At 60.5% G+C, this 400747-nt stretch carries 372 protein-coding genes, 1 tRNA gene, 1 other RNA gene, 2 pseudogenes and 1 riboswitch (2 of these 377 running past the window's edge); of the genes and pseudogenes, 179 read left to right on the top strand and 197 right to left on the bottom strand.

Going from position 1 to position 400747, the window contains the following annotated elements:
• Both ACQY47_RS17605 and ACQY47_RS17600 read left to right on the top strand, forming a co-directional pair.
• Positions 1-1299, top strand: the 3' portion of a protein-coding gene (locus tag ACQY47_RS17605; protein ID WP_428550621.1) for an OapA family protein. 114 nt of this gene lie to the left of the window's left edge; 1299 of the gene's 1413 nt are visible here — the last part of the coding sequence; its start codon lies off the left edge, out of view; its stop codon occupies positions 1297-1299.
• A gap of 3 nt (positions 1300-1302) precedes the next feature.
• Positions 1303-2394: an anhydro-N-acetylmuramic acid kinase gene (locus ACQY47_RS17600; protein WP_170040777.1), complete on the top strand. Its 1092-nt coding sequence runs from the start codon at positions 1303-1305 to the stop codon at positions 2392-2394.
• A gap of 78 nt (positions 2395-2472) precedes the next feature.
• Here the strand turns inward: ACQY47_RS17600 and erpA are convergent, their stop codons facing one another.
• A complete protein-coding gene (erpA, locus tag ACQY47_RS17595; protein WP_170040788.1) occupies positions 2473-2823 on the bottom strand; it encodes an iron-sulfur cluster insertion protein ErpA in 351 nt (116 codons plus the stop codon).
• A 165-nt stretch (positions 2824-2988) separates the two neighbouring features.
• Positions 2989-4023 (bottom strand): N-acetyl-gamma-glutamyl-phosphate reductase, encoded by a 1035-nt coding sequence (gene argC / locus ACQY47_RS17590; RefSeq protein ID WP_017138092.1) that lies wholly within the window; start codon positions 4021-4023, stop codon positions 2989-2991.
• A 136-nt stretch (positions 4024-4159) separates the two neighbouring features.
• Here argC and hemJ point away from each other — a divergent pair, with 136 nt between their 5' ends.
• The 6 genes from hemJ (at position 4160) to coq7 (ending at position 8636) form a co-directional block, all read left to right on the top strand.
• Positions 4160-4588, top strand: coding sequence for a protoporphyrinogen oxidase HemJ (hemJ, locus tag ACQY47_RS17585; protein ID WP_017138091.1), 429 nt, complete (start codon positions 4160-4162; stop codon positions 4586-4588).
• A gap of 24 nt (positions 4589-4612) precedes the next feature.
• Complete coding sequence (locus ACQY47_RS17580; protein WP_138449319.1) at positions 4613-5575, top strand: NAD(P)H-dependent flavin oxidoreductase; 963 nt, start codon at positions 4613-4615, stop codon at positions 5573-5575.
• Positions 5576-5647: 72 nt separating this feature from the next.
• Complete coding sequence (locus ACQY47_RS17575) at positions 5648-6613, top strand: DUF805 domain-containing protein (protein WP_099550431.1); 966 nt, start codon at positions 5648-5650, stop codon at positions 6611-6613.
• Between the two features lie 64 nt (positions 6614-6677).
• Complete coding sequence (locus ACQY47_RS17570) at positions 6678-7466, top strand: SDR family NAD(P)-dependent oxidoreductase (RefSeq protein WP_177034658.1); 789 nt, start codon at positions 6678-6680, stop codon at positions 7464-7466.
• Between the two features lie 46 nt (positions 7467-7512).
• Positions 7513-7851 carry a histidine triad nucleotide-binding protein gene (locus ACQY47_RS17565; protein WP_003210943.1) on the top strand — a complete coding sequence of 113 codons (339 nt, stop codon included), beginning with the start codon at positions 7513-7515 and terminating at the stop codon, positions 7849-7851.
• Positions 7852-7988: 137 nt separating this feature from the next.
• Positions 7989-8636, top strand: coding sequence for a 2-polyprenyl-3-methyl-6-methoxy-1,4-benzoquinone monooxygenase (gene coq7, locus ACQY47_RS17560; protein WP_017138087.1), 648 nt, complete (start codon positions 7989-7991; stop codon positions 8634-8636).
• A gap of 60 nt (positions 8637-8696) precedes the next feature.
• Here the strand turns inward: coq7 and ACQY47_RS17555 are convergent, their stop codons facing one another.
• Entirely contained in the window at positions 8697-9119 is a 423-nt protein-coding gene (locus tag ACQY47_RS17555) for an OsmC family protein (protein WP_017138086.1), read from the bottom strand.
• A gap of 247 nt (positions 9120-9366) precedes the next feature.
• Between ACQY47_RS17555 and crp the strand changes: the two genes are divergently transcribed.
• A complete protein-coding gene (crp, locus tag ACQY47_RS17550; protein ID WP_428550612.1) occupies positions 9367-10011 on the top strand; it encodes a cAMP-activated global transcriptional regulator CRP in 645 nt (214 codons plus the stop codon).
• Here the strand turns inward: crp and ACQY47_RS17545 are convergent.
• From ACQY47_RS17545 to ACQY47_RS17530, 4 genes are all read right to left on the bottom strand, one after another.
• The gene (locus tag ACQY47_RS17545) at positions 10008-10703 is read right to left on the bottom strand and encodes a lipoate--protein ligase family protein (RefSeq protein WP_428550609.1); all 696 of its coding nucleotides are present in this window, start codon (positions 10701-10703) and stop codon (positions 10008-10010) included. The genes crp and ACQY47_RS17545 overlap by 4 nt on opposite strands.
• 157 nt (positions 10704-10860) lie before the next feature.
• Complete coding sequence (gene trpC / locus ACQY47_RS17540) at positions 10861-11697, bottom strand: indole-3-glycerol phosphate synthase TrpC (protein ID WP_017138083.1); 837 nt, start codon at positions 11695-11697, stop codon at positions 10861-10863.
• Positions 11694-12743: an anthranilate phosphoribosyltransferase gene (trpD, locus tag ACQY47_RS17535; protein WP_017138082.1), complete on the bottom strand. Its 1050-nt coding sequence runs from the start codon at positions 12741-12743 to the stop codon at positions 11694-11696. Before trpD ends, trpC begins: the two co-directional genes overlap by 4 nt.
• Positions 12744-12752: 9 nt before the next feature.
• Positions 12753-13346 carry an aminodeoxychorismate/anthranilate synthase component II gene (locus ACQY47_RS17530; RefSeq protein ID WP_053258301.1) on the bottom strand — a complete coding sequence of 198 codons (594 nt, stop codon included), beginning with the start codon at positions 13344-13346 and terminating at the stop codon, positions 12753-12755.
• 421 nt (positions 13347-13767) lie between these two features.
• Between ACQY47_RS17530 and estP the strand changes: the two genes are divergently transcribed.
• Positions 13768-15690 (top strand): esterase EstP, encoded by a 1923-nt coding sequence (estP, locus tag ACQY47_RS17525; RefSeq protein WP_428550605.1) that lies wholly within the window; start codon positions 13768-13770, stop codon positions 15688-15690.
• Between the two features lie 75 nt (positions 15691-15765).
• Here estP and trpE read toward each other — a convergent pair whose 3' ends face one another.
• From trpE to ACQY47_RS17475, 10 genes are all read right to left on the bottom strand, one after another.
• Positions 15766-17247 (bottom strand): anthranilate synthase component I, encoded by a 1482-nt coding sequence (trpE, locus tag ACQY47_RS17520; protein WP_428550602.1) that lies wholly within the window; start codon positions 17245-17247, stop codon positions 15766-15768.
• A gap of 68 nt (positions 17248-17315) precedes the next feature.
• Complete coding sequence (locus ACQY47_RS17515) at positions 17316-18134, bottom strand: phosphoglycolate phosphatase (RefSeq protein WP_138449307.1); 819 nt, start codon at positions 18132-18134, stop codon at positions 17316-17318.
• Positions 18131-18805 carry a ribulose-phosphate 3-epimerase gene (gene rpe, locus ACQY47_RS17510; protein WP_017138077.1) on the bottom strand — a complete coding sequence of 225 codons (675 nt, stop codon included), beginning with the start codon at positions 18803-18805 and terminating at the stop codon, positions 18131-18133. The genes ACQY47_RS17515 and rpe overlap by 4 nt, the downstream gene beginning before the upstream one ends.
• 83 nt (positions 18806-18888) lie before the next feature.
• Positions 18889-20037 carry an iron-containing alcohol dehydrogenase gene (locus tag ACQY47_RS17505; protein ID WP_017138076.1) on the bottom strand — a complete coding sequence of 383 codons (1149 nt, stop codon included), beginning with the start codon at positions 20035-20037 and terminating at the stop codon, positions 18889-18891.
• 196 nt (positions 20038-20233) lie between these two features.
• Positions 20234-21058: an ABC transporter permease gene (locus ACQY47_RS17500; RefSeq protein ID WP_017138075.1), complete on the bottom strand. Its 825-nt coding sequence runs from the start codon at positions 21056-21058 to the stop codon at positions 20234-20236.
• A gap of 12 nt (positions 21059-21070) precedes the next feature.
• Positions 21071-22303: an ABC transporter permease gene (locus tag ACQY47_RS17495; RefSeq protein ID WP_017138074.1), complete on the bottom strand. Its 1233-nt coding sequence runs from the start codon at positions 22301-22303 to the stop codon at positions 21071-21073.
• Between the two features lie 166 nt (positions 22304-22469).
• Positions 22470-23510, bottom strand: coding sequence for an ABC transporter substrate-binding protein (locus ACQY47_RS17490; RefSeq protein ID WP_017138073.1), 1041 nt, complete (start codon positions 23508-23510; stop codon positions 22470-22472).
• A 43-nt stretch (positions 23511-23553) separates the two neighbouring features.
• Positions 23554-24666, bottom strand: a complete 1113-nt coding sequence (locus ACQY47_RS17485) for an ABC transporter ATP-binding protein (protein ID WP_017138072.1) — start codon at positions 24664-24666, stop codon at positions 23554-23556.
• Positions 24667-24988: 322 nt separating this feature from the next.
• The gene (locus tag ACQY47_RS17480; protein WP_017138071.1) at positions 24989-25618 is read right to left on the bottom strand and encodes a response regulator; all 630 of its coding nucleotides are present in this window, start codon (positions 25616-25618) and stop codon (positions 24989-24991) included.
• An 18-nt stretch (positions 25619-25636) separates the two neighbouring features.
• Positions 25637-27631 (bottom strand): PAS domain-containing sensor histidine kinase, encoded by a 1995-nt coding sequence (locus tag ACQY47_RS17475; RefSeq protein ID WP_428550593.1) that lies wholly within the window; start codon positions 27629-27631, stop codon positions 25637-25639.
• A 77-nt stretch (positions 27632-27708) separates the two neighbouring features.
• Here ACQY47_RS17475 and ACQY47_RS17470 point away from each other — a divergent pair, with 77 nt between their 5' ends.
• Complete coding sequence (locus tag ACQY47_RS17470; RefSeq protein ID WP_170040780.1) at positions 27709-28683, top strand: alpha/beta hydrolase family protein; 975 nt, start codon at positions 27709-27711, stop codon at positions 28681-28683.
• A 143-nt stretch (positions 28684-28826) separates the two neighbouring features.
• On the opposite strand, the gene ACQY47_RS17465 is transcribed toward ACQY47_RS17470, so the two are convergent.
• Genes ACQY47_RS17465 through ACQY47_RS17455 form a run of 3 tightly spaced genes read right to left on the bottom strand, consistent with a single transcriptional unit; the run spans position 28827 to position 31292 of the window.
• On the bottom strand, positions 28827-29594 hold the full coding sequence (locus ACQY47_RS17465) for a TerB family tellurite resistance protein (RefSeq protein ID WP_428550589.1): 768 nt from the start codon (positions 29592-29594) through the stop codon (positions 28827-28829).
• 1 nt (position 29595) lies between these two features.
• A complete protein-coding gene (gene murU, locus ACQY47_RS17460; RefSeq protein WP_428550586.1) occupies positions 29596-30270 on the bottom strand; it encodes an N-acetylmuramate alpha-1-phosphate uridylyltransferase MurU in 675 nt (224 codons plus the stop codon).
• Positions 30267-31292 carry an aminoglycoside phosphotransferase family protein gene (locus tag ACQY47_RS17455; RefSeq protein ID WP_236446325.1) on the bottom strand — a complete coding sequence of 342 codons (1026 nt, stop codon included), beginning with the start codon at positions 31290-31292 and terminating at the stop codon, positions 30267-30269. The genes murU and ACQY47_RS17455 overlap by 4 nt, the downstream gene beginning before the upstream one ends.
• 130 nt (positions 31293-31422) lie before the next feature.
• Here ACQY47_RS17455 and ACQY47_RS17450 point away from each other — a divergent pair, with 130 nt between their 5' ends.
• From ACQY47_RS17450 to ACQY47_RS17400, 11 genes are all read left to right on the top strand, one after another.
• Entirely contained in the window at positions 31423-34233 is a 2811-nt protein-coding gene (locus tag ACQY47_RS17450) for an LPS-assembly protein LptD (protein ID WP_169987477.1), read from the top strand.
• Positions 34208-35548, top strand: coding sequence for a peptidylprolyl isomerase (locus ACQY47_RS17445; RefSeq protein WP_017138064.1), 1341 nt, complete (start codon positions 34208-34210; stop codon positions 35546-35548). The genes ACQY47_RS17450 and ACQY47_RS17445 overlap by 26 nt, the downstream gene beginning before the upstream one ends.
• Complete coding sequence (pdxA, locus tag ACQY47_RS17440) at positions 35545-36534, top strand: 4-hydroxythreonine-4-phosphate dehydrogenase PdxA (protein WP_428550581.1); 990 nt, start codon at positions 35545-35547, stop codon at positions 36532-36534. The genes ACQY47_RS17445 and pdxA overlap by 4 nt, the downstream gene beginning before the upstream one ends.
• Entirely contained in the window at positions 36531-37343 is an 813-nt protein-coding gene (rsmA, locus tag ACQY47_RS17435) for a 16S rRNA (adenine(1518)-N(6)/adenine(1519)-N(6))-dimethyltransferase RsmA (protein WP_056857851.1), read from the top strand. Before pdxA ends, rsmA begins: the two co-directional genes overlap by 4 nt.
• 231 nt (positions 37344-37574) lie before the next feature.
• Positions 37575-37955, top strand: a complete 381-nt coding sequence (apaG, locus tag ACQY47_RS17430; protein ID WP_017138061.1) for a Co2+/Mg2+ efflux protein ApaG — start codon at positions 37575-37577, stop codon at positions 37953-37955.
• Positions 37955-38803, top strand: a complete 849-nt coding sequence (locus ACQY47_RS17425; RefSeq protein ID WP_428550577.1) for a symmetrical bis(5'-nucleosyl)-tetraphosphatase — start codon at positions 37955-37957, stop codon at positions 38801-38803. The genes apaG and ACQY47_RS17425 overlap by 1 nt, the downstream gene beginning before the upstream one ends.
• 9 nt (positions 38804-38812) lie before the next feature.
• Positions 38813-39142 (top strand): thiosulfate sulfurtransferase GlpE, encoded by a 330-nt coding sequence (gene glpE, locus ACQY47_RS17420; RefSeq protein WP_017138059.1) that lies wholly within the window; start codon positions 38813-38815, stop codon positions 39140-39142.
• A gap of 285 nt (positions 39143-39427) precedes the next feature.
• Complete coding sequence (locus ACQY47_RS17415) at positions 39428-41350, top strand: PrkA family serine protein kinase (protein ID WP_026013778.1); 1923 nt, start codon at positions 39428-39430, stop codon at positions 41348-41350.
• Positions 41351-41463: 113 nt separating this feature from the next.
• Entirely contained in the window at positions 41464-42735 is a 1272-nt protein-coding gene (locus ACQY47_RS17410; RefSeq protein ID WP_017138057.1) for a YeaH/YhbH family protein, read from the top strand.
• Positions 42732-44297 (top strand): SpoVR family protein, encoded by a 1566-nt coding sequence (locus tag ACQY47_RS17405; RefSeq protein ID WP_017138056.1) that lies wholly within the window; start codon positions 42732-42734, stop codon positions 44295-44297. Before ACQY47_RS17410 ends, ACQY47_RS17405 begins: the two co-directional genes overlap by 4 nt.
• Before the next feature lie 63 nt (positions 44298-44360).
• Positions 44361-45590, top strand: coding sequence for a multifunctional CCA addition/repair protein (locus ACQY47_RS17400; protein ID WP_428550570.1), 1230 nt, complete (start codon positions 44361-44363; stop codon positions 45588-45590).
• Positions 45591-45770: 180 nt separating this feature from the next.
• On the opposite strand, the gene folK is transcribed toward ACQY47_RS17400, so the two are convergent.
• The gene (gene folK / locus ACQY47_RS17395) at positions 45771-46289 is read right to left on the bottom strand and encodes a 2-amino-4-hydroxy-6-hydroxymethyldihydropteridine diphosphokinase (protein ID WP_428550567.1); all 519 of its coding nucleotides are present in this window, start codon (positions 46287-46289) and stop codon (positions 45771-45773) included.
• Positions 46280-46633, bottom strand: a complete 354-nt coding sequence (gene folB / locus ACQY47_RS17390; RefSeq protein WP_017138053.1) for a dihydroneopterin aldolase — start codon at positions 46631-46633, stop codon at positions 46280-46282. The genes folK and folB overlap by 10 nt, the downstream gene beginning before the upstream one ends.
• 73 nt (positions 46634-46706) lie before the next feature.
• Between folB and plsY the strand changes: the two genes are divergently transcribed.
• Complete coding sequence (gene plsY, locus ACQY47_RS17385) at positions 46707-47276, top strand: glycerol-3-phosphate 1-O-acyltransferase PlsY (RefSeq protein WP_056857845.1); 570 nt, start codon at positions 46707-46709, stop codon at positions 47274-47276.
• Between the two features lie 34 nt (positions 47277-47310).
• Here the strand turns inward: plsY and tsaD are convergent, their stop codons facing one another.
• Positions 47311-48336: a tRNA (adenosine(37)-N6)-threonylcarbamoyltransferase complex transferase subunit TsaD gene (gene tsaD / locus ACQY47_RS17380; RefSeq protein WP_017138051.1), complete on the bottom strand. Its 1026-nt coding sequence runs from the start codon at positions 48334-48336 to the stop codon at positions 47311-47313.
• 203 nt (positions 48337-48539) lie between these two features.
• Here tsaD and rpsU point away from each other — a divergent pair, with 203 nt between their 5' ends.
• From rpsU to ACQY47_RS17355, 5 genes are all read left to right on the top strand, one after another.
• Positions 48540-48755, top strand: coding sequence for a 30S ribosomal protein S21 (gene rpsU / locus ACQY47_RS17375; RefSeq protein WP_002551877.1), 216 nt, complete (start codon positions 48540-48542; stop codon positions 48753-48755).
• A 452-nt stretch (positions 48756-49207) separates the two neighbouring features.
• Positions 49208-51178 (top strand): DNA primase, encoded by a 1971-nt coding sequence (gene dnaG, locus ACQY47_RS17370; RefSeq protein ID WP_017138050.1) that lies wholly within the window; start codon positions 49208-49210, stop codon positions 51176-51178.
• Between the two features lie 67 nt (positions 51179-51245).
• A complete protein-coding gene (gene rpoD, locus ACQY47_RS17365; protein WP_017138049.1) occupies positions 51246-53096 on the top strand; it encodes an RNA polymerase sigma factor RpoD in 1851 nt (616 codons plus the stop codon).
• 137 nt (positions 53097-53233) lie between these two features.
• Positions 53234-56977 (top strand): EAL domain-containing protein, encoded by a 3744-nt coding sequence (locus ACQY47_RS17360; protein WP_186617051.1) that lies wholly within the window; start codon positions 53234-53236, stop codon positions 56975-56977.
• Positions 56978-56992: 15 nt separating this feature from the next.
• Positions 56993-57069, top strand: a tRNA-Ile gene (locus ACQY47_RS17355).
• A gap of 48 nt (positions 57070-57117) precedes the next feature.
• On the opposite strand, the gene ACQY47_RS17350 is transcribed toward ACQY47_RS17355, so the two are convergent.
• Both ACQY47_RS17350 and ACQY47_RS17345 read right to left on the bottom strand, forming a co-directional pair.
• Entirely contained in the window at positions 57118-57519 is a 402-nt protein-coding gene (locus tag ACQY47_RS17350; protein WP_099550415.1) for a type II toxin-antitoxin system HicB family antitoxin, read from the bottom strand.
• Positions 57520-57565: 46 nt separating this feature from the next.
• Positions 57566-57679 (bottom strand): annotated as a pseudogene (locus ACQY47_RS17345) (type II toxin-antitoxin system HicA family toxin); the annotation flags it as partial.
• 213 nt (positions 57680-57892) lie between these two features.
• On the opposite strand from ACQY47_RS17345, the gene ACQY47_RS17340 reads away from it, so the two are divergent.
• The 9 genes from ACQY47_RS17340 (at position 57893) to pqqE (ending at position 66774) form a co-directional block, all read left to right on the top strand.
• The gene (locus tag ACQY47_RS17340; protein WP_135289036.1) at positions 57893-58339 is read left to right on the top strand and encodes an Lrp/AsnC family transcriptional regulator; all 447 of its coding nucleotides are present in this window, start codon (positions 57893-57895) and stop codon (positions 58337-58339) included.
• 166 nt (positions 58340-58505) lie between these two features.
• The gene (locus ACQY47_RS17335; RefSeq protein ID WP_065929487.1) at positions 58506-60188 is read left to right on the top strand and encodes a flavin monoamine oxidase family protein; all 1683 of its coding nucleotides are present in this window, start codon (positions 58506-58508) and stop codon (positions 60186-60188) included.
• Between the two features lie 10 nt (positions 60189-60198).
• Positions 60199-60993: a carbon-nitrogen hydrolase family protein gene (locus ACQY47_RS17330; protein WP_428550558.1), complete on the top strand. Its 795-nt coding sequence runs from the start codon at positions 60199-60201 to the stop codon at positions 60991-60993.
• 48 nt (positions 60994-61041) lie between these two features.
• Positions 61042-63399 (top strand): pyrroloquinoline quinone biosynthesis protein PqqF, encoded by a 2358-nt coding sequence (gene pqqF / locus ACQY47_RS17325; RefSeq protein ID WP_428550555.1) that lies wholly within the window; start codon positions 61042-61044, stop codon positions 63397-63399.
• A 158-nt stretch (positions 63400-63557) separates the two neighbouring features.
• A complete protein-coding gene (pqqA, locus tag ACQY47_RS17320; protein ID WP_003194766.1) occupies positions 63558-63632 on the top strand; it encodes a pyrroloquinoline quinone precursor peptide PqqA in 75 nt (24 codons plus the stop codon).
• A gap of 71 nt (positions 63633-63703) precedes the next feature.
• Entirely contained in the window at positions 63704-64615 is a 912-nt protein-coding gene (gene pqqB, locus ACQY47_RS17315) for a pyrroloquinoline quinone biosynthesis protein PqqB (RefSeq protein WP_010207003.1), read from the top strand.
• 11 nt (positions 64616-64626) lie between these two features.
• A complete protein-coding gene (gene pqqC, locus ACQY47_RS17310) occupies positions 64627-65379 on the top strand; it encodes a pyrroloquinoline-quinone synthase PqqC (RefSeq protein ID WP_122735992.1) in 753 nt (250 codons plus the stop codon).
• On the top strand, positions 65376-65651 hold the full coding sequence (gene pqqD, locus ACQY47_RS17305) for a pyrroloquinoline quinone biosynthesis peptide chaperone PqqD (RefSeq protein ID WP_017138041.1): 276 nt from the start codon (positions 65376-65378) through the stop codon (positions 65649-65651). The genes pqqC and pqqD overlap by 4 nt, the downstream gene beginning before the upstream one ends.
• Complete coding sequence (gene pqqE / locus ACQY47_RS17300) at positions 65644-66774, top strand: pyrroloquinoline quinone biosynthesis protein PqqE (protein ID WP_017138040.1); 1131 nt, start codon at positions 65644-65646, stop codon at positions 66772-66774. Before pqqD ends, pqqE begins: the two co-directional genes overlap by 8 nt.
• 5 nt (positions 66775-66779) lie before the next feature.
• On the opposite strand, the gene ACQY47_RS17295 is transcribed toward pqqE, so the two are convergent.
• From ACQY47_RS17295 to ACQY47_RS17280, 4 genes are all read right to left on the bottom strand, one after another.
• Positions 66780-66938, bottom strand: coding sequence for a YqaE/Pmp3 family membrane protein (locus tag ACQY47_RS17295; protein WP_003194776.1), 159 nt, complete (start codon positions 66936-66938; stop codon positions 66780-66782).
• 94 nt (positions 66939-67032) lie between these two features.
• Positions 67033-67353, bottom strand: coding sequence for a helix-turn-helix domain-containing protein (locus ACQY47_RS17290; protein ID WP_099550411.1), 321 nt, complete (start codon positions 67351-67353; stop codon positions 67033-67035).
• The gene (locus tag ACQY47_RS17285; RefSeq protein WP_056857832.1) at positions 67337-67702 is read right to left on the bottom strand and encodes a type II toxin-antitoxin system RelE/ParE family toxin; all 366 of its coding nucleotides are present in this window, start codon (positions 67700-67702) and stop codon (positions 67337-67339) included. The genes ACQY47_RS17290 and ACQY47_RS17285 overlap by 17 nt, the downstream gene beginning before the upstream one ends.
• A 234-nt stretch (positions 67703-67936) precedes the next feature.
• Positions 67937-69196, bottom strand: coding sequence for an aspartate aminotransferase family protein (locus tag ACQY47_RS17280; RefSeq protein ID WP_428550547.1), 1260 nt, complete (start codon positions 69194-69196; stop codon positions 67937-67939).
• A 209-nt stretch (positions 69197-69405) separates the two neighbouring features.
• Between ACQY47_RS17280 and ACQY47_RS17275 the strand changes: the two genes are divergently transcribed.
• The gene (locus ACQY47_RS17275) at positions 69406-70305 is read left to right on the top strand and encodes a LysR family transcriptional regulator (protein ID WP_017138036.1); all 900 of its coding nucleotides are present in this window, start codon (positions 69406-69408) and stop codon (positions 70303-70305) included.
• Positions 70306-70531: 226 nt separating this feature from the next.
• Here the strand turns inward: ACQY47_RS17275 and ACQY47_RS17270 are convergent, their stop codons facing one another.
• The 4 genes from ACQY47_RS17270 to ACQY47_RS17255 form a co-directional block, all read right to left on the bottom strand.
• Positions 70532-72310, bottom strand: a complete 1779-nt coding sequence (locus ACQY47_RS17270) for an acyl-CoA dehydrogenase C-terminal domain-containing protein (RefSeq protein ID WP_428550543.1) — start codon at positions 72308-72310, stop codon at positions 70532-70534.
• Between the two features lie 248 nt (positions 72311-72558).
• A complete protein-coding gene (locus ACQY47_RS17265) occupies positions 72559-74328 on the bottom strand; it encodes an acyl-CoA dehydrogenase C-terminal domain-containing protein (RefSeq protein WP_428550540.1) in 1770 nt (589 codons plus the stop codon).
• A gap of 90 nt (positions 74329-74418) precedes the next feature.
• Positions 74419-75708: a GGDEF domain-containing protein gene (locus tag ACQY47_RS17260; protein ID WP_017138033.1), complete on the bottom strand. Its 1290-nt coding sequence runs from the start codon at positions 75706-75708 to the stop codon at positions 74419-74421.
• 206 nt (positions 75709-75914) lie between these two features.
• Positions 75915-77720 carry a phenylacyl-CoA dehydrogenase gene (locus tag ACQY47_RS17255; RefSeq protein ID WP_017138032.1) on the bottom strand — a complete coding sequence of 602 codons (1806 nt, stop codon included), beginning with the start codon at positions 77718-77720 and terminating at the stop codon, positions 75915-75917.
• Positions 77721-77772: 52 nt separating this feature from the next.
• Here ACQY47_RS17255 and ACQY47_RS17250 point away from each other — a divergent pair, with 52 nt between their 5' ends.
• Entirely contained in the window at positions 77773-77913 is a 141-nt protein-coding gene (locus ACQY47_RS17250; protein ID WP_428550535.1) for a hypothetical protein, read from the top strand.
• Between the two features lie 156 nt (positions 77914-78069).
• Here ACQY47_RS17250 and ACQY47_RS17245 read toward each other — a convergent pair whose 3' ends face one another.
• The 6 genes from ACQY47_RS17245 to bioB form a co-directional block, all read right to left on the bottom strand.
• Positions 78070-78351 carry a hypothetical protein gene (locus ACQY47_RS17245; RefSeq protein WP_017138029.1) on the bottom strand — a complete coding sequence of 94 codons (282 nt, stop codon included), beginning with the start codon at positions 78349-78351 and terminating at the stop codon, positions 78070-78072.
• A 106-nt stretch (positions 78352-78457) separates the two neighbouring features.
• Positions 78458-79138 (bottom strand): dethiobiotin synthase, encoded by a 681-nt coding sequence (gene bioD / locus ACQY47_RS17240; RefSeq protein WP_428550532.1) that lies wholly within the window; start codon positions 79136-79138, stop codon positions 78458-78460.
• The gene (bioC, locus tag ACQY47_RS17235) at positions 79135-79947 is read right to left on the bottom strand and encodes a malonyl-ACP O-methyltransferase BioC (protein ID WP_017138027.1); all 813 of its coding nucleotides are present in this window, start codon (positions 79945-79947) and stop codon (positions 79135-79137) included. Before bioC ends, bioD begins: the two co-directional genes overlap by 4 nt.
• Positions 79940-80671: an alpha/beta fold hydrolase gene (locus tag ACQY47_RS17230; protein WP_017138026.1), complete on the bottom strand. Its 732-nt coding sequence runs from the start codon at positions 80669-80671 to the stop codon at positions 79940-79942. Before ACQY47_RS17230 ends, bioC begins: the two co-directional genes overlap by 8 nt.
• Positions 80664-81845 (bottom strand): 8-amino-7-oxononanoate synthase, encoded by a 1182-nt coding sequence (gene bioF / locus ACQY47_RS17225; RefSeq protein ID WP_176991595.1) that lies wholly within the window; start codon positions 81843-81845, stop codon positions 80664-80666. The genes ACQY47_RS17230 and bioF overlap by 8 nt, the downstream gene beginning before the upstream one ends.
• Before the next feature lie 156 nt (positions 81846-82001).
• Positions 82002-83057, bottom strand: coding sequence for a biotin synthase BioB (gene bioB / locus ACQY47_RS17220; RefSeq protein WP_017138024.1), 1056 nt, complete (start codon positions 83055-83057; stop codon positions 82002-82004).
• 114 nt (positions 83058-83171) lie between these two features.
• On the opposite strand from bioB, the gene ACQY47_RS17215 reads away from it, so the two are divergent.
• From ACQY47_RS17215 to rarD, 5 genes are all read left to right on the top strand, one after another.
• Positions 83172-83909, top strand: coding sequence for a ComF family protein (locus tag ACQY47_RS17215; RefSeq protein WP_428550527.1), 738 nt, complete (start codon positions 83172-83174; stop codon positions 83907-83909).
• 57 nt (positions 83910-83966) lie between these two features.
• Positions 83967-84731: a TOBE domain-containing protein gene (locus ACQY47_RS17210; RefSeq protein ID WP_017138022.1), complete on the top strand. Its 765-nt coding sequence runs from the start codon at positions 83967-83969 to the stop codon at positions 84729-84731.
• A gap of 79 nt (positions 84732-84810) precedes the next feature.
• Positions 84811-86709 carry a PhoX family protein gene (locus ACQY47_RS17205; RefSeq protein ID WP_017138021.1) on the top strand — a complete coding sequence of 633 codons (1899 nt, stop codon included), beginning with the start codon at positions 84811-84813 and terminating at the stop codon, positions 86707-86709.
• Between the two features lie 167 nt (positions 86710-86876).
• Positions 86877-87851: a serine/threonine protein kinase gene (locus ACQY47_RS17200; protein ID WP_056857817.1), complete on the top strand. Its 975-nt coding sequence runs from the start codon at positions 86877-86879 to the stop codon at positions 87849-87851.
• A gap of 178 nt (positions 87852-88029) precedes the next feature.
• A complete protein-coding gene (gene rarD / locus ACQY47_RS17195; RefSeq protein WP_017138019.1) occupies positions 88030-88914 on the top strand; it encodes an EamA family transporter RarD in 885 nt (294 codons plus the stop codon).
• 223 nt (positions 88915-89137) lie between these two features.
• Here the strand turns inward: rarD and ACQY47_RS17190 are convergent, their stop codons facing one another.
• Positions 89138-89650 (bottom strand): glycine cleavage system protein R, encoded by a 513-nt coding sequence (locus ACQY47_RS17190; RefSeq protein ID WP_017138018.1) that lies wholly within the window; start codon positions 89648-89650, stop codon positions 89138-89140.
• A 379-nt stretch (positions 89651-90029) separates the two neighbouring features.
• Between ACQY47_RS17190 and ACQY47_RS17185 the strand changes: the two genes are divergently transcribed.
• Positions 90030-92207 (top strand): malate synthase G, encoded by a 2178-nt coding sequence (locus ACQY47_RS17185; RefSeq protein WP_428550521.1) that lies wholly within the window; start codon positions 90030-90032, stop codon positions 92205-92207.
• Between the two features lie 59 nt (positions 92208-92266).
• Here the strand turns inward: ACQY47_RS17185 and ACQY47_RS17180 are convergent, their stop codons facing one another.
• Both ACQY47_RS17180 and ACQY47_RS17175 read right to left on the bottom strand, forming a co-directional pair.
• A complete protein-coding gene (locus tag ACQY47_RS17180) occupies positions 92267-92653 on the bottom strand; it encodes a hypothetical protein (protein WP_428550518.1) in 387 nt (128 codons plus the stop codon).
• A gap of 120 nt (positions 92654-92773) precedes the next feature.
• Complete coding sequence (locus ACQY47_RS17175) at positions 92774-93220, bottom strand: response regulator (protein ID WP_428550515.1); 447 nt, start codon at positions 93218-93220, stop codon at positions 92774-92776.
• Between the two features lie 247 nt (positions 93221-93467).
• Here ACQY47_RS17175 and ACQY47_RS17170 point away from each other — a divergent pair, with 247 nt between their 5' ends.
• The 8 genes from ACQY47_RS17170 (at position 93468) to ACQY47_RS17135 (ending at position 102482) form a co-directional block, all read left to right on the top strand.
• A complete protein-coding gene (locus tag ACQY47_RS17170; protein WP_428550512.1) occupies positions 93468-95390 on the top strand; it encodes a putative nucleotidyltransferase substrate binding domain-containing protein in 1923 nt (640 codons plus the stop codon).
• A complete protein-coding gene (locus ACQY47_RS17165) occupies positions 95387-96094 on the top strand; it encodes a 3'-5' exonuclease (protein ID WP_099550399.1) in 708 nt (235 codons plus the stop codon). Before ACQY47_RS17170 ends, ACQY47_RS17165 begins: the two co-directional genes overlap by 4 nt.
• 144 nt (positions 96095-96238) lie before the next feature.
• Complete coding sequence (locus ACQY47_RS17160) at positions 96239-96757, top strand: RNA polymerase sigma factor (RefSeq protein ID WP_017138011.1); 519 nt, start codon at positions 96239-96241, stop codon at positions 96755-96757.
• Positions 96754-97716 (top strand): FecR domain-containing protein, encoded by a 963-nt coding sequence (locus tag ACQY47_RS17155; RefSeq protein ID WP_428550508.1) that lies wholly within the window; start codon positions 96754-96756, stop codon positions 97714-97716. The genes ACQY47_RS17160 and ACQY47_RS17155 overlap by 4 nt, the downstream gene beginning before the upstream one ends.
• A 206-nt stretch (positions 97717-97922) precedes the next feature.
• Complete coding sequence (locus ACQY47_RS17150) at positions 97923-100352, top strand: TonB-dependent siderophore receptor (protein ID WP_428550505.1); 2430 nt, start codon at positions 97923-97925, stop codon at positions 100350-100352.
• Between the two features lie 62 nt (positions 100353-100414).
• Positions 100415-101518, top strand: coding sequence for a PepSY-associated TM helix domain-containing protein (locus ACQY47_RS17145; RefSeq protein ID WP_428550502.1), 1104 nt, complete (start codon positions 100415-100417; stop codon positions 101516-101518).
• Complete coding sequence (locus ACQY47_RS17140) at positions 101515-101697, top strand: hypothetical protein (protein ID WP_170036884.1); 183 nt, start codon at positions 101515-101517, stop codon at positions 101695-101697. The genes ACQY47_RS17145 and ACQY47_RS17140 overlap by 4 nt, the downstream gene beginning before the upstream one ends.
• Positions 101698-101852: 155 nt before the next feature.
• Positions 101853-102482, top strand: a complete 630-nt coding sequence (locus ACQY47_RS17135; protein WP_428550499.1) for a glutathione S-transferase family protein — start codon at positions 101853-101855, stop codon at positions 102480-102482.
• Positions 102483-102719: 237 nt separating this feature from the next.
• Here the strand turns inward: ACQY47_RS17135 and creD are convergent, their stop codons facing one another.
• The 4 genes from creD to ACQY47_RS17115 are packed head-to-tail and all read right to left on the bottom strand — an operon-like array spanning position 102720 to position 106740.
• Positions 102720-104072: a cell envelope integrity protein CreD gene (gene creD, locus ACQY47_RS17130; protein ID WP_099550394.1), complete on the bottom strand. Its 1353-nt coding sequence runs from the start codon at positions 104070-104072 to the stop codon at positions 102720-102722.
• 51 nt (positions 104073-104123) lie between these two features.
• Entirely contained in the window at positions 104124-105563 is a 1440-nt protein-coding gene (creC, locus tag ACQY47_RS17125; RefSeq protein WP_428550495.1) for a two-component system sensor histidine kinase CreC, read from the bottom strand.
• Positions 105563-106231, bottom strand: a complete 669-nt coding sequence (gene creB, locus ACQY47_RS17120; RefSeq protein ID WP_428550492.1) for a two-component system response regulator CreB — start codon at positions 106229-106231, stop codon at positions 105563-105565. Before creB ends, creC begins: the two co-directional genes overlap by 1 nt.
• Before the next feature lie 8 nt (positions 106232-106239).
• A complete protein-coding gene (locus tag ACQY47_RS17115; RefSeq protein ID WP_428550489.1) occupies positions 106240-106740 on the bottom strand; it encodes an ATP-dependent zinc protease family protein in 501 nt (166 codons plus the stop codon).
• Between the two features lie 196 nt (positions 106741-106936).
• On the opposite strand from ACQY47_RS17115, the gene ACQY47_RS17110 reads away from it, so the two are divergent.
• Positions 106937-107824 (top strand): acyltransferase, encoded by an 888-nt coding sequence (locus ACQY47_RS17110; protein ID WP_017138001.1) that lies wholly within the window; start codon positions 106937-106939, stop codon positions 107822-107824.
• Here ACQY47_RS17110 and ACQY47_RS17105 read toward each other — a convergent pair.
• A complete protein-coding gene (locus tag ACQY47_RS17105; protein WP_017138000.1) occupies positions 107821-108393 on the bottom strand; it encodes a DUF2780 domain-containing protein in 573 nt (190 codons plus the stop codon). The two genes, ACQY47_RS17110 and ACQY47_RS17105, sit on opposite strands and share 4 nt — an antisense overlap.
• Positions 108394-108544: 151 nt before the next feature.
• Here ACQY47_RS17105 and ACQY47_RS17100 point away from each other — a divergent pair, with 151 nt between their 5' ends.
• The 5 genes from ACQY47_RS17100 to ACQY47_RS17080 all read left to right on the top strand — a co-directional run bounded on the left by ACQY47_RS17100 (position 108545) and on the right by ACQY47_RS17080 (position 112100).
• A complete protein-coding gene (locus ACQY47_RS17100) occupies positions 108545-109171 on the top strand; it encodes a sigma-70 family RNA polymerase sigma factor (RefSeq protein WP_017137999.1) in 627 nt (208 codons plus the stop codon).
• On the top strand, positions 109168-109845 hold the full coding sequence (locus ACQY47_RS17095) for an anti-sigma factor (RefSeq protein WP_428550484.1): 678 nt from the start codon (positions 109168-109170) through the stop codon (positions 109843-109845). The genes ACQY47_RS17100 and ACQY47_RS17095 overlap by 4 nt, the downstream gene beginning before the upstream one ends.
• 394 nt (positions 109846-110239) lie before the next feature.
• Complete coding sequence (locus tag ACQY47_RS17090) at positions 110240-110500, top strand: hypothetical protein (protein ID WP_017137997.1); 261 nt, start codon at positions 110240-110242, stop codon at positions 110498-110500.
• 138 nt (positions 110501-110638) lie between these two features.
• Complete coding sequence (locus ACQY47_RS17085; protein WP_017137996.1) at positions 110639-110992, top strand: hypothetical protein; 354 nt, start codon at positions 110639-110641, stop codon at positions 110990-110992.
• Between the two features lie 133 nt (positions 110993-111125).
• Positions 111126-112100 carry a hypothetical protein gene (locus ACQY47_RS17080; RefSeq protein WP_428550480.1) on the top strand — a complete coding sequence of 325 codons (975 nt, stop codon included), beginning with the start codon at positions 111126-111128 and terminating at the stop codon, positions 112098-112100.
• A 407-nt stretch (positions 112101-112507) separates the two neighbouring features.
• Here ACQY47_RS17080 and fdhA read toward each other — a convergent pair whose 3' ends face one another.
• The 7 genes from fdhA to glyA all read right to left on the bottom strand — a co-directional run bounded on the left by fdhA (position 112508) and on the right by glyA (position 121374).
• A complete protein-coding gene (gene fdhA, locus ACQY47_RS17075; protein ID WP_017137993.1) occupies positions 112508-113707 on the bottom strand; it encodes a formaldehyde dehydrogenase, glutathione-independent in 1200 nt (399 codons plus the stop codon).
• Positions 113708-113890: 183 nt separating this feature from the next.
• Positions 113891-114748: a formyltetrahydrofolate deformylase gene (purU, locus tag ACQY47_RS17070; RefSeq protein ID WP_056857793.1), complete on the bottom strand. Its 858-nt coding sequence runs from the start codon at positions 114746-114748 to the stop codon at positions 113891-113893.
• A gap of 10 nt (positions 114749-114758) precedes the next feature.
• Positions 114759-115391, bottom strand: coding sequence for a sarcosine oxidase subunit gamma (locus tag ACQY47_RS17065; protein WP_101273317.1), 633 nt, complete (start codon positions 115389-115391; stop codon positions 114759-114761).
• A 124-nt stretch (positions 115392-115515) separates the two neighbouring features.
• Positions 115516-118533, bottom strand: coding sequence for a sarcosine oxidase subunit alpha (locus ACQY47_RS17060; RefSeq protein ID WP_099550386.1), 3018 nt, complete (start codon positions 118531-118533; stop codon positions 115516-115518).
• Entirely contained in the window at positions 118530-118832 is a 303-nt protein-coding gene (locus ACQY47_RS17055) for a sarcosine oxidase subunit delta (protein ID WP_015886243.1), read from the bottom strand. The genes ACQY47_RS17060 and ACQY47_RS17055 overlap by 4 nt, the downstream gene beginning before the upstream one ends.
• Before the next feature lie 15 nt (positions 118833-118847).
• Positions 118848-120098, bottom strand: a complete 1251-nt coding sequence (locus ACQY47_RS17050; protein WP_010207084.1) for a sarcosine oxidase subunit beta — start codon at positions 120096-120098, stop codon at positions 118848-118850.
• Between the two features lie 22 nt (positions 120099-120120).
• The gene (glyA, locus tag ACQY47_RS17045; RefSeq protein ID WP_428550473.1) at positions 120121-121374 is read right to left on the bottom strand and encodes a serine hydroxymethyltransferase; all 1254 of its coding nucleotides are present in this window, start codon (positions 121372-121374) and stop codon (positions 120121-120123) included.
• A 318-nt stretch (positions 121375-121692) separates the two neighbouring features.
• Here glyA and ACQY47_RS17040 point away from each other — a divergent pair, with 318 nt between their 5' ends.
• Positions 121693-123345: an NAD(P)/FAD-dependent oxidoreductase gene (locus ACQY47_RS17040; RefSeq protein ID WP_428550470.1), complete on the top strand. Its 1653-nt coding sequence runs from the start codon at positions 121693-121695 to the stop codon at positions 123343-123345.
• On the opposite strand, the gene ACQY47_RS17035 is transcribed toward ACQY47_RS17040, so the two are convergent.
• A complete protein-coding gene (locus ACQY47_RS17035) occupies positions 123310-124038 on the bottom strand; it encodes a TraX family protein (protein ID WP_169987519.1) in 729 nt (242 codons plus the stop codon). The genes ACQY47_RS17040 and ACQY47_RS17035 overlap by 36 nt on opposite strands.
• A 90-nt stretch (positions 124039-124128) precedes the next feature.
• Here ACQY47_RS17035 and ACQY47_RS17030 point away from each other — a divergent pair, with 90 nt between their 5' ends.
• Complete coding sequence (locus ACQY47_RS17030; protein WP_017137986.1) at positions 124129-125169, top strand: threonine aldolase family protein; 1041 nt, start codon at positions 124129-124131, stop codon at positions 125167-125169.
• 183 nt (positions 125170-125352) lie between these two features.
• Positions 125353-125553, top strand: coding sequence for a hypothetical protein (locus tag ACQY47_RS17025; RefSeq protein WP_017137985.1), 201 nt, complete (start codon positions 125353-125355; stop codon positions 125551-125553).
• Positions 125554-125666: 113 nt separating this feature from the next.
• Here the strand turns inward: ACQY47_RS17025 and gbcB are convergent, their stop codons facing one another.
• Entirely contained in the window at positions 125667-126767 is a 1101-nt protein-coding gene (gene gbcB, locus ACQY47_RS17020; protein WP_017139359.1) for a glycine-betaine demethylase subunit GbcB, read from the bottom strand.
• Positions 126768-127050: 283 nt separating this feature from the next.
• Between gbcB and gbcA the strand changes: the two genes are divergently transcribed.
• The gene (gene gbcA / locus ACQY47_RS17015; protein ID WP_017139360.1) at positions 127051-128346 is read left to right on the top strand and encodes a glycine-betaine demethylase subunit GbcA; all 1296 of its coding nucleotides are present in this window, start codon (positions 127051-127053) and stop codon (positions 128344-128346) included.
• 891 nt (positions 128347-129237) lie between these two features.
• On the opposite strand, the gene ACQY47_RS17010 is transcribed toward gbcA, so the two are convergent.
• The 6 genes from ACQY47_RS17010 to ACQY47_RS16985 all read right to left on the bottom strand — a co-directional run bounded on the left by ACQY47_RS17010 (position 129238) and on the right by ACQY47_RS16985 (position 137004).
• Positions 129238-130008 (bottom strand): electron transfer flavoprotein subunit beta, encoded by a 771-nt coding sequence (locus ACQY47_RS17010; RefSeq protein WP_428550464.1) that lies wholly within the window; start codon positions 130006-130008, stop codon positions 129238-129240.
• A 10-nt stretch (positions 130009-130018) separates the two neighbouring features.
• Positions 130019-131239 carry an electron transfer flavoprotein subunit alpha/FixB family protein gene (locus ACQY47_RS17005; protein ID WP_428550461.1) on the bottom strand — a complete coding sequence of 407 codons (1221 nt, stop codon included), beginning with the start codon at positions 131237-131239 and terminating at the stop codon, positions 130019-130021.
• On the bottom strand, positions 131239-133182 hold the full coding sequence (gene dgcB / locus ACQY47_RS17000) for a dimethylglycine demethylation protein DgcB (protein WP_428550458.1): 1944 nt from the start codon (positions 133180-133182) through the stop codon (positions 131239-131241). The genes ACQY47_RS17005 and dgcB overlap by 1 nt, the downstream gene beginning before the upstream one ends.
• A gap of 167 nt (positions 133183-133349) precedes the next feature.
• Positions 133350-135410, bottom strand: a complete 2061-nt coding sequence (dgcA, locus tag ACQY47_RS16995; RefSeq protein WP_069552019.1) for a dimethylglycine demethylation protein DgcA — start codon at positions 135408-135410, stop codon at positions 133350-133352.
• Between the two features lie 16 nt (positions 135411-135426).
• The gene (locus tag ACQY47_RS16990; protein ID WP_007947752.1) at positions 135427-135957 is read right to left on the bottom strand and encodes a DUF5943 domain-containing protein; all 531 of its coding nucleotides are present in this window, start codon (positions 135955-135957) and stop codon (positions 135427-135429) included.
• Between the two features lie 69 nt (positions 135958-136026).
• Positions 136027-137004: a dipeptidase gene (locus tag ACQY47_RS16985; protein ID WP_014720245.1), complete on the bottom strand. Its 978-nt coding sequence runs from the start codon at positions 137002-137004 to the stop codon at positions 136027-136029.
• Between the two features lie 219 nt (positions 137005-137223).
• On the opposite strand from ACQY47_RS16985, the gene ACQY47_RS16980 reads away from it, so the two are divergent.
• Entirely contained in the window at positions 137224-137625 is a 402-nt protein-coding gene (locus ACQY47_RS16980) for a lysozyme inhibitor LprI family protein (RefSeq protein ID WP_017139363.1), read from the top strand.
• Positions 137626-137665: 40 nt separating this feature from the next.
• Positions 137666-138082 (top strand): DUF3010 family protein, encoded by a 417-nt coding sequence (locus ACQY47_RS16975; RefSeq protein ID WP_428550452.1) that lies wholly within the window; start codon positions 137666-137668, stop codon positions 138080-138082.
• 113 nt (positions 138083-138195) lie between these two features.
• Here the strand turns inward: ACQY47_RS16975 and ACQY47_RS16970 are convergent, their stop codons facing one another.
• Together ACQY47_RS16970 and ACQY47_RS16965 are read right to left on the bottom strand one after the other, a co-directional pair.
• Positions 138196-139386 (bottom strand): AAA family ATPase, encoded by a 1191-nt coding sequence (locus tag ACQY47_RS16970; protein ID WP_428550449.1) that lies wholly within the window; start codon positions 139384-139386, stop codon positions 138196-138198.
• 68 nt (positions 139387-139454) lie between these two features.
• The gene (locus tag ACQY47_RS16965; RefSeq protein WP_099550379.1) at positions 139455-140399 is read right to left on the bottom strand and encodes a GlxA family transcriptional regulator; all 945 of its coding nucleotides are present in this window, start codon (positions 140397-140399) and stop codon (positions 139455-139457) included.
• Positions 140400-140593: 194 nt separating this feature from the next.
• On the opposite strand from ACQY47_RS16965, the gene ACQY47_RS16960 reads away from it, so the two are divergent.
• From ACQY47_RS16960 to ACQY47_RS16935, 6 genes are all read left to right on the top strand, one after another.
• Positions 140594-141538 (top strand): choline ABC transporter substrate-binding protein, encoded by a 945-nt coding sequence (locus ACQY47_RS16960; protein ID WP_428550446.1) that lies wholly within the window; start codon positions 140594-140596, stop codon positions 141536-141538.
• Positions 141539-141615: 77 nt separating this feature from the next.
• Positions 141616-142503 (top strand): 3-keto-5-aminohexanoate cleavage protein, encoded by an 888-nt coding sequence (locus ACQY47_RS16955; protein ID WP_017139368.1) that lies wholly within the window; start codon positions 141616-141618, stop codon positions 142501-142503.
• 155 nt (positions 142504-142658) lie between these two features.
• Positions 142659-143624, top strand: coding sequence for an L-carnitine dehydrogenase (locus ACQY47_RS16950; protein ID WP_056857773.1), 966 nt, complete (start codon positions 142659-142661; stop codon positions 143622-143624).
• Positions 143625-143741: 117 nt separating this feature from the next.
• Positions 143742-144221 carry a thioesterase family protein gene (locus ACQY47_RS16945; RefSeq protein WP_428550442.1) on the top strand — a complete coding sequence of 160 codons (480 nt, stop codon included), beginning with the start codon at positions 143742-143744 and terminating at the stop codon, positions 144219-144221.
• Positions 144222-144230: 9 nt separating this feature from the next.
• Positions 144231-145391, top strand: a complete 1161-nt coding sequence (locus ACQY47_RS16940) for a gamma-butyrobetaine dioxygenase (RefSeq protein WP_428550439.1) — start codon at positions 144231-144233, stop codon at positions 145389-145391.
• A 297-nt stretch (positions 145392-145688) separates the two neighbouring features.
• Positions 145689-145952 carry a hypothetical protein gene (locus ACQY47_RS16935; RefSeq protein ID WP_017139371.1) on the top strand — a complete coding sequence of 88 codons (264 nt, stop codon included), beginning with the start codon at positions 145689-145691 and terminating at the stop codon, positions 145950-145952.
• Between the two features lie 109 nt (positions 145953-146061).
• Here the strand turns inward: ACQY47_RS16935 and ACQY47_RS16930 are convergent, their stop codons facing one another.
• Together ACQY47_RS16930 and ACQY47_RS16925 are read right to left on the bottom strand one after the other, a co-directional pair.
• Positions 146062-147165, bottom strand: a complete 1104-nt coding sequence (locus ACQY47_RS16930) for a GlxA family transcriptional regulator (RefSeq protein ID WP_005792167.1) — start codon at positions 147163-147165, stop codon at positions 146062-146064.
• Positions 147166-147666: 501 nt separating this feature from the next.
• The gene (locus tag ACQY47_RS16925) at positions 147667-149043 is read right to left on the bottom strand and encodes an L-serine ammonia-lyase (RefSeq protein ID WP_099550375.1); all 1377 of its coding nucleotides are present in this window, start codon (positions 149041-149043) and stop codon (positions 147667-147669) included.
• Positions 149044-149457: 414 nt separating this feature from the next.
• Here ACQY47_RS16925 and ACQY47_RS16920 point away from each other — a divergent pair, with 414 nt between their 5' ends.
• The 3 genes from ACQY47_RS16920 (at position 149458) to choV (ending at position 152492) form a co-directional block, all read left to right on the top strand.
• Positions 149458-150405 (top strand): choline ABC transporter substrate-binding protein, encoded by a 948-nt coding sequence (locus tag ACQY47_RS16920; RefSeq protein WP_099550374.1) that lies wholly within the window; start codon positions 149458-149460, stop codon positions 150403-150405.
• A gap of 66 nt (positions 150406-150471) precedes the next feature.
• On the top strand, positions 150472-151317 hold the full coding sequence (choW, locus tag ACQY47_RS16915; RefSeq protein WP_017139374.1) for a choline ABC transporter permease subunit: 846 nt from the start codon (positions 150472-150474) through the stop codon (positions 151315-151317).
• On the top strand, positions 151314-152492 hold the full coding sequence (gene choV / locus ACQY47_RS16910; protein WP_017139375.1) for a choline ABC transporter ATP-binding protein: 1179 nt from the start codon (positions 151314-151316) through the stop codon (positions 152490-152492). The genes choW and choV overlap by 4 nt, the downstream gene beginning before the upstream one ends.
• 168 nt (positions 152493-152660) lie before the next feature.
• On the opposite strand, the gene ACQY47_RS16905 is transcribed toward choV, so the two are convergent.
• Positions 152661-154595, bottom strand: coding sequence for a BCCT family transporter (locus ACQY47_RS16905; protein ID WP_428557366.1), 1935 nt, complete (start codon positions 154593-154595; stop codon positions 152661-152663).
• Between the two features lie 391 nt (positions 154596-154986).
• Between ACQY47_RS16905 and betI the strand changes: the two genes are divergently transcribed.
• The 10 genes from betI to yccS all read left to right on the top strand — a co-directional run bounded on the left by betI (position 154987) and on the right by yccS (position 170016).
• Complete coding sequence (gene betI, locus ACQY47_RS16900) at positions 154987-155580, top strand: transcriptional regulator BetI (protein ID WP_010207128.1); 594 nt, start codon at positions 154987-154989, stop codon at positions 155578-155580.
• A 109-nt stretch (positions 155581-155689) separates the two neighbouring features.
• The gene (gene betB / locus ACQY47_RS16895) at positions 155690-157162 is read left to right on the top strand and encodes a betaine-aldehyde dehydrogenase (RefSeq protein WP_017139377.1); all 1473 of its coding nucleotides are present in this window, start codon (positions 155690-155692) and stop codon (positions 157160-157162) included.
• A gap of 144 nt (positions 157163-157306) precedes the next feature.
• Complete coding sequence (betA, locus tag ACQY47_RS16890) at positions 157307-159010, top strand: choline dehydrogenase (RefSeq protein WP_017139378.1); 1704 nt, start codon at positions 157307-157309, stop codon at positions 159008-159010.
• A 206-nt stretch (positions 159011-159216) separates the two neighbouring features.
• Complete coding sequence (locus ACQY47_RS16885) at positions 159217-160659, top strand: TldD/PmbA family protein (RefSeq protein ID WP_428550430.1); 1443 nt, start codon at positions 159217-159219, stop codon at positions 160657-160659.
• Positions 160659-161975, top strand: coding sequence for a TldD/PmbA family protein (locus tag ACQY47_RS16880; protein ID WP_428550427.1), 1317 nt, complete (start codon positions 160659-160661; stop codon positions 161973-161975). Before ACQY47_RS16885 ends, ACQY47_RS16880 begins: the two co-directional genes overlap by 1 nt.
• 380 nt (positions 161976-162355) lie before the next feature.
• A complete protein-coding gene (locus tag ACQY47_RS16875) occupies positions 162356-163246 on the top strand; it encodes an alpha/beta fold hydrolase (RefSeq protein ID WP_428550424.1) in 891 nt (296 codons plus the stop codon).
• Positions 163247-163281: 35 nt separating this feature from the next.
• Entirely contained in the window at positions 163282-164709 is a 1428-nt protein-coding gene (mdtD, locus tag ACQY47_RS16870) for a multidrug transporter subunit MdtD (RefSeq protein WP_017139382.1), read from the top strand.
• Positions 164710-164922: 213 nt separating this feature from the next.
• Positions 164923-166260 (top strand): ATP-dependent RNA helicase DbpA, encoded by a 1338-nt coding sequence (gene dbpA / locus ACQY47_RS16865; RefSeq protein ID WP_232626477.1) that lies wholly within the window; start codon positions 164923-164925, stop codon positions 166258-166260.
• A gap of 161 nt (positions 166261-166421) precedes the next feature.
• Complete coding sequence (locus tag ACQY47_RS16860; RefSeq protein ID WP_428550421.1) at positions 166422-167600, top strand: NAD(P)/FAD-dependent oxidoreductase; 1179 nt, start codon at positions 166422-166424, stop codon at positions 167598-167600.
• 232 nt (positions 167601-167832) lie between these two features.
• Entirely contained in the window at positions 167833-170016 is a 2184-nt protein-coding gene (gene yccS / locus ACQY47_RS16855) for a YccS family putative transporter (RefSeq protein WP_428550418.1), read from the top strand.
• Between the two features lie 94 nt (positions 170017-170110).
• On the opposite strand, the gene ACQY47_RS16850 is transcribed toward yccS, so the two are convergent.
• A complete protein-coding gene (locus ACQY47_RS16850; protein ID WP_017139386.1) occupies positions 170111-170848 on the bottom strand; it encodes a substrate-binding periplasmic protein in 738 nt (245 codons plus the stop codon).
• Positions 170849-171046: 198 nt separating this feature from the next.
• On the opposite strand from ACQY47_RS16850, the gene ACQY47_RS16845 reads away from it, so the two are divergent.
• Positions 171047-171499 (top strand): GNAT family N-acetyltransferase, encoded by a 453-nt coding sequence (locus tag ACQY47_RS16845; protein ID WP_017139387.1) that lies wholly within the window; start codon positions 171047-171049, stop codon positions 171497-171499.
• Between the two features lie 103 nt (positions 171500-171602).
• Here ACQY47_RS16845 and ACQY47_RS16840 read toward each other — a convergent pair whose 3' ends face one another.
• From ACQY47_RS16840 to ACQY47_RS16830, 3 genes are read right to left on the bottom strand one after another with little or no spacing between them, the layout of a single operon-like run.
• Positions 171603-171899, bottom strand: a complete 297-nt coding sequence (locus ACQY47_RS16840) for a winged helix-turn-helix domain-containing protein (RefSeq protein WP_017139388.1) — start codon at positions 171897-171899, stop codon at positions 171603-171605.
• A gap of 18 nt (positions 171900-171917) precedes the next feature.
• On the bottom strand, positions 171918-172418 hold the full coding sequence (locus tag ACQY47_RS16835; RefSeq protein WP_017139389.1) for a M48 metallopeptidase family protein: 501 nt from the start codon (positions 172416-172418) through the stop codon (positions 171918-171920).
• A gap of 42 nt (positions 172419-172460) precedes the next feature.
• The gene (locus tag ACQY47_RS16830; protein WP_428550412.1) at positions 172461-174566 is read right to left on the bottom strand and encodes a putative bifunctional diguanylate cyclase/phosphodiesterase; all 2106 of its coding nucleotides are present in this window, start codon (positions 174564-174566) and stop codon (positions 172461-172463) included.
• A gap of 310 nt (positions 174567-174876) precedes the next feature.
• Between ACQY47_RS16830 and ACQY47_RS16825 the strand changes: the two genes are divergently transcribed.
• Positions 174877-175542: a polysaccharide lyase family 7 protein gene (locus ACQY47_RS16825; protein ID WP_428550409.1), complete on the top strand. Its 666-nt coding sequence runs from the start codon at positions 174877-174879 to the stop codon at positions 175540-175542.
• Positions 175543-175585: 43 nt separating this feature from the next.
• On the opposite strand, the gene ACQY47_RS16820 is transcribed toward ACQY47_RS16825, so the two are convergent.
• On the bottom strand, positions 175586-175981 hold the full coding sequence (locus ACQY47_RS16820) for a hypothetical protein (RefSeq protein ID WP_428550406.1): 396 nt from the start codon (positions 175979-175981) through the stop codon (positions 175586-175588).
• A 651-nt stretch (positions 175982-176632) separates the two neighbouring features.
• Between ACQY47_RS16820 and ACQY47_RS16815 the strand changes: the two genes are divergently transcribed.
• Positions 176633-176920: a hypothetical protein gene (locus ACQY47_RS16815; RefSeq protein WP_017139393.1), complete on the top strand. Its 288-nt coding sequence runs from the start codon at positions 176633-176635 to the stop codon at positions 176918-176920.
• A 60-nt stretch (positions 176921-176980) separates the two neighbouring features.
• Here ACQY47_RS16815 and fba read toward each other — a convergent pair whose 3' ends face one another.
• The 6 genes from fba to tkt all read right to left on the bottom strand — a co-directional run bounded on the left by fba (position 176981) and on the right by tkt (position 183349).
• A complete protein-coding gene (gene fba / locus ACQY47_RS16810) occupies positions 176981-178045 on the bottom strand; it encodes a class II fructose-bisphosphate aldolase (RefSeq protein WP_003177554.1) in 1065 nt (354 codons plus the stop codon).
• Between the two features lie 276 nt (positions 178046-178321).
• Entirely contained in the window at positions 178322-178657 is a 336-nt protein-coding gene (locus ACQY47_RS16805; protein WP_099550365.1) for an MliC family protein, read from the bottom strand.
• 62 nt (positions 178658-178719) lie between these two features.
• A complete protein-coding gene (locus tag ACQY47_RS16800) occupies positions 178720-178947 on the bottom strand; it encodes a hypothetical protein (protein WP_099550364.1) in 228 nt (75 codons plus the stop codon).
• Between the two features lie 29 nt (positions 178948-178976).
• On the bottom strand, positions 178977-180140 hold the full coding sequence (locus tag ACQY47_RS16795) for a phosphoglycerate kinase (protein WP_177033857.1): 1164 nt from the start codon (positions 180138-180140) through the stop codon (positions 178977-178979).
• Positions 180141-180157: 17 nt separating this feature from the next.
• Positions 180158-181213: an erythrose-4-phosphate dehydrogenase gene (gene epd, locus ACQY47_RS16790; RefSeq protein ID WP_017139397.1), complete on the bottom strand. Its 1056-nt coding sequence runs from the start codon at positions 181211-181213 to the stop codon at positions 180158-180160.
• Between the two features lie 138 nt (positions 181214-181351).
• On the bottom strand, positions 181352-183349 hold the full coding sequence (tkt, locus tag ACQY47_RS16785) for a transketolase (RefSeq protein WP_138453924.1): 1998 nt from the start codon (positions 183347-183349) through the stop codon (positions 181352-181354).
• Between the two features lie 259 nt (positions 183350-183608).
• Here tkt and ACQY47_RS16780 point away from each other — a divergent pair, with 259 nt between their 5' ends.
• The 5 genes from ACQY47_RS16780 to ACQY47_RS16760 all read left to right on the top strand — a co-directional run bounded on the left by ACQY47_RS16780 (position 183609) and on the right by ACQY47_RS16760 (position 188600).
• Positions 183609-184604: an ArsR/SmtB family transcription factor gene (locus ACQY47_RS16780; protein ID WP_017139399.1), complete on the top strand. Its 996-nt coding sequence runs from the start codon at positions 183609-183611 to the stop codon at positions 184602-184604.
• A gap of 19 nt (positions 184605-184623) precedes the next feature.
• Positions 184624-185814 (top strand): methionine adenosyltransferase, encoded by a 1191-nt coding sequence (gene metK, locus ACQY47_RS16775; protein WP_017139400.1) that lies wholly within the window; start codon positions 184624-184626, stop codon positions 185812-185814.
• 213 nt (positions 185815-186027) lie between these two features.
• Positions 186028-186375: a hypothetical protein gene (locus ACQY47_RS16770; protein ID WP_017139401.1), complete on the top strand. Its 348-nt coding sequence runs from the start codon at positions 186028-186030 to the stop codon at positions 186373-186375.
• Between the two features lie 95 nt (positions 186376-186470).
• Positions 186471-188135 (top strand): NAD-dependent DNA ligase LigB, encoded by a 1665-nt coding sequence (gene ligB / locus ACQY47_RS16765; protein ID WP_428550394.1) that lies wholly within the window; start codon positions 186471-186473, stop codon positions 188133-188135.
• 69 nt (positions 188136-188204) lie between these two features.
• Complete coding sequence (locus ACQY47_RS16760) at positions 188205-188600, top strand: DUF1090 domain-containing protein (RefSeq protein WP_017139403.1); 396 nt, start codon at positions 188205-188207, stop codon at positions 188598-188600.
• Positions 188601-188606: 6 nt separating this feature from the next.
• On the opposite strand, the gene ACQY47_RS16755 is transcribed toward ACQY47_RS16760, so the two are convergent.
• Positions 188607-189056: a c-type cytochrome gene (locus tag ACQY47_RS16755; protein ID WP_170036841.1), complete on the bottom strand. Its 450-nt coding sequence runs from the start codon at positions 189054-189056 to the stop codon at positions 188607-188609.
• Between the two features lie 129 nt (positions 189057-189185).
• Here ACQY47_RS16755 and mltA point away from each other — a divergent pair, with 129 nt between their 5' ends.
• Entirely contained in the window at positions 189186-190373 is a 1188-nt protein-coding gene (mltA, locus tag ACQY47_RS16750; protein WP_017139405.1) for a murein transglycosylase A, read from the top strand.
• A 153-nt stretch (positions 190374-190526) separates the two neighbouring features.
• Here mltA and ACQY47_RS16745 read toward each other — a convergent pair whose 3' ends face one another.
• Complete coding sequence (locus ACQY47_RS16745; RefSeq protein ID WP_017139406.1) at positions 190527-190913, bottom strand: MAPEG family protein; 387 nt, start codon at positions 190911-190913, stop codon at positions 190527-190529.
• Between the two features lie 192 nt (positions 190914-191105).
• On the opposite strand from ACQY47_RS16745, the gene ACQY47_RS16740 reads away from it, so the two are divergent.
• Entirely contained in the window at positions 191106-192365 is a 1260-nt protein-coding gene (locus ACQY47_RS16740) for a cation:proton antiporter (protein WP_017139407.1), read from the top strand.
• Between the two features lie 42 nt (positions 192366-192407).
• Here ACQY47_RS16740 and ACQY47_RS16735 read toward each other — a convergent pair whose 3' ends face one another.
• The 3 genes from ACQY47_RS16735 to ACQY47_RS16725 all read right to left on the bottom strand — a co-directional run bounded on the left by ACQY47_RS16735 (position 192408) and on the right by ACQY47_RS16725 (position 195706).
• Positions 192408-194270: a DUF3857 domain-containing transglutaminase family protein gene (locus ACQY47_RS16735; protein ID WP_428550388.1), complete on the bottom strand. Its 1863-nt coding sequence runs from the start codon at positions 194268-194270 to the stop codon at positions 192408-192410.
• Between the two features lie 66 nt (positions 194271-194336).
• On the bottom strand, positions 194337-195221 hold the full coding sequence (locus ACQY47_RS16730) for a formate/nitrite transporter family protein (protein WP_428550385.1): 885 nt from the start codon (positions 195219-195221) through the stop codon (positions 194337-194339).
• A gap of 86 nt (positions 195222-195307) precedes the next feature.
• Entirely contained in the window at positions 195308-195706 is a 399-nt protein-coding gene (locus ACQY47_RS16725) for an acyl-CoA thioesterase (RefSeq protein WP_017139410.1), read from the bottom strand.
• A gap of 198 nt (positions 195707-195904) precedes the next feature.
• Positions 195905-196010, top strand: a riboswitch (S-adenosyl-L-homocysteine riboswitch).
• Between the two features lie 21 nt (positions 196011-196031).
• Here ACQY47_RS16725 and ahcY point away from each other — a divergent pair.
• The 4 genes from ahcY (at position 196032) to ACQY47_RS16705 (ending at position 201490) form a co-directional block, all read left to right on the top strand.
• Positions 196032-197441: an adenosylhomocysteinase gene (gene ahcY / locus ACQY47_RS16720; RefSeq protein WP_017139412.1), complete on the top strand. Its 1410-nt coding sequence runs from the start codon at positions 196032-196034 to the stop codon at positions 197439-197441.
• Between the two features lie 168 nt (positions 197442-197609).
• A complete protein-coding gene (gene metF / locus ACQY47_RS16715) occupies positions 197610-198455 on the top strand; it encodes a methylenetetrahydrofolate reductase [NAD(P)H] (RefSeq protein ID WP_428550380.1) in 846 nt (281 codons plus the stop codon).
• 129 nt (positions 198456-198584) lie between these two features.
• Entirely contained in the window at positions 198585-199376 is a 792-nt protein-coding gene (locus tag ACQY47_RS16710; protein WP_428550377.1) for a substrate-binding periplasmic protein, read from the top strand.
• Between the two features lie 221 nt (positions 199377-199597).
• Positions 199598-201490, top strand: coding sequence for a DEAD/DEAH box helicase (locus tag ACQY47_RS16705; RefSeq protein WP_017139415.1), 1893 nt, complete (start codon positions 199598-199600; stop codon positions 201488-201490).
• 61 nt (positions 201491-201551) lie between these two features.
• On the opposite strand, the gene ACQY47_RS16700 is transcribed toward ACQY47_RS16705, so the two are convergent.
• A complete protein-coding gene (locus tag ACQY47_RS16700; protein WP_017139416.1) occupies positions 201552-201926 on the bottom strand; it encodes a nuclear transport factor 2 family protein in 375 nt (124 codons plus the stop codon).
• 127 nt (positions 201927-202053) lie between these two features.
• Here ACQY47_RS16700 and ACQY47_RS16695 point away from each other — a divergent pair, with 127 nt between their 5' ends.
• On the top strand, positions 202054-202938 hold the full coding sequence (locus ACQY47_RS16695; RefSeq protein WP_428550373.1) for a LysR substrate-binding domain-containing protein: 885 nt from the start codon (positions 202054-202056) through the stop codon (positions 202936-202938).
• A gap of 61 nt (positions 202939-202999) precedes the next feature.
• Here ACQY47_RS16695 and ACQY47_RS16690 read toward each other — a convergent pair whose 3' ends face one another.
• Both ACQY47_RS16690 and ACQY47_RS16685 read right to left on the bottom strand, forming a co-directional pair.
• A complete protein-coding gene (locus ACQY47_RS16690) occupies positions 203000-203596 on the bottom strand; it encodes a YceI family protein (RefSeq protein ID WP_026013867.1) in 597 nt (198 codons plus the stop codon).
• A gap of 32 nt (positions 203597-203628) precedes the next feature.
• Positions 203629-204180 carry a cytochrome b gene (locus ACQY47_RS16685; protein WP_099550355.1) on the bottom strand — a complete coding sequence of 184 codons (552 nt, stop codon included), beginning with the start codon at positions 204178-204180 and terminating at the stop codon, positions 203629-203631.
• 273 nt (positions 204181-204453) lie between these two features.
• On the opposite strand from ACQY47_RS16685, the gene ACQY47_RS16680 reads away from it, so the two are divergent.
• The gene (locus tag ACQY47_RS16680; RefSeq protein ID WP_099550354.1) at positions 204454-205860 is read left to right on the top strand and encodes an adenosylmethionine--8-amino-7-oxononanoate transaminase; all 1407 of its coding nucleotides are present in this window, start codon (positions 204454-204456) and stop codon (positions 205858-205860) included.
• A 126-nt stretch (positions 205861-205986) separates the two neighbouring features.
• Positions 205987-206706 carry a 16S rRNA (uracil(1498)-N(3))-methyltransferase gene (locus ACQY47_RS16675; RefSeq protein ID WP_428550368.1) on the top strand — a complete coding sequence of 240 codons (720 nt, stop codon included), beginning with the start codon at positions 205987-205989 and terminating at the stop codon, positions 206704-206706.
• 132 nt (positions 206707-206838) lie between these two features.
• Here ACQY47_RS16675 and ACQY47_RS16670 read toward each other — a convergent pair whose 3' ends face one another.
• A complete protein-coding gene (locus tag ACQY47_RS16670) occupies positions 206839-207741 on the bottom strand; it encodes a transporter substrate-binding domain-containing protein (RefSeq protein ID WP_428550365.1) in 903 nt (300 codons plus the stop codon).
• Between the two features lie 31 nt (positions 207742-207772).
• Complete coding sequence (locus ACQY47_RS16665) at positions 207773-209014, bottom strand: D-amino acid dehydrogenase (protein ID WP_428550362.1); 1242 nt, start codon at positions 209012-209014, stop codon at positions 207773-207775.
• A 108-nt stretch (positions 209015-209122) separates the two neighbouring features.
• Here ACQY47_RS16665 and ACQY47_RS16660 point away from each other — a divergent pair, with 108 nt between their 5' ends.
• Positions 209123-210025 (top strand): LysR family transcriptional regulator, encoded by a 903-nt coding sequence (locus ACQY47_RS16660; RefSeq protein WP_170036823.1) that lies wholly within the window; start codon positions 209123-209125, stop codon positions 210023-210025.
• Positions 210026-210132: 107 nt separating this feature from the next.
• On the opposite strand, the gene trhA is transcribed toward ACQY47_RS16660, so the two are convergent.
• Positions 210133-210750, bottom strand: a complete 618-nt coding sequence (gene trhA, locus ACQY47_RS16655; RefSeq protein ID WP_017139425.1) for a PAQR family membrane homeostasis protein TrhA — start codon at positions 210748-210750, stop codon at positions 210133-210135.
• 411 nt (positions 210751-211161) lie between these two features.
• On the opposite strand from trhA, the gene ACQY47_RS16650 reads away from it, so the two are divergent.
• Positions 211162-212076: a LysR family transcriptional regulator gene (locus tag ACQY47_RS16650; RefSeq protein WP_200430423.1), complete on the top strand. Its 915-nt coding sequence runs from the start codon at positions 211162-211164 to the stop codon at positions 212074-212076.
• 116 nt (positions 212077-212192) lie between these two features.
• Here the strand turns inward: ACQY47_RS16650 and madM are convergent, their stop codons facing one another.
• The 20 genes from madM to pilG form a co-directional block, all read right to left on the bottom strand.
• Positions 212193-212957, bottom strand: a complete 765-nt coding sequence (gene madM, locus ACQY47_RS16645) for a malonate transporter subunit MadM (protein ID WP_138813483.1) — start codon at positions 212955-212957, stop codon at positions 212193-212195.
• A 1-nt stretch (position 212958) separates the two neighbouring features.
• Entirely contained in the window at positions 212959-213363 is a 405-nt protein-coding gene (gene madL / locus ACQY47_RS16640) for a malonate transporter subunit MadL (protein WP_138813482.1), read from the bottom strand.
• A gap of 67 nt (positions 213364-213430) precedes the next feature.
• On the bottom strand, positions 213431-214330 hold the full coding sequence (mdcH, locus tag ACQY47_RS16635; protein WP_428550355.1) for a malonate decarboxylase subunit epsilon: 900 nt from the start codon (positions 214328-214330) through the stop codon (positions 213431-213433).
• Positions 214327-214923 (bottom strand): malonate decarboxylase holo-ACP synthase, encoded by a 597-nt coding sequence (locus ACQY47_RS16630; protein WP_169987556.1) that lies wholly within the window; start codon positions 214921-214923, stop codon positions 214327-214329. Before ACQY47_RS16630 ends, mdcH begins: the two co-directional genes overlap by 4 nt.
• Positions 214917-215687 (bottom strand): biotin-independent malonate decarboxylase subunit gamma, encoded by a 771-nt coding sequence (gene mdcE, locus ACQY47_RS16625; RefSeq protein ID WP_428550352.1) that lies wholly within the window; start codon positions 215685-215687, stop codon positions 214917-214919. Before mdcE ends, ACQY47_RS16630 begins: the two co-directional genes overlap by 7 nt.
• Positions 215684-216526 (bottom strand): biotin-independent malonate decarboxylase subunit beta, encoded by an 843-nt coding sequence (locus tag ACQY47_RS16620; protein ID WP_428550349.1) that lies wholly within the window; start codon positions 216524-216526, stop codon positions 215684-215686. Before ACQY47_RS16620 ends, mdcE begins: the two co-directional genes overlap by 4 nt.
• Positions 216519-216818: a malonate decarboxylase subunit delta gene (locus tag ACQY47_RS16615; RefSeq protein ID WP_017139433.1), complete on the bottom strand. Its 300-nt coding sequence runs from the start codon at positions 216816-216818 to the stop codon at positions 216519-216521. Before ACQY47_RS16615 ends, ACQY47_RS16620 begins: the two co-directional genes overlap by 8 nt.
• Positions 216818-217651: a triphosphoribosyl-dephospho-CoA synthase gene (locus tag ACQY47_RS16610; protein ID WP_428550345.1), complete on the bottom strand. Its 834-nt coding sequence runs from the start codon at positions 217649-217651 to the stop codon at positions 216818-216820. Before ACQY47_RS16610 ends, ACQY47_RS16615 begins: the two co-directional genes overlap by 1 nt.
• Positions 217652-219322 carry a malonate decarboxylase subunit alpha gene (gene mdcA, locus ACQY47_RS16605; protein WP_169987560.1) on the bottom strand — a complete coding sequence of 557 codons (1671 nt, stop codon included), beginning with the start codon at positions 219320-219322 and terminating at the stop codon, positions 217652-217654.
• 276 nt (positions 219323-219598) lie between these two features.
• A complete protein-coding gene (locus ACQY47_RS16600; protein WP_428550342.1) occupies positions 219599-219829 on the bottom strand; it encodes a DUF6124 family protein in 231 nt (76 codons plus the stop codon).
• 325 nt (positions 219830-220154) lie between these two features.
• Complete coding sequence (locus ACQY47_RS16595; RefSeq protein ID WP_186617008.1) at positions 220155-220574, bottom strand: hypothetical protein; 420 nt, start codon at positions 220572-220574, stop codon at positions 220155-220157.
• The gene (locus ACQY47_RS16590) at positions 220552-220935 is read right to left on the bottom strand and encodes a polymorphic toxin type 44 domain-containing protein (RefSeq protein WP_186617006.1); all 384 of its coding nucleotides are present in this window, start codon (positions 220933-220935) and stop codon (positions 220552-220554) included. Before ACQY47_RS16590 ends, ACQY47_RS16595 begins: the two co-directional genes overlap by 23 nt.
• Positions 220936-221169: 234 nt before the next feature.
• A complete protein-coding gene (locus tag ACQY47_RS16585) occupies positions 221170-221604 on the bottom strand; it encodes a hypothetical protein (RefSeq protein ID WP_169987568.1) in 435 nt (144 codons plus the stop codon).
• The gene (locus tag ACQY47_RS16580; protein ID WP_169987570.1) at positions 221567-222196 is read right to left on the bottom strand and encodes a nucleotidyltransferase domain-containing protein; all 630 of its coding nucleotides are present in this window, start codon (positions 222194-222196) and stop codon (positions 221567-221569) included. Before ACQY47_RS16580 ends, ACQY47_RS16585 begins: the two co-directional genes overlap by 38 nt.
• A gap of 779 nt (positions 222197-222975) precedes the next feature.
• The gene (locus tag ACQY47_RS16575; RefSeq protein WP_017139437.1) at positions 222976-223431 is read right to left on the bottom strand and encodes a chemotaxis protein CheW; all 456 of its coding nucleotides are present in this window, start codon (positions 223429-223431) and stop codon (positions 222976-222978) included.
• On the bottom strand, positions 223424-229243 hold the full coding sequence (locus ACQY47_RS16570) for an Hpt domain-containing protein (protein WP_428550335.1): 5820 nt from the start codon (positions 229241-229243) through the stop codon (positions 223424-223426). The genes ACQY47_RS16575 and ACQY47_RS16570 overlap by 8 nt, the downstream gene beginning before the upstream one ends.
• A 159-nt stretch (positions 229244-229402) precedes the next feature.
• Complete coding sequence (locus ACQY47_RS16565; RefSeq protein ID WP_017139440.1) at positions 229403-231454, bottom strand: methyl-accepting chemotaxis protein; 2052 nt, start codon at positions 231452-231454, stop codon at positions 229403-229405.
• Positions 231451-231975 (bottom strand): chemotaxis protein CheW, encoded by a 525-nt coding sequence (locus ACQY47_RS16560; protein WP_428550332.1) that lies wholly within the window; start codon positions 231973-231975, stop codon positions 231451-231453. Before ACQY47_RS16560 ends, ACQY47_RS16565 begins: the two co-directional genes overlap by 4 nt.
• Positions 231976-231987: 12 nt before the next feature.
• The gene (pilH, locus tag ACQY47_RS16555) at positions 231988-232353 is read right to left on the bottom strand and encodes a twitching motility response regulator PilH (protein WP_017139442.1); all 366 of its coding nucleotides are present in this window, start codon (positions 232351-232353) and stop codon (positions 231988-231990) included.
• 46 nt (positions 232354-232399) lie between these two features.
• Positions 232400-232807, bottom strand: coding sequence for a twitching motility response regulator PilG (gene pilG / locus ACQY47_RS16550; protein ID WP_010564379.1), 408 nt, complete (start codon positions 232805-232807; stop codon positions 232400-232402).
• A 239-nt stretch (positions 232808-233046) separates the two neighbouring features.
• Here pilG and gshB point away from each other — a divergent pair, with 239 nt between their 5' ends.
• The 7 genes from gshB (at position 233047) to ACQY47_RS16515 (ending at position 239182) form a co-directional block, all read left to right on the top strand.
• Positions 233047-234018, top strand: coding sequence for a glutathione synthase (gene gshB / locus ACQY47_RS16545; RefSeq protein ID WP_428550327.1), 972 nt, complete (start codon positions 233047-233049; stop codon positions 234016-234018).
• Between the two features lie 102 nt (positions 234019-234120).
• Positions 234121-235026, top strand: coding sequence for a TonB family protein (locus ACQY47_RS16540; RefSeq protein WP_428550324.1), 906 nt, complete (start codon positions 234121-234123; stop codon positions 235024-235026).
• A gap of 263 nt (positions 235027-235289) precedes the next feature.
• Positions 235290-235859: a YqgE/AlgH family protein gene (locus ACQY47_RS16535; RefSeq protein ID WP_017139445.1), complete on the top strand. Its 570-nt coding sequence runs from the start codon at positions 235290-235292 to the stop codon at positions 235857-235859.
• On the top strand, positions 235859-236296 hold the full coding sequence (gene ruvX / locus ACQY47_RS16530; RefSeq protein WP_003195067.1) for a Holliday junction resolvase RuvX: 438 nt from the start codon (positions 235859-235861) through the stop codon (positions 236294-236296). The genes ACQY47_RS16535 and ruvX overlap by 1 nt, the downstream gene beginning before the upstream one ends.
• A gap of 82 nt (positions 236297-236378) precedes the next feature.
• A complete protein-coding gene (gene pyrR / locus ACQY47_RS16525) occupies positions 236379-236885 on the top strand; it encodes a bifunctional pyr operon transcriptional regulator/uracil phosphoribosyltransferase PyrR (protein ID WP_170036805.1) in 507 nt (168 codons plus the stop codon).
• Positions 236886-236909: 24 nt separating this feature from the next.
• Positions 236910-237914, top strand: coding sequence for an aspartate carbamoyltransferase catalytic subunit (locus ACQY47_RS16520; protein ID WP_056857699.1), 1005 nt, complete (start codon positions 236910-236912; stop codon positions 237912-237914).
• A complete protein-coding gene (locus ACQY47_RS16515) occupies positions 237911-239182 on the top strand; it encodes a dihydroorotase (RefSeq protein WP_099550338.1) in 1272 nt (423 codons plus the stop codon). Before ACQY47_RS16520 ends, ACQY47_RS16515 begins: the two co-directional genes overlap by 4 nt.
• A 145-nt stretch (positions 239183-239327) precedes the next feature.
• Here the strand turns inward: ACQY47_RS16515 and ACQY47_RS16510 are convergent, their stop codons facing one another.
• Complete coding sequence (locus ACQY47_RS16510) at positions 239328-239756, bottom strand: NINE protein (RefSeq protein WP_138454259.1); 429 nt, start codon at positions 239754-239756, stop codon at positions 239328-239330.
• 249 nt (positions 239757-240005) lie between these two features.
• Between ACQY47_RS16510 and ACQY47_RS16505 the strand changes: the two genes are divergently transcribed.
• A complete protein-coding gene (locus tag ACQY47_RS16505) occupies positions 240006-240641 on the top strand; it encodes a C40 family peptidase (protein ID WP_017139450.1) in 636 nt (211 codons plus the stop codon).
• A 130-nt stretch (positions 240642-240771) separates the two neighbouring features.
• Here the strand turns inward: ACQY47_RS16505 and ACQY47_RS16500 are convergent, their stop codons facing one another.
• Positions 240772-241806: a type IV pilus twitching motility protein PilT gene (locus ACQY47_RS16500; RefSeq protein WP_017139451.1), complete on the bottom strand. Its 1035-nt coding sequence runs from the start codon at positions 241804-241806 to the stop codon at positions 240772-240774.
• A gap of 57 nt (positions 241807-241863) precedes the next feature.
• Between ACQY47_RS16500 and ACQY47_RS16495 the strand changes: the two genes are divergently transcribed.
• The 9 genes from ACQY47_RS16495 to ACQY47_RS16455 all read left to right on the top strand — a co-directional run bounded on the left by ACQY47_RS16495 (position 241864) and on the right by ACQY47_RS16455 (position 248566).
• Positions 241864-242550, top strand: a complete 687-nt coding sequence (locus ACQY47_RS16495) for a YggS family pyridoxal phosphate-dependent enzyme (protein WP_428550315.1) — start codon at positions 241864-241866, stop codon at positions 242548-242550.
• A gap of 33 nt (positions 242551-242583) precedes the next feature.
• Positions 242584-243402 carry a pyrroline-5-carboxylate reductase gene (gene proC / locus ACQY47_RS16490; protein WP_017139453.1) on the top strand — a complete coding sequence of 273 codons (819 nt, stop codon included), beginning with the start codon at positions 242584-242586 and terminating at the stop codon, positions 243400-243402.
• A gap of 25 nt (positions 243403-243427) precedes the next feature.
• Entirely contained in the window at positions 243428-244015 is a 588-nt protein-coding gene (locus tag ACQY47_RS16485) for a YggT family protein (protein ID WP_017139454.1), read from the top strand.
• Positions 244016-244209: 194 nt separating this feature from the next.
• On the top strand, positions 244210-245349 hold the full coding sequence (gene metX, locus ACQY47_RS16480; protein ID WP_017139455.1) for a homoserine O-succinyltransferase MetX: 1140 nt from the start codon (positions 244210-244212) through the stop codon (positions 245347-245349).
• 7 nt (positions 245350-245356) lie between these two features.
• Entirely contained in the window at positions 245357-245977 is a 621-nt protein-coding gene (metW, locus tag ACQY47_RS16475) for a methionine biosynthesis protein MetW (RefSeq protein ID WP_016972957.1), read from the top strand.
• 21 nt (positions 245978-245998) lie between these two features.
• Positions 245999-246436, top strand: coding sequence for a DUF4426 domain-containing protein (locus ACQY47_RS16470; RefSeq protein WP_428550309.1), 438 nt, complete (start codon positions 245999-246001; stop codon positions 246434-246436).
• Positions 246433-247026 carry an RdgB/HAM1 family non-canonical purine NTP pyrophosphatase gene (rdgB, locus tag ACQY47_RS16465; RefSeq protein ID WP_071490376.1) on the top strand — a complete coding sequence of 198 codons (594 nt, stop codon included), beginning with the start codon at positions 246433-246435 and terminating at the stop codon, positions 247024-247026. Before ACQY47_RS16470 ends, rdgB begins: the two co-directional genes overlap by 4 nt.
• Positions 247023-248225 carry a radical SAM family heme chaperone HemW gene (gene hemW, locus ACQY47_RS16460; RefSeq protein ID WP_428550305.1) on the top strand — a complete coding sequence of 401 codons (1203 nt, stop codon included), beginning with the start codon at positions 247023-247025 and terminating at the stop codon, positions 248223-248225. Before rdgB ends, hemW begins: the two co-directional genes overlap by 4 nt.
• 17 nt (positions 248226-248242) lie before the next feature.
• Positions 248243-248566: a DUF3392 domain-containing protein gene (locus tag ACQY47_RS16455; protein WP_017139459.1), complete on the top strand. Its 324-nt coding sequence runs from the start codon at positions 248243-248245 to the stop codon at positions 248564-248566.
• 143 nt (positions 248567-248709) lie between these two features.
• Here ACQY47_RS16455 and trmB read toward each other — a convergent pair whose 3' ends face one another.
• The 4 genes from trmB to ACQY47_RS16435 form a co-directional block, all read right to left on the bottom strand.
• On the bottom strand, positions 248710-249435 hold the full coding sequence (gene trmB, locus ACQY47_RS16450) for a tRNA (guanosine(46)-N7)-methyltransferase TrmB (RefSeq protein WP_056857689.1): 726 nt from the start codon (positions 249433-249435) through the stop codon (positions 248710-248712).
• A gap of 9 nt (positions 249436-249444) precedes the next feature.
• Entirely contained in the window at positions 249445-250239 is a 795-nt protein-coding gene (locus ACQY47_RS16445) for a thiazole synthase (RefSeq protein ID WP_105521099.1), read from the bottom strand.
• Between the two features lie 65 nt (positions 250240-250304).
• The gene (thiS, locus tag ACQY47_RS16440; protein ID WP_032865944.1) at positions 250305-250505 is read right to left on the bottom strand and encodes a sulfur carrier protein ThiS; all 201 of its coding nucleotides are present in this window, start codon (positions 250503-250505) and stop codon (positions 250305-250307) included.
• A gap of 71 nt (positions 250506-250576) precedes the next feature.
• A complete protein-coding gene (locus ACQY47_RS16435) occupies positions 250577-250954 on the bottom strand; it encodes a DUF423 domain-containing protein (RefSeq protein ID WP_056857688.1) in 378 nt (125 codons plus the stop codon).
• 74 nt (positions 250955-251028) lie between these two features.
• Here ACQY47_RS16435 and mtgA point away from each other — a divergent pair, with 74 nt between their 5' ends.
• Complete coding sequence (gene mtgA, locus ACQY47_RS16430; protein ID WP_428550299.1) at positions 251029-251751, top strand: monofunctional biosynthetic peptidoglycan transglycosylase; 723 nt, start codon at positions 251029-251031, stop codon at positions 251749-251751.
• Between the two features lie 407 nt (positions 251752-252158).
• On the opposite strand, the gene rpoH is transcribed toward mtgA, so the two are convergent.
• The 4 genes from rpoH to ftsY all read right to left on the bottom strand — a co-directional run bounded on the left by rpoH (position 252159) and on the right by ftsY (position 256248).
• On the bottom strand, positions 252159-253013 hold the full coding sequence (gene rpoH / locus ACQY47_RS16425) for an RNA polymerase sigma factor RpoH (RefSeq protein WP_017139465.1): 855 nt from the start codon (positions 253011-253013) through the stop codon (positions 252159-252161).
• Positions 253014-253142: 129 nt separating this feature from the next.
• Complete coding sequence (gene ftsX, locus ACQY47_RS16420; RefSeq protein ID WP_058422183.1) at positions 253143-254165, bottom strand: permease-like cell division protein FtsX; 1023 nt, start codon at positions 254163-254165, stop codon at positions 253143-253145.
• Positions 254162-254833 carry a cell division ATP-binding protein FtsE gene (gene ftsE, locus ACQY47_RS16415; protein WP_003213784.1) on the bottom strand — a complete coding sequence of 224 codons (672 nt, stop codon included), beginning with the start codon at positions 254831-254833 and terminating at the stop codon, positions 254162-254164. Before ftsE ends, ftsX begins: the two co-directional genes overlap by 4 nt.
• On the bottom strand, positions 254830-256248 hold the full coding sequence (ftsY, locus tag ACQY47_RS16410) for a signal recognition particle-docking protein FtsY (protein ID WP_428550293.1): 1419 nt from the start codon (positions 256246-256248) through the stop codon (positions 254830-254832). The genes ftsE and ftsY overlap by 4 nt, the downstream gene beginning before the upstream one ends.
• Positions 256249-256586: 338 nt before the next feature.
• On the opposite strand from ftsY, the gene ACQY47_RS16405 reads away from it, so the two are divergent.
• The 4 genes from ACQY47_RS16405 to ACQY47_RS16390 all read left to right on the top strand — a co-directional run bounded on the left by ACQY47_RS16405 (position 256587) and on the right by ACQY47_RS16390 (position 261285).
• A complete protein-coding gene (locus ACQY47_RS16405) occupies positions 256587-257942 on the top strand; it encodes a M16 family metallopeptidase (protein WP_017139467.1) in 1356 nt (451 codons plus the stop codon).
• A complete protein-coding gene (locus tag ACQY47_RS16400; RefSeq protein ID WP_017139468.1) occupies positions 257935-259425 on the top strand; it encodes a M16 family metallopeptidase in 1491 nt (496 codons plus the stop codon). The genes ACQY47_RS16405 and ACQY47_RS16400 overlap by 8 nt, the downstream gene beginning before the upstream one ends.
• Entirely contained in the window at positions 259425-260042 is a 618-nt protein-coding gene (gene rsmD / locus ACQY47_RS16395; RefSeq protein ID WP_138454189.1) for a 16S rRNA (guanine(966)-N(2))-methyltransferase RsmD, read from the top strand. The genes ACQY47_RS16400 and rsmD overlap by 1 nt, the downstream gene beginning before the upstream one ends.
• Positions 260043-260289: 247 nt before the next feature.
• Positions 260290-261285, top strand: a complete 996-nt coding sequence (locus ACQY47_RS16390; protein WP_428550288.1) for a hydrolase — start codon at positions 260290-260292, stop codon at positions 261283-261285.
• 92 nt (positions 261286-261377) lie between these two features.
• Here ACQY47_RS16390 and ACQY47_RS16385 read toward each other — a convergent pair whose 3' ends face one another.
• Positions 261378-262232 (bottom strand): sulfurtransferase, encoded by an 855-nt coding sequence (locus ACQY47_RS16385; protein WP_099550328.1) that lies wholly within the window; start codon positions 262230-262232, stop codon positions 261378-261380.
• Positions 262233-262265: 33 nt separating this feature from the next.
• Entirely contained in the window at positions 262266-262937 is a 672-nt protein-coding gene (locus ACQY47_RS16380; protein WP_025859550.1) for a TetR/AcrR family transcriptional regulator, read from the bottom strand.
• A 146-nt stretch (positions 262938-263083) separates the two neighbouring features.
• Here ACQY47_RS16380 and ACQY47_RS16375 point away from each other — a divergent pair, with 146 nt between their 5' ends.
• From ACQY47_RS16375 to ACQY47_RS16355, 5 genes are all read left to right on the top strand, one after another.
• On the top strand, positions 263084-264511 hold the full coding sequence (locus tag ACQY47_RS16375; RefSeq protein ID WP_428550283.1) for a coniferyl aldehyde dehydrogenase: 1428 nt from the start codon (positions 263084-263086) through the stop codon (positions 264509-264511).
• A gap of 28 nt (positions 264512-264539) precedes the next feature.
• A complete protein-coding gene (locus ACQY47_RS16370) occupies positions 264540-265085 on the top strand; it encodes a hypothetical protein (protein WP_017139473.1) in 546 nt (181 codons plus the stop codon).
• A 145-nt stretch (positions 265086-265230) separates the two neighbouring features.
• On the top strand, positions 265231-266826 hold the full coding sequence (locus tag ACQY47_RS16365; protein ID WP_428550280.1) for a GMC family oxidoreductase N-terminal domain-containing protein: 1596 nt from the start codon (positions 265231-265233) through the stop codon (positions 266824-266826).
• A 103-nt stretch (positions 266827-266929) separates the two neighbouring features.
• Positions 266930-267409: a pantetheine-phosphate adenylyltransferase gene (gene coaD / locus ACQY47_RS16360; protein WP_003176711.1), complete on the top strand. Its 480-nt coding sequence runs from the start codon at positions 266930-266932 to the stop codon at positions 267407-267409.
• Between the two features lie 226 nt (positions 267410-267635).
• Positions 267636-267887, top strand: coding sequence for a YfhL family 4Fe-4S dicluster ferredoxin (locus ACQY47_RS16355; RefSeq protein WP_017139475.1), 252 nt, complete (start codon positions 267636-267638; stop codon positions 267885-267887).
• 123 nt (positions 267888-268010) lie between these two features.
• Here ACQY47_RS16355 and mutM read toward each other — a convergent pair whose 3' ends face one another.
• Positions 268011-268823, bottom strand: a complete 813-nt coding sequence (gene mutM / locus ACQY47_RS16350) for a bifunctional DNA-formamidopyrimidine glycosylase/DNA-(apurinic or apyrimidinic site) lyase (protein WP_017139476.1) — start codon at positions 268821-268823, stop codon at positions 268011-268013.
• A gap of 21 nt (positions 268824-268844) precedes the next feature.
• On the bottom strand, positions 268845-269657 hold the full coding sequence (locus ACQY47_RS16345) for an HDOD domain-containing protein (RefSeq protein ID WP_169987622.1): 813 nt from the start codon (positions 269655-269657) through the stop codon (positions 268845-268847).
• 285 nt (positions 269658-269942) lie between these two features.
• Between ACQY47_RS16345 and ACQY47_RS16340 the strand changes: the two genes are divergently transcribed.
• The 3 genes from ACQY47_RS16340 (at position 269943) to ilvD (ending at position 274568) form a co-directional block, all read left to right on the top strand.
• Positions 269943-271139 (top strand): class I SAM-dependent rRNA methyltransferase, encoded by a 1197-nt coding sequence (locus tag ACQY47_RS16340; protein ID WP_003213799.1) that lies wholly within the window; start codon positions 269943-269945, stop codon positions 271137-271139.
• A 198-nt stretch (positions 271140-271337) separates the two neighbouring features.
• Complete coding sequence (locus ACQY47_RS16335) at positions 271338-272498, top strand: MFS transporter (RefSeq protein ID WP_177033839.1); 1161 nt, start codon at positions 271338-271340, stop codon at positions 272496-272498.
• 228 nt (positions 272499-272726) lie between these two features.
• Positions 272727-274568 carry a dihydroxy-acid dehydratase gene (ilvD, locus tag ACQY47_RS16330; protein WP_017139479.1) on the top strand — a complete coding sequence of 614 codons (1842 nt, stop codon included), beginning with the start codon at positions 272727-272729 and terminating at the stop codon, positions 274566-274568.
• A gap of 177 nt (positions 274569-274745) precedes the next feature.
• On the opposite strand, the gene ACQY47_RS16325 is transcribed toward ilvD, so the two are convergent.
• The gene (locus tag ACQY47_RS16325) at positions 274746-275804 is read right to left on the bottom strand and encodes a hypothetical protein (RefSeq protein ID WP_017139480.1); all 1059 of its coding nucleotides are present in this window, start codon (positions 275802-275804) and stop codon (positions 274746-274748) included.
• 241 nt (positions 275805-276045) lie between these two features.
• Here ACQY47_RS16325 and ACQY47_RS16320 point away from each other — a divergent pair, with 241 nt between their 5' ends.
• Positions 276046-277437 (top strand): L-cystine transporter, encoded by a 1392-nt coding sequence (locus ACQY47_RS16320; protein WP_219269877.1) that lies wholly within the window; start codon positions 276046-276048, stop codon positions 277435-277437.
• A 95-nt stretch (positions 277438-277532) separates the two neighbouring features.
• Here the strand turns inward: ACQY47_RS16320 and ACQY47_RS16315 are convergent, their stop codons facing one another.
• Entirely contained in the window at positions 277533-278045 is a 513-nt protein-coding gene (locus ACQY47_RS16315; RefSeq protein ID WP_176991632.1) for a dihydrofolate reductase, read from the bottom strand.
• Positions 278046-278114: 69 nt separating this feature from the next.
• Here ACQY47_RS16315 and ACQY47_RS16310 point away from each other — a divergent pair, with 69 nt between their 5' ends.
• Positions 278115-279494, top strand: coding sequence for a DUF2868 domain-containing protein (locus ACQY47_RS16310; RefSeq protein ID WP_428550272.1), 1380 nt, complete (start codon positions 278115-278117; stop codon positions 279492-279494).
• Positions 279487-280854 carry a DUF3482 domain-containing protein gene (locus ACQY47_RS16305; protein ID WP_428550269.1) on the top strand — a complete coding sequence of 456 codons (1368 nt, stop codon included), beginning with the start codon at positions 279487-279489 and terminating at the stop codon, positions 280852-280854. The genes ACQY47_RS16310 and ACQY47_RS16305 overlap by 8 nt, the downstream gene beginning before the upstream one ends.
• 5 nt (positions 280855-280859) lie before the next feature.
• Here the strand turns inward: ACQY47_RS16305 and ACQY47_RS16300 are convergent, their stop codons facing one another.
• The 8 genes from ACQY47_RS16300 to ACQY47_RS16265 form a co-directional block, all read right to left on the bottom strand.
• The gene (locus ACQY47_RS16300; RefSeq protein WP_428550266.1) at positions 280860-281405 is read right to left on the bottom strand and encodes a hypothetical protein; all 546 of its coding nucleotides are present in this window, start codon (positions 281403-281405) and stop codon (positions 280860-280862) included.
• Between the two features lie 92 nt (positions 281406-281497).
• Entirely contained in the window at positions 281498-282052 is a 555-nt protein-coding gene (locus tag ACQY47_RS16295) for a phosphonate degradation HD-domain oxygenase (RefSeq protein WP_428550263.1), read from the bottom strand.
• Positions 282049-283185, bottom strand: coding sequence for a TIGR03364 family FAD-dependent oxidoreductase (locus ACQY47_RS16290; protein ID WP_428550260.1), 1137 nt, complete (start codon positions 283183-283185; stop codon positions 282049-282051). The genes ACQY47_RS16295 and ACQY47_RS16290 overlap by 4 nt, the downstream gene beginning before the upstream one ends.
• A 128-nt stretch (positions 283186-283313) precedes the next feature.
• Positions 283314-284339 (bottom strand): putative 2-aminoethylphosphonate ABC transporter substrate-binding protein, encoded by a 1026-nt coding sequence (locus ACQY47_RS16285; RefSeq protein ID WP_428550257.1) that lies wholly within the window; start codon positions 284337-284339, stop codon positions 283314-283316.
• A gap of 22 nt (positions 284340-284361) precedes the next feature.
• Entirely contained in the window at positions 284362-286086 is a 1725-nt protein-coding gene (locus ACQY47_RS16280) for a putative 2-aminoethylphosphonate ABC transporter permease subunit (RefSeq protein WP_236446421.1), read from the bottom strand.
• A 1-nt stretch (position 286087) separates the two neighbouring features.
• Positions 286088-287152 (bottom strand): putative 2-aminoethylphosphonate ABC transporter ATP-binding protein, encoded by a 1065-nt coding sequence (locus ACQY47_RS16275; RefSeq protein ID WP_017139492.1) that lies wholly within the window; start codon positions 287150-287152, stop codon positions 286088-286090.
• Positions 287153-287389: 237 nt separating this feature from the next.
• The gene (locus tag ACQY47_RS16270) at positions 287390-288253 is read right to left on the bottom strand and encodes a LysR family transcriptional regulator (RefSeq protein ID WP_428550252.1); all 864 of its coding nucleotides are present in this window, start codon (positions 288251-288253) and stop codon (positions 287390-287392) included.
• A 16-nt stretch (positions 288254-288269) separates the two neighbouring features.
• Positions 288270-290564: a heavy metal translocating P-type ATPase gene (locus ACQY47_RS16265; RefSeq protein ID WP_428550249.1), complete on the bottom strand. Its 2295-nt coding sequence runs from the start codon at positions 290562-290564 to the stop codon at positions 288270-288272.
• 85 nt (positions 290565-290649) lie between these two features.
• Here ACQY47_RS16265 and cadR point away from each other — a divergent pair, with 85 nt between their 5' ends.
• The gene (gene cadR / locus ACQY47_RS16260) at positions 290650-291099 is read left to right on the top strand and encodes a Cd(II)/Pb(II)-responsive transcriptional regulator (protein WP_017139495.1); all 450 of its coding nucleotides are present in this window, start codon (positions 290650-290652) and stop codon (positions 291097-291099) included.
• Positions 291100-291240: 141 nt separating this feature from the next.
• On the opposite strand, the gene ACQY47_RS16255 is transcribed toward cadR, so the two are convergent.
• Complete coding sequence (locus ACQY47_RS16255; RefSeq protein WP_017139496.1) at positions 291241-292074, bottom strand: thymidylate synthase; 834 nt, start codon at positions 292072-292074, stop codon at positions 291241-291243.
• Positions 292075-292127: 53 nt separating this feature from the next.
• On the bottom strand, positions 292128-292940 hold the full coding sequence (gene lgt, locus ACQY47_RS16250) for a prolipoprotein diacylglyceryl transferase (protein WP_017139497.1): 813 nt from the start codon (positions 292938-292940) through the stop codon (positions 292128-292130).
• 212 nt (positions 292941-293152) lie between these two features.
• Here lgt and ACQY47_RS16245 point away from each other — a divergent pair, with 212 nt between their 5' ends.
• Positions 293153-293899 carry an NRDE family protein gene (locus ACQY47_RS16245; RefSeq protein ID WP_017139498.1) on the top strand — a complete coding sequence of 249 codons (747 nt, stop codon included), beginning with the start codon at positions 293153-293155 and terminating at the stop codon, positions 293897-293899.
• Between the two features lie 97 nt (positions 293900-293996).
• On the opposite strand, the gene ptsP is transcribed toward ACQY47_RS16245, so the two are convergent.
• Positions 293997-296276, bottom strand: coding sequence for a phosphoenolpyruvate--protein phosphotransferase (gene ptsP / locus ACQY47_RS16240; RefSeq protein WP_017139499.1), 2280 nt, complete (start codon positions 296274-296276; stop codon positions 293997-293999).
• A gap of 22 nt (positions 296277-296298) precedes the next feature.
• Complete coding sequence (locus tag ACQY47_RS16235; protein ID WP_003176750.1) at positions 296299-296778, bottom strand: RNA pyrophosphohydrolase; 480 nt, start codon at positions 296776-296778, stop codon at positions 296299-296301.
• A 143-nt stretch (positions 296779-296921) separates the two neighbouring features.
• Here ACQY47_RS16235 and ACQY47_RS16230 point away from each other — a divergent pair, with 143 nt between their 5' ends.
• The gene (locus ACQY47_RS16230) at positions 296922-297578 is read left to right on the top strand and encodes an HAD family hydrolase (RefSeq protein ID WP_428550242.1); all 657 of its coding nucleotides are present in this window, start codon (positions 296922-296924) and stop codon (positions 297576-297578) included.
• Between the two features lie 102 nt (positions 297579-297680).
• On the opposite strand, the gene ACQY47_RS16225 is transcribed toward ACQY47_RS16230, so the two are convergent.
• Genes ACQY47_RS16225 through ilvA form a run of 4 tightly spaced genes read right to left on the bottom strand, consistent with a single transcriptional unit; the run spans position 297681 to position 301399 of the window.
• The gene (locus ACQY47_RS16225) at positions 297681-298148 is read right to left on the bottom strand and encodes a DUF2269 family protein (RefSeq protein WP_017139502.1); all 468 of its coding nucleotides are present in this window, start codon (positions 298146-298148) and stop codon (positions 297681-297683) included.
• A gap of 24 nt (positions 298149-298172) precedes the next feature.
• The gene (locus ACQY47_RS16220) at positions 298173-299426 is read right to left on the bottom strand and encodes an SDR family oxidoreductase (RefSeq protein ID WP_428550237.1); all 1254 of its coding nucleotides are present in this window, start codon (positions 299424-299426) and stop codon (positions 298173-298175) included.
• Between the two features lie 4 nt (positions 299427-299430).
• Positions 299431-299844, bottom strand: a complete 414-nt coding sequence (locus ACQY47_RS16215) for a DUF2269 family protein (RefSeq protein WP_017139504.1) — start codon at positions 299842-299844, stop codon at positions 299431-299433.
• 40 nt (positions 299845-299884) lie between these two features.
• Complete coding sequence (gene ilvA, locus ACQY47_RS16210; RefSeq protein ID WP_017139505.1) at positions 299885-301399, bottom strand: threonine ammonia-lyase, biosynthetic; 1515 nt, start codon at positions 301397-301399, stop codon at positions 299885-299887.
• A gap of 137 nt (positions 301400-301536) precedes the next feature.
• Between ilvA and rpiA the strand changes: the two genes are divergently transcribed.
• Together rpiA and ACQY47_RS16200 are read left to right on the top strand one after the other, a co-directional pair.
• The gene (rpiA, locus tag ACQY47_RS16205; RefSeq protein ID WP_005792336.1) at positions 301537-302208 is read left to right on the top strand and encodes a ribose-5-phosphate isomerase RpiA; all 672 of its coding nucleotides are present in this window, start codon (positions 301537-301539) and stop codon (positions 302206-302208) included.
• Positions 302209-302572: 364 nt separating this feature from the next.
• Complete coding sequence (locus ACQY47_RS16200; protein ID WP_428550232.1) at positions 302573-304519, top strand: autotransporter domain-containing protein; 1947 nt, start codon at positions 302573-302575, stop codon at positions 304517-304519.
• Here the strand turns inward: ACQY47_RS16200 and ACQY47_RS16195 are convergent, their stop codons facing one another.
• The 4 genes from ACQY47_RS16195 to ACQY47_RS16180 all read right to left on the bottom strand — a co-directional run bounded on the left by ACQY47_RS16195 (position 304520) and on the right by ACQY47_RS16180 (position 308820).
• A complete protein-coding gene (locus tag ACQY47_RS16195) occupies positions 304520-305428 on the bottom strand; it encodes an SdiA-regulated domain-containing protein (RefSeq protein ID WP_017139507.1) in 909 nt (302 codons plus the stop codon).
• A gap of 120 nt (positions 305429-305548) precedes the next feature.
• Positions 305549-306472 carry an SdiA-regulated domain-containing protein gene (locus ACQY47_RS16190; protein ID WP_428550229.1) on the bottom strand — a complete coding sequence of 308 codons (924 nt, stop codon included), beginning with the start codon at positions 306470-306472 and terminating at the stop codon, positions 305549-305551.
• 266 nt (positions 306473-306738) lie between these two features.
• On the bottom strand, positions 306739-307404 hold the full coding sequence (locus ACQY47_RS16185; RefSeq protein ID WP_017139509.1) for a fumarylacetoacetate hydrolase family protein: 666 nt from the start codon (positions 307402-307404) through the stop codon (positions 306739-306741).
• 21 nt (positions 307405-307425) lie between these two features.
• Positions 307426-308820 (bottom strand): FAD-binding oxidoreductase, encoded by a 1395-nt coding sequence (locus ACQY47_RS16180; RefSeq protein ID WP_017139510.1) that lies wholly within the window; start codon positions 308818-308820, stop codon positions 307426-307428.
• A gap of 365 nt (positions 308821-309185) precedes the next feature.
• Between ACQY47_RS16180 and serA the strand changes: the two genes are divergently transcribed.
• Positions 309186-310415, top strand: a complete 1230-nt coding sequence (gene serA, locus ACQY47_RS16175) for a phosphoglycerate dehydrogenase (RefSeq protein WP_017139511.1) — start codon at positions 309186-309188, stop codon at positions 310413-310415.
• A 112-nt stretch (positions 310416-310527) separates the two neighbouring features.
• On the opposite strand, the gene ACQY47_RS16170 is transcribed toward serA, so the two are convergent.
• The gene (locus ACQY47_RS16170) at positions 310528-310968 is read right to left on the bottom strand and encodes a DUF4399 domain-containing protein (protein WP_428550224.1); all 441 of its coding nucleotides are present in this window, start codon (positions 310966-310968) and stop codon (positions 310528-310530) included.
• Between the two features lie 133 nt (positions 310969-311101).
• Here ACQY47_RS16170 and ACQY47_RS16165 point away from each other — a divergent pair, with 133 nt between their 5' ends.
• On the top strand, positions 311102-311575 hold the full coding sequence (locus ACQY47_RS16165; RefSeq protein WP_428550221.1) for a transporter substrate-binding domain-containing protein: 474 nt from the start codon (positions 311102-311104) through the stop codon (positions 311573-311575).
• A 47-nt stretch (positions 311576-311622) separates the two neighbouring features.
• On the opposite strand, the gene ACQY47_RS16160 is transcribed toward ACQY47_RS16165, so the two are convergent.
• Entirely contained in the window at positions 311623-312105 is a 483-nt protein-coding gene (locus ACQY47_RS16160) for a DUF523 domain-containing protein (RefSeq protein WP_017139514.1), read from the bottom strand.
• Between the two features lie 2 nt (positions 312106-312107).
• Positions 312108-312740 carry a 2OG-Fe(II) oxygenase gene (locus ACQY47_RS16155; RefSeq protein ID WP_099550311.1) on the bottom strand — a complete coding sequence of 211 codons (633 nt, stop codon included), beginning with the start codon at positions 312738-312740 and terminating at the stop codon, positions 312108-312110.
• Positions 312741-312871: 131 nt separating this feature from the next.
• Between ACQY47_RS16155 and ACQY47_RS16150 the strand changes: the two genes are divergently transcribed.
• Entirely contained in the window at positions 312872-313624 is a 753-nt protein-coding gene (locus ACQY47_RS16150) for a DUF2059 domain-containing protein (RefSeq protein WP_099550310.1), read from the top strand.
• A gap of 149 nt (positions 313625-313773) precedes the next feature.
• Here ACQY47_RS16150 and ACQY47_RS16145 read toward each other — a convergent pair whose 3' ends face one another.
• On the bottom strand, positions 313774-314715 hold the full coding sequence (locus ACQY47_RS16145; protein WP_428557365.1) for an alpha/beta hydrolase: 942 nt from the start codon (positions 314713-314715) through the stop codon (positions 313774-313776).
• Between the two features lie 99 nt (positions 314716-314814).
• On the opposite strand from ACQY47_RS16145, the gene ACQY47_RS16140 reads away from it, so the two are divergent.
• The 4 genes from ACQY47_RS16140 (at position 314815) to ACQY47_RS16125 (ending at position 317471) form a co-directional block, all read left to right on the top strand.
• Complete coding sequence (locus tag ACQY47_RS16140) at positions 314815-315393, top strand: DUF6436 domain-containing protein (RefSeq protein ID WP_017139518.1); 579 nt, start codon at positions 314815-314817, stop codon at positions 315391-315393.
• 94 nt (positions 315394-315487) lie between these two features.
• Entirely contained in the window at positions 315488-315844 is a 357-nt protein-coding gene (locus ACQY47_RS16135) for an EamA family transporter (protein ID WP_026013873.1), read from the top strand.
• Positions 315844-316257: a DMT family transporter gene (locus ACQY47_RS16130; protein ID WP_017139520.1), complete on the top strand. Its 414-nt coding sequence runs from the start codon at positions 315844-315846 to the stop codon at positions 316255-316257. The genes ACQY47_RS16135 and ACQY47_RS16130 overlap by 1 nt, the downstream gene beginning before the upstream one ends.
• Positions 316254-317471: a DegT/DnrJ/EryC1/StrS family aminotransferase gene (locus ACQY47_RS16125; protein ID WP_428550216.1), complete on the top strand. Its 1218-nt coding sequence runs from the start codon at positions 316254-316256 to the stop codon at positions 317469-317471. Before ACQY47_RS16130 ends, ACQY47_RS16125 begins: the two co-directional genes overlap by 4 nt.
• Here the strand turns inward: ACQY47_RS16125 and ACQY47_RS16120 are convergent.
• Entirely contained in the window at positions 317449-318282 is an 834-nt protein-coding gene (locus tag ACQY47_RS16120; RefSeq protein WP_428550213.1) for a hypothetical protein, read from the bottom strand. The genes ACQY47_RS16125 and ACQY47_RS16120 overlap by 23 nt on opposite strands.
• On the opposite strand from ACQY47_RS16120, the pseudogene ACQY47_RS16115 reads away from it, so the two are divergent.
• Positions 318248-318319: pseudogene (locus ACQY47_RS16115) on the top strand (hypothetical protein); the annotation flags it as partial. The gene ACQY47_RS16120 and the pseudogene ACQY47_RS16115 sit on opposite strands and share 35 nt — an antisense overlap.
• 4 nt (positions 318320-318323) lie before the next feature.
• On the opposite strand, the gene ACQY47_RS16110 reads toward ACQY47_RS16115, so the two are convergent.
• On the bottom strand, positions 318324-319430 hold the full coding sequence (locus ACQY47_RS16110) for a GNAT family N-acetyltransferase (protein WP_428550210.1): 1107 nt from the start codon (positions 319428-319430) through the stop codon (positions 318324-318326).
• Positions 319431-319588: 158 nt separating this feature from the next.
• Here ACQY47_RS16110 and ACQY47_RS16105 point away from each other — a divergent pair, with 158 nt between their 5' ends.
• A complete protein-coding gene (locus ACQY47_RS16105; RefSeq protein WP_428550207.1) occupies positions 319589-321943 on the top strand; it encodes a penicillin acylase family protein in 2355 nt (784 codons plus the stop codon).
• A gap of 106 nt (positions 321944-322049) precedes the next feature.
• Here ACQY47_RS16105 and ACQY47_RS16100 read toward each other — a convergent pair whose 3' ends face one another.
• Positions 322050-322958 carry an AraC family transcriptional regulator gene (locus tag ACQY47_RS16100; RefSeq protein ID WP_428550204.1) on the bottom strand — a complete coding sequence of 303 codons (909 nt, stop codon included), beginning with the start codon at positions 322956-322958 and terminating at the stop codon, positions 322050-322052.
• A 99-nt stretch (positions 322959-323057) separates the two neighbouring features.
• Between ACQY47_RS16100 and ACQY47_RS16095 the strand changes: the two genes are divergently transcribed.
• On the top strand, positions 323058-323411 hold the full coding sequence (locus ACQY47_RS16095) for a carboxymuconolactone decarboxylase family protein (RefSeq protein ID WP_017139526.1): 354 nt from the start codon (positions 323058-323060) through the stop codon (positions 323409-323411).
• Here the strand turns inward: ACQY47_RS16095 and ACQY47_RS16090 are convergent.
• Positions 323389-324354: a GlxA family transcriptional regulator gene (locus tag ACQY47_RS16090; RefSeq protein ID WP_428550200.1), complete on the bottom strand. Its 966-nt coding sequence runs from the start codon at positions 324352-324354 to the stop codon at positions 323389-323391. The genes ACQY47_RS16095 and ACQY47_RS16090 overlap by 23 nt on opposite strands.
• Before the next feature lie 255 nt (positions 324355-324609).
• Here ACQY47_RS16090 and ACQY47_RS16085 point away from each other — a divergent pair, with 255 nt between their 5' ends.
• Complete coding sequence (locus tag ACQY47_RS16085; RefSeq protein WP_428550197.1) at positions 324610-325251, top strand: HD domain-containing protein; 642 nt, start codon at positions 324610-324612, stop codon at positions 325249-325251.
• A gap of 131 nt (positions 325252-325382) precedes the next feature.
• On the opposite strand, the gene ACQY47_RS16080 is transcribed toward ACQY47_RS16085, so the two are convergent.
• The 8 genes from ACQY47_RS16080 to ACQY47_RS16045 form a co-directional block, all read right to left on the bottom strand.
• Entirely contained in the window at positions 325383-326267 is an 885-nt protein-coding gene (locus tag ACQY47_RS16080; RefSeq protein WP_056860728.1) for an ABC transporter permease subunit, read from the bottom strand.
• Entirely contained in the window at positions 326264-327184 is a 921-nt protein-coding gene (locus ACQY47_RS16075) for an ABC transporter permease subunit (RefSeq protein WP_017139530.1), read from the bottom strand. The genes ACQY47_RS16080 and ACQY47_RS16075 overlap by 4 nt, the downstream gene beginning before the upstream one ends.
• Positions 327181-328323, bottom strand: a complete 1143-nt coding sequence (locus ACQY47_RS16070; protein ID WP_003195240.1) for an ABC transporter ATP-binding protein — start codon at positions 328321-328323, stop codon at positions 327181-327183. The genes ACQY47_RS16075 and ACQY47_RS16070 overlap by 4 nt, the downstream gene beginning before the upstream one ends.
• A gap of 65 nt (positions 328324-328388) precedes the next feature.
• Positions 328389-329483, bottom strand: a complete 1095-nt coding sequence (locus tag ACQY47_RS16065) for a polyamine ABC transporter substrate-binding protein (protein ID WP_428550192.1) — start codon at positions 329481-329483, stop codon at positions 328389-328391.
• Positions 329484-329647: 164 nt separating this feature from the next.
• Positions 329648-330742 carry a polyamine ABC transporter substrate-binding protein gene (locus ACQY47_RS16060; RefSeq protein WP_026013874.1) on the bottom strand — a complete coding sequence of 365 codons (1095 nt, stop codon included), beginning with the start codon at positions 330740-330742 and terminating at the stop codon, positions 329648-329650.
• A 195-nt stretch (positions 330743-330937) separates the two neighbouring features.
• Entirely contained in the window at positions 330938-332302 is a 1365-nt protein-coding gene (locus tag ACQY47_RS16055; RefSeq protein ID WP_099550304.1) for an aspartate aminotransferase family protein, read from the bottom strand.
• A gap of 58 nt (positions 332303-332360) precedes the next feature.
• A complete protein-coding gene (locus ACQY47_RS16050; RefSeq protein WP_017139534.1) occupies positions 332361-333719 on the bottom strand; it encodes a glutamine synthetase family protein in 1359 nt (452 codons plus the stop codon).
• 39 nt (positions 333720-333758) lie between these two features.
• Positions 333759-334538, bottom strand: coding sequence for a gamma-glutamyl-gamma-aminobutyrate hydrolase family protein (locus ACQY47_RS16045; protein ID WP_395600500.1), 780 nt, complete (start codon positions 334536-334538; stop codon positions 333759-333761).
• 278 nt (positions 334539-334816) lie between these two features.
• Between ACQY47_RS16045 and ACQY47_RS16040 the strand changes: the two genes are divergently transcribed.
• Together ACQY47_RS16040 and ACQY47_RS16035 are read left to right on the top strand one after the other, a co-directional pair.
• Positions 334817-336193 carry a glutamine synthetase family protein gene (locus ACQY47_RS16040; protein WP_003213894.1) on the top strand — a complete coding sequence of 459 codons (1377 nt, stop codon included), beginning with the start codon at positions 334817-334819 and terminating at the stop codon, positions 336191-336193.
• A 220-nt stretch (positions 336194-336413) separates the two neighbouring features.
• Positions 336414-337043, top strand: coding sequence for a TetR/AcrR family transcriptional regulator (locus ACQY47_RS16035; RefSeq protein ID WP_056860733.1), 630 nt, complete (start codon positions 336414-336416; stop codon positions 337041-337043).
• Positions 337044-337161: 118 nt separating this feature from the next.
• Here the strand turns inward: ACQY47_RS16035 and ACQY47_RS16030 are convergent, their stop codons facing one another.
• The 8 genes from ACQY47_RS16030 to ACQY47_RS15995 form a co-directional block, all read right to left on the bottom strand.
• The gene (locus tag ACQY47_RS16030) at positions 337162-337377 is read right to left on the bottom strand and encodes a TOBE domain-containing protein (RefSeq protein ID WP_003213899.1); all 216 of its coding nucleotides are present in this window, start codon (positions 337375-337377) and stop codon (positions 337162-337164) included.
• A gap of 106 nt (positions 337378-337483) precedes the next feature.
• Positions 337484-338290 carry an aliphatic sulfonates ABC transporter ATP-binding protein gene (gene ssuB, locus ACQY47_RS16025; RefSeq protein ID WP_017139537.1) on the bottom strand — a complete coding sequence of 269 codons (807 nt, stop codon included), beginning with the start codon at positions 338288-338290 and terminating at the stop codon, positions 337484-337486.
• On the bottom strand, positions 338287-339075 hold the full coding sequence (gene ssuC, locus ACQY47_RS16020; RefSeq protein ID WP_017139538.1) for an aliphatic sulfonate ABC transporter permease SsuC: 789 nt from the start codon (positions 339073-339075) through the stop codon (positions 338287-338289). Before ssuC ends, ssuB begins: the two co-directional genes overlap by 4 nt.
• Positions 339076-339084: 9 nt before the next feature.
• Positions 339085-340233, bottom strand: coding sequence for an FMNH2-dependent alkanesulfonate monooxygenase (gene ssuD, locus ACQY47_RS16015; protein WP_056860736.1), 1149 nt, complete (start codon positions 340231-340233; stop codon positions 339085-339087).
• 25 nt (positions 340234-340258) lie between these two features.
• On the bottom strand, positions 340259-341227 hold the full coding sequence (locus ACQY47_RS16010; RefSeq protein WP_428550183.1) for a sulfonate ABC transporter substrate-binding protein: 969 nt from the start codon (positions 341225-341227) through the stop codon (positions 340259-340261).
• Between the two features lie 94 nt (positions 341228-341321).
• The gene (gene ssuE, locus ACQY47_RS16005) at positions 341322-341915 is read right to left on the bottom strand and encodes an NADPH-dependent FMN reductase (RefSeq protein WP_056860738.1); all 594 of its coding nucleotides are present in this window, start codon (positions 341913-341915) and stop codon (positions 341322-341324) included.
• Between the two features lie 316 nt (positions 341916-342231).
• Positions 342232-342870: a peroxiredoxin gene (locus ACQY47_RS16000; RefSeq protein ID WP_099550302.1), complete on the bottom strand. Its 639-nt coding sequence runs from the start codon at positions 342868-342870 to the stop codon at positions 342232-342234.
• Between the two features lie 274 nt (positions 342871-343144).
• The gene (locus tag ACQY47_RS15995; protein WP_200430494.1) at positions 343145-344488 is read right to left on the bottom strand and encodes an OprD family porin; all 1344 of its coding nucleotides are present in this window, start codon (positions 344486-344488) and stop codon (positions 343145-343147) included.
• Between the two features lie 369 nt (positions 344489-344857).
• Between ACQY47_RS15995 and tauA the strand changes: the two genes are divergently transcribed.
• Positions 344858-345844, top strand: coding sequence for a taurine ABC transporter substrate-binding protein (gene tauA / locus ACQY47_RS15990; protein ID WP_428550178.1), 987 nt, complete (start codon positions 344858-344860; stop codon positions 345842-345844).
• Between the two features lie 119 nt (positions 345845-345963).
• Here the strand turns inward: tauA and argA are convergent, their stop codons facing one another.
• Both argA and argE read right to left on the bottom strand, forming a co-directional pair.
• Positions 345964-347262, bottom strand: a complete 1299-nt coding sequence (gene argA / locus ACQY47_RS15985; RefSeq protein WP_017139545.1) for an amino-acid N-acetyltransferase — start codon at positions 347260-347262, stop codon at positions 345964-345966.
• Positions 347263-347397: 135 nt separating this feature from the next.
• Positions 347398-348546 (bottom strand): acetylornithine deacetylase, encoded by a 1149-nt coding sequence (gene argE, locus ACQY47_RS15980; RefSeq protein WP_065931829.1) that lies wholly within the window; start codon positions 348544-348546, stop codon positions 347398-347400.
• Between the two features lie 158 nt (positions 348547-348704).
• On the opposite strand from argE, the gene ACQY47_RS15975 reads away from it, so the two are divergent.
• Entirely contained in the window at positions 348705-350072 is a 1368-nt protein-coding gene (locus ACQY47_RS15975; RefSeq protein ID WP_138453563.1) for an inorganic triphosphatase, read from the top strand.
• Positions 350073-350382: 310 nt separating this feature from the next.
• Here the strand turns inward: ACQY47_RS15975 and ACQY47_RS15970 are convergent, their stop codons facing one another.
• Complete coding sequence (locus ACQY47_RS15970; protein WP_003195279.1) at positions 350383-350853, bottom strand: Lrp/AsnC family transcriptional regulator; 471 nt, start codon at positions 350851-350853, stop codon at positions 350383-350385.
• A gap of 127 nt (positions 350854-350980) precedes the next feature.
• On the opposite strand from ACQY47_RS15970, the gene ACQY47_RS15965 reads away from it, so the two are divergent.
• The 6 genes from ACQY47_RS15965 (at position 350981) to ACQY47_RS15940 (ending at position 356239) form a co-directional block, all read left to right on the top strand.
• Positions 350981-351319 carry a hypothetical protein gene (locus tag ACQY47_RS15965; protein WP_017135282.1) on the top strand — a complete coding sequence of 113 codons (339 nt, stop codon included), beginning with the start codon at positions 350981-350983 and terminating at the stop codon, positions 351317-351319.
• An 82-nt stretch (positions 351320-351401) separates the two neighbouring features.
• On the top strand, positions 351402-353096 hold the full coding sequence (locus tag ACQY47_RS15960) for a GspE/PulE family protein (protein WP_177033791.1): 1695 nt from the start codon (positions 351402-351404) through the stop codon (positions 353094-353096).
• A 77-nt stretch (positions 353097-353173) separates the two neighbouring features.
• On the top strand, positions 353174-354094 hold the full coding sequence (locus ACQY47_RS15955) for an SPFH domain-containing protein (protein WP_428550171.1): 921 nt from the start codon (positions 353174-353176) through the stop codon (positions 354092-354094).
• Between the two features lie 10 nt (positions 354095-354104).
• A complete protein-coding gene (locus ACQY47_RS15950; protein WP_017135279.1) occupies positions 354105-354551 on the top strand; it encodes an NfeD family protein in 447 nt (148 codons plus the stop codon).
• Positions 354552-354620: 69 nt separating this feature from the next.
• On the top strand, positions 354621-354935 hold the full coding sequence (locus ACQY47_RS15945) for a DUF2388 domain-containing protein (protein ID WP_017135278.1): 315 nt from the start codon (positions 354621-354623) through the stop codon (positions 354933-354935).
• 161 nt (positions 354936-355096) lie between these two features.
• Positions 355097-356239 carry a DegT/DnrJ/EryC1/StrS family aminotransferase gene (locus tag ACQY47_RS15940; protein ID WP_056860748.1) on the top strand — a complete coding sequence of 381 codons (1143 nt, stop codon included), beginning with the start codon at positions 355097-355099 and terminating at the stop codon, positions 356237-356239.
• 74 nt (positions 356240-356313) lie between these two features.
• On the opposite strand, the gene gcvH is transcribed toward ACQY47_RS15940, so the two are convergent.
• From gcvH to ACQY47_RS15895, 9 genes are all read right to left on the bottom strand, one after another.
• Positions 356314-356697, bottom strand: a complete 384-nt coding sequence (gcvH, locus tag ACQY47_RS15935; protein WP_017135276.1) for a glycine cleavage system protein GcvH — start codon at positions 356695-356697, stop codon at positions 356314-356316.
• 52 nt (positions 356698-356749) lie between these two features.
• Complete coding sequence (gene gcvT / locus ACQY47_RS15930) at positions 356750-357832, bottom strand: glycine cleavage system aminomethyltransferase GcvT (protein WP_099550298.1); 1083 nt, start codon at positions 357830-357832, stop codon at positions 356750-356752.
• Positions 357833-357988: 156 nt separating this feature from the next.
• The gene (locus tag ACQY47_RS15925) at positions 357989-359605 is read right to left on the bottom strand and encodes an ABC transporter permease (protein WP_177033789.1); all 1617 of its coding nucleotides are present in this window, start codon (positions 359603-359605) and stop codon (positions 357989-357991) included.
• Positions 359606-359785: 180 nt separating this feature from the next.
• A complete protein-coding gene (locus tag ACQY47_RS15920) occupies positions 359786-360790 on the bottom strand; it encodes an extracellular solute-binding protein (protein WP_017135273.1) in 1005 nt (334 codons plus the stop codon).
• 160 nt (positions 360791-360950) lie between these two features.
• Positions 360951-362168 (bottom strand): 2-octaprenyl-3-methyl-6-methoxy-1,4-benzoquinol hydroxylase, encoded by a 1218-nt coding sequence (locus ACQY47_RS15915; RefSeq protein ID WP_428557364.1) that lies wholly within the window; start codon positions 362166-362168, stop codon positions 360951-360953.
• 9 nt (positions 362169-362177) lie between these two features.
• A complete protein-coding gene (locus ACQY47_RS15910) occupies positions 362178-362663 on the bottom strand; it encodes a DUF4442 domain-containing protein (RefSeq protein ID WP_058421186.1) in 486 nt (161 codons plus the stop codon).
• Complete coding sequence (ubiH, locus tag ACQY47_RS15905) at positions 362656-363843, bottom strand: 2-octaprenyl-6-methoxyphenyl hydroxylase (RefSeq protein WP_099550295.1); 1188 nt, start codon at positions 363841-363843, stop codon at positions 362656-362658. The genes ACQY47_RS15910 and ubiH overlap by 8 nt, the downstream gene beginning before the upstream one ends.
• Positions 363840-365162, bottom strand: a complete 1323-nt coding sequence (gene pepP, locus ACQY47_RS15900) for a Xaa-Pro aminopeptidase (protein ID WP_428550161.1) — start codon at positions 365160-365162, stop codon at positions 363840-363842. The genes ubiH and pepP overlap by 4 nt, the downstream gene beginning before the upstream one ends.
• Positions 365163-365182: 20 nt before the next feature.
• Complete coding sequence (locus ACQY47_RS15895; protein WP_017135268.1) at positions 365183-365740, bottom strand: YecA family protein; 558 nt, start codon at positions 365738-365740, stop codon at positions 365183-365185.
• 138 nt (positions 365741-365878) lie between these two features.
• Between ACQY47_RS15895 and ACQY47_RS15890 the strand changes: the two genes are divergently transcribed.
• The 4 genes from ACQY47_RS15890 (at position 365879) to ACQY47_RS15875 (ending at position 367299) form a co-directional block, all read left to right on the top strand.
• On the top strand, positions 365879-366088 hold the full coding sequence (locus ACQY47_RS15890; RefSeq protein WP_003177365.1) for a TIGR02449 family protein: 210 nt from the start codon (positions 365879-365881) through the stop codon (positions 366086-366088).
• Complete coding sequence (locus ACQY47_RS15885) at positions 366085-366402, top strand: cell division protein ZapA (protein WP_017135267.1); 318 nt, start codon at positions 366085-366087, stop codon at positions 366400-366402. The genes ACQY47_RS15890 and ACQY47_RS15885 overlap by 4 nt, the downstream gene beginning before the upstream one ends.
• 30 nt (positions 366403-366432) lie before the next feature.
• Positions 366433-366611: non-coding RNA, 6S RNA (gene ssrS, locus ACQY47_RS15880), on the top strand.
• A 58-nt stretch (positions 366612-366669) separates the two neighbouring features.
• A complete protein-coding gene (locus tag ACQY47_RS15875; RefSeq protein WP_099550294.1) occupies positions 366670-367299 on the top strand; it encodes a 5-formyltetrahydrofolate cyclo-ligase in 630 nt (209 codons plus the stop codon).
• A gap of 9 nt (positions 367300-367308) precedes the next feature.
• Here the strand turns inward: ACQY47_RS15875 and ACQY47_RS15870 are convergent, their stop codons facing one another.
• A complete protein-coding gene (locus ACQY47_RS15870; RefSeq protein ID WP_010207387.1) occupies positions 367309-367458 on the bottom strand; it encodes a hypothetical protein in 150 nt (49 codons plus the stop codon).
• A 194-nt stretch (positions 367459-367652) separates the two neighbouring features.
• Here ACQY47_RS15870 and ACQY47_RS15865 point away from each other — a divergent pair, with 194 nt between their 5' ends.
• The 4 genes from ACQY47_RS15865 (at position 367653) to ACQY47_RS15850 (ending at position 373040) form a co-directional block, all read left to right on the top strand.
• Positions 367653-368102 carry an EVE domain-containing protein gene (locus tag ACQY47_RS15865; protein ID WP_099550293.1) on the top strand — a complete coding sequence of 150 codons (450 nt, stop codon included), beginning with the start codon at positions 367653-367655 and terminating at the stop codon, positions 368100-368102.
• 140 nt (positions 368103-368242) lie between these two features.
• Positions 368243-369208: an HlyD family secretion protein gene (locus tag ACQY47_RS15860; RefSeq protein WP_428550155.1), complete on the top strand. Its 966-nt coding sequence runs from the start codon at positions 368243-368245 to the stop codon at positions 369206-369208.
• Positions 369205-371922, top strand: coding sequence for a ribosome-associated ATPase/putative transporter RbbA (gene rbbA / locus ACQY47_RS15855; RefSeq protein WP_017135263.1), 2718 nt, complete (start codon positions 369205-369207; stop codon positions 371920-371922). The genes ACQY47_RS15860 and rbbA overlap by 4 nt, the downstream gene beginning before the upstream one ends.
• On the top strand, positions 371922-373040 hold the full coding sequence (locus tag ACQY47_RS15850; RefSeq protein WP_017135262.1) for an ABC transporter permease: 1119 nt from the start codon (positions 371922-371924) through the stop codon (positions 373038-373040). The genes rbbA and ACQY47_RS15850 overlap by 1 nt, the downstream gene beginning before the upstream one ends.
• Before the next feature lie 97 nt (positions 373041-373137).
• Here ACQY47_RS15850 and ACQY47_RS15845 read toward each other — a convergent pair whose 3' ends face one another.
• A complete protein-coding gene (locus tag ACQY47_RS15845) occupies positions 373138-373545 on the bottom strand; it encodes a flagellar basal body-associated protein FliL (RefSeq protein ID WP_428550151.1) in 408 nt (135 codons plus the stop codon).
• Positions 373546-373695: 150 nt separating this feature from the next.
• On the opposite strand from ACQY47_RS15845, the gene ACQY47_RS15840 reads away from it, so the two are divergent.
• Entirely contained in the window at positions 373696-374673 is a 978-nt protein-coding gene (locus ACQY47_RS15840; protein ID WP_017135260.1) for an NADPH:quinone oxidoreductase family protein, read from the top strand.
• A gap of 281 nt (positions 374674-374954) precedes the next feature.
• The gene (gene glpT, locus ACQY47_RS15835) at positions 374955-376292 is read left to right on the top strand and encodes a glycerol-3-phosphate transporter (protein WP_017135259.1); all 1338 of its coding nucleotides are present in this window, start codon (positions 374955-374957) and stop codon (positions 376290-376292) included.
• Here glpT and ACQY47_RS15830 read toward each other — a convergent pair.
• Entirely contained in the window at positions 376289-376942 is a 654-nt protein-coding gene (locus ACQY47_RS15830) for a gamma-glutamylcyclotransferase (RefSeq protein WP_017135258.1), read from the bottom strand. The genes glpT and ACQY47_RS15830 overlap by 4 nt on opposite strands.
• A gap of 26 nt (positions 376943-376968) precedes the next feature.
• A complete protein-coding gene (locus ACQY47_RS15825; protein WP_138453202.1) occupies positions 376969-379350 on the bottom strand; it encodes a TonB-dependent receptor plug domain-containing protein in 2382 nt (793 codons plus the stop codon).
• A 301-nt stretch (positions 379351-379651) separates the two neighbouring features.
• Between ACQY47_RS15825 and ACQY47_RS15820 the strand changes: the two genes are divergently transcribed.
• Complete coding sequence (locus ACQY47_RS15820) at positions 379652-380128, top strand: hypothetical protein (RefSeq protein ID WP_017135256.1); 477 nt, start codon at positions 379652-379654, stop codon at positions 380126-380128.
• A gap of 123 nt (positions 380129-380251) precedes the next feature.
• Here ACQY47_RS15820 and ACQY47_RS15815 read toward each other — a convergent pair whose 3' ends face one another.
• The 6 genes from ACQY47_RS15815 to ACQY47_RS15790 all read right to left on the bottom strand — a co-directional run bounded on the left by ACQY47_RS15815 (position 380252) and on the right by ACQY47_RS15790 (position 387545).
• On the bottom strand, positions 380252-381220 hold the full coding sequence (locus ACQY47_RS15815) for a CDP-6-deoxy-delta-3,4-glucoseen reductase (RefSeq protein ID WP_056860765.1): 969 nt from the start codon (positions 381218-381220) through the stop codon (positions 380252-380254).
• Complete coding sequence (gene ubiD / locus ACQY47_RS15810; protein WP_069787108.1) at positions 381220-382686, bottom strand: 4-hydroxy-3-polyprenylbenzoate decarboxylase; 1467 nt, start codon at positions 382684-382686, stop codon at positions 381220-381222. Before ubiD ends, ACQY47_RS15815 begins: the two co-directional genes overlap by 1 nt.
• Positions 382687-382745: 59 nt before the next feature.
• On the bottom strand, positions 382746-384749 hold the full coding sequence (locus ACQY47_RS15805) for an acyltransferase family protein (protein WP_177033781.1): 2004 nt from the start codon (positions 384747-384749) through the stop codon (positions 382746-382748).
• A gap of 155 nt (positions 384750-384904) precedes the next feature.
• Complete coding sequence (gene rho, locus ACQY47_RS15800) at positions 384905-386164, bottom strand: transcription termination factor Rho (protein WP_003176825.1); 1260 nt, start codon at positions 386162-386164, stop codon at positions 384905-384907.
• 235 nt (positions 386165-386399) lie between these two features.
• A complete protein-coding gene (gene trxA, locus ACQY47_RS15795; protein WP_003213989.1) occupies positions 386400-386729 on the bottom strand; it encodes a thioredoxin TrxA in 330 nt (109 codons plus the stop codon).
• Positions 386730-386849: 120 nt separating this feature from the next.
• Entirely contained in the window at positions 386850-387545 is a 696-nt protein-coding gene (locus ACQY47_RS15790) for a FadR/GntR family transcriptional regulator (RefSeq protein WP_017135252.1), read from the bottom strand.
• A 256-nt stretch (positions 387546-387801) separates the two neighbouring features.
• On the opposite strand from ACQY47_RS15790, the gene ACQY47_RS15785 reads away from it, so the two are divergent.
• Genes ACQY47_RS15785 through ACQY47_RS15770 form a run of 4 tightly spaced genes read left to right on the top strand, consistent with a single transcriptional unit; the run spans position 387802 to position 390641 of the window.
• Positions 387802-388587: a transporter substrate-binding domain-containing protein gene (locus tag ACQY47_RS15785; RefSeq protein WP_017135251.1), complete on the top strand. Its 786-nt coding sequence runs from the start codon at positions 387802-387804 to the stop codon at positions 388585-388587.
• 14 nt (positions 388588-388601) lie between these two features.
• Positions 388602-389270, top strand: a complete 669-nt coding sequence (locus tag ACQY47_RS15780) for an amino acid ABC transporter permease (RefSeq protein WP_428550138.1) — start codon at positions 388602-388604, stop codon at positions 389268-389270.
• The gene (locus ACQY47_RS15775) at positions 389267-389917 is read left to right on the top strand and encodes an amino acid ABC transporter permease (RefSeq protein WP_017135249.1); all 651 of its coding nucleotides are present in this window, start codon (positions 389267-389269) and stop codon (positions 389915-389917) included. The genes ACQY47_RS15780 and ACQY47_RS15775 overlap by 4 nt, the downstream gene beginning before the upstream one ends.
• Complete coding sequence (locus tag ACQY47_RS15770; RefSeq protein WP_428550135.1) at positions 389904-390641, top strand: amino acid ABC transporter ATP-binding protein; 738 nt, start codon at positions 389904-389906, stop codon at positions 390639-390641. Before ACQY47_RS15775 ends, ACQY47_RS15770 begins: the two co-directional genes overlap by 14 nt.
• Here ACQY47_RS15770 and ACQY47_RS15765 read toward each other — a convergent pair.
• The 4 genes from ACQY47_RS15765 to ACQY47_RS15750 form a co-directional block, all read right to left on the bottom strand.
• Complete coding sequence (locus tag ACQY47_RS15765) at positions 390613-391164, bottom strand: hypothetical protein (RefSeq protein ID WP_428550132.1); 552 nt, start codon at positions 391162-391164, stop codon at positions 390613-390615. The genes ACQY47_RS15770 and ACQY47_RS15765 overlap by 29 nt on opposite strands.
• Positions 391148-393592, bottom strand: coding sequence for a fimbria/pilus outer membrane usher protein (locus ACQY47_RS15760; RefSeq protein ID WP_428550129.1), 2445 nt, complete (start codon positions 393590-393592; stop codon positions 391148-391150). Before ACQY47_RS15760 ends, ACQY47_RS15765 begins: the two co-directional genes overlap by 17 nt.
• A gap of 70 nt (positions 393593-393662) precedes the next feature.
• Complete coding sequence (locus ACQY47_RS15755; protein ID WP_428557363.1) at positions 393663-394367, bottom strand: fimbria/pilus chaperone family protein; 705 nt, start codon at positions 394365-394367, stop codon at positions 393663-393665.
• Between the two features lie 104 nt (positions 394368-394471).
• Positions 394472-395113, bottom strand: coding sequence for a DUF1120 domain-containing protein (locus ACQY47_RS15750; protein ID WP_428550126.1), 642 nt, complete (start codon positions 395111-395113; stop codon positions 394472-394474).
• A gap of 483 nt (positions 395114-395596) precedes the next feature.
• Between ACQY47_RS15750 and ppx the strand changes: the two genes are divergently transcribed.
• A complete protein-coding gene (gene ppx / locus ACQY47_RS15745; protein ID WP_056860774.1) occupies positions 395597-397099 on the top strand; it encodes an exopolyphosphatase in 1503 nt (500 codons plus the stop codon).
• Between the two features lie 164 nt (positions 397100-397263).
• Here the strand turns inward: ppx and ppk1 are convergent, their stop codons facing one another.
• The gene (gene ppk1, locus ACQY47_RS15740) at positions 397264-399486 is read right to left on the bottom strand and encodes a polyphosphate kinase 1 (protein ID WP_017135242.1); all 2223 of its coding nucleotides are present in this window, start codon (positions 399484-399486) and stop codon (positions 397264-397266) included.
• Between the two features lie 18 nt (positions 399487-399504).
• Positions 399505-400518, bottom strand: a complete 1014-nt coding sequence (gene hemB, locus ACQY47_RS15735; protein WP_428550122.1) for a porphobilinogen synthase — start codon at positions 400516-400518, stop codon at positions 399505-399507.
• A 208-nt stretch (positions 400519-400726) separates the two neighbouring features.
• Between hemB and ACQY47_RS15730 the strand changes: the two genes are divergently transcribed.
• Positions 400727-400747, top strand: partial view of a DedA family protein gene (locus tag ACQY47_RS15730; protein ID WP_428557362.1) — the 5' portion only. The gene runs 615 nt beyond the window's last position; the window shows 21 of its 636 coding nt (coding positions 1-21); the start codon lies at positions 400727-400729; the stop codon falls past the right edge of the window.

Raw genomic sequence — 400747 nt, 5'->3', positions numbered from 1 at the left:
GTAGAAGCCAAACGAACATCCCTGAGCCTTGACCTGGAAAGTCCAGTTGAACAACTGACACAAGATCAAGACGCTTCCGACGCACAACAAGCCACAAACGCACCGACAGAATCTCCATTTGCACAGATAGAAACCACCCCGGAAGACACCCGGCAGGCGACTCAAGAGCCGCCTGCGCCAGTCACTCCAAAAAATCCGCTGCACCGCGAAGTGACCGTCGCCAAAGGCGACACCCTTTCAACGCTGTTTGAAAAGGTTGGTCTGCCCGCTGCTACGGTTAATGAGGTGTTGGCCAGCGATAAACAAGCCAAACAATTCACCCAGCTCAAACATGGCCAGAAGCTTGAATTCGAATTGGCTGCCGACGGTCAGCTGAAAAGCCTGCATAGCACTCTCAGCGACCTAGAAAGCATTGCCCTGACTAAAGGCACCAAAGGCTTCGCGTTCAACCGCATCACCACCAAGCCGGTGACGCGCTCCGCCTACGTGCATGGCGTCATCAACAGTTCGCTGTCACAGTCGGCTGCGCGTGCCGGCTTGTCCCACAGCATGACCATGGACATGGCCAGCGTGTTTGGCTACGACATCGACTTCGCTCAGGACATCCGTCAGGGTGACGAATTTGACGTGATTTACGAGCAGAAAGTCGCCAACGGCAAAGTCGTCGGGACCGGTGCGATTCTATCTGCGCGGTTTACCAACCGTGGCAAGACCTACACCGCAGTGCGCTACACCAACAAACAAGGCAACACCAGCTACTACACCGCCGATGGCAACAGCATGCGCAAAGCCTTCATCCGCACGCCGGTGGACTTTGCCCGCATCAGTTCGCGCTTCTCCATGGGCCGCAAGCACCCGATCCTCAACAAGATCCGCGCCCACAAAGGCGTCGACTATGCCGCCCCTCGCGGTACGCCCATCAAGGCCGCCGGTGATGGCAAAGTGTTGCTCGCCGGCCGCCGCGGTGGCTACGGCAATACCGTGATCATCCAGCACGGCAATACCTACCGTACCCTCTATGGCCACATGCAGGGGTTCGCCAAAGGCGTTTCGACCGGCAGCAACGTGAAGCAGGGCCAGGTTATCGGCTATATCGGCACCACCGGCCTGTCCACCGGCCCGCATTTGCACTATGAGTTCCAGGTGAACGGCGTCCACGTCGACCCACTGGGCCAAAAGCTGCCAATGGCCGACCCGATAGCCAAAGCCGAGCGCGCGCGCTTCCTGCAACAAAGCCAGCCATTGATGGCACGCATGGACCAGGAGCGCTCCACCCTGCTGGCCTCGGCGAAGCGCTAAGGTATGCCGCTCTATATAGGTGTGATGTCCGGGACCAGTCTTGATGGCCTGGATATCGCCCTGATCGAACAGAACCCGGCGATCAACTTGATCGGCACGCACTACATCCCCATGCCGGACGATCTGCGCACTGAGCTGTTAAGCCTGTGCGCCAGCGGCCCGGATGAGATCGCCCGTTCGGCGCTCGCCCAGCAACACTGGGTGACACTGGCGGCCAAAGGCATCCATGCCTTACTGGAGCAACACGCCCTCAAGCCTCAGGACATACGCGCGATCGGCAGCCACGGCCAGACGATCCGCCATGAACCCGCTCGAGGCTTTACCGTTCAAATCGGCAACCCTGCCCTGCTCACAGAGCTGACGAGCATTACCGTCGTCAGTGATTTCCGCAGCCGCGATGTGGCCGCCGGCGGTCAAGGCGCACCCTTGGTGCCCGCCTTTCATGAAGCCTTGTTCGGCGAACGTGCCGGCAACCGCGCCGTGCTGAATGTCGGCGGCTTCAGCAATCTCAGCCTGATCGAGACCGACAAGCCCGTAGCTGGCTTCGATTGCGGCCCGGGCAACGTGCTGCTGGATGCGTGGATCCACAATCAGCGTGGCGAGCACTTTGATCGCGATGGCCAATGGGCGGCCGGTGGCCAGGTCGAGCCTGCACTACTCAACGCTCTGCTCAGCGACCCGTTCTTCCTGACCAAAGGCCCGAAAAGCACTGGCCGCGAAGTATTCAACCTGGGATGGCTGCAACACCACCTGGCCAGATTGCCAGCGTTTCAGGCAGAGAATGTGCAAGCGACCCTGCTTGAACTGACCGCGCTGACCATCGTCGAGTCCCTGCAATCCGCACAAACCGACACCGAAACCCTGCTGGTCTGTGGCGGCGGCGCGCATAACGCCACGCTGATGAAGCGCTTGGCAGCGTTGTTGCCGTCCACTCAGGTCAGCAGCACCGCCACTTACGGCGTGGACCCCGATTGGGTTGAAGCCATGGCCTTCGCCTGGCTGGCCCATTGCTGCCTTGAGGGCATCGCCGCCAACCGCCCAAGTGTCACTGGCGCGCGTGGGCTTCGGGTATTAGGCGCGATCTACCCAGCGTAATCCTGCAGGCAGCAAAACGCCGCTTGGCCTATCAAAGCCAAGCGGCGTTTTTTTATTTGCTGAAGATCAGGCTGCTGATCAGATCGAGAAAGAAGACCCGCAACCACAGGTCGTGGTGGCATTAGGGTTCTTGATCACGAAACGCGACCCTTCCAGACCTTCCTGATAATCCACCTCGGCACCCGCCAGGTATTGGAAGCTCATCGGGTCCACGACCAGGCTGACGCCCTCGCGCTCGACGATGGTGTCATCGTCGGCCACATCTTCATCGAAGGTAAAACCGTACTGAAACCCTGAACAACCGCCGCCCGTAACGAATACGCGCAGCTTCAAGCGATCATTACCCTCTTCATCGACCAGGTTCTTCACCTTGTGCGCAGCACCGTGGGTGAATTGCAAAGCCGTGGGGGTGAAGGATTCAACGCTCATGCTGATAATCTCCCGGCGTAGCGCCGCCATATGCGTAATGGCGGGCATTATCCGCTTCTCCTAGAAAAGCGGTCAACTATTGTTACGGTATATCAATCTGCGCTGCCGCCATTAAAAACACAAAAGGCCCGATCAACGGGCCTTTTGCTTAACCGCTAAACCGCCTTAAGGCAGCATGCCCGCGTGGGACAGGCCCAGCTTCTCGTCCAGGCCGAAAAGGATGTTCAGGTTCTGCACCGCCTGGCCCGACGCGCCCTTGACCAGGTTATCGATTACCGACAACACCACCACCAAATCGCCATCCTGTGGACGGTGCACGGCAATGCGACATACGTTCGCACCGCGCACGCTACGGGTTTCCGGGTGGCTGCCGGCCGGCATCACATCGACGAACGGTTCATTGGCATAACGCTTTTCGAACAGCGCCTGCAGGTCTACCGAACGGTCGACAACAGTGGCGTAGAGCGTGGAGTGAATGCCACGAATCATCGGCGTCAGGTGCGGCACGAAGGTCAGGCCCACGTCTTTACCGGCCGCGCGGCGCAGCCCCTGGCGAATTTCCGGCAAGTGACGATGCCCTTTAACCGCGTAGGCCTTCATGCTTTCCGACGTCTCGGAGTACAGCGAACCTACAGCTGCACCACGGCCGGCGCCACTCACACCCGACTTGCAGTCGGCGATCAAGCGCGAAGTGTCGGCCAGACCCGCTTCCAGCAACGGCAGGAACCCCAGCTGCGTTGCGGTCGGATAGCAACCTGGCACAGCAATCAGGCGTGCTTGCTTGATTTGCTCACGATTGACTTCCGGCAGACCGTACACCGCCTCTTCCAGCAACTCAGGCGCGCCGTGTGGCTGGCCGTACCACTTGGCCCACTCATCGGCGTCCTGCAAGCGGAAGTCGGCTGACAGGTCGATGACCTTGGTACCCGCCGCCAGCAATTCGCCGGCCAGTGCATGCGCAACCCCGTGAGGCGTGGCGAAGAACACCACATCGCACGCGCCCAGGGTCTTGATGTCCGGCACGCTGAACGCCAGGCCGTCATAGTGGCCTCGCAGGTTCGGGTACATATCGGCCACGGCCAACCCGGCCTCGGATCGGGAAGTGATGACCACCACCTCAGCTTGCGGATGCTGAGCCAACAGACGCAGCAATTCGACACCGGTGTAACCCGTGCCGCCGACGATACCGACCTTGACCATAAACCTGCCCTCAACGAACCCACTGGAAAGCCGTCGATAATAGGGGCCGTATCGTCCTGCGACAACCGTCAACGTGACGTACAGGCGCATGAGCCACTACTATCTTCAGTTACCGTGAACCTGGGAATAACTAGAAATGCTCTATCTATGGATCAAAGCCTTCCATATCGTCAGTATCGTCTGCTGGTTTGCCGGGCTGTTTTACCTGCCACGCCTGTTCGTCTACCACGCGCAAAGTGAGGATACCGTCAGCAAAGAACGCTTCAGCGTCATGGAGCGCAAGCTGTACCGCGGCATCATGGGGCCGGCAATGATCGCTACCCTGATATTCGGCGGCTGGCTGATCTACCTGAACCCGGCCATTTTTCAATCCGGTGCCTGGATCCACGCCAAACTTACCCTGGTGGTGCTGCTTATCGGCTACCACCATATGTGCGGCGCCCAAGTAAAACGTTTCGCCCGTGGCGAAAATACCCGCAGCCATGTCTTTTATCGCTGGTTCAATGAAGTGCCGGTTCTGATATTGCTGGCTATCGTAATTTTGGTCGTGGTCAAACCGTTCTAATTTCAATTACTCGGGGAACCTCCAATGTCACTGCCCGCTTCGCTCGAACAACGTCTGCGCCTACCCGTGGTGGCTGCGCCGATGTTTCTGATTTCCAACCCGCAACTCGTGCTGGCGTGCTGTCGCAATGGCGTGGTTGGGAGTTTCCCGGCACTTAACCAGCGCGAAAGCAGCGGTTTCAAGGCCTGGCTGGAGGAAATCGAAGCGGGCCTGGCACAGCTGGACAACCCCGCGCCCTATGCCGTCAACCTGATCGTGCATAACAGCAACCCAAGGCTTGAGGCCGACCTGGCGATCTGCGTCGAGCACAAGGTGCCGATCGTCATCACCAGCCTGGGCGCGGTCAAGGAGCTGGTGGATGCGGTCCACAGCTACGGTGGCCTGGTGTTTCACGACGTCACCACCCGCCGGCATGCCGAGAAAGCCGCAGAAGCCGGTGTTGACGGCCTGATCGCCGTGGCAGCGGGCGCCGGTGGCCATGCCGGTACCTGGAGCCCGTTCGCGCTGATCGCCGAGATTCGCCAGTTCTTTGATAAAACCCTGCTGTTGGCCGGCTGCCTCAACCATGGTCATGAGATACTCGCAGCCCAACTGCTGGGCGCAGACCTGGCGTATTTCGGCACGCGCTTTATCGGCACCACCGAAAGCCACGCCCCGGACGCTTATAAAGAGATGCTGCTCACATCGCGCGCCGCCGACATCGTGCACACTCCTGCGGTGTCCGGCGTACCCGCAAGCTTCATGCGCCAGAGTTTGGAAAACGCCGGTTTCGACCTCGCCGCCCTGCAGGGCAAAGGCGAAGTCAACTTCGGCTCCAAGCTCAAGCCGTTAAGCGATGAGGCCAAGGCCTGGAAAACCGTATGGTCAGCCGGCCAAGGTGTAGGCCAGATTGATGATTTGCCCAGCGTCGATGAACTGATTGCCCGCCTGGATGCCGAATACCGCAAGGCACGCGAGAAGGCAGCGCAGTTGCGCTGGCCCCGTTAAACTCAATAGCAGGCCTGCCCATGTGTGCAGGCCTGCAAACCCCCTCCCTGAACAAGTGACAAGGATGCCCGCATGAGCGACAGCCGTTTCAAGATTGTGTTTGACGGAGCCCTGCTCCCGGGTGTCGAAAGCACCACCGCCAAGCTGAACCTCGCCGAGCTGTTCAAAAGTGATGTGGCAGCCATCGAGAAGCTTTTCACCGGCCGCCCGGTCGCACTCAAGCGCGACCTTTCCCGTGCTGATGCCGAAACCTACCTTACAGCGCTGAAAAACGCCGGCGTCGATGCCCGTATCGAAGCCGAGCAGCCGGTAACCTTCAACCTGGCCGAAACCCACGAAACCGACGCCAGCACTGCAGACTTCTCGCGCCCTGCGGCTTCGCCCTATGCACCACCGCGTGCTGCCGTGGGTGAGTACACCGAGGAATACTCAACCCTTAAAGTGTTCACCATCCACGGTCGCATCGGCCGCTTGCGTTATCTGGCCTGGACACTGGTATTGACCCTGGCGCTGTTGGTGGCCGGTGGCATCATCAGTACCGCGAGCTTCGCCGTCGCAACCGCCTCGCCGACTGCCGGCACCATCCTCGGGGTGCTGCTGGGCTTGGCCTTGTTTGTTGCACTGGTGTGGGTGAGCGTGCAAATCGGTGTGCAACGCCTGCACGACCTGGGCTGGTCCGGCTGGCTGTACTTCCTCAACCTTGTGCCAGTGGTCAACAGCATCTTCCCAATCTTGCTGCTGGTATTGCCGGGCAATGCAGGCGCCAACCAATATGGCCCACCGCCGCCGCGCAACTCCACGGCAGTCAAAGTGTTGGCGACCCTGTGGCTGGCGTTTATTCCGGTGATGCTCGCCATTGTGGTGACGCTGGGCATGAACGGCTACCTGAACCAACTCGAAGCCAATATGGACAGCAGCTACGAAAGCAGCTCCATCACCGCCGATGACGCCACCGATCAAAGCGTCACCGTAGATGAAGAAGAAAGCGTGCAAAGTGCTGAGGACGCAGCCGAACCTGTAGACTCTCCAGAACAGTGAAGAAACGCCCCGCCGCCTGTGATGCCTCTGTCACAGGCTCGGCGGCGTTGCGATGGAGAAAGGCATGACCCGTTACGCTCTGATCACCGGCGCCTCCAGTGGCATCGGCCTGGCTTTGGCCGAAGCACTGGCCCGTCGCGGCCGCAGCTTGATTCTGGTGGCCCGCCAGCGTGATCAGTTGGAAAGCATTGCAATTGAATTGACTCAGCGCTTCGGCGTCGAGGTGCTGTTTCGTGCCTGCGACCTGGGCGAACCCCTGCGTTTGTCCGGGTTCCTGCTGGAACTTGAAGAAGGCGAGCGGCAGATCGACCTGCTGGTCAACTGCGCCGGCATGGGCACCAGCGGGCCGTTCCTTGCCCAGGACTGGATGACCGAGCAGGACCTGATCGAAGTCAACATCCTGGCCCTCACCCGCATGTGCCACGCCCTTGGCAACGCCATGGCGCTGCATGGCGGCGGGCAGATTCTCAACGTGGCCTCGGTCGCAGCCTTCCAGCCCGGCCCCTGGATGAGCAGCTATTACGCCAGCAAGGCGTATGTGCTGCACTTCTCCGAAGGCTTGCGCGAAGAGTTGAAGACCTGCGGTATCAAGGTCTCGGTGCTGTGCCCCGGCCCCACGCGCACGCCATTCTTCGGTACCGCACACATGGACACCGCCAAGCTCGACCGCAGCGGTCAACTGATGAGCCCGGAAGAAGTGGCGCTCTACACCGTGCGCGCGCTGGAAAAGAACAAAGCCATCATTATTCCCGGGCGACGCAACCGCTGGCTGGCCTTCAGCCCGCGCTTGAGCCCACGCTGGCTGACCCGCAAGATTGCCGGCGCCATCAACAAGGCCTATTGCCCGCGCTGACGGCCTCGGTACACTCGTTCTGCACTTTCATAATGGAGAAACAGCTGTGGATACTCTGTTCACCAAGATCATCAACAGAGAAATACCTGCGAAGATCATCTATGAAGATGACCAAGTCCTCGCCTTCCACGATATTGCCCCAATGGCACCCGTGCATTTTCTGGTCATTCCGAAAAAGCCGATCCGTACCCTCAACGACCTCACCGAAGAAGACAAAGCCCTCGCTGGCCATATTCTGTTCACCGCTCAACGGCTGGCCGTAGAGCAAGGCTGCGAGAAGGGCTTTCGCGTGGTGATGAACTGCAACGAGGATGGCGGGCAGACTGTTTATCACATCCATATGCACGTGCTGGGTCAGCGCCAGATGAACTGGCCGCCGGGCTGATTGTTGCGGGGAGTTTGCGACGGCTACGCCGTCGGGCGGGAGCAAGCTCCCTCGCCACAGGGGCAAATTGACACAGCGCAAACGCATCGCCTTCTCTTGCGGTAAACTGGCCGCCGAGATTCTTCCCGGAGGTCAGCATGACTACCCAACGTCACTACTCGCCGATTGACCGTCTGTTGCTGCAAGCCGACATGGCCATGCGCACACTGCTGCCCTTCAGCGGCCAACCGTACCGGCCTTCGCCCGCCATCGTGCAGCCCGACGCGCAGATGAGCGAGACCGACACCCGCCACGTCGCCGGCCTGATGCGCATCAACCACACCGGTGAAGTCTGTGCCCAGGCGCTGTATCAAGGCCAGGCGCTGACCGCCAAGCTGCCGCAAGTACGCGCAGCGATGGAACATGCGGCCGAAGAAGAAATCGACCACCTGGCCTGGTGCGAGCAGCGCATTCGCCAGCTCGGTAGCCATCCCAGCGTGCTCAACCCACTGTTTTATGGTTTGTCGTTCGGTATCGGCGCCGCTGCCGGCCTGATCAGCGACAAGGTCAGCCTTGGTTTTGTGGCTGCGACCGAGCATCAGGTGTGCAAACACCTCGATGAACACCTGGAACAACTGCCGGCCGAAGACGAAAAGTCGCGGGCGATTCTTGAACAGATGCGCATTGATGAAGAACACCACGCAGAAAGCGCACTGGATGCAGGCGGCTTCCGCTTCCCGGCGCCCGTGAGGTTTGGCATGAGCGTACTGGCCAAGGTCATGACCAAAAGCACCTATCGAATTTAAACAATGCCGCACAAAAAAGGGCGCCCTCAACAGGCGCCCTTTTCTATTGTCGACTGGCAATCAACCCAGCTCGATAATCTCGTAATCATGGGTGATGGCCACACCGGCCGCGCCAAGCATGATCGATGCAGAGCAATACTTCTCGGCCGACAGCTCGATGGCACGCTTGACCTGAGCTTCCTTCAACGCCCGGCCCTTGACCACAAAATGCATGTGGATCTTGGTAAACACCTTGGGGTCTTCAGTGGCCCGCTCCGCTTCCAGGAAGGCTTCGCAGCTTTCGACGGCCTGGCGGGACTTCTTCAAGATGCTGACCACGTCGAAATTGCTGCAACCGCCAACACCGAGCAGGAGCATTTCCATCGGGCGTACACCCAGGTTACGGCCACCGGCGTCCGGCGGGCCGTCCATAACTACCACATGGCCACTGCCCGACTCACCGAGGAACATGGCCTCGCCCGCCCATTGGATGCGTGCCTTCATCGCCCAGACTCCACTGCTAAAAAAGGGTCGCCAGCTTAGCACAGGGTCTTGAACCCGCAGCGCCCGGTATGAAAACGATCAATGACAACGTTTGCCCGCTAAATTCCTTAATCGAGGCAGAATGTGTCTGTTAAGCTGGCGCCAATTCAATGGCGCATTGCCATCCTTTGTACAGCGTGTATCAATGCCATTACCGCTGGATAAAAATAATTCCAACCACACCGTGCAGTCTTTTCGGGATACAACCATGGTTGCTCTTGCTCCCACACCCAAGATCAAGAACCTCGACAAATTGTTGATGCATTGCCAGCGCCGGCGTTACCCGGCCAAGCACAACATCATTTGCGCAGGCGAACGCTCCGAGACGCTGTTCTTCATTATCAAGGGCTCGGTCACCATCCTGATTGAAGATGAAGACGGCCGCGAGATGATCATCGCGTACCTCAATACCGGGGATTTCTTCGATGAGCTGGGGCTGTTTGAACAAGCGGGCAAAGAGCAGGAGCGCAGTGCCTGGGTGCGGGCCAAGGTTGAGTGTGAAGTCGCCGAGATCAGCTATGCCAAGTTTCGCGAACTGACCCAACATGATCCCGACATTCTCTACGCCTTAAGCGGTCAGATTGCCCAGCGCTTGCGCGACACCACGCGCAAAGTGGGTGACCTGGCGTTCTTTGATGTCACCGGCCGCGTAGCCCGTTGCCTGCTGGAACTGTGCAAACAGCCCGACGCCATGACCCACCCTGACGGCATGCAGATCAAAGTCACGCGCCAGGAGATCGGACGCATTGTCGGGTGTTCACGGGAAATGGTCGGTCGTGTGCTCAAGGACTTGGAAGAGCGCAACCTGGTACACGTCAAAGGCAAGACGATGGTGGTGTTCGGTACGCGTTAAGCCGGCAGGAATCCGGCCAGCATCTGACGGTACAACGCGTCCAGTCGGGTGATGGCATCCGGTGCGGGAAAGGCTTCGTGCAACGCGATATGGCTGTCGGCACGCACCCGCTGGTCGAGGCCGCAGGCCTCATTGAAACGATTGACCGCCGCAATCAGCTCATCGCGGTCGTTATCCAGCAACAATGCACCGTGCACCAAACCTACCGGGCGGCCGCCACTTTGTCGCCAGCGCTGGGCAGTGCCGACCATCTTGCGGCCGTTGAGGTTGACGTTATAGCGACCGTCGCAGAAGGCGCCGTCGATTTCGCCAACAGAAGCGTCACCGCCCAACTCAATCAGCAAATCACAGATCGGCTGGCACAAACGCTGATAACCGGTTTCGATGCGGCCTTGATCACCTTCGCTGCGTGGCGGCGCGTAAACCAGCGCGATATTGACCGTGGCGGCCGACTGCGGCACCGGCTCTCCGCCGGTCTCGCGCAGTAGCACAGGCCAACCGGCTTCTGCCGAGACTGTGCTGGCCGCGTCAAAAGCCGGCAAGCGGCTCAAACGGCGCGGCATCACCAAAGCCTGGTCATTTGGCTGCCAGAACAGTAGCCCGAATTCCTGTTCACCGGCGCAAACGGCCGCGAGCAAGTCTTGCTCGGCGGCAAGCCCTGCTTCAACTGTCATCGACACCGGCTCGATCATCGGACACCTACTTCTCTAAATAGACACAAATCAAATGTGGGAGCTGGCTTGCCTGCGATACAGACACCTCGGTACATCAGGTACACCGAGGTGTCTGTATCGCAGGCAAGCCAGCTCCCACACAAGCCAGCTCCCACATTTTTGACCGTATTTCAAATCAGTCGAGGGTCGAACCGCTCACCGCCACGCCACGCTCCGGGAAGAACAGACGCTGCAATTCCGCACCTGGGTTCTCGGCGCGCATAAATGTCTCACCCACCAGGAACGAAAACACACCGCTGATTTCCATCAGCTCTACGTCGGCGCGGTTGACGATGCCGCTCTCGGTAATCACCAACCGATCACGCGGAATACGCGGCAACAGGTCGAGGGTATTTTCCAGGCTGACTTCAAAGGTGTGCAGGTTACGGTTATTAACCCCCACCAACGGCGTGTCGAGGGTTTTCAGCGCGCGCTCCAGCTCATCGCCATCGTGCACTTCTACCAGTACGTCCAGGCCTACGCTTTTGGCCACGGCCGCCAGCTCGGCCATCTTCACGTCGTCCAGCGCGGAGACGATCAGCAGCACGCAATCGGCGCCCAAGGCACGGGCCTCGACGATCTGGTACGGGTCAACCATGAAGTCCTTGCGGATCACCGGCAACTTGCACGCGGCGCGGGCCTGTTGCAGGAACAGGTCGGAACCCTGGAAGAAATCGATATCGGTCAATACGGACAGGCAGGTTGCGCCGCCCTTCTCATAGCTCTTGGCAATGTCTTCAGGAATGAAAACTTCGCGAATCACGCCTTTGCTGGGCGAAGCTTTTTTGATCTCGGCAATCACGGCAGGCTGTTTTTCCTTCGCCTGCTTGATCAACGCAGCGGCAAAACCACGCGGCGCGTCGGCGCTTTTTGCCAAGCCCTCCAGCTCAGCCAGGCTCACACGGGCACGGCGCTCGGCCACCTCTTCAGCCTTGCGCGCGAGGATTTTTTCCAGAACGGTCGGGACACTCATCCTTCATTCTCCATTTTGAACACAGCGGTAAAGGCTCCCAGTTCTTCGAGCTTTTCGCGAGCCAGACCGGTGTGCAACGCATCGTGGGCCAAGGCGACACCTTCCTTAAGACTATAGGCGTGGTCCGCCGCGTAAAGTGCCGCGCCAGCATTCAGAACAATCATTTCTGCGGCTTTCTGGCCGTTTTCTGTCTTACGGCGCCCCAAGGCATCACGGATCAACTCCAGCGAGGCCGCCGGGCTTTCCACCGACAGGCCATGCAAGCTTTGGCTTCTCATGCCGAGGTCTTCGGGCTCGACCCAATATTCGCTGACCTGGTCATTCTTCAGCTCCGCCACGAAGGTCGGTGCCGCCAGGCTGAATTCGTCCAGGCCATCCTTGGAATGCACCACCAGCACGTGCTTGCTGCCCAGACGCTGCAACACTTCGGCCAACGGCCGGCACAGCGCCTGGCTGAACACACCGACCACCTGATGTTTCACGCCAGCCGGATTCGTAAGCGGGCCGAGCATGTTGAACAGGGTGCGCAGGCCAAGGTCCTTGCGCGGGCCGGCGGCGTGTTTCATGGCGCCGTGGTGGGACTGGGCAAACATGAAGCCAATGCCCACGCTGTCGATGCAGCGCGCCACTTGCACCGGCGTCAGGTTCAGATAAATACCAGCCGCCTCCAGCAAGTCGGCGCTGCCGCTTTTGCCCGACACCGCACGGTTACCGTGTTTGGCCACGGTGCAACCGGCTGCCGCCACCACAAAGGAGGAAGCCGTCGACACGTTGAAAATATTCGCACCGTCGCCGCCGGTGCCGACCACATCGACCACGCCGTCGAGGGTCTTGAGCTCAACCTTGTCGGCCAGCTCACGCATCACTGACACGGCGCCGACGATTTCGTCGATGCTCTCGCTCTTCATGCGCATCGCCATCATGAACGCGCCGATCTGCGCGTCAGTGCATTGGCCAGTCATGATCTCGCGCATCACATCGCTCATTTCAGCGGTGCTCAGGTCCAGATGGCCGACGATACGGCTCAGGGCAGTCTTGATATCCATGGAAAGTCCTTAGCGCGTGCCGCCGCTCTGCTTGAGAAAGTTGGCGAACAGCTCGTAGCCCTGCTCGGTCAGGATTGATTCGGGGTGAAATTGCACCCCTTCGATATTCAGTGTCTTGTGACGCAGGCCCATGATCTCGTCGACCGAGCCGTCTTCCAACTGAGTCCAGGCGGTCAGCTCCAGGCACTCGGGCAGGGTTTCACGCTTGACCACCAGCGAGTGGTAGCGAGTGACTGTCACCGGCAGGTTGAGGCCGTGGAATACGCCGAGGTCTTTATGGAACACCGGGCTGGTTTTGCCATGCATCACTTGGCGCGCACGCACCACGTCACCACCAAACGCCTGGCCGATGGACTGGTGACCCAGGCACACGCCCAGGATCGGCAATTTACCGGCGAAATACTGGATGGCTTCGAGGGAGATGCCCGCTTCGGTCGGCGTGCACGGGCCAGGCGAAACCACGATGCGCTCCGGGTTCAGGGCGGCGATTTCGGCGACCGTCAGTTCGTCGTTGCGCACCACCTTGACCTCGGCACCCAGCTCGCCCAGGTACTGCACAACGTTGTAGGTAAAGGAATCGTAGTTATCAATCATCAGCAACATGTGGGTTCAAACCTCTTGAATTCACTGATTTCGAATGACCGCCTTCCAAGAGAGTGTCCCGCTGCCAGACGCACGTTCCGGTTGCCGGGGTGAGCCGGCAAGGGGCGTCAAACAGAGGGTGAAGAAGGCAAATCGGTACAGGTCCGGCCGAGCCGGCAGAGAAAAATGTCAGGCGCGCCAACGCCAACGGGCGTGTGCCTTGACTACTCGCATCAAGAGTTTGCTGATGATCAACACGGGGAGGGTCTCATTCATACGTTCAGGCACAGTAACGTAGCCTCGCCAGCGGTGCAATATGGAGCAGCGATTCCGGGGGTCACCACCGAGTATTTGTAAGAAAAAACTGTTTTCTTCGAATAAAACCCTCACTACATTGCTAGTGTTTCGCTTCCGACACAAAAACAACTAAATGGAATTTCGCATGCTCAGACCACCGTTTTTTGCGCCCCTTGCCGGCTGCCTCCTGTCACTGGCCTGCGCGCAGGCGTTTGCAGCACCTTCACCTTACTCAACCATGGTCGTGTTCGGCGACAGCCTGGCCGACGCCGGCCAGTTCCCCGATGGCTCGGCCGGCGCCACCTTGCGCTTTACCAACCGCACCGGGCCGACATTCCAGGGCGATTATGGCCTGGTGTCATCTACGCTTTTGGGGGGCAAGCTGGGCGTGGCACCCAACGACCTGAATGCCTCCACCTCGCCGGTACGTGCCGCCCAAGGTTTGCCGGATGGTAATAACTGGGCGGTCGGCGGCTACCGTACCGACAATATCCTCGATTCCATCACCTCGGTCTCCAATGCGGCGATCCCGCCCGGCAACGCCGGTGGTGGCACCGTACTGCGCAGCCGTCAGGGTTATCTGCCGGCCAACGGCGGGCGGGCTGACCCGAACGCGTTGTATTTCCTATCCGGTGGCGGTAATGACTTTCTGCAAGGACGCGTCCTCAGCCCAGGCCAGGCCGTGGCCGCCGGCGGGCGCCTGGCCGACAGCGCCCAAGCCCTGCAACAGGCCGGCGCGCGCTACATCATGGTGTGGATGCTGCCCGACCTGGGCTTGACACCCGCCATCAACGGTACGCCCGCGCAAGGCGCCAGCTCGGCCCTGAGCAGCATTTTCAACCAGGCGCTGGTGCAGCGCCTGTCGCAGATCGACGCCCAGGTCATCCCGCTGAACATCCCGTTACTGCTCAATGAAACCTTCGCCAACCCTGCGCGCTTTGGCCTGGCCACCGGGCAAAACCTCACCGGCACCTGCTTCAGCGGCAACGGCTGCACCGCCAACCCGGTGTATGGCATTGGCGGCGCCACCCCGGACCCGACCAAGCTGATCTACAACGACTCGGTACACCCCACCATCGCCGGGCAACAGTTGATCGCCGACTACGCCTACTCGCTGCTCGCCGCGCCGTGGGAAGTGACCTTGCTGCCAGAGATGGCCCAAGGCACCTTGCGCGCCCATCAGGATGAGCTGCGCAACCAGTGGCAAGCCGACAGTGGCAACTGGCAGGCCGTCGGCCAATGGCGCGCGATTGTCGCCGGTGGTGGCCAGCATTTGGACTTTGATGATCAACGCAGTTCGGCCAGCGGCGACGGCAGTGGCTACAACGTGAACGTCGGCGGCAGCTATCGCCTCGACGAATACTGGCGCGTCGGCGTGGCCGCCGGCTTGTATCGCCAGACACTCGAAGCCGGCGCCCGCGATTCGGACTACAAGCTCAACAGCTACATGGGCACCGCCTTCGCGCAATATCAGCAAAACCACTGGTGGGCCGATGCGGCGCTGACCGGCGGCAAGCTGGACTTCGACAGCCTCAAGCGCAAGTTCGCCCTGGGCGTCAGCGAAGGCGCCGAAAAAGGCGACACCGACGGCTGGCTCTGGGCCTTGAGCGGCCGCTTGGGCTATGACATTGCCGGCGCCGGCAGCGATTGGCATTTGTCACCGTTCATCAGCGCGGACTATTCGCGGGTCGAAGTCGATGGTTATTCGGAAAAGGACAACCGCTCCACCGCGCTGACCTTCGATGACCAGCAACGCGACTCCAAACGCCTGGGCGTCGGCCTGCAGGGCAGCTACCGGATTACGCCGCAAACCCAAGTGTTTGGCGAAGTGGCCCACGAGCATGAGTTCGAAAACGACACCCAGAAGGTAAAGATGTCGCTCAACAGCGTGCCCGGGATCGACTTCAAGCTGGACGGCTACACGCCGCGCAGCAATTCGGACCGATTGAGTCTGGGCGTCAGCCACAAGCTGACTCAGGAGCTGGCGCTACGGGCGGCGTATAACGTGAGGAAGGATGACAGCTTTACCCAGCAAGGCGTCAGTGTGGGGGTGAGTCTGGATTTCTAAGCGGATCTTAAACGCCCCACAAAACAACTGTGGGAGCTGGCTTGCCTGCTCCCACAGGTTGTCCAATGTCTGACTTTAGCTTTGCGGCGTTTGCTCGGCCAACGCCACAGCCCGGAACATCGCGCGGCGTTTGTTCAGGGTTTCTTCCCATTCCAGGGCCGGCACCGAGTCAGCCACAATCCCGCCACCCGCCTGCACATGCAGCTCGCCGTCCTTGATCACGGCGGTGCGGATCGCAATCGCAGTGTCCATATTGCCGTTCCAGGCGAAATATCCCACGGCGCCGCCATACACACCACGCTTGACCGGCTCCAGTTCGTCGATGATCTCCATCGCGCGAATCTTCGGCGCGCCCGACAAAGTGCCCGCCGGCAGAATCGCCCGCAGTGCGTCCATCGCGGTCAACCCGGCTTTCAGCTCGCCGGTGACGTTGGACACAATGTGCATCACGTTGGAATACCGCTCGATGACCATCTTCTCGGTGAGCTTCACCGAACCGATTTCCGAAACCCGCCCGGTGTCGTTGCGGCCCAGGTCGATCAGCATCAAGTGTTCGGCAATTTCCTTGTCGTCACTCAGCAGGTCTTCTTCCAGCGCCAGGTCGGCTTCTTCGGTCGCGCCACGCGGGCGTGTGCCGGCTATCGGGCGCACGGTGATCAGGTTGTCTTCGACCCGCACCAGCACTTCCGGCGAACTGCCCACCACGTGGAAGTCGCCGAAGTTGAAGAAGTACATATACGGCGTCGGGTTGAAGCACCGCAGCGCGCGGTACAGATCAATTGGCGCCGCCTTGAAGTCGATGGACATGCGTTGCGACGGCACCACCTGCATGCAGTCACCGGCAAGGATGTATTCCTTGATGGTGTCGACCGCGCGCTCGTAGTCATCCTGGGTAAAGCTTGAACGAAAGATCGGGTCGGCGGCCGGCGGACGGCTGAGGTCCAGGCCACGGCGTGGAGTGATCGGCTGACGCAGTTTTTCCAGCAGCGCCTCAAGGCTGGCCTGGCCTTGCTCGAAGGCATCGGCCTGGGACGGGTCGGCGAGGACAATCGCGTGCATCTTGCCGGCGAGGTTGTCGAACACCACCACCGCGTCGGAGACCATCAGCAGAATGTCCGGCACGCCCAGCGGGTCCGGGTTCGGGCATTTGCCCAGGCGTTTTTCTACGTAGCGCACGCAGTCGTAGCCGAAATACCCCACCAGGCCACCGTTGAAACGCGGCAGGCCGGGAATGGTCGGCACGTTGTAGCGCGCCTTGAAGGTTTCGACGAACGCCAGCGGGTCTTCCACGTCATGGCTTTCGATCTCGACGCCATCATGGGTGATGCTCACATGGTGGTCATGCACACGCAGCACGGTGCGGCACGGCAGGCCGATGATCGAGTAACGGCCCCACTTCTCGCCGCCCTGCACCGATTCGAGCAGGTAGGAATTGGGCTTGTCGGCCAGTTTGAGGTAGATCGACAGCGGCGTATCGAAGTCAGCCAGGGTTTCGCAGGCCATGGGGATACGGTTATAGCCGGCAGCGGCCAAACGCAGGAATTCTTCGCGGATCATGAGGTGCCTCGTGGCTTGAGGGTCAATCGGTCAGGTGTGCAAACGTGCCGCAACGCGGCCAGGATCAGTCAGGCGCGCCAACGCCAGCGGGCCAGGGCCTTGATGACTTTCATCCAGAGTTTGCGAGTGACCACCACGATGGAATTTCCAGAAGGGGTTGATTCGATGTCGGGCAACGTTATCTCAGCGCCCGCTCCCAAGCAACCGGGGATTAGCAGTCGCAGATCATCAATGACCAGCGCCGGCGATTCTTCGGCGATCGGCCGGCCATGGTTGTAGCCGTAGCTCAGCGCCACACACTGCACGCCAGCGGCTTTGGCGGCCAGCACATCACTGCGCGAATCGCCGACAAACAACGATTGCGAGGCCGGGATATTGGCCATTTTCATTACGAAGAACAGCGCCGCCGGGTCAGGCTTTTTCTGCGGCAAGGTGTCGCCACCGATGATCCAGCGGAAATACCGGCCGATTTTCATCTGGTCCAACAGCGGCGCGACAAAGCGCTCCGGCTTGTTGGTGATCAGCGCCATCTCCACGCCTTGCTTGTGCAGCCACTTGAGCGTGTCGCGCACGCCGGGGTAAACCACGGTGAGCTCATGGCTGCTTTCATAGGCAACATTGAAGAGTTCCAGGGCGTGCTCGGCCTCAACCTCATCCACACCTTCGGCATCAATATGGTTGGCCAAGGCCCGACGCACCAGCATCTGCGCGCCGTTGCCGACCCACTCACGCACCGCCTCGATGCCCGCCGGCTTACGCCCCAGCTTGAGCAGCATCTCGTCCACCGCCGCCGCCAGGTCTGGCACCGAATCGATCAACGTACCGTCCAGATCGAACATCACCAGCCGTGGCAGTTTGCCGGGGAACAACTGCTCAAAACCGCTCATGGACGCGCCAGCGCCAGTTCGGCCCGCATCTTGTCGATGACTTCCTGGTAGTTGGGGGCGTTGAAGATCGCCGAGCCAGCCACAAAGGTGTCAGCGCCAGCGGCGGCGATTTCGCGAATATTGTTGACGTTGACCCCACCGTCGATTTCCAGGCGGATATCACGGCCCGACGCATCGATCAGCGCGCGCGCTTCGCGCAGCTTGTTCAGCGTGCCGGGGATGAACTTCTGCCCGCCGAAGCCCGGGTTGACGCTCATCAGCAAGACCATGTCGACCTTGTCCATCACGTACTCCAGCACGCTCAACGGCGTGGCCGGGTTGAACACCAGGCCGGCCTTGCAACCGCCTTCGCGGATCAGTTGCAGGGTGCGGTCGACGTGCAGCGTGGCTTCCGGATGGAAGGTAATGTAGGTGGCGCCGGCCTCGATGAAGTCACCGACGATGCGATCCACCGGGCTGACCATCAGGTGCGCATCGATCGGCGCAGTAATGCCGTACTTGCGCAGTGCCGCGCAAACCATCGGGCCGATGGTCAGGTTGGGCACATAGTGGTTGTCCATGACATCGAAGTGCACGAAGTCGGCACCGGCGGCCAATACCTTGTCCACTTCCTCACCCAGGCGGGCGAAGTCGGCGGAGAGAATCGATGGAGCGATAACGAAGGGCTGCATGACGCACCTTTTTGAGCTAAATCACGATGGCGCGCATTGTATACCTCATGCTTTACCCAGCACACCGTGACCTAACTCAATGGTCAGTAAGCCGCCCGGTAGATTTTCTCGATATCCGCTGCGCTGAGCTTGCGCGGGTTGTTGCGCATCAGGCGTTCAATGCCCGCGGCTTCCGTCGCCATGGCGGGGATCGCGTCTTCCGGCACACCAAAGCTGCGCAGCCCTGCCGGGATTTCCACGGCGGCACATAGCCGCGTCATCGCCTCGACCGCCTGATCGGCGGCGTCGTTGACGCTGAGCCCGGCGGTATTCACGCCCATGGCTTGGGCAATGTCCTGCATGCGCTCCACGCAGGCCAGTTTGTTCCAGTGCATCACGTAGGGCAGCAACAACGCATTGCTCACGCCGTGAGCAATATTGAATCGCCCGCCCAGCGGGTACGCCAAGGCATGCACTGCACCGACGCCAGCATTGCCGAACGCCATGCCGGCCATCAGGCTGGCGGTGGCCATATCATCGCGGGCCTGCAGGTTGGCCGGATTGGCGTAGGCCTTGGGCAGCGCATTGGCAATCAGTTTGATCGCGCCGATGGCCAGCGCGTCAGTGATCGGCGAGGCATTCAGCGACAGGTAGGACTCGATGGCATGCACCAGCGCATCCACGCCACTGGCGGCGGTGACACTGCGCGGACACGTGAGGGTCATTTGCGGGCTGATCAGCGCAACATCCGGCAATAAGTAATCGCTGACAATGCCTTTTTTCAGCTGCGCGGCCTTGTCGGAGAGAATCGCCACATTGGTCACCTCCGAACCGGTGCCGGCCGTGGTCGGGATGGCGATCAGCGGCGGGCCTTTGCGCGGCACCTGGTCGACGCCGAACAAGTCCGCCAGCGCGCCGTGGTAACCGGCATAGGCCGCGACACTCTTGGCGATGTCGATGGCACTGCCACCGCCCACGCCGATCAGGCCGTCATGCCCGCCCTCGCGGTACACGCGCATGCAGTCCTCGACGATGGCGATTTCCGGGTCGGGCAGCACACGGTCGAAAATCTCATAAGTGCGCTCGCCCAGGTGCTCGAGCGCCAGCGCCACGGTGCCGGATTTGACCAGCGCGGCATCGGTAACGATCAACGGGTTATCCACATCAAGACGCGTGAGCTCGGCGGCCAGTTGTTCGATGGCGCCAGCGCCGGTCAGCAGTTTGTGGGCGATCTTGAATGAGGAAGTGCTCATGTGCGCGGCCTCTTATTAATGATGGGCTGGCACAAGAATAGCCGGGTATTTCAGGTTGCCCAGCATTCACGCACTGAATGGCTCGGTCGGTGTGGGAGCTGGCTTGCCTGCGATGCGACCGCCTCGGTTTTCCTGACATACCGAGTTGACGCTATCGCAGGCAAGCCAGCTCCCACATTTGATCCGGTTTCGACCTTTAGACTTGCGCGGTGCGCAGTTTCTCGCTGCGGCCTCGCAGCCATTCAAGGGTCAGCAACAGCAGCACCGAGAACGCAATCAGCAAGGTTGCCGCTGCGGCAATCGTCGGGCTTAAATTTTCGCGGATGCCGCTGAACATCTGGCGCGGCAAAGTCGCTTGCTCGGGGCCGGCGAGAAACAGCGTCACTACCACTTCATCAAAGGACGTCGAGAAGGCAAACAATGCCCCGGAAATCACCCCCGGCGCGATCAACGGCAAGGTCACACGGCGAAACGCGGTCAGCGGCGAGGCGCCCAGGCTGGCCGCTGCCCGCACCAGGTTGTGGTTGAAGCCCTGCAACGTCGCCGACACGGTGATGATCACAAACGGCACACCCAGCACGGCATGTACCACAATCAGCGAGAGGAAGCTGTTGCCCAGCCCCAGTGGCGCAAAGAACAGATAGCTGGCCACGCCAATGATCACCACAGGCACCACCATCGGCGAAATCACCAAGGCCATGACCAACGCCTTGCCGGGAAAGTTGCCGCGCGTCAGGCCAATCGCCGCCAGCGTACCGAACACCATCGCCAGCACCGTGGCCGCCGGGGCCACAATGATGCTGTTCTTCAATGCACGCATCCACTCGGCCGAGGCGAAGAAATCCTGATACCAGTGCAGCGAGAAGCCTTGCAGCGGGTACACCAGGAAACTGCCGCTGTTGAACGACAGCGGGATAATCACCAGCACCGGCAAGATCAGGAACAGCAGGATCAAGCCACACAGGATCCGCAAGCTGTAGAACCACACCCGCTCCACGGGTGACATATAAGGGCTCAGCATCGCCAACTCTCCTCAGCTCAGGCGCAGGCGACTGGCGCCGACCAGACGGTTGTAGATCAGGTACAGCACGACGGTCGCCAGCAGCAGCAAGCCGCCCAGCGCCGTGGCCATACCCCAATTGATGCTGGTGTTGGTGTAGAACGCGACGAAGTAGCTGACCATCTGGTCGTTCGGGCTGCCGAGCAGCGCCGGGGTGATGTAGTAACCAATCGCCAGGATAAACACCAGCAGGCAACCGGCGCCGACACCGGCATAAGTCTGCGGGAAGTACACACGCCAGAAACTGGCAAACGGGTGGCAACCCAGGGAAATCGCTGCACGCATATACGTGGGCGAGATGCCTTTCATCACGCTGTAAATCGGCAAAATCATGAAGGGCAACAGGATGTGCACCATCGAGATGTAAACCCCGGTGCGGTTAAACACCAGCTCCATGGGTTTATCGATCAGCCCCATGCCCATCAATGCGCTGTTGATCAGCCCACCGGACTGCAGCAATACAATCCACGCCGCCACCCTTACCAGGATTGAGGTCCAGAACGGCAGCAATACCAGAATCATCAGCAGGTTACTTTTGCGTGCCGGCAGGTTGGCCAGCAAATAGGCCAACGGGTAGGCCAGCAGCAGGCAGATGAAGGTTATTACCAAGCCCATCCAGAACGTGCGGGCGAAGATGTCCAGGTAGATGGCCTGGTCAGGCGTGGCCGGGGCCACTTCGCCAAGGTCATTGATACGGTGATCGACAGCCGCCAGCAGGTAGTACGGCGTGAGGCTGCTGGTATTACGCCGGATCGCCTGCCAGTACGCCGGGTCGCCCCAGCGTTCGTCGAGGTTTTCCAACGCTTCCTTATAAGAGGCGGGCGCTTCGGTAAACGGCAGCGCCCGCGCGGTTTTGGTCAACAGGCTGCGGTAGCCGGCCAGTTCCATGTTCAAGCGTTTGGACAAGTCGCCCAGCGTCTGGTTTTTACGCGCTTCACCCAGGTCTTCGCTGAGCGCCTGATACACCGGCTCACCCGGCAGGCCGCGACCGTCCCAGGTCTTGACCGCCACCACGGTACGCGGCAAACCGCCCACCACTTCCGGGTTGCCGACGCTTTTGTAAAGCAGCGCAACAATCGGCACCAGGAACACCAGCAGCAAAAACAGCACCAGCGGCGCAATCAAGGCCTGGGCCTTCCAGCGGTTGAGCCGCTCGGCACGCGCCAGGCGCTGCTTGAGGGTGGGGCTGGGAATGGCGATAACCATGGCAAACTCCGGAAATCTTCTAAGAGTTCCCTGTAAGCGGTGCTTTTTTGTGGGAGCTGGCTTGCCTGCGATGGCATCGCCTCGGTGTCACTCAAAGACCGAGTCGATCCCATCGCAGGCAAGCCAGCTCCCACACCAGCCTGCTTTCACAGAGGAATATGCGGTGTTACTTGGCCGCCCAGGAATTGAAGCGCTGCTCGAGCTGCTCGCCGTTATCCGCCCAGAAGCTCACATCGATCTGCACCTGGTTGGCGATGTTTTCCGGGGTGGTCGGCATGTCTTTCAACACATCCTTGGCCAGCAACGGCACAGCCTGGGTATTGGCCGGGCCGTAGGCGATGTTTTCCGAGTAGGTCTTCTGCTGTTGCGGCTGCACCGAGAAGGCGATGAATTTCTTCGCCGCTTCGGCACGGTCCTTGGCCAGGCCTTTAGGGATGGCCCAGGCGTCAAAGTCGTAGATGCCGCCGTTCCACACCACTTTCAGGTTGCTTTCTTTTTGCACGGCAGCGATGCGGCCGTTGTAGGCCGAGCTCATGACCACATCACCCGAGGCCAGGTACTGCGGCGGTTGTGCGCCGGCTTCCCACCACTGGATCGACGGTTTGAGTTCGTCGAGTTTCTTGAACGCGCGATCCTGGCCGTCTTTGCCAGCCAGCACTTTGTACACGTCTTTGGGGGCCACGCCGTCCGCCATCAAGGCGAATTCCAGGGTGTACTTGGCGCCTTTGCGCAGGCCGCGCTTGCCTGGGAATTTCTTGGTATCCCAAAAATCCGCCCAACTGGTCGGTGCAGTGGCAAGCTTGTCGGCGTTGTACGCCAGCACGGTGGACCACACAAAGAAGCCCACGCCGCAGGGCTGAATCGCGCCTTTCACGTAATCGGCGCTATTGCCGAACAGTTTCGGGTCGAGCGGTTCGAACATGTCTTCGTCACAGCCACGGGACAGTTCCGGCGACTCCACTTCCACCAAGTCCCATGACACGCTCTTGGTATCGACCATGGCTTTGACCTTGGCCATTTCACCGTTGTACTCACCGGCGACGATCTTGCCATTGCCCGCGCTTTCCCACGGAGTGTAAAAGGCTTTGACCTGAGCCGCCTTGTTCGCGCCACCGAAGGATACGACCGTCAGGTCCGGGCCTGCCATGGCCTGTGTCGCGCCCATCAAGCCGATGGCCAAGGCGGAATATTTAAGGGATCTCAACATTGTTGTTCTCTCCACGTGCAGGGTTGGTGAAGCCATGGGGCGATTAATTCGCCTCTAGAAGTGGGTCGAGTGCGCGAACGTGCTCGACTTGCCAGCCAATCGGTACCACGTCGCCGACCGCAAGCGCTGGGTCCAGCTCAGCGATCGGTTGTTTCACAAAAAAATCGGCCTTGCCGCAGACTTCCAGGCGCACACGCACGTGGTCGCCCAGGTAGATAAATTCCGCCACCCGCCCAGAGAAGCGGTTGACGCAGGATTCACTGGAGCCATTGAGGCTGACGCGCTCCGGGCGTACTGACAGGGTCACCGGGCCGCCGAGCTGGCCGACATTCACTGCCAGCGCCTCGACCTTTTCACCGCGCGCCAACTCCACCACACAGCGTTCGCCGGTGTGGCTGTGCAAGCGGCCATTGAGTCGGTTGTTCTCGCCGATGAAGTTGGCGACGAACGTGTTTTTTGGCTCTTCGTACAGCGTGCGCGGCGCGGCGATCTGCTGGATCTCGCCCTGGTGGAACACCGCCACGCGGTCGGACATGGTCAAGGCTTCGCCCTGGTCGTGGGTCACGTACACCACGGTCACGCCGAGGCGCTGGTGCAGGTGCTTGATCTCCATCTGCATGTGTTCGCGCAGTTGTTTATCGAGGGCGCCGAGGGGTTCGTCCATCAACACCAGCTGCGGTTCGAACACCAGCGCGCGGGCCAAGGCCACTCGCTGTTGCTGACCGCCGGAAAGTTGCGCCGGGTAACGCTGGGCGAAGGCATCCAGCTGGACCATGCTCAGCACGCGTTTGACCCGCTCGCTGATATCGGTCTTGCTCAAGCCGCGCACCGACAACGGGAAGGCCAGGTTCTCTGCCACCGTCATGTGCGGGAACAGCGCGTAGTTCTGGAACACCATGCCGATGTCGCGCTTGTGCGGCGGCACGTTGTTGATAGCGCGCCCGGCGAGCAGGATTTCCCCGGCGGTCGGCGTCTCGAAACCGGCGAGCATCATCAGGCTGGTGGTCTTGCCCGAACCCGATGGCCCGAGCAGGGTGAGGAACTCGCCCTTGCGAATCTCCAGGTTGAGGTCTTTGACGATCAGGTTCTCGCCGTCGTAGCTCTTCTGCACGCCACGAAAGCTGACCAGCACATCATTTGAATCCACCTCGCTCATACCCGCACCTTTTGTTTTGGACTGCTGTGGCACAAAGCGTAGTCCAGGCGCGAGCCCCCGGAAATCGGGGGCGAGGAGAGAATCACATCAGCAGGATGGAAGGTTGGGGGTAGGGATTGCCCTACACGGATGGCGGGCAGAGAACAGTGCGGCGGCAATCGTCAGCGTCTGCCGGCAAAGCCTATGTCGTAAACAGATACGCGCACCTGGAGGAGCCCGGCTTGATCGTTCCCTCGCAGCCCAGGACGCTCTGCGTCCTAAAGCGTGACGCAGAGCGTCACAAGAGGCGTTACCACGCGGAGCGTGGGAACGATCGAGGGGGTTACAAGAGTTTGTGTTCCATGGCGTACTTCACCAGTTCGGCCAGGGAGGTGATATGGAGCTTTTGCATCAACCGCGCCTTGTGGGTGCTGATGGTCTTGCTGCTCAGCGCCAGTTGCTGGGCGATGTCATTGACGTTGGCGCCCTGGGCCAGGCGCTCGAACACTGAAAACTCGCGCTCCGACAGTAACGAGTGCAACGGCCGCGTATCGGTGAGGCCGACCTCAAAGACCATGCGGTCCGCCAGGTCCGGGTCGATGTAACGCCCGCCCGCCGCCACCTTGCGAATCGCCGTCAGCAACAGCGCCGGGTCACTGTCCTTGGTGGCATACCCAGCCGCCCCGACTTTCAGGGCGCGGGCAGCCATTTGCGCTTCATCGTGCATCGACAGCACCAGAATCGCGGGCGGGTTACTCAATGCACGGATGCGCGCAATCGCTTCCAGGCCATTTACGCCCGGCATCGAGATATCCAGCAACACCACCTCACAGGCGATATGGCGCAAGGTCTCCAGCAACTGCTCGCCATTGCTGGCCTCGCCGACCACCAGCAGGTCTTTGGCCAGGCCAATCAATTGCTTGATGCCTTCACGAACAATGGTGTGGTCTTCGGCTACCAATACGCGAATCACAGGGGCTTGCTCCTATCGTTATGCATCCAACGGCACCGTGACACTCAAGGTGGTGCCCTCCCCCAGTTCGCTGTGCAGGCTCAATTGCCCGCCCATCATCAGCACCCGCTCACGCATACCGACTACGCCAAAGGATACCGGGCGGCCGGGGTTCTCGACGAAACCGACGCCGTCATCGCTGATGGTCAGCCGCAAGTCGGCGCTTTCCACCGTCAGGGTCAGTTCGACAGTATGCGCCTGGGCATGACGCATCACATTGGTCAGCGCCTCCTGCAGGATGCGGAACAGGCCAATTGCCTTGGCATCGCTGAGGGCCGGCAGGTTATCCGGGACTTGTACCAGGCAGGGAATGTGCGTGCGCGCTTCGAAGCGGCGGGCTTGCCATTCAATCGCCGAGGCGATGCCGGCGTCGAGAATCGGCGGGCGTAACGCGGTCGCCACATCCCGGACAAGCTGGAACAGCTGGGCGATCAGGCGTTTCATGCTGTTCAGGCGCTCGGTCAAGCCCGGGTCCAATTGCGCATAGGCCAGTTCGCACATCGAGGTCTCCAGCTTGAGCACCGTGAGCATCTGACCCAACTCGTCATGCACTTCACGGGCGATACGCGCCTTTTCCTCTTCGCGCACGGTCTCAAGGTGGGCAGAGAGCTCGCGCAGCTGTATTTCGCTTTGCTGCAAGGCGGCCACGTAACGACGGCGCTCGGTGACGTCGTTGAGATAAACCACCAGGTATTCGCCCTCGGCAAAGCGCAGGAAGCTCAACGACACATCCGCCGGCAGGATGCTGCCGTCAGCACGCACGCAATCGGCGGCGAAGGTCTGCGGGCCTTCTTCGCTGGCACGCGCACGCTTCCACACGTCAAGCCAGCGGTCCATGTTCAAGGTCGGGTCAAAATCGATCAGCGGTCGCTCGATCAGCGCGCCCGCGGCGTAGCCCAGCATGGTCTCGGCGGCGCGGTTGGCGTAACGCACGTGGCTGTCCCAATTGACCCAAAGAATGCCGACCGTACTTTGATCGATGGAGAACTGCGTCAGCCGCAACGCTTCGGCACCGGCCGCACGCGCGGCGCTTTCTTCTCGGGCGGCCAGTAAGCTGTGTTCCAGCACTCGCTGGTGACGGCGCTGCCAAACCACCACGGCGAGGCTGGCGAGCAGGAACATCGCCAAGAGCAGGCTGAGGTTTTGCCACAGGCCCGGCGATTCCGTCAGCCGTGGGTATTTGGGTTGCAGCCAGCGGCTGTGCAATTGGTCGAGGTCGCGGGCGGGTATCGCGCGCAAGGCACTTTGCATGATGCTCGCCAGCTCCGGCCACTCACGGCGCGTGGCCACACGCAGCAATTGCGGCAGGCCGATATCGCCGACCACCGCCAGCCCGGCAAACTCCGCCTCGCCGGACAATCGGCTCAATTGCGCCTCATCCACCACGGCATAACGCGCCTGCTGGCTCACCAACAACTGCAAGGCCTGACGCTCCAAAGGGACGCCTTGCAGGTTGAGGTTGGGATAATTGCTGCGCAGGTAATCGGCGACAGCGCTGGGCATGCGCACGGCGACGCGGGACAGCTCGTCAAGCTTTTCCAGCTCCACCGCGCCGCCGCCCTCGCGAATACCGACGATATGCTGAGGCACGCGCATATAAGGGTCGCTGAATAACCATAGACGCAAGCCCGCCGGGGTTTGCTGCAGGCCCGGGGCGATATCCACCTCGCCATCGCGCACGGCGGCTTCCAATTGCTCCTGGCTGGGGAAATTGCGCCAGGTCAGGTCGATATTCAGCGCTTTGGCCAGCCATTGCATCAACTCGACATTCGCCCCGGACAAGCGCTGCAGGCGCCGATCGTATTGGGCGTACGGTGCCTGCAATACCAGGCCCACGCGCAACTGCGGGTGCTGCGCCAGCCATTCACGCTGCTGAGCATTGAGCTGCGCCTGCGGCGCGATAGGCGCAGGCGCGGCATTCGCCATCAAGGCAAAGCACACACAGCCGATAACCAGCAGACAGCGAAAACCCATGATCCACGTCTCACATCACTGACAAACACTGACCAACCCATTAGGCTGCTGGAATCACTTCTGGCCGGGAATTAACGATGCCCTTTACCCACCGTTCGGCACTGCCAGCATTGTGCCTATCGCTGCTATTTACCAGCGCCTTTTCTGTTCAAGCCGCCGACGCGCCTGCGCCCACCGCCGAAAAACCGGCTGAACGCCAAGCCCTGCCCGAGCGCAGCCAGGAAGAGGCCAACGCCCTTGAGCGACAACTTCCACGCCAGGAACAACAACAGTTGCAGGCCGGCACCGACTCATTTCTGGCTCTGTGGAAACCTGCCAACAGCGCCGAGCCCGAAGGGGTGGTGATTATCGTACCGGGCGCAGGGGAAAGTGCTGACTGGCCGCAAGCAATCGCGCCCTTACGGCGCAAGCTGCCCGATGCCAATTGGGGCACCCTCAGTCTGTCGCTGCCAGATGTGAACCTCGACACCTTGCCGCCACGGGTCATGGAGCCACCTAAAGCCGCCGTCGACACCAGCAGCAAAGACGGCAGCACGGCCGCCAAACCGATCGAACAAGCCGCCAGCGCCGAAGCCGAAGGCACTGACCCGGCGGTGGTGCCTGGTGCTGATGAACAAGACAAGACCGACGCCAAGCGCATCTTTGATCGCATTGACGCCGCCGTTGCCTTTGCCCAAACCCAGAGCGCCCGCAGTGTGGTACTGCTCGGCCACGGCACCGGCGCCTGGTGGGCTGCGCGCTACCTGAGCGAGAAACAGCCGTCCCAAGTGCAGAAGTTGGTGATGGTGGATGGCAAGACGCCAGCGGCCAGGCAGCCGGACCTGCAAAAACTGGCACCGGCGCTGAAGGTGCCGACGGCGGATGTGTATTACCAGGACGGCGCTCAAGAGCGCAAAAACGCCCTGGAACGTATGCAGGCCGCCAAGCGGGCGAAGAATGACAGCTATAAACAGGTGTCACTCAAGACCTTGCCGGGCAACAGTGCGGCTGAGCAAGAGCAGCTGTATCGGCGGGTTCGCGGGTGGTTGAGCCCGGAGCCGACCTCCAACTAATCCAGCCTGGCAAGCCGATCAACTGTGGGAGCTGGCTTGCCTGCGATAGCGGACTGTCAGTGACATCTGTATTACTGACACATCGCTATCGCAGGCAAGCCAGCTCCCACACTGATTGGGTTGTCACTTCCAAATGGTGGTGGCTACCTGAAATCCCGCCGTTCGCGAATCAACGCATAAGCATTGTGCAGCTCGCGGGTGCGCTCGGTGGCCTCACGCACTTGCGCCAGGCTCGCGCCACTGCCAGCGATCTTGTCCGGGTGATGGCGGCTGAGCAGTCGGCGATAGGCACGTTTGATCGCCGCCGGTTCGCTGGTGGACGTCACCCCCAGAATCCGCAACGCCTCCTGATACGCCCCGCCACGACTGGCCAATGGCTTGCGTTCGGGGGCGTAATCAGACGCCAGCGCCTGCAGCTGTTGCGGCGTCCACCCCAGCCACTTGCCCCATAGGTCAATCAGGTCGCGCTCGGCGTCATCGGCCCTGCCGTCCGCCCAGACCATGCGCCAGCATGCACGCAATACACCTTCTGCCGCATGGGGTTGGGCTTTGAGTACGCGCAGGTAATTGCGCACTCGGTCGGATCCCGACTTGCCACGATTGAACGCGGTAATCGCCCGACGCTGGGCCGGCTCGCTCATGTCCAGCGAGCGCATCTCCTGGCGCGCCTGCTGAATATGCCCCTCCACCACCCGGCCATTACTCTTGGCCAGGCGCCCCAACAAAACAAACAGCAATTCGTCGTTGCGCAACGCCGGGCGCCCGCCCAGGCGCTCGCGCAATTGCGCCCAGCTGTGCAACTGCAGGCGGCGATCCAGTGCCTGCCCCAGCAATGCGCCCAACAAGGCCCCCGGAATACTGGCAATGGCAAAGCCAGCCCCGGCACCGATCAGTGTCCCTGGCCACAACATCTTATTGCCCCGCAGTCAGCAGGGTTTCAACCTGCGCCAGACGCTCCAGCGTGCCGACATCAATCCAGCGTCCTGTCATGTGCTCTCCCGTTACCAGACCTTTGGCCATGGCCTGCCGCAACAGCGGCGCCAGTTTGAAGGCACCGGCGCTGCAACCCGCGAACAACTTCGGGTCGAGAACTGAAATGCCACTGAAGGTCAGGTTATCGGCACCGGGCGCGGCATCATGAAGCAGACCTTCGTCCAGGTAGAAATCGCCGCCAGAAGGGTGATGCGCCGGGTTATCGACCATCACCAGGTGAGCCAGGCCCTTGAGCGGTTGCTTGAGGAGATTGAAGTCGTAGTCGGTCCAGATATCACCATTGACCACCAGAAAAGGCTCCTCGCCCAACAACGGCAGCGCCTGGAAAATTCCGCCACCGGTTTCCAGCGGCTCGCCCTCGGGCGAGTACTGAATGCGCAAGCCAAACTGCGCACCATCACCCAGGTAGCTTTCAATCTGCTGGCCGAGCCAGGCATGGTTGATCACGATATCGGTGAAGCCGGCCTTGGCCAGCGCTTCAAGGTGATACTCGATCAAACGCTTGCCACCCGCCTGCACCAGTGGTTTGGGCGTGTGCAACGTGAGCGGGCGCATCCGCTCACCTTTGCCTGCTGCCAGGATCATCGCCTTCATACGCGCGCCTCGGTTGGTTCACGCAGGCTGGCGAGCAGCTCGCCCAACTCGTCCAGCTCCGGCCGGTCGGCCAGTACCGCTTCTATATAAGCAAAGAAACGCGGCACATCGGCCAGGTAGCGTGGCTTGCCATCGCGATGGCAGATGCGTGCAAAAATGCCGATGACCTTGAGGTGACGCTGCACGCCCATCAGGTCACTGGCCCGCAGGAACTCGTTGAAATCCGCCTGCACCGGGATGCCCAAAGCGCCAGCACGTTCCCAGTAGCCGCGTTGCCACGCCTGCACACGCGCCTTGGGCCAGCTGAGAAACGCATCCTTGAACAGGCAGGTGATGTCATAGGTGACCGGGCCGTAGACCGCGTCCTGGAAGTCCAGCACGCCGGGGTTCGGCGCGCTGATCATCAGGTTGCGCGGCATATAGTCGCGATGCACCAGCACTTTGGGCTGGGCCAGGGCACTGTCGATCAGGTTATCGCTGACGCGTTGCCATAAGGCCTGCTGCCGGGTGTCGAATTCGATACCCAAATGCCGGCGCACGTACCACTCCGGAAACAATTCCAGCTCACGGCGCAACAAGGCCACGTCATAGCTGGGCAGCGGCGCGTCCATCGGCAATTGCTGAAAAGCCAGCAACGCGTCGATGGCATCGGCAAACAATTGATCGGCGTTTTGCGCGTCAATCACGTCCAGATAGGTTTTTCTGCCCAGGTCATTGAGCAAAAGAAAGCCGCGCGGCAAATCTTCTGCATAAATTTTTGGCACATTTATTCCCGATTTCGCGAGTAAATCAGCGATATCGACGAAAGGTTTGCAGTTTTCCTGGGGCGGTGGAGCGTCCATGACGACGAACGTGCGACCGCCGCCCTCCCACCGGAAATAACGCCTGAAACTCGCGTCGCTGCTGGCCGCGGTCAATGTGGCCGGAGGTACGACACCCCAGTCCTGAGCGTTGAAAAGGATCGGCAACTGCTCATCCAGCCAAACTTTCAGCTGTTGTAAACGTAGATCTTGCTCGGGCATTACAAGGGTCTCCGACGGCGCTAGCCGTCAAGCGGGTCATGCTTTATTATCACGCATCTTTTTCAGACCATCGAGAGGCGTGCGGCCCAAACCGCGGGCAGATGGCACGCAGGAAGCCCGGACTAATAAGATGGCATTGAAATCCCCCGCGTTTCGTAGAAAATTTCCGTTGCTGGTAACCGGCAGTCTGCTGGCCATGCAACCTTTCGCCACCTCATTCGTGGTCGCCGCGGAACAGTATGACTGCTCAGTCTCTGCTTCGGGTGCCTGGGATTGCGCGCCAAAAACCGCCGCTGCCCCGTTACCACCGCGCCCGGTGCACGACGGTGCAGCCGTCAGCGCCGCTGGCAGCACGGCGCAAGCCGATGCTGGCGGCACCGCTGCGGCCGAGCCGAAGACCACCCTGGTCACCGAGTCCAAGGGCCGTGGCCTGCGTTCGCGCAGTGCCGACTACAGCCACCTGGACTGGGTGCCTCGCGACAAGCTGACCGCAGCCCAACTGGCTGAGACCGGCCCGTATTGCTCCGGCGCGTACATCGAGCCGACCCGTCCTGGCATGAACGACAAGACGGACAAAAGCGATTCGCCGACCTTCATCGGTGCCAAGGTGTCTCGTTACGAGCAGGAACAGCAGGTTGCGACCCTGGCCGGTGACGTCGTCATGCGCCAGGGCAGCATGCAGATGGAGGCTCAGGAAGCCAGCCTGTACCAGGCCGAGAACCGTGGCGAGCTGAACGGCGATGTGCGTCTGCGCGACAACGGCGCCCTGATCGTCGGCGACCACGCCGAGGTCCAGCTCGATACCGGCGCGGCCCAGATCGACAATGCCGAATACGTGCTGCACAAGTCGCGCATTCGCGGTAACGCCCTGTACGCCAAGCGTGCCGAAAACGCGATCATCCGTCTCAAGGACGGTACGTACACCACCTGCGAGCCGGACAGCAACGCCTGGCAGCTCAAGGGCAACAACATCACGTTGAACCCGGCCACCGGTTTCGGTACGGCCACCAACGCGACGTTGCGGATCAAGAACATCCCGATCCTCTACACCCCTTACATCTACTTCCCGATCGACGACCGTCGTCAATCCGGCTTCCTGCCGCCAAGCTTTAGCACCGGCAGCGAAACCGGCTTCACACTGGTTACGCCGTACTACTTCAACCTGGCGCCAAACTATGACGCCACGTTGTACCCGCAATACATGACCAAGCGCGGCATGATGGTTGAGGGCGAATTCCGCTACCTCACCAAGTCCAGCGAAGGGCAGTTCGGCGGCGCGTACCTGAACGACGACAGCGACGAGCGCAAGAATCAGACTGATTACGAAAAAACCCGTTACATGCTCAATTGGCAGCATAAGGGCGGGTTGGATTCGCGTGTTTCAACTCAGGTTGACTACACCAACATCAGCGACCCTTACTTCTTCCAGGACCTCAAGACCTACGAAGAAGGTATTCAGCCTCGCGACTTTGTGAACCAGCAGGGTTCCGTGACTTATCGCGGTGACTCCTATCAGGCGCGCCTGAACCTGCAGGCTTACCAGCTTGCGACGATTTCCCAGATCACCCCGTATAACCGGTTACCGCAGATCACCTTTAATGGGGCGCTGCCGTATCATCCAGGCGGTGTGAACTTCACCTATGAAACTGAAGCGGTTCGGTTTGATCGTGACCTGGAAAATGGCAACTTTACCGATGAAAACAACCTGGTTTCGCCTCGCCTCGACACGTTTGTTACGGGTCTGACCCGTGCGAACGGTACTCGCCTGAACGTCGCGCCAGCTGTTGATTACCCAATGAACTGGACCTACGGTTTTATTACGCCGAAGCTCAAGTACGTGTACACCAAGTACGATCTTGACCTGGACAGCACTGGCAAGAACCAGATCATCGCGCAACAGGCGGCAGCGACGGCAGCTAATCCCTATGCCGGTGGCAACTTCAAGAGTTCCCAGGACCGCGCTATTCCAATCGCCAGTATCGACAGCGGCTTGTATTTCGACCGCAATACCAACTGGTTCGGCAAAGACTATCGCCAGACCCTGGAACCGCGCGCGTTTTACCTCTATGTGCCTAACAAGGACCAGAGCGATATTCCGGTATTCGACACCAGTGAATACTCGTTCAGCTACTCCTCGCTGTTCCGCGATAACCGCTTCAGCGGCAACGACCGGATCGGCGACGAGAACAAGCTGTCCCTGGGCGTGACCAGCCGCTGGATCGAAGACAATGGCTTCGAACGTCAGCGCGTGTCCGTGGGTCAGGCGGTGTACTTCAAGGATCGCCAGGTTCAATTGCCGGGTGTCCTTGCTTCCGACCGCTCCGACGCACAGTCCGACGTGTCGCCTGTTGCCCTGGAATACGAATACCGCTACAACCGCGATTGGCGCGCCACAGCCGACTTCAACTGGGACACCGAAGAACACAGCACCCGCTCCGGCAGTGCAATGCTTCACTACCAGCCGGAAGACAACCCGAACAAGATCATCAACGTCGGTTATCGCTATCGTAACGACCAGGTTGTCTACAACCAGCTGACCGGCAAATGGCAGTTCGGTGGTGACTACGGGCAACCAGGCGACCCGAACTTCGTGAAGGATTACTACAAAATCCAGCAACACGACTTCTCGATGATGTGGCCGATCATTCCGCAGTGGAACCTGATCACCCGCTGGCAGTATGACTATGCCCGCAACCGTACCCTGGAAGCCTTCGGTGGTTTCGAGTACGACAACTGCTGCTGGAAACTGCGCGTCATCAACCGTTACTGGGTTTCCAACGACGAATACAGCCAGATCGCCCCGCTTAACGAAAAGGGTGACCACGGGCTCTTCTTCCAGATCGTCCTCAAAGGACTCGGCGGCCTGACCGGCGCCAAGGTAGAGAGCTTCCTCGACAAAGGCATTGAAGGTTATCGTGAACGTGAAGACCAAGCTTTCTGATTGCTTGCGCCCGCTAGTGCTGGGCGCGCTGTTCCTGGGGGCCGCATCGGCACACGCTGCGGTTCAACAGCTGGACAAGGTAGTGGCCATCGTCGATAACGACGTGATCATGCAGAGCCAACTCGACCAACGGGTCAAGGAAGTTCAGCAAACCATCGCCAAGCGTGGCGGCGGCGTACCGCCTACCAGCGTGCTGGACCCACAGGTACTGGAGCGCCTGATCGTCGAAAACCTGCAACTGCAGATCGGCGAGCGCTCCGGCATCCGTATTTCGGACGAAGAACTGAACCAGGCCGTCGGCACCATCGCTCAGCGCAATAACATGAGCATTGACCAGTTCAAGGCTGCCCTGGCCCACGATGGTTTGTCTTATGAAGACGCCCGTGACCAGATCAAGCGTGAAATGATCATCAGCCGTGTGCGTCAGCGCCGTGTAGCGGAGCGCGTTCAGGTGTCTGAGCAGGAAGTGAAGAACTTCCTGGCCTCGGACCTCGGCAAGATGCAGCTCTCCGAAGAACTGCACCTGGCCAATATCCTGGTTCCAACCCCAGACAGCGCCAGCTCCGAGCAGCTCAATGCCGCTGCGGCGAAAACCCAGGCTATCTATGATCGCCTGAAAGCCGGTGCTGACTTTGCCCAGACGGCCATCGCCATGTCCGGCAGCGACAACGCCCTGGACGGCGGTGACATGGGCTGGCGTAAAGCCGCGCAATTGCCACCTCCGTTCGACCGTGAGCTGAGCGCCATGAATGTGGGTGAAATCACCCAGCCAGCGCGTACGCCAGGCGGCTTCATCATCCTCAAGTTGCTCGGCAAACGCGGCGGCGAGACCTCGCTGAAAGACGAAGTGCATGTTCGTCACATCCTGGTCAAACCAAGCGAAATCCGTACCGAGGCGCAAACCAAGGAGCTGGCCCAGAAGATCTATGACCGCATCGAAGGCGGTGAAGACTTCGCCACCCTGGCCAAGAGCTTCTCGGAAGACCCGGGTTCCGCCCTCAACGGCGGCGACCTGAACTGGATCGACCCGAAAGCGCTGGTGCCGGAGTTCCAGGACGTCATGGCCAAGACCCCGCAAGGCGTTCTGTCCAAGCCGTTCAAGACCCAATATGGCTGGCATGTCCTGGAAGTCCTTGGCCGCCGCGCCACCGACAACACCACCCAGGCCCGCGAGCAACAAGCCCTGACCGTGCTGCGTAACCGCAAGTACGACGAAGAGCTGCAAACCTGGTTGCGTCAGATCCGTGACGAAGCCTACGTAGAGAACAAGCTGCCAGGCGCCGAGCAAACAGGCACCGACCAGGCAGCACAGTGAAACCCCAGCGTTTCGCGGTAACACCCGGCGAGCCGGCCGGCATTGGTCCAGACCTGTGCCTGCTGCTCGCCTCGCACCCTCAGCCACACCCCCTGATTGCCATTACCAGTCGCGACCTGCTCCTTGAGCGGGCCGCGCAGCTGGGTGTGGCTGTCACCTTGCTGGACGTGGCGCCGGGCAACTGGCCCGACCTACCCGCCCCGGCCGGTAGCCTGTATGTGTGGGACACCCCGCTGGCAGCCAAGGTGGTTGCCGGGCGACTGAACAAGGCCAATGCCGCGTTTGTGCTGGAAACCCTGACACGCGCAGGCCAAGGCTGCATCGACGGCGACTTCGCCGGTATGATCACCGCCCCGGTGCACAAAGGCGTGATCAACGAGTCCGGCATTGCCTTTTCCGGCCATACCGAATTCCTCGCTGAGCTGACCCACACCGAACAAGTGGTGATGATGCTGGCCACTCGCGGCCTGCGGGTTGCGCTGGTGACCACGCACCTGCCGTTGCGTGATATCGCCGACGCCATCACTGCCGAGCGTGTAGAGCGCGTCACACGCATCCTGCACACCGACCTGCAACACAAATTCGGCATTGCCCAACCGCGCATTCTGGTCTGTGGGCTCAACCCGCACGCCGGTGAAGGCGGCCATTTGGGCCATGAAGAAATCGACATCATTGAACCGACATTAGAGCGCCTGCGCCAAGAAGGCATGGACCTGCGTGGCCCATTGCCTGCAGACACTCTGTTTACCCCCAAATATCTGGAGCACTGCGACGCAGTGCTGGCGATGTACCACGACCAAGGGCTGCCCGTGCTGAAGTACAAAGGCTTCGGCGCCGCAGTCAACGTGACACTGGGCCTGCCGATCATCCGCACCTCCGTCGACCATGGCACTGCCCTGGACCTGGCGGGCAGCGGCAAGATCGATACCGGCAGCCTGCACGTGGCCCTGGAAACCGCCTATCAGATGGCCGAGACCCGTATATGACTGAGCATTACCAACACCGGGCGCGCAAGCGCTTCGGGCAAAACTTCCTGCACGACGCTGGCGTGATCGACCGTATTCTGCGTTCCATCCATGCCAAGCCAGAAGACCGCTTGCTGGAAATCGGCCCGGGCCAGGGCGCATTGACCCAAGGCCTGCTCAACAGTGGCGGCCAGTTGGACGTGGTGGAGTTGGACAAGGACCTGATCCCGATCCTCAACCAGCAGTTCGCCGGTATGCCCAACTTCAACCTGCACCAGGGCGATGCGCTGAAGTTTGACTTCAACAGCCTCAACGCCGCGCCCAACAGCCTGCGGGTGGTCGGCAACCTGCCGTACAACATCTCTACGCCGCTGATTTTTCACCTGCTGAACAATGCCGGGATCATCCGCGACATGCACTTCATGCTGCAAAAAGAAGTGGTTGAGCGTTTGGCCGCAGGCCCAGGCGGTGGTGATTGGGGCCGTCTGTCGATCATGGTTCAGTACCATTGCCGCGTAGAGCACCTGTTCAACGTCGGCCCTGGCGCCTTCAACCCGCCGCCGAAGGTCGACTCGGCCATCGTGCGCCTGGTGCCGCACGCGGTGCTGCCGCATCCGGCCAAGGACCACAAGTTGCTGGAGCGCGTGGTACGTGAAGCGTTCAACCAACGCCGCAAGACCCTGCGCAACACGCTCAAGGCGCTGCTGAGCAACGCCGAGATCGAAGCCGCCGGTGTCGACGGTGGCCTGCGCCCCGAGCAACTGGACCTGGCCGCGTTTGTGCGTCTGGCTGATCAGCTTGCGATCCAGCCTGCGCCGACCGTGGAATAAGCTGTAACTCGATACAACTGTGGGAGCGGGCTTGCCCGCGATGGCGGTGCATCAGTGACACATTCAGTGACTGACACACTGCATTCGCGAGTAAGCCCGCCCCCACAGTTGCTCCGCGTTATACCGATAGCGCTTGCCGCCTGCCCGACACATGTCTGGCCTAGTGCCCCGCTCATGGCCTAGACTGATCCGCATCTGCTGTCCTCCGCTTTTGCTCTTAAGGCCTCTTGCATGTCCGATCCTCGCTACCAGATCGACGTCAGCGTCGTCACCCGCTTCCTCGCGGACCAATCGCAACCTGAACACGACCGTTATGCCTTCGCCTACACCATCACGGTGAAGAACAACGGGCAGGTGCCGGCCAAACTGCTGTCGCGCCACTGGGTAATTACCGATGGCGACGGCCAGGTCGAGGAAGTGCGTGGTGCCGGCGTGGTTGGTCAGCAGCCGTTGATCGACATCGGCGCCAGCCATACTTACAGCAGCGGCACGGTGATGACCTCCAAAGTCGGCACCATGCAGGGCTCGTATCAGATGAAAGCCACCGACGGAAAACTGTTCGACGCCATCATCGCGCCGTTTCGCCTCGCAGTGCCCGGAGCCCTGCACTGATGACGACGTACGCAGTCGGTGACCTGCAAGGCTGCCTGGAACCCCTCAAATGCCTGCTGGAGCGCGTAGCCTTCAACCCGGCGAGCGACCGCTTGTGGCTGGTCGGCGACCTGGTCAATCGCGGCCCCGAGTCCCTGGAGACCCTGCGCTTTCTTTATAAGATGCGCGATTCATTGGTGTGCGTGCTGGGCAACCATGACCTGCACCTGCTGGCGGCCGGCAATAACATCGAACGCCTGAAAAAAGGCGACACCCTGCGCGAGATCCTTGAAGCGCCGGACCGTACCGAGCTGCTGGACTGGCTGCGCCGCCAAAAGCTCATGCATTACGACGAAGGCCGCAACATGGCCTTGGTGCATGCCGGCATCCCGCCCCAATGGACGCTGAAGAAAGCCCTCAAGGGCGCCGCCGAAGTCGAAAGCGCCCTGGCCGATGACAACCTGTACACCGCCTACCTCGACGGCATGTACGGCAACGAGCCGGTCAAGTGGGACAATGACCTCACCGGCGTGGCCCGCCTGCGCGTGATCACCAACTACTTCACACGCATGCGCTTCTGCACCGCCGAAGGCAAGCTGGACCTCAAGAGCAAGGAAGGCGCCGACACTGCGCTGCCCGGTTATAAGCCATGGTTTGCCCACAAGGAACGCAAGACCCGTGACATGAAGATCATCTTCGGTCACTGGGCGGCCCTGGAAGGCAAATGCGAAGAACCTGGCGTGTTCGCCCTCGACACCGGTTGCGTGTGGGGCGGCGCCATGACCCTGATGAACATCGACACCGGCGTGCGCCTGAGCTGCCAGTGTGAACCTCCCCCTTCTGTAACACTGCCGGGCGCCAAGCCCTAGGAGCCCGCCATGAGCGAATTCAAACGTATCCCTCCCGAACAAGCCCAGGCCCTGCGCGAGCAAGGCGCCGTGGTGGTCGACATCCGCGACCAGCCGACCTATGCAGCAGGCCACATCAGCGGCGCGCAGCATCTGGACAACCACAACATCCAAGACTTCATCCGTGCCGCCGACCTCGATGCACCGGTGATCGTGGCCTGCTACCACGGCAATTCCAGCCAGAGCGCAGCGGCCTATCTGATCAGCCAAGGCTTCTCCGACGTCTATAGCCTGGACGGTGGCTTCGAGCTGTGGCGTACGACCTATCCTGCAGAAATTGCCTCCGACAATTCGCAATAATTTTTTTCACACCCCGCCACCCCGCGTGACGCTTGGGCTTGCGCCGTTTCTGACGAACGGCGCAGCCAAACTAATTGCGCATCGCGCCTTGACCTCCCGGATTCCGAACTATCCTTAAGCGCAGGCCATCCGAATCAGGGGAGAGCCGGTACACCGGCGTGCGGGTCATCGGTAGCGTTTCAGGGTGTTCTGGGGGGAAAACAGCCAGTGGCGATCGCCAATGGCTGCCAGCATCGACTGATTGATCCGGCGTCGGCTCCACGTATCGAGCGAGGTGACGACGTCATGAGTATCTTTAGCCACTTCCAACAACGCTTCGAGTCCACCCAGCAGGAAGAACTCACCCTGCAGGAGTATCTCGAGCTGTGCAAAAAGGACCGCAGCACCTACGCATCTGCCGCCGAACGCCTGCTGCTGGCGATTGGTGAGCCGGAGCTGGTAGACACCTCGAACAATTCGCGCCTGTCGCGAATATTCTCCAACAAGGTGATTCGCCGCTACCCGGCCTTTGAAGACTTCCACGGCATGGAAGAATGCATCGACCAGATCGTCTCCTACTTCCGCCACGCCGCCCAAGGCCTGGAAGAGAAGAAACAGATCCTCTACCTGCTCGGCCCGGTCGGCGGCGGTAAGTCGTCCCTGGCGGAAAAGCTCAAACAACTGATCGAAAAGGTGCCCTTCTACGCCATCAAGGGCTCGCCGGTGTTCGAGTCGCCTTTGGGGTTGTTCAACGCCACGGAAGATGGCGCGATCCTCGAAGAAGACTTCGGCATCCCACGCCGCTACCTCAATACCATCATGTCGCCGTGGGCCACCAAACGGCTGTCGGAGTTTGGCGGCGACATCAGCCAGTTCCGCGTGGTGAAACTCTACCCGTCGATCCTCAACCAGATCGGCGTGGCCAAGACCGAGCCAGGTGACGAGAACAACCAGGACATCTCGGCGCTGGTGGGCAAGGTCGATATCCGCAAACTCGAGGAATTCCCACAGAACGACGCCGACGCCTACAGCTACTCGGGCGCACTGTGCCGGGCCAACCAGGGCCTGATGGAGTTCGTGGAAATGTTCAAGGCGCCGATCAAGGTGCTGCACCCACTGCTTACCGCCACCCAGGAAGGCAACTACAACAGTACCGAAGGTCTGGGCGCGATTCCGTTCACCGGGATCCTGCTGGCTCACTCCAACGAATCGGAATGGCATACCTTCCGCAACAACAAGAACAACGAAGCCTTCATCGACCGGATCTACATCGTCAAGGTGCCGTACTGCCTGCGGGTCAGTGATGAAATCAAGATTTACGACAAGCTGCTGTTCAACAGCTCCCTGGCCAAGGCCCATTGCGCGCCTGACACCCTGAAGATGCTTGCCCAGTTCACCGTGCTCTCGCGCCTCAAGGAGCCGGAAAACTCGAACATCTACTCGAAAATGCGCGTGTACGACGGCGAAAACCTCAAGGACACCGACCCCAAGGCCAAGTCGATCCAGGAATATCGCGACACGGCGGGCGTGGATGAGGGCATGAACGGCCTTTCCACCCGTTTCGCGTTCAAGATCCTCTCCAAGGTCTTTAACTTCGACCCGCACGAGATCGCCGCCAACCCGGTGCATCTGCTCTATGTGCTGGAACAGCAGATCGAACAGGAGCAATTCCAGGCCGAAACCCGCGAACGCTACCTGCGCTTCCTCAAGGAATACCTGGCGCCGCGCTACATCGAGTTCATCGGCAAGGAAATCCAGACTGCATACCTGGAGTCCTACAGCGAGTACGGCCAGAACATCTTTGATCGCTACGTGCTGTACGCCGACTTCTGGATTCAGGACCAGGAATACCGCGACCCGGAAACCGGCGAGATCCTCAACCGCGTGGCCCTCAATGAGGAACTGGAGAAGATCGAAAAACCGGCCGGCATCAGCAATCCGAAGGATTTCCGCAACGAAATCGTCAACTTCGTGCTGCGCGCCCGTGCCAACAACAACGGCAAGAACCCTACCTGGCTCAGCTACGAGAAGCTGCGGGTGGTCATCGAGAAAAAAATGTTCTCCAACACCGAGGACCTGCTGCCGGTTATCAGCTTCAACGCCAAGGCCAGCAAGGAGGACCAGCAAAAACACAACGACTTTGTTACGCGCATGGTCGAACGCGGCTACACCGACAAACAGGTACGCCTGCTTTCCGAGTGGTACCTGCGGGTGCGTAAATCACAGTAAGGCAGCGACAGGCGCGTGCTGCCGGGCTTCTGGCCCGGCAGCCGACCGCTTGTCTCTAAGCTTCCAGCTCGCGGCTTGAAGCTTGTAACGTGAAGCTGCCCGGAGGGCTCCCCATGAGCTATGTGATCGACCGACGCCTCAATGGCAAGAACAAGAGCACGGTAAACCGTCAGCGTTTCCTGCGGCGTTACCGTGACCACATCAAAAAGGCCGTTGAAGAGGCCGTCAGCCGCCGCTCCATTACTGACATGGAGCATGGCGAGCAAATCAGCATTCCCGGACGCGACATCGACGAACCGGTGCTGCACCACGGCCGGGGCGGCAAACAGACCGTCGTGCACCCCGGCAACAAGGAGTTCACCACCGGCGAGCATATCCAGCGCCCCCAAGGCGGTGGTGGCGGTAAAGGCCCCGGTAAAGCCGGCAATTCCGGCGAGGGCATGGACGAGTTCGTGTTCCAGATCACCCAGGAAGAATTCCTGGAATTCATGTTTGAAGACCTGGAATTGCCCAACCTGGTCAAACGCAACCTGACCGGCACCGACACCTTCAAGACCGTACGCGCAGGGATCAGTAACGAGGGCAACCCGTCCCGCATCAATATCATTCGCACGCTGCGCTCGGCCCATGCACGCCGTATCGCACTGTCCGGTAGCAGCCGCGCCAAACTGAAGGAGGCCAAGGAAGAACTGGCGCGCTTAAAGCGCGAAGAACCGGATAACTTCGGTGATATCCAGCAAATAGAGGCCGAAATCGAGAAACTCAGTGCGCGCATTCACCGCGTGCCGTTCCTCGACACCTTCGACCTCAAATACAACTTGCTGGTGAAGCAACCCAACCCCAGCTCCAAGGCGGTGATGTTCTGCCTGATGGACGTGTCCGGCTCCATGACCCAGGCCACCAAGGACATTGCCAAGCGCTTTTTCATCCTGCTGTACCTGTTCCTGAAGCGTAACTACGACAAGATCGACGTGGTGTTCATCCGCCATCACACCAGCGCCCGGGAAGTGGACGAAGAAGAGTTCTTCTACTCGCGGGAAACCGGCGGCACCATTGTGTCCAGCGCCTTGAAGCTGATGCAGGAGATCATGGCCGAGCGCTACCCTGCCAATGAGTGGAACATCTACGCCGCGCAAGCCTCCGACGGCGATAACTGGAACGATGACTCGCCGATCTGCCGCGATATCCTGATCAACCAGATCATGCCGTTCGTGCAGTACTACACCTACGTTGAAATTACCCCTCGTGAGCACCAGGCACTGTGGTTCGAATACGAGCGCATCGGCGAAGCATTTGCCGATACGTTCGCCCAGCAGCAACTGGTCTCGGCCGGCGATATCTACCCGGTCTTCCGTGAACTCTTCCAGCGCAGGTTAGTGACATGACCGCCAAAAAAGAGCATAAGCGCCAACCCATTTCCACCGGCTCCGAGTGGACCTTTGAACTGATCCAGGCCTATGACCGGGAAATCAGCCGCATCGCGGCGGGTTATGCCCTGGACACTTACCCCAACCAGATCGAAGTGATCACCGCCGAGCAGATGATGGACGCCTACGCCTCGGTCGGCATGCCCTTGGGCTACCATCATTGGTCCTATGGCAAACACTTCCTCAGCACCGAGAAGTCCTACACCCGTGGGCAGATGGGCCTGGCCTACGAGATCGTGATCAACTCCGACCCGTGCATCGCCTACCTGATGGAAGAAAACACCATCTGCATGCAGGCGCTGGTGGTGGCCCACGCGTGCTACGGGCATAACAGTTTTTTCAAGGGCAACTACCTGTTCCGCACCTGGACCGATGCCAGCTCGATCATCGATTACCTGGTGTTCGCCAAGCAGTACATCATGCAATGCGAGGAACGCCATGGCATCGATGCGGTAGAGGACTTGCTCGACTCTTGCCACGCGCTGATGAACTACGGCGTCGACCGTTACAAACGCCCGTATCCGATTTCCGCCGAGGAAGAACGCCTGCGCCAGAAGGAGCGTGAGGAGCACCTGCAAAAGCAGATCAACGACCTGTGGCGCACGATTCCTAAAAAGGCCGGCAAAAACAGCGACAAGGACAATGCACGCTTCCCCGCCGAACCTCAGGAAAACATCTTGTACTTCCTGGAAAAACACGCGCCGTTGCTGGAGCCGTGGCAGCGAGAAATCGTGCGCATTGTGCGCAAGATCGCACAGTATTTTTATCCACAGCGCCAAACCCAGGTGATGAACGAAGGCTGGGCAACGTTCTGGCACTACACCTTGATGAATGACCTGTACGACGAAGGCCTGGTCACCGACGGTTTCATGATGGAGTTCCTCACCTCCCATACCAGCGTGGTGTTCCAGCCCGGTTTTGACAGCCCGTATTACAGCGGCATCAACCCCTACGCGCTGGGCTTTGCCATGTACCGCGACATCCGGCGCATGTGTGAACACCCCACCGAAGAAGACCGCCGCTGGTTCCCGGAAATCGCCGGCAGCGACTGGTTGTCGACCATCAAGTTCGCCATGAGCAGCTTCAAGGATGAGAGTTTCATCCTGCAGTACCTGTCACCCCAGGTGATTCGCGACCTCAAGCTGTTCAGCATTCTCGATGACGACCTCAAGGATGATCTGGTGGTGCCTGCCATCCACGATGAGCCCGGCTACCGCACCATCCGTGAAACCCTGGCAGCGCAGTACAACCTGGGCAACCGTGAGCCAAACGTGCAGATCTACAGCATTGATGTGCGCGGCGACCGTTCGCTGACCTTGCGTCACCAGCAGCACGACCGCAAACCTTTGGGCGAGTCCACCGAGGAAGTGCTCAAACACCTGCACCGGCTGTGGGGCTTCGACATTCACCTGGAAACCCTGCAGGGCGATCAGGTGATGAAAACCCACCACGTGCCGCCACGCACCGACCACAACGATAACGACTACGGCCGCCTGGACCTGGCCGTCGTACATCTCTGAAACAGCAAAGCCTCCATTGGTCCGGCTCAGGCGGTATCCTGTGCTGCTAATGGAGGCTTTTTCATGAAAATCTACACAGTCGGCGGTGCGGTGCGTGATCGCCTGCTCGGCCTCAAGGTCACCGATATCGACCGCGTCGTGGTCGGTGCGACCACTGAAGAAATGCTCGCTAAAGGCTACAAGCCAGTCGGTGCTGACTTCCCGGTATTCCTGGACCCAAAGAACGGCGACGAATACGCCCTCGCCCGCACCGAACGCAAGAGTGGCCGGGGTTATGGCGGCTTTGTGTTTCACGCAAGCCCCGAGGTCACGCTGGAAGAAGACCTGATTCGCCGTGACCTGACCATCAACGCCATGGCCGAGGATGATGACGGCAACCTGACCGATCCCTATGGCGGCCAGAGCGACCTTGAAGCACGGATTCTGCGTCACGTTTCTCCCGCGTTCGCCGAAGATCCCCTGCGAGTGCTGCGTGTTGCACGCTTTGCTGCGCGTTACGCTCACTTGGGCTTTACCGTCGCCCCGCAAACCCTGGAACTGATGCGCCAACTCAGCGAGTCCGGCGAACTGCAAGCCTTGACCCCGGAGCGCAGTTGGAAAGAAATTTCCAGGGCGCTGATGGAGGATCAGCCGCAGGTGTTTATTCAGGTACTGCGCGACTGCAACGCGCTGAAAACCCTGATGCCCGAAGTGAATGCACTGTTTGGCGTGCCACAACCCGAGGCTCATCACCCGGAAATCGACACCGGCATCCATACCCTTAGCGTGCTCGAGCAAGCCGCCTTGCATCAGCAGCCGCTGACCGTGCGCTGGGCCTGCCTGCTGCACGACCTGGGCAAAGGCCTGACGCCTGTGGATAAGTTGCCGCAGCATATTGCCCACGAACACACGGGCTTGAAGCTGATCAAGGCGGTCAATGAACGCTTCAAGGTGCCGAAGGATTGCCAGGAACTGGCCCTGCTGGTCGGCCAATACCACACCCACGGCCACCGTGCGCTGGAGCTGAAAGCCTCGACGCTGCTGGAGTTGCTGCAAAGTTTTGACGTGTATCGCCGGCCGCAGCGCTTTGAAGAGTTTGTGGTGAGTTGCGAAATGGACGCCCGGGGCCGCAAGGGCCTGGAGCAGAGAAGTTATCCACAGGCGGATTATTTACGCGGCGCAGCCAAGGCCGCTCGCGAAGTACCGGTGGCGCCCTTGCTGGAGAAAGGTTTCAAAGGCCCGGAGCTGGGCGAGGCGCTCAAGCGTGAGCGACTCAAGGTGCTCAAAGCCTACAAAGAGCAATACAACCTGTAGTCGTTACTCTTTGTGGCAGACGGGTTTGCATCAATGCCGTTCAGTTAAACGCAAAACGTGTGGGAGCGGGCTCGCCCGCGAAGACATCGGCACAGTAAACATTGATGCTGACTGACCCACCGCTTTCGCGGGCAAGCCCGCTCCCATAGTTGAATCCGGTCAAGCCAGGCGCATCGGCGGCTACAGTAGATCCGCCGGGGTCAACTGCTCTCCCCTCCATTCAAACGCAACTGGCGCCAGCACCTGGTCGATCTGCGCATCGCGCCATAACTCGGCCATTGTCTTGTCGACTTCAGGGTGCACGCGATCTGGCGCCATCAACGACAACGGCCACAGCACAAAAGCATTCTTCAGGATCTCTGCGCGGGGCAGGATCAAACCATCGAAATTCCCCACCAGGTCACCGTACAGCAGCACGTCGATATCCAACGGCAGCCCTTTGCGGTCCGGGGCATAACGACCATTGTCAGCCTCGATGAATTTCAACCGACGATCCAGCTCCATCAACGGCAGGTCGGTATACGCCGACACAACAAGGTTGAAGAATGGCCCGCTCTTGATGCCCACCGGCTGGCTTTCAAACACCGCGGAGCAGCGTACATCGGTCAAGAAGCTCGCCAACGCGTCCAAGCCGGCACACAGGTGCGGCTCGCGCTCGATATTGCTACCAAGGCCAAGGTAAACCTGAGTTAGCGACATCCGCGCTCGATCTCCACGCCCACGCCTTTGGCAGCCGGTACGGCGCCGGGCTTGGTCAATTTGAGGTGCAGCCAGGGAATCTGGAATTCGTTCATCAGCACTTCGGCCAACCGCTCGGCAAAGGTTTCCACCAACTGGTATTGGGATTGCTCGGCAAAGGCCTGGATACGCGTGGACACACTGGCGTAATCCAGCGCCAGGGTCAGGTCGTCACCGGCAGCCGCCGGGCGATTGTCCCAGGCGAAGCTAAGGTCCAGGCGCAGGCATTGCTTGATGCCGCGCTCCCAGTCGTAGGCCCCGATTACGGTGTCGACTTCCAGGCCTTCGATAAACACTCTGTCCAAGCTCTTCTCCGCAGCACGACAAGGGCGCATTGCCCCGGTTAGAATCAGGGCGTCCTCGCCCGGAATAGTTAGCATGTTTTGGTTACTGGCGATTCTCGCCTACCTGCTCGGCTCGCTGTCCTTCGCCATTTTGCTCAGCCGCCTGACGGGAAATCCCGACCCGCGAATGAGTGGCTCAGGCAATGCCGGCGCCACCAATATGTTGCGCCTGGCCGGCAAGAAACTCGCCGTACTGACGCTGCTGGGTGACCTCTGCAAGGGCTTGTTGCCCGTACTGATCGCCAGCTTCGCCGGTCTTACCTTGCAACAGCAGGCCTGGGTGGGCGTGTGCGCCGTCCTGGGCCATCTGTTTCCGCTGTACTTCCGTTTTCGCGGCGGCAAAGGCGTCGCGACCGCGGCCGGCATGCTGCTGGGGGTTTACCCTCCGGCAGCGCTGCTGGCCGTGCTGGCCTGGCTGCTGACGTTCTACCTGACCCGCACCAGCTCGCTGGCTGCACTGATCGCCACGCCACTCACCCTGCCGCTGCTCGCCTGGCAGGCACCGGCGGCGTTGCTGCCGATGAGCGTACTGACACTGCTGATCGTGTGGCGCCACCGCGGCAATTTACGCGACCTGTTTGCCGGGCGCGAACGGCATTTTTAAATACCGTTGATGAGCCCCGCGCAAGCCAAGCCACTTAAAGCGGTGAAAGCTGCTCCATCGGCCAGCGTGCCTGCACGCTGATCGCCAGGCTTTCGTGCTGCCCGGCCTGCAAGCGCTGGCAACCGGCGTAGGCAATCATTGCGCCGTTGTCGGTGCAAAACTCAGGGCGCGCGTAGAACACGTCACCCTTCATGTCGCCGAGCATTTTTTCCAGCGAGGTACGCAGCGCCTTGTTGGCGCTGACGCCGCCTGCGATCACCAGACGCTGCATGCCTGCCTGTTTCAGGGCGCGCTTGCACTTGATGGTCAAAGTCTCCACCACGGCCTGCTGGAACGCCAGCGCGATGTCGCAACGGGCTTGTTCACTGTCGTCCCCGGCGCTGACGCTTTGCTGCCAGGTGTTCAGTGCGGAGGTTTTCAAGCCGCTGAAACTGAACATCAGGCCTGGGCGGTCGCACATCGGGCGCGGGAAGGTGTAGCGGCCCGGCACACCTTTTTCGGCCAGCCGCGCGATTTCCGGGCCACCGGGATAATTGAGGCCCATCATCTTCGCGGTTTTGTCGAAAGCTTCGCCGGCGGCGTCGTCCAGCGACTCACCCAAAAGCGTGTATTGGCCGATTCCATCCACCTGAACCAACTGCGTGTGGCCACCGGAAACCAACAAAGCGACGAACGGGAACTGCGGCGGTGTTTTTTCCAGCATCGGTGCCAGTAAATGGCCTTCCATATGGTGCACGCCGAGGGCTGGAATACCCCAGGCAAAGGCCAGCGCCTGGGCGCAAGAGGCCCCAACCAGAAGGGCTCCAACCAATCCGGGGCCTGCGGTATAGGCGATCGCGTCGATCTCGGTCGGCACGCAGCCGGCCTCGTCCAACACCTGGCGAATCAAGGGCAGCATGCGCTTGACGTGATCTCGGCTGGCCAGCTCCGGCACCACCCCGCCATAGGCGCGGTGCAGGTCGATCTGACTGAACAGTGCATCGGCCAAAAGCCCGCGTTCACTGTCGTAAAGTGCGACACCGGTTTCGTCGCAGGAGGTTTCAAGTCCCAGTACTAGCATGGGTTTGCGCCTTGTAGAGGCTGAATTCGAAGGCGCGCATAATAGTCGCCACTCCCCCTCCCGACTAGCGGTTTTCGATCAGAGGCTTTGCATTCCGGTCAATGAGGGGTTAACATCCGCAACCCTTAAAAACCGACGACCTCAGCCGCGAATTTTTTGCGACGAGAACGTTGATTCCCGGTAATGAAAGAAGGTAGCTCTGGATGCCAGCCGTCAAAGTAAAAGAGAACGAACCCTTCGACGTAGCTCTGCGTCGTTTCAAGCGCTCCTGCGAAAAAGCCGGTGTTCTGGCTGAAGTTCGTAGCCGCGAATTTTATGAGAAGCCAACTTCTGAGCGTAAGCGTAAAGCAGCAGCCGCTGTTAAGCGTCACGCCAAGAAAGTTCAGCGCGAACAGCGCCGCGCCGTTCGTCTGTACTAATACACAGACTTACGTAGCAAGCTTCTGCCAAGCCCGGCCCTCAGCCGGGCTGTTGGCATTTGCGGATATCGCTTGATGCTTCACCGTCGACGCCGCACACGCGACCGAGACACTGCTTCACACGTCAGGACTGGCTCTTCTGCCAGCGGTGCGCGTCTCTTCTGACGAGCCTAACAAGGCTACTGACGAGCACACCCCTTTTTCTTGCAACACAGATTCTACAAACAGACGATCAACTGTGTCGGCTGTGCCCATCAAGGCTTTTCCGAGGCTGCTATTGGCCAACACCGGACGCCAGGGCAACATTTCCAAGCCGAAGACTGATACAAACTAACGTCAGTGAATGCTCGGCAGATACACTCCCCATGCAAACGATAGATGTTCGAGCACTCGATACGTGCGCTTGATCACTTCACGGGCCCTCATTTACACGCAGTGATGACGAGAACGCCATGGCCGGGCTGATTCCCCAGAGTTTTATTGACGACCTTCTTAACCGCACCGACATCGTCGATGTTGTCAGCTCGCGCGTGCAAATGAAGAAGGCCGGCAAGAACTACACCGCCTGCTGCCCGTTCCACAAAGAAAAAACCCCGTCATTCAGCGTCAGCCCCGACAAGCAGTTCTACTACTGCTTCGGTTGCGGCGCGGGCGGCAATGCCCTCGGCTTTATCATGGACCACGACAACCTGGACTTCCCCCAGGCTGTCGAGGAACTGGCCAAAGCCGCTGGGATGGAAATCCCCCGCGAAGAAAGTGGCCGCTCGCACAAACCGCGTCAACCCACTGATTCGCCGCTGTACCCGCTGCTGACGGCCGCTGCCGACTTCTACCGTCAGGCGCTTAAAAGCCATCCGCAGCGCAAGGCCGCCGTCGAGTACCTCAAGGGTCGCGGCCTCACCGGTGAGATCGCCCGGGATTTTGGCCTGGGCTTCGCCCCGCCGGGCTGGGACAACCTGTACAAGCATCTGAGCAGCGATACGTTGCAGCAGAAGGCCATGATCGATGCCGGTCTACTCGTGGAAAACGCCGAGACCGGCAAGCGCTATGACCGCTTCCGCGACCGCGTGATGTTTCCGATCCGCGACAGCCGTGGCCGCATCATCGCTTTTGGTGGCCGGGTGCTCGGGGACGACAAGCCTAAATACCTGAACTCCCCGGAAACCCCGGTATTTCACAAGGGCCAGGAACTCTACGGCCTGTTTGAAGCGCGCAAAAACAATCGCAACCTCGATGAAATCATCGTGGTGGAAGGCTACATGGACGTCATTGCCCTGGCGCAGCAAGGCCTGCGCAATGCCGTCGCTACCCTGGGCACCGCCACCAGCGAAGAGCACATGAAGCGCCTCTTTCGCGTGGTGCCCAGCGTGCTGTTCTGTTTTGACGGCGACCAGGCCGGCCGTAACGCCGCCTGGCGTGCGCTCGAAGCCACGCTGTCGAGCCTGCAGGACGGGCGCCGCGCGCGCTTTCTGTTCCTGCCCGAAGGCGAAGACCCGGACACCCTGGTGCGCTCCGAAGGCACCGACGCCTTCCGCGCCCGCATCAATCAACACGCACAGCCGCTGGCGGACTATTTCTTCCAGCAGTTAACCGAAGAAGCCGACCCGCGCTCCCTCGAAGGCAAGGCCCACATGGCCACCCTCGCAGCGCCGCTGATCGACAAAGTGCCAGGCGCCAACCTGAAGTCACTGATGCGCATGCGCCTGCTGGAAATCACCGGCCTGAGTGGCGAGGCCGTCAGCCAGCTGGTGCATAGCGCACCGCAGGAAGCGCCACCGGCCTACGACCCAGGCATGGATTACGACGCCATGCCGGACTATTCCGACTTCCACCAACCGCAGGAGGCCTACGCGCCCCAGCAGGAGTGGACACCGAAGAAACCCGGCGCCGGCGGTAAAAAATGGGACAAGAAACCCTGGAACAAGAACGGCAAACGCGGTGACCGCGACGAGGCATACGCGCCGCGAACTCCTGTCGCCGTCGAAGCTCCAACGCTCATTGCGCTGCGAACACTTATTCACCACCCGCAATTGGCAAAAAAAGTTGAGAGCGCCGATCACTTTGCCAACGAGAGCAACACGTATGCTCAGGTACTGATCGCCTTGATTGAGGCGGTACAGAAAAATCCTAAGCTAAACTCAATTCAATTGATGGCTCGTTGGCACGGCACCGAACAAGGACGCTTGCTTAAAGCACTGGCGGAAAAGGAGTGGCTAATTGACGGCGACAACCTTGAACAACAGTTTTTAGACACCATTACTAGGTTATCCGCAGGTCAGCACACGCAGACCCTGGATGAGCTGATCAAGCGTGCAAGGCAGCCGGGATTGTCGGCTGAAGAGCAAATTCAGATAGCAAAACAGATGCGCGACCTCTTAAAACAGAATGTTTGTACATCTAACCCGACCTCAGCTGGCGTGTGAGGTCATAGCTCGGGTATAATCCTCGGCTTGTTTTTTGCCCGCCAAGACCTTCAGTGGATAGGGTGTTATGTCCGGAAAAGCGCAACAACAGTCTCGTATTAAAGAGTTGATCACCCTTGGTCGTGAGCAGAAATATCTGACTTACGCAGAGGTCAACGATCACCTGCCTGAGGATATTTCAGATCCTGAGCAGGTGGAAGACATCATCCGCATGATTAATGACATGGGGATCCCCGTACACGAGAGTGCTCCGGATGCGGACGCCCTTATGTTGGCCGACTCCGATACCGACGAGGCAGCTGCTGAAGAAGCGGCTGCTGCGCTGGCAGCGGTGGAGACCGACATCGGTCGTACGACTGACCCTGTGCGCATGTATATGCGTGAAATGGGTACCGTCGAGCTGCTGACACGTGAAGGCGAAATCGAAATCGCCAAACGTATTGAAGAGGGTATCCGTGAAGTGATGGGCGCAATCGCGCACTTCCCTGGCACGGTTGACCACATTCTCTCCGAGTACACTCGCGTCACCACCGAAGGTGGCCGCCTGTCTGACGTTCTGAGCGGCTACATCGACCCGGACGACGGCATTGCGCCGCCTGCCGCCGAAGTACCGCCGCCCGTCGATGCGAAAGCCGCGAAGGCTGACGACGACACCGAAGACGACGATGCTGAAGCCAGCAGCGACGACGAAGATGAAGTTGAAAGCGGCCCGGACCCGATCATCGCAGCCCAGCGTTTCGGTGCGGTTTCCGATCAAATGGAAATCACCCGCAAGGCCCTGAAAAAGCACGGTCGCTCCAACAAGCTGGCGATTGCCGAGCTGGTGGCCCTGGCTGAGCTGTTCATGCCGATCAAGCTGGTACCGAAGCAATTCGAAGGCTTGGTTGAGCGTGTTCGCAGTGCCCTTGAACGTCTGCGTGCGCAAGAACGCGCAATCATGCAGCTGTGTGTACGTGATGCACGTATGCCGCGGGCTGACTTCCTGCGCCAGTTCCCGGGCAACGAAGTAGACGAAAGCTGGACCGACGCACTGGCCAAAGGCAAGGCGAAATACGCCGAAGCCATTGGTCGCCTGCAGCCGGACATCATCCGTTGCCAGCAGAAGCTGACCGCGCTTGAGACCGAAACAGGTCTGACGATTGCTGAAATCAAAGACATCAACCGTCGCATGTCGATCGGTGAGGCCAAGGCCCGCCGCGCGAAGAAAGAGATGGTTGAAGCGAACTTGCGTCTGGTGATCTCGATCGCCAAGAAGTACACCAACCGTGGTCTGCAATTCCTCGATCTGATCCAGGAAGGCAACATCGGCTTGATGAAGGCGGTGGACAAGTTCGAATACCGTCGCGGCTACAAGTTCTCGACTTATGCCACCTGGTGGATCCGTCAGGCGATCACTCGCTCGATCGCCGACCAGGCTCGCACCATCCGTATTCCGGTGCACATGATCGAGACGATCAACAAGCTCAACCGTATTTCCCGGCAGATGTTGCAGGAAATGGGTCGCGAACCGACCCCGGAAGAGCTGGGCGAACGCATGGAAATGCCTGAGGATAAAATCCGCAAGGTATTGAAGATCGCTAAAGAGCCGATCTCCATGGAAACGCCGATTGGTGATGACGAAGACTCCCACCTGGGTGACTTCATCGAAGACTCGACCATGCAGTCGCCAATCGATGTCGCCACTGTTGAGAGCCTTAAAGAAGCGACTCGCGACGTACTGTCCGGCCTCACTGCCCGTGAAGCCAAGGTACTGCGCATGCGTTTCGGCATCGACATGAATACCGACCACACCCTTGAGGAAGTCGGTAAGCAGTTTGACGTGACCCGCGAGCGGATCCGTCAGATCGAAGCCAAGGCACTGCGCAAGTTGCGCCACCCGACGCGAAGCGAGCATCTGCGCTCCTTCCTCGACGAGTGATACCAGAACCCCCGGCCCAGGCCGGGGGTTTTGTTTTCCATAGATTACTTTCTATGGATTAACTTCCCCCGCAACACCCCCTCCCCCGCAATGCCCGTCTACACTCGAAACATTCCCCGTGCCATAACGAGACCGTTATGCCCAGACTGCCGACCGTGATACTGCTGTCGCTGCTCGCCTGGACCGCAACGGCTGGCGCGTTGACTCTTACTGATGATGAGCGTGGCTGGCTGGCGGACCATCAGGAGCTGCGCCTGGGGGTGGACGCTTCTTGGCCGCCCTTCGAATACCGTGATGAAAATGGCCGTTATCAAGGCCTCGCAGCCGACTATGTACGCCTGATCCAGGACCGCCTGGGCGTGCGGATCAAGCTGATCGAGCCGGAAAACTGGACCGCCGTGCTCGAACAGGCGAAAAACAACCAACTCGACCTGTTGCCCGGCATCATGTCGACGCCCGAACGCCAGAATTACCTGGCCTTTACACGTCCGTACCTGGATTTCCCGATCGTCATCCTCGCCCATGAAGGCGGCGCGAAACCGCGCAACCTTAAAGACCTGTACGGCCTGAAGATCGCCGTGGTGGAAAACTACGCGCCGCACGAATTACTGCGGACCCACCATCCCGACCTCAATCTGGTGGCCATGCCGAACGTCAGCTCGACGCTGCAAGCCCTGGCCACCGATGAAGTGGATGCGGTTGTAGGCGACCTCGCCTCCAGCGTCTGGAGCCTGCGCCAGCTCAAGCTGGATGGTTTATACGTCAGCGGCGAAACGCCCTATCGGTACCAGTTGGCGATGGGCGTGCCGCGCGACCAGAAAATACTGGTGGGCATCCTGGACAAAGTCCTCGCTGACCTCAGCTCCGACGAAACCGACGCGATCCAGCAACACTGGGTCGGCAGCTTCACCGATCACCGCACCTTCTGGGCCGACTTGCTGATGTACGGCCTGCCGGCGGTGCTGCTGCTGAGCACCGTGTTGGCCATCGTGATTCGCATCAACCGCCGGCTCAGCTCGGAAATTGCCCGGCGAGTCGCCCTTGAGCAAGAGTTGCGCAGCAGCGAATACCACTATCGCGGCCTGGTCGAGAGCCTGTCCGCGATTGCCTGGGAAGCCAGCATCACCGACTTCACCTACAGCTACGTTTCGCCCCACGCCGAAGACCTGCTGGGCTATCCCCGCGCCCATTGGCTGATTCCAGGCTTCTGGCGCAACATCATCCACCCTGCCGACCTGACCCGAGCGGAGGCATTCTGCTTCCAGGAAACCCGCGCCAACCGCGATCACAGCCTCGATTATCGAGTGATTACCGCCGACGGCCGTTGCTTGTGGGTGCGCGATATCGTCAGCCTGATCGAGCACGGCCATGAGCCGGTGTTGCGCGGTTTGATGATCGATATCAGCGAAGCCAAGCGCACAGAGGAGGCTTTGCAGCTTTCCGAAGAGAAGTTTGCCTCGGTGTTTCAGCAATGCCCGGACATCCTGGTCATCGCCCGCCTCTCTGATGGCTGCCTGCTGGAGGTGAATAAGGCATTCGAGGACCAGATTGGGCTAAGCGCCGAACAAGTCGTGGGCAAAACCGCCACCGAGCTGAACATCTGGGGCATTCAAGGCGTCGGCCCCGACCTGCTGCAACGTGTGCAGACCACCAGCATCCGCAACCTGGAAATGCCATTTCTGCGCAGCAATGGCCAGGCGTTTACCGGGCTGATCTCCGCCGAACCGTTCCAACTCGACACCACAGAAGCCTTGGTGGTGGTGGTGCGTGACATCACCCAACTCAAGGAAACCCAGCAACTGCTGCAAACCTCCGAAGAGAAATTCGCCAAGGCCTTCCACGCCTCACCCGACGGTTTGCTGCTCAGCCGCCAACGCGATGGGCTTTTGATTGAAGTGAACGAAGGCTTCACCCGCCTGACGGGATTTAGCAGTGCGAACTCGCTCGACCAGTCGACCCTGGACCTGGGCATCTGGGTCGACCTCAACGAACGCAAGCACATGCTGGAACTGATGCAACGCGACGGTTTTGTGCGTGACTTCGTCTGCCATATCCGCCGCGCCGACGGTTTGATTCGCCTGTGCGAAGTCTCCAGCCGGCCGCTGCCCATCGGCGAGGATGACTGCATGCTGACCATCGCCCGTGACATCACCGAACGCCAAGTGATGCAGGAAAAACTGCAACAGGCCGCCACGGTGTTCGAGAGCACGGCCGAAGGGGTATTGATCACCGACACCCGGCAGAACATCAGCGCCGTCAACCGTGCTTTCAGCGAGATCACCGGCTACAGCGAAGCCGAAGCCCTTGGCAGCACGCCGCGCCTGCTCGCCTCCGGCCTGCATGACAGCGCGTTCTATGCGGCGATGTGGCATCAATTGACGGCCCACGGCCACTGGCAGGGCGAGATTTCCAACCGCCGCAAAAACGGCGAGCTATACCCCAGCTGGCTGACCATCAGCGCCGTGCGTAACCGCGACCAGTTGATCACACACTTTGTTGCCGTGTTTGCCGACATCTCCAGTCTCAAGCACGCCCAGGCTCGCCTCGATTATCAGGCACACCACGACCCACTGACCGGCCTGCCCAACCGCACCCTGTTTGAAAGCCGACTGCAAGCCGCCCTCACCAGCCAGGAAGAAACCGGTCACCAAGGCGCCGTGCTGTTCCTCGACCTGGACCGGTTCAAGCATATCAACGACAGCCTCGGCCACCCCGTCGGCGACCTGCTGCTCAAGGACATCGCCGTGCGCCTCAAGGAGCAACTGCGCGACATCGACACCGTGGCACGCCTGGGCGGCGACGAATTCATCATCCTGCTGCCCGGCCTGCAACAAGCCAGCGATGCCGAACACCTGGCCAATAAACTGCTCGCCTGCTTCACCCCGCCGTTCCAGGCCGGCGAGCATGAGTTCTTTATCAGCGCCAGCATCGGCACCAGCCTCTATCCACAGGACGGTACCGACGTCGCTACCCTGGTCAAAAACGCCGATGCCGCGATGTACCGCTCCAAGGCCAAAGGCCGCAACCGTGTCGAGAGCTACACTCGCGACCTCACCGCCCAGGCCAACGAACGCGTGGCCCTCGAGCACGAACTGCGCCGTGCCATCGAGCGTGAAGAGCTGTTTCTGTACTACCAACCGAAGCTCAGCCTGGTCACCCAAGAACTGATCGGCGCCGAAGCATTGATTCGCTGGCACCACCCGACCTTTGGCGACGTGCCGCCGGAACACTTCATCGCCCTGGCCGAGGAGAACGGCACGATCCTGCAGATTGGCGACTGGGTACTGGAACAGGCCTGCCGTCAGATGCACACCTGGAAACGCGCCTTCAACGATTTCGGCCCGCTGTCAGTCAACCTCGCCGGCGCACAACTGCGTCACCCCAACCTGCTCGCGCGCATCGAACAACTGCTGCACGACTACCACTTGGAGCCCGGTTGCCTGCAACTGGAGATCACCGAAAACTTCATCATGAGCCAGGCCGAAGAAGCCCTCGAAGTGCTGCACCAACTCAAGCACCTGGGCGTGCAACTGGCCATCGATGACTTTGGCACTGGCTATTCTTCACTCAGTTACCTCAAGCGCCTGCCACTGGATTTCCTCAAAATCGACCAGTCCTTCGTGCGCGGCCTGCCCGACGACCCCCACGACGCCGCCATCGTGCGCGCCATCATCGCCCTGGGCCACAGCATGCAATTCACCATCATTGCCGAAGGCGTGGAAAACCCCGCACAACAAGCCTTCCTGGCCGCCGAAGGCTGCGAACAGATGCAAGGCTACATCGTCAGCCTGCCGCTGCCGCCGGAGCTTTTTGCCGAGACTTTTCTTCATATGCGGGTTTCAGACTTTTCGGATGGCACAGCACGGAAACCGTCGCTATAATCCGCGTCCTACTGAGGGCCTATAGCTCAGTTGGTTAGAGCAGAGGACTCATAATCCTTTGGTCGTAGGTTCGAGTCCTACTGGGCCCACCAAACAAGAAAGCCGCGCAATGCGCGGCTTTTTCGTGTCTGGCATTCGACTCAAACGGCCAGTTCACGCAGCGCTGCCGTCGCCAAAAACCCTGACCGCGATGCATAGCGATGATCCTTCTGCACTCGCTCATCAATGCGGTGCAACAACTGCTCCGGCAAAGAAGCGTTGAACCGCACCGACTTACCCAAGTACGGAGTCAGGTCAAAGTCGACAATCGCCCATACGCCACCGGCGTAATCCGGATTGTCCAGATGAACATCCACCTCTTGGGCCTGAGGAAGTTTTTCTTCGTCGGCGACCAACCCTTCGAGATGCAGCGCCAGCGCTTCCCGGACGTTATCCAACGCCTCGGAAAACGAAGCGCCTGCCGAGAAGCAGCCTGGTACGTCCGGAACGGTCACGCTGTAGTCCGAGTCGGCGTCTTTGTGTACTACCACTGGGAATTTCATTGGTCATCCTCTTAACGAACTCCACCGAGCCCATTCAATTCCTCTGTCAAGCTCTACAGTTGAGGCCTGCTGATTTGAAAATACTGTGCAAGGTGCCCTTGGCAATCTCTGACTTGGGATGAGGCACGGTTACACGTCCTCGCTTTTCAGGGTGTTTGTATACACACAAGACACACCTATAAAAAAGTCTTCTCACCCTTCAAGCAGACCTGTGTGACGAGATGATGGCGACGTATTAGCCCTTTTAACCAGCGAACTTCTGTCAGTTTTTGTGCCCACTCCCAATCACACTCATCGCAGCACCGTTCACCTCCTTGCCAACACAAGCCTGTAATATATCCGCGCACTGCCCCTACACACCGGAGCCCCGCCCTTGCCCGCCCTCGATGAAATCGATCGCCAACTGATCGCCGCCTTGCAGATCAACGCCCGCGAAAGCGTGGCCATGCTTGCCCGGCAGTTAGGCATTGCGCGCACCACGGTGACGTCGCGCCTGGCGCGCCTGGAGAAAACCCAGGTGATCACCGGCTATGGCGTGCGCCTCGGGCAGCGTGTGGTCGATGGGGGTTTGCAGGCGTATGTCGGCATCACCGTTCAAGCGCGTTCGGGCAAGGAAGTGCTGCGCCGGTTGAGCGCCATGGCGCAGGTGCAGCAGTTGTGTGCGGTGAGTGGCGAGTTTGATTACGTGGCCTGGCTGCGCACTGATTCGCCGGAACAGTTGGACCAATTGCTGGACCAGATCGGCAGTGTCGATGGCGTAGAGAAAACCACCACGTCGATCATCCTCAGTAACAAATTGGACCGTGGTCAGCCAGTTTGACCAGCCACTTCGTCATTCTGACTAAAAACAATTCAATCCGACGACACATTGCGTCTTAATAACGAACGCTACGCTCCCTAAACTGGCTGCCATCTTTTCCTATACTCAACGGGCCGAATCCCGCGAGTCGTCAGTAAGGTCAGCCATGAGCATTCCGTCCAGCACCATCAGCAAGACCAATCGCCATCCCGCCGACGGTAAAAAACCTATCACCATCTTTGGCCCGGATTTTCCGTTTGCCTTTGATGACTGGATCGAACACCCGGCTGGCCTGGGCAGTATTCCCGCCGCCAACCATGGCGCGGAAGTGGCGATTGTGGGTGCCGGGATCGCAGGGCTGGTGGCTGCTTACGAGCTGATGAAGCTGGGCCTCAAGCCGGTGGTATACGAGGCCTCGAAGATGGGCGGGCGTTTGCGCTCCCAGGCCTTTGAAGGCGCCGAAGGCATCATCGCCGAGCTGGGCGGCATGCGTTTTCCGGTATCGTCCACTGCGTTCTACCACTATGTGGACAAGCTGGGCCTGGAGACCAAACCTTTTCCTAACCCACTGACACCGGCTTCCGGCAGCACAGTGGTCGACCTCGAAGGCCAGACCCACTACGCACAAAAACTCTCGGACCTGCCGGTGCTATTCCAGGAAGTTGCCGATGCCTGGGCGGATGCGCTGGAGGCCGGCTCGCAGTTCGGTGATATCCAGCAAGCCATTCGCGATCGCGACGTGCCACGCCTCAAGGCGCTGTGGAACAAGCTGGTACCGCTGTGGGACGACCGCACCTTCTATGACTTCGTCGCCACGTCCAAGGCGTTCGCCAAACTGTCGTTCGCGCACCGCGAAGTGTTTGGCCAAGTGGGTTTCGGCACTGGCGGCTGGGACTCGGATTTCCCCAACTCGATGCTGGAAATCTTCCGCGTGGTGATGACCAACTGCGACGATCACCAACACCTGGTGGTTGGCGGCGTAGCGCAAGTGCCCATGGGCATCTGGCGCCATGTGCCGGAGCGTTGCGCCCATTGGCCCGCCGGCACCAGTCTCAGCTCCTTGCATCGCGGCGCGCCACGGGCGGGGGTAAAACGCATTGCCCACGCTGCCGATGGCCGCTTTGCGGTCACCGACAACTACGGTGACACCCGCGAATACGCCGCCGTGTTGACCACCTGTCAAAGCTGGCTGCTGACCACCCAGATCGAATGCGACGAAACCCTGTTCTCGCAAAAAATGTGGATGGCCCTGGACCGCACGCGCTACATGCAGTCGTCGAAAACCTTCGTGATGGTCGACCGCCCGTTCTGGAAAGACAAAGACCCGGAGACCGGCCGCGACCTGATGAGCATGACCCTCACCGATCGCCTTACCCGTGGCACCTATCTGTTCGACAACGGTGACGACAAGCCAGGCGTGATTTGCCTGTCGTATTCGTGGATGAGCGACGCGCTGAAAATGCTCCCGCAGCCCATCGACAAGCGGGTGAAACTGGCCCTCGACGCGCTGAAAAAGATCTACCCGAAAGTCGATATCAAGGCACGCATCATCGGCGACCCGATCACCGTGTCCTGGGAAGCCGACCCGCATTTCCTCGGAGCCTTCAAAGGTGCATTGCCCGGCCACTATCGCTACAACCAGCGCATGTATGCGCACTTTATGCAGAAGGACATGCCCGCCGAACAGCGTGGGATTTTTATCGCCGGTGACGACGTATCCTGGACGCCTGCGTGGGTCGAGGGCGCGGTGCAAACCTCGCTGAATGCGGTGTGGGGCATCATGACCCACTTCGGCGGCAGCACTCACCCCGAAAACCCGGGCCCAGGTGATGTCTTTGACGAAATCGGCCCGATCGCCCTGGCCGATTAAGGAGTTGAGCATGCGTGTCGCCCTGTACCAATGCCCACCGCTGCCGCTGGATGTGGCCGGCAACCTCAAGCGCCTGCATCAATTGGCGCATGAGGCGACCGGTGCCGACGTGCTGGTGCTGCCGGAGATGTTCCTCAGCGGCTACAACATCGGTGCCGAAGCGGTGGGCGCGCTGGCCGAAGCCCAGGATGGGCCGTCGGCTCAGGCGATTGCCGAGTTGGCCAAAAGCGCCGGCCTGGCCATTCTCTACGGTTACCCGGAGCGGGCTGAGGACGGGCAGATCTACAACGCCGTGCAATTGATCGATGCCCACGGCCAGCGCCTGTGCAACTATCGCAAGACTCACCTGTTTGGCGACCTGGACCACTCGATGTTCAGTGCCGGAGGAGATGACTTCCCGCTGGTGGAACTTAACGGCTGGAAGCTCGGGTTTCTGATCTGCTACGACCTGGAGTTCCCGGAAAACACCCGACGCCTGGCCCTGGCCGGCGCCGAGGTAATCCTGGTGCCGACGGCCAATATGGTGCCGTTCGACTTTGTTGCCGACGTGACCGTGCGGGCGCGGGCCTTTGAAAACCAGTGCTATGTGGCCTACGCCAACTACTGCGGGCACGAAGGCGAGATTCAGTACTGCGGGCAAAGCAGTATTGCTGCGCCCAATGGCCAGCGAATCGCCCAGGCGGGGCTGGATGAATCGTTGATCGTCGGTACGCTGGATCGCCAGTCGATCCTGGATGCCCGCGCGGCCAATCACTACCTGCAAGACCGTCGCCCAGAGCTGTACGGCGCGCTGCACAAGCCCTGAGCCAGACGGTTTGTTAGCATAGGCACATCCTACGTTTCGGAAGTGCCCATGCCTGCGCCGGCCCACCCTCATCACCTTGACTTGACCCTGGCCAACGGCCTGCGGGTTTCCTTGCGCCATGCGCCACGCTTGAAGCGTTGCGCCGCGATGTTGCGCGTGGCCGCCGGCAGCCATGACGTGCCACTCGCGTGGCCGGGCTTGGCGCATTTTCTTGAGCATTTGCTGTTTCTCGGCACTGCGCGTTTTCCCACAAGCGAAGGCTTGATGGCCTACGTGCAGCGCCAGGGTGGGCAGGTCAACGCCAGCACCCGCGAGCGCACCACAGACTTTTTCTTTGAATTGTCGGTGCCAACCTTTGCCGATGGGCTGGAGCGGCTGGCGGATATGCTCACCCATCCGCGCCTGACGATTGAAGACCAACTGCGTGAGCGCGAAGTGCTGCAAGCGGAGTTTGTGGCCTGGTCCCAGGATGCCAAGGCGCAGCAGCAGGTTGCGCTGCTGGAAGGCTTGGCGGCGGACCATCCGCTGCGCGGTTTTCATGCCGGGAATCGGGATAGCCTGCCGGTTGAGCGTGAGGCGTTTCAGCAGGCATTGAAGGAATTCCATACCAGGTTCTATCAGAGCGGGCAGATGACGTTACACCTTGCCGGCCCGCAGCCATTGGAAGAACTGCAAGCGTTGGCCCAGCGTTTCAGCGACGAATTGGCCACTGGCCCTCAGCACCCACAGGCTGCGCCGCCTGCGCTGATGCTCGGCCACGCCCAGGGCTTTCAACACATCGCCGATAACCACCTGCACCACGTCATCACCTGTGACGCGCCTCGCCAAGCGCTGGCGTTTCTCTGCACCTGGCTCAATGCTGCGGCGCCGGGTGGTTTACTGGCTGAGCTGAAAGCGCGAAAACTGGCCAACGCCATGCAGGCGACCGTGCTTTATGCGTTTGCCGGGCAAGCCGTATTGGATATCGACTTTACCCTCGATACTCAAGACGATTCGGCTACGCAAATCGAAGCGTTGCTGCACGACTGGCTGAGCTTTTTCGCACACAGCGATTGGACACCTTTACGCGAAGAGTTCGCCTTGCTGAACGCTCGTCAGCAACAGACCCAAAGTGCCTTGGCATGGGTGCGAAACGAAAGTGAAGACCTGTCGGAACAGGGCGTCGTCGCACTCAAAAAACTGCTGGATTCACTGCACCTCAAACCGGCCAGACAGGCTTGGCAGTTGCCGCCGAACAATCCATTCCTGCTTCCGCCGGCCAAAGAACAACGCGCCGGGCTGATCCGGGGCCAGACCAGCGCCCATCGTGGTTTGCGCACCTTCGCCCAAGACCGCTCCCGGGGCCGTCGGGAGGTGTCGGCGCTGACATTCAGCCAGGCATTGGCGGATGACACCGATGAAGGCGCGCTGTATCTGCAATGGCAGTTTGATAACGCCGCGCCCGTGGGGTTGGAAAATACATTACAGCCATTGCGCGAGAATGCCCGGCAGGCCGGAGTTGAGTTGTCTTTCGAAACGATCGGCAATGATTTCCTGGTGAAAATGGTCGGTCTTCATCAGCCCATGCCGGCTGTTCTGGACGTATTGGCACAAAGCTTAAGCCTGCCACAAGACGCCGCACACGCCGCGACACCGATGATCGCCATCCGAGCGTTGCTCAAGGCGCTGCCCGTTTGCTGCACCGACACTCACTCCGGGCCAGCTTCATGGGCGACGGCTCGATGGCATGGGCTCGGCTTTGGATTGCCGGCCGCTTGTGAAGCCGCGATCAAAATCGCCGCAGCGCGGCTGCCTGGGCAGGCGGCAAGCATTGAACACACGCCGCCAACCCTCGACGGCCGGAAGCTCTGGCACACGATAAAAACAGACTCCAATGAAGCCGCTTTACTGCTGTTTTGCCCAGCACCGACGCCAGCCTTGGCCGACGAAGCCGTCTGGCGACTGCTTGGGCATCTGCTGCACGGGCCGTTTTACCAGCGCCTGCGGGTTGATCTGCAAATCGGCTACGCGGTCTTCAGCGGCATCCGACAGGTCAACGGGCAAACCGGGCTGCTGTTTGGTGTGCAGTCCCCCAGCGTTTCACTGAGCGGGATCATTGATCACCTGCAGATCTTTCTGAAGCAATTACCGTCGTTAATCGACAGCAGCCCAGACCTGGGCAACCAGACCCTGGCGCAGCAATTCAGTGCCCAGCAACTGCCGCTCAACCAAGCCGCCGAACTGCTGTGGCAGGCTTACTTGGCGGGCCATCCGTCGGGTTACCTGGACCTGCTACAACAGTTGATACAAAACCGCACACGCGAGGATCTGCAGCGCGCCGCCCAGCAACTCAACGATGCCTCAGGCGGCTGGCGCTGTGTGGCCAACGGCCCGCGCATCAACGACGCCTGGCAACCGGCAGGCTGATCATTGCCAACCCTGCAACAGGCTTTTTCCGTCAAGACAGCGCTAACTTGAAAAGAATTGCGTAATATTCATACGCAATATCTGAACATCTCCAATAGGAGGTGGACTATATGTATTACTTGGTAGTGAACGTCCCATCCCTTGGTAGGAGTATGAATATGACCTGGTCCAAACCCGCTTACACTGATCTGCGTATCGGTTTCGAAGTCACCATGTACTTCGCCAGCCGTTGATTGGCTGAGTAATACAACGCCTCGGTTCGCCCGGGGCGTTTTTGTTTTGAGCTTTGCGTGATGGAGCAATCATGTTTGTCCAGATTCTAGGTTCCGCCGCCGGCGGTGGCTTCCCGCAGTGGAACTGCAACTGCGTGAACTGCGCAGGCTTTCGCGACGGCAGCCTGCGCGCCCAAGCGCGTACCCAATCGTCCATCGCGATTTCCGACGATGGCGTGAACTGGGTGCTGTGCAATGCTTCGCCGGATATCCGTGCGCAACTGCAAGGCTTTGCGCCGATGCAACCCGGCCGTGCCCTGCGCGATACCGGCATCAGCGCGATCATCCTGATGGACAGCCAGATCGACCACACCACCGGCCTGTTGAGCTTGCGCGAAGGTTGCCCGCATCAGGTGTGGTGCACTGACATGGTCCATGAAGACCTCAGCACCGGTTTCCCGCTGTTCACCATGTTGACCCACTGGAACGGCGGCCTGGCTTGGAACCGTATCGAGCTGGACGCCAGCTTCACCATCCCGGCCTGCCCGAATCTGCGCTTCACCCCGCTGCCCTTGCGCAGCGCCGCGCCGCCCTACTCGCCGCACCGCTTTGACCCGCACCCAGGCGATAACATCGGCCTGATCGTCGAGGACCTGCGCACTGGCGGTAAATTGTTCTACGCCCCAGGCCTGGGCAAAGTCGACGCGCCGCTGCTGGAAATCATGGCGGGCAGCGACTGCCTGTTGGTGGACGGCACGATGTGGGACGACGATGAAATGCAGCGCCGCGGCGTCGGCACCCGCACCGGCCGCGAGATGGGCCACCTGGCGCAGAACGGCCCTGGCGGCATGCTCGAAGTACTGGAGCAGCTACCCAAGCAGCGCAAGGTGCTTATCCACATCAACAACACCAACCCGATCCTCGACGAAGACTCCCCCGAGCGCGCCGAGCTGGTGCGGCGCAATGTCGAAGTGGCTTACGACGGCATGAGCATTGAATTGTAGGAGCAGACGAAGTGACTGACACACCGTTGACCACCACCGAATTCGAAGCCGCCCTGCGGGCCAAGGGCGCCTTCTACCATATCCATCACCCGTACCACGTGGCGATGTATGAAGGCCGCGCCACCCGCGAGCAGATTCAGGGCTGGGTCGCCAACCGTTTCTACTATCAGGTGAACATCCCGCTCAAAGACGCTGCGATCCTGGCCAACTGCCCGGACCGCGAGATCCGCCGTGAGTGGATCCAGCGTCTGCTCGACCACGACGGCGCGCCCGGTGAAGACGGCGGTATTGAAGCCTGGCTGCGCCTGGGCCAGGCCGTCGGCCTCGACCCCGACCAGTTGCGCTCCCAGGAGCTGGTACTGCCCGGCGTACGGTTTGCGGTGGATGCCTACGTCAACTTTGCCCGCCGCGCCAGCTGGCAGGAAGCTGCCAGCAGCTCGCTGACCGAACTGTTTGCGCCGCAGATCCACCAGTCGCGCCTCGACAGCTGGCCGCAGCACTATCCGTGGATCGACCCGGCCGGTTATGAGTATTTCCGCACCCGCCTCGGCCAGGCCCGTCGCGACGTAGAGCATGGTTTGGCGATCACGCTGCAGCACTACACCACTCGCGAAGGCCAGGAACGCATGCTGGAAATCCTGCAGTTCAAACTCGACATTCTGTGGAGCATGCTGGATGCCATGAGCATGGCCTACGAACTCAAACGCCCGCCGTATCACAGCGTGACCGAGCAGCGGGTCTGGCATAAAGGGATCACCCTATGAGCTTTGATCGCAGCAGAACACCGACCTGGCGCCAGGGCTATCGCTACCAGTACGAGCCAGCGCAAAAAGGCCACGTGTTGCTCTACCCCGAAGGCATGATCAAGCTCAACGACAGCGCCGCCTTGATCGGCGGGCTGATCGACGGCGAGCGCGACGTGGCCGCCATCATCGCCGAGCTGGATAAACAATTCCCGGGCGTGCCTGAACTCGGTCAAGACATCGAGGATTTCATGGAGGTCGCCCGTGCTGAGCACTGGATCGAACTTGCCTGAAAAGCCACCGATTGGCCTGCCACTGTGGTTGCTTGCCGAGCTGACTTACCGCTGCCCGTTGCAGTGCCCGTATTGCTCCAATCCGCTGGATTTTGCCGAGCAGGGTAAAGAGCTGAGCACCGAGCAGTGGATCAAGGTGTTTCGCGAAGCGCGGGAAATGGGCGCTGCGCAACTGGGGTTTTCCGGCGGTGAACCGCTGGTGCGCCAGGACCTTGCCGAACTGATCGCCGAGGCGCGCAAGCTGGGTTTCTACACTAACCTGATCACCTCGGGCATCGGTCTCACCGAGCAGAAGATCAGCGACTTCAAGAAGGCGGGCCTGGACCACATCCAGATCAGCTTCCAGGCCAGCGATGAACAGGTGAACAACCTGCTGGCCGGCTCGAAAAAAGCCTTCGCGCAAAAGCTGGAAATGGCCCGCGCGGTGAAGGCCCACGGCTATCCGATGGTGCTGAATTTCGTTACCCATCGGCACAATATCGACAAGATCGACCGCATTATCGAGCTGTGCATCGCACTGGAGGCAGATTTCGTCGAGCTTGCCACTTGCCAGTTCTACGGCTGGGCGCAACTCAACCGTGTGGGCTTGCTGCCGACCCAGGAACAACTGGTACGCGCCGAACGCATCACCAACGAATACCGCGCCAAGCTCGAAGCCGAAGGCCACCCGTGCAAGCTGATATTCGTGACACCGGATTACTACGAGGAACGCCCGAAAGCCTGCATGAACGGCTGGGGCAGCATCTTTCTGACAGTGACGCCGGACGGCACCGCCCTGCCTTGCCACGGCGCCCGACAGATGCCGGTGCAATTTCCCAATGTGCGCGACCACAGCATGCAGCACATCTGGTACGACTCGTTTGGCTTCAACCGCTTTCGCGGCTACGACTGGATGCCCGAGCCGTGCCGTTCATGCGATGAAAAGGAAAAGGACTTCGGCGGCTGCCGTTGCCAGGCGTTCATGCTCACGGGCGATGCGAGCAATGCCGACCCGGTGTGCAGCAAGTCCGAGCAGCACGGCATCATCCTCAAGGCGCGGGAAGAAGCCGAGCATGCCACCCAGACCATCGAGCAGTTGGCCTTTCGCAACGAGCGCAATTCACGGCTCATTGCGAAAGGCTGACGGCCTCAGCGCTTGGCGATGATGTACACCGCGTGGATGATACCGGGGAAGTAACCGCACAGGGTCAGCAGGATGTTCAGCCAGAACGCGCCGCCGAAACCCACTTGCAGGAACACACCCAATGGCGGCAGCAGGATAGCGATGATGATACGAATGATGTCCATGGGTAAGCTCCAAAAAATCGGCTCGTGTGAGCCGTGTAGCTAATCGACCTTGGGCGTTCGTGAGGGTTCAGTGGGGTCCGGCATTGGGCCATCTTCAGGCCAGAATCTCCAGGCCGTGTTTCTGTACGATGCTCAGTAACTTGAGCGCCATGCCGCTGGGTTGTTTTTCGCCGGACTCCCACTTTTTCACGGTGGAGGCGCTGGTGTTGAGGTAGCGAGCGAAAACGGGCTGACTGACATGACTGCTTTCACGCAGCTGCTTGATCTGCTCGGCCGGAATTTGTTCAGGGACGGTCGATAAGCACGCTTCGTCATATTCTCGGAGGGTGGTTTTGCTGATTGCTCCAATTGAATGAAGTGCTACGGCAGATTTATGAATCGACTCCAGCGCTTCACTTTCATATTTTTTGATCATGATGAATCTCCACAAACTCCCTTAAATCCAGTAATTGCTGGACTTGTGTGTCGTTTAAGCTTTCATAAGTTTTTGCCATCGCCCGAAACCAAATCAAATCTTTTTGACTGATATTGCTTTGATTCTGCTTGGCAAATAGCAGCTGATAAATCCAGTAGTGCCTGCCCTTGGCCAGGACAATTGAACGATGACGGTTTTGATTGAGGCGCTTCTTCCAGACACCGCCTCCCAGGTTATCGGCTTGGCCCTTCAACATCTCGCTGAATGCTTCCCTTAACTCCGAATCACAGATCCAAGCCTTGGCGGCTGCATCAGCAAAGTCCCGTGTCTTGAACAACCTAAGCTTCATGGATATCCCTTCCCACAAACATACCACCCAGTGGTACAGATTAGTAACGGAGCAAGTAAAATTCTTTGTGCACCAGCGGCAGTCCTTGCTGATGCCCGCTAAAAAGCCATTGTTTTCACGGATGCTCAATCAACGTTTTCAATCCAAAAATTTCACGAACAAAAAAACGCCCCCAGCCAAAAGAATCAGGCTGGAGGCGCCGCGTATGCCGCGAGACGGTTCAGGAATAAGAGGTTAAACGGCGATGCCCTTGCGACATTGCAGTTGGGCGGTACGCACGCGGGAGAACGCGCGCGCCAGGCGCAGGAGCATTTCGTCGATGTGGCTTTTGCTGACGTTCAAGGCTGGAGTAAAACGCAAACAGTCGGGTTGCGGGGCGATAAGGATCAGGTCTTCGTGCAATGCGGCCTTTACCACGGCATCCGCAGAATCATCTGACAGCGTCAGGCCCCACAGGAGTCCGTTGCCGCGTAGTTGCCCATGGCCGTATCGATAGGCCAGCCGGGCAAGGCCTTCTCCCAGGTACGGGCCGGATTCGCGTACCTGTTCGAGAAAACCGCTTTCCAACACGACGTCGAGTACGGCTGTACCGGCAGACGCCATCAAAGCATTGCCGTGATGCGTACCCTCCAGTTCCCCCGCTTCGAAACAACAAGCCTTGCCGCGCGCCAGCAACGCCGCCAACGGCACACCGCCGCCCAAGCCTTTGCCGAGGGTGATGATGTCGGCACGCACGCCGTACTGTTGTTCAGCCAGCAGGCTGCCGCAACGGCCAATGCCGGTTTGCACTTCATCGAGGATCAGCAGGATCCCCAGTTCGCGGCACAGGCGCTCGACCCCCTTCAAATAGTGCTCGGTAGCAGGAATGACGCCAGCTTCACTCTGGATCGGCTCCAACATGATGGCAACCGTTTGGGCATCGACGGCGGCGTGCAGCGCCGGCAAGTCGTTGAAGGGCACATGGCTGAAACCCGGCAGTTGCGGATCAAAACGGTTGCCGCCGGCACTCGCCGAGGCTGCCAGTGCCGCAAAGCTTCGACCATGACAACCGCTGCTGGCGCTGATGATGTGATAGGCACCACCGCGATACAGCTGGCCCCATTTACGCGCCAGTTTGATCGCGGCTTCACAGGCTTCCGAGCCGCTGTTGAGCAGGTAACCCTGGTCGCTGCCGGTGTGGTCACACAGCCGGTCGACGAGGTTCAGTTGGGCGCGGTTGTGCAGGCCGTTGCCAGGGTTGATCAGCATATGAGTCTGATCGGCCAGGGCTTTGATCAATACCTGCGGGCTATGACCGAGGCTGTTGGCGGCGCTGCCCTGGCTGAAATCCAGATAGGCGCGCTCGTCGCTGTCCCAAAGCCAGGAGCCCTGGCCACGCACAAACACCTGCGCGGGCCTTGCCACAGTCGGCATCAGGGATTTACTGAAGCCGTCATGGCGCGCGTTCACGATCAAATCGTCCAGGCTCGGCGCAGGGCGACGAAACAGATTCACAGCTCACCCCCAATAGCAACCGGGCCTTGGTCGACGCCCCGTACAAACACACCCTTGAGGTTTTTTGCCTTGCCTATGTAAATGCTATCAACATAAACGCTGTTCATTGCCCGATCCGGCCCTGTAAGCCCTGCGAATAGGCGCTAGACTAGGCGTCCAAGGGGCCATCGGCCATTTCGATTTTCCAGCTTTTTCGATAAGTAAGCCTTATGGATTTCAAGCAACTGCGTTATTTCGTCGCGGTGTATGAGGAAGGCCACGTGGGCCGTGCCGCCGAGCGTTTGTCGATCTCGCAACCGGCCTTGTCGCAACAGATTCGCCAGCTGGAGCAGAACCTGGATGTCAGCCTGTTCGAGCGCAGCAGCAAGCGCCTGTTGCCGACACTGGCGGCACACACCTTGTACAACCACGCCTTGCCGCTGATCGACGGCATGCAGCAAGCCGTCGAGGCCTTGCGCAACTTCAAGGGCCAGGCGATGCGCACCTTGGCCATTGGCGTACTGCAAACCGTGCACACCAGCCTGGTCCCGCAGATGCTCGAGCGCGTGCGCAAAGCCCAACCGCATCTGGTGGTGCAGATCTATGAGTTGACCGGGATTGAAATTGAGCGGCGTTTGCTCAACGGTTCGCTGGATATAGGCATCAGCTACTTGCCCCCCCGTCAGCCGGGGTTAACCGGCGTGTTGCTGTACGAAGATGAACTGAAGGTCGTCATCCCCGAAGACCATCCATTGCGGGAATTCAAGAAAGTCTCGCTGAAACAGGCGGCGGAGTTGCCGATGCTGCTGTTGGGGGAAGAGTTTCAGGTGCGCCAGATCTGGCAAGGCCAGTTATCCAATTTAGGACGACGGCCACAAGTGCAGGCGGAGTTGAATACGATGGCAGGGATTCTCGACAGCCTGCCTCATACCCAGCTCGCCACCGTATTGCCGGGGCGCTCCCAGGATGAACACAACAGCAAGGCACTGCTGTGGAAGCCCTTGAGTGAACCCAGGGTGCCGCTGAAAGTGGGGTTGGTGTGCCGCGATGTGCAGCGCCAACAAGCGACGGTGGCGTTGTTGCGCACCCTGCTCGAAGACGTAATGAATGCCCCACAGGCAGGCGCCTGACTTTTTCGCGGGCAAAAGAAAACCCCGCCGAAGCGGGGCTTTGCAGACTGTTTCCCTGACATCCATTTCACTCCGCCATCCTGGCAGAATCCTACGTGTCCGTGTTGTTGCTTTGCGCTTCCTGCGCGACGTCCATGTGAAGTAGATTATCCGTGGATCCAATTTGGCGATAGAGGACGAATAGCAGCACGTCATGTAAGAGAATGCTTACACGCCCTCCAAGCCCTTAGAACAGTGCTTCATCCAGCAAAAACAATGATTCGCTACCGGCTTTTACCGACGCACTCAGTGAATGAATGCGCGGCAGCAGGCGGGCAAAGTAGAAGCGCGCGGTACCCAGCTTGCTGGCGTAGAAGTCTTCTTCAGCCTCTTTGCCCAGCGCGGCCTTGGCCATGCGCGCCCACATATAGGCATAGGCCATGTAGCCAAAGGCGTGCAGGTACTCAACCGAAGCCGCGCCGATTTCATTCAGGTTGGTCTTGGCGCGGTCCAGCACCCAGGCGGTCAACTCATCCAGGTTATCCACGGCAGCGCTGAGCGGTTGGGTGAACTCGCTCAACTCGGCGCCTGAAGCCGCGATGAACTGGCGGATCTCGTCAGCGAACAAGGTGTAGAACGCCCCGCCGCTGCCAACGATCTTGCGCCCCATCAAGTCCAGCGCTTGAATGCCGTTGGTGCCTTCGTAGATCTGCGTGATGCGCACATCCCGCACCAACTGCTCCTGGCCCCACTCGCGGATGTAGCCGTGGCCGCCAAAGATCTGCTGGCCGAGCACGGTGGTTTCCAGGCCAAGGTCGCTGAGGAAGGCCTTGGCAACAGGTGTCAGCAGCGCCACCAGGTTGTCTGCACGTTCGCGAGCGGCGGCATCTTCACTGAACTTGGCGATGTCCAATTGCGTGGCCACATAGGTGGAGAACGCACGACCGCCTTCGTTCGAGGCTTTCATGGTCAGCAACATGCGGCGCACATCCGGGTGCACGATGATCGGGTCGGCCACTTTGTCCTTGGCCTGGGCGCCGGTCGGCGAGCGGCTTTGCAGACGGTCGCGCGCGTATTCAATCGCGTTTTGATAAGAGCGCTCACCCGACGCCAGGCCCTGGATACCCACACCCAAACGCTCGTAGTTCATCATGGTGAACATCGCCGCCAACCCACGGTTCGGCTCGCCCACCAGGTAACCCACGGCTGCATCGAAGTTCATCACGCAGGTCGCGGATGCCTGGATGCCCATCTTGTGTTCGATGGAGCCGCAGCTCACCGGGTTGCGCGCGCCCAGGCTGCCGTCGGCATTGACCATGAACTTCGGCACCAGAAACAGCGAAATGCCCTTTGGCCCGGCCGGTGCATCCGGCAGTTTGGCCAGCACCAGGTGGATGATGTTGTCGGTGAGGTCATGCTCGCCGCCGGTGATAAAGATCTTGGTGCCACTGATGGTGTAGGACCCGTCCGCCTGAGGCTCAGCCTTGGTGCGGATAATGCCCAGGTCAGTCCCGGCGTGCGCTTCCGTCAGGCACATGGAACCTGCCCACTCACCCGAATACATTTTCGGCAGGTAGGTAGCCTTGAGCGCTTCGCTGGCGTGGGTGTTGATGGAGACGCAGGCGCCGGAGGTCAGCATCGGGTAAAGGCCAAACGCCAGGCTCGACGAGTTGATCATCTCTTCAACCTGGGCCGAGACTGCCTTGGGCATGCCCATGCCGCCGAAGATCGGGTCGCCGCCTACGCCCACCCAGCCACCTTCGGCGTAGGTCTTATAAGCCTGTGGGAAACCAACCGGCGTGCTGACGGCAGTGTCCGCCCAACGGCAACCTTGCTCGTCGCCATTACGGCTGAGCGGCGCGATGGATTTGGCCGTGACCTTGCCGGCTTCTTCAAGGATCGCTTCAACGGTTTCGGCATCTACGGTGTCTGCCAATGCCGGCAATTGGGCCCAGGTGTTGGCGACCTCAAAAACTTCGTTGAGGACGAAGCGCATATCACGCAGCGGCGCTTTGTAATCAGCCATGGCAAACCTCGTGAGAACAGGAAAAGTGATTCGATAGGATCGGTTTTACAGGCTTCGAGTGTAACCGAACAACATTTGAGACACATAGGGTCTGTTAGTGACCAGTAAGTATTTTCGGGTCACACGAAGAGCTAATGTGGGAGCTGGCTTGCCTGCGATGCGGACACCTCGGTACATCAGGTACACCGAGTTGATGCCATCGCAGGCAAGCCAGCTCCCACATTTTGACCGCGGTGATTCAGTCGCCTTTACAAGGCAAACAACTGCGCAGGCAAGCTCATCAGGCACTCACTGCCCGCCTCCACGGCGGCGCGGTGCGTTGCAGTACGCGGCAACAAGCGCTTGAAGTAGAAATCGCAGGTGGCCAATTTGGCCTGGGCGAACGCTGCGTCGTCATGCGACTGGGCCGCAATGGCCATGCGCAACCACAGGTACGCCAGAATGATGTAACCGCTGTACATCAAGTAATCCACCGCCGCCGCGCCCACTTCATCCGGGTTTTTCATGGCAGCCACGCCGACCTTCATCGTCAGCTCGCCCCATTGCTGGTTCAGTTGGTTGAGCTGCTCAACCTGGGCCTTGAGCTGCGGGTGCTCGGCATTCGCCGCGCAGAACTTATGCACAAGCTTGGTAAACCCGCGCAGCAACTTGCCCTGGCTGCCCAGGACCTTACGGCCCAGCAAGTCGAGCGCCTGGATGCCATTAGTGCCTTCATAGATCGGCGCAATCCGCGCATCACGCGCCAGTTGCTCCATGCCCCATTCGCGAATGTAGCCATGGCCGCCGAACACCTGCATACCGTGGTTGGTCACCTCCAGCCCGGTTTCGGTCATAAAGGCTTTGCAGATAGGTGTGAGGAACGCCAACAGATCTTCGGCCTCCTGGCGTTGGGCGGCGTCACTGCTCAAGTGCGCGGTGTCGAGCAGTTGCGCGGTGAAGTAGGTCAGCGCCCGATTGCCTTCATTGAAGGCCTTCATGGTCAGCAACATGCGCCGCACGTCGGCGTGCACGATGATCGGGTCGGCGGCTTTATCCGGGGCCTTGGCGCCGGTCAGCGAGCGCATTTGCAGGCGGTCGTTGGCGTATTTGATCGCGCCCTGGAAACTCGCCTCACCATTGCACAAACCCTGCATGCCAGTGCCCAGGCGCGCGTGGTTCATCATGGTGAACATGCAATTGAGGCCTTTGTTCGCCTCGCCAATCAAAAAGCCCTTGGCGCCGTCAAAGTTCAGCACGCAGGTGGCCGAGGCCTTGATGCCCATCTTGTGCTCGATGGAACCACAGTGCACCGCATTGCGCTCGCCTGAATCGGCATGGAACTTGGGCACGATAAACAACGAGATACCTTTGGTGCCCGCCGGTGCGTCCGGCAGTTTGGCCAGCACCAAGTGAATGATATTGGCGCTCATGTCGTGCTCGCCGGCCGAGATAAAGATCTTGCTGCCGGTGACCGCGTAACTGCCGTCCGCCTGGGGCACGGCGCGGGTCTTGATCAAACCCAGGTCAGTGCCACAGTGGGCTTCGGTGAGGCACATGGTGCCGGTCCATTCGCCGGCGGTGAGTTTGGTCAGGTAGGTGGCTTTCTGTTCTTCAGTGCCGTGGGCGTGAATCGCCGACATTGCACCGTGGGTGAGACCCGGGTACATGCCCCAGGAGGTGTTGCTGGAGCCGATCATTTCGCTGAGCACCAGGCCCAGGGACAGCGGCAAGCCCTGGCCACCGTAGACCGGGTCCGCCGCCACGCCATGCCAGCCGCCTTCCACGTAGTGGGCGAAAGCTTCCTTGAAGCCCTTGGGCGTGGTGACCACGCCATTGTCGAAGTGGCAGCCTTCTTCATCGCCACTGCGATTGAGCGGCGACAGCACGTTTTCGCAGAATTTGGCGCCTTCTTCGAGAATCGCGCTGACCATATCCGGGCTCGCGTCGGTGGCGCCCAAGGCGGCGTAGTGGCCGTGAAAATCAAACACGTTGTCGATCAGAAAGCGCATGTCGCGCAGGGGAGCTTTGTACTCAGGCATGGCAATGTCTCCGGCAGCAGATACTTTCAACCTACTGCCGGTCATCGCCTCGAACAATCACTGTAGAACCGCTGAATACACCGCCATCACTCAACCGGCAGCGCTCTCCATGCGCACCGCGCCGCGCCGGGTTTGCCCGGCAGCGACCACGCAGTTACGCCCCGCGCCCTTGGCCGCGTAGAGCGCCTGATCGGCGGACTTGAGCACTTCTTCAGGCGTGCGCTGCTCGACCTGGCGCTCGGCCACGCCGATGCTGACCGTCACCGACACACTCGAGGCGCCACTGCCCACCCGGCGTTGGCGGCCCTGCTGGTCGTCGTGGGGACGGTCCGGGTTGCGCAGCTTGATGGCGTAGTTGGCGATGATCTCGCGGATTTCTTCCAGGTGCGGCATGCACTCGTCCAACGTCTTGCCAGCGAACACCACGGCAAACTCTTCCCCGCCATAGCGATAGGCACGCCCGCCGCCATTGACCTTCGACAGCTTGCTGGCCACCAGCCGCAGCACTTGGTCACCGACATCGTGGCCGTGGGTGTCGTTAAAGCGCTTGAAGTGATCGACGTCGCTCATCGCCAACACATAATTGCGCCCCAGCCGTTGCATGCGCTCATTGAGCGCGCGCCGCCCCGGCAAGCCGGTGAGTTCATCGCGAAAGGCCATCTGATAAGCCTCGTGCGCCACGCCGGCGGCAATCATCAGCATTACCTGGCTGCACATGATGTTCAGCGTGAACGGCAGGATAAAGGTTTGCGGCAACATCCAGAACAGCCCTAGCAAACCCACCAGTTGCGCCGCGTGCAAGGGCCGCGGCTGATACCAGTACTGCGCCGCCAGGGTGACAAAACCTATCAGGAACATCGGGTACGACAGCTGGATCAGGCTCATCCAGCTGCCATGCAGCGCCGGCCAGCGAATCTCCGCCAGCCAGTTCAGCAAGGCTTGGGGGAAACTCTGCTCAAGCGCCAGGGCTACGCTGCCAAACGCAAAAAGCACGGCGCAGCGCGCCACAAAGTCGCGGAACAGGTGGGTTTTCTCCTGCCACAGCGCGTAAATGCTGAACAGCAACGGCAACAGCAAGCAACACAGATGGAACACCACTGCGGCGTCTTCACGGACGCGGCCGTTATCGCGGTAATAATCGGTCTGGGTGTCGAGCAGGAAGTAAACGACGTACACCGTGATCATCAGAAACAGCTCACGCTGGCGCCGATACACCGCGCAGTACGCGCCGCCGAGCAACAGCACCAAGGTCGGCAGCACATTGAACAGCGAGGTAAAGAACACGCTGAGGTCTTTGACATACGCAGCCGAGAGCCCGGCCAGCAACAGCAGCAACGAAGGGAGAAAATGACTGAACCGTACAGCGGACACGCGTGACAAGGGTAAAGCTCCGACCCGCCCAGAAAGATGGCACAGTGCCTTCACTGAGCACAGTTAAGCACATTCAATGTGACCTGTATCACATTGCCATCACTGTAACGGCAGCCACGCGCAATCCCTGAGTGCTGTGCTGTGTTTTTTATCGCCGCACATAAAAAAACCGCCGCTTCCAAAAGAAGCGGCGGTTTTCAGGAGACCGGCAGGGCTTAGTAAGCCAGGCCGAAGTCTTCTTCTTTCATGTCCATCAGGTTGTTGGCGCCCGACAGCATGGTGACCTTATGGGTCTGGGTACGCGGCAGGATGCGCTGGAAGTAGAAGCGCGCCGTCTGCAGCTTGGCGGTGTAGAACGCCTCTTCGGTGGTGCCGGCAGCCAGTTTTTCAGCAGCCAGGCGTGCCATGTCGGCCCAGAAGTAAGCCAGGCACGCGTAGCCGGAGTACATCAGGTAGTCCACCGAGGCGGCACCGACTTCTTCACGGTCTTTCATCGCGGCCATACCGACCTTCATGGTCAACTCGCCCCACTCTTTGTTCAGTGCCGCCAGCGGTGCAACGAATTCTTTGACGGCTTCGTTGCCTTCGTTGGCCTGGCAGAACTTGTGCACGATCTTGGTGAAGCCCTTGAGCGCTTCGCCTTGAGTCATCAGCACTTTACGGCCCAGCAAGTCGAGTGCCTGGATGCCGGTGGTGCCTTCGTACAGCATCGAAATGCGGCTGTCGCGAACGTTCTGCTCCATGCCCCACTCGGCGATAAAGCCGTGGCCGCCGTAGATCTGCACACCGTGGTTGGCCGATTCAAAACCGACCTCGGTCATGAACGCCTTGGCGATTGGGGTCATGAACGCCAGCAGGCCGTCGGCTTGCTTCTTGGCTTCGTCGTCGGTGCCGTACTTGACGATGTCCACTTGCTTGGCGGTGAAGTACACCATCGCACGGTTGCCTTCAGCGAAGGCTTTCATGGTCAGCAGCATACGGCGCACATCAGGGTGCACGATGATCGGGTCAGCGGCTTTGTCCGGCGCTTTCGGGCCAGTCAGCGAGCGCATTTGCAGGCGGTCGCGAGCGTATTTCAGGCCGCCCTGGAAGCCGATTTCAGCGTGGGACAAGCCTTGCAGCGCGGTGCCCAGGCGAGCGGTGTTCATAAAGGTGAACATGCAGTTCAGGCCTTTGTTCGCCGGGCCGATCAGGAAACCGGTGGCCGCGTCGAAGTTCATCACGCAGGTGGCGTTACCGTGGATGCCCATCTTGTGTTCCAGGGAACCACAGGTCACCGCGTTGCGCTCGCCGATCGAGCCGTCTGCGTTCGGCAGGAATTTAGGCACGATGAACAGCGAAATACCCTTGGTGCCGGCCGGTGCGTCCGGCAGGCGGGCCAGTACGATATGGACGATGTTGTCGGCCATGTCGTGTTCACCGGCCGAGATGAAGATCTTGGTGCCGGAGACTTTGTAGGAACCATCAGCCTGAGGTTCGGCCTTGGTGCGCAGCATGCCCAGGTCGGTGCCGCAGTGCGGCTCGGTCAGGCACATGGTGCCGGTCCACTCACCCGAAACCAGCTTGGTCAGGTAAGCGTCTTGCTGTTGCGGGGTGCCGTGCTCGGAGATGGTGTTCATCGCACCGTGGGACAGGCCAGGGTACATGCCCCACGACCAGTTGGCGGCGCCAACCATCTCGCTCACGGCCAGGCCCAGGGATTCCGGCAGGCCTTGGCCACCGTGCTCCACGTCGTGGGCCAGGCTTGGCCAGCCGCCTTCGACGAACTGCTTGTAGGCTTCTTTGAAACCAGTAGGGGTTTTTACGCCTGACTCGCTCCAGGTACACCCTTCGATGTCACCCACGCGGTTCAACGGTGCCAGCACTTGCTCACAGAACTTGGCGCCTTCCTCAAGAATGGCGTCAACCATGTCCGGGGTAGCGTCCTGGCAAGCCGGCAGGCTCTGATAGTGCGCTTCATAACCGAGCAGTTCGTCACGAACGAAGCGAATATCACGCAAGGGGGCCTTGTAGTCAGGCATAGCGATAAACCTCTGCTGATGTATCTGGGATGAACAACCGCGTGGATTTGTTATGGCGGTCAAACAGGTGTTTGAAACATACGTTTACGACCTGGGGTTGTCAAGCATCGCGCCGAAGCCGTTTGTCATGACGCGCATCAATGCCACGCACGGCAAGGCCTGCGGCGGGATGCCACGTGATTTGAAAGTGTAGAAGTTCGCGAGGGCGAATCAGGACAATGTGGGAGCTGGCTTGCCTGCGATACAGGCGCCGCGGTGTATCAGGAGAATTGAGTCGATGCTATCGCAGGCAAGCCAGCTCCCACACAAGCCAGCTCCCACAGAAGAGCCGGCGTGTGCCGATAGAAAGTTAAGCGTAGGTGTCGATCAACGTGCCAAGCATTTCATCCGAAGCCTTGGCAACTTTCGCGCCCAGCTCCACTTGAAACTTGCCTTGGGCCATTTCGACCATGTTGCTCGCCGAGTTGGACGGCTGGGCGCGATCGTTGGCTTGCAGACGATCACTTTGTGCATCCGAGGGCTGGGTGGTCGCGGCGCCGGCAATTTTGCCGGCGGCCTGGTCGACGCGGTTCTGCCCGGCCTGAATAGTGCTCAGCCCCGAATAAAACGCGCTGCTTCCAGAGATTTCCATGGCGTAAGCCTGCCTTTAGAGAATCGTGAACTTGAATTGAAGCAGACATCCTGGCAAAACGCCCGTCAAAAACACTAATGGCATAATGCCTTAGCGATAGCCAAAATCAGTCAAGCAGGTCCAATTCCAGGTACTCGGCCACCACTTTCGCGCTGGCCTGCTTGAGCTTTGGCACCCGCCCCAGGCACGGCGCAGGCAACCGCTCAGCCAGGGTGGCGAGGTTCTCTTCCAGACGAGAGGTCTTGGGGTCGATGATATTTGCCACCCAACCCGCCAACGGCAAACCGTCCCGCGCGATGGCTTCGGCGGTGAGCAGCGCATGGCTGATACAACCCAGACGCACGCCCACCACCAGGATCACCGGCAGCTTGAGCGCGATGGCCAGGTCTGACAGGTTGTCCTGATCGGCCAACGGCACCCGCCAGCCGCCTGCGCCTTCGATCAAGGTGAAATCGGCGTGTTGCGCGAGTATGTGCTGCATCGGTTTCAACAGTGATTGCACCGTGAGCGCCACACCCGCCTCCCGCGCGGCCAGGTGCGGCGCAATCGCGGGTTCAAAGGCCACCGGGTTGACCTCGGCATAGGTCAACGGCAGCGAACATTCGGCCAGCAGTGCTAAAGCGTCGGCGTTGCGCAAACCTTTTGGGGTGAGCTGGCAGCCTGAGGCCACCGGTTTTCCGGCGGCGGTGCTTTTACCCGCCAGCCGCGCGGCATGCAGCAGCCCGGCGGCGATGGTGGTTTTGCCCACATCGGTGTCGGTGCCGGTGATGAAATAAGCGGCGCTCATAACGGTTTCTCCAGTACGGCATACACCACTTGGTACGTGGCGGGCAGGCCCTGGGCCTGGCGGAACTGCTCGTAAGCGTGCACCAGTGCAACAATCCGCGCGCGCCCCGTCAACCCTCCCGGGCGACCGGGGTTGAGGTTATGCGCGCCCAACGCCTTGAGTTCGTGGGTCAGGCTGCGCACATCCGGGTAATGCAACACGTGAGGCTGGCGCTCCAGGCTCAGCACCCGCAAACCGCTGGCAGCACACAGCTGTTGGTAAGCCTCGAAGGTGCGGAAGCGGTTGACGTGAACCAGGCCATCCGCCGCACGCCAGCTTTGGCGCAACTCGTCCAGGGTGCCCACGCACAGGCTCGCAAATGCGAAGACGCCCCCGGGTTGCAGCACACGACAGGCCTCACTGAGCACCGCGTCGAAATTCGCGCACCACTGCACCGCCAGGCTGGAGAACAGCAGCTGGAAGCTCTCAGTTGCAAGCGGCAAGCGTTCTGCATCCCCCGCAATAAAGTGCTGCGCGCCCCCTAAAGGCCGCGCATGGTTGAGCATGCCCTCGGCAATATCCAGCGCTACGCCTTGGCTTGCTGGCAACAGTTCGCCCAGTGCACGGCTGAAATAACCCGTGCCGCAGCCCACATCCAGCCAGCGTCTGGCCGCGATGGCAGCTGGCAGGCGAGACAACAGCTCATGCCCGACTGCGCGCTGCAACTCGGCGACGCTGTCGTAGCTGGCTGCTGCGCGGGAAAACGAGGCCGCCACCTGGCGCTTGTCCGGCAAACCGCCCGGCAGTGGCGGCTGGGATAAATCAGTCATCAACACACTCATGCAAAAAAGCCTGGATGGCCCCCGCTACACCGTGAGGGTCTTCCAGAAGAAAAGCGTGACCGGCCTGTTCAATCAGGCCGATTTCTACATCGGGCAGCAGGGCCAATAGATCACCCGCGGCTTCAGCGGGCACTAAACCGTCCAACCCCGCAAACAGGTGCAGTTGCGGGCCACGAAACGCTTGCAAAGCGGCGCGGGTATCCAGTTGAGCAAGCAGTTCCAGGCCCGGCATCAACACACTCGACAACGTATTCGGCGCCCCGCTGACCAACAGGCGCGACAGCCCGCGCGGGTCGGCAGCGCCCTTGGCACACAGCAGGCCAAAGCGTTTGAGCGTGACCTGAGAATCGGCATGGCAACCCGCGAGGAACGCATCGAACGTCTCGGCAGGCATCGCACTGGGCCAGCCTTGATGGGCGACAAAACACGGGTTGCTCGCCAATGTCAGCAGCCCGCAGCAGCGCTCGCCGCGCCGCGCCGCCAACTCGGAAGCGAGCATGCCGCCCAGGGACCAGCCGCCCAACCAGGCGTTGTCCGGCAGTGTGGCGTCGAGTTCGTCGAGCCATTCATCCAGATCGCTGGAAGCCAGCACCGGCAACGGTTCGATATGCACTTGCAGGTGTTCGTCCAAACCCTGCAAGGCGCCAGCCAAAGGCTCCAGCGGTGAAACGCCGAGCCCCCAACCGGGCAGTAATACCAGTCGATCACGCATGGTCGGGCTCCGTAATACTTAACAACCGGAAACACGCTTCCAATGCGCTTAACAATAGCTGCACCTGGGCCGCGCTGTGGGCCGCTGTCAGTGTCACGCGCAAACGCGCACTGCCGGCCGGCACAGTCGGTGGGCGGATGGCTGTCACCATCAGGCCGCGCTCGCGCAGCATCTGCGACAGGCGCATGGCGGTGGCGCTGTCGCCAATCAGGATCGGCTGGATCGGCGTGAAGCTGTCCATCAACCGCAGGCCAAGCTGCTCGGCGCCCTGGCGGAACTGGCGGATCAGACCATTGAGGTGCTCACGCCGCCAGTGCTCGGTGCGCAGCAGCTCCAGGCTTTTCAAAGTGGCGCAGGCCAATGCCGGTGGCTGGCTGGTGGTGTAGATGTAGGGCCGGGCGAACTGGATCAGGCTTTCGATCAGCTCTTCACTGCCCGCCACAAACGCCCCGGCGGTGCCGAACGCTTTACCGAGGGTGCCGACCAATACCGGCACGTCTTCCTGGCTCAAGCCGAAATGCTCGACAATTCCACCGCCCGTAGCACCTAACGGCCCGAAGCCATGGGCGTCATCGACCATCAACCAGGCGCCTTTGGCGCGTGCCTCACGGGCCAGCGCAGGCAGGTCGGCCAGATTACCGTCCATGCTGAACACACCATCGGTGACCACCAGCGTATTGCCGGTCGCCTTCTCCAGGCGTTTGGCCAGGCTGCTGGCGTCGTTATGCAGATAGCGGTTGAAACGCGCCCCGGACAACAGGCCGGCGTCCAGCAGCGAGGCGTGGTTGAGCCGGTCCTCCAGCACCGTATCGCCCTGCCCCACCAACGCGGTGACCGCGCCCAGGTTGGCCATATAGCCGGTGGTAAACAGCAGTGCACGCGGGCGCCCTGTGAGGTCGGCCAGTGCTTCCTCGAGTTCATGGTGCGGCGTGGCATGGCCGATCACCAGGTGCGAAGCGCCACCGCCCACGCCCCATCGGGAGGCCCCGGCGCGCCAGGCTTCGATCACTTGTGGATGATTGGCCAGGCCCAGGTAGTCGTTATTGCAGAATGCCAGCAGCGGCTGGCCATCCACCACCACTTGCGGGCCTTGCGGGCTCTCAAGCAAAGGGCGTTGGCGATAAAGGTGTTCGGCCCGGCGGGCAGCGAGGCGCGCGGCGAGATCAAAAGACATGCAGGCCTCGGCAGTTCAGGTTGAACACGATCCAATGTGGGAGCTGGCTTGCCTGCGATGACGGCAGAACATTCAGTATCAATGTGCCTGGAAGACCGCTATCGCAGGCAAGCCAACTCCCACAGTTGGATTGCGTTTCAAATGTGGAGAGAGGCGTTAAACCACCGCGTTATAGAACTGCTCGCTGCTCTTTTGCTCCACCAACGCCTGCTCAATCGCTGCCTGATGCACTTCATCGGCGTGCTCTTCACGCGCCTCCGGCAAGATCCCCAGGCGCGAGAACAGTTGCATGTCCTTGTCGGCCTGCGGGTTGGCGGTGGTCAGCAACTTGTCGCCGTAGAAGATCGAGTTGGCACCGGCGAAAAACGCCAGGGCCTGCATCTGCTCGTTCATCGCCTCACGGCCGGCCGACAAGCGCACATGGGATTGCGGCATCAGGATGCGCGCCACGGCGAGCATGCGGATAAAGTCAAACGGGTCGATGTCTTCGGCGTTTTCCAGCGGCGTACCGGCGACCTTCACCAGCATGTTGATCGGCACCGACTCCGGATGCTCCGGCAGGTTGGCCAGTTGGATCAGCAGGTTGGCGCGGTCGTCGAGGGACTCGCCCATGCCGAGGATGCCGCCCGAGCAGATCTTCATCCCCGAATCACGCACGTAGGCCAGGGTTTGCAGGCGCTCTCCGTAGGTGCGGGTGGTGATAATGCTGCCGTAAAACTCAGGCGAGGTGTCGAGGTTGTGGTTGTAGTAGTCCAGGCCGGCCTGGGCCAGGGCTTCGGTCTGGTCCTGGTCGAGACGGCCGAGGGTCATGCAGGTTTCCAGGCCCATGGCCTTCACGCCTTTGACCATCTGCAGCACGTAGGGCATGTCTTTGGCCGATGGGTGCTTCCAGGCGGCGCCCATGCAGAAGCGCGTCGAACCGATGGCTTTGGCGCGAGCGGCCTCTTCGAGGACCTTCTGCACCTCCATCAGCTTTTCTTTTTCCAGACCGGTGTTGTAGTGGCCCGACTGCGGACAATATTTGCAATCTTCCGGGCAGGCGCCGGTTTTGATCGACAGCAAGGTCGAGACCTGCACGCGGTTGGCGTCGAAATGCGCGCGGTGCACGGTCTGCGCCTGGAACAACAGGTCGTTGAAGGGTTGCACAAACAGCGCTTTGACTTCGGCTAAAGACCAATCGTGACGCAGGGTGGCAGAGGTGCTGGCGCTCATGGGCGATTCCTTGATTATGCTTGGGCTTACGCTGTGGGAAGGGCAATACCGGCAATACCCGCAATACCCACAGTCAGTCACGACACGGATGCTCGGCATATTTAAGGAAGATTCATGCACTGTCAACTCAGATACAAACATCAGGTTTACATCTGGTTAGAAAACAACCAGACCTGTTTAATTTGCGATGAAGCAACAAACTCCAACCACACTGTGTGCAACGTCTGCGAAACCGAGCTGCCCTGGCTGCTGGAGCATTGCGAGGTGTGCGCCCTGCCCCTGCCGATGGAGGGTTTGATTTGCGGCCCCTGTCAAAAAAAGCCGCCTGCCTATAAACAGGTGATCGCACCCTGGACCTACGGTTTCCCCGTCGACACCCTTATCAGCCGCTTCAAACACCAGTCGCGCTGGCCGCTGGGTCATCTGCTCGCACACTTGCTGGGCCAGTATCTGCAACACCGTTTCGACAACACCGCACTTACCCGCCCCGACTGCCTACTGCCGGTGCCCATGGCGCGCAAGCGTCTGCGTGAGCGCGGCTTCAACCAATCGTTGATGTTGGCCCGCTGGCTCAGCGAAGACCTCGACCTCCCACACGATGAACACCTGTTGTTACGCCCCCATGAAACCGTCGCGCAACAAGCCCTCGACGCCAAAACCCGCCAACGCAACCTGCTCACCGCGTTTGCGCTGGCACCCGGCGCCCAGGTGCAGGGCCGCCACTTTGCGCTGGTAGACGACGTACTCACTACCGGCGCCACCGCCCACAGCCTGGCCCGCCTATTGATGGACGCCGGCGCTCGTCAGGTCGATGTGTACTGTCTGGCCCGCACGCCAAAACCAGGCTCATGACTTGACTCGCGTGCGCCGCGCCTGCAACGTCCGCTGACCTTATCGAAGCGTATCCACATGTCTCTGCCGACCTCACTCAGCCAACACATCATCCGCCGCCCCCAGCGCATCGCCCTGTTGGCGCATATTGCCGAGCAGGGCTCGATTACCCGCGCGGCCAAGAGCGCTGGCCTGAGTTACAAGGCCGCGTGGGATGCGATCGACGAGTTGAACAACCTGGCGCAAAAGCCGCTGGTGGAGCGCAGCGTCGGCGGCAAAGGTGGCGGCGGCGCCAAGCTGACGGCCGAAGGTGAGCGCGTGCTGCGCCTGTACCAACGCCTGCAAGTGTTGCAGGCCGAGGTGCTGGGTTCGGATGAGGACGCGAGCGACTTCAACCTGCTCGGCCGCCTGATGTTGCGCACCAGCGCGCGCAACCAATTGCACGGCCAGGTCAGCGCCATCGAACACCAGGGCCGCAATGACTTGATTCGCCTGCAACTCTCGGGCGGCTTGAGCCTGAGTGCGCAGATCACTCACGACAGCACGCAGCGGCTGGAGCTGGAAACCGGCGTTGAAGTGGTCGCCTTGATCAAGGCCGGATGGCTGGAATTGCTCGCCATCGGGCAGGCTGCAACACCTGGACACAATTGTGTGAGCGGTGTGATAGAGACGATTCTCGACGCCGATGACGGCCCCAGCGAAGTGCGCATCACCCTGCCCAACGGCCAAGTTTTATGCGCCCTGGCGCAGCCCGCCGCGCTCCAGGTACTGGGTGTCGTCGAAGGCGGCCAAGTCCAGGTGCAATTCTCACCCAACAATGTGCTGCTCGGCACACCGGTTTAGGCGCCCGCCATCTTTAAGCTGCAACAAATTCGTCACGAGCGCTCCTTAAGGTGTCTGCAAAAACCGCAGGGAGCCTGAAATGAGCCTATTAGAAGAAAACCAAGCCACCGACCTTGAACAGATGGTCGGCCTCACCCGCCGCCGTTTTATCGGCGCCGGCGCCCTGTGCGGTGCCGCGATGTTCCTGGGTGGCAACCTGCTCACGCGCAGCGCAATGGCCGTGAACGCTGCCACCGCCAGCCCCTTGCTGGGCTTTGCCAGCATCGCTGCGGCCACCAGCGACGCCATCACCTTGCCGCCGGGTTACTCCGCCTCGGTACTGATCAGTTGGGGCCAGCCGCTGCACAAGAACGCGCCAGCCTTCGACCCGTCCGGCAATGGCACTGCCAAGGCCCAGGAACAGCAGTTCGGTGACAACAACGACGGCATGAGCCTGTTCGCCTTCCCCGGTGACAACAACCGTGCGCTGATGGCCATCAACAACGAATATACCAACTACCGCTACCTCTACGCCCATGGCGGCGCGCCGCAATCGGCTGAAGACGTGCGCAAGGCCCAGGCCAGCGAAGGTGTGTCGGTGATAGAGGTGCGGCGCAAGGGCGACACCTGGCAGTTCGTGCAGGACTCGCGCTACAACCGCCGCATCCACGGTAACTCGCCGATCCGCCTGGGTGGCCCCGCTGCCGGCCATGCCTGGCTGAAAACCAGCGCCGACAAAACCGGCAAAAAAGCCCTTGGCACCTTCCAGAACTGCGCCAACGGCAAGACGCCATGGGGCACTTACCTGACCTGCGAAGAGAACTTCACCGACTGCTTTGGCAGCAGCAACCCGCAACAAAGCTTCGACGCCGGGCAAAAACGCTACGGCGTGGTGGCCGCCAGCCGCGAGATCAATTGGCACCTGCACGACCCGCGCTTCGACATGGCCAAGAACCCCAACGAACTCAATCGCCACGGCTGGGTGGTGGAAATCGACCCGTTCGACCCGCAATCCACACCGGTCAAGCGCACTGCCCTGGGCCGCTTCAAACACGAAAACGCCGCACTGGCAGAAACCCGTGATGGCCGCGCCGTGGTGTACATGGGCGACGACGAGCGTGGCGAGTTCATCTACAAGTTCGTCAGCCGCGATCCGATCAACCACCACAACCCTAAAGCCAACAAGAACCTGCTCGACCACGGCACCCTATACGTGGCGATTTTCGATGCCGGCGACGGCAATGCCGACCACCCCAAGGGCAAAGGCGAATGGGTCGAACTCACCCACGGCAAAAACGGCATCGACGCCAGCTCGGGGTTTGCCAGCCAGGCCGAAGTGCTGATCCACGCGCGCCTGGCCGCCAGTGTGGTGAAAGCCACACGCATGGACCGCCCGGAATGGATCGTGGTCAGCCCCACCGACGGCCAGGTGTATTGCACGCTCACCAACAACGCCAAGCGCGGTGAAGACGGCCAGCCGGTGGGCGGGCCGAATCCGCGTGAGAAAAACGTGTATGGCCAGATCCTGCGCTGGAAAGCCGACGCGGATAACCACGGCGCCAACACCTTCACCTGGGATTTGTTTGTGGTGGCCGGCAACCCAGGTGTGCATGCCGGCACGCCAAAAGGCGGCTCGTCCAACATCAACCCGCAAAACATGTTCAACAGCCCCGACGGCCTGGGGTTCGACAAGGCCGGGCGCCTGTGGATCCTCACCGACGGCGACTACAGCAACAAGGGCGACTTCGCCGGCATGGGCAATAACCAGATGCTCTGCGCCGACCCCAACACCGGGGAAATCCGCCGCTTCATGGTCGGGCCGGTGGCGTGCGAGGTCACGGGTATCAGCTTTTCGCCGGACCAGAAGACCCTGTTTGTGGGGATTCAGCATCCGGGGGAAACCGGGGGTTCGACCTGGCCGGAGCATCTGCCCAACGGCAAGCCGCGCTCGTCGGTGATGGCGATTCGGCGTGATGATGGTGGGATAGTCGGCGCCTGACAGGGCCTCATCGCAGGCAAGCCAGCTCCCACCTTTGAGCGCATTCCACGCTCAAGTGTGGGAGCTGGCTTGCCTGCGATGGCAATGGCACAGTCGCCACCTATCTCAGCGTTGGTGCGTTACCATACCCGGCCGGACGCGGCGCCCTGCTGCGCGCAGGAGTTCGCATGGCCCATCCGTTTGAAACACTCACCCCCGATTTAGTACTCGACGCCGTCGAAAGCATCGGCTTTCTCAGCGACGCGCGCGTGTTGGCGCTTAACAGCTACGAAAACCGCGTGTATCAGGTGGGCATCGAAGACTCCGAGCCGCTGATCGCCAAGTTCTACCGCCCCCAGCGCTGGACCAACGAAGCGATCCTGGAAGAACACCGCTTCACCTTCGAACTGGCCGAGTGCGAAGTGCCGGTGGTTGCACCGCTGGTGCATAACGGCGAAAGCCTGTTCGAACACGCGGGCTTTCGCTTCACCCTGTTCCCACGCCGTGGCGGTCGGGCGCCGGAGCCGGGCAACCTGGATCAGCTGTATCGCCTCGGGCAATTGCTTGGCCGTTTGCACGCGGTGGGTTCCACCCGCCCGTTTGAACACCGCGAAGCCTTGGGTGTGAAAAACTTCGGTCACGATTCCCTCAACACCTTGCTTGAAGGCAATTTCATTCCCAAAAGCCTGCTGCCCGCTTACGAGTCTGTCGCGCGCGACCTGCTCAAGCGCGTGGAAGAGGTGTACAAGGCCACACCACACAAGAACATCCGCATGCACGGTGACTGCCACCCCGGCAACATGATGTGCCGCGACGAGATGTTCCACATCGTCGACCTGGACGACTGCCGCATGGGCCCGGCCGTGCAGGACCTGTGGATGATGCTCGCGGGCGACCGTCAGGAATGCCTGGGCCAGCTGTCGGAATTGATGGACGGCTACCAGGAGTTCCACGACTTCGACCCACGCGAACTGGCGCTGATCGAACCCCTGCGCGCCTTGCGCCTGATGCACTACAGCGCCTGGCTGGCCCGGCGCTGGGATGACCCGGCGTTCCCCCACAGCTTTCCGTGGTTTGGCAGCGAGCGGTATTGGGGCGACCAGGTGTTGGCGTTGCGTGAGCAACTGTCGGCGCTCAATGAAGAACCCCTCAAACTCTTCTAAAGAGCAGTACACCACCGGTGTGGGAGCTGGCTTGCCTGCGATTCAGACAACTCGGTGTATCAGTGGTACTAAGGTGATTTCATCGCAGGCAAGCCAGCTCCCACCGAAAAGCCCCTGCCTTGCCTGACAAAAATCCTTACAATCGCGCTTTGTAAGCTGCCTGAGCAAGGATTCTGCAATGCACGCCGCCAACCCCCGCAAAGGGTACATCCTGGGCCTGAGTGCCTATGTCATCTGGGGTCTTTTCCCACTTTATTTCAAAGCCATCGCCAGTGTTCCCGCCGCCGAAATCATCGTGCACCGCGTGTTGTGGTCGGCGCTGTTCGGCGGTTTGCTGTTGATGGTGTGGAAGCACCCCGGCTGGTTCCGTGAACTGCGCGACAACCCCAAGCGCCTGGCGATTCTGGCACTCAGCGGTTCGTTGATTGCGGCCAACTGGCTGACCTATGTGTGGTCGGTGAACAGCGGGCGCATGCTGGAAGCGAGCCTGGGTTACTACATCAACCCGTTGGTGAATGTGCTGCTGGGCATGCTGATTCTGGGCGAGCGCTTGCGCCGTCTGCAATGGATCGCCGTCGGGCTGGCGGCGGTGGGTGTCGCGCAGCAAGTGTGGCAAGTCGGCAGTTTGCCGTGGGTGTCGCTGGTGCTGGCGCTGACCTTCGGCTTTTACGGTTTGATCCGCAAACAGGCGCCGGTCAAGGCGCTGCCGGGGCTGGTGGTGGAAACCTGGATGCTGGTGCCGATCGCCGTCGCCTGGTTGTTGTTCAACCCATCGGCCCATAGTGCGCAGCTTGAATTTTGGAGCACCTCCGAAGCCTGGTGGCTGGTGGCCGCAGGCCCGGTTACGCTGATTCCGCTGGTGTGTTTTAACGCGGCCGCACGGCATTTGCCCTACACCGCACTGGGCTTTTTGCAATACGTGGCGCCGACGCTGGTGCTGTTGGAAGCGGTGCTGCTGTTCGGTGAACACCTGGCGACCAGCACGCTGATTGCTTTCGCATTTATCTGGGCGGGCCTGGTGGTTTACAGCCTGGATGCCTGGCTGACGGTGCGCAAACGCTGATCAAATAACGTACAAACCTCTGCAAGCCACAGTGCACGTGGCTTGCAGGCATTCACCCCAAGGTTATCCACACCCTGATCCCCGCCATTTGTGCACAAGCCATTGAAACTGCTCGTTTTTTGCTCAATCGACGAAGAAGCCCGGCCGGCATGGCCTGGCGCCGGGTCTCTACAGGTTATCCACAGGCCCATGCAAGATTTCCATGCATAACCTTGTGGACCGATTATTCCTCGTGGTGCAGTTCCACCATCAAATCATCGGCCAAGGTTTCCAGGGACAGCTGCAAGGTATCCAGGGACAACGCGGCCGGCACCTGCAACAACGCTTCGGCGCTAAACAAGGGATCACCGCTCATGGGCGCCGGACGCACATCCGTGCTCAGGCTCGCCAGGTTCACGCCTTGTTTGCTCAATAGCGCGGTGATTTCGCGCACGATGCCTGCGCGGTCATTGCCCACCAACGTCATCATGATCGATTTGGACGCCGAGGCCTGCCCGCTGCTGCCCTCGCCCACCAGCACACGAATGCCATGTGTGGATAAGTCCTCCAGCGCGCCGACCAGGGCTTGACGCTGTTCCGTCGGCACGCTGACCCGCAAAATCCCGGCAAACTGCCCGGCCATGTGCGCCATGCGGCTTTCCAGCCAGTTACCGCCGTGGGCGGCAATGTTCTGCGCAATGCGTTCAACCAGGCCGGGTTTGTCGGCGGCGATAATAGTGAGTACAAGATGGTCCATGGCGAAGCCCTCGGTGGGTTGATCATCGATTATAGGCACACACCCTGTGGGAGCGGGCTTGCCCGCGATGGGGGGCGTGTCAGTTACACATCCGTGGGCGATGTATTGCTTTCGCGGGCAAGCCCGCTCCCACACAAAGCCAATTCCTACAGAAGCGGTCAAAAACAAATCGTGTACCATTTTTATATTTATCTGGAACAATCCAATAGTTTTTTGAGAACATCCGATTCTCCGCTGTGACCGTACGACCAAAATGAGTCGCCAAACGACGTATTTAGTCTAATTTTCACAACCGCAAGTCATCATGTAGTATGCCCAACCGTGCACTACATAATGAAAATCTGAAACAGCGCATAAGCTCCGCAGAGTGAGGCAAGCAATGACTGAACACGTTCAAGTCGGTGGCCTGCAGGTCGCCAAAGTCCTGTTCGACTTCGTGAACAACGAAGCCATTCCCGGCACCGGCATCACTGCCGACCAGTTCTGGGCCGGCGCCGACAAGGTCATCCACGACCTGGCACCGAAGAACAAAGCCCTACTCGCCAAACGCGATGATTTCCAGGCGCGGATCGACACCTGGCACCAGACCCACGCAGGCAAAGCCCACGACCCGGTGGCGTACAAAGCCTTCCTGCAAGATATCGGATACCTGCTGCCAGAAGCTGCAGATTTCCAGGCCTCGACCCAAAATGTCGATGACGAAATTGCCCGCATGGCCGGCCCGCAGCTGGTGGTGCCGGTCATGAATGCCCGCTTCGCCCTCAACGCCTCCAATGCACGCTGGGGCTCGCTGTACGACGCGCTGTATGGCACCGATGCCATCAGCGAAGCCGACGGCGCCGAGAAGGGCAAGGGTTACAACAAAGTGCGTGGCGACAAGGTAATTGCCTTCGCCCGTGCTTTCCTCGACGAAGCCGCGCCGCTCACCGCCGGCAGCCACGTCGACTCCACCGGTTACAAGATGGTGGATGGCAAGCTCATCGTCAGCCTCAAGGGCGGCAGCAACAGTGGCCTGCGCGACGACGCACAACTGATCGGTTTCCAGGGCCCTGCGGCCGAGCCGATTGCGATCCTGCTCAAACACAACGGCCTGCACTTCGAAATCCAGATCGACGCCAGCACCCCGGTCGGCCAGACCGACGCCGCCGGCGTCAAAGACGTGCTGATGGAAGCCGCGCTGACCACCATCATGGACTGCGAAGACTCCGTCGCCGCCGTCGATGCCGATGACAAAGTGGTGATCTACCGCAACTGGCTCGGCCTGATGAAAGGCGACCTGGCCGAAGAAGTGGCCAAGGGCGGCAAGACCTTCACCCGCACCATGAACGCCGACCGCGTCTACACCGGCGTGGATGGCCAGGACGTGACCCTGCACGGCCGTTCGCTGCTGTTTGTGCGTAACGTTGGCCACTTGATGACCATCGACGCGATCCTGGATAAAGACGGCAACGAAGTACCGGAAGGCATCCTCGATGGCCTGCTCACCAGCCTGGCAGCGATCCACAGCCTCAATGGCAACAGCAGCCGCAAGAACAGCCGCACCGGTTCCGTGTACATCGTTAAACCGAAGATGCACGGCCCCGAAGAAGCCGCGTTCACCAATGAGCTGTTTGGCCGCATCGAAGACGTGCTGAACTTGCCACGCAACACCCTCAAAGTCGGGATCATGGACGAGGAGCGCCGCACCACGGTCAACCTCAAGGCCTGCATCAAGGCGGCCAGCGAGCGCGTGGTGTTTATCAACACCGGCTTCCTCGACCGCACCGGCGATGAAATCCACACCTCCATGGAAGCGGGCGCGATGGTGCGCAAAGCCGCCATGAAGGCCGAAAAATGGATCGGTGCCTACGAAAACTGGAACGTCGATATCGGCTTGAGCACCGGCCTGCAAGGTCGTGCACAGATCGGTAAAGGCATGTGGGCCATGCCCGACCTGATGGCGGCGATGCTCGAACAGAAAATCGCTCACCCACTGGCCGGCGCCAACACCGCCTGGGTGCCATCGCCAACGGCGGCTGCGCTGCATGCGCTGCACTACCACAAGGTTGATGTGTTCGCCCGCCAGGCCGAACTGGCCAAGCGCGAGCGCGCTTCGGTAGACGATATCCTGACCATTCCTCTGGCCAGCAACACCGATTGGTCTGACGAAGAAATCCGCAACGAACTGGATAACAACGCCCAGGGCATCCTCGGCTATGTGGTCCGTTGGATCGACCAGGGCGTCGGCTGCTCGAAAGTGCCGGACATCAACGATGTGGGCCTGATGGAAGACCGCGCCACCCTGCGCATTTCCAGCCAGCACATCGCCAACTGGCTGCGCCACGGTATCGTCAACGAAGCCCAAGTGATGGAAAGCCTCAAGCGCATGGCGCCGGTGGTGGACCGTCAGAATGCCGGTGACGCGTTGTATCGCCCGCTGGCACCGGATTTCGACAGCAACATCGCGTTCCAGGCGGCGGTGGAGTTGGTGATTGAAGGGACTAAGCAGCCGAATGGGTATACGGAGCCGGTGTTGCATCGCAGACGTCGGGAGTTTAAGTCGAAAAACAATATTTAACTAAGTAGCCCGCCTGACCTCAAGGTCAGGCGGGCTAAATCACACACGCAATTAACCAATTATAATTTAAATTCGTTATAGCCTGTGCCTTTGATACTGAACGTCCGAGAATCAATTTCAAATGTCCCATCGACTTCTACATCCTGCCTGTCCCCGTCTTTCGAGGTGACAACCTTGACAGTGCCAAAAACGTCGTAGGGTGTGCCGTCACGCAGATAAGTCAAGTACCCAGCATTCGATTTATCATACTTAAAGTTATAGGTACCGTCCTTCTGTACTGACTCCGGATAAACAATGGAGAAACTTGTTTTTCTTCCTTGTTCAGGGCCATTAGCGATAAAACTTTGGTAATCGACCAGCACGCCTTCCGCAGTGAACTCCCACTGCGCCGCACCATTTCGCGTAATTTTGAACGTTGCCGCGCCAGTAGAGTTTTGGTTAGCCATAGAGAACTCCTTATTTAGCATTGATTGAAGTTAAAACTCATCAATCCAAGTAAACAGAACCTCTCTGGGCATGACTACTGTTAAAGTTGACAGGTATGACAACAGACCGACCAGCGGTAATTACTGCGCCATCCCCAATTCCCGCTTGACCATCTTCGCCAACTTCACGCTATCAATCGGTTTGAGCAAAAAATCCACCACGCTCAAATGCATCGCATCAATCACATCCGGCGCTTCCGCGTCCCCGGACATGATGATGATCGGCAACGCCGCACGGGTTGAATCGCGCACCTTGCGAATCAATTGCAGGCCGTTGCTGGGCGCCATGCGCAAATCGGTGATCAACAAACCGATGGAGCTGCTGGACTTCAACAAATCCCACGCTGTCTCGCCACTGTCAGCGGTCATGCAGCGAATGCCGTCCAGACCCAGGATTTCTGCCAGCAGTTCACGTGCGTCCTTGTCGTCGTCGACAATTAACACCCGTTGTGGCGGCAGATCGGGCTCCAGCATTACGGCGCTCAGCGCCTCGCGCTCGGCATCACTCAAAATATCGTGGTCGGACATACGTTTCTCAGCAGTTCTATTCAATCTCCCAGCACACTCGTCAGACATCTGCGGAAGGGCGAACAATGTGCACTTCGTCGGAAAGTTTGCCTAGTGGGCGTTCTACGGGGTTTGGACGATAGTCATGTAAGGTTTTTCCCTAGTCGTGAATGGTTTTGCCCAGACCTAGACTTACGTCCAATGGGCACCCGCCGCGCGGGAGTCGACCATGCAGGACGATAACGACAAAAAAACTGCGGTCACTGTTATGAGTAAAGCTGATGCTTTCACGCACGCGGGAAAAACCGCCGTGTTGCAGAACATCCACGGCACCCTGCAATTCCTGCAACGCTTCCCACCGTTCAACCAGATGGAAAACGCCCACCTGGCGTTCTTGGTCGAACAGTGCCAGCTGCGTTTCTACGGCCCCGGCGACAGCATTCTCAAACCGTCCGGCGGGCCGGTGGAGCACTTCTATATCGTCAAGCAGGGCCGCGTAGTCGGCGAGCGGCCGGACTCGACGCAAGCCACCTTCGAGATCACTACCGGCGAGTGCTTCCCTCTTGCCGCGTTGCTGGGTGAGCGTGCGACACGCACCGAGCACAAAGCCGCCGAAGACACCTTCTGCCTGCAACTGAACAAGCCGGCGTTTATCAAGCTGTTCGCCCTTTCCAGCCCGTTTCGCGATTTTGCCCTGCGCGGAGTCAGCAGCCTGTTGGATCAGGTCAACCAGCAGGTGCAGCAAAAGGCCGTGGAAACCCTGGGCACCCAGTATTCGCTGAACACCCGCCTGGGTGAATTGGCCATGCGCCACCCGGTCACCTGCAGCCCGACCACGCCGCTGCGCGAGGCAGTGACACTGATGCATGAGCAACAAGTGGGCAGCATCGTGATCGTCGACGAGCACAAGGCGCCGCTGGGGATTTTCACCTTGCGCGACCTGCGCCAGGTGGTCGCCGATGGCACCGGCGATTTCAATCAAGCCATCGCCGGCCATATGACCCAGGCACCGTTCTTTTTAAGCCCGGACCACAGCGCGTTCGACGCGGCCATCGCCATGACCGAGCGGCATATCGCCCACGTGTGCCTGGTGAAAGACCAGCGCCTGTGTGGCGTGGTGTCCGAGCGCGACCTGTTTTCCCTGCAACGGGTCGACCTGGTGCACCTGGCCCGCACCATCCGCAACGCGCCCCGGGTGGAAAACCTGGTGGTGATTCGCGGCGAGATCGGCCAACTGGTGGAACGCATGCTGGCCCATGGTGCGTCGTCCACCCAGATCACCCACATCATTACCCTGCTCAACGACCACACCGTGTGCCGGGTGATCGAACTGACCCTGGCCGACAAAGGCGACCCTGGCGTGCCCTTCAGCTGGCTGTGTTTCGGCAGCGAAGGGCGCCGCGAACAAACGCTGTTTACCGACCAGGACAACGGCATCCTGTTCGAGGCCACGGACGCCGCCGAAGCCGCCGAGATCCGCGGCCGCCTGCTGCCCCTGGCGCAGCAGATCAACCAAAGCCTGGCGTTGTGCGGCTTCAGCCTGTGCAAGGGCAATATCATGGCCGGCAACCCCGAGCTGTGCCTGTCACGGGCCGAATGGGCGCGGCGCTTTGGTGCCTTTATCCGCGAAGCCACGCCGGAAAACCTGCTCGGGTCGAGCATCTATTTCGATATGCGCGTGGTGTGGGGTGACGAGCGCGGTTGCGAGCAACTGCGCCAGGGCATTCTGGATCAGGTGGCCGATAACCGCTTATTCCAACGCATGCTGGCCGAGAACGCCTTGCGCCAACGCCCGCCGGTCGGGCGTTTCCGCGACTTTGTGCTGACGCGCAAAGGCGCCGAAAAGGCCACGCTCGACCTCAAGGTGCAGGGCCTTACGCCCTTTGTCGATGGCGCGCGCCTGTTGGCCCTGGCCAACGGTATCCACGCCAACAATACCTTGGAGCGCCTGCGCCAACTGGTGGTCAAGGAGGTCATCGAACCGCTGGATGGCGCCGCCTACGAGGAGGCGTATCACTTTATCCAGCAAACCCGCATGCAGCAGCATCAGCTGCAAACCCGCGAGAACCTGCCGTATTCCAACCGTGTCGACCCCGACAGCCTCAACCACCTGGACCGGCGCATCCTGCGTGAATCCCTGCGCCAGGCCCAACGCCTGCAAAGCAGCCTGACGCTGCGGTATCAGCTGTGAGCCTGTTCAGTTGGCTGCGCAAGAACAAGCCCGGGCTCGACGCGGCTCAGCAGCAGCGACTGGCACAATTGCCCAAGCCCGCATTGCTGGGCGATGGGTCGTTACGCAGCCAACGCTGGGTGGTGGTCGACCTGGAAACCAGCGGCCTGAACCTCAACCGCGACCAAGTGCTGTCCATCGGCGCGGTGGTGATCGAGGATGGCGCGGTGGATTTTTCGCAGATGTTCGAACGCACCCTGCAACAGCCCAACACCAAGCTCAGCCCCAGCGTGCTGATCCATGGCCTCGGCCCCAGTGCAATTGCCGCCGGCAGCGACCCAGCGCAAGCCTTGCTGGATTTTATGGCCTTTGTCGGCGACAGCCCGTTGCTGGCGTTCCATGCGCCGTTCGACCAACACATGCTGTGCCGGGCGCTTAAGAGCAGCCTGGGCTATCGGCTGGCCCATCCGTTCCTCGATGTAGCCGACATCGCCCCGCTGTTGTGCCCCGACGCGAATATTCGCGAGGCCGGGCTCGACGACTGGATCAACCACTTCAAGTTGCACGTGGGCGAACGCCACCACGCCAGCGCCGATGCGCTGGCCACGGCAGAGCTGATGCTCATCCTGTTCAGCCGTGCGCGCCAACAGGGAATCGACAGCCCACAGGTGCTGCAAGAGCGCTTGAGCCAATGGACACGTCGCAAACAAGCGCCCTCTTTCTAGGGGACGCTGAGCGTCCCAGGAGGCATTACCACGCAGAGCGTGGGAACGATCGCCCGACAGACGCCAATTGCGCCCACTCCCTGCCTCTGACACAATCGCGAATAATTCTCGTTAGTTTAAACCCCTTGTTTATTCGGTGATGCCTTGTCGTCGGTCCAAACCCCACACAGTGAGCTTGTTGGCGCGTTGTATCGCGACCATCGTGGCTGGCTGTTGGCGTGGCTGCGACGCAATGTGGCCTGCCCGAGCCGCGCCGAAGACTTGAGCCAGGACACCTTCATACGCCTGCTGGGCCGGGACGAGCTGCGCGAACCGCGCGAGCCACGTGCGTTCCTGGTGGCCATCGCCAAAGGCTTGCTGTTCGACTACTTCCGCCGCGCGGCGCTGGAGCAGGCGTACCTCAGCGAGCTGATGCTGATCCCGGAAAGCGAACACCCCTCGCCCGAAGCACAGCAACTGATCCTCGAAGACCTCAAGGCCATCGACCGCCTGCTCGGCAAGCTGTCGAGCAAGGCCCGCGCTGCCTTCCTCTATAACCGCCTCGACGGCCTGGGCCACGCCGAAATCGCCCAGCGCCTGGGTGTGTCGGTGCCACGTGTGCGCCAGTACCTGGCCCAGGGCATTCGCCAGTGCTACATCGCACTGTATGGCGAGCCGCTGTGACAGGCTCCAAACCGGTCACCGCCCGTGTGCTGGATGCGGCGATTGCCTGGCAACTGTCGCTGGGCTCAGGCGACGGCAGCCTGGTTGCACAGGAAGAGTTCGCCAAATGGCTGGCCAGTGATGAAGAACACGCACGCGCCTGGCGTCAGCTGGGCATGCTCGACCAGCGTTTCAGCGTAGCTTCTGGCCCGGCGCGGGCGGCGCTGTTGCAGTCACGCCAAGGCATTCGCCAGCGCGTGCGCAAGTTGGGCGGCGGTTTGGCCAGCATCGCGCTGGTGATCGGCCTGGCGCTGTTTACCGGTGAGCGTTACGTGCCGATCCACTATTGGCTGGCCGACCAGCGCACAGCTACCGGCGAGCAACGCACGCTTAAGCTGGCCGACGGCACGCTGATCAACCTCAACACCCACAGCGCCATTGACGTGCGCTTCGATGAAAAACGCCGGCTGATCGTGTTGCAGGAAGGCGAAATCCTGGTCGAAACCGGCCACAACGATGCCCGACCGTTCTACGTGCAAACCCGCGACGGCAGCCTGCGCGCCCTGGGCACGCGGTTTATCGTCAGGCGCGAAGACGACGCCACGCGCCTGAGCGTGCTGCAGTCTGCCGTGGCCGCCCAGCCTGAGGCGCTGCATCAGGAGCAGATTTTCAAGCAAGGCCAACAAGTGCTGATGCGCAGCGACGGCCTCGGCCCTGCGCGGGTGGTCGAACCCGCCGCAGACGCCTGGACACGCGGCATGCTGGTGGTCGACAACGCGCGCCTGGGCGATGTGGTTGCCGAACTGAGTCGTTACCGCACCGGCTACCTGGGCGTGGATAAAGCCGTGGCCGACCTGCGCATCACCGGCAGCTTCCCGCTGCACGACACCACCCTGGCGCTGAATGCCCTGCTGCCGACCTTGCCGGTGCAGATCGAGCAGCACACGCCGTGGTGGGTGACCGTGAAGGCTAAGCCTTAGGTTTTTCAGTGCCTGGCCGATCGCCTTCGCAGGCAAGCCAGCTCCCACCTTTGGAATTGTGAACACCGTTAAAGGTGGGAGCTGGCTTGCCTGCGATGAGGCCCTCAAAGCCACCTCAGAAAAATATTTTCACCCAGCCCTATCACTTTCTGATTCTCATCCGGCACCTAGGCAATTGAGAAATATTTTCATTCAGGAGCCGCCCCATGTCCCGCACGCTAGACACCTTGTTGCGCCCCAGCCTGTTAGCCATGGCCATTGCCCTCAGCGCCCCGCTGACGAGCACCGCGCTGATCGCCGCCGAACAGGCTAGCAACGTGCGCGCCTACAACCTGCCGGCTGCGCCATTGGCGAGCACCCTGAACCAGATCGCCAGCCAGTCGGGCCTGGCCCTGACGCTGAACCCTTCGCTGGCAGCGGGCAAGACCTCAGCACCGGTCAAAGGCCAATTCGATGCCCAGGCCGCGTTGCGCGAGGCGTTGCGTGGCACCGGGTTGCAATTGGAGCAAAGCAGTGCCGGGACGTTTACGCTGGTGCCTGTCCCGGAAGGTGTCGTGGCGTTGCCAGAGACCAGCATCATTGCCCAGGGCAGCGATGAAAGCGCCTGGGGGCCAGTCGACGGCTACCTGGCCAAGCGCACCGCCGCTGGCACCAAGACCGACACCGCGCTGGTCGAAGCGCCGCGCTCGATCTCCGTCGCCACCCGCGAGCAGATGCAGGACCGCAACGTCCAGAACCTGGATGACGCGGTTAAATACATGCCCGGCATCGTGTCCGCCAGCTACGGCAGCGACACCCGCTATGACTGGATGCGCGTGCGCGGCTTCGAACCCACGCAATTCCTCGACGGACTGCCACTGCCACGCGGCGTGTACGCCAACCCCAAAGCCGAAACCTGGAACCTCGACCGCCTCGCCCTGCTGCGTGGCCCGGCCTCGTCGGTCTACGGCCAAACGCCGCCGGGCGGCCTGCTGGACATGGTCAGCCGCCGTCCCAGCGCAGAACAAAGCAGCGCCATCCAGGTGCAATACGGCAGTGACAACTACCGCCAGATCAACTTCGCCAGCACCGGCAAGATCGATGATGAAGGGCAGTTTCTGTATGGCATCAGCGGCGTGGTGCGCGATGCCGGCACTCAAGTCGATCATATCGACAACAAGCGCTACAACATCGCGCCGAGCCTGACCTGGAATATCGACCCGGATACCAAGCTGACTTTCCTGTCGCAGTTCACCCGCGACGATACCGGTGCCACCAGCCAGTTTTTGCCGATTGTTGGCACCAAAATCGACTCTCCACTGGGCAAAGTCTCCCACCACAAAAACCTGGGCGACCCGGATTACGAGTACTACGACCGCACCTACTACGCGTTGGGCTATGCCTTCGAGCATCGTTTCAACGATACCTGGCAGTTCAAGCAGAATCTGCGCTACACCAAGTCGGAGTTGTCATTCCAGCAATTGACAGTCGGCGCCTATGCCTACTATCCGGTTGACGCTGCCGGCAATATCGACCGCACCTCCACCAACGTTGACGAGAACATTGGCCAATTCGCGGTCGACAACAACTTCCAGGCCGACTTCGCTACCGGTGACGTCACCCACACCTTGCTGCTGGGCCTGGACCACCAGCGCACCGATACCTCATACCTGTCGATCTACGATAGCGCGGGGCGCGTGAACATCTTCAACCCTGTCAACACCACGCCGGTCGTGCGTCCGGCCCGCTCCACCGCGTACTACGACTACAACCAGAAAACCGTGCAGACCGGCCTCTATGCACAAGACCAGATGGCTTTGGACAAATGGCGCCTGACCGTGGGCGGGCGTGAGGACTGGGTGCATCAAGGCACAACCTACTTCAATAAGAACGATGCGACCAATACCGACCGTAGCAAGAACTTCAGTGGCAATGCAGCACTGAGCTATGTGTTCGACTCAGGCTTTGTGCCCTACCTGTCCTACGCCGAGTCATTCCAACCAGCCAGCAACGCCAGCGTCGACCCACTCCAGTCGTACAAGCCCACCGAAGGCAAGCAATGGGAACTGGGTATCAAATACCAACCGCCCGGCTCCAACACCTTGCTGAGTGCGGCAGTGTATGACCTGACCCAGAAAAACGTGCTCGTCACCAGCACCGGCGCAGGCGGCCAGTCGGTCACCGACCAGACCGGCGAAGTCAAAGTCAAAGGCCTGGAGCTGGAAGCGGTGTCTGACGTGACCGAAAACCTTAAGGTGATCGCCGCGTACACCCTGGCCAAATCCGAAGTGCAAAAAGGCAACTTCGAAGGCAACCGCCTGCAGTTGATGCCCAACCAGCAAGCCTCGCTGTGGACTGACTACACCTGGCACAACGGCGTGCTCGATGGTTTTGGCATTGGCTTTGGCGCCCGCTACACCGGCAACACCTACGGTGACCAAGGCAACACGTGGCTGGGCAAGGCCAACGCCTACACCGTGTTCGACGGCGCCGTGCATTACGACCTTGGCCGGCTTGATAACAGCCTCAAAGGCGCCTCGGTGAAACTCAACGCTACCAACCTGTTCAACAAGGACTACATCTCCACGTGTGACGGGTCCTACTGCTACTTCGGCGACCAACGTAGCGTCGTCGCCAGCGCCACCTATCAGTGGTAATCGGCTGACTTAACAACCGGGCCGCCCCTGTGGGCGGCTTCGGTGTGTCTGAAGGCTAGAAAATGAAAAGCAAAACCATCCGCCGCTGGTCCTTCATCCACACCTGGACCTGCCTGATCTGCACGGTATTCCTGCTGCTGCTCGCCCTCACCGGCCTGCCGTTGGTGTTTCACCACGAGATCGACCACCTGCTGGGCAACGAGCCGGAACTGGCACAGATGCCCGCCGACACGCCGCAGCTGAACCTTGAGCAGTTGGTGGCCAAAGCCCAGGCTCATCGCCCCGGCGAGGCCATGCAGTACCTGGCGTGGGACGAAGACGACAAAAACGGTGTGATCGCGATCATGGCTGCCACGGCCGGCACCGAGCCCAACTCGTCCCACACCTTCATGCTGGATGCGCGCACCGGTGAGGCCGTGGAAACCCCGGCGGCCAATGGCGGGTTGACCCTGTTCCTGCTGCGCTTGCACGTGGATATGTTCGCCGGGCTGCCAGGCAAGTTGCTGCTGGCGTTCATGGGCATTCTGTTTGTGGTGGCAATTGTCTCGGGTACGGTGCTGTACCTGCCGTTTATGCGCCGGTTGAAGTTCGCCACCGTGCGTAAAGACAAATCCACCCGTCTGCGCTGGCTCGACCTGCACAACCTGATCGGCGTGGTCACGCTGACCTGGGCGCTGGTGGTGGGTGTCACCGGCGTGATCAGCGCCTGCGCCGATTTGATCATCGCCGCCTGGCGCCAGGACAGCCTCAGCGCCATGATCGAGCCGTACAAAAACGCGCCGCCGCTGACCCAACGCGCACCGGCCACCGAACTGCTGAGCATCGCCGCCAAGTCCGCGCCCGGCATGGAGCCGGACTTTATCGCCTTCCCCGGTACGCGCTTTTCCAGCGAACACCACTACGCGGTGTTCATGAAGGGCAGCACGCATCTGACCTCACACCTGCTCACGCCGGTGCTGATCGACGCCAGCACCCTGGCCGTCACCGCCATCGCCGAACGGCCGTGGTACATGGACGCCATGGGCATGTCCCAGCCGCTGCACTTTGGCGACTATGGCGGCATGCCGATGAAGATCCTCTGGGCGGTGCTGGATGTGCTGACCATCATCGTGTTGGGCAGCGGTGTTTACCTGTGGATTGTGCGGCGTAAGGCGGCCAAGTCATGAAGCCGCGCCAATCGAGTTTCTGGAAGGTATTCGGCATTCCGCTGGGGATTGGCCTGCTCAGCGCTGCCGGGTTGTTTGCGGCGCTGTTGGGTGACGGGCTGTGGGATTCGTTGAGTTGGGTGGGGTTGGGTATTCCGGCGGCAATTGGGGCTTGGGCCTTGCTTAAGCGGCGTGGCTGAAGGCCTCATCGCAGGCAAGCCAGCTCCCACAGGTTGATGTGTGTAAGCAGTCAAGTGTGGGAGCTGGCTTGTCGAGTCGTCGCACCGCTGCGATAGGGCCTTCAAAAACAACCACAATCCTACTAGGCTAGCCCTGCCATTTCCGAGGAATGCCCATGTCCGCGCCCAGCATGACCTTGTTTCACAACCCCGCTTCACCCTTTGTTCGCAAAGTCCGCGTGCTGCTGCTAGAGACCGGCCAGCAAGGTCGTGTGACCCTGCATGGCTGCATGCCGACGCCGGTCAACCCCGATGCACAGGTGGTGCAGGACAACCCCGTGGGCAAGATCCCGGCCCTGCGCCTGGCCGATGGCTCGGTGCTGCACGACAGCCGGGTGATCCTCGATTACTTCGACCACCAGCACGTCGGCAACCCGCTGATCCCGCGTGACGGCTCGGCCCGCTGGCGCCGCCTCACCCTCGCCTCGATGGCCGACGGCATCATGGATGCTGCCGTGCTGGTGCGTTACGAGACCGCCATGCGCCCGGTAGAAAAACACTGGGACCAATGGCTGGAGGGCCAGCGCAACAAGATCCACCGCGCCCTCGCCGAGCTGGAAGCCGATGCAATTGCCGAACTGGCCAGCCACTTCGACATCGCCGCCATCAGCGTGGCCTGTGCCCTGGGTTACCTGGATTTTCGCCACCCCGACCTGCAATGGCGCGCCAGCAACCCCAAGCTCGCCGACTGGTATGCCGAGGTCAGCCAACGGCCTTCGATGCTGGAGACTCAGCCACCGCTCTAACGGGGTGAAATACGCTCCCTTGTGGCGAGCGGGCTTGCCCCGCGTTGGGCCGCGAAGCGGCCCCAGTCAAGCAAAACGCGGTGTACCAGAAACGCCCCTGTGGCAGGTTATGGGGCTGCTGCGCAGCCCAGCGCGGGGCAAGCCCGCTCGCCACACAAAGCCCATTTGCCGCATAAAATAACGCATTGATTTTTCCGACCAATTGCGCGCACACCTGCTGATCTTCACGCAACCCAATCATTGCGCCACCTCCCGACCTTTGCGCTTGCCCACGCCATACCAATCCAGTTTGCGCGTCAGCACCATCACCGTACCCAGCAGCCCGAACAGCAGCAGCGAGCCCATCAGCAGCGCGTAATCTTCAGCGCTCAGCAGCCCGTACAACAAGCCATACAACGCCGCCAACCCCGCCGAAAAGCCCAGGCCATGCACAACACTGCGCAGCACATGGCACACATAAAAGCCGATCAACAATACACAGGCACTCGCCGAGATCAGGTAGGCCAACGCAAAGCCCAGGTGTTCGGACAACGACAACAGCAGCAGGTAAAAGAACGCCAACGCGAAGCCCACCAACGCGTACTGAATCGGGTGTACCGCGAGGTTCTTCAGTACTTCGAAGAGGAAGAAACCGGCAAACGTCAGGGCGATAAACAGCAGCGCGTATTTGATCGCGCGGTCGCTCTTGAGGTACTGGTCCACCGGGTCGATGAAGTTCACGCCAAAGCTGCGGTTGGTGAAGTCTTCGCAGCCCTGGCGGTCCAGGCAGGTTTGCAGGGCTTGTTCGAGGTTGGTGGAGAAAAACGAAGTCTGCCAATTGGCGCTGAAGCCCTTGTCAGTGACCTCTCGCTGCGCCGGCAGGAAGTTGCCGATAAAACTGGGGTGCGGCCAGTTGGACGCGAGTGACACCTGGCTGGTCTTGCCCACCGGCACCACTTGCAACTGTTCGGTGCCCTGCAGGCGCAGGTCAAAAGCGAAGTCCACCACGCTCGGTTGTTTGCTGTCCTGCGCGGGCAGCGTCACATGCACGCCCTCGCCCAACCAGTCCACTTGCGAGCCTGGCGAGAACGCCAGGCGCTGGCTGCCCAGCTCAAGCTTCAGGGCGTTTTCGATGCCACGAATATCGCTGATACCCACCGCCAGAAACGCAGGCTCGAAACGGTAATCGGCAAAGTTTTCTGTAATGCCCAACTGCGCTGGCAACTCGAAACGCCCACTGATGCGGTTGTCTGCATGGAACAGTCGCGCCTGGTAGATGCCACGCGAGCGCAGTTCGGTTTGCACCTTGCCGTCGAGTTCAAAGCGGTCCGGCAAAAAATACAGACGGCCGCGCTCTTCACGGGTTTCCTCGTAGCGTTTGTTGAGCTTTTCATTGAGTTTCCACTCGCGCACGGTCTTGCGATACGGCACCACCATGACCGGGCCGGTAATGCGTTGGCTGTAGCTGGAGCTGCGGGCGATGTCCATCAATACGCCGTCGCGCAGTTGCTGGCGGTCGCTGATGATGCCGTTGATCATCAGCAGTGGAATCAGCAACAGCAGCATCAGCAGCGCAATGGCGCCAAGTTTGAACAGCAGGCTTCGGTTCATGGGGCTCTCCCTGTTTTGATGGGCAGAGCGTGAACCGCGCCTGTGGGAGATTTATGTGGGCACTGTGGAGACTGTGTGGAGATGCAGCACCACCTGCACGCCGCCTGGCACATTGCCGATCTGCAATGCGCCGCCGTGCAGCTTCATCACTTCTTCGACAAAATTGAGGCCCAGGCCGGTGCTTTTGCGCCCGCTGATCGGGCGCGGCAACGAGTAGAAACGCTCGCTCAAGCGCGGCAAAGCGTAGTCGGGAATCGGCGCAGCCTGATTGAACAGGCTGACCTGCACGTCGTTATGCTGCGCCTGTGCGCTGAATCGCAAGGTGCCGCCGGGCGGTGTGAAGTCCAAGGCGTTATCGAGCAGGTTGCCCAGCGCCTGGCGCAACAGGAAAGGCTCACCGAACACCTTCACATCCGCCGCTATCGTCTGTTCGACCTGCAGGCCGGCGCCTTCGATTCGTGCACATTGCGCCTTGAGTACCTCGTCGACCAAGGCCGCCAACGGCATGCGGGTCTGCTCTTCCAAACCCTGGCGCTGCTCCACCTGGGCCAGGTTGAGCAGCCGCTCGATCAACTGCTGCAAGCGCGCGCTTTCGCTGTCGATATTGCCGATAAAACGCTGCTGCTGCTCGCGGCTCATATCGCCCTGCAACAATTCCGCCGCGCCGCGAATGGCGGCCAGCGGGCTTTTCAATTCGTGGGTCAGGGTGTGCACGTAATGCTCGACGTAGGCCTTGCCTTCCAGCTGCGTGCGCATGTGCTCCACAGCGGTGGACAGCTGTTTGAGTTCGCCGCCACGGTAATGCGGCAACTCGGCCCGGCGCCCTTCGCTCACCGCCTGCGCATACGCCGTGAGCCGATGCAGCGCCACACTCAGCCACCACGACAGCAATGCGCCCAACAGCAGGCCCAAAACCACCAACCCGGCGCCGTACCAGAGCAAGCGGTTCTCGGTGCGATCCACATAAGGCTGCAACGAGCTGTTGGGCTTGGCCACCGTTACCACGCCGATGATTTGCCCGTTGTCGCGGATCGGCGCGCCCACGTGCATCACCGACGAAGTGGGATCGTCCAGCTCGCTGCGGGTGGAACGGGCGCCGTACTCACCCCGCAAGGTGAGGTACACGTCGTTCCACCGTGAATAGTCCTGCCCCACCGCTTCGCCCGTGGAATCGAGCAGCACGATGCCGTTGGCGTCGGTCACGTAGATGCGGTGGTTAACCTGGTTTTTCGGCAGGCCCCAGATGGTCGCGCCGGGCTGGCGATTGCCGTAGGCCTTGAGCAACTCAGGCCAGTGGCTTTGGCCGAGGGTGCCATTTTTTACGTCAAGACGCAGGATTTCAGCCAGCAGGTTGGCCGTGTCCACCAAGGTTTCTTCGGTGGACTGGCGCACGCCGGGGCGGATTTCCTTCATCACGGTGTTGAGCACAAAGTAACCGGTGAGGCCGATAAACAGCGCATACACCAGGAAGATCCGCAGCCCCAGGCGCATCAGCTGTGGCTCGGGCTGTAGCTGTAGCCGAGGCCGCGATGGGTCTGGATCGGCTCGGCATCCGCCGCAATGCTCCGCAGTTTGCTGCGCAGGCTTTTGATATGGCTGTCGATATTGCGCTCGTAGCCGGCATCGGCCGGCACGCCCACCGCGTCGAGCAATTGCTCGCGGCTGAACACCCGCTCGGGCTGCTCCAGCAAGCTTTGCAGCAGGCGAAATTCATGCCGCGTAAGGCCCAAAGCCTGGCCGCGATAACTGATCTGCATGCGCTCCAGGTCGACCTGAAACACGGCCGGCGCGGCACCTGGGCTGACGCGTTTGAGAATCGCCCGAACCCGCGCCGCCACTTCCCGTGGGCTGAACGGCTTGACCACATAATCGTCGGCGCCGATCTCCAGGCCCACCACCCGGTCAATCTCGCCGTCGCGCGCACTGAGGAACATCACCGGCACTTCACTGAAGCGGCGCAGCTGTTTGCACGTCTCAAAGCCGCTGATATCCGGCAAACCGATGTCGAGGATGATCAGATCGGCAGGCGTCTGGCGTTGATGGGCCAACGCCTCCTGGCCAAGGCTCAGCCAGGTGGTGGTAAAACCCTCGCCTTGCAGGGCAAAGATCAGCGTGTCGGCTATCGCCGCTTCGTCTTCGACAATCAGGATGTGCGGCATGGGTTCAATCAGCAGTCCGGTTTGTCGGCAGTGTAGCGACGGGCCGGGTTTACCGCCGCGCCGAAGTCACGCAGGGCCTTGGCGCCGATCAGCAACGGGTAGTTGAAGCTGCTGCGGTCGGTGAGGTTGACCTCCACGGTGCGCTTGACGTTGCCCAGGCACATTTCCAGGTCAATGACCGGGCGCTTGGCCACAGTGGCTTCGTCCTTGTCATCGTCCTCGTCGGCGCGGCTTTTGATTTTGCTGATGCGCGAGACTTTGTGCTCATAGACCTTGTCGCTGGCGTCCTTGCCGCCGAGGCGGAAGCGCACCCAGTCGTCGCCATCGCGCTGGAAGGTTTCGATGTTGCGGGCCGACAGCGAGGCCGTCAGCGCGCCGGTGTCCATCTTGGCCTTGAAGGTTTGGCCGATCTCCGGCAGTTGGATGTATTCGTAGCGACCGTAGAGGGTCGGTTCGGCCGCCATGACGGGCACGGCAGCCAGGGCGAGCAAGGCAAGGAGCAGTTTCACGAAGTGATTTCCTTGGAAAGAAGTAGGCTGATTCTAGACCGCAAAAGCGTTGTTTAGTTAGATCGTTCCCACGCTCTGCGTGGGAATGCAGCTCTGGATGCTCCGCGTCAGCTCACATTCGTGCAGCAATTTGCGATTTGGCCTCTAGACTCAGCTTGCTTATCATGGCCCGCCCACCCGATTCCAAGAGTTACTTATGCGCCGCCTGCTCACCGGCTGTTTTGTCACACTGCTGTTATTGCTCAACACCCTGGTGCTGTTCGGCCCGTTGATGGTGTTTGCCCTGCTCAAGCTGGTAGCGCCCGGCCGCTTTCGCGACTACGCGTCGTGGGCGGTGATGTGGATCGCCGAGACCTGGGCCGAGATCGACAAACTGATTTTCGCCCTGTGCATCCCCACCCAATGGGACATTCGTGGCGGCGACGAACTGCGCGGCGATACGTCTTACCTGGTGATCAGCAATCACCAATCCTGGGTCGATATTCCCGCACTGATCCAGGCGCTCAACCGGCGTACGCCGTTCTTCAAATTCTTCCTGAAAAAAGAGCTGATCTGGGTGCCCTTCCTCGGCCTGGCCTGGTGGGCGCTGGATTACCCGTTCATGAAGCGCTACACCAAGGCCTTTCTGGCCAAACACCCGGAACTGGCGGGCCAGGATTTGAAGATCACCAAGCAGGCGTGCGAGCTGTTCAAGCGCCAACCGGTGACGGTGGTCAATTATCTGGAGGGCACACGGTTCAGCGAGGCCAAGCGCAAGCAGCAGGATTCGCCATTTGCCCGCTTACTCAAGCCCAAGGCGGGTGGCGTGGCGTTTGTGCTGGCGGCCATGGGTGAGCAATTGGACGCGGTCCTCGACGTGACGGTGGTCTACCCGCAGCAGAAGATCCCGGGGTTCTGGGACTTGATCTGCGGCACAGTGCCCAAGGTGATCATTGATATCCGCACCCGTGAGCTGGACCCGGCATTGTGGCAAGGGGATTACGAGAATGACCCGGCGTTTCGCCAGACCGTCCAGAACTGGGTGAACCAGCTCTGGATGGAGAAGGATGCGCGCATCGCACAACTGCGCGCAGAGTCGCTTTAGCTGCCAGTACCCCAGGCCGAGGCCAGCTTGCCCAGCACCGATTCGCTGGCGCCCTGGCCGCCCAGGTACTTGAGGATCACCGGGGCAAATTGGCTGACCATGCCGCTGTCCATGCCCAACGCGCTGAAGGCGGTGTTCAGGTCGTTGGTGCTCTTCACGTTACCCAACAACCCGTCAAGGCCGCTGGTCTTGCTGCCGCCGCTCTGGCCGAGCATCCCGCTCAACGCGCCGAGGCTGCCCAGGGAGTTGCTGCCCGAGAGTTGATCCAGGCCCGGCACACTCTTGCCCAGTTGCGAGTAGTCGGTACCGCTCAGTTTGTTCTTGGCCAGGCCCAGCATGGCGCCGGTACCGCCCACGGCTTGTTCGGGGGTGATGTTCAGTTGCGAGGTCAAGGCGCTCAGCAGGCCGGCGGTCTCAGAGCTAGGCGCCGCAGCCGCCGCCTTGTTGTTGCTGCCCTGGGCACCGGAGACGGCATTGGCCACGTCACCGAGGCTGAAACCTGCGGCAAACACCGGGCTGGCGGCCACGGTCAACAGGCAGGACAGGGCAAAACCGCGTGAAATCTTCATCAAGACAACCTCTGAATGTAGGAGCTAAAAGCAGGCGTTTGACTGACAGTCCCGAAGGAATGTTCCCACCTGCAGATTAGTTCAGAAAAATCTGCATCCAAATGTTCCCCGCGCGCGTATATCCCACAAGCGCCGCCCGGAGTCGGATGGAATGAATGCTCAAGCTGGACTACCCTCTGCCTACCGTGCGCAGTCCCGTCGCCCTCGAACGAGAGCCTGGAGAAGCCCTATTTCCATTCATGATGCTGACCCGTTGCAGCCCTTGCTGGCCCAATGTGCCCTGGGCAACCGACAGGCGTTCGAGACCCTTTACCGCAGTGTTTCGCCACGGCTGCACGGTGTCGCGTTTCGTTTCATGGGGCGCGCAGACCTGGCCGAAGAAGTGCTGCAGGAGGCCTTTGTGCGTATCTGGTACAACGCTTCGCGCTACGAGGCCCATTTGGCCGCGCCGATGACCTGGATGGTCAACATCACCCGCAACTTGGCCATCGACCAATTGCGCAAACACCGCGAACAGCCATTAGCTGAGGGCCAGCAAGACGCCATGCTCGACGACAGCCCCAGCGCCTACGAACAGCTCGACAGTGAGCGCGAAGCCCGCGCCCTCAACCGCTGCCTCGACACCCTCGACGGCATGCAACGCCAATCGATTACCGTGGCTTACTTCCAGGGCCTGTCGTGCTCGGAACTGGCCGACCACTTGGCGGCGCCCCTGGGCTCGGTCAAATCCTGGATTCGCCGCGGCATGGAGCGCCTGCGCAGGTGCCTTGAATCATGAACTACCAAACCACCACCCTGCGCCGCGCCCTCGCTGCCGATTACGCCATCGGGCTGATGCCCGCCACTGCCCGTCGGCGCTTTGAAAACCTGCTGCTGGACGATGCCGCGCTGCGCGTCGAACTCGGCCATTGGCAGGATGCCCTCGCCAGCCTGACTGGCGCCGTGCCCGAGCGGCCGGTGCCGGATCATGTGTGGGCAGGCATCAAGGCACGCATTGAGCCGCAAGTGCTGCACGTGCCGGCGAAGAAACCGTTCTGGATGAGTTTTCGCCTGCTGGCCGCTGCCTGTGCGATCGTCGTGGCGGTGTTGGTGGGCGTGCTGTATCAGCGGGACATCGGCGCCGAATACAACGCCACGTTGGTCGCGGCCAACCAGCAGCCGGCGTTGCAGGTCCAGGCGTTTGGCGATCACCTGCAAGTGGAGCCGCTGACGTTGGCGGCTGTAGAGCCGACGCGTGCCCTGGAACTGTGGGTCATTGCGGCCGGTGGCAAACCCGTCTCCCTGGGCCTGGTGCCGAGCTCGGGTAAAGGCCGAATCCAGCTGAGCAAGGAACAGCAGGCGCTGTTGACTGCACCCGCGACCCTCGCCGTCAGCCTGGAGCCACAAGGCGGCTCACCCACCGGACAACCCACCGGCCCCGTGCTGTACCAAGGCGCCCTGGCCACTCGCTGACACAACTCAATCAATGTGGGAGCTCGCTTGCCTGCGATGGCGGTGGCTCAGCCAAGGATAAGTTGACTGGCCCGCCGCCATCGCAGGCAAGCCAGCTCCCACATTTGAGCTTCATTGGCCGAGCGACTTGCTCCCGGCGGAGGATGGCGCTTATAGTTCGGCGGTCGTCCATATGGCGACACGGGTTTGGCGACTCGGGTGAATGGTGCAAAAGCTTCTGCTTTTTTGCAGGTTCTTTTGCGTCCGCAATAGCTGCTTTCATGGTGGCTGTGCGCGGGAGACCTTCGGGTCTGCCGGTTCCATTCCCGGTTCGCCAACCTGCGTACAGCTGCCACCCATTCGTTTGGCGACGAATAAGTGTGTAGCCCACTTCTACTTGAATGGGTTTTAAAACATGAACCGATACATGCCGCTCACCGGCCACGACGCCACCACGCCCTCCCTGCTCATCGACACCCAAGTGCCGCTCGACGTGCTCCACGACGCCGCCGTCTACCGCATCCGCGCCGTCACCCAAGTCATGGAAAACCTGGCGTTTCGCGAAGGCCTGAACACCGACAACCTCGTGCTCCAAGACTTTGCCCTGCTCTGCGCCATTCCGTTGCGTGATGGCTGTGATTTGCTGGATGTGATCAGCCGGCGCTTGCAGGCTTAAACACCCGATGCAAAGAAGGGCAGCGCCCTGTTGCCCTTTCCTACACGTGAAGCAACCTTTAACTCGGAACCCAACCATCGCTACAGCTCACCCAAGGCTACCCCTATCGGGTATCCCTACTCAGGAGCTGTAACCACCATGATCGGATTGGTCCCCATCTTCACTGTTTTCAACACGCCGCAATCACCGGCGCCGGCCGCCGACATTGGCCAGTGTCCCGCCACTGCCGATATCAACTCCACACCCTACACAGACCCCGACCTCCCTGCGCCGTATGGCGAAGGTTATCAATACACCGCGCCTGCCAACGGCAAGACATGGACCGGGCAAACCGCCGGTACCAACGATGACTATCTGGCCCCGGAGTACGAACTCAAACCGCAGGAAATCAATGAGCGCAACGGTAAAACTCACTGCGACTACGGCGGCAAGCGGGTGATAAAAAACGGCGAAGTGGCCGACCCGTACCTGCGACTTACAAAGCTCAAATGAATCAAACATGTCAGCGTCTGCCGGGACTTGCGTAGTCCCTTTCTGAAACGTCAAAAACGCCCCTGCACGCGTCTTACCTCGCCTGTAGCGCCTTCTTATAGTCGTGCGCCTCAGTCACTTGGAGGTGCACGCTATGCAGGGACCCTACGCATTTATTAATGAACGACCGCAGCCTTATCCGCTGCTTAAACTCGACCTTTCACTCAACCCTCACATTCAAACCAAGTTCGACATCCTCAACCAACACATTCGCAACGTCGTGGTATTGCCAGGGCAGTTGGTGATCATTCCCGATGCGCGTACCGCGGCTTGCACGACGGAAGAAGCCCAACTGATGCGCTCGGCGCAGAACATCAAACAGGCGTTGTTCGCACACTCCGCGACGGATCAATTCCTGATCAAAAACTACGATCAATTGCAGGCCATCATGGCCCATGCGTCCCTGGGCATTGGCAGTGCCAGTAGCGCCTGGAGCAAACATCTGGCGCAAGTCGAGGCCACCCTCAAGGAAGTCGATGAGCTGCATAGGCAGTACCTGAGGAAGGGCACCGCGAGTGCGAGGAATGACTTTCTGGTTAAACGCAGGGCGTTGTTTGCGAGGCTCGATACCCAACTCTCGGGGATGGCGCGCTTTGGTACGGGGTTGAAGAGTGAAGGTTCAATCAAGAAAATGCTGGGAATTTCCACTAAGAGCTATTGGCATCATGGAGAGATTCGCAAGTACGAGGAGACCGTCAAGCGTGTAGCCAAGGCCTCCCAGCTATTGAAGAAAGGTACTTACATTGGCATCGCGCTGGATGTAGGGGCGGCAGCGCTGGAAATAACGGAGACATGCTCCACTGGGCGTGAACAGGAGTGCACGAAAGCGAAATATGTTGACGGCGCCAAACTGGTGGGTGCCATGGGTGGCTCATATTGGGGGGGTAAAGCAGGGGCAGCTATCGGGATTGGCTCCTGCATGATTGTTTTTGGTATACCGACGGCAGGCGCCGGAGCCTTGGCATGTGCCATCATCGGTGGTGCCGCAGGCGGGCTTGCCGGGGGCGCGCTGGGGAGCGGGCTAGCCGAAGACGCAGGCAACTTTATCTATAAGACTGTGAGTAATTAAATGTTCTGGGGCTACCTTGGTATGGGCTCACTCCTCTTGATGTTTCTCAGTTTTCCACTCACCTTTTGCGCCATGTACACAAGGCTCGACGCAGCAGAAAGTTACCTGCAGTACAGCAGCTTTATCGTCGGATGCAGGCACACGTTTCGGAATACTCATTTTGAAGGAAGGCCTCAACGCGTATTTTCCATGGGCCTTGTCATCCTTATCCCAAAAGTGGTTCAGTGGCGAGGGATGGTGCTTGTTGAGGACGTTGAAAAAATCCCCCTGCACCTCAAGTGCTGGATGGTCGTACCGACACTCGTTACCTACCTATCCTTTGCCGGTATGTTTATCAGCTGGTTATTTATCACAGACTGATTCGCGATAAAAAAAGGGCGACCCCAGGGTCGCCCTTATCTATCGCCTTACGCCGCGCTAAACATCTTATGCGGATCAATCACAAACTTCTTCGGCACACCCGCATCAAACTCGCCATACCCACGTGGCGCGTCATCCAGGCTGATCACCTGCACGCCGACGATTTCCGCAATGTTGATGCGATCCCACATGATCGCCTGCATCAGTGCGCGGTTGTACTTCATCACCGGCGTTTGCCCGGTGTGGAAGCTGTGGGATTTGGCCCAGCCCAGCCCAAAGCGAATGCTCAGGCTGCCCATTTTCGCGGCAGCGTCCACAGCACCTGGGTCTTCGGTGACGTACAGGCCAGGGATACCGATTTTGCCCGCCACACGCACCACGCCCATCAGCGAGTTGAGCACGGTGGCCGGCGCTTCGGCCTTGGCGCCTTCATGGCCGTGGCCACGGGCTTCGAAGCCTACGGCGTCTACCGCGCAATCCACTTCCGGCTCGCCCAGCAAGGCGGCGATTTGTTCGTGCAGTGGGGTGTCTTTGGACAGGTCGGCAATTTCAAAACCCTGGGCCTTGGCGTGCGCCAGGCGGATCGGGTTGACGTCGCCGATGATCACTACCGCTGCGCCGAGCAGGCGGGCGGAGGCGGCAGCGGCCAGGCCAACAGGGCCGGCGCCTGCGATGTAGACGGTGCTGCCTGGGCCAACGCCGGCCGTGACGGCGCCGTGGTAGCCGGTCGGCAGGATGTCGGAGAGGCAGGTCAGGTCACGGATTTTCTCCATGGCCTTGTCGCGGTCCGGCAGTTTCAGCAGGTTGAAGTCGGCATACGGCACCAGCACGTATTCGGCCTGGCCGCCGGTCCAGTCGCCCATGTCGACGTAGCCGTAGGCGCCACCGGCACGGGCCGGGTTGACGGTGAGGCACACGCCGGTGTGCTGCTCTTTGCACGAGCGGCAGCGGCCGCACGCCACGTTGAATGGCACCGACACCAGGTCACCGATCTTCAGGTTCTCGACGTCGCTGCCCTTCTCGATCACTTCGCCGGTGATTTCATGCCCCAGTACCAGGCCGGTCTGGGCAGTGGTGCGGCCGCGCACCATGTGTTGGTCGGAGCCGCAGATGTTGGTGGAGACCACGCGCAGGATGACGCCGTGCTCAATCTTCCTGCCACGGGGGTCCTGCATTTTGGGATAGTCGATTTTCTGTACTTCGACCTTGCCGTTGCCGAGATACACGACACCACGATTACCAGACATGCTTTCACCTCGCTGTTGTTTTTATGGAACCGCGTCGCCCAGGCAGGCGGCGCGTTTAAGTGCTCGGGTACAGATGCTGTTTCCTTGTGTTGTTGCTGATGGCCTCATCGCAGGCAAGCCAGCTCCCACATTCAAAGGTATTCACACATCAAATGTGGGAGCGGGCTTGCCCGCGATAGCAATCTAAAGAACGACAGTTCGATTGGCGTTCAAAAACACCCGCCGCTCAATGTGATACCCCACTGCACGCGCCAACGTCAGCCCTTCAATATCACGCCCCTTGGCAATCAAGTCCTCGGGATAGTGGCTGTGATCCACCACCTCCACGCCCTGGGCGATGATCGGGCCTTCATCCAAATCGTTGTTGATGTAATGCGCCGTGGCGCCCACCAGTTTCACGCCCTTGTTGTAGGCCTGGTGATACGGCTTGGCGCCTTTGAAACCGGGCAGCAACGAGTGGTGAATGTTGATGGCCTTGCCATCGAGCTTGCGGCACAGCTCCGGCGACAGCACTTGCATATAGCGCGCAAGAATCACCAGTTCGGCGCCGGTCTCTTCAATCACTTGCCACACCTGACGCTCCTGGGACGGTTTGTCGTTGGGGTCGAGGGGGAAATGGTAGTAGGGAATCTGGTGCCAGTCGGCCAAAGGTTTTAAATCAGGGTGGTTGGACACCACCGCGACCACGTCCATCGACAGTTGGCCGATGCGTTGGCGGTAGAGCAAATCGTTCAGGCAGTGATCGGCCTTGGACACCATGATCACCACTTTTGGCCGGTAGTTCGGCGCCGTCAGCTCGAAGATCATGCCAAAGGCTTCACCGCGCGTAGCCAAGCCATCGCGGAAGGCTTGCTCGTCAAAACCCTCGGGTTGACGAAATTCCACGCGGATAAAAAACCGGCCCGAGAGACGGTCATCGAACGAATGGTGCTCGGTGACGTAGCAGCCCTGCTCAAACAGGTAGCGGGTGACCGCGTCCACCGTGCCGAGCACGCTTGGGCAGTCGGCGGTCAAAATCCATGTGTCGGGTGCGCGGCTCATGGGTCACTCCTCAGGCTTGGACACTCAGGCCGAATTCGGCAGATGCATCCTGCAGCCACAACCACCAGTAATCCGAGAAGCTGCGACGAATCAGCAGCTCCCAGGTGTCTTCAGCCGTGTGGCGGATCACCAGCTGCGACTTGGCGAACACCGTGCCCACCGCCTTGCCCACCGGGAAGTTGTTGGGGTGCACGTCGTAGCTGGTGGACTTCATCAGCACGTCGCGCACGTTCGGGCCGCTGAGTTCGAGGATCTGCTGGCCGCCGCTGACGTTGACGATCTGGATATGCAGCTCACCCAGGGCAGCGCGCAGGTTTTGTTCGGCGGCAAACTCTTCACCGCTTGGCACGATCAACAGCCACTCATCCGGGCCGAGCCATTGCAGGCTGGTTTCGCCTTTGACGATCACTTGCAAGGCGCCAGGCAGTTCGATGCCGAGGGCTTTGTGCACACCGGCGGCGAACGCGGCGTCATGGCCATCGCCACGGATGGTCAGGTGGCCGAGGAGTTTCTTTTCACGCACGGTCACGCCGGCGTTCTTGCGGCCCTTGCCGACCAGGCTGGCGAGGTCGGCATGGTGCAGCGACGACTCGGCCTTGGCGCCGGTGGTGGGGCGTTGTTGGTAAACATTGGCTGCTGTCATAAAGCACCTGTTCTGAATTCTGTGGTGACTGCTCTGGCCTCATCGCGGGCAAGCCCGGCTCCCACAGGGGAACGCATTCCAAATGTGGGAGCTGGCTTGCCTGCGATGCAGGCGACTCGGTCTATCAGATGTTCTGCCGCTCGCCTTTCGGGTCGAAGAACACCGAGGACACAATCTCTGCCTCGATCACGCTGCCATCCGCCTGCGGTGAGAACACTCGCTCACCCATGCGCTTCAAGCCGCCCTTGACCACCGCCATCGCAAATGAATAACCCAGCGAGTTATGCGCGTAGCTTGAGGTCACGTGGCCGACCATCTTCATCGGGATCGACTGTTTAGGGTCGAACACCAACTGCGCGCCTTCCGGCAGCCATACATTCGGGTCAATCGGCTTCAAGCCCACCAACTGCTTACGTTCTTCACGCACGCAGTCTTCACGATTCATCCCACGCCAGCCGATCCACGAGAACGGTTTGGTACGGCCTACGCACCAGCCCATGTTCAGGTCGTCCGGGGTCATCGAGCCATCAGTGTCCTGGCCGACGATGATGAAACCCTTCTCGGCGCGCAGTACGTGCATGGTCTCGGTGCCATACGGGGTCAGGTTGTACTTCTTGCCGGCCGCAACGATCTGTTCGAGTACGCCCATGGCGTAGTCGGCCTGCACGTTGACTTCGTACGACAGCTCGCCGGTAAACGAGATACGGAACACCCGCGCCGGTACGCCGCCAACCAGGCCTTCTTTCCAGGTCATGAACGGGAAACCGTCCTTATCCAGGTCGATGTCGGTGACTTCGGCCAGCAGTTTGCGGCTGTTGGGGCCGGACAAGGTCATGGTCGCCCAGTGGTCGGTGACCGAGGTGAAGTACACCTTGAGGTCTGGCCACTCGGTCTGCTGGTAGATTTCCAGCCACTGCAGCACGCGGGCGGCGCCGCCGGTGGTGGTGGTCATCAGGAAGTGGTTGTCGGCGAGACAGGCGGTGACGCCGTCGTCGAAGACCATGCCGTCTTCCTTGCACATCAGGCCGTAGCGGGCCTTGCCCACGTCGAGCTTGGTCCAGGCGTTGCTGTAGATGCGGTTGAGGAACTCGCGGGCATCCGGGCCTTGAATGTCGATCTTGCCCAAGGTGGACGCATCCAGCAGGCCGACGCTGTCGCGTACCGCCAGGCATTCGCGCTTCACGGCGGCGTGCAGGTCTTCACCGTTACGCGGGAAGTACCAAGGGCGTTTCCATTGGCCGACATCTTCAAACTCGGCGCCGTTTTTAACGTGCCAGGCTTGCAGCGCGGTGTAGCGCACCGGCTCGAAAATGTGCCCACAGTGACGGCCCGCCACGGCGCCGAAGGTCACCGGCGTGTAGTTGGGGCGGAACATCGTGGTGCCCATCTGCGGGATGGTCACGTTCAGCGAGCGGGCCGCAATGGCCAGGCCGTTGACGTTGCCGAGCTTGCCCTGATCGGTGCCGAAGCCCAGCGCGGTGTAGCGCTTGACGTGCTCGACCGACTCGAACCCTTCGCGGGTCGCCAGCTCAATGGCGGCAGCGGTGACGTCGTTTTGCAGGTCGACAAATTGCTTCGGCGCCCGTGCGGTCGGCTTGTCATGGGGCACCTGGTAAATGCCCAGGGTTGGCTCTTCCAGACGGCTCAAAGCTTTTGGCAGCGTGCCTTCCACCGGTGCAAACCCGGCTTCGCTGGCTGCGCGCACGCCGCCTTCAAAACCATCGGCCAGGGAATCGCCGAGGCCGTAGACGCCATTGATACCGCCGACGCACACACGTTTTTGCGGGGCTTCGCCTGGCACAAAACCGAGGATGTCTTCACGCCAGGTCGGCTTGCCGCCCAGGTGCGAAGCCAGGTGAACCACTGGGCTGTAGCCGCCGGAGCTGGCCACCAGGTCGCAGTCCAGCCACTCGCCGGGGCTGGTGACTTTGTGTGCTTTGACGTCAATCGCCGCCACGCGTGCAGCGGTCACGTGCTTGCTGCCACGGGCTTCGATCACGGCGCTGCCGGTGAGGATGCGAATACCTTTGGCGCGGGCTTCTTCCACCAGGGCGCCGCGTGGGTTGTGACGCACATCAGCCACGGCGACCACTTGCAGGCCCGCATCAAGCCAGTCCAGCGCGACGCGGTAGGCGTGGTCGTTGTTGGTCGACAGCACCAGTTTTTTGCCGGGTGCCACGCCGTAGCGGCGCACGTAGGTAGAGACTGCACCGGCGAGCATATTGCCCGGCACGTCGTTGTTGCCGTACACCAACGGACGCTCGCACGCACCGGTCGCCAGCACCACGCGCTTGGCACGCACACGGTGGATGCGCTGGCGCACCTGGCCAATCGGCGCACGGTCACCGAGGTGGTCGGTGAGGCGTTCGTGAATGGTCAGGAAGTTGTGGTCGTGGTAGCCATTGACGGTGGCACGCGGCAGCAACACCACGTCCGGCAGGGCTTTGAGTTCCGCGATCACGCTGGCAACCCATTCGGTCGCCGGCTTGCCGTCGAGGCTTTCGCGCGAATCCAGCAAGGAGCCGCCGAATTCTTCCTGCTCATCGGCGATGATCACGCGGGCACCGCTGCGCGCAGCGGCCAATGCCGCGGCCAGGCCAGCAGGGCCGGCACCGACAATCAGCACGTCGCAATGACGGTTGAAGTTGTCGTAGGTGTCCGGGTCATTCTCGGTCGGCGAGCGGCCAAGGCCCGCAGCCTTACGAATGTACTTCTCGTAAGTCATCCAGAACGATTGCGGGTACATGAAGGTTTTGTAGTAGAAACCCGGCGGCATCAGCTTGCCGCCGACTTTGCCAAGAATGCCCATCACGTCATTGTTAACGTTCGGCCAGCCGTTAGTGCTGGTGGCGACCAAACCCTGGTACAGCGCCTGTTGCGTGGCGCGCACGTTGGGAATCTGGGTGGCTTCGGTGGCGCCGATCTGCAGCACCGCGTTCGGTTCTTCGGCGCCCGCTGCAAAGATGCCGCGCGGGCGCGAGTACTTGAAGCTGCGGCCGATGATGTCGACGCCGTTGGCCAGCAGGGCTGCGGCCAGGGTGTCGCCCTCAAAGCCCTTGTAGCTCTGGCCGTTGAAGGTAAACGTCAGGGCTTTGTTGCGGTCGATGCGGCCACCGTTGGACAGGCGATTGATCTGGCTCATACCTTCTCTCCAGCAGCCTTGGCGGTGAATTGCGGCTTGGTGCCGATCTTGTAGGTTTCAAGAATTTCGTAGGTCAGGGTGTCGCGGGTGGCGTTGAAGTACTGACGGCAACCGGCGGCATGGATCCACAGCTCGTGATGCAGCCCGCGTGGGTTGTCACGGAAGAACATGTAGTCGCCCCACTCTTCATCGGTGCAGGCGTTCGGGTCCAGCGGGCGCGGGATGTGCGCTTGGCCGGACGCGTGGAATTCCTCTTCGGAGCGCAGTTCGCCACAGTGAGGACAGAAGATATGCAACATAGGGAATTTCTCCTGTTAGTGGGCGACGGCCGCAGCGCCGTGTTCGTCGATCAAGGCACCGTTGTGGAAACGGTCGATGGAGAATGGCGCTGCCAATGGGTGCATTTCACCCTTGGCGAGGCTGGCGGCAAACACGTTGCCTGAGCCTGGAGTGGCTTTAAAACCGCCGGTGCCCCAGCCGCAGTTGAAGAACATGTTCGGCACCGGGGTTTTGGAGATGATCGGGCAGGCGTCCGGCGTGGTGTCGACGATGCCGCCCCACTGGCGGTTCATGCGCACCCGCGACAGCACCGGGAACATCTCGACGATGGCCTGGATGGTGTGTTCGATTACCGGGTACGAGCCGCGCTGGCCGTAGCCGTTGTAGCCGTCGATACCGGCGCCGATCACCAGGTCGCCCTTGTCGGACTGGCTGATGTAACCGTGCACGGCGTTGGACATGATCACGCTGTCGATAATCGGCTTGATCGGCTCGGACACCAGCGCTTGCAGCGGGTGGGATTCGATCGGCAGGCGGAAGCCGGCGAGCGAGGCCATGTGCCCGGAGTTACCGGCAGTGACCACACCCACGCGCTTGGCGCCAATAAAACCCTTGTTGGTTTCGACGCCGATGCACACGCCGTTTTCCTTGCGAAAGCCGATCACTTCGGTCTGCTGGATCAGGTCCACGCCGAGTGCGTCAGCGGCGCGCGCGAAGCCCCAGGCCACGGCATCGTGGCGGGCTACGCCGCCGCGCCGTTGCACGGTGGCGCCGAGTACCGGGTAGCGGGTGTTTTTTGAGCAGTCGAGGTACGGGATCTCGTCGGCCACTTGTTTGGCGTTGAGCAACTCGCCGTCCACGCCGTTGAGGCGGTTGGCGCTCACGCGACGCTCGGAGTCCCGGATGTCTTGCAGGGTGTGGCACAGGTTGTAGACGCCACGCTGGGAGAACATCACGTTGTAGTTCAGGTCCTGGGACAGGCCTTCCCACAGTTTCATCGCGTGTTCGTACAGGTGCGCCGACTCGTCCCACAGGTAGTTGGAACGCACGATGGTGGTGTTGCGCGCGGTGTTACCGCCGCCCAGCCAGCCTTTCTCGACCACGGCCACGTTGGTGATGCCGTGCTCTTTGGCCAAATAGTAAGCCGTCGCCAGACCATGCCCGCCGCCGCCGACGATAACCACGTCGTAGACCTTTTTCGGTGTGGGCGTGCGCCACATCTTCTGCCAGTTTTCGTGGTGGCTGAGTGAGTGCTTGAAGAGGCCGAAGCCCGAGTAGCGTTGCATAGTCATTACTCCAAAACCGCGCTCAGCGATAAACCGGGAAATCAGCGCACAGGGCAGACACGTGCTTGGCCACGTTGGCCTCGACATCGGCGTCGCCGAGGTTGTCGAGGATGTCGCAGATCCAGCCGGCCAGCTCGATGCATTGCAGCACCTTGAAACCCCGCGTGGTCACCGCCGGGGTGCCGATGCGCAGGCCCGAGGTCACGAACGGCGACTGCGGGTCATTCGGCACGGCGTTCTTGTTGACGGTGATGTGGGCGCGGCCGAGGGCAGCGTCCGCGTCTTTGCCGGTAAGGCCCTGGCGGATCAGGCTGACCAGGAACAGGTGGTTATCGGTGCCGCCGGACACCACGTCGTAGCCGCGCTTGATAAACACGTCTGCCATGGCCTGGGCGTTGTCGATCACCTGTTGTTGGTAAGCCTTGAAACCGGGCTCCAGCGCTTCCTTGAAGCACACGGCCTTGCCGGCGATAACGTGCATCAGCGGGCCGCCCTGGGCGCCGGGGAACACGGCAGCGTTGAGTTTCTTCTCGATGGCTTCGTTGGCCTTGGCCAGGATCAAACCGCCACGTGGGCCGCGCAGGGTTTTGTGGGTGGTGGTGGTGACCACATCGGCGTAAGGCAGCGGGTTCGGGTACAGGCCCGCGGCAACCAGGCCGGCGACGTGGGCCATGTCGACGAACAGCAGTGCGCCAACCTTGTCGGCGATCTGACGGAAGCGCGGAAAATCGAGGGTCTTGGAGTAAGCGGAGAAACCGGCCACGATCATTTTCGGCTGGCATTCGACGGCCAGGCGCTCAACTTCGTCGTAGTCGATCAAACCGGTATCGGTGTTGATGCCGTACTGCACGGCGTTGTACAGCTTGCCCGAGGACGACACTTTGGCGCCGTGGGTCAAGTGGCCGCCGTGGGCCAGGCTCATGCCCAGGATGGTGTCACCGGCATTGATCAGCGCCAGGTACACCGCGCTGTTGGCGGACGAACCAGAGTGTGGCTGCACGTTGGCGTAATCAGCGCCGAACAGTTGTTTGGCGCGCTCGATGGCCAGGGCTTCAACCTTGTCCACATGCTCGCAGCCGCCGTAGTAGCGCTTGCCTGGGTAGCCTTCGGCGTATTTGTTGGTGAGGCCGCTGCCCTGGGCTTCCATGACGCGTTTGCTGGTGTAGTTCTCTGACGCGATCAGCTCGATATGGTCTTCCTGACGCTGCTCCTCGGCATTCATCGCCGCCAGCAATGCGTCGTCATACCCTTGGATCTGGTCTTTTTTGCTGAACATCGCGTCTCTCCCAGCCTTTCGTATTGTTGAGGCCCTCGCAGGGCCCTTTGATGCGATGGTAGGGCTGGCGCAGCGAGGTCAAATGCCTACGCACGCCACGCAAAGGTGCGTTTACGACATGGCTTCGCGGGTGGGCGATAAAACACGCAGATGGCTTGGGCCGCCTGAAGATTTAGAAACAGAAACCTGACACTTTAAGCCTCACACGCCTGAAAACTTGGCTACGCTTGCCACTCAAACAGCGCCAGCTCATGTATTCGACGCTTTCACTGTTCAGTCCAACAGATTGGACGCCCTACACCGTTGAGGAACGCGGGCATGGCGCTCGACTCTTCGCCCAACCTGGCTACGCCGCTGACGCAAAGCGTTACACCTGCACGGTGCGCGTGGTGCCTTCCCGATGCGAGCGCAGGGATATTCGCGCCAGGCTGGGATGTTGGCCTTGTGACGACTGACCCCGAATTGGGCAGCGTGGCGCACCTGGCAGCCTACAGGCTGGGCAGCCCACTCCCCGAGGATGCCAAGCTCTGCGCAGCGTTGAGTTCATTCTGGCCTGCAGTTGCATCAGACTCAGCACAAGCCTATCCACCAAACGTCGGGGCGGGTCCGACCGTAAAACCAATGCTGGATCAGGAGATCGGCAAAAGTGCCGGTTTCCCGTGGGATGGCGTACCCGCTCCGAAAAAATACGTCGCCAATTACGCGCCCCATAGAGCGTACGAAACTTACTTCTATACCGACTACACAGAGAACGCGCTGAACGGGAAGTTCTCATTGGCACTCACAGGCAAAGTCGACTCGCAGGAATATCAACGGCGAATCGATGCTTTCCGGCGCGTCAAACTGTCATTGAGCACCACTCCTGGAAATTGGTTTATCGACACATTCAGCATGGCAACGCCCGACAGCGCAGGCCGCTATGACGTGATCATATTAGGTGCCGGCCCGGCGGGTTGCTCGGCGGCCATTTGCTGCGCTCAACAGGGCTTGAAAGTGGCACTGATTGAGCGCCTGTCTTTTCCGCGCCACCGCCCGGGTGAAACCCTGCACCCCGGCTTAGAGCCTCTGCTTCAGCAACTGGGTGTGGCTGAAAAAATCCGCGGCGACGCCTTCGTCCGGCCTGCGGGTACTTGGGTGAGGTGGGACACTGAACGACACTTTGTGCCTTTCGGGCAAGACCAAAACGGACCTTGGCGGGGGTTTCAGATTCCCCGAGCAACGCTGGACGGGTTGCTGCTGGATCGAGCAGCCGCGTCAGGTGTCCACGTCCTGCAACCCTGCCAGGCAAAGACCGTGTTGCAGATAAGAGATCGAGTGGTGGGCCTCCAGACCCAGGCCGGGCAACTGTTTTGCAGGCACCTTATTGATGCCAGTGGCGCTCACGGCTGGCTTGCACGCCAATTAAGGCTGACATCGCGTCGCTGCTCGCCCCCGCTGACTGCCGTGTATGGCTATAAGCGAGGAACAGTCCAGGAAAATGCGCTCGGCATCTTCGCAGACCCATCGGGCTGGTATTGGACGGCTCACATCGGCCAGCAGCTTTATCACTGGACGCGACTGCACTTTGTGCAAGATAAATCACCGAAGATGGCGGCTGTTCCAGCCTGTTTTGAACACTTACCGTGTGAAGGAAAGATCCGGGGGGCAGATGTCACTTGGTCAATCTGTGATCAGGCAGCGGGTAACGGCTATTTCATCATCGGAGACGCAGCCAGCAGGTTGGACCCGGGCGCCTCTCATGGCGTACTCAAGGCGCTGATGTCAGGAATGATGGCTGCGCAATGTATTGCCGACGAAAGCCTCAACCCAATGTACAGGCAGGCTATTTCACTTCAATATTGCCAGTGGCTGCGAGATTGGTTCGAGCGCGACGTACAAAAAATGCGCGATTTCTACGCGGCTCATCCGTTCCCACCTTGTTGGCTCGAGTCGATGTCAGCCAATGGCCTTTCGAACCCCCAACAAAAGTAAAAAATGTAACGGATACAGCGCGTAAGCCCAGCGGCGCATCGCCGGTGGCGAGACGTTTTTGGCGTGTCGCAACAAGACCAAACCCGCCAATGGCGCAATCAGGCAAGCGGCCAACCCCATCAGCGCCACAGGCGTGCCGCTATTGAGCAGAATCTGCCATTGATTGGCGGCCACGCAGACCAAACCCGGCAACACGCTGAAATACCATGGCCGGTTAAACACCAGCAGCATCGCCAGCGGCAGTAACACACCGAAAAACCCGAACATCAGCTGGGCAGAAAACAGCGCCGCGATGACTAGGGCAATCAGCGCCAATCCTCGATCAAAAAGCACCTTCTGCTGCCATCCTCGGGCAACCAGCAACCCCAGCGCCAACGTCGGCAAGACGTTCAATGTATCGGCATCCTCGATAAACATCCGGTAGGGCACTTCACTGATCACACTGAACAGCAACAGCCAGCCCAGGTAGCGCCACTGGCCGGTGACGGGAGCATTGGCGACCCGGTGCAAATTGGCTGCAATCGCCAGGCAAAACCACGGAAACGCCAGGCGCCCCGGCACGTACAGGCCGTCCAGGCTCAAACCGACATAACGCAAGTGGTCGAGCACCATGCTCAGCAGCGCCAGCCACTTGAGCAGATCCAGTGCGCCATCGCGGACGCGTCCGACAGCCAACGTGTGTGTACCGTGCATAATTCCCCAGTGACTTTGCATTTACAGTGCGTGCGCACCCGCGACAATCTTGGTTACAGTGCGCACCAACATCGACCACAGGAATGGGCCATGACCGACAATAGCCAACAATTCGCCAGCGACAACTATTCCGGCATCTGCCCGGAAGCCTGGGCCGCCATGGAACAAGCCAACCAGGGCCATCAACGCGCCTACGGCGACGATGAGTGGACCCACCGTGCCGCCGACGGTTTCCGCAATTTGTTCGAAACCGACTGTGAAGTGTTCTTCGCCTTCAACGGCACCGCCGCCAACTCCCTGGCGCTGTCTTCGCTGTGCCAGAGCTACCATAGCGTGATTTGCTCGGAAACCGCCCACGTCGAAACCGACGAATGCGGTGCGCCGGAGTTCTTCTCCAACGGCTCCAAGCTGCTCACCGCCCGCACCGAAAACGGCAAGCTGACGCCCGAATCGATCCGCGAGATCGCCCTCAAGCGCCAGGACATCCACTACCCCAAACCGCGCGTGGTCACCCTCACCCAAGCCACGGAAGTGGGCAGCGTGTATACCCCGGAAGAAATCCGCGCCATCAGCGTCACCTGCAAAGAGCTGGGCCTGAACCTGCACATGGACGGCGCGCGCTTCTCCAACGCCTGCGCGTTCCTGGGCTGCTCGCCGGCCGACCTGACCTGGAAAGCCGGTGTGGATGTACTGTGTTTCGGCGGCACCAAAAACGGCATGGCAGTAGGCGAAGCCATCCTGTTCTTCAACCACAAACTGGCTGAAGACTTCGATTACCGCTGCAAACAGGCCGGCCAGCTGGCCTCGAAAATGCGCTTCCTCTCCGCCCCATGGGTGGGCCTGCTGGAAAACGATGCCTGGCTCAAACACGCCCGCCACGCCAACCAATGCGCCCAATTGCTCAGCAGCCTGGTGGCGGACATTCCCGGCGTGGAACTGATGTTCCCGGTACAGGCCAACGGCGTGTTCCTGCAACTCTCGGAACCGGCCATCGCAGCGCTGACGGCCAAGGGCTGGCGCTTCTACACCTTCATTGGCAAAGGTGGCGCACGGTTCATGTGTGCGTGGGACACCGAAGAAGAACGCGTAAGAGAATTAGCCGCAGACATTAGGGAAGTGATGAACGCTTAAGCCTCACGAATACTGGCGCATTGCCGAGACTGTTATTTGGTATTTCCGACAGCATCACAGTCCACTTTCATCGTCTAGCCTCTTGGAACCCGAAAGGAAAACGCCGCTGCAGCGGCCACCTTTCGGGCACAACTGCCTGCCGAATAATCGGTCGGAAACGGAAATCCAGCAGAGGGTTAGACCATGGAAGTTCAATGCTACAACACTAAAGCGTTGCAGGAAGGCAGTCTCAGCACCACGTTTGTGAGCTGGGATGAGTTCAGGAAACTGGCGAAAGTCGGTGACACAATCAGGGAGCCTTCAAGAACCCTGGTCATCACCGAAAAAACCTTTGAACTGACAGCATCAGGTGAGCAGTTCGCCATACAGATATACGCACGCTAACCAAGCTGACCCGATCGCCCCCACGCTCGCGCGGGCGCGATTAACTGAATGTACATGATCGTTCCCACGCTCTGCGTGGGAATGCCTCCTGGGGCGCTCCGCGTCCCGCCCTATTAGAACTCGATGCGCACGTCGCCCTTCGGCACGCTGCAGCACGACAGGATGTAGCCTTCGGCTTCGTCTTCCTCGGTGATCCCGCCGTTGTGGTCCATCTCGACCTCCCCGCCCAGCTTCATCACCTTGCATGTTCCACAAATGCCCATGCCGCACGCTTTAGGGATCAGCAGGCCAAGCTTGGCCGCGGCTGCGTGCACGGTTTCGCCTGGCGCCACACGAATGCTTTTGCCGGAGGCGATGAATTCCACTTGATGCAGGTCTGCCAGGTCGATCTCTGGCGCGTCCGCTGCTTGCTCGGCTTGTTCCACCGCATCGGCGCGGGCTTCCGGCGGTGTGGCGCCGAAGGACTCCTCGTGATAGCGCGTCATGTCGAAGCCGGCGGCCTCCAGCAGGCGTTTCACTGCGCTCATGTACGGCGTAGGGCCGCAGCAGAACACTTCGCGCTCAAGGAAGTCCGGCACCATCAATTCCAGCATCTTGTGGTTCAAGTAACCGCGATAACCCGCCCAAGGCTCGCCCAGCCCGTGTTTTTCGCAGATCAGGTGCAGGCTGAAGTTGTCGATCCGCGACGCCATGTGCTCCAGCTCGCGATGGTAAATGATGTCTTTGGGCGAGCGGGCGCTATGGACAAACGTCATGTCGACATTCGCGTTGGTGTCGTAGAACCAGCGCGCCATGGACATCACCGGCGTGATGCCGACACCGCCACTGAGGTACAGCACTTTGGGGCTTGGGAAGTCGATGGCATTAAACAGCCCGACCGGCCCGTGCACCGCTAGCTCTTGCCCTTCATGCAGGGTGTCGTGCAGCCAGTTGGAAACCCGCCCACCCGGCACGCGCTTGATGGTCACCGAGAAGCTGTACGGCACCGACGGCGAACTGGAAATGGTGTACGAGCGCATGATCGGCTGGCCTTCGATCTCAAGCTCCAGGGTCACAAACTGCCCCGGCTTGAAAAAGAACAGGATCGGCTGGTCGGCCATGAAGCAAAAGGTGCGCACGTCCCAGGTTTCCTGGATGACTTTGACGCAACGGACGATGTGCCGACCATTGGCCCAGGTCTGGGTGGTTACCGGGTTCAGGAAATTGTTGGACATGCTTGCTCTCCACTGCCGATGCTCGGCTTTATGGTGGCGATTCTGCGTAACGCCGCAACCGCCCATTTACCTATCTGCGACATTCACATACTTATCGCGACCAGCCCCCATACCACGGGGCTTGCGCGTCGGGATCAGAGTGGGCCATGTCGTTAATGGACAAGGTTCGGCGCATCGGCGGCCCCACACTCGCTGCCAACAACTACGCTTTCTTTACGCCTTGCTGCAAAACCTGATTAGCCACTTTCGCCGGCCACACAGAATGGCCATGAGGACACACACGATGGACGTCACCGCAACCTTAAGCTTGGGCGATCCGCTGGAACCCGCACGCAAGGCCACCGCGCAAATGCTGCAAGAGCGCGAGCGCACTTTTTCGCTGCCGCAGCCGTTCTACTCTGATGAGCGGTTGTTTGATATCGACATGCAGGAGATCTTCCAGAAAGAGTGGTTGATCGCCGGCATGACCTGCGAGATCCCCACCAAGGGCAACTACATCACCCTGCAAATCGGCAAGAACCCGATCATCGTGATCCGGGGTGCCGACGGCGTGGTGCATGCCTTCCACAACGTGTGCCGCCACCGGGGCTCGCGCCTGTGCACCAGCGACAAGGGCAAGGTCGCCAAGCTCGTTTGCCACTACCACCAGTGGACCTACGAACTGGACGGCCGCCTGTTGTTCGCCGGCACCGAGATGGGCGCCGACTTCGACATGAAGCAGTACGGCCTGAAGCCTGTGAACGTAAAAACGGCTGGCGGCTACATCTTCATCAGCCTGGCCGAAAACCCGCCGGCCATCGATGACTTCCTGTCGACGCTGAACCACTACATGGAACCCTACGACATGGAGAACACCAAGGTGGCGATTCAAACCACCTTGTTCGAAAAGGCCAACTGGAAGCTGGTGCTGGAAAACAACCGCGAGTGCTACCACTGCAACGCGTCGCACCCGGAACTGCTGAAAACCCTGCTGGAATGGGACGACGTCACCGACCCGCGTGCCGACCAGGCCTTCAAGGACCACGTTGCCGCCTCCGCCGCTGCGTGGGACGCCGAAAAGATCCCTTACGCTCACGCCAGCTTCGGCCTGCGCAACCGCATCGTACGCATGCCGTTGCTCAAAGGCACCGTGTCGATGACCCTGGACGGCAAGCAAGGCTGCGCCAAGCTCATGGGCCGCATCAAGAACCCGGACCTGGGCTCGATGCGCATCCTGCACCTGCCGCATTCGTGGAACCACTGCATGGGCGACCACATCATTGTGTTCACCGTGTGGCCGATCAGCGCCCAGGAAACCATGGTCACCACCAAGTGGATCGTGCACAAGGACGCCGTCGAAGGTGTGGACTACGACGTGGAGCGTATGCGCCAGGTCTGGGACGCCACCAATGACCAGGACCGCCGCCTCGCCGAAGAAAACCAGCGCGGGATCAACTCCACCGCGTACCAGCCAGGGCCGTACTCCAAGACCTATGAGTTTGGTGTGGTGAACTTTGTCGATTGGTACAGCGAGCGTTTGTTGAACAACCTGGGCGCGGCGCCAGCGCCGTATCTCAAGGGCGTAGCCGCTCACGAGTAACTGACACACCAAAGATCAAACTGTGGGAGCTGGCTTGCCTGCGATAGCGGAGTAACAGTCGAGGAATGTATCGGCTGATGTACCGCAATCGCAGGCAAGCCAGCTCCCACATGTAAATTGGTCACTGTTCAAAAATTGATCAGCCCCCTTACAGCCCTTTGCCCATCTACCCTCCAGCCTTCGCCCAACAACTTATCCACAAAGCCACCCACAGCAATTGTGGGCAAGTGTGCTCAACCTTCGAAATTAACTGAAGAAAATCCGTGACTTATTCAAGTCGTAGGGTTTTAGCCACACCTGATCACTTATTGATCAAACCCTTGAAAGCCCCTGAATACGTGGCCTACAGCAGTACGCGAACACCTTATCCACAGAAGCACCAACAGACTTTGGGGGCAACTTCGCCAGCCTTGTGGAAAACCACCTCAAACCTTCATAAATCGGGGCATTCAGGAGTTTCAGCGAACCATTAAGGCAAATTGATCATATTTTGATCAAACCACTGCAAGCCTTTATCTATAAGGCTCCCAGCCGAGAGCGAACATCTTATCCACAGAAGCGCCAACAGACTTTGGGGGCAAGTTTGTGCCTGGCTTCAAACTTATCCAGCAAAAAACCAAGCAAAAACCGTAAGTTAGCCTGGTTGTTTTTCGTACAGAGGGCTGCAGGGCTTGATTAGCCGGGGGCGTGGACAACCGCGAACAGGTTATCCACAGGCGGATCAACAGGGATTGTGGGTAATCCAACGATGCATCGTAAAGACAGTGTGGCGGGCGAGCTTTCTGTGGGAGCTGGCTTGCCTGCGATACAGGCACCTCGGTCCATCAGTCAGACCGAGGTGATGCTATCGCAGGCAAGCCAGCTCCCACACAAGCCAGCTCCCACAGGTAATCAGCGCACCACGCCTTCTTCAATGAGTAGCTTCAGAATCGCTTCCGCGCCCGCCTCGGGGCTAAGACCTTTGAGCACTTGCCCACCGCCGCCGCTGGCCTTGGCGGTCGCCGCCTTCATCCGGTCCGCGCCGCTCTTGGCCTTAATCACCTTGAGGCGCTTGGGCCGGGGCTTGGCCGGTTGCAACACTGCGTCTGCGAGTAACTCGTCCGTCTCGATTTCGACCTCATGGGCCGCCAGTTCACCGCGTTGCGCCGGGCCATAGGCGCTTTGCCGTGGTTTGGGCGCGGCGTTATCCACAGTCGCCAGAAACGGCAGGCGCACCTTCAGGCGCCGCCGCTGCCCGCGCGGCAAGGCTTGCAGCACATGGGCAATGCCGCCATCGATAGATTCCACTTGCGCCAGCCCGACTATCAACGGCCAACCCAATTGCTCGGCCAAAAGAAACGGCAACATGCCTGAGCCTTCGCCGGTTTCCGCCTGGCTGCCGGTGAGCACTACGTGGGCGCCAGTCTCGCGCAGATAATCACTGAGCACCGGCAAGGCGTCGCTGCCCGCCGGTTGTTCCAGCACATGCAATTGCGGCAGGCCCATGCCCAGGTAGCTGCGCAACGTCGGCTCGTGAACGTCACCGGCATGCAACACTTGCAACTTATCCCCAGCCAACTGCAGGCCCAGCTCGACGGCGCGTGCATCCTGCTCCGCACGGCGTGGGCGGCCGGAGGTCGGGTGGGCGCCGATGGACACCAGGCTGATTACATTCGTGGTCATGGTCATGTCCTTAAGCCGCATCGCGCTTGGCGCCGTGGCGGTAGGCCTCGACCGCAGCGATCAAGGCTTGCAGAATCGCGGCGCTTTCGCCGATCACCGACAGGTCGGCACGCTTGATCATGTCGCAGCCAGGGTCGAGGTTGATCGCTACCACCTTGTCGCAGGCACCGATGCCTTGCAGGTGCTGGATCGCCCCGGAAATGCCCACGGCCACGTACACCCGTGCCGTGACCCAGGTGCCGCTGGCGCCGACCTGGCGATCACGCGCCATAAAGCCATCGTCCACTGCCACCCGTGACGCGCCTTCGGTGGCGCCCAAGGCTGCGGCGGTCTGGTGGAACAATGCCCAATCCTTGACGCCATTGCCGCCGGAGAAAATAAACTCCGCCTCGGCCATCGGAATCGCCCCTGGGTCCACCGCCACTGCGCCGAGATCTTCGATGCGCGGCAGGCTGCGCGCCAGAGTTGTGGATAACTCCACGGGCAAGGCTTCGTGACGGGTTTCGCTGACCGGCTCGGCGCATTCCACCGCTGCCAGAATCAGGCGCGGCAGTGGCCGGGCCAAATCCTCCTGGCCCGCACCGGCACGACCGATGCACTCGTCGCCCTTGATCTGCCAGACGCGTGTGGCCGGGCGCTCCTTGAGGCTCGCGGCAAAACGCCGGCCCAATTCACCGCCGCCACTGCGGCTGTCGGGCAGCAACCAATGGCGTGGGTTGAACTGGTTATCCACAGCCCGCAGGCCCTGGACGCGTTGCTCCGGTGAATAACCCTCGAATTCGTGGCCTTCCAGCACCAGCAGGCGATCGACGCCCGCCGTGGCAAAAGCACTTTCTTTATGTTCGCCAAACACCACCGCCAGCACCGCGCCGTCACTGCCGGCGAGTTGCCGGGCAAGGCCGAGCACGTCGCGGTCGTGGCTGCTCAGGCGCCCACCAACCATGTCCGGCACCACGTTGATGTAGAACGCCGGCGCTGGCACCTGGTGCAGCGGCAACTGCACTTGCACCGCCGCCGTGCGCTTGGCCGCGCCGCCCTGCTGGGCGCCGCTGCGGTCGATACGCTTGATGCCGTTGGGGCCGATAAAACCCACGCCATGTACATTTTTGCGGATGACGCCATTCGGCCCCATCCAACTGTGTTGCAGCGGCTGCATGGCGGCGTGCAACGGGTGCAGGCGGTTGCGGGCGATCCATTCGGCCCGTGGGTCGCGGCGGATAATGTCGCTCATCAGTGCACCTCCGCAGGTTGACGCTTGATGGGTGCCTTGCCAGGTGTGGCGTCTTCAAGCAACGCGTCGGCGACCAGTTCAGCGATGTCCTTGATCAGGGGGCGTGGCTCGACCACGCCCTCAAGCATCGCCGTGCATTGTGGACAACCCACGGCCACCAGCTCGGCGCCGGTTTCGCGGATGTCATCCATGCGCATATCCGGGATCCGCTGCTTGCCGGGAATATCGGTGATCGGCGCGCCGCCACCGCCGCCGCAGCAGCGCGAACGGAAGCCCGAGCGTTGCATCTCCTTGACCTCAATGCCCAACGCCCGCAGCACTTGGCGCGGCGCCTCGTATTCGCCGTTGTAACGGCCCAGGTAACAAGGGTCGTGGTAGGTCACGCTGTTGCCCTTGTGCTGGCCCAGGTTCAGCGCGCCTTCACCGATCAGCTCGGCCATGAAGGTGCTGTGGTGCTGCACGACATAATTACCGTTGAAGGCGCCGTATTCGTTTTTCAGCACGTGAAAGCTGTGCGGGTCGCAGGTGACGATACGCTTGAAGCTGTACTTGGCCAGGGTCTGGATGTTGCGTGTGGCGAGCAATTGGAACGTGGCCTCATCACCCAGGCGGCGAGCGACGTCACCGCTGTCGCGCTCCTCCAGGCCCAGTACTGCAAAATCGACCTTGGCCGCTTTCAGCACTTTGACGAAGGCGCGCAAGGTGCGTTGGTTGCGCATGTCGAAAGCGCCGTCGCCGACCCAGAACAGCACGTCGCTGCTGCCTTTTTCGCTGAGCAACGGCAAGTTCAGGTCCGCTGCCCAGTTGAGGCGACCGCCCGGTGCGAAGCCGCCGGGGTTGTCGGTGGCGATCAGGTTTTCCAGGACTTCGGCGCCCTTGTTCGGCGTGGCACCTTTTTCCAGGGTGAGGTGGCGGCGCATGTCGACGATAGCGTCGACGTGCTCGATCATCATCGGGCACTCTTCCACGCAGGCGCGGCAGGTGGTGCACGACCACAGGGTTTCGGCATCAACCAGGCCGTTGACGATCGGCTGGTGCGGGTTGCCGCCGTGCTCGCCAATCGGTTTACCTGGATAAGGGCTGCCGGCGAACTTGGCATCGGTGCCACCGGCCAGGCCGACCACCATGTCCTGAATGAGTTTTTTCGGGTTCAGCGGCTGGCCGGCGGCGAACGCCGGGCACGCCGCTTCGCACTTGCCGCACTGCACGCAGGCGTCGAAGCCGAGCAGTTGGTTCCAGGTGAAATCCTTGGGTTTTTCCACGCCCAATGGCGCGGTTTTATCGCTGAGGTCGAGCGGCTTCAAACCTGTGGAGCGGCCGCCACCAAAACGCTCGGCGCGGCGGTGCCAGGCCAAGTGCAGGGCACCGGCGAAGGCGTGCTTCATCGGCCCGCCCCAGGTCATGCCGAAGAACATTTCGCTTACGCCCCACAGCACGCCCAGGCTCAAGAGCGCGGCGAGCAGCCAGCCGCCGAAGTCGGCGGGCAGAATCCCGGCCACCGGCAAGGTCACCAGGAAGAAGCTGACCGAGAACGCCATCAGGCTTTTCGGCAGGCGCATCCACGGGCCTTTCGACAGGCGTGATGGCGGGTTGCGCCGACGTAAATAGACGAAGGTGGCGCCGACAAACATCAGCACCGAGGCCAGCAGCAACGCATAGCCGAGGATACGGTTATGCAGGCCAAAACCGTGCACCAAAATGGCCAGCAACGCCGACAGCACAAAGCCCAGGGCTGTGGCGACGTGGGTGTTGGCGATGTATTTGTCGCGGGCGACCACGTGGTGCAGGTCGACCATGTAGCGCTTGGGCATGGCCAGCAGGCCGCCCAGCAGGTCGACCTTGGACGCGCGGCCACGGCGCCACATGTTGACCCGGCGCAGGGCGCCTAGGGCAGCGAGGCCGATGGCTGCAAACAAGAGAATAGGAAGCAAGGTGTTCAACATGGTGAAGCTCCCAAAGACCACACAGGTCTTGCATGGGAACCGGATAAAGGTGGGAGCTGGCTTGCCTGCGATGGCATCGCCTCGGTGTCACTCAAGACCGAGTCGCCTGCATCGCGGGCAAGCCCGGCTCCCACATTGACCGGTTCCCACAGTGGTTCGGTGGTTGCCTAGAAATCCTTGCACAAGCGCAGGGCGTCATAGATAGCGGCGTGGGTATTACGCTGCGCCACACAGTCACCAATGCGGAACAGCAAGTAGCCGTCACCCGCTTCGCTCAAGCACGGCTGCGGCTTGATCGCGAACAAGGCTTCGACGTCAATCTGGCCCTTGTTGCGCGAACCTTCCTTGAGCCCGTAGTAGATAGCTTCGTCCGGGCGCACGCCGTTCTCGACCACCACCTGGTCAACCACGCGTTCTTCCTTGGCGCCGGTGTATTCGTTCTCCAGCACCGCCACCAGCTTGTCGCCCTCGCGGTAAACCTTTTCCAGCATCATGTCGCCGGTCATGATCACTTCTTTGGGGTACATGCTGCGGTAGTAAGTCGGGAACGACGTACCGCCAATCGCCACGCCAGGCTTGATGTCGTCGGTGACGATTTCCACCTGGCTGCCTTTGTCGGCCAGGAAGTCCGCCACCGACATGCCGGTGAACTCGCAGATGGTGTCGTACACCAGCACGTTCTTGCCCGGCGCGACTTTGCCGTCGAGCACGTCCCAACTGCTGACTACCAGGCCTTCAGCGGCGCCCCAATGTTCGTTCTGCTCGATAAACGGATGCCCGCCGACGGCCAGCACCACGATGTCAGGGCGCAGGTCCAGGATGGTCTCGGCATCCGCCGCCACGCCCAGGCGCAGGTCGACTTTCAAGCGCGCCAACTCCAGCTGGAACCAGCGGGTGATACCGGCGATCTGGTCACGCTGTGGGGCTTTGGAGGCGGTGGTGATTTGCCCGCCGATAAACTCTTTCTTCTCGAACAAGGTCACGTCGTGGCCACGTTCGGCCGCGACCCGCGCCGCTTCCATCCCGGCCGGACCGGCACCGACCACCACGACTTTGCGTTTGGCCCCGGTGGATTTCTCGATGATGTGCGGCACGCCCATGTATTCACGGGAGGTCGCGGCGTTCTGGATGCACAACACATCCAGGCCCTGGTATTGGCGGTCGATGCAGTAGTTGGCGCCGACGCATTGTTTGATCTGGTCGATCTGGCCCATCTTGATCTTGGCGATCAGGTGCGGGTCGGCGATGTGCGCACGGGTCATGCCGACCATGTCCACATAGCCGCCTTCCAGAATGCGCGTGGCCTGGTTCGGGTCCTTGATGTTCTGCGCGTGCAGCACTGGAACCTTGACCACTTCCTTGATACCGGCTGCCAGGTGCAGGAACGGCTCCGGCGGGTAGCTCATGTTGGGGATCACGTTGGCCAGGGTGTTGTGGGTGTCGCAACCCGAGCCCACCACGCCAATAAAGTCGAGCATGCCGGTGTCGTCGTAATACTTGGCGATTTGCTTCATGTCCTCGTGGGACAAGCCGTCCGGGTGGAACTCGTCACCACACAGGCGCATGCCTACGCAGAAGTCGTCACCGACCTCGGCGCGCACGGCCTTGAGCACTTCCAGGCCGAACTTCATGCGGCCCTCGAAGGTGCCGCCCCATTCGTCGGTACGCTTGTTGACCCGCGGGCTCCAGAACTGGTCGATCATGTGCTGGTGCACCGCGGACAGTTCGACACCGTCCAGGCCACCGGCCTTGGCGCGCTTGGCGGCGCTGGCGTAGTTGCCGATCACGCGCCAGATTTCTTCCGGCTCGATGGTCTTGCAGGTAGCACGGTGCACCGGCTCACGCACGCCGGACGGCGACATCAGGGTTGGCCAGTTAAAGCCGTCCCAGCGCGAGCGACGGCCCATGTGGGTAATCTGGATCATGATCTTGGCGCCATGCTTGTGCATGGCGTCGGCCAGGTTCTGGAAGTGCGGGATGATGCGGTCGGTGGACAGGTTCACCGAACTCCACCATTCCTGCGGGCTGTCGATGGCCACCACCGAGGAGCCGCCACAGATCGCCAGGCCGATACCGCCCTTGGCTTTCTCTTCGTAGTACTTCACATAGCGGTCGGTGGTCATGCCGCCGTCGGTGGCATACACCTCGGCGTGGGCGGTACTGAGCACGCGGTTGCGGATGGTCAGTTTGCCGATCTGGATCGGCGCAAACATTGCTTCGAAAGCCATGGCACGGTTCCTCGACTTACAACGGCTTGACGGTGAACAGGCCGTCGTCATGGCCCTCTTCGGAGCCCCCGTAAACTTGCTCGGCTACGGTGCGAATCTTGCTGCCGCGCGCCTGCAGAATCTGGTCCATGGCACCGGCAAACCAACCGGTGAACATGTAGTCCACTTTGCGCCCGACCTTGCCGTACACGTAGACAAACGCCGAGTGTTCCAACTTGACGCTGGCGGTGCCTTTGTCGAGGTCGATGTCCTGGATCTTGAACAGGCCCCAGCCGCGTTGCGACAGGCGCTTCATGTAGTGCTCGAACACCGCAACGCCTTCCAGGCCGTGGCACTCAGCTTCTTTTTCACACCAGTGCCAGGCGGATTTGTAGCCGGCCTTGTAAAGGATTTCGGCGTAGGCCTCGGCGCCCAGGACTTCTTCGATGCCCATGTGGTTGTTGACGAAGAAATGCCGTGGCACATACAGCATTGGCAGAGCGTCGGAGGTCCAGACACCGGTTTCGCTGTCGACTTCGATAGGCAATTGCGGGGCGATTTTGGCCATGGAAACTTAACTCCAGAAAATTCTTAGGTGTGCCCCCGATGCGAACGGCCGGGGGAGAAATGCGGTGGCTTATTCGCCCCAGACGTCCTTGAGGACATTGACCCAGTTCTCGCCCATGATCTTGCGCACCACGCGCTCGCTGTGGCCGCGTTTGAGCAAGGTCTCGGTGAGGTTGGGGAACTCGCCCACGGTGCGGATGCCCAGCGGGTTGATGATCTTGCCGAAGCTGGTCAGGCGGCGGGCGTAGCCTTTGTCATGGGTCAGCATTTCAAAGAAATCCTGGCCATGGCCCTGGGTGAAGTCAGTGCCAATGCCAATGGCGTCTTCGCCGACGATGTTCATGGTGTATTCGATGGCTTCGGCGTAGTCGTCGATAGTCGAATCGATGCCCTTGGCCAGGAACGGCGCAAACATGGTCACGCCGACAAAACCGCCATGGTCGGCGATGAACTTGAGTTCTTCATCGGACTTGTTGCGCGGGTGTTCTTTAAGGCCCGACGGCAGGCAGTGGGAGTAGCACACCGGCTTTTTCGATTCGAGGATGACTTCTTCGCTGGTCTTGGAACCGACGTGGGACAGGTCGCACATGATGCCGACACGGTTCATCTCGCCGACGATCTCACGACCAAAGCCCGACAGTCCGCCGTCACGCTCGTAGCAACCGGTGCCGACCAGGTTCTGGGTGTTGTAGCACATCTGCACCACACCCACGCCGAGCTGCTTGAAGATCTCGACGTAGCCGAGTTGGTCCTCAAACGCATGGGCGTTCTGGAAGCCGAAGATGATGCCGGTCTTGCCCTGCTCTTTTGCACGGCGAATGTCGGCGGTAGTTTTCACCGGGATCACCAGGTCGCTGTTTTCACGGATCAGGGTCTGGCTGGCAACGATGTTGTTGATCGTGGCCTGGAAGCCTTCCCACACCGACACCGTGCAGTTGGCGGCGGTGAGGCCACCTTTGCGCATGTCTTCGAACAGGTCGCGGTTCCACTTGGCAATAATCAGACCGTCGATAACGATGCTGTCGGCGTGCAACTCGGCTGGGCTCATCAGGCGTCCCCTTATTGGCGATTCATGCGCCGAATCGTCTGCCGGCGCTTTGGGGCCAGCATATGCTCAGGGGCCGACGGAGCCGGGTGCAAAAACGACAGGGGAATTGCCGAAAGCGTCAATCAGCGACAAAGGCCTACATGACACAGCTGACAGGTGGCTGTTCTTTGTCCCACGCTTGAGCCAGAATTTGCTCATCACCTGATATGAGACGGCGCAATGAAATCGATTTTCCTGGCTTTGGCACTCATCGCAACCGGCGTACACGCCGCTGAAGACACCGACAGCACGCCCTGCGATGGCATCGAAAACGACAAACAAACCCTGGAATGCGCCACCTATAACAAAACCACCGCCGAGCAATTGCTCAAGGATAACTACCAGGGCTTGCTCGAACGCATGGGTTCGACCTATGGCAGCAACAAGTCGCAACTGGCCGACATTACCGCTCGTCTGAAGGATGCCCAGCAGAAATGGGAAAAATTGCGCGATGCCGATTGCGCGGTGGACACCTTCCCGGCGGTGAATGGCAGCAAGGACTACGCGATTCAACAGAATGACTGCCTGGCGCGAATGAGTGATGAGCGGTCGGAGTTTTTGGAGTCGATCGGGCAGGAATAAGCGACAATCCCGTCACTTTTTCTCTGAAACCAGGCTATCCATGACTATCTGCGGCATCGAAATCAAAGGCAGCGAAGCCATCATCGCCGTCGCCTCTCAAGACAACCAGGCGCTGACCCACGTGGCGCTGGCCATCAAGAAAATCGCCCTTGAAGACGACGATGAAGCGGCCAACGTCAAAGCCTTCGCCGCCCAGGTGAAGGCGTTTGTGCAAGAAAACGCCATAACCCGCATCGCGATCAAAAAACGCAGCAAGAAAGGCGAATTCGCTGGCGGCCCGACCACGTTCAAGATTGAAGGGGTGTTTCAGTTGCTGGACGGGGTTGAGGTGACATTGCTGTCGCCGCAGACCATCAATGCGCAGAACAAAAAGCACGATTTTGAGCTGCCGGCGACGCTGAACAAGTATCAGCACGAAGCCTACAAGGCAGCGTGCTCGGCCCTGGTTAAGAAATAAGCCACACCACCAATCCCCTGTGGGAGCTGGCTTGCCTGCGATGGCGGTTTGTCAGATAACGCTGTACTGCCTGATCTACCGCTATCGCAGGCAAGCCAGCTCCCACATTTGATTTATGGTGTCTTTGAATTCGCTGTACGGCTTCTGTGCAGCAGCCAATCGCCAAAGGATTTGTCCTCAAGGGCATACCCGCCGCGACTCGACTTCCACACCAACTCTTTGTCACGCAAGGCATCGATACAGGCCTGAATGGTCTGGGTGCCCGGCACCACGTCGCTGCCCATGTCCTCCAGTGCCTTGCTGACCGCCGTGAGTGTACTGTCGGTAAACGGCGCAAAGGGTTCGTTGTTCTGCGAACGCACCACCATCACCTCCAACACAGCACGCTGGGGAATGGTGAGGTTGTTCCACGCGCTTTCAAATTCGGTCCACACGCCGGCACGCAACAGTTCGGCGCGGCTGTGCAGCAGCTGGCCCAGGTTGCTCGCCTCGCCCAACTCCAGCGCCACTTCGCCGATGATGGTACGCAGCATCTCCGGGCGCCGGCCGACCAGTTCAAAGGCTTCGTCGATGTCCGCCGCGTTGAACTGATTGGTTTTGGCCAAATGCGCGTTGAGGTGCAGGGTGTAGGCCTGGGTAAACTCTTTGCCGAGCAAAGGGAACGGGGTAATGCTGGAGCCGAAGAATGGCTGGCTTTTACCGAGGACCAAATGTGCAAGCTTGTCGCGATTGGAGCCAGTGAATACCAGGCGCAAGCCACTGCCCTCCTCGTCACGGCCCTGGTTGAGCTGATCCCGGGCAGCTTTCAACGCGAACATCGCGTTGATACCAGGCTCGGTGGTTAATGCATGCTGCGCTTCGTCAATCACCAGCACGACGGGCTTTTCGGCTGCGCTGTGGAGCAACTCCAAGGCTTGAGTCAGCGTCGCGCCAACCGGCAATTGTGGCTTGCTGAAGTCCCAGGAAAGGGTACGCAGGAAGCTTAGCTTCTCGATTCCAATGTTCTTGGCCAGCTTGCGAATGCCCTTTTCATAGGGCACCAGCGCCGCAGCAATCGCGCTGGCAATCAACTCCGCGGGGTCTTTTTCTTTGTCAGCCCAGAGATCGACATACACCGTCAGCCAACCCCGCAACTGGCACTCCGGGATCAAGTCTTCGCGCAAAAAGGTGCTTTTGCCGGTGCGTCGAGGTGCTGCGAGGAACAGGCCTGAAGTGAAATCCTGAATCCCGGCGCCCACCAAGCCATCAGCAATGCTGCGAGCCAGCGTCGGGCGGCGAAACACAAAGCCGTTGTGCTTGGACATGGTTTTATACTCAATTATTGGAAGCACTATAAATTATAGTCGTGAGTATAATTAACTATAATTGCCGATCAAACCACCTCCCGTCGCCGATCCTCTCTCGGGCACTTGGCAAACCGCGCCCTGTAGCTGCGGGTGAAGTACGACGGCGACTCAAACCCACACGCAATGCTCACTTCCAGCACGCTCATGTCGCTCTGGCGCAACAACTGCCGGGCTTTTTCCAGGCGCAGGCCGAGGTAGAAGTTACTTGGCGTGTCGTTCAGGTGCAGGCGGAATAGCCGTTCCAGCTGACGCCGGGTGACTTTAATTGCATCGGCCAACGCCAAGGTGCTCAGCGGCGGCTCGGTGTGTTGCTCCATTTCACCGATCACCTGCACCAACTTCTTGTTGTTGATGCCGTAGCGCGTGGCGATCTGCATGCGCTGGTGGTCTTTGCGCGGGCGGATGCGCCCGAGTACGAATTGCTCGGACACCTGGATCGCCAAGTCCGGGCCGTGGGCCTGGGCGATCAGGTCGAGCATCAGGTCGATGGAAGCCGTGCCGCCGGCGCAGGTGATGCGTCGGCGGTCAATCTCGAACAGCTCCTGGGTCACGGTGAGCTGTGGATAAGATTCCTTGAACGCGTCGATGGCTTCCCAGTGCAAGGTCAAGCGGTGGCCGTCGAGCAAGCCTGCTTCGGCGAGCACGCAGGCGCCGGTGTCGATGGCGCCGAGGGTGACGCCGTCGAGGTCGAGGCGGCGCAGCCAGTGTTCAAGTGCGGGCGTGGTGAACTTCAAGGGTTCGAAGCCGGCGACCACCATCAGCGTCGCGCCTTTTTTCAGCGGCTCCAATGCGGCGTCGGCGTTCACCGACATGCCATTGCTCGCCAACACCGCGCCGCCATCGGCACTCAACACGTGCCAACGGTACAACTCGCCGCGAAAGCGGTTGGCCACGCGCAGCGGTTCCAGCGCGGAGATAAAGCCGATGGCCGAGAAACCCGGCATCAGCAGAAAGTAGAAATCCTGGGACATGGTGGCGCTCTCGTAGGACGGGCAGCGTGCTCACTGTGATACGCCAGTTCAACGGGCCATTCAAGAGCACAGGTCGCTGCAGTGCAAGAGCTGGTCGCCGCCGTGCGCTTTGCCTCCCCTCAAGCTGCGTAACTTGATCCCACGGCGCACAAAGACGCCGGCACCCACAATAACGACCTGCCGAGGGATCCACCATGAACCGACTGATCAGCCGCTGCGTGCTTGCACTCAGCGCCAGCGCCATCTTAAGCACCAGCGTATTCGCGGCCGACGCAGAGTCATGCCGGAACGTGCGCATGGGCGTGGTGAACTGGACCGACGTAATCGCCACCAGCGCCATGACCCAAGTGTTGCTCGACGGCCTCGGCTACAAGACCAAACAAACCAGCGCTTCCCAGCAAATCATCTTCGCCGGTATCCGCGACCAGCGCCTGGATATGTTCCTGGGCTACTGGAACCCGCTGATGACCCAGACCATCACGCCGTTTGTCGACGCCAAGCAAGTCAAAGTCCTCGACAAACCCAGCCTGGAAGATGCGCGCGCCACCCTCGCGGTGCCGACTTACCTGGCGGATAAAGGCCTGAAAACCTTCACCGATATCGCCAAGTTTGAAAAAGAACTGGGCGGCAAGATCTACGGCATCGAGCCAGGCTCGGGCGCCAATACCCAGATCAAGGCGATGATCGCCAAGAACCAGTTCGGCCTCGGCAAGTTCCAGTTGGTGGAGTCCAGCGAAGCGGGGATGCTCGCCGCCGTCGACCGCGCCGTGCGCCGCAAGGAGGCCGTGGTGTTCTTCGGCTGGGCGCCGCACCCGATGAACGTCAACGTCGCCATGACTTACCTCACCGGCAGCGACGACGCCCTTGGCCCGAACGAAGGCATGGCCACAGTGTGGAGCGTGACTTCGCCGACTTACGCCGAGCAGTGCCCCAACGTGCACAAACTGCTGACCAACCTGACGTTCACCGCCGCCGACGAGAGCCGAATGATGCAGCCGTTGCTGGATCACAAAGATGCCCTCGAGTCGGCCAAGCAGTGGCTCAAGGACCACCCGCAAGACCAGCAGCGCTGGCTCGAAGGCGTGACCACCTTCGACGGCAAACCGGCTGCGGCCAACCTGCAACTGACCAGCAAATAACCTGATTCGCATCACCGTATCGCAGTCGCTGTTGGCTGCGAACGGCATCACTACGCCCGCCTGTAAGGAACCGCCTCATGAACCACGACGTCATCATCACCTGCGCACTCACCGGTGCTGGCGACACGACCAGCCGCAGCCCGCACGTGCCGGTCACTCCCAAACAAATCGCCGCAGCCGCGGTGGAAGCCGCCAAGGCCGGCGCCACCGTGGTGCACTGCCATGTGCGTGACCCGCAAACCGGCAAGTTCAGCCGCGACGTGGCGCTGTATCGCGAAGTGATGGAGCGCATCCGCGAGGCCGACATCGACATCATCGTCAACCTCACCGCCGGTATGGGCGGCGACCTGGAAATCGGCGGCGGCGAGAACCCGATGGAGTTCGGCCCCAACACCGACCTGGTCGGCCCGCTGACGCGCCTGGCCCATGTTGAGGAGTTGCTGCCGGAGATCTGCACACTGGACTGCGGCACGCTCAACTTCGGCGATGGCGACACCATTTACGTCTCTACCCCGGCGCAACTGCGGGCGGGCGCCAAGCGTATTCAAGAGCTGGGCGTTAAGGCCGAGTTGGAAATTTTCGACACCGGCCACCTGTGGTTTGCCAAGCAGATGATCAAGGAAGGCCTGCTCGATAACCCGCTGTTCCAGCTGTGCCTGGGCATCCCGTGGGGCGCACCGGCCGACACCACCACCATGAAAGCCATGGTCGACAACCTGCCTGCCGACGCCGTGTGGGCCGGCTTCGGTATCGGCCGCATGCAAATGCCCATGGCGGCGCAAGCGGTGCTGCTGGGCGGCAACGTGCGGGTCGGCCTGGAAGACAACCTGTGGCTGGACAAAGGCGTGCTCGCCACCAATGGCCAGCTTGTGGAACGTGCGAGTGAAATCCTCAGCCGCCTGGGCGCGCGGGTCATGACCCCGGCGGAGGGCCGAATCAAGATGGGCCTGACCAAGCGCGGCTAACTCAGACACCACAAAACCCTGTGGGAGCCGGGCTTGCCCGCGATAGCGGTACACCTGCACCGAATGCACCAACTGATACACCGATATCGCAGCGGTGCGACGATTCGAAAAGCCAGCTCCCACCTTGATCACCGAATTACTCAGGGATTGTCGACATGAGCTTTATCACTGAAATCAAAACCTTCGCCGCCCTCGGCAGCGGCGTTATCGGCAGCGGCTGGGTGTCCCGCGCCCTGGCCCACGGCCTGGATGTGGTCGCCTGGGACCCGGCGCCTGGCGCCGAAGCGGCCCTGCGCAAGCGCGTTGCCAACGCCTGGGGCGCCTTGGAGAAACAAGGCCTGGCGCCGGGCGCCTCTCAGGATCGCCTGCGCTTTGTAACCACCATTGAGGAATGCGTAAAAGACGCCGACTTCATCCAGGAAAGCGCCCCGGAACGCCTGGAGCTGAAACTCGAACTGCACAGCAAGATCAGCGCAGCGGCCAAGCCGAATGCGCTGATTGGCTCGAGCACTTCAGGTCTGTTGCCGAGCGAGTTCTACGAAGGTTCCACCCACCCGGAACGCTGTGTGGTCGGCCACCCGTTCAACCCGGTTTACCTGTTGCCGCTGGTGGAAGTGGTGGGCGGCAAGCACACCGCGCCGGAGGCAATTCAGGCGGCGATCAAGGTGTATGAATCCCTCGGCATGCGCCCGTTGCATGTGCGTAAGGAAGTGCCGGGGTTTATCGCTGACCGCTTGCTCGAAGCGCTGTGGCGTGAGGCGCTGCACCTGGTGAATGACGGCGTGGCGACCACCGGTGAAATCGACGATGCGATCCGATTTGGCGCCGGTTTGCGCTGGTCGTTCATGGGCACATTCCTGACTTACACCCTCGCGGGTGGCGATGCCGGCATGCGGCATTTCATGGCGCAGTTCGGCCCGGCGTTGCAGTTGCCGTGGACGTATTTGCCGGCGCCGGAGCTGACCGACAAGTTGATTGACGATGTGGTCGACGGCACCAGCGATCAGTTGGGTAAACACAGCATTTCGGCGCTGGAGCGCTATCGTGATGATTGTTTGCTGGCGGTATTGGAAGCGGTGAAAACCACCAAAGCCAAACACGGCATGAGCTTCGCTGAATAACCGCTGTTGATCTGTGTGGGAGCTGGCTTGCCTGCGATAGCGATGCAAAATTCACCATCGCCATCGCAGGCAAGCCAGCTCCCACATTTTGACTGCATACATTCTGGAATATATGTGATGCCTGCACTGACCACCTACACCACCAACATCCAGCCCGACTGGGTGGATTACAACGGCCACCTGCGTGACGCGTTTTACCTGCTGATCTTCAGCTACGCCACGGACGCGCTGATGGACACCCTCGGGCTGGACAGCGAAAACCGCGAAGCCAGCGGCCACTCGCTGTTCACCCTGGAACTGCACCTGAACTACCTGCACGAAGTAAAACTCGGCGCCGAGGTGGAGGTGCACACCCAACTGATCGCCCACGACGCCAAGCGCCTGCACCTCTATCACAGCCTGCACCTTGTGGGCGACACGAAGGAGTTGGCCGGCAACGAGCAGATGCTGCTGCACGTCGATCTGGCGGGGCCGCATTCAGCGCCGTTCACTGAGGCTACGCTGGAGAAACTGGCGACCATCAGTGCCGAACAGGCCGACCTGCCGCGCCCTGCCTTGCTGGGCCGAGTGATCGGATTACCACCCAAAAAACAATAAGGAATCACCATGCAAACCGCCGCCGCTGTTGCCGATTTCCGTACTTACCCGAAGATCTGCGACCTTGCCGAGGCGCAGGTACTGGACAACCAGATTCGCGTGCAGTGGGCCGATGGGCGGGTCAGCCCGTTCCATCATCAGTGGCTGCGGGACAACTGCCCCTGTGCCCAATGCGTGTACAGCGTGACCCGCGAGCAGGTGCTGGAAATTGTCGATGTGGACGAGCATCTGCGCGCCCTAAGCGCGCACATCGATCAAGGTTTTCTGTGCGTGGAATGGTACGGCGGCCATCGCAGCCAGTACGATCCAGGCTGGTTGCGCGCCCATGCCTATGACGATCAATCACGCGCCGAACGCCGCGCTGCCAAACCCCAGTCGCAACTGTGGGGCAGCACCTTCGAACTGCCCATATTTGAATACTCAGCGGTGATGGAAGACCCCAAAGCCCTGCTGCAATGGCTGCTGGCCTTGCGTGACGGCGGCCTTACGCAAATCCGTGGCGTACCCACCGAGCCGGGCTCGCTGGCACTGATCGCCAAGCGTATTTCGTTTATCCGCGAGAGCAACTTCGGCGTGCTGTTCAACGTGCAGTCCAGGGCCGATGCCGACAGCAATGCTTACACCGCGTTCAACCTGCCGCTGCACAGTGATTTGCCGACACGGGAGCTGCAACCGGGGCTGCAATTTTTGCATTGCCTGGTGAACGACGCTGACGGTGGCGAGAGCATTTTTGTCGATGGGTTTGCCATCGCCCAGGCGCTGCGCACGGAAGACCCGGAGGCGTTTCGCGCACTGTGTGAAATCCCGGTGGAGTTTCGCAATAAAGACCGGCACAGCGACTACCGCCGCCTGGCCCCGATCATTGCGCTGGATGCCTTGGGCGATGTGGCGGAGATCCGCATGGCCAACTTTTTGCGCGGGCCGTTTGAGGCACCGGTGGAGCAGATGCCGTTGTTGTATCGGGCGTATCGGCGCTTTATTGCGATGACGCGGGAAGACCGTTTTCGACTGGTCAAACGCCTGAATCCGGGTGAGTTGTGGTGCTTTGATAACCGCCGCACCTTGCATGCGCGCAATGCGTTTGACCCGGCTTCGGGGGCGCGGCATTTTCAGGGTTGTTACATTGATCGGGATGAGTTGTTGTCCCGGATATTGGTGTTGCAGAGGTAGACCGGGGTGCGGCCATCGCAGGCAAGCCAGCTCCCACAAACCCCAGCCAAAAAAAGCCCCGGGCCAGCCGTGACTGGATCGGGGCAGAGTGCTTGGTGTGAGCGTGACATCCCGAGGGTGACCAAACCTTCAAGGTGCGTGCCTGGCCCTCAGTGTGCCTATTGTTGCTATCGGTAAATGACCCGAAAACGACCTGTTCATAGCCATCTGAGCCATTCGCCGATTCTGCCCTTGCCGACCGGCCGAGGGCCTACCAGAATCCCATTCAATCCCGTTCCCTACACCAGGATAAACGTCATGATGCACGCGGACTTGATTGACCAGGATGACCTGCTGAGCCAGCTGCGCTCGCTGGGATTTGAGGTATCCAGCGGCGCCAGCGCCGAACAGGCTTGCGAGTGTGCGGTGCGCGGTTTGAGTGCCGCGCGGGCCAAGGCACTCAAGGGCATGGTGGAGCAGATGTACACCGGCAGCGCGACGATTTTGCCGGCGGTGCGCCAGGCGATCGACAAGCAGTTGTTGCCGGCTTTGGTGCAGTTCAAACAAAGCTCGGGCGCCTGATAGACCGCTATCGCAGGCAAGTCAGCTCCCACATTTGACTGGGTTCACAATTCAAATGTGGGAGCTGGCTTGTCGGGTCGCCGCATCGCTGCGATAAAGCCACCTCGGTCTAAAGCCTTACACTGGCAAACGTCGACTCATTACGCGCCTGGCTCAACGCCGACATCGGCCCCGACAACGGTGACAGCACCAACGCCTGCGGAATCGGCATCATCGCCACTTGCTGGGTCGTGTTGGAACCTACGCGCTCATCGCGTGGCGGAATGCCGAAGTATTCGCGGTAGCACTTGGAGAAGTGCGGCGTGGACACAAACCCGCACACCGACGCTACTTCGATGATCGACATCGGCGTTTGCTTGAGCAATTGCCGCGCGCGAATCAGGCGCAGCTTGAGGTAGTAGCGCGATGGCGAGCAGTGCAGGTATTTCTGGAACAGCCGCTCCAGTTGGCGGCGCGACACGGCGACGTACACCGCCAGTTCGTCCAGGTCGATCGGCTCTTCAAGGTTGGCTTCCATCAGCGCGACAATTTCCTGCAGTTTCGGCTGGTTGGTGCCGAGCATGTGCTTGAGCGGCACGCGCTGGTGATCCTGTTCATTGCGGATGCGCTCGTACACAAACATCTCGGAGATGGCCGCCGACAATTCACGGCCGTGGTCGCGGCTGATCAGGTGCAGCATCATGTCCAGCGGCGCGGTTCCGCCCGAGCTGGTAAAGCGGTTACGGTCGAGGGTGAACAGGCGCGTGCTCATGGCCACGCGCGGGAAGGCTTCCTGCATCGACGCCAGGCATTCCCAGTGCACGCTGCAATCGAAACCGTCGAGCAAACCGGCGCAGGCCAGGGCCCAACTGCCAGTGCACACGGCGCCGAGGCGACGCGACTGGCGCGCCTGGCTTTGCAGCCACGACACGTGCTCACGGGTAACGGTACGCTGGATTCCCACGCCACCGCACACAATCACAGTGTCCAGGGCCGGGGCTTTGTGCATGGAGGCATCGGGGGTGATTTGCAGACCGTCGCTGGCCCACACTTGGTTGCCGTCGACACTCAGGGTTGTCCAGCGATACAGCTCGCGGCCGGACAGCTGGTTGGCCATGCGCAGCGGTTCCACTGCCGAAGCCAGGGAAATCAGCGTGAAATTGTCCAGCAGCAAAAAGCCGATGGATTGAGGCGCACGGTTCTGGGGTTGGGCCCCGGAGTTGAACGACGTCATCGCGGTATCTCCTCACACAAAGCGGGTGATGGCCTCAGGCGAGGCTCTTGTTATTGCGTTCGTCTCCAGCAAGGAGCGAGGCTTTGAATGGGTAGAGCAAATGCCATGCCTAAAATTGAATGGCCATCCAATAACTCCTAAAAACGACCTGATGACGCGTCTATATAAGCCCGCGCGGGGAGCGCGGAATATGGCCAGAAATGGACGTCAGACCGGCCCTGCTCTGGGGTGTGAGCAGATCGGTAGCACTTGTGGGAAGGCGCTTTGCGGGCGTGGGAAAAGTCTGTCACCGCACGCACGGGTGACGAGTGGTGAGGCACGGAATCGTTCGCAAGCTACTTATCTATTTGCGACGCGCTAAAAGGTGGCGCTTTTGGGTTCCGGTGTTCACTTTATGAGCAGTGGTGCTGCAACTGCCGCTATCGCAGGCAAGCCTGCTCCCACAGGGGAATGCATTCCAAATGTGGGAGCTGGCTTGCCTGCGATGGCGGCATTACTGAATCAACACTCTACTGCGCTGACGGCCAAACCACCCCGCGAAGTCTCTTTGTACTTGTCATGCATATCCGCGCCGGTATCGCGCATGGTGCGGATCACCCGGTCAAGGGAAATAAAGTGCTGACCATCACCGCGCAGCGCCATCTGCGCGGCGTTGATCGCCTTCACCGCCGCAATCGCGTTGCGCTCGATGCACGGCACTTGCACCAGCCCGCCGACCGGGTCGCAGGTCAGGCCGAGGTTATGTTCCAGGCCAATTTCGGCGGCGTTGCACAGTTGCTCCGGCGTGGCGCCGAGGATCTCGGCAAGTCCCGCAGCGGCCATGGCACAGGCTGAACCGACTTCACCCTGGCAGCCGACTTCGGCGCCGGAAATCGAGGCGTTTTTCTTGCACAGAATCCCGACGGCCGCAGCGCTCAGCAAATAGTCGACCACGTTGGCTTCGGTGACTTCTTCGCTGAACTTCATAAAGTAGTGCAGCACCGCAGGAATAATCCCCGCCGCGCCATTGGTGGGGGCGGTGACCATGCGCCCACCGGCGGCGTTTTCTTCATTGACCGCCAGGGCGAAGAGGTTGACCCACTCCATGGCGCTCAAGGTCGAGCCAATCACGTTCGGTTTGCCCAGCTCCTGCAAACTGCGGTGCAACTTGGCGGCGCGGCGACGCACATTCAGGCCACCGGGCAGGATGCCTTCGTGCTTGAGGCCCTGCTCCACGCAGTCTTGCATGGCGCGCCAGAGCTTCATCAGGCCACTGCGGATTTCGTCTTCGCTGCGCCAGGTTTTTTCGTTGGCCAACATTAGTTCGGCGACGCGCAGGTTGTGGGTCTTGCACAACTGCAACAGCTCCACAGCACTGGAAAAATCATACGGCAGTTCGGTACGGTCCATATCGGCCACGCCGCTCTGCGCCTGGGCCTCGTCCACCACAAAACCACCACCGACTGAATAGTAGGTGCCGCGGTGCAGCTCGCCGTCATCATCGAACACCACCAGGGTCATGGCGTTGGGGTGGAACGGCAGGTTTTCGTCGAGCAGGCGCATGTCGCGTGCCCAGACGAAGGGCACCGGCAGGCGGCCGTCGAGCAAGAGCGTGTCGGTCTCGCGCAGGGTGTGAATACGCAGGCCGATTTGCGCCGGGTCGATTGCGTCCGGCCACTCGCCCATCAGGCCCATGATGGTCGCCGTGTCGCTGCCATGGCCGATGCCGGTGGCCGACAACGAGCCATATAGCTGAACTTCAACGCGACGTACTTGTTCCAACACTCCACGTTCACGCAAGTGCTGAACGAACAACGCTGCGGCGCGCATGGGGCCGACGGTGTGAGAACTAGAAGGCCCGATGCCGATCTTGAACAGGTCGAAAACACTGATAGCCATTGCGGTAGAACTCCTCGATAAGCACGGCCAGGCTTGAACGAGGTGCTACGCTCAGATCGCCCAGATGGCGGCATCATCAAGCTTTTGCTTGCCTTCACGGCGTCTCACACCGACGTAACCATGCTCAACAACGCCGCTCTCGTGCGATCGGGCATTTTGGCCGTTTTTAGCGGTTCAGATCGGTAAAAACTGCGGTTTTGCCATTGGAAAAATCTGTAAGCGACGTCACCGACACTGGATACGACCATCCCTGTACTGGATACGACGCCCCCTGTAGGCGTCAGATTTTCACTGGTACATGATCAGTCTCGACTCGTTTGCAAGGCACCGTGCCGTCGCCTCGATGCACGCCCCAACCGCAACACTTATAAAGCGCGGCGAATGCCGCCAGAAAAGACACAGGAGTCTACCCCGATGAAAGGTTCACCCTCGTTGTTGTTGGCCGCCATGCTGAGTCTGCCAGTCCTGGCACACGCTGCAGAACCGGAACAGTGCAAGACCGTTAACTTCTCCGATGTCGGCTGGACCGACATCACTGTCACCACCGCGACCACCAGCGAAGTCCTCAAGGGCCTTGGCTATAAACCGCGCACCACGATGATTTCGGTACCGGTGACCTACAAGTCCCTGGCCGACGGCAAGAACATGGACATCTTCCTCGGCAACTGGATGCCGACCATGGAAAACGACATCAAGCAATACCGTGATGCCGGCACCGTGGAAACCGTGCGCGCCAACCTGGAAAACGCCAAGTACACCCTGGCGGTCCCGGAGGCGCTGTACAACAAAGGCCTCAAAGACTTCGCCGACATCGCCAAATTCAAGGATGAGCTGGGCGGCAAGATCTACGGCATCGAGCCGGGTAACGACGGCAACCGCACTATCCAGACCCTCATCGACAAAGACGCCTTCGGCCTGAAAACCGCGGGTTTCAAAGTGGTTGAGTCCAGCGAAGCCGGGATGCTCTCGCAGGTGGAACGCGCCTCCAAGCGTGACCAGGCCATCGTGTTCCTGGGCTGGGAACCGCACCCGATGAACACCCGCTTCAAGATGAAGTACCTGACCGGCGGAGACGACTCGTTCGGCCCCAACTACGGCCAGGCCACCATCTACACCAACGTTCGCAAGGGCTACACCCAGGAATGCAGCAACGTCGGCCAGTTGCTGAAAAACCTGTCGTTCACCTTGAACATGGAAAGCACCCTGATGGGTAACGTCCTCGACGACAAGATGAAGCCCGACGCCGCAGCCAAAGCCTGGCTGAAGAAGAACCCGCAAGTGCTCGACACCTGGCTCGCCGGTGTGACCACGGTTGATGGCAAACCCGGCCTGGAGGCCGTCAAGGAATACCTCGCCAAGTAAGTGCTGACCCCGGGGCGGTGCGCTGCCCCGGGATGTTTTCCCCTTCGCATGTGGACATTCACTACCATGCTGACTGAACAGAAAATCCCACTAGGCCAGTACATCGCTGCCTTCGTCGAATGGTTGACCAAACATGGTGCCAACTACTTCGACGCCATCGCATCGACCCTGGAAACGATGATCCACGGCGTGACGTTCGCGCTGACCTGGTTCAATCCGCTGGCATTGATCGGTCTGATTGCGCTGCTGGCTCACTTTATTCAACGTAAATGGGGCCTGACCGTTTTTGTCATCGCCTCCTTCCTGCTGATCCTCAACCTGGGGTACTGGCAGGAAACCATGGAAACCCTCGCGCAGGTGTTGTTCGCCACCCTGGTCTGCGTGGTCATCGGTGTGCCGCTGGGCATTGTTGCCGCACACAAACCGCTGTTCTACACCATGATGCGGCCGGTGCTCGATCTGATGCAGACCGTACCGACCTTCGTCTACCTCATCCCTACCCTGACCCTCTTCGGGCTGGGTGTGGTGCCTGGCTTGATCTCCACGGTGGTGTTCGCGATTGCCGCGCCTATCCGCCTGACCTACCTGGGTATCCGCGATGTACCGCAAGAGTTGATGGACGCCGGCAAGGCCTTTGGCTGCTCGCGCCGTCAGTTGCTCTCACGCATTGAACTGCCCCACGCCATGCCGAGCATTGCCGCCGGCATTACCCAATGCATCATGCTGTCGTTGTCGATGGTGGTGATCGCGGCCCTGGTGGGCGCCGACGGCCTCGGCAAGCCGGTGGTCAACGCACTCAACACCGCCGACATTGCCCTGGGCTTTGAAGCCGGCCTGGCAATCGTTTTGCTGGCCATCATGCTCGACCGCATCTGCAAACAACCCGACGCCAAAGTAGGGGGTGATGCATGAGCATTATCCGATTCGACAATGTCGACGTGATCTTCTCCAAAGACCCACGCGAAGCGCTCAAGCTGCTGGACCAGGGCATGAGCCGTAACGAGATCCTGAAAAAGACCGGGCAGATCGTCGGCGTTGAAAAAGCCAGCCTGGACATTGAGAAGGGCGAGATCTGCGTGCTGATGGGCCTGTCCGGTTCCGGCAAGTCGAGCCTGCTGCGCTGCATCAACGGCCTCAACACCGTAAGCCGCGGCCAGCTGTTTGTGGAGCACGAAGGCCGCCAGATCGACATTGCGTCCTGCACGCCCGCCGAGCTGAAAATGATGCGCACCAAGCGCATCGCCATGGTGTTCCAGAAGTTCGCGCTGATGCCGTGGCTGACGGTGCGCGAGAACATCAGCTTTGGCCTCGAGATGCAGGGCCGCCCGGAGAAAGAACGGCGCGCGCTGGTGGATGAAAAGCTCGAACTGGTGGGCCTGGCCCAGTGGCGTAACAAGAAGCCCGACGAGCTGTCCGGTGGCATGCAGCAGCGCGTCGGCCTGGCCCGCGCCTTGGCGATGGATGCCGATATCCTGCTGATGGACGAACCCTTCTCGGCCCTCGACCCGCTGATCCGCCAAGGCCTGCAAGATGAACTGCTGGAACTGCAACGCAAGCTGAGCAAGACCATCGTGTTCGTGAGCCACGACCTGGATGAGGCGCTGAAACTCGGCAGCCGCATCGCGATCATGAAAGACGGCAAGATCATCCAGTACAGCGTGCCGGAAGAGATTGTGCTGAACCCGGCGGACGACTATGTGCGCACCTTCGTCGCCCATACCAACCCGCTGAACGTGCTGTGCGGGCGCAGCCTGATGCGTACCGTAGAGAACTGCACCCACGTCAACGGCTCCATCAGCCTGGACCCGGGCGGCGATTCGTGGCTGGACCTGGCCGAAGGCAATGTGATCAAGGGCGCACGCCAGAACGGCACGCCGTTGAACCTGCAGAACTGGGCGCCGGGGCAACCGGTGGAAGGTTTGGGCCGGGTACCGACGCTGGTGGATTCCAATATCGGCATGCGCGATGCGTTGCAGATCCGGTATCACACGGGGAACAAGCTGGTGTTGCATAACAACAACCAGGTGGTGGGGATTCTGGGGGATAGCGAGCTGTACCATGCCCTGCTGGGCAAGAACCTGGGCTAGTCGGTACCGCAAAACCAACTGAAGAAACTGGGTCAATGTGGGAGCTGGCTTGCCTGCGATAGCTTTAGTGAATTCACCACCGCTATCGCAGGCAAGCCAGCTCCCACATTTGACCTCATTCCAAGCCTGGAACAGCGGCGCCAGTGACGGCGCCGCTCGGCTCAACCATCAGCTATAGACACGGCCAAGGAGCTGCCGATGGCTTTCAAACTGATCGAGCACGTCCCGGGTGATCTGCTCCTGGGCGAAGCCCATCAGGTCATATTCCTGAGGTCCGTTGTGCAGGTAGACCTCGGCCCGGTAGTAACGGGTGCGCTCTTCTTCGGGCAGGTCGCTCGGTGCCGAGGAGTAAGCATCCAGGCTCACTTCATAGACAAACGGGTTGCCCTCTTCCATCTCGATACGCACACCGATGCAGCGCTTGGATTTACCCAGCAGCGTCTGCACTTCCAGCCCTTGGTCACGCAGCACACTCGCCGCTTCTTCCAACGCAGGCGTAACGTGTTTGTCCATAAAGCGCTGTACCGTGCCCTGGCTCGGTTGCAGGTCCAAGGCGGTCAAACGCTCGCTGAAACCACGACGACCACGTTCGGCCAATTGCGCCTGCTCCTGTTCGATGGCCACATCCTGGCGCATCGCCTTGTGCAAACCGAACATAAACAGAATCAGCACCACCGAGAACGGCAGCCCCGCCAGCACCACCATGGTTTGCATGGCTTCGAAGTTACCCGCGAACAGCAGGCCGATGGTCACCAGAGTGATCACCACCGACCAGAAGATCCGCAGCCAGTGCGGCGCATCTTCATCCACATTGCCGCCCTTGCACGAAAGGTTGGCCATCATCACCGCGCCGGAATCCGCCGGGGTCAGGAACAGCACAAAGCCCACGAAGATCGACACGCCGATCACGATTTTCGACGCCGGGTAATGCTCAAGCAGTTGGTAGATGGCCATCGACGGTTGCTCCAGCGCCGTCTTGCCCAACTCCACTGCGCCGTGGTTCAGCACCAGGTCCAGCGCCGAGTTACCGAAGATCGACAACCACGCCAGGGTGAAGCCCAGCGGGATCAGCAGCACGCCGGCCACCAGTTCACGCACCGTGCGACCACGGGAGATACGCGCGATGAACATGCCTACAAATGGCGCCCAGGAAATCCACCAGGCCCAGTAGAACAGGGTCCACAGGCCCATCCAGCGCTCGGTCTTGTCGGCGTCGCCTTCGTACACATACAGGTCGAAGGTTTTCAGCACGATACCGTTGAGGTAGTCACCGGTGTTCTGCACCAGGCCATTGAGCAGGTGCAGGGTCGGGCCAAACAACAGCACGAAGATCAGCAAGCCACTGAACAGCACGATGTTGAGGTTGGACAGGCGGCGAATGCCGTTTTCCACACCCGACACGGCAGCGATGGTCGCCACGGTGCTCATCACAATGATCACGATCAGCAGGTTGGTGTTGCTGTGCTGCATGCCGAACAGGTTTTCAAGCCCCGACGACACTTGCATCGAACCAATCCCCAGGTTCGTCACCAGACCCAGCAGGGTCACGAACATGCCGAAGCCGTCCACCGCGTGGCCGGCCGCGCCTTTGACCCAACGCTCGCCCACCAGCGGGTACAGCGCCGAACGCAAGGCCAACGGCTGGTTATGACGGTACGCGAAGTACGCCACGGCCAGGCCGACCAGCGCATAAATCGCCCAGCCGTGCAGGCCCCAGTGCAGGAACGTCAACTGCAACGCCTGGCGGGCTGCGCCATTGCTGGCGGCGGCGCCTTCGGGCGGGTTGAAGTAGTGGTCCAAAGGCTCGGAAGCCCCGAAGTACAGCAGCGAGATGCCGATGCCCGACGAGAACAACATGCCGGCCCAGGCGCCGTAGCTGAAGTCCGGGGTGTCGTCCTTGCTGCCCAGTTTCAATTTACCGTAGGACGAAAACGCCAGGCCGACCACAAACACCAGGTAGGCAGCGATGACCACCATGTAGTACCAGCCGAAGCTTTTCGACAACCACGCCTGGGCTATGCCGAGCATGCGCCCGGCCTCCTGCGGGGCGATGATCAGAATGGCGGTCAACAACAGAATGAGCGCGGTGGAGGTGTAAAACACCCAACCGTTGACCCTGACCTTTTCCGGCGGGGTCTTTATAAGAGAGGCAGAACTCATGGCGCAGATGCTCCGGGCAGTGCGAGAGAGAAACACAAGGCAACGGTTATCCCGGGACATCGATTTTTCGGCAGTCGACGGACGGGTGTTATAAAGACACCCCGAAAATTCTTGAGCCGCGCCTAGGCAGTGGCCAGGCCCTGATACGGCCTGTTTCAAGGGTTTTTGCAGGTGTCAGAGGACGTTGCTCACAGGTAGGAAAAATCTGTAGGCAGCGACCATTTGTCGCAGATCTTATTCTTTGTTGATTGAACGTTCAATCAAAACAAAATAGACTGGCCATCAAGCCGACGGACGTTTAACGCCCAACGGCAGGCCTAAGGAGAGGTGCTACATGCCCAAGGTCGGTATGCAACCCATACGCCGCCAGCAGTTGATCGAAGCCACCTTGACGGCCATCGATCAGGTTGGAATGGGAGATGCCAGCATTGCGCTGATCGCCCGTTTGGCCGGCGTCTCGAACGGCATCATCAGTCACTACTTTCAGGACAAGAACGGCCTGATCGCCGCAACGATGCGGTACTTGATGAATGTGCTGATCGAGAACGTCCACGAACGCAGGCTTGCGCTGAAGGACGACAGCCCACGGGCGCACCTTCGGGTGATCATCGAGGGCAACTTCGACGCCAGCCAGGTCAACGGACCGGCAATGAAAACCTGGCTGGCCTTCTGGGCCACCAGCATGCACCACCCGTCATTGCACAGGTTGCAGCGGATCAACGATCAACGTCTGTATTCCAACCTGTGCTGCCAGTTCCGCCGAGTGCTACCGCTGCCGCACGCACGCAAAGCAGCCAGAGGCCTGGCGGCCCTGATCGACGGTTTGTGGTTGCGCGGCGCCCTGTCGGGAGACGCTTTCGACACGGAGCAGGCGCAACGGATCGCTTACGAATACATGGATTTCCAATTGGCCAAGCAGGTGAGTTAGAGCACACATAAACGCTCAACCCCTGAACGTCTGCCGCTCAGTGTTGCCACAACCCCATGGCCCACTTTCGGCGGGTAACGCCAACCACTTATGCACTTGCGAGGACTTTATGGCCCGTTTCGAACTGCAAAAACTCTACATTGACGGCGGCTACAGCGACGCTGGCAGCGATGCCACCTTCGAAGCCATCAACCCGGCTAACGGTGAAGTTCTCGCCCAAGTGCAACGCGCCACCAAGGAAGACGTGGAACGTGCCGTGGTCAGCGCTGAAAAAGGCCAGAAAATCTGGGCCGCCATGACCGCCATGGAGCGTTCGCGCATCCTGCGCCGTGCCGTCGACATCCTGCGCGAGCGCAACGATGAGCTGGCCGCCCTGGAAACCCTGGACACCGGTAAAGCCTTCTCCGAAACCCAATACGTCGACATCGTCACCGGTGCAGACGTGCTGGAATACTACGCAGGCCTGGTGCCAGCCATCGAAGGCGAGCAGATCCCGTTGCGCGACACTTCGTTCGTCTACACCCGCCGCGAGCCGCTGGGCGTAGTAGCCGGTATCGGCGCGTGGAACTACCCGATCCAGATCGCCCTGTGGAAATCCGCACCGGCCCTGGCGGCGGGTAACGCGATGATCTTCAAGCCAAGCGAAGTCACTTCGCTGACCACCCTGAAACTGGCCGAGATCTACACCGAAGCTGGCGTTCCAGCCGGTGTGTTCAACGTGCTGACCGGCAGCGGACGTGAAGTCGGCACCTGGCTGACCGAACACCCGCGTATCGAGAAAGTCTCGTTCACCGGCGGCACCGACACCGGCAAGAAAGTTATGGCCAGCGCTTCGAGCTCCTCGCTCAAAGAAGTGACCATGGAACTGGGCGGCAAGTCGCCGCTGATCGTGTTCGAAGATGCCGACCTGGATCGCGCCGCCGACATCGCCATGATGGCCAACTTCTACAGCTCCGGCCAGGTCTGCACCAACGGCACTCGCGTGTTCGTGCCGAAACACCTGCAAGCGGCGTTCGAAGCCAAGATCGTTGAGCGTGTTGCGCGCATTCGTGTTGGCAACCCACAAGACGAAAACACCAACTTCGGCCCGCTGGTCAGCTTCGCCCACATGGAAAGCGTGCTCGGCTACATCGCCAAAGGCAAGGAAGAAGGCGCCCGCGTACTGTGCGGCGGCGACCGCCTGACCGACGGCGAATTCGCCAAAGGCGCCTATGTGGCCCCGACTGTGTTCACCGACTGCACCGACGAAATGACCATCGTCCGTGAAGAAATCTTCGGCCCAGTGATGAGCATCCTCACTTACGAGACCGAAGAAGAAGTGATCCGCCGCGCCAACGACACCGACTTCGGCCTGGCCGCAGGTTTGGTGACCAAGGACCTGAACCGCGCCCACCGCGTGATTCATCAGCTGGAAGCGGGTATCTGCTGGATCAACGCCTGGGGCGAATCCGACGCCAAGATGCCGGTTGGCGGCTACAAGCAGTCGGGCGTTGGCCGTGAGAACGGTATCAGCTCGCTGAACAACTTCACCCGCATCAAATCGGTACAGGTTGAGCTGGGCGACTACGCCTCGGTGTTCTAAATCCGAGCGCTGTACTGCCCGCGAGGCCGCCATCGCGGGCAAGCCCGGCTCCCACATTTTGTGCTGTGTTAACCCAATAAAATGTGGGAGCTGGCTTGCCTGCGATGAGGCCCGACCTGACCATCTCAAAAGAGGGTGCATCCAATGTCCCAAGAATACGATTACATCATTGTGGGTGCCGGCTCCGCCGGTAACACCCTGGCGACCCGTCTGACCGAAGACGAAGGCGTCACCGTCCTGCTGCTGGAAGCCGGCGGCCCGGACTACCGTTTTGACTTCCGTACCCAAATGCCTGCCGCGCTGGCGTTCCCGCTGCAAGGCCGTCGCTACAACTGGGCCTACGAAACCGACCCTGAGCCACACATGGACGGCCGTCGGATGGAATGCGGTCGCGGCAAAGGCCTGGGTGGTTCTTCGCTGATCAACGGCATGTGCTACATCCGTGGCAACGCCATGGACTACGACAACTGGGCAAAACTGCCAGGTCTGGAAAACTGGACCTACCTCGACTGCCTGCCGTACTTCCGTAAAGCCGAAACCCGCGACATCGGCCCCAACGACTACCACGGTGGCGACGGCCCGGTCAGCGTGACCACGCCTAAAGCCGGCAACAACCCGCTGTTCCACGCGATGGTTGAAGCCGGCGTACAGGCCGGTTACCCGCGTACCGACGACCTGAACGGCTACCAGCAAGAAGGCTTCGGCCCGATGGACCGTACCGTCACGCCTAAAGGCCGTCGCGCCAGCACCGCACGCGGTTACCTGGACACGGCTAAAAAGCGTTCGACCCTGACCATCGTCACCCACGCCCTCACCGACAAAGTGTTGTTTGAAGGCAAGCGTGCCGTGGGCGTGCGTTACCTGATCGGCGCGGCTGAAGAACGTGTTGAAGCCCGTGCGCGCAAAGAAGTACTGGTGTGCAGCGGTGCAATCGCTTCGCCGCAACTGCTGCAACGCTCCGGTGTGGGCCCGGCCAAACTGCTGGAAAGCCTCGACATCCCGGTGGTCCACGACCTGCCCGGCGTCGGCGAAAACCTGCAGGACCACCTTGAGCTGTACCTGCAATACGCCTGCACTCAGCCAGTGTCGCTGTACCCATCGCTGCTCTGGTACAACCAGCCGGCCATTGGTGCCGAATGGCTGTTCAATGGCACCGGCATCGGCGCCAGCAACCAGTTCGAAGCGGGCGGTTTTATCCGTACCCGCGAAGACTTCGATTGGCCGAACATCCAGTACCACTTCCTGCCGGTCGCGATTAACTACAACGGCAGCAACGGTGTGAAAGAGCACGGTTTCCAGGCGCACATGGGCTCCATGCGTTCGCCGAGCCGTGGCCGCGTGCAATTGAAGTCGAAGAACCCACGGGACTACCCGAGCATCCTCTTCAACTACATGGCCACCGAGCAGGACTGGCAGGAATTCCGTGACGGCATCCGCCTGACCCGCGAAATCATGCAGCAGCCGGCGCTGGATCAATACCGTGGCCGTGAAATCAGCCCGGGCATTGACGTGCAAACCGATGAGCAGTTGGACAAGTTCATCCGCGAGCACGCCGAAACTGCGTTCCACCCGTCCTGCTCGTGCAAAATGGGCACCGACGAGATGGCTGTAGTGGATGCCGAAGGCCGCGTGCATGGCATGCAGGGGCTGCGTGTTGTGGATGCGTCGATCATGCCGATCATCACCACCGGCAACCTCAACGCGCCGACGATCATGATCGCCGAGAAAATCGCCGACAAGATCCGTGGCCGCAAGCCACTGCCGCGCAGCACTGCCGACTACTACGTGGCAGGCGATGCGCCGGTGCGTGGCAAGCCGATGCGTGAAGTCGGCCCTACTGCGCAGTAACTGATACACCGCGGTGATCCCATCGCAGGCAAGCCAGCTCCCACATTTGACTGTGTTCACAAATCAAAATGTGGGAGCCGGGCTTGCCCGCGATGAGGCCCGACCTGACACCGCAAAAGCTCCCCCCGACACTTTCCTTGATCAGCTCCCCGCCCCAGGCCTACTCTGTTGCCTGCCCGCGATGAGCCGCCCACAAGGAAGGCCCCATGTTCGACAAACACCCCACCCTCAAGCAGCACTTCAGTGCCCTGCGCACCCGCGCCGAATTCTTCTCGTTGCGTTATGTGCGCGAATCCGGCCAGTACCTGTCGGTACGCAAGAACGTCGCCGAGCCGCCACACCTTAGCCACGACGAGGGCGCCATGCTCACCGTGCGCCTCAACGGCGTGGAAGCTTATGCAGCAACCAACGACATTTCCCTCGCCGGCCTGCAAGCAGCCCTTGAGCGCGCCGAACAGCAAGCCCGGCAGATTTCGCCCCATGCCCTGCTCGACTTGCACACACAACAGGTCTCCAGTGACGTGGCCGACTACCTGTCGCCCGACCTCGACCAGCCCTTCCCATCCCTGAGCGACTGCTACCAACTGCTCGGCGATGAATCCGCCAGCGTGCCCAAGGATGAGCGCCTGGTCAGTTGGGAAGTCAGCCTGGGCACCACGCGGGTTGAACAGATCTACCTCAACAGCGCCGGTGCCGAGCTGCGCCAGGCTCAGCGTTTCGTCTTTCCGGGCCTGAGCGTCACCGCCTTCGACGGCAACGACAGCCAGACCCGCACCCTGGGCGGCACCAACTTCGGCCAGCAAGGCAGTGCGAACGTGATTCGCCGCTTCGGCCTGGCCGGCGCCGCCCGCACAGTCGCCGATGAAGCCCTGCAACTGCTGCTCGCGCCGAACACGCCCCACGGCCCGCGTGACCTGCTGCTGATGCCCGACCAGATGATCCTGCAGATTCACGAGTCCATCGGCCATCCGCTGGAACTGGACCGCATCCTGGGCGATGAGCGTAACTACGCCGGCACCAGTTTTGTGAAGGCCAGTGACTTCGGCCATCTGCAATACGGCTCGCCCTTGCTCAACGTGACCTTCGACCCGGACATCCCCGAACAGCTCGCCAGCTATGGGCATGACGACGACGGCACGGCCGCCAGCAAGCAATTCCTGATTCGCGATGGCCTGCTGCTCAAGCCCTTGGGTGGCGCGCTGTCGCAATTTCGCGCGAACTTGCCAGGCGTGGCCAACAGCCGCGCGTGCGGCTGGAATCGGCCGCCCATCGACCGCATGGCCAACCTCAATATCGAGGCCGGCGACAAGACCCAGGCTGAGCTGGTCAGCGGCATCGAGCACGGCATTCTGATGAGCACCAACCGCTCCTGGTCCATCGATGACGCACGCAATAAATTCCAGTTCGGTTGCGAGTGGGGCCAGCTGATCGAAAACGGCGAACTCAAGGGCGTGGTCAAAAACCCCAACTACCGCGCCATCTCCGCGCAGTTCTGGCGCAACCTCAGCGCCGTCGGCGACGCCAGCACCTTCCAGGTGTTGGGCACGCCCAACTGCGGCAAAGGCGAACCCAACCAGGTGATCCGCGTGGGCCACGCTTCACCGGCGTGTGTGTTCAGTGATATCGACGTGTTCGGGGGAGATGCCTGATGAATAACTTCAAGGCACTGGTGGGTTGGCTCAAGCAAGCCGTCACCGACAAGGAACAGTTTCACCTGGGCTACGCTGACGAGTCGTCCGAGTTCGTGCGCTTCAACCACGCCAAGGTGCGTCAAGCGGGCCAGGTGCAACAGGCCAGCCTCAACCTCAAGCTGATCAACGATGGCCGTCACGCCGACCTCGGTATCACCCTTGCCGGTGAGCCGGCGCTGGATCGCCAGCGCCTGGCCGACGGCCTGCAACAACTGCGCGAAACCTTGCCATTGTTGCCGCAGGATCCGTACCTGCTGCTGAACCACAACGCCTGGCAAAACCACAACGAACAACTGCGACCACTGCCCGAGTTGGCTCAGGTGCTGGCAGATATCAGCCAGGCCGCCGAAGGTGTGGACCTGGTGGGCTTCTACGCTGCCGGCCCCATCAGCCGTGGCTTTGCCAGTTCCGACGGCGCGTTCGGCTGGCATCAGGCCAATAGCTTCAACTTCGATTTCAGCCTGTTCCACGCCAACGGCGAAGCGGTGAAAGCCAGCTACGCCGGGCACACCTGGGACAGCGCCGAGTTCACTGAGCGTTTCCAGCGGGCGCGTGAGCAGCTGGAGTTCCTCGGCCGCCCGTTGCACAAGCTGCCTCCCGGCCAGTACCGCGCCTACCTGGCCCCGGCGGCGTTGGAAGAAATCTTCAGCATTGTCACGTGGGGCGGGTTTTCCGCCCAGGCCATCGCCAGCAAAGGCAGTTGCTTGCAAAAGCTCTACACGGGTGAGCAGTCGCTGAGCCCACTGGTGAAGGTCGATGAGCAGATCAGCGGCTCCCTGAGCCAGGCGTTTTCCACCGAAGGCTACCCGCGCAGTGATGTCACGCTGATCAACGCCGGTAAAGCCGAGGGCCAGTTGATCAACTCGCGCAGTGCTGCCGAATATGGCCTGAGCACCAACGGCGCCAGCAGCGACGAGTCGCCCAGCGCCTTGCAGATGGCCGCAGGCAACCTGCCCCAGGCCGATATCCTCAAGCAATTGGGCACTGGCTTGTACATCAGCAACCTGTGGTATCTGAACTACTCGGACTTGCCAGCGGCACGCCTGACCGGCATGACGCGCTTTGCCACGTTCTGGGTCGAAGACGGTGAGATCAAGGCGCCGGTGAGCACCATGCGGTTTGATGACAGTGTCTACAGCCTGCTCGGTTCGCAGCTTGAAGCGCTGACCTCGGAACGGGAACTGCTGCTGTCGGCGAGTACGTACAGCCAGCGCAATACCTCCTCCAACCTGCTGCCGGGGGCGCTGGTCAAGCGCCTGACGCTAACGCTGTAAATACAACGCCCCCTGTGGGAGCGGGCTTGTGTGGGGGACGGCTTGTGTGGGAGCTGGCTTGCCTGCGATGCAGTCACCTCGGTGTGTCAGCCACACCGCAGTGATGCCATCGCAGGCAAGCCAGCTCCCACATAAGCCTGATCCCACATAGGCCAGTTCCCAAACAGACCTGCTCCCAATACAAGCCAGTTCCCACATAGGCTTGTATTGATTTCAGACACCTCATTTCATCCCTTCCTACCGCAAAATCCCATCTAACACTTCTCCCCGGGCGGCCTGTTGTCGCCCGCAAAAAACCTCGTTATAACGGTTAGTGGCATCCCGCCACCCACCCCACGAGAGCATGACCTTGCCCGGGAAGGGCAAGCTGGAGCGTTGACATGAACCATGGAAGTTTTGTCATAGAGAAGCTGTTCAAGCACTACAACGTTCATGTTGAGCAGCTAGGAAACGATTCGGAAAAAAAGACTGTCTTGATGGTCAACGGCGCGCTGTCCACCACACGCTCTTTCGCGCGAACCAGTAAATGCCTGGCGGAGCATTTCAATGTGCTGCTGTTCGACCTGCCGTTCTCCGGCTATTCGCGCGAGCACAACACCGACCTCGAGCTTGTGACCAAGGACGACGAGGTGCAAATCCTGCGCGCCCTGGTGGAGCGCTTCGAGGTCAACCATCTGGTGTCGGCCTCCTGGGGCGGTATCTCCACCTTGCTGACCCTGGCCCACAACCCACCCTCCATCCAAAGCTCGGTGGTGATGGCCCTGGCGCCCAACCTCAACCAGGCGATGCTCGACTACGTGGAGCGCGTGCGCGTGTTGATCGAGGCCGATGACAAATCCGCCGTCGGCCACTTGCTCAATGAGACCGTCGGCAAATACCTGTCGCCGCGCCTCAAGCGCAACAACCATCGGCACCTGTCGAGCATGGCCACCACCGAGTACCGCCAGGCGCGTTTCCATATCCATCAGGTGCTGGCCTTGGGCGATGGTAATTACCTGCCGGAGCTGACCCGGATCGAAACCCCGGTGCACTTCCTCAACGGCGCACTGGATGAATACACGCCGGCGGCCGAGGCCCAGTTGTTCAAGCGCTATGTCGGCCGCAGCAGCTTTGCGGTCGCCGAACACACCGGCCATCTGCTCGACCTGGAGTCGCGCGAAGCGGCCATGTCAGTGCACCGTGCGCTGTTGGATTTCCTGGTGGGAGAGCACGCAACACTGTCGGAATTAGACGAACCGCCAGTGGGAAAAGGGGCGACGGATGGCGCATAATCGCCAACACATAGCCTGCTAATAAAAGGGTTCACATGCCGAATCGCGCCCCTCTCGATGCCAAGACCGCCCGCTGGCTACCCTGGGTGGTAGCGATTGCCTTCTTCATGCAGTCGCTGGACGGGACGATTCTCAACACCGCCCTGCCGGCCATGGCGCGGGACTTGGCGGAAAACCCGCTGCGCATGCAAGGGGTGGTGATCGCCTACATGCTCACCGTCGCCTTGCTGATCCCGGCTTCGGGCTGGGTGGCCGACCGCTTCGGTACCAAAAAAATCTTCTTCGGCGCGATCATGCTGTTCAGCATTGGCTCCTTGCTGTGCGCCTTGTCGAGCACCTTGACCATGCTGGTGGGCGCGCGGGTCATCCAGGGTTTAGGCGGCGCGCTGATGCTGCCGGTCGGGCGGCTGGTGGTCTTGCGTGCTTATCCGCGTTCCGAACTCGTACGCATCATGGGCTTCATCACCATTCCCGGCCTGCTCGGCCCCTTGCTCGGCCCGACCATGGGCGGCTGGATGGTGCAATACCTGACCTGGCACTGGATCTTCCTGATCAACCTGCCTGTGGGCATGGTCGGTTGCTACGCCGTGTGGAAACTCATCCCCGACTTGCGCGGCAGCGAACGCACGCGCTTTGACAGTGTAGGGTTTGTGCTGTTTGGCGCGGCGATGGTGCTGATTACCATCGCCATGGAAGGCCTGGGCGAACTGCACCTGCCGCACCTGCGGGTGATGTTGCTGCTGTTCGGCGGGCTCGCCTGCCTGGCCGCGTACTGGCTGCGTGCCGGGCATATCGACAACCCACTGTTCTCGCCGGTACTGTTCAAGACCCGCACCTTTGCCGTGGGCATCCTCGGCAACCTGTTCGCCCGGCTGGGCAGCGGCGCACTGCCGTTTCTGGTGCCGTTGCTGCTGCAGGTGGCACTGGGTTATTCGCCCTCCGAAGCCGGGATGAGCATGCTGCCCCTGGCGGCGGCGGCGATGTTTGCCAAGTCCATCGCCCGGCCACTGATCGAGCGGCTGGGCTATCGCATTGTGCTCACCGGCAACACCCTGGCGCTGGGCATCATGCTGGCCAGTATGGGCCTGGTCAGCGAACACACGCCCTACCCGCTGCTGCTGTGCATGCTGGCGGTGCTGGGCGCGATCAACTCGCTGCAATTTACCGCGATGAACACCGTCACCCTGATCGACCTCGACGACGCCCAGGCCAGCAGCGGCAACAGTTTGCTCTCGGTGGTGGCGCAATTGTCCTTGAGCCTGGGCGTAGCCTGTGCCGGTGCCCTGCTCGGCGGCTTTACTGCCGAAGCGGGCAATGACGGCGTGGAAAGCGTGCTGGGCGCGTTCCAATTGACCTTCCTCACCGTGGGCATCATGGCCATGCTGGCGGCGGCGATCTTCCTGCAACTGTCGCCAAAAGACGGCAAACGGGTCGTCAGCCGCGAGCACGACCTGGAGCATTAAAGCAGCGGCAAGCGGCAAGCGGCAAGCTTCAAGCTTCAAGCTTGTAGCTTGTAGCTTGTAGCTTGTAGCTTGTAGCTGCCCCCCGTACTTCTCGTCGAGAACATACAAAGAAACCCAAGGGGGCCTGTTACACTGCGCGACATTTTGTTTTGCAGAGCCAGTCCCGTGACTACCATCGCCACCGCTTTTAATACTTTGCCCCTGTCCGCCGCCATGCTGGCTAACCTCGACTCGCTGGGTTACGTCGAGATGACGCAGATCCAGGCGCAAAGCTTGCCGGTGATCCTCAAGGGGCTGGACCTGATCGCCCAAGCCAAGACCGGCAGCGGCAAGACCGCCGCCTTCGGCATCGGCCTGTTGAACCCGATCAACCCGCGTTACTTCGGCTGCCAGGCGCTGGTGATGTGCCCGACGCGTGAGCTGGCCGACCAGGTCGCCAAGGAAATCCGTCGCCTGGCGCGTGCCGAAGACAACATCAAGGTACTGACCCTGTGCGGCGGCGTGTCCCTCGGCCCGCAGATCGCCTCGCTGGAACACGGCGCCCACGTCATCGTCGGCACGCCAGGGCGTATCCAGCAACACTTGCGCAAAGGTTCGCTGGTGCTGGACGGCCTGAACACGCTGATCCTCGATGAAGCCGACCGCATGCTCGACATGGGCTTCTACGACGCCATCGAAGACATCATCAGCAAGACCCCGCCACGCCGCCAAACCCTGCTGTTCTCGGCCACCTACCCGGTGAGCATCAAGCAGCTGGCCTCCAAGTTCATGCGTGCGCCGCAGCAAGTGAAAGCCGAAGCCTTCCACTCCGACGACCAGATCGAGCAGCGTTTCTACGAGATCTCGCCGGAAGAGCGCATGGACGCGGTGACCAAGGTGCTGGCGCACTTCCGCCCGGCGTCGTGCGTGGCGTTCTGCTTTACCAAGCAGCAAGTGCAGGAAACTGTGGATCACCTGACCGCCAAGGGCATCTCCGCCGTCGGCCTGCATGGCGACCTGGAGCAGCGCGACCGTGACCAGGTACTGGCGATGTTCGCCAACCGCAGCACTTCGGTGCTGGTGGCGACCGACGTCGCCGCCCGTGGCCTGGACATTGACTCCCTGGACATGGTGATCAACGTCGAACTGGCCCGCGACTCGGAAATCCACATCCACCGCGTAGGCCGTACCGGCCGCGCCGGTGAGACCGGTATTGCGATCAGCCTGGTGGCGCCGTCCGAAGCCCACCGTGCCCAAGCCATTGAGCAACTGCAAAAGTCGCCGCTGAACTGGGACCAACTGGACAACCTCAAGCCGCAAAGCGGTGGCCCGTTGCTGCCACAGATGAGCACGCTGTGCATCGCCGCCGGCCGTAAAGACAAGGTGCGCCCAGGCGACATCCTCGGCGCACTGACTGGTGACGCCGGGATTCCGGGTGCCCAGGTCGGCAAGATCGCGATCTTTGATTTCCAGGCGTTCGTGGCTGTTGAGCGCGGGATCGCCAAGCAGGCGTTGCAGCGTTTGAATGACGGCAAGATCAAAGGCCGCTCGTTGCGCGTGCGGATCTTGTAACAACACGCATATTTACTGTGGAAACCGAATCAATGTGGGAGCTGGCTTGTCGAATCGTCGCACCGCTGCGATAGCGGTGGTGAATTCACTACAGCCATCGCAGGCAAGCCAGCTCCCACATTTGATTGCATTCCAAGGCAATCTTTTGTGAGGACACCGTTTTGCGCTCGACCGAAGTTGTGATCATTGGCGCCGGCGCCGCAGGCTTGATGTGCGCGCTGACCGCCGCCGGGCGTGGGCGCAAGGTGATGCTGATCGACCACGCCAACAAGGCCGGCAAAAAGATCCTGATGTCCGGCGGTGGCCGCTGCAATTTCACCAACATGTACACCGAGCCGGCCAACTTCCTCTCGCACAACGCGCATTTCTGCAAGTCGGCCCTGGCCCGCTACACCCAGTGGGATTTCATCGGGCTGGTGGCCAAGCACGGCGTGCCGTACCACGAGAAAAAACTCGGCCAGCTGTTCTGCGATAACAAGTCCAGCGACATCCTCGGCATGCTGCTCGATGAGTGCATCCAGACCGGCGTGAGCCTGCACCTGGACACCTCCATCGAGGAAATTGCCAAAGTCGACGGCGGCTATCAACTGCAAACCACCTTGGGTGAACTGCGCTGCGAATCCCTGGTGATCGCCACCGGCGGCCTGTCGATTCCGACCCTGGGCGCCACCGGTTTTGGTTACCAGGTGGCCAAGCAGTTTGGCCACGAACTGCTGCCGACCCGCGCAGGCTTGGTGCCGTTCACCATCACCGACCAGCTCAAGGAGTTGTGCGGCGAGTTGTCCGGTACGTCCGTGGATTGCCTGGTGAGCTGCAACGACCAGAGCTTTCGCGAGAACATCCTGTTTACTCACCGCGGCCTCAGTGGCCCGGCGATTTTGCAGATTTCGTCGTATTGGGAATCCGGCGACACGGTGGAAATCAACCTGCTGCCCGACCACGACGCGCACACCTGGCTGCAACAGCAACAGGTCGAGCACCCCAACAGCGAGCTGAAAACCCTGCTGGGTGAGATCTTCACCAAGAAGATGGCCAACCTGTTGGCGCAGAGCTGGTTTGTGTCCAAGCCGATGAAGCAATACACCCACGCCGAAGTGGCCGACATCGCGCAAAAGCTGTCGAGCTGGCAGTTGGTACCGGCGGGCACCGAAGGCTATCGCACGGCCGAGGTGACGCTGGGTGGCGTGGACACGCGGGAAGTGTCGTCCAAGACCATGGAGTCGCTGAAAAGCCCGGGCTTGTACTTTATCGGTGAAGTGCTGGATGTGACCGGTCACCTGGGTGGGTTCAACTTCCAGTGGGCATGGGCTTCCGGCTATGCCGCCGCGCAATACGCCTGAAGGTTGTACGCGGTCAACAGGTGGGAGCTGGCTTGTCGAATCGTCGCACCGCTGCGATAGCGGTGTTGGATTCACCGCCGCTATCGCAGGCAAGCCAGCTCCCACAGTAGTTTCGTGGTGTTCTTAGGATGTTGGCTGGAATAAATTTTGCTGTTACATGTGATCGCCACGCTTGCCGTGGCGTCATTACTGGCTCAATTTAGCGGCATCGTCCCGGAAGACTCCAGACTTCATGTCATCGACCTCGTTCAAGCAGTCCATGCGGCGCCTGTGGGCGCTGGATAAATTCAGTTACAGCGTTCGGGTATTCATCGCCCTCACCGGCAGCATGGCGCTGTGCTGGTATCAAAACGAAATGACCCTGCTGATCCCGCTATTCCTGGGGATTATCGCCAGCGCCCTGGCCGAGACCGATGACAGTTGGCAGGGCCGCCTGAATGCGTTGGCGGTAACGCTGGTGTGTTTCAGTGTTGCCGCGCTGTCGGTTGAACTGCTGTTCCCTTATCCGTGGATCTTCGCCATCGCCCTGGCCCTGGCCAGCTTCTGCCTGACCATGCTCGGCGCGTTGGGCGAACGGTATGGCGCGATTGCTTCAGCGACGTTGATTCTGTCGGTGTACACCATGATCGGTGTGGACCAGCGCGGTGGCGCCGTCACCGACTTCTGGCACGAGCCGTTGCTGCTGGTGGCCGGCGCCGCGTGGTATGGCGCGCTGTCGGTGCTGTGGCAGGCGCTGTTTTCCAACCAGCCGGTGCAGCAAAGCCTGGCGCGGTTGTTTCGCGAGCTGGGGCGCTACCTCAAGCTTAAATCGTCGCTGTTCGAGCCGATCCGCCAACTGGATGTGGAAGCGCGCCGCCTGGAACTGGCCCAGCAAAACGGCCGGGTGGTGGCGGCGCTGAATGCCGCGAAAGAAATCATCCTGCACCGCGTAGGCAATGGCCGCCCCGGCTCAAAAGTCAGCCGTTACCTGAAGCTGTACTTTCTGGCCCAGGATATCCACGAACGCGCCAGCTCGTCCCACTACCCTTACAACGCCCTGGCTGAAGCCTTCTTCCACAGCGACGTGCTGTTCCGCTGCCAGCGCCTGTTGCGCCAGCAAGGCAAGGCCTGCCAGGCCCTGGCCGAATCGATCCAGCTGCGCCAGCCGTTCATTTATGACGACAGCTTCGCTGAAGCCCTGGGCGACCTGAACGCCTCCCTGGAACACCTGCGCATCCAGAGCAACCCGGCCTGGCGTGGCCTGTTGCGCTCGTTGCGTGCGTTGGCCGCCAACCTGTCCACCCTCGACCGCCTGCTCGGCGATGCCAGCAACCCCGACTCCCTGGCCGACGCCACCGACAGCAGCCTGCTGGACCGTGCCCCGCGCAACCTCAAGGAAATGTGGACGCGCCTGCGCACGCAACTGACGCCGACGTCACTGCTGTTCCGTCACGCCCTGCGCCTGCCGCTGGCACTGAGTATCGGCTATTGGATGGTGCACTTGATCCACCCGTCCCAAGGCTACTGGATCATCCTCACCACCCTGTTCGTGTGCCAACCCAACTACGGCGCCACGCGGCGCAAGCTGGGCCAGCGGATCATCGGCACCGCCATCGGCCTGACCGTGGCCTGGGCGCTGTTTGATCTGTTCCCAAACCCGTTGGTGCAGTCGATGTTCGCCATCGCCGCAGGCCTGGTGTTCTTTATCAACCGCACCACCCGCTACACATTGGCCACCGCGGCGATCACCCTGATGGTGCTGTTCTGCTTCAACCAGGTGGGCGACGGTTACGGGCTGTTCCTGCCACGCCTGTTCGATACCTTGCTGGGCAGCTTGATTGCAGGCCTGGCGGTGTTCCTGTTCCTGCCGGACTGGCAAGGCCGGCGCCTGAACAAAGTGCTGGCCAACACCCTGACCTGCAACAGCATTTACCTGCGCCAGATCATGCAGCAATACGCCGCCGGCAAGCGCGACGACCTGGCCTACCGGCTGGCGCGGCGCAATGCGCACAACGCCGACGCGGCGCTGTCGACCACGCTGGCGAATATGCTCATGGAACCTGGGCATTTCCGTAAGGAAGCCGATGTGGGCTTCCGCTTTCTGGTGCTGTCGCACACCTTGCTCAGTTACCTTTCCGGGCTGGGTGCGCATCGGGAGACTCAATTACCGGCCGACGTGCGTGAACATCTGATCGACGGCGCCGGTAACAGCCTGGCGGCGAGTATCGACGAAATCGCCACGGGGCTGGCCAACAAGCAGCCCATCGCGATTCAGAGTGATGCCGAGGAAGCGTTGGCGGCGGACCTGGAGCAGATGCCCGATGAGATTGATGAAGGGCAGCGGCTGGTGCAAACGCAACTGGCGTTGATTTGCCGGCAGTTGGGGCCGTTGCGCACGTTGGCGGCGCATTTGATCAAAGATACCAGCGAAGCGTAGACCGCCATCGCAGGCAAGCCAACTCCCACCTTTGAAGGTGTTCGCCATTCAAAATGTGGGAGCTGGCTTGCCTGCGATAGGGCCAGCAGAAACACTACATCCCATGCTCCTTCATCAACCGCGCATAGCTGCCATCTGCCTTCATCCGAGCAATCTCCCGATCAAAGCTGGCCACGATCTGTTCATGCTCCGGGTTCTTCAGGCTCACCAGAATATGCAGGCTGTTCTCGCTCAACGGCTTGGGTAAAAACTCCACCGCGTTGCGCACCCGTGGCGACTCCCGCGCCAGGTAATAGCGGGCCACAAACTCATCTTCCAGCGTCAGCTTGACGCGTTTGGCCGCGAGCATACGCACCGCCATGGCGAAGTTATGCACCGGCACTTTCTGCAACTGCGCATCCTGGTCGAACGCCGCCGAATAGGCGTAGCCGCGCACCACGGCGATGGGATCGTCGTGCAGTTGCTCCAGGTTCTGATAATCGATGGGGTCGTCGCGGCGCTTGATAAACCGCACGCGATTCATCAGGTATTCGCCGGAAAACTGGCCCAGCTTGGTGCGGGCATCGTCGTACCAGGCGTTGATCAACACGTCATAACGGCCATCGCCCACGCCCATCAGCGCCCGCGCCCATGGCACTTGTTCGAAATCACTGGCATAGCCTGCTCGGGCCAGCGCCGTACTGACAATATCAGTGGCCAGGCCGCCGTTGATCAAGGTCGAATCGGTAAACGGTGGCCATACATCCGCTACCAGTCGCAGGCGCTGCGCCACCGCCGGCTGAGCCAGCAGCAACACTCCTATTAAAGCAACGGCACGAGAAAATCGCGGCATGCTCAAAGTCCTTGGCGGGCAGGCATTGGCCTGATAACAGTAGCTCATCAATGAGCCTGTATTGCAGATTACACAAAGAAGCCTGTGGCGATCGGACTGAATGATGGCAAATTGACGCCATTCACAAAAATGCTCAATTTAGACAGGACGGGCGGCGGCGCTTACTATCGGCCACAGACATTAATAAGGGAAAACGCCATGACGGTTGAATGGGTCTGCAAACATCACGAAGACCTCGGCAAAGAGCAGCTGTACACCATTATGCGTCTGCGCAATGAGGTGTTTGTCGTCGAGCAAAAATGCGTTTATCAAGACCTCGACGGGCAGGATCTTTCGGGCGATACCCACCACTTGATGGCCTGGCAAGATGACGTGCTGGTGGCCTACCTGCGCCTGCTGGACCCGGAATCCCAGGGCGGTGATGTGGTGATTGGCCGGGTGATCGTCGCGCCGGTGGCACGCGGTACCGGCCTGGGGCACCAGATGATGGAAGAAGCCCTCAAGCGCATTGAAGACATCTGGCCGCAGACGCCGATCTATCTGTCAGCCCAGGCGCATTTGCAAGGGTATTACGGCAAGTATGGGTTTGAAGTGGCGGGTGAGGAATACCTGGAGGATGACATTCCCCATATTGGTATGCGGCGCCAGTAAGGACGCCATCGCAGGCAAGCCAGCTCCCACACGTTGAATTGCGAATACTTCAAGTGTGGGAGCTGGCTTGCCTGCGATGAGGCCAGAGCTGCAAGCACCCGGTTCAGGGATAACCCAACACCTGCTTGACCGCCGCAAGGTTCGCCTCGATCCAGCGCCGATCAATCGCGCCCCAGCTACGAATCCGATAACGCCCGGCATGATTGCGCGCGCCGTCCTCCTGCTCAAACTCACACACAATATCCAGATCAGCCAACGCCGCAATCGTGTCCTGCGCCGTGCGCCGTGGCATCCCGGTGGCGTCGGTGAGTGCCGGCACGCTGCTGGCCTGGCCGCTGTCGATCAGGTAGGCCACATACAGGCGGCGGTAGAAACTGCTTTTGGTCTTGCTCACATCCATGCTCGACGCCTTTTGAAGTTAGGGCTTGCCCTGCAAGTCGCGATACGTGAGGTACACCCGCAGGTCGAACTCCACCTGATGGTAGCCCGGCATCATGTACTCACAGAGTTTATAAAACGCCTTGTTGTGGTCCGATTCCTTGAAGTGCGCCAGCTCGTGCACCACGATCATGCGCAGAAACTCCGGCGCGGCTTCCTTGAACAGCGCGGCAATGCGGATCTCTTTCTTGGCTTTGAGGTTGCCGCCCTGCACCCGTGAAATCGTGGTGTGCAGGCCCAGGGCGCGGTGGGTGAGGTCCAGGCGGTTGTCGAACAGCACTTTGTCGATGGCCGGCGCGTTGCGCAGGTGTTCCTGCTTCAACGCCAGGGCATAGCTGTATAACGCCTTGTCGCTCTGCACGCCGTGGCGCTCGGGGTAGCGTTGCTCCAGGTAGGCGCCCAATTGGTCCTTGGCGATCAATTGGCGCACTTGCTCCTGGAGCGCTGCGGGGTAGGCCTGGAGGTATTTCAGCGCGGTCATGGGGTTCTGCAACAGGGTTTGAAGGCCGCCAGTGTAGCGAATTCACAGCAGACGAGGGTGGGACCAGGCAGCCACTTCCTCCGCCACCAACGGTTGGGCAGCCAACGGCCCCTGAATAAATGCGCAGCCATTGGCCTTGAGCCACGTTGACTGCTCGAGGGTTTCCACACCCTCGGCGATCACCAACACCTCAAAATGTGCGCATAACTGGATGATACTGCGCGCCATTGCCGCGTCCCGTACCGAGCCTGGCAGGCGCGCCACCAGTTGCGGGTCGAGCTTGAGCGTATCGAACTCCAGGTCCCGCAGGTGGGCCAGGGAGCATTGGCCCAGGCCGAAGTCATCCAAGGCAATGCGCACGCCGATCTGGCGCAATAACTTAAGCTGCTTATGGGTCTCTTCCAGGTTACTCATCAGGCTGTCTTCGCTGATTTCCACCTCCAACTGGCGCCCCTGCAACCCATGTCGTTCAAGGACCTGCTGCAGTTGGCTGGCGAGGTTGGGCATATTGAACTGGCTGGCACTCAAGCTCACGCTCAGCACCAACTCTTGATCGAAGGTGGCTTGCCAGGCTTGGCGCTGGGCAGCGACTTGCTGGTAGATCCAGGCGCTCAACTGGCTGATCAGCCGCGCCTCTTCAAGCAGCGGCAAGAATAAGCCCGGCGGCACATCGCCGACGCTGGGGTGCTGCCAGCGCAGCAGCGCCTCGACACCGCGCAAGCGCCCGTCTTCCAACGAGACCTGGGGCTGGTAGACCAGGGTGAAGTCCTTGTTTTGAATCGCGGTGCGCACGCTGTCTTCCAGCATCAACCGCGAACGGGCGCGGCCGTTCATTTCCTGATCGTAATAGCGATATTGCTGACGGCCCGCGCGCTTGGCTTCGTACATGGCGATATCCGCCGCACGCAACAGGCCGCTCAGGTCGGAGCCGCAGTCCGGGAACGTCGCGATGCCGATGCTGACGCCAAGCATCACCTCCAAACCGTCCACTTGCTGACACACAGACACTCTTTCGATCAGTTTTTCCGAAATCTTGGCGGCCTGCTCCGGGCACTCCAACTCCAGCAATGCGGTGAACTCATCCCCGCCCATACGCCCGAGAATGTCGCAGGAACGCAAGCAGGCCTGCATCTGCTCCGAGACCCAGCGCAGCACGCGGTCACCCGCGTCGTGGCCCAACGAGTCATTGACCCGTTTGAAACCGTCCAGGTCCAGATACAGCAACACCAGCGACTGCTCGTTACGCTCGCTGCGCAGCAAGATGTTCTCCACCGCCTGGTGAAAGCCGCGCCGGTTCAACAGCCCCGTCAACGGATCGGTCACGGCCTGGAACTCCAACTGCTGGTGCAGATGGCGTACCTCGGACATGTCCAGCACGGTCACCACCATGGCCTTCTGCTCGGCGGGCAGCGGTGCACAGGACAACGCCACGGGCACCTGCTGACCACGGCCGGTGCGCAAAATCGCGTCGTGCTGACGCCACGTTTCACCCCGGCGGTATGCCTCGTACATCGGGAAACTCAACCACGCAGGCACATGGGGTTTTTGCAGGAAGCTCAAGAAACTCTCGCCCTGCAACTCGGCCATGGTGGCGTTCAGCAAGCGTGAAATCGCCGGGTTGGCGTACTCGATCACACTGCCCTCGCCCACCACCAACAGGCCTTCGGCGGCGTTGTCGAGCACCGAGGCGTTGAAGGCACGCGCCAACTCCAGGTCGTGGCTCAGGCGCTGCAAGGCGCGGCGGTTGCGCTGCTGCTCCAGCAGGGCCTGGACCTTGGGCTTGAGGACATGCGGGTCAAAGGGTTTGAACAGATAGTCGATCGCGCCGCTGGCATAGCCCTCCTGCACGGCGGCGGGCGATTGTGCGTGGGCCGTCAGAAAGATAATCGGCGTCATGCGTGTGCGCTGGCTGCCACGCATCAGGCGTGCGACTTCAAAGCCGTCCATGCCGGGCATGCGCACATCCAGCAAGACCAGGTCGACTTCGTGGGCAAGCAGCAACTCCAAGGCTTCCAGCCCGGAAGCGGCCGTGATCACGTGCCAGTCTTCACGCTGCAAAAGCGCACGCATGCTGATGAGGTTTTCCGGGTAGTCATCGACGACCAAAAGAACCGAACTGCCATCGCCGGGGTGTGGAGCGCAATCCATGCTACGTCTCTTCCTTGAGGGGCTGCACCGGTCACTTCTGCTACAAAAACCGGACAAACACTGAGGGCTCACTCTAGCCCCGCTTTAAAAAAAGCAGAAGTGACGTGGATGCCATCATTGCGCCAAAGCTCAGGAAGCCGACTAACGGTCAAGCCCTACAGCCCACGGCCTGTGGGAAACATGGCTTTTTGGCATTTAGCTGACGCCAATAATTTGCCACAAACTGTTTAACAACCGGACAACCACCGCCTATAAAGAACCTGTACAGCCCTCGGGCTAAAGCCTTCACCCTCTGTAAAAGGCCAACACCATGATCGACCTTTCCACCTGGAACCTCAGCATCCCGGTCGGCTCCCCGCCCACGACCATCGACACCCCCAAGCTGCTGAGCGGCTTCAAGGACCAGTACTTCCAGGCCGAAGGCAGCAACGTGCAATTCTGGACACCCGTGACCGGCACCCGCACCGAAAACGCCATCTACCCACGCAGTGAACTGCGTGAAACCTACGCCGATGGGCGCCTGCGCAACTGGACTTACAACGAAGCCAACAACTTCCTGCGCGCCACCGTGGCCGTCAACCAGGTGCCCTCCAGCGGCAAAGTGGTCATCGGCCAGATCCACGCGTATGACAGCCAGAAACCGCTGATCAAACTGGAGTATCAATTCAAGGAAAAAACCCAGACCGGCAACATCGTCGCCAAGGTGCGCATGCGCCCGGATGATGGTGAGGGGCGCGTGATTACCGTCGCCAGTAACGTGCCATTGGAGAAGAGCTTCACCTATGTGATCAACCTCAATAAGGCCGGCTTGCTCAGCGTATCTGCCGCAGACGGCCAATGGAACGAGCGCATAGGCGCCGCGTGGGGTGCCAAGCCGCTGTACTTCAAAGCGGGCGTGTATGTGCAGGACAACAGCGGCGACAGTAAGGAAGGCGCGCGGGTGACGTTTGCCAAGTTGGATATTGATCACGAGTAGAGCGTGAAAGAAGCCCCGTTAGTAGCGGGGCCTCTTAGTGGGTTTAATCAACGCACATCAGCATAAAGCCCATTGAAGAATCGCCGGCGGGTTTGTTATCGCCTACTTTGAGTGTTAATACGTTAACGTAGTTGATGGCCGGGACACTGCCCAACTTGGCATGGCCATAAAAGATATGTTCATTGGAGCTCACATCGGTGACCGAGACCGTGCAGAAACGGGGAGGTTCTTTAAATACGCCCGGTATAAACCTGACCTTATAAATTGAAAAATAATCAGGCTGCGCGATCAACTTAACCTCTTTCAGCCACTTAGGCGACTGTGCAGTGACCTGCCCCTTTTCATTAACAGACGCGGTGAGTATTCGGCCCTCGGCGTAGGCAAAAGATCCTGCTGCGAGCAACGCGATGATAGCGCCAGCGACTTTAATCAAGTTCATTATCAATTCTCCATCATTGAATACATTTAAAGATCAACCTTAAATGATCAGAGACTGATAAAAGCGCACTTTTAATGGCGTACAAATAAAACAGAAAAACTATAAAGACACCGGGAATTCTACTGACTGGTTTCAGGAGACTTCCGATTGCAAAGCACTTTTGAGCCGCAACTATTCGTAGGCAAACTCCGACAATCACCAAGACTATTCCCTGATTACTCCGACCTCTTAAACACACCACCGAATCCTGTGGGAGCCGGGCTTGCCCGCGATGGCGGTGTATCAGCCACCATCAGCAGTGCCTGACACACCGCCATCGCGGGCAAGCCCGGCTCCCACATTGGATCTCCATCGGTTTGGGGATCGAGGTTGGTCCTACACGACCGTTGCGGGCGGACAGATCGCCGCTTATAGTTCGCCCCGTCGCTGAGAACAGCGATAGGGTTTCGCAGCCCTACCGAGTTAATACTGCACCCGTCACAAACGGCCCCGGCGCTCCGCCGACGGCCGTCCTTGTTATGGCGGCTGTGCGTGGGAGACCTTCGGGTCTGCCGGGTCTTAACTCCTCGGTCTGCGAACCCGCGTACAGCTGCCACCTAATTTGTTTCGCAGCAAACGGTGGTCATTCTTCTTTTGAGTTAAGGATTCACCATGACCGACCCATTACCGCCCCGCCGCTTCTACCCCTGCACCGAATCCGCCACCGATTCACCCGTGCTCTTGATCGACAGCGCCGCCCCACTGCCCGACCTCCACGCCTGCCTGCGCGAACGCCTCAACGCCGCCCTCGAACACCTCAACCTGATGGCCTGCTCCAGCCTCCCGGACTTCGCCGAGCGCGACCTGAATAACGTGGCCAATACCGCACGTATTCTGGTGCAGGACGTGAGCGACGTGTTCCGCGTCATTGAGCACCGAGGTTTCGATACCGCTGCCTGATCAAATCCCGGCCACAAAAAAGCCCGCATCGCTGCGGGCTTCTTTTTAAACGCTTAAGGCTTAGTTCACCTTGGCGTTCAACTCACCTTTCAGGTAACGCTGGTACATCGCTTCCAACGAGATCGGCTTGATCTTCGAAGCATTACCGGCAGTACCAAACGCTTCGTAGCGAGCGATACATACATCACGCATGGCCGTTACGGTAGCGCCGAAGAATTTACGTGGGTCAAATTCGCTCGGGTTGGTAGCCATCAGGCGACGCATTGCGCCGGTGGACGCCAGGCGCAGGTCGGTGTCGATGTTGACCTTGCGCACTCCGTACTTGATGCCTTCGACGATTTCTTCAACCGGCACGCCGTAGGTTTCTTTGATGTCGCCGCCGTACTGGTTGATGATCGCCAACCATTCTTGCGGGACCGAGGAAGAGCCGTGCATCACCAGGTGGGTGTTAGGGATGCGTTTGTGGATTTCCTTGATGCGGTCGATAGCCAGCACGTCACCTGTAGGCGGCTTGGTGAACTTGTAGGCGCCGTGGCTGGTGCCGATGGCGATGGCCAGGGCGTCCACTTGGGTCTTTTTCACGAAGTCAGCGGCTTCTTCCGGGTCGGTCAGCATCTGGCTGTGATCCAGCACGCCTTCGGCGCCGATGCCGTCTTCTTCGCCGGCCATACCGGTTTCCAGGGAACCCAGGCAGCCCAGCTCGCCCTCAACCGACACCCCACAGGCGTGAGCCATGGCCACGGTTTGCTGGGTTACGCGCACGTTGTACTCGTAGTCGGTTGGGGTCTTGCCGTCTTCGCCCAGGGAGCCGTCCATCATTACCGAGCTGAAACCCAGTTGGATGGAGCGCTGGCACACGTCAGGGCTGGTGCCGTGGTCCTGGTGCATGCACACCGGGATGTGCGGGAATTCTTCGATAGCGGCGAGGATCAGGTGACGCAGGAACGGGGCGCCGGCGTATTTGCGCGCACCGGCCGAAGCCTGGACGATCACGGGGGAGTCGGTCTTGTCAGCGGCTTCCATGATGGCGCGCATCTGCTCAAGGTTGTTGACGTTAAAGGCTGGGACGCCGTAGCCGAACTCGGCTGCGTGGTCCAGCATTTGACGCATGCTGATAAGTGCCATTGTGTTGTCTCTCCCGGTCGAGGGTCGTTAATCGTGCAAGCCTGCCGTAGCGGCGGCTGCTATTCAAGTTATTGCAGATCAAGGGGTTAAGCTTGAGCTGCTGAATCGTTATTGCAGTGTCCGGTTCGCACATAAGTGACTTTGGAACCGGATCAATGTGGGAGCTGGCTTGCCTGCGATGGGGGCAAATCAGACAACATTTGTTTTGCTGACCCACCGCAATCGCAGGCAAGCCAGCTCCCACATTTTGATCTCATCTATTTTGAGACCGTGTTCTTACTGGGCCTTACAGCCACGCCCAATCAAATCATCGGTGGCGACCCAGTAAACCAGGCCTTCCTCACCTTTTGTGTGAAACGCCAATTGGCCGTCGCTGTACAGCACGCCCGAGGCGGCAACCTCTTGTTTAAGGCGATAAACCTGGTCCGAACCACCGAGGCGTACATCCACTTCGGAACGTGCCGCATTGGTAAAGCGCCAGTTGACCTCGGCCTTGCTGTCGCAGGTCCAGGTGGTCCATTTGTCTGCCGGTTCTGCGGCCTTGTTGAACATGTTCATGCTGCTGCAACCGGCCAACAAGGCCAGGGCTGCGAGGGCGAAAACGCCTTTCATTGCCACTCCTCGAACGACGGCCCCAGGGGCCGCCACTGCTGTCGGTTAGTTGATCAGACCCGTCATGGGCAACCCTGTTCCTGACCGTTGGGCGCGGCGTCGTATTGTTCCAGCCGTTCATTGCCGATGCGCTTGTTGATCACCGGCATGGTTTCGGCCTGCCAGTCGGCCTGGTAGCAGCTTTTTTTCGGCGCAGCCCCAGGCGCTTGCGCCTCGGGCACAGCGCTTGGCGTGCTGCCGCAGCCGGCCAACAGGCCCGCTGCGATCACCAGTGCCAACGACTTGATCATGGGAATGCTCCTTTTCCGGATCACGAGCCTTAACCTTTGGCTCGGGTTTCCAGCACTTCAACGGCCGGCAACACTTTGCCTTCGACGAACTCGAGGAATGCGCCGCCACCGGTAGAAATGTAGGAGATCTGGTCAGCAACGCCATATTTATCGATGGCTGCCAGGGTGTCACCACCACCGGCGATGGAGAATGCCGAGCTTTCGGCAATCGCCTTGGCCAGCACTTTGGTGCCGTTGCCGAACTGGTCGAACTCAAACACACCGACCGGGCCGTTCCACAGAATGGTCTGGGAGGCTTTCAGCAGTTGCGCGAAGTTAGCCGCCGTTTGTGGGCCGATATCCAGGATCATGTCGTCAGCCGCCACGTCAGCAATCAGCTTGACGGTGGCTTCGGCGCTTTCCGCGAATTCCTTGGCAACCACCACGTCCACCGGCAGCGGCACGCTGACTTTGGCGGCGATGGCGCGGGCAGTGTCGAGCAGGTCTGGCTCGTACAGCGACTTGCCCACCGGGTGCCCGGCTGCGGCCAGGAAGGTGTTGGCGATGCCGCCGCCGACGATCAGCTGGTTGCAGATCTGGCTGAGGCTGTTGAGCACGTCCAGCTTGGTCGACACTTTGGAGCCGGCCACGATGGCAGCCATCGGTTGTGCCGGAGCACCCAGCGCCTTGCCCAATGCATCCAGCTCAGCAGCCAGCAATGGGCCAGCCGCTGCAACTTTAGCGAACTTGGCCACGCCGTGGGTCGAGCCTTCGGCGCGGTGCGCGGTGCCGAAAGCGTCCATCACAAACACGTCGCACAGGGCCGCGTATTGCTGGGCCAGTTCGTCGCTGTTCTTTTTCTCGCCTTTATTAAAGCGCACGTTTTCGAACAGCACGATGTCGCCAGGCTTAACGTCGACGCCGCCCAGGTAGTCGGCTACCAGCGGCACGTCGCGACCCAGGGCCTTGCTCAGGTAGTCGGCTACAGGCTTGAGGCTGTTTTCGGCGCTGAACTCACCTTCGGTCGGGCGACCCAGGTGGGAGCAGACCATCACGGCCGCACCTTTTTCCAGGGCCAGCTTGATGGTCGGCAGCGAGGCCAGGATTCGCGCATCGCTGGTGACAACACCGTCCTTGACTGGGACGTTGAGGTCTTCGCGAATCAGTACGCGCTTACCTTGCAGATCGAGGTCGGTCATCTTCAACACGGTCATGGGTCGCAGTTCCTGAATTACTGTTGAGGTTGTTTAGAAGCGATGTGCAGATAGTGCTCTGCCACATCCAGCATGCGGTTGGCAAAACCCCATTCGTTGTCGAACCAGGCCAGGATGTTCACCAGCCTGGGGCCGGAAACACGGGTCTGGCTGGCATCGACAATCGCCGAATGCGGGTCATGGTTGAAATCACAACTGGCGTGCGGCAACTCGGTGTAGGCCAGCAGGCCTTTGAGCGGGCCGCTGGTGGCGGCGTCGCGCAAGATCCGGTTGACCTCCGTCGCGTCAGTGTCGCTGACGGTTTGCATGGTGATGTCCAGACAGGACACGTTCACCGTCGGCACCCGTACGGCTTTGGCCTGGATTCGCCCGGCAAGTTCCGGCAACAGTCGCTCGATGCCACGGGCCAGGCCGGTAGACACCGGAATCACTGACTGGAACGCCGAGCGCGTGCGGCGCAGGTCTTCATGATGATAGGCGTCGATCACCGGCTGGTCGTTCATCGCGGAGTGAATCGTGGTGATCGACACATAATCGATGCCGATCGCCTGATCCAGCAGGCGCAACAGCGGCACGCTGCAGTTGGTGGTGCAGGAGGCGTTGGACACCAGCAGTTCATCGCCGGTCAGGCAATCCTGGTTGATACCGTAGACGATGGTGGCGTCCACATCCGCCTCGCTGGCCATCGGCTGGGAAAACAGCACACGCGGTGCGCCGGCGTCGAGAAAACGCTGGCCATCGGCACGGGTGTGGTAGACACCGGAACATTCCAGCACCAGGTCAACGCCCAGTGCTTTCCAGTCGATGCCTTCTGGGGTGGCACTGCGCAAGACCTTCACGCAGGTGCCATTAATATGCAGACAATCGCCCTCGACCCGCACTTCGCCGGGGAAGCGGCCGTGGGTGGAGTCAAAGCGTGTCAGGTATTCGATGCTGGCCATGTCAGCCAAATCGTTGATCGCCACAATTTCAAACCCGGCCGCCGCCCCTCGCTCGAACAGAGCACGCAAGACGCAACGACCAATGCGGCCGTAGCCGTTGAGTGCAACTTTGTAGGGACGCGGTTGAGGCATGGGGTTCTCGATCAAGGTTAGTTCGGTGTCGAATGTTCTGACGCCATCGCGGGCAAGCCCGCTCCCACATTAGACCGTAATCCAAATGTGGGAGCGGGCTTGCCCGCGATGGCGCCAGTACAGACAACGCAGACTGACTTAGTCTTCCAGCAGCTCTTCAGCCTGACCCAGGATGTTTTCCAGGGTGAAACCGAATTCTTCGAACAACGCTGGCGCCGGCGCCGACTCACCGTAGGTGGTCATGCCGATCACGCGGCCTTCCAGGCCCACGTACTTGTACCAGTAGTCGGCGTGCGCCGCTTCGATGGCGATACGTGCGCTGACCTGCAACGGCAGAACCGATTGCTTGTAGTCCGCGTCCTGGGCTTCGAACAGGCTGGTGCACGGCATGGACACCACGCGAACGTTGCGGCCCTGGGCGGTCAGCTTGTCGTAGGCCTGAACAGTCAGGCCGACTTCGGAACCGGTGGAGATCAGGATCAACTCCGGCTCGCCGATGCAGTCTTTGAGCACATAACCGCCACGGCTGATGTTGGCGATCTGCGCGTCGGTACGCACTTGGTGTTGCAGGTTCTGACGCGAGAAGATCAGCGCCGAAGGGCCGTCCTTACGCTCGATAGCGTGCTTCCAGGCCACGGCCGATTCCACGGCGTCGGCTGGGCGCCAGCAATCCAGGTTCGGCGTGGTACGCAGGCTGGTCAGTTGCTCGACCGGCTGGTGCGTCGGGCCGTCTTCGCCCAGGCCGATGGAGTCGTGGGTGTACACATGGATCACCCGCTTCTTCATCAGCGCGGCCATACGTACCGCATTACGCGCGTATTCCATGAACATCAGGAAGGTCGCGCCGTAAGGCACCAGGCCGCCGTGCAGGGACACGCCGTTCATGATGGCGCTCATGCCGAACTCGCGCACGCCGTAGTACATGTAGTTGCCGCTGGCGTCTTCGGCCGAGACACCTTTGCAACCTTTCCACAGGGTCAGGTTGGAACCGGCCAGGTCAGCCGAACCGCCGAGGATCTCAGGCAGCAATGGGCCAAAGGCGTTCAGGGTGTTCTGGCTGGCTTTACGGCTGGCGATGGTCTCGCCCTTGGCCGCGACTTCGGCGATGTAGGCCGAGGCTTTTTCCGAGAAGTCGGCAGGCAGGTCACCGGCCAGGCGGCGCACCAGCTCGTTGGCCAATTCCGGGAATTCGGCGGAGTAGGCAGCAAAACGCTGGTCCCACTCGGCTTCGGCGGCCAGGCCTTTTTCCTTGGCGCTCCACTCGGCGTAGATGTCAGCCGGGATTTCGAACGGGCCATGGTTCCACTTCAGCGCTTCACGAGCCAAGGCGATTTCCGCGTCACCCAGTGGGGCGCCGTGGCAGTCTTCTTTACCTTGCTTGTTCGGCGAGCCGAAACCGATGATGGTCTTGCAGCAGATCAGGGTCGGCTGCTCGCTCTTGCGCGCGGTGTCGATGGCGGTCTTGATCTCTTCCGGATCGTGACCGTCAACGTTGCGGATCACCTGCCAGTTGTAGGCTTCGAAACGCTTTGGCGTGTCGTCGGTGAACCAGCCTTCGACTTCGCCGTCGATGGAGATGCCGTTGTCATCGTAGAAGGCAATCAGCTTGCCCAGGCCCAGGGTGCCGGCCAGGGAAGCGACTTCGTGGGAAATACCTTCCATCATGCAGCCATCACCCAGGAACACGTAGGTGTGGTGGTCGACAATGTTGTGGCCAGGGCGGTTGAACTGCGCGCCCAATACTTTTTCCGCCAGCGCAAAACCCACGGCGTTGGCCAGGCCCTGACCCAGCGGGCCAGTGGTGGTCTCGACGCCTGGGGTGTAGCCGAATTCCGGGTGGCCCGGGGTGCGGCTGTGCAGCTGGCGGAAGCTCTTGAGGTCATCGATGGTGACGTCGTAGCCGGTCAGGTGCAGCAGCGAGTAGATCAGCATCGAGCCGTGGCCGTTGGACAGCACGAAGCGGTCACGGTCAGCGAACGACGGGTTACTCGGGTTGTGCTTCAGGTAGTCACGCCAAAGTACCTCGGCGATATCCGCCATGCCCATCGGGGCACCGGGATGGCCGCTGTTGGCTTTTTGCACGGCATCCATGCTGAGGGCACGAATGGCGTTGGCACGCTCACGACGGCTGGGCATCGCTGATCTCCTGGAGTTTGAGTAGAAGAAACGGAAAAAAGGACCGGCATTTTCCCTCAGCCACCGCCTGCGGGCAATGACAGATAGTCACTTGTAGGTGTTTTTCCTGCGGTTTACCCGGCATTGGCTTGCAGAAACAGCCCACCGGTTCGTCTAAAGGTTATAGCGGCTGCTTATAACTACCGATTATCGACCAATATCAAAACTTTTTGATATTGGCCTTGCGGGGATTTCCACCCGTCACTAGACTGCTGGCCTTATGAACCTACCCGTGCCCTCCCTGCGTCCCGACGACGGCGATGAGCTGGCTGCCTTATGCAAGGCCGCTGGTGATCCGTTGCGCCTGAACGTGTTGCGCGCACTGGCCAACGACTCTTTTGGGGTGCTGGAACTGGCGCAGATCTTCGCCATCGGCCAATCCGGCATGAGCCACCACCTCAAGGTGCTGGCCCAGGCCGAGCTGGTGGCTACGCGCCGCGAAGGCAATGCGATTTTCTATCGCCGCGCCCTGCCCCACACCGAGCTGCTCGGCGGCAAGCTGCACGCTGCCCTGCTCGAAGAGGTAGACAGTTTGGGCCTGCCCAGCGACGTGCAGTCGCGCATCAGCCAGGTCCACGGGCAACGCGCCGCCGCCAGCCAGGACTTTTTCTCACGGGTAGCCGAGAAGTTTCGCGCCCAACAGGACTTGATCGCCGGTTTGCCCCAATACCGCGAAAGCGTACTGGCGCTGTTGGACAAGCTGAGCTTCAGTGATGAGGCGACGGCGTTGGAAGTTGGCCCCGGCGACGGTGGCTTCTTGCCGGAACTGGCACGTCGCTTCAAGCAGGTGACCGCGCTGGACAACAGCCCGGCGATGCTTGAACTGGCGCGCCAGCTGTGCGAGCGCGAAGCGCTGGGCAACGTCAGCCTGCAGTTGGCCGACGCGTTGAATGACACCAGCCTGCTGGCCGATTGCGTGGTGCTGAACATGGTCTTGCACCATTTTGCGGCCCCCGCCGAAGCCCTCAAGCAGATGGCGAATTTGCTGCAACCGGGCGGCAGCCTGCTGGTCACAGATTTATGCAGCCACAACCAGAATTGGGCCAAGGAGGCCTGCGGTGATCTCTGGTTGGGTTTTGAACAGGACGATCTGGCCCGTTGGGCCACCGCTGCGGGACTCGTTCCCGGGGAAAGCCTCTATGTAGGTTTACGTAATGGTTTCCAGATCCAGGTCCGCCACTTTCAGCGACCGACTGGCGACACTCACCATCGGTAAATATCAGGAAAACATCGAGATGAGCGAATACTCCCTTTTCACCTCCGAGTCCGTGTCTGAAGGGCATCCGGACAAAATCGCCGACCAGATTTCTGACGCGGTGCTGGACGCCATCATTGCTGAAGACAAGTTCGCCCGCGTGGCGTGCGAGACTCTGGTGAAAACGGGCGTGGCGATCATCGCCGGTGAAGTCACCACCACCGCCTGGGTCGACCTGGAGCAGATCGTTCGTGACGTGATCACCGACATTGGCTACAACAGCTCCGACGTCGGCTTCGACGGCGCGACCTGCGGCGTGATGAACATCATCGGCAAGCAGTCCCCCGACATCAACCAGGGTGTGGACCGCGCCAAGCCTGAAGATCAGGGCGCCGGCGACCAGGGCCTGATGTTCGGCTACGCCAGCAACGAAACCGACGTGCTGATGCCGGCACCGATCACCTTCTCGCACCAGCTGGTACAGCGCCAGGCGCAAGCACGTAAATCCGGCGTGCTGCCGTGGCTGCGCCCGGATGCCAAGTCCCAGGTCACCTGCCGTTACGAAGGCGGCAAAGTGGTGGGCATCGACGCCGTTGTACTGTCGACCCAACACAACCCGGACGTGTCCTACGCCGACCTGCGTGAAGGCGTGATGGAGCTGATCGTCAAGCACGTGCTGCCTGCCGAACTGCTGACCAAAGACACTCAGTTCCACATCAACCCGACCGGCCAGTTCATCATCGGCGGCCCGGTGGGTGACTGCGGCCTGACCGGTCGCAAGATCATCGTCGATAGCTACGGCGGCATGGCCCGTCATGGCGGTGGTGCGTTCTCGGGTAAAGACCCCTCCAAGGTTGACCGCTCGGCGGCCTACGCCGGTCGTTACGTGGCCAAGAACATCGTCGCGGCCGGCCTGGCCGAGCGTTGCGAAATCCAGGTTTCCTACGCGATCGGTGTAGCCCAGCCTACGTCGATCTCGCTGAATACCTTCGGCACCGGCAAGATCAGCGATGACAAGATCGTCAAGCTGGTGCGTGAGATCTTCGACCTGCGCCCTTACGCAATCACCACCATGCTCGACCTGCTGCACCCGATGTACCAGGAAACCGCAGCCTATGGCCACTTCGGTCGTACCCCTGCGCAGAAGACTGTCGGCGACGACACCTTCACCACCTTCACCTGGGAAAAAACCGACCGCGCCAACGACCTGCGCACTGCCGCCGGCCTGTAAGCACGCGTTGCACCAAAAGCCCCGCCGGGTTCGCCCGGCGGGGCTTTTTATTGTCTGCGCGATGACTTTCGTATTTTTTGGATCCAATGCTTGCAGGCCAAATAATGGCCCTCTAGAATCCGCGCCCTCTCGGGCCTCTCACCTTATTTGGATATTGCCTTGCGCCAGCCCGGGATAGACCAGCGCGCAAGCAATCGAACATTGAGGTTTTTCATGCGCATTTCCACGCTCGCTCCTGCCGCCCTGCTGTTCTGCCTGTTCGCCCTGCCGGCCCATGCCGCCGACCTGAGTGCATTGGGTGGCGCCTTGAGCACTCAGCTAGGCGGCAAAACCGGCGACTGTCAGCAGCAAGCCAAAGACCTGCAAGCCAAGATCGATGCGGCGCAAGCCAAGAACGACCTGCTGAGCGTCCAGGCGTTTAAAGCGGCTCAGGAGCAGCTCAACAAAGGTTGTAACAAACTGGCAGAATCCCAGGCCAAGGTCGATGCCAAGCAACAAACACAGGAAGCCAAGATGGAAAAGAACGATGCCGTGAAGGCGTTGGGCGGCCTGTTCAAGTAACTGGTAACACCCGGTAAAAAGCCCCGCACTGCCGGGGCTTTTTTGTGGCCGCCTGGATCACTTAGGCTGAGCGTCCCTTCCGAGCAAGGATGCTCATGATGCATTTACTGATTGCCCTTCTACTCAGCGCCCTGGCGTTTCCAGCCTGGGCCGAAGACTGCCCCGAAGAGGCACGCTCACAGGTCGGCACCCTGGCTGAACAGCTCAAGCTCTGGGATGACAGTTACCACCGGCTTGGTCAGTCCCCGGTCAGCGACGAGCTGTACGACCAGGCCCGACAGCGCCTGGCGCGGTGGCAGGCCTGTTTTGCGCAAACGCAGTCGACGGCTGATAACCCGCTGGCAGGTGCACGCGGTACGCAGCCTCATCCAGTCGCTCATACCGGCCTGGAAAAGCTGGTGGATGAAGGGGCCGTGGGTGAGTGGCTCAAGACACGCCAGGACGTCTGGATCCAGCCCAAGGTCGACGGCGTTGCGGTGACGCTGGTGTATCGCAAAGGCCGTCTGAGCCAGCTCATCAGCCGTGGCGACGGCCTGCTCGGTCAGGACTGGACAGCCGCCGCGCGCAAGATCCAGGGCATTGTCCAGCAACTGCCAGAGCCCATCGACCTGGTGCTGCAAGGCGAACTCTATTGGCGTCTTGACGATCATGTGCAGTCCGAACACGGCGGGCTCAGTGCCCGCAGCAAAGTGGCCGGGCTGATGAATCGCCGACAGTTAAGCGATGCCGAGGCCTCCAGGATCGGGCTATTCGTCTGGGCCTGGCCCGACGGCCCGACAGACTTCAGCACGCGCCTGGCCACCCTGGCGCGCTGGGGGTTCACCGATAGCCGCCGCTACAGCCATCCCGTGCAAAACCTCACTGAAGCCGCGCATTGGCGCAGGTACTGGTACAACCATCCGCTGCCCTTTGCCAGCGATGGCGTGGTGTTGCACCAGGCCCGGCACGCACCTGCCAAGCGCTGGCTGGTCAGCGCGCCGTATTGGGCGGTCGCCTGGAAATACCCGATAACCAGGGCTTTGGCGCTGGTGCGCAAGGTGCAGTTCAAGATCGGCCGCACGGGGCGTATCACGCCCATTCTGGAACTGGAGTCGGTGCGACTGGACGACCGGCAAATCCGCCGCGTCAGCGTCGGCTCCTTGAAACACTGGCATGCACTGGATATCCGCCCCGGCGATCAGGTCTCCATCAGCCTTGCCGGCCAAGTGATTCCTCGGTTGGAGCAAGTAATCCTGCGCAACGAGACCAGGGTGGCGGTGCAAGTACCGGATGCGCGCAACTTCCACGCCTTGAGTTGTTGGCAACTGGACCCTGGCTGCGAAGAGCAATTGCTCGCGCGCCTGACCTGGCTGAGCAGCAACCAGGGACTGGCCCTGCCTTATATGGGCCGCGAGACCTGGAACGCATTGATCCAGGCCGGTCTAATCGCAGGCATTCTCGATTGGTTAACCCTGGATGCGGCAGAGCTTGCTAACATTGACGGCTTCGGTGATCGCCGCCGTGCCCGGGTGCTCGACAGCCTGCAAAGCGCGCGGCAACGGCCCTTTGCACAATGGCTAAAAGCCCTGGGCGTACCGCCTTCGGCGCGCAACGATCTGGAGGGTGGCTGGCAGACCCTGGCCGCCAAAGACACGCAAGCCTGGCTGGCCACCGACGGCATTGGCCCGGGTCGCGCGGCGCAATTGAGCGCTTTTTTTCGCGACCCGCAAGTACAAGCGTTAGCTGAAACATTACGCGTGGCTGGAATTGACGGGTTTTAAGCCCAACCCGGCCACTTTTACTCCCGGCAGAATTCACCCTGCCATCCGATTGCGACCTTGGAGCCTCACATGAAATTTCTAGCCCCACTTGCCTTGTTGGCCACCGTAAGCCTGGCGAGCATGCCGCTGCTGGCCGCCGAAGAAGTGCCAGAACTCACCGGCTGCGCCGCCAAGCGCCAGGCCATCAGCGCACAAATCGAACAAGCCAAGACCCATGGCAACAGCGAACAACAAGCCGGCCTGGAAAAAGCCCTGAGCGAAGTCACCGCCCACTGCACCGATGCGTCCTTGCGCAAAGAACGCGAGAACAAAGTGCTCGACGCCAAGCACGAAGTCACCCGCCGTCAGGCCGACCTCGACAAGGCGATGAAAAAAGGCGATGCCGACAAGATCAATAAACGCAAAGACAAGCTGGCTCAGTCGCGCAAAGAACTGCAGGAGGCTGTCGACGAACTCGACAAATAAAACCGGTCAGTGGTCGCGAAACTGTTTATGGCAGGCCGTGCAGGCATCTTCGACTTTCTGCACCGCAGGCCCCAGGTTGCTGGCCTTGTAGGGCTGCACCTGGCTTGCGATTACCAATTCACCGGTAGCCGTTTCAAGGTTTCGGGCCAGCTCCTGGAAGCGTGCCTGCTGTTGCCACACAGTATCCTTGGCGCTGGTGTGATCTTCCTCACGCACACTCGGGAAATGCTTCCACGGTTCGTGGGACAACGCATCGAGCTTGACCGCGCCTTCGGCGAACTTCGCGCCGTCGAACGGGATACGCCCACGCAGCATGCCGCCCAGGTCTTCGCCGGTCTTGAGCATCTGCTTGAAGATGGCCTTGCGTTGGCCCAGCGGCGAATTAGGATCGACACCGCCGCAGGCGGACAAGGTCAGGCAGGCCAGCAATGCCACGGTCAGTTTTTTAAAAGTCATGATGGCTTCAGGGTCACGGGAAACGGCGGCCAGTATCCTCGCCCCGCCCGCAAAGGCCAATAGCCCTATTAATAATAAGGGTTGCCCGAATGCGCTGCGGCGCAGGCAACCGCTTCAGGAATTACGTGTATGAATGTCACCTTGAAACGCTGGAGCCGCCGAATGGTGTGGGCTCTGCCGATGGTTGCGCTGCTGGCCGGTTGCGATGGCGGCAAAGACACCGGCAAAAAAGATGAAGCGGCCAAGCCCCATGCCGTCGCCACCTATGTCAGTGCACCGTGGGAAGCGCTGCCGGCGGTTTCCGACAGCGACCTGCTGGCCGGGTTTGAATCCTGGCGCAGTGCCTGCCAGCGCCTCAAGGCTGATCCGGTGTGGGGCGCAACCTGTGCCGCCGCCGCCACCGTACCGGGCGATGCCGTAGCCGTGCGCGGTTTTCTCAAGGAGCGCCTGGATGTGTTCGGCCTGCGCTCGGCCGACAACACACCCAATGGCCTGATCACCGGCTACTACGAGCCGGTCTACCCCGGCAGCCTGACCGAAACCGCCACCGCCCATGTGCCGGTGTACGGCGTGCCGGACGACCTGATCATCGTCAACCTGGAAAGCATCTACCCGGAACTCAAGGGCAAGCGCCTGCGCGGCCGCCTCGAGGGCCGTGTACTCAAGCCGTATGACGACGCCAGCACCATCAACGGCCAAGGCTCCACTGCCAAGCCGATTGCCTGGCTGACCAACCCGATGGACCTGCAATTCCTGCAGATTCAAGGCTCGGGGCGTATTCAACTGGCCGGTGGGCGCCAATTGCGCGTGGGCTATGGCGACCAGAATGGTTACCCGTACCGCCCGATCGGCCGCTGGCTGGTGGAGCAAGGCGAACTGAAAAAAGAAGACGTGACCATGGGCGCCATCAGCGCCTGGGCCAAGGCCAACCCGCAGCGCATTCCGCAATTGTTGGCGAGCAACCCCAGCTACGTGTTTTTCAGCGCCCGCCCGGACAGCAACGAAGGCCCGCGCGGCTCACTGAATGTGCCGCTGACGGCGGGTTACAGCGTGGCGGTGGACCGCAAGGTGATTCCGCTGGGCAGTCTGCTATGGCTGTCGACCACCAAACCCGATGGCTCGCCCATCGCACGGCCCGTCGCCGCGCAGGACACCGGCGGCGCGATCACCGGTGAAGTGCGCGCAGACTTGTTCTGGGGCACCGGTGACGCGGCGGGTGAGCTGGCGGGGAATATGAAGCAGCAGGGGCAGATCTGGATGCTGTGGCCCAAGGGCGCGGCGTTGCCCCACGTGCCGGATGCGCCAGCTGGCACCTGAATAACGCTGAAGAACCCATGTGTGCGGGCCTGTGTGGGAGCTGGCTTGCCTGCGATAGCATCACCGCGGTGTAACTGACACACCGAGGTGCCCGAATCGCAGGCAAGCCAGCTCCCACACAAGCCAGCTCCCACAGGGGATTACGTCAAACCTCTAGATCGACACAAAAAAGAAACTCGCAATCAACGCCATCCCCACCGCCCACACCAGCGAACGCAGCATCGCCCAGTCGGCCAGGTAGCAAATGATGTACAGCAGCCGACTGGTGATAAACAGCACGGCCAGTACATTGATGGTCACCAGCGACGCCGTACCGGCCAGGTGCGCGATGATTACCGCCGCTGCAAACGCAGGCGTCACTTCAAAGCTGTTGAGCTGGGCATTGTGGGCGCGCTTGGCGACGCCTTCGACGGTATCCAGGAAGGCACGCGGGTCGTGGTTCTGCCGTGGGCCGAACTTGCCACCGCTGAACTTGGCCACCCCCGTGCACAGGTAAGGCAGGAATATTGCGATCAACACACACCAGAAAGCGGCCGTCATGATGGATTCCTTTTTTTGTTTTAAATAGAAATTAGAGTTTTAGCACTATAACTGCAATATCGCACTCACCGGCTATGAACCGAGGCGCGCCGAAAGGTTCTATCAGGCTTTTAGCCGGCGCCTTGAAACATCCCGCCGCTGTTGCGGTCCATCCCAGCAATAACGACCTTCCCTCACTTCCAAGGACCTCGGATGCTTGAACTTGTCGCCGCCTTTATTTGCCTCACCACCCTGCTCACCTATGTGAACTACCGATTTATTGGGCTGCCGCCCACGATCGGTGTGATGGTCACGGCCCTGGTGTTCTCCCTGATTTTGCAAGGCCTGAGCCTTATCGGCTACCCAGGCCTCGAAGAACGTATCCAGCAGTTAATCGGCCAGATCGACTTCGGCGACTTGCTGATGAACTGGATGCTGTCGTTCCTGCTGTTCGCCGGCGCCTTGCACGTCAACCTCAACGACCTGCGCAGCTATCGCTGGCCCATCGGCCTGCTGGCGACCTTCGGCGTATTGATCGCCACCGTGGTCATCGGCAGCCTGGCGTACTACATCTTTGCCCTGTTCGGCTGGCACGTCAGCTTCCTCTACTGCCTGCTGTTCGGTGCACTGATTTCGCCCACCGACCCGATTGCGGTGTTGGGCGTGCTGCGAACCGCCAACGCCTCCAAACCACTGAAAACCACCATCGTCGGCGAATCGCTGTTCAACGACGGCACCGCAGTGGTGGTGTTTACCGTGCTGCTGGGCATCGCACAGCTGGGCGAGACACCGACCGTCGGCGCCACGGCCATGCTGTTCGCCCATGAAGCGATTGGCGGCGTGGTGTTCGGCGGGCTGATCGGCTACCTGGTGTACCTGATGATCAAGAGCATCGAGCAGCATCAGATCGAAGTGATGCTGACTCTGGCGCTGGTGATCGGCGGTTCGGCAATGGCGACCGAACTGCACGTTTCGGCGCCGATTGCGATGGTGGTGGCCGGGCTGATCATCGGCAACCTGGGGCGCAAGCTGGCCATGAACGACATGACCCGCCGCTACCTCGACGGCTTCTGGGAGTTGCTCGATGACATGCTCAACGCCCTGCTGTTTGCACTGATCGGCATGGAGCTGCTGCTGTTGCCGTTCAACTGGCTGCACGTACTGGCCGCCAGCTTGCTGGCCGTGGCGATCCTGGCCTCACGCCTACTGACCGTGGCCCCGGCGATCCTGTTGCTGCGCCGCTGGCGCACGGTGCCACGCGGCACTATCCGCATTCTCACCTGGGGTGGTTTGCGCGGTGGCGTCTCGGTAGCACTGGCGCTGGCCCTGCCGCTTGGCCCGGAACGCGACTTGCTGCTGAGCATCACCTACATCGTGGTGCTGTCGTCGATCCTGTTGCAGGGTTTGAGCATCGGCAAGCTGGTCAAGCATGTGACCAAAGATGAGCCTGCACCGCCAACCGAGGCTCACTGATTGAGGACGGCGGCGGATTCATTTCGCCGCCGGCGCCTGCGATCAATGGGCCTGCACGATGATCTGGCTTTTGAGGTCATTGAACATCGCCTCGATCATCGGCTGCATGCTCTTGAACCACTCAGGGCTGCACACCGCTTCGGGGTGGTTAAAGGCAAGCGTGCGGGAAACCAGCACGGTATTGCCGCTGCGCTCATAACTGGCGTCGTAGGTTACATCCGCGCCCTTGAGCGAAACGGTCTTGGGCAGCGCCAGAATAGTCAACGACGCGGGGAACTCGAAGCGGGCCTTTTCAACGCTCTCGCCGGCAAAGCAGGTGAAGTTCTGCACCCGCTTCTTTTCTACCGACAGGACCTGCACGTCCTGGGCAATATAGCTTCCCAGGCGACTGAGTGCCGGTACACCGATCGGCCCAGGCACGTTGACAAGGTTTTCCGTGCGCCCGGCCAACGTGGTGTTGAAGCCGGACGCAGTACCTTCCAGCGCATCTGTTTGCAGGGTGCCGTTGCCCGCCTGGCCTGAGCTGCGCAGCATTTTCTGGATCATCTGATCACGCTCCGCCGGCTGCTGAGACCTGATCCAAAAACGCGTCGCTTCGGTACGCCAACCCTCGGCGAGGGACGTTTGCGTAAAGTCTGCCGCGCCCTTGTCATCGACCTTGAACACCAATTCACTCGATAGCTTGCTCGGTTGAGTGGCCGGGGTACGTGCCATCTCGCCAGTACGCGTCAACAACACCGGCTTGTCCAAGTCCTGCAGTGGCAAGTAACCGGCAGCGATGAAACTGGCGGTGGAGTCCAGGTAGAGGTCCAGGCTTGGCACATAGGTGATCGCATGGTTGAGCACGCGTAACGCCGCCACCTTGGGCAAAACATAGGCATTGCCGGCGTTGATCAACACCGGTGAGCTGTCGATGCCAACGGCCTTGAGCATGGCTTCCAGCAGGGCCACATGGTCCTTGCAGTCGCCGTAACGGTTGTCCAGCACCGATTGCGCCGGGTGCGGCACCACGCCGCCGGCGTCGATATACACCGCCACATAACGGATGTTCTTGCGCACCCAATCGCTGAGCACCAGGGCCTTGGCCCGAGGCGTTGGCTGGTCGGCGGTGAGCCTGTGCGCCAATTCGGTGATTTGCGGTGTGACCTCAACCTTGGCACGTGCCTCGTAAGCCCTGGCCAGGTCTTTGTAGGTTGCAAAGGTCGAAACAGCGAGGAGTTGGCCATAGTCGGTGTAGGCCACCGCGCCTTGTTCGGGCCGGGTTTTGTCGGCCGGCACGTAGTCCCATCGGTACACCTTACGCCCAACCGCTGCGGCCGAAGTGGAGGCTTTGAAACCCCGGGCCTCGGCGTACAAAGGCTTGTCGGCCGGCAAGTCGTAGATCAGGGAGTAATCCAGCGTGGGGCTCAAGCTCGCCGTGGAGAAGTCGGTAAACTCGCCAGGAAACAGTGCCGTGTGGCGTATTCGCTTGTAACGCAAGCTCAGACGATCCCCCACTGCCACCTCAGGAAAAATCACCACCTTGACCCGCGAATCCTGAAACATCGGAGCATTGGCCGAGGCCTGCTCCTGTTGCTCCCTGATCTGCGGCGCGGTGACCATTACCCTGCGCCCATCGGGCTTGAGCGTGAACGCCTCGATAATCTCCAGGCTATCCAATGAGCGGTTGTAACTGACCGCTTGCTGGGCACTGGACCTGATGGCCCGCTCTTCGTTGATCAGCACGACCTTATCGGCATCCACCACATAGCTGCCGTCGGTATTGATCACGTAGCGCTGAGTTTGCTTTTCGATGGTCACGGAGCGATCCGCAGCATCATCCTTGGCCTGTGCCACGCCGAAAACGCCCACCGCCAATACCAGCGTGCACCAACTGCGCCCCCGCAAAAAAGGGAAAGTCCGCATAAAGATCCTTCTTTCATGAATGGAAAACCGCGCAGCGACTTTGCCATTCATTTATGACGAATCAGCTTACTCGTCCTTGTTCACCCGCTTTGGATGGCGCGGGTCTGCGGGCTTGCCCGGCAAGCTGCTCTCACTGCGAATCTGCGCATGGCTGATCAACGCAAAGATAAAACTGCCGCCGATGATATTGCCCGCCAGTGTCGGCCCGGCGAACACCAGCCAGAAGTCCTTCCACGGCAGTTCGCCGGCAAACACCAGGTACGACACTTCCGCCGAACCGACGACGATGTGGGTGAAGTCCCCCAGCGCCATCAGGTAAGTGATCAGGATGATGATGAACATCTTCGCGCTTTCCATGGACGGGATCATCCACACCATGGTGGCGATCATCCAGCCGGAAATAATGCCCTTGGCGAACATTTGGCCGGGGTCGTTTTCCATGACCTTGCGGCCGATTTCGAGAAAGGCCATGTCGGTCTTGGTGTCGAAGATCGGCAGGTGCAGCATCACGTAGGCCACCAGCAAGGTGCCGCACAGGTTGCCCACCAGCACCACCGTCCACAACCGCAACAGGCGGCCGGCATTGGCCAGCGTCGGCTTGCTCATCACCGGCAGCACGGCGGTCAGGGTGTTTTCGGTGAACAGTTGCTGGCGCGCGAGGATGACCGCGAGAAAGCCCGCGCAATAGCCAAAGCTGGCGATCACCTTGAAAGCTTCGCCATCCGGCAGGCGCGAGTTGAGCAACCCCATGCCCATCAGCGACAGGCCCATGGTCAGGCCGGCCGCCAACGCCGACCACCACAACGCAGCCACATTGCGTTCCAGTTCCTGATCGCCCTGGGTGCGGATGATTTCGTGCAGCACCGCCGCGCGGGGCGGCTGGTTGTTGTCGACGTCCTGTTGCTCTTCCTGCGACAGGTTGGGGGTTTTGCCGTCTGCTTGAGTCGCCATGGGTGTACCTGAACAGGTGGGTGTTGTTCAGGTACGACCTGTCGCCAGCCGCCAGCGTTCAATGCCCGCCGCCGCTGGGTTCGCAGTTACTCGGTTTCGTCTTTGAACTGGTCTTTGACGTACCTGATTTCTGTACGCCCGTGCGGTGCCGGCAAACCATCTTCGCCCAGGTTGACGAACACCATTTTCTCTACGGTGAGGATACTTTTGCGGGTGATCTTGTTGCGCACTTCACAGGTCAGGGTGATCGAGGTGCGGCCGAACTCGGTGGCGGTGATGCCCAGTTCGATGATGTCACCCTGGCGCGAGGCACTGACGAAGTTGATTTCGGAGATGTACTTGGTCACCACGCGTTGGTTGCCCAGTTGAACAATCGCGTAGATCGCCGCTTCTTCGTCGATCCAGCGCAGCAGGCTGCCGCCGAACAGGGTGCCGTTGGGGTTGAGGTCTTCGGGTTTTACCCATTTGCGGGTGTGGAAGTTCATGGTCACTCCAAAGCGTCTTGCCGAATGATGGGCAACATCATGGCAGAGCCCGCGCCCAAGCTCTATGCACCATTGCCTATCATGCCCATGCACGATCTGCATGTGGCCGACAGAAAGGCTTGGGAAGTGCCGCGCACACGGCTATAATCGCCACCGCTTCAAAACGGTCATCTTCGATTGATACCGTTCTCCCGCCACCTGTCCGAGGGGCGCTGCAGCAGGTTCAACCTGTCAGGCTCGGATGGGGCGTTGTTCGGCCTGGTTAGCCAGCTGGATACTAAACGCACAACGGCGCCCATTCGCACACTACGAATGGAGGCTCTTCATGAGCGCTGTAATCACGCCTGCAGGTTTTACCGACTACAAAGTCGCCGACATGTCCCTCGCTGCCTGGGGCCGTCGCGAAACCTTTATCGCCGAATCCGAAATGCCAGCCCTGATGGGCCTGCGCCGCAAGTACGCCGCTGAGCAGCCGCTCAAAGGCGCGAAGATCCTCGGCTGCATCCACATGACCATTCAGACTGCCGTGCTGATCGAAACCCTGGTTGCACTGGGCGCCGAAGTACGTTGGTCGTCCTGCAACATTTTCTCGACTCAGGACCAGGCCGCTGCTGCTATCGCCGCTGCCGGTATCGCGGTTTACGCCTGGAAAGGCGAGACCGAAGAAGAGTACGAGTGGTGCCTGGAGCAAACCATCCTCAAAGATGGCGCGCCATGGGATGCCAACATGATCCTCGACGACGGCGGTGACCTGACCGAGCTGCTGCACAAGAAATACCCGCAGATTCTGGACCGCGTTCACGGTGTGACCGAAGAAACCACCACTGGCGTACACCGCCTGCTGGACATGCTGGCCAAGGGCGAGCTGAAAATCCCGGCCATCAACGTCAACGACTCGGTGACCAAGAGCAAGAACGACAACAAGTACGGCTGCCGTCACAGCCTCAACGATGCCATCAAGCGCGGCACCGACCACCTGCTGTCGGGCAAGCAAGCCCTGGTAATCGGCTACGGCGACGTGGGCAAGGGTTCGTCCCAGTCTCTGCGTCAGGAAGGCATGATCGTTAAAGTCTCCGAAGTTGACCCGATCTGCGCCATGCAAGCGTGCATGGACGGTTTCGAAGTGGTTTCGCCGTTCATCAACGGCCAGAACGACGGCACCGAAGCGAGCATCGACAAAGCCCTGCTGGGCAAGATCGACCTGATCGTGACCACCACCGGTAACGTGAATGTTTGCGACGCAAACATGCTCAAAGCCCTGAAGAAGCGCGCTGTAGTCTGCAACATCGGCCACTTCGACAACGAAATCGACACCGCTTTCATGCGCAAGAACTGGGCATGGGAAGAAGTGAAGCCGCAGGTACACAAGGTTCACCGTACCGGCGCTGGCGATTTCGACCCGCAGAATGACGACTACCTGATCCTGCTGGCTGAAGGCCGCCTGGTTAACCTGGGCAACGCCACCGGCCACCCAAGCCGCATCATGGATGGCTCGTTCGCCAACCAGGTACTGGCGCAGATCTTCCTGTTCGGCCAGAAGTACGCCGACCTGTCGCCGGCCCAGAAAGCCGAGCGTCTGACCGTGGAAGTGTTGCCGAAGAAACTCGACGAAGAAGTGGCCCTGGAAATGGTGCGTGGCTTCGGCGGCGTAGTGACTCAACTGACCAAGACCCAGGCCGACTACATCGGCGTGACCGTCGAAGGTCCGTTCAAGCCGCACGCTTACCGTTACTAACAGCAGCGGCAAGCTTTCAGCTACGAGCGGCAAGTAAAGGCGTTTGTGCTGAGGGCTTGCTACTTCCTTGCTCTTTAAGCAGCTATGGGCTGCAAGCTTCAAGCTAAAAGAACTGGCGAACCGCCCTCTTGCAGCTTGAAGCTTGCAACTTGCAGCTGGAGACTTCCAATGTCCCAAGTCCGTCGCTACAGCTTCGAGTTTTTCCCGACCAAGACCGATGCTGGGCATGAAAAACTGATGGCGACTGCCAAGCAGTTGGCCAGCTACAACCCCGACTTCTTCTCCTGCACCTACGGCGCCGGCGGCTCGACCCGTGACCGCACGATCAACACCGTGCTGCAGCTCGAAAGCGAAATCAAAGTTCCCGCCGCTCCGCACTTATCGTGCGTGGGCGACAGCAAGGCCGACCTGCGCAGCCTGCTGACCCAATACAAACAAGCCGGCATCAAGCGCATCGTCGCCCTGCGTGGCGACCTGCCGTCCGGCATGGGCATGGCCAGCGGCGAGCTGCGCTACGCCAATGACCTGGTGAGCTTCATCCGTGAAGAAAGCGGCGATCACTTCCATATCGAAGTGGCGGCTTACCCGGAGATGCACCCACAGGCGCGTAATTTCGAAGACGATTTGCAGAACTTCGTACGCAAGGCCAATGCCGGTGCCGACAGTGCGATCACCCAGTACTTCTTCAACGCCGACAGCTACTTCTACTTTGTCGAGCGTATACGGGCCATGGGTGTGAATATCCCTATCGTGCCGGGCATCATGCCGATCACCAACTACAGCAAGCTGGCGCGTTTCTCCGACGCCTGCGGTGCTGAAATCCCACGCTGGGTGCGCAAGCAACTGGAAGCTTATGGCGATGACGTCAAGAGCATCCAGGCGTTCGGCGAGCAGGTGATCACGCAGATGTGTGAACAATTGCTGCAAGGTGGCGCACCAGGGTTGCACTTCTACACCCTGAACCAGACTGAACCCAGCCTGGCTATCTGGAACAACCTCAAGCTGCCACGCTAAGGCTTGTTTGGTAATGCCAAGGCCCTCGTTTATACGAGGGCCTTTTGCTTTTAATGCGCCACATCAACTTGCCCGCGAATGCGTGTGCCAGAGCTTCTCTTTAGCGCAGGAGCATCGTAACCTCAGGGGATGCCCGTCATTCTCAAGCTGTTGACCGCTGTGCTTTTTGCTTGCCTGAGCTTCACCGCTTACGGCGAGAAATTGCGCGTTGTCACCGAGCCTTGGGCACCTTATGTGTACGACGACAACGGCAGCATGCGCGGCCTGGATTACGAAACCACGATGATCGTGTTCCAACGCCTGGGGGTGGAGGTGGAGTGGCAATTCCTGCCCTGGAAACGTTGCCTGGCCATGCTGGACCAGGGCCACGCCGATGGCGCACTGGATATTTTCCACAGCCATGAGCGCGATGCTTTGCTGCTTTACCCCAGCGAACCGTTGTCGGCTGTCGAGTTCGTGCTGTTCTATGCCAACGACCGCCCTCATCCGGCCCAGACCCTGGATGACCTGCGCGGGCTGACGGTCGGCACGTCGCCGGGCTATCTGTATGGCGAGGCCTTCAGCGAATCCAGCCTGTTCGACCGCGAGCCGGCGCCCAGCCATGAGGCCAACTTCGGCAAACTGTCGCTGGGCCGCATTGACCTGGTGATTACGGACCGTCGAGTCGGCCAGCATGTGATCAAGGCCATGGGCCTGGAAGGCAAGGTCAGCCAGGCGCCGCTGGTGGTCAGCCGCCAGCCGCAATTTTTAGCCGTGCGCCGTGGCGCCGGCATGGACCTGCTGGTGCAACGCTTCGCCGCCGAGCTCAAGCGCTTCAAGCAAGAGCCTGCCTACGCAGCCTTAAGCGCCAAATATGGCCGAATCCAAGCCAATACCGCCCCTGAACACACCGTTGAGCAGCAGGAAAGCGGCGCGCCGTGATTGCTCTGTTATACTCCGGCCTTTCCGCCAGGCTCACGCCCGGCCGCTGAGGTCTTGAAAAAGGCACCTAACCCAGCTACTGCGCAGCTTTCAGCCCGCGCGAGCCGGTGGAGTGCCCGCCAGACGCAGCAGGACCGGACGGGGTTGCGCTCCCCTAAGCGCCATTCACGCCCGGCAAGATTATCCCTTTGGGCCAAGCCCTAACTAAAACAGGATTACTCATGTCCTTTGCTTCCCTCGGTCTCTCCGAGGCTTTAGTCCGCGCCATCGAGGCAGCGGGCTATACCGAGCCTACTCCGGTGCAACAGCGGGCCATTCCCGCCGTGTTGCAAGGTCGCGACCTGATGGTTGCGGCGCAGACAGGTACTGGTAAAACCGGTGGTTTCGCCCTCCCGATTCTGGAGCGGTTGTTCCCCAACGGTCACCCGGACAAATCCCAGCGTCACGGCCCGCGCCAACCGCGCGTACTGGTCCTGACCCCAACCCGCGAACTCGCCGCCCAAGTGCACGACAGCTTCAAGCTGTACGCCCGCGACTTGAAGTTCGTCAGCGCCTGCATCTTCGGCGGCGTCGGCATGAACCCACAGGTTCAGGCCATGTCTCGTGGTGTTGACGTGCTGGTAGCCTGCCCGGGTCGTTTGCTCGACCTGTGCGGCCAAGGCAGCGTCGATTTGTCCCACGTGGAAATCCTCGTGCTGGACGAAGCCGACCGCATGCTCGACATGGGCTTTGTCCATGACGTGAAAAAGGTCCTCGCCCGCCTGCCGGCCAAACGTCAGAACCTGCTGTTCTCGGCAACGTTCTCCCAAGACATCACCGCCCTGGCCGGCAAGCTGCTGCACAACCCGGAACGCATCGAAGTCACGCCGCCGAACACCACGGTCGAGCGTATCGAGCAACGCGTATTCCGCCTGGCAGCCAGCCACAAGCGTTCGCTGCTGGCGCACCTGATCACCCACGGCGCGTGGGAGCAGGTGCTGGTGTTTACCCGCACCAAGCACGGCGCCAACCGCCTGGCCGAGTACCTGGACAAGCACGGCCTCACCGCCGTCGCCATCCACGGTAACAAGAGCCAGAACGCGCGCACCAAAGCCCTGGCCGATTTCAAGGCCGGCACTGTGCGCATCCTGGTCGCCACCGATATCGCCGCGCGCGGCCTGGATATCGACCAATTGCCACACGTGGTCAACTTCGAGCTGCCGAACGTCGATGAAGATTACGTGCACCGTATCGGCCGTACCGGCCGTGCCGGTCGTTCGGGCGAGGCCATTTCCCTGGTCGCTCCGGACGAAGAAAAACTGCTGAAAAGCATCGAGCGCATGACCAAGCAGAAAATCGCCGACGGCGACCTGATGGGCTTCGACTCCAGCGCCGTGGAGGCCGAAAAGCCTGAAGCGCGCGAGCGTCCGGACGTGCGTAACCCACGCAACCCACGCGGTCCGAAGGGCGATGGCCCGAACGGCGGCGGTGGTGGCGGTGGCCGTCGCGACAAGGGCAAAGATAAAGGCGGCAAGGAAAAAGCGCCTACCAACGGCCGTGGCGAACGCCCAGCCCGTGAGCAGAAGCCCCGTGAAGGCACCCCGGCCCGCGAACAGCGCCAGCCGAGCCAGCCGCCACGTGCCGCTGCCGACCGCGCCCCGGACGAGTTCCTCGACGACGATGTGGATAACTTCGGTAACCGCGTTGACTACGTGCCTCAGGCCAAGCCGGCCCAGGGCCGTGGCCGCCGTCCTGGTGCCCCGGCACAAGGTGCGGGCGCAGGCACGGGTGCTCCACGTGGCGGCCAGCCACAGGGCGGTCGTCAAAATGGCCCGCGCAACAGCAGCGGCGGTACCACCGGTACGCCACCTGCCAAGCGCAACGGCCCGCGTAATGGCGCCCCCCGTGACGGCCAGGCCCGTCGTGAAGACTCGCGCAGCAACAACCGCCGTCCGGCTCGTGACGACCAGCCACGCTTGTCGGAACCCGCCGTGCAGAACCCGCGCGGTGGTCCGGCGCCGAAGATTATCCACAAGGAGTCGAAAGCGGATCGCTTCCCGACACCTGAGCAGCTGGATCAACTGCCAGGCCGCCCTCGTGGTGAAAAACCAGCGCTGCTGACCCGCAACCGCTGAGTTTTCGACGCTAACAAAAACGCCCCGATTAATCGGGGCGTTTTTGCATCCAGGCGTTAGCTTATTGATCAGCCACTTCACCGGCCTTATGAAAAAGCTTGGCAAAGATCATCCAGCGACCGTCAACTTTCATCAGGTTCAAATAATCAACCATCACGTTATTGAACAAGCGCAAGCGCACTTTGACGATGGCCATTTCCGGCGACATCACGTCAATCATCAATACCTCATCAAGCTGCGGAAAACCGCCTTCCTGCGGCGACTTTCGGCCTTGAACCATGGTCCGGTATTCCTCGAACGGCCGCACGACCACGGTCGAGTTCTGTGCGCTGTATAACACGCAGCCACGATGAAAGACTTGATCGAACGTATTCAAATCCTGAGTTTGCAACACACTAAAGTAATCGTTCAGAAACGCTTGAATCTCATCAATCATGGCGCACAACTCCCGACAGTTTCAACACGGTGTTATTTGAATAAATAACTTGCCGCCATTATTGATAGCCCACTCATTTCACGTATAGCGGCTATTATTAGGCTTTTCTGTGAAAGGAATTCACACTTTGAAACTGCCTCCCCTTGCCGCGCTGCGTGCTTTCGAGGCCTTGGCCCGACTGGGCAAAGTGAACCTGGCCGCCCTCGAACTGCACGTGACCCACAGTGCCGTCAGCCATCAGATTCGCGCCCTTGAAGAGTACCTGGGCCTCGCTTTGGTCATGCGCAACAAGCGCACGCTGATGCTGACGGATGAAGGCCGCGTGTATGCCTACCAGATCAGGCAGGGGCTGGGCGAAATCGCCGGGATCACCGAAAAACTGATGGCAAAAACCAGGCACCCACAGCTGACCGCTTCGGTGCTGCCTTCCTACGCCATGCATTGGTTGTTGCCGCGCCTGCATGATTTCAGGGCGGCTCACCCCGAGCTGCACTTGCGGCTGGAGTCGAGCATGGAGTTCGCCAGCTTCGAGCAAGGCCCGCTTGATTGCGCGATTCGCTTCGGTCATGGCCAGTGGCCGGATGTGCATTGCGAAACGCTGATGGGTGACTCATTGCTGGTGGTCGCCGCGCGCGACTTCAACCACGGCGTGCTGCCGGACACGGCGCAAGCCGTCCTTGAGCAGCCATTGCTGCACGCCAGTGAGAGCTGGCCGATCTGGCTGGGCGCCGCAGGTATCGAGGGGCAACGTCCGCAAGCGCCGCTGGAGTTCACCGATTCCACGTTGATGCTCGAAGCCGTGCGGCTCGGGCACGGCGTCGCATTGACCCGCCGCTCCATTGCCCATGCGCTGATTCAACGCGGTGAACTGGTCCGGCTCACCGACATTGAGCCGGCGCACACTTCACGCTACTACATAGTCTGGCCCGCCGGCAGCAAGCCTTCGGCGCAACTGACCTTGTTGCATAACTGGCTCAAGGGCCAAGTGAAGACGTATCAAGAAAGCCTTTAAACACTGCACAGCAAAACGCCGACCCTGAGGTCGGCGCTTGGCGTTTGAAGCAGCGAAATAATTACTTCGCTTTCACACCTTCAAAAGTCACGTACAGCTCAACAGTGTTGGACGCTGGGCCCAGGTCCATCTGCTTGCCGAAGTCCTGACGGTTGAAGCTGGTAGTGCCTTCAAAGCCGGCACGGTAGCCGCCCCATGGATCCTTGCCTTCGCCCAGGAAAGTGGCTTTGACCACGATCGGCTTGGTCACGCCATGAAAGGTCAGGTCGCCAGTCACGTCGGCAGTAACTTGGCCTGCAGCATTTTTACCGGTGGTTTTGACACTGGTGGAGACGAACTTGGCATCGGCAAACTTGCCAACGTCCAGGAAGTCTTTGCTGGCAATGTGCTTGTCACGTTCGGCGTGGTTAGTGAACACGCTGGCGGTACGGACGTTGAACTCGATTTTGCTGTCTTCAGGCTTGGCGGCGTCAAAGCTGAACTTACCGTCCAGATCCTTGAATGTACCGGTGATGAAGCTATAGCCCAAGTGGCTGATCTTGAAGTCAACGAAGGCGTGCTGGCCTTCCTTGTCGACAACATAATCAGCGGCCATCGCCGAACCTGCGGACAGCAGTGCGGAACCGATTGCCAGAGCGGCGAGAGTCTTTTTCAACATGCTTTCTATTCCTTGTGAGTCGAGGTTGAACATCAGGCTTTGCGTCCCAGCATTCGTGTCAGGGTCGCATCACGATCGATAAAGTGGTGTTTAAACGCGGCCACGCCATGCAAACCGGCGAAGACCACCAACACCCAGGCCAGGTACAAATGCACCAAGCCGGCGTTGTCTGCCTGGTCCGGTAGCCCGGAAACCACGGCAGGAATCTCAAACAGGCCAAACACCGGGATACCGACACCGTCTGCGGTGGAAATCAGGTAACCGGCGATCATCACGGCAAACAGCCCGAGATACAGGAACGCGTGGCCAAACGCAGCGCCAATACGCGTCAAGCGGCTGTAGCTGGCCAAAGGTGGCGGTGGCGGGCTGACAATGCGCCAGACGATACGCACCAGCATGATGGCGAACAGCGTGATGCCAATGCTCTTGTGCAGGTCGGGCGCGTCTTTGCGCCAGGCGCTGTAGTAGTCGAGGCCGACCATCCACAGGCCCAGCGCGAACAAACCGAACACCACCAGGGCTACGCCCCAGTGCAAAACAATGCTGACCCAGCCATAACGGGCTGATGAATTACGTAGCTGCATGTCCCAAATCCCGTAAGAACTGTGCCCAAGACTAGCGATTTACCTATCGAATTAAAGCGGAAAATTTCGCTTTGAAATATCGAGAAATACGATCAAGAGAGTATGCACAGTACGTTAACAATGGATTAAGGACTATTCCTGATAAACGTGACAGATCGTCCTGCCTTTACTGCCAATTCATCCGTAATGGGTTGTGACGCCGCCTGGCATTGCATAGGCTTGCGCGATTGTTTCGCCTGCGCCGGGCGCAGGGCCGCTTCGAGGAGATAACCGATGGGCTTGAATAACCAGTGGATGCAACGCGACCTCGCGGTGCTGTGGCATCCCTGCACCCAGATGAAAGACCACCAGCAACTGCCGCTGATCCCGATCAAACGTGGCGAAGGCGTATGGCTGGAAGACTTCGAAGGCAAGCGCTACCTCGATGCCGTCAGTTCCTGGTGGGTCAATGTGTTCGGCCACGCCAACCCGCGCATCAACCAGCGCATCAAGGACCAGGTGGATCAGCTGGAACACGTGATCCTCGCCGGTTTCAGCCACCAGCCGGTGATCGAGTTGTCCGAACGCCTGGTGGCGATGACGCCCGAAGGTTTGACCCGCTGCTTCTATGCCGACAACGGCTCGTCGTGCATCGAAGTCGCGCTGAAGATGAGCTTTCACTACTGGCTCAACCGTGGCCTGCCGAACAAGAAGCGCTTCGTCACCCTGACCAACAGCTACCACGGCGAAACCATCGCCGCGATGTCAGTGGGCGATGTGCCGTTGTTTACCGAGACCTATAAAGCCTTGCTGCTCGACACCATCAAGGTGCCGAGCCCGGATTGCTACCTGCGCCCCGAGGGCATGAGCTGGGAAGAGCACTCACGCAACATGTTCCTGGCCATGGAACAGACCCTGGCCGAAAACCACGACAGCGTCGCCGCCGTGATCGTCGAGCCGCTGATCCAGGGCGCCGGCGGCATGCGCATGTACCACCCGGTGTACCTCAAGCTGCTGCGTGAAGCCTGCGACAAATATGGCGTGCACCTGATTCACGACGAAATCGCCGTCGGCTTCGGCCGCACCGGCAGCATGTTCGCTTGCGAGCAAGCCGGCATCCGCCCGGACTTTTTGTGCTTGTCCAAAGCCCTCACCGGCGGTTACCTGCCATTGGCGGCGGTCGTCACCACCGACGATGTGTACGACGCCTTCTACGACGACTACCCGACGTTGCGCGCCTTCCTGCATTCCCACAGCTACACCGGCAACCCGCTGGCGTGCGCGGCGGCCTTGGCGACTTTGGATATTTTCGAAGAAGACAACGTCATCGAAAACAACAAGGCCCTGGCCCAGCGCATGGCCACCGCCACCGCGCACCTGGTGGACCACCCGCACGTGTCGGAAGTGCGCCAGACCGGCATGGTGCTGGCCATCGAGATGGTTCAGGACAAAGCCACCAAAACCGCCTACCCGTGGCAGGAACGCCGTGGTTTGAAGGTGTTCGAGCACGCCCTGGAACGCGGTGCGCTGCTGCGGCCGCTGGGCAGCGTGGTGTATTTCCTGCCGCCGTATGTGATAACGCCGGAACAGATCGACTTCCTGGCTGAAGTCGCCAGCGAAGGGATTGATATCGCCACCAACAGCACTGTCAGTGTTGCGGTGCCACAAGATTTTCACCCAGGCTTTCGGGATCCGGGTTAATTGAGTTCACTCAACTGATCGGGTGTCGGGTCTACCGCTATCGCGGGCAAGCCCGGCTCCCACAGGTTTTGTATGATCGTTCCCACGCTCCGCGTCCGCTCTGCACACCACTTCCAGAGAACAGAAATGAGACTGTCCCGCTTTTTCACCGACACCCCGCTCAGCATCGGCGACCATGAATTGCCCGAAGCCCAGGCGCATTACATCAGCCGCGTATTGCGCATGGGTGAAGGCGACGCCGTACAACTGTTCGACGGCTCCGGCCAGGAATTCCTCGGCACCTTGCTGGAAGTCGGGAAAAAACGCGTTACCGTGCAACTCACGGAACGCTTTGCGGGCCAGACCGAATCACCGCTGCACATCCACCTCGGCCAAGGCCTGTCCCGGGGCGAGCGCATGGATTGGGCGATCCAGAAAGCCACCGAACTGGGTGTGAATGAAATCACGCCGATCTTCAGCGACCGCTGCGAAGTACGCCTGAAGGACGAACGCGCCGACAAACGCCTGCTGCACTGGCGCCAAGTGGCGATCAGCGCCTGCGAGCAATGCGGGCGTTCGACAGTGCCGGTGATTCACCCGCCGCTGTTACTGGCCGACTGGTTGAAGCAAGCCGAGGCGGATTTGAAGCTGGTGCTGCACCCGGTGGCCGAGCCGATGGTCAGCCACGCCAAGCCATCGAGCCTGGCGTTCCTGATAGGGCCCGAAGGTGGGTTGACCGACGCAGAAGTCGCAACCGCCCAAGCTGCCGGCTTCCACGCCGCCCGCCTCGGCCCGCGGGTGCTGCGCACCGAAACCGCGCCGGTCGTGGCGCTGGCTGTGGCCCAACAACTCTGGGGCGACTTCTAACCCTCGCTGCAAATCCAATCAAAACTGTGGGAGCTGGCTTGTCGGGACGCCGCACCGCTGCGATAGCGTCGGCACATTCAACACCGCTATCGCAGGCAAGCCAGCTCCCACAGTAATCGGGTTAACACTTCGCTATTCCACCGGGTCACTCACCGGCTTGGCAATAATCGCTTTCAACTCGCTGGTCATCGGAAACTCCAGGTTCAGGCCCTTGGGCGGAATCGGCTGTTCAAACCAACGCTGGTAAATCCCGTTGATCTCCCCGGAGCGGTACAGGTCGGCGAGCGTTTCGTTGACCACCGCTAGAAACTGCGGGTCGTCCTTGCGCAGCATGCAGCTGTAAATCTCCCGCGACTGTTCCTTGCCCACCACCACCCAGTGGTGCGGGTCTCGGGCCTTGGCGCGCTCACCGTAGAGCAACGCATCGTCCATGTAGAACGCCACTGCGCGGCCGGTCTCGAGCATTTTGAACGCTTCGCCATGGTCCTTGGCGCTGATCACAAACATATTGGCTTTGTGGTCGGCGTTGTAGCGCTTGAGAAAGCGTTCATTGGTGGTGCCGGCCGTGGTCACCACGTTCTTGCCCGCGAGGTCTTTAAAGCCCTGGATGCCACTGTCCTTGGCGGTCAGCAGTTGGCCCTTCACATAGATAAACCCGTAGGAAAACGCCACCTGCTTCTGCCGCTCGGCGGTGACACCGGTGGAACCGCATTCCAGGTCGACGGTGCCGTTTTGCACCAGCGGAATACGGGTCTGAGAGGTCACCAGGTTGTACTTAACATTCAGCTTGGCCACCCCGATTTTCTGCTGGATGCGCTCAACGATCTTGTTCGCCAACTCCACCGAATAGCCCATGGGCTTACCACTGTTGTCGCTCACGTAGGAAAACGGCACCGAGGCATCGCGATACCCCAAGGTGATGGACTTGGCATTCGCGATTTTGCTCAAGGTGCCGTCCAGCGGGGCTTCATTGGCCTGAACCTGTGCGCCAAACAACAGCCCCAGGGTGCAGCCGGTCAACAGGATTTTTTTCATTGTTATTCTCCGTTGCTGGTGATGAATCCAATTATGCAGCGCGGGGCGTGAGGCCCTGCATATCGATGGAAGGCGCGTGTTCGCTGATCAGTTCGGCCAGCAATTGCCCGCTGCCGCAGGCCAGGGTAAAACCCAGGGCACCGTGGCCCAGGTTCAACCACAGGTTTCGATAGGCGCTGGCGCCGATCAGCGGCACGCCGCTGGGCGTTGCCGGGCGCATGCCGGCCCATTCGACTGCGTGGGTGTAATCGCCGGCCGTTGGGAATGTCTCCATGGCCTGGCGTTTCATCAGCGCCAGACGCTTGGGCTCAAGGCCTGCATCAAAGCCGACGATATCCACCATGGCCGCGACCCGCAGTTGCTCGCCGATGCGCGCATACACGATCTTGCGGTCATAGTCGGTGACACTCACGTTCGGCGCCTGGTGATGTGCGCCAATCGGCACGTTCAGGCTGTAGCCCTTGAGCGGATACAGTGGCAATGACAACCCTGGCAAACCCAATTGCGCGCTGCGATGCCCGGCCGCCAGCACCAGTTGATCCACCGCCATCACCTCGTCACCCAACTCGATGGCCTGCACCGCGCCGTCGGCGTGGCGTATGCGAGTGACCTTGCGGCCCAGCAAAAACCTGCAGCGCCCCGAGGCTTCGAGCCGGGCCGCCAGCCGTTGGCAGAAGGCGTGACAGTCAGCCACCTCCTCGTTCGGCGTGTAGATGCCACCGAGAAAGTCGGCGCCCATTAACGCTGGCTCCAAGTGCGCACAATCGGCCACGGACAACACTTGCTGCTGCACGTTATTGCTGACCTTGCTGCGCGCATGCTCAAAGGAGGCGGCGTTACGAAACGTCACCAGTTTGCCGTTGCGGCGCCAATCGAAGCCCTCCAGGCGATCGCCTTCGCGCCATTGCTCCAGCGTGGCCTGGCTCAAGGACGCCAGGCGCAGCAGGTGCGCGGCATTGCGCGTGTTCACCGAGCCACGGCAGGCGCCGATAAAGGCCGCCATCCAGCGCCATTGCTGCGGGTCGAGACGCGGGCGCAGCTTCAGCGGCGAATCACCGCGCAGCAACCAGCCGATGGCTTGCAGCGGCACACCTTTGTCGGCCAACGGCGCGACATAGCGGTAGGACAGTTGCCCGCCATTGGCGAAACTGGTCTCGCTGCCGAGGCTGTCCCGCGTGTCGATCACTGTCACCTCATGGCCTGCACGCACCAGGGCATAGGCGCTTGCCAAGCCGATAACGCCACCACCGATGATGCAAACCCGCTTGGCCATTGCTGCCACCCGCTATTGAATTGACTGGCACCAAGCCTAGGGCCAGGTGACAGGTCGCCGACAATGAATAAAGATGGGTCATCTATAAACAAAGGTTATGGACTTGCCATGCGCCTGCGTCATATCGAAATCTTCCAGGCCATCCGCCAGACCGGCTCCGTCAGCGCCGCCGCGCAGCTGTTGCACGTCTCGCAACCGGCGGTGACCAAGGTGCTGCAGCACGCCGAGTTGCAGTTGGGCTTTGCGCTGTTTTTACGGGTGCGCGGCAAACTGCAGCCCACACCGGAAGCGCTGGCGCTGGAAAGCGAAGTCGAGAAAGTCACCGAAAGCCTGCAAGGCGTGCGGCGCCTGGCCAAGAGCCTGCGCCGTGAGCCGGGCCAAAGTGTGCGTATTGGTGCGATTCCGGCACTGGCCCTGTCGCTGCTGCCGCCGGCGATTCTGGAATGGAAGCGCGACTACCCGGACATTGCCTGTGAGCTGTCCAGCGACCACAGCCGCGAGCTGGTGCAGAAGCTGCTGATGCGTGAGATTGACCTGGCGCTGACGCTGAACTTCTCCGGCCATCCGGGGCTGACCACGCAAGTGCTGGCCAATGGCGTGTTGGTGGCGCTGGCGTCAAAGGGTTATTGGTCGGATGCCGAGCTGAGCAAGCCCCTGCCATTGGCGGACCTGGCGGGTGCGCCGTTGATTGGCCTGTCGAGTGCCGACCCGTTGGCCGCCAAGCTCGACAGCTACCTGGAAAACGTCGACCCACCGCCACGGGTGAGCATTGCCGTACAGACCTATTCCCTGGCCCGGGCGATGGTGGAGTCAGGTGCCGGGTTGACGGTGATCGACCCGTTTACCGCCCTCGGCGCGTCAACGGCGACCACCTGCATTCGCCCGCTCACGCCGCCGTTGCCGATCACCCTGTACGCCCTGACCCGCGCTGATGAGCCACCGCCACATATGTTGGCGAACCTGTTGGACATTTTCGGCAACCGAGCGCGAGAGCTGCTGGAACGCTTGTAATGTGGGAGCTGGCTTGCCTGCGATAGCGGTATTGAATGTGCCGACGCTATCGCAGGCAAGCCAGCTCCCACACAAGCCAGCTCCCAAAAAAAGCCAGCGTCCACAGGTCACAGCACGTAATGCATGATCGCCACAAAGTGCAGCAAACTGCCGCCGATCACAAACAAATGCCAGATCCCATGGGAATGCCGCAGGCGATCCTCCAGGGCAAAAAAGATGATGCCGACGGTGTACAACACCCCGCCCGACGCCAGCCAGATAAACCCCGCCGTGCCCAGCGCGGCAATCAGTGGCTTGACCGCCACCAGCACAATCCAGCCCATCACCGCATAGATCACAATCGAAAGAATCCGCGCCTCGGAACGCGGCTTGATCTCCTGCAAAATGCCGATCACCGCCAGCCCCCACACGATTCCAAACAGCGTCCAACCCCACGGCCCGCGCAGCGTCACCAGGCAAAAGGGTGTGTAGCTGCCGGCAATCAGCAGGTAGATCGAAAAGTGATCAACCTTCTGCATGATCTCTTTTCGCCGCCCCTGCACGCTGTGGTACACGGTGGACGCGCTGTACAGCACCAGCAGGGTAAAACCATAAATCGCCACACTGACGATCTTCCAGGGGCTGCCGTCCAGGCTCGCCACCACCAACATCCACACTGCGCCGACAAAAGCGGCAACCGCCCCGGCCAAGTGGCTCCAGGCGTTGAATCGTTCCCCGTGATACATGTGTCACTCACCTCGAATAACCGTTACCACATGGTTGTGCCAGGACCATTCTGACGCTACCGGCACTGTTGCAGGTAACACGCATTTCTGCCTTTGCCCAACGACCCCGTGCCGATGGATCACTCACTGAGTCCTGTGGGAGCTGGCTTGCCTGCGATAGCGGTGTGTCAGCCCATCATTCAATAATTGACAGACCTCATCGCAGGCAAGCCAGCTCCCACATACGGCAATCTCCATGGCCCGGCCCCAATATCGCCACCTGCATGGCTTGCCGGGTGCGATTGTGACCGTGCGCGGGCTGTACCTGTTCCCTTCGGTACACCCGCCTGGTGCTGGGCCTGTGCAGCGCATCGCTGGGAGTGAACGGGTTTTAGGGGCACAATCGATGGCATTCGAACCCGAGCCACGGCCATGCTGATCGACGAAGAATTCACCCTCAAGAAACTGGAAATCTTCCTGGCGTTCATGCGCACCGGCAACCTGGCCCGCGCCGCTGCCGAGCTGCAAACCAGCAACGTCAGCGTGCACCGCGCCATCCACTCCCTGGAAAACGCGCTGCGCTGCCCGCTGTTCAAGCATGAAGGGCGCAACCTCACGCCGCTGGAAAGTGCCTACGTGCTCGAAGAACGCGCGCAGAAACTGGTCGCCGATGTGGTCGACAGCGTGCGCCTGACCCGCGAAGCCGCCGGGTTTTCCGCCGAGCGCTTCAAGCTGGGCTCGCTGTATTCGCTGACGGTCAAAACCGTGCCGCAATTGATCATGGGCCTTAAAATCAGGCGCAGCGAACTCAATATCGACCTGATCCTGGGTTCCAACTTTGACTTGCTCTACAAGCTCAAGAACATGGAAGTCGACGCGATCCTCATCTCCCTCGACGACCACGCCAACGACCCCGACTGCGAACAGATCGCGCTGTTTTCCGACGACATCTTCCTCGCCACTCCAGCCGATTCACCCTTCGACCGTGAGCAGCAAATCGACCTGGCGGATGTGCGCGACGCTACTTTCATTACCCTCACCCAAGGCTTCGCCACCCATCAGGACGGCAATCGGGTGTTCAAGCAGGCGGGGTTTGAGCCGAAGGTGGCGATGCAGGTGAACGACATTTTCACGCTGCTGAGCATGGTCAGTTCAGGCGTGGGTTATGCGTTGCTGCCGGGAAGGATTGCGGCGGTGTATGAGAACCGCGTGAAGCTCATACCGCTGCAACCGCGGTATCGGTTGCAGCAGCATATTGGCGTGGTGTTTTTGAAGGCCAAGGAGCGTGATCCGAACTTGCTGGCGTTGCTGGCGGAGTGTCGGATGTATGCCAACCGGCAGGCTTGAGACCGCCATCGCAGCGATGCGGCGTCCCGACAAGCCAGCTCCCACACTGGATGTATTCACACATCAAAATGTGGGAGCTGGCTTGCCTGCGATGAGGCCCTTACAGCCGGCAATAATTAACCGACGATCCCACGCACAATGAAGTACAACAGCGAAGGCCCCAGCAAACACCCAAGCCCGGTATGAAACGTGGCCGTCAACGCGCCATACGGCACCAACCGCCGATCCGTCGCCGCCAGCCCCGCCGTCACCCCACTCACGGTGCCGGCCAACCCACCAAACACCATCGCCGAACGCGGGTTATCCAGGCCCATCCAGCGCGCCGCCACGGGCGTGCCGACCATCACCAGAATTGCCTTGATCAGCCCGGTGGCAATCGACAACGCCATCACATCCGAGGTCGCGCCGATCGCCGCACCCGTTACCGGGCCGACGATGTAAGTCACGGCGCCCGCACCAATGGTGGTCATGCTGATTGCATCGCGATAACCAAACGCCCACGCCATGCTCGCGCCGACAATAAATGGCAATACGGTGCCGAGCAGCAGCGCAATCACGCCGATCAATCCGGCCTTACGGGCTTCCGTGGCTTGCACTTCAAACGCGGTGGCGACAATGGCGAAGTCACGCAGCATCGCGCCGCCCATCAAGCCGATACCGGAGAACAGCGCCATATCGGCCAAGCCTTTTTGCCCGCCGGTCAGGGTGCCGCCGACCCAAGCCAGCACCAAGCCGATAACGATGGCGATTGCCGAGCCATGAATGCGCCCGAACGTCAGGCGCTTGGACAGCACCACAGAAATCCACATCACCACGCCCACGAAGGCAAAGGCGGTGACCAGGCTGTTATTTTCCAAACCTTTCTGAATAAGAGGCCACATATCAGCGACCTCCCGCAGGCACAATCAGCGGCTCTTCGGCGGGCAATGGTTCACCCTTGTGCGTGCGACTGATCAGCGCGATGGTGCACCCGCACACCACCACGGAGCCAATCGCGGCCAGTACTGCGACCGGGCCGCCGTGCAGGGCGGTGACCACGTTTTGTTGCGCCGCCATCGCCACCACCACCGGAATGTACATCGCGCCCCAGAAGCCTACGCCCATCTCGCAATCCTTGGTCATGCCGCCGCGTTTTTGCATCCATAAGCGTGCGCAGATCAGCAGGATCATCGCGATGCCTACCCCGCCCACATTGGATTTAACCCCGAGCAACACGCCAAGCATGTCGCCCAGGATCACGCCCGCCAGCATGCAGATCGCCAGCAATGCCACACCGTAAATAATCATCGTTGTAGTCCTCGAAGTGCTTCATCGAAATTGTTGTTTTTGTGCTTCGAAAGCCTTGGGTGGTGCTTTATCGGTGGCGGCGCTCCTCCTCTTGCAGCAGGGCCTGCAAGGTGTCCAGGCGTGCGCCTTCATAGGCGATTACGCTGCCTTGCTCGAAGACACGGCGAGACAGGCCAGTGAGTACCGCGCCAGGCGGCAATTCGATTTGCAGGCGCACACCACGCTCGTAGGCGCTTTGCACGGTGCCGCGCCAGTCGACGATGCGGCACATGTTGAAAGCCAGGTCGTCGCGCAGTTGCTCGGGGTTGTGGATCGGCCGCGCGCGGGTGCTGCTCAGGTAGGTAATGCGCGGCGCCTTGAGCGTTACAAACGCCTGCGCCAATGCCTCGGCGGGTTCGTTCAGCAGCACGCAATGGGATGGCACGCTCACGGCCAGGCGCTTGGCCACGCCGTTGCCTTTGATGCGTTGCGCGACACGCTGCATGGCTTCGTCACTGCCGGCGATGACGGTCTGGTTGTCGGCGTTGATGTTGGCCAGGTACACCGGGGTTTGTGGGCTGTGGATTTCAGCCAGCAGCGTTTCGACTGTGGATAACTGCGGTCCGATGATCGCGGTCATGCCAAAGCCTTGTGGATAAGCGTTTTGCATCAGTTCGCCGCGCAGGCTCACCAGCTTAACCGCGTCAGCAAACTCCAGCGCACCAGCGATGACGGCGGCCGGGTAGGCGCCGATGGACAGGCCCGCCACGTAATCAGGCGTGCGTTGCAATTGGCGGGCGTGGGCCACACCGGTGATCAACAGGCAGAGTTGCACGGCACGCGTGCTGGCCAGGGCTTGGGCCGAATCGAGCAGGCTTGCGTCTTCGCCCAGTGCATCACTGGCTTCTTCCAGGACGTGGGCAGGCAACCCTTGCAGCATGCCCGTGCGCTGGGCGCCCTGCCCTGGAAATACCAGAAGGCTGCTCATGCCACGGCCTGCCAGGGGTCGAGTACAAGGTGCGCGCCGTGGGTGGTTTTAAGCAGCACCCGGCGTGATTCGCCAGCCCATTCACGCAAGGCGACAGCGCCAAACGGGGTTTGCAGTTGCAGGTCGACAGCGCATTCGGCCGAGTCCAACAACGCCAACAGATTGCGTGCGGCGTTGCGCTCAAATGGCTCGGGTGTGCACAGCATCAAATCCAGATCGCTTTGGGCATGCAGTGCTTCAATGCCGCTGGCCAGCTCGAACCCTGCACTGCCGGTGACGCCCCAGTCCTGCTGCGCCAGCACTGGGCGCAGTTGATCAAGCGCACGCAATGCCGGTAGATCCCGCGACGAGACCACACTGCGCAAATCTTGCGGCGTCACGCGTCGTTGCACTGCCACAAGGGGCATCAGCGCCGCAAAGCGCTGCTCACGCAAGCGCCCGCGCACACCCACAGCCACGTCACCCGGCTCGACCGTGGCGCGACGCACCACCACCGGGTGACCGGCGCTGATCACGTCCAGCACCCAGGCCGGCGCATCAGCGGGCAGATGCGCCGGGGTCATGCCCCAGAGCAAGTCGTGGGCGTTCACCATTGCTCCCGCAGCAGTTGGCGTACGTGGCTTGAGGCGGCGCGATTGCTCGCACCGAGGCGCGCTTTCAGATCCGGGCTGTGGATATCTTCAATGGCGTGCAGCAGGCAATCGCTGACCCGCGTCACGTCGTCCGCGGTGGGCTGTTCAATCTGGCTGACTGACAGGGTTTCCCAGAGCAAACCCAGGCTGGCATAGCTGTCAATGTCATAGGCCATGGGCGGCACGCTGGCGGCCAGGGCCTCGAGTTCTTCAACACTGCGCAAGGTCACCCGCGCCGCCGAGGCCTTGCCCATGGCGTGCACCATCACGCCAGGGTCACGCAGGGCGATCATGCGGTTAGCCTGATAACCGTGAGCAAGGAATGCACCGGACATGGCTTTGCCCACCAGCAGCGCAATCACCGGGTGCCCGGCCAAGCGAGCACGGGCATAGCTGTCGGCGGCAGCGGCCAGGGCCTGATGGATGCCGAGGGCTTCTTCGCGACGGCCGTAGGCTTGGCTGGGTACATCGACGATAGCGATGATGGGGCGTTTGTCGCCCTTCTCGATGGCTTCGTCGACAGCCTTGGCAAGGCCCCAGCCCTCCAGTAAACCGACTTCGCCGTTGCGCGCACGCGGGAAACGATTTTGCGCATCGGTGACCACGGCAATAAAGCGCACGGCCTGTTCACCCACTACGCCGTCTGCAACCTTCAATGAGTCGGGCAACCCTTCGACAGGCGTTGCGCCGACGCTCAATGCGTTGAACCACTGCAAGCCTCTCATGGACGTTCTCCTTGATACAGGTCGCGCACCGTCGCGGGGTCTATTTGCGGCGTTGCGTCCAGCTCGGTAAGGCGCGCCAGGTAGAAATTGATCTGACGGCTACGCTGTTGCTCGGGCAAACCCTGTTGCAGCAAGCCGCTGACGGTCTGTTGGATCTGCGCCACATCGTCCGCCACATAACGGTCGGCCAGGCCGCTGTTGAAGCGTTGCTCGCCGCCGGTAAGGCTCCAGATAAACGGCCGGTCGCGGGAGTCGTACTCTTCCAGCCCCGCTTCCTGCTCGATCACTTGTGGGCCATTCAAGCCCAGGCGTGCTTCGCGGGTGACCACCAGATAACTGCACAACCCGGCGGCGATGGACATGCCACCAAAACAACCAACACTACCCGCCACCACGCCGACTACCGGCTGGTACTGGCGCAGGTCGACAATCGCCGCATGGATATCGGCAATCGCAGCCAAACCGAGGTTGGCTTCCTGCAAGCGCACGCCGCCGGTTTCCAGCAGCAGCACGGCACGGGTCGGAACACCGTTGCGGTTGTCTTCAGCCGCCAGTTCGAGGGCACCGGCGATTTTTGCGCCGCCCACTTCACCGAGGCTGCCGCCCTGGAAATTGCCCTCAATGGCAGCAATCACCACCGGCAACCCGGCGATGCTGCCTTTAGCGATCACCACGCCGTCATCCGCTTGCGGCACCACGCCTTGGCGGCTGAGCCACGGCGACATCACGCGTTGGAACGGGTCGATCAGTTCGCGGTAAGTGCCGCTGTCCAGCAACGCCTTGGCTCGCTGCCGCGCACCGAGTTCGACGAAGCTGTGCTTGTTGAGTAAATCAGTCATGGCCGATCTCCTCGAAACCCTGTTCCAGGCGCAAACGCACCACGCCGGGCGTGGCGCCGAAGTCGTGGATGTCAATCTTCAAAGCCGGTGGCGTCTGCTCCTGGAAGATCCGTTCGAACAGATGCTGCCAGCGTTGCTCGGCGCCATTCACGGAGGTCTGCACTTGAATGGTCAGCGTGCCGGGCGTGCCTGGTTCCAGCAGCACTTCCAGGTCGCCGGAGCCGACGCAACCCACCAGCGCACGGCCTTTGGGCGGCTGCCCGGCGGGGAATTCAAAGGATAAGGTTTCCATCACAACGCTCCGTCGAGGCGGTCGATAAACAGGCAGGCGGCCAACAGGTCGGCGGCGCCGCCGGGGGAGGCATTCAGGGCCAGGAGTTGCTGGTCGAGGTCGTGCAGTTGGCGGCGCCCGGCGAGGCTCGCGCTGCCGCCAGCGTCCAGCACCGCCTGGGCGCCGCGTTGCATGGCGCGCAGGCCTTCGGTGCCGGCTCGGTAGAGCACGCAGGTGTCGGCCAGGTCCGTCATGATCGCGAGCAAGGCGTCCAGGCGCGCATTTTGTTCACCGGCGTTTTGCCGGCGGCTTTTGTGCAACTGCGGCAGGCCGCGTTGCACCACGGCAGGGAAGCCCAGTTGCGCTTCTTCACGGGCACCGCGTGCGCCGTAGCGTTGCGCGACTTGCGCACCATGGCTTAGCGGTTGCGGGGCGAAACGGTCGTTGAGCAAGGCCAGTTTGGCGGCGGTGAGCGTGACGGCGCGTGGCTCCAGAGCCGCTGCGGCAGTAAGCAAACCGAGGGCCCAGATCGCGCCGCGATGGGTATTCACGCCTTGGGTGGTGGCGAGCATGGCTTGCTCACCTTCGCGCCCGATACGCCCGAGGGCTTCGCGCAAGGGCAAACCCACTTCACCGAACTCAAGCGCCGCTTCGGCCATTTCCTTGAACATCGGCCACAACGACAGCGCCGAGGCGTGCATCAGGCCCAGGTGCAAATCGTGATGGGCGCCATTGCCGCGACGGTCTACCAATGCGGGTTTGGGCGACAGGTCAGCCTCATCAATCAAGGCATCCACAGCCATATCCGCCAGGCGATCGGCGAGGCTCAGTTCATGCAGTTTGAGGGCGCGCATTTACCAGCTCCTGAACTTGGCGGGCGGGTTGTACAGGCCACCGGACCAATCCACCAGGTCGGCCACGCTCTTGGCGGCGAGCAGCTCGCGGGTGGCATCGGTGCGGCGAATGCCAAGGTCTTCGGGCAAGGCGATCAAGCCTTCGCGGCGCATGCGCGCAGTGTCCTTGGGGTTGTGGCGCATGCCGATGGCGGTGACGCCTGCAACGGCGGCGATCATCGCCTGACGCTCTTCCAGCGAGCGCGCCTTATACAGATAGGCGATGCCTTCTTCGGTGAGCAGGTGAGTCACGTCGTCGCCGTAGATCATGATCGGCGCCAGCGGCATGCCGCTTTTGCGTGCGACTTCCACGGCGTCGAGGGTTTCGACGAAGGTGGGTTTGCCGCCTTCCTGGAAGGTCTCGACCATTTGCACCACAAGCTTTTTGCCGCGTTCCAGTAAAGCCTCCGGCGCGTCGTCGTGGCGCATATCGAGCCAGGCCGGCGTACCGTGACGGCGGCCGCGTGGGTCGTGGCCCATGTTAGGCGCGCCGCCAAAACCGGCGAGACGGCCACGGGTCACGGTGCTGGAATGCCCGTCTCCGTCCACTTGTAGGGTGGCGCCGATAAACAGGTCCACCGCGTATTGGCCGGCCAGTTGGCAGAACATCCGGTTGGAACGCATCGAGCCGTCGCGGCCGGTGAAGAATACATCCGGGCGGGCGGCGATGTAGTTTTCCATGCCCAGTTCGGTGCCGAAGCAATGCACGCTTTCCACCCAGCCGCTTTCGATCGCGGGGATCAACGTTGGGTGCGGGTTGAGGGTCCAGTTGCGGCAGATCTTGCCCTTGAGGCCCAGGGACTCGCCGTAGGTCGGCAGGATCAACTCAATGGCGGCGGTGTTGAAACCAATGCCGTGGTTGAGCGACTGCACATTGTGTTTTTCGTAGATGCCACGGATCGCCATCATCGCCATCAGCACATGCACCGGCTTGATATGACGCGGGTCGCGGGTAAACAGCGGTTCGATGTAGAACGGCTTGTCGGCCACCACCACAAAATCCACCCAACTGGCCGGGATGTCGACGCGGGGCAAGTCAGTGACGTCGTCGACCAACTGGTTGACCTGCACGATCACGATGCCATCACTGAACGCGGCGGGTTCGATCAGCGCCGGAGTGTCTTCGGTACTGGCGCCGGTGTAGATATTGCCGGCGCGGTCGGCCATGAAACCGGCCGAAAGCACCACGTTGGGGATCAGGTCAACCACCAGCCGTGCGTAGAGTTCGATGTAGGTGTGGATCGCGCCGATTTCCAGCAGGCCATCTTCGAGCAACTGGCTGATGCGCAGGGACTGGGTGCCGGCGAAGGAGAAATCCAGCTTGCGCGCGATGCCTTTTTCAAACAGGTCCAGGTGCTCGGAACGGCCGACACTGGGCATGATCATGTGCAAATCGTGGAGCTTGGTCGGGTCGGCCTTGGCCAGTGAGCGCGAGAGAAAATCGGCTTGCTTCTGGTTATTGCCCTCCAGCACCACCCGGTCGCCGGGCAGGATCAGCGCTTCCAGCGCCTCGACGATTTTGTCACTGGGCAACACTGCCCCGTCTGCGTACTGCTTGACCAGCCCGAGCCGCCGCTGCTTCTCGTCGCGCCGCCGCGTCCAGCGCGAATCGGGGGTGATGGTTGTTGTCATGGTCGCTCCACGGGGTTTGCTGTCGTGGGCTGTACCTTAGGAGTGAATGTAGGGGGCATCAATCAAGCCCGGCGGTGGATCGTTACGGCTGGAGTAACGGAACATCAGTGAATGCTGGATTCAAGCCAAATGAAAATCAAAGGTGGGAGCTGGCTTGCCTGCGATGGCGGTGGGTCAGCTATGAAGGTGTCGGCTGACAGTCCGCTATCGCAGGCAAGCCAGCTCCCACATGTGTTCGGTGGTGTGTGTTAGATAGCGGTTCCAATCAGGGACCGCTTAAGCAGGGCTGACTTGTTCCAGTACTCTATCGACCAACAGCTGACTCAGCTCTGCCATTTGCTGAATCGCCAACATACTCGCGCGCTGGGCGGGGTCCAGGTCGAAGGCCAAGTGGCAGGTCAGTGCGTTGAGGGAGCACAGGGTTTCGCTGGCATTGGCCAGTAGAGCTTCGGTGTTTTGGTGGGGGTTTACGGTGAAGAGGGGCGGATTAGGGGTAGGTTTAACCATGATGAAGCTCCTAAACAGTTAGTAAGGAGCGCCACCGTTCGCTTGCACGCGAATGAGGGTGGCGACCGTGCGCAGGTGTGCAAGACCGGGCCTGTTTAGGACACCCAGCAGGTCCGAAGACCTCCTGCGCGCAGCCGCCATAAAGCAGCGAGCACAAAAAACGCCCGTGGTTGGCTGGGCGTTTGTACGCCTAAACAGTTTCGTCGGACTTGCACGTCCGTGTCATCGTTTTTCGATGACGAGACGAAGACTAGCCGCCATGACTATCCACAACAAGTTCATGCACAGCCCGAAATCTTGCAGGAAAATTCCGAAGGCTGGCCCATCAAAGCGCCATCACCACCTTGACCGACCCCAAGCCTTCCAGTGCAAAGCTGTGGTACTCGTAGACCTCTCCTTGAATATGAAGAAGTAGAGCGCTTCCCTCATCACTCACCTGAACTTCAGGTTTTTTTGTTTTCAGAAAAGGATGAGCAGACACCAATGCGGCGAGTATTTCCTGATCACTCCCCAAATCCTCATGGACGTAGTACCTATAGGAAAAACCCACCGTCGCTCCACCCTGACCGTCTCGAGCACCGTAGATGGAGGTGCCGTTGCCCAAGGAATGCTTCAACACCACTTCATCCAGATCCGGTGCTCCGGCAGACATGATCCAACTGGCGCCGATATAGAGAAGGCAGACGATGAGCAGGCAATTGCGCAGTAACGGTCCGAGGCGTTTAGTGGCCTTGGGAAATTGCATATTCAATCCCTCTTCTTATCCAATATTGGTCCCGTGGATCATCACCAAAAGGCTCACCGCCCCACCATGTACCGAAATCCGGGAGTGTCGTTTTTGCAACAGTTTGCGCCACGCCGGCAGCTCGCAGTAATACGTGCTCGGGAATGCCCAACACTGTCCCCGTAGCGCCGTAATTGAAGTTACCAAACGCTTCGTACTCGCTCCCTCTCTTCTTGTAGTTCCAAGGTCCGGCTGCCCGAACCTGGGAGTAAAACCAGGAATAGGCGAATGCCGAGCCGGGTTTGAGGTGGGTGCGTTTACATCGAGAAATCGCCATGTTTTCAAAAATTGAAACACCCGGCGGCATTAGCGGAACAGCCATTTGCGGATCCTTGCAGGCAGTGAGGAGCGCAGAAACTAGCCACTCCACTCAGACCTGAAAACCCGCTTAATCCAAATGCAGAACCGACCTACAACAACTACAGCCCATTCCGACATGTGAGCGGTCAATCCGCATCATTAGCAGATCCGAAACGGCGAAAAGATACGGTCATCAAAAACAATTTTTAGTCAAGCCAGCTCCCACATTGGATTGACGGTGCTGCGAGGACTCGCGTCATTCCCACCGATGAATAGCCAACACTTCTTCCACTTTGCCCAGCAGCATCGTCGCGCCGTCCATCAACTGCCCAAGCAACGCCTCATCCTCATCCATATATCCTTCATATTCCGCCAGGTTGCGGCGCTCATGACACAGCGCCAATAACCTCACCTGCACCTTGTTCGCGTCGACGGTGTGGATCAGGCATTGAAAGACCAAATAGCGTTTGTCGGAGCGATAACCGCGCAGGCGCAGAGCTGTGAGCGAGATAGCGTGGGCGGCGTTGTATGCCAAGTCGAAACGACTGGCGAATGCTAACTGCGGGTTACCTGCATCCCTCAACCGATCCCGCGCCGAGCGCATCAGCCCATCACACTCTTTGCGATCCGGCGGCTCAGCCTTCAAGCCACCGCTACGTTGCAGGTTCTCCAGGTTTGCCTTGCTGTCCATCCATGGACTCCTGAGGGTTGCCCCCCATCAGATTGATCTTGTCCTGCTGCACGACCCGCTGCACAAAACTGTTCCCGGCATTCCATTTGCTGGTCCAGTCGTCAGGGGTGTAAAGCGTCGGGTTGATGGTGCGGCCCAGTTGCTCTTCCAGCGGCATGAGTTGCTCCATGACTTCACTGTAGTTGAGGCTTTGGCCGATCAGCATCAGATCTATGTCACTGGATGAGTGCGCCTCGCCCTTGGCGATGGAGCCGTAGATAAAGGCCCAGGTTATCTGCTCCGCGAACGGTGCCAATGCATTGCGCAAGGGTTCGTCCAGACTGAGGGTCTTGCGCACGATGGCCAACAACTCCGAGTAAATCGGGCATTGGGGATTAGCCTGGTAGTGGGTCTGATTGCCTTGGCGCGTCATGCTCAAGATGCCCGCCAACTGCAAACGCTCCAGCTCGCGGGTGAGGCTGCCTTTGCCCACTTGAGCCGAGCGTGCGATTTCATTGGTGTAGAAACTTTGACCTGGCTTGCCGAACAGCAGGCCCAGCACTTTTTGCTGGGTGTTGGTGAAGAGTGCGGTGCTAAGCGGCAAGGTTTGCATGGCAGCGGCCAAAGAGTCCCAAAAAGGGAACGATAGGTCCCTTTTTGGGAACGATCAAGTCATCCGCGACCTGCGGCTACTTTCAGGCTGCCGCACAGAGCTCCTGTGGGAGCTGGCTTGCCTGCGATGGCGGTGGGTCAGCTACGAAGGTGTCGGCTGACAGTCCGCTATCGCAGGCAAGCCAGCTCCCACATGTGTTCGGTGATGCTAGTTAGATAGCGGTCCCCTTTTGGGACTACTCAGGCAGGGCTGACGTGTTCCAGTGCTCTGTCGACCAACAGCTGACTCAGCTCTGCCATTTGGATCGTTCCCACGCTCCGCGTGGGAATGCCGCCTGGGACGCTCCGCGTCCCGCCAGGCAGCACAAGACTCAAGACCAGCGCAAGGGTGACGCGGAGCGTGGGAACGATCATCTCAAGTAATCCGCGACCTGCGGCTACTTTCAGGCTGCCGCACAGAGCCCCCTGTGGGAGCTGGCTTGCCTGCGATGGCGGTGGGTCAGCTACGAAGGTGTCGGCTGACAGTCTGCTATCGCAGGCAAGCCAGCTCCCACATGTGTTCGGTGATGCTAGTTAGATAGCGGTCCCCTTTTGGGACTACTCAGGCAGGGCTGACGTGTTCCAGTGCTCTGTCGACCAACAGCTGACTCAGCTCTGCCATTTGGATCGTTCCCACGCTCTGCGTGGGAATGCCGCCTGGGACGCTCCGCGTCCCGCCAGGCAGCACAAGACTCAAGACCAGCGCAAGGGTGACGCGGAGCGTGGGAACGATCATCGCCGTCAGGCCAGGCCGGACTCGACCAACAGCGCTTCCAACCCCATCAAATCCGGCACCTTCGCCACGTGCTCGCCCACCTGCACCGCCGCGAGTTCCAGCGGGCAGAGTGGCACGTCCACGTAGCTCAATTCGCTGTCTAGCTTGTACGAGCGGGGAATGCCCTGGATCACCAGCGCAATAAACTTCAACGTCGGCCGCCCGCCCAGCGCATTCAGCACCACGATGCGCGAGCGCTCGGCGGTCAAGATCGCCTCGCCGCACACCGCTTCAAAGCTGATCAGGGGTATTTGCCGGTCACGCCAGGTCACTTGCCGCAGGTACCACGGCGGCGCATCGCTGGCCGGTTCGCCGCGCTGGAAGTCGATCAGCTCGGCCACGGCCACATTGGGCAGCAGCAGATGGCGGTCAGCCAAGGGCAACAACAGGCCAGTGAGTTGGCTGGTGCGGTGGTCAAGCATGGGACTTGCTCCAGTAGGCGATGCTTTCCAGCAGCACCGACTCCTGGTACGGCTTGCCGAGGTAGTCGTTGACGCCGATGGCCATGGCGCGGTCGCGGTGTTTCTGGCCGGTGCGCGAGGTGATCATGATGATCGGCAGGCGCATCAGGCGCGGGTCGTTGCGCACCTGAATCGCCACCTCGAAGCCGTCCATGCGCGGCATTTCGATGTCGAGCAGCATCAGGTCCGGGGTGTGCTCTTCGAGTACGGCGATGGCGTCGATGCCGTCTTTGGCGGTGAGCACGTTCATGCCGTTGCGCTCCAACAGGCGGCTGGTAACTTTGCGCACGGTGACCGAATCGTCCACCACCAGCACCAGCAGCGGGCGCTTTTTCAGCGGGTCGTTGAGGATCAGCGGCGCGTCAACCGCCTGGGCCGGCGACACGGGTTGACGTGCCCGGATGTGCGCAAGCAGATCGATGATCAGCACCACGCGGCCATCACCCAGGATGGTCGCGCCGGACAGCCCCTGCACCCCCGCGAACTGCGGCCCCAGGCCCTTCACTACAATCTCCCGAGTACCGGCCATGGCATCCACATGCACCGCCACGCGCCGCTCGTTGCATTGCACCAGCAGCACCGGCACGGGCTGGTATTGGCCGAGCAATTTCGGGCGGCTGACGGTATGCAGCAGGTCGCCAAGGTAGAACAACTCATAACGCTGGCCGCCATATTCATAGCGCGGCGGATCCTGCTGATAGTGCCCAGCCAGCTCGTGGGGCAGCACACGCACCACGCCTTCAATGGTGTTGAGCGGGATCGCATATTGATCGTCCGCGCACTGCACCATCAGCGCCCGGTTAACCGACACGGTAAACGGCAGGCGAATGCGAAAGTGCACGCCCGCACCGGGCGTGGAGTCAATCACCATCGAGCCGCCAAGCTGGCGCACTTCTTCGTGCACCACGTCCATGCCCACGCCGCGTCCGGATATCTGGGTGATCTTTTCCGCTGTCGAAAAGCCCGGCTGCAGGATGAACTGCAACACGTCACGGTCGCTGATCTCTTGATGGGGGTCGAGCAGGCCGCGCTTGATCGCCTTGCGCCGCACTGCGTCCAGCGGCACGCCGGCGCCGTCATCGCGCATATCGAACACGATATCGCCGCCTTCGTGGGTCAGGTCCAAGGTGATACGACCCTTTTCCGGTTTGCCCGCCAGCACACGTGCTTCGCGCGACTCCAGGCCATGGTCGACGGCGTTGCGCAGCATGTGTTCCAGCGGCGCGACCATGCGTTCGAGCACGTTGCGGTCCATCTCGCCTTCGGCATTGCCGACCACGAACTCCACGTCCTTGCCCAATTCCTCTGCCACCTGCCGCACGATGCGCTTGAGGCGCGGCAGCATGCGCTCAAACGGCACCATGCGCGTGCGCATCAGGCCTTCTTGCAACTCGGTGTTGATGCGCGCCTGTTGCTGCAACAGGTTGTGCGCATCCTGGTTGCGGCGGTCGAGGGTTTCCTTGAGGTCCAACAGGTCGGAAGCGGACTCGGACAGCGCACGGGACAGTTGCTGCAACTGCGAATGGCGATCCATTTCCAGCGGGTCAAACTCTTCATAACCCAGGCGCTCGGCCTCGGCTTGCTGGCGGCTGAGGATACGACCCTGGGTTTCGCTGTCGAGGCGGCGTAATTGGTCGCGCATGCGCTCGATAGTGGTTTCGACCTCGCTGAGGGCCGTGCGCGCATCGTTGACCTGCTGCTCGATGCGCCCCCGGAAAATCGAGGTTTCACCGGCCAGGTTGACCAGGTCATCGAGCAAGTCGGCGGAGATTTTCACCATGTCCGCAGCCGGGTCCATAGCCGCTTCGGCCTTACCGGCGGGCAGTGCAACCGGCGCCAGCGGCTCATCGCTCGGGTGTACCAGGCTCTTGATCCGCTCGATCAGCTTGTCCACCGAGCCCACCGGTAAACCGTCTGCCACCGCGTCGATCATCTGCGCCAAGCGGTCGTGGCAACCTTGCAGCAGCGAAAACAGTTCCGGCGACGGCGCGAGCAAACCAGCGGACAGCCCTTCGTAGAGAAACTCCAGCTCATGGGCCAGATCGCCAATCGGCCCGATCTCGACCATGCGCGCACCGCCCTTGAGGGTGTGCAGGTCGCGCAGCAGGGTTTCCACTTCCTGGCGATTGTTCGGCTCGGCCTGCCAACGCACCAGCGCGCTGCCGGAGCTGTCGAGAATGTCGGCGGCTTCTTCGAGGAAAATTTCCAGCAACTCGGGGTCGGCGGTCGCCACTTCGGGTGCTGTGGCCGCGGCTGCGGGCGTGCTGCTGTGACGCAACTCGCGCAGTTGCGCGATCAAGTCGCTGGAGTCACTCAGCGGTTGCTGGTCTTGCAGTTGATCCAGTTGCAAGGCCAGCCGCTCGTGACTGGCCATCAACACTTGGGACAACTCGGTGGAGTAGCTGTAACGGCGGTCTACCAGGCCTTCGTAGAGGCCTTCCAGCTCATGGGCCAGGTCGCCAATCGGGCCGATTTCGGCCATGCGCGCGCCACCCTTGAGGGTGTGCAAGTCGCGCTGCAACGAAGACAACGGCGCTGCGCTGCCGGGCTCCAGCAGCCAACGTTTGAGCGACTGGCCGGCGCTGTCGAGGATGTCCACGGCTTCTTCGAGGAAAATCTCGACGATCTCATCGTCCATTGCCGTGTCCTGGTTCAACTGCGCCGTGGCCGCGCCCAATTCAGCGATGCTGAGGGCACGACTGCCGTCGCTTTTGATCAGGCCGGTGGCCGACGGGTCGAGGGCTTCATCGAGCAATTCGCGCAGGGCCTGCACCCGCGCCGGCGCCGGGCTGATTTCCTGCCCCGCAGCCAACTGGTCGAGCATGTTGATCAGCGCGTCATGGGCCTGTTCGGCTTCTTGGAAAAACCGCTCGCTGACCGCCAGGCTGCTCTCCTCCACCGCCCCGTACAGGTCAAGCAAAGCTTCACAGAGTTCGTCGATGCTGTGCAGGTCAGCGATATGCGCGCCCTCGCCCAAGGTGGTCAACTCGTCCAGCAGTGCGGTGAGTTCCTGACGCTCACCGGGGTGCTGCTGCCAGCGGCGCAACAGGCTTTCGGCGTCGAGCAGAATGTCCATGCCTTGGGCCAGGAAGTTGGCGATCAACTGCGGGTCGCGTTTGATACGCAGGCCCGTGTTCGGCGCGTCGAGCAAGGCTTGCAGTTGTTGGTCGAGCAGGCTTTGGGTGCGGCTGATCAGGTCCGGCGCGCCCTTGATCGGCACCAGCGGGTCACTGTCCAGTTGGTGCAGGCCGCGCTGGAACAAGCCTTCGGCTTCCAGCAACAGCTCCACTTCGTCCAGGTCCAGCGGCAGGCGGTGAGCCTTGTATTCGCGGGTCAGGTGATCCAGCGGCCGCGCCAGTTCGGCAATCGGCAGCACACCGGCCATGTAGGCACTGCCTTTGAGGGTGTGCAGGGCACGTTGCAGCTCATCGCTGACTTGCAGCGGCACATGCTCGGCGGCCTGTTGCAGGAAGTGGTTGATGCTCTCCAGGTGGCTCTGGGCTTCGTTGCGGAAGATCTCCAGCAGCATTGGGTCGTGCGCCTCGGCGGTGGCTGTTGCAGTGCCACTGGCTAGGGCATGGGCACGGGCGGCCAGGGCGTCGACTTCATCGCGCTGGTGTTGGTCGTCGGTGGCGAAGTCGGCGATCAATTCGGGCAGCAGGGCCACCACTTCATCCAGTACGTGTTGCACATCGGAGCTGAGGGCCACGCTGCGTTCGAGCACGCGATTGAGCAGGTTTTCCACCGCCCAGGCCAGTTCGGCCAGCACCAGCGCGCGGACCATGCGGCCGCTGCCTTTGAGCGTGTGAAAAGCCCGGCGCATTTCGCCTTGAGCAGTTTTGTCGGCGCTGTTGGGCAGGTTCCGGTGCAGCACGTCGAGGACTTCGTCGGTTTCTTCGAGGAAGACTTCGCGCAGCTCATCGTCGATAGGTTCTTCATCGGCCGGCGGCGGCAGCAAACTGCCGGGGCGATGCAGCGCCGGCGGGTTCAGGCGCGTGATCGGGCTGGCCAAGGCATCGAACTGGGACTGGCTCGGCGTGCTGTCGGCCGACAATGCGCCATCCGGCGCAACCAGCGCCTGACGCCAGGGCTTTTCGGCGGGCAGGTAACCGAGCGCGGCCAAGCCTTGGGTGGCCAGTTCCAGCACGCGTTCGCCAGCGGCGTCAGGGTCCTGGAGCATGCGTTCCAGGTAATACTCAAGGCTGCTGATCACGTCGGCGAAATGCGCCGACTGCGCCTGGGTCGGCGGCGCGTCGTTGACCATCAACTGTTCGTCGACGTAATCGGTGCAACCCCGCATCAGGCTCGCTGCGCGTGGCAGTGGAATCATCGCCAAGGCGCCGCGCACCTGGCTGAGCAGCTCCGGCAGGGATTCCAGGCGTTGGCGGTCCCAGTCGGCTTCAATGCAGTCGATCACCAGCTCTTTGGCTTGGCGCAGGCATTGGCAGGACTCGCGGATCACCAGTTGATGAATCTGCGTCAGGTCGGTGGTGGGCAGGCGGCTTTCTTCGCGGCTTTCCGGTTCGACGGTGCCGACCATGCCGGCCAGCGTGGCCTCGACATAGAGCAAGGCGCCGGCGACGTCCATCAGTACGGCGTCGTTGGGTTCGCGGTGACCTTGCACCAGGCTCAACACCACGGCGAGCTGGTCGATGATCACCTTGCGCGGCTGGCCGAAACCCAGCACGGCCAAGGTATCGGCGATCTGCCGCAATGGCGCCAGCAGCGCATCCAGGTCGTCGGTGTGTTGGCGGTCGCTGCGCACGAACAAGTCGAGGCGCTCCTTGACCCGCACCAGTTCCTCACACAATGCGCCAAGCACCGACCCCATGGCATTGCGATCCGGCCCCGCCAGCCGCGCCCGTTCGGCATCGACCACGGCACTGTCGGGCAAGGCCTCATCCAGGCCGTAGCGTTCCTTGAGACTTTGCATGCGCGGCGTCGGACGAGTGACCTTGGCCACATAAAACAGCAGGCTCTTGAGCAGTTCGTCGGGCGCCGGCTGGTTGATACCGCCGATGCCCTGGGCCAGCAAACGCTTGAGTTGCTTGTCGCTGGCCTTGAGCAGGCTGCGCAGCGCCGGGCTGTTGGCGATCACGCCGGTGAGCATGCCTTCGACCAGCGCCGAGGTGACTTGCCACAACGGCAACAGCGGCGCGCCCTGGCACAGCGCTTCGAGGCGCGCAAACACCCGCGCCATGTCTTCCAGGTTGCTCGGGCCATGGTCTTCACGCAGCAGGCCGGCCAAGGCTTGTTGGAGCAATTTGTGCCACTGGTGCAATTGTTCGTGCAGTTCTGGCACTGCGCGCTGGGCCAGGGCTTCGTCGGGCAACGCTGCAATCGACAGCAGTTGCGGGCTGAACAGACTGGTTTCCGACAACAGGCTTTCGCCGCGGGCGCTGCGCAGGTCGTTGAGCAGCGGCAACACCACCAGCGGCAGGTCGCGGCGGGCGCTGTGTACGCGGTCCAGATACAACGGCAATTGGCTGAGGGCTTGTTGCAGCAGGCGGATGCTTTCATCGCGCTGGCCGACGCGCTCGGCTTGCAGGGCCAGGGTCAATTCTTCGATTTCTTCGGCGAGCAACGCCGCACCGTAGAACTCGACCATTTGCAGCGCGCCATGCACTTGGTGGATGGCGGCCAGGCACTCGGCGATGGCGTCGCTGTCGTGGGTTTCGACAAACGCATCCAGCGCCGAACGGGCCTGTTTCAGGGTTTCGGCAATGTCGCCCTTGACCCATTCAAGGGCCACGTAGTCGTGCCGATCAACCATAACTGCTCCGCTTAAAATTTATGAGTTGCTGGTGTTGCCAAGAACAATCGAGATCACCTGTGGGAGCTGGCTTGCCTGCGATGGCGGACTGTCAGGTGATACCTGTGCAACTGACCCACCGCTATCGCAGGCAAGCCAGCTCCCACATCAGATAGCATTTCAATCATCGGCCTGTTTAGGCGGCGGCAGGGTGAAACCCGACACCGACCGGCGCAACTGACTGGCCATCTTTGCCAAATTGCCGATGCTCTCCGCCGTGGCCGTAGAACCCGACGACGTCTGCGTGGTGATCTGCTGAATCACATTCATCGTCAGCGAGATCTGCCCCGCCGATGAGGTCTGTTGCTGCGCCGCATTGGAGATGCTCTGAATCAACGCCGCCAGGGTTTTCGACACGCCTTCGATCTCTTCCAACGCCACCCCGGCGTCCTGGGCCAGCCGTGCGCCACGCACCACTTCGGTGGTGGTTTGTTCCATGGAGATAACCGCTTCATTGGTGTCGGCCTGAATCGCCCGCACCAGGGTTTCGATTTGCCGGGTGGCGGCGGATGAGCGCTCGGCCAGCCGCTGTACTTCATCGGCAACCACCGCAAAACCGCGCCCGGCGTCACCGGCCATGCTCGCCTGGATGGCGGCGTTGAGGGCGAGGATGTTGGTCTGGTCGGCAATGTCGTCGATCAGGCTGACGATATCGCCAATCTCCTGGGAAGATTCGCCCAGGCGTTTGATGCGCTTGGCGGTGTCCTGGATCTGTTCGCGGATGTTGTCCATGCCATGGATGGTGTTGTGCACCACCTCGTTGCCCTTGTTGGCGATTTCCACCGAGCGCTCCGCCACGGCCGAAGATTCGGCGGCGTTGGCCGACACTTGATCGATGGACTGGGCCATCTGGTTGATCGCCGTGGAGGCTTCGGCGATCTGCTGGGCTTGATGCTCCGAAGCCTGGGCCAGATGCATGGCGGTGGCCTGGGTGTCCTGCACCGCACCGGCCACTTGCCCGGCGGTGAGGTTGATGGTCGCGACCAGATCGCGCAGTTGGTCGACGGAGTAGTTGATGGAGTCGGCGATGGTGCCGGTGAAGTCCTCGGTGACCGAGGCGGTCACGGTGAGGTCGCCATCGGCCAGGTCTTCGATTTCATCGAGCAGGCGCATGATCGCGTTCTGATTGCGCTCGTTCTTCTCGGCGGTTTCATGCAGTTGGCGGTTGGTTTCGCGCACCATCACCAGGCCGATCAGAATGATCGAGGCCAGTGCCAGCAAACCCAGCACGTAGCCACCAATGGTGTCGAAACTTCGCCCGCTGGCGAGGTTTTCAAAACCGGTGGCCAGGTGCGAGGCCTCATCGAGCAGGGTTTGCGACAGGTTGAAGATATTGCTCGCCGAGGCCCGCACCTGGAACAGCTGCGGCGAGGTTTCGAGGATTTCATCCACGGAGCCGGAGACAAACTCGAACAGCTCCGAAATTTCCGCCAGCCGCGCGCGCGCGTCATGGTCTTCGACCTGGGTAATGCGCAAGCCCGGGTTGCCATTGAGCATGCCGTTGAGCACCACACCGAAGCGGCTGGCATCGCGGCCAAAGGCATCGGCGGCTTGCACGGCGGTTTCGTCGCCCGCCAGCACGGTGTTGACCGCGCCGAGAATACGTTCGGCCAACAGCGATTGGCGTTGAGCCAACGCTACCTGGCTGGCCGGTGCGCCACGTTGCAGCAGGATATCGACGACCTTTTCCGATTCCATCTGCAATTGCGGCACGGTTTCGGCGAGGGTCGCGGCCACTTGATGCAGGGACAACACGGTTTGTTCGCTGGCGAGAATCGCGTCGGTGTTTTTCAGCAGCGCTTCCCAGTCGGTCTGCACCGCGCGCATTTCCGCACGAACCGCACTGGGCGCGGCGGGCAGGCCGGTTTCGGTATCACCTTTTTTCAGGTAGCCCCAGCGCTGGGCAAAGTCGTTGCGCGCATCGCCCAGCAATTTGAACGCGGCGGCCTTGCCGGCAGCGGCCTCGGTGGCGTTTTTGGCGATGCGTTGGGACAGCACACGCAGCTCACCGGCGTGGCCGATGTACTGCTTGTCATAGGTGGACTGAGTGTTGAGGTACGCGAAGTTGGCGAACAACAGCATGATGAACACGATCAGCGCAATAAACAGCACGATGATCTGTGAGCGGCTGCGCGACGCGGCCTGGGGTTTGGGCGTGGTGACGGTGGTCATGCGGCAACATCCATGAAGCCTGGGGCCTGGGCCAGAGCGAAGGGGCTGAAGACCTGCCACAGCGGGTTGCCGTCGAACTGGCCGAGGATAAACGGCGCGCCGGGTGCGGCGCTGGTCAACAAAGCGTCTTGTGCGAAATGCTGCATGCCCACCACCTCGTCTACCAGCAGCCCGACAAACAGGTCGTTGTACTCGACCACCAACACCCGTCGTTGCTTGCGTGCCTTGGACAATTCAAGGCCAAGAAAGCCGCCCAAGTCCATCACCGGCAGCAAACGCCCACGCAGGTTGGCCACGCCCTTGACCCACGGCTTGACGCCGGGCATCAAGGTGCAACGCGGCTCATGCAGCACTTCGGCGACTTCGCCCATCGGCGCCACGTACCAGTGTGGCCCCAGGCGAAAGCCGATCCCGCTCCAGCGTTGCAGGCGAGCTTCCTGGGACGGCAGGTCGGCGGCCAGCAGGCGGCAGCGGCGGTCGATGTCCAGCAGCAGCTCGAAGGCGGTTTGCGACTCGGTCATGATCGCGAGCCTTTAGCCGGCCAGTACCTTGTTCAAGGTGGCGATCAGGGTGTCTTCGTCCACAGGCTTGGTCAGGTAATCCTTGGCACCCTGGCGCGCGCCCCAGATTTTGTCGGTTTCCTGATCCTTGGTGGTGATGATGATGATCGGAATGCCGTTGGTTTCCGGCTCCTTGGACAGTTGGCGGGTAGCCTGGAAGCCGTTGAGGCCCGGCATCACGATGTCCATCAGCACGGCGTCGGGTTTTTCCTGACGGGCCAAGGCCACGCCGTCCGCGCCGTTTTCGGCCTTGAGCACCACGTGGCCGTGCTTTTCCAGCATGCCGGTGAGTTTGTACATTTCAGTCGGCGAATCGTCGACGATCAGAACGCGTGCCATGGTTTTCCCCACTACATTGGTCGGCGCCGGCCCTTGTGAGGCGGCGTCAGTGTGCTTGTTCTACTGCGGCAAACCCAGGCACGTAAGCCTTGATTGCGCCCAGCAGTTCTTCCTTGCTGAAAGGCTTGGTCAAAAACTGATCGACACCAACGATGCGCCCCTTGGCCTTGTCGAACAGGCCGTCTTTAGAAGACAGCATGATCACCGGGATCGACTTGAACGCCGGGTTGTTCTTCACCAGGGCGCAGGTCTGATAGCCATCCAGGCGCGGCATCATGATGTCGACAAAGATAATGTGCGGGTGATGATCAACAATCCGGGCCAGGGCATCGAAACCGTCGATAGCCGTGATCACATCGCAGCCCACGTTCTTCAACAGCGTCTCGGCGGTGCGGCGGATCGTTTTTGAATCATCGATCACCATCACTCTCAAGGCGTTGGAATGCTGTTCCATATCTGCTCTACCATCGCCACAGCGAATCGGTTTTCGGTGTGTACTGCCTGATGTTGCACAGGATGAGCGCCGCAAGCCTTGGAATTCAAGGGCTGCTGCGCCGTGGCAGTCTTTTTAGCACAGTCTCCGGGCGCAATCTATCGAGCAACCGGCCAGGTGGTTTTTCCTTGACCCACAACAGCCGCAGCGCCACTCTGACGCCACTTTTATGCGCCCTAATTTGCTAGAGGAAATCCCCCATGAGCGTTCGCGTCGGCATTGTCATGGACCCTATCGCCAGCATTTCCTATAAAAAGGACAGCTCGCTGGCCATGCTCCTGGCCGCCCAGGCCCGCGGCTGGACCCTGTTCTATATGGAGCAGCGCGATCTTTACCAGGGCGACGGCGAGGCCCGCGCGCGCATGCGCCCGCTGCAGGTGTTTGCCAACCCTGAGAAGTGGTTTGAGCTGGCAGACGAAATCGACAGCCCGCTGAGCGATCTGGACGTGATCCTGATGCGCAAAGACCCGCCGTTCGACATGGAATTCGTCTACTCCACCTATCTGCTGGAGCAGGCCGAGCGCGCCGGTGTACTGATCGTCAACAAGCCGCAGAGCCTGCGCGACTGCAATGAAAAGCTGTTCGCCACGCTGTTTCCGCAGTGCACGCCGCCGACCGTGGTCAGCCGCCGCGCCGACGTGCTGCGTGAATTCGCAGCCAAACACGGTGATGTGATCCTCAAACCGCTGGACGGCATGGGCGGCACGTCGATCTTCCGTCACCGCGCCGGTGACCCGAACCTGTCGGTGATCCTGGAAACCCTGACCGCGCTGGGCACCCAGCAGATCATGGGCCAGGCTTATATTCCGGCGATCAAGGATGGCGACAAGCGCATCCTGATGATCGACGGCGAACCGGTGGATTACTGCCTGGCGCGTATTCCGGCAGCCGGCGAGACCCGTGGCAACCTGGCGGCCGGTGGTCGCGGTGAAGCACGCCCGTTGTCGGACAAAGACCGTTGGATCGCCTCTCAGGTTGGCCCAACCCTGCGGGAAAAAGGCCTGCTATTTGTAGGACTAGACGTAATTGGTGAGAACCTCACCGAAATCAACGTCACCAGCCCGACCTGTATTCGCGAGATCGACAATGCATTTGGCACGAACATCGGCGAAATGCTGATGGCAGCCATTGCTGAAAAGCTGCAAGCAGCAAGCTCCAAGCCACAAGTTTAAAGCGCACCGCTTTTAGGCTTGCAGCTTGTAACTTGTCGCTTGAAGCTAGAAACCAACATTGCGTTATCATGCCGAACCCTGAAACACGCGATGTTGGTTTTTATGCCCTTCCCGTCCGATCTGCCCCCCGAACTCTCCCACAGCGGCGTGCGCCCGGCTGATCGGCTCGGATTTACCCTGTTCCTGGCCGCCTTGATCCACCTTGCCCTACTGCTCGGCCTGGGCTTCACCTACGTCGAGCCCAAGCAGATCAGCAAAACCCTGGAAATCACCCTCGCCACGTTCAAGAGCGAAAAGAAGCCCGAAAAGGCCGATTTTCTTGCCCAGGACAACCAGCAAGGCAGCGGCACCCTCGACAAGAAAGCCGTGCCCAAGACCACCGAAGTGGCGCCTTTCCAGGACAACAAGGTCAATAAAGTCACGCCCCCACCCGCCCCCAAGCCCGAGGTCAAGCAGGCCGCACCCAAGGCCGCCGTGACCACCGTTGCGCCCAAACCGCAAAAAGCTGCGACCCAGCGCGAGAAAGCCAAGACCGAACCTACGCCTGAGCCGGTGAAGCCTGCGCCGACGTTCGACAGTTCGCAGCTCTCTGACCAGATCTCCAGCCTCGAAGCGGAACTGGCCAATGAGCAACAGCTGTATGCCAAGCGCCCGCGCATCTACCGCCTGAATGCCGCGTCAACCATGCGCGACAAAGGCGCCTGGTATAAGGACGAGTGGCGCAAGAAGGTCGAGCGCATCGGTAACCTCAACTACCCGGATGAGGCGCGGCGTCAGCAGATTTACGGCAATTTGCGTCTTCTGGTGTCGATCAACCGCGACGGCTCGCTTTATGAAGTGCAGGTGCTGGAGTCCTCCGGCCAGCCACTGCTGGACCAGGCCGCCCAGCGCATCGTGCGCCTGGCTGCGCCTTTCGCGCCGTTTACCGGTGACTTGAACGACATCGACCGCCTGGAAATCATCCGCACCTGGAAGTTTGCCAGGGGCGATCGGCTGTCGAGCAACTGAGGATCGTTCCCCCTGTAGCGAGGGAGCTTGCTCCCGCTGGGCCGCGCAGCGGCCACAAAAATGGGACTGCTGCGCAGTCCAACGGGAGCAAGCTCCCTCGCCACAGGTACGAAGTACACCCTTTAATGCAGGATAAGGATCGTTCCCACGCTCTGCGTGGGAATGCATCTCAGGACGCTCCGCGTCCACTTTTAAGAGCGCGACGCGGAGTGATCACTAACTCCAGCTTGTCAGTTCGCCCCTCCAACGCCACACTAGTGGGCATGAAAAATGTCAGCCCGACCTACCTCAAGCACCAATTCCTGATCGCCATGCCCCATATGGCCGACCCGAACTTTGCGCAGACCTTGACCTACATCGTCGAGCACACGGCCAATGGTGCAATGGGGTTGGTGGTCAACCGCCCGCAAGAGCTGAACCTGGCCGATATCCTTGAGCAACTGCGCCCCGAGATCGACCCACCGGCGCGTTGCCAGGGCGTGCCGATCTACATCGGCGGGCCGGTGCAGACCGATCGTGGCTTTGTGCTGCACCCCACCGGGCCGAAGTTTCAGGCCACGGTAGACCTTGAAGGCGTGTCGCTGTCGACCTCCCAGGACGTGTTGTTTGCCATCGCCGACGGCGTCGGCCCCGAGCAAAGCGTGATCACCCTCGGCTATGCCGGTTGGGAAGCCGGGCAACTGGAAGCCGAACTGGCCAGCAATGCCTGGCTGACCTGCCCGTTTGACGCCGACATCCTGTTCAACACCGCCAGTGAGCTGCGCCTGGAAGCAGCTGCCGCCAAGCTTCGGGTCAACCTCAGCCTGCTGACCAGCCAGGCGGGGCACGCCTGATGGCTTTGCGCTTGATCCTCGGTTTTGACTACGGCACCAAACAGATCGGCGTAGCGGTCGGCCAGGTGATTACCGGCCAGGCCCGCGAGCTGTGTACCTTGAAAGCCCAGAACGGCGTGCCGGACTGGAACCAGGTCGAAGCCCTCATTAAAGAGTGGAAGCCCGATGCTGTGGTGGTCGGCCTGCCGTTGAACATGGACGGCACCCCCAGCGACATGTGCCTGCGCGCGGAAAAATTCGCCCGCCGCCTCAATGGCCGCTACAACCTGCCCTTCTATACCCACGATGAACGCCTGACCACCTTTGAAGCCAAGGGTGAGCGCCGCGACCGTGGCGGGCAAAAAGGCAGCTACCGCGACAACCCCGTGGACGCCATCGCCGCCGCCCTGTTGTTGCAGGGTTGGCTGGATGAAAACACTGCTTTATTTGAATCCTGACTGACGCGGCTTGCCGCGTCTTTTTACGTTTGAGCCCGGACCTTGTGCGCACCTCGCTGCGCAAGGCCTAGAAGGAGCCACCATGAGCCTGCCCAATCCCACCGAACTGATCAGCCAGATGGCGACGAACCTCACCGCCCATCTGCAACACCGCGCCATCAGCGAGCCGCGTTTTATCGGCATCCGCACTGGTGGTGTGTGGGTGGCCCAGGCGCTACTGGAAGAGCTGGGCAGCGATTCGCCGCTGGGCACCCTGGACGTGTCCTTTTACCGCGACGACTTCAGCCAGAATGGCCTGCACCCGCAAGTGCAGCCCTCGGCGCTGCCGTTTGAGGTCGAAGGCCAGCATCTGGTGCTGATCGACGACGTGCTGATGAGCGGCCGCACCATCCGCGCCGCCCTTAACGAGCTGTTCGACTACGGCCGCCCGGCCAGCGTGACCCTCGTATGCCTGCTGGACCTGGACGCCGGCGAATTGCCGATCAGCCCGGACGTGGTTGGCGCAACGCTGTCGCTGCAAGCCCATCAACGGGTAAAATTGTCCGGTCCCACGCCGCTCGAACTCGAACTGCAAGACCTTGCCCTTTAAACCGCCTTGTACAGAGTCCCCGCGATGACGCCTCTAGATGCCAAGCGCCCGCTGCAGCTCAATGCTCAGGGCCAGTTGCAACACTTCTTGTCCCTCGACGGTTTGCCCCGCGAACTGCTCACCGAAATCCTCGACACCGCCGACTCGTTCCTCGAAGTCGGTGGCCGGGCGGTGAAGAAAGTCCCGCTGCTGCGTGGCAAAACCATCTGCAATGTGTTCTTCGAGAACTCCACGCGCACCCGCACCACCTTTGAACTGGCGGCCCAGCGACTGTCGGCCGACGTGATCACACTGAACGTGTCCACCTCGTCGGCGAGCAAGGGCGAAACCCTGCTCGACACCCTGCGCAACCTGGAAGCCATGGCCGCCGACATGTTCGTGGTACGCCACGGCGACTCGGGCGCCGCGCATTTCATCGCCGAGCATGTGTGCCCGCAGGTGGCAATCATCAACGGCGGCGACGGCCGCCACGCCCACCCGACCCAGGGCATGCTGGACATGCTCACTATTCGTCGGCACAAGGGCAGCTTTGAAAACCTCTCGGTGGCCATCGTCGGCGACATCCTGCACTCGCGGGTGGCGCGCTCGAACATGCTGGCCCTGAAAACCCTCGGCTGCCCGGACATTCGCGTGATCGCGCCGAAAACCCTGCTGCCGATCGGCATCGAACAATACGGCGTGAAGGTCTACACCGACATGACCGAAGGCCTCAAGGATGTGGACGTGGTGATCATGCTGCGCCTGCAACGTGAGCGCATGTCCGGTGGCCTGCTGCCGAGCGAAGGCGAGTTCTACCGCCTGTTCGGCCTGACTACCGCGCGTTTGGCCGGCGCCAAGCCGGATGCCATCGTGATGCACCCAGGCCCGATCAACCGTGGCGTGGAGATTGAATCGGCAGTGGCCGATGGCCCGCAGTCGGTGATCCTCAACCAGGTAACTTATGGCATCGCCATCCGCATGGCCGTGTTGTCCATGGCCATGAGCGGGCAAACCGCGCAACGTCAATTCGAGCAGGAGAACGCCCAGTGAAGCTCAGCATTCTTGGCGCTCGCGTTATCGATCCGGCCAGCGGGCTGGATCAAGTCACCGACCTTCACCTGGAAGCCGGCAAGCTCATCGCCATTGGCGCCGCGCCCGCAGGCTTCAGCGCCAGCCAGAGTATCGATGCCAACGGCCTGGTGGCCGCGCCTGGCCTGGTGGACCTGAACGTCGCCCTGCGCGAGCCGGGTTACAGCCGCAAAGGCAGCATCGCCAGCGAAACCCGTGCGGCCGCAGCCGGTGGCGTCACCAGCCTGTGCTGCCCGCCACACACCAAGCCGATCCTGGACACTTCGGCGGTGACCGAGTTGATCCTCGACCGCGCCCGTGAAGCCGGTAATTGCAAAGTGTTCCCCATCGGCGCGCTGAGCAAAGGCCTGGAAGGCGAACAACTTGCCGAGCTGATCGCTCTGCGTGACGCCGGTTGCGTGGCGTTCGGCAACGGCCTGGAGAGTTTTCGCAGCACCCGCACGCTGTGTCGTGCGTTGGAATATGCGGCCACGTTCGATCTGACCGTGATCTTCCACTCCCAGGACCGCGACCTGGCCGAAGGCGGCCTGGCCCATGAAGGCGCCGTGGCCAGCTTCCTCGGCCTGCCGGGCATTCCGGAAACTGCCGAGACCGTGGCACTGGCCCGTGATCTGTTGTTGGTTGAGCAAAGCGGCGTACGCGCGCACTTCAGCCAACTCACCAGCGCACGTGGTGTGGCGTTGATCGCCCAGGCCCAGGCGCGCGGCCTGCCGGTGACGGCGGATGTCGCGCTGTATCAGCTGATTTTGACCGATGAGGCGTTGATCGACTTCTCCAGCCTGTATCACGTGCAGCCGCCGCTGCGCACGCTGGCCGACCGTGAGGGTTTGCGGGCGGCGGTGAAGTCGGGTGTGGTTTCGGCGATTTCCAGCCATCACCAGCCCCACGAACGGGATGCCAAGCTGGCACCGTTTGGCGCAACAGAGCCTGGAATCAGCAGCGTAGAGCTGTTGCTGCCATTGGCGATGACGTTGGTGGAAGACGGTTTGCTGGACTTGCCGACGCTGCTGGCGCGCCTGAGCGCTGGCCCTGCCGAGGCATTGCGCCTGCCAGCGGGCAAGTTGGCGGTGGGTTCGGCGGCGGATCTGGTGCTGTTTGACCCGGCCAGTTCCACGGTTGCCGGGGAACACTGGCTGTCCAAGGGCGAGAACTGCCCGTTCATCGGCCATAGCCTGCCGGCAACGGTGCGCTACACCTTGGTGGATGGGCGGATTACTTACCAGGCCTGATAGATCACACAGCTAGTGTAGGCACGGTCAATGTGGGAGCTGGCTTGCCTGCGATGCGGACACCTCGGTCTTTCATCCCTACCGAGGTGATGCTATCGCAGGCAAGCCAGCCCCCACATTTGCATCTCTACATGACTTAAGTGCTTTATCGTCCAGCACTGCGCTCGGCATTGCGGATCGAAATCTGCGTATTCAACGTCCAGAAGTCATACAGCACCCCGATCAGGAACAAACCGCCGGTCAGCAGGTAGATCAGGCCGGTGATCCATTTGCCCTGGTACATGCGGTGCAAGCCGAATACACCCAGGAACGCCAACAGAATCCAGGCCACGTTGTATTCGATCGGGCCGGCGGTAAAACGCAGGTCTGCTTCACGGTCCATGGCCGGGATCAGGAACAAGTCGATCAGCCAACCGATACCGAACAGGCCGAAGGTGAAAAACCAGATCGTCCCGGTCACGGGTTTGCCGTAATAGAAGCGATGCGCCCCGGTAAAACCAAAAATCCAAAGCAGGTAACCGATCACCTTGCTGTGGGTGTCTTGCTGCGTAACATCCTGTCGATAGGTGTTCATGGAGTACCTCTTTTGCCTCGATAGATAAATTTTTTCATTTTCTTTGTGACTTTTTTACGGGCGCCCGACGCACGGCAAATGGTATCTTCCCTCCCGCAAAGCCTTATGCCACCTGACTTCTGTAGGACAATAGCGGCAATTCGTCGCGTTTTTCCTGAGTTTGACCCCAGAGTTCAGTCGACAAACGGCCTGAGAACGACACAAAAAGCTGTTATAAAGTTGCGCGCAAACCTAAAAGAGCCACGCCTAATGCGACCATTTTTCAAGACATGGCTAACCATTTGCCTATTAATGCCACTGGCCGCCCACGCCACCAATCGTGAGCAACGTCTTCCTAACGTTAACGGTTTCACCCCTAAAGTTCACAGCACACCCAGCACTGCCAAGTCGGTAAAGCTGACCGTCAACCGCCCGACTCAAGTGAGCAAGGCCCACGGTAAAGCGATCCATACCCAACTGGCCGTCAACACCAAACAAAGCAGCAATGTCCTCAGCCGCGCCGTTAACGTGCTCGGTACTCCTTATCGTTGGGGCGGCAGCAGCCCAAGTAAAGGGTTCGACTGCAGCGGTTTGGTGAAATATGCGTTTAATGATGTAAAAGCGGTGGATTTGCCCCGCACCTCCAACGCCATGGCTGCCGGCCACGGCTTGAAGGTTGATCGCAAGGATTTAAAACCGGGCGACCTGTTGTTCTTCAAACTCAAGAGCCGCCAGGTCAACCACGTTGCCATCTACCTGGGCAACGACCGCTTTATCCACGCACCGCGCCGTGGCAAGTCGGTGAGCATCGACACACTGAAAAAGCCGTTCTGGGACAAGAACTACGTGATTGCCAAGCGTGTTCTGCCTAAAGAGCAGAATAACCTGCGGGTTGTTCAGCGCTGATCCCAGGCTGAATGCACTACAAAATGTGGGAGCTGGCTTGCCTGCGATAGCGAACTGCCAGGCGACATCTCTGTCGACTGGCACACCGTCATCGCAGGCAAGCCAGCTCCCACACTGATTTCATCGGCGTTCAGATATCTGTCGGCACCCGCGCCAGCCCCCGCGCATCCTCCCGGCTGATCAGCCCTGCGCTGACCAACGCCTTCAAGCTCATATCCAGCGTTTTCATCCCCAACGCCCCGCCGGTTTGAATCGCCGAGACCATCTGCGCCACCTTGTCCTCGCGGATCAGGTTACGGATGGCAGGCGTGCCCAGCATGATCTCGTGCGCCGCCACCCGGCCGCCGCCGAGCTTCTTGACCAGCACCTGGGACACCACCGCCTGCAACGACTCCGACAGCATGGCGCGCACCATGGCTTTTTCCCCCGCCGGGAACACGTCCACCAGCCGATCCACGCTCTTTGCCGCTGAGGTGGTGTGCAGCGTGCCCAATACCAAGTGCCCGGTCTCTGCGGCCGTCAACGCCAGGCGGATGGTTTCCAGGTCACGCAGCTCGCCCACCAGAATCACATCCGGGTCTTCACGCAGGGCCGAGCGCAGCGCCGCCGAAAAACTATGAGTGTCGCGGTGTACCTGGCGCTGGTTGATCAGGGCCATTTTCGGCCTGTGGATAAATTCGATCGGGTCTTCCAGCGTGAGGATGTGCTGGCGCCGGTGCTGGTTGAGGTGGTCGATCATCGCCGCCAGGGTCGTCGACTTGCCGGAGCCGGTCGCCCCGGTCACCAGTACCAGGCCACGCGGCAGCTGTGCGATACGGCGGAATACCTCACCTAACCCGAGGCTCTCCAGGCTTTGCACTTCGGTCGGGATGGTGCGAAACACCGCGCCCATTCCGCGATCCTGGCGGAACACATTCGCGCGGAACCGCGCCAGGCCCGGCAGCGCGAACGCAAAATCCGTTTCAAGAGATGTTTCGAAATCCTTTTGTTGGTGCTGGTTGAGCAAAGGGCTTAATAAGTCCGCAACTTGCGTAGGCGAAAGCACCGGCCCCTCCAATGGCCAGATTTCGCCATCGACACGCAGCATTGGCGCCAGGCCAGCCGATAAATGCAGGTCGGAGGCGCCACGGCGCACGCTGGCCGTCAGCAGTTCAGTGATATCCATAGGGCTTTCCATTTCCAGTAGAATGCCGCGGACTCCATATCCACGGGTGCATCTTGAATGTCGACGATAGCAGACAACATTGGCCAGGTTAGCCAGCGCATCCGCGCCGCGGCCCACGCCGTGCAACGTGACGAAAGCAGCATCCACCTGCTGGCCGTGAGCAAGACCAAACCTGCCCAGGCCGTGCGCGAAGCCTATGCCGCCGGCATGCGCGACTTTGGCGAGAACTACCTGCAGGAAGCCTTGGGCAAACAGGCTGAATTAACCGACCTGCCCTTGAGTTGGCACTTCATCGGCCCCATTCAATCGAACAAGACTCGTGCGATCGCCGAGCACTTCGCCTGGGTGCATTCCGTGGACCGCCTGAAAATCGCGCAACGCCTGTCTGAACAACGCCCGGCTGACCAGCCGCCGCTGAATATCTGCATTCAGGTGAATGTGAGTGGCGAAGCCAGCAAGTCCGGCTGTACACCCGCCGACCTGCCGGCCCTGGCCGCTGCAATCAGCGCCCTGCCGCGTTTGAAGCTGCGTGGCTTGATGGCGATCCCCGAGCCGACTGAAGATCGCGCTGCACAAGATGCAGCCTTCGCTGCGGTAAAAGACCTGCAAGCCAGCCTGAACCTGCCGCTGGACACACTTTCCATGGGCATGAGCCACGACCTTGAGTCGGCCATCGCCCAAGGGGCCACCTGGGTGCGGATCGGTACCGCCCTGTTTGGCGCCCGCGACTACGGCCAGCCGTAAAATGGCTGACATCCCTCTAAGTAAGGACCTGTCATGAGCAACACGCGTATAGCCTTTATCGGCGCCGGCAACATGGCGGCCAGCCTGATCGGCGGCCTGCGGGCCAAGGGCCTGGAAACCACGCAGATCCGCGCCAGCGACCCCGGCGCCGAGACCCGCACCCGCGTCAGCGCCGAGCACGGTATCGAAACCTTTGCCGATAACGCCGAGGCCATCCAGGGCGTCGACGTGATCGTGCTGGCGGTAAAACCGCAAGCCATGAAGGCCGTGTGCGAAAGCCTGCGCCCGAGCCTGCAACCGCACCAACTGGTGGTGTCGATCGCCGCCGGCATCACCTGCGCCAGCATGAACACCTGGCTCGGTGCCCAGCCGATCGTGCGTTGCATGCCCAACACTCCGGCACTGCTGCGCAAGGGCGTCAGCGGCTTGTACGCCACCTCCGAGGTGACTGCCGAGCAGCGCGACCAGGCTCAGGAACTGCTGTCTGCCGTGGGCCTGGCCGTGTGGCTGGAACAGGAGCAGCAGTTGGACGCGGTCACCGCCGTGTCCGGCAGCGGCCCGGCTTACTTCTTCCTGCTGATCGAAGCCATGACCGCCGCCGGCGTCAAACTCGGCCTGCCCCATGAAGTCGCCGAGCAACTGGCCGAGCAAACTGCTTTGGGCGCCGCGAACATGGCGGTCGACAGTGATGTAGACGCTGCCGAGTTGCGCCGTCGCGTGACCTCGCCAGGCGGTACCACGCAGGCCGCCATCGAATCCTTCCAGGCCGGGGGCTTTGAAGCCCTGGTGGAAAAAGCACTGGGTGCCGCAGCACACCGTTCAGCCGAGATGGCTGAGCAACTGGGCAAATAGTCATCCCTTACCAAGGTAATCAAACATGCTCGGAATCAATGACGCTGCCATTTTCATCATTCAGACCTTGGGCAGCCTGTACCTGCTGATCGTGCTGATGCGTTTTATCCTGCAACTGGTGCGGGCGAACTTCTACAACCCGCTGTGCCAATTCGTGGTCAAGGCCACCCAACCGCTGCTCAAGCCACTGCGCCGGGTAGTGCCGAGCATGTTCGGCCTGGACATGTCTTCGCTGGTACTGGCGCTGCTGCTGCAAATCCTGTTGTTTGTGGTGATCCTGATGCTCAACGGCTACCAGGCGTTCACCGTGCTGCTGTTGCCATGGGGCTTGATCGGGATCTTCTCGCTGTTTTTGAAGATCATTTTCTGGTCGATGATCATCAGCGTGATTCTGTCGTGGGTCGCACCCGGCAGCCGCAGCCCGGGTGCTGAGTTGGTAGCCCAGATCACCGAACCGGTGCTGGCACCGTTCCGTCGCCTGATCCCGAACCTGGGCGGCCTGGATATCTCGCCAATCTTCGCGTTTATCGCGATCCAGCTGCTGCAAAGCTGGGTGATTCCGCGCTTGGCCTACTATGCGTTCATGCCTAAAGAGCTGTTCGGCCTGATCTGATAGGTGGGAGCTGGCTTGCCTGCGATGCAGGCTCCTCGGTGTGTCAGTCTCACCTTGGTGATGCAATCGCAGGCAAGCCAGCTCCCACACAAGCCAGTGCTGATATCTGTATCTGCGTACTGGTGCGGGCCTTTGCTTGCCGCTGGGGTCACCGCTCTTTAGACTTACGCCTCATTTAAACGAGAGCAGGGTCGATGCCAGCTGCCTTCCCCCCCGATTCTGTTGGACTGGTCGTGCCCCAAGTGGCGCACTTCAGCGAACCGCTGGCCCTGGCCTGCGGCCGTTCGCTGCCTGCCTACGACCTGATCTATGAAACCTACGGCCAGTTGAACGCCACGGCGAGCAACGCCGTGCTGATCTGCCACGCCCTGTCCGGCCATCATCACGCCGCTGGCTTTCACAGTGCCGACGAGCGCAAGCCCGGCTGGTGGGACAGCTGCATCGGCCCCGGCAAGCCCATCGACACCAGCAAATTCTTTGTGGTCAGCCTGAACAACCTCGGCGGCTGCAATGGTTCCACCGGCCCGAGCAGCCTCAACCCGGAAACCGGCAAGCCGTTCGGCGCCGACTTCCCGGTGCTGACCGTGGAAGACTGGGTGCACAGCCAGGCGCGCCTTGCCGACTTGCTGGGCATCAACCAATGGGCCGCCGTGATCGGCGGCAGCCTGGGCGGCATGCAGGCGCTGCAATGGACCATCTCCTATCCGGATCGCGTGCGCCATTGCCTGGCCATCGCCTCGGCCCCAAAACTGTCGGCGCAGAACATCGCGTTCAACGAAGTGGCACGCCAGGCCATCCTCACCGACCCCGAGTTCCACGGCGGTTCGTTCCAGGAAGCCGGTGTGATCCCCAAACGCGGCTTGATGCTGGCGCGGATGGTCGGGCATATCACCTACCTGTCCGATGACTCCATGGGCGAAAAATTCGGCCGTGGGCTCAAGAGCGAAAAGCTCAACTACGACTTCCACAGTGTCGAGTTCCAGGTCGAAAGCTACCTGCGTTACCAGGGCGAGGAGTTCTCGGGGCGCTTCGACGCCAACACTTACTTGCTGATGACCAAGGCGCTGGATTACTTCGACCCGGCCGCCAACCACGACGACGACCTGGCGAAAACCTTCGAGCACGCCACGGCCAAGTTCTGCGTGATGTCATTCACCACCGATTGGCGCTTCTCGCCAGCGCGTTCGCGTGAACTGGTGGACGCCTTGATGGCCGCACGCAAAGACGTCTGCTACCTCGAGATCGATGCTCCGCAAGGCCATGACGCCTTCCTGATTCCGATCCCACGCTACCTGCAGGCTTTCAGCAACTACATGAACCGCATTACTTTGTGAGAACGCCATGAGAGCCGACCTGGAAATCATCCAAGACTGGATCCCCGCCGGCAGCCGCGTGCTCGACCTGGGCTGCGGTGATGGCGAACTGCTCAGCTGGCTGCGCGACAACAAGCAAGTCACCGGGTATGGCCTGGAAAACGACCCGGACAACATCGCCCAGTGCGTGGCCAAGGGCATCAACGTGATCGAGCAGGACCTGGACAAGGGCCTGGGCAACTTTGCCAGCAACAGTTTCGATATCGTGGTGATGACCCAGGCCCTGCAAGCGGTGCATTACCCGGACCGCATCCTCGACGAGATGCTGCGCGTGGGCCGCCAGTGCATCATTACCTTCCCCAACTTCGGCCACTGGCGCTGCCGCTGGTACCTGGCGACCAAGGGCCGGATGCCGGTCTCGGACTTCCTGCCATACACCTGGTACAACACGCCGAACATCCACTTCTGTACGTTTGAAGACTTCGAAGCCCTGTGCGGCGAGCGTGAAGCCAAGGTGATCAACCGCCTTGCCGTCGATCAACAGCACCGCCATGGGTGGGCGAGTAAGCTATGGCCTAATTTGTTGGGCGAAATTGGTATCTACCGGGTCAGCAGCCCTGGCCTGACCGACCACAAGATTGCCGTCTAATCATTATCAAGAGGCACGATCATGAGTCGTTTGGCTGTTTTTTTATTGACTGCATTGCTGGGCGCCAACGCCATGGCCGCCGATGTTATCGACCCTAATCGCACCAAAGAATTTGGTGATATCACCGTGCGTTACAACACCTTTACCTCCAGTTTCCTGCAACCCGAAACCGCTCAAGCGGTGGGCGTTGTACGCAGCAAGAACAAAGGGTTGATCAATGTGTCGGTGTTTAAAGGTGTGACGCCTGTGGTGGCGCAAGTCACCGGCACCATCAAGGACTTGAGCGGCAAGAGCGAAGTGCTGACGTTCAAGCAAATCACCGAGAAAAATGGGATCAGCTATCTCGCGCCTTACTCCGTAACTCAGCGCGAATACAAGACATTCACCATCAACGTTGAAACCGGCGGCAAAGCTCATAGTTTCCAATTCAACCAAGAACTGTTTCCGGCCAAAAAATGAATCTCACCCAACTCGTACTCGCCAGCCATAACGCCGGCAAACTCAAAGAACTCCAGGCCATGCTCGGCGACTCCGTGCAGCTGCGCTCGATCGGCGAGTTCAGCCAGGTCGAACCCGAAGAGACCGGCCTGTCGTTTGTCGAAAACGCCATCCTCAAGGCCCGCAATGCCGCACGCATCTCCGGCCTGCCGGCGCTGGCGGATGACTCGGGCCTGGCCGTGGATTTCCTTGGCGGCGCGCCTGGGATCTACTCGGCGCGGTATGCCGATGGCAAAGGCGATGCGGCCAACAACGCCAAACTGCTGGACGCCCTTAAGGACGTGCCGGACGCCGAGCGCGGTGCACAGTTCGTCTGCGTACTGGCGCTGGTACGCCACGCTGATGACCCGTTGCCGATTCTGTGCGAAGGCCTGTGGCACGGGCGCATCCTGCATGCCGCCAGTGGCGAGCATGGCTTTGGCTATGACCCGCTGTTCTGGGTGCCGGAGCGCAATGTCTCCAGCGCCGAACTGAGCCCGGCCGACAAGAACCAGATCAGCCACCGCGCCCGCGCAATGGATTTGCTGCGCCAACGCCTGAGCCTGAAATGACCCAAAACACCTCTGCGCAACCGCTGATCCACGGCGGCGCGCAAACGCCTCGGGCGGCATTGCCGGTGCTGCCGCCCCTGGCGCTGTACATCCACATCCCGTGGTGCGTGCGCAAATGCCCGTATTGCGACTTCAACTCCCACACCGCCAGCAAAGTGCTGCCGGAAGAAGAGTACGTAGACGCATTGCTGGCCGACCTTGATCAAGACCTGCATGCGGTTTACGGCCGTGAACTAAGCTCGATTTTCTTCGGTGGCGGCACGCCCAGCCTGTTCAGCGCCGCCGCGCTGGGTCGCCTGCTCAAGGGCGTGCAAGCCCGTATTCCGTTTGCCGGCGACATCGAAATCACCCTGGAAGCCAACCCCGGCACCTTCGAACAAGAGAAGTTCGTGGCGTACCGCAAGCTGGGGATCAATCGCCTGTCCATCGGCATCCAGAGCTTCCAGCAGCAAAAACTTGAGGCGCTGGGCCGCATCCATAACGGCGATGAAGCTGTGCGCGCCGCCGGCATGGCGCGCCAGGCCGGGTTCGATAACTTCAACCTGGACTTGATGCACGGCTTGCCCGATCAGTCATTGGACGATGCCCTGAGCGACTTGCGCCAGGCCATCGCGCTGAAGCCCACGCACTTGTCGTGGTATCAGCTGACGCTGGAACCCAACACCGTGTTCTGGAACCAGCCGCCCGCGCTGCCGGAAGACGACACGCTGTGGGACATTCAGGAAGCTGGCCAGGCACTGCTGGCCGAACACGGTTACGCGCAATATGAAGTGTCGGCCTATGCCCAACCGGGCCGCCCGGCACGGCATAACCTGAATTACTGGAGCTTCGGCGACTTTATCGGCATCGGCGCGGGCGCCCACGGCAAGCTCAGCCATCCGGACGGGCGCATCGTGCGCACCTGGAAAACCCGGGCGCCAAAGGACTACCTCAACCCGGCAAAAAGTTTCCAGGCCGGGGCGAAAGAACTGACCAATGAGGAGCTGCCGTTCGAGTTCCTGATGAACGCTTTGCGCCTCACCGAAGGCGTTGAATCCAAGCTGTACGCCGAACGCACCGGCCTCGACCTGGCCAGCCTCGACGAAGGCCGCCAGGAGGCAGAACAAAGTGGCTTAATGCAGGTCGAACCGTCACGCCTGGCGGCCACCGACCGTGGGCAACTCTTTCTCAATGACCTGTTGCAGAAGTTTTTGAGCTGACGCTCTAAGGAAATCACATGGATTTGGTACTCGACCTGCTCGCCACCGTGTCCCGCTGGAGCCGTAGCAACCTGTCGGAAATCTCCCTGGCCCTTGTCGGTTGTTTGCTGGTGTTGTTTGGCGCGGATATCAAAGGCTGGATCGAAGGCCGCTTGGGCAGCATCGCCGGAGCATTGCGCGTACCGTTGATGGCGCTGGTATGCATGATCGGCAGCGGCGCAGCCTTGCTGTATGCCACGCCTTGGATTGTGCGGGGGCTGAGCCAGTTTAATAACTACAGTTTGGCGCCAGTGTTGGTGGTGGTGCTGGTGTTGATTGGCGTAGTCGCCGACCGCCGCTGATTCCAAAGCCCAACACAAAACAACTGTGGGAGCTGGCTTGCCTGCGATGCAGGCACCTCGGTGAATCTGTGATACTGAGGTGATGCTATCGCAGGCAAGCCAGCTCCCACAGTTGATTGCATTCCAAGCCGGCTATTGGCTTGTCAGTCAACCTTCTCGAACTTCAAATCCCAAACTCCATGCCCCAGTCGCTCGCCGCGGCGTTCAAACTTGGTGATCGGGCGCTCGGCCGGGCGTGGCACGCATTTACCGTCTTCGGCCAGGTTGCGGTAGCCGGGCGCTACGTCCATCACTTCCAGCATGTACTCGGCGTACGGCTCCCAGTCGGTGGCCATGTGCAGAATGCCACCGACTTTCAGCTTGCTGCGCACCAGCTCCGCGAAGGAAGCCTGAACGATGCGGCGCTTGTGGTGACGGCTCTTGTGCCAAGGGTCCGGGAAGAACAGCATCAGGCGGTCGAGGCTGTTGTCGGCGATGCAGCGGTTGAGTACTTCAATCGCGTCGCAGTCGTAGACTCGCAGGTTGGTCAGGCCTTGGGTCAACACGCCGTTAAGCAGCGCGCCGACACCTGGGCGGTGCACTTCCACACCGATGAAGTCCTGGTCCGGCGCGGCGGCGGCCATTTCCAGCAGGGAGTGACCCATGCCGAAACCGATTTCCAGGGAACGTGGGGCCGAGCGGCCGAACACCTGATCGTAGTCCACCGGCGCGTCGGCCAATGGCAACACGAACAGCGGCGTACCTTGCTCCAGGCCCTTTTGCTGGCCTTCGGTCATGCGGCCGGCGCGCATCACAAAACTCTTGATGCGGCGGTGCTTGGACTCGTCGCCTTCTTCCACGGGGTTCGGCGTTTCGTTTGATTCAGTCATCAATGGCTCTTACTTGATCAGACCATCCAGCGGCGAGGAGGCGCTGGCGTACAGTTTTTTCGGCATGCGACCGGCGAGGTACGCCAGGCGGCCCGCGACGATTGCGTGTTGCATGGCTTGGGCCATCATGACCGGCTGCTGGGCATGGGCGATGGCCGAGTTCATCAGCACCGCGTCACACCCCAGCTCCATGGCGATGGTGGCGTCGGAGGCAGTGCCCACGCCCGCATCCACCAGTACCGGGATTTTGGCTTCTTCAAGAATGATCTGCAGGTTGTACGGATTGCAGATGCCCAACCCGGAGCCGATCAGGCCAGCCAGCGGCATTACCGCGATGCAGCCAATTTCCGCCAGCTGGCGCGCGATGATCGGGTCATCACTGGTGTAGACCATCACGTCAAAGCCTTCCTTGACCAGGGTTTCGGCGGCCTTGAGGGTTTCGATCACGTTGGGGAACAGGGTTTTCTGGTCGGCCAGCACTTCCAGCTTCACCAGGTTGTGGCCGTCGAGCAGCTCACGGGCCAGGCGGCACGTGCGCACGGCTTCGATGGCGTCATAGCAACCGGCAGTGTTCGGCAGGAAGGTGTAGCGATCCGGCGACAACACTTCGAGCAGGTTCGGCTCGCCCTCGATCTGGCCGAGGTTGGTGCGACGCACGGCAAACGTCACGATCTCGGCACCCGAGGCTTCGATGGCCAGGCGCGTTTCTTCCATGTCGCGGTACTTGCCGGTGCCGACCAGCAGGCGGGACTGGTAGGTACGACCGGCCAGGACGAAAGGCTTGTCGCTACGAACGATGCTCATGGGAAATCCTCGAATTGGGGTGAGGTTCTGCAGAATGCGGGTTGGCGCCCTTGAGCGCCGGGCGGCTAGCCGCCGCCGATGGCGTGGACCACTTCGACCTGATCACCTTCGGTGAGCGCGGTTTCGGCGTGCTGGCTACGCGGGACGATATCCAGGTTGAGCTCTACTGCGACACGGCGTCCGGTCAGGTCCAGACGGGTCAGCAGGGCCGCAACGGTTTCACCGTCGGGCAGTTCAAAGGATTCGCCGTTCAACTGAATGCGCATGCCACGGGCCGCCATCGTTTTTAGGGGCCAGCATTCTAGCCCGATCAGCGTGGCTGACCCAAGTCCCTTGGTCAGGCGACCTGTAGACGCCACGCAGTCAAACCAAGGAAGAACCAGCCGAGCAGGAAGGCCAGCCCCCCAAACGGCGTGATGATGCCCAGCTTGCTGATGCCCGTGAGAGTCAGCGCATACAGACTGCCCGAGAACAGCAGGATGCCGACGGTAAAGGAGATGCCCGCCCAACTGACCAGTCGGCCAGGAATATGCGCGGCCAGCAACGCCACGCCGAACAGCGCCAGGGCGTGCACCAACTGATAGGTGACGCCCGTATGGAAGATCGCCAGGTACTCGGCGCTCAGGCGGTTTTTCAGGCCGTGGGCGGCAAAGGCGCCCAGGGCGACGCCGGTAAAGCCGAAAAAGGCAGCCAGCATCAGAAAGCTACGCAGCATGAGGAACTCCAGTCAGACTCGAGGGGCAGGGTCTGTATAATGGCCCGCTCAACGGGTTCGGCCAAGCCATCTCTATGCTGCGTCTCCTCTTCAAGCGCTTTCTCAAAGTCATTAAATGGTTTGCCATCAGCAGTGTGCTGCTGGTGCTGCTGTTTCGTGTGGTGCCGCCGCCGTTCACCGCGTTGATGGTGGAGCGCAAGATCGAATCCTGGATCGACGGCGAGCCGATCGATGTGCAGCGCACCTGGGTGCCGTGGGATGAGATATCCGACGAACTGAAAGTGGCGGTAATGGCGGGTGAAGACCAGCGTTTCCCGCAGCATTGGGGTTTTGACTTCGGCGCGATCCAGGCGGCGCTGCTGCACAACGAGCGCGGCGGTTCGATTCGCGGCGCCAGCACTCTGAGCCAGCAAGTGTCAAAGAACCTGTTTTTGTGGACCGGTCGCAGTTATCTGCGCAAAGGCCTGGAAGCCTGGTTTACCGCACTGATCGAAGTGTTGTGGCCCAAGCAGCGGATTCTTGAGGTGTACCTCAATAGCGTGGAGTGGGATGAAGGCGTGTTTGGCGCAGAGGCCGCCGCGCGGCATCACTTTGGCGTGAGTGCCAAAGCGCTTTCCCGTCAGCAGGCCAGCTATCTGGCGGCGGTTTTGCCCAACCCTCGAGTGTGGAGTGCCAGCCATCCAACAGCCTATGTGGCAAGGCGAGCGGCATGGATTCGGCAGCAGATGAGCCAGCTGGGCGGGGATGGTTACTTGGTGGAGTTGAATAACTCCCGCAAAGCCCCGTGGTCCGATTGACACACTGCACTACCCATGTGGGAGCTGGCTTGCCTGCGATAGCGGTGGGTCAAACTACCCATGTGTTAGCTGATACTGCCTCATCGCAGGCAAGCCAGCTCCCACAGTGGACCGAGTTGAGCTTGAGATTTTCGACTGCAAACAAAAATGCCCCGGCCTTTCGATTAGTGCATTGGTGGAGTTGAACAACTCCCGAAAAGCCCCGTGGGCTGACTGACACAATGCAATACCTGTGGGAGCTGGCTTGCCTGCGATTGCGGTGGGTCAATCAACACATGTGCTGGCTGAGACTGCCTCATCGCAGGCAAGCCAGCTCCCACAGTGGAGCGAGTTGAGCTTGAGATTTTCGACTGCAAACAAAAATGCCCCAATCTTTCGATCGGGGCATTTTTTTGTCTTATCGCGTCTTAAGCGGCGATCGACAACTTCAGCTTGTTCATCGCGCTTTTCTCAAGCTGACGAATCCGCTCGGCCGACACGTTGTACTTCTGTGCCAGGTCGTGCAGCGTGGCTTTTTCTTCAGCCAGCCAGCGCTGATAGAGGATGTCACGGCTACGGTCGTCCAGCACTTCCAGCGCTTCGTGCAGGTTCTGGTTGGAGTTGTCGCTCCAGTCGGCGTCTTCCAGTTGACGCGCCGGGTCGTACCGGTGGTCTTCCAGGTAGTTGGCCGGCGATTGGAAGGCGCTGTCGTCGTCCGCTTCTGCGGCCGGGTCGAAGGCCATGTCATGGCCGGTCAGGCGACTTTCCATCTCGCGCACTTCACGCGGTTCCACGCCGAGGCTTTCGGCCACGCGGTGGACTTCCTCGTTGTTCAGCCACGCCAGGCGTTTTTTCTGGCTGCGCAGGTTAAAGAACAGTTTGCGCTGGGCCTTGGTGGTCGCGACTTTCACGATGCGCCAGTTGCGCAGGATGAACTCGTGGATTTCCGCCTTGATCCAGTGCACGGCAAACGATACCAGGCGCACGCCCATCTCAGGGTTGAAGCGCTTTACAGCCTTCATCAGGCCGACGTTGCCTTCCTGAATCAGGTCAGCCTGGGCCAGGCCGTAGCCGCTATAGCTACGGGCGATATGTACGACAAAACGCAGGTGGGCGAGCACCATCTGCCGAGCCGCCCCCAAATCCTGCTCATAGTAGAGACTCTCGGCCAGTTCACGCTCCTGCTCAGGCGTCAGCAATGGAATGCTGTTGACCGTGTGCACATAGGCCTCCAGGTTCGCACCCGGGACCAGAGCATAAGCAGGTTGCAAAGAAGTGGTCATACGAAAAAACCTCCGACTCACATAACTCGTGCAGTTCAGCACTGCGAAAATTGACCGGGAACCGTAGGACAAGTTCCCTAAACCACCAATACGGTCAATACAAACGAAACCACATTAATCTGACATTAACTACTTCGGTGCCAGCTCACGTAAATGACGAGCGACCGCAATCCAAGCACCGATATACCCCAACAAGACGGCACCAAGCAAGAGACTCAGACCGTCGGCGACCGGCACGCCGGCCAAGGCAAAATCGCTGCCGTACAAGCCGGCCAGCCCGACAACCGCGTCGTTCAGCCAGTTCAAGCCAAAAGCCAGCACGCCCCAGGACAAAATCCCGGCACCAAAGCCATAAAGCGCGCCCATGTACAGAAAGGGCCTACGCACATAGCTGTCTGTGCCGCCGACCAGTTTAATCACTTCTATCTCGGTGCGGCGGTTTTCAATATGAAGACGAATGGTATTACCTATCACCAAAAGTAATGCAGACACCAACAACACCGTCAGACCGAACACAAAGCGGTCGCCCAGCTTGAGAATCGCCGCCAGGCGCTCTACCCAGACTAGATCAAGTTGTGCCTGTTGCACCTTGGGCATCTCTGCGAGTTTTTGTCGCAGGGCCTCAAGCGCCGGCTTGTCGACTTCGTTCGGCGTCACCAGCACCACGCCCGGCAGCGGGTTCTGCGGCAACTCTTTAAGCGCCTCACCCAGGCCGGATTGCTGCTGGAACTCTTCAAGGGCCTGATCGCGGCTGATGTATTCGGCATCCGCCACGCCCGGCAGGTTCTTGATGTCGTCGCGCAGGCTCTCGCCATCTTTGGCGCTGGTGTCGAGTTCCAGGTACAGCGAAATCTGCGCCGCGCGCTGCCAGGAACCGCCCAGGCGCTCCACATTATTAAGCAGCAGCGACAAACCCATCGGCAGGCTCAGTGCCACGGCCATTACCAGGCAGGTGAAAAAGCTGCCGATCGGCTGTTTGCCCAGGCGGCGCAGGCTGTCGAGCAAGCTGGCGCGATGGCTTTCGATCCAGGCGCGCAGCAGCGTGGCGAAATCCGGGCCATCATCTTCGTCGCGTTTTTTCTTCGGCGGTTGCGGGTCGGCGGCTTTTGGCGCCACACGCTCGGAAACCTTGGGGCTGCGAGTCGCACTCATACGCCAGCCTCCCCGTCGCCAATCAGGCGGCCGCGTTGCAAGGTCAGCATGCGGTGGCGCATGCGGGCGATCAGTGCCAGGTCGTGACTGGCGATCAATACGCTGGTGCCCAGGCGGTTGATGTCTTCGAACACGCCCATGATCTCAGCCGCCAGACGCGGGTCGAGGTTGCCGGTAGGTTCGTCCGCCAGCAGCAAGGCCGGGCGGTGGACAATGGCGCGGGCGATGCCGACACGCTGTTGCTGGCCGGTGGACAGGTCGCCCGGGTACAGGTCGGTCTTGTCCGACAGCGCCACACGCTCCAGGGCCGAATCCACGCGCTTGACGATTTCAGCCTTGGACAGGCCGAGAATCTGCAAGGGCAGAGCGATGTTGTTGAACACCGTGCGATCGAACAGCAACTGGTGGTTCTGGAACACCACGCCGATCTGGCGGCGCAGGAACGGGATCTGCGCATTGCTGATGGTCGCCAGATCCTGGCCGGCCAGCAGCAACTTGCCGGTGGTCGGGCGTTCCATCGCCAGCAATAGCCGCAGCAGCGTACTTTTACCGGCGCCCGAGTGGCCGGTTACAAACAGAAACTCGCCACGCCTTACTCGAAAGCTCAGCTCATGCAAGCCCACATGCCCGTTGGCGTAGCGTTTACCGACCTGTTCGAATCGAATCATGAACGCTCCCGCTCGGCGAAAAGTGCCTGTACAAAGGGTTCGGCTTCAAAGGTGCGCAGGTCGTCGATACCTTCACCGACACCGATATAACGAATCGGCAACCCGAACTGTTTGGCCAGGGCGAAGATCACACCACCCTTGGCCGTGCCGTCGAGCTTAGTCAATGCCAGGCCGGTCAGTTGCACCGTCTGGTTGAATTGTTTGGCCTGGCTGATGGCGTTCTGGCCAGTGCCGGCGTCGAGCACCAGCAGCACTTCGTGCGGGGCGTCGGCGTCGAGCTTGCCAATTACGCGGCGCACTTTCTTCAGCTCTTCCATCAGGTTGTCTTTGGTGTGCAGGCGACCGGCGGTATCAGCGATCAACACATCGATGTTACGGGCCTTGGCAGCCTGCACGGCATCGAAAATCACCGAGGCGGAATCGGCGCCGGTGTGCTGGGCGATGACCGGGATCTTGTTGCGCTCACCCCAGACCTGCAACTGCTCCACGGCAGCGGCGCGGAAGGTGTCACCGGCGGCGAGCATGACTTTCTTGCCTTCCGACTGCAGCTTCTTGGCCAACTTGCCGATGGTGGTGGTTTTGCCAGCGCCGTTGACGCCGACGACCAGGATCACGAACGGCTTGTTCGGCGTGATCACCAGCGGCGCTTCCACCGGCTTGAGCATCGCAGCCAGTTCGGCCTGAAGGGATTTGTAGAGCGCATCGGCGTCGGTCAACTGCTTGCGCGCAACCTTCTGGGTCAGGCTCTGGATGATCACGGCAGTGGCTTCGACGCCCACGTCGGCGGTCAACAGACGGGTTTCGATGTCTTCCAGCAGCTCGTCATCAATAACCTTCTTGCCCAGGAACAGGCTGGCCATGCCTTCGCCGATACTGGCGCTGGTTTTGCTCAGGCCTTGCTTGAGGCGGGCGAAGAAGCCGGTTTTGCTGGTTTCAGCGGGAGCAACAACGGGCTCCGGGGCGACCGGCGGCTCGATAATGGCGGGGGCGGCAACGACAACAGGCTCTGGCTCTGGCTCTGGCTCTGGCTCTGGCTCAACAGTGCCGGGCGCAGGCGCTTCGACTACCACTGCAACCGGCTCAATGACCACAGGAATCGGCGGCGTGACGTGCTCGGCTTGTACATCTTCAACCAGTGCCACAGGCTCTTCAGCCACCGGCAGTTCCAACCACGGTTTGTGCTCTGGCTCGGGCGCAGGCGCAGGCTCAACCAACGGTTGCAACACCGGCTCGGCCATCGGCAACACCACTGGCGCGGGCGGCTCAGCGTCTATAATGGGTTCTGGAATCGGCTCAGGCTGAACCTGTGGCTGTTCGACGACGGTATCCTGCGGCTTTTTGCGCAGCCATCCGAACAGGCCTTTTTTCTCGCCAGCCGCAGCTGGACTCTTCTTGTCGTCGTTGGAACCAAACATGGAGGACGGCTATCTCAAAGTAGCGATGCGCCAGGGCGCCTCGGTAAATAAATTCGATGCAGAACAGACTGCTTTAACGCTCGCTTGTTCATGCGCAACATTTTGTAAGGCGTAAATAAAGGCCTCAACAAATCGTTTCAATAAAGGACTGAAGCGACAAAATCGGCGAAAAGTAGAAGATCGTCGGGGAAACCCAGCGCCAATTCCTACATTCCTACGACTGAAACCGGGACAAGATGACTGCCACAGTGGCCCTGTCCAAACCGGATCAGTATCCTAGCACCTCCTCGCCCGCCTAGGCTAAGACCTAGCGGGTAGCCCAACAGGTTAAAACACGAATGATTGCTCTAGCCCGCCGCGCCGCAGGCCTGCTGCTCAGCACAGTTTGTCTGCCTCTTTCAGCCTTGGCTGCCGACCCACAACCCACCCATGAATTCACCCTCGATAACGGCCTTAAAGTGGTCGTGCGCGAAGACCATCGCGCGCCGGTGGTGGTTTCCCAGGTCTGGTACAAGGTCGGTTCGAGCTACGAAACCCCGGGCCAGACCGGTTTGTCCCATGCCCTGGAACACATGATGTTCAAGGGCAGCGCCAAAGTCGGTCCCGGCGAAGCCTCGCTGATCCTGCGTGACCTGGGCGCTGAAGAAAACGCCTTCACCAGCGACGACTACACCGCGTATTACCAGGTACTGGCGCGTGACCGCCTGGGCGTCGCTTTCGAGCTGGAAGCCGACCGCATGGCAAGCCTGCGCCTGCCGGCCGATGAGTTCAGCCGCGAAATCGAGGTGATCAAGGAAGAACGCCGCCTGCGCACCGATGACAACCCGATGTCCAAGGCCTACGAGCGCTTCAAGGCGATGGCCTACCCGGCCAGCGGCTATCACACGCCGACCATCGGCTGGATGGCCGACCTTGAGCGCATGAAGGTTGAAGAACTGCGCCACTGGTACCAGTCCTGGTATGTGCCGAACAACGCCACACTGGTGGTGGTCGGCGACGTGACGCCGGACGAGGTCAAGAAACTCGCCGAACGTTACTTCGGCCCAATCCCCAAGCGTGATGTGCCACCCGCCAAGATCCCGCTGGAACTGGCCGAACCTGGCGAGCGCTTGCTGACCCTGCACGTGCAGACCCAACTGCCGAGCGTGATCCTCGGTTTCAACGTGCCGGGCCTGGCGACTGCCGAAGACAAGCGCTCGGTGCAAGCCCTGCGCCTGCTCTCGGCCCTGCTCGATGGCGGTTACAGCGCGCGTATCTCGGAACAGCTGGAGCGCGGTGAAGAACTGGTCTCCGGCGCGTCCACCAGCTACGACGCCTATACCCGTGGTGACAGCCTGTTCACATTGAGCGCCACGCCGAATCAGCAGAAGAAAAAAACCATTGCCCAAGCCGAAGCCGGCCTGTGGCGCCTGCTGGACGAGTTGAAAGCCAAGCCGCCGACCACCGAAGAACTGGAGCGTATCCGCGCCCAAGTGATTGCCGGCGTGGTTTACCAACGTGATTCCATCACCAGCCAGGCCACGGCCATCGGCTCGCTGGAAACCGTCGGCCTGTCCTGGAAACTCATGGACACCGAGCTTGCCGACCTGCAAAGCGTGACCCCGGAAGACATCCAGAAAGCCGCACGTACTTATTTCACCCGCGAACGTTTGAGCGTCGCCCATGTTTTGCCCGAGGAGACCGCTCATGAGTAATCGCAAAAGCAGCCGCCTGATCTTCCCCGGCCTGGTCGTCGTCACCCTGATCGCCGCCAGCGCCGTGTACTTCCTGCGCCCGAGTGAATCGGTGGCCAGCCAGGCGCTGGACAAGGCGCAATCGGCCAACAAACTGCAATCTTTGGCAGAACTGGACGGCAAGGCGCCGACCAACCGCAAGCTCGACGTGCAAACCTGGACCACCGCCGAGGGCGCCAAGGTGCTGTTCGTCGAAGCCCACGAACTGCCAATGTTCGACATGCGCATCCTGTTCGCCGCCGGCAGCAGCCAGGACGGCAATACCCCAGGCGTTGCGTTGCTGACCAACGCCATGCTCAACGAAGGCATACCGGGCAAGGATGTCAGCCAGATCGCCAGCGGCTTTGAAGGCCTGGGTGCCGACTTCGGCAACGGCGCTTATCGCGACATGGCGTTGGTGTCCCTGCGCAGCCTGAGCGACAGCGACAAGCGCGACGCGGCCCTGACGCTGTTTGACCAAGTGATCGGCAAGCCGACTTTCCCGGCCGACTCCCTGGCGCGCATCAAAAACCAGATTCTTGCCGGTTTTGAGTACCAGAAACAGAACCCAGGCAAGCTGGCCAGCCTTGAGTTGTTCAAGCGGTTGTACGGCGACCACCCTTACGCGCACCCGAGCGAAGGCACGCCTGAGAGCATTCCGGCGATTACCCTGGCGCAGTTGCAGGCCTTCCACGCCAAAGCATACGCAGCAGGCAATGCGGTGATTGCCGTGGTGGGCGATCTGACTCGCGCCGACGCTGAGGCCATGACGGCCAAGGTCTCCGCATCGCTGCCCAAAGGCCCGGCCCTGGCCAAGATCGCCCAGCCGACCGAGCCGAAAGCTGGCCTGAGCCATATCGAGTTCCCGTCCAAGCAAACCCATTTACTGTTCGCGCAACTGGGCATCGACCGCGCCGACCCGGACTACGCCGCCTTGTCCCTGGGCAACCAGATCCTCGGCGGTGGTGGTTTCGGCACCCGCTTGATGAGCGAAGTGCGTGAGAAGCGCGGCCTGACCTACGGCGTTTACTCCGGTTTCTCGCCGATGCAGGTACGTGGTCCGTTCATGATCAACCTGCAGACCCGCGCCGAAATGAGCGGCGGCACCCTGCGCCTGGTTGAAGACGTGCTGGCCGACTACCTCAAGACCGGCCCGACGCAAAAGGAACTGGACGACGCCAAGCGTGAGCTGGCCGGTAGCTTCCCACTGTCTACCGCAAGCAACGCCGATATCGTCGGGCAGCTGGGCGCCATGGGTTTCTATAACCTGCCGCTGAGCTATCTTGAGGATTTCATGAAACAATCCCAGGCCCTGACCGTAGAGCAGGTCAAGGCTGCAATGAATAAACACTTGAGCGCCGACAAGATGGTCATCGTGACCGCCGGCCCGACGATTGCGCAAAAGCCACTACCGCCCCCCACTGATAAACCCGCCGAGCAGCCGCTCGGGGTTCCGGAGCATTAATGGCCAGTTCATCTCGCCCGAAAAAACCTGTCCACAACGTGCATAACGGTGTGGGCCAACTGCGCATCATTGGCGGTGAATGGGGCAGCCGCAAGCTGAGTTTCCCTGACGTCGTGGGCCTGCGCCCAACGCCGGACCGCGTGCGTGAAACCCTGTTCAACTGGCTCGCGCCGTATATCGGCGGCGCCAGGGTACTGGACCCGTTCGCCGGCAGCGGCGCGCTGTTCCTCGAAGCGCTGTCCCGTGGCGCCGCCCAGGGCCAGGCGCTGGATGCCAGCAATGTGGCGGTGTCCAGCCTCAAGGAACACCTGGGCACACTGCGCTGCACCACCGGCCAGGTGCAGACAGCCGATGCGCTGCGCTACCTGGAAACCCAGGCGGCCAGCGAATACGACGTGGTGTTCCTCGACCCGCCGTTCAACCAGAACCTGTTGCCGACGGTGTGTGCGCTGCTGGAAGAGCGCCAGTGGCTGGCACCCGATGCGTGGATCTACACTGAAAGCGAGACCGCGCCGTCTACCCTCGGCCTGCCGGGTAGCTGGCGCCTGCACCGGGAGCAGAAATCCGGTCGGGTGTATTACGCGTTGTGGCACCGGTTGGTTGAAAGCGCCGCTTAACCTTAGGTAAATGTTGTAGTGAGCGGGCTTGTTGTGGCGGCCAGGATGGTTGTGGCGAGCAGGCTTGGTGTGGCGAGCAGGCTTGCCCTGCGTTGGGCTGCGAAGCAGCCCCTTTTACAGGCACCGCGATCCTACAAATAGAATGCGGCGACTTTACTGGGGCCGCTTCGCAGCCCAACGCAGGGCAAGCCTGCTCGCCACAACAAGCTCGCATGCCACAGTAAGCTCGCTTGCTACCGAGAGTTTCATGATCCCGTCCTCTGAGCTGTTCAAACCCGCCTTCGGCCTCGGCAACCCCCACTTGCAAACCCTGTGGGGGCCGCTGTGGCGCCCCACCACCCATATCGAACGCCAACGCGAACGCCTGTGGCTGGACGACGGCGACTTTCTCGACCTCGACTGGCATGGCCCCCATGACGCGCAGGCGCCGCTGGTGCTGGTGCTGCACGGGCTGACCGGCTCGTCCAACTCGCCTTATGTGGCCGGGCTGCAAAAAGCCCTCGCAGCTCAAGGCTGGGCCAGCGCCGCCTTGAATTGGCGTGGGTGCTCAGGCGAGCCAAACCTGTTGGCACGCAGCTATCACTCCGGTGCCAGTGAAGACCTGGCGGCGGCGATTGCCCATCTGCGTGCCAAGCGACCCTTGGCGCCGCTGTATGCGGTGGGTTATTCGTTGGGCGCAAATGTGCTGCTCAAGCACTTGGGCGAAACCGGCGAGACGTCCGGGCTGCAAGGCGCAGCGGCGGTGTCGGTGCCGTTTCGACTGGACCAGTGCGCTGACCGTATCGGGCTGGGCTTTTCGCGGGTGTACCAGAAGCACTTCATGCGCGAGATGTTGGCGTATATCCGCGTCAAGCAAAGCCGCTTTGTGAAGGATGGCCGGGCCGAAGGGCTGAAAACCCTGGAAGCCCTGGGCTCATTGGAAAAAATGCGCACGTTCTGGGACTTCGACGGCCGGGTGACCGCACCGTTGCACGGGTTCCTCAGTGCCGAGGACTATTATCGTCGCGCCTCGAGCCGTTACTACTTGGGCGAAATCCGCACGCCAACCCTGATTATCCAGGCCGCCGATGACCCGTTCGTGTTTGCTCACAGCCTGCCCGAGGCCAGTGAACTGTCGGATTGCACCGAGTTTGAGTTGTTGGCCAAGGGTGGGCATGTGGGGTTTGTGGATGGGACGTTGAAACGCCCCAGTTACTACCTGGAGCGCCGTATTCCGCAGTGGCTACTGACACAACACAGTTAAAAAATGTGGGAGCTGGTTTGTGTGGGAGCTGGCTTGCCTGCTCCCACACAAACCAGTTCCCACAGTTTTATTGGGTTTACATGGCTATTCAATCAGTCGCCGGTTGCAATCTGCCGTGTGGGGTCGGTAATCCACTCACTCCACGACCCCGCATACAGTTTGCCCAACGGGTAGCCCGCCAGACTCAAGGCAAACAGGTTGTGGCACGCCGTCACGCCCGAACCGCAGTACGCCACCAGTTCATCCGGTGACCGGCCCTGCAACTGTGCGGCGAAGCGCTGCTTGAGCTGATCGGCCGGTAGAAAGCGGCCATCACTGCCCAGGTTTTCGGTGAACGCTGCACATTGCGCACCGGGAATGTGCCCGGCAATCGGATCAATCGGCTCTACCTCGCCGCGAAAACGCGCCGCTGCACGGGCGTCGATCAAGGTGAGGCCCGGCTCACCCAGGCGTTTTTGCAAATGCTCGGCGTCCAGCAGCAGGCGGTTGTCCGGCTTACCGGCGAACGCTCCCGGCTCCACCACCGGTGCATCGAGGCTCAACGGGAAACCGGCGGCGTGCCAGGCCTTGAGACCACCGTCCAGGATAAACACACCGTCGCGCTTACCCAGCCAGGCCAGCAACCACCACGCGCGGGCGGCATAGGCGCCGGGGCCGTCGTCGTACAGGACGATGTCGGTGTTGGCATGGATGCCCCAGGCCCGCAGTTGCGCAACCAAAGTGTCCGCCGCCGGTAACGGGTGGCGGCCGGTCACGCCTTTGGTCACCGGCCCACTGAGGTGGCGCTCCAGGTCGGCATATTGCGCGCCTTCGATATGCCCTTCGGCATAGCTGCACAGCCCGTAGTCCGGGTCTTCGAGGGCAAAACGACAATCCAGGATCACCAGCCCCGCGGCCTTTTGGCGTTCGGCCAATTGCTGGGGGCTGATCAGTTGGGCAAGCGACATGACGGGCTCCTGTGAACAGATTCGGGAAAGGTCCTACTTCACTTCTTCCAGTGCCTGGTTCAACGGCACGTAAAACTCTTTGAACAAGGCATCCACCGCCTCTTTCGCCTGGGGCGTGACAAACCCCGCCTCCAGCACCAGCACCTGATACACACCGCGCTTGATCGCTTCGGCGCTCAAGTGCGCGGAGTTCTCATTGGTGGTGCACAGGAACCGCACCCAAGAGGTGAGGATGATCCAGGCATTAAGGGTCAGTGCCTCGGTTTGCACCGGGTCCATATTGAGGATGCCGGCGTCGACAAACCCTTGGTAAATGGCCCCGCCCTGGATCAGGCAGCGCTGGGAAAACCGCCGGTAGCCGGTGGCCAGTTCCGGGTCGCTTTCCAGCAGGTGTTCGAGGTCTCGGTGCAGGAAGCGGTAGCGCCACATGCCGGCCAGCACGGCCTGCAGGTAAAAGCGCTTGTCTTCGACAGTCACCGCGCGGCCCTGTGGCGGGCGCAGGAAACTGTCCACCAACGCTTCGTACTCACGAAACAGCACGGCGATGATCGCCTGCTTGTTGGGGAAGTGGTAGTACAGGTTGCCCGGGGAAATTTCCATATGGGCGGCGATATGGTTGGTACTGACGCTGCGCTCACCCTGCTGGTTAAAAAGCTCCAGGCTGGTTTGCACAATGCGCTCGCTGGTCTTTACTCGTGGTGCCATAGGGGATCAGCTTCTGAACACGGGATGGGGCATCTTACGGCCTATCCTTGTCAGGATAAATCCGCATGTTGCTGCAATGACATTTGACAATTTAGAGCAATGACTCTAAAAATCCAGGCAGACCTATAACAATCGGGAACTGCGCCATGTCTGCCAACGTTGCCTACCTGCAAGATTCCCAGGCGCTGGATCAACTCCAGGACCTGCTCGACGCCCAACGTCGCGCCTATGCGGCCAACCCGATGCCGCCAGCTGCACAGCGCCAGCAGTGGCTAAAGGCTTTACGCGACGTGCTCAGCGACGAACGCCAGGCGCTGATCACCGCGATCAGCCAGGACTTCAGCCACCGCAGCGCAGACGAAACCCTGTTCGCCGAGTTGATGCCCAGCCTGCATGGCATTCACTACGCCAGCAAACACCTCAAAGGCTGGATGAAACCTTCCCGGCGTGCGGTAGGCATTGCCTTCCAACCAGCGTCAGCCAAAGTCATCTACCAGCCGCTGGGTGTGGTCGGGGTGATTGTCCCCTGGAACTACCCGTTGTACCTGGCCATTGGGCCGCTGGTCGGGGCTTTGGCGGCGGGAAACCGGGTGATGCTCAAACTCAGCGAGTCCACGCCCGCCACGGGCGAACTGCTGAAGGCGCTGCTGGCCAAAATCTTCCCCGAAGACCTGGTGTGCGTGGTGCTGGGCGAGGCCGAAGTGGGCATGGCATTTTCCAAATTGCGCTTCGATCACCTGCTGTTCACCGGCGCCACCAGCATCGGCAAGCACGTGATGCGCGCAGCGGCCGAGCACCTGACACCGGTTACCCTGGAACTCGGTGGCAAGTCGCCAGCCATTGTTTCCGCGGACGTGCCACTCAAAGACGCCGCCGAGCGCATTGCCTTCGGTAAATGCCTGAATGCCGGGCAAACCTGCGTGGCACCGGATTACGTGTTGGTGCCGGAAGACCGCGTTGAAGGTTTCGTCGAGGCCTACAGCAACGCCGTTCGCGGGTTTTATCCGACCCTGGCCGACAACCCGGACTACACCGCCATCATCAATGAGCGGCAACAGGCCCGGCTCAATGCCTACGTCAAAGACGCCACCGACAAGGGCGCCACCCTGATACCGCTGTATGACCAGGGCCAGGCACGGCGTATGGCCCATAGCCTGTTGCTGAATGTCAGCGACGAGATGACGGTGATGCAGGACGAAATCTTCGGCCCGGTGCTGCCGATCGTGCCTTATCGCGGCCTCGACCAAGCGTTTGCCTACATCAACCAGCGCCCTCGCCCACTGGCCCTGTATTACTTCGGCTACAACAAGGGCGAACAGAACCGCGTGCTCCACGAAACCCATTCCGGCGGTGTTTGCCTCAACGACACGCTGCTGCATGTGGCCCAGGACGATATGCCCTTTGGCGGCATCGGCCCGTCGGGCATGGGCCATTACCACGGCCATGAAGGCTTCCTCACGTTCAGCAAGGCCAAAGGGGTGCTGGTCAAACAGCGCCTGAACGCGGCGAAACTGATCTACCCGCCTTACGGCAAAGCCATCCAGAAGTTGATCCAGAAGCTGTTTATCCGCTGATTCCGCCACCCTCGGGATAACAATAACAATGAACCCTAGCCTGACTGAAACACCCGCGCTGTCACGGCGCGGCGTTCTGAAAATCGGCCTGTGCGCCAGCGCATTCCTGGCCACCGCCGGCTTGGGGGCCAGCCTCAGCGGCTGCTCCAGCAGCACCCCGGCCAGTGGCTTTGCCATGCTGCGCAGCAGCGACTTGCCGTTTTTGCGCGCAATCATCCCGGTGTTGCTCGAAGGCGCGGCCAGCGCCCAGGACGTGGTCGCCGGCATCGAAGACACCCTGAAAAAACTCGACTACAGCCTGCAAAACCTGTCGCCGGAGATGTTCAAGCTCACCCAGCAACTGTTCGACGTGCTGAGCATGGGCATCACCCGTGGCCCGTTGACCGGCATTTGGGGCAGTTGGGAAAACGCCAGCAGCGATCAGATCCGCAACTTCCTGCACCGCTGGGAGAACAGCTACCTGAACCTGCTGCGCATGGGCCAGGGCTCGCTGCTCAAGCTGGTGATCATGGCCTGGTACTTCCGGCCACAATCCTGGGCGCATTGCGGCTACCCCGGCCCACCCAAGATCTAAACCTGACAACCTGACCCAATGTGGGAGCTGGCTTGCCTGCGATAGCGGTGTATCAGCCAGGAATGATTAGCAGGCAGACCGCTATCGCAGGCAAGCCAGCTCCCACACTGAATGCAACTTCGTATAAAAATAAGAGTGCACTTCTATGCCCGTACCCGATCTGTTCCGCGATGGCCTGGCCCGTGGCTGGAAAACCCACAATGGCGCCGCCCTCAGCAATGACCTGACCCTGGAAGCCGACGTGGCCATCATCGGCAGCGGCGCGGGTGGCGGCACCACCGCCGAGATCCTTAGTGCTGCGGGCTACAAAGTGCTGCTGATCGAAGAAGGCCCGCTCAAGACCAGCAGCGACTTCAAGCTGCTCGAAGACGAAGCCTACGCCAGCCTCTACCAGGAAGGCATCGGCCGCATGAGCAAGGACGGCGCGATTACTATCCTGCAGGGCCGTGCTGTCGGCGGCACCACGCTGATCAACTGGACCTCGAGCTTTCGCACACCCGATGCCACCCTCGCCCACTGGGCCAGTGAATATGCAGTCAAGGGCCACAGCAGCGCAGAAATGGCGCCGTGGTTCGAAAAGATGGAACAGCGCCTGGGCATCGCCCCTTGGGCCATTCCACCGAATGCCAACAATGATGTGATCCGCAAAGGCTGCGAAAAGCTCGGCTATAGCTGGCACGTGATCCCGCGCAACGTGCGCGGCTGCTTCAACCTGGGTTACTGCGGCATGGGGTGCCCGGTCAACGCCAAGCAATCGATGTTGGTGACCACCATTCCTTCCACCCTGGAAAAGGGCGGCGAACTGCTCTACCTGGCCCGCGCCGAACACCTGAAATACAGCGGCGACACCATCAGCAGCCTTGAATGCGTGGCCATGGATGAGCGTTGCGTGGCGCCTACCGGGCGCAAGATCACGGTCAAGGCCAAGCATTACGTGCTCGCGGGCGGTGGCATCAACAGCCCGGCGCTGTTGATGCGTTCGGACGCGCCCGACCCGCATTCGCGGCTGGGCAAGCGTACCTTCCTGCATCTGGTGAATTTCTCCGCGGGGCAGTTCGACGAGGTGATCAATCCGTTCTATGGCGCTCCGCAGTCGATCTATTCCGACCACTTCCAGTGGCAGGACGGCACCATCGGCAAAATGTCTTACAAATTGGAGGCGCCGCCGCTGCATCCAGGCCTGGCCAGCACGCTGTTCGGCGGCTACGGCACCGGGAACGCGCTGGACATGAGTCAGTTGCCCCACACCCACGCCATGCTCGCCCTGCTGCGCGACGGCTTTCACCCCGACAGCCCCGGCGGCACGGTGGAATTACGTGGCGACGGCACACCGGTGCTCGACTACCAGGTCTCGGACTACGCCTGGGACGGCCTGCGCCGCGCGTTTCATACCATGGCCGAGATTCAGTTCGCAGCGGGCGCCAAGTCGGTCAAGCCGCTGCATCACGATGCACGCTACGTGAATACCCTGGCCGAGGCACGCAGCCTGATCGATGGCCTGAGCCTGGAACTGCACCGCACCACGCTGGGCAGCGCCCATGTGATGGGCGGTTGCGCCATGGGCGAGGACCCGAAAAACGCGGTGGCCGACAGCCTCGGCCGTCATCATCAATTGCGTAACCTGTCGATCCACGACGGCTCGCTGTTCCCCACCAGCATTGGCGCCAACCCACAATTATCGGTGTACGGGTTGACCGCGCAACTGGCGACAGCATTGGCCGAACGTCTGAAAACAGCATGAAAAAACCGGGTATTCACGGTATCTATCTACATAAGTCGACTTGGCCCACCGGGCATGCTGCGATACCATCCGGTTCCCCAACGGACTCCGCCAGGACGACGCGATGAACCGAGTGTTGTACCCAGGTACCTTCGACCCGATTACCAAAGGCCATGGCGATCTGGTCGAACGTGCGTCTCGCTTGTTCGACCATGTGATCATCGCGGTCGCCGCCAGCCCCAAGAAAAACCCACTGTTCCCCTTGGAACAGCGCGTAGAGCTGGCGCGTGAGGTCACCAAGCACCTGCCCAACGTGGAAGTGGTGGGCTTTTCGACGTTGCTGGCGCACTTTGCCAAAGAGCAGAACGCCAATGTGTTCCTGCGTGGCCTGCGCGCGGTGTCGGACTTCGAATACGAATTCCAGCTGGCCAACATGAACCGCCAACTGGCGCCGGACGTGGAAAGCCTGTTTCTCACGCCATCGGAACGTTACTCGTTCATTTCCTCGACGTTGGTGCGTGAAATTGCCGCTTTGGGCGGAGATATCACCAAGTTCGTGCATCCGGCCGTAGCCGATGCGCTGACCCTGCGCTTCAAGAAGTAAGGCTCTTTGTGGCGAGGGAGCTTGCTCCCGCTGGACTGCGCAGCAGTCCCAATGGTTTCGAGCAAAGCGGGGCCGCTGCGCGCCCCAACGGGAGCAAGCTCCCTCGCCACAGAGGCAACGACCCACATTCGGGCTTGCCACACGCTCGCACTGCGGGCGCCAATGCGGCACAATTGCACGCATTAGTTTTCAGATGCCCTGGCTGACAGCCCTGGCAGGAGTTTCCATGTCCCTGATCATCACCGACGATTGCATCAACTGCGACGTCTGCGAACCCGAGTGCCCGAACGCTGCGATTTCCCAGGGCGAAGAGATCTACGTGATCGACCCCAACCTGTGCACCCAGTGCGTCGGCCACTACGACGAACCTCAGTGCCAGCAAGTGTGCCCGGTGGATTGCATTCCGCTGGATGAAGCCCATCCGGAAACGGAAGAGCAGTTGATGGCCAAGTACCGGTTGATTACCGGCAAGGCCTGAAGTTATTTATTGCCTGTAAAGGCCTCATCGCAGGCAAGCCAGCTCCCACATTTAGAGTGGTGAATACCTCCAAATGTGGGAGCTGGCTTGCTTGCGATGGCGACATCAGCCATTACCCGACACTCAGCTCTGGCACTTTGGGCAAAACACACTCGCCCGCTGCCCCAGCACCACATTGCGCAACTCGCTCCCGCAGACCTTGCACGCCTCGCCGCCCCGGCCGTAGACGTACAGCTCCTGCTGGAAATACCCCGGTTGCCCATCACCGCCGATAAAGTCCCGCAACGTGGTGCCACCACGCTCGATAGCTGCCGCCAGCACGCGCTTGATCTCGATCGCCAGCTTCAAATAACGCCCGCGTGAGATACCACCCGCAGCCCGGCGCGGATCTATCCCTGCCGCAAACAACGCTTCGGTCGCGTAGATATTGCCCACGCCCACCACCACCGCGTTGTCCATGATGAACGGCTTCACCGCCATCGATTTGCCACGCGACAGCTGGAACAGACGCTCGCCATCAAACAGGTCGGTCAACGGCTCCGGCCCCAGGCGCAGCAACAGTTCGTGGTTGTGCGGGTCCTGGCTCCAGAGCATCGCGCCAAAACGCCGAGGGTCGGTATAGCGCAGCGCCAGGCCCGACTCCAGCTCAATGTCCACATGCTCATGCTTGAGCGCTGGCAAGCCGACTTCCACCAGGCGCAAATTGCCCGACATACCCAAATGGCTGATCAACGTGCCCACTTCGGCATTGATCAACAGGTACTTGGCCCGCCGCTCCACCAGCACGATGCGCTGCCCGGACAGGCGCACATCCAGGTCTTCCGGGATCGGCCAGCGCAGGCGCCGTTCACGCACTACCACACGGCTGACGCGTTGGCCTTCCAAATGCGGCGCAATCCCGCGCCGGGTGGTTTCGACTTCGGGTAACTCGGGCATGTGTACCTCTTGATTAAAGGGTCAGTGCGCGCCCAGTTCGCGGATCGATAGCTTCAGGCTTTCAAAGTCGTAGTCCGACAGGCCCACGTAATCCAGCACCAGATGCCCGATGGCATCCCACTCATGGTCCGCCGATTGGTTGCCCAGCACGCGGTGGGACGAGCAGATGTGCTCGGCCATCTTGAGGATCGCCAACAGGTTTTTAAGTTGCGGGTTGCGCGACGACTCATCGCTGAAAATCGCCAGGGCGTTGTGGTGGTTGGCGATGGCGTCGGTCACATGCTCCGGCAGGCGCCAGGATTTGGCGGTGTAGTAACCCACCACGGCATGGTTGGTGTTGAACGCGTTGTTCTCGGTGTCGACCACCCGGCAATCCGGGCCGGCATTGGCGTAAGCCTGCTCCAGCACCGCCATGTAATTGGGGAAGCGCTTGAGCATCAGCGGCACGCCGCAGTCGTGGAACAGGCCCAAGGCATAGGCCTCGTCGACCGTTTGCGAGCCGGTGCGCTTGGCCAGGGTCAGGCAGGTCATGGCCACGTCCTGGGCGGTGTCCCAGAAGCGGTTGAGGGTGACGATGGTGTCGTCGCTCATCTCGCCCTTGATCGACTGCGCGTTGATCAGGTTGATGATCGAGCGGCTGCCCAGCAGGTTTACCGCGCGCTGAATCGAGGCGATCTTGTTGCTCAGGCCGTAATACGGCGAGTTGACGATCTTCAGCAGCGCACCAGACAGGCCTGGATCCTGGGAGATCAGCCGCGCGATCACTTCCAGGTCCGGGTCGGGCATGTACTGCTCCATCTGCAAATCCACCATGATTTGCGGTTGAGGCGGCACGCTGATGCCTTGCAGGGCCTGCTGGATCTGCTCGGCGGAAAGCTCTGGGGACATAAATACACACTCTGGACTAGGCGTGAATTCTAACCTCTATGGGAACCTGACCGACACCTCAAAAACCGGATTGAATGTGGGCTCTGGGCTTGTGTGGGAGCTGGCTTGCCTGCGATTGCATCACCACCGTACGTCAGATACACCGAATCGCCTGCATCGCAGGCAAGCCAGCTCCCACATGAATAACGGCGCAACAGGGTATACTCCCGCTCTTTTTTCCGGAGCGACGTCATGTCCCTGCCTAGCCTGCGTCTCAAAGCCAACGCCGATCGTCGTTTGCGCAACGGCCACCTGTGGGTCTACAGCAACGAAATCGATGTGGCCGCCACACCTCTTCACGGCTTCCAGGCAGGCGACCAGGCTATCCTGGAAGCGGCTGGCGGCAAGACCCTGGGCATCGTGGCCATGAGCCCGAACAACCTGATCTGCGCCCGCCTGCTGTCACGCGACATCAAGTTGCCGCTGGACAAATCGCTGCTGGTGCACCGCATCAACGTCGCCCTGTCCCTGCGTGATCGCCTGTTCGACAAGCCGTTCTACCGCCTGGTCTACGGTGATTCCGACCTGTTGCCGGGCCTGGTCGTCGACCGTTTCGGCGACATCCTTGTAGTACAGATCGCCTCGGCGACCATGGAAGCGCACAAAGAAGACGTGATCGCTGCCCTGACCCAAGTGCTCAAGCCAAGCGGCATCCTGTTCAAGAACGACTCCGCCGCGCGTGACGCCGAAGGCCTCAACCGCTACGTCGAAACCGTGTTCGGCCTGGTGCCGGAGTGGGTGGCGCTGGAAGAAAACGGCGTGAAATTCGAAGCCCCGGTGATCCAGGGCCAGAAAACCGGCTGGTTCTACGACCACCGCATGAACCGCGCCCGCCTGGCCCCGTACGCCAAAGGCAAACGCGTACTCGACCTGTACAGCTACATTGGCGGCTGGGGCGTGCAAGCTGCAGCGTTCGGCGCCAGTGAAGTGTTCTGCGTCGACGCCTCCGCCTTCGCCCTCGACGGCGTAGAGCGCAACGCCGCACTGAACGGTGTTGCCGAGAAAATGACCTGCATCGAAGGCGACGTATTCGAAGCCCTCAAAGAGCTGAAAGCCAGCGAAGAACGTTTCGACGTGATCGTCGCCGACCCACCGGCCTTCATCAAACGCAAAAAAGACATGAAAAACGGCGAAGGCGCCTACCGCCGCCTGAACGAGCAAGCCATGCGCCTGCTCAGCAAGGACGGCATTCTGGTCAGCGCATCGTGCTCCATGCACCTGCCGGAAGACGACCTGCAGAACATCCTGCTGACCAGCGCCCGTCACCTGGACCGCAACATCCAGATGCTCGAACGCGGCGGCCAGGGCCCGGATCACCCGGTGCACCCGGCGATTGCCGAGACGCGCTACATCAAGAGCATTACCTGCCGGTTGTTGCCTAATAGCTAAGTAACACGCAGATCAAATGTGGGAGCTGGCTTGCCTGCGATAGCGGTGGGCCTGTTGATGAGTTTGTTGACTGACACTCAGCCATCGCGGGCAAGCCCCACATTTTTCCGACACAAACCGTCCTTCAACGGTTTTGATTGAATTCCACATTTCGCAGACTAGTATCGGTTTCTGGAATTACTCCGGAAAACAAAAACAATGTCTGGGCCCTACCTCTCCCGCTTCATCCTCATCACCTGCATTTCCCTGATCAGTTTCTTCCCGATTAACATTCTGCTGCCCTCTTTTCCCGCGCTGGCTGCCAGGTTCGACACACCTACCGCAGAAATCGCACTGTCGATCAGTCTGTTCACGCTGGTGTTTTCAATTTCCCAATTGATTGCAGGCCCGCTGTCGGATAAATGGGGCCGCAAGGAAGTGCTGATCGGCTGCATTACGCTGTCGATCCTCGGCGCGATGGGTTGCGCGTTCGCGTCCGACTACCTGACCTTCCTGCTGTTTCGCTGCGTGCAGGCCATGGGCTGCGGTTTTTTCGTACTGGGCCATGCGCTGGTCGAAGACCTGTTCGAAGAACAGGACCGCGCCCGCGTACGCCTGTATTACATGACCCTTAGCGGTTCGTTTGTGGCGCTCTCGCCGCTGATCGGCTCCTGGCTGCAAACCACCTTCGACTGGCAAGGCAGCTTCTACGGCTTTGCGCTAATGGCACTGGGCATGTTGATCCATGCGCTCTGCATCCTGCCGTCCAAGGCCGCCAGCCCGCACCGCGCGCCGGTATCAATCATCGGTACGCTCAGAGCCGTCGCTGGCAACCGCGACTTCCTGCGCTACTGGTGGATCGCCGCGCTGGTGTTCGCCTGCTATTTCGCCTTGATCAGCGTGACGCCGCTGATTTTCATGGATGCGTTGAAACTGTCCGAATACCAATACGCACTGGTGTTGATGGTGTACGGCGTGGCCTACCTGCTCGGTGGCGTCGCGGCATCGTACTTGCAGAAGCGCATCTCGCTGTCCCGGCAAATCAATATCGGGCTGGGATTGCTGCTGGTGGCCGGCATTTTGTTAACGCTGATTATCAGCGTTGAGGCCATCACCCCCCTGACTCTGCTGATCCCGATGCTGATCAGTGCCCTGGCCGTCACCCTTGTGCGGCCTGCTGCGATTTCGGCGGCGATGCTGCTGTTTTCCAGCAGCGCAGGCACGGCAGCGTCGGCGGGCAACAGCATCATGTTCCTGACCGCGGCCATCAGCAGCGCCGCCCTCGCGCAGACCGGCAACCATTTGCTGATGACCATCGCCGTAAGCTTCATCGTTTTCAGCCTGTGGGGTTGGGTGGCGAATGCACGTGTGGGTCGCTAGCAAGCGCCCTCGCCACAGACGGTCATTCCCTCCAGCCGCCAGCGGTGTAGAATCGGCCTTATTCATCGCCAGTCATCCCCCGGCGGGTTTATGAGCTCGAGGCCCAGGCACGCGGCGATCCCGCGACGCGAGTGGCAACGTTTGGACACACGGCCATTTTCTGAGTGCTCCATACGTCAATAGAAGCTCACTTCCCTTTAGTACTTGATTAGCCGCCCGGAGTGCTCCATGCCAGATTACCGCTCGAAAACATCCACCCACGGCCGCAACATGGCCGGCGCGCGCGCACTGTGGCGTGCCACGGGGATGAAAGATGACGACTTCAAGAAGCCGATCATCGCGATTGCCAACTCCTTTACCCAGTTCGTACCGGGCCACGTCCACCTCAAGGACCTGGGCCAGCTGGTCGCCCGCGAGATCGAACGCGCCGGTGGCGTCGCCAAGGAATTCAACACCATCGCCGTGGATGACGGCATCGCCATGGGCCACGACGGCATGCTGTATTCGCTGCCGAGCCGCGAGATCATTGCCGACTCCGTGGAATACATGGTCAACGCCCACTGCGCCGATGCCATCGTCTGCATCTCGAACTGCGACAAGATCACCCCTGGCATGTTGATGGCCGCCCTGCGACTGAACATCCCGGTGATCTTCGTCTCCGGCGGCCCGATGGAAGCCGGCAAGACCAAGCTCGCCTCCCACGGCCTCGACCTGGTCGACGCCATGGTCATCGCCGCCGATTCCAGCGCTTCTGACGAGAAGGTCGCGGAATACGAACGCAGCGCCTGCCCGACCTGCGGTTCGTGCTCCGGCATGTTCACCGCCAACTCGATGAACTGCCTGGTCGAAGCCCTGGGCCTGGCCTTGCCGGGCAACGGTTCCACCCTGGCCACCCACAGCGACCGCGAACAGCTGTTCCTGCAGGCTGGCCGCACCATCGTCGAGCTGTGCAAGCGTTACTACACCGAGAACGATGAGTCGGTGTTGCCGCGCAATATCGCCAACTTCAAGGCGTTCGAGAACGCCATGACCCTGGACATCGCCATGGGCGGTTCCACCAACACCATCCTGCACTTGCTGGCCGCAGCGCAAGAAGCCGAGATCGACTTCGACCTGCGCGACATCGACCGCCTGTCCCGTCATGTGCCGCAACTGTGCAAAGTCGCGCCGAATATCCAGAAGTACCACATGGAAGACGTGCACCGCGCCGGCGGGATCTTCTCGATTCTTGGCTCGCTGGCCCGTGGCGGCCTGTTGCACACCGACCTGCCGACTGTGCACAGCAAATCCCTGGCCGAAGGCATCGCCAAGTGGGACATCACTCAGACTGACGACGAAGCGGTGCATCACTTCTTCAAGGCTGGCCCGGCGGGTATCCCGACCCAGACCGCGTTCAGCCAGTCGACACGTTGGGAAACCCTGGATGACGACCGTGAAAACGGCTGCATCCGCAGTGTCGAGCACGCCTACTCGCAAGAAGGCGGCCTGGCCGTGCTGTACGGCAACATTGCCCTGGACGGCTGCGTGGTGAAAACCGCCGGTGTGGATGAATCCATCCACGTGTTCGAAGGCCGCGCCAAGATCTACGAAAGCCAGGACAGCTCGGTACGCGGCATCCTCGCCGACGAAGTGAAAGAAGGCGACATCGTGATCATCCGCTACGAAGGCCCGAAAGGCGGCCCGGGTATGCAGGAGATGCTCTACCCGACGTCTTACCTGAAATCCAAAGGCCTGGGCAAAGCTTGCGCCTTGCTGACCGACGGCCGCTTTTCTGGCGGCACCTCGGGCCTCTCGATCGGCCACGCTTCGCCAGAAGCCGCTGCCGGTGGCGCGATTGGTCTGGTGCAGGACGGCGACAAGGTGCTGATCGACATTCCGAACCGCTCGATCAACCTGTTGATCAGCGACGAAGAACTGGCGGCACGCCGGGTTGAGCAGGACAAGAAAGGCTGGAAACCGGTGGAGAAGCGTCCGCGCAAAGTCACCACCGCGTTGAAGGCTTACGCCCTGTTGGCCACCAGTGCCGACAAAGGTGCTGTGCGTAACAAGGCGATGCTCGACGGCCTGTAAGCCCCGCGCATAAAAAAGCCCCGCCACGTGCGGGGCATTTTTTTGTCTGAATAAAACTCCCCAGACAACAGAGATCAACTGTGGGAGCTGGCTTGCCTGCGATGGCGGCGTCTCAGCTTGCCTCTCTGAGCCTGACCGATCGCTATCGCAGGCAAGCCAGCTCCCACACTGACCGCGTTACTGGATTTCGTCCGGCTTGACGATCACCCAGTTCTTGTCCGCCGTCACCGGCAAGCCTTCCTTGGCCTGAGCAGCCGCGTGCTTGGCCATCATGCCGTTGAGCTGGGTCATGTATTTGTCCTTGCGGTTGATCCACAAGTGAATGCCACCCTTGGCCACGTCCACATCGTGGAACAGCATGTAACCGTCGCTGGTCGGTGTGTCACCGCCGACGATCACTGGTTTCTTCCACTCGTCGATGTACGTCAGGATCGCAGCGTGCTTGCCGGCCATCCAGGTCGCCGGAGTCCATAAGTACGGCGTCAGTTCCAGGCCAAGGTTGGCCTTCTCGTCATACTTGCCCGCAGTGATCTGCTTACGCGCAGTGGTCAGTTCGCCGGTCTTGCGATCCTTGAGCAAGGTGCTCACGCCGATGACGTTCTCGGGTTTGACGTTGTAGCCGTACTTCGGATCGGCGGCGACCATACGCACCAACTCCTCGGAGGCGGCGGTCATCACATACACCTCGATGCCGTTTTCCATCAGCTTGTTGTACAGCTCGGCCTGGCCGGTGAAGACTTTCGGCGGCTGCACCTCAGACTTCTTCACCACATCGCCTTCAAAGTAGGTGACCGGCACCGGCTTGCCGGAAGCCATCAGCTCGTCCACCTGGACCTTGAGTTCCTTGAGGGTGAAGCCCGAGAAAATCTGCGCAACCCATGGGTAGCAGACCATGTCGTCGACTTCGCAAAGGCGGTAGTAGTAGCTGAACAGGCTTTCCTTGTGGTCGGCGGTGTCCTTGAACGGCATCAGCTTCAGCGATGGGTCCATGCTCTCGCGGGTGATCAGGCCCTTGTTTTCCATGTAGGGCAGCAAGGACTCTTCGAGGTCGTAGCGGTAACTGGTGTTGTCCATGTCGAACACCGCGAAGTTACCCTTGTTGGCGTTGGCGGCGATCATCTTGTTCAGTTGCTCGGCGGCCGGCGCCGGCCAGTGTTTCAACTCTGTGGCGGCAAATGCCTGGCTGACGAGGCCGAGGCAGAAGGCGGCGGCAAGTAGTTTTGGCGCGAGCTTCATAAGCGTTTTCTCCCTGAGTGAAAGACACCGACGCTAACAAATCTGTATGACAGTTATCGCCCGAGCACGACCGCTTGCGTCGTGATAACGCCAAGGGCATGTGCCTGAGCGCCAAATGCTTATTCCAAAAACGACAGTCGCCATTCCATATTGGTATTAAATCAATATATTTCAAACTGTTAGGCTTCCCGGTTCGCAATCGCAGGCTCACGCGATTGGCTGCCTTCTCAACGGAGCTTCAATGAATCTGCCCCTGATTCTCAACTTACTGGTGTTCGTGGCCCTGTTGCTGGGCCTGGCACAAACCCGTCGCACGAACTGGAGCCTCGCCAAGAAGGTGCTGTTTGCCCTCGTATTGGGCGTGGTGTTCGGCACGGTGTTGCACACCATTTATGGCGACGGCAACCCGGTGCTGAAGGCCTCGATCAGCTGGTTTGATCTGGTCGGCAATGGTTACGTGCAACTGCTGCAAATGATCGTGATCCCGCTGGTGTTCGCCTCGATCCTCAGTGCTGTGGCGCGCCTGCATAACGCCTCGTCCCTGGGCAAGATCAGCTTTTTGACCATCGGCACGCTGCTGTTCACCACCGCGATTGCGGCGCTGATCGGTATCGGCCTGACCAATCTGTTCGGCTTGACCGCCGAAGGTCTGGTGGCGGGCACCCAGGAGATGGCACGCCTGCAAGTGATCCAGAGTGATTACGCAGGCAAGGTTGCCGACCTGAATATCCCGCAGCTGCTGCTGTCGTTCGTACCGGCCAACCCGTTTGCCGACCTGGCCCGCGCCAAGCCGACGTCGATCATCAGCGTGGTGATTTTCGCTGCATTCCTGGGGGTTGCCGCACTGCAACTGCTCAAGGATGACGTGGAAAAAGGCCAGAAAGTGCTCAACGCCATCGACACCCTGCAAGCCTGGGTCATGCGCCTGGTGCGCCTGGTGATGAAGCTGACGCCCTACGGCGTGCTGGCGCTGATGACCAAGGTAGTCGCCGGCTCCAACCTGCAAGACATCATCAAGCTCGGCAGTTTTGTAGTGGTGTCTTATCTGGCTCTGGGGCTGATGTTTGTGGTTCACGGCCTATTGCTGTCGCTGGCCGGGATCAACCCGCTGCGGTTCTTCCGCAAGGTGTGGCCGGTGCTGACGTTTGCCTTCACCAGTCGCTCCAGTGCGGCAGCCATTCCGCTGAGCATTGAAGCGCAGACCCGCCGTCTGGGGATCCCGCAGTCCATCGCCGGGTTTGCCGCCTCGTTTGGCGCGACGATCGGCCAGAACGGTTGCGCCGGTCTCTACCCAGCCATGCTGGCGGTGATGGTTGCACCGACCGTGGGCATCAACCCGCTGGACCCGCTGTGGATCGCGACGCTGGTGGCGATTGTGACCTTGAGTTCGGCCGGTGTGGCAGGCGTGGGCGGTGGTGCGACCTTTGCCGCGCTGATCGTGCTGCCGGCGATGGGCTTGCCGGTGTCACTGGTAGCACTGCTGATTTCCGTGGAGCCGCTGATCGACATGGGCCGCACGGCGTTGAACGTGAATGGTTCGATGACGGCCGGGGCGATTACCAGCCAGGTCATGGGGCAGACGGATAAAGCGCTGCTGGATGCTGATGAGCATGCGGAGTTGGCGCAGGTCTGATAGACCGCTATCGCAGGCAAGCCAGCTCCCACACTTGAATCGGTTTCCTCAGGAGAAATCGGTCAACTGTGGGAGCTGGCTTGCCTGCGATGCTTTTAGGCTTTTTCCCAGACTTCGAAGTTGTAGGCAGGCTTATCGCCTTCAGCCAGGTTCTCGACGTTTGACACCAACTTCCACTGGTTCAAATCAAACTCCGGAAACCATGCATCGCCTTCCGGGCTCAACGCCACCCGCGTCAAATACAGGCGATCCGCCTGCGCCAGCCCCTGCGCATACAGCTGCGCACCGCCGATCAGCATCAGCTCATCCACGCCCTGTTCCAGCGCCCAGGCTTCAGCCCGCTCAACCGCCGCGTCCAGTGACGGAAAAACTTCCGCACCTTCCAGCGCCAAGCCGGTCTGACGGCTGACCACAATGTTCAAGCGCCCCGGCAACGGTCGGCCCAGGGAATCCCAGGTCTTGCGCCCCATGATGATCGGCTTGCCGAGCGTGGTGGCTTTGAAATATTTGAAATCCCCCGGCAAATGCCAGGGCATGCTGTTGTCGACGCCGATCACCCGGTTTTCACCAAGGGCTGCGATCAGGCTTAAAGGGAGAGTTTTTTTCATGCCGACGAGAATACCAGAGCCACGAGTCTGCGGTTATGCTCCAAGCTCACTTGCTCAACAGGACGGCGCGTGACTGCTCTGAACCCGCTGCATACACTTTGGCTGACCGAAACCGTGCGCCTGCGCGAAGAACACGCAGGCCCCTTGGAAGACCTGGAAGCCAACCGGCTGGCCCGCGCGGCCGGTGGCGACCTGGCGACGCGCATCCAGCAGCGTGCCCTGCAACTGGCCGAGCGCGATGGGCTGACCGCCGCCCTCACCCGCTGGCTACAAGGCGCTCGTTTGGCGTTGGTGCTGCTGGCGGTGGTCGCCGTTATCAGTGGCGCTGGGCTGGCCTTTGCCGCCTTGGGCAACGGCCTGACGCCGGTGAACGTGTTCTGGGCCTTGGGCAGCCTGCTCGGCTTGAACCTGATCCTGTTAATCAGCTGGGCCTTGGGCTTGCTGTTTGCCGGTGAACACAGCGCCAGCCTCGGGCGGCTGTGGTTGTGGCTCAGCGAAAAGCTTGCCCGGGATGCCAAAGCCGCGCAATTGGCGCCAGCCTTGCTGCTGTTGTTGCAGCGCCAGAAACTCAACCGTTGGGCCGTGGGTGTGCTGGTCAACAGCCTGTGGTTGCTGGCATTGCTCAGCGCCCTGGTCATTCTGCTGACACTGCTGGCTACGCGGCGCTACGGTTTTGTGTGGGAAACCACCATCCTCGGCGCCGATACCTTTGTTGCCGTCACCCAAGCCCTCGGCAGCCTGCCCGCCTTGCTGGGCTTTAATGTGCCGACGGTGGAGATGATCCGCGCCAGCGGCGACTCGGCCCTGAATATCGAAAGCGCCCGCCAGGCCTGGGCCGCGTGGCTGGTAGGCGTACTGCTGGTGTACGGCCTGCTGCCCAGATTGCTCCTCGCCCTGCTGTGCCTGTGGCGCTGGAAACGCGGGCGCGCTGCGTTGCGCCTGGACCTTAACCTGCCTGGCTACAGCCAACTGCGCGAACGCCTGATGCCGAGCAGTGAACGGCTGGGCGTCAACGACGCCGCGCCCGAACAACTGCACCACGTCACCGGCGGCATCAGCGAGCTGGAAAGCAACGGCGCCCTGCTGGTGGCCATCGAACTCGACGGTCAACACCCGTGGCCGCCGAAGCTACCGAGCAACATCAAAAACGCCGGTATCCTCGACAGCCGCGAATCGCGCAACAAACTGCTGGAACAACTCACGCGCTTCCCGCCCGCACGCCTGGCCATCGCCTGTGACCCGCGCCGCTCACCGGATCGTGGCAGCCTGGCGTTGATCGCCGAGCTGGCCCGCAGCGCCACCGCCACCCGCGTATGGCTGTTGCAGGCGCCACCCGGCCAGGCGCTGGACGCCGAGCGCCTGGGCGACTGGCACGCCGCGCTGCAACAGCTGGAGCTGCCGTTCGCCGACAGTGCGCCGCTGAACTGGCTGGAGACCGGTCATGACTAAACCACTGAAGCTCGCCGTGGTCGGCCACACCAACGTCGGCAAAACTTCGCTGCTGCGCACGTTGACCCGTGATGTGGGCTTTGGCGAAGTCTCCCATCGCCCCAGCACCACCCGCCATGTGGAAGGCGCGCGCCTGTCAGTCGATGGCGAAGCCTTGCTGGAGCTGTACGACACACCCGGCCTGGAAGATGCCATCGCGTTGCTTGATTACCTGGAACGCCTGGACCGACCCGGCGAACGCCTCGATGGCCCGGCTCGCCTGGCGCGGTTCCTGGAAGGCAGCGAAGCCCGCCAGCGTTTTGAACAGGAAGCCAAAGTGCTGCGCCAACTGCTGGCCTCGGACGCCGGTTTGTACGTGATCGACGCCCGCGAACCAGTGCTGGCCAAGTACCGCGACGAGCTGCAAGTGCTGGCCAGTTGCGGCAAGCCATTGCTGCCGGTGCTCAACTTCGTCAGCAGCAACGACCACCGCGAGCCGGACTGGCGCGAAGCCCTGGCCCGCCTCGGCCTGCATGCGTTGGTGCGCTTCGACAGCGTGGCGCCGCCGGAAGACGGCGAACGCCGCTTGTATGAAAGCCTGGCACTGCTGCTGGAAAACTCACGGCCGCAATTGGAACGCCTGATCCTCGATCAGCAAGCCCAACGCCTGGCCCGCCAGCAAAGCGCTGCGCGCTTGATCGCCGAGCTGCTGATCGACTGCGCCGCATGCCGGCGCAGTGTGGTCACCGAAGATGAGCAGCAAGCCATCGCTGATTTGCGCAAAGCCGTGCGCCAGCGCGAACAGAAATGCGTAGAGGCGTTGCTCAAGCTATTCGGTTTTCGCCCACAGGACGCCGCGGCCAGCGACCTGCCCTTGCTGGATGGCCGCTGGGGCGATGACCTGTTCAACCCCGAAACCCTCAAACAACTCGGCGTTCGGGTCGGCGGCGGGATCGCCGCAGGCGCGGCAGCCGGTGCGGGTGTGGACCTGCTGGTCGGCGGTCTCACCCTCGGCGCCGCCGCCATTGCCGGTGCCATTGCCGGTGGCGCACTGCAAACCGCACGCAGCTACGGCAGCCGCCTGCTGGGCAAGATCAAGGGCCAGCGCGAGCTGACCGTCGACGACAGCGTTTTACGCCTGCTCGCCCTGCGCCAACGTCAATTGCTCAAGGCCCTGAACCTGCGCGGCCATGCGGCGATGCACAGCATCAAGGTTGACACGCCGCAGGACAAAACCTGGCGCGAAGGCAAGCTGCCGGATCCGCTGCATAAGGCGCGCGCCCATCCGCAATGGTCGTCGCTCAACCCTCACGCCAAGCTGAGCCAGGCCGAGCGCCAAGAACAGGTCGAGATCTTGGCTGCACGCCTTGGTGATAGGTAACGCAGTTACACCTCATACCATGCCAAAGCCAGGAAGGCCGTGCAGAGCGAGCGGGTCAATTCTTTATCGGCCTTGTTGGCCACCCCGCTGCGGTCGATATCGCTGTTGGTAAATGACTCCAACACGCCATCGCTGTCACCGTCATAGGCAGCGGCCGTGTAGATCAACGACGTTTTGCCTCCCGACGCACTGATTTCAAAGAAGTCGAGCTTGACCGCATTTGGCCGTTTGGTTTTGCCGAAATGGTCGACATACAGGACCAGCGATCGCTGCGATTGGCCCTCTGCGTTAAACCAGTTGAGCTTCAAGCAGCTATTGGCAAAGGCCCCAAGCTTGCGCATATCCAGGTCCAATGCTTCCAGGTGGGCGTGAGGATTCAGATCGCCCAACTGCAAAAAATCCACCTCACCATCAGCTGTCGTATCCACACCGATGAACTCGTAAATCATTTCATCCGGGCAGTCGGCGTGATGTTGATAAAACTGCAGGACGACGGTATCAGCGGGGCCATGGCAGCTCTTGCTCTGAGCGATAGTTTTTAAATAGCGCATCGGCGTTGCTCCTTAAGTTGAAGAAGCAAGCACCTTATTGACGTAGCAAGCAGTGTTCCAGATGGCGCATCTGCGTTTTGCGTAAGGCCTGTCTACGCAACCAGTAGCCTTGAAGCCTTGGCTTTGAGTATTTGCAAATCCAGCAGCGGCACGTGCATTTCCTTAGCCTGTTCATCCCAATGGCGCATGCGCAAACTGACGGCGCAAAGCGGGTCTTGTTCAAAGGCGCGCGCCTCTTCGGCTGTCATCACACCACCTTGGTAACCCAGCGTACGGCGGCTGGCTTCGCTCAAGCGCGCGTAGTAGTCCGGCTGACTGAAGGTCAGGTAGCGCTTGGCCTGCACGTGATACTCCACCAGCTTGGCCATGCGCTCGCTGAAACCTGCGCGGCGTAGATAATCCGCGCCCAGGCGCTCGTGGCTGACCACGCCATAACCGCCCATGTTCTCGCCGCCCTGGCCGCAGAGATGCCCTATGTCGTGGAAAAACGCCGCCAGCACCACCTCATCGTCGAAGCCTTCGGCCATGGCCAACTGCGCAGCCTGGGACATGTGCTCGATCTGCGACACTGGCTCGCCGATGTAATCGGCCGCGCCGTGCTGTTCGTATAAGCCGAAGACTTCGGCGATTGCCTGTTCCGGATTCATGATGCGTCTCCCCACAATGCTGTGATATTTCGCTCGGCCATCGCCGGGCCAACGCTCATGCCTACGCCGGAGTGCATCAACGCCGCGCTCACGCCCGGCGCCGCACGCAGGAATGAAAACGGCGCCGGGCCGCGAGAGCCATACACACCTTGCCAGCGTTCCACCACCTGGATTTTGCAGCCCAGCGTCTGCTCCGCCAGCTCGATCAGCCAATCATCGACTTGCTCGGCATTGAACGGCGATGCGTCGCTGCCGTAGTCATGGGAGTCGCCGATGATCAGCTCGCCCTGCGGTGTCGGACTGATCAGTAAGTGAATCCCATGCTCTTGCAAATGCGGCGCTTCGCGCAAGATCTGCGCCTGCACTGGCGCAGCTTCCGACAGGTCGGCAAACGCGCCGTAGTGCACGCAACTAAGGCCCGTGAGCAATGCGTGTTGCAGGTTCAGGTTGAGCGCAGGCCGGGCGCGCAGCATTTGCAGGCGACAGATGCTCGGGTTGAGCTCGGCCATCGAATCGGCCAACAACGTCTGGTAATCGTGACCGGAGCATACGATGACCTGCTCACCGCGAAAGCTGCCCGCGGTAGTGTGTACCTGGCTAGGCTCAACGTCGCGCACCAGGGTGGAAAAATAGAACTGCACCTTCAATTCCTGGGCCAGGTAATTGATCAGCGCCGGGATCGCTTCGCGCGAATACAGTTGCTGATCATCCTTGCCATGCAGCGCGGCACGGTGATGGCGAAACTGGCCGCCGTACAGGTCTTTCAGCGCCGCGCCTTGCAACAGCTCGACGTTGTAGTCGTGTTCTTGCGCCCGGCCAGCGCAGAAGGCTTCCAGCAGATGTTCTTCGGCTTCGGTGCGGGCGAACAGGTAGGAGCCGTTGCGCTTGAGCTGGATACCAGCCACTTTTGCCCAGTGCGCCCAGATATCACGGCTTTCCTGCGCCAGATCAAGCATCGGCCCTGGGGGTTGGCCGGTGACCAGTGCCTGGCCGAAGTTGCGCACGGAGGCGCCCAGCGGTGTGGCGCTGCGCTCGAAGACCTTGACCTTGAGGCCACGTTTGGCGGCGGCGTAGGCGTGGGACAGGCCGAGGATGCCGGCGCCGATGACCAGCAGGTCGCTGTGTTGTGTCATGAAGATATGTCCTGAATGTGAAGCCACTATCGCAGGCAAGCCAGCTCCCACATTTTGATTTGCGAACCCGATCAAATAATGTGGGAGCTGGCTTGCCTGCGAAGAGGCCATCAGCCCTAACGAAAACCTTACTGACCCGCTACCTTCTCCGACTTGCCGTCATAGCGCTTGCGCCATTCGGTCAGGATGCTGTCGCGGTTTTTCGAGGCCCAGGCGAAGTCGTTCTTGATCAGGCGTTGTTCGTAGTCAGCCGGCAATTCGGTCTGCGGCTTGGCGATACCCGGCTGGGCGAGGACGGCGAAGTTGTCCTTGTACAGCTCCATCGCAGCGGGGCTGGCGGAGAAGTCGGCAAGTTTTTTGGCCGCATCGGCGTGAGCAGTGCCCTTGATCACGGCAGTCGCTTCGATGTCCCAGCCCAAGCCTTCTTTGGGCAAGATAATGTCCAGCGGCGCGCCTTGGCGTTTGAGCTGCACGGCCGGGTACTCAAACGAAATACCAATCGGGAATTCCCCGGAAGCCGCCAGCTTGCACGGCTTGGAGCCGGAGTGAACGTACTGGCCGATGTTCTGGTGCAGGTCGTCCATGTACTGCCAGCCCTGCTTCTCGCCGAAGGTCTGCAGCCAGGCGCTCACATCCAGGAAACCGGTGCCGGACGACGCCGGGTTCGGCATCACGATCTTGCCCTTGTACTCAGGCTTGGTCAGGTCTTGCCAGCTCACCGGCTTGGTCAGGCCTTGTTTCTCGGCTTCGACAGTGTTGAAGCAGATGGTCGCAGCCCACACGTCCATGCCGACCCAGGCGGGTGGGTTAGCGGCGTCGCGGTAGTTTTTGCCGATCTTGTCCAAGTCCTTGGGCGCGTAGCTATCCAGCATGCCTTGCTGATCGAGAATCGCCAGGCTGGAGGCAGCCAGCCCCCACACCACATCCGCCTGCGGGCGGGCTTTTTCGGCCAGCAGTTTGGCAGTGATGATGCCGGTGGAGTCTCGCACCCACTTGATATCGATATCCGGGTTGGCTTTTTCGAAGGCCTGTTTGTAGGTCTTCAACTGCTCGGCTTCGAGGGCCGTGTACACCGTCAACTCGGTTTTGGCGGCAAAGGCATTCAGGCTGAATGCGCTGAGTAGAGCAGCGGCCAGGGCCAAGGGCTTGAACATGGAGCACCTCCTTCAGGGATTTTTATTGGCCGGGCGCGGTTTGGCGCCAGGCTTGGGAGCGGCGCAAGGCGCCACGTGAGGCCCACGCCAGCAGCAGCGAGACGCCGGCCGACGTGAACAGGATCAGGGTCGACATGGCCGCAGCGCCGCCCACATTGCCGGCGTCGTCCATGTTCAACACGGCGACGGCGGCGAGGATGGTGTCGGGGCTGTAGAGGAAGATCGCGGCGGACACGGTGGTCATCGCCGACACAAACAGGTAGCGCACGATATCCAGCAGCGCGGGCAGGCAGATCGGCACGGTGACACGCAGATAGTGGCGGTACAGCGGCGCCTTGAGGGACAGCGCAGCGGCTTCGAACTCGGCGTCCAATTGGCGCAGCGCAGTGGTTGCGGTCATTTGCGCGGTGGTCAGGTAGTGCGCAATGGTGCACACCACCAGCAACGTCATGGTGCCGTAGAACACGTGCAGCGGGTTGCCGTTGAGGTTGAAGAAGAACACATAACCCAGGCCCAGCACCAAGCCCGGCACAGCCATCGGCACAAAGCTGAGCATGCGCAGCGCCAGGTTCAGGCCTTTCTGGCCCTTGGTCTTTTCCATCAGGTAGGCGCCGGTGAAGATCAGCACACTGCCGATCAGCGCGGTGCACAGCGCCATGGTCAGGCTGTTGCGATAGGCCAGCCAGCCGCCGCCGGCCGTGTCTTCAAACTGGTAGTGATTGAGCGATAGAGAGAGGTTGTACGGCCAGAACTTCACCAGCGAGGAATACACCGCCATGCCGAACACCAGCAGCAACACGGCGCAGATCAACAACACAATCGCCAGGTAGCAGCCATCTCTTAAGCGCGACGGCGCCGGCTGGAACACTTGGGCGCGGCCGCTCATGGCGTCGCCATGACGGCGGCGCAGCCAGGCATCCACAGCAAAGCTGAACAGCGCCGGCAGCAACAACACCATGCCGATCAAGGCGCCGCGACCGAACTGTTGCTGGCCGACCACCGCCTTGTAGGCTTCCAGCGCCAACACCTGATAATCGCCACCCACCACCACGGGCACGCCGAAGTCGGTGATGGTCAGGGTGAACACCAGGCAAAACGCCGCGAATACCGCCTGACGCGTGGCCGGCCAGGTAATGCTGCGAAACGCCCGGGCCGGGCTGGCGCCCATGCTGGAGGCGGCATCGAACAGGCGCGCATCCGCCAGGGACAGCGCCGACAGCAGAATCATCAGGGCATGTGGGAAGGTGTAGATCACTTCACCCAGCACAATGCCCCAGAAGCCGTAGATATTGTCCGAGAGCAAACCACGCAACATGCCCTGGTTGCCGAACAGATAGACCAGCGCAATACCCGGCAACATCGAAGGGGCCATCAATGGCAGCAGTGACAGGCCGCGCCAGATCGGCTTGCCGGGAATCAGCGTGCGTTGCAGTGCGTAGGCAAACAGGTAGGCCAGCGGTACGACGATGGCCGCCACACTGAGGGACACTTTCAGGCTATTGCCCAACAACCAATGGAAGTTGGCGCTGGTCACCAGCTCTCGCGCCGCGACCAGGCCGCCGCCCTGCCCGGCTTCGCTGCTGAAGCCGCGCCAGAAGATCGCCAGCAACGGCAACAACACCGCAATGCCCAGCAGGAGTAACCAAAGCAGCTTGCCGCCGACCACAAAGAGGCGGTCGCCAAGCTCAGCGCGGGAAACCTGACGAGCCACGTGGTCGGGTATCGGCAGACTCATATCAGCAGCCATCTCAGGCAAACACCTGCAGGCTGCGCGGCGGCAGGGCCACCCAGATATCCTGCGCACCCAGGCGCGGCATGGCTTCGGGGGCCAGTTCGGCCAACAGCGGGTGGCCAGGCAATTGCTCCAGCTCAAAGCTCATGCGGCAGCGGTTGCCGAGGAAAGTGATCTCGCGGACCTTGGCCGGGAACAGGTTTTCTTCATGCACCAGCGGGTTGACGCTGATGGCTTCCGGGCGGCAGAACAAGCGGCCGGACTTGGCCTTGCTGGCGCTGTCATCCAGGCGCATGTGCAGGCCGCCGACTTGGGCATGACTGTCACTGCTGCGGCTGAACGGCAGCCAGTTGCCCTGGCCGACAAACTCCGCCACGAACGGCGTGGCCGGGCGGTCGTAGATTTCCTGGGGCGTGGCGTACTGCTCGACCTTGCCGTTGTTCATCACCGCGATGCGGTCGGCCATCAGCATGGCCTCGTCCTGGTTGTGGGTGACCATCAACGTGGTAATGCCCAGGCGCCGTTGCAATTGGCGCAGCTCGGTACATAGATGCTCGCGCACACGGGCGTCGAGGGCCGACATGGGTTCGTCCAGCAGCAGCAGCGATGGCGCCGGTGCCAGGGCGCGGGCCAGGGCGACGCGCTGTTGTTGGCCGCCGGAGAGTTGGCCGGGGTACTTTTTTTCGCTGCCGACCAGGCCGACCAGTTCAAGCATCTGCCCGACACGCTTGCGCACTTCGTCGCGACCACTGCCGGTAAGGCCGTAGCCGATGTTTGCTTCGACAGTCAGATTGGGAAACAGCGCGTAGGACTGGAACAGAATGCCGTAGTCCCGCGCCTGCGGCGGTAGCAAGGAAACATCGCGGTTGCCCAGGTAAAGCTCACCGCTGTCCTGGCGCTCCAGGCCGGCGATACAGCGCAGCAAGGTGGTTTTGCCGCAGCCGGACGGGCCTAGCAGGCACACCAGCTCGCCGGCCGCGACCTCCAGGGACACGTTGTCCAGCGCGGTGAATGCGCCGAAGCGTTTCTGGATACCGCGCACCTTCATTGGCGCACCGGGTTGGGTCAGGGCTGTGTTCATGCAAGGCACCTCATCAAACTGATGAAGGCCATGCTAGGCGGGCAATGCGTCCCTCTTGTGGCAGAAAGGCAAAAGGCAGTGATAGTGGTATTGGTGGATTTGTGTAGGACTTCAGCGGTGTGGTGTCGGGGCGGGCCTCATCGCAGGCAAGCCAGCTCCCACCTTTGAATGTATTCACATATCTAAATGTGGGAGCTGGCTTGCCTGCGATGGCGATTCAAAAGCCAGCACAGCACTTCAGAGTGGCGACATTTCCTGCGCCAGCCCCAGAAACGCCGCCGGCAACCGCGCGCCTTTGCGCTCTTTGAGGCAGTACAAATACTCGGGAATCTGCGGCGCATTCTCGATGGTCAGCACCCGCAGTTGCGGGTCATGGGGCACTTCCTGGCGGGCGATGATGCTGATGCCGATATTGCGCAACACGGCTTCACGAATCGACTCACGGCTGCCGATTTCCAGCAACGGCCCGTAACTGACGCCTGCGCCCTGCAACATCTCTTCAGTCAGCCGCCGCGTGGTGGAGCCGGCTTCGCGCATCAGCAAGGTATGCCCGGCCAGCGCACTCAACGGCACATGCTCAAGCTTCGCCAGGGGATGATTGCGATGCACCGCCAGCACCAGCGGGTCGGTGCCCAGCACGCGACGGATCAGGCGTGGGTCTTCGAGCAGTTGCGAGGAGGCAGCGACGTCGACGCGGTAATCGTCCAGCGCTTCGAGCACCTGTTGGGAATTGCCGATTTCCACCGAGACGTCCACATGGGGCAGGCGTTCGCGAAAGGCTTTGACCAGATCGAGGATGTAGTACGGCGCCGTGGCGGCAATCCTCAAGGCGCCCTGGACCTGGCCAGTATTGCGCAGGAAAAACTCGATATCGGCTTCATGCTGCAACAGCGTCTTGACCATCGGCAGCAAGCGCGCGCCGTCGTCGCTGACGGTGAGGCGGCGCCCGCCGCGGTAGAACAGTTCAACGCCGTATTGGCTTTCCAGGTTGCGAATCTGGGTGGTGACGGTGGGCTGGCTCAAGCCGAGTTTTTTCGCCGCCTGGGTAATGCTGCCCAGGCGGGCGACCATAAAAAACGCCTTTAACTCAGCACTCAGCACACCGCCCTCTCATCCTCTATTTGCGCAACAGGCGCAGACCATTGAACACCACCAGCAGGCTCACGCCCATGTCCGCGAACACCGCCATCCACATGGTCGCCATGCCCAGGAACGTGACCGCCAGGAAGATCGCCTTGATCACCAACGCCAGGGCGATGTTCTGCTTGAGGATACTCGACGTTTGCCGCGACAGACGAATGAATGCCGGAATCTTGCGCAGATCATCGTCCATCAACGCCACGTCGGCGGTCTCGATCGCCGTGTCGGTGCCGGCTGCGGCCATGGCAAAGCCGATTTCGGCGCGGGCCAGGGCCGGAGCGTCGTTGATGCCGTCGCCGACCATGCCCACCCGGTGGCCTTGGCCGTAGAGGGTTTCGATGGCTTGCAGCTTGTCAGTGGGCAACAGGTCGCCCTGGGCCTGATCAATGCCAACCTGCGCTGCAATCGCCTGGGCGGTGTGGGTGTTGTCGCCGGTGAGCATCAGGGTCTTGATGCCCAGCTCGTGCAGTTGCTGGATGGCTTCGCGGCTGCTGTCTTTTACTGTGTCGGCCACGGCGAACAATGCCAGCGGGCCGGACTTGTCGAGCAGCAGCACCACGGACTTGCCTTGTTTTTCCAGGGCGAACAGCTTTTCTTCGAGCGCCGGCGAGCACAGGCCCAGGTCTTCCACCAGACGGTGGTTGCCCAAGTGGTAGGTTTCGCCGTTGATGTCGCCACGCACACCGCGACCAGCCAGCGCCTCGAAGTTATCCACAACGTGGCTTGGCAGATTTTTATCCACAGCTGCCTTGGCGATAGCCAGCGACACCGGGTGGTCGGAGCGCCCGGCCAAGCTGGCGGCCAGGGCGGGTGCGCTGTCTTCGACGTTGGGGAACAGCGCCAGATAATCGGTTTGCACCGGTTTGCCGTGGGTGATGGTGCCGGTCTTGTCGAGGGCCAGGTAGTCGAGTTTGTAACCGCCCTCCAGGTACACGCCGCCCTTGATCAGGATGCCTTTGCGCGCCGCAGCCGCGAGGCCGCTGACGATGGTCACTGGGGTGGAAATCACCAAGGCGCATGGGCACGCGACCACCAGCAATACGAGGGCGCGGTAGATCCAGTCGAACCACACGCCCGCCATGAACAGCGGCGGGATAATCGCCACGCCCAAGGCAAACAGGAAGACTGCCGGGGTGTAGATCTTCGAGAAGCTGTCGACAAAGCGCTGGGTCGGCGCCCGTGCGCCCTGAGCCTGTTCCACCGCGTGAATGATGCGCGCCAGGGTGGAATTGTTGGCCGCTGCGGTGACCTTGTACTCAAGGGACCCGGCCTGATTGATGGTGCCGGCGAAGACTTTGTCGCCCACGGTTTTTTCAATCGGCAGGCTTTCGCCGGTGATCGGTGCCTGATCAATGGTGGATTGGCCGGCGATGACTTCACCGTCCAGGCCAATGCGCTCGCCGGGTTTTACCCGCACGATCGCGCCCAATTCAATGCTTTTTACTTCCTGTTCAAGCCACGAACCGTCGACTTGCTGCACCGTGGCCTGTTCCGGCGTCATCTGCATCAAGCCACTGATGGCGTTACGCGCACGGTCCAGAGACTTGGCTTCGATCAGCTCGGCCACTGTGAACAGGAACATCACCATGGCCGCTTCCGGCCACTGGCCGATCAGGATCGCGCCAGTCACCGCGATGCTCATCAGCGCGTTGATGTTCAGGTTGAGGTTTTTCAGGGCGATCCAGCCCTTTTTATAGGTGGTGAGGCCGCCGCTGAGGATCGACACCAGCGCCACCAGCGCGATCACCCAGGTCGGTGCTACGCCGGTGAAATGCAGCACTTCGGCGCCCAACGCGCCTACGCCGGACACCGCCAACGGCCACCAATGCTTCTTGGCAGGCGGCGCGGCAGCAGGCGTACCCTCTTCGATAGGGTCGGCCTGCATACCGATGGATTTGATCGCCGCGATAATCGGCGCAGTGCTCGGCAGGTCATGGGTGACGCCAAGGATGCGGTTGATCAAGTTGAATTCCAGCTGCTGCACACCGGCGAGCTTGCCCAGTTTGTTCTGGATCAGCGTCTGCTCGGTGGGGCAGTCCATGGCTTCGATGCGGAAGGCGCTCAGGCGCGAGCCGGCCGTGGGCGCTTCGTTTAGCGTGACCACAGCAGGCGCTACCTTGCTGGAACAGCAGGAATCGCCATGGCTGCCATGCTCATGCTTTGTGACCGGCGTCAGCTTGGCGCCGTGGTCGTGGCCATGTTCGTGGCTATGGTCATGGTCATGATCGTGCGAGTGATCATGTTTTTTCGGGGTGTGGATGGAATCGCTCATTCTGTCGCGTCCGTAAAGGTGCCTGTTGCCAAGTAAAGACCCTGTAGCCACTATAGGGTCAAGCACCCATTTGGAGATTGCTGCGATGAAGATCGGCGAATTGGCCAAACTGACCGATTGTCAGGTGGAAACCATCCGTTATTACGAGAAAGAAGGTCTGCTGCCGCCTCCGGCACGCACCGATGCCAATTATCGCGTGTACACCCAGGCGCACACCGAACGGCTGATCTTTATCCGCAACTGCCGCAGCCTGGACATGACGCTTGAAGAAATCCGCAGCCTGCTGGGGCTGCGCGACAGCCCGCAGGACCAGTGCGAGAGTGTGAATGCGTTGATCGACGAGCATATCCACCATGTGAAAGCGCGGATCGATGGGCTGTTGGCGTTGCAGGCGCAATTGCTCGACCTGCGCCAACGCTGCGGCGGTGGGCCGGATCTGGACCAGTGCGGGATTTTGCAGCGGCTGGAGGTCAGCGGCAGTGTGGCGGCCAGCGAGGCGGAGCCTTCGCATGTGGGCAGAAGCCACGGGCATTAAGGTGCACACAGAACAACTGTGGGAGCTGGCTTGCCTGCGATAGCGGTGGATCAGAGGCATTTGTATCGCCTGACACTTCGCTATCGCAGGCAAGCCAGCTCCCACATAAGCCAGTTGCCACATTTTTGACCGAGGCGGTCTTTAGATGGCGACGTCAGCCTTGATGCTCGGATCGGCGTCGTAGCCCACAATCTCGAAATCTTCGAACTTGTAGTCGTAAATCGACGCCGGCTTACGCTTGATTACCAGTTCCGGCAGCTTCTTCGGCGTGCGCGCCAGCTGCGTACGGATCTGTTCCATATGGTTGCTATAGGCATGGGTGTCACCGGTGGTGACGATGATCTCGTGCGGGATCAGGTCGCATTGCTGGGCCAGCATATGGGTCAGCAACGCCAGCGCGGCGGTGTTGTACGGCAGGCCGAGGAATACGTCGGAGCTGCGGATGTACAACTGCATCGACAGATGGCCGTCATGCACAAACGCCTGGTACAGCAGGTGGCACGGCGGCAGGGCTTGCTTGCCGTTGCGCGCGTTTTCCTGCGGGCTCTTGGTTTCGTCCGGCAGGTATTCGACGTTCCAGCCGTGGAACAGGATGCGACGGCTGTTGGGGTTGTTTTTCAACGTGTCGACCATGTAGTCGATCTGGTTGATGGTGCCGCCGTCCTTGGTTGGCCAGGCGGTCCACTGCTCGCCGTACACCGGGCCGAGGTCGCCGTCTTCGGTGGCCCATTCGTCCCAGATTTTCACGCCGTTTTCGTTCAGCCACTTGATGTTGGTATTGCCGCTCAACATCCAGATCAATTCGTTGGCGATGCTTTTGAAATGAAGCTTCTTGGTGGTCAGCAGCGGGAAGCCGTCGGCCAAGTTATGCCGATACTGACGGGCAAACACGGCTTTGGTGCCGGTGCCGGTGCGATCGCCCTTGGTCAATCCATTGGTCACGACGTCGTTCAGTAGTTCGAGATATTGCTTCATGTTTTTACCCGTATCAAAGAAGCCGAGGCTCGCAAAAGCCTCGGCATTCGAATTTAAAGCGCGGCGTTCTTGATGCCTTGCGGGCGATTGTACGCCCACCACAGCAGGCCCAGGCCCGCCAGGATCATCGGCATGCTGAGAATCTGCCCCATGGTCAACCAGCCCCACGCCAGGTAGCCCAGCTGTGCATCCGGCACGCGGACGAACTCGACGATGAAGCGGAAGATCCCGTAGAACAACGCAAACATGCCGGAAACCGCCATGGTTGGGCGTGGCTTGCGCGAGAAGATATAAAGAATCAGGAACAGTGCCACACCTTCCAGCGCGAACTGGTAGAGCTGCGACGGGTGGCGTGGCAGTTGCGCCGGGTCGCTGAAGGGTGGGAACACCATGGCCCACGGCACGTCGCTCGGCTTGCCCCACAACTCGGCGTTGATGAAGTTACCGATACGCCCGGCACCCAGGCCAATCGGCACGAACGGTGCGACGAAGTCCATCAGTTGGAAGAACGACTTGCCGTTGCGGCGGCCGAACCACCACGCGGCGATCATCACACCGACAAAGCCACCGTGGAACGCCATGCCGCCCTTCCACACTTCGAAAATCAGCGTCGGGTTGGCGATATAGGCCGGAAGATCGTAGAACAGCACATACCCCAGGCGTCCGCCGACGATCACGCCCATCGACATCCAGAACACCATGTCGGAGAGCTTCTCCTTGGTCCAGGTCGGGTCAAAACGGTTCAGGCGCCGGGAAGCCAGCAGCCAGGCACCGCCGATGCCGATCAGGTACATCAACCCGTACCAATGGATTTGCAGCGGACCGATGGCCACGGCCACCGGGTTGATCTGCGGGTAAGGCAGCATTGCGACTCCTCGTTAAATCAATAGTCATGGCGCACCGGACCATGCCGGTGTGGGATTAAGCCTGCGTTACAGCCGCAATTTCAAATTAAGAAGGTTAGACACGCCCAATAGCCCGGCATGTTAACGGATGGAAGGCGCTCGGCCCAACTTCGATACGATGGATAGCCATCCGCTGTATGGGTAGAGTGAACAAAACACAAAGGGAACGCCTTATGTGCCTGATTGTTTTCGCCTGGCGGCCGGGCCATGCCCAGCCGCTGATCGTCGCGGCCAACCGTGATGAGTTCTACGCCCGCCCCAGCCTGCCGCTGGCTCAGTGGCCGGATGCGCCACATGTCTACGCTGGTCGCGACCAGGAAGCCGGTGGCACCTGGCTTGGGGTGAACGCCGAGGGGCGGTTTGCTGCCCTGACCAATATTCGCGACCCGCACCAGCCGCCTGCACGTAAGTCCCGAGGGGAGTTGGTGGCGCGATTTCTCAGTGGATCGCTGCCAATTGACGAATATTTGGCCGATGTTAACGGCCGTTCGATTGAATACTCCGGTTTTAACCTGCTGGTAGGCACGCGGGATGAGCTGTGGCATTACAACGCCAATGAGACCGAGCCGACGCGGTTGGAGGCTGGGGTTTATGGCCTGTCGAATGCCGGCCTGAATACGCCCTGGCCCAAATTGCTCAAGGCCAGGGCGGCGTTGAGTGAATTGCTGGAGCACCCACAGCCGCAGGCCTTGCTGGAAATCTTGAGCGACCCGCAGACTGCGCCATTTGCCGACTTGCCGGACACCGGCGTGGGCTTGGCGACCGAAAGCCTGCTCTCCAGCGTGTTTATTGCCAGCCCCAGTTATGGAACGCGGGCGAGTACGGCGTTGATTGTGAATGCCGATGGGTCGCGGCAGATGGTGGAGCGTAGTTTTGGGCCGTTGGGTGGTCGGCTGGGAGAGGTCGAACTGAACATTTGATGGCGCTTGGGCTGCCGTCATCGCAGGCAAGCCAGCTCCCACATGTTGAACTGTGAACACAGTCAAATGTGGGAGCTGGCTTGCCTGCGATAGCGGTCTAGAGGGTTTTTGCAGAAGCCGGGTTGATCATTCGCGTCAGCCCCAGGTTCTTCAGCGCCAGTTGCAGCGAGCTGTGGATAACTTGCGGGTTGTCGATGGTCATCAACTCGGCAAGCAGGTCCTTGGCCATGCTCAGCTCAACCTGACGCAACATCCACTTCACCTTCGGCAAGTTGGTGGCGTTCATCGACAGGCTATCAAAGCCCATTGCCATCAACAGCACCGCTGCCGCCGGGTCGCCGGCCATTTCACCGCAGATGCTCACCGGCTTGCCTTCGGCATGGGCGTCGCGCACCACATGCTGCAGGGCTTGCAGCACTGCCGGGTGCAGGTAATCGTAGAGGTCGGCCACCCGTGGGTTGTTGCGGTCCACGGCCAGCAGGTACTGGGTCAGGTCGTTGGAGCCGACCGAGAGGAAGTCCACTTGCCGCGCCAGTTCTTTGGCCTGGTACACCGCCGCCGGAATTTCGATCATCACGCCAATCGGTGGCATCGGCACGTCGGCGCCTTCGTCGCGTACTTCGCCCCAGGCGCGGTGGATCAGGTGCAGCGCTTCTTCCAGCTCGTGCGTGCCGGAGATCATCGGCAGCAGGATACGCAGGTTGTTCAGGCCTTCGCTGGCCTTGAGCATGGCGCGGGTCTGGACGAGGAAAATTTCAGGGTGGTCGAGGGTTACACGAATACCGCGCCAGCCAAGGAAGGGGTTGTCTTCCTTGATCGGGAAATACGACAGTGACTTGTCGCCGCCGATGTCCAGGCTGCGCATCGTCACCGGCAACGGGTGGAAGGCGGACAGTTGCTCGCGATAAATCGCCAGCTGCTCCTTCTCACTCGGGAAACGTTGGTTGATCATGAACGGCACTTCGGTGCGGTACAGCCCCACACCTTCAGCGCCGCGCTGTTGCGCTCGGGCCACATCGGCCAGCAAGCCGGTGTTGACCAGCAGCGGCACACGGTGGCCATCGAGGGTGACGCATGGCAGCTCGCGCAGCGAATCGAGGCCCAGCGCCAGTTGCTTCTCTTCTTCCACCACCTCGGCGTATTGCTTGCGCAGCAGCTCGCTGGGGTTGGTAAAGACTTCGCCACGATGGCCGTCGACGATCATGTCGATGCCGTCGACCTTGGAATACGGCAGGTCCACCAGGCCCATTACCGTCGGAATACCCATGGCCCGAGCCAGGATCGCGACGTGGGAGTTACCCGAACCCAGTACCGACACCAAACCCACCAACTTGCCCTCTGGCACTTCGCCGAGCATGGTGGCGGTCAGTTCTTCACTGATCAGGATGGTGTTGTCGGGGTAGACCAGGTTGGTGGTGCGGTCTTCCTGCAAGTAGGCCAGCAGACGGCGGCCGAGGTCGCGCACATCCGAGGCGCGCTCACGCAGGTAGGCGTCGTCCATCAGTTCGAAACGGTTGACGTGATCGGTGACCACCTGGCGCAACGCGCCCTGGGCCCACTGGCCGGTCTTGATCACGGTTTTGACTTCGTTACCCAGGGACGCGTCGTCGAGCATCATCTGGTACACGTCGAACAGCGCGCGCTCTTCGGGGCGCAGTTGCGTGGCCAGCTTGGTCGACAGGTTGCGCATGTCGGCGCGCACGCCTTCCAGGGCAGTCTTGAACAGTTTGATTTCAGCGTCGATGTCATCGACGGTTTTGTCCGGCACCACATCCAGGTCGGCTGGCGGCAGCATGACCACGGCCGTACCGACCGCAGCGCCCGGCGAACCTGGCACGCCGACGAACTTGGCTTCCTGGATGCCCTTGCCCTGACGGCCCAAACCACGAATCGAACCCGTCGCCTCAGCGTGGGCAATAACCCCGGCGAGCTGCGCGCTCATGGTCACGAGGAAGGCTTCTTCGCCTTCATCGAACTGGCGGCGTTCTTTTTGCTGGATGACCAACACGCCGACAACGCGGCGGTGGTGAATGATCGGTGCGCCGAGGAACGAGGCGTAGCGCTCTTCGCCGGTTTCGGCAAAGTAGCGATAACGCGGGTGATCGGCCGCGTTTTCAAGGTTCAGGGGTTCTTCACGCGTCCCCACCAGGCCCACCAGACCTTCATTGGGCGCCATGCTGACCTTGCCGATCGAGCGCTTGTTCAAGCCCTCGGTGGCCATCAGCACAAAACGGTTGGTCTCTGGGTCCAGCAGGTAAACCGAGCAGACCTGGCTGCCCATGGCTTCCTTGACGCGCAACACAATAATCCCCAACGCCGCCTTGAGATCCTTGGCGGAGTTAACTTCCTGGACGATCTTGCGCAGCGTATTGAGCATGGCTCGGGGTCGAACTCCGTCGTCAGTCGCGCGCTAAAAGGCGCGGGGCAAGCTCTTTGAGAGCGCGACGATAAACCTCGCGCTTGAATGTCACCACCTGGCCCAACGGGTACCAATAGCTGACCCAGCGCCAGCCATCGAACTCCGGTTTACCGGTCAAATCCATTCGCACCCGCTGCTCGTTGGAGATCAGGCGCAAAAGAAACCATTTCTGCTTCTGGCCGATGCACAGCGGTTGGCTGTGGGTACGCACCAGGCGTTGCGGCAAACGATAGCGCAACCAGCCACGGGTACAGGCCAGAATTTGCACATCTTCGCGCTCAAGGCCGACTTCTTCATTCAACTCACGGTACAAGGCGTCTTCAGGGGTCTCGTCGGGGTTGATTCCGCCTTGAGGAAACTGCCAGGCATCTTGGTTGATTCGGCGAGCCCATAGCACCTGTCCGGCATCATTCGTAAGAATAATCCCGACATTAGGACGGAAACCATCGGGGTCGATCACGGCAACAACCTCGCAAACGCATGTCGCCGCATTGTTCCACAAAGGTTGTTCCAGCGGCAACGAGGCTTCTTACCTTATGTGCACTCTTGTGAAAAGACCGTATTCTGGACGCCTTTTTACAGACTTTTCAGCGAGTAACTGCAATGCGCCTGGCTTTATTCGACTTGGACAACACGCTTCTCGGCGGTGACAGCGATCACGCGTGGGGCGATTACCTCTGTGAGCGTGGGATTCTTGACCCGGTGGCCTACAAAGCCCGCAACGACGAGTTTTACCAGGATTACCTGGCCGGCAAGCTGGATAACGCCGCCTACCTGAACTTCAGCCTGGAAATCCTTGGCCGCACCGAGATGGCCCAGTTGGACGAATGGCACCGCGACTTCATGCGCGACTGCATCGCCCCACTGATGCTGCCGCTCGCCGACGAGCTGCTGGCCAAACACCGCGCCGCTGGCGACAAGCTGGTGATCATCACCGCCACCAACCGCTTCGTGACCGCACCGATCGCCGAGCTGCTGGGGGTTGAAACCCTGATCGCCACTGAATGCGAGATGGAAAACGGCCGGTATACCGGGCGCAGCACGGATATCCCGTGCTTCCGTGAAGGCAAAGTGACGCGCTTGAATCGTTGGCTGGAAGAAACCGGGTACAGCCTGGAAGACAGCTACTTCTATAGCGATTCGATGAATGATTTGCCGTTGCTGGAGCAGGTAGCGCATGCGGTGGCGGTGGACCCGGACCCGAATTTGCGTGCCGAAGCCGAGAAGCGTGGCTGGCCGGTGATTACCCTGCGCGGCTGATGACGCCATCGCAGGCAAGCCAGCTCCCACACTTTAGATGTATTCACAGATCAAAATGTGGGAGCTGGCTTGCCTGCGATGAAGCCGCCTCGGTCCCAAGCCCTAAACCGGCTTGGCCACCATCAAATAGAAAATCACCAGAAACGCCAGAAACGCCGGCCAGCCCAGGCCAAACCACCAGCGCATATAGGTCGCGGCCTTGATCGGCATCGCCGTGCCATCGCGCAGCGCCTGCTCCGCCATCTTGTGCACACGAATCTGCAGCCACACCACCGGCAGCCAGCAGACACCCGCCAGCACATACAACGCGAACGTCCACTGCAACCAGCTCTGCTGCATCGACCAGCCCGCCAAGTACATCAAGCCGATGCCACTCAACGGCTGAAAAACCGCCGTGGTCGTGGTAAATGCCCAATCCGCGAACACCAAGTGTTTGAAGGTGACCGCGATCACTTCCACCTTGCCGCTGCGCCAGGCGCGCAAGGCGTAATACGCCGAGCCCGCACCCAGGCCAAACAGGATGGTCGAGGACAGGATATGCAGGGTTTTCAACAGCAGGTAAGCGTTCATCGGCGGGGCTCGGTCGAAAAAGGTTCAGTCCAGAGAAGGTTCAGTCCAGAGGAGCCAAAGGGTCGCCACCATGAGTACCAGATTTTTGGCGACCGCCGCGTAAGGATCAAACCAGTAATGGGGCAGGACTATGCTGATAATCACGGTATAGCCGCCCATCAACAGTAATTGCAGGATCAGCGCCGACCTGCGCCAGCGCGCAACCAGCAACCCCAGGCCCAACAGGCCATCACACACCGCCCCGGCGATCACGGCCACTGTCGCCCAAGTGCCCTGCACACCGGCCTCGGCCATGATGCGCAGGCCCCAGGCGTAACCCGGCCCAACGCAAACCGCCGCCGTACCCAGCCAGATCAGCACCAATACCGCCAGCATCAGCGGGCGAATGGTGCGCTGGCTGCTTTGGGCCGCCGTGGGCCAGCCTTGCAGGCGTGAGGCTAACGGCGCGGCGGTGTAGCCGCAGACCGACGCCAGCACCTTGGGGTCGGCGACGTTATCCCGCTGAGCCAGGGCAATGCTTTGTGAGTTCAAGGCGCGCCAGCCCAGGCGATCACCCAGCCAGCCGCCCAACCCCAGCAATGGCGCTTGCAGGTATCGGCCTGCGCGCCAGCCTTGAGCGACGCGCAGGTGATCAATGACTTGAGCGAGCCGCATCGGCGCTGGCCCCACCAACGGCAGTACCAATGATTCGGCAGGCCACTGGCGCAACACGGCCAGCACCGCGCCGACCAAGTCGTCGATATGCACCGGCTGCAGTTGAGCGTTGAGGTCCAGCAATGGAATCAGCGGCCAGGGCGACAGCCCCGCCAACCAGGCACTGCTGGCGCCCCCCTCGCCCACCACCAACGAAGGCCGCAGCACCACGGCGGGTACGCCAAGGCTCAGCAGATAGTCGTCAGCAGCGCCTTTGCTGGCCAGAAATGGCACATCCGATTGCGCTGAGGCGCCGAGGGCAGAGATCTGCAACACTCGCACACCGTGATGGGCGGCCAGATCAAACAGCGCGCGGGCGCCCTGATCCTGGACGCGGCTCAGCTCGGCCGCATCCACGCTCAGCAACCCCGCCGCATTGATGACTAAATCGACCGACTCAGGAAACACCCAGCAACCTGGGTCGGCAGCCAACCGGCCCAAATCCAGCGCCTGCCATTGCACCCCTGTCCAGCCCTGATTTACAGGTTTGCGACACGTCGCGATCACACTGTGCCCAGCCTGCTGCAGGGCGCGCAGCAAGTGGCCACCGACAAAGCCGGTGGCGCCGACAAGCAGAATATTCATACGGTTAAACCGGCTTGGCACCCATCAACCCGGCAATCGCCACAAACCCCACCAGGCTGACCACCGCCAGCACCAGGGTAAAATTCAGGCTACCGCCCTCGCCCTTACGCAGGCGATTAAGCCGCGCCACCAGCCAGAACCACGCCAGTGCCGCCACGGTGTAGAGAATGCTGGAACCCAAAATCCAGGTTTGCCCCAGCGGCCAGCCGAGCAGATGCACCAGCCACCAGCCGGTGAACGGCATGCTGACCACGCAAACGCCCATCAGCAACCACACGAACGCCCACGGGCGTTGCACGGTAACCGCCGGGCCGGCGCTGCGTTTGCGCCAGGCCAGTACCGCCAGCCCGAGGCCGCTGAGCAACAGCAACACGGTGGCGGTGATGTGAATAACCTTGAGGGTGGTCAGCGTTTCCATGGTCTTGATTCCTTAAAGGCCGCTCAGTCAGCGTAGTCGCTCAACCGAGGAACAGCTGGTAAGCCGGGTTTTCGCTTTCATCCCAATACGGGTAGCCGATTTCTGCCAATGCGGCCGGCACCAGGTGGCGCTCGTCTGTCGGCACTTGCAGGCCTGCGACCACACGGCCGTCGGCTGCGCCGTGGTTGCGATAGTGGAACATCGAGATGTTCCAGCGCCCGCCTAATTTGTTAAGAAAGTTGAACAGCGCGCCCGGACGCTCGGGGAATTCGAAGCGAAACACCAGCTCGTCGCTGACTTTGGCTGCATGGCCACCCACCATATGGCGAATGTGCAACTTGGCCAGCTCGTTTTCGGTCAGGTCCAGCACCGGGAAACCCTGGCTTGTGAGGCTGGCGATCAACGCGCTGCGCGGGTCGTTTTCCGGGTGAGTCTGCACACCCACGAAGATGTGCGCCTCGCGGCCGGAGTGGTAGCGGTAGTTGAATTCGGTGATCTGGCGCTTGCCCACGGCCTCGCAGAACGCCTTGAAGCTGCCCGGTTGCTCGGGGATGGTAACGGCGATGATGGCTTCGCGGCCTTCACCCAGCTCGGCGCGCTCGGCCACATGGCGCAGGCGGTCGAAGTTAACGTTGGCGCCGGAGTCGATGGCCACCAGGGTCTGACCGGTCACGCCACGGGTCTCCACGTATTTCTTGATACCCGCCACGCCCAGCGCGCCCGCAGGCTCGGTGATGGAGCGGGTGTCGTCGTAGATGTCCTTGATGGCCGCGCAGATTTCGTCGGTGCTGACGGTGATCACTTCGTCTACATAGTCTTTGCAGATATCAAAGGTGTGCTGGCCGATCTGCGCCACCGCCACGCCATCAGCAAAGATGCCGACCGTTGGCAGCACCACGCGCTCGCCTGCGGCCATGGCGGCTTGCAGGCAGTTGGAGTCGTCCGGCTCGACGCCGATGATCTTGATTTCCGGGCGCAGGTATTTCACATACGCCGCAATCCCGGCGATCAGCCCGCCGCCGCCCACGGGTACAAAAATCGCGTCCAAAGGCCCAGGGTGCTGGCGCAGAATCTCCATCGCCACGGTGCCCTGCCCGGCAATGGTGTGTGGATCATCGTAAGGGTGAATGTAAACGTAGCCTTTTTCGTCGACCAGTTTCAGCGAGTAGGCCAGGGCTTCCGGGAAGGAATCACCGTGCAGCACCACTTTGCCGCCCCGCGAGCGCACGCCTTCGACCTTGATCTCCGGCGTGGTCTTGGGCATCACGATGGTGGCTTTCACCCCCAACACCTTGGCCGCCAGGGCCAGGCCCTGGGCGTGGTTGCCCGCCGAAGCGGTGACCACGCCGCGCGCGCGTTCTTCGGCGCTCAGTTGGGTCAGCTTGTTGTAGGCACCGCGAATCTTGAACGAGAACACCGGCTGCAAGTCTTCACGCTTGAGCCAGACCTTGTTGCCCAGCCGCTCGGAGAGCTGGCGCGCGGTCTGCAAGGGGGTTTCTACGGCAACGTCGTAAACGCGCGAGGTGAGGATCTTTTTGACGTACTGTTCAAGCATCGGAAAGCATCACTGGGCGGGTTGGGCAGGGCCAAGGAGTCTAACCCAGCGTTTAGCCGGGCGACCACACGAATCCCGAGGTTTTGTTGGGTTATACTCGCCGCCCTCGATAATTCCCCGCCCGTTCCGGAGCCCGCATGACCCAGGATCAACTCAAACAGGCAGTGGCCCAGGCCGCCGTCGATTTAATCCTTCCTAAACTCGACGACAAAAGCATCGTCGGTGTCGGCACCGGCTCCACCGCCAACTGCTTTATCGATGCACTGGCCCAGCACAAGGGTGCCTTCGACGGCGCCGTAGCCAGCTCCGAAGCCACCGCCGCGCGCCTCAAGGGCCATGGCATTCCAGTGTATGAGCTCAACACCGTGAGCGACCTGGAGTTCTACGTCGACGGCGCCGATGAAAGCGACGAGCACCTGAACCTGATCAAAGGCGGCGGCGCAGCCCTGACCCGCGAGAAGATCGTTGCGGCCGTGGCCAAGACCTTTATCTGCATCGCCGACGCCAGCAAGCTGGTGCCGGTGCTCGGCGCCTTCCCGCTGCCGGTGGAAGTCATCCCCATGGCCCGCAGCCACGTGGCCCGCGAGCTGGTGAAACTGGGCGGCGACCCGGTGTACCGCGAAGGCGTGTTGACCGACAACGGCAATATCATCATTGATGTGTTCAACATGCAGATCACCAACCCGGTGGAGCTGGAGACGCAGATCAATGCGATCGTTGGCGTGGTGACCAATGGCCTGTTCGCGGCGCGCCCGGCGGATGTGTTGCTGCTGGGTACTTCCGAAGGCGTGAAAACCCTCAAGGCCTAAAACTCACGGCCTGGCTTTATGTGGGAGCTGGCTTGCCTGCGATAGCATCACCGCGGTCTAACTTAAAGACCGAGGCGTCTGCATCGCGGGCAAGCCCGGCTCCCACACAAGCCAGCTCCCACAGGAGGCCTCATCGTTTAGAAGATCCATGTAACAAAACCGCTACTTTTCGCAGCACCCCCGCCCAAAACCGTGCGCCATGTCACGGCATCCCACGCCTTTATTGGTATCAAATCCGTTACAAATGACAGCCAGGCGACCCAAGCGTTTAACAATGCGCCACTTCGCGCTCGCCCAGGGAATGAGGCGCGCATTGTGCAAAGGGTCTGAGCTGAAAAACTTCAATCACCTCAAGGAAGACCTTGTGATAAAGCCCCTCGCCCTCGCGATCAGCGTGGTCGGCAGCCTGCTGTCGGCGCAAACCCAGGCCTACGATTACGGCCAGCACGCCAATACCACCCTGGAAAAGCTGATCAACGATTACCCCGGCCGGTATCGCGGCACGGCCAATTTCGCCGGCGCGGCAGATTGGATGCAAAGCCAGATGGGTTCGGCCTACAGCCTCAGTCGACAGAACTTCACCTGGAACAACGGCACTCGCGCTGCGCAAAACGTGGTGGCCTATGCTGCGGGCACTAAACCGCAATACGTGGTGATTGGCGCGCACTTCGACACCTACTTCGGCCGCCCGACCTTGCAAGGCCTGGACGATAACGGCTCCGGCGCCAGCGTGCTGACCGAAGTGGCGAAGAACCTCGGCGGCTTGCAGCTGGAAAACGGCCTGCAAGTGGTCGCCTTCGGCGCCGAAGAGGAAGGCCTGCGCGGCTCCAAAGCCTTTGTCGATTCACTCAGCGCCAGCCAACGCGCGAATATGCTGGCGATGATCAACCTCGACAGCCTGATCACTGGCGACATGATGTACGCCCACGCAGGCCAGAACAGCACCGCCAACCCCGCGCTGGCATCGCTGCGCGAACACACCTTCCAGATCGCCAGGGAATTGAACATCCCGTTGTTCACCAACCCCGGCCTGGACCCGCAATACCCCAAGGGCACCGGCTGCTGCAGTGATGGCGAGCCGTTCGAACCGCTGAAGATCCCGATTCTGTATATCGAAGCCACCAACTGGGAGCTGGGCGATCTGGACGGCTACACCCAGACCAACAACCCGAAAATCCCCGGCGGCTCCACCTGGCACGACCCGGCAGAAGACAACAAAACCGTGCTGGCCAATGCCTTCGGCCAGGAACGCATCGACCAGCGCCTGCGCGATTACTCGCGCCTGCTCAGCCGCCTGGTGTTGGAACTGACCAACGCCGACCTGCTGGCCTCGACCGCCTCGGGTGGCGCCGTTGCGCGCAACATGCAGGACAACCTGCAACGCCAGCATCAGGCCATGGTGCGCCTGCATGATCGCCGTTGGTTGACCTTGCAAGCGGCCAGCCGCGAGGTCGGAAGCTTCGATGGCGAAATCGGCATGGACGGCGAATACACCCCGGACAGCGGCTTCGACAGCCCGCTCAACCGCGATGCCCGACGCCTGGGCGTACATGCCTTGGGCGACTATCAGCTCACCTCCAGCCTGAATATCGGCGCCAGCCTCAGCTACCTCAACGGTCGTGACAAGCTGCAGCAGCGCGGCAAACTCGACAGCGACACCTGGCAGGCCGCGGTCTATGCCTTGCTCAACGATGGCGGCCCAAGCTGGCTGGCGGGCGATTTGAGCATTGGCCATACGCGCTTTGAGGCCAAGCGCAACCTGTTGATCCAAGCCAATGGCGGCCCGGTGCTGCTCAATCAGCAACTGAGCGGCAATACCGACGCACTGTCCCTGGGCGCACGCGTACTCGGCGGTTATGACTTCGACTTCGGCGCAATCAAAAGCGGGCCGTTTGCCGGCCTGGACTACAGCCATTCGCGTATCGACAAGTTCCACGAGAAACAGAACCTGCGCACCGCGCTGGAGTACGAAGAACAGTCTTTCGACTCCCTGGAAGCCAGCCTCGGCTGGCGCGTGCGCGGTGCCGTCGCCCTGCCCTATGGCCTGAGCCTGCTGCCTTACGGCGACATCGCCTGGGTCAAGGAGCTGGCCGATGGCCGTCTCGATGACCTGCAATTGACCGCCCGCGCCGATGGCCAGGCGCGCACCGCCAAGCTGGGTTCCGTGGACAAAAGCTTTGGCCGCGCGCAAATCGGCAGCCAGTTGGCGATCACCCCGCAGTTGGGCGTTTACGCCGAGGTCAACAGCCGCCTTGGGCACGCCGAGGGCAGCCAGACCGGTTACTCCCTGGGTGTGCAGTGGATGTTCTGATCAGGGCTTTTTGAACACGTAAAACAGGTTCGGCTCGCTGACCAGGTACAGCGAGCCCTCGTCATCCATGGCGATCCCTTCGGCCTGAGGCACGCGTTTTTTCAGGCCATGGCGCCCATTGAGCAGGGAAAGACTGCTCAACGGGCGACCGTCGATGTCCAGTTCCAACACCAGGAACGACTCATCCGACAGCGCCAGCAAATGCCCGCTGCGCTCGTCGTATTGCAGGCTCGACAGGTCGCGCACAAACAGCCCGGCATCGCGCTTGGGGTTGTTGATCACATGCACCGAGTAGGTTTTTTCCGGTTTGAAATGGGGAAACCCGTGCACCTCGTAAATCAGCATCGGGTCGCGCTCCTTGGCCACGAACAGGCGCTTGCCCACCGAGTCGTAAGCCAGCCCTTCGAAACCTTTATTGCCGCCAAGGTGTACGCCCAGGGTCATCTGCTCCGCGTCGGCGGCGTCGAGAAATTGGGTGTCGTCATTCACATGCACCTTGATCAGCCGCTGCTGGGCTTCATCGCTGATCACATAAATGTTGTCACTGATGAACTCCACCGCCTCGGCATCGCCAAAGCCCACCAACGGGATACGCCGCAGGATCCTGCCGTCCAGGGACAACTCGATCAGCTCGGCGTTTTTATTGGTGACCGTAAACAGGCTTTTGCGTATCGGGTCGTACGTGAGGGCCGAGACATCATCGTCGAGCCCTTCGATGACCTTGGCTTCCAGGCTGACCCGGTAATCATTCAGGCCAATGGAGCGTTCATCGGCAGGATGGCGCCAGTGTTGAAGGTTGAACCAGGCCCGCTCGAACAAGCGAAAGTTCTGCGCGACCGCCCCGGCAATCACCAGGGCGAGCAGCAACAGGATAAAAAACGCGGGTTTGGGGCGGGCGAGTCGACGCATCAGGCAAGCTCAAAGTCAAAAAGTGGCGAATAAGTATCACGCCCGTCTGAATTTAAACTTAAACGCAGTCGACTGTCTGGCGAATGCCGCTGATAGCGAAGTATCCGACGTAATCGTCGGCTATTTCTGCTTCTCGAAACGATAGAACAGGTTGGGTTCGCTGACCATGTACAAGGTGCCGGCTTCGTCCATGGTGACGCCTTCGGCACGCGGGATGGTGTGTTTGAGGCCATTGAAGCCGCCGAGCAGGGTCATGAAGCTGACTTGCTCGCCCTGCGCGTCCAGCTCCAGCAGCAGGTGGGAATCGGCCGACAGCACCAGCAAATGCCCGGTGCGCGGGTCGACGGCCAGGGCTGAGAGGTTACGCATGTCCAGCTCGGTGCTGGCGATCTTCTGCTTATCGCCGGTCAGCGTGGCGCCATCGCTTTTCCAGGTGAACAACGCCGGTGGGCGCTCTTCCCCGAGCACGATCTGCTGGTTGCGCTTGTCCCAGGTCACACCTTCAAATGCCTTGTTCTGGTCCTTGGACGGGCCAAGGTCATAGTGCTTGAAGTCGGCATAGTTCAGTTGCTGGGTGCTGGCGTCGACGTTCACCACGCTCAAGGTGTGCATGCGCTCGTCGACAATGGCCATCAGGCCGTTTTCCATCACTGTCACGCCTTCCGGGTTGTTCCAGCCGTTGAGCGGCATCTTGCGCAACACATCGCCTTGCAGGTTCAGCTCAACCAGGAAAGGGTTTTTGCCCATCACGGAAAACAGGGTTTTGGTCTGCGGGTTGTAGGACAGGTCCGAAGCCTCGTCCTTTTCCATGCCGGGCAGCAATTTGCCATCGATCACCGCGTGGTAATCCGGCAGCCAGACGCTGGCCTGGCGTTCGGCCGGGGTTTCGAACCGCTCAGCGATCCACAGCACCCCACGGTCGTCCCAATGCATCGCCCAGGCAACGCCATACACAATGGTCCCGACCAGCAACAGCCAGGAATACCAGCGCAGGGCGAAACGTGAACGGGGCTTGGAGGTGAGGGTAGGCAGGGACACGGCCATTGAGCGCTTTTCCGCAGAGTCAGCTTTAGGTGATAGCACAGGATCAACAGGCCCGCGCGCAGGAGGCTGGGGATTATCCGGATGGCGTGTGAAAAAAATGCAAAACCAAGCGCGCGTAAACCAGTGTGGGAACTGATTTGTGTGGGAGCTGGCTTGCCTGCGATGCAGACGACTCGGTCTTTCAGTTAGACCGAGGCGAGGCTATCGCAGGCAAGCCAGCTCCCACACGAGCCCGCCCCCACATTTTTGACCGTTTTGCCTGGTTCTTAGCGAACGACGCTTTCGAAACGGCTGCCGCCACCCAATTCCAGCACCAGCTCATCGCCCACATTCAACGGGCCTACACCGGCTGGAGTGCCGGTGAGGATCACATCACCCGCCTGCAGCGAGAAGCAGCCGGCCATGTGCTGGATCATCGGGACGATCGGGTTGAGCATCTGCGAGCTGTTGCCGTCCTGGCGCACTTCGCCGTTGATGGTCAGGCGAATGCCGATGTCGGTCACGTCGGCAAAGGTGCTGCTGACCACAAAGGGGGCAATCACGGCGGCGCCGTCAAAAGACTTGGCGATTTCCCACGGCAAGCCCTTGGCTTTCAGCTCCGCTTGCTTATCGCGCAGGGTCAAATCCAGGGCCGGAGCGAAGCCGGAGATGGCATCCAGCACTTCTTCACGGCTGGGCTTGGTCGACAACGGTTTGCCGATCAACACCGCGATTTCCGCTTCGTAGTGCACCGAACCGCGCTCGGTCGGAATGGCGAAACCGCCTTCCAGCGCGACCACGCAACTGCCCGGCTTGATGAACAGCAACGGCTCGGTCGGCACCGGGTTGTCCAGTTCCTTGGCGTGTTCGGCGTAGTTACGCCCGATGCACACCACTTTGCCCAGGGGAAAGTGGATGTTGGTGCCGTCGACATACTTGTGCTGGTAGCTCATGAAACGACTCCTTCAGGGCGGTTAAACAGCGAAGATCTTGCCAGGGTTCATGATCCCGTTCGGGTCGAACACCGCTTTCACTGCTTTCATGTATTCGATTTCAACCGGGGAACGGCTGTAGGTCAGGTAATCGCGCTTGGTCATGCCCACGCCGTGTTCGGCAGAGATTGAGCCGTTGTACTTCTGGACGGTCTCGAACACCCACTTGTTCACGGTGGCGCACTTGGCGAAGAACTCATCCTTGCTCAGGTTTTCTGGCTTGAGGATGTTCAGGTGCAGGTTGCCGTCGCCGATGTGGCCGAACCAGACGATTTCGAAGTCTGGGTAGTGTTCCCCGACGATCGCATCAATTTCCTTCAAGAACGCTGGCACTTTCGAGACAGTTACCGAAATGTCGTTCTTGTACGGCGTCCAGTGGGAAATGGTCTCGGAGATGTACTCGCGCAGTTTCCACAGGTTGTGCAGCTGGGTTTCGCTCTGGCTCATCACGCCGTCCAGCACCCAGCCCTGCTCTACGCAGTGCTCGAAGGTTTCCAGGGCGTGGTTGGCAACTTCTTCGGTGGTGGCTTCGAATTCCAGCAGCGCGTAGAACGGGCACTCGGTTTCAAAGGGAGCCGGCACGTCGCCACGGCCCATGACCTTGGCCAGGGCTTTGTCGGAGAAAAATTCGAAGGCAGTCAGGTCCAGCTTGCTCTGGAACGCGTGCAATACCGGCATGATCGAATCGAAATCGGTGGTACCGAGCACCATCGCGGTGAGATTTTTCGGCGCACGGTCCAGGCGCATGGTGGCTTCGACCACAAAGCCCAACGTCCCTTCGGCACCGATAAACAGCTGGCGCATGTCGTAGCCGGTGGCGTTCTTGATCAGGTCGCGGTTCAGTTCCAGCACGTCACCCTTGCCGGTGACGACTTTCATGCCGGCCACCCAGTTGCGGGTCATGCCGTAGCGAATCACCTTGATCCCGCCGGCATTGGTGCCGATGTTGCCGCCAATCTGGCTCGAACCCGACGAAGCGAAGTCCACCGGGTAGTACAGGCCTTTTTCTTCGGCGACGTTCTGCAATTGCTTGGTGACCACACCCGGCTGGCACACGGCGGTGCGGTCGGTGAGGTTCACGTCGAGAATCTGGTTCATGTAGTCAAACGAGACGACCACTTCGCCATTAGCCGCCACCGCAGCGGCCGACAAACCGGTACGACCACCCGATGGTACCAGCGCCACCTTGTGTTCATTGGCCCAACGGACGATGGCTTGGACCTGCTCGATGGTCTTGGGAAAGACGATAGCGGTCGGCGCGGGGGCGAAGTGCTTGGTCCAATCCTTGCCGTAAGCCTCCAGGGAGTCTGCATCGGTCAGCACTTTGCCAGGCTCAACCAGGGTCTTCAGCTCATCAATCAGGGCAGGATGGGTCATCGACGGAACTCTCGAACAATTCATGGTCATCCTGAGAACGCTTCACGTCGCAGGAATGGGTGTTTAGCGGGGCACGTATGCTAGCATACCGCCCCCGCAGGACAGAGCCCAAGGGCGTTCTGCGGTGACGGCTTTCCTGCCGTCCGGGTCAGCTCTGTGCCCTGATTTGCCAATACGTTTCTGTTTGACGAGCGGCTGTTGTTGTCAGGCAAGGCGCCGCGACGAGTCATAGCTTGCTATGGGGAGGAGCGGCAACGCAGCATGGCGGCAACAGACGCCGTCAAACAGGAACAGTATTGGTGAATCAGGGCACATCCTGCTGCTCGATTCCCTGCCATTTTTCTCCGGGATACAGGTTTACGCAGATGAGCAAGACTTCTCTCGATAAGAGCAAGATCAAGTTCCTTCTTCTGGAAGGCGTCCACCCATCGGCTGTCGACGTACTGAAAGCCGCTGGGTACTCCAGCATTGAGTACATCACCAGTTCTCTGCCGGAAGCCCAGTTAAAGGAAAAGATCGCCGACGCGCACTTTATCGGCATTCGCTCCCGCACTCAGCTGACCGAAGAGATCTTCGACCACGCCAAGAAACTCGTGGCCGTCGGCTGTTTCTGCATCGGCACCAACCAGGTCGACCTTAACGCTGCGCGCGAGCGCGGTATCGCGGTGTTCAACGCACCGTACTCCAACACCCGTTCCGTTGCTGAGCTGGTGCTGGCCGAGGCGATCCTGTTGCTGCGCGGCATTCCTGAGAAAAACGCTTCCTGCCACCGTGGCGGCTGGATCAAAAGCGCGGCCAACTCCTTCGAAATCCGCGGCAAAAAGCTGGGTATCGTCGGTTACGGCTCGATCGGCACGCAGCTGTCGGTGCTGGCCGAAGGCTTAGGCATGCAGGTGTTCTTCTACGACACCCTGACCAAGCTGCCATTGGGCAACGCCACCCAAGTGGCGAGCCTGACCGAGCTGCTGGGCATGTCCGACATCGTCACCCTGCACGTACCGGAAACCGCTGAAACCCAGTGGATGATCGGCGAGAAGGAAATCCGCGCCATCAAGAAGGGCGGCATCCTGATCAACGCGGCACGCGGCACCGTGGTTAAGCTGGACGCCCTGGCCGACGCGATCAAGGACAAACACCTGATCGGCGCCGCTATCGACGTGTTCCCGGTAGAGCCACGCTCTAACGACGACATCTTCGAAAGCCCGCTGCGTGGCCTGGACAACGTGATCCTGACTCCGCACATCGGCGGCTCCACCGCTGAAGCTCAGGCCAACATCGGCCTGGAAGTGTCGGAAAAGCTGGTCAAGTACAGCGACAACGGTACCTCGGTGTCTTCGGTCAACTTCCCCGAAGTGGCGCTGCCGGCTCACCCTGGCAAGCACCGTCTGCTGCACATCCACCAGAACATCCCTGGCGTGATGATGGAGATCAACAAGGTCTTCGCAGAAAACGGCATCAACATCTCCGGTCAGTTCCTGCAGACCAACGAGAAGGTTGGCTACGTGGTGATCGACGTCGACGCCGAGTACTCGGACCTGGCGCAAGAGAAGCTGCAGCACATCAACGGCACCATTCGTAGCCGCGTGTTGTTTTAACAGCAGCGGCAAGCGGCAAGCTATAAGCGGCAAGAAAAAGCCTTAGCTTGAAGCTTAAGGCTTGCCGCTTGAAGCTATAAAAAACGGGAGCCCCGCAAGGGGCTCCCGTTTTTTATTTCACGTTAACCGTGATGACTTTCGAGGCTACAGTCGGGTTGAACTGCATGTGCAGTTTGTCGCCAGCTACCAGTTGCAAGCGGTGCTTGCCTGGGGTGAGGGTCAACTCGGTCTCGGTCTGGGCCTTGCCGTAGTGGATCACGGTGTCGGTGGCCGGGATCGGCACGCTGGCGTCCGGCAGTTCTTTCTGGTCGATCAGCAGGTGGTGGTGGCCGGTGCCTGGGTCCTGGCTGGTCGCTGGCGCCAGTTTCAGGCCTTCCATACCGAACTTCACAGTGAAGGTTTTATCGACGGTGGCGCCGTCTTTTGGCGACACGATAAAGACTTTGGCGCCTTCCGGTGGTGCGCTGCGCGGGATACCGTCAGCGGCTGTGGCCAACATCGAAGCACCCAGCAAGAGGCTGGCCAGGGTTGCACGGGACAAAAGGGCTTTCATTCGCTTCTCCAGTTTTACGGTGAAATTTGTAGGGTTATGACAACTTCGCGACAAATTGCTGTCCAAGGCACTCAACACCATAGCAAGCGATGCTCAATGGCGCCTCGCACGCACAAATTCTTTAGGAGCGACCATGCGCTTTGTGCCTGGCCTTGTACTTTTACTGCCCCTGTTGAGCCCACTGGCTCACGCCGAACTGATCGATGACGTGTTTGATCGCGGCGAACTGCGCATCGCCCTAGAGGCCAACACCCCGCCGTACAACTTCAAGGACGGTGACAAGCTAACCGGTTTTGAAGTGGAGCTGGGTGAACAATTAGCCAAGGAAATGGAGGTTCGCCCCTCGTTCATCACTGTCGATGACGCCGACCTGTTGCCGGGTGTGGAAAGCGGCAAGTTCGACGTGGCCATCAACCATGTCGCTATGACTGCCGCGCTGCAGGATCGGTTCGATTTCAGTGAGGCCTATAAGCAAACACCTGAGCTGGCCATTCCATTCCAAAAGGGCAACCCGGCCTTCAAAAGCAGCCTGGACAATGCATTACAGCGGGTGAAGGCCGATGGTCGCTTGAAGGCGCTGACGCAGAAGTGGTTTGCACCTGAGTGAAACACAGTCGATGTGGGAGCTGGCTTGTGTGGGAGCTGGCTTGAACCTCAAAGTTGTGCCAGGGCAATTGCCGCCTCAGGCAACTCCAGCTCACTGAACACCCGCACGCCATGGCGCTTGAGCAGCGCCGCCGTCACGCCCTCGCCGCTGACCTTCACGCCGCTGAAGGTGCCGTCATAGGTCAGCAGATTGCCGCAGGACGGGCTATTGGCCTTGAGAATCGCGATGCGGATGTTATGCCGCTGCGCCAACGCCAGTGCCTGGCGGGCGCCGTCGAGGAAGGCGGCGCTGAAGTCTTCGCCCTCGGCCGTCAGCACTTGCGCACGCCCTTCCCACACATCAATGCCCTGCCCGCCCGGGATCTCGGCGGAGGGACGCGGTGTCGGCAAACCGCCTGATACTTCCGGGCAAATCGCAACCACCCGGCCTTCGGCCTGCCAGGCCGCCAATTGATCGAAGGGGCCGCTGGCGCCACCGTCGTAGCGCACCTTGTGCCCGAGCAGGCAGCGGCTGATCAGAATCTTTTGCATGGTTAAAACGGCTCGTTACCGCGTCGGCGAAACCAGCCGGTCAGGGACAGGCGTTCGCGCGTGGCGGGCAGGACTTCGTGGGGCACCTCCCCGGACAGGAACACCACCAGGCTACCACCGGTGGGCACCACATCGTATTCCACGCCGCCCTTGAGGTACATGCGCAACTGGCCGCCATGCTCAGGTAACCAGGCGTCATTCAAATAGACCACTGCCGAGACCATGCGCCGGTCATCGTCGCGAAAACGGTCCAGGTGCTTGAGGTAAAACGCCCCTGGCGGGTACATCGCGAAGTGGCTTTCGAAATCTTCCAGGCCCAGGAACAGGCTGCGGTTCATGGCCAGGCGCAGGCTGTCCATCACGCTCATGTAGCTCTCGCAGACAGCGGCGTCGCCCTCCTCCAGCCACTGGATATGGTCACCGCGAATGCCCTCGCGTATCTCCTGCGCGGGTCCGCGTCCTACAGCCGCCGGAGCCAATTCACCCTCAGCCGCACGTTTACGGCACTCAGCCGCCAACTCCAGGGTCAGAGCCTGGGGCAGGAAGCCGTTCTGCTGCGACCAGCCTTTTTCGGCCAGGTCGTCGACGATGCGTTGCAGCAGCGGGTGTTCGAGGGATATTTGCATGGCGCGCATAGTATCCATACGCCTATGAATCCGACAGAGCCGCCGAGCGTCTGAACACACTTTAGTCAGGTGACTGATAGGATTTCTCGACAAATCCTACGCCCGACACGGACAATAGTGGCCGACTGACAGGAGTCCCTATGCGTCGTTTGTTTTTTTCCTTGCTGATGTTCTGCGTTTTGCCCGCCTGGGCAGACGGCCATGACCAGTTGTACAAGGTCGCCGGCTGGGCCGAACAACGTGCGCATTTTAATGACGCCCTGAGTGCCGCACAGCAACGCTATCGCAATAGCCTGCCGCCGGCGGTGTACCAGGCGCTGGTGGATAACAGCAATAAACGCTTCGCCGCCCAGGCCGTGGACCAGCGGGCCGAGGCGCAATTGCGCAAAAACCTGGCGGACCCGAAACCTGCCCTGGCGTTTTTCCAGTCGCCGTTGGGTCGCAAAATCGTTGCAGCTGAATTGCTGGCCACGCGCCGCGACCAGTTGGCAAAAAATGCCAAGGGCCTGCCGCACATCGAAGCCGACGCCACCCGCAGCCTGATCATCGGCCACCTGGCCCAGGCGCTGCCGGCCCGTGAAGCCGGCGCAGAAGTCAGCCTGGCGATTGCCGGCGTAGCAGCCGACAGTTTGAGCCAGATGATTCCCGGCCTGTTGGGCGGCGGTCAGGCGCAAGGCATGTTGAACGGCCAACGTGAGCGGCTGATGCAGCAGATCGGCAATGACTTGAACAACACGCTGTTGTACGTCTATCGAGATTTGTCCGACCCGGAGCTGGAAGAATTCGCCACGTTTGCGGAGTCGCCGGACGGTCGGGCGTATTACAAGGCGGCGCTGGCCGCGATTCGCGCCGGACTTGCAGTAGGTCAAAGCACTTCCAGCCTGACGCAATAAGTAATGTGGAAACAGGCTTGTGTGGGAGCTGGCTTGTGTGGGAGCTGGCTTGCCTGCGATGGCATCAACCCGGTGTGCCTGATACAGCTAGGTGTCTGCATCGCAGCGATGCGGCGACCCGACAAGCCAGCTCCCACATTTGAACGGTGTTACTTCAGATGATCCGTCAGGAATTTGAAGTACTCTTCGCGAATCTCGGGAATCTCATTGGCCAAGTGATGCCGACCACGCGGCAGCATCAACACCAGCGGCTGATCGAACTTGCCCCGCAGCACCTGCAAGTTGTGCTGCCAGTCCACCGTCATATCTTCCTCTCCCTGCACAATTACCGGCCGCCGTGGGCTTTGCGGCGCAGCTTCGATGCGTTTGATCCAACGCGCCAGCGCCCCCACCCACGCGGTCGGCAGTTGGCGCGGCTGTAGCGGGTCGGCTTCCAGGAAGGGTTTGAACTTGGGATCGTGGGTGTTCTCGCTGAACCGCCGCGCAATGCCTTTGACGAACGGGCGCAGCAGGTAATAGCTGACCTGCGACCAACCCCATGCACGCGGCCGTACCAGGGGCGAGAGCAGGAAGGTCTTGCCCTGGGCCGGGCTGTCGGCGCCGTGGTTGAGCAAATGGTCCACCACCACCGCACCGCCAGTGCTTTGCCCGAACAGGTGCCACGGTTGCAGCAGTTGCAAGCTGTGGGCCTGCGCAAACAGCGCCTGCACCACGTCCTGGTACACCGCAAAATCGTCAATGCTGGCGCGCTCGCCACTGGAAAGACCGTGGCCCGGCAAGTCGCAGGCGATCACCACAAAACCTTGATCCAGCGCCCAGTCCACCACATGCCGGTACAGGCCCATATGGTCGTAGAAGCCGTGGTACATGAACATTGTCGCCACCGGCGCAGACGGCCACCACACCTGCGCTACCACCTGGAAGCCATCCACTTCAAAACGGCCCAAACGGCTCACGACGGGTACTTTGCGCGCCGCCAGGTCCAGCCCATAGAAACGCTGGTAGACCCGCGCCTCGGCGCTGAGCGGTTGCGCATCCACCAGTGGCCGCAAGCTCTCGCGCAGATGATCGGGGTCAAAACTCACAGGCATAAAGGCTTCCAGACTGACGGTGAAGATGAATATCGAGCTGCGATATTCATCTGTCAGGGCAAGCATGGCAAGCTACGCGACCTTCGAGGATAGTTCCGAATGCGACAACCCTACCGCTCCGCCTTGTTTGCCGGCCTGCTGTTGGTCATCTGCGCCGGCGTGCTGTGGGCGGCTTATGACTGGTTCCAGGGCCGCTATTTGCGCGCATTCAGCGAACACACCGCGGTGTTTTCCGGTGATGCCCTGCGCCTGCCCGCCGAACTGGCAGGCCCAGGCCCGATTCGCCTGGTGCACTTCTGGGACCCGGCCTGCCCCTGCAACGTCGGCAACCAGCAGCACCTGGGCGAACTGATCGAGCAATACGCGCCCCAGGGCGTCGAGTTCTATGCCCTGCAAAAGGCCGGCAGCCACGGCCAACTGCCCGACAATTTGCGCAAAATGAAACCGCTCAATGCCCTGCTCGGCGCCGACCAAGTGCCGGCGACTCCGGCCGTAGGCATTTGGGATCGCAGCGGCAAACTCGCGTACTTCGGGCCGTACAGCGAAGGGCTGACGTGCAATTCGAGCAACAGCTTTATCGAGCCTATCCTCAAAGCCCTGGAGGCCGGGCGCGAAGTCGATGCCACCCACACCCTGGCGGTGGGCTGCTATTGCCAGTGGAGCAAGGCGTCAAACTGAACGCCGGCTGTTCGACCGGCAAACTCCAGTCACCCCGCCGGCAGGCTCCTGTATTGTAAGCGTCCAGCGACATTGCAAGCAGACGCGAGACTCCATGAGCCAGTTAACCATCATCCTCTGGATGCTCAACGTTATCGTCGATACGTCCGGCCAACTGGCGTTCAAAGCCGCCGCCTCGGCCAGCGCCGAGCATGACGGCCTCGCCCACTGGAAACACATGCTCAAGCGCCCGTGGATCTGGCTGGGGGTGATCTGCTATGTCTTCGAATTCGTGTTGTGGCTGGCGTTCCTGACGCTGGTGCCGTTGTCGGTCGGCGTGATGCTGGGTTCGATCAACATTGTGGTGATCATGATTGCCGGGCGTTTCCTGTTCAAGGAAAGCCTGAGCAAATGGCGGTTGATCGGCATCATGCTGATCGCCTGTGGCGTGACCGTCGTAGGGTTTGAATGATGAAACGTTTTTATATCCTGGGTTTTCTCGCGCTGATCATTTTCGACACCTTGGCGCAGGTCAGTTTCAAATTTGCCTCGGTGCATGCCGAACCGTTGACCATGGACGTCGCGTGGCTGGCCCGGGTGTTTGGCGCACCGTGGATCTACGGCGCCTTTGTCGGCTATATCGGCGCGTTTTTTACCTGGATGACCTTGCTCAAATACGCCCCGGTAGGCCCGGCGTTTGCGGCCTCGCACCTGGAGTTGATCAGCGTGACGCTGATCTCGGTCTGGCTGTTCGATGACACCCTGACCTGGCCGAAAATCATCGGCGGCGCACTGATCATCGCGGGCATCCTGTGCCTGGCGCGCAGTGAAGACAAAGAGAGCAAAACCGTCGAGGCCGAACCTTCGCAGCCTCTGGTGTCATGAACAAAGAAATCCCGCCCACCGCCGGCCTGCCCTTGCGCGGGCGGGATTTGCTCAGTTTATCGGGCGACCTCGCCCAGTCGCTGGCCCGCCAGTTTTCGATTCCACTGCCTGCACTGCCCTGCTCCGGCACCGCCGCGCTGATCATCGCCCTGCGCGTGTTGCAGCAACGCATGCCCGGCCGCACCCGGCTGATTGTGCCGGCGTACACCTGCCCGCTGGTGGCATTGGCCGCGCATTACTGCCCGCCGTTGCGTGTGGTGCCCTGTGATTTGCAGCCCGGCAGCATTGACCTCGACGAGCAACACCTCAAGCAGCTGTGCGACGACAGTACCCTGGCCGTGGTGGTCACCCACCTGGCCGGGCGCGTGGCCGATGTGGACGCCGCCAAGCGTATTGCCGAGTCAGTCGGCGCTGTGGTGATCGAAGACGCCGCCCAAGCCCTGGGCGCCCTCGACGATGGCCGCAGCGTCGGGCTCAAAGGCGATGTGGGGTTTTTCAGCCTGGCGCTGGGCAAAGGCCTGACCACAGCCGAAGGCGGCGTGCTGTTCAGCCGCGACCCGGTGCTGCACCAGGCATTGCACCGCCAGTGCGCGCAGGACCTGCCCTTCAGCCTGCGCTGGGAGCTGCAACGTAGCGCCGAACTCTGGGGTTACGCGCTGCTTTACCAACCGCGCGGCTTGCACTACGTGTATGGCAACGCCTTGCGCACGGCGCTGGCACAGGGTGATGAAGTGGCCGCCGTGGGTGATGATTTTTCGGTCAACGATATCCCGCTGCACCGCCTCGGCGGTTATCGGCAGAAGGTCGGTGCTGCCGCACTGGCGCGCTTGCCTGACTACTTGCAACAAGGCCGTACCCGCGCCTTACGCCGGGCGGCGCGCTTGAATGACTTACCCGGCGTCGCGGTGATCATGGACCGACTGGGGCAGCAAGGCACCTGGCCGTTTTTGATGGTGCTGATGCCGTCTGCACAGGCGCGTGATGCCGCCATGGCGCAACTGTGGACATCCGGGCTCGGCGTGACCCGCCTGTTTATCCACACCTTGCCGGACTACCCCGCCGTCGTCCCGCTGTTGCAACCGGGCGGCGACATTAGCCAGGCCCAGGCATTTGCCAGCCGCACACTGTCGATCAGCAACAGCCATTGGCTGACGGACGAACACTTCGAACGCGTATTCGCCCAGCTAAAAGTTATTGTCGCCACCCCTGATTGATACGGGCCACCAACCGGCCATTCAGCTCGTTCTGCTGTGCTTGCCAGATCTGCACCTGCGCCGGCGGCAGTTCTTCCTGGCCATCGGAGGCACTCAACCAGCGTTTGAACTTGCTCTCATAGTGGTAAGCCGACACATCGCCGGTGATGTCCGCTCCGATGATCCGGCCCTGACAAGCGTCGATCAGGTCGTTCAAATGCTGCTCCAGGAACTCGCCCTGGTCCCAATTGGTGTTGACCACTTCGGGGCTCAGCACGTCTTTGTCGATGGACAGGTAAACCGGCAGTGAACGGTCGAACTGCGCGAGGAACGCACGCATCAGCTCATCGGCGTTGCCGAACGCACGGTTGCTGCGCCCGGCGCCGATCCAATTCATCCAGCGCGTGTCGACGTTGACGTTCCAGTAAGTCAGCTTGCGCTTGAGCAGCGGCGACCAGTGATTCTCCCAGGCATGGCCCAGGCCGATATCCTGGGAACCGATGCCCAACACATGCACATGCTCGACCTGTGGCAAACGGCTGGCCCAGTAAACCCATGAGCCACAATGGATGCCGAACGGGTAGCGCATGTTGTCAGGGTGGTTGTCGCAAATGATCAATTGGAATTTCTGCTGCGTCGGCAGGCGGTTCAACAGCAGCTGGCTGAGGTGGTGATAATCGCCGCTGCCGGTGAACACACAGCCGTAATCGCTGGGCATCTGCGCGTGCAGGGCGGTTTCCAGCTCCTTGAACTGCGCCCAGCGGCAACCGAAGCGGATTTTTTCCTGCCAGGCCTGCATGGGCAAGGTAATCGCGCCGGGAATATCACTCACGGCACTGTCGAAATCGAGGATCAGCGGCGCGCGGTCCTGGCTCATTCGGATTTCTCCTGCTGCCACTGCGCATCGCTTTCAAAGTGATGACGGAAACGGTTGCCGAGCTTGCGCAGCAGCGGGTTGCGGATCCAGACCAGATGACGGGTGAAGGTAAAGTCGGCGCCGAGGCTGGCCTTGACCTGCGGGTCGGTCCAACCCGCCACATAAAATTTCAGCCCATTGGCCACGGCGTATTCCAGGTTCACAAACCAGCTGACGAAGTACAGGTTGAACTCCAACGCCTGCGGATAGTTGAGCCCGATGTACTTGTCGAGCAGCTTGTCGCCCTCTACGTAGCACAGGTTGTAGCCGATCAGTTCGTCGCAGTGCCAGTAGCAGAACACCCGCCCGCTGCTGCCCGCATCGCGTAGCAGGCTGCTGAAAAATTCCGCGGTGAGCAGGTCAAAGTGGATCTCGCTCTGGTCGTACACCGCCTTGTACAGGCCGTACAACTGCGCAAGCCAGGCCTCATCGTTGAAGCGCGCATCGCCAGTGTCCAGGACTTCCACCCGCAACGCCTCGCGGCTGCGCAGTTTGCGTCGGATATTGCGCCGACGGCTGTGGGACAAACGCGCCAGGTACTCGTCGATGCTGCTGAAGTTGATCGGCACATAGGCCAGCGCCTGGCCTTCCAGGCTGATAAAGCCGCGCCGGGTGCAGTCCTCGATCAAGGCTTGGGCGTAGCGGTTGTCTGCATCGCTGAGCAGCGGCGAGTCACAGGGCAGATCTTTGACGACTGTGAGTTTGCGCTGCGGCGCGCACTCTTCTTGCAGCCACTGCGCGAGGTCCTGGGGTGGCACGTTGCGGGGCAATGGCGAATATTCGCTGACCGTGGTGCCGACAAAGCAGCTGTCGATGCGCAGCCACGCATTCCAAAGACCAAACCCGGGCCAGCCGCGCACACGGTTCACGAACTCGTCTTCAGCCGTCGTCAGCAGGTCAAATGGCGTGAAGAAGTACGGCAGGCCCTGGGCGGACAGCCGGGCGTCAAAGCCCTGTGGCGGGTGCTGCAAAAACCGGCCGATCAACGAGGGCGCTTCCAGGCAGCACGCGTAGGCAACCTCGGCGCGGCTGGAGTCTGGGGTAGGTTGCGTGGCGCAAGTCATGGAAAAAAGCTCAAAGATGACCGGCGCAATAGTAGCGTACTCGACACATTCGGCACTTGAACCTCGGCTGTCGCTGCGGCATATCAGCATTTCCCGCAGTTCTCGCCAAACCGATTAGACTCCGTTGACCTTCAAGGTGACTGACTCAAGGACCGTCCATGAAACGCAGCCTGACCGTGCTCGCTATCCTGATTGCCGCCCTCTTGGCCGGCGCCGGCTGGTATGTGTACAGCAAGCAACCGACCCGCCAGGGCACCGAGACACTGGCCAACCTGCAAGGCGCGGTCACGGTGCGTTATGACGACCGTGGCGTGCCGCACATTCGCGCCGAGAACGAGACCGACCTGTACCGCGCCCTGGGCTACGTGCATGCCCAGGACCGGCTGTTCCAGATGGAGATCATGCGGCGCCTGGCCCGTGGCGAGCTGGCCGAGGTGCTGGGGCCGAAGGTGCTGGAGACCGACAAGCTGTTTCGCAGCCTGCGCATTCGCGAGCGCGCCTTGAGTTACGTCGAGCACATGGACCACGACTCGGCAGCCTGGAAGGCCTTGCAAGCCTACCTGGATGGCATCAACCAATATCAGGACAGCCACGCCAGCCCCGTGGAGTTTGACGTGCTGGGCATTCCTAAACGACGGTTTACCGCCGAGGACACCATCAGTGTTGCCGGGTATATGGCCTACAGCTTTGCTGCCGCGTTTCGTACCGAGCCGCTGCTGACTTACGTGCGCGACCAGCTCGGCAGCGACTACCTGAAAGTCTTCGACCTCGACTGGCAACCCAAGGGCGCCCTCAACCTGGCCGCCAGTGACTGGAAATCCCTCGGCGCCCTTGCCACCTTGAGCGACAAGGCCCTGGCCGACAACGGTTTGCCGCAGTTCGAAGGCAGCAACGCCTGGGCCATCAGCGGCAGCCGCACCAAAAGCGGCAAACCGTTGCTGGCCGGTGACCCGCATATCCGTTTCTCGGTGCCGTCGGTGTGGTACGAGGCGCAATTGTCGGCGCCGGGTTTTGAGCTGTACGGCTATCACAACGCACTGGTGCCGGTGGCGTTCCTGGGGCACAACCTGGATTTCGGCTGGAGCCTGACCATGTTCCAGAACGATGACCTCGACCTGATCGCCGAAAAGGTCAACCCGGACAACCCCAACCAGGTCTGGTACCACGGCCAATGGGTCAACATGACCAGCAGCGAACAGCAGATTGCGGTCAAGGGCCAGGCGCCGGTGACGCTCACCCTGCGTCAGTCGCCCCACGGCCCGATCATCAATGATGTGCTCGGCGAGAATGCCGGCAGCACGCCGATTGCCATGTGGTGGGCGTTCCTCGACACCGAAAACCCGATCCTCGAAGGTTTCTACGAACTCAACCGCGCCGACACCCTGGCCAAAGTGCGCGCCGCCGCTGCCAAGGTTTCAGCGCCGGGCCTGAATATCGTGTGGGCGAATGCCAAGGGCGATATCGGTTGGTGGGCGGCGGCGCAGTTGCCGATCCGCCCGGCCGGCGTCAACCCAGCGTTTATTCTCGACGGCAGTACCGCCCAGGCCGACAAGCTGGGCTTCTACCCGTTCAGCGCCAACCCCCAGGAAGAAAACCCGGCACGTGGTTATGTGGTGTCGGCCAACGCCCAGCCGGCCTCGCCCACTGGCATGGAAATCCCTGGTTACTACAACCTCGCCGATCGCGGCCAGCAGTTGAACACGCAGTTGAGCGACAAAAGCGTGAAGTGGGACGTGAACAACAGCCAGGCCTTGCAATTGGGCACCACCACCGCCTACGGCCCACGCCTGCTGGCGCCGCTGTTGCCGGTGCTGCGTGAAGTGGTCAAGGGCCCGGCACAGTTGAAACTGGTGGAGCAGCTTGCAAGCTGGAAAGGCGACTACCCGCTGGACTCCACCAGCGCCACGCTGTTCAACCAGTTTCTGTTCAACCTCACCGACGCGGCCTTCCACCCGAAACTGGGCGACGCGATGTTCAAAACCCTGATCACCACGCGGGTGATCGACGCCGCACTGCCACGCCTGGCCGCCTCGGCGGACTCGCCATGGTGGAACGGCAAGCGCGCGGACACGGTAAAACTCGCCTGGGACAACAGCCTCGCGCACCTCAAGGCCACCTTTGGCGATGACCCGTCGCAATGGCAGTGGGGCAAGGCCCATACCCTGACCCATGGGCATCCGTTGGGCATGCAGAAGCCACTGGACAAGATTTTCAACGTCGGCCCATTCCCGGCGCCCGGCACCCACGAAGTGCCGAATAACCAATCGGCCATGATCGGCCCTGCGCCGTGGCCCGTGACCTATGGCCCGTCGACCCGGCGCCTGATCGACTTTGCCGACCCGGCCCATGCATTGACCATCAACCCCGTGGGGCAAAGCGGGGTGCCGTTTGACTCGCACTATGGCGACCAGGCAGAAACCTATATCGAGGGTGGGTACGAGCAGGCGCATTTCAGTGAGGAAGAGGTGACGGCGAATACCCGTGGCACGCTGAAGCTGTTGCCTGCCCGGTAACAGCCTGTAAACCCGATCAATGTGGGAGCTGGCTTGTGTGGGAGCTGGCTTGCCTGCGATAGCATCAACTCGGTCCATCAGGCAGACCGAGTTGATGCTATCGCAGTTAGTCTGTGTTCGCCCGCATCCGCCCCGGCGCCTCGCCATAGGTTTCCTTGAACTTCTTGCTGAACGCCGCCTGGGACTGGTAACCCACCTGCGCCGCGATATCCAGCAGGCTCAGGCGCGACTGGCGCAGCAGGTTGAATGCCAGCTCCATGCGCAGCTGCGTCAGCAGCACCCACGGCGACACGCCCGCGACTTTCACAAACGCCCGCATGAAGGTTGCCCGCGACATGGTGGCGGCTGCCGCCAGGCTGTCGATGGTCCACTCATGGCCGGGCTCGGCCAGCATCGCCTGCCAGGCTTTGCTCAGGCGCTTGTCGGCGAGCAAAGCGAAGGTGCCCGCCACCGGCGCCTGGCGGGTCAGCCAGGTGCGCAGGATCAGAGTGAACAAGGCCGACGACAGCGCGTCGATAAACGAGCGTGCGCCCAGTTGCTGGCCGTCCGCTTCGCTGCGCAACAAGGCAATCAACGCTGCCAATTGCCCATCGCCCTGCCACTCACGGCTGGACACCACCAAGTAGTCCGGCAACGCACTGAACAACAACGACTGGCGGTTGTAGTGAAAGTTGCCGCAGAGCATATCCACGTCCGGCGGCTCTCCTCCCAGGCGGTGGATCGGCAACAGGCCGCCCTCGATGACGGTCTGCGCCACCGGCTTTACCCGCGCGCCCTGGCTGCGTACCAGGTGCGTCGCGCCACCGGGCATCAACAGGATGTCGCCCTCCTCCAGCGTCACCTGCTGGCCGCCCGACAACTCGGCTTGGCAGGTGCCCGCCAGCACAATGTGATACGGCGCCACGCCCAGCGGCTCAGGCTCGTGGTCCATGGCCCACGCGCCCTGGAACTGGCAACGCAGGTCCAGGCTGCCGCGCAGGTTGGCCAACGCAATCAGGGTGTCGATAGAGTTCATTTGCGAGCATCGGTCAAAAAGGTGAGTGGATAGAACAAAAGCGCCAAACCTGAACCGCGCAGACTGGCTTCACACCCAACCCGTTCAGGAGTTACCGCAATGTTCAATAACTGGTCCAACTTGCTTGCTAACGTAAACAAAACCTTTGGCGCGCTGGGCAAGAGCAACCCGAAGATGGTCAAAGCCTACATGGCGCTGGGCGAGGCTGCCGAGGAAAACCAAGTACTCGACGCCAAGACCCGTGAGCTGATTTCCATCGCCGTGGCCATCACCACGCGCTGCGACGGCTGTATCGCCGCGCATGCCGACGCGGCGATCAAGGCCGGCGCGACCCGCGAAGAAGTTGCCGCCACCCTGGCCACCGCCATCTCGCTGAATGCCGGTGCTGCGTACATCTATTCGCTGCGCGCGCTGGAAGCCTACGACACGCTCACACCGGCGCCGCAAAGTTAAGCCGGAACTGTTGCGGCGACACGCCCAGCCGGCGGTTGAACACACTGCGCATGTGCTGGGCGTCACGGAAACCGCATTGATAGGCCACAGTCTTGAGCGGTGCGGGGCTGCTTTCGAGCATCACCCGCGCCGCGTCCACTCGCGCCCGCTCGACAAACTCGGCAGGCGTTATGCGCGCCTCACGAGCAAACACCCGAGAGAAATTACGCGCACTCATGTTGGCCGCCTTGGCCAGATCGGCAATGGTCAAATCCCCGGTCAAGTTCGCCAGTACGTAAAGCTGCACCAACGCCACCGCCGAAGTGCTTTCGGCGTGAGGCGTGAGGAACGGGCTGAACTGCGACTGCCCGCCCGAACGCTGGGTGAACACCACCAGGCGCTTGGCCACGCTCAGCGCAACTTCCGGGCCGTGATCCTGGGCCAGCAGGTACAGCGACAGGTCGATGCCGGCCGTGACGCCCGCCGAGGTGTAGAGATTACCGTCCTGCACGTAGAGACGGTCAGCATCCACCTGGGCCGAGGGGCACAGGCGCGCCAGGTCGGCGGCATCGTTCCAGTGCGTGGTGACGGTTTTGCCATCGAGCAACCCGGCGCGCGCCAGCATGAAGGCGCCATTGCAGATCGAGCCAAAGCGCTGTGCGCGGGCGGCAGCGCCACGTAGCCAATCATCAAACTGGGCGCCGAAATCCTCGAAGGGCAGCTGTGGGCCACCAGCGACCAGCAGCAAGTCGTAGGCTTGCAGGGCTTCGGGGTAATGCCGATGGGCCTGCAATGACAGGCCGTTGGAGGCTGGAATAGTGCCGTGGCTCAGGCCGATCACTTCAAGCTGATAATGGTCTTCGGGCGGCAGGAAACGGTTGGCCTCGCAGAACACATCCATGGGGCCGGTCACGTCCAGTGACTGGACGCCGGGGAAGATCAGGATGGCGACGGTTTTGCCCATGAACACACACCTTCTACTGGAGGAACGTAAACCCCTGTGGGAGCTGGCTTGCCTGCGATGGCCTCCCCTCAGTCTAACTGACAGACCGAGTCGTCAGCATCGCAGGCAAGCCGGCTCCCACATTTGACCGCATGTGGCTTGATATCGAGCCACATTGGCCGACATCGCACCCTCGCCGCGCTAGCCCCATCGCGGGCACGCGACCAAACTTCACTCATCGGCGCCACCCCCGGCGCTTTGTTGAGGAGAACGACCATGAGCAACGCCATCGCCGGCATCCAGATCCCGGACAGCGCCCTGGCCAAGGCCACCACCGAATACATCCGCGACGTCGAGTCCGACCTGCTGTACCACCACTCGCGCCGGGTGTTTCTGTTCGGTGCGTTGAGCGGTGAGCGCGAGCAACTGGCCTACAACCCGGAGCTGCTTTACGTGGGCGCGATGTTCCATGACCTGGGCCTGGTCGAAGGCCATCGCAGTGACGACGAGCGCTTCGAAGTGGACGGCGCCAATGCAGCTGCCGCGTTCCTCAAGCCTTACGGGCTGAGCGATGACGATATCGAACAAGTCTGGTTGTCGATCGCCCTGCACACCACGCCGGGTGTACCGCAGCACTTGCGCCCGACCGTAGCACTGGTGACTGCAGGCGTTGAGATGGACGTGCTGGGCATGGACTACGCCGCCTTTTCCAGCGTGCAGCGCGAAGCCGTGGTGCATGCGCATCCACGCGGCGAAGGGTTCAAGGAATGCATCATCTGCGCGTTTGCCGACGGCTTGCGCCATCGCCCGCAGACCACGTTTGGCAACGTGAAGACCGATGTGCTGGTGGATCAGGAGCCGGGGTTCAAGCCGATGAATTTTGTCGAGGTGATTCGCAAGTCGCCTTGGGCTGCATAGCTGACTTGAAATGCAATCAAATGTGGGAGCTGGCTTGCCTGCGATAAGGCCATGTCAGTCGACTCATCCTTCGACTGACACACCGCTATCGCAGGCAAGCCAGCTCCCACATTGTTTACGTGTTGCGCCAGTTAGACCGGCGCAGGCGCCCGGCGCTTGTCCGGTTGCTGCCAACCGTCCGCCGCCGCTTCTTCGATGGCTTGTTGGATCGCCTTCTTGCGCATCTCTTCGGCCCGACGGCTGAAGAACCACACCAGGAAGGTCACCAGCGACACCGCCAGCAGAATCAAACTGGCCACGGCGTTGATCTCGGGTTTAACCCCCAGACGTACTGCCGAGAACACTTCCATCGGCAACGTAGTCGAACCCGGCCCCGACACGAAGCTGGCCAGTACCAGGTCGTCCAGCGACAGCGCGAACGACATCATGCCGCCCGCTGCCAGGGACGGCGCGATCATCGGGATGGTGATCAGGAAGAACACCTTCCATGGCCGTGCGCCCAAGTCCATCGCCGCTTCTTCGATCGACAGGTCCAGCTCACGCAAGCGCGCCGACACCACGACCGCCACATACGCGGCACAGAACGTGGTGTGAGCGATCCAGATGGTGACGATGCCACGCTCCTGGGGCCAACCGATCATCTGCGCCATCGCCACAAACAGCAGCAACAGCGACAGACCGGTGATCACTTCGGGCATCACCAATGGCGCAGTCACCAGGCCGCCGAACAGCGTGCGGCCCTTGAAGTGACTGATACGGGTCAGCACGAACGCCGCCAGCGTACCCAATGCCACCGCCGCAACGGCGGTGTAGCAGGCGATTTCCAGCGAGCGCGCCACCGAGCCCATCAACTGGGTGTTGTCCAGCAAGCCCACGTACCACTTGATCGACCAACCGCCCCACACCGTCACCAGTTTGGATTCGTTGAACGAGTAGATCACCAGGATCAGCATCGGCAGGTAGATAAACAGCAACCCCGCCACCAGCATGAAACTCGAGAAACTGAAGCGCTTCATATCTTGCCCTCCATCTCTTTGGCTTGGCTGCGGTTAAACAGGATGATCGGCACGATCAGGATCGCCAGCATCACCACCGCCAGGGCAGACGCCACCGGCCAGTCACGGTTGTTGAAGAATTCTTGCCACAGCACTTTACCGATCATCAGGGTTTCCGGGCCGCCGAGCAGTTCAGGAATCACGAACTCGCCCACCACCGGGATAAACACCAGCATGCAGCCGGCGATGATGCCGTTCTTGGACAGCGGCACGGTGATTTTCCAGAAGCTGTTGAAGGTACTCGAACCCAGGTCCGATGCGGCTTCCAGCAGGCTCTGGTCGTGTTTGACCAGGTTGGCGTACAGCGGCAGGATCATGAACGGCAGGTACGAGTAGACCACGCCGATATACACCGCAATGTTGGTGTTGAGGATCTGCAGCGGCTCGTTGATCAGCCCGATGGACATCAGGAAGCCGTTGAGCAAGCCGTTGTTGCTGAGGATGCCCATCCACGCATACACGCGGATCAGGATCGCAGTCCAGGTAGGCATCATGATCAGCAGCACCAGCACGGTCTGCATCTCTTTGCGCGCGCTGGCAATGGCGTAAGCCATCGGGTAGCCGATCAACAGGCACAAAATCGTGCTGAAAAATGCCATCTTCAGAGAGCCGAGGTAGGCGGCGATGTACAGCTCATCGTCGCCGAGCATCGCGTAGTTGCCCAGGTTGAGCACCAATTGCAGCTTTTGCTCAACGAAGGTGTAGATCTCGGTGTAAGGCGGGATCGCCACGTCGGCTTCGGCAAAGCTGATCTTCAGGACGATGAAGAACGGCAGCGCAAAAAACAGGAACAGCCAGAGGAAAGGGATCCCGATGACCACATGCCGGCCACCGGGTGTTATTCGTTGCAGCTGGCGTTTGAACTTCTTCATGTTCATGAGCGAAGTACCACGCCGCTGTCGTCTTCCCACCACACGTACACTTGGTCACCCCAGGTTGGGCGCTGGCCACGGCGTTCGGCGTTGGCCACGAAAGACTGCACCAGCTTGCCGCTTGGCAGTTCCACGTAGAACACCGAATGGCCGCCCAGGTAGGCGATGTCGTGCACCTTGCCGCTGGACCAGTTGTGCTCGCAGGTCGGCATTTCGGTGGTGACCAGCAGCTTTTCCGGGCGGATCGCGTAGGTCACCGACTTGTCTTCCACCGAGGTGGCGATGCCGTAGCCCACGTAGATGTCGCGGTCCAGGTCCGGGCACTTGAGCACCGCGTGGCCTTCGGCGTCGTCCACCACTTGGGTGTCGAAAATGTTCACGTTGCCGATGAACTCACACACCAGGCGGCTGGTTGGGGTTTCGTAGATGTCGATCGGGCTGCCGATCTGCGCGATCCAGCCCAGGTGCATGATCGCGATGCGCTCGGCCATGGTCATGGCCTCTTCCTGGTCGTGGGTCACCATCACGCAGGTCACGCCCACGCGCTCGATGATTTCCACCAGTTCCAGCTGCATCTGCGAACGCAGCTTTTTGTCCAATGCGCCCATCGGCTCATCGAGCAGCAGCAGTTTCGGGCGCTTGGCCAGGGAACGTGCCAACGCCACACGCTGGCGCTGGCCACCGGACAGCTGGTGCGGCTTGCGCTTGGCGTACTGGCTCATCTGCACCAGCTTGAGCATCTCGGCCACGCGGGCGTCGACTTCAGCCTTGGGGATCTTGTCCTGTTGCAGGCCGAAGGCGATGTTCTGCGCCACGGTCATGTGTGGGAACAAGGCGTAGGACTGGAACATCATGTTGATCGGCCGCTCGTACGGCGGCATGTCGGTGATGTCCACACCGTCGAGGTAGATGCGACCTTCCGTTGGGCGCTCGAAGCCTGCGAGCATGCGCAGCAGGGTGGATTTGCCCGAACCCGAGCCGCCGAGCAAGGCGAAGATCTCGCCTTTTTTGATTTCCAGGGACACATCGTCCACGGCAATCGTCTCGTCGAACTTCTTCGTGACCCGGTCGATTTTGACCAACACCTTTTTCGGTGTCTGGTCGCCCTCGAGGGCTTTCTTATAGGCGCCGGAGGCAACTGCCATTTACGAAACTCCCAACAAAATTTGAGGTTCGCCCAAGACGGGCAAAACCTTGGATAGTTTGAGCTTTACTTGCCCGTCTTGACCTTGGTCCAGCTACGGGTCATTAAACGTTGCACTTTCGGGGGTAGCTCGAAGTTGACGAACGTCCGGTCGAGAACCGCCTGCGGTGGGTAAACCGCTGCGTCAGTGCGTATCGATTGCTCCATCAGTTTGTCCGCGCCTGGGTTAGGGTTGGCGTAACCGACTTGATCACTGACCTGAGCGATCACCTCAGGTTGCAGTAAATAGTTGATGAAGGCGTGGGCCTCTTTGACGTTGGTGGCGTCCTTGGGAATCGCCAGCACGTCAAACCACAAATTGCCGCCTTCTTGGGGAATCGTGTAGGCGATGTTCACGCCTTTGCCAGCCTCGGCTGCACGGGCCTTGGCCTGGAACACATCACCGGAGAAACCGGCTGCCACGCAAATGTTGCCGTTGGCCAGGTCCGAGATGTATTTGGAAGAATGGAAATAGGTCACGTAGGGCCGCACTTTGAGCAGCTTCTCTTCGGCCTTCTTGTAGTCTTCAGGGTTGGTGCTGTTGGGGTTCAGGCCCATGTAGTTGAGCACCGCCGGCAGCATTTCATCGGCCGAGTCCATGAACGAAACGCCACAGGAGGCGAGCTTCTTCATGTTCTCCGGCTCGAACAGCACGGCCCAGGAGTCGATATGGTCGACGCCCAGCACTTCTTTGACTTTATCGACGTTGTAGCCAATGCCGTTGGTACCCCACAGGTACGGCACGGAATACTGGTTACCTGGATCGTTCTTTTCCAGGCGCTTTAGCAGCGCCGGGTCGAGGTTGGCATAGTTTGTCAGCAATGACTTATCGAGCTTCTGGAACGCGCCAGCCTTGATCTGCTTGCCGAGAAAATGGTTGGACGGCACCACCACGTCGTAACCGGTACGACCGGCGAGCAACTTGCCTTCCAGGGTTTCGTTGGAATCAAACACGTCATACACGGGCTTGATGCCTGTCGCCTTTTCAAAGTTGGCCAGGGTGTCCGGGCCAATGTAGTCCGACCAGTTATAAATATGCACCGTCGGTGCGGCCTGCACGCTCACAGCCAGCGTGATACCTGCACCCACCAGCATGGCTTTGCGAAATAAAGAAATTGGCAAGTGGAGGTCCTCTTAAATAGTTGGGCCTTAAAGTTGTTGCCCGGCAACAAAACCGGCGCGCAACTTACCCTCGATAAACCGATCCGGCAAAACTTTCTGTCATTTAATTTTTGTGAACTGGTTTGTGCAGGAGCGGGCAAGCCCGCTCCCACAGGTTTCAACGTTTATTTACCCGATTTGATCTTGGTCCAGCTGCGTGTCATTTCACGCTGGGTTGCAGCCGGCAAGTCAGCAATGGCGTAGAGCTTGGCCTGCACATCGGCTGGCGGGTAGATGCCCGGGTCGCTGGTGATGTCTTTGTCGACCAGTGCGGTAGCCTTCTCGTTACCGTTCGGGAAACGCACGCTGTTGGTGATCGAGGCCATGACTTCCGGCTTGAGCAGGTAGTTCATGAACTTGTAGGCGGCGTCGACGTTTTCGGCATCTTTAGGGATGGCGACCATGTCGAAGAAGCTGCCGGCGCCTTCTTTCGGAATGTCGTAGGCCACTTTGACCTTGCCACCGGCTTCAGCCGCGCGGGACTTGGCCTGCTGGATGTCACCCGAGTAACCCACGGCTACGCAGATGTTGCCATTGGCCAGGTCCGAGATGTACTTGGACGAGTGAAAGTAGCCGATCGATGGGCGCAGCTTGAGGAACAGGTCTTCAGCTTGCTTGAGGTCAGCTTTCTTCTGGGTGTCGGTCGGCAGGCCCAGGTAGTGCAGTGCCACCGGCAGCATTTCGGTTGGCGAATCAAGGAAGCTCACACCACAGCTTTTGAGCTTGGCGATGTTTTCAGGCTTGAGCAGCACGTCCCATGAGTCGATCTTGTCGATACCCAGTGCAGCCTTGACCTTCTCCGGGTTGTAGCCGATGCCGATCGAGCCCCACATGTACGGGAAGGCGTGCTTGTTGTCCGGGTCGCTGATCGACACGGCTTTAAGCAGGGATTTGTTCAGGTTGTCGTAGTTAGGCAGCTTGGACTTGTCCAGCTCCTGATAGACACCGGCCTTGATCTGCTTGGCGAGGAAGTTGTTCGACGGCACGACGATGTCGTAACCGGACTTGCCTGCCAGCAACTTGGCTTCGAGGGTCTCGTTGCTGTCAAAAACGTCGTACACCACCTTGATGCCCGACTCTTTTTCAAAGTTGGCGATGGTGTCCGGTGCAATGTAGTCGGACCAGTTGTACACATGCAGGACTTTATCGTCTGCCTGGGCCGCGCCCGCCATTGCGCCCAACAGGGACAAGGCGAGGAGGGTCTTGCCAGCGTTCTTCAAACCTAATGCCTTCATTTGGTGATGCTCCAGTTTTTCTTTTTTGGGCCACGTTCTTACAGTGTTAAGCGGCCCGTCTAAAGGGCAACAAAACAGGGCGACAGTCTGGCAAGTTCCGAGGCCGGCTTTCAACCAAAGCCTCATTTATAGCTGCTCAGAATGCAGCGCCCGAAAGCCGCTGCGTTCTGAGCCTAGCACTTAGCCCTGCAATGCCGCCAAAGTCAGGTCCAGGCAGTGGCGAGCCTTGGTCACCAGCTCGTCGATTTCCGCGTTGCTGATCACCAGCGGCGGCGAAATGATCATGGTGTCGCCCACGGCGCGCATGATCAGGCCATTCTCGAAGCAGAACGTGCGGCAGATCATGCCCACACCACGGCCTTCGTAACGTTTGCGCGTGGCCTTGTCCTGCACCAGCTCAATCGCCCCGAGCATGCCCACACCGCGCACTTCACCCACCAGCGGGTGATCAGCCAGTTCCCTCAGACGTTTCTGCAAATACGGTGCCGCTTCTTCGTGCACACGCTTAATGATTTTTTCATCGCGCATGATGCGGATGTTTTCCAGGGCCACGGCGGCGGCCACCGGGTGACCGGAATAGGTGAACCCGTGGTTGAAATCGCCGCCTTCGTTGAGCACGGCAACCACGTCGTCGTGCACGATCAGGCCGCCCATGGGGATGTAACCCGAGGTCAGGCCTTTGGCGATGGTCATCATGTGCGGCTTGAGGTCGTAGAAATCGCTGCCGAACCATTCGCCGGTACGGCCGAAACCGCAGATCACTTCGTCGGCGACGAACAGGATGTCGTACTTGGCGAGGATTTCCTTGATGCGCGGCCAGTAGGTCTCAGGCGGCACGATCACGCCACCGGCACCCTGGATCGGCTCGGCAATAAAGGCACCGACGTTGTCCACGCCCAGTTCCAGAATCTTTTCTTCCAACTGATTGGCAGCCCAGATCCCGAACTCTTCCGGGCTCATGTCGCCGCCTTCGCCATACCAGTACGGCTGGGCGATGTGGGTGATGCCCGGAATCGGCAGGTCGCCCTGTTCATGCATATAGGTCATGCCGCCCAGGCTCGCGCCGGCCACGGTGGAACCGTGGTAGCCATTCTTGCGGCTGATGATGGTTTTCTTGTTCGGCTGGCCCTTGACCGCCCAGTAGTGGCGGACCATGCGCAGCATGGTGTCGTTGCCTTCGGAGCCGGAACCGGTAAAGAACACGTGGTTCATGCCGGCAGGCGCGACATCGGCAATGACTTTGGCCAACTCCAGCACCGGCGGGTGCGCGGTCTGGAAGAACAGGTTGTAGTACGGCAATTCTTTCATCTGCTTGGCGGCGGCGTCAGCCAGTTCATCGCGACCGTAACCGATCGCCACGCACCACAGGCCGGCCATGCCGTCGAGGATCTTGTTGCCTTCGCTGTCCCACAGGTAAACGCCGTGGGCTTTGGTGATGATCCGTGGGCCTTTCTCTTTCAATTGCTTGAAGTCGCTGAACGGCGCCAGGTGGTGATCATTGCTCAAGGCTTGCCATTCACGGGTTTGCGGGTTGTTGCTGGACATACCGGTCTCCTAGACTTTTCGGTGAAGGGCGCGCGGGTTACCCCGCGCGCCCGGCGCATCAGACGGCGAAGAGCAGGAATTCCCGCTCCCACGAACTGATCACGCGCTTGAAGTTTTCATGCTCGGCCCGCTTGACCGCGACGTAGCCTGTGATGAATTTCTGCCCCAGGTACTTCTCGATGGTCTTGCTGTTTTCCATGCGCTCCAGGGCGTCTTCGATGGTCAACGGCAGGCGCAGGTTGCGGCGCTCGTAACCACGACCCACTACAGGTGCGCTGGGGTTATGGCCTTCGACCATGCCGATGTAGCCACACAGCAAGCTGGCGGCAATCGCCAGGTACGGGTTGGCATCGGCGCCTGGCAGGCGGTTTTCGACGCGGCGGTTCTGCGGGCCGGCATCCGGTACGCGCAGGCCGACGGTGCGGTTTTCTTCGCCCCATTCCACGTTAACCGGCGCCGACGTGTCGGGCAGGAAGCGGCGGAACGAGTTCACATTGGGAGCAAACAGCGGCAGCAATTCAGGGATGAACTTCTGCAGGCCGCCAATGTGGTTGAGGAACAGCTGGCTCATGGTCCCGTCTTCATTGGAGAAGACGTTCTTGCCGGTGGCGATGTCGATGATGCTCTGGTGCAAGTGCATCGCGCTGCCCGGCTCGCCGGTCATCGGCTTGGCCATAAAGGTGGCGGCCACGTTGTGCTTGAGCGCGGCTTCACGCATGGTGCGCTTGAACACCAGAATCTGGTCGGCCAGGGACAAAGCATCGCCGTGACGGAAGTTGATTTCCATCTGCGCCGTGCCGTCCTCGTGAATCAGCGTGTCGAGGTCCAGCTCCTGCAGTTCGCACCAGTCGTAGACGTCTTCGAACAACGGGTCGAATTCGTTGGCGGCTTCTATAGAGAAGGATTGACGGCCCGTCTCCGGGCGACCGGAACGGCCAATCGGCGGTTGCAACGGGAAGTCCGGGTCTTCGCAGCGCTTGGTCAGGTAGAACTCCATCTCCGGCGCCACGATCGGCTGCCAACCCCGGTCGGAATAGAGCTTGAGTACCTTCTTGAGCACGTTGCGCGGCGACAGCTCGATGGGGTTGCCTTGTTTGTCGTAGGTGTCGTGGATCACCTGGGCGGTGGGCTCGATGGCCCAAGGCACCAGGAATACCGCGTTCTGGTCGGGGCGGCAGATCATGTCGATGTCGGCCGGGTCGAGCAATTCGTAATAGATGTCGTCTTCGACATAGTCGCCGGTCACGGTCTGCAACAGAACGCTCTCGGGCAGGCGCATGCCTTTTTCGGCAATGAACTTGTTGGTCGGCGAGATCTTGCCCCGGGTGATGCCCGTGAGGTCGCCAATCATGCATTCGACTTCTGTGATCTTGTGGTCTTTCAACCAATCGGTGAGCTGGTCGAGGTTGTTACTCATAAATGCCTCTGGGCTGTGTTTCCTGACATCCATTAAAGGTCAGGCGTTGGTTGACGCAGCATCCGCGTCGCGTTGCATCGCCCGCTTTCGACAAGCCGAGCCAAAGGCCTGGAAGATCGCGAGGTAGTGCGGGTTAGAGCTTACCTGCCATTCGGGGTGCCATTGCACTCCTAAAGCAAAAGCCTTGCCCGACGTGTAAGAAAAAGCTTCGATCAACCCATCGGGTGCGGTCGCTTCGACCTGCATACCCGGCGCCAGGCGATCAACGCCCTGGCTATGAATCGAGTTGACCTGGATCGTCGGCGGCAAACCCAGGCCTGCCAATACCCCATTGGGGGTAATCGCCACGGCGTGCGCCGGGCCGTACTGGACTTCCAGCGGCTGGGTCTCGTCTTCGCGGTGATCCATCATGCCCGGTACTTCATGAACCTTCTGGTGCAGGCTGCCGCCGAACGCCACGTTCATTTCCTGAAAGCCACGGCAGATGCCCAGCACCGGCACGCCGGCCGCAATCGCGGCGCGCAGCAACGGCAGGGTGGTCTGGTCGCGTGCAGAATCATGAGCAGTCCCGGGCGCGCTGGCCGGACCATCGTAGTAAAAGGGTTCGATATTGGACGGGGAGCCGGTAAAGAGAATGCCATCCAGGCCGTCAAGAATATTGGCCGGGTCGAGCAGATCACCCAAGGATGGAATGATCAATGGCAAGCCCTTGGCAGCGACTGCGACTGCACGGACGTATTTGTCGCCACTGATGTGATAAGCATGCAAACCGACCTGTTTGGAGCAGGCGGTGACGCCGATTAACGGCAGGCGAGACATGAAGCACCCCGGTATTATTGCTGTTATGGGTTTGAATCGAGCTTAGCCTTGTTCATTTTTTTACACAACACCCCCGTAAAAAATACAACACGGCCCGCTTTAGCCTGCTAGTCCCAAGCCCTTCAAACCCAAAAAACCGCCCCAAAAAGCCCCAAAAAAGGCCTCAAGGCGCTTTTTTAGGGCAAAAAAGGCCTCGCTTGACTTCGGCATGCCGTTCGGGTTGACTGAAACCAGAAAAGATCAATGATTGATATTTTTAACAACAAAGGTGTTGCATCATGTCGGTACCCCCGCGTGCCGTTCAGCTTAACGAAGCGAACGCGTTCCTTAAGGATCATCCTGAGGTTCTGTACGTAGACCTTCTAATTGCGGATATGAATGGTGTGGTGCGCGGTAAGCGCATCGAACGCACCAGCCTCCACAAGGTTTACGAGAAGGGCATTAACCTGCCTGCCTCTTTATTTGCCCTGGATATCAACGGCTCGACGGTGGAAAGCACCGGCCTGGGTCTGGACATCGGTGATGCTGACCGAATCTGTTATCCAATCCCCGACACCCTGTGCAATGAACCATGGCAAAAGCGCCCAACCGCGCAACTGCTGATGACCATGCACGAACTTGAAGGTGAACCTTTCTTCGCCGATCCTCGCGAAGTGCTCCGCCAAGTTGTAAGCAAATTTGACGACCTCGGTCTGACCATCTGCGCCGCCTTCGAGCTTGAGTTCTACCTGATCGACCAGGAGAACGTGAACGGCCGCCCACAACCGCCCCGCTCGCCGATCTCCGGCAAACGCCCGCACTCGACACAGGTGTACCTGATCGACGACCTCGACGAATACGTCGACTGCCTCCAGGACATTCTGGAAGGTGCCAAAGAGCAAGGCATCCCGGCAGACGCCATCGTCAAGGAAAGTGCCCCGGCGCAGTTCGAAGTGAACCTGCACCACGTCGCCGACCCGATCAAGGCCTGCGACTACGCGGTACTGCTCAAGCGCCTGATCAAGAACATCGCCTACGACCATGAGATGGACACCACCTTCATGGCCAAGCCTTACCCAGGCCAGGCAGGCAACGGTTTGCACGTACACATCTCCATTTTGGACAAGGACGGCAAGAATATTTTTGCCAGCGAGGATCCCGAGCAGAACGCCGCATTGCGTCACGCGATCGGCGGTGTGCTCGAGACCCTGCCCGCCCAAATGGCGTTCCTGTGCCCCAACGTCAACTCCTACCGTCGTTTCGGCGCACAGTTCTACGTGCCGAACTCGCCGTGCTGGGGCCTGGATAACCGCACTGTGGCCATTCGCGTACCCACCGGCTCGTCCGATGCCGTGCGTATCGAACACCGCGTGGCCGGTGCCGACGCCAACCCGTACCTGCTGATGGCTTCGGTCTTGGCGGGCGTGCACCACGGTCTTACCAACAAGATCGAGCCTGGCGCTCCGGTGGAAGGCAACAGCTACGAGCAGAACGAACAGAGCCTGCCGAACAACCTGCGCGATGCATTGCGTGAGTTGGACGACAGCGAGGTGATGGCCAAGTACATCGATCCTAAATACATCGATATCTTCGTCGCCTGTAAGGAAAGTGAGCTGGAAGAGTTTGAACACTCCATCTCCGACCTTGAGTACAACTGGTATCTGCATACTGTGTAAGCCGTTGCTGCTTTAAAAAATGCCGCAGGCTTTATGGCTTGCGGCATTTTTTTTGAGTTTATTCCGGTAGACCGCGTTGTATTCATCGCAGGCAAGCCAGCTCCCACACTTGAATGCGTTCACAGATCAAAGTGTGGGAGCTGGCTTGCCTGCGATGAGGCCCTGGCAGACAACACACCCTCCTGCTCATACAATGCGCTCTGCCTTGTAGGAGACTTCCATGCCCACCCGCCCCGCCGCCCCTCGCAAACCCCGCGCCCGCAGCCAGGCCCGGATCGATGCGATCCTCGACGCCGCCCGCACCTTGCTGGCGAGCGAAGGCGTGGCGAGCTTGTCGATCTACAGCGTGGCCGAACGGGCGCAGATCCCACCGTCGTCGGTGTATCACTTTTTCGCCAGCGTGCCGGCGCTGCTGGAGGCATTGACCGCCGATGTCCATGCCGCTTTCCGCGCGGCGATCCAGGCCCCCATCGAGCATGATTCACTCAAGGTGTGGCGCGACCTGTCCTCTATCGTCGAGCAACGCATGCTCAGCATCTACAGCAACGACGCGGCCGCACGCCAATTGATCCTGGCGCAACACGGGCTTGCCGAAGTGACCCAGGCGGACCGTCAGCATGATTTGGAGCTGGGGGATTTAATGCTTGAAGTGTTCAACCGCCACTTCGAAGTGCCGACCTTGCCCACCGACGTGGACGTGTTCGCGCTGGCGCTGGAATTGAGCGACCGCGTGTACGCGCGTTCGGTGCATCAGCATGGGCAGATTACGCCGCGCATGGCCGAAGAAGGGATGCGGGTGTTTGATGCGTATGTGGGGCTTTATTTGCCGGCGTATTTGCCTAAGCGCTGAGCCTTGTGGTGGCTTGCCCGGCCCTATCGCGGGCAAGCCCGGCTCCCACATCTTGAGCGGTGAATACATTCAAATGTGGGAGCTGGCTTGCCTGCGATAGCGATTGCAAGGCCGCCGATCACAACTTGGCGATCGACACCTCGGTGGACTTCACAAAGGCAATCACTTCGCTGCCAATCACCAGTTCCAGCTCTTTGACCGAGCGAGTCGTGATCACCGAAGTCACGATGCCGGACGCGGTCTGCACGTCGATTTCCGACAGCACGTCGCCTTCGACGATTTCCTTGATGGTGCCTTTGAACTGGTTACGTACGTTGATGGCTTTGATAGTCATACGATTTCTCCTCGGGTCGAAATAGCTGCAAGTTGTTAGCGACAAGCCGCAAGTAAAAGCGCAGTGCTTTCTCTTGAAGCTTCTAGCTTGAAGCTTGCAGCTGCTTTTATTGAGCCCAACGCAATTGCGTAGGCAGCGGTGAAACAGGTTCAGGTTCCGGCGGTGAGCCTGGCAGCGACAGCACCCGGTTAAGCACTTCAGCTTCCAGCGCGGCCAGGCGATGTGAGCCACGGGCACGCGGGCGCGGCAGGTCGACGATCAGGTCGAGGCCGATTTCGCCGTCTTCAATCAGAATCACGCGGTCAGCAATCGCCACGGCTTCGCTGACATCATGGGTGACCAGCAACACGGTGAAGCCGTGCTTCTGCCAAAGATTTTCGATCAGTTGCTGCATCTCGATGCGGGTCAGGGCGTCCAGCGCCCCCAACGGCTCATCGAGCAGCAACAGGCGCGGCTGGTGAATCAACGCGCGAGCCAAAGCCACGCGTTGCTTCTGGCCACCGGACAAGGCCGCCGGCCACTCATTGGCGCGCTCGGCCAAACCCACTGCCTCCAACGCTTCCAATGCCTTGGGACGCCAGTTGCCTTTAAGGCCCAGGCCCACGTTGTCGATGATTTTTTTCCACGGCAGCAAACGCGCTTCCTGGAACATCAACCGCGTGTCTTCAATCGCCTCGCTCAACGGCGCGGAGCCGGCCAACAGCTCGCCGCCACTGGCTTTATCCAGGCCTGCGAGCAGACGCAGCAAGGTACTTTTGCCGCAGCCGCTGCGGCCGACCACGGCCACGAACTGGCCCGCCGGAATGTGCAGATCAATCTCTTTGAGTACTTCCCGCGCACCAAAGGCCTTGCGCAATTTGCGCACCGCCAGCGGGATGCCCTTGAGCAGGCGCGGAGGTTGTTGAGCGGTCATGCCGCACCTCCTTTATTTACTTGGTAAGCCGGATGCCAGCGCAGCCACACACGTTCCAGGCCACGCGCCGCGAGGTCGGCGAGTTTGCCGAGGATGGCGTAGAGCACAATCGCCAGTACCACCACGTCGGTTTGCAGGAATTCGCGGGCGTTCATCGCCAGGTAACCGATGCCGGAACTGGCCGAGATGGTTTCCGCCACGATCAGCGTCAGCCACATAAAGCCCAGGGCGAAGCGCACGCCCACCAGAATCGAAGGCAACGCGCCCGGCAGGATCACTTGCCAGAACAGGCTGAAACCGGACAAACCGTAGCTGCGCGACATTTCCACCAGCGCCGGGTCGACGTTGCGGATGCCGTGGTAGGTATTCAGGTAAATCGGGAACAGCGTGCCGAGGGCGACCAGGAAAATCTTCGCGGTCTCGTCAATGCCGAACCACAAAATCACCAGCGGAATCAACGCCAGGTGCGGCACGTTGCGGATCATCTGCACCGAGCTGTCCAGCAGGCGCTCGCCCCACTTCGACAGGCCGGTGATAAAGCCCAGGGCCAGGCCGATGCTGCCACCGATCACAAAGCCCAGCCCGGCACGCCAGCCGCTGATGGCCAGGTGCGTCCAGATTTCGCCGCTGCGTACCAGGTTGACGCCCGCTTCGATTACCGCGCTGGGTGCCGGCAAAATCCGTGTGGACAACCAGCCAGCGGATACCGACAACTGCCACACCGCCAGCAGTAAAATTGGCAGCACCCAGGGCGCAACACGATGACTTAATTTTTCAAAATCCATAATGGCGCCTCAGCTCTGCGACGCAGCTTTGGGAAGGATGTCGTTGGCGACCATTTCGCCGAACGGGCTGACGTAACCGGCGCTTTTCGGCTGCTCGGGACGCTCGATATCCAGGTGCGGGAACAACAGCTCGGCAACCCGATACGACTCTTCCAGGTGTGGGTAACCGGAGAAGATAAAGGTGTCGATGCCCAGCGCGGCGTATTCCTTGACCCGCGCCGCAACCGTTGGGCCATCACCCACCAGTGCAGTGCCCGCACCGCCACGCACCAGGCCGACACCGGCCCACAGGTTGGGGCTGACTTCGAGGTTGTCGCGGTTACCGCCGTGCAAGGCGGCCATGCGCTGCTGACCAACGGAATCGAAACGCGCCAGGGACGCCTGGGCGCGGGCGATGGTTTCGTCATCCAGGTGGGAAATCAGTTTGTCGGCAGCTTTCCACGCTTCATCGTTGGTTTCGCGCACGATGACATGCAGTCGAATACCGAAGCGCACGGTGCGCCCAAGTTTTGCTGCCTTGGCCCGCACCTGTTCGATTTTTTCCGCGACGGCGGCCGGTGGCTCGCCCCAGGTCAACACCATTTCCACCTGTTCGGCTGCCAGGTCCTGGGCGGCTTCAGAGGAGCCGCCGAAGTACAGCGGCGGACGTGGCTGCTGGATCGGCGGGTAAAGCAATTTGGCGCCTTTGACACTGATGTGTTCGCCGTCGTAATCCACGGTTTCGCCTTCCAGCACGCGGCGCCAGATGCGGGTGAACTCCACCGAGGCCTGGTAGCGTTCTTCATGGCTGAGGAACAAGCCATCGCCAGCCAGCTCTTCCGGATCACCGCCGGTGACCAGGTTGAACAAAGCGCGCCCGCCGGACAACCGGTCCAGGGTCGCGGCCTGACGCGCCGCCACCGTCGGGGAGATGATGCCGGGGCGCAGCGCGACAAGGAATTTCAGTCGCTGGGTTACCGGGATCAGCGAGGCGGCGACCAGCCACGAGTCTTCACAGGAGCGGCCGGTAGGAATCAGCACCCCGCCGAACCCCAGGCGGTCAGCCGCCTGGGCCACTTGCTGCAGATAACCGTGATCGACGGCGCGGGCGCCTTCGGCGGTGCCAAGGTAATGGCCGTCGCCGTGGGTAGGCAGGAACCAGAAAATATTGAGGCTCATGGAGTTGTCTCCTGAAGAAGTCGGATTACGGCGCTGTGGCGACGGCGGCGGATGGAGTCCAGATCACGTCTTTGATGCTCAAGGGTTTGGGGATCAATTTGAGCTGGTAGAAGGTGTCGGCGATTTTTTGCTGGGCGGCGACCACTTCCGGGGTCAGGAACAGCGCACCGTAGCCTTGGCGCTTAACCGAGGTCAGGGTGATGTCCGCCGGCAAGCCGAGCAGCGGTGCGACTTGTTCGGTTACTTCTTGAGGGTTGGCCTTGGACCACTCGCCCACGGCGCGCACTTCTTCCACCAGCGCCTTGATCACGTCCGGGTGCTGCGTGGCGTAGGGCTTGGTGGCCAGGTAGAACTGATGGTTGTCGGCAATGCCGGTGCCGTCACGCAGGGTGCGGGCTTGCAGCTGTTTCTCGGCGGCGGCCTGGTACGGGTCCCAGATCACCCAGGCGTCGACGCTGCCACGTTCGAACGCGGCGCGGGCATCGGCGGGCGGCAGGAAGATGGTTTGCACGTCGGTGTATTTGAGGCCGGCATCTTCCAGGGCACGTACCAACAGGTAGTGCACGTTGGAGCCTTTGTTGAGCACGATTTTCTTGCCCTTGAGCTCGGCCACCGATTTGATCGTCGAATCCTTGGGCACCAGGATCGCTTCACTGGTCGGCGCGGGTGGCTCATAGGCGACGTAGAGCAAATCTGCACCGGCCGCCTGGGCGAACACGGGCGGCGTTTCGCCGGTGACACCAAAGTCGATCGCGCCGACGTTCAGGCCTTCGAGCAACTGCGGGCCACCGGGGAACTCGTTCCATTGCACTTGCACGCCCTGGGCGGCCAGGCGCTTTTCCAGCGAGCCCTTGGCTTTGAGCAGCACCAGCGTGCCGTATTTCTGATAGCCGATCCGCAGGGTCTCGGCGGCCTGGGCTTGAACAATGGCGCCGAAGGACACAGCCGCAGCAAACAGTGCGACCAGACCACGACGCAAGATGACAGTGCGCATGGCGCTCTCTCCAAATAATGCGATGAGGGGGTTGGCTGCACCTGCTTGGCCGTTGGCGGCTGAGTAAGGTGAGTACTACAAATTTCGGTACGGCTTAAATGCTCCAGCGAGCACTCAACAAACGTTCATTCAACACATTGGGATCCAGCGGTTTGGGGCGACGGGCCATGGCGCCATACAACGTCTCGAGGGCCTCGTGCAGTCGCTGCTCAAGCACCGGCACCAGTTGCGCCTGGGCGCTGCCTTCGGCGTAAGCGATTTGGCTGTCTTCGGCAAAGATGCCGTGGAGCAGTTCCTGGGCCTTGAGGGCCGAGAGCACCGGCTTCAAGGCGTAGTCCACCGCCAGCATGTGGGCGATGCTGCCGCCGGTGGCCATTGGCAACACGATCTTGTGGGCCAGGGCGCGCTCGGGCAGCAGGTCGAGTACGGTTTTCAGCGCGCCGGAAAACGAGGCCTTGTACACCGGCGTGGCGATGACCAGGCCGTCGGCATTGGCGATTTGCTGCAACAGGTCGATGACTTTGGGGCTGTCGAAGCGGGCGTGCAGCAAGTCTTCGGCGGGGAAGTCCCGTATCTGATAACTCACCACTTCCACGCCTTTGTCTTGCAGCCACTGACGGGTTTTTTCCAGCAAGACCCCGGAGCGCGAACGCTGGCTGGGGCTGCCTCCAAGTGTTACGACCAGCATGCAGGTATTCCTTGGGCAAGTGTCGGCGGTTCGCTGGGTGGCGATGTCGCCAAGATGGAACAGACCCTATCAGCATATTTATATATCTTAAAATCTTATTTTTTCATTTGTTTATTCTATAAATGCATATACCTTCAATTAATCTCAAGCCGAAAAAAAAGGCCGTCGAAACGGCCTGAAAACCCCTGCTATGTGATTCGGTTTCAACTCAGGTTTTGTGGCGCATGCATCGACGCCATCGCGGGCAAGCCCGGCTCCCACAGGGGAATGCGGTCAACTGTGGGAGCCGGGCTTGCCCGCGATGGCGATTTCAGCTTCAGCGATTAGGCTGCGGGGTGAGCCGCAAGTACGGCTTCACCGCACGGTAGCCCTTTGGAAAGCGCTGCTTGATCTCTTCCTCGTCCTTGAGCGACGGCACGATCACCACTTCATCGCCGTCCTGCCAGTTGGCGGGCGTGGCGACCTTGTGGTTGTCGGTCAGCTGCAACGAGTCGATGACCCGCAGGATTTCGTGGAAGTTACGGCCGGTGCTGGCCGGGTAAGTGATGGTCAGGCGAATCTTCTTGTTCGGGTCGATCACGAACAAGGAACGCACGGTGAGCGTGTCACTGGCATTCGGGTGGATCAGGTCGTAGAGGTCCGACACCTTGCGATCGGCATCGGCCAGGATCGGGAAGTTGACGACGGTGTTCTGGGTTTCGTTGATGTCTTCTATCCACTTGTGGTGCGAGTCCACCGGGTCGACCGACAGGGCAATGGCCTTGACGCCACGCTTGGCAAATTCGTCTTTGAGCTTGGCGGTAAAGCCCAGCTCCGTGGTGCACACCGGAGTGAAGTCGGCCGGATGGGAAAACAACACGCCCCAGCTATCGCCCAACCATTCGTGGAAACGAATCTTGCCGGCGCTGGAATCCTGTTCAAAGTCGGGGGCGATGTCGCCCAATCGTAGGCTCATGGTGTGGCTCCTGATGAGTGCTTATGGAGCCCACTGTGCATGGGTTAGGAATTATTTAAAAAGAATAAATATCGATTTATTTAGACGATAAATGAATATTAAAAATCTGTTCATTGGACTTGGGAACGGGCGAGGATCAACATCGGTTTCAAGGTTCGAGAAGGCCTTGAGACGCTGTACAAAGAGGGGATTCAGGAAGGGCTTGCGGGGGTTGAGCCCGACTTGAACAGTAAGTCACCTTGCCCGGCGTTGCGCCGGGCAAGGTTTTACGCTCTTACAACAGCGGGATCGAGTAGCTGACGATCAGGCGGTTTTCGTCTTGCGCGCGAGTCGCGGGCAGGTCGGTACGCCACATAGCGTTTTTCCAGGCTACGCCGAGGTTTTTCAGCGGGCCTTGTGGCACAACGTAGGCCAGAGTCAGGTCACGTTCCCACTCGTTTTTGCTACCGACCGACGTGTCGATGTTGCTGCCTTTGAGGTACACAACACCCGCGGTCAGGCCTGGCAGGCCAACCTTGGCGAAGTCATACGCGTAGCGAGCTTGCCAGGTACGTTCGCCAGCACGGGCAAACTTCTGGATCTGCATGTCGGTGGTGGTGCTGTTCGAAGAGCCGTCACCTTGGTTCAGCCAAGGGAAGTCACTGTCGCCTTTGGTGTACTGGTAGCCGGCGCCGAAGGTGTGACCTTCAACCGAGTACAATGCCAAGTAGCTGTACAGGTCGTTGTCGACCTTGCCCTTGGTGACCTTGTTGCCGTAGTAACCGGTGGTGTAGTAGCCAGCGGTGTCACCGTTAGCGCCATTGTCGCGGCTACGGTAGTAGCGCAGGTCGCTTTTCAGCACGCCCGGGCCGATAGCCCAGTTGTGTACCAGGCCCAGGAAGTTCTGCGAGTAGAAGTCTTTCAGCTCACCGAAGTAGTACGACGCAGTCAGGTCTTTGGTGATCTTGTAGTCAGCACCGGCGTAGTAGAACTTGTTGACGAAGTTACCTGCGTCATAGTTCGAGCTGCCGTTGGCACCGGCCAGGGACAGACCTTCGTTGTTGCTGGAGTTACGGCCCTTGGCGTGCTCGATCTGACCAGCAGTCAGGGTCAGGTCCTTGATCTCGTTCGACGTGATCTGGCCGCCCTGGAAGGTTTGTGGCAACAGACGACCGTCGTTGGTCTTGATGACCGGGTTGTTCGGTTGCAGGGTGCCGATTTTCAGTTCGGTCTGGGAGATCTTGACCTTGCCGGTCAAGCCCAGGCTGGCGTAGTCACGCACAGCTTTGTTGCCGTCGCTTGGGAACACGGTACCGCCGGAAGCGCTGCCGGTGTAGTTACCGTGATCGGCGCGGCTGGAATCGAGGCGCATGCCGTACAGGCCAATGGCATCAACACCAAATTGAACGGTGCCTTGGGTGTAACCCGAGATGAAACGCAGGTCGAAACCTTGGCCCCATTCAGCGTTTTTGCTCTGGCTGTTGGACTTAGGGCTGCTGGCACCATCACGGTTATCCGTGTTGATGTAGAAGTTACGCAGACCCAGGGTAGCCTTGCTGTCTTCGATGAAACCGGCGGAGTGTGCCTGTTGTGCAATTGCAGCCACAGCCACGGCCAACGCCAATGTTGACTTCTTCATGTACCGCTCCTCTCATTTCTAATTTTTGTATTTCTAAGGTCCCGGGTCTGACGCCCTGGATCCACAGATGCGCGATTAGCGCCGGATAGTGACCGACAAGTCAATCGTAACTTTGTATGTCTACTACCTTCGTCTAACCGCAGTTAATTTGGTCCCTGCAGGGTAATGAGTTTTTCATACACCCAAAAAGAATTGTTTCATTCTTTTTCATACGATTCAGGAATAAGCCTCAGCAGGCAGCGAACCGATCAGCATAGATCAACCGCTCCATAAGCTAATTCCTAAAGGGTATTTACCAGCTTTTTTTAGATCGATTAGTGTGACCGTACTGTTGCATACGTCACCCACGATCAAAAAGGCGACGCCATCATGGCCAAACGCACATCCTCCCGTCAATTTGTTACAGTTTTTGTGTCACTAATTCTTTCTTTTGGTGTCAAAGCCGCCGATTTGACCATCGGCTACCAAACCGGCATCGACCCAAGCAAAGTCCCCCAGGCTGACGGCCTCTATGAAAAGGCCATCGGCGAGAAAATCGCCTGGCGCCGTTTCAACAGCGGCCCCGAAGTGGTCACCGCGATCGCCTCCGGCGATGTGCAGATCGGCAATCTTGGTTCCAGCCCCCTTGCAGCAGCGGCTTCACGCAATCTACCGATCGTGGCGTTTATCGTATCGGCGCAGATCAATACTTCTGAAGCTCTGGTGGTACGCAATGGCAGCGGTATCGACAAACCCGCAGACCTGGTGGGTAAAACCATCGCCACCCCTTTCGTCTCGACCTCCCATTACAGCCTGCTCGGGGCGCTGAAGCACTGGGGCCTGGACACGCAAAAAGTCAAAGTGGTGAACCTGCAACCGGCAGAAATTGCTGCCGCGTGGAAACGTGGCGATATCGACGGCGCATTCGTGTGGTCACCAGCGCTGGGGGAAATCCGCAAGACCGGCAAAACCCTGACAGACGCAGCCCAGGTAGGTCAGTGGGGCGCGCCAACGTTCGAAGTGTGGGTGGCGCGCAAAGATTTCGCGCAAAAACATCCTGACGTAGTGGCCAAGTTTGCCAAGGTCACGCTGGATTCGTTTGCTGACTATGCCGCCCATAAAGACAGTTGGACGGTGGATTCGGAGCCCGTGCAGAAAATCGCTAAACTGACAGGTTCCAATGCTGCGGACATTCCCGAGCTGCTAGCTGGCACCACGTTCCCGGATGCCCAGGCACAGCAGACCGAGGCACTGCTTAAAGGCGGCACCGCGAAGGCGATTGGGGAGACGGCGAAGTTTTTGAAGGAACAGGGGAAGGTCGAAACGGTGCTGCCGGATTACTCGGCCTTTGTGACCGATAAATTCATCAAAGAATAAATGCAGTCCCCTGTGGGAGCTGGCTTGCCTGCGATTGCATCACCTCGGTTTACCTGACAGACCGAGGTGCCCGCATCGCAGGCAAGCCAGCTCCCACATAAGCCAGCCCTTGCTCTTAGCTAGAGCGCCTTCTCAAAAATCTTCGAATTACGCTGATAGTTGTACAGCGAGGCCCGCGCCGACGGTAGGCGGTCCACGCTGCTCGGCACAAACCCGCGCTCGCGGAACCAGTGGGCGGTGCGCGTGGTGAGGACAAACAAAGTCTTCAAACCCTGGGCCCGCGCGCGGGTCTCGATGCGCTCCAGCAATACATCACCGCGTGCGCCGTGACGGTACTCCGGGTTCACTGCCAGGCACGCCAGCTCACCGGCATCCGAATCGGCGATCTGATACAACGCCGCACAAGCGATGATCATGCCTTCGCGCTCGACCACGCTGAACTGCTCGATCTCACGCTCCAACACCTCACGCGAACGCCGCACCAGAATGCCCTGCTCTTCCAGCGGGCTGATCAGGTCGAGCAAGCCACCGACGTCTTCAATCGCCGCTTCACGCACCAGTTCGAATTGCTCCTGGGCCACCAACGTGCCGCCACCGTCGCGGGTGAACAGCTCGGTGAGCAACGCGCCGTCTTCGGCATAACTGACGATATGGCTGCGCCCTACTCCGCCACGGCAAGCCTCGGCGGCGGCATCCAGCAACTCAGCCTGATAGTTGTTACCCAGCCGCTGCAGGTGCGCCGGCACTTGTTGCGGGCGCAACTCACGCACCAGGCGACCATGCTCATCGAGCAAACCAAGGTCGGCGCCAAACAGCAGCAGCTTGTCGGCGCCCAGGTCGATGGCGGCGCGGGTGGCGACGTCTTCGCAGGCCAGGTTGAAGATCTCGCCGGTGGGCGAATAACCCAATGGCGACAGCAGCACGATGGAGCGCTCGTCCAGCAGGCGATTGATGCCTTTGCGGTCGACCCGGCGCACTTCGCCGGTGTGGTGGTAGTCCACGCCTTCGAGCACACCGATCGGCCGTGCAGTAACGAGATTGCCGCTGGCCACGCGCAAGCGCGAGCCCTGCATCGGCGACGAGGCCATGTCCATGGACAGCCGCGCCTCGATAGCAATGCGCAGATGCCCGACCGCGTCGATCACACATTCCAGGGTCGCCGCATCAGTGATGCGCAAACCTTCGTGGTAAGCCGGGGTGAGGCCGCGTGCTTCAAGGCGGGTTTCAATCTGCGGGCGCGAACCGTGCACCAGCACCAGCCGCACACCCAGGCTGTGGAGCAGCACCAGGTCGTGGACGATATTGCCGAAGTTAGGGTGATCCACGCCATCGCCGGGCAGCATGACCACAAAGGTGCAGTCGCGGTGGGCGTTGATGTAAGGCGAAGCGTGACGAAGCCAATTGACGTATTCGGGCATAAAACCTGGGCCTGTAATAAAAAGCAGCCAAAAAAGGATGAATCGTGAAAGCGCACAGCGGGCTGATGGTTATCGTCGGAACAGGCTTGGCGACACGCTCGCTCTCCTTCTATGTACGAATAGGCAGGGGTTAATTTATGCAGGTTTCAGGCAGTAATGCTCGATCAGTTCCCGCAATAGACGCACTGTAGGCGTCAAGCGTGACATTTCGAGGTACTCGCCCGGTTGGTGAGCACAGGCGATATCGCCAGGGCCGAGCACCAGGGTTTCACAACCAAGGCGCTGAAGATAAGGCGCTTCGGTGCCGAACGCTACTGCTTGCGCACGATGACCGGTCAATCGTTCCGCCACCCGCACCAGCTCGGCATCTTCGGCCTGCTCGAACGGCGGCACTTCGGGGAACAACGGTGCGTAGTCGATCTTGACTTTATGACGCTCCGCCAAGGGTTCGAGCTTCTGACGAATGGCGGCGCGCAGTACCTGCGGGTCCATCCCCGGCAACGGCCGCAGGTCGAATTCCAGCGAGCATTGGCCGCAGATGCGATTGGGGTTGTCGCCGCCGTGGATGCAACCAAAGTTCATGGTCGGTTGCGGCACGCTGAATTGCGGGTTGCGGTACTCACGCTGCCAGGCCAGGCGCAGGCCACGCAGTTCGCCAATAGCGTCGTGCATGGCTTCAAGGGCGCTATGACCCAGGCTTGGGTCCGACGAATGGCCGCTTTGGCCCAGAATATCGATGCGCTCCATCATCACGCCTTTGTGCAGGCGGATCGGCTTGAGCCCCGTCGGCTCACCAATCACCGCCGCACGGCCCAACGGGCGCCCGGCCTCGGCCAGTGCACGAGCACCGGACATTGAGCTTTCTTCATCGCAGGTGGCGAGGATCAGCAAAGGTTGCTTGAACGGCTGATCCAGCAAGGGCAGCACGGCTTCGATGGCCAGGGCAAAAAAACCCTTCATGTCGCAGCTGCCCAAGCCTACCCAGCGGCCGTCGACTTCCGTCAGTTTAAGCGGATCGGTCTTCCACAGCGCGGCGTCATACGGCACGGTATCGCTATGCCCGGCCAGCACCAGCCCGCCGGGGCCACTGCCGAAACTGGCGAGCAAGTTGAACTTGCCGGGGCTGACTTGCTGGATATCGATGGCAAAACCCAGGTCGCCCAGCCAACTGGCGAGCAGGTCGATGACCGGGCGGTTGGTCTGGTCGAGAGACGCTTGGGTGCAACTGACCGACGGCGCGGCAATCAGCGCGGCGAATTGCTCTTTCATGGACGGTAACGGCATGCGCGGCCTCTCAACTTCCCGGATGAGCCTCACTATAGAACCATCTGCACGACACAATAAACCGTTGCGGCACGTTGCCGGGCTCAGTCCTGTACACTGCACGACCTTGGCAGCCACACATTTCCCCGGCTGCGCTCCCGATCCTGGATTTTCCGGCCATGCAGAAAGAAACCGAAATCAAGCTCCGCGTCAGCCGCGAAACCCTCGCCGCGCTACGTGAGCACCCGCTACTGAAAAAACGCAACAAAAGTGGCTGGGAACGCCGTGAGTTGATGAACCAGTACTTCGACACCCCTGAACGCGACCTGGCCCAGGCCAAAGTCGCCCTGCGCCTGCGCAAGGACGGTGACGACATCATCCAGACCCTCAAGACCCGCGGCCAAAGCGTCGCCGGCTTGTCGGAACGCAATGAATACAACTGGGACCTGCCCAAAGCCAAGCTCGATGTGAAGAAACTCGACGGCGAGTGCTGGCCCGAGCAATTGGCCGAGCTGGACAAAAAGACCCTCAAGCCAATCTTCACTACCGATTTTGTGCGTGAACGCGCCGAAATCGCCTGGGGCCGTGGCAAGGCCAAGGTGGTGATCGAAGCCGCCCTGGACCTGGGCCATGTGGTGGTCGGCAAGCAGAAAGAAGAAATCTGCGAGCTGGAACTGGAACTGCGCGAAGGCGAACCGGCTGCCCTGCTGGAACTGGCCGCCGAACTGGCCGCGACCCTGGCGCTGATGCCGTGCGATATCAGCAAGGCCGAGCGCGGCTACCGCCTGTACGACGCCAGCAGCTACTCGCTGAGCCTGCCGGCCCCGCAGATCCACGCCGAGATGCCGTTGGACGATGCCTTCGCCGCAATCATGTGGCACCTGTTGGGCAGCAGCCAGCGTCTGGCTGAGCAATACCGTTTCAACGGTCATTGGCGTCTGCTGCAGGACTGGGTCGAAAACCTCGGTGAGCTGCGCGCCCTGATCGGCAGCCTCGGCCAGGCCGCGCCGCGTCAATCCACCAGCGAACTGCGCAGTGCGCTGGACGCGTTGCTGGAAGACTGGCGCCCACTGGTGCAGGCCGGTGACGACGATGAAGACATCCGCAAGGCCGCGCCGGAACAGTTTGCCGAAGAACTTGAAGACGTGCGTTGGGGCCTGTTCTCGCTGAACACCTCGCGCTGGCTGCTGGCCCGCGCCTGGACCACCGACCGCAATGTGCGTGGCAACCGCCAGGGCGCCGCGCAAATCACCAACTGGCTGCCACGCCTGCTGGCTGACGACGCCGTCGCCCTGCAACTGCCGCGCTACCAGCAGCAACCGGAAGACCTGGCCGAGCAACTGCCGCGCATCGAGCGCATCCAGGCCTGGCTGCACCACGCACGTAACGTGGTGGACATCCCGGAACTGGACCGCTTGTACGGCGAACTGAACAAGTTGGCGCTGCTGGCCAACCAGCCGATCACCGATGAATCGCTGGATGCGCGTATGCATCAGGCGATTGCGGTGTATCAGAACCGGGCCTGGAAGACCCTGCTGCGCCTGTAAGATCGCTATCGCGGGCAAGCCCGCTCCCACAGGGGAATGCATTCCAATGTGGGAGCCGGGCTTGCCCGCGATGAGCATAGGTATCTACACAACTTCTGAAGGCAGCCGATTTCTCCTGTGGCGAGCAGGCTTGTCCTGCGGTGGGCCGCGAAGCGGCCCCAGTAAAGGCACTGCAATTTTCCTGAAAGAACTCAGTGTCTGGGTTTGGGGCTGCTTCGCGGCCCAACGCAGGACAAGCCTGCTCGCCACAACAGCCCACTGGCCACTAACCGGTTGTGTAGATACCTATGCCGCGATGAGGCAGGCCTTATCAGCGCAAGACTGGCAGGCTGGTGGTGGATTTGATCTCCGATAAAGCCACGATCGAGTTCACTTCCTGAATCCCCGGCACCATCGACAGCTTCTCGAAGAAAAACCGCTCATACGCCTCGATGTCCGAGGTGACGATGCGCAGCAGAAAATCCACCGCACCCATCAGCACATAACACTCCAGCACTTCCGGAAACCCGCGAATCGCTTCGGTGAACTCGGTGAAGTTGGAACGGCCGTGGGCGTTGAGTTTGACCTCGGCAAAAATCTGCGTGTTAAGGCCGATCTTCTTGCGGTCCAGCAATGTGACCTGGCCGCGAATCACCCCTTCCTCCTTGAGCCGCTGGATACGCCGCCAGCACGGCGACTGGGACAGGCCCACCTGTTCGGCGATCTGAGCACTGGACAGCGAAGCATCCTCTTGCAGCAGCGCCAGGATACGGCGGTCGTAGGCGTCCAACTCACTGTGCATAAAAATACCTTTGAATGTGCTTATCCTGAATTGTTCTATTCAATAAATCGCAGATAGAGCCCATCTTAGATAAGAAATCTCCGCCCGCGAATGTAAAAATTTCTCCAGTCGAATTTGGAGAGTCAGCATGCACGCCGTCGAAACCACCCACACTCCCGCACGCGTCGACGCCTGGGCTGTCAACAGCGCCCATTGCCAGGCGCATTATCAGATCGTCGCCGAGGCCGAGCCGGACGTGCTGTGCCGGGTGCTCAACTATTTCGCTTTGCAGTTCCTGACCCCGCAACAAGTCAATGTGAGCCGTGAAGACGACCTGTTGAACATTGATATCGTCATGGACGGTTTGAGCTGGCACCGCGCCCAGGTGATCGGTGAAAAGATTAGAAACCTGATCAGCGTCTGCTCGCTGGAAGTGTGGCGAGCTGACTCTCTGCGGCCTGCAGCGATGACGGCGGCCAGCCTGTAAAAGCCGGCAATACTCATGGGGAGGTGGATGTTCGGAGGCAGGCTAGCCTGGGTTTACACCCGACGCCTGCCAGGAAATGCCCATGCCTACCGCCTTGCACACTCACCGCCTGGAACTGCATCAGTTGCTGCCGACGCTGCTCGAGCAAGGGCTGATAACCGCAGAGGTGGCACATTCACTGGCGACGGCGCCCGCTACCCAGCAACACCCTCTGGCATGCATCGCAGCCCACGGGCTGTGCCTGGAAACCTTGACGCAATGGCTGGCCACGCAGGTCGGGCAGCCTTATCTGCGTATCGACCCGCTCAAGATAGACGTGGCAACGGTAGTGCCATTGATGTCCCACGCCTTTGCGCAGCGCCACGGGATCCTGGCGGTGGCCGTGGATGCGCAGACCGTCACCGTCGCCAGCGCCCAGCCCCATGTCCGCGACTGGGAAGCCGGGTTGGCACAGGTGCTCAAGCGCTCGATCAAGCGCGTGGTCGCCAACCCCAAGGCTATTGAGCGCTGCATCGGCGAGTTCTACCGCTTGGCCAAATCCGTCAGCGGCGCCGATCAAAAGGCGACGGTGGCCGGCAATGTCGAACTGCTCAGCCTCGGCGCCAGCGATCAGGAGCCGGATGCCAATGACGCGCATATCGTCACTATCGTCGACTGGCTGTTGCAGTACGCCTTTGGGCAGCGGGCCAGTGATATCCATGTCGAACCCTGTCGCGACCAAGGCCGCGTGCGTTTTCGCATCGACGGGCTGCTGCACGATGTGTATCAGTTTCCGCCTCAGGTCACGATGGCGGTGGTCAGCCGCCTCAAGAGCCTGGGTCGGATGAACGTCGCGGAAAAACGCAAACCCCAGGACGGCCGGGTCAAGACCAAAAGCCCGGCGGGCATAGAGGTGGAACTGCGCCTTTCGACTTTGCCAACAGCGTTTGGTGAAAAACTGGTGATGCGGATTTTCGACCCACAGGTGCTGCTGAAAGATTTTGACCAGCTTGGTTTGTCAGATGACGACCAACAACGCTGGCACGCCATGACCGGCCAGGCCAACGGCATCATCCTCGTCACCGGGCCAACCGGCTCCGGCAAGACCAGCACCCTCTACGCCACGCTCAAGCAACTGGCAACCCGCGAGGTCAACCTGTGCACGGTAGAGGACCCGATCGAAATGATTGAACCGGCCTTCAACCAGATGCAGGTGCAACACAACATCGACCTGACCTTCGCCAGCGGCGTCCGCGCCCTGCTGCGCCAGGACCCGGACATCATCATGATCGGTGAGATCCGTGACCGGGAAACCGCAGAAATGGCGATTCAGGCCGCATTGACCGGGCATTTGGTGCTGTCGACGCTGCACACCAATGATGCGCCCAGCGCCATCAGCCGGTTGCAGGAGCTTGGCATTGCTCATTATTTGATCAAGGCTACCCTTATAGGGGTGATGGCGCAGCGTTTGGTGCGGCTTTTATGCCCTCACTGCAAACGCGCGGTGGGCGCGCCGGGCACCGCGCATGAAGCTGTCGGCTGTGCAGAATGCCGCGAAAGTGGTTATCGAGGCCGCGCCGGGCTCTACGAAATCATGCCGATGAGCGAGGCGCTCAAGGCGCTGATCACCCCAGGTGCCGACGTGCAGGCTCTACGCCGGGCCTCAGTGGAGCAAGGCATGCGCAGCCTGCGCATGGCTGGTATCGACAAAGTGAACGCCGGGCTGACCACCCTGGCAGAGGTATTACGGGTAACGCCTGGGGATTCAGAAACAAATGATTTGATTGTTCGCCCGTGAAACCGTCCTTATCCGTGACTGGGCCGTTACAATCGGCCACACGTCGCATCACTGACACCATCAGATAGGGAATCGCTATGCAGATCGGAACCGTACTGCTTCTTTTCGTGGGTTTGGCCGTTGCCATCCTGTTCATGGGCTTTAAAGTGGTGCCCCAGGGCTACCAGTGGACTGTCGAGCGTTTCGGCCGCTACACCAACACACTCAAGCCCGGCCTCAACATCATTATTCCGATCATGGACCGCATCGGTCGCAAAATAAACGTGATGGAAAGCGTGCTGGATATTCCACCGCAGGAAGTGATCACCGCCGACAACGCCACCGTGCAGATCGACGCCGTGTGCTTCTTCCAGGTGGTCAACACCGCCCAGGCCGCCTACGAGGTCAATAACCTCGAGCACGCCATCCGCAACCTGCTGCAAACCAACATCCGCACCGTGCTTGGCTCCATGGAGCTGGATGCCATGCTGAGCCAGCGTGACGGCATCAACGAAAAACTGCTGCGTACCGTGGATGAAGCCACAGCGCCGTGGGGCATCAAGATCACCCGCATCGAGATCAAGGACATCAGCCCGCCTGCCGACCTGATGGCCGCCATGTCCGGCCAGATGAAAGCCGAGCGGATCAAGCGTGCGCAGATCCTGGAAGCCGAAGGCCTGCGGGCATCGGCGATTCTGACTGCAGAAGGCAAGAAGCAGGCGCAGATCCTGGAAGCAGAAGGTGGGCGCCAAGCTGCGTTCCTGGAGTCTGAAGCCCGTGAGCGTCAGGCAGAGGCGGAAGCCCGCGCGACTCAAGTTGTCTCTGAAGCAATTGCCACCGGTAACGTGCAAGCCATCAACTACTTCGTCGCGCAAAAATACATCGATGCCCTGGGCAAACTGGCGTCGGCCAACAACAGCAAAGTCATCCTGATGCCGCTGGAAGCCAGCCAGGTAATTGGCGCCGTCGGTGGCATCGGCGAAATCGTCAAGGCAACCTTCGACAACAAGAAAGGCTGAGGCAACTGCCATGTGGGAATTCCTGCAGCATCTGTCGTTCTGGGATTGGCTGGCACTGGGCACGGTGCTGTTGATTCTTGAAGTGTTCGGCGCCGGCGGTTACCTGCTGTGGATGGGCATCGCCGCTGCCGCTGTAGGCGTGATCAAGTTCGTGGTGCCGCCGCTGGGGTTGGAATGGCAACTGCTGCTGTTCGCCGTGCTGTCGATTTTGACCGCCGTCTATTGGTGGAAACGCCAACGCAGCAGCGCCAAGGTCAGCGACCAGCCGGGGCTGAACATGCGTGGCTCGGAGCTGGTTGGCCGCACGTTTGTGGTGCACCAGGCCATCGTCGATGGCCGGGGCAAGATAAAAGTCGGTGATGGCGTGTGGATGGCCACTGGTCCGGATACCCCGATAGGCGCTCAAGTACGTGTCATTGGTCAGGACGGCGTGGTTTTACAGGTCGAAACTGTTTAGTCAGTGATGGAACTCGACTGAGCTAACTACAATCAAACTGTTCAGATAACCCAGTCGGAGTCACCCATCATGCGTTTCAAATATGCTGTCGCAACCCTCGCTGTGCTTTCCCTTCCTGTCGGTTCAGCCATGGCCGACAGCTTTTGGCGTAATGTCATTTCATCGGGCGCTACTACCGGCTCGACGTACCTGACCTTCAAGGACCACAAGCTGGTGGTCGCCGCCCAAGACGACGCAGGCAGCTTTGTTGCCAGCGACGGCGGCATCCGCGGTCCATACCTGGAAGCCGCCATGCAGAAAGTCCGCGCTGACAACCCAGGCCTCAAGGCCACCGATATGGAATTGGCCAACGCTATCCTCGCGAAAAACGCTGTGACCGAGTAAAGCGCCCATAAAAAATGCCGCTCTTTGGGAGCGGCATTTTTTTGCTCGTAACATGACGATTCATTCACGTGTGACAGGCTATATTCAGTCGAACCGTGCAACCATGCGGTACTGATACGTTTATTACTCATCGCCTATCTGAAACGGATGCCTTCGTCGTTATGAGCCAACAGCCCTTTCTGCCGTTTTCCAAACCTACCATTGATGAAGCCACCATCTCGGCGGTCGGCGATGTACTGCGCTCGGGCTGGATCACCAGCGGGCCAAAAGTGCAGGCGTTCGAAGCACAGCTGTCGGAATACTTTGGCGGCCGGCCGGTGCGGACGTTCAACTCCGGCACCTGCACCATGGAAATTGCTCTGCGCATCGCCGGGATTGGCCCAGGGGACGAAGTCATCACCACGCCGATCTCCTGGGTCGCCACTGCCAACGTGATCCTGGAAGTCGGTGCCACGCCGGTATTTGCCGATATCGACCCGGTAACCCGCAATATCGACCTGGCCCAAGTAGAAGCTGCAATCACCCCACGTACCAAGGCGATCATTCCGGTGTACCTGGCGGGCCTGCCCCTGGACATGCCGATGCTGTATGCACTGGCCAACAAGTACAACCTGCGTATCGTCGAAGACGCCGCCCAGGCACTGGGTTCCAGCTGGGATGGCGAACGCATTGGCGCAACCGGCGACTTTGTATCCTTCAGCTTCCAGGCCAACAAGAACATCACCTCTTCCGAGGGCGGTTGCCTGGTATTGAACAATGCCGAAGAAGCCCGCCTGGCCGAGAAATATCGCTTGCAGGGCGTTACCCGCACGGGTTTCGATGGCCTGGACGTAGATGTGTTGGGCGGCAAGTTCAACATGACCGACATTGCCGCAGCCATCGGCCTGGGCCAGTTCGCTCATATCGAGAAGATCACTGCCCATCGCCAGAACCTGGCGCGCCACTACTTCAAATGCTTCGGCAGTGATTTCGAAGCGCAATACGGCGCACAACTGCCACCGGCAGACTTCGAAAACAGCAACTGGCACCTGTTCCAACTGGTATTGCCGGAGCGTCAGGATGGCAAGCCGGCACGCGCCACCTTCATGGAACAGATGCAGGCGCATGGCGTCGGCATTGGCTATCACTACCCGCCGATCCACCTGCTGAGCCTGTATCGGGCACAGGGTTTCAAGGAAGGCATGTTCCCGGTGTCGGAACGTGTTGGGCGTTTGATCGTGTCGTTGCCGATGTTCACGGCGATGACAGAGGCGGACGTGGAGCGGTCGGTTGCGGCGGTTAAAGCGGTATTGAAAGCGGGTTAAACAAAAAAGCGTTGGCTTGCAACAATCAACTGTGGGAGCTGGCTTGCCTGCTCCCACATTGATTTGTGCCGTGTTTACTCGCCGATGGCAGCTTTGTAACCCGCAGCATCCAGCAGTTTTTCCAGATCGGCCGGGTTGCTTGGCTTGAGCTTGAAGATCCAGGCGCCGTAAGGGTCGGTGTTCAACAGCTCAGGGCTGCCACTCAGTTCCTCGTTGACGGCAATCACTTCGCCAGCAATCGGGGCGTAGATATCCGAAGCAGCCTTCACCGACTCAACCACGCCAGCCTGGCCTTCAGCTTCAAACTGGGCGCCAACTTCCGCCAGCTCAACAAACACCACATCACCCAACGCTTCCTGTGCATGGTCGGAAATCCCGACGGTCACAGTGCCGTCGGCTTCCAGACGGGCCCATTCGTGACTTTCGGCAAAACGCAGGTCAGCTGGGATATCGCTCATAATCTGTGTCCTCAAGAAGAAATGTCAGCGGCCTTCGGCCTGCCGGAAATAGTTAGATCAAGGTTTTGCCATGGCGTACGAAGGTCGGCTTGACCACTCGAACCGGGTACCACTTGCCGCGGATTTCCACTTCGGCCCGATCGGCGGTGGCCGTCGGTACGCGCGCCAGGGCAATGGATTTGCTCAGCGTAGGAGAGAAACTACCACTGGTGATCTCTCCTTCGCCAACATTGGCGATACGAACCACTTGGTGAGCGCGCAAAACCCCACGCTCCTCCAGTACCAGCCCGACCAATTTGTACTGCACACCCGCCGCTAACTCTGCTTGCAGCGCGCTGCGACCAATGAAGTTGCGACCGGCGGGTTCCCAGGCAATGCTCCAGGCCATGTTAGCCGCCAAGGGCGAAACATCCTGGTGGATATCCTGACCATACAGGTTCATGCCGGCTTCCAGGCGCAGGGTATCGCGGGCGCCAAGACCAATGGGTGAAATACCCGCGCCGACCAGGTCGTTGAAAAAGCCTGGCGCCTGATCGGCAGGCAGGACTATTTCCAGGCCGTCTTCACCGGTATAGCCGGTACGGGCGATAAACCAGTCACCGTCGGCCTGGCCTTCAAAGGGCTTGAGTTGATGAATCAGGTTGCTGCGCGACTGGGTGACCAGTTCGGCGATTTTCTGCCGGGCATGGGGACCCTGAATGGCGAGCATGGCCAACTCGGGCCGCTCCTGCAGTTGCACCGAATAGTTGCCCAGTTGCGCCTGCATCCAGGCCATGTCCTGGTCGCGGGTGGCTGCGTTGACCACCAACCGGTAACCGGCTTCGGTGCGGTAGACGATCATGTCGTCCACCACGCCGCCCTGCTCATTGAGCATGGCGCTGTAGAGCGCACGGCCGCAGCCATGCAAACGATCGACATCATTGGCCAGCAGGTGCTGGAGCCATTCCTTGGCCTGAGGGCCGGTGACATCGATCACGGTCATATGAGATACATCGAACACCCCGCAGTCGCGTCGCACCTGATGGTGTTCTTCAACTTGCGAGCCGTAGTGCAGAGGCATATCCCAACCGCCAAAATCGACCATTTTCGCGCCGAGGGCGAGATGCAGGTCATACAGAGGCGTACGCTGTCCCATGGGTTTCTCCTTCCGGGCTTGGCGAAGGTGCGCGGAGCTGCTGTTTGCGCTGAACACCTTGAATTACAAGGCCTGCAGCCACGCCCAGCGACTCGCTCCGAAAGACGAAGCGCACCGAATGCCGCGCATTGTAGCCGCAAGCCGTAGGACTGGCACCTAACCGATTTGCCTCGCAGAGCGTCGGATCAAGCCGATGACCGGCAGTAACCCCACCAGTACGAGGGTCAGCGCCGGCAACGAGGCTCGCGCCCATTCGCCTTCACTGGTCATTTCAAAGATGCGAACCGCCAGGGTGTCCCAGCCAAATGGGCGCATCAGCAAAGTTGCGGGCATTTCCTTGAGCACATCGACGAACACCAGCAACGCTGCGCTCAACGTGCCCGGCAGCAATAACGGCAGATACACTTTGCAAAACAGTCGTGGCCCGCTTACCCCGAGACTGCGTGCCGCTTCCGGCAACGACGGGCGGATTCGCGCCAGGCTGTTTTCCAACGGCCCGTAGGCCACCGCCAGAAAGCGCACCAGATAGGCCAGCACCAGTGCCGACAGGCTGCCAAGCAGCAAGGGTTTGCCCGCGCCGCCGAGCCACCCCGAGAGCGGTACCACCAGCTCTCGGTCCAGGTAGCTGAATGCCAACATGATCGACACCGCCAGCACCGAACCCGGCAAGGCGTAGCCGACGTTAGCCAGGCTGATACCAGAGCGAATCGCCCGTGTCGGCGCCAGCCGGTTGGCGAAGGCGAGTATCAACGCTACGCTGACCGTGATCAGCGCCGCGATACCGCCTAAGTAAAGGGTGTGAACGATCAGGCCGGTGTAGCGCTCATCCAGGTCGAAGCGGCCGCGCTGCCAGAACCAGGCGACCAGTTGCAGCATGGGGATGACAAAGGCGCAGGCGAACACCAACCCGCACCACGTGCTGGCCGCTGCCGCCTTGAACCCTCGCAAGTGATACAACGCCTGGCCCCGTGGCCGCTCGTTGCTTGGGCGGCTGGCACCGCGGGCTCGCCGTTCGCCGTACAGCACCAGCATCACCACCAGCAGCAACAGGCTGGCCAGTTGGGCAGCGCTGGAAAGGCTGAAAAAGCCGTACCAGGTCTTGTAGATGGCGGTGGTGAAGGTGTCGAAATTGAACACCGAGACCGCGCCGAAATCCGCCAGGGTTTCCATCAAGGCCAGGGCCACGCCGGCACCAATCGCCGGCCGTGCCATGGGCAGCGCGACGCGCCAGAACGCTTGCCAGGGCGATTGCCCGAGCACACGTGCCGCCTCCATCAGCCCTTTGCCCTGGGCAAGAAACGCCGTGCGCGCCAGCAGGTAGACGTAGGGGTAGAACACCAGCACCAACACGATAATCACGCCACTGGTGGAGCGCACGCGCGGCAGCCGCAGGCCGGTGCCGAACCATTCACGCAGCAGGCTTTGCACCGGGCCAGCGAAATCCAGCAGGCCGACAAACACAAAGGCCAGTACGTAGGCGGGAATGGCAAAAGGCAGCATCAAGGCCCAATCGAGCCAGCGCCGCCCAGGAAACTCGCAGAGGCTGGTCAACCAGGCCAGGCTCACGCCCAGCAGGGTCACACCCACACCGACGCCCAGCACCAAGGTAAGGGTATTGCCCATCAGGCGCGGCATCTGGGTGTCCCACAGGTGCGACCAGATTTGCGCATCAATGCTTTGCCAGGACAGCAACAGCACACTCAGCGGCAACAGCACCAGGGCGGCGACGCTGAAGACCGGCAGGTACCAGCGGCGTTGGGCGGGGTGGGCCAAGGGCTAGCTCTCAGGTTGGTAAAAAATTCAAGGTGAACACAAAGCAATGTGGGAGCTGGCTTGCCTGCGATAGCAGCACCTCGGTGTGTCAGTTACACCTGGGTGATGCTATCGCAGGCAAGCCAGCTCCCACACAAGCCCGCTCCCACATTTAGTTCGGCGCTTGCCTGCAAATTGTAGTTAGTTCCAGCCGGCGCGATCCATCAGGCGGATAGCCTCAGCCTGGCGCTTGCCGGCCACTTCCACCGGCAAGGTGTCAGCCACGAACTTGCCCCAGGTCGCCACTTCTGCTGATGGCGGCACCGCCGGGTTGGCCGGGAACTCCTGGTTCACATCGGCAAAGATCTGCTGCGCCTCAGGCGTGGTCATCCACTCAACCAATGCCTTGGCCGCTTCCGGATGCGGCGCGTGCTTAGTCAGGCCAATGCCCGACAGGTTCACGTGCACGCCACGGTCGCCCTGGTTCGGCCAGAACAGTTTTACCGCCAGGTCTGGCTTCTGCTTGTGCAGGCGGCCGTAGTAGTAGGTGTTGACGATGCCCACGTCGCATTGCCCGGCGTTGATCGCCTCCAGCACCGCGATGTCGTCGGAGAACACGTCGGTGGACAGGTTGTTGACCCAGCCTTTGACGATTTCCTCGGTTTTGGCCGCGCCATGGGTTTCGATCAGGGTGGCGGTCAGCGACTGGTTGTAGACCTTCTTCGCCGTGCGCAGGCACAAGCGGCCTTCCCATTGCTTGTCGGCCAGGGCTTCGTAAGTGGTCAGGTCACCGGGTTTTACCCGGTCGGTGGAATAGGCGATGGTCCGCGCACGCAGGCTCAAGCCGGTCCAGGCGTGGTTAGAGGAGCGATATTGCAACGGAATATTCTTGTCGATCACCGCCGAGGTGAACGGCTGCAGGATGCCCATTTGCTCAGCCTGCCAAAGGTTGCCGGCGTCCACGGTGAGCAACAGGTCGGCCGTGGCGTTCTCGCCTTCGGCCTTGATGCGCTGCATCAGCGGGGCTTCCTTGTCGGTGATGAACTTCACCTGCACGCCAGTCTTTTTGGTGTAGGCATCGAACACCGGCTTGATCAGTTCGTCGATGCGCGAGGAGTAGACCACGACTTCGTCGGCTGCCTGCACGGTGGTGCTGCCGATAAGGGTGAGTGCCAGGGCAGTCAGGAGGCGCTTGGGTGCCAACATGGGTGCGGTCTCTCATTTGCAAAAAGAGGGCAAATGATAAGGACTCACATTTGGTAGCGCTTGCTGGAGGCGTTACGAGATGTTGCATGGCTCGGATTTGTGCTGGGGCCAATGGCCCCATCGCGGGCAAGCCCGGCTCCCAAAGGGTACTCAGGCGCCCTCAGGGTTTGGCCAGCTCCGGGAGGTCGCCGGTCAGGCCCAAGGCCTGGCGGACGAAGATGGCCTTGGCTTCGGGCATCTGGTCGACCATTTTCAGCCCGGCGTTGCGCAGCCAGCGTAATGGCAACTGGTCGGCCTGGAACAAGCGCTCAAACCCTTCCATAGCCGCCATCAGCGCCAGGTTATGCGGCATGCGCCGACGTTCGTAGCGGCTCAAAACTTTCACATCAGCCAGACGCTCACCGCGTTCAGTGGCTGCCAGCAGCACCTCGGCCAGCACCGCCGCATCGAGGAAACCCAGGTTTACGCCCTGCCCCGCCAACGGGTGGATCACGTGGGCCGCGTCGCCGATCAACGCCAGGCCTTCTGCCACGTAGCGTTTGGCGTGTCGTTGGCGCAATGGCACGCACACACGTGGATCGGCGCTGAGCACCGTGCCGAGCCGCCCTTCAAAGGCGCGCTCCAGCTCACGGCAGAAGTTTTCATCATCCAGCGCCATCAGGCGCTCGGATTCGGCCGGTGTGGTGGACCAGACGATCGAGCACCAGTCTTCCTGCCCCTCGCGCACCAATGGCAGAAACGCCAGCGGGCCAGTGTCGGTAAAGCGCTGCCACGCCGTGCGCTGGTGGGGCTGGCTGCTGCGAACGCTGGTGACAATGGCGTTATGCAAGTAATCCCACTCGCGGGTCGCAGTGCCGGTCAGGCGGCGTACGGCGGAGTTGGCGCCATCGGCGGCGACCACCAGCGGTGCACGCAATGTGCGGCCGTCGGCAAGGGTCAGCAGCCAGTCATCGCCGGAGCGGCGCATCTGTTCCAGGCGAGCATTGGCCAGCAGGCCCAGGTCGCAGTCATGCAGGCGGTCGAGCAGCGCGTCCTGAACCACGCGGTTCTCGACGATATGCCCAAGCACTTCGGCGTGCACACTGGCCGCCGAGAAGTGGATCTGCCCGGTGCCGCTGCCGTCCCACACTTGCATCTCGCCATAAGGGCTGGCGCGCCGCGACACAGTGCCGTCCCACACGCCGAGGCGCTCAAGGATGCGCTGGCTGGCCGCCGACAAGGCGCTCACCCGTGGCTCGAAGGCAGCCTCACGGTCAAATGGCTTGACGCTCAGCGGGCTGCCGTCGAGCAGCAGCACCTGCAGGCCACTGCCCTGCAACGCGAGCGCCAGGGCGCTTCCGACCATTCCGGCCCCGACAATCAGCACATCTGCGCGCATGTCCATGCTTTAAGCCTGCTTTGCTGGCGGCTTGCGCCGCACGTAAAGGGTTTTGTCGACCCGCGCCACCAGGGTGCCGGAGCCGTCATGAATCTCGACCTTGAGGTGGGGCAGGTACTTCTCGCCACCTTGGGTTTGCCGGCGAATCTCGTCCAGCAAGGCGTCGTCGATGGAAAATTCGGCGTACACCGGGCCTTTGCCTGGCGACACGAAGTCGATGCTCGCGGCCTTGTCCCACACGATGTAATCGCGGCCCAGGTTTTCCATCAACAGCAACATGTAGAACGGGTCGACCATCGAATACAGGCTGCCGCCAAATTGCGTGCCGACATAGTTGCGGTTGTACCAGCCCAGGCCCATGCGCACTTTGACATGACGAAAGTCAGCGCTCATGTGCTGCACGCTTATCCCCGCCCCGAGATAGGGCGGATAAAGGGTCATGACCCAACGCAACAGCCGCGCTTTACCCAAACGTTGGATCAACCACTTACGCATCGGGGCGAGTACCCAGGCCCATGGCCTGACGGGCGAACCAGCGTTTGGCCGGCGGTAGCAGGTCCAGGCCAAGCAGGCCCATGTTGCGGCCCAAAGCCACTAACGGCTGGGCACTGCCAAACAGGCGTGTGACTTGATCGGAGAAGCCCACTGTGAGCTTTTGGTCCAGGTGCTGGCTTTCGCGGTAGCGCTGCAAGGTCGCCAAGTCTCCCGGCACCTGCGGCCCGGCCAACAAGGCTTCGGCCAAGGCATTGGCATCGCGCAGGGACAGGTTGAACCCCTGCCCGGCAATCGGGTGCAGGCTGTGGGCGGCATTGCCGAGGATCGCCAGGTGCGAGCGCACTTGTTCTTCGGCCTCCACCAGCGTCAGCGGGTACAGGTGCCGTGCGCCGACTTGCTTGAGGGTGCCCAGGCGATAGCCGAACACGCCCTGCAGTTCGCTCAAGAAACTACGCTCGTCGAGGTTGGCCAAACGCTGGGCGTCCATGCCGATGCGTGTCCACACCAGCGCGCAGCGGTTGTCCGGTAACGGCAACAGGGCCATCGGGCCTTCATCGGTAAAGCGCTCGAAGGCCTCGCCGTTGTGGGCTTCGCTGGGGGTGATGTTGGCGATCAGCGCGCTCTGGTTGTACGGGCGGGTTTTCACGCCAATACCTAACTGCTCGCGCAAACCGGAGCGACCACCGTCGGCCAATACCGCAAGGTCGCATTCCAGTACGGTTTCATCGTTGAGGGTCAGGCGATAGCCGTCGGGCAGCGGCTCCATACGCGTGACTTCCGCCGGGCAGCGCCAGCTCACCACCTCTTTGTCCAGGCCTTGCCACAGGCACTGTCCGAGCCAGGCGTTTTCCACCACATAGCCGAGGGCCGGCACGCCCTCCTCCATGGCGGACAAGCGCGCAGTGGAGAAACGCCCACGGTCAGACACGTGGATCTGCTTGATCGGCTCGGCGCGGCGGGAGATGTCCTGCCACACACCCAGGCGCTGATAGATCTGACGGGCACCGTAAGACAACGCCGAAGAACGTGCATCGTAGCTCGGTTGGTAAGTGTCGCCTGGGGCAAATGGCTCGATCAGCACGATCTTCCAACCCCGTGCCTTGGCACCGGCCTGCAAGGCCAACGCCAGGCTGGCGCCCACCAGGCCACCACCGATAATCGCCAGGTTGACCCGGCTCATCGGGCAGCCGCCATCAGCGCTTCGATCTCAGCGACAGTTTTAGGCACACCACCGGTCAGAATTTCACAGCCTTGCTTGGTCACTACCACGTCATCCTCGATGCGTACGCCAATGCCACGCCATTTCTTTGCCACGTTCTGGTTGTCCGGCGAAATATAAATCCCCGGCTCCACGGTCAAGGCCATGCCCACTTCCAGCACACGCCATTCACCGCCCACTTTGTATTCGCCCACATCGTGCACATCCATGCCCAGCCAGTGGCCGGCGCGGTGCATATAAAAGGCACGGTAGGCTTCGCTGGCGATCAACTCGTCGACGTTACCTTGCAACAGCCCCAACTTCACCAGCCCGGCGGTGATGACCTGCACGGTCGCCTCGTGGGCCTGGTTCCAATGTTTGTTCGGTGCAATCTGGGCGAAGGCGGCTTCCTGGGAGGCCAGCACAATTTCATAGATCGCCTTTTGTTCGGGCGAAAACTTGCCGCTGACCGGCCACGTGCGCGTGATATCGCTGGCGTAGCAGTCGATCTCGCAACCGGCGTCGATCAACACCAGATCGCCGTCCTTGAGCAGCGCGTCATTCTGCTGGTAGTGCAGGATGCAGCTGTTGCGCCCGGCGGCGACGATGGAGCCATAGGCCGGCATCTTCGCGCCGCCCTTGCGGAACTCGTAATCCAGCTCGGCTTCGAGGCTGAACTCATACAGCCCCGCGCGGCTGGCCTGCATCGCCTTGACGTGGGCCGCACAGGAAATTCGCGCGGCCTCGCGCATCACCTTCACTTCTGCCGCCGATTTATACAGGCGCATGTCGTGGAGCAGATGATCCAGGGCAACAAATTCGTTCGGCGGCTGGGCGCCCAGGTGCGCCTTGGAACGGATCACGTTGATCCACTCCATCAGATGCCGGTCGAATTCGGCGTTGCTGCCCATGGCCGAATACACCCGGTCGCGGCCTTCGATCAGGCCGGGCAGGATGTCGTCAATATCGGTGATGGGGAATGCATCGTCAGCGCCAAAGTCGCGAATGGCGCCTTCGGTGCCGGCGCGCAGGCCGTCCCACAATTCGCGTTCGGCGTTGCGCTCGCGGCAGAACAGCACGTACTCGCCATGCTGGCGACCGGGCATCAGCACGATCACAGCTTCAGGTTCAGGGAAGCCGCTCAGGTACTGGAAGTCGCTGTCCTGGCGGTAGACGTGCTCGACATCACGGTTGCGGATGGCCACGGCGGCGGCCGGCAGGATCGCGATGCTGTTGGGTTCCATCTGCGCCATGAGCGCCTTGCGGCGACGGGTGTATTCCGCTTTCGGGATATGGATCATGGGCAGATGGGCTTCCTTACTTAGTGCAGCGACGGCTTGGGTGCGGCGGGCTCAGCGGATTTTTTGGTCTCGGTGAACAACAGCAGCGGCGCGACACGCAGGTATTCCATCACCTCCATATAGTCGCCTTCGCCGTCTTCGGATTCTTCCAGGGCATCTTGCACCTGGGAGATGGCCGCCAGGTCTTGCAACACTTCTTTGGCATCAGTGCTCAGTTCCAGGCCGCCGGCATTCACACCGAAGCCGTGCAGGAAACCCTGGCACCATTGGCCCAATGCTGCAGCGCGTTCGGTGAGCGGTGCATCGTCGGTCGGCAGCAGCAGAACGACGGTGACGTCATCACCGGTCAACTCGCCTTTAACCATCTCTTGCAGGCCGATCAGCGCGTTACGCACGTTCTCGGTAGGTTCGGTTTCCAGCAGCTCGGCCACATCGGCCAGCCAGTTGTCGGCATCGAAGCCAACGCCCGTGCAGCTGCGGCCCAACAGCACGCCGTGCAGTTCGGCAGGCGAGCAAGGATGACCGCTGGAGCTCAGCAGTTTGGAAAAAGCGTCGTACGGGGAGTTCTGAATAGGCATGGTGAGCTAGGCGCCAGACGGCGCAATGTCTAGAATGAAGCGCTGTATCCTAGCACCGGCAGACGTACCAAGACTATCGAGGGCGTCAGATCGTTTATCCTGAAGTTGCCATTCATCAGACAAATCCAGTGGAACCCAATGGAAGACACCGACCTGCAAGCGCTGATGGCCAGACTCGAACTGCTAATTGATCGGGTTGAGCAACTTAAGAGTCAAAACGGACTCCTATTAGCTCAGGAAAAGACCTGGCGCGAGGAACGCGCTCACCTCATTGAAAAAAACGAAATCGCCCGGCGTAAGGTCGAATCGATGATTTCGCGCCTGAAGGCCCTGGAGCAAGACTCATGAGTTCAAGCAATAGCGTTACCGTGCAGATCCTCGACAAAGAATATTCGATCATCTGCCCCCAGGAAGAACGCAGCAATCTGGTGAGTGCTGCCCGCTATCTGGACGGCAAGATGCGTGAAATCCGCAGCAGCGGCAAAGTCATCGGCGCCGACCGTATCGCCGTGATGGCCGCACTGAACATTACCCACGATCTGCTGCATAAGCAGGAACGGCCTGACGTGCAGGCCAGCGGCTCGACGCGTGAGCAAGTGCGTGACCTGCTCGAACGCGTGGATCTGGCACTTTCTACCGAGCCAGAGCCACCCAAGGGCTGATTGACGCGTCTGTTTAAGGTATACTCGCCCCACTCCCTGGCGTGTTTGCCAGTCGGCGATGTCCCTGAGCCGATTCGCACTACCCTGGAAGTTGCACGTTGGGCTGGTGTGCATGTCCGCTAGACGGAAAGCCTTAAAGCCTACTGCATCTTCCACCTTGAACTTTCGGGTTCAAGGGCTAAGTCGACAGCGGCTCTGTCGGGGAGCCTGAATTCCCAAACTCAATGCCAGTCCCAGGACTGGCATTGTTTTATGAGCCGAACAACCATGACCGAACCTGCGCCGCTTTCCCGTCCGCAACTTCGACGCATGTTGCGCAAAGCCCGCCGCGCGCTTACGCCGAGCGAGCAGCGCAAGGCCGCCCACGGCCTGTATCGGCAACTGGCACAGCACCCGCTGTTTCGCCGGGCCAAACATATCTCTTTATATCTGCCCACGGACGGTGAAATCGATCCGCGCCTGCTGCTGCGCGCTGCCCAGCGCCGGGGCAAGGCCACTTATCTGCCGGTACTCAGTGCCTGGCCGCGCACCAAGATGGTGTTCCAGCGTGTGCGGCCTGGAGATAAGTTGTTGCCCAACCGCTTTCGCATCCTTGAGCCGCACGTAAATGCCAACCGCCAGCGCCAAGTTTGGGCGCTGGACCTGGTGCTGTTGCCGCTGGTGGGCTTCGATGATGTGGGTGGGCGACTGGGCATGGGCGGTGGGTTTTATGACCGCAGCCTGGCCTACCTGGCTCGGCGCAAAAACTGGCGCAAGCCCACGCTGCTGGGCCTGGCCCATGAATGTCAGAAGGTCGAGCGCCTGGCACAGGCAAGCTGGGATGTGCCATTGGCTGGCACGGTCACCGATAAAAAATGGTATGTCGCAGAAACGTCGCTGGAACCAGCGACGCCTTAAAAAGCAGTGTTAACGCTTGAACGGTTGTGGCTGCTGCTGAGCCAGTTCAACCGGTGCATCGGTCTTGTTCGACCACAAGCTCTGGGCATATCCGGTGGTCACGACGCCCAGGCCAAACAAAATAACCAAAATCCATAGTAAATCCGGTTTACGTTGCATCGATTGCCCCCCTTCAGGCACCTCGTACACGATGACAACAACGTTCCAAAGTAGTCCGTTGCAGCTGCGTCAAGCTTAAAAGCGGGCATTCTGCGGTAACGTGACCCAACACGCAAACCTTGACGCCAACCGACTGTCGGTTTGTCATGGAATTGCCTGACAACTTATCCAATGCCTTTTTCAGGAGCCCAAAAATGGCCTACTGGCTGATGAAATCCGAGCCCGATGAACTCTCCATCAAAGGCCTGGAAAAGCTCGGTGAAACGCGCTGGGACGGGGTGCGCAACTATCAGGCACGCAATTTTTTGCGAGCCATGGCCGTTGGTGATGAGTTTTTCTTCTACCACTCCAGTTGCCCTGAGCCGGGCATTGCCGGTATCGGCAAAATTGTCGAGGCGGCCTATCCGGACCCGACCGCGCTGGAACCCGAAAGCCACTACTTCGATGCCAAAGCCACGCCGGAGAAAAACCCGTGGACTGCACTCAACGTGGCCCACGTCGAGACCTTTGCAAAGGTGCTGGGCCTTGGCTACCTGAAACAACAAACCGCCCTCGCCGAATTGCCGCTGGTGCAAAAAGGCAGCCGATTGTCGGTGATGCCGGTGACGGCCGAACAATGGGCAGCGGTACTCGCCCTGCGCTGAAAAGGCAGAACCCTGCGGTCACACCTGTGATGCATGCATCTGCACGCCAAGCGGGTTAGGCTTGCGCTTCATTTGACCGGTATCAAGACCCTTCGGGCGGTATCGGTCAAACTAGGATGCTAATGCCGCAGGATGCCGTCATGTCTACGAATCACACTATGTCGCGCCTTTTCGCCGTTGCGCTCATCACTTTGTTGCTGGGTGCCGGCGGCTTCGGTTATTGGCGATCGACTCAGGACCGCCTGCCCGAAGGCCTGAGCATGGGCAATGGCCGCCTGGAATCCACCGAAGTGCAGATCGCCGCCAAGATCCCCGGGCGCCTGGCCGAAGTGCGCGTAGATGAAGGCGACAAGGTGCTCAAAGGTCAATTACTCGCACGCATGGACACCCGCACCCTTGAAGCTCAGCGCACCCAGGCCGAAGCCGAAGTGCTGCGCGCCAAGGAAAACTTCGCCGCCGCCGAGGCCAACGTACAACTGCGCCAAAGCGAACAATTGCTGGCCCATCAGGAACTCAAGCGCACCCAGGAGCTGTACAAGCGCGGCTTTGCCAGCAGCCAGTTGATCGACCAGCAGCAAGCACGCCAGAACACCGGCAATGCGGCCGTGATCGCAGCGCAGGCTCAGGTCAACGCGGTGAAAGCGGCCATCGGCGCGGCGCAGGCCCAAGTGGCCCAGCTCACCAGCGAAATCGACGACAGCAGCCTGCGCGCGCCCATCGACGGCATCATTCAATTGCGCCTGGCCGAACCGGGTGAAGTGCTCGGCGCAGGCGGCAGAGTGTTACTGCTGATTGACCCGAATGATCAATACATGAACCTGTACCTGCCCGCCTCCGTCACCGGCCGCCTGACCGTTGGCAGCGACGCACGCATCCTGCTCGACGCCCTGCCCCAGCAGCCGCTGCCGGCAAAAATCAGCTTTGTTGCAGCCAAATCGCAATTCACCCCAAAAGAGGTTGAGACCCGCGACGAACGCCAAAAACTGGTGTTCCGCGTCAAGCTGCGCCTGACCCAACCCAGCGCCGTACCACAGGCCAAACCGGGCATGCCTGGCGCGGGTTATGTGCGCACGGGGGATATCGACTGGCCGGCCAACCTGCAATGACCGACCTGGCGCTGCACGCCACCGGCATCCAACACCGTTACGGCAAGCAACAGGCGCTGATCGACATTGCCTTCAGCCTGCCGGCGGGCACCCGTTGCGGGTTGATCGGCCCGGATGGCGCGGGCAAGTCAAGTTTGCTGGGGCTGATCGCCGGGGTCAAAAAACTTCAGGCTGGCCAGCTTGAGGTGCTCGGCGGCTCCATCGAAGATCGCCGCCATCGCAATAGCCTGTACCCGCGCATCGCCTTTATGCCCCAAGGCCTGGGCGGCAACCTTTACCCTGAGTTGTCCATCAGCGAGAACATCCGTTTCTTCGCCACGCTGTTCGGTTTGTCCAAAGCCGATTGCGAGCAACGCATGCACAACCTGCTGCTGGCCACCGACCTCGCACGCTTCGCCGAGCGCCCGGCCGGGAAGTTGTCCGGCGGCATGAAGCAGAAGCTCGGCCTGTGCTGCGCGCTGATCCACGACCCTGATTTGTTGATCCTCGACGAACCCACCACGGGCGTCGACCCACTGTCGCGCCGGCGTTTCTGGGAGCTGGTCGACACCGTGCGCAGCGAGCGCCCACAGCTGACGCTGCTGGTAGCCACCGCCTACATGGAAGAGGCCGAGCAGTTCGAACATTGCCTGATGCTCGATCGCGGCAAGCTGATCGCCGACGGCCTGAGCCGCGAACTGGCAGCCGTTACACCCAGCGGCAAACTGGATGAGGCTTTTACTCATTTCCAGGGTGACAGCGCCCACAACAACCAGCCGCTGGTGATCCCGCCGCGCGAAAGTGGCAACACTGATATCGCCATCGAAGCCCACGACCTGACGCTGCGCTTTGGGGATTTTACGGCGGTGAACAAGGTCAGCTTTGCGATTGGTCGCGGCGAGATCTTCGGCTTTCTCGGTTCCAACGGCTGCGGCAAGACGACCACCATGAAAGTTCTCACCGGGCTGATGCCGGCCACCGAAGGCAGCGCCACGCTGCTGGGTAACCCGGTGAATGCCAAGGATTTGGCCACTCGCAAGCGCGTGGGCTTTATGTCGCAAAGCTTTTCGCTGTACGGCGAACTCAGCGTGCGCCAGAACCTGGTGCTGCATGCGCAACTGTTCGACTTGCCCAAGGCCGACAGCGGCCCGCGTATCGACGAGCTGATCCAGCGCTTCGACCTCGGTGAAGTGGCCGAGCAACCCTCCGGCGAGTTGCCCCTGGGCCTGCGCCAGCGCTTGTCACTGGCGGTGGCGGTGCTGCATCGCCCGGAAGTGCTGATTCTCGATGAGCCGACCTCGGGCGTAGACCCCGCGGCGCGGGATGATTTCTGGCGGCTATTGGTTGAGTTGTCCCGCGAGCAAGGCGTGACGATCTTTCTGTCCACCCACTTTATGAACGAGGCCCAGCGCTGCGACCGCATCTCGCTGATGCACGCGGGCAAAGTGCTGGCCTGCGACACCCCCGACGCGTTGCAGCAGCAATTCCACGGCGACACATTGGAGGCTGCGTTCGTCACCTGCCTGGAACAGGCCCAAGGCGAAGCCGAACCTGCCGCACCGAACAAAACTGTCAGCGAAAGCAGCACGCCGCCCGTCAGCAAACGCGGCTTCAGCATCGCCCGCCTGCTGGCCGTGGCCAGTCGCGAAGGCAAAGAGCTGTTGCGCGACAAAGTGCGCATGGCCTTCGCCCTGCTCGGTGCGATGTTCATGATGGTGATCTTCGGTTACGGCATTTCCCTGGACGTGGAAAACCTTGCCTTCGCCGTCTACGACCAGGACCAGACTCCGCAAAGTCGCGCCTACCTGGAAGCCTTCCGCAGCTCGCGCTACTTCGCCGAACAAGCCCCCATCCGCGATGCCAACGAACTGCACCGGCGCCTGCAACGTTCAGAAATCAAACTGGCGCTGGAAATTCCACCCGGTTTTGGCCGCGACCTGTACGCCGGCCGCCAACCCACCGTGGCTGCGTGGATCGATGGCGGCATGCCGTTTCGCGCCGAAACCAGCCGTAACTACGTCGAAGCGGTGCACCAAGGCAATCTCCAGCAACTGGCCGAACTGAGCAGCCTGCCCGGCAGCACACAAGCCGCCGCCAAGCTGGAAACACGCTTTCGCTACAACCAGGATGTAGTCAGTGTGAACGCCATCGGCCCTGGCGTGATGGCGCTGATCCTGGCGTTTATCCCGGCAATGCTCACCGCGTTGGGCATCGTGCGTGAAAAGGAGCTGGGGTCGATCACCAACTTCTACGCCACGCCGCTGACGCGCCTGGAGTTCCTGTTGGGCAAACAGGCGCCGTATCTGGCCGTTAGCCTGGTGAACCTGGCACTGCTGGTGGCGATGAACCGCTGGCTGTTCGGCGTGCCATTCAAGGGCAGCGGCGTGGCGCTGGCGGTAGGCGGCCTGTTGTATGTACTCGCAACGACGAGCATGGGTCTGCTGATTTCCGCGTTCACCCGCACCCAGATCGCGGCGATCCTCGGCACCATGATCATCACCAGCCTGCCGACCATCCAGTTCTCCGGGCTGATCGTACCGCGCTCGTCCCTGGAAGGCGCGGCCGCGCTGATGGGCACGTTATTCCCCGCCGGGCACTTTCTGGATATCGCAGTGGGCACCTTCACCAAGGCCCTGGACCTGCGCCAGTTGTGGCCGCAATGCCTGGCGCTGTTCGGGTTTTTCGTCGGGTTCACTGGGCTGAGCCTGATCATGCTCAAAAAGCAGGAGGCCTGATGCACAAGCTCGCTCATATCCTGCGCCTGGGCTTCAAGGAATTGACCAGCCTGCGTCACGACAGCGTGTTGCTGCTGTTTTTGTTCTACGCCTTCACTGTCGCGATCTACATGCCCGCCGCTGGCTCGGTCATTGGTGTGCACAACGCCAGCGTGGCGTTTGTTGATGAGGACCACAGCGCGCTGTCGCGGCAAATGGCCGAGGCGCTGCAGCCGCCCGAGTTTCAACCGCCTGCACCACTGGACTACGACCAATTGGACAAGGTCATGGACAGCGGCGAGTACACCTTCGTGATCAATGTGCCAGCCAACTTCCAGGCCGACCTGTTGGCCGGGCGCCAGCCGGGTGTGCAGGTGAACGTCGATGCCACAGCGATGAGCCAGGCATTTATGGGCGCAGGCTATATCGGCCGGATTTTCCAGCGTGAGTTGCAAAGCTACGGCGGGCAAACCGACGCGGCTGGCAAGACGCCTGCGCGGCTGACCACACGGGCGTTGTTCAACACCAACCTGGAAGGCGGCTGGTTTTTGGCGGTGATCCAGATCGTCAATAACATCACCATCCTGGCCATTGTGCTCACCGGCACAGCGCTGCTGCGCGAGCGTGAGCACGGCACGCTCGACCATTTGCTGGTGCTGCCGCTGACCGCGCTGGAAATCATGCTGGCAAAAATCTGGAGCAACATGCTGGTGGTGGTGCTGTGTACGTGGCTGTCGCTGGAGCTGGTAGTCAAAGGCTTGCTCGGTGTGCCGCTGGCCGGGTCCCTGAGCCTGTTTTTGCTGGTGACGGCGCTGTACCTGTTTGCGAGTACGGCACTGGGGATCTTCCTCGCCACCCTTGCGCGTTCGACGCCTCAGTTTGGCTTGCTGGCGATTCCGGTGATTATTCCGATGCTGCTTCTGTCTGGCGGCAGTACGCCATTGGACAGCATGCCCGAGTGGTTGCAATGGGTGATGCAGGGCTCACCGTCGACGCACTTTGTGAGTTTGAGCGCGGCCATACTGTTTCGTGATGCGGGCGTGGGTGTGGTGTGGCCGGATTTGCTGGCGTTGGTGGGGATTGGGTTGGTGTTTTTTGCGGTGGCGTTGGCCAGGTTTCGTAAAAGCCTGGCTTCCTGAAGCGTCTGTACTGGCGCCATCGCGGGCAAGCCCGCTCCCACCCCTGGAATGCATTCACCTGTGGGAGCGGGCTTGCCCGCGATAGTCGCGCAGCGACTTACTGGATGATCAAGTTGTTGAACAACAGGTCTTCCACCACCGGCTTGCCGGTCTCGTCATTCATGACTTGCTGGGTTTGCTTCAGGGCTTCCTGGCGCAGCTTTTCTTTGCCTTCGACCGTGCTCATGGCTTCGTTGGTCTGCTGGGTAAACAGCGCCACCAGTTGGTTACGAATCAACGGGTCGTTGGCTTTGACGGCCGCAGCCGCTTCAGGCCCGGTCACGCGCAGGGCGATATCGGCCTTGTAGACCCGCAGTTTTGCCGTGCCATCCAGGCCGTAATTGCCCACAAAGGGTGGGGTCAGGCTGATATAGCTGACCTTCGGCGCCTCGCCTTCTTTCGCTTCTTCGGCCTGGGCTGCCAACGGCAAGGTCAGGGCGAGCATCAACAGGATCCACGTTTTCACAGTTCATTCCTCGAATTCGGTTGCCGGGTAGCATAACGCTAGCAAGGCTGAGTACAAGCTTATGGCGACTTATCAGGGCCAGGCATGCTCGTTGACCCACGGGCGTACCCTCCTACACTTATCGGCCACGACGCCAAAAGGAATAGTCCGATGAAAGCTGTGCTGTGCAAAGCCTTCGGCCCCGCCGAAACCCTGGTGCTGGAAGAGATCGCCAGCCCCGCGATCAAGAAGAACGAAATCCTGCTGGACGTGCACGCGGCCGGGGTGAATTTCCCGGACACCTTGATCATCGAGGGCAAGTACCAGTTCAAGCCGCCCTTCCCGTTCTCGCCGGGTGGCGAAGCGGCCGGCGTGGTCAGCGAAGTGGGTGAAAAGGTCAGCCACCTCAACGTCGGCGACCGGGTCATGGCCCTGACCGGTTGGGGCAGCTTTGCCGAGCAGGTCGCGGTGCCGGGCTATAACGTGCTGCCGATCCCGCCGAGCATGGATTTCACCACTGCCGCCGCCTTCAGCATGACCTACGGCACCTCGATGCATGCACTGAAACAACGCGCCAACCTGCAACCTGGCGAAACCCTGCTGGTGCTCGGCGCTTCCGGCGGCGTGGGCCTGGCGGCGGTGGAAATCGGCAAAGCCATGGGCGCCCGGGTGATTGCCGCCGCCAGCAGCGCCGACAAACTCGCCGTGGCCAAGGCGGCCGGTGCGGATGAGCTGATCAACTACAGCGAAGCCAGCCTCAAAGACGAGATCAAGCGCCTGACCGACGGCAATGGTGTCGATGTGATCTACGACCCCGTCGGCGGCGACCTGTTTGACCAGGCCGTGCGTGGCATTGCCTGGAACGGACGCCTGCTGGTGGTGGGCTTTGCCAGCGGGCGCATTCCCGAACTGCCGGTAAACCTGGCGCTGCTCAAGGGTGCATCGGTGGTTGGGGTGTTCTGGGGCTCGTTCGCCCAGCGCCAGCCGCAGGACAATGCGGCGAACTTCCAGCAGTTGTTCACCTGGTATGGCGAGGGCAAGTTGAAGCCGTTGGTGTCGCAGACTTACCCGCTTGAGCAGGCTGCGCAGGCGATCAATGACCTGGGGCAACGCAGGGCTGTGGGAAAGGTTGTCGTCCAGACCCGCTGAATGCGGTCCATGTGGGAGCTGGCTTGCCTGCGATAGCGGTGGGTCAGCTCACACAGCTGCAATTGATAGACCGCAATCGCAGGCAAGCCAGCTCCCACAGTTGATCTCTTTAGGTCTTAAGACCTGATACCGACCCACTCTTATCTATTAGCGACATGTTCGTAAGAGAACATGCAATCGCTCCAATTTCCTGTGTTTGCAGATAAGAGGCGATGCTATTTTCGGTAACGAAACTGTAACATTCGCATCCGCAGTCAAAACAAGAAATTTGGAGCTCTTGAATGTTTGCTTTCTTTCGTCCTGCCGCACACCAGGCGCCCCTGCCTGAAGAAAAAATAGACAGTACCTATCGACGGCTGCGCTGGCAGATCTTCGCCGGTATTTTCTTCGGTTACGCGGGCTACTACCTGCTGCGCAAAAACTTCTCGCTGGCCATGCCGTACCTGATCGACGAGGGTTACACCCGTGGCGAGCTGGGCCTGGCAATGTCAGCCATCGCGATTGCCTACGGCTTGTCCAAGTTCCTGATGGGCCTGGTGTCCGACCGCTCCAACCCACGCTACTTCCTGCCCTTTGGCCTGTTGATATCGGCCGGTGTGATGTTCATTTTCGGTTTCGCACCTTGGGCGACGTCCAGCGTAACCATGATGTTCATTTTGCTGTTCATCAACGGCTGGGCACAGGGCATGGGCTGGCCGCCGAGTGGGCGCACCATGGTGCACTGGTGGTCGCAGAAAGAACGCGGCGGCGTGGTGTCGGTGTGGAACGTGGCGCATAACGTCGGCGGTGGCCTGATCGGCCCGCTGTTCCTGCTGGGTATGGCGTGGTTCAACGACTGGCACGCAGCGTTCTATGTGCCGGCGACCGTGGCATTGGCCGTGGCGGCATTTGCCTTCATCACCATGCGCGACACCCCGCAATCGGTCGGCCTGCCGCCCATCGAGCAGTACAAGAACGACTACCCGGAAGGCTACAACGCCAGCCACGAAGACGAGTTCAGCGCCAAGGAAATCTTCGTCAAGTACGTGCTGCGCAACAAAATGCTGTGGTACATCGCCTTCGCCAACGTGTTCGTCTACCTGCTGCGCTACGGCGTACTGGACTGGGCACCGACCTACCTCAAAGAAGCCAAGCACTTCGACGTGGATAAAACCTCGTGGGCGTACTTCTTCTACGAGTGGGCGGGCATTCCAGGCACGCTGCTGTGCGGCTGGATGTCGGACAAGATCTTCCGTGGCAACCGTGGACTGACCGGCATCGTGTTCATGGCGTTGGTCACCGTGGCGACCCTGGTTTACTGGCTCAACCCGCCAGGCAACCCAATGGTCGACATGATTGCGCTGTTCTCCATCGGCTTCCTGATCTACGGCCCGGTGATGCTGATCGGCCTGCAGGCGCTGGAACTGGCGCCGAAGAAAGCCGCGGGCACCGCTGCTGGTTTCACGGGCTTGTTCGGCTACCTGGGTGGTTCGGTGGCAGCGAGTGCAGCCATGGGCTACACCGTGGACCATTTCGGCTGGGACGGTGGGTTTGTGTTGCTGGTGGGCGCATGCCTGTTGGCGATCGCGTTCCTGATCCCGACGCTGTGGCACACCAACAGCGTCAGCGCGGCGCGTTAATTCCCGCCGCAGTCTTTGGCACAACGCTTGAGCCGCGCCTCCAGGTTTTTATCTGGCATGGCGTGGCTACGCAGGGCGTTCACGGTCTGCTCGACATAATCGCGAGTGGTGCCGTAACGCCCGCAAGCGCTTTCCAACACGTGGTTAAGCACGATATCCGGCAGGTTGCCAGCATAGCTGGGCAAGTGCCGCTCCAACACAAACCCCAGCGCCTGCACTTGGCTGCCATCTTCCAGGCGGCAGCTGAGCCAGTGCGGTCGGTACGACGGGTAAGGCATCTCGCGCTGCCACAAGGCATAAAGCGAGGCCTCAAGCTGGTCTTCCGGCAAGCGGTAGGCAAACCCGCTGCAAGAACCGCCGCGATCCAGGCCGAACACCAACCCCGGCGACTCCGGCGTGCCTCGATGCTCATGTGACCACAGGTACAAACCCCGGTGATAACCGTGAACCCGTGCGCGCATGCGCTGGGTCGACGAGCATTCGGGACGCCAGATCAGCGAACCATAAGCGAATAGCCAGACCGGCCCGCCCTTATGCCTGGCCATGGTGGCCTGCATCGAACTCATTAATTGCTCGTGAGTCAGTTGCGGCCCCAGATCGAGCCGCGGAGGGTAAGCCAATTGCAACAGATCGGTTTCAATAACGGTCATGGCGGATCGCTTAGGTCCCCTGCGTGTTACCAGTTGTAAGCAACTTTACCGTAATAAAACGCGCCGCTGTAACCGTACGGCGAAAAAGTGCTGTAGGCGAGGTTGCCGCCGCTGCTGGCGTAGGCATTGACCTTCTCCGGGTATTTATCGGTGATGTTGTCGCCGCCCAACGTGAAGGTCCAGTTCTTCAACTTATAGTCTGCCGACAGGTCCAGCACCCAGGCGGCCTTGAAGGTCTGGTCGTTGACCTTGTCGGCCTGGTAGCTGGTGAATTCCCCATAGCGCACCAGGTTGCTGTGCAGCGCCCAACGACCGTAGGTGAAGTCGTTGCCCAGGCTGAGCTTGTGCTGCGGCGTGGTATCGCCCAGCAAACCAATGCGCTCACGGCGGTCTACCCGCACCAGGTTGGCGCCCAGGCTGTCCAGAATCGCCGGGTTGGGCTTCACGTCGGTGACTTTGGTGTGGTTGTAGTTGTAGCCCACGGTGCTGTTCCAGCGGATGCCGTTATCGAACGGGTAGCGATAGTTGGCGACCAGGTCGACACCGTCGGTGCTGGTGTCGGTGGCGTTGGTGAAGTAGCGGGCGCTGGTGTAGTTGATGTTGCCGACGCCATTGGCTTGCAGGTAGGCGATAGTCGCCGGGTTGAGATTGAGGTTGGATGACAAGCTGATGCGGTCGCGGATGTCGATGCGGTACACATCGAGCGTCACGGTCAGGTCATCGGCCGGCTCCAGCACCAGGCCAAGACTGTAATTGCGCGACTTCTCGGCCTTCAGGTCTTCGGCGCCCAACAGGCGGGCGACCTGGCTGTTGGCCGGGAAGGTGCCAGCTTCCTGAATGGTGTTGCCGATCAGCTGTGACGAGGTGTAGGCAAAGTTCTGCTGGGCCAGGGATGGCGCACGGAAACCATTGGAAATGCTGCCACGCAAGGCGACGTGCGGGGTGAAGTCATAACGCGCCGACAGCGAGCCGCTGACGTTGGAGCCGAAGTCGCTGTAGTCCTCATGACGTACGGCGGCTGAGGCGCTGAGTTTTTCGGTGAAGTTGGTTTCCAGGTCCAGATACTGAGCCCAGTTGTGCCGCGAGGTGCTACCGGCGTCGGCATCACGGAACCCACCCAGGCCCGAACTGCCGGTCTGGTAGTAGGACGCCGGCTCGCCCGCTTCAATTTGATAACCCTGGCGCAGGTATTCGCCGCCAAAAGCCAACGACACCGGGTACGGCAAAAAGCCCACGTCGAACTCACGGGACAGGTCCAGGCTGACCTGGCGCTGATCGTTGCTCAAGGTACCGTTGTTAAATTTGCGCGGAGTGACCAGGCCGAGTGAGGTGTTGATGGTTTCGGTGCCCAGTTCGTACTGGTTCTTGCCATAGTTGGCCGACAGGTCGTAATGCCAATCGTAGGCCAGCAAGCCGCGCAGGCCGACCACCAAGGACGTGTCTTCAAGATTGCCCTTGATCAGCGGCAGGTAGCCATTGGGGTTGAGCGCCGGGATGTTGTTGGACGCGTTGCTCGCCCGATAGAACGCCGCCGTTTCGCCACGACGCTTGCTGTAACCGCCGAAGGTGTAGAACTCGGCTGCATCGTTGAAGGAATATTCGGAGTTGAACTGGAATTTGCCTTCATTGGTGGCCGGCTCTCCCTGACGGAACACGCGCTGGCCATAGGTGGTGGAACCCACGCTGCCAGGGCGGAAATCGTCGCCGGCGCGGTTGGTGTAGTCGTTGTCGGCGCCTTCGCCCGAAACGTTGATAAAGCCGTTTTGGCCCAAGGCAAACCCGGTGTTGCCGCTGACGTTGCGCTGGATGCCGTCACCCTTCTTGTACTCGCCAAATTTGGTCGAGACAGAGCCGCCGTGGTCGTCGTGCTTGAGGATCACGTTGATCACCCCGGCAATCGCGTCCGAGCCATAGCGCGCCGACGCGCCGTCGCGCAGCACTTCGATATGGTCGACCGCCGACAGCGGGATCGCATTCAAATCCGCTGGCGCCGAACCGCGCCCCACGGCCCCGCCCAGGTTGACGAAAGCACTGGTGTGGCGGCGTTTACCGTTGACCAGCACCAACACCTGATCCGGCGACAAACCGCGCAACTGCGCCGGGCGTACCAGTTCGGCACCGTCCACCAGACTGGGGCGCGGGAAGTTGATGGAAGGAATCAGACGCGCCAACACCGCGCCCAGCTCATCGGAGCCGGTGCTGCGCAATGTGTCACCGGAAATGACATCGATGGGCGACAACGAAGCACTGGCGGTGCGCTCTTGGGCACGGGTGCCGGTGACGATCACGGTGTCGAGTTTTGGTGCATCGGCGGCTGTTGCGTCCGCCCAGACCGGATTGAATCCCACAGCAGTCAGCAAATTGGCCGACAAAATAGCTGTGTACGCATGTTTCTTGTAACTCCCCATACCGCTCCCCTGCCATTCAAGCCCGGCAATCAAAAAATCAAAGCTTCAATGCTCTGAGTTCACACGATCGGTCCGGCTGGCGGGCGGTAGCGGTCAGTTACTGGTTATTGACGATAAGGCGGTAGTCCGTTGTCTTATAGCTTAATGAGATTATTCCTACATCTAAAATACCTTAATTGCATAAGCATAGGCGGCCGTGTTTTCAGCGCTGGTTCAGGTCATGCCCAACATAAGCCGCCAAACTGCAGATGTTTAGCGACCCACATTAGCCGCTTCTTCAAACGACTATCGAGGTCGAACCATGAAATACCTTTTTTCCGGTCTGCTGCTTTTGCTGCAAACCACCACTGCTCTGGCTTCCGAGGCCGCCGCCAATGACGACAAAGGTTTCTGGTACGCCCAGACCAGTGTCTACACCAAGCATTTTTCGCCGGACCCAAAGCACAACAACAATCAGGACTTGATCAACCTGGAACGTAACGAGGCGTCGGGGTTGGTGTATGGCGGGGCGACGTTTCGCAACTCGTTCAGCCAGCGCTCGTATTACGTCTACGCCGGCAAGCGTTACGATATTGGCGACTCACCGTTTTATATGAAGGTGACCGCGGGCGCGCTACAGGGCTATCGCGGTAAGTACCGCGACAAAATCCCGCTCAACCGTTATGGCGTTGCACCGGCGATCATTCCGTCTGTGGGGGTTCACTTCGGCCCGGTGGCCAGTGAGTTGGTGTTACTGGGGTTCAATGCGGCGATGCTGACGGCAGGCGTGCGTTTCTAGGAACGCCGCCTACCGATGTGGGAGCTGGCTTGCCTGCGATAGCGGCGGGTCAGCTAACACACCTGCAACTGATACACCGCTATCGCAGGCAAGCCAGCTCCCACACTGGTTCAGCTCAAGGCTTCAAGGGCGTGGCGCGTAGGCAAACACATCGGCGCGCATCTGGTGTGCATCCATGCCGGCGTCGACCAATGCGTCCAGCGTGCCGTAGATCATCGCCGGTGAACCACTGGCGTAAACGTGCACCGCCTTGAGGTCGCTGATGTCTTCACACACGGCCTCATGCAGCAGCCCGCAGCGCCCTTCCCAACCGCACAGGTCGCTGACCACTTTGTGCAGGAACAGGTTGGGCAGTTGCTGCCATTGCTCCCAGTGTTCGATTTCGTAGAAGTCTTCCGGGCGGCGCACGCCCCAATACAGGTGCACAGGGTGCTTGAAGCCCGAGGCGCGGCAATGTTCGATCAGGCTGTGCATCTGCGCCATGCCGGTGCCGGCAGCGATCAACACCAGCGGTCCGTCCGGCAGTTCGGCCAAGTGAGTATCACCAAACGGCAGTTCAACACGGGCCATCTGGTTACGCTGCAACTGCTCGATCAAATTGCGCGCACTGTCCTCGCGAACCAACACATGCAGTTCCAGCTCGCGCCCGGCATGGGGCGCCGAGGCCAGGGAAAACGCCGATTTATCGCCGTTGTCACGCTCGATCATCAGGTATTGCCCGGCGTGGTAACGCACCGCCTTCCCGGCCGGCGCACGCAAGCGCACGCGCCATACATCGCCACCGACGTCCACGCACTCACTCAATTGGCACGACAACTTGCGCAACGGCAACTCTCCCGGCGCCAGCACGCCATCCCACAACACAATGCAATCTTCCAACGGCTCGGCGATGCAGGTGTAGAACTCACCATGGTCGCGCACCTCACCGGCTTGCTGCACCCGGCCTTCCACCAGCAGCGCGGCGCACACATGGCACACGCCATTGCGACACGCCTGTGGGCATTCGTAGCCCAGGCGACGCGCGCCTTCAAGGATTCGCTCACCAGGGACCAGCTCCAGTACGGCGCCGGAAGGTTGCAGGGTTACACGCATCAATCTATTCCCAATTCTTTCCAGATCGCATCAACACGTGCGGTCACAGCGTCATCCTTGACGATCACCCGACCCCACTCGCGGGTGGTCTCACCCGGCCATTTGTGGGTGGCATCCAGGCCCATCTTCGAGCCCAGGCCCGATACCGGCGAAGCAAAGTCGAGGTAGTCGATCGGCGTGTTATCGATCATCACCGTGTCGCGCTTGGGGTCCATGCGCGTGGTGATGGCCCAGATCACGTCGTTCCAGTCCCGGGCATTGATGTCGTCGTCAGTGACGATAACGAACTTGGTGTACATGAACTGTCGCAAAAACGACCACACACCGAGCATTACCCGCTTGGCATGGCCTGGGTACGACTTCTTCATGGTCACGATGGCCATGCGGTACGAGCAGCCCTCGGGCGGCAGGTAGAAGTCGGTAATTTCCGGGAACTGCTTTTGCAGGATCGGCACGAACACTTCGTTGAGCGCCACACCAAGGATGGCCGGCTCATCCGGCGGACGGCCGGTGTAGGTGCTGTGGTAGATCGGTTTGATGCGGTGGGTGATGCGCTCGACGGTGAACACCGGGAAGCTGTCGACTTCGTTGTAGTAGCCGGTGTGGTCACCGTAAGGGCCTTCATCGGCCATTTCGCCCGGATGAATCACGCCTTCGAGGATGATTTCGGCGGTGGCCGGCACTTGCAGGTCATTGCCACGGCACTTCACCAGCTCGGTGCGGTTGCCGCGCAGCAGGCCGGCGAAGGCATATTCGGACAGGCTGTCAGGCACCGGCGTCACGGCGCCGAGGATGGTCGCCGGGTCGGCGCCCAGGGCCACGGACACGGGGAACGGCTTGCCTGGGTGCTTTTCGCACCACTCACGGAAGTCCAGCGCGCCGCCACGGTGGCTCAGCCAGCGCATGATCACCTTATTGCGGCCGATCACTTGCTGACGGTAGATCCCCAGGTTCTGGCGATCCTTGTTCGGGCCTTTGGTGACGGTCAGGCCCCAGGTGATCAGCGGGCCGACATCGCCCGGCCAGCAGGTCTGCACCGGCAACATGGCCAGGTCGACGTCATCGCCTTCGATGACCACTTCCTGGCACACCGCGTCCTTGACCACTTTGGGCGCCATGGCAATGATCTTGCGAAAGATCGGCAGCTTCGACCAGGCGTCCTTGAGGCCCTTAGGTGGCTCGGGCTCCTTGAGGAAGGCCAGCAACTTGCCGATCTCGCGCAGCTCGCTGACCGACTCGGCGCCCATGCCAAACGCAACACGGTCGGGCGTGCCGAACAGGTTGCCGAGCACCGGAATATCAAAGCCGGTCGGGTTTTCGAACAGCAGCGCCGGGCCCTTGTTGCGCAAGGTACGGTCGCAAATCTCAGTCATTTCCAGCACCGGGGAAATCGGCACCTGGATACGTTTCAACTCTCCGCGCTGCTCAAGTTGCTGCACGAAATCCCGAAGATCCTTGAATTTCATTAACCATGCCACCCGTAAAATAGGCGTACATCCTACCTGCTCTTAAGAGCGCTGGCAGCTTATTGCACGTCATTGCGACTCACACCCGACTCAACGGACTCATTACGCATGGTGTGGAAGAAGGGCTCAAGGAACCCTTCCACATAACGCGTGCCTACGGCCGAGAGGTGGTTGTCATCGGTATACAGCGACTGGCCATCGCGCTCGACCCGGCACCAGCCATTCGTCTCGCACAGCTTGGGCGCGGGGTCCATGAGTTGCACACCGGGGTCTGCCGCGGCGATGCGCTCAAAAACGCTGCTGATATAGGCCTGGCGCTCGACGTGCTCGGCCAGGGGCAAGCCTTCGCGGTCGGTCGGGCGTCCCAGCATCGCCAGGCGGCTGAGCCGGTAAGGCACGTTGAAAGCCTGCAGCGGTACCTCCTTGACCAGCCACACCCTGTGCCCGCTGGCACGCAGTTGCTGCACCAGCGCACTCACACCCTCGGCAAACAGTCGTTCAGCGACGGCGCGGTCGTACTTGCCCGTTTGCGGGTCATGAAGGGAAGCGCCGGTGTCGCCGGAGCGCTGGCCATAAACGTAAAGGCTCCAGCGGGCTACCAGCACCACATCACTGAACTGTTCCTTGCTCAACAACTGGGTGACACGCTCGTTGAACGCTCGGCAGCCTGGGGTGTTTTCTTTGCGGTCGAACGGCAGGCACCCGGCGTAACCGGCCTGAGTGATGCCGAAGTCGTACTTGCGCGAGCCGTCGTTCAACGCCGGGATGAGTGCCGAGGCATGGCTGTCGCCCCAGACCAATGCGCGGGCAGCACTCGCCTGCGGGCCAAAATGGCAAAGTTTGCGGTTCGGGTCTTTCTTGTCATCCGACAGGCACTTAATCAGCGTGGGGCTCCAGGTATACGCTTGGGCAAACTGTAGTGCCTGGGGCGACAGCCGCGATGCAAATCCATCCGACCACACCAGGCCTTTGCCGATCAGACCCAGCCCGGCGAGCCCGACCACGCCCGCGATCAGAATCGACCGACGACCCGCCAGCAGGCGCCGCTCACGAAACGGCCCCTCGACGAACCGCCAGGACACATAACCCAGCACCAGGCTCAAGACGAACAGACCCGCCAGCGCCCAGGAGGGCAGGCCAAAAATACTCGCGTACTTGCCAAACACCAGTACCGGCCAGTGCCACAGGTACCACGAATAGGAAATCAGCCCGATGCCCACCAGCACGCGACTGCCCAGCAAGCGCCCTACCCAGGTTGGGTGTTGGCCGTTAGCCCAAATCAACCCCACCACACCCAATACAGGCAACAAAGCCGCCGCCCCAGGGAACGCGGTGTTGGCGTCGTAGCCCAATACCGCCACCAGAATCAGGCCCAGGCTGAACAGACTCACAGCTTGCGCCAACAGGGGACTTGCGCGCCCTGCCCGCACTGGCATCACAGCCAGCATGGACCCGGCCAACAATTCCCAGGCACGCATGGGCAGCAGGAAGAAGGCTTTGTCCGGCTCATTGGCCACCGCCCACACGCTCGCCGCAAACGACACCAGCAGCAACACAAACAAGGCGCTGCGCCACTGCTTCAGCCAGCTCGACAACAGCGCCAGCAAGAGTGGGAAGGCAATGTAGAACTGCTCTTCAACCGACAGCGACCAGGTGTGCAACATCGGCTTCATGTCGGAGGCCGTGTCGAAATAGCCGTCCTGGCGCATGAAGAACAGATTGGAGATGAACACCACTTGGTTGTGTATCGAGCGTCCCAATTCCGAATAGTCTTTGGGCGCCATTAAGAACCAGCCAGCCACCAATGACGTAAACATCATGACCAGCAAAGCCGGCAGGATACGCCGTGCCCGTCGCGCCCAGAAATCGACGAAACTGAAACGCCCCGCTTCACGCTCGCGCCAGATGATCGAGGTAATCAGGAAACCTGAAATCACGAAGAACACATCAACGCCGACAAAACCGCCAGTAACGCCGGGAACCCCAAAATGGAACAAAACCACAGCCAGGACAGCAATGGCGCGCAGGCCATCAATGTCTCTTCGGTAAGCAAGAGCGGTCATAAATCGTAATCAGCCTGATACAAATTGAAGAGAGCGTAGGCGTACTCGCCATTTTTGTTTCTTTACTGACACTCTCGGCACACAAACCTCCCTGTTTGGCGCAAAAAAAATGGCACCCTTCAAGGGCACCATTTTCTCAGACCTGAACCGTAGTATTACTTACGCTTCATAGACAGGAAGAACTCGTCGTTGGTCTTGGTGGTTTTCAGCTTGTCGATGAGGAACTCGATGGCGGCTACTTCGTCCATCGGGTGCAGCAGCTTGCGCAGGATCCACATGCGCTGCAGTTCGTCGTCGGCGGTCAGCAACTCTTCACGGCGGGTGCCGGAGCGGTTGATGTTGATCGCAGGGAACACACGCTTTTCAGCGATACGACGGTCCAAAGGCAGTTCCATGTTACCGGTACCTTTAAACTCTTCGTAGATCACTTCATCCATCTTCGAGCCGGTTTCAACCAGCGCGGTGGCGATAATGGTCAGCGAGCCGCCTTCTTCGATGTTGCGCGCAGCACCGAAGAAACGCTTTGGTTTCTCCAGGGCGTGGGCATCGACACCACCGGTGAGTACCTTGCCGGAGCTTGGGATCACGGTGTTGTAGGCACGCGCCAGACGGGTGATGGAGTCGAGCAGGATCACCACGTCCTTCTTGTGTTCGACCAGGCGCTTGGCCTTCTCGATCACCATTTCGGCAACCTGCACGTGGCGGGTTGGCGGCTCATCGAACGTCGAGGCAACCACTTCGCCGCGCACGGTGCGCTGCATTTCGGTTACTTCTTCCGGGCGCTCATCGATCAGCAATACGATCAGGTGAACTTCCGGGTTGTTACGCGCGATGTTCGCTGCAATGTTCTGCAGCATGATGGTCTTACCGGCTTTCGGCGGTGCGACGATCAGGCCGCGCTGGCCTTTGCCGATCGGGGCGCACAGGTCGATGACACGACCGGTCAAGTCTTCGGTGGAGCCGTTACCGGCTTCCATCTTCATGCGCACGGTCGGGAACAGCGGCGTCAAGTTCTCGAAGAGAATCTTGTTCTTCGCGTTCTCAGGACGATCGAAGTTGATCGTGTCGACCTTGAGCAGGGCGAAATAACGCTCGCCTTCCTTCGGAGGACGGATCTTGCCGACGATGGTGTCACCGGTGCGCAAGTTAAAGCGACGGATCTGGCTCGGCGAGACGTAGATATCGTCTGGGCCGGCGAGATAGGAAGCGTCTGCAGAGCGGAGGAAGCCGAAGCCGTCCTGGAGAATCTCCAGCACGCCATCACCGGAGATTTCCTCGCCGCTTTTCGCGTGCTTTTTGAGCAGGGAGAAAATCACGTCCTGCTTGCGCGAACGGGCCATATTTTCTATGCCCATTTCTTCGGCCAATTGGAGCAGGTCGGTAATCGGCTTTTGCTTGAGTTCAGTCAGATTCATATAGGAATGACGTAATCATTTATGGAGGGGGGAAATTAAGCTTTTGGCTTAATGAGGCCGCGCCGCAGAGAAGGCGACAGGATCGCGTACTAATCGAAAAGGAATGCGTCGGCGACGGCTTGCAGGGGGCAGTGGAGAAACCAGTGCGGGGCCGAATGTACCACCTGAATTTCGGAGCGTCTAGCCCTGTTTCACGAAAAAGCCCCGCTATTTTGCGGGGCTTTTTTGACGACGCTTAGATGTTCGCGTCGAGGAAAGCTTGCAGCTGGGACTTCGACAGCGCGCCCACTTTAGTGGCTTCGACGTTGCCGTTCTTGAACAGCATCAGGGTCGGGATACCACGCACGCCGTGTTTGGCCGGGGTTTCCTGATTGTCGTCGATGTTCAGCTTGGCAATGGTCAGCTTGCCTTCGTAAGTGGTCGCAATGTCGTCCAGAACAGGGGCGATCATTTTGCAAGGGCCACACCATTCAGCCCAGTAGTCAACCAGTACCGGGCCTTGAGCCTTGAGTACTTCGGCCTCAAAGGTCGCGTCGGTGACGTGCTTGATAAGATCGTTGCTCATGGATGTCTCCGGATTGTAAGCAAAAAAAACGTGGCCCATCATAGCCGCCCTTCCCCCGTTCAGGAAGCCGCCTCTGATTGAGTCTTGCTATGGCGTTGCATGAGTTTGGGTATAGCCCACTCACGGCGTCACGGGAGTCACGAAGGCGATGCCCGTGCGCAATGCCGCATTGCGTACGTGTTCCTGCATGGTTTTCTGCGCCGCAGCACTGGCGCGCCTGGCCAGGGCACGCAGGATCTTGCGGTGCTCTTGCCAAGTCTCCATGGCCCGTTCCGGTCGGATGAACGGTAGCTTCTGGCTCTCCAGGAACACCTCGGCACTGGCACTCAGGATGCTCACCATCGCCTGGTTACCGCTGGCCAGCAGGATCCGCTGATGGAACTCGAAGTCCAGCCGGGCAGCGGCTTCGAAGTCGCCGGCCTTGAGCACTTTACGCATCGCCTCGACATTGTCTTGCAGGCTGTCCAGCTCATCGAGAGTCAACGTCACCGCCGCCAACCCCGCGGCGAACCCTTCCAGGGCGTAGCGCAACTGGAAGATATCCAGGGGCGTGGCCTGGGCAGCGAAGGGCCAGGCGAACCCCGGCGCTTCTTGCACCTCTTGCACAAACACGCCTTTACCCGGCTGCACACTCACCACGCCCAATGCACTTAAAGACGACAACGCCTCGCGCAACGATGCCCGACTCACGCCCAACTGTACCGCCAGGTCGCGCTGGGACGGCAACGCGTCACCCGCTGCAAAGCCCTGTTCCTTGATCAGTTTGCGGATGGCCTGCAGGGCCGCTTCCGGTACGGCTTGGGCGATGGAATTCATAGAAAACTCAAGGTTGCAGTCAACGGAGCGGCTAGTTGTAAAGCTATTCGAAGCCGGCGGCAAGCCGCGCCCCAAAGGGGCTCGCGGGGTTTTATCGGCGCTCGAAAAAGGTGCGAAAAACTCGCTCACTGTTCAGACCAGTAAGACCACCAGAACTCAACAAATACCAGCGTTCCAGGCCATTGGCGCCGTGATGGCATGGGCCGTGCAATGGCTCGAAACAGAATATTCCCGCGCCCTTCCCCGGAGAGTTGCCATGACCAAGCGCTACAGCGCCCTGCTCACTGCCCTGTTTGCCAGCCTGATGCTGAGCCAGGCGCCCGCCCATGCCAACGGTCTGGACGATATCGTCGCCCGTGGCACCCTCAAGGTTGCCGTGCCCCAAGACTTCCCGCCGTTCGGCTCGGTTGGCCCGGACATGAAACCCCGTGGCCTGGACGTCGACACCGCCAAGCTGCTGGCCGACCAGCTCAAGGTCAAGCTGGAACTGACCCCGGTGAACAGCACCAACCGTATCCCGTTTCTCACTACCGGCAAGGTCGACCTGGTGATTTCCAGCCTGGGCAAGAACGCCGAGCGCGAAAAGGTCATCGACTTCTCCAAGGCCTACGCGCCGTTCTACCTGGCCGTGTTCGGGCCGCCTGATGCGGCCATCCACACCACCGATGACCTCAAGGGCAAGACCATCAGCGTGACGCGCGGCGCCATCGAAGACATCGAGCTGACCGCCGTCGCGCCCAAGGAAGCCACGATCAAGCGTTTCGAAGACAACAACTCAACCATCGCCGCCTACCTGGCCGGCCAGGTCGACCTGATCGCCAGCGGCAACGTGGTGATGGTGGCGATCAGCGAGCGCAGTAATAAACGTGGGCTGGAGCTGAAAGTGAAACTCAAGGATTCGCCGGTGTACGTGGGCGTTAACAAGAACGAGCCGGCGCTGCTGGAGAAGGTCAACCAGATCCTGGTCGCGGCCAAAGCCGATGGCAGCCTGGAAAAGAACGCGATGCAGTGGCTTAAAGAGCCACTGCCTGCCGATCTTTGATGCGGAGCTGATTCATGGCGTATCAATTTGACTTTGTGCCGGTGCTGGCCAATACCGACCTGCTGCTACGCGGCGCGCTGTTCACCCTTGAGCTGACGGCTATCGGCGTGATCCTCGGCGTGGCCCTGGGCACCGTCGGCGCTGTGGTGCGGGCATGGAAGATCCAGCCGTTTTCCTGGGTCTTCGGGGTGTATGTCGAGTTGATCCGCAACACGCCGTTTCTGGTGCAGTTGTTTTTCATCTTCTTCGGCCTGCCATCCCTGGGGCTGAAAATCACCGAGTGGCAAGCCGCCGTACTGGCGATGGTGATCAACCTGGGGGCGTACTCCACCGAGATCATTCGCGCCGGCATCCAGGCGGTCCCAAGCGGGCAGCTGGAAGCCGCAGCGGCATTGGCGATGACGCGTTTCGAGGCGTTTCGCCATGTGGTGCTGTTGCCGGCACTGGGCAAGGTGTGGCCGGCCCTGAGCAGCCAGATCATCATCGTGATGCTCGGCTCGGCGGTGTGCTCGCAGATCGCCACCGAAGAGCTGAGCTTTGCCGCCAACTTTATCCAGTCACGCAACTTCCGCGCGTTTGAAACCTACGCACTGACCACCCTGGTGTACCTGTGCATGGCGCTGATGATTCGCCAGTTGCTCAACTGGATCGGCCGTCGCTACGTGATGAGGAACAGCCGATGAGTGATTTCTCCTTCTGGGACATCGTGCGCAACCTCGCCACCGGCTTGCAATGGACCTTGCTGCTGTCGCTGGTGGCGTTTGTCGGTGGCGGCGTTATCGGTTTACTGGTGATGACGATGCGCATCAGCCGCAAAGCCTTCCCGCGCAATCTCGCGCGCACCTATATCGAACTGTTCCAGGGCACGCCGCTGTTGATGCAGCTGTTCCTGGTGTTTTTTGGCATCGCGCTGCTGGGTGTGGATATCTCGCCCTGGCTGGCGGCGGCGATTGCCTTGACCCTGTTTACCAGTGCTTACCTGGCCGAGATCTGGCGCGGCTGCGTCGAGTCGATTGCCCACGGGCAATGGGAAGCCTCGGCCAGCCTGGCGCTTAACCCGCTTGAACAACTGCGCTACGTGATCCTGCCGCAAGCCCTGCGCATTGCCGTGGCGCCCACCGTGGGCTTCTCGGTGCAGGTGGTCAAAGGCACCGCCGTGACCTCGATCATCGGTTTTACCGAACTGACCAAAACCGGCGGCATGCTCGCCAACGCTACCTTCGAGCCCTTTATGGTCTACGGCCTGGTGGCGCTCGGCTACTTCCTGCTCTGCTACCCCTTGTCCCTCAGTGCGCGCTACCTGGAAAGGAGACTGCATGCCTCTGCTTAGAATTTCCGCCCTGCATAAGTATTACGGCGATCACCACGTACTCAAAGGCATCGACCTGACCGTTGAAGAAGGCCAGGTGGTGGCGATCATCGGCCGCAGTGGCTCGGGCAAGTCGACCTTGCTGCGTACCCTCAATGGCCTTGAATCGATCAACGACGGCGTAATTGAGGTCGACGGCGAATACCTCGACGCAGCGCGCGCCGACCTGCGCAGCCTGCGGCAGAAAGTCGGGATGGTGTTCCAGCAGTTCAACCTGTTCCCACACCTGACCGTGGGCGAGAACGTCATGCTCGCGCCACAAGTGGTGCAGAAAGTGCCCAAGGCCAAAGCCGCCCAGCTTGCCCGGCAGATGCTGGAGCGGGTGGGGCTGGGGGAAAAGTTTGATGCCTTCCCTGATCGTCTGTCCGGCGGCCAGCAGCAACGGGTCGCCATAGCCCGTGCGCTGGCCATGTCGCCCAAGGTGCTGCTGTGCGATGAAATTACCTCGGCACTGGACCCGGAGTTGGTCAATGAAGTGCTCAGTGTGGTGCGCCAATTGGCCAAGGACGGCATGACCCTGATCATGGTGACCCACGAAATGCGCTTTGCCCGGGAAGTCGGGGACAAGCTGGTGTTCATGCACCAGGGCAAGGTGCATGAAGTGGGCGACCCTAAGACGCTGTTCGCCAACCCCAGAACAGCAGAACTCGCCAACTTCATTGGCTCGGTGGAACAGCCGAGCTGAGCAGTTCGAAACTGCCCTGCCCCTCCAGGCGCATTTCGTCGCGCACGTGCATGTCACCTGCGGGCAGGTCGGTGTCGATATCGACTTGAGCGGTCAATCGCCGACCTATCATTGGCATTCCTGCGACTCGTGCCATCAACGTCTGGCCGGGCAGCAACTGCCCGCTGGCAGGCTCGCCGGGCAAATGCACAGCCACCCAACCGACAGCATGCCCATCCACCTGGGCATGTTTGAGGCTCAGGCGAAAAAGCCCTTGGCGGCCAAACCGAAAGCCCTGACCATCCGCTGCGACGCCGATAAAGCGCAACGTCATTTGCGCAGGTTCCGCGCACAGGACATTCAACTGCAAAGAACGGGTGCCAAGTGTCACGGCGGCTCTTTCAACAAGCGCCTCTGTGCGAATAGCGCCGTAGTCAATGCGCGGCTGGCTCACCGACAACCGGCAGTTCTCAGACCAGGCGTAAGGCGCTGTCAGCAGTGTGCACAGCAGCACCAAAGACAGGCTTTTAAGCGTCGCGGCCATGGCACACCGCCGAGGTAGTTTCATAGAACTTGTCATTGTTTGGCTTGGCCTCGAGGTTAAAGCGCAACAGGCAGGTGGAAGAGTCCGGCAACGAAACCCGCAGGTTTTGCACCTCGTCGACGTCGTTCAGGAAAATCATGCCCTCACCCGCAACACTGGTCAGGAAGCGATTGGCTTTGCCGAACACGGCGGCTCCCTGAGGCAAGGGCCGGCCCTGCTCATCATTCGCGGTGAGCAACACACGACGTACTTTCACCACATCGAAATTCACGGTGTTGAACGACCCACGGCCCGCAGCGAGCACCTGGGTGCCGTTTTTCAGGTCGACACGCTTGGGCAGCGACTGGGTCTGCACTTCGACTCGGCTGTTGGTGTAGGCCGGCAAACCTGCGATCACCGCTTGCCCGCTGTAGTCGGTCCACACCGGGCCTTGGGGTGTCTCGACTTTTGCAGCGCCTATGTCGCCTACCGAGACAATGCCGAACGTGTCCTGCACGGTATAAGGCGAGAAGGTCAACCCACCCTCGTGAGCCACTACGCCGCCCTGCAACTGTCCGGTGTAGCTGGTGCCGCGAGGGTCACGACTGACACCCAGCCCCACCTGGGTATAACGCGGCAACACGTCCACCTGCCCGCGAATCGATTGCTCCCGCACCCTGAGGTCGCGGTCGAATCCCACCTCATAGTTCACATACTCATTGACCCGATCCCTGAGTGCTGTACCCGTGGTAAAGCGGTCGCCGCGACGACTGGTGTAGCTCGTCACACGACGATCACCGCCCAGGGGAACGCTGACCTGCAACCGCAGCGACAGGTCGTTCTCCTGGGCACTGTCCCGTCGCCTGTCGGCAGACGGGGTGTCGCGGCCCGACCGGGTGCCGCCTACCTGCGAGTCCGCGATCAACGCAACCTCGGCGTGACTGAATGACTTATTCCACGAGGCCGACACATGTTCGCTCGTTCGCCCGTCAAATTGAGCACTGCGGGTAAAACCCGTTGAGAAAACGCCCAACGTGGGATCGGCCCAGTTGATGCTTGCCGTGTACTGGTTTTTGGAACGCGAACCCAGCTCATCGGCCCTGTATGACCGGCCGGCTTCAACAACCTCGCGATAACCGCGGGTTTGGGTAGTTGCGCTGAGGCTCACATCGATGCCGCCGGCTACCGGGCTGCTCACGGACACGCTGCTACGCACCCCGGACACTTGGTTTTTGCTGTCTCGAGACAGGTTTTGCCGCGTGCCCACGGAAACCCGCTGGAAAAATATGCTGCTCAGGGTGCCACCGGCCGCCCAGTAGTCATCGGTGCTCAACAAACCAAAGTCCGCAGACGAATCGCCCCCCAACCCCCAAGTGCCGCCGCCCATGGCGACCAACGGTGTCGGGCCTTCCTCAGTCGCGTTCTTGCGCAGCTTGCCGGCAGAAAAATAGTAACCAGGCACCGCTGGCACAGCCCCCGCGAACGAAGCGGCCGGCACTACGAAACTGCGCCTTGCGCCACGCACATCGATCACGCTGACTTGCAGGTCACTGGTGCCATTGAGCAATGGCAGGCCCGTCAGCCGAAAAGGCCCCTCGGGCACCAACGTGCTGTGGATCAATACGCCGGACTGACGCACTTCAATGCGTGACTGGCTCTGCGCAAGCCCTTCGACTACCGCATGGTTGCTGCTCGCAGGCGTGCGTGATTGGCCATCGGGGAAAAACTGCAGCCCGGATAACTGGACGCCATCAAACAGCGGATTATTACTGGAGATCTGGCCCACCTGGAAAGTCGATTGCAAAGCGGCCAGATCCCGCTGGGCATAGGCGTTCAGATGCTCGGTACGGACCTTGCCGTTGTCGGCCACATAAAACTGACGACTGCGCAAAATCCAGTCATCCAGGTTAAACCCTGCCTCGGTATAGGCTGAAACGAACCGACTGGACCCACTGCGCGAACGGCTGTCGAAACCCAGTACGTTGTAGTTGAATATCGCCGCCGAACCGCCTTTGGAGAAATGCCCGGCTTCCCACTGTGGGTCACGCAATGACTGGGTCGGAACCACCAGCGCCACCTCGTCAATGCCGGGACGCAACCTCACCATGGTGGTCGGGAACTCCCCGAAAAAGTCATGACAGGCCTGATCCGGGGTGAGGCCTTGCGCAATGAGCGTGCGCGGCTTTACCAAGCCGGCTTTATCCAGCAGTCCGGGCGTGAAACATAATCGGCCTTCATGATCGAACCGTGCGTCCACCAGCCCAAGCGGGTTTCCATTGACGCGCAACCCGACCACTTGGACGCCTTCGCGAAAACGCGCCGCGCCACGGAAGTAATCCGACACCTTTGGGTCGATACCGTGGGCCGTCAGCGCCGCAACGTCGAAACCTTCGCCAAGCTCCAGCGCAGAAACAAGACCGGGTGCCCCCCACAGCGTCGCAAACCCCATGAGCAGCGTCGGCGGGCAAAACAAAAAAGACGCGGGCGGGACGTGATTCGAAGGGCGTGCCATGAGCCGGTCAACTCTCATCAGCATTGATTGCGACCCGATATCTGTCTACCGCAAACCCATAGACAGTCGCCGGCTGAAACTCGACCTCGGCCACACCGCCCAAGGGGCTTGCGGCTGACACTGCGAGCGCTTCGCCCGGCAAAATATAAGCCCGCGGTAACGCTGCCTTGATGCCTTGTGGAAGCAACTGCACATCCGCCGCCATGCGCACCACATAGGCACTGTCGTTATGCACGGTGAGACGCTCACCCACCCGCTTCCACTTCAGTAACTCCCAGGGTTTTTGATGCCGGGGCAGGCCTTTTGGGTGCAGGATCAGCGGCAAGTTCTGGCGGATGGTGATACCGATCGTGGCCCCCTGTTCGGCACGCGCCTGGGGAATACCCTCGAAGGACACACGCTTGAGCCGCTGAGTCTTGAGCGGCGCCTTCAAGGTACTGATGAAGCGCACCAATTGCGTTTCGCCCGCCTCCACGCGCGTAATGGGCGGTGTGACAATCAACAGCGGCTCCAGGTCCTCGGGCACATTCTCTACCACTGAATGAAGCAACGCCGGGCCTGCATCCGTATTCTTGATGTTTATTGTGGCTTCGCCCTCTTCTTCATAGAGCAGTACCACCGTTGTTTCAGGCTGCATACCGTCCGCCGCAGCAACTGCAATAAACAACAGGCTAAAAAACAACGCTCGACTTAGTATCGAACAACACCGCATTGAATGTTCCCCACAACGTATAAAGTTGATTTCCGGCAGACAAACGCCCACAAAAAAACAACCGACCAGAACGCGTTACTTCCGGGTCGGTTGTTTTACGTTGCTTAGGTGTAGTTCAGTACAATCGTCGCACGCCCATTAAGGGAGACGTCGTTCTTTAAGTCCAAGTCCGCCGTCTTGTTGATAACAGCTTTGACTGCAATAGTGCCGGTCAACTGACTGATTGTGGCGGGCGTCAGGGCCGAGGCACTGCGCCACGAGTACTGGGTCTGGTGTGCAACTTTGCCATCACTGTGCTGCCACGAGGCGCCCGAACGCATGATGGGGTATAGCGTTGTACTGGATGCCCGCAGGTTGGTGAGAGCAACCGAGTAGCCGCCGGTTCGCCGGGTACCTACAGCGCCCAAACCGAAGTTCTGCGCTTCTGTATAGCCCGCACCCAGGATGCCCGGCACCCTAGTGCCCGATTGCAAATCGGTAAAGGTGACCCCGAATGTGGTCGCCGCATTGCAAAGGATGCTCAAACCAACGGTCTTTTCTGTGAGCGGAGTGAACGCCGCCGGCTGCAATTCGCCCGAGCGAATCGTGCCGTAGTTGATTTCGCCGTTGCCGGTAAGATTAAGGCTGCACGCTGCAGGCTTGATCGTGCCGATGACGGTCAATGTCGCACCGTTCGTAGTTGCCTGGGCACTTAAAGCCGCAGCCAGGCAGGTAATACCGAGAGTCAAACCAACAATTTTTTTCATGCTCATCCTGTCACTAAAATAAGTTATCAGGTGTTCTTTATTTGTGTTTGGCGACTCCATCGCCCAATCATTTATCTTCCGGGACATGCATAACAATAAATAAATACCACCAGGCAAAATTGCCGGGTGACAGTCTGTCGCCTTGGCACTTGATTAAAGAATCAGACAACACAACAGTCGCTGTAGGAGGCATATAAAGAAATTGCCCCTCTAACTCGCTGATCGGGTGGTACAAAAGCAAATAACGCCGAGTCCATTTACTCATTTACTGTAGGAAAATTCAGAACAGGTCTTACAATGGAGCGTGGTTATCTACTCCTACAGTCTCGAAGGCCCTATTCAACTATTGCTTACAAACCCGACCTACATTTCCCACAAGAATTCCCTACAGCCAGCCTCACGGAAATTACTGAAGCACAACGCGTTGGCGCCAGCGGTCGATCGTGGCACGATGGTCGGGTTATCGACCGAGACCCCCAAACCATGCCGCAATCCCAAGCCAAGAATTTGTCCCTGATCGCCGCCATCGACCTGGGCTCCAACAGCTTTCACATGGTCGTGGCCAAGGCCCAGAACGGCGAAATCCGCATCCTTGAGCGGCTCGGCGAGAAAGTTCAACTGGCTGCCGGCATCGACGACCAGCGCCAGCTCAATGAAGAATCCATGCAGCGCGGCCTCGACTGCCTCAAGCGTTTTGCCCAACTGATCAACGGCATGCCATTGGGCGCCGTGCGAATTGTCGGCACCAACGCCCTGCGTGAGGCGCGCAACCGTGTCGAATTCATCCGCCGCGCCGAAGAAATCCTCGGGCACCCGGTAGAAGTCATCTCCGGCCGGGAAGAGGCGCGCCTTATCTACCTGGGCGTGTCCCACACCCTGGCCGACACGCCCGGCAAGCGCCTGGTGGCGGATATCGGCGGCGGCAGTACCGAGTTCATCATCGGGCAAAGATTCGAGCCATTGCTGCGCGAGAGCCTGCAAATGGGCTGCGTGAGCTTTACCCAGCGCTATTTCAAGGACGGCAAGATCACTCCGGCCCGCTATGCCCAGGCCTACACGGCCGCGCGACTGGAGATCATGAGCATCGAGCATGCGCTGCACCGCTTGACCTGGGATGAAGCCATCGGCTCGTCCGGCACCATCCGCGCCATCGGCCTGGCCCTCAAAGCCGGCGGCCATGGCACCGGTGAGGTCAACGCCGAAGGCCTGGCATGGCTCAAGCGCAAACTGTTCAAGCTGGGCGATGCCGAGAAAATCGACTTCGACGGCATCAAGCCCGACCGTCGTACCATCTTCCCGGCGGGCCTTGCGATTCTCGAAGCGATTTTCGACGCCCTCGAACTGCAACGTATGGACCATTGCGACGGCGCCCTGCGCGAAGGCGTGCTGTATGACCTGCTGGGCCGCCATCACCACGAAGACGTGCGTGAGCGCACCCTCACCTCGTTGATGGAGCGTTATCACGTCGACCTGGAACAAGCGGCCCGAGTGGAACGCAAAGCCCTGCACGCCTTTGACCAGGTAGCCGAGGACTGGGACCTGGAAGACGGCGTCTGGCGCGAACTACTGGGCTGGGCCGCCAAGGTGCATGAAGTAGGCCTGGACATCGCCCACTACCATTACCACAAGCACGGCGCCTACCTGATCGAGCACTCGGACCTCGCCGGTTTCTCCCGCGAAGACCAACAGATGCTCGCCCTGCTGGTGCGTGGCCATCGCCGCAACATTCCCAAGGACAAATTTGCCGAGTTCGGCGACGAAGGCATCAAGCTGATCCGCCTGTGCGTGCTGCTGCGCTTTGCGATCCTGTTCCACCACATCCGTGGCACCCAGGAAATGCCCCAAGTCACCCTGCGCGCCCATGGCGACAGCCTCGACGTGGTGTTCCCCAAAGGCTGGCTGGATGAAAACCAGCTGACCCAGGCGGACTTTGCCCAGGAAGCGGAGTGGTTGACGCGGGTGGGGTTCAGCCTGAACTTGCGCTAAAGCGCGCTGCAAAACACAGGTGTGAGGGGGCTTGCTGTGGCGAGCAAGCTTGCTTGCGCTGGGGTGCGTAGCGCCCCCAAAAAGCCGGAGACTGCTGCGCAGTCAACGGGAGCAAGCTCCCTCGCCACAGCAAGCCCGCTCCCACATTAGGTTTGTGCAGGCTTTTAGTTCACCGCAAGAATCGGGCTACCCAGCTTCTCCAGCAACGTCGCCTGCGCACTGCGCGGGTTCTGGTTGCCGGTCGGGGTGTTGCGCACGTAGCGCCCGTCCGATTGCAGGCTCCAGCTGTGGGTGTTGTCGGTGAGGTAGCTTTCCAGCTCTTTCTTGACCCGCATGATCAGCTTCTTGCCTTCGACCGGGAAGCAGGTCTCCACACGCTTGTCGAGGTTGCGCTCCATCCAGTCGGCACTGGAGAGGAACATCTGCTCCTCGCCGCCGTTGAGGAAGTAGAACACCCGTGTGTGCTCCAGGAAGCGGCCGATGATCGAGCGCACATGGATGTTATGTGACACACCCACAATGCCCGGGCGCAGGCAGCACATGCCACGCACCACCAGGTCGATGCGCACCCCGGACTGGCTGGCCTTGTACAGCGCGCGGATGATCTTCGGATCGGTCAGCGAGTTGAACTTGGCGATGATGTGCGCCGGCTTGCCGTCGAGGGCGAACTGGGTTTCGCGGGCAATCATGTCGAGCATGCCCTTCTTGAGCGTGAACGGCGCGTGCAGCAGCTTCTTCATGCGCAAGGTCTTGCCCATGCCGATCAACTGGCTGAACAACTTGCCGACGTCCTCACACAAAGCGTCGTCGGAGGTGAGCAGGCTGTAGTCGGTGTAGAGCTTGGCGTTGCCGGCGTGATAGTTACCGGTGCCCAAGTGGGCATAACGCACGATCTCACCAGCTTCGCGACGCAGGATCAGCATCATCTTGGCGTGGGTCTTGAAGCCGACCACGCCGTAGATCACCACCGCACCGGCCGCTTGCAGGCGGCTGGCCAGTTGCAGGTTGGACTCTTCGTCAAACCGCGCACGCAGCTCGATCACCGCCGTGACTTCCTTGCCGTTACGCGCAGCGTCTACCAGCGCATCGACGATTTCCGAGTTGGCGCCAGAGCGGTACAGGGTTTGGCGCACAGCCAACACATGCGGGTCCTTGGCGGCCTGGCGCAGCAGGTCGACCACTGGCGTGAACGACTCGAACGGGTGCAACAGCAGAATGTCCTGCTTGCTCACCACGCTGAAAATGTTCTCGCTGTTTTGCAGCAGTTTCGGGATCTGCGGCGTGAACGGCGTGTATTGCAGCTCCGGGTGGCTGTCCAGGCCGGTGATACTGAACAGACGCGTCAGGTTCACCGGACCATTGACCTGGTACAACTCGGACTCGGCCAGGTTGAACTGCTTGAGCAGGTAGTCCGACAGGTGTTTGGGGCAGGTATCCGCCACTTCCAGACGTACCGCATCGCCATAGCGCCGCGAGAACAGCTCGCCGCGCAGGGCGCGGGCCAAGTCTTCGACGTCTTCGGAGTCCAGCGCCAGGTCGGCGTTACGGGTCAGGCGAAACTGATAGCAGCCCTTGACCTTCATACCCTGGAACAGGTCATCGGCATGCGCGTGGATCATCGACGAGAGGAATACATAGTTATCGCCAGCGCCCCCTACTTCTTCCGGTACCTTGATGATCCGTGGCAACAGACGCGGCGCCGGGATGATCGCCAGGCCAGAATCGCGACCGAAGGCATCGATGCCTTCCAGCTCAACAATAAAGTTGAGGCTCTTGTTCACCAGCAACGGGAACGGGTGCGTCGGGTCGAGGCCGATCGGGGTGATGATCGGTGAAATCTCGTCACGGAAGTAGCGACGCACCCAGGTCTTGATCTTGGTGGTCCAGTGACGACGACGGATGAAGCGGACCTGATGTTTTTCCAGTTCCGGCAGCAGGATGTCGTTGAGGATCGCGTATTGGCGGTCCACATGGCCGTGCACCAGCTCGCTGATGCGCGCCAGGGCCTGATGCGGCTGCAGGCCGTCGGCACCGGCTTGTTCGCGGGCAAAGGTGATTTGCTTTTTGAGGCCGGCAACGCGGATTTCGAAGAACTCGTCCAGGTTGCTGGAGAAGATCAGCAGGAATTTAAGCCGCTCCAGCAGTGGATAGGACTCATCCAGCGCCTGCTCCAGCACGCGGATGTTGAATTGCAGTTGTGACAGCTCACGATGGATGTACAGGCTGCTGTCATCCAGGTTGGTCACCGCTGCCACCGGGGCCGGCGCGGGCGCTTCAGCCACCACAGCAGGCGCAGCCGGCTCCAGCTCCGGTGGGGTTTCGGCGATCTGTTCAACCACCGGGTGAGCGTCTTTTACAGCAACTTCGGAGAGTCCTTCGGTATTCATCGAGTGTTCCTGTGAGGGCTATTGTTGCTCTCTAAGCAATTGGGCAGCGCGGGCGGCGAAGTAGGTCAGAATGCCATCAGCGCCCGCACGTTTAAAGGCAGTCAGGGATTCGAGGATCACCCCTTCACTCAACCAACCATTCTGGATCGCGGCCATGTGCATGGCGTATTCACCGCTGACCTGATAGACAAAGGTCGGCACCTTGAATTCCTCTTTGACCCGATAAAGGATGTCCAAGTAAGGCATCCCGGGCTTGACCATCACCATGTCGGCGCCTTCGGCCAGGTCGGCCGCCACTTCGTGAAGCGCTTCATGGCTGTTGGCCGGGTCCATCTGGTACGAGGCCTTGTTGGCCTTGCCCAGGTTCAACGCCGAACCCACCGCATCGCGGAACGGGCCGTAATAGGCGCTGGCGTACTTGGCCGAGTAGGCCATGATGCGCACATTGACGTGGCCGGCCAGTTCCAGGGCTTCGCGGATCGCCTGGATGCGGCCGTCCATCATGTCCGACGGTGCCACCACCTGGGCGCCTGCTGCTGCATGGGACAAGGCCTGCTTGACCAGCGCATCAACGGTGATGTCGTTCTGAACATAGCCGTCTTCGTCGAGAATGCCATCCTGGCCGTGGGTGGTGAACGGGTCCAGCGCCACGTCGGTGATTACACCCAGTTCCGGGAAACACTCACGCAAGGCCCGGGTGGCGCGCTGGGCGATGCCTTCCGGGTTCCAGGCTTCGGCGGCGTCGAGGGACTTGAGCTCGGCCGGTGTCACCGGGAACAGCGCCAATGCCGGAATCCCCAGTTCAACCCAACCGGCTGCCTCTTCAAGCAGCAAATCAATGGTCAAGCGCTCCACGCCCGGCATCGACGCCACAGCCTCCCGACGATTTTCGCCGTCCAGCACAAACACCGGCAGGATCAGATCATTCGGCGTCAGTACATTTTCACGTACAAGGCGGCGAGAAAAATCATCACGGCGATTGCGTCGCAGACGGGTGGCGGGGAACAGGCGATTGGCAGGGGTAAAGCTCACGACAGACTCCTGAGCCCGCGTTTACGGGCGAGCGTTGCAGTTATAAGCGGCCATTATGACGAAGGAATGACAGTTGTGCTTATCGATGCGACCTGTAGTCGCATTCGTCGTTTATGTAGGAATTGTTCACTTCGTGACACATCTCGATACTTTCATGAATGTTCACGAAGGCGTAGGCTGCGCGTTCATTTCGCCAGCTCCCCAGACCATGCTTCAACAATTTCTGCAT

This window comes from Pseudomonas edaphica (assembly GCF_965277385.1).
GTDB lineage: Bacteria > Pseudomonadota > Gammaproteobacteria > Pseudomonadales > Pseudomonadaceae > Aquipseudomonas > Aquipseudomonas edaphica.
This window is presented reverse-complemented; position numbering and strand designations above follow the sequence as displayed.

What these genes read in the sequence shown, in the direction of transcription:
- ACQY47_RS17600 (WP_170040777.1), top strand. Translation starts at nt 1,303, where the DNA reads ATGCCGCTCTATATAGGTGTGATGTCCGGGACCAGTCTTGATGGCCTG.
- erpA (WP_170040788.1), bottom strand. Translation starts at nt 2,823, where the DNA reads ATGAGCGTTGAATCCTTCACCCCCACGGCTTTGCAATTCACCCACGGT.
- argC (WP_017138092.1), bottom strand. Translation starts at nt 4,023, where the DNA reads ATGGTCAAGGTCGGTATCGTCGGCGGCACGGGTTACACCGGTGTCGAA.
- hemJ (WP_017138091.1), top strand. Translation starts at nt 4,160, where the DNA reads ATGCTCTATCTATGGATCAAAGCCTTCCATATCGTCAGTATCGTCTGC.
- ACQY47_RS17580 (WP_138449319.1), top strand. Translation starts at nt 4,613, where the DNA reads ATGTCACTGCCCGCTTCGCTCGAACAACGTCTGCGCCTACCCGTGGTG.
- ACQY47_RS17575 (WP_099550431.1), top strand. Translation starts at nt 5,648, where the DNA reads ATGAGCGACAGCCGTTTCAAGATTGTGTTTGACGGAGCCCTGCTCCCG.
- ACQY47_RS17570 (WP_177034658.1), top strand. Translation starts at nt 6,678, where the DNA reads ATGACCCGTTACGCTCTGATCACCGGCGCCTCCAGTGGCATCGGCCTG.
- coq7 (WP_017138087.1), top strand. Translation starts at nt 7,989, where the DNA reads ATGACTACCCAACGTCACTACTCGCCGATTGACCGTCTGTTGCTGCAA.
- ACQY47_RS17555 (WP_017138086.1), bottom strand. Translation starts at nt 9,119, where the DNA reads ATGAAGGCACGCATCCAATGGGCGGGCGAGGCCATGTTCCTCGGTGAG.
- crp (WP_428550612.1), top strand. Translation starts at nt 9,367, where the DNA reads ATGGTTGCTCTTGCTCCCACACCCAAGATCAAGAACCTCGACAAATTG.
- ACQY47_RS17545 (WP_428550609.1), bottom strand. Translation starts at nt 10,703, where the DNA reads ATGATCGAGCCGGTGTCGATGACAGTTGAAGCAGGGCTTGCCGCCGAG.
- trpC (WP_017138083.1), bottom strand. Translation starts at nt 11,697, where the DNA reads ATGAGTGTCCCGACCGTTCTGGAAAAAATCCTCGCGCGCAAGGCTGAA.
- trpD (WP_017138082.1), bottom strand. Translation starts at nt 12,743, where the DNA reads ATGGATATCAAGACTGCCCTGAGCCGTATCGTCGGCCATCTGGACCTG.
- ACQY47_RS17530 (WP_053258301.1), bottom strand. Translation starts at nt 13,346, where the DNA reads ATGTTGCTGATGATTGATAACTACGATTCCTTTACCTACAACGTTGTG.
- estP (WP_428550605.1), top strand. Translation starts at nt 13,768, where the DNA reads ATGCTCAGACCACCGTTTTTTGCGCCCCTTGCCGGCTGCCTCCTGTCA.
- trpE (WP_428550602.1), bottom strand. Translation starts at nt 17,247, where the DNA reads ATGATCCGCGAAGAATTCCTGCGTTTGGCCGCTGCCGGCTATAACCGT.
- ACQY47_RS17515 (WP_138449307.1), bottom strand. Translation starts at nt 18,134, where the DNA reads ATGAGCGGTTTTGAGCAGTTGTTCCCCGGCAAACTGCCACGGCTGGTG.
- rpe (WP_017138077.1), bottom strand. Translation starts at nt 18,805, where the DNA reads ATGCAGCCCTTCGTTATCGCTCCATCGATTCTCTCCGCCGACTTCGCC.
- ACQY47_RS17505 (WP_017138076.1), bottom strand. Translation starts at nt 20,037, where the DNA reads ATGAGCACTTCCTCATTCAAGATCGCCCACAAACTGCTGACCGGCGCT.
- ACQY47_RS17500 (WP_017138075.1), bottom strand. Translation starts at nt 21,058, where the DNA reads ATGCTGAGCCCTTATATGTCACCCGTGGAGCGGGTGTGGTTCTACAGC.
- ACQY47_RS17495 (WP_017138074.1), bottom strand. Translation starts at nt 22,303, where the DNA reads ATGGTTATCGCCATTCCCAGCCCCACCCTCAAGCAGCGCCTGGCGCGT.
- ACQY47_RS17490 (WP_017138073.1), bottom strand. Translation starts at nt 23,510, where the DNA reads ATGTTGAGATCCCTTAAATATTCCGCCTTGGCCATCGGCTTGATGGGC.
- ACQY47_RS17485 (WP_017138072.1), bottom strand. Translation starts at nt 24,666, where the DNA reads ATGAGCGAGGTGGATTCAAATGATGTGCTGGTCAGCTTTCGTGGCGTG.
- ACQY47_RS17475 (WP_428550593.1), bottom strand. Translation starts at nt 27,631, where the DNA reads ATGGGTTTTCGCTGTCTGCTGGTTATCGGCTGTGTGTGCTTTGCCTTG.
- ACQY47_RS17470 (WP_170040780.1), top strand. Translation starts at nt 27,709, where the DNA reads ATGCCCTTTACCCACCGTTCGGCACTGCCAGCATTGTGCCTATCGCTG.
- ACQY47_RS17465 (WP_428550589.1), bottom strand. Translation starts at nt 29,594, where the DNA reads ATGTTGTGGCCAGGGACACTGATCGGTGCCGGGGCTGGCTTTGCCATT.
- murU (WP_428550586.1), bottom strand. Translation starts at nt 30,270, where the DNA reads ATGAAGGCGATGATCCTGGCAGCAGGCAAAGGTGAGCGGATGCGCCCG.
- ACQY47_RS17455 (WP_236446325.1), bottom strand. Translation starts at nt 31,292, where the DNA reads ATGCCCGAGCAAGATCTACGTTTACAACAGCTGAAAGTTTGGCTGGAT.
- ACQY47_RS17450 (WP_169987477.1), top strand. Translation starts at nt 31,423, where the DNA reads ATGGCATTGAAATCCCCCGCGTTTCGTAGAAAATTTCCGTTGCTGGTA.
- rsmA (WP_056857851.1), top strand. Translation starts at nt 36,531, where the DNA reads ATGACTGAGCATTACCAACACCGGGCGCGCAAGCGCTTCGGGCAAAAC.
- apaG (WP_017138061.1), top strand. Translation starts at nt 37,575, where the DNA reads ATGTCCGATCCTCGCTACCAGATCGACGTCAGCGTCGTCACCCGCTTC.
- ACQY47_RS17425 (WP_428550577.1), top strand. Translation starts at nt 37,955, where the DNA reads ATGACGACGTACGCAGTCGGTGACCTGCAAGGCTGCCTGGAACCCCTC.
- glpE (WP_017138059.1), top strand. Translation starts at nt 38,813, where the DNA reads ATGAGCGAATTCAAACGTATCCCTCCCGAACAAGCCCAGGCCCTGCGC.
- ACQY47_RS17415 (WP_026013778.1), top strand. Translation starts at nt 39,428, where the DNA reads ATGAGTATCTTTAGCCACTTCCAACAACGCTTCGAGTCCACCCAGCAG.
- ACQY47_RS17410 (WP_017138057.1), top strand. Translation starts at nt 41,464, where the DNA reads ATGAGCTATGTGATCGACCGACGCCTCAATGGCAAGAACAAGAGCACG.
- ACQY47_RS17405 (WP_017138056.1), top strand. Translation starts at nt 42,732, where the DNA reads ATGACCGCCAAAAAAGAGCATAAGCGCCAACCCATTTCCACCGGCTCC.
- ACQY47_RS17400 (WP_428550570.1), top strand. Translation starts at nt 44,361, where the DNA reads ATGAAAATCTACACAGTCGGCGGTGCGGTGCGTGATCGCCTGCTCGGC.
- folK (WP_428550567.1), bottom strand. Translation starts at nt 46,289, where the DNA reads ATGTCGCTAACTCAGGTTTACCTTGGCCTTGGTAGCAATATCGAGCGC.
- plsY (WP_056857845.1), top strand. Translation starts at nt 46,707, where the DNA reads ATGTTTTGGTTACTGGCGATTCTCGCCTACCTGCTCGGCTCGCTGTCC.
- tsaD (WP_017138051.1), bottom strand. Translation starts at nt 48,336, where the DNA reads ATGCTAGTACTGGGACTTGAAACCTCCTGCGACGAAACCGGTGTCGCA.
- rpsU (WP_002551877.1), top strand. Translation starts at nt 48,540, where the DNA reads ATGCCAGCCGTCAAAGTAAAAGAGAACGAACCCTTCGACGTAGCTCTG.
- dnaG (WP_017138050.1), top strand. Translation starts at nt 49,208, where the DNA reads ATGGCCGGGCTGATTCCCCAGAGTTTTATTGACGACCTTCTTAACCGC.
- rpoD (WP_017138049.1), top strand. Translation starts at nt 51,246, where the DNA reads ATGTCCGGAAAAGCGCAACAACAGTCTCGTATTAAAGAGTTGATCACC.
- ACQY47_RS17360 (WP_186617051.1), top strand. Translation starts at nt 53,234, where the DNA reads ATGCCCAGACTGCCGACCGTGATACTGCTGTCGCTGCTCGCCTGGACC.
- ACQY47_RS17350 (WP_099550415.1), bottom strand. Translation starts at nt 57,519, where the DNA reads ATGAAATTCCCAGTGGTAGTACACAAAGACGCCGACTCGGACTACAGC.
- ACQY47_RS17330 (WP_428550558.1), top strand. Translation starts at nt 60,199, where the DNA reads ATGCGTGTCGCCCTGTACCAATGCCCACCGCTGCCGCTGGATGTGGCC.
- pqqF (WP_428550555.1), top strand. Translation starts at nt 61,042, where the DNA reads ATGCCTGCGCCGGCCCACCCTCATCACCTTGACTTGACCCTGGCCAAC.
- pqqB (WP_010207003.1), top strand. Translation starts at nt 63,704, where the DNA reads ATGTTTGTCCAGATTCTAGGTTCCGCCGCCGGCGGTGGCTTCCCGCAG.
- pqqD (WP_017138041.1), top strand. Translation starts at nt 65,376, where the DNA reads ATGAGCTTTGATCGCAGCAGAACACCGACCTGGCGCCAGGGCTATCGC.
- ACQY47_RS17295 (WP_003194776.1), bottom strand. Translation starts at nt 66,938, where the DNA reads ATGGACATCATTCGTATCATCATCGCTATCCTGCTGCCGCCATTGGGT.
- ACQY47_RS17290 (WP_099550411.1), bottom strand. Translation starts at nt 67,353, where the DNA reads ATGATCAAAAAATATGAAAGTGAAGCGCTGGAGTCGATTCATAAATCT.
- ACQY47_RS17285 (WP_056857832.1), bottom strand. Translation starts at nt 67,702, where the DNA reads ATGAAGCTTAGGTTGTTCAAGACACGGGACTTTGCTGATGCAGCCGCC.
- ACQY47_RS17275 (WP_017138036.1), top strand. Translation starts at nt 69,406, where the DNA reads ATGGATTTCAAGCAACTGCGTTATTTCGTCGCGGTGTATGAGGAAGGC.
- ACQY47_RS17270 (WP_428550543.1), bottom strand. Translation starts at nt 72,310, where the DNA reads ATGGCTGATTACAAAGCGCCGCTGCGTGATATGCGCTTCGTCCTCAAC.
- ACQY47_RS17265 (WP_428550540.1), bottom strand. Translation starts at nt 74,328, where the DNA reads ATGCCTGAGTACAAAGCTCCCCTGCGCGACATGCGCTTTCTGATCGAC.
- ACQY47_RS17255 (WP_017138032.1), bottom strand. Translation starts at nt 77,720, where the DNA reads ATGCCTGACTACAAGGCCCCCTTGCGTGATATTCGCTTCGTTCGTGAC.
- ACQY47_RS17250 (WP_428550535.1), top strand. Translation starts at nt 77,773, where the DNA reads ATGGCGGTCAAACAGGTGTTTGAAACATACGTTTACGACCTGGGGTTG.
- ACQY47_RS17245 (WP_017138029.1), bottom strand. Translation starts at nt 78,351, where the DNA reads ATGGAAATCTCTGGAAGCAGCGCGTTTTATTCGGGGCTGAGCACTATT.
- bioD (WP_428550532.1), bottom strand. Translation starts at nt 79,138, where the DNA reads ATGAGCGCCGCTTATTTCATCACCGGCACCGACACCGATGTGGGCAAA.
- bioC (WP_017138027.1), bottom strand. Translation starts at nt 79,947, where the DNA reads ATGACTGATTTATCCCAGCCGCCACTGCCGGGCGGTTTGCCGGACAAG.
- ACQY47_RS17230 (WP_017138026.1), bottom strand. Translation starts at nt 80,671, where the DNA reads ATGCGTGATCGACTGGTATTACTGCCCGGTTGGGGGCTCGGCGTTTCA.
- bioF (WP_176991595.1), bottom strand. Translation starts at nt 81,845, where the DNA reads ATGTCTTTTGATCTCGCCGCGCGCCTCGCTGCCCGCCGGGCCGAACAC.
- bioB (WP_017138024.1), bottom strand. Translation starts at nt 83,057, where the DNA reads ATGAGCGCCAGCACCTCTGCCACCCTGCGTCACGATTGGTCTTTAGCC.
- ACQY47_RS17215 (WP_428550527.1), top strand. Translation starts at nt 83,172, where the DNA reads ATGCACTGTCAACTCAGATACAAACATCAGGTTTACATCTGGTTAGAA.
- ACQY47_RS17210 (WP_017138022.1), top strand. Translation starts at nt 83,967, where the DNA reads ATGTCTCTGCCGACCTCACTCAGCCAACACATCATCCGCCGCCCCCAG.
- ACQY47_RS17205 (WP_017138021.1), top strand. Translation starts at nt 84,811, where the DNA reads ATGAGCCTATTAGAAGAAAACCAAGCCACCGACCTTGAACAGATGGTC.
- ACQY47_RS17200 (WP_056857817.1), top strand. Translation starts at nt 86,877, where the DNA reads ATGGCCCATCCGTTTGAAACACTCACCCCCGATTTAGTACTCGACGCC.
- rarD (WP_017138019.1), top strand. Translation starts at nt 88,030, where the DNA reads ATGCACGCCGCCAACCCCCGCAAAGGGTACATCCTGGGCCTGAGTGCC.
- ACQY47_RS17190 (WP_017138018.1), bottom strand. Translation starts at nt 89,650, where the DNA reads ATGGACCATCTTGTACTCACTATTATCGCCGCCGACAAACCCGGCCTG.
- ACQY47_RS17185 (WP_428550521.1), top strand. Translation starts at nt 90,030, where the DNA reads ATGACTGAACACGTTCAAGTCGGTGGCCTGCAGGTCGCCAAAGTCCTG.
- ACQY47_RS17180 (WP_428550518.1), bottom strand. Translation starts at nt 92,653, where the DNA reads ATGGCTAACCAAAACTCTACTGGCGCGGCAACGTTCAAAATTACGCGA.
- ACQY47_RS17175 (WP_428550515.1), bottom strand. Translation starts at nt 93,220, where the DNA reads ATGTCCGACCACGATATTTTGAGTGATGCCGAGCGCGAGGCGCTGAGC.
- ACQY47_RS17170 (WP_428550512.1), top strand. Translation starts at nt 93,468, where the DNA reads ATGAGTAAAGCTGATGCTTTCACGCACGCGGGAAAAACCGCCGTGTTG.
- ACQY47_RS17150 (WP_428550505.1), top strand. Translation starts at nt 97,923, where the DNA reads ATGTCCCGCACGCTAGACACCTTGTTGCGCCCCAGCCTGTTAGCCATG.
- ACQY47_RS17145 (WP_428550502.1), top strand. Translation starts at nt 100,415, where the DNA reads ATGAAAAGCAAAACCATCCGCCGCTGGTCCTTCATCCACACCTGGACC.
- ACQY47_RS17140 (WP_170036884.1), top strand. Translation starts at nt 101,515, where the DNA reads ATGAAGCCGCGCCAATCGAGTTTCTGGAAGGTATTCGGCATTCCGCTG.
- ACQY47_RS17135 (WP_428550499.1), top strand. Translation starts at nt 101,853, where the DNA reads ATGTCCGCGCCCAGCATGACCTTGTTTCACAACCCCGCTTCACCCTTT.
- creD (WP_099550394.1), bottom strand. Translation starts at nt 104,072, where the DNA reads ATGAACCGAAGCCTGCTGTTCAAACTTGGCGCCATTGCGCTGCTGATG.
- creC (WP_428550495.1), bottom strand. Translation starts at nt 105,563, where the DNA reads ATGCGCCTGGGGCTGCGGATCTTCCTGGTGTATGCGCTGTTTATCGGC.
- creB (WP_428550492.1), bottom strand. Translation starts at nt 106,231, where the DNA reads ATGCCGCACATCCTGATTGTCGAAGACGAAGCGGCGATAGCCGACACG.
- ACQY47_RS17110 (WP_017138001.1), top strand. Translation starts at nt 106,937, where the DNA reads ATGCGCCGCCTGCTCACCGGCTGTTTTGTCACACTGCTGTTATTGCTC.
- ACQY47_RS17105 (WP_017138000.1), bottom strand. Translation starts at nt 108,393, where the DNA reads ATGAAGATTTCACGCGGTTTTGCCCTGTCCTGCCTGTTGACCGTGGCC.
- ACQY47_RS17100 (WP_017137999.1), top strand. Translation starts at nt 108,545, where the DNA reads ATGAATGCTCAAGCTGGACTACCCTCTGCCTACCGTGCGCAGTCCCGT.
- ACQY47_RS17095 (WP_428550484.1), top strand. Translation starts at nt 109,168, where the DNA reads ATGAACTACCAAACCACCACCCTGCGCCGCGCCCTCGCTGCCGATTAC.
- ACQY47_RS17090 (WP_017137997.1), top strand. Translation starts at nt 110,240, where the DNA reads ATGAACCGATACATGCCGCTCACCGGCCACGACGCCACCACGCCCTCC.
- ACQY47_RS17085 (WP_017137996.1), top strand. Translation starts at nt 110,639, where the DNA reads ATGATCGGATTGGTCCCCATCTTCACTGTTTTCAACACGCCGCAATCA.
- ACQY47_RS17080 (WP_428550480.1), top strand. Translation starts at nt 111,126, where the DNA reads ATGCAGGGACCCTACGCATTTATTAATGAACGACCGCAGCCTTATCCG.
- fdhA (WP_017137993.1), bottom strand. Translation starts at nt 113,707, where the DNA reads ATGTCTGGTAATCGTGGTGTCGTGTATCTCGGCAACGGCAAGGTCGAA.
- purU (WP_056857793.1), bottom strand. Translation starts at nt 114,748, where the DNA reads ATGAGCCGCGCACCCGACACATGGATTTTGACCGCCGACTGCCCAAGC.
- ACQY47_RS17065 (WP_101273317.1), bottom strand. Translation starts at nt 115,391, where the DNA reads ATGACAGCAGCCAATGTTTACCAACAACGCCCCACCACCGGCGCCAAG.
- ACQY47_RS17060 (WP_099550386.1), bottom strand. Translation starts at nt 118,533, where the DNA reads ATGAGCCAGATCAATCGCCTGTCCAACGGTGGCCGCATCGACCGCAAC.
- ACQY47_RS17055 (WP_015886243.1), bottom strand. Translation starts at nt 118,832, where the DNA reads ATGTTGCATATCTTCTGTCCTCACTGTGGCGAACTGCGCTCCGAAGAG.
- ACQY47_RS17050 (WP_010207084.1), bottom strand. Translation starts at nt 120,098, where the DNA reads ATGCAACGCTACTCGGGCTTCGGCCTCTTCAAGCACTCACTCAGCCAC.
- glyA (WP_428550473.1), bottom strand. Translation starts at nt 121,374, where the DNA reads ATGTTCAGCAAAAAAGACCAGATCCAAGGGTATGACGACGCATTGCTG.
- ACQY47_RS17040 (WP_428550470.1), top strand. Translation starts at nt 121,693, where the DNA reads ATGGCGCTCGACTCTTCGCCCAACCTGGCTACGCCGCTGACGCAAAGC.
- ACQY47_RS17035 (WP_169987519.1), bottom strand. Translation starts at nt 124,038, where the DNA reads ATGCACGGTACACACACGTTGGCTGTCGGACGCGTCCGCGATGGCGCA.
- ACQY47_RS17030 (WP_017137986.1), top strand. Translation starts at nt 124,129, where the DNA reads ATGACCGACAATAGCCAACAATTCGCCAGCGACAACTATTCCGGCATC.
- ACQY47_RS17025 (WP_017137985.1), top strand. Translation starts at nt 125,353, where the DNA reads ATGGAAGTTCAATGCTACAACACTAAAGCGTTGCAGGAAGGCAGTCTC.
- gbcB (WP_017139359.1), bottom strand. Translation starts at nt 126,767, where the DNA reads ATGTCCAACAATTTCCTGAACCCGGTAACCACCCAGACCTGGGCCAAT.
- gbcA (WP_017139360.1), top strand. Translation starts at nt 127,051, where the DNA reads ATGGACGTCACCGCAACCTTAAGCTTGGGCGATCCGCTGGAACCCGCA.
- ACQY47_RS17010 (WP_428550464.1), bottom strand. Translation starts at nt 130,008, where the DNA reads ATGACCACGAATGTAATCAGCCTGGTGTCCATCGGCGCCCACCCGACC.
- ACQY47_RS17005 (WP_428550461.1), bottom strand. Translation starts at nt 131,239, where the DNA reads ATGAGCGACATTATCCGCCGCGACCCACGGGCCGAATGGATCGCCCGC.
- dgcB (WP_428550458.1), bottom strand. Translation starts at nt 133,182, where the DNA reads ATGTTGAACACCTTGCTTCCTATTCTCTTGTTTGCAGCCATCGGCCTC.
- dgcA (WP_069552019.1), bottom strand. Translation starts at nt 135,410, where the DNA reads ATGGCTTTCGAAGCAATGTTTGCGCCGATCCAGATCGGCAAACTGACC.
- ACQY47_RS16990 (WP_007947752.1), bottom strand. Translation starts at nt 135,957, where the DNA reads ATGGCCAAAATCGCCCCGCAATTGCCTATCGAAGTCGACAGCGAAACC.
- ACQY47_RS16985 (WP_014720245.1), bottom strand. Translation starts at nt 137,004, where the DNA reads ATGAGCCCAGCCGAGTTGCACGCCGACAGCATCGTTATCGACGGTCTG.
- ACQY47_RS16980 (WP_017139363.1), top strand. Translation starts at nt 137,224, where the DNA reads ATGAAATCGATTTTCCTGGCTTTGGCACTCATCGCAACCGGCGTACAC.
- ACQY47_RS16975 (WP_428550452.1), top strand. Translation starts at nt 137,666, where the DNA reads ATGACTATCTGCGGCATCGAAATCAAAGGCAGCGAAGCCATCATCGCC.
- ACQY47_RS16970 (WP_428550449.1), bottom strand. Translation starts at nt 139,386, where the DNA reads ATGTCCAAGCACAACGGCTTTGTGTTTCGCCGCCCGACGCTGGCTCGC.
- ACQY47_RS16965 (WP_099550379.1), bottom strand. Translation starts at nt 140,399, where the DNA reads ATGTCCCAGGATTTCTACTTTCTGCTGATGCCGGGTTTCTCGGCCATC.
- ACQY47_RS16960 (WP_428550446.1), top strand. Translation starts at nt 140,594, where the DNA reads ATGAACCGACTGATCAGCCGCTGCGTGCTTGCACTCAGCGCCAGCGCC.
- ACQY47_RS16955 (WP_017139368.1), top strand. Translation starts at nt 141,616, where the DNA reads ATGAACCACGACGTCATCATCACCTGCGCACTCACCGGTGCTGGCGAC.
- ACQY47_RS16950 (WP_056857773.1), top strand. Translation starts at nt 142,659, where the DNA reads ATGAGCTTTATCACTGAAATCAAAACCTTCGCCGCCCTCGGCAGCGGC.
- ACQY47_RS16945 (WP_428550442.1), top strand. Translation starts at nt 143,742, where the DNA reads ATGCCTGCACTGACCACCTACACCACCAACATCCAGCCCGACTGGGTG.
- ACQY47_RS16940 (WP_428550439.1), top strand. Translation starts at nt 144,231, where the DNA reads ATGCAAACCGCCGCCGCTGTTGCCGATTTCCGTACTTACCCGAAGATC.
- ACQY47_RS16935 (WP_017139371.1), top strand. Translation starts at nt 145,689, where the DNA reads ATGATGCACGCGGACTTGATTGACCAGGATGACCTGCTGAGCCAGCTG.
- ACQY47_RS16930 (WP_005792167.1), bottom strand. Translation starts at nt 147,165, where the DNA reads ATGACGTCGTTCAACTCCGGGGCCCAACCCCAGAACCGTGCGCCTCAA.
- ACQY47_RS16925 (WP_099550375.1), bottom strand. Translation starts at nt 149,043, where the DNA reads ATGGCTATCAGTGTTTTCGACCTGTTCAAGATCGGCATCGGGCCTTCT.
- ACQY47_RS16920 (WP_099550374.1), top strand. Translation starts at nt 149,458, where the DNA reads ATGAAAGGTTCACCCTCGTTGTTGTTGGCCGCCATGCTGAGTCTGCCA.
- choW (WP_017139374.1), top strand. Translation starts at nt 150,472, where the DNA reads ATGCTGACTGAACAGAAAATCCCACTAGGCCAGTACATCGCTGCCTTC.
- choV (WP_017139375.1), top strand. Translation starts at nt 151,314, where the DNA reads ATGAGCATTATCCGATTCGACAATGTCGACGTGATCTTCTCCAAAGAC.
- betI (WP_010207128.1), top strand. Translation starts at nt 154,987, where the DNA reads ATGCCCAAGGTCGGTATGCAACCCATACGCCGCCAGCAGTTGATCGAA.
- betB (WP_017139377.1), top strand. Translation starts at nt 155,690, where the DNA reads ATGGCCCGTTTCGAACTGCAAAAACTCTACATTGACGGCGGCTACAGC.
- betA (WP_017139378.1), top strand. Translation starts at nt 157,307, where the DNA reads ATGTCCCAAGAATACGATTACATCATTGTGGGTGCCGGCTCCGCCGGT.
- ACQY47_RS16885 (WP_428550430.1), top strand. Translation starts at nt 159,217, where the DNA reads ATGTTCGACAAACACCCCACCCTCAAGCAGCACTTCAGTGCCCTGCGC.
- ACQY47_RS16880 (WP_428550427.1), top strand. Translation starts at nt 160,659, where the DNA reads ATGAATAACTTCAAGGCACTGGTGGGTTGGCTCAAGCAAGCCGTCACC.
- ACQY47_RS16875 (WP_428550424.1), top strand. Translation starts at nt 162,356, where the DNA reads ATGAACCATGGAAGTTTTGTCATAGAGAAGCTGTTCAAGCACTACAAC.
- mdtD (WP_017139382.1), top strand. Translation starts at nt 163,282, where the DNA reads ATGCCGAATCGCGCCCCTCTCGATGCCAAGACCGCCCGCTGGCTACCC.
- dbpA (WP_232626477.1), top strand. Translation starts at nt 164,923, where the DNA reads ATGCTGGCTAACCTCGACTCGCTGGGTTACGTCGAGATGACGCAGATC.
- yccS (WP_428550418.1), top strand. Translation starts at nt 167,833, where the DNA reads ATGTCATCGACCTCGTTCAAGCAGTCCATGCGGCGCCTGTGGGCGCTG.
- ACQY47_RS16850 (WP_017139386.1), bottom strand. Translation starts at nt 170,848, where the DNA reads ATGCCGCGATTTTCTCGTGCCGTTGCTTTAATAGGAGTGTTGCTGCTG.
- ACQY47_RS16845 (WP_017139387.1), top strand. Translation starts at nt 171,047, where the DNA reads ATGACGGTTGAATGGGTCTGCAAACATCACGAAGACCTCGGCAAAGAG.
- ACQY47_RS16840 (WP_017139388.1), bottom strand. Translation starts at nt 171,899, where the DNA reads ATGGATGTGAGCAAGACCAAAAGCAGTTTCTACCGCCGCCTGTATGTG.
- ACQY47_RS16835 (WP_017139389.1), bottom strand. Translation starts at nt 172,418, where the DNA reads ATGACCGCGCTGAAATACCTCCAGGCCTACCCCGCAGCGCTCCAGGAG.
- ACQY47_RS16830 (WP_428550412.1), bottom strand. Translation starts at nt 174,566, where the DNA reads ATGGATTGCGCTCCACACCCCGGCGATGGCAGTTCGGTTCTTTTGGTC.
- ACQY47_RS16825 (WP_428550409.1), top strand. Translation starts at nt 174,877, where the DNA reads ATGATCGACCTTTCCACCTGGAACCTCAGCATCCCGGTCGGCTCCCCG.
- ACQY47_RS16820 (WP_428550406.1), bottom strand. Translation starts at nt 175,981, where the DNA reads ATGAACTTGATTAAAGTCGCTGGCGCTATCATCGCGTTGCTCGCAGCA.
- ACQY47_RS16815 (WP_017139393.1), top strand. Translation starts at nt 176,633, where the DNA reads ATGACCGACCCATTACCGCCCCGCCGCTTCTACCCCTGCACCGAATCC.
- fba (WP_003177554.1), bottom strand. Translation starts at nt 178,045, where the DNA reads ATGGCACTTATCAGCATGCGTCAAATGCTGGACCACGCAGCCGAGTTC.
- ACQY47_RS16805 (WP_099550365.1), bottom strand. Translation starts at nt 178,657, where the DNA reads ATGAAAGGCGTTTTCGCCCTCGCAGCCCTGGCCTTGTTGGCCGGTTGC.
- ACQY47_RS16800 (WP_099550364.1), bottom strand. Translation starts at nt 178,947, where the DNA reads ATGATCAAGTCGTTGGCACTGGTGATCGCAGCGGGCCTGTTGGCCGGC.
- ACQY47_RS16795 (WP_177033857.1), bottom strand. Translation starts at nt 180,140, where the DNA reads ATGACCGTGTTGAAGATGACCGACCTCGATCTGCAAGGTAAGCGCGTA.
- epd (WP_017139397.1), bottom strand. Translation starts at nt 181,213, where the DNA reads ATGCCTCAACCGCGTCCCTACAAAGTTGCACTCAACGGCTACGGCCGC.
- tkt (WP_138453924.1), bottom strand. Translation starts at nt 183,349, where the DNA reads ATGCCCAGCCGTCGTGAGCGTGCCAACGCCATTCGTGCCCTCAGCATG.
- ACQY47_RS16780 (WP_017139399.1), top strand. Translation starts at nt 183,609, where the DNA reads ATGAACCTACCCGTGCCCTCCCTGCGTCCCGACGACGGCGATGAGCTG.
- metK (WP_017139400.1), top strand. Translation starts at nt 184,624, where the DNA reads ATGAGCGAATACTCCCTTTTCACCTCCGAGTCCGTGTCTGAAGGGCAT.
- ACQY47_RS16770 (WP_017139401.1), top strand. Translation starts at nt 186,028, where the DNA reads ATGCGCATTTCCACGCTCGCTCCTGCCGCCCTGCTGTTCTGCCTGTTC.
- ligB (WP_428550394.1), top strand. Translation starts at nt 186,471, where the DNA reads ATGATGCATTTACTGATTGCCCTTCTACTCAGCGCCCTGGCGTTTCCA.
- ACQY47_RS16760 (WP_017139403.1), top strand. Translation starts at nt 188,205, where the DNA reads ATGAAATTTCTAGCCCCACTTGCCTTGTTGGCCACCGTAAGCCTGGCG.
- ACQY47_RS16755 (WP_170036841.1), bottom strand. Translation starts at nt 189,056, where the DNA reads ATGACTTTTAAAAAACTGACCGTGGCATTGCTGGCCTGCCTGACCTTG.
- mltA (WP_017139405.1), top strand. Translation starts at nt 189,186, where the DNA reads ATGAATGTCACCTTGAAACGCTGGAGCCGCCGAATGGTGTGGGCTCTG.
- ACQY47_RS16745 (WP_017139406.1), bottom strand. Translation starts at nt 190,913, where the DNA reads ATGACGGCCGCTTTCTGGTGTGTGTTGATCGCAATATTCCTGCCTTAC.
- ACQY47_RS16740 (WP_017139407.1), top strand. Translation starts at nt 191,106, where the DNA reads ATGCTTGAACTTGTCGCCGCCTTTATTTGCCTCACCACCCTGCTCACC.
- ACQY47_RS16735 (WP_428550388.1), bottom strand. Translation starts at nt 194,270, where the DNA reads ATGCGGACTTTCCCTTTTTTGCGGGGGCGCAGTTGGTGCACGCTGGTA.
- ACQY47_RS16730 (WP_428550385.1), bottom strand. Translation starts at nt 195,221, where the DNA reads ATGGCGACTCAAGCAGACGGCAAAACCCCCAACCTGTCGCAGGAAGAG.
- ACQY47_RS16725 (WP_017139410.1), bottom strand. Translation starts at nt 195,706, where the DNA reads ATGAACTTCCACACCCGCAAATGGGTAAAACCCGAAGACCTCAACCCC.
- ahcY (WP_017139412.1), top strand. Translation starts at nt 196,032, where the DNA reads ATGAGCGCTGTAATCACGCCTGCAGGTTTTACCGACTACAAAGTCGCC.
- metF (WP_428550380.1), top strand. Translation starts at nt 197,610, where the DNA reads ATGTCCCAAGTCCGTCGCTACAGCTTCGAGTTTTTCCCGACCAAGACC.
- ACQY47_RS16710 (WP_428550377.1), top strand. Translation starts at nt 198,585, where the DNA reads ATGCCCGTCATTCTCAAGCTGTTGACCGCTGTGCTTTTTGCTTGCCTG.
- ACQY47_RS16705 (WP_017139415.1), top strand. Translation starts at nt 199,598, where the DNA reads ATGTCCTTTGCTTCCCTCGGTCTCTCCGAGGCTTTAGTCCGCGCCATC.
- ACQY47_RS16700 (WP_017139416.1), bottom strand. Translation starts at nt 201,926, where the DNA reads ATGATTGATGAGATTCAAGCGTTTCTGAACGATTACTTTAGTGTGTTG.
- ACQY47_RS16690 (WP_026013867.1), bottom strand. Translation starts at nt 203,596, where the DNA reads ATGTTGAAAAAGACTCTCGCCGCTCTGGCAATCGGTTCCGCACTGCTG.
- ACQY47_RS16685 (WP_099550355.1), bottom strand. Translation starts at nt 204,180, where the DNA reads ATGCAGCTACGTAATTCATCAGCCCGTTATGGCTGGGTCAGCATTGTT.
- ACQY47_RS16680 (WP_099550354.1), top strand. Translation starts at nt 204,454, where the DNA reads ATGGGCTTGAATAACCAGTGGATGCAACGCGACCTCGCGGTGCTGTGG.
- ACQY47_RS16675 (WP_428550368.1), top strand. Translation starts at nt 205,987, where the DNA reads ATGAGACTGTCCCGCTTTTTCACCGACACCCCGCTCAGCATCGGCGAC.
- ACQY47_RS16670 (WP_428550365.1), bottom strand. Translation starts at nt 207,741, where the DNA reads ATGAAAAAAATCCTGTTGACCGGCTGCACCCTGGGGCTGTTGTTTGGC.
- ACQY47_RS16665 (WP_428550362.1), bottom strand. Translation starts at nt 209,014, where the DNA reads ATGGCCAAGCGGGTTTGCATCATCGGTGGTGGCGTTATCGGCTTGGCA.
- ACQY47_RS16660 (WP_170036823.1), top strand. Translation starts at nt 209,123, where the DNA reads ATGCGCCTGCGTCATATCGAAATCTTCCAGGCCATCCGCCAGACCGGC.
- trhA (WP_017139425.1), bottom strand. Translation starts at nt 210,750, where the DNA reads ATGTATCACGGGGAACGATTCAACGCCTGGAGCCACTTGGCCGGGGCG.
- ACQY47_RS16650 (WP_200430423.1), top strand. Translation starts at nt 211,162, where the DNA reads ATGCTGATCGACGAAGAATTCACCCTCAAGAAACTGGAAATCTTCCTG.
- madM (WP_138813483.1), bottom strand. Translation starts at nt 212,957, where the DNA reads ATGTGGCCTCTTATTCAGAAAGGTTTGGAAAATAACAGCCTGGTCACC.
- madL (WP_138813482.1), bottom strand. Translation starts at nt 213,363, where the DNA reads ATGATTATTTACGGTGTGGCATTGCTGGCGATCTGCATGCTGGCGGGC.
- mdcH (WP_428550355.1), bottom strand. Translation starts at nt 214,330, where the DNA reads ATGAGCAGCCTTCTGGTATTTCCAGGGCAGGGCGCCCAGCGCACGGGC.
- ACQY47_RS16630 (WP_169987556.1), bottom strand. Translation starts at nt 214,923, where the DNA reads ATGGTGAACGCCCACGACTTGCTCTGGGGCATGACCCCGGCGCATCTG.
- mdcE (WP_428550352.1), bottom strand. Translation starts at nt 215,687, where the DNA reads ATGAGAGGCTTGCAGTGGTTCAACGCATTGAGCGTCGGCGCAACGCCT.
- ACQY47_RS16620 (WP_428550349.1), bottom strand. Translation starts at nt 216,526, where the DNA reads ATGACTGATTTACTCAACAAGCACAGCTTCGTCGAACTCGGTGCGCGG.
- ACQY47_RS16615 (WP_017139433.1), bottom strand. Translation starts at nt 216,818, where the DNA reads ATGGAAACCTTATCCTTTGAATTCCCCGCCGGGCAGCCGCCCAAAGGC.
- ACQY47_RS16610 (WP_428550345.1), bottom strand. Translation starts at nt 217,651, where the DNA reads ATGCGCGCCCTCAAACTGCATGAACTGAGCCTCGCCGATCGCCTGGCG.
- mdcA (WP_169987560.1), bottom strand. Translation starts at nt 219,322, where the DNA reads ATGACAACAACCATCACCCCCGATTCGCGCTGGACGCGGCGGCGCGAC.
- ACQY47_RS16600 (WP_428550342.1), bottom strand. Translation starts at nt 219,829, where the DNA reads ATGGTTAAACCTACCCCTAATCCGCCCCTCTTCACCGTAAACCCCCAC.
- ACQY47_RS16595 (WP_186617008.1), bottom strand. Translation starts at nt 220,574, where the DNA reads ATGCAATTTCCCAAGGCCACTAAACGCCTCGGACCGTTACTGCGCAAT.
- ACQY47_RS16590 (WP_186617006.1), bottom strand. Translation starts at nt 220,935, where the DNA reads ATGGCTGTTCCGCTAATGCCGCCGGGTGTTTCAATTTTTGAAAACATG.
- ACQY47_RS16585 (WP_169987568.1), bottom strand. Translation starts at nt 221,604, where the DNA reads ATGGACAGCAAGGCAAACCTGGAGAACCTGCAACGTAGCGGTGGCTTG.
- ACQY47_RS16580 (WP_169987570.1), bottom strand. Translation starts at nt 222,196, where the DNA reads ATGCAAACCTTGCCGCTTAGCACCGCACTCTTCACCAACACCCAGCAA.
- ACQY47_RS16575 (WP_017139437.1), bottom strand. Translation starts at nt 223,431, where the DNA reads ATGCTTGACCACCGCACCAGCCAACTCACTGGCCTGTTGTTGCCCTTG.
- ACQY47_RS16570 (WP_428550335.1), bottom strand. Translation starts at nt 229,243, where the DNA reads ATGGTTGATCGGCACGACTACGTGGCCCTTGAATGGGTCAAGGGCGAC.
- ACQY47_RS16565 (WP_017139440.1), bottom strand. Translation starts at nt 231,454, where the DNA reads ATGACCACCGTCACCACGCCCAAACCCCAGGCCGCGTCGCGCAGCCGC.
- ACQY47_RS16560 (WP_428550332.1), bottom strand. Translation starts at nt 231,975, where the DNA reads ATGACCGAGTCGCAAACCGCCTTCGAGCTGCTGCTGGACATCGACCGC.
- pilH (WP_017139442.1), bottom strand. Translation starts at nt 232,353, where the DNA reads ATGGCACGCGTTCTGATCGTCGACGATTCGCCGACTGAAATGTACAAA.
- pilG (WP_010564379.1), bottom strand. Translation starts at nt 232,807, where the DNA reads ATGGAACAGCATTCCAACGCCTTGAGAGTGATGGTGATCGATGATTCA.
- gshB (WP_428550327.1), top strand. Translation starts at nt 233,047, where the DNA reads ATGAGCGTTCGCGTCGGCATTGTCATGGACCCTATCGCCAGCATTTCC.
- ACQY47_RS16540 (WP_428550324.1), top strand. Translation starts at nt 234,121, where the DNA reads ATGCCCTTCCCGTCCGATCTGCCCCCCGAACTCTCCCACAGCGGCGTG.
- ACQY47_RS16535 (WP_017139445.1), top strand. Translation starts at nt 235,290, where the DNA reads ATGAAAAATGTCAGCCCGACCTACCTCAAGCACCAATTCCTGATCGCC.
- ruvX (WP_003195067.1), top strand. Translation starts at nt 235,859, where the DNA reads ATGGCTTTGCGCTTGATCCTCGGTTTTGACTACGGCACCAAACAGATC.
- pyrR (WP_170036805.1), top strand. Translation starts at nt 236,379, where the DNA reads ATGAGCCTGCCCAATCCCACCGAACTGATCAGCCAGATGGCGACGAAC.
- ACQY47_RS16520 (WP_056857699.1), top strand. Translation starts at nt 236,910, where the DNA reads ATGACGCCTCTAGATGCCAAGCGCCCGCTGCAGCTCAATGCTCAGGGC.
- ACQY47_RS16510 (WP_138454259.1), bottom strand. Translation starts at nt 239,756, where the DNA reads ATGAACACCTATCGACAGGATGTTACGCAGCAAGACACCCACAGCAAG.
- ACQY47_RS16505 (WP_017139450.1), top strand. Translation starts at nt 240,006, where the DNA reads ATGCGACCATTTTTCAAGACATGGCTAACCATTTGCCTATTAATGCCA.
- ACQY47_RS16500 (WP_017139451.1), bottom strand. Translation starts at nt 241,806, where the DNA reads ATGGATATCACTGAACTGCTGACGGCCAGCGTGCGCCGTGGCGCCTCC.
- ACQY47_RS16495 (WP_428550315.1), top strand. Translation starts at nt 241,864, where the DNA reads ATGTCGACGATAGCAGACAACATTGGCCAGGTTAGCCAGCGCATCCGC.
- proC (WP_017139453.1), top strand. Translation starts at nt 242,584, where the DNA reads ATGAGCAACACGCGTATAGCCTTTATCGGCGCCGGCAACATGGCGGCC.
- ACQY47_RS16485 (WP_017139454.1), top strand. Translation starts at nt 243,428, where the DNA reads ATGCTCGGAATCAATGACGCTGCCATTTTCATCATTCAGACCTTGGGC.
- metX (WP_017139455.1), top strand. Translation starts at nt 244,210, where the DNA reads ATGCCAGCTGCCTTCCCCCCCGATTCTGTTGGACTGGTCGTGCCCCAA.
- metW (WP_016972957.1), top strand. Translation starts at nt 245,357, where the DNA reads ATGAGAGCCGACCTGGAAATCATCCAAGACTGGATCCCCGCCGGCAGC.
- ACQY47_RS16470 (WP_428550309.1), top strand. Translation starts at nt 245,999, where the DNA reads ATGAGTCGTTTGGCTGTTTTTTTATTGACTGCATTGCTGGGCGCCAAC.
- rdgB (WP_071490376.1), top strand. Translation starts at nt 246,433, where the DNA reads ATGAATCTCACCCAACTCGTACTCGCCAGCCATAACGCCGGCAAACTC.
- hemW (WP_428550305.1), top strand. Translation starts at nt 247,023, where the DNA reads ATGACCCAAAACACCTCTGCGCAACCGCTGATCCACGGCGGCGCGCAA.
- ACQY47_RS16455 (WP_017139459.1), top strand. Translation starts at nt 248,243, where the DNA reads ATGGATTTGGTACTCGACCTGCTCGCCACCGTGTCCCGCTGGAGCCGT.
- trmB (WP_056857689.1), bottom strand. Translation starts at nt 249,435, where the DNA reads ATGACTGAATCAAACGAAACGCCGAACCCCGTGGAAGAAGGCGACGAG.
- ACQY47_RS16445 (WP_105521099.1), bottom strand. Translation starts at nt 250,239, where the DNA reads ATGAGCATCGTTCGTAGCGACAAGCCTTTCGTCCTGGCCGGTCGTACC.
- thiS (WP_032865944.1), bottom strand. Translation starts at nt 250,505, where the DNA reads ATGCGCATTCAGTTGAACGGCGAATCCTTTGAACTGCCCGACGGTGAA.
- ACQY47_RS16435 (WP_056857688.1), bottom strand. Translation starts at nt 250,954, where the DNA reads ATGCTGCGTAGCTTTCTGATGCTGGCTGCCTTTTTCGGCTTTACCGGC.
- mtgA (WP_428550299.1), top strand. Translation starts at nt 251,029, where the DNA reads ATGCTGCGTCTCCTCTTCAAGCGCTTTCTCAAAGTCATTAAATGGTTT.
- rpoH (WP_017139465.1), bottom strand. Translation starts at nt 253,013, where the DNA reads ATGACCACTTCTTTGCAACCTGCTTATGCTCTGGTCCCGGGTGCGAAC.
- ftsX (WP_058422183.1), bottom strand. Translation starts at nt 254,165, where the DNA reads ATGAGTGCGACTCGCAGCCCCAAGGTTTCCGAGCGTGTGGCGCCAAAA.
- ftsE (WP_003213784.1), bottom strand. Translation starts at nt 254,833, where the DNA reads ATGATTCGATTCGAACAGGTCGGTAAACGCTACGCCAACGGGCATGTG.
- ftsY (WP_428550293.1), bottom strand. Translation starts at nt 256,248, where the DNA reads ATGTTTGGTTCCAACGACGACAAGAAGAGTCCAGCTGCGGCTGGCGAG.
- ACQY47_RS16405 (WP_017139467.1), top strand. Translation starts at nt 256,587, where the DNA reads ATGATTGCTCTAGCCCGCCGCGCCGCAGGCCTGCTGCTCAGCACAGTT.
- ACQY47_RS16400 (WP_017139468.1), top strand. Translation starts at nt 257,935, where the DNA reads ATGAGTAATCGCAAAAGCAGCCGCCTGATCTTCCCCGGCCTGGTCGTC.
- rsmD (WP_138454189.1), top strand. Translation starts at nt 259,425, where the DNA reads ATGGCCAGTTCATCTCGCCCGAAAAAACCTGTCCACAACGTGCATAAC.
- ACQY47_RS16390 (WP_428550288.1), top strand. Translation starts at nt 260,290, where the DNA reads ATGATCCCGTCCTCTGAGCTGTTCAAACCCGCCTTCGGCCTCGGCAAC.
- ACQY47_RS16385 (WP_099550328.1), bottom strand. Translation starts at nt 262,232, where the DNA reads ATGTCGCTTGCCCAACTGATCAGCCCCCAGCAATTGGCCGAACGCCAA.
- ACQY47_RS16380 (WP_025859550.1), bottom strand. Translation starts at nt 262,937, where the DNA reads ATGGCACCACGAGTAAAGACCAGCGAGCGCATTGTGCAAACCAGCCTG.
- ACQY47_RS16375 (WP_428550283.1), top strand. Translation starts at nt 263,084, where the DNA reads ATGTCTGCCAACGTTGCCTACCTGCAAGATTCCCAGGCGCTGGATCAA.
- ACQY47_RS16370 (WP_017139473.1), top strand. Translation starts at nt 264,540, where the DNA reads ATGAACCCTAGCCTGACTGAAACACCCGCGCTGTCACGGCGCGGCGTT.
- ACQY47_RS16365 (WP_428550280.1), top strand. Translation starts at nt 265,231, where the DNA reads ATGCCCGTACCCGATCTGTTCCGCGATGGCCTGGCCCGTGGCTGGAAA.
- coaD (WP_003176711.1), top strand. Translation starts at nt 266,930, where the DNA reads ATGAACCGAGTGTTGTACCCAGGTACCTTCGACCCGATTACCAAAGGC.
- ACQY47_RS16355 (WP_017139475.1), top strand. Translation starts at nt 267,636, where the DNA reads ATGTCCCTGATCATCACCGACGATTGCATCAACTGCGACGTCTGCGAA.
- mutM (WP_017139476.1), bottom strand. Translation starts at nt 268,823, where the DNA reads ATGCCCGAGTTACCCGAAGTCGAAACCACCCGGCGCGGGATTGCGCCG.
- ACQY47_RS16340 (WP_003213799.1), top strand. Translation starts at nt 269,943, where the DNA reads ATGTCCCTGCCTAGCCTGCGTCTCAAAGCCAACGCCGATCGTCGTTTG.
- ACQY47_RS16335 (WP_177033839.1), top strand. Translation starts at nt 271,338, where the DNA reads ATGTCTGGGCCCTACCTCTCCCGCTTCATCCTCATCACCTGCATTTCC.
- ilvD (WP_017139479.1), top strand. Translation starts at nt 272,727, where the DNA reads ATGCCAGATTACCGCTCGAAAACATCCACCCACGGCCGCAACATGGCC.
- ACQY47_RS16325 (WP_017139480.1), bottom strand. Translation starts at nt 275,804, where the DNA reads ATGAAGCTCGCGCCAAAACTACTTGCCGCCGCCTTCTGCCTCGGCCTC.
- ACQY47_RS16320 (WP_219269877.1), top strand. Translation starts at nt 276,046, where the DNA reads ATGAATCTGCCCCTGATTCTCAACTTACTGGTGTTCGTGGCCCTGTTG.
- ACQY47_RS16315 (WP_176991632.1), bottom strand. Translation starts at nt 278,045, where the DNA reads ATGAAAAAAACTCTCCCTTTAAGCCTGATCGCAGCCCTTGGTGAAAAC.
- ACQY47_RS16305 (WP_428550269.1), top strand. Translation starts at nt 279,487, where the DNA reads ATGACTAAACCACTGAAGCTCGCCGTGGTCGGCCACACCAACGTCGGC.
- ACQY47_RS16300 (WP_428550266.1), bottom strand. Translation starts at nt 281,405, where the DNA reads ATGCGCTATTTAAAAACTATCGCTCAGAGCAAGAGCTGCCATGGCCCC.
- ACQY47_RS16295 (WP_428550263.1), bottom strand. Translation starts at nt 282,052, where the DNA reads ATGAATCCGGAACAGGCAATCGCCGAAGTCTTCGGCTTATACGAACAG.
- ACQY47_RS16290 (WP_428550260.1), bottom strand. Translation starts at nt 283,185, where the DNA reads ATGACACAACACAGCGACCTGCTGGTCATCGGCGCCGGCATCCTCGGC.
- ACQY47_RS16285 (WP_428550257.1), bottom strand. Translation starts at nt 284,339, where the DNA reads ATGTTCAAGCCCTTGGCCCTGGCCGCTGCTCTACTCAGCGCATTCAGC.
- ACQY47_RS16280 (WP_236446421.1), bottom strand. Translation starts at nt 286,086, where the DNA reads ATGGCTGCTGATATGAGTCTGCCGATACCCGACCACGTGGCTCGTCAG.
- ACQY47_RS16275 (WP_017139492.1), bottom strand. Translation starts at nt 287,152, where the DNA reads ATGAACACAGCCCTGACCCAACCCGGTGCGCCAATGAAGGTGCGCGGT.
- ACQY47_RS16265 (WP_428550249.1), bottom strand. Translation starts at nt 290,564, where the DNA reads ATGAGCGATTCCATCCACACCCCGAAAAAACATGATCACTCGCACGAT.
- cadR (WP_017139495.1), top strand. Translation starts at nt 290,650, where the DNA reads ATGAAGATCGGCGAATTGGCCAAACTGACCGATTGTCAGGTGGAAACC.
- ACQY47_RS16255 (WP_017139496.1), bottom strand. Translation starts at nt 292,074, where the DNA reads ATGAAGCAATATCTCGAACTACTGAACGACGTCGTGACCAATGGATTG.
- lgt (WP_017139497.1), bottom strand. Translation starts at nt 292,940, where the DNA reads ATGCTGCCTTACCCGCAGATCAACCCGGTGGCCGTGGCCATCGGTCCG.
- ACQY47_RS16245 (WP_017139498.1), top strand. Translation starts at nt 293,153, where the DNA reads ATGTGCCTGATTGTTTTCGCCTGGCGGCCGGGCCATGCCCAGCCGCTG.
- ptsP (WP_017139499.1), bottom strand. Translation starts at nt 296,276, where the DNA reads ATGCTCAATACGCTGCGCAAGATCGTCCAGGAAGTTAACTCCGCCAAG.
- ACQY47_RS16230 (WP_428550242.1), top strand. Translation starts at nt 296,922, where the DNA reads ATGCGCCTGGCTTTATTCGACTTGGACAACACGCTTCTCGGCGGTGAC.
- ACQY47_RS16225 (WP_017139502.1), bottom strand. Translation starts at nt 298,148, where the DNA reads ATGAACGCTTACCTGCTGTTGAAAACCCTGCATATCCTGTCCTCGACC.
- ACQY47_RS16220 (WP_428550237.1), bottom strand. Translation starts at nt 299,426, where the DNA reads ATGAATATTCTGCTTGTCGGCGCCACCGGCTTTGTCGGTGGCCACTTG.
- ACQY47_RS16215 (WP_017139504.1), bottom strand. Translation starts at nt 299,844, where the DNA reads ATGGAAACGCTGACCACCCTCAAGGTTATTCACATCACCGCCACCGTG.
- ilvA (WP_017139505.1), bottom strand. Translation starts at nt 301,399, where the DNA reads ATGCTTGAACAGTACGTCAAAAAGATCCTCACCTCGCGCGTTTACGAC.
- rpiA (WP_005792336.1), top strand. Translation starts at nt 301,537, where the DNA reads ATGACCCAGGATCAACTCAAACAGGCAGTGGCCCAGGCCGCCGTCGAT.
- ACQY47_RS16195 (WP_017139507.1), bottom strand. Translation starts at nt 305,428, where the DNA reads ATGCGTCGACTCGCCCGCCCCAAACCCGCGTTTTTTATCCTGTTGCTG.
- ACQY47_RS16190 (WP_428550229.1), bottom strand. Translation starts at nt 306,472, where the DNA reads ATGGCCGTGTCCCTGCCTACCCTCACCTCCAAGCCCCGTTCACGTTTC.
- ACQY47_RS16185 (WP_017139509.1), bottom strand. Translation starts at nt 307,404, where the DNA reads ATGAGCTACCAGCACAAGTATGTCGACGGCACCAACATCCACTTTCCC.
- ACQY47_RS16180 (WP_017139510.1), bottom strand. Translation starts at nt 308,820, where the DNA reads ATGACCCATCCTGCCCTGATTGATGAGCTGAAGACCCTGGTTGAGCCT.
- serA (WP_017139511.1), top strand. Translation starts at nt 309,186, where the DNA reads ATGAGCAAGACTTCTCTCGATAAGAGCAAGATCAAGTTCCTTCTTCTG.
- ACQY47_RS16170 (WP_428550224.1), bottom strand. Translation starts at nt 310,968, where the DNA reads ATGAAAGCCCTTTTGTCCCGTGCAACCCTGGCCAGCCTCTTGCTGGGT.
- ACQY47_RS16165 (WP_428550221.1), top strand. Translation starts at nt 311,102, where the DNA reads ATGCGCTTTGTGCCTGGCCTTGTACTTTTACTGCCCCTGTTGAGCCCA.
- ACQY47_RS16160 (WP_017139514.1), bottom strand. Translation starts at nt 312,105, where the DNA reads ATGCAAAAGATTCTGATCAGCCGCTGCCTGCTCGGGCACAAGGTGCGC.
- ACQY47_RS16155 (WP_099550311.1), bottom strand. Translation starts at nt 312,740, where the DNA reads ATGCGCGCCATGCAAATATCCCTCGAACACCCGCTGCTGCAACGCATC.
- ACQY47_RS16150 (WP_099550310.1), top strand. Translation starts at nt 312,872, where the DNA reads ATGCGTCGTTTGTTTTTTTCCTTGCTGATGTTCTGCGTTTTGCCCGCC.
- ACQY47_RS16145 (WP_428557365.1), bottom strand. Translation starts at nt 314,715, where the DNA reads ATGCCTGTGAGTTTTGACCCCGATCATCTGCGCGAGAGCTTGCGGCCA.
- ACQY47_RS16140 (WP_017139518.1), top strand. Translation starts at nt 314,815, where the DNA reads ATGCGACAACCCTACCGCTCCGCCTTGTTTGCCGGCCTGCTGTTGGTC.
- ACQY47_RS16135 (WP_026013873.1), top strand. Translation starts at nt 315,488, where the DNA reads ATGAGCCAGTTAACCATCATCCTCTGGATGCTCAACGTTATCGTCGAT.
- ACQY47_RS16130 (WP_017139520.1), top strand. Translation starts at nt 315,844, where the DNA reads ATGAAACGTTTTTATATCCTGGGTTTTCTCGCGCTGATCATTTTCGAC.
- ACQY47_RS16125 (WP_428550216.1), top strand. Translation starts at nt 316,254, where the DNA reads ATGAACAAAGAAATCCCGCCCACCGCCGGCCTGCCCTTGCGCGGGCGG.
- ACQY47_RS16110 (WP_428550210.1), bottom strand. Translation starts at nt 319,430, where the DNA reads ATGACTTGCGCCACGCAACCTACCCCAGACTCCAGCCGCGCCGAGGTT.
- ACQY47_RS16105 (WP_428550207.1), top strand. Translation starts at nt 319,589, where the DNA reads ATGAAACGCAGCCTGACCGTGCTCGCTATCCTGATTGCCGCCCTCTTG.
- ACQY47_RS16100 (WP_428550204.1), bottom strand. Translation starts at nt 322,958, where the DNA reads ATGAACTCTATCGACACCCTGATTGCGTTGGCCAACCTGCGCGGCAGC.
- ACQY47_RS16095 (WP_017139526.1), top strand. Translation starts at nt 323,058, where the DNA reads ATGTTCAATAACTGGTCCAACTTGCTTGCTAACGTAAACAAAACCTTT.
- ACQY47_RS16090 (WP_428550200.1), bottom strand. Translation starts at nt 324,354, where the DNA reads ATGGGCAAAACCGTCGCCATCCTGATCTTCCCCGGCGTCCAGTCACTG.
- ACQY47_RS16085 (WP_428550197.1), top strand. Translation starts at nt 324,610, where the DNA reads ATGAGCAACGCCATCGCCGGCATCCAGATCCCGGACAGCGCCCTGGCC.
- ACQY47_RS16080 (WP_056860728.1), bottom strand. Translation starts at nt 326,267, where the DNA reads ATGAAGCGCTTCAGTTTCTCGAGTTTCATGCTGGTGGCGGGGTTGCTG.
- ACQY47_RS16075 (WP_017139530.1), bottom strand. Translation starts at nt 327,184, where the DNA reads ATGAACATGAAGAAGTTCAAACGCCAGCTGCAACGAATAACACCCGGT.
- ACQY47_RS16070 (WP_003195240.1), bottom strand. Translation starts at nt 328,323, where the DNA reads ATGGCAGTTGCCTCCGGCGCCTATAAGAAAGCCCTCGAGGGCGACCAG.
- ACQY47_RS16055 (WP_099550304.1), bottom strand. Translation starts at nt 332,302, where the DNA reads ATGTCCAGCAACAACCCGCAAACCCGTGAATGGCAAGCCTTGAGCAAT.
- ACQY47_RS16050 (WP_017139534.1), bottom strand. Translation starts at nt 333,719, where the DNA reads ATGAGTAACAACCTCGACCAGCTCACCGATTGGTTGAAAGACCACAAG.
- ACQY47_RS16045 (WP_395600500.1), bottom strand. Translation starts at nt 334,538, where the DNA reads ATGTCTCGCCTGCCGTTAATCGGCGTCACCGCCTGCTCCAAACAGGTC.
- ACQY47_RS16040 (WP_003213894.1), top strand. Translation starts at nt 334,817, where the DNA reads ATGTCGGTACCCCCGCGTGCCGTTCAGCTTAACGAAGCGAACGCGTTC.
- ACQY47_RS16035 (WP_056860733.1), top strand. Translation starts at nt 336,414, where the DNA reads ATGCCCACCCGCCCCGCCGCCCCTCGCAAACCCCGCGCCCGCAGCCAG.
- ACQY47_RS16030 (WP_003213899.1), bottom strand. Translation starts at nt 337,377, where the DNA reads ATGACTATCAAAGCCATCAACGTACGTAACCAGTTCAAAGGCACCATC.
- ssuB (WP_017139537.1), bottom strand. Translation starts at nt 338,290, where the DNA reads ATGACCGCTCAACAACCTCCGCGCCTGCTCAAGGGCATCCCGCTGGCG.
- ssuC (WP_017139538.1), bottom strand. Translation starts at nt 339,075, where the DNA reads ATGGATTTTGAAAAATTAAGTCATCGTGTTGCGCCCTGGGTGCTGCCA.
- ssuD (WP_056860736.1), bottom strand. Translation starts at nt 340,233, where the DNA reads ATGAGCCTCAATATTTTCTGGTTCCTGCCTACCCACGGCGACGGCCAT.
- ACQY47_RS16010 (WP_428550183.1), bottom strand. Translation starts at nt 341,227, where the DNA reads ATGCGCACTGTCATCTTGCGTCGTGGTCTGGTCGCACTGTTTGCTGCG.
- ssuE (WP_056860738.1), bottom strand. Translation starts at nt 341,915, where the DNA reads ATGCTGGTCGTAACACTTGGAGGCAGCCCCAGCCAGCGTTCGCGCTCC.
- ACQY47_RS16000 (WP_099550302.1), bottom strand. Translation starts at nt 342,870, where the DNA reads ATGAGCCTACGATTGGGCGACATCGCCCCCGACTTTGAACAGGATTCC.
- ACQY47_RS15995 (WP_200430494.1), bottom strand. Translation starts at nt 344,488, where the DNA reads ATGAAGAAGTCAACATTGGCGTTGGCCGTGGCTGTGGCTGCAATTGCA.
- tauA (WP_428550178.1), top strand. Translation starts at nt 344,858, where the DNA reads ATGGCCAAACGCACATCCTCCCGTCAATTTGTTACAGTTTTTGTGTCA.
- argA (WP_017139545.1), bottom strand. Translation starts at nt 347,262, where the DNA reads ATGCCCGAATACGTCAATTGGCTTCGTCACGCTTCGCCTTACATCAAC.
- argE (WP_065931829.1), bottom strand. Translation starts at nt 348,546, where the DNA reads ATGCCGTTACCGTCCATGAAAGAGCAATTCGCCGCGCTGATTGCCGCG.
- ACQY47_RS15975 (WP_138453563.1), top strand. Translation starts at nt 348,705, where the DNA reads ATGCAGAAAGAAACCGAAATCAAGCTCCGCGTCAGCCGCGAAACCCTC.
- ACQY47_RS15970 (WP_003195279.1), bottom strand. Translation starts at nt 350,853, where the DNA reads ATGCACAGTGAGTTGGACGCCTACGACCGCCGTATCCTGGCGCTGCTG.
- ACQY47_RS15965 (WP_017135282.1), top strand. Translation starts at nt 350,981, where the DNA reads ATGCACGCCGTCGAAACCACCCACACTCCCGCACGCGTCGACGCCTGG.
- ACQY47_RS15960 (WP_177033791.1), top strand. Translation starts at nt 351,402, where the DNA reads ATGCCTACCGCCTTGCACACTCACCGCCTGGAACTGCATCAGTTGCTG.
- ACQY47_RS15955 (WP_428550171.1), top strand. Translation starts at nt 353,174, where the DNA reads ATGCAGATCGGAACCGTACTGCTTCTTTTCGTGGGTTTGGCCGTTGCC.
- ACQY47_RS15950 (WP_017135279.1), top strand. Translation starts at nt 354,105, where the DNA reads ATGTGGGAATTCCTGCAGCATCTGTCGTTCTGGGATTGGCTGGCACTG.
- ACQY47_RS15945 (WP_017135278.1), top strand. Translation starts at nt 354,621, where the DNA reads ATGCGTTTCAAATATGCTGTCGCAACCCTCGCTGTGCTTTCCCTTCCT.
- ACQY47_RS15940 (WP_056860748.1), top strand. Translation starts at nt 355,097, where the DNA reads ATGAGCCAACAGCCCTTTCTGCCGTTTTCCAAACCTACCATTGATGAA.
- gcvH (WP_017135276.1), bottom strand. Translation starts at nt 356,697, where the DNA reads ATGAGCGATATCCCAGCTGACCTGCGTTTTGCCGAAAGTCACGAATGG.
- gcvT (WP_099550298.1), bottom strand. Translation starts at nt 357,832, where the DNA reads ATGGGACAGCGTACGCCTCTGTATGACCTGCATCTCGCCCTCGGCGCG.
- ACQY47_RS15920 (WP_017135273.1), bottom strand. Translation starts at nt 360,790, where the DNA reads ATGTTGGCACCCAAGCGCCTCCTGACTGCCCTGGCACTCACCCTTATC.
- ACQY47_RS15915 (WP_428557364.1), bottom strand. Translation starts at nt 362,168, where the DNA reads ATGCGCGCAGATGTGCTGATTGTCGGGGCCGGAATGGTCGGAAGCGCC.
- ACQY47_RS15910 (WP_058421186.1), bottom strand. Translation starts at nt 362,663, where the DNA reads ATGCGTAAGTGGTTGATCCAACGTTTGGGTAAAGCGCGGCTGTTGCGT.
- ubiH (WP_099550295.1), bottom strand. Translation starts at nt 363,843, where the DNA reads ATGAGCCGGGTCAACCTGGCGATTATCGGTGGTGGCCTGGTGGGCGCC.
- pepP (WP_428550161.1), bottom strand. Translation starts at nt 365,162, where the DNA reads ATGATCCATATCCCGAAAGCGGAATACACCCGTCGCCGCAAGGCGCTC.
- ACQY47_RS15895 (WP_017135268.1), bottom strand. Translation starts at nt 365,740, where the DNA reads ATGCCTATTCAGAACTCCCCGTACGACGCTTTTTCCAAACTGCTGAGC.
- ACQY47_RS15890 (WP_003177365.1), top strand. Translation starts at nt 365,879, where the DNA reads ATGGAAGACACCGACCTGCAAGCGCTGATGGCCAGACTCGAACTGCTA.
- ACQY47_RS15885 (WP_017135267.1), top strand. Translation starts at nt 366,085, where the DNA reads ATGAGTTCAAGCAATAGCGTTACCGTGCAGATCCTCGACAAAGAATAT.
- ACQY47_RS15875 (WP_099550294.1), top strand. Translation starts at nt 366,670, where the DNA reads ATGACCGAACCTGCGCCGCTTTCCCGTCCGCAACTTCGACGCATGTTG.
- ACQY47_RS15870 (WP_010207387.1), bottom strand. Translation starts at nt 367,458, where the DNA reads ATGCAACGTAAACCGGATTTACTATGGATTTTGGTTATTTTGTTTGGC.
- ACQY47_RS15865 (WP_099550293.1), top strand. Translation starts at nt 367,653, where the DNA reads ATGGCCTACTGGCTGATGAAATCCGAGCCCGATGAACTCTCCATCAAA.
- ACQY47_RS15860 (WP_428550155.1), top strand. Translation starts at nt 368,243, where the DNA reads ATGTCTACGAATCACACTATGTCGCGCCTTTTCGCCGTTGCGCTCATC.
- rbbA (WP_017135263.1), top strand. Translation starts at nt 369,205, where the DNA reads ATGACCGACCTGGCGCTGCACGCCACCGGCATCCAACACCGTTACGGC.
- ACQY47_RS15850 (WP_017135262.1), top strand. Translation starts at nt 371,922, where the DNA reads ATGCACAAGCTCGCTCATATCCTGCGCCTGGGCTTCAAGGAATTGACC.
- ACQY47_RS15840 (WP_017135260.1), top strand. Translation starts at nt 373,696, where the DNA reads ATGAAAGCTGTGCTGTGCAAAGCCTTCGGCCCCGCCGAAACCCTGGTG.
- glpT (WP_017135259.1), top strand. Translation starts at nt 374,955, where the DNA reads ATGTTTGCTTTCTTTCGTCCTGCCGCACACCAGGCGCCCCTGCCTGAA.
- ACQY47_RS15830 (WP_017135258.1), bottom strand. Translation starts at nt 376,942, where the DNA reads ATGACCGTTATTGAAACCGATCTGTTGCAATTGGCTTACCCTCCGCGG.
- ACQY47_RS15825 (WP_138453202.1), bottom strand. Translation starts at nt 379,350, where the DNA reads ATGGGGAGTTACAAGAAACATGCGTACACAGCTATTTTGTCGGCCAAT.
- ACQY47_RS15820 (WP_017135256.1), top strand. Translation starts at nt 379,652, where the DNA reads ATGAAATACCTTTTTTCCGGTCTGCTGCTTTTGCTGCAAACCACCACT.
- ACQY47_RS15815 (WP_056860765.1), bottom strand. Translation starts at nt 381,220, where the DNA reads ATGCGTGTAACCCTGCAACCTTCCGGCGCCGTACTGGAGCTGGTCCCT.
- ubiD (WP_069787108.1), bottom strand. Translation starts at nt 382,686, where the DNA reads ATGAAATTCAAGGATCTTCGGGATTTCGTGCAGCAACTTGAGCAGCGC.
- ACQY47_RS15805 (WP_177033781.1), bottom strand. Translation starts at nt 384,749, where the DNA reads ATGACCGCTCTTGCTTACCGAAGAGACATTGATGGCCTGCGCGCCATT.
- rho (WP_003176825.1), bottom strand. Translation starts at nt 386,164, where the DNA reads ATGAATCTGACTGAACTCAAGCAAAAGCCGATTACCGACCTGCTCCAA.
- trxA (WP_003213989.1), bottom strand. Translation starts at nt 386,729, where the DNA reads ATGAGCAACGATCTTATCAAGCACGTCACCGACGCGACCTTTGAGGCC.
- ACQY47_RS15790 (WP_017135252.1), bottom strand. Translation starts at nt 387,545, where the DNA reads ATGAATTCCATCGCCCAAGCCGTACCGGAAGCGGCCCTGCAGGCCATC.
- ACQY47_RS15785 (WP_017135251.1), top strand. Translation starts at nt 387,802, where the DNA reads ATGACCAAGCGCTACAGCGCCCTGCTCACTGCCCTGTTTGCCAGCCTG.
- ACQY47_RS15780 (WP_428550138.1), top strand. Translation starts at nt 388,602, where the DNA reads ATGGCGTATCAATTTGACTTTGTGCCGGTGCTGGCCAATACCGACCTG.
- ACQY47_RS15775 (WP_017135249.1), top strand. Translation starts at nt 389,267, where the DNA reads ATGAGTGATTTCTCCTTCTGGGACATCGTGCGCAACCTCGCCACCGGC.
- ACQY47_RS15770 (WP_428550135.1), top strand. Translation starts at nt 389,904, where the DNA reads ATGCCTCTGCTTAGAATTTCCGCCCTGCATAAGTATTACGGCGATCAC.
- ACQY47_RS15765 (WP_428550132.1), bottom strand. Translation starts at nt 391,164, where the DNA reads ATGGCCGCGACGCTTAAAAGCCTGTCTTTGGTGCTGCTGTGCACACTG.
- ACQY47_RS15760 (WP_428550129.1), bottom strand. Translation starts at nt 393,592, where the DNA reads ATGGGGTTTGCGACGCTGTGGGGGGCACCCGGTCTTGTTTCTGCGCTG.
- ACQY47_RS15755 (WP_428557363.1), bottom strand. Translation starts at nt 394,367, where the DNA reads ATGCGGTGTTGTTCGATACTAAGTCGAGCGTTGTTTTTTAGCCTGTTG.
- ACQY47_RS15750 (WP_428550126.1), bottom strand. Translation starts at nt 395,113, where the DNA reads ATGAAAAAAATTGTTGGTTTGACTCTCGGTATTACCTGCCTGGCTGCG.
- ppx (WP_056860774.1), top strand. Translation starts at nt 395,597, where the DNA reads ATGCCGCAATCCCAAGCCAAGAATTTGTCCCTGATCGCCGCCATCGAC.
- ppk1 (WP_017135242.1), bottom strand. Translation starts at nt 399,486, where the DNA reads ATGAATACCGAAGGACTCTCCGAAGTTGCTGTAAAAGACGCTCACCCG.